This is a genomic window from Nocardioides sp. Z38_18 (assembly GCF_058215695.1).
In genome coordinates, this window is the sequence record NZ_JBZAJE010000002.1 from 839178 (window position 1) to 1292740 (window position 453563).

General features: G+C 70.6%; 420 protein-coding genes and 6 tRNA genes (2 of these 426 cut by a window edge). 171 read left to right on the forward strand and 255 right to left on the reverse strand.

The window, feature by feature from the left end; genetic code table 11:
• The 6 genes from AC4BGC_RS15180 to AC4BGC_RS15205 form a co-directional block, all read right to left on the reverse strand.
• Positions 1-47, reverse strand: the 5' end (the start) of a protein-coding gene (locus AC4BGC_RS15180) for a UDP-glucose dehydrogenase family protein (RefSeq protein ID WP_490556484.1). Its footprint begins 1267 nt before the window's first position; the window shows 47 of its 1314 coding nt (coding positions 1-47); it begins with the start codon at positions 45-47; the stop codon falls past the left edge of the window.
• 88 nt (positions 48-135) lie between these two features.
• A complete protein-coding gene (locus AC4BGC_RS15185) occupies positions 136-1692 on the reverse strand; it encodes a lipopolysaccharide biosynthesis protein (protein WP_490556485.1) in 1557 nt (518 codons plus the stop codon).
• Positions 1689-2672, reverse strand: coding sequence for a glycosyltransferase (locus AC4BGC_RS15190; protein ID WP_490556486.1), 984 nt, complete (start codon positions 2670-2672; stop codon positions 1689-1691). The genes AC4BGC_RS15185 and AC4BGC_RS15190 overlap by 4 nt, the downstream gene beginning before the upstream one ends.
• 250 nt (positions 2673-2922) lie before the next feature.
• Positions 2923-3777 carry a glycosyltransferase family 2 protein gene (locus tag AC4BGC_RS15195; protein WP_490556487.1) on the reverse strand — a complete coding sequence of 285 codons (855 nt, stop codon included), beginning with the start codon at positions 3775-3777 and terminating at the stop codon, positions 2923-2925.
• Positions 3770-4315: a serine O-acetyltransferase gene (locus AC4BGC_RS15200; RefSeq protein ID WP_490556488.1), complete on the reverse strand. Its 546-nt coding sequence runs from the start codon at positions 4313-4315 to the stop codon at positions 3770-3772. The genes AC4BGC_RS15195 and AC4BGC_RS15200 overlap by 8 nt, the downstream gene beginning before the upstream one ends.
• Positions 4312-4821, reverse strand: a complete 510-nt coding sequence (locus tag AC4BGC_RS15205) for an acyltransferase (RefSeq protein ID WP_490556489.1) — start codon at positions 4819-4821, stop codon at positions 4312-4314. Before AC4BGC_RS15205 ends, AC4BGC_RS15200 begins: the two co-directional genes overlap by 4 nt.
• A gap of 805 nt (positions 4822-5626) precedes the next feature.
• Here AC4BGC_RS15205 and AC4BGC_RS15210 point away from each other — a divergent pair.
• Positions 5627-6316, forward strand: a complete 690-nt coding sequence (locus tag AC4BGC_RS15210) for a heparin lyase I family protein (RefSeq protein WP_490556490.1) — start codon at positions 5627-5629, stop codon at positions 6314-6316.
• A 9-nt stretch (positions 6317-6325) separates the two neighbouring features.
• Here the strand turns inward: AC4BGC_RS15210 and wecB are convergent, their stop codons facing one another.
• The 3 genes from wecB to AC4BGC_RS15225 all read right to left on the reverse strand — a co-directional run bounded on the left by wecB (position 6326) and on the right by AC4BGC_RS15225 (position 10384).
• Positions 6326-7477, reverse strand: coding sequence for a non-hydrolyzing UDP-N-acetylglucosamine 2-epimerase (wecB, locus tag AC4BGC_RS15215; RefSeq protein WP_490556491.1), 1152 nt, complete (start codon positions 7475-7477; stop codon positions 6326-6328).
• 67 nt (positions 7478-7544) lie between these two features.
• On the reverse strand, positions 7545-9269 hold the full coding sequence (locus tag AC4BGC_RS15220) for a WecB/TagA/CpsF family glycosyltransferase (protein ID WP_490556492.1): 1725 nt from the start codon (positions 9267-9269) through the stop codon (positions 7545-7547).
• Positions 9269-10384 carry a hypothetical protein gene (locus tag AC4BGC_RS15225; protein ID WP_490556493.1) on the reverse strand — a complete coding sequence of 372 codons (1116 nt, stop codon included), beginning with the start codon at positions 10382-10384 and terminating at the stop codon, positions 9269-9271. Before AC4BGC_RS15225 ends, AC4BGC_RS15220 begins: the two co-directional genes overlap by 1 nt.
• Positions 10385-10610: 226 nt before the next feature.
• On the opposite strand from AC4BGC_RS15225, the gene AC4BGC_RS15230 reads away from it, so the two are divergent.
• The 3 genes from AC4BGC_RS15230 (at position 10611) to AC4BGC_RS15240 (ending at position 13553) form a co-directional block, all read left to right on the forward strand.
• Positions 10611-11516, forward strand: a complete 906-nt coding sequence (locus AC4BGC_RS15230; RefSeq protein ID WP_490556494.1) for a hypothetical protein — start codon at positions 10611-10613, stop codon at positions 11514-11516.
• A gap of 4 nt (positions 11517-11520) precedes the next feature.
• Positions 11521-12852 carry an O-antigen ligase family protein gene (locus tag AC4BGC_RS15235; protein WP_490556495.1) on the forward strand — a complete coding sequence of 444 codons (1332 nt, stop codon included), beginning with the start codon at positions 11521-11523 and terminating at the stop codon, positions 12850-12852.
• Between the two features lie 167 nt (positions 12853-13019).
• Positions 13020-13553 carry an acyltransferase gene (locus AC4BGC_RS15240; RefSeq protein ID WP_490556496.1) on the forward strand — a complete coding sequence of 178 codons (534 nt, stop codon included), beginning with the start codon at positions 13020-13022 and terminating at the stop codon, positions 13551-13553.
• Between the two features lie 56 nt (positions 13554-13609).
• Here AC4BGC_RS15240 and ygfZ read toward each other — a convergent pair whose 3' ends face one another.
• From ygfZ to AC4BGC_RS15305, 13 genes are all read right to left on the reverse strand, one after another.
• A complete protein-coding gene (gene ygfZ / locus AC4BGC_RS15245; RefSeq protein WP_490556497.1) occupies positions 13610-14629 on the reverse strand; it encodes a CAF17-like 4Fe-4S cluster assembly/insertion protein YgfZ in 1020 nt (339 codons plus the stop codon).
• A gap of 108 nt (positions 14630-14737) precedes the next feature.
• Positions 14738-15010 (reverse strand): hypothetical protein, encoded by a 273-nt coding sequence (locus AC4BGC_RS15250; RefSeq protein ID WP_490556498.1) that lies wholly within the window; start codon positions 15008-15010, stop codon positions 14738-14740.
• Between the two features lie 125 nt (positions 15011-15135).
• The gene (locus tag AC4BGC_RS15255) at positions 15136-15762 is read right to left on the reverse strand and encodes a LysE family translocator (RefSeq protein WP_490556499.1); all 627 of its coding nucleotides are present in this window, start codon (positions 15760-15762) and stop codon (positions 15136-15138) included.
• 64 nt (positions 15763-15826) lie between these two features.
• On the reverse strand, positions 15827-18493 hold the full coding sequence (locus AC4BGC_RS15260; protein ID WP_490556500.1) for an AfsR/SARP family transcriptional regulator: 2667 nt from the start codon (positions 18491-18493) through the stop codon (positions 15827-15829).
• 37 nt (positions 18494-18530) lie between these two features.
• Positions 18531-19214, reverse strand: a complete 684-nt coding sequence (locus AC4BGC_RS15265; protein WP_490556501.1) for a Tad domain-containing protein — start codon at positions 19212-19214, stop codon at positions 18531-18533.
• Complete coding sequence (locus tag AC4BGC_RS15270; RefSeq protein WP_490547595.1) at positions 19211-19585, reverse strand: TadE/TadG family type IV pilus assembly protein; 375 nt, start codon at positions 19583-19585, stop codon at positions 19211-19213. Before AC4BGC_RS15270 ends, AC4BGC_RS15265 begins: the two co-directional genes overlap by 4 nt.
• A 62-nt stretch (positions 19586-19647) precedes the next feature.
• Positions 19648-20073 (reverse strand): TadE/TadG family type IV pilus assembly protein, encoded by a 426-nt coding sequence (locus AC4BGC_RS15275; protein ID WP_490556502.1) that lies wholly within the window; start codon positions 20071-20073, stop codon positions 19648-19650.
• A gap of 40 nt (positions 20074-20113) precedes the next feature.
• A complete protein-coding gene (locus tag AC4BGC_RS15280) occupies positions 20114-20332 on the reverse strand; it encodes a Flp family type IVb pilin (RefSeq protein ID WP_490547593.1) in 219 nt (72 codons plus the stop codon).
• A 66-nt stretch (positions 20333-20398) separates the two neighbouring features.
• The gene (locus tag AC4BGC_RS15285; protein WP_490556503.1) at positions 20399-21316 is read right to left on the reverse strand and encodes a type II secretion system F family protein; all 918 of its coding nucleotides are present in this window, start codon (positions 21314-21316) and stop codon (positions 20399-20401) included.
• Positions 21313-22197, reverse strand: coding sequence for a type II secretion system F family protein (locus AC4BGC_RS15290; protein WP_490556504.1), 885 nt, complete (start codon positions 22195-22197; stop codon positions 21313-21315). The genes AC4BGC_RS15285 and AC4BGC_RS15290 overlap by 4 nt, the downstream gene beginning before the upstream one ends.
• Positions 22194-23501: a TadA family conjugal transfer-associated ATPase gene (locus AC4BGC_RS15295; RefSeq protein ID WP_490547590.1), complete on the reverse strand. Its 1308-nt coding sequence runs from the start codon at positions 23499-23501 to the stop codon at positions 22194-22196. Before AC4BGC_RS15295 ends, AC4BGC_RS15290 begins: the two co-directional genes overlap by 4 nt.
• Before the next feature lie 8 nt (positions 23502-23509).
• Positions 23510-24295: a CpaE/TadZ family protein gene (locus AC4BGC_RS15300; protein ID WP_490556505.1), complete on the reverse strand. Its 786-nt coding sequence runs from the start codon at positions 24293-24295 to the stop codon at positions 23510-23512.
• Positions 24295-25062 carry an SAF domain-containing protein gene (locus tag AC4BGC_RS15305; RefSeq protein ID WP_490556506.1) on the reverse strand — a complete coding sequence of 256 codons (768 nt, stop codon included), beginning with the start codon at positions 25060-25062 and terminating at the stop codon, positions 24295-24297. Before AC4BGC_RS15305 ends, AC4BGC_RS15300 begins: the two co-directional genes overlap by 1 nt.
• A gap of 200 nt (positions 25063-25262) precedes the next feature.
• Between AC4BGC_RS15305 and AC4BGC_RS15310 the strand changes: the two genes are divergently transcribed.
• Positions 25263-29867 carry an FtsK/SpoIIIE domain-containing protein gene (locus tag AC4BGC_RS15310; protein WP_490556507.1) on the forward strand — a complete coding sequence of 1535 codons (4605 nt, stop codon included), beginning with the start codon at positions 25263-25265 and terminating at the stop codon, positions 29865-29867.
• A gap of 22 nt (positions 29868-29889) precedes the next feature.
• Here AC4BGC_RS15310 and AC4BGC_RS15315 read toward each other — a convergent pair whose 3' ends face one another.
• From AC4BGC_RS15315 to AC4BGC_RS15330, 4 genes are all read right to left on the reverse strand, one after another.
• On the reverse strand, positions 29890-30468 hold the full coding sequence (locus AC4BGC_RS15315; RefSeq protein ID WP_490556508.1) for a hypothetical protein: 579 nt from the start codon (positions 30466-30468) through the stop codon (positions 29890-29892).
• A gap of 75 nt (positions 30469-30543) precedes the next feature.
• Positions 30544-31113, reverse strand: a complete 570-nt coding sequence (locus AC4BGC_RS15320) for a hypothetical protein (RefSeq protein WP_490556509.1) — start codon at positions 31111-31113, stop codon at positions 30544-30546.
• 8 nt (positions 31114-31121) lie between these two features.
• Positions 31122-33275, reverse strand: a complete 2154-nt coding sequence (locus tag AC4BGC_RS15325) for a DUF6571 family protein (RefSeq protein ID WP_490556510.1) — start codon at positions 33273-33275, stop codon at positions 31122-31124.
• Positions 33275-33574, reverse strand: a complete 300-nt coding sequence (locus tag AC4BGC_RS15330) for a hypothetical protein (RefSeq protein WP_490556511.1) — start codon at positions 33572-33574, stop codon at positions 33275-33277. The genes AC4BGC_RS15325 and AC4BGC_RS15330 overlap by 1 nt, the downstream gene beginning before the upstream one ends.
• Positions 33575-33798: 224 nt before the next feature.
• Here AC4BGC_RS15330 and AC4BGC_RS15335 point away from each other — a divergent pair, with 224 nt between their 5' ends.
• A complete protein-coding gene (locus tag AC4BGC_RS15335) occupies positions 33799-34074 on the forward strand; it encodes a WXG100 family type VII secretion target (protein ID WP_490547582.1) in 276 nt (91 codons plus the stop codon).
• Positions 34075-34159: 85 nt separating this feature from the next.
• On the opposite strand, the gene AC4BGC_RS15340 is transcribed toward AC4BGC_RS15335, so the two are convergent.
• Genes AC4BGC_RS15340 through AC4BGC_RS15350 form a run of 3 tightly spaced genes read right to left on the reverse strand, consistent with a single transcriptional unit; the run spans position 34160 to position 36016 of the window.
• The gene (locus tag AC4BGC_RS15340; RefSeq protein WP_490556512.1) at positions 34160-34654 is read right to left on the reverse strand and encodes a Fur family transcriptional regulator; all 495 of its coding nucleotides are present in this window, start codon (positions 34652-34654) and stop codon (positions 34160-34162) included.
• A gap of 2 nt (positions 34655-34656) precedes the next feature.
• Entirely contained in the window at positions 34657-35157 is a 501-nt protein-coding gene (locus tag AC4BGC_RS15345; RefSeq protein ID WP_490547580.1) for a heme-binding beta-barrel domain-containing protein, read from the reverse strand.
• Positions 35158-35191: 34 nt separating this feature from the next.
• Positions 35192-36016 (reverse strand): beta-keto acid cleavage family enzyme, encoded by an 825-nt coding sequence (locus tag AC4BGC_RS15350; protein WP_490556513.1) that lies wholly within the window; start codon positions 36014-36016, stop codon positions 35192-35194.
• Positions 36017-36051: 35 nt separating this feature from the next.
• Between AC4BGC_RS15350 and dtd the strand changes: the two genes are divergently transcribed.
• Positions 36052-36486 carry a D-aminoacyl-tRNA deacylase gene (gene dtd / locus AC4BGC_RS15355; protein ID WP_490556514.1) on the forward strand — a complete coding sequence of 145 codons (435 nt, stop codon included), beginning with the start codon at positions 36052-36054 and terminating at the stop codon, positions 36484-36486.
• A gap of 60 nt (positions 36487-36546) precedes the next feature.
• Here the strand turns inward: dtd and AC4BGC_RS15360 are convergent, their stop codons facing one another.
• From AC4BGC_RS15360 to AC4BGC_RS15370, 3 genes are read right to left on the reverse strand one after another with little or no spacing between them, the layout of a single operon-like run.
• The gene (locus AC4BGC_RS15360) at positions 36547-36855 is read right to left on the reverse strand and encodes a DUF1416 domain-containing protein (RefSeq protein WP_490547560.1); all 309 of its coding nucleotides are present in this window, start codon (positions 36853-36855) and stop codon (positions 36547-36549) included.
• Positions 36855-37703: a sulfurtransferase gene (locus AC4BGC_RS15365; protein ID WP_490556515.1), complete on the reverse strand. Its 849-nt coding sequence runs from the start codon at positions 37701-37703 to the stop codon at positions 36855-36857. The genes AC4BGC_RS15360 and AC4BGC_RS15365 overlap by 1 nt, the downstream gene beginning before the upstream one ends.
• The gene (locus AC4BGC_RS15370; RefSeq protein ID WP_490556516.1) at positions 37700-38224 is read right to left on the reverse strand and encodes a DUF4395 domain-containing protein; all 525 of its coding nucleotides are present in this window, start codon (positions 38222-38224) and stop codon (positions 37700-37702) included. Before AC4BGC_RS15370 ends, AC4BGC_RS15365 begins: the two co-directional genes overlap by 4 nt.
• 293 nt (positions 38225-38517) lie before the next feature.
• On the opposite strand from AC4BGC_RS15370, the gene gmd reads away from it, so the two are divergent.
• Positions 38518-39492 (forward strand): GDP-mannose 4,6-dehydratase, encoded by a 975-nt coding sequence (gene gmd / locus AC4BGC_RS15375; RefSeq protein WP_490556517.1) that lies wholly within the window; start codon positions 38518-38520, stop codon positions 39490-39492.
• A gap of 181 nt (positions 39493-39673) precedes the next feature.
• Here gmd and AC4BGC_RS15380 read toward each other — a convergent pair whose 3' ends face one another.
• Together AC4BGC_RS15380 and AC4BGC_RS15385 are read right to left on the reverse strand one after the other, a co-directional pair.
• Entirely contained in the window at positions 39674-40132 is a 459-nt protein-coding gene (locus tag AC4BGC_RS15380; RefSeq protein WP_490556518.1) for a thioredoxin family protein, read from the reverse strand.
• A 66-nt stretch (positions 40133-40198) separates the two neighbouring features.
• Positions 40199-40498 (reverse strand): MoaD/ThiS family protein, encoded by a 300-nt coding sequence (locus tag AC4BGC_RS15385; RefSeq protein ID WP_490556519.1) that lies wholly within the window; start codon positions 40496-40498, stop codon positions 40199-40201.
• Between the two features lie 86 nt (positions 40499-40584).
• On the opposite strand from AC4BGC_RS15385, the gene AC4BGC_RS15390 reads away from it, so the two are divergent.
• The 3 genes from AC4BGC_RS15390 (at position 40585) to AC4BGC_RS15400 (ending at position 43787) form a co-directional block, all read left to right on the forward strand.
• Positions 40585-41316, forward strand: coding sequence for a winged helix-turn-helix transcriptional regulator (locus AC4BGC_RS15390; RefSeq protein ID WP_490556520.1), 732 nt, complete (start codon positions 40585-40587; stop codon positions 41314-41316).
• Between the two features lie 301 nt (positions 41317-41617).
• Positions 41618-42553 (forward strand): mycothiol synthase, encoded by a 936-nt coding sequence (gene mshD, locus AC4BGC_RS15395; RefSeq protein ID WP_490556521.1) that lies wholly within the window; start codon positions 41618-41620, stop codon positions 42551-42553.
• Positions 42554-42890: 337 nt separating this feature from the next.
• Positions 42891-43787 carry a hypothetical protein gene (locus tag AC4BGC_RS15400; protein ID WP_490556522.1) on the forward strand — a complete coding sequence of 299 codons (897 nt, stop codon included), beginning with the start codon at positions 42891-42893 and terminating at the stop codon, positions 43785-43787.
• Positions 43788-43904: 117 nt separating this feature from the next.
• Here the strand turns inward: AC4BGC_RS15400 and AC4BGC_RS15405 are convergent, their stop codons facing one another.
• Positions 43905-44954 carry an alpha/beta hydrolase gene (locus tag AC4BGC_RS15405; protein WP_490556523.1) on the reverse strand — a complete coding sequence of 350 codons (1050 nt, stop codon included), beginning with the start codon at positions 44952-44954 and terminating at the stop codon, positions 43905-43907.
• A 145-nt stretch (positions 44955-45099) separates the two neighbouring features.
• Between AC4BGC_RS15405 and AC4BGC_RS15410 the strand changes: the two genes are divergently transcribed.
• Together AC4BGC_RS15410 and AC4BGC_RS15415 are read left to right on the forward strand one after the other, a co-directional pair.
• Positions 45100-47211 carry an RNA degradosome polyphosphate kinase gene (locus AC4BGC_RS15410; protein WP_490557193.1) on the forward strand — a complete coding sequence of 704 codons (2112 nt, stop codon included), beginning with the start codon at positions 45100-45102 and terminating at the stop codon, positions 47209-47211.
• A 226-nt stretch (positions 47212-47437) separates the two neighbouring features.
• A complete protein-coding gene (locus AC4BGC_RS15415) occupies positions 47438-47737 on the forward strand; it encodes a GIY-YIG nuclease family protein (RefSeq protein WP_490556524.1) in 300 nt (99 codons plus the stop codon).
• A gap of 165 nt (positions 47738-47902) precedes the next feature.
• Here the strand turns inward: AC4BGC_RS15415 and AC4BGC_RS15420 are convergent, their stop codons facing one another.
• Entirely contained in the window at positions 47903-48952 is a 1050-nt protein-coding gene (locus tag AC4BGC_RS15420) for a hypothetical protein (protein ID WP_490556525.1), read from the reverse strand.
• Positions 48953-49099: 147 nt separating this feature from the next.
• Between AC4BGC_RS15420 and AC4BGC_RS15425 the strand changes: the two genes are divergently transcribed.
• The 6 genes from AC4BGC_RS15425 (at position 49100) to AC4BGC_RS15450 (ending at position 55134) form a co-directional block, all read left to right on the forward strand.
• Positions 49100-50014, forward strand: a complete 915-nt coding sequence (locus AC4BGC_RS15425; protein WP_490556526.1) for an NUDIX hydrolase — start codon at positions 49100-49102, stop codon at positions 50012-50014.
• A 104-nt stretch (positions 50015-50118) separates the two neighbouring features.
• Entirely contained in the window at positions 50119-51237 is a 1119-nt protein-coding gene (gene pstS / locus AC4BGC_RS15430) for a phosphate ABC transporter substrate-binding protein PstS (protein ID WP_490556527.1), read from the forward strand.
• Positions 51238-51245: 8 nt separating this feature from the next.
• Complete coding sequence (gene pstC / locus AC4BGC_RS15435) at positions 51246-52187, forward strand: phosphate ABC transporter permease subunit PstC (RefSeq protein ID WP_490547543.1); 942 nt, start codon at positions 51246-51248, stop codon at positions 52185-52187.
• Complete coding sequence (pstA, locus tag AC4BGC_RS15440; RefSeq protein ID WP_490556528.1) at positions 52184-53281, forward strand: phosphate ABC transporter permease PstA; 1098 nt, start codon at positions 52184-52186, stop codon at positions 53279-53281. Before pstC ends, pstA begins: the two co-directional genes overlap by 4 nt.
• 18 nt (positions 53282-53299) lie before the next feature.
• Positions 53300-54079 carry a phosphate ABC transporter ATP-binding protein PstB gene (gene pstB / locus AC4BGC_RS15445; RefSeq protein WP_490547541.1) on the forward strand — a complete coding sequence of 260 codons (780 nt, stop codon included), beginning with the start codon at positions 53300-53302 and terminating at the stop codon, positions 54077-54079.
• A gap of 107 nt (positions 54080-54186) precedes the next feature.
• Entirely contained in the window at positions 54187-55134 is a 948-nt protein-coding gene (locus AC4BGC_RS15450) for a glycoside hydrolase family 16 protein (protein WP_490556529.1), read from the forward strand.
• 7 nt (positions 55135-55141) lie between these two features.
• Here the strand turns inward: AC4BGC_RS15450 and AC4BGC_RS15455 are convergent, their stop codons facing one another.
• From AC4BGC_RS15455 to AC4BGC_RS15480, 6 genes are all read right to left on the reverse strand, one after another.
• Entirely contained in the window at positions 55142-56143 is a 1002-nt protein-coding gene (locus AC4BGC_RS15455; protein WP_490547539.1) for an inorganic phosphate transporter, read from the reverse strand.
• Positions 56144-56146: 3 nt separating this feature from the next.
• Positions 56147-56764, reverse strand: a complete 618-nt coding sequence (locus AC4BGC_RS15460; protein WP_490547538.1) for a DUF47 domain-containing protein — start codon at positions 56762-56764, stop codon at positions 56147-56149.
• Between the two features lie 152 nt (positions 56765-56916).
• On the reverse strand, positions 56917-57078 hold the full coding sequence (locus tag AC4BGC_RS15465) for a hypothetical protein (RefSeq protein WP_490547537.1): 162 nt from the start codon (positions 57076-57078) through the stop codon (positions 56917-56919).
• 192 nt (positions 57079-57270) lie between these two features.
• Entirely contained in the window at positions 57271-57474 is a 204-nt protein-coding gene (locus AC4BGC_RS15470) for a cold-shock protein (protein WP_091731833.1), read from the reverse strand.
• 582 nt (positions 57475-58056) lie between these two features.
• Positions 58057-58968, reverse strand: a complete 912-nt coding sequence (locus AC4BGC_RS15475; RefSeq protein WP_490557194.1) for a hypothetical protein — start codon at positions 58966-58968, stop codon at positions 58057-58059.
• Positions 58928-59608: a hypothetical protein gene (locus AC4BGC_RS15480; RefSeq protein ID WP_490556530.1), complete on the reverse strand. Its 681-nt coding sequence runs from the start codon at positions 59606-59608 to the stop codon at positions 58928-58930. The genes AC4BGC_RS15475 and AC4BGC_RS15480 overlap by 41 nt, the downstream gene beginning before the upstream one ends.
• 138 nt (positions 59609-59746) lie before the next feature.
• On the opposite strand from AC4BGC_RS15480, the gene AC4BGC_RS15485 reads away from it, so the two are divergent.
• From AC4BGC_RS15485 to AC4BGC_RS15495, 3 genes are all read left to right on the forward strand, one after another.
• Entirely contained in the window at positions 59747-60277 is a 531-nt protein-coding gene (locus tag AC4BGC_RS15485) for a hypothetical protein (RefSeq protein ID WP_490556531.1), read from the forward strand.
• An 8-nt stretch (positions 60278-60285) separates the two neighbouring features.
• Entirely contained in the window at positions 60286-60933 is a 648-nt protein-coding gene (locus AC4BGC_RS15490) for a hypothetical protein (protein WP_490547532.1), read from the forward strand.
• Between the two features lie 213 nt (positions 60934-61146).
• Positions 61147-62439, forward strand: coding sequence for a hemolysin family protein (locus tag AC4BGC_RS15495; RefSeq protein WP_490556532.1), 1293 nt, complete (start codon positions 61147-61149; stop codon positions 62437-62439).
• Between the two features lie 28 nt (positions 62440-62467).
• Here AC4BGC_RS15495 and AC4BGC_RS15500 read toward each other — a convergent pair whose 3' ends face one another.
• From AC4BGC_RS15500 to AC4BGC_RS15510, 3 genes are read right to left on the reverse strand one after another with little or no spacing between them, the layout of a single operon-like run.
• Entirely contained in the window at positions 62468-63103 is a 636-nt protein-coding gene (locus tag AC4BGC_RS15500) for a rhodanese-like domain-containing protein (protein WP_490556533.1), read from the reverse strand.
• Positions 63104-63126: 23 nt separating this feature from the next.
• Positions 63127-63963, reverse strand: coding sequence for a sulfite exporter TauE/SafE family protein (locus AC4BGC_RS15505; RefSeq protein ID WP_490556534.1), 837 nt, complete (start codon positions 63961-63963; stop codon positions 63127-63129).
• Entirely contained in the window at positions 63960-65357 is a 1398-nt protein-coding gene (locus AC4BGC_RS15510; protein ID WP_490556535.1) for a rhodanese-like domain-containing protein, read from the reverse strand. Before AC4BGC_RS15510 ends, AC4BGC_RS15505 begins: the two co-directional genes overlap by 4 nt.
• Before the next feature lie 338 nt (positions 65358-65695).
• On the opposite strand from AC4BGC_RS15510, the gene AC4BGC_RS15515 reads away from it, so the two are divergent.
• Positions 65696-66607, forward strand: a complete 912-nt coding sequence (locus AC4BGC_RS15515) for an SDR family oxidoreductase (RefSeq protein ID WP_490556536.1) — start codon at positions 65696-65698, stop codon at positions 66605-66607.
• A 20-nt stretch (positions 66608-66627) separates the two neighbouring features.
• On the opposite strand, the gene AC4BGC_RS15520 is transcribed toward AC4BGC_RS15515, so the two are convergent.
• The 4 genes from AC4BGC_RS15520 to AC4BGC_RS15535 form a co-directional block, all read right to left on the reverse strand.
• A complete protein-coding gene (locus tag AC4BGC_RS15520; RefSeq protein ID WP_490547526.1) occupies positions 66628-67335 on the reverse strand; it encodes a GAF and ANTAR domain-containing protein in 708 nt (235 codons plus the stop codon).
• 139 nt (positions 67336-67474) lie between these two features.
• Positions 67475-68206: a GAF and ANTAR domain-containing protein gene (locus tag AC4BGC_RS15525; RefSeq protein ID WP_490556537.1), complete on the reverse strand. Its 732-nt coding sequence runs from the start codon at positions 68204-68206 to the stop codon at positions 67475-67477.
• Between the two features lie 85 nt (positions 68207-68291).
• Positions 68292-69011 carry a GAF and ANTAR domain-containing protein gene (locus AC4BGC_RS15530; protein ID WP_490547524.1) on the reverse strand — a complete coding sequence of 240 codons (720 nt, stop codon included), beginning with the start codon at positions 69009-69011 and terminating at the stop codon, positions 68292-68294.
• A 177-nt stretch (positions 69012-69188) separates the two neighbouring features.
• Positions 69189-70031: a helix-turn-helix domain-containing GNAT family N-acetyltransferase gene (locus tag AC4BGC_RS15535; protein ID WP_490548444.1), complete on the reverse strand. Its 843-nt coding sequence runs from the start codon at positions 70029-70031 to the stop codon at positions 69189-69191.
• A 98-nt stretch (positions 70032-70129) separates the two neighbouring features.
• Between AC4BGC_RS15535 and AC4BGC_RS15540 the strand changes: the two genes are divergently transcribed.
• The 5 genes from AC4BGC_RS15540 to AC4BGC_RS15560 all read left to right on the forward strand — a co-directional run bounded on the left by AC4BGC_RS15540 (position 70130) and on the right by AC4BGC_RS15560 (position 74671).
• Entirely contained in the window at positions 70130-71479 is a 1350-nt protein-coding gene (locus AC4BGC_RS15540; RefSeq protein ID WP_490556538.1) for an NAD(P)-binding protein, read from the forward strand.
• The gene (locus AC4BGC_RS15545) at positions 71476-72771 is read left to right on the forward strand and encodes an MFS transporter (RefSeq protein ID WP_490556539.1); all 1296 of its coding nucleotides are present in this window, start codon (positions 71476-71478) and stop codon (positions 72769-72771) included. The genes AC4BGC_RS15540 and AC4BGC_RS15545 overlap by 4 nt, the downstream gene beginning before the upstream one ends.
• Before the next feature lie 8 nt (positions 72772-72779).
• Positions 72780-73898 (forward strand): ACR3 family arsenite efflux transporter, encoded by a 1119-nt coding sequence (gene arsB / locus AC4BGC_RS15550; protein ID WP_490557195.1) that lies wholly within the window; start codon positions 72780-72782, stop codon positions 73896-73898.
• Positions 73895-74353, forward strand: coding sequence for an arsenate-mycothiol transferase ArsC (locus tag AC4BGC_RS15555; RefSeq protein WP_490556540.1), 459 nt, complete (start codon positions 73895-73897; stop codon positions 74351-74353). Before arsB ends, AC4BGC_RS15555 begins: the two co-directional genes overlap by 4 nt.
• A gap of 150 nt (positions 74354-74503) precedes the next feature.
• Positions 74504-74671: a DUF8730 family Cys-rich protein gene (locus AC4BGC_RS15560; RefSeq protein ID WP_490556541.1), complete on the forward strand. Its 168-nt coding sequence runs from the start codon at positions 74504-74506 to the stop codon at positions 74669-74671.
• Positions 74672-75173: 502 nt separating this feature from the next.
• Here the strand turns inward: AC4BGC_RS15560 and AC4BGC_RS15565 are convergent.
• Positions 75174-76595, reverse strand: a complete 1422-nt coding sequence (locus AC4BGC_RS15565; protein WP_490556542.1) for a DUF4389 domain-containing protein — start codon at positions 76593-76595, stop codon at positions 75174-75176.
• Positions 76596-77007: 412 nt separating this feature from the next.
• Between AC4BGC_RS15565 and AC4BGC_RS15570 the strand changes: the two genes are divergently transcribed.
• Positions 77008-78606: an endonuclease/exonuclease/phosphatase family protein gene (locus tag AC4BGC_RS15570; protein ID WP_490556543.1), complete on the forward strand. Its 1599-nt coding sequence runs from the start codon at positions 77008-77010 to the stop codon at positions 78604-78606.
• A gap of 133 nt (positions 78607-78739) precedes the next feature.
• Here the strand turns inward: AC4BGC_RS15570 and AC4BGC_RS15575 are convergent, their stop codons facing one another.
• The 5 genes from AC4BGC_RS15575 to AC4BGC_RS15595 form a co-directional block, all read right to left on the reverse strand.
• A complete protein-coding gene (locus AC4BGC_RS15575) occupies positions 78740-82327 on the reverse strand; it encodes a M14 family zinc carboxypeptidase (protein ID WP_490556544.1) in 3588 nt (1195 codons plus the stop codon).
• Between the two features lie 691 nt (positions 82328-83018).
• Positions 83019-84383 carry a Wadjet anti-phage system protein JetD domain-containing protein gene (locus AC4BGC_RS15580; protein ID WP_490556545.1) on the reverse strand — a complete coding sequence of 455 codons (1365 nt, stop codon included), beginning with the start codon at positions 84381-84383 and terminating at the stop codon, positions 83019-83021.
• The gene (locus tag AC4BGC_RS15585) at positions 84380-87940 is read right to left on the reverse strand and encodes an ATP-binding protein (protein WP_490556546.1); all 3561 of its coding nucleotides are present in this window, start codon (positions 87938-87940) and stop codon (positions 84380-84382) included. The genes AC4BGC_RS15580 and AC4BGC_RS15585 overlap by 4 nt, the downstream gene beginning before the upstream one ends.
• Positions 87937-88797, reverse strand: a complete 861-nt coding sequence (locus AC4BGC_RS15590) for a DUF4194 domain-containing protein (protein ID WP_490556547.1) — start codon at positions 88795-88797, stop codon at positions 87937-87939. The genes AC4BGC_RS15585 and AC4BGC_RS15590 overlap by 4 nt, the downstream gene beginning before the upstream one ends.
• Positions 88794-90380, reverse strand: coding sequence for a DUF3375 family protein (locus AC4BGC_RS15595; RefSeq protein ID WP_490556548.1), 1587 nt, complete (start codon positions 90378-90380; stop codon positions 88794-88796). The genes AC4BGC_RS15590 and AC4BGC_RS15595 overlap by 4 nt, the downstream gene beginning before the upstream one ends.
• A 371-nt stretch (positions 90381-90751) precedes the next feature.
• On the opposite strand from AC4BGC_RS15595, the gene AC4BGC_RS15600 reads away from it, so the two are divergent.
• A complete protein-coding gene (locus AC4BGC_RS15600) occupies positions 90752-91690 on the forward strand; it encodes a hypothetical protein (RefSeq protein WP_490556549.1) in 939 nt (312 codons plus the stop codon).
• A 156-nt stretch (positions 91691-91846) separates the two neighbouring features.
• Here AC4BGC_RS15600 and AC4BGC_RS15605 read toward each other — a convergent pair whose 3' ends face one another.
• On the reverse strand, positions 91847-92038 hold the full coding sequence (locus AC4BGC_RS15605; RefSeq protein ID WP_490556550.1) for a hypothetical protein: 192 nt from the start codon (positions 92036-92038) through the stop codon (positions 91847-91849).
• 130 nt (positions 92039-92168) lie between these two features.
• On the opposite strand from AC4BGC_RS15605, the gene AC4BGC_RS15610 reads away from it, so the two are divergent.
• Positions 92169-92948, forward strand: a complete 780-nt coding sequence (locus AC4BGC_RS15610) for a helix-turn-helix domain-containing protein (RefSeq protein ID WP_490557197.1) — start codon at positions 92169-92171, stop codon at positions 92946-92948.
• 1068 nt (positions 92949-94016) lie between these two features.
• Here the strand turns inward: AC4BGC_RS15610 and AC4BGC_RS15615 are convergent.
• The 3 genes from AC4BGC_RS15615 to AC4BGC_RS15625 all read right to left on the reverse strand — a co-directional run bounded on the left by AC4BGC_RS15615 (position 94017) and on the right by AC4BGC_RS15625 (position 96954).
• Positions 94017-94277: a hypothetical protein gene (locus tag AC4BGC_RS15615; protein WP_490556551.1), complete on the reverse strand. Its 261-nt coding sequence runs from the start codon at positions 94275-94277 to the stop codon at positions 94017-94019.
• A 29-nt stretch (positions 94278-94306) separates the two neighbouring features.
• On the reverse strand, positions 94307-95464 hold the full coding sequence (locus tag AC4BGC_RS15620; protein WP_490556552.1) for an SNIPE associated domain-containing protein: 1158 nt from the start codon (positions 95462-95464) through the stop codon (positions 94307-94309).
• A 227-nt stretch (positions 95465-95691) separates the two neighbouring features.
• Complete coding sequence (locus tag AC4BGC_RS15625; RefSeq protein WP_490556553.1) at positions 95692-96954, reverse strand: hypothetical protein; 1263 nt, start codon at positions 96952-96954, stop codon at positions 95692-95694.
• Positions 96955-97471: 517 nt separating this feature from the next.
• On the opposite strand from AC4BGC_RS15625, the gene AC4BGC_RS15630 reads away from it, so the two are divergent.
• From AC4BGC_RS15630 to AC4BGC_RS15645, 4 genes are all read left to right on the forward strand, one after another.
• A tRNA-Lys gene (locus tag AC4BGC_RS15630) sits at positions 97472-97544 on the forward strand.
• A gap of 24 nt (positions 97545-97568) precedes the next feature.
• Entirely contained in the window at positions 97569-98183 is a 615-nt protein-coding gene (locus AC4BGC_RS15635; protein ID WP_490556554.1) for a maleylpyruvate isomerase N-terminal domain-containing protein, read from the forward strand.
• Positions 98184-98318: 135 nt separating this feature from the next.
• Positions 98319-98735: a hypothetical protein gene (locus tag AC4BGC_RS15640; protein ID WP_490556555.1), complete on the forward strand. Its 417-nt coding sequence runs from the start codon at positions 98319-98321 to the stop codon at positions 98733-98735.
• A 43-nt stretch (positions 98736-98778) separates the two neighbouring features.
• Positions 98779-99450: a PaaI family thioesterase gene (locus AC4BGC_RS15645; RefSeq protein WP_490547515.1), complete on the forward strand. Its 672-nt coding sequence runs from the start codon at positions 98779-98781 to the stop codon at positions 99448-99450.
• A 24-nt stretch (positions 99451-99474) separates the two neighbouring features.
• Here the strand turns inward: AC4BGC_RS15645 and AC4BGC_RS15650 are convergent, their stop codons facing one another.
• Positions 99475-100206: a hypothetical protein gene (locus AC4BGC_RS15650; RefSeq protein ID WP_490556556.1), complete on the reverse strand. Its 732-nt coding sequence runs from the start codon at positions 100204-100206 to the stop codon at positions 99475-99477.
• 70 nt (positions 100207-100276) lie between these two features.
• Positions 100277-101752: an NAD(P)/FAD-dependent oxidoreductase gene (locus AC4BGC_RS15655; protein WP_490547513.1), complete on the reverse strand. Its 1476-nt coding sequence runs from the start codon at positions 101750-101752 to the stop codon at positions 100277-100279.
• A gap of 105 nt (positions 101753-101857) precedes the next feature.
• Between AC4BGC_RS15655 and AC4BGC_RS15660 the strand changes: the two genes are divergently transcribed.
• The 3 genes from AC4BGC_RS15660 (at position 101858) to AC4BGC_RS15670 (ending at position 105981) form a co-directional block, all read left to right on the forward strand.
• A complete protein-coding gene (locus AC4BGC_RS15660) occupies positions 101858-103237 on the forward strand; it encodes a mycothione reductase (RefSeq protein ID WP_490556557.1) in 1380 nt (459 codons plus the stop codon).
• A gap of 100 nt (positions 103238-103337) precedes the next feature.
• Complete coding sequence (locus tag AC4BGC_RS15665) at positions 103338-104279, forward strand: ATP-binding protein (protein ID WP_490547511.1); 942 nt, start codon at positions 103338-103340, stop codon at positions 104277-104279.
• Between the two features lie 151 nt (positions 104280-104430).
• Positions 104431-105981, forward strand: coding sequence for an amidohydrolase (locus AC4BGC_RS15670; RefSeq protein ID WP_490556558.1), 1551 nt, complete (start codon positions 104431-104433; stop codon positions 105979-105981).
• A gap of 119 nt (positions 105982-106100) precedes the next feature.
• Here the strand turns inward: AC4BGC_RS15670 and AC4BGC_RS15675 are convergent, their stop codons facing one another.
• Entirely contained in the window at positions 106101-107270 is a 1170-nt protein-coding gene (locus tag AC4BGC_RS15675) for a PucR family transcriptional regulator (protein ID WP_490556559.1), read from the reverse strand.
• An 86-nt stretch (positions 107271-107356) separates the two neighbouring features.
• Here AC4BGC_RS15675 and AC4BGC_RS15680 point away from each other — a divergent pair, with 86 nt between their 5' ends.
• The 9 genes from AC4BGC_RS15680 (at position 107357) to AC4BGC_RS15720 (ending at position 113029) form a co-directional block, all read left to right on the forward strand.
• Complete coding sequence (locus tag AC4BGC_RS15680) at positions 107357-108517, forward strand: ferredoxin reductase (protein WP_490556560.1); 1161 nt, start codon at positions 107357-107359, stop codon at positions 108515-108517.
• Positions 108518-108527: 10 nt separating this feature from the next.
• Entirely contained in the window at positions 108528-109676 is a 1149-nt protein-coding gene (locus AC4BGC_RS15685) for a fatty acid desaturase family protein (RefSeq protein ID WP_490556561.1), read from the forward strand.
• A 125-nt stretch (positions 109677-109801) separates the two neighbouring features.
• A complete protein-coding gene (locus AC4BGC_RS15690; RefSeq protein WP_490547506.1) occupies positions 109802-110149 on the forward strand; it encodes a metallopeptidase family protein in 348 nt (115 codons plus the stop codon).
• 57 nt (positions 110150-110206) lie between these two features.
• Positions 110207-110279 (forward strand) — tRNA-Glu (locus AC4BGC_RS15695).
• A gap of 75 nt (positions 110280-110354) precedes the next feature.
• Positions 110355-110428: transfer RNA gene (locus tag AC4BGC_RS15700), tRNA-Asp, on the forward strand.
• A gap of 128 nt (positions 110429-110556) precedes the next feature.
• Positions 110557-110994 (forward strand): SRPBCC family protein, encoded by a 438-nt coding sequence (locus tag AC4BGC_RS15705; protein WP_490556562.1) that lies wholly within the window; start codon positions 110557-110559, stop codon positions 110992-110994.
• The gene (locus AC4BGC_RS15710; protein ID WP_490556563.1) at positions 110991-112580 is read left to right on the forward strand and encodes a phytoene desaturase family protein; all 1590 of its coding nucleotides are present in this window, start codon (positions 110991-110993) and stop codon (positions 112578-112580) included. The genes AC4BGC_RS15705 and AC4BGC_RS15710 overlap by 4 nt, the downstream gene beginning before the upstream one ends.
• Positions 112577-112837 (forward strand): hypothetical protein, encoded by a 261-nt coding sequence (locus AC4BGC_RS15715; RefSeq protein WP_490547503.1) that lies wholly within the window; start codon positions 112577-112579, stop codon positions 112835-112837. The genes AC4BGC_RS15710 and AC4BGC_RS15715 overlap by 4 nt, the downstream gene beginning before the upstream one ends.
• A 115-nt stretch (positions 112838-112952) precedes the next feature.
• Positions 112953-113029 (forward strand) — tRNA-Phe (locus tag AC4BGC_RS15720).
• Between the two features lie 123 nt (positions 113030-113152).
• On the opposite strand, the gene AC4BGC_RS15725 is transcribed toward AC4BGC_RS15720, so the two are convergent.
• Positions 113153-113923 carry a hemerythrin domain-containing protein gene (locus tag AC4BGC_RS15725; RefSeq protein WP_490556564.1) on the reverse strand — a complete coding sequence of 257 codons (771 nt, stop codon included), beginning with the start codon at positions 113921-113923 and terminating at the stop codon, positions 113153-113155.
• 180 nt (positions 113924-114103) lie between these two features.
• Here AC4BGC_RS15725 and AC4BGC_RS15730 point away from each other — a divergent pair, with 180 nt between their 5' ends.
• The gene (locus AC4BGC_RS15730) at positions 114104-114721 is read left to right on the forward strand and encodes an SGNH/GDSL hydrolase family protein (protein ID WP_490556565.1); all 618 of its coding nucleotides are present in this window, start codon (positions 114104-114106) and stop codon (positions 114719-114721) included.
• A 15-nt stretch (positions 114722-114736) separates the two neighbouring features.
• Here the strand turns inward: AC4BGC_RS15730 and AC4BGC_RS15735 are convergent, their stop codons facing one another.
• Both AC4BGC_RS15735 and AC4BGC_RS15740 read right to left on the reverse strand, forming a co-directional pair.
• Complete coding sequence (locus AC4BGC_RS15735; RefSeq protein WP_490556566.1) at positions 114737-115231, reverse strand: DUF1360 domain-containing protein; 495 nt, start codon at positions 115229-115231, stop codon at positions 114737-114739.
• Between the two features lie 68 nt (positions 115232-115299).
• Positions 115300-116361, reverse strand: a complete 1062-nt coding sequence (locus AC4BGC_RS15740; protein ID WP_490556567.1) for a CDP-glycerol glycerophosphotransferase family protein — start codon at positions 116359-116361, stop codon at positions 115300-115302.
• Between the two features lie 147 nt (positions 116362-116508).
• On the opposite strand from AC4BGC_RS15740, the gene AC4BGC_RS15745 reads away from it, so the two are divergent.
• On the forward strand, positions 116509-117462 hold the full coding sequence (locus tag AC4BGC_RS15745; protein ID WP_490556568.1) for a patatin-like phospholipase family protein: 954 nt from the start codon (positions 116509-116511) through the stop codon (positions 117460-117462).
• A 314-nt stretch (positions 117463-117776) separates the two neighbouring features.
• Here AC4BGC_RS15745 and AC4BGC_RS15750 read toward each other — a convergent pair whose 3' ends face one another.
• The 12 genes from AC4BGC_RS15750 to AC4BGC_RS15805 all read right to left on the reverse strand — a co-directional run bounded on the left by AC4BGC_RS15750 (position 117777) and on the right by AC4BGC_RS15805 (position 128688).
• Positions 117777-117989, reverse strand: coding sequence for a BldC family transcriptional regulator (locus AC4BGC_RS15750; protein ID WP_027861851.1), 213 nt, complete (start codon positions 117987-117989; stop codon positions 117777-117779).
• A gap of 417 nt (positions 117990-118406) precedes the next feature.
• Positions 118407-118613, reverse strand: a complete 207-nt coding sequence (locus AC4BGC_RS15755; RefSeq protein ID WP_490547497.1) for a DUF3073 domain-containing protein — start codon at positions 118611-118613, stop codon at positions 118407-118409.
• A gap of 168 nt (positions 118614-118781) precedes the next feature.
• Positions 118782-119864, reverse strand: a complete 1083-nt coding sequence (purM, locus tag AC4BGC_RS15760) for a phosphoribosylformylglycinamidine cyclo-ligase (RefSeq protein WP_490547496.1) — start codon at positions 119862-119864, stop codon at positions 118782-118784.
• On the reverse strand, positions 119861-121435 hold the full coding sequence (gene purF, locus AC4BGC_RS15765) for an amidophosphoribosyltransferase (protein WP_490547495.1): 1575 nt from the start codon (positions 121433-121435) through the stop codon (positions 119861-119863). Before purF ends, purM begins: the two co-directional genes overlap by 4 nt.
• 49 nt (positions 121436-121484) lie before the next feature.
• Positions 121485-122966, reverse strand: coding sequence for a DUF6297 family protein (locus AC4BGC_RS15770; protein WP_490556569.1), 1482 nt, complete (start codon positions 122964-122966; stop codon positions 121485-121487).
• A 13-nt stretch (positions 122967-122979) separates the two neighbouring features.
• On the reverse strand, positions 122980-123651 hold the full coding sequence (locus tag AC4BGC_RS15775; RefSeq protein WP_490556570.1) for an ABC transporter ATP-binding protein: 672 nt from the start codon (positions 123649-123651) through the stop codon (positions 122980-122982).
• Between the two features lie 36 nt (positions 123652-123687).
• Entirely contained in the window at positions 123688-123813 is a 126-nt protein-coding gene (locus AC4BGC_RS15780; protein WP_490556571.1) for a hypothetical protein, read from the reverse strand.
• 33 nt (positions 123814-123846) lie between these two features.
• Positions 123847-124635, reverse strand: coding sequence for an inositol monophosphatase family protein (locus tag AC4BGC_RS15785; RefSeq protein WP_490556572.1), 789 nt, complete (start codon positions 124633-124635; stop codon positions 123847-123849).
• Between the two features lies 1 nt (position 124636).
• Complete coding sequence (locus tag AC4BGC_RS15790) at positions 124637-125992, reverse strand: dipeptidase (RefSeq protein ID WP_490556573.1); 1356 nt, start codon at positions 125990-125992, stop codon at positions 124637-124639.
• Positions 125993-126001: 9 nt separating this feature from the next.
• Positions 126002-127195 carry an AI-2E family transporter gene (locus AC4BGC_RS15795; RefSeq protein ID WP_490556574.1) on the reverse strand — a complete coding sequence of 398 codons (1194 nt, stop codon included), beginning with the start codon at positions 127193-127195 and terminating at the stop codon, positions 126002-126004.
• An 81-nt stretch (positions 127196-127276) separates the two neighbouring features.
• Complete coding sequence (locus AC4BGC_RS15800) at positions 127277-127645, reverse strand: sterol carrier family protein (protein WP_490547488.1); 369 nt, start codon at positions 127643-127645, stop codon at positions 127277-127279.
• A gap of 98 nt (positions 127646-127743) precedes the next feature.
• A complete protein-coding gene (locus AC4BGC_RS15805) occupies positions 127744-128688 on the reverse strand; it encodes a helix-turn-helix transcriptional regulator (protein ID WP_490556575.1) in 945 nt (314 codons plus the stop codon).
• Between the two features lie 62 nt (positions 128689-128750).
• Here AC4BGC_RS15805 and AC4BGC_RS15810 point away from each other — a divergent pair, with 62 nt between their 5' ends.
• The gene (locus AC4BGC_RS15810) at positions 128751-129779 is read left to right on the forward strand and encodes an ABC transporter ATP-binding protein (RefSeq protein ID WP_490556576.1); all 1029 of its coding nucleotides are present in this window, start codon (positions 128751-128753) and stop codon (positions 129777-129779) included.
• Positions 129776-130579: an ABC transporter permease gene (locus AC4BGC_RS15815; RefSeq protein WP_490556577.1), complete on the forward strand. Its 804-nt coding sequence runs from the start codon at positions 129776-129778 to the stop codon at positions 130577-130579. The genes AC4BGC_RS15810 and AC4BGC_RS15815 overlap by 4 nt, the downstream gene beginning before the upstream one ends.
• 85 nt (positions 130580-130664) lie before the next feature.
• Here AC4BGC_RS15815 and purL read toward each other — a convergent pair whose 3' ends face one another.
• The gene (gene purL / locus AC4BGC_RS15820) at positions 130665-132935 is read right to left on the reverse strand and encodes a phosphoribosylformylglycinamidine synthase subunit PurL (protein WP_490556578.1); all 2271 of its coding nucleotides are present in this window, start codon (positions 132933-132935) and stop codon (positions 130665-130667) included.
• A gap of 333 nt (positions 132936-133268) precedes the next feature.
• Here purL and AC4BGC_RS15825 point away from each other — a divergent pair, with 333 nt between their 5' ends.
• Positions 133269-134648, forward strand: coding sequence for a glycoside hydrolase domain-containing protein (locus AC4BGC_RS15825; protein WP_490556579.1), 1380 nt, complete (start codon positions 133269-133271; stop codon positions 134646-134648).
• 126 nt (positions 134649-134774) lie between these two features.
• On the opposite strand, the gene purQ is transcribed toward AC4BGC_RS15825, so the two are convergent.
• The 11 genes from purQ to AC4BGC_RS15880 form a co-directional block, all read right to left on the reverse strand.
• The gene (gene purQ / locus AC4BGC_RS15830; protein WP_490547482.1) at positions 134775-135446 is read right to left on the reverse strand and encodes a phosphoribosylformylglycinamidine synthase subunit PurQ; all 672 of its coding nucleotides are present in this window, start codon (positions 135444-135446) and stop codon (positions 134775-134777) included.
• Positions 135443-135688: a phosphoribosylformylglycinamidine synthase subunit PurS gene (gene purS, locus AC4BGC_RS15835; protein ID WP_490556580.1), complete on the reverse strand. Its 246-nt coding sequence runs from the start codon at positions 135686-135688 to the stop codon at positions 135443-135445. The genes purQ and purS overlap by 4 nt, the downstream gene beginning before the upstream one ends.
• Before the next feature lie 120 nt (positions 135689-135808).
• On the reverse strand, positions 135809-136405 hold the full coding sequence (locus AC4BGC_RS15840) for a hypothetical protein (protein WP_490556581.1): 597 nt from the start codon (positions 136403-136405) through the stop codon (positions 135809-135811).
• Between the two features lie 121 nt (positions 136406-136526).
• Entirely contained in the window at positions 136527-136721 is a 195-nt protein-coding gene (locus AC4BGC_RS15845; protein ID WP_490547479.1) for a hypothetical protein, read from the reverse strand.
• Positions 136721-137173, reverse strand: a complete 453-nt coding sequence (locus AC4BGC_RS15850) for an SRPBCC family protein (protein ID WP_490547478.1) — start codon at positions 137171-137173, stop codon at positions 136721-136723. The genes AC4BGC_RS15845 and AC4BGC_RS15850 overlap by 1 nt, the downstream gene beginning before the upstream one ends.
• Positions 137174-137180: 7 nt before the next feature.
• Positions 137181-138086 (reverse strand): phosphoribosylaminoimidazolesuccinocarboxamide synthase, encoded by a 906-nt coding sequence (locus tag AC4BGC_RS15855; RefSeq protein WP_490547477.1) that lies wholly within the window; start codon positions 138084-138086, stop codon positions 137181-137183.
• Positions 138087-138188: 102 nt separating this feature from the next.
• Positions 138189-138329, reverse strand: coding sequence for a hypothetical protein (locus AC4BGC_RS15860; protein WP_490547476.1), 141 nt, complete (start codon positions 138327-138329; stop codon positions 138189-138191).
• A 464-nt stretch (positions 138330-138793) separates the two neighbouring features.
• Complete coding sequence (gene purB, locus AC4BGC_RS15865; protein ID WP_490556582.1) at positions 138794-140212, reverse strand: adenylosuccinate lyase; 1419 nt, start codon at positions 140210-140212, stop codon at positions 138794-138796.
• Entirely contained in the window at positions 140209-141465 is a 1257-nt protein-coding gene (gene purD / locus AC4BGC_RS15870; protein WP_490556583.1) for a phosphoribosylamine--glycine ligase, read from the reverse strand. Before purD ends, purB begins: the two co-directional genes overlap by 4 nt.
• Before the next feature lie 46 nt (positions 141466-141511).
• On the reverse strand, positions 141512-142345 hold the full coding sequence (locus tag AC4BGC_RS15875; protein ID WP_490547473.1) for an SDR family oxidoreductase: 834 nt from the start codon (positions 142343-142345) through the stop codon (positions 141512-141514).
• Positions 142345-143694: a cytochrome P450 gene (locus AC4BGC_RS15880; protein WP_490556584.1), complete on the reverse strand. Its 1350-nt coding sequence runs from the start codon at positions 143692-143694 to the stop codon at positions 142345-142347. The genes AC4BGC_RS15875 and AC4BGC_RS15880 overlap by 1 nt, the downstream gene beginning before the upstream one ends.
• Positions 143695-143773: 79 nt before the next feature.
• Here AC4BGC_RS15880 and AC4BGC_RS15885 point away from each other — a divergent pair, with 79 nt between their 5' ends.
• Positions 143774-144394: a TetR/AcrR family transcriptional regulator gene (locus tag AC4BGC_RS15885; RefSeq protein WP_490547471.1), complete on the forward strand. Its 621-nt coding sequence runs from the start codon at positions 143774-143776 to the stop codon at positions 144392-144394.
• 22 nt (positions 144395-144416) lie between these two features.
• Here AC4BGC_RS15885 and AC4BGC_RS15890 read toward each other — a convergent pair whose 3' ends face one another.
• The gene (locus tag AC4BGC_RS15890; protein ID WP_490547470.1) at positions 144417-144863 is read right to left on the reverse strand and encodes a MarR family winged helix-turn-helix transcriptional regulator; all 447 of its coding nucleotides are present in this window, start codon (positions 144861-144863) and stop codon (positions 144417-144419) included.
• 67 nt (positions 144864-144930) lie between these two features.
• On the opposite strand from AC4BGC_RS15890, the gene AC4BGC_RS15895 reads away from it, so the two are divergent.
• Entirely contained in the window at positions 144931-145575 is a 645-nt protein-coding gene (locus AC4BGC_RS15895) for a maleylpyruvate isomerase family mycothiol-dependent enzyme (RefSeq protein ID WP_490556585.1), read from the forward strand.
• A 9-nt stretch (positions 145576-145584) separates the two neighbouring features.
• Here the strand turns inward: AC4BGC_RS15895 and AC4BGC_RS15900 are convergent, their stop codons facing one another.
• Positions 145585-146865, reverse strand: a complete 1281-nt coding sequence (locus tag AC4BGC_RS15900) for an adenylosuccinate synthase (RefSeq protein ID WP_490547468.1) — start codon at positions 146863-146865, stop codon at positions 145585-145587.
• A 174-nt stretch (positions 146866-147039) separates the two neighbouring features.
• Between AC4BGC_RS15900 and AC4BGC_RS15905 the strand changes: the two genes are divergently transcribed.
• Complete coding sequence (locus AC4BGC_RS15905; protein WP_490556586.1) at positions 147040-147942, forward strand: diacylglycerol/lipid kinase family protein; 903 nt, start codon at positions 147040-147042, stop codon at positions 147940-147942.
• Positions 147943-147954: 12 nt separating this feature from the next.
• On the opposite strand, the gene mctP is transcribed toward AC4BGC_RS15905, so the two are convergent.
• The 7 genes from mctP to AC4BGC_RS15940 all read right to left on the reverse strand — a co-directional run bounded on the left by mctP (position 147955) and on the right by AC4BGC_RS15940 (position 153972).
• On the reverse strand, positions 147955-149646 hold the full coding sequence (gene mctP / locus AC4BGC_RS15910; protein WP_490556587.1) for a monocarboxylate uptake permease MctP: 1692 nt from the start codon (positions 149644-149646) through the stop codon (positions 147955-147957).
• Between the two features lie 2 nt (positions 149647-149648).
• Complete coding sequence (locus AC4BGC_RS15915) at positions 149649-149966, reverse strand: DUF3311 domain-containing protein (RefSeq protein ID WP_490547465.1); 318 nt, start codon at positions 149964-149966, stop codon at positions 149649-149651.
• Positions 149967-150051: 85 nt separating this feature from the next.
• Complete coding sequence (locus AC4BGC_RS15920) at positions 150052-150477, reverse strand: DUF3151 domain-containing protein (RefSeq protein WP_490547464.1); 426 nt, start codon at positions 150475-150477, stop codon at positions 150052-150054.
• A 121-nt stretch (positions 150478-150598) separates the two neighbouring features.
• Positions 150599-151186, reverse strand: coding sequence for a PepSY domain-containing protein (locus AC4BGC_RS15925; protein ID WP_490556588.1), 588 nt, complete (start codon positions 151184-151186; stop codon positions 150599-150601).
• 128 nt (positions 151187-151314) lie between these two features.
• Positions 151315-151824 (reverse strand): PepSY domain-containing protein, encoded by a 510-nt coding sequence (locus tag AC4BGC_RS15930; RefSeq protein ID WP_490556589.1) that lies wholly within the window; start codon positions 151822-151824, stop codon positions 151315-151317.
• Between the two features lie 89 nt (positions 151825-151913).
• The gene (locus AC4BGC_RS15935; protein ID WP_490556590.1) at positions 151914-153302 is read right to left on the reverse strand and encodes a sensor histidine kinase; all 1389 of its coding nucleotides are present in this window, start codon (positions 153300-153302) and stop codon (positions 151914-151916) included.
• Positions 153295-153972, reverse strand: a complete 678-nt coding sequence (locus AC4BGC_RS15940) for a response regulator transcription factor (RefSeq protein WP_490547460.1) — start codon at positions 153970-153972, stop codon at positions 153295-153297. Before AC4BGC_RS15940 ends, AC4BGC_RS15935 begins: the two co-directional genes overlap by 8 nt.
• Positions 153973-154081: 109 nt before the next feature.
• Between AC4BGC_RS15940 and AC4BGC_RS15945 the strand changes: the two genes are divergently transcribed.
• The gene (locus AC4BGC_RS15945) at positions 154082-155578 is read left to right on the forward strand and encodes a DHA2 family efflux MFS transporter permease subunit (protein WP_490556591.1); all 1497 of its coding nucleotides are present in this window, start codon (positions 154082-154084) and stop codon (positions 155576-155578) included.
• Between the two features lie 36 nt (positions 155579-155614).
• On the opposite strand, the gene fbaA is transcribed toward AC4BGC_RS15945, so the two are convergent.
• Complete coding sequence (gene fbaA / locus AC4BGC_RS15950; protein ID WP_490547458.1) at positions 155615-156646, reverse strand: class II fructose-bisphosphate aldolase; 1032 nt, start codon at positions 156644-156646, stop codon at positions 155615-155617.
• A gap of 162 nt (positions 156647-156808) precedes the next feature.
• On the opposite strand from fbaA, the gene AC4BGC_RS15955 reads away from it, so the two are divergent.
• On the forward strand, positions 156809-157654 hold the full coding sequence (locus tag AC4BGC_RS15955) for a septum formation family protein (protein WP_490556592.1): 846 nt from the start codon (positions 156809-156811) through the stop codon (positions 157652-157654).
• 6 nt (positions 157655-157660) lie between these two features.
• Here the strand turns inward: AC4BGC_RS15955 and AC4BGC_RS15960 are convergent, their stop codons facing one another.
• A complete protein-coding gene (locus AC4BGC_RS15960) occupies positions 157661-158293 on the reverse strand; it encodes a TrmH family RNA methyltransferase (RefSeq protein WP_490557198.1) in 633 nt (210 codons plus the stop codon).
• 119 nt (positions 158294-158412) lie between these two features.
• Here AC4BGC_RS15960 and AC4BGC_RS15965 point away from each other — a divergent pair, with 119 nt between their 5' ends.
• Positions 158413-159165, forward strand: coding sequence for a DedA family protein (locus tag AC4BGC_RS15965; RefSeq protein ID WP_490556593.1), 753 nt, complete (start codon positions 158413-158415; stop codon positions 159163-159165).
• A 45-nt stretch (positions 159166-159210) separates the two neighbouring features.
• Here AC4BGC_RS15965 and pyrE read toward each other — a convergent pair whose 3' ends face one another.
• Entirely contained in the window at positions 159211-159768 is a 558-nt protein-coding gene (gene pyrE, locus AC4BGC_RS15970; RefSeq protein WP_490556594.1) for an orotate phosphoribosyltransferase, read from the reverse strand.
• 10 nt (positions 159769-159778) lie between these two features.
• Positions 159779-160468, reverse strand: coding sequence for a class E sortase (locus AC4BGC_RS15975; protein ID WP_490556595.1), 690 nt, complete (start codon positions 160466-160468; stop codon positions 159779-159781).
• A gap of 76 nt (positions 160469-160544) precedes the next feature.
• Here AC4BGC_RS15975 and AC4BGC_RS15980 point away from each other — a divergent pair, with 76 nt between their 5' ends.
• Positions 160545-161762 (forward strand): pyridoxal phosphate-dependent aminotransferase, encoded by a 1218-nt coding sequence (locus AC4BGC_RS15980; RefSeq protein ID WP_490556596.1) that lies wholly within the window; start codon positions 160545-160547, stop codon positions 161760-161762.
• Between the two features lie 9 nt (positions 161763-161771).
• On the opposite strand, the gene AC4BGC_RS15985 is transcribed toward AC4BGC_RS15980, so the two are convergent.
• Positions 161772-163223: a hypothetical protein gene (locus AC4BGC_RS15985; RefSeq protein WP_490556597.1), complete on the reverse strand. Its 1452-nt coding sequence runs from the start codon at positions 163221-163223 to the stop codon at positions 161772-161774.
• Positions 163224-163303: 80 nt separating this feature from the next.
• Complete coding sequence (gene clpB, locus AC4BGC_RS15990) at positions 163304-165892, reverse strand: ATP-dependent chaperone ClpB (RefSeq protein WP_490556598.1); 2589 nt, start codon at positions 165890-165892, stop codon at positions 163304-163306.
• 209 nt (positions 165893-166101) lie between these two features.
• Here clpB and AC4BGC_RS15995 point away from each other — a divergent pair, with 209 nt between their 5' ends.
• The 3 genes from AC4BGC_RS15995 (at position 166102) to AC4BGC_RS16005 (ending at position 168289) form a co-directional block, all read left to right on the forward strand.
• Positions 166102-166341 (forward strand): hypothetical protein, encoded by a 240-nt coding sequence (locus AC4BGC_RS15995; RefSeq protein WP_490556599.1) that lies wholly within the window; start codon positions 166102-166104, stop codon positions 166339-166341.
• On the forward strand, positions 166338-167819 hold the full coding sequence (locus tag AC4BGC_RS16000) for an ATP-binding protein (protein ID WP_490556600.1): 1482 nt from the start codon (positions 166338-166340) through the stop codon (positions 167817-167819). Before AC4BGC_RS15995 ends, AC4BGC_RS16000 begins: the two co-directional genes overlap by 4 nt.
• Before the next feature lie 245 nt (positions 167820-168064).
• Positions 168065-168289 carry a hypothetical protein gene (locus AC4BGC_RS16005; RefSeq protein ID WP_490547448.1) on the forward strand — a complete coding sequence of 75 codons (225 nt, stop codon included), beginning with the start codon at positions 168065-168067 and terminating at the stop codon, positions 168287-168289.
• Positions 168290-168826: 537 nt separating this feature from the next.
• Here AC4BGC_RS16005 and AC4BGC_RS16010 read toward each other — a convergent pair.
• From AC4BGC_RS16010 to dnaK, 6 genes are all read right to left on the reverse strand, one after another.
• Positions 168827-169810 (reverse strand): Abi-alpha family protein, encoded by a 984-nt coding sequence (locus AC4BGC_RS16010; RefSeq protein ID WP_490547447.1) that lies wholly within the window; start codon positions 169808-169810, stop codon positions 168827-168829.
• A complete protein-coding gene (locus tag AC4BGC_RS16015) occupies positions 169807-171117 on the reverse strand; it encodes a hypothetical protein (RefSeq protein WP_490547446.1) in 1311 nt (436 codons plus the stop codon). Before AC4BGC_RS16015 ends, AC4BGC_RS16010 begins: the two co-directional genes overlap by 4 nt.
• Before the next feature lie 143 nt (positions 171118-171260).
• Positions 171261-171710 carry a heat shock protein transcriptional repressor HspR gene (locus AC4BGC_RS16020; protein WP_490547445.1) on the reverse strand — a complete coding sequence of 150 codons (450 nt, stop codon included), beginning with the start codon at positions 171708-171710 and terminating at the stop codon, positions 171261-171263.
• Positions 171710-172876, reverse strand: coding sequence for a molecular chaperone DnaJ (gene dnaJ, locus AC4BGC_RS16025; RefSeq protein ID WP_490556601.1), 1167 nt, complete (start codon positions 172874-172876; stop codon positions 171710-171712). Before dnaJ ends, AC4BGC_RS16020 begins: the two co-directional genes overlap by 1 nt.
• A gap of 45 nt (positions 172877-172921) precedes the next feature.
• Positions 172922-173560, reverse strand: coding sequence for a nucleotide exchange factor GrpE (gene grpE, locus AC4BGC_RS16030; RefSeq protein WP_490547443.1), 639 nt, complete (start codon positions 173558-173560; stop codon positions 172922-172924).
• Positions 173557-175422: a molecular chaperone DnaK gene (gene dnaK / locus AC4BGC_RS16035; RefSeq protein ID WP_490556602.1), complete on the reverse strand. Its 1866-nt coding sequence runs from the start codon at positions 175420-175422 to the stop codon at positions 173557-173559. The genes grpE and dnaK overlap by 4 nt, the downstream gene beginning before the upstream one ends.
• A gap of 310 nt (positions 175423-175732) precedes the next feature.
• On the opposite strand from dnaK, the gene zwf reads away from it, so the two are divergent.
• Positions 175733-177172, forward strand: coding sequence for a glucose-6-phosphate dehydrogenase (gene zwf / locus AC4BGC_RS16040; RefSeq protein ID WP_490547441.1), 1440 nt, complete (start codon positions 175733-175735; stop codon positions 177170-177172).
• Positions 177173-177202: 30 nt separating this feature from the next.
• Here zwf and AC4BGC_RS16045 read toward each other — a convergent pair whose 3' ends face one another.
• Together AC4BGC_RS16045 and AC4BGC_RS16050 are read right to left on the reverse strand one after the other, a co-directional pair.
• Entirely contained in the window at positions 177203-177754 is a 552-nt protein-coding gene (locus AC4BGC_RS16045; protein WP_490547440.1) for a hypothetical protein, read from the reverse strand.
• A 147-nt stretch (positions 177755-177901) separates the two neighbouring features.
• Complete coding sequence (locus AC4BGC_RS16050; protein WP_490547439.1) at positions 177902-178990, reverse strand: ABC transporter ATP-binding protein; 1089 nt, start codon at positions 178988-178990, stop codon at positions 177902-177904.
• Between the two features lie 244 nt (positions 178991-179234).
• Between AC4BGC_RS16050 and AC4BGC_RS16055 the strand changes: the two genes are divergently transcribed.
• From AC4BGC_RS16055 to AC4BGC_RS16075, 5 genes are all read left to right on the forward strand, one after another.
• A complete protein-coding gene (locus AC4BGC_RS16055) occupies positions 179235-180608 on the forward strand; it encodes an ABC transporter substrate-binding protein (RefSeq protein WP_490556603.1) in 1374 nt (457 codons plus the stop codon).
• A 105-nt stretch (positions 180609-180713) separates the two neighbouring features.
• Entirely contained in the window at positions 180714-181676 is a 963-nt protein-coding gene (locus AC4BGC_RS16060; RefSeq protein ID WP_490547437.1) for a carbohydrate ABC transporter permease, read from the forward strand.
• Positions 181673-182608: a carbohydrate ABC transporter permease gene (locus tag AC4BGC_RS16065; protein ID WP_490556604.1), complete on the forward strand. Its 936-nt coding sequence runs from the start codon at positions 181673-181675 to the stop codon at positions 182606-182608. Before AC4BGC_RS16060 ends, AC4BGC_RS16065 begins: the two co-directional genes overlap by 4 nt.
• 5 nt (positions 182609-182613) lie before the next feature.
• Entirely contained in the window at positions 182614-183996 is a 1383-nt protein-coding gene (locus AC4BGC_RS16070) for a GH1 family beta-glucosidase (protein WP_490556605.1), read from the forward strand.
• A gap of 52 nt (positions 183997-184048) precedes the next feature.
• On the forward strand, positions 184049-185077 hold the full coding sequence (locus AC4BGC_RS16075) for a LacI family DNA-binding transcriptional regulator (protein WP_490556606.1): 1029 nt from the start codon (positions 184049-184051) through the stop codon (positions 185075-185077).
• Between the two features lie 3 nt (positions 185078-185080).
• Here the strand turns inward: AC4BGC_RS16075 and AC4BGC_RS16080 are convergent, their stop codons facing one another.
• The 7 genes from AC4BGC_RS16080 to AC4BGC_RS16110 form a co-directional block, all read right to left on the reverse strand.
• On the reverse strand, positions 185081-186181 hold the full coding sequence (locus AC4BGC_RS16080) for an ABC transporter ATP-binding protein (protein ID WP_490556607.1): 1101 nt from the start codon (positions 186179-186181) through the stop codon (positions 185081-185083).
• Positions 186178-187245, reverse strand: coding sequence for an ABC transporter ATP-binding protein (locus AC4BGC_RS16085; RefSeq protein ID WP_490556608.1), 1068 nt, complete (start codon positions 187243-187245; stop codon positions 186178-186180). The genes AC4BGC_RS16080 and AC4BGC_RS16085 overlap by 4 nt, the downstream gene beginning before the upstream one ends.
• Entirely contained in the window at positions 187242-188255 is a 1014-nt protein-coding gene (locus AC4BGC_RS16090; protein ID WP_490556609.1) for an ABC transporter permease, read from the reverse strand. The genes AC4BGC_RS16085 and AC4BGC_RS16090 overlap by 4 nt, the downstream gene beginning before the upstream one ends.
• Before the next feature lie 105 nt (positions 188256-188360).
• Positions 188361-190124, reverse strand: a complete 1764-nt coding sequence (locus tag AC4BGC_RS16095) for an ABC transporter substrate-binding protein (protein ID WP_490547430.1) — start codon at positions 190122-190124, stop codon at positions 188361-188363.
• A 53-nt stretch (positions 190125-190177) separates the two neighbouring features.
• Positions 190178-191155, reverse strand: a complete 978-nt coding sequence (locus tag AC4BGC_RS16100; RefSeq protein WP_490547429.1) for an ABC transporter permease — start codon at positions 191153-191155, stop codon at positions 190178-190180.
• 132 nt (positions 191156-191287) lie between these two features.
• Positions 191288-191761, reverse strand: coding sequence for a nitroreductase/quinone reductase family protein (locus AC4BGC_RS16105; RefSeq protein WP_490547428.1), 474 nt, complete (start codon positions 191759-191761; stop codon positions 191288-191290).
• Positions 191762-191767: 6 nt separating this feature from the next.
• The gene (locus tag AC4BGC_RS16110; protein ID WP_490556610.1) at positions 191768-192190 is read right to left on the reverse strand and encodes a nuclear transport factor 2 family protein; all 423 of its coding nucleotides are present in this window, start codon (positions 192188-192190) and stop codon (positions 191768-191770) included.
• Positions 192191-192262: 72 nt separating this feature from the next.
• Here AC4BGC_RS16110 and AC4BGC_RS16115 point away from each other — a divergent pair, with 72 nt between their 5' ends.
• The 4 genes from AC4BGC_RS16115 (at position 192263) to AC4BGC_RS16130 (ending at position 196576) form a co-directional block, all read left to right on the forward strand.
• Entirely contained in the window at positions 192263-193141 is an 879-nt protein-coding gene (locus AC4BGC_RS16115) for a TIGR03619 family F420-dependent LLM class oxidoreductase (protein WP_490547426.1), read from the forward strand.
• Complete coding sequence (locus AC4BGC_RS16120; RefSeq protein ID WP_490556611.1) at positions 193138-194319, forward strand: hypothetical protein; 1182 nt, start codon at positions 193138-193140, stop codon at positions 194317-194319. The genes AC4BGC_RS16115 and AC4BGC_RS16120 overlap by 4 nt, the downstream gene beginning before the upstream one ends.
• Positions 194320-194551: 232 nt before the next feature.
• Positions 194552-195358, forward strand: a complete 807-nt coding sequence (locus tag AC4BGC_RS16125; protein WP_490556612.1) for an SDR family oxidoreductase — start codon at positions 194552-194554, stop codon at positions 195356-195358.
• A 66-nt stretch (positions 195359-195424) separates the two neighbouring features.
• On the forward strand, positions 195425-196576 hold the full coding sequence (locus AC4BGC_RS16130; RefSeq protein ID WP_490556613.1) for a sulfotransferase family protein: 1152 nt from the start codon (positions 195425-195427) through the stop codon (positions 196574-196576).
• Positions 196577-196629: 53 nt separating this feature from the next.
• On the opposite strand, the gene AC4BGC_RS16135 is transcribed toward AC4BGC_RS16130, so the two are convergent.
• The 8 genes from AC4BGC_RS16135 to AC4BGC_RS16170 form a co-directional block, all read right to left on the reverse strand.
• Positions 196630-196851, reverse strand: a complete 222-nt coding sequence (locus tag AC4BGC_RS16135) for an SCO4848 family membrane protein (RefSeq protein WP_490547422.1) — start codon at positions 196849-196851, stop codon at positions 196630-196632.
• Positions 196852-196897: 46 nt separating this feature from the next.
• Complete coding sequence (locus AC4BGC_RS16140) at positions 196898-198268, reverse strand: cytochrome P450 (protein ID WP_490556614.1); 1371 nt, start codon at positions 198266-198268, stop codon at positions 196898-196900.
• A gap of 47 nt (positions 198269-198315) precedes the next feature.
• Complete coding sequence (locus AC4BGC_RS16145) at positions 198316-199191, reverse strand: ferredoxin family protein (protein ID WP_490556615.1); 876 nt, start codon at positions 199189-199191, stop codon at positions 198316-198318.
• Positions 199192-199223: 32 nt separating this feature from the next.
• The gene (locus tag AC4BGC_RS16150) at positions 199224-200363 is read right to left on the reverse strand and encodes a cupin domain-containing protein (protein WP_490556616.1); all 1140 of its coding nucleotides are present in this window, start codon (positions 200361-200363) and stop codon (positions 199224-199226) included.
• Positions 200364-200591 carry a hypothetical protein gene (locus tag AC4BGC_RS16155; protein ID WP_490547418.1) on the reverse strand — a complete coding sequence of 76 codons (228 nt, stop codon included), beginning with the start codon at positions 200589-200591 and terminating at the stop codon, positions 200364-200366. It lies immediately after the preceding gene.
• A gap of 114 nt (positions 200592-200705) precedes the next feature.
• Positions 200706-201521 carry an amino acid ABC transporter ATP-binding protein gene (locus AC4BGC_RS16160; RefSeq protein ID WP_490548441.1) on the reverse strand — a complete coding sequence of 272 codons (816 nt, stop codon included), beginning with the start codon at positions 201519-201521 and terminating at the stop codon, positions 200706-200708.
• 44 nt (positions 201522-201565) lie between these two features.
• Complete coding sequence (locus AC4BGC_RS16165; protein ID WP_490556617.1) at positions 201566-202501, reverse strand: amino acid ABC transporter permease; 936 nt, start codon at positions 202499-202501, stop codon at positions 201566-201568.
• A 58-nt stretch (positions 202502-202559) separates the two neighbouring features.
• Positions 202560-203453, reverse strand: coding sequence for an ABC transporter substrate-binding protein (locus AC4BGC_RS16170; protein ID WP_490547416.1), 894 nt, complete (start codon positions 203451-203453; stop codon positions 202560-202562).
• A gap of 222 nt (positions 203454-203675) precedes the next feature.
• On the opposite strand from AC4BGC_RS16170, the gene AC4BGC_RS16175 reads away from it, so the two are divergent.
• From AC4BGC_RS16175 to AC4BGC_RS16195, 5 genes are all read left to right on the forward strand, one after another.
• Complete coding sequence (locus tag AC4BGC_RS16175) at positions 203676-204413, forward strand: FadR/GntR family transcriptional regulator (protein ID WP_490547415.1); 738 nt, start codon at positions 203676-203678, stop codon at positions 204411-204413.
• A gap of 70 nt (positions 204414-204483) precedes the next feature.
• The gene (locus tag AC4BGC_RS16180; protein ID WP_490556618.1) at positions 204484-205845 is read left to right on the forward strand and encodes a glutamine synthetase family protein; all 1362 of its coding nucleotides are present in this window, start codon (positions 204484-204486) and stop codon (positions 205843-205845) included.
• 4 nt (positions 205846-205849) lie between these two features.
• Positions 205850-207226 carry an aldehyde dehydrogenase family protein gene (locus tag AC4BGC_RS16185; protein ID WP_490556619.1) on the forward strand — a complete coding sequence of 459 codons (1377 nt, stop codon included), beginning with the start codon at positions 205850-205852 and terminating at the stop codon, positions 207224-207226.
• An 87-nt stretch (positions 207227-207313) separates the two neighbouring features.
• On the forward strand, positions 207314-208093 hold the full coding sequence (locus AC4BGC_RS16190; protein WP_490547412.1) for a 3-oxoacyl-ACP reductase: 780 nt from the start codon (positions 207314-207316) through the stop codon (positions 208091-208093).
• A gap of 10 nt (positions 208094-208103) precedes the next feature.
• The gene (locus AC4BGC_RS16195) at positions 208104-208814 is read left to right on the forward strand and encodes a gamma-glutamyl-gamma-aminobutyrate hydrolase family protein (RefSeq protein ID WP_490547411.1); all 711 of its coding nucleotides are present in this window, start codon (positions 208104-208106) and stop codon (positions 208812-208814) included.
• 37 nt (positions 208815-208851) lie between these two features.
• On the opposite strand, the gene hutI is transcribed toward AC4BGC_RS16195, so the two are convergent.
• Positions 208852-210003 carry an imidazolonepropionase gene (gene hutI / locus AC4BGC_RS16200; protein ID WP_490556620.1) on the reverse strand — a complete coding sequence of 384 codons (1152 nt, stop codon included), beginning with the start codon at positions 210001-210003 and terminating at the stop codon, positions 208852-208854.
• A 17-nt stretch (positions 210004-210020) separates the two neighbouring features.
• Here hutI and AC4BGC_RS16205 point away from each other — a divergent pair, with 17 nt between their 5' ends.
• Both AC4BGC_RS16205 and AC4BGC_RS16210 read left to right on the forward strand, forming a co-directional pair.
• The gene (locus AC4BGC_RS16205) at positions 210021-210638 is read left to right on the forward strand and encodes a nitroreductase family protein (protein WP_490547409.1); all 618 of its coding nucleotides are present in this window, start codon (positions 210021-210023) and stop codon (positions 210636-210638) included.
• 155 nt (positions 210639-210793) lie between these two features.
• Entirely contained in the window at positions 210794-210937 is a 144-nt protein-coding gene (locus tag AC4BGC_RS16210) for a hypothetical protein (RefSeq protein ID WP_490547408.1), read from the forward strand.
• Positions 210938-211034: 97 nt separating this feature from the next.
• Here AC4BGC_RS16210 and AC4BGC_RS16215 read toward each other — a convergent pair whose 3' ends face one another.
• Positions 211035-211847 carry an ABC transporter permease gene (locus AC4BGC_RS16215; RefSeq protein WP_490547407.1) on the reverse strand — a complete coding sequence of 271 codons (813 nt, stop codon included), beginning with the start codon at positions 211845-211847 and terminating at the stop codon, positions 211035-211037.
• On the reverse strand, positions 211847-212860 hold the full coding sequence (locus AC4BGC_RS16220) for an ATP-binding cassette domain-containing protein (RefSeq protein WP_490556621.1): 1014 nt from the start codon (positions 212858-212860) through the stop codon (positions 211847-211849). The genes AC4BGC_RS16215 and AC4BGC_RS16220 overlap by 1 nt, the downstream gene beginning before the upstream one ends.
• A gap of 137 nt (positions 212861-212997) precedes the next feature.
• On the opposite strand from AC4BGC_RS16220, the gene AC4BGC_RS16225 reads away from it, so the two are divergent.
• From AC4BGC_RS16225 to AC4BGC_RS16250, 6 genes are all read left to right on the forward strand, one after another.
• Positions 212998-214338 carry a M20/M25/M40 family metallo-hydrolase gene (locus AC4BGC_RS16225; protein ID WP_490556622.1) on the forward strand — a complete coding sequence of 447 codons (1341 nt, stop codon included), beginning with the start codon at positions 212998-213000 and terminating at the stop codon, positions 214336-214338.
• Positions 214335-215789 carry an MFS transporter gene (locus AC4BGC_RS16230; protein WP_490556623.1) on the forward strand — a complete coding sequence of 485 codons (1455 nt, stop codon included), beginning with the start codon at positions 214335-214337 and terminating at the stop codon, positions 215787-215789. Before AC4BGC_RS16225 ends, AC4BGC_RS16230 begins: the two co-directional genes overlap by 4 nt.
• A 3-nt stretch (positions 215790-215792) precedes the next feature.
• Positions 215793-216575 (forward strand): TSUP family transporter, encoded by a 783-nt coding sequence (locus tag AC4BGC_RS16235; RefSeq protein ID WP_490556624.1) that lies wholly within the window; start codon positions 215793-215795, stop codon positions 216573-216575.
• 44 nt (positions 216576-216619) lie between these two features.
• Positions 216620-217198 carry a DnaJ family domain-containing protein gene (locus AC4BGC_RS16240; protein WP_490556625.1) on the forward strand — a complete coding sequence of 193 codons (579 nt, stop codon included), beginning with the start codon at positions 216620-216622 and terminating at the stop codon, positions 217196-217198.
• On the forward strand, positions 217195-217881 hold the full coding sequence (locus AC4BGC_RS16245; protein WP_490556626.1) for a class F sortase: 687 nt from the start codon (positions 217195-217197) through the stop codon (positions 217879-217881). The genes AC4BGC_RS16240 and AC4BGC_RS16245 overlap by 4 nt, the downstream gene beginning before the upstream one ends.
• Positions 217882-217972: 91 nt before the next feature.
• A complete protein-coding gene (locus AC4BGC_RS16250; protein ID WP_490547400.1) occupies positions 217973-218962 on the forward strand; it encodes a hypothetical protein in 990 nt (329 codons plus the stop codon).
• A gap of 15 nt (positions 218963-218977) precedes the next feature.
• On the opposite strand, the gene AC4BGC_RS16255 is transcribed toward AC4BGC_RS16250, so the two are convergent.
• On the reverse strand, positions 218978-219535 hold the full coding sequence (locus AC4BGC_RS16255) for an HAD family acid phosphatase (protein WP_490556627.1): 558 nt from the start codon (positions 219533-219535) through the stop codon (positions 218978-218980).
• Between the two features lie 145 nt (positions 219536-219680).
• Between AC4BGC_RS16255 and AC4BGC_RS16260 the strand changes: the two genes are divergently transcribed.
• The 3 genes from AC4BGC_RS16260 (at position 219681) to AC4BGC_RS16270 (ending at position 227403) form a co-directional block, all read left to right on the forward strand.
• Positions 219681-220874, forward strand: a complete 1194-nt coding sequence (locus tag AC4BGC_RS16260; RefSeq protein WP_490556628.1) for an MFS transporter — start codon at positions 219681-219683, stop codon at positions 220872-220874.
• A gap of 51 nt (positions 220875-220925) precedes the next feature.
• A complete protein-coding gene (locus tag AC4BGC_RS16265) occupies positions 220926-223544 on the forward strand; it encodes a hypothetical protein (RefSeq protein WP_490556629.1) in 2619 nt (872 codons plus the stop codon).
• Between the two features lie 229 nt (positions 223545-223773).
• The gene (locus tag AC4BGC_RS16270; protein ID WP_490556630.1) at positions 223774-227403 is read left to right on the forward strand and encodes a (Fe-S)-binding protein; all 3630 of its coding nucleotides are present in this window, start codon (positions 223774-223776) and stop codon (positions 227401-227403) included.
• 315 nt (positions 227404-227718) lie between these two features.
• On the opposite strand, the gene AC4BGC_RS16275 is transcribed toward AC4BGC_RS16270, so the two are convergent.
• Positions 227719-228687, reverse strand: coding sequence for a siderophore-interacting protein (locus AC4BGC_RS16275; RefSeq protein ID WP_490556631.1), 969 nt, complete (start codon positions 228685-228687; stop codon positions 227719-227721).
• 138 nt (positions 228688-228825) lie between these two features.
• Positions 228826-229401, reverse strand: a complete 576-nt coding sequence (gene dcd / locus AC4BGC_RS16280; protein WP_490547394.1) for a dCTP deaminase — start codon at positions 229399-229401, stop codon at positions 228826-228828.
• A gap of 57 nt (positions 229402-229458) precedes the next feature.
• Here dcd and AC4BGC_RS16285 point away from each other — a divergent pair, with 57 nt between their 5' ends.
• Both AC4BGC_RS16285 and AC4BGC_RS16290 read left to right on the forward strand, forming a co-directional pair.
• Entirely contained in the window at positions 229459-230229 is a 771-nt protein-coding gene (locus AC4BGC_RS16285) for an SGNH/GDSL hydrolase family protein (RefSeq protein WP_490556632.1), read from the forward strand.
• 64 nt (positions 230230-230293) lie between these two features.
• Positions 230294-230369, forward strand: a tRNA-Gly gene (locus AC4BGC_RS16290).
• Positions 230370-230383: 14 nt separating this feature from the next.
• Here the strand turns inward: AC4BGC_RS16290 and AC4BGC_RS16295 are convergent.
• Both AC4BGC_RS16295 and AC4BGC_RS16300 read right to left on the reverse strand, forming a co-directional pair.
• Positions 230384-230950, reverse strand: a complete 567-nt coding sequence (locus AC4BGC_RS16295) for a hypothetical protein (protein ID WP_490556633.1) — start codon at positions 230948-230950, stop codon at positions 230384-230386.
• The gene (locus tag AC4BGC_RS16300) at positions 230947-231477 is read right to left on the reverse strand and encodes an RNA polymerase sigma factor (protein WP_490556634.1); all 531 of its coding nucleotides are present in this window, start codon (positions 231475-231477) and stop codon (positions 230947-230949) included. The genes AC4BGC_RS16295 and AC4BGC_RS16300 overlap by 4 nt, the downstream gene beginning before the upstream one ends.
• Before the next feature lie 61 nt (positions 231478-231538).
• Here AC4BGC_RS16300 and AC4BGC_RS16305 point away from each other — a divergent pair, with 61 nt between their 5' ends.
• Positions 231539-232174, forward strand: a complete 636-nt coding sequence (locus AC4BGC_RS16305; RefSeq protein ID WP_490547390.1) for a DUF2461 domain-containing protein — start codon at positions 231539-231541, stop codon at positions 232172-232174.
• A 208-nt stretch (positions 232175-232382) separates the two neighbouring features.
• Here AC4BGC_RS16305 and AC4BGC_RS16310 read toward each other — a convergent pair whose 3' ends face one another.
• Both AC4BGC_RS16310 and AC4BGC_RS16315 read right to left on the reverse strand, forming a co-directional pair.
• A complete protein-coding gene (locus AC4BGC_RS16310; protein WP_490556635.1) occupies positions 232383-232832 on the reverse strand; it encodes a nuclear transport factor 2 family protein in 450 nt (149 codons plus the stop codon).
• A 50-nt stretch (positions 232833-232882) separates the two neighbouring features.
• Positions 232883-233341: an RrF2 family transcriptional regulator gene (locus AC4BGC_RS16315; RefSeq protein ID WP_490547388.1), complete on the reverse strand. Its 459-nt coding sequence runs from the start codon at positions 233339-233341 to the stop codon at positions 232883-232885.
• Between the two features lie 208 nt (positions 233342-233549).
• Between AC4BGC_RS16315 and AC4BGC_RS16320 the strand changes: the two genes are divergently transcribed.
• Positions 233550-235427: an acyl-CoA dehydrogenase gene (locus tag AC4BGC_RS16320; protein WP_490556636.1), complete on the forward strand. Its 1878-nt coding sequence runs from the start codon at positions 233550-233552 to the stop codon at positions 235425-235427.
• A 45-nt stretch (positions 235428-235472) separates the two neighbouring features.
• Here the strand turns inward: AC4BGC_RS16320 and AC4BGC_RS16325 are convergent, their stop codons facing one another.
• Positions 235473-237497, reverse strand: coding sequence for an acyltransferase family protein (locus AC4BGC_RS16325; protein ID WP_490556637.1), 2025 nt, complete (start codon positions 237495-237497; stop codon positions 235473-235475).
• 53 nt (positions 237498-237550) lie between these two features.
• Entirely contained in the window at positions 237551-238504 is a 954-nt protein-coding gene (locus AC4BGC_RS16330; protein WP_490556638.1) for an LLM class flavin-dependent oxidoreductase, read from the reverse strand.
• 123 nt (positions 238505-238627) lie between these two features.
• Between AC4BGC_RS16330 and AC4BGC_RS16335 the strand changes: the two genes are divergently transcribed.
• Genes AC4BGC_RS16335 through AC4BGC_RS16350 form a run of 4 tightly spaced genes read left to right on the forward strand, consistent with a single transcriptional unit; the run spans position 238628 to position 241113 of the window.
• A complete protein-coding gene (locus AC4BGC_RS16335; protein ID WP_490547384.1) occupies positions 238628-238852 on the forward strand; it encodes a DUF6458 family protein in 225 nt (74 codons plus the stop codon).
• A gap of 16 nt (positions 238853-238868) precedes the next feature.
• Positions 238869-239702: a maleylpyruvate isomerase family mycothiol-dependent enzyme gene (locus AC4BGC_RS16340; RefSeq protein WP_490556639.1), complete on the forward strand. Its 834-nt coding sequence runs from the start codon at positions 238869-238871 to the stop codon at positions 239700-239702.
• Positions 239699-240640 carry an oxidoreductase gene (locus AC4BGC_RS16345; protein WP_490556640.1) on the forward strand — a complete coding sequence of 314 codons (942 nt, stop codon included), beginning with the start codon at positions 239699-239701 and terminating at the stop codon, positions 240638-240640. The genes AC4BGC_RS16340 and AC4BGC_RS16345 overlap by 4 nt, the downstream gene beginning before the upstream one ends.
• Positions 240637-241113 carry a GNAT family N-acetyltransferase gene (locus tag AC4BGC_RS16350; RefSeq protein WP_490547381.1) on the forward strand — a complete coding sequence of 159 codons (477 nt, stop codon included), beginning with the start codon at positions 240637-240639 and terminating at the stop codon, positions 241111-241113. The genes AC4BGC_RS16345 and AC4BGC_RS16350 overlap by 4 nt, the downstream gene beginning before the upstream one ends.
• Positions 241114-241320: 207 nt before the next feature.
• Here AC4BGC_RS16350 and AC4BGC_RS16355 read toward each other — a convergent pair whose 3' ends face one another.
• On the reverse strand, positions 241321-241932 hold the full coding sequence (locus tag AC4BGC_RS16355) for a hypothetical protein (RefSeq protein WP_490547380.1): 612 nt from the start codon (positions 241930-241932) through the stop codon (positions 241321-241323).
• A 61-nt stretch (positions 241933-241993) separates the two neighbouring features.
• Here AC4BGC_RS16355 and AC4BGC_RS16360 point away from each other — a divergent pair, with 61 nt between their 5' ends.
• The 4 genes from AC4BGC_RS16360 to AC4BGC_RS16375 are packed head-to-tail and all read left to right on the forward strand — an operon-like array spanning position 241994 to position 245779.
• Entirely contained in the window at positions 241994-242944 is a 951-nt protein-coding gene (locus tag AC4BGC_RS16360) for an LPS-assembly lipoprotein LptE (protein ID WP_490556641.1), read from the forward strand.
• A 51-nt stretch (positions 242945-242995) separates the two neighbouring features.
• Complete coding sequence (locus tag AC4BGC_RS16365) at positions 242996-244012, forward strand: Rossmann-fold NAD(P)-binding domain-containing protein (protein WP_490556642.1); 1017 nt, start codon at positions 242996-242998, stop codon at positions 244010-244012.
• A gap of 55 nt (positions 244013-244067) precedes the next feature.
• Complete coding sequence (locus AC4BGC_RS16370; protein WP_490547377.1) at positions 244068-244928, forward strand: LLM class F420-dependent oxidoreductase; 861 nt, start codon at positions 244068-244070, stop codon at positions 244926-244928.
• A complete protein-coding gene (locus AC4BGC_RS16375; protein ID WP_490556643.1) occupies positions 244928-245779 on the forward strand; it encodes an SDR family oxidoreductase in 852 nt (283 codons plus the stop codon). Before AC4BGC_RS16370 ends, AC4BGC_RS16375 begins: the two co-directional genes overlap by 1 nt.
• An 11-nt stretch (positions 245780-245790) precedes the next feature.
• Here AC4BGC_RS16375 and AC4BGC_RS16380 read toward each other — a convergent pair whose 3' ends face one another.
• The 8 genes from AC4BGC_RS16380 to AC4BGC_RS16415 form a co-directional block, all read right to left on the reverse strand.
• Positions 245791-246258, reverse strand: a complete 468-nt coding sequence (locus tag AC4BGC_RS16380) for a VTT domain-containing protein (protein WP_490556644.1) — start codon at positions 246256-246258, stop codon at positions 245791-245793.
• The gene (locus tag AC4BGC_RS16385) at positions 246255-246902 is read right to left on the reverse strand and encodes a CDP-alcohol phosphatidyltransferase family protein (protein ID WP_490547374.1); all 648 of its coding nucleotides are present in this window, start codon (positions 246900-246902) and stop codon (positions 246255-246257) included. The genes AC4BGC_RS16380 and AC4BGC_RS16385 overlap by 4 nt, the downstream gene beginning before the upstream one ends.
• 133 nt (positions 246903-247035) lie before the next feature.
• Positions 247036-247851, reverse strand: coding sequence for a hypothetical protein (locus AC4BGC_RS16390; RefSeq protein ID WP_490547373.1), 816 nt, complete (start codon positions 247849-247851; stop codon positions 247036-247038).
• A complete protein-coding gene (locus AC4BGC_RS16395; RefSeq protein ID WP_490556645.1) occupies positions 247851-248762 on the reverse strand; it encodes an ABC transporter ATP-binding protein in 912 nt (303 codons plus the stop codon). Before AC4BGC_RS16395 ends, AC4BGC_RS16390 begins: the two co-directional genes overlap by 1 nt.
• A 25-nt stretch (positions 248763-248787) precedes the next feature.
• Positions 248788-250254, reverse strand: a complete 1467-nt coding sequence (locus AC4BGC_RS16400; RefSeq protein ID WP_490556646.1) for a dihydrolipoamide acetyltransferase family protein — start codon at positions 250252-250254, stop codon at positions 248788-248790.
• Position 250255: 1 nt separating this feature from the next.
• Complete coding sequence (locus AC4BGC_RS16405) at positions 250256-251239, reverse strand: alpha-ketoacid dehydrogenase subunit beta (protein ID WP_490556647.1); 984 nt, start codon at positions 251237-251239, stop codon at positions 250256-250258.
• 32 nt (positions 251240-251271) lie between these two features.
• On the reverse strand, positions 251272-252420 hold the full coding sequence (gene pdhA, locus AC4BGC_RS16410) for a pyruvate dehydrogenase (acetyl-transferring) E1 component subunit alpha (protein WP_490556649.1): 1149 nt from the start codon (positions 252418-252420) through the stop codon (positions 251272-251274).
• A 177-nt stretch (positions 252421-252597) separates the two neighbouring features.
• A complete protein-coding gene (locus AC4BGC_RS16415) occupies positions 252598-253494 on the reverse strand; it encodes a DMT family transporter (RefSeq protein WP_490547368.1) in 897 nt (298 codons plus the stop codon).
• Between the two features lie 62 nt (positions 253495-253556).
• Here AC4BGC_RS16415 and AC4BGC_RS16420 point away from each other — a divergent pair, with 62 nt between their 5' ends.
• Complete coding sequence (locus AC4BGC_RS16420; RefSeq protein ID WP_490556651.1) at positions 253557-254033, forward strand: SRPBCC family protein; 477 nt, start codon at positions 253557-253559, stop codon at positions 254031-254033.
• A gap of 88 nt (positions 254034-254121) precedes the next feature.
• Here AC4BGC_RS16420 and AC4BGC_RS16425 read toward each other — a convergent pair whose 3' ends face one another.
• A complete protein-coding gene (locus tag AC4BGC_RS16425; protein WP_490556652.1) occupies positions 254122-254805 on the reverse strand; it encodes a TetR/AcrR family transcriptional regulator in 684 nt (227 codons plus the stop codon).
• A gap of 88 nt (positions 254806-254893) precedes the next feature.
• Between AC4BGC_RS16425 and AC4BGC_RS16430 the strand changes: the two genes are divergently transcribed.
• The 4 genes from AC4BGC_RS16430 to AC4BGC_RS16445 all read left to right on the forward strand — a co-directional run bounded on the left by AC4BGC_RS16430 (position 254894) and on the right by AC4BGC_RS16445 (position 258596).
• Positions 254894-255943, forward strand: a complete 1050-nt coding sequence (locus AC4BGC_RS16430) for an NAD(P)-dependent alcohol dehydrogenase (protein WP_490556656.1) — start codon at positions 254894-254896, stop codon at positions 255941-255943.
• A 35-nt stretch (positions 255944-255978) separates the two neighbouring features.
• The gene (locus tag AC4BGC_RS16435; RefSeq protein WP_490556659.1) at positions 255979-256908 is read left to right on the forward strand and encodes an ABC transporter ATP-binding protein; all 930 of its coding nucleotides are present in this window, start codon (positions 255979-255981) and stop codon (positions 256906-256908) included.
• Complete coding sequence (locus AC4BGC_RS16440) at positions 256905-257699, forward strand: ABC-2 transporter permease (RefSeq protein WP_490556663.1); 795 nt, start codon at positions 256905-256907, stop codon at positions 257697-257699. Before AC4BGC_RS16435 ends, AC4BGC_RS16440 begins: the two co-directional genes overlap by 4 nt.
• 108 nt (positions 257700-257807) lie before the next feature.
• Positions 257808-258596: an Ig-like domain-containing protein gene (locus AC4BGC_RS16445; protein WP_490556665.1), complete on the forward strand. Its 789-nt coding sequence runs from the start codon at positions 257808-257810 to the stop codon at positions 258594-258596.
• A 54-nt stretch (positions 258597-258650) separates the two neighbouring features.
• On the opposite strand, the gene AC4BGC_RS16450 is transcribed toward AC4BGC_RS16445, so the two are convergent.
• From AC4BGC_RS16450 to AC4BGC_RS16460, 3 genes are read right to left on the reverse strand one after another with little or no spacing between them, the layout of a single operon-like run.
• Complete coding sequence (locus AC4BGC_RS16450) at positions 258651-259589, reverse strand: glutathione S-transferase family protein (RefSeq protein WP_490556667.1); 939 nt, start codon at positions 259587-259589, stop codon at positions 258651-258653.
• Positions 259590-259618: 29 nt separating this feature from the next.
• Positions 259619-260725 (reverse strand): histidinol-phosphate transaminase, encoded by a 1107-nt coding sequence (gene hisC, locus AC4BGC_RS16455; protein WP_490556668.1) that lies wholly within the window; start codon positions 260723-260725, stop codon positions 259619-259621.
• A gap of 47 nt (positions 260726-260772) precedes the next feature.
• Positions 260773-261669 (reverse strand): dimethylarginine dimethylaminohydrolase family protein, encoded by an 897-nt coding sequence (locus tag AC4BGC_RS16460; RefSeq protein WP_490556669.1) that lies wholly within the window; start codon positions 261667-261669, stop codon positions 260773-260775.
• 140 nt (positions 261670-261809) lie between these two features.
• Between AC4BGC_RS16460 and AC4BGC_RS16465 the strand changes: the two genes are divergently transcribed.
• The 8 genes from AC4BGC_RS16465 to AC4BGC_RS16500 all read left to right on the forward strand — a co-directional run bounded on the left by AC4BGC_RS16465 (position 261810) and on the right by AC4BGC_RS16500 (position 268889).
• Positions 261810-262190, forward strand: coding sequence for a phage holin family protein (locus AC4BGC_RS16465; protein ID WP_490547358.1), 381 nt, complete (start codon positions 261810-261812; stop codon positions 262188-262190).
• Between the two features lie 7 nt (positions 262191-262197).
• Positions 262198-262707, forward strand: coding sequence for a low molecular weight protein-tyrosine-phosphatase (locus tag AC4BGC_RS16470; protein WP_490556671.1), 510 nt, complete (start codon positions 262198-262200; stop codon positions 262705-262707).
• Positions 262708-262792: 85 nt separating this feature from the next.
• A complete protein-coding gene (locus AC4BGC_RS16475) occupies positions 262793-263833 on the forward strand; it encodes a sigma-70 family RNA polymerase sigma factor (protein ID WP_490556673.1) in 1041 nt (346 codons plus the stop codon).
• A gap of 1 nt (position 263834) precedes the next feature.
• A complete protein-coding gene (locus tag AC4BGC_RS16480; protein ID WP_490556677.1) occupies positions 263835-264437 on the forward strand; it encodes a TIGR03086 family metal-binding protein in 603 nt (200 codons plus the stop codon).
• Positions 264438-264493: 56 nt separating this feature from the next.
• Positions 264494-265339 carry a fructosamine kinase family protein gene (locus tag AC4BGC_RS16485; protein WP_490557199.1) on the forward strand — a complete coding sequence of 282 codons (846 nt, stop codon included), beginning with the start codon at positions 264494-264496 and terminating at the stop codon, positions 265337-265339.
• Positions 265340-265390: 51 nt separating this feature from the next.
• On the forward strand, positions 265391-266107 hold the full coding sequence (locus AC4BGC_RS16490; protein ID WP_490547354.1) for a response regulator transcription factor: 717 nt from the start codon (positions 265391-265393) through the stop codon (positions 266105-266107).
• On the forward strand, positions 266107-267525 hold the full coding sequence (locus tag AC4BGC_RS16495; RefSeq protein WP_490556680.1) for a sensor histidine kinase: 1419 nt from the start codon (positions 266107-266109) through the stop codon (positions 267523-267525). Before AC4BGC_RS16490 ends, AC4BGC_RS16495 begins: the two co-directional genes overlap by 1 nt.
• A gap of 164 nt (positions 267526-267689) precedes the next feature.
• Positions 267690-268889, forward strand: a complete 1200-nt coding sequence (locus AC4BGC_RS16500; RefSeq protein WP_490556682.1) for a S1C family serine protease — start codon at positions 267690-267692, stop codon at positions 268887-268889.
• A 290-nt stretch (positions 268890-269179) separates the two neighbouring features.
• On the opposite strand, the gene AC4BGC_RS16505 is transcribed toward AC4BGC_RS16500, so the two are convergent.
• The 8 genes from AC4BGC_RS16505 to AC4BGC_RS16540 form a co-directional block, all read right to left on the reverse strand.
• Complete coding sequence (locus AC4BGC_RS16505) at positions 269180-271417, reverse strand: fused MFS/spermidine synthase (RefSeq protein WP_490556683.1); 2238 nt, start codon at positions 271415-271417, stop codon at positions 269180-269182.
• A 91-nt stretch (positions 271418-271508) separates the two neighbouring features.
• Positions 271509-272777, reverse strand: coding sequence for an anthranilate synthase component I family protein (locus tag AC4BGC_RS16510; protein WP_490556684.1), 1269 nt, complete (start codon positions 272775-272777; stop codon positions 271509-271511).
• Positions 272774-273337, reverse strand: coding sequence for an anthranilate synthase component II (locus AC4BGC_RS16515; protein ID WP_490556685.1), 564 nt, complete (start codon positions 273335-273337; stop codon positions 272774-272776). The genes AC4BGC_RS16510 and AC4BGC_RS16515 overlap by 4 nt, the downstream gene beginning before the upstream one ends.
• The gene (locus AC4BGC_RS16520) at positions 273334-275238 is read right to left on the reverse strand and encodes an anthranilate synthase family protein (protein ID WP_490556686.1); all 1905 of its coding nucleotides are present in this window, start codon (positions 275236-275238) and stop codon (positions 273334-273336) included. Before AC4BGC_RS16520 ends, AC4BGC_RS16515 begins: the two co-directional genes overlap by 4 nt.
• A gap of 266 nt (positions 275239-275504) precedes the next feature.
• Positions 275505-277640, reverse strand: a complete 2136-nt coding sequence (locus AC4BGC_RS16525; RefSeq protein ID WP_490556687.1) for a HelD family protein — start codon at positions 277638-277640, stop codon at positions 275505-275507.
• 127 nt (positions 277641-277767) lie between these two features.
• A complete protein-coding gene (locus AC4BGC_RS16530) occupies positions 277768-279213 on the reverse strand; it encodes a vWA domain-containing protein (RefSeq protein WP_490556691.1) in 1446 nt (481 codons plus the stop codon).
• 16 nt (positions 279214-279229) lie between these two features.
• Positions 279230-280105: an AAA family ATPase gene (locus AC4BGC_RS16535; protein ID WP_490556692.1), complete on the reverse strand. Its 876-nt coding sequence runs from the start codon at positions 280103-280105 to the stop codon at positions 279230-279232.
• Between the two features lie 34 nt (positions 280106-280139).
• The gene (locus tag AC4BGC_RS16540; RefSeq protein WP_490556693.1) at positions 280140-281135 is read right to left on the reverse strand and encodes an aldo/keto reductase; all 996 of its coding nucleotides are present in this window, start codon (positions 281133-281135) and stop codon (positions 280140-280142) included.
• Between the two features lie 132 nt (positions 281136-281267).
• Between AC4BGC_RS16540 and AC4BGC_RS16545 the strand changes: the two genes are divergently transcribed.
• Complete coding sequence (locus AC4BGC_RS16545) at positions 281268-282347, forward strand: alpha/beta fold hydrolase (protein WP_490556695.1); 1080 nt, start codon at positions 281268-281270, stop codon at positions 282345-282347.
• A 37-nt stretch (positions 282348-282384) separates the two neighbouring features.
• Here the strand turns inward: AC4BGC_RS16545 and araA are convergent, their stop codons facing one another.
• From araA to AC4BGC_RS16590, 9 genes are all read right to left on the reverse strand, one after another.
• Positions 282385-283956: an L-arabinose isomerase gene (gene araA / locus AC4BGC_RS16550; RefSeq protein ID WP_490556696.1), complete on the reverse strand. Its 1572-nt coding sequence runs from the start codon at positions 283954-283956 to the stop codon at positions 282385-282387.
• Positions 283957-284011: 55 nt separating this feature from the next.
• Complete coding sequence (locus AC4BGC_RS16555) at positions 284012-284689, reverse strand: L-ribulose-5-phosphate 4-epimerase (protein ID WP_490547341.1); 678 nt, start codon at positions 284687-284689, stop codon at positions 284012-284014.
• Positions 284686-286470, reverse strand: a complete 1785-nt coding sequence (gene araB / locus AC4BGC_RS16560) for a ribulokinase (RefSeq protein ID WP_490556698.1) — start codon at positions 286468-286470, stop codon at positions 284686-284688. The genes AC4BGC_RS16555 and araB overlap by 4 nt, the downstream gene beginning before the upstream one ends.
• Positions 286467-287540, reverse strand: a complete 1074-nt coding sequence (locus tag AC4BGC_RS16565) for a LacI family DNA-binding transcriptional regulator (protein WP_490556700.1) — start codon at positions 287538-287540, stop codon at positions 286467-286469. Before AC4BGC_RS16565 ends, araB begins: the two co-directional genes overlap by 4 nt.
• Positions 287537-288541, reverse strand: coding sequence for a galactofuranose ABC transporter, permease protein YjfF (yjfF, locus tag AC4BGC_RS16570; protein WP_490556701.1), 1005 nt, complete (start codon positions 288539-288541; stop codon positions 287537-287539). The genes AC4BGC_RS16565 and yjfF overlap by 4 nt, the downstream gene beginning before the upstream one ends.
• Positions 288538-289602 (reverse strand): ABC transporter permease, encoded by a 1065-nt coding sequence (locus AC4BGC_RS16575; RefSeq protein ID WP_490556703.1) that lies wholly within the window; start codon positions 289600-289602, stop codon positions 288538-288540. Before AC4BGC_RS16575 ends, yjfF begins: the two co-directional genes overlap by 4 nt.
• The gene (locus AC4BGC_RS16580) at positions 289595-291202 is read right to left on the reverse strand and encodes a sugar ABC transporter ATP-binding protein (RefSeq protein WP_490556705.1); all 1608 of its coding nucleotides are present in this window, start codon (positions 291200-291202) and stop codon (positions 289595-289597) included. The genes AC4BGC_RS16575 and AC4BGC_RS16580 overlap by 8 nt, the downstream gene beginning before the upstream one ends.
• A gap of 97 nt (positions 291203-291299) precedes the next feature.
• A complete protein-coding gene (locus AC4BGC_RS16585; RefSeq protein ID WP_490556707.1) occupies positions 291300-292295 on the reverse strand; it encodes an ABC transporter substrate-binding protein in 996 nt (331 codons plus the stop codon).
• Positions 292296-292513: 218 nt separating this feature from the next.
• Positions 292514-293548, reverse strand: coding sequence for an aldose epimerase family protein (locus tag AC4BGC_RS16590; RefSeq protein ID WP_490556709.1), 1035 nt, complete (start codon positions 293546-293548; stop codon positions 292514-292516).
• Between the two features lie 94 nt (positions 293549-293642).
• Here AC4BGC_RS16590 and AC4BGC_RS16595 point away from each other — a divergent pair, with 94 nt between their 5' ends.
• Positions 293643-294713, forward strand: coding sequence for an NADH:flavin oxidoreductase/NADH oxidase (locus AC4BGC_RS16595; protein WP_490556711.1), 1071 nt, complete (start codon positions 293643-293645; stop codon positions 294711-294713).
• 40 nt (positions 294714-294753) lie between these two features.
• On the opposite strand, the gene AC4BGC_RS16600 is transcribed toward AC4BGC_RS16595, so the two are convergent.
• The 3 genes from AC4BGC_RS16600 to AC4BGC_RS16610 form a co-directional block, all read right to left on the reverse strand.
• Positions 294754-295995, reverse strand: coding sequence for a glucose-1-phosphate adenylyltransferase family protein (locus AC4BGC_RS16600; RefSeq protein WP_490556713.1), 1242 nt, complete (start codon positions 295993-295995; stop codon positions 294754-294756).
• A gap of 57 nt (positions 295996-296052) precedes the next feature.
• Positions 296053-298221 (reverse strand): SpoIIE family protein phosphatase, encoded by a 2169-nt coding sequence (locus AC4BGC_RS16605; protein ID WP_490556714.1) that lies wholly within the window; start codon positions 298219-298221, stop codon positions 296053-296055.
• Positions 298222-298468: 247 nt separating this feature from the next.
• The gene (locus AC4BGC_RS16610) at positions 298469-300829 is read right to left on the reverse strand and encodes a thiamine pyrophosphate-binding protein (RefSeq protein ID WP_490556716.1); all 2361 of its coding nucleotides are present in this window, start codon (positions 300827-300829) and stop codon (positions 298469-298471) included.
• Positions 300830-300985: 156 nt separating this feature from the next.
• Between AC4BGC_RS16610 and AC4BGC_RS16615 the strand changes: the two genes are divergently transcribed.
• A complete protein-coding gene (locus AC4BGC_RS16615) occupies positions 300986-301444 on the forward strand; it encodes an Lrp/AsnC family transcriptional regulator (protein ID WP_490547330.1) in 459 nt (152 codons plus the stop codon).
• A gap of 64 nt (positions 301445-301508) precedes the next feature.
• On the opposite strand, the gene AC4BGC_RS16620 is transcribed toward AC4BGC_RS16615, so the two are convergent.
• The 3 genes from AC4BGC_RS16620 to AC4BGC_RS16630 all read right to left on the reverse strand — a co-directional run bounded on the left by AC4BGC_RS16620 (position 301509) and on the right by AC4BGC_RS16630 (position 302604).
• Positions 301509-301598, reverse strand: a tRNA-Ser gene (locus tag AC4BGC_RS16620).
• A 38-nt stretch (positions 301599-301636) separates the two neighbouring features.
• Positions 301637-302077 (reverse strand): nucleoside deaminase, encoded by a 441-nt coding sequence (locus tag AC4BGC_RS16625; protein WP_490548438.1) that lies wholly within the window; start codon positions 302075-302077, stop codon positions 301637-301639.
• Positions 302078-302112: 35 nt separating this feature from the next.
• Positions 302113-302604, reverse strand: a complete 492-nt coding sequence (locus tag AC4BGC_RS16630) for a tRNA adenosine deaminase-associated protein (protein WP_490556718.1) — start codon at positions 302602-302604, stop codon at positions 302113-302115.
• Between the two features lie 97 nt (positions 302605-302701).
• On the opposite strand from AC4BGC_RS16630, the gene upp reads away from it, so the two are divergent.
• Positions 302702-303343 (forward strand): uracil phosphoribosyltransferase, encoded by a 642-nt coding sequence (gene upp, locus AC4BGC_RS16635; RefSeq protein WP_490547328.1) that lies wholly within the window; start codon positions 302702-302704, stop codon positions 303341-303343.
• Between the two features lie 38 nt (positions 303344-303381).
• Here the strand turns inward: upp and AC4BGC_RS16640 are convergent, their stop codons facing one another.
• The 11 genes from AC4BGC_RS16640 to AC4BGC_RS16690 all read right to left on the reverse strand — a co-directional run bounded on the left by AC4BGC_RS16640 (position 303382) and on the right by AC4BGC_RS16690 (position 315486).
• On the reverse strand, positions 303382-304770 hold the full coding sequence (locus AC4BGC_RS16640) for an NAD(P)(+) transhydrogenase (Re/Si-specific) subunit beta (protein ID WP_490547327.1): 1389 nt from the start codon (positions 304768-304770) through the stop codon (positions 303382-303384).
• Positions 304767-305120, reverse strand: coding sequence for an NAD(P) transhydrogenase subunit alpha part 2 (locus AC4BGC_RS16645; protein WP_490556720.1), 354 nt, complete (start codon positions 305118-305120; stop codon positions 304767-304769). Before AC4BGC_RS16645 ends, AC4BGC_RS16640 begins: the two co-directional genes overlap by 4 nt.
• On the reverse strand, positions 305117-306343 hold the full coding sequence (locus AC4BGC_RS16650) for a Re/Si-specific NAD(P)(+) transhydrogenase subunit alpha (RefSeq protein ID WP_490547325.1): 1227 nt from the start codon (positions 306341-306343) through the stop codon (positions 305117-305119). The genes AC4BGC_RS16645 and AC4BGC_RS16650 overlap by 4 nt, the downstream gene beginning before the upstream one ends.
• 83 nt (positions 306344-306426) lie before the next feature.
• Entirely contained in the window at positions 306427-307167 is a 741-nt protein-coding gene (locus tag AC4BGC_RS16655) for a VIT1/CCC1 transporter family protein (protein WP_490547324.1), read from the reverse strand.
• Positions 307168-307274: 107 nt separating this feature from the next.
• Positions 307275-307958: an NAD-dependent deacylase gene (locus AC4BGC_RS16660; RefSeq protein WP_490556723.1), complete on the reverse strand. Its 684-nt coding sequence runs from the start codon at positions 307956-307958 to the stop codon at positions 307275-307277.
• Between the two features lie 62 nt (positions 307959-308020).
• Entirely contained in the window at positions 308021-309871 is a 1851-nt protein-coding gene (locus tag AC4BGC_RS16665; protein ID WP_490556725.1) for an FtsX-like permease family protein, read from the reverse strand.
• Between the two features lie 5 nt (positions 309872-309876).
• Positions 309877-310692 carry an ABC transporter ATP-binding protein gene (locus AC4BGC_RS16670; RefSeq protein ID WP_490556728.1) on the reverse strand — a complete coding sequence of 272 codons (816 nt, stop codon included), beginning with the start codon at positions 310690-310692 and terminating at the stop codon, positions 309877-309879.
• Positions 310693-310806: 114 nt separating this feature from the next.
• Positions 310807-311472, reverse strand: a complete 666-nt coding sequence (locus AC4BGC_RS16675) for a response regulator (protein WP_490556730.1) — start codon at positions 311470-311472, stop codon at positions 310807-310809.
• Complete coding sequence (locus AC4BGC_RS16680; RefSeq protein ID WP_490556733.1) at positions 311469-312755, reverse strand: sensor histidine kinase; 1287 nt, start codon at positions 312753-312755, stop codon at positions 311469-311471. Before AC4BGC_RS16680 ends, AC4BGC_RS16675 begins: the two co-directional genes overlap by 4 nt.
• Positions 312756-312808: 53 nt before the next feature.
• Positions 312809-314152 (reverse strand): MmgE/PrpD family protein, encoded by a 1344-nt coding sequence (locus AC4BGC_RS16685; protein ID WP_490556735.1) that lies wholly within the window; start codon positions 314150-314152, stop codon positions 312809-312811.
• A complete protein-coding gene (locus AC4BGC_RS16690) occupies positions 314149-315486 on the reverse strand; it encodes an MmgE/PrpD family protein (RefSeq protein ID WP_490556736.1) in 1338 nt (445 codons plus the stop codon). The genes AC4BGC_RS16685 and AC4BGC_RS16690 overlap by 4 nt, the downstream gene beginning before the upstream one ends.
• 149 nt (positions 315487-315635) lie before the next feature.
• Here AC4BGC_RS16690 and AC4BGC_RS16695 point away from each other — a divergent pair, with 149 nt between their 5' ends.
• On the forward strand, positions 315636-316346 hold the full coding sequence (locus tag AC4BGC_RS16695) for a GntR family transcriptional regulator (RefSeq protein ID WP_490556737.1): 711 nt from the start codon (positions 315636-315638) through the stop codon (positions 316344-316346).
• Positions 316347-316365: 19 nt separating this feature from the next.
• On the opposite strand, the gene AC4BGC_RS16700 is transcribed toward AC4BGC_RS16695, so the two are convergent.
• Together AC4BGC_RS16700 and AC4BGC_RS16705 are read right to left on the reverse strand one after the other, a co-directional pair.
• Positions 316366-317517, reverse strand: coding sequence for an acyl-CoA dehydrogenase family protein (locus tag AC4BGC_RS16700; RefSeq protein WP_490547315.1), 1152 nt, complete (start codon positions 317515-317517; stop codon positions 316366-316368).
• 97 nt (positions 317518-317614) lie between these two features.
• On the reverse strand, positions 317615-318799 hold the full coding sequence (locus tag AC4BGC_RS16705; RefSeq protein WP_490556739.1) for a CaiB/BaiF CoA transferase family protein: 1185 nt from the start codon (positions 318797-318799) through the stop codon (positions 317615-317617).
• 87 nt (positions 318800-318886) lie between these two features.
• On the opposite strand from AC4BGC_RS16705, the gene AC4BGC_RS16710 reads away from it, so the two are divergent.
• Genes AC4BGC_RS16710 through AC4BGC_RS16720 form a run of 3 tightly spaced genes read left to right on the forward strand, consistent with a single transcriptional unit; the run spans position 318887 to position 322242 of the window.
• Positions 318887-319789, forward strand: coding sequence for an HpcH/HpaI aldolase/citrate lyase family protein (locus AC4BGC_RS16710; protein ID WP_490556741.1), 903 nt, complete (start codon positions 318887-318889; stop codon positions 319787-319789).
• A complete protein-coding gene (locus tag AC4BGC_RS16715) occupies positions 319786-320811 on the forward strand; it encodes a MaoC family dehydratase (protein WP_490556743.1) in 1026 nt (341 codons plus the stop codon). Before AC4BGC_RS16710 ends, AC4BGC_RS16715 begins: the two co-directional genes overlap by 4 nt.
• 45 nt (positions 320812-320856) lie before the next feature.
• On the forward strand, positions 320857-322242 hold the full coding sequence (locus AC4BGC_RS16720) for an MmgE/PrpD family protein (protein WP_490556744.1): 1386 nt from the start codon (positions 320857-320859) through the stop codon (positions 322240-322242).
• Here AC4BGC_RS16720 and AC4BGC_RS16725 read toward each other — a convergent pair.
• The 9 genes from AC4BGC_RS16725 to AC4BGC_RS16765 form a co-directional block, all read right to left on the reverse strand.
• Positions 322206-323105, reverse strand: a complete 900-nt coding sequence (locus AC4BGC_RS16725) for a polysaccharide deacetylase family protein (protein ID WP_490556745.1) — start codon at positions 323103-323105, stop codon at positions 322206-322208. The genes AC4BGC_RS16720 and AC4BGC_RS16725 overlap by 37 nt on opposite strands.
• Positions 323102-323827 carry an ABC transporter ATP-binding protein gene (locus AC4BGC_RS16730; protein WP_490547309.1) on the reverse strand — a complete coding sequence of 242 codons (726 nt, stop codon included), beginning with the start codon at positions 323825-323827 and terminating at the stop codon, positions 323102-323104. Before AC4BGC_RS16730 ends, AC4BGC_RS16725 begins: the two co-directional genes overlap by 4 nt.
• Positions 323824-324591 carry an ABC transporter ATP-binding protein gene (locus AC4BGC_RS16735; protein WP_490547308.1) on the reverse strand — a complete coding sequence of 256 codons (768 nt, stop codon included), beginning with the start codon at positions 324589-324591 and terminating at the stop codon, positions 323824-323826. Before AC4BGC_RS16735 ends, AC4BGC_RS16730 begins: the two co-directional genes overlap by 4 nt.
• Entirely contained in the window at positions 324578-325633 is a 1056-nt protein-coding gene (locus AC4BGC_RS16740; protein WP_490547307.1) for a branched-chain amino acid ABC transporter permease, read from the reverse strand. Before AC4BGC_RS16740 ends, AC4BGC_RS16735 begins: the two co-directional genes overlap by 14 nt.
• Complete coding sequence (locus AC4BGC_RS16745; RefSeq protein WP_490547306.1) at positions 325626-326507, reverse strand: branched-chain amino acid ABC transporter permease; 882 nt, start codon at positions 326505-326507, stop codon at positions 325626-325628. Before AC4BGC_RS16745 ends, AC4BGC_RS16740 begins: the two co-directional genes overlap by 8 nt.
• 36 nt (positions 326508-326543) lie before the next feature.
• Positions 326544-327767 (reverse strand): ABC transporter substrate-binding protein, encoded by a 1224-nt coding sequence (locus AC4BGC_RS16750; RefSeq protein WP_490547305.1) that lies wholly within the window; start codon positions 327765-327767, stop codon positions 326544-326546.
• Between the two features lie 69 nt (positions 327768-327836).
• Positions 327837-328622, reverse strand: a complete 786-nt coding sequence (locus tag AC4BGC_RS16755) for an SDR family oxidoreductase (RefSeq protein WP_490556747.1) — start codon at positions 328620-328622, stop codon at positions 327837-327839.
• Positions 328603-329274 carry a cysteine hydrolase family protein gene (locus AC4BGC_RS16760; protein ID WP_490547303.1) on the reverse strand — a complete coding sequence of 224 codons (672 nt, stop codon included), beginning with the start codon at positions 329272-329274 and terminating at the stop codon, positions 328603-328605. Before AC4BGC_RS16760 ends, AC4BGC_RS16755 begins: the two co-directional genes overlap by 20 nt.
• Positions 329274-329729 (reverse strand): VOC family protein, encoded by a 456-nt coding sequence (locus tag AC4BGC_RS16765; protein WP_490556749.1) that lies wholly within the window; start codon positions 329727-329729, stop codon positions 329274-329276. The genes AC4BGC_RS16760 and AC4BGC_RS16765 overlap by 1 nt, the downstream gene beginning before the upstream one ends.
• A gap of 186 nt (positions 329730-329915) precedes the next feature.
• Here AC4BGC_RS16765 and AC4BGC_RS16770 point away from each other — a divergent pair, with 186 nt between their 5' ends.
• Both AC4BGC_RS16770 and AC4BGC_RS16775 read left to right on the forward strand, forming a co-directional pair.
• Positions 329916-331118, forward strand: coding sequence for an MFS transporter (locus AC4BGC_RS16770; RefSeq protein WP_490556751.1), 1203 nt, complete (start codon positions 329916-329918; stop codon positions 331116-331118).
• Complete coding sequence (locus AC4BGC_RS16775) at positions 331115-331972, forward strand: sugar phosphate isomerase/epimerase family protein (protein ID WP_490556752.1); 858 nt, start codon at positions 331115-331117, stop codon at positions 331970-331972. The genes AC4BGC_RS16770 and AC4BGC_RS16775 overlap by 4 nt, the downstream gene beginning before the upstream one ends.
• Before the next feature lie 22 nt (positions 331973-331994).
• On the opposite strand, the gene AC4BGC_RS16780 is transcribed toward AC4BGC_RS16775, so the two are convergent.
• Positions 331995-332912, reverse strand: coding sequence for a 1,4-dihydroxy-2-naphthoyl-CoA synthase (locus tag AC4BGC_RS16780; RefSeq protein ID WP_490547299.1), 918 nt, complete (start codon positions 332910-332912; stop codon positions 331995-331997).
• A 55-nt stretch (positions 332913-332967) separates the two neighbouring features.
• Between AC4BGC_RS16780 and AC4BGC_RS16785 the strand changes: the two genes are divergently transcribed.
• The gene (locus AC4BGC_RS16785; RefSeq protein ID WP_490556753.1) at positions 332968-333411 is read left to right on the forward strand and encodes a nitroreductase family deazaflavin-dependent oxidoreductase; all 444 of its coding nucleotides are present in this window, start codon (positions 332968-332970) and stop codon (positions 333409-333411) included.
• Between the two features lie 54 nt (positions 333412-333465).
• Here the strand turns inward: AC4BGC_RS16785 and AC4BGC_RS16790 are convergent, their stop codons facing one another.
• Positions 333466-334095 (reverse strand): ACT domain-containing protein, encoded by a 630-nt coding sequence (locus tag AC4BGC_RS16790; RefSeq protein ID WP_490547297.1) that lies wholly within the window; start codon positions 334093-334095, stop codon positions 333466-333468.
• 95 nt (positions 334096-334190) lie between these two features.
• On the opposite strand from AC4BGC_RS16790, the gene AC4BGC_RS16795 reads away from it, so the two are divergent.
• A complete protein-coding gene (locus tag AC4BGC_RS16795) occupies positions 334191-335072 on the forward strand; it encodes an NAD(P)H-binding protein (RefSeq protein ID WP_490556754.1) in 882 nt (293 codons plus the stop codon).
• Positions 335073-335081: 9 nt separating this feature from the next.
• On the opposite strand, the gene AC4BGC_RS16800 is transcribed toward AC4BGC_RS16795, so the two are convergent.
• A complete protein-coding gene (locus AC4BGC_RS16800) occupies positions 335082-335828 on the reverse strand; it encodes a CPBP family intramembrane glutamic endopeptidase (protein WP_490556755.1) in 747 nt (248 codons plus the stop codon).
• A gap of 79 nt (positions 335829-335907) precedes the next feature.
• Here AC4BGC_RS16800 and AC4BGC_RS16805 point away from each other — a divergent pair, with 79 nt between their 5' ends.
• Complete coding sequence (locus tag AC4BGC_RS16805; RefSeq protein WP_490556756.1) at positions 335908-337257, forward strand: cryptochrome/photolyase family protein; 1350 nt, start codon at positions 335908-335910, stop codon at positions 337255-337257.
• Here AC4BGC_RS16805 and thpR read toward each other — a convergent pair.
• Positions 337196-337819, reverse strand: coding sequence for an RNA 2',3'-cyclic phosphodiesterase (gene thpR, locus AC4BGC_RS16810; RefSeq protein ID WP_490556758.1), 624 nt, complete (start codon positions 337817-337819; stop codon positions 337196-337198). The genes AC4BGC_RS16805 and thpR overlap by 62 nt on opposite strands.
• A gap of 128 nt (positions 337820-337947) precedes the next feature.
• On the opposite strand from thpR, the gene AC4BGC_RS16815 reads away from it, so the two are divergent.
• A complete protein-coding gene (locus tag AC4BGC_RS16815) occupies positions 337948-338460 on the forward strand; it encodes a hypothetical protein (RefSeq protein WP_490556759.1) in 513 nt (170 codons plus the stop codon).
• Between the two features lie 54 nt (positions 338461-338514).
• On the opposite strand, the gene AC4BGC_RS16820 is transcribed toward AC4BGC_RS16815, so the two are convergent.
• On the reverse strand, positions 338515-339660 hold the full coding sequence (locus tag AC4BGC_RS16820) for an acyl-CoA dehydrogenase family protein (RefSeq protein WP_490556760.1): 1146 nt from the start codon (positions 339658-339660) through the stop codon (positions 338515-338517).
• A gap of 130 nt (positions 339661-339790) precedes the next feature.
• On the opposite strand from AC4BGC_RS16820, the gene glgX reads away from it, so the two are divergent.
• The 4 genes from glgX to AC4BGC_RS16840 all read left to right on the forward strand — a co-directional run bounded on the left by glgX (position 339791) and on the right by AC4BGC_RS16840 (position 347137).
• Positions 339791-341986 carry a glycogen debranching protein GlgX gene (gene glgX / locus AC4BGC_RS16825; RefSeq protein ID WP_490556762.1) on the forward strand — a complete coding sequence of 732 codons (2196 nt, stop codon included), beginning with the start codon at positions 339791-339793 and terminating at the stop codon, positions 341984-341986.
• Positions 341983-344451 (forward strand): malto-oligosyltrehalose synthase, encoded by a 2469-nt coding sequence (gene treY, locus AC4BGC_RS16830; protein ID WP_490556764.1) that lies wholly within the window; start codon positions 341983-341985, stop codon positions 344449-344451. The genes glgX and treY overlap by 4 nt, the downstream gene beginning before the upstream one ends.
• Positions 344451-346211 carry a malto-oligosyltrehalose trehalohydrolase gene (gene treZ, locus AC4BGC_RS16835; protein ID WP_490556765.1) on the forward strand — a complete coding sequence of 587 codons (1761 nt, stop codon included), beginning with the start codon at positions 344451-344453 and terminating at the stop codon, positions 346209-346211. The genes treY and treZ overlap by 1 nt, the downstream gene beginning before the upstream one ends.
• 110 nt (positions 346212-346321) lie before the next feature.
• A complete protein-coding gene (locus AC4BGC_RS16840; protein WP_490556766.1) occupies positions 346322-347137 on the forward strand; it encodes a M15 family metallopeptidase in 816 nt (271 codons plus the stop codon).
• 123 nt (positions 347138-347260) lie between these two features.
• Here AC4BGC_RS16840 and AC4BGC_RS16845 read toward each other — a convergent pair whose 3' ends face one another.
• The 3 genes from AC4BGC_RS16845 to AC4BGC_RS16855 all read right to left on the reverse strand — a co-directional run bounded on the left by AC4BGC_RS16845 (position 347261) and on the right by AC4BGC_RS16855 (position 349922).
• A complete protein-coding gene (locus tag AC4BGC_RS16845) occupies positions 347261-348088 on the reverse strand; it encodes a formate/nitrite transporter family protein (protein WP_490556768.1) in 828 nt (275 codons plus the stop codon).
• Positions 348089-348228: 140 nt separating this feature from the next.
• Complete coding sequence (locus tag AC4BGC_RS16850; protein WP_490556769.1) at positions 348229-348906, reverse strand: CE1759 family FMN reductase; 678 nt, start codon at positions 348904-348906, stop codon at positions 348229-348231.
• Complete coding sequence (locus tag AC4BGC_RS16855; protein WP_490556772.1) at positions 348903-349922, reverse strand: CE1758 family FMN-dependent luciferase-like monooxygenase; 1020 nt, start codon at positions 349920-349922, stop codon at positions 348903-348905. Before AC4BGC_RS16855 ends, AC4BGC_RS16850 begins: the two co-directional genes overlap by 4 nt.
• A gap of 116 nt (positions 349923-350038) precedes the next feature.
• Here AC4BGC_RS16855 and eat point away from each other — a divergent pair, with 116 nt between their 5' ends.
• Entirely contained in the window at positions 350039-351490 is a 1452-nt protein-coding gene (eat, locus tag AC4BGC_RS16860) for an ethanolamine permease (protein WP_490556774.1), read from the forward strand.
• An 18-nt stretch (positions 351491-351508) separates the two neighbouring features.
• Here eat and betC read toward each other — a convergent pair whose 3' ends face one another.
• From betC to AC4BGC_RS16890, 6 genes are all read right to left on the reverse strand, one after another.
• Positions 351509-353068 carry a choline-sulfatase gene (betC, locus tag AC4BGC_RS16865; protein WP_490556776.1) on the reverse strand — a complete coding sequence of 520 codons (1560 nt, stop codon included), beginning with the start codon at positions 353066-353068 and terminating at the stop codon, positions 351509-351511.
• A 49-nt stretch (positions 353069-353117) separates the two neighbouring features.
• Positions 353118-354896 (reverse strand): exodeoxyribonuclease V subunit alpha, encoded by a 1779-nt coding sequence (gene recD, locus AC4BGC_RS16870; protein WP_490556777.1) that lies wholly within the window; start codon positions 354894-354896, stop codon positions 353118-353120.
• Positions 354893-358264: a UvrD-helicase domain-containing protein gene (locus tag AC4BGC_RS16875; protein WP_490556778.1), complete on the reverse strand. Its 3372-nt coding sequence runs from the start codon at positions 358262-358264 to the stop codon at positions 354893-354895. Before AC4BGC_RS16875 ends, recD begins: the two co-directional genes overlap by 4 nt.
• Complete coding sequence (gene recC / locus AC4BGC_RS16880; protein ID WP_490556780.1) at positions 358264-361524, reverse strand: exodeoxyribonuclease V subunit gamma; 3261 nt, start codon at positions 361522-361524, stop codon at positions 358264-358266. Before recC ends, AC4BGC_RS16875 begins: the two co-directional genes overlap by 1 nt.
• Before the next feature lie 70 nt (positions 361525-361594).
• The gene (locus AC4BGC_RS16885) at positions 361595-361780 is read right to left on the reverse strand and encodes a hypothetical protein (protein WP_490547278.1); all 186 of its coding nucleotides are present in this window, start codon (positions 361778-361780) and stop codon (positions 361595-361597) included.
• Positions 361777-362160, reverse strand: coding sequence for a VOC family protein (locus AC4BGC_RS16890; protein ID WP_490547277.1), 384 nt, complete (start codon positions 362158-362160; stop codon positions 361777-361779). The genes AC4BGC_RS16885 and AC4BGC_RS16890 overlap by 4 nt, the downstream gene beginning before the upstream one ends.
• 208 nt (positions 362161-362368) lie before the next feature.
• Between AC4BGC_RS16890 and gad the strand changes: the two genes are divergently transcribed.
• The gene (gene gad / locus AC4BGC_RS16895) at positions 362369-363742 is read left to right on the forward strand and encodes a glutamate decarboxylase (RefSeq protein WP_490547276.1); all 1374 of its coding nucleotides are present in this window, start codon (positions 362369-362371) and stop codon (positions 363740-363742) included.
• Positions 363743-363774: 32 nt separating this feature from the next.
• On the opposite strand, the gene AC4BGC_RS16900 is transcribed toward gad, so the two are convergent.
• On the reverse strand, positions 363775-363945 hold the full coding sequence (locus AC4BGC_RS16900) for a hypothetical protein (protein WP_490556783.1): 171 nt from the start codon (positions 363943-363945) through the stop codon (positions 363775-363777).
• 140 nt (positions 363946-364085) lie between these two features.
• Between AC4BGC_RS16900 and AC4BGC_RS16905 the strand changes: the two genes are divergently transcribed.
• From AC4BGC_RS16905 to AC4BGC_RS16915, 3 genes are all read left to right on the forward strand, one after another.
• The gene (locus tag AC4BGC_RS16905) at positions 364086-364424 is read left to right on the forward strand and encodes a TfoX/Sxy family protein (protein ID WP_490556785.1); all 339 of its coding nucleotides are present in this window, start codon (positions 364086-364088) and stop codon (positions 364422-364424) included.
• 189 nt (positions 364425-364613) lie between these two features.
• Complete coding sequence (locus AC4BGC_RS16910) at positions 364614-365147, forward strand: PH domain-containing protein (RefSeq protein WP_490556787.1); 534 nt, start codon at positions 364614-364616, stop codon at positions 365145-365147.
• Positions 365144-366703, forward strand: a complete 1560-nt coding sequence (locus tag AC4BGC_RS16915; protein WP_490556789.1) for a PH domain-containing protein — start codon at positions 365144-365146, stop codon at positions 366701-366703. The genes AC4BGC_RS16910 and AC4BGC_RS16915 overlap by 4 nt, the downstream gene beginning before the upstream one ends.
• A 261-nt stretch (positions 366704-366964) precedes the next feature.
• Here the strand turns inward: AC4BGC_RS16915 and AC4BGC_RS16920 are convergent, their stop codons facing one another.
• The gene (locus tag AC4BGC_RS16920; RefSeq protein WP_490556791.1) at positions 366965-367777 is read right to left on the reverse strand and encodes a siderophore-interacting protein; all 813 of its coding nucleotides are present in this window, start codon (positions 367775-367777) and stop codon (positions 366965-366967) included.
• 170 nt (positions 367778-367947) lie between these two features.
• Between AC4BGC_RS16920 and AC4BGC_RS16925 the strand changes: the two genes are divergently transcribed.
• The 4 genes from AC4BGC_RS16925 to AC4BGC_RS16940 are packed head-to-tail and all read left to right on the forward strand — an operon-like array spanning position 367948 to position 371825.
• The gene (locus tag AC4BGC_RS16925) at positions 367948-368931 is read left to right on the forward strand and encodes an iron-siderophore ABC transporter substrate-binding protein (protein WP_490556792.1); all 984 of its coding nucleotides are present in this window, start codon (positions 367948-367950) and stop codon (positions 368929-368931) included.
• Positions 368924-369985 carry a FecCD family ABC transporter permease gene (locus tag AC4BGC_RS16930; RefSeq protein ID WP_490556793.1) on the forward strand — a complete coding sequence of 354 codons (1062 nt, stop codon included), beginning with the start codon at positions 368924-368926 and terminating at the stop codon, positions 369983-369985. The genes AC4BGC_RS16925 and AC4BGC_RS16930 overlap by 8 nt, the downstream gene beginning before the upstream one ends.
• A complete protein-coding gene (locus AC4BGC_RS16935) occupies positions 369982-371016 on the forward strand; it encodes a FecCD family ABC transporter permease (RefSeq protein WP_490556795.1) in 1035 nt (344 codons plus the stop codon). Before AC4BGC_RS16930 ends, AC4BGC_RS16935 begins: the two co-directional genes overlap by 4 nt.
• Positions 371013-371825, forward strand: a complete 813-nt coding sequence (locus tag AC4BGC_RS16940; protein WP_490556797.1) for an ABC transporter ATP-binding protein — start codon at positions 371013-371015, stop codon at positions 371823-371825. Before AC4BGC_RS16935 ends, AC4BGC_RS16940 begins: the two co-directional genes overlap by 4 nt.
• A 16-nt stretch (positions 371826-371841) precedes the next feature.
• Here AC4BGC_RS16940 and AC4BGC_RS16945 read toward each other — a convergent pair whose 3' ends face one another.
• Positions 371842-372894 carry a LacI family DNA-binding transcriptional regulator gene (locus AC4BGC_RS16945; protein WP_490556799.1) on the reverse strand — a complete coding sequence of 351 codons (1053 nt, stop codon included), beginning with the start codon at positions 372892-372894 and terminating at the stop codon, positions 371842-371844.
• 31 nt (positions 372895-372925) lie between these two features.
• On the opposite strand from AC4BGC_RS16945, the gene AC4BGC_RS16950 reads away from it, so the two are divergent.
• The 3 genes from AC4BGC_RS16950 to AC4BGC_RS16960 all read left to right on the forward strand — a co-directional run bounded on the left by AC4BGC_RS16950 (position 372926) and on the right by AC4BGC_RS16960 (position 375125).
• Complete coding sequence (locus AC4BGC_RS16950) at positions 372926-374092, forward strand: MFS transporter (protein ID WP_490556801.1); 1167 nt, start codon at positions 372926-372928, stop codon at positions 374090-374092.
• A gap of 80 nt (positions 374093-374172) precedes the next feature.
• On the forward strand, positions 374173-374655 hold the full coding sequence (locus AC4BGC_RS16955) for a hypothetical protein (RefSeq protein WP_490547264.1): 483 nt from the start codon (positions 374173-374175) through the stop codon (positions 374653-374655).
• A 2-nt stretch (positions 374656-374657) separates the two neighbouring features.
• Positions 374658-375125, forward strand: coding sequence for an OsmC family protein (locus AC4BGC_RS16960; RefSeq protein WP_490556803.1), 468 nt, complete (start codon positions 374658-374660; stop codon positions 375123-375125).
• A gap of 16 nt (positions 375126-375141) precedes the next feature.
• Here the strand turns inward: AC4BGC_RS16960 and AC4BGC_RS16965 are convergent, their stop codons facing one another.
• Entirely contained in the window at positions 375142-376089 is a 948-nt protein-coding gene (locus AC4BGC_RS16965) for a class II glutamine amidotransferase (protein WP_490556804.1), read from the reverse strand.
• Between the two features lie 222 nt (positions 376090-376311).
• On the opposite strand from AC4BGC_RS16965, the gene AC4BGC_RS16970 reads away from it, so the two are divergent.
• Together AC4BGC_RS16970 and AC4BGC_RS16975 are read left to right on the forward strand one after the other, a co-directional pair.
• A complete protein-coding gene (locus tag AC4BGC_RS16970) occupies positions 376312-377358 on the forward strand; it encodes an alcohol dehydrogenase catalytic domain-containing protein (protein ID WP_490556805.1) in 1047 nt (348 codons plus the stop codon).
• Positions 377359-377387: 29 nt separating this feature from the next.
• Entirely contained in the window at positions 377388-377783 is a 396-nt protein-coding gene (locus AC4BGC_RS16975) for a (R)-mandelonitrile lyase (protein WP_490556806.1), read from the forward strand.
• On the opposite strand, the gene AC4BGC_RS16980 is transcribed toward AC4BGC_RS16975, so the two are convergent.
• From AC4BGC_RS16980 to AC4BGC_RS17050, 15 genes are all read right to left on the reverse strand, one after another.
• Complete coding sequence (locus tag AC4BGC_RS16980; RefSeq protein ID WP_490556808.1) at positions 377780-378565, reverse strand: crotonase/enoyl-CoA hydratase family protein; 786 nt, start codon at positions 378563-378565, stop codon at positions 377780-377782. The two genes, AC4BGC_RS16975 and AC4BGC_RS16980, sit on opposite strands and share 4 nt — an antisense overlap.
• A complete protein-coding gene (locus tag AC4BGC_RS16985) occupies positions 378562-379368 on the reverse strand; it encodes an SDR family NAD(P)-dependent oxidoreductase (protein ID WP_490556809.1) in 807 nt (268 codons plus the stop codon). The genes AC4BGC_RS16980 and AC4BGC_RS16985 overlap by 4 nt, the downstream gene beginning before the upstream one ends.
• A gap of 31 nt (positions 379369-379399) precedes the next feature.
• On the reverse strand, positions 379400-380377 hold the full coding sequence (locus tag AC4BGC_RS16990) for an NAD(P)H-quinone oxidoreductase (protein ID WP_490556810.1): 978 nt from the start codon (positions 380375-380377) through the stop codon (positions 379400-379402).
• Complete coding sequence (locus AC4BGC_RS16995) at positions 380377-381138, reverse strand: SDR family oxidoreductase (RefSeq protein ID WP_490547256.1); 762 nt, start codon at positions 381136-381138, stop codon at positions 380377-380379. The genes AC4BGC_RS16990 and AC4BGC_RS16995 overlap by 1 nt, the downstream gene beginning before the upstream one ends.
• A complete protein-coding gene (locus AC4BGC_RS17000) occupies positions 381135-383276 on the reverse strand; it encodes an acetate--CoA ligase family protein (protein WP_490556813.1) in 2142 nt (713 codons plus the stop codon). The genes AC4BGC_RS16995 and AC4BGC_RS17000 overlap by 4 nt, the downstream gene beginning before the upstream one ends.
• Before the next feature lie 90 nt (positions 383277-383366).
• Positions 383367-384110, reverse strand: a complete 744-nt coding sequence (locus AC4BGC_RS17005) for an ABC transporter ATP-binding protein (RefSeq protein ID WP_490556817.1) — start codon at positions 384108-384110, stop codon at positions 383367-383369.
• Positions 384097-385878 (reverse strand): branched-chain amino acid ABC transporter ATP-binding protein/permease, encoded by a 1782-nt coding sequence (locus tag AC4BGC_RS17010; protein ID WP_490556819.1) that lies wholly within the window; start codon positions 385876-385878, stop codon positions 384097-384099. Before AC4BGC_RS17010 ends, AC4BGC_RS17005 begins: the two co-directional genes overlap by 14 nt.
• 11 nt (positions 385879-385889) lie before the next feature.
• Positions 385890-386774, reverse strand: coding sequence for a branched-chain amino acid ABC transporter permease (locus tag AC4BGC_RS17015; RefSeq protein WP_490547252.1), 885 nt, complete (start codon positions 386772-386774; stop codon positions 385890-385892).
• Between the two features lie 25 nt (positions 386775-386799).
• A complete protein-coding gene (locus tag AC4BGC_RS17020; RefSeq protein ID WP_490556821.1) occupies positions 386800-388026 on the reverse strand; it encodes an ABC transporter substrate-binding protein in 1227 nt (408 codons plus the stop codon).
• A 132-nt stretch (positions 388027-388158) separates the two neighbouring features.
• Positions 388159-389049 (reverse strand): cyclase family protein, encoded by an 891-nt coding sequence (locus AC4BGC_RS17025; protein ID WP_490547250.1) that lies wholly within the window; start codon positions 389047-389049, stop codon positions 388159-388161.
• 131 nt (positions 389050-389180) lie between these two features.
• The gene (locus AC4BGC_RS17030) at positions 389181-389864 is read right to left on the reverse strand and encodes a FadR/GntR family transcriptional regulator (protein ID WP_490556823.1); all 684 of its coding nucleotides are present in this window, start codon (positions 389862-389864) and stop codon (positions 389181-389183) included.
• A 120-nt stretch (positions 389865-389984) separates the two neighbouring features.
• Positions 389985-390785 (reverse strand): SDR family NAD(P)-dependent oxidoreductase, encoded by an 801-nt coding sequence (locus tag AC4BGC_RS17035; RefSeq protein ID WP_490556824.1) that lies wholly within the window; start codon positions 390783-390785, stop codon positions 389985-389987.
• A 58-nt stretch (positions 390786-390843) separates the two neighbouring features.
• Positions 390844-391602 carry an SDR family NAD(P)-dependent oxidoreductase gene (locus tag AC4BGC_RS17040; RefSeq protein ID WP_490556826.1) on the reverse strand — a complete coding sequence of 253 codons (759 nt, stop codon included), beginning with the start codon at positions 391600-391602 and terminating at the stop codon, positions 390844-390846.
• Entirely contained in the window at positions 391599-392378 is a 780-nt protein-coding gene (locus AC4BGC_RS17045) for an enoyl-CoA hydratase-related protein (RefSeq protein ID WP_490556827.1), read from the reverse strand. Before AC4BGC_RS17045 ends, AC4BGC_RS17040 begins: the two co-directional genes overlap by 4 nt.
• A gap of 44 nt (positions 392379-392422) precedes the next feature.
• The gene (locus AC4BGC_RS17050; protein ID WP_490556828.1) at positions 392423-394318 is read right to left on the reverse strand and encodes a flavin-containing monooxygenase; all 1896 of its coding nucleotides are present in this window, start codon (positions 394316-394318) and stop codon (positions 392423-392425) included.
• A gap of 144 nt (positions 394319-394462) precedes the next feature.
• Between AC4BGC_RS17050 and AC4BGC_RS17055 the strand changes: the two genes are divergently transcribed.
• Positions 394463-394900 carry a VOC family protein gene (locus tag AC4BGC_RS17055; protein WP_490556830.1) on the forward strand — a complete coding sequence of 146 codons (438 nt, stop codon included), beginning with the start codon at positions 394463-394465 and terminating at the stop codon, positions 394898-394900.
• 73 nt (positions 394901-394973) lie between these two features.
• Positions 394974-396473, forward strand: a complete 1500-nt coding sequence (locus AC4BGC_RS17060) for a carboxylesterase/lipase family protein (protein WP_490556832.1) — start codon at positions 394974-394976, stop codon at positions 396471-396473.
• A gap of 195 nt (positions 396474-396668) precedes the next feature.
• Here the strand turns inward: AC4BGC_RS17060 and AC4BGC_RS17065 are convergent, their stop codons facing one another.
• Positions 396669-397712 carry an FAD-dependent monooxygenase gene (locus AC4BGC_RS17065; protein ID WP_490556834.1) on the reverse strand — a complete coding sequence of 348 codons (1044 nt, stop codon included), beginning with the start codon at positions 397710-397712 and terminating at the stop codon, positions 396669-396671.
• A gap of 51 nt (positions 397713-397763) precedes the next feature.
• Here AC4BGC_RS17065 and AC4BGC_RS17070 point away from each other — a divergent pair, with 51 nt between their 5' ends.
• From AC4BGC_RS17070 to AC4BGC_RS17140, 15 genes are all read left to right on the forward strand, one after another.
• A complete protein-coding gene (locus tag AC4BGC_RS17070; protein WP_490556837.1) occupies positions 397764-398303 on the forward strand; it encodes a TetR/AcrR family transcriptional regulator in 540 nt (179 codons plus the stop codon).
• Between the two features lie 480 nt (positions 398304-398783).
• Positions 398784-399866: a DNA sulfur modification protein DndB gene (locus AC4BGC_RS17075; RefSeq protein ID WP_490556839.1), complete on the forward strand. Its 1083-nt coding sequence runs from the start codon at positions 398784-398786 to the stop codon at positions 399864-399866.
• 696 nt (positions 399867-400562) lie between these two features.
• Positions 400563-401363 carry a hypothetical protein gene (locus AC4BGC_RS17080; protein WP_490556840.1) on the forward strand — a complete coding sequence of 267 codons (801 nt, stop codon included), beginning with the start codon at positions 400563-400565 and terminating at the stop codon, positions 401361-401363.
• A 140-nt stretch (positions 401364-401503) separates the two neighbouring features.
• Positions 401504-402100, forward strand: a complete 597-nt coding sequence (locus tag AC4BGC_RS17085) for a TetR/AcrR family transcriptional regulator (RefSeq protein WP_490556842.1) — start codon at positions 401504-401506, stop codon at positions 402098-402100.
• Positions 402101-402106: 6 nt separating this feature from the next.
• Entirely contained in the window at positions 402107-403330 is a 1224-nt protein-coding gene (locus tag AC4BGC_RS17090; RefSeq protein ID WP_490556844.1) for a cytochrome P450, read from the forward strand.
• On the forward strand, positions 403330-404118 hold the full coding sequence (locus AC4BGC_RS17095; RefSeq protein WP_490556846.1) for an SDR family oxidoreductase: 789 nt from the start codon (positions 403330-403332) through the stop codon (positions 404116-404118). Before AC4BGC_RS17090 ends, AC4BGC_RS17095 begins: the two co-directional genes overlap by 1 nt.
• The gene (locus tag AC4BGC_RS17100) at positions 404115-405590 is read left to right on the forward strand and encodes a cytochrome P450 (RefSeq protein WP_490556847.1); all 1476 of its coding nucleotides are present in this window, start codon (positions 404115-404117) and stop codon (positions 405588-405590) included. Before AC4BGC_RS17095 ends, AC4BGC_RS17100 begins: the two co-directional genes overlap by 4 nt.
• A complete protein-coding gene (locus tag AC4BGC_RS17105; RefSeq protein ID WP_490556849.1) occupies positions 405587-405784 on the forward strand; it encodes a ferredoxin in 198 nt (65 codons plus the stop codon). Before AC4BGC_RS17100 ends, AC4BGC_RS17105 begins: the two co-directional genes overlap by 4 nt.
• The gene (locus tag AC4BGC_RS17110) at positions 405784-406356 is read left to right on the forward strand and encodes a nuclear transport factor 2-like protein (RefSeq protein ID WP_490556851.1); all 573 of its coding nucleotides are present in this window, start codon (positions 405784-405786) and stop codon (positions 406354-406356) included. The genes AC4BGC_RS17105 and AC4BGC_RS17110 overlap by 1 nt, the downstream gene beginning before the upstream one ends.
• Positions 406349-407830 carry an aldehyde dehydrogenase gene (locus AC4BGC_RS17115; RefSeq protein ID WP_490556853.1) on the forward strand — a complete coding sequence of 494 codons (1482 nt, stop codon included), beginning with the start codon at positions 406349-406351 and terminating at the stop codon, positions 407828-407830. The genes AC4BGC_RS17110 and AC4BGC_RS17115 overlap by 8 nt, the downstream gene beginning before the upstream one ends.
• 28 nt (positions 407831-407858) lie before the next feature.
• Complete coding sequence (locus AC4BGC_RS17120; protein WP_490556855.1) at positions 407859-408599, forward strand: SDR family oxidoreductase; 741 nt, start codon at positions 407859-407861, stop codon at positions 408597-408599.
• Positions 408596-409459 (forward strand): NAD(P)-dependent oxidoreductase, encoded by an 864-nt coding sequence (locus AC4BGC_RS17125; RefSeq protein WP_490556857.1) that lies wholly within the window; start codon positions 408596-408598, stop codon positions 409457-409459. The genes AC4BGC_RS17120 and AC4BGC_RS17125 overlap by 4 nt, the downstream gene beginning before the upstream one ends.
• Positions 409452-409820 (forward strand): carboxymuconolactone decarboxylase family protein, encoded by a 369-nt coding sequence (locus tag AC4BGC_RS17130; RefSeq protein WP_490547221.1) that lies wholly within the window; start codon positions 409452-409454, stop codon positions 409818-409820. The genes AC4BGC_RS17125 and AC4BGC_RS17130 overlap by 8 nt, the downstream gene beginning before the upstream one ends.
• A complete protein-coding gene (locus tag AC4BGC_RS17135) occupies positions 409817-411397 on the forward strand; it encodes an AMP-binding protein (protein WP_490556859.1) in 1581 nt (526 codons plus the stop codon). The genes AC4BGC_RS17130 and AC4BGC_RS17135 overlap by 4 nt, the downstream gene beginning before the upstream one ends.
• On the forward strand, positions 411394-412635 hold the full coding sequence (locus AC4BGC_RS17140) for a hypothetical protein (RefSeq protein WP_490556862.1): 1242 nt from the start codon (positions 411394-411396) through the stop codon (positions 412633-412635). Before AC4BGC_RS17135 ends, AC4BGC_RS17140 begins: the two co-directional genes overlap by 4 nt.
• Before the next feature lie 168 nt (positions 412636-412803).
• On the opposite strand, the gene AC4BGC_RS17145 is transcribed toward AC4BGC_RS17140, so the two are convergent.
• Both AC4BGC_RS17145 and AC4BGC_RS17150 read right to left on the reverse strand, forming a co-directional pair.
• Complete coding sequence (locus AC4BGC_RS17145; protein WP_490547218.1) at positions 412804-413568, reverse strand: SDR family oxidoreductase; 765 nt, start codon at positions 413566-413568, stop codon at positions 412804-412806.
• 128 nt (positions 413569-413696) lie between these two features.
• Positions 413697-414164, reverse strand: coding sequence for a MarR family winged helix-turn-helix transcriptional regulator (locus tag AC4BGC_RS17150; protein ID WP_490556863.1), 468 nt, complete (start codon positions 414162-414164; stop codon positions 413697-413699).
• A gap of 67 nt (positions 414165-414231) precedes the next feature.
• Here AC4BGC_RS17150 and AC4BGC_RS17155 point away from each other — a divergent pair, with 67 nt between their 5' ends.
• Positions 414232-416322: an MMPL family transporter gene (locus tag AC4BGC_RS17155; protein ID WP_490556865.1), complete on the forward strand. Its 2091-nt coding sequence runs from the start codon at positions 414232-414234 to the stop codon at positions 416320-416322.
• A 64-nt stretch (positions 416323-416386) separates the two neighbouring features.
• Here the strand turns inward: AC4BGC_RS17155 and AC4BGC_RS17160 are convergent, their stop codons facing one another.
• The 8 genes from AC4BGC_RS17160 to AC4BGC_RS17195 form a co-directional block, all read right to left on the reverse strand.
• On the reverse strand, positions 416387-417037 hold the full coding sequence (locus tag AC4BGC_RS17160) for a histidine phosphatase family protein (protein ID WP_490556866.1): 651 nt from the start codon (positions 417035-417037) through the stop codon (positions 416387-416389).
• Between the two features lie 17 nt (positions 417038-417054).
• Positions 417055-418122 carry a phosphotransferase family protein gene (locus AC4BGC_RS17165; RefSeq protein ID WP_490556868.1) on the reverse strand — a complete coding sequence of 356 codons (1068 nt, stop codon included), beginning with the start codon at positions 418120-418122 and terminating at the stop codon, positions 417055-417057.
• A complete protein-coding gene (locus AC4BGC_RS17170; RefSeq protein WP_490556870.1) occupies positions 418119-418961 on the reverse strand; it encodes an SDR family NAD(P)-dependent oxidoreductase in 843 nt (280 codons plus the stop codon). Before AC4BGC_RS17170 ends, AC4BGC_RS17165 begins: the two co-directional genes overlap by 4 nt.
• Positions 418958-420205: an acyl-CoA dehydrogenase family protein gene (locus AC4BGC_RS17175; RefSeq protein WP_490556873.1), complete on the reverse strand. Its 1248-nt coding sequence runs from the start codon at positions 420203-420205 to the stop codon at positions 418958-418960. Before AC4BGC_RS17175 ends, AC4BGC_RS17170 begins: the two co-directional genes overlap by 4 nt.
• Positions 420206-420233: 28 nt before the next feature.
• Positions 420234-421928 carry a DUF4012 domain-containing protein gene (locus AC4BGC_RS17180; protein WP_490556875.1) on the reverse strand — a complete coding sequence of 565 codons (1695 nt, stop codon included), beginning with the start codon at positions 421926-421928 and terminating at the stop codon, positions 420234-420236.
• A 108-nt stretch (positions 421929-422036) separates the two neighbouring features.
• Entirely contained in the window at positions 422037-422357 is a 321-nt protein-coding gene (locus AC4BGC_RS17185; protein ID WP_490547209.1) for an LPXTG cell wall anchor domain-containing protein, read from the reverse strand.
• Between the two features lie 148 nt (positions 422358-422505).
• Positions 422506-424044 carry a hypothetical protein gene (locus AC4BGC_RS17190; protein WP_490556877.1) on the reverse strand — a complete coding sequence of 513 codons (1539 nt, stop codon included), beginning with the start codon at positions 424042-424044 and terminating at the stop codon, positions 422506-422508.
• Positions 424019-424744, reverse strand: a complete 726-nt coding sequence (locus tag AC4BGC_RS17195; protein ID WP_490547207.1) for an ABC transporter ATP-binding protein — start codon at positions 424742-424744, stop codon at positions 424019-424021. The genes AC4BGC_RS17190 and AC4BGC_RS17195 overlap by 26 nt, the downstream gene beginning before the upstream one ends.
• Before the next feature lie 380 nt (positions 424745-425124).
• Here AC4BGC_RS17195 and AC4BGC_RS17200 point away from each other — a divergent pair, with 380 nt between their 5' ends.
• Together AC4BGC_RS17200 and AC4BGC_RS17205 are read left to right on the forward strand one after the other, a co-directional pair.
• On the forward strand, positions 425125-426036 hold the full coding sequence (locus AC4BGC_RS17200) for a PASTA domain-containing protein (protein WP_490556879.1): 912 nt from the start codon (positions 425125-425127) through the stop codon (positions 426034-426036).
• Positions 426037-426209: 173 nt separating this feature from the next.
• Positions 426210-428561, forward strand: a complete 2352-nt coding sequence (locus AC4BGC_RS17205; protein ID WP_490557201.1) for a VWA domain-containing protein — start codon at positions 426210-426212, stop codon at positions 428559-428561.
• Positions 428562-428566: 5 nt separating this feature from the next.
• On the opposite strand, the gene AC4BGC_RS17210 is transcribed toward AC4BGC_RS17205, so the two are convergent.
• The 3 genes from AC4BGC_RS17210 to AC4BGC_RS17220 all read right to left on the reverse strand — a co-directional run bounded on the left by AC4BGC_RS17210 (position 428567) and on the right by AC4BGC_RS17220 (position 432633).
• Positions 428567-430000: an outer membrane protein assembly factor BamB family protein gene (locus AC4BGC_RS17210; RefSeq protein WP_490556880.1), complete on the reverse strand. Its 1434-nt coding sequence runs from the start codon at positions 429998-430000 to the stop codon at positions 428567-428569.
• Positions 430001-430013: 13 nt separating this feature from the next.
• Positions 430014-431981 carry a hypothetical protein gene (locus AC4BGC_RS17215; protein WP_490556881.1) on the reverse strand — a complete coding sequence of 656 codons (1968 nt, stop codon included), beginning with the start codon at positions 431979-431981 and terminating at the stop codon, positions 430014-430016.
• A 226-nt stretch (positions 431982-432207) separates the two neighbouring features.
• Positions 432208-432633 (reverse strand): hypothetical protein, encoded by a 426-nt coding sequence (locus AC4BGC_RS17220; protein ID WP_490556883.1) that lies wholly within the window; start codon positions 432631-432633, stop codon positions 432208-432210.
• 335 nt (positions 432634-432968) lie between these two features.
• Here AC4BGC_RS17220 and AC4BGC_RS17225 point away from each other — a divergent pair, with 335 nt between their 5' ends.
• A complete protein-coding gene (locus AC4BGC_RS17225) occupies positions 432969-434396 on the forward strand; it encodes a DUF7937 domain-containing protein (protein WP_490556885.1) in 1428 nt (475 codons plus the stop codon).
• Between the two features lie 55 nt (positions 434397-434451).
• On the opposite strand, the gene AC4BGC_RS17230 is transcribed toward AC4BGC_RS17225, so the two are convergent.
• The 3 genes from AC4BGC_RS17230 to AC4BGC_RS17240 all read right to left on the reverse strand — a co-directional run bounded on the left by AC4BGC_RS17230 (position 434452) and on the right by AC4BGC_RS17240 (position 439405).
• Complete coding sequence (locus AC4BGC_RS17230) at positions 434452-436641, reverse strand: 3-hydroxyacyl-CoA dehydrogenase NAD-binding domain-containing protein (RefSeq protein WP_490556886.1); 2190 nt, start codon at positions 436639-436641, stop codon at positions 434452-434454.
• Between the two features lie 141 nt (positions 436642-436782).
• Positions 436783-437997, reverse strand: coding sequence for an acetyl-CoA C-acetyltransferase (locus AC4BGC_RS17235; protein ID WP_490547205.1), 1215 nt, complete (start codon positions 437995-437997; stop codon positions 436783-436785).
• Positions 437998-438250: 253 nt separating this feature from the next.
• On the reverse strand, positions 438251-439405 hold the full coding sequence (locus AC4BGC_RS17240) for a CaiB/BaiF CoA transferase family protein (RefSeq protein WP_490556887.1): 1155 nt from the start codon (positions 439403-439405) through the stop codon (positions 438251-438253).
• A gap of 148 nt (positions 439406-439553) precedes the next feature.
• Here AC4BGC_RS17240 and AC4BGC_RS17245 point away from each other — a divergent pair, with 148 nt between their 5' ends.
• Together AC4BGC_RS17245 and AC4BGC_RS17250 are read left to right on the forward strand one after the other, a co-directional pair.
• A complete protein-coding gene (locus AC4BGC_RS17245; RefSeq protein ID WP_490547203.1) occupies positions 439554-440120 on the forward strand; it encodes a PadR family transcriptional regulator in 567 nt (188 codons plus the stop codon).
• A complete protein-coding gene (locus AC4BGC_RS17250) occupies positions 440117-442159 on the forward strand; it encodes an oxidoreductase (RefSeq protein WP_490556889.1) in 2043 nt (680 codons plus the stop codon). The genes AC4BGC_RS17245 and AC4BGC_RS17250 overlap by 4 nt, the downstream gene beginning before the upstream one ends.
• A gap of 41 nt (positions 442160-442200) precedes the next feature.
• Here the strand turns inward: AC4BGC_RS17250 and AC4BGC_RS17255 are convergent, their stop codons facing one another.
• The 7 genes from AC4BGC_RS17255 to AC4BGC_RS17285 form a co-directional block, all read right to left on the reverse strand.
• Positions 442201-443238 (reverse strand): hypothetical protein, encoded by a 1038-nt coding sequence (locus AC4BGC_RS17255; protein ID WP_490556890.1) that lies wholly within the window; start codon positions 443236-443238, stop codon positions 442201-442203.
• A gap of 71 nt (positions 443239-443309) precedes the next feature.
• A complete protein-coding gene (locus AC4BGC_RS17260; RefSeq protein ID WP_490556891.1) occupies positions 443310-444302 on the reverse strand; it encodes a glycine betaine ABC transporter substrate-binding protein in 993 nt (330 codons plus the stop codon).
• 3 nt (positions 444303-444305) lie between these two features.
• A complete protein-coding gene (locus tag AC4BGC_RS17265) occupies positions 444306-445151 on the reverse strand; it encodes an ABC transporter permease (RefSeq protein WP_490547198.1) in 846 nt (281 codons plus the stop codon).
• On the reverse strand, positions 445148-446341 hold the full coding sequence (locus AC4BGC_RS17270) for an ABC transporter ATP-binding protein (protein WP_490547197.1): 1194 nt from the start codon (positions 446339-446341) through the stop codon (positions 445148-445150). The genes AC4BGC_RS17265 and AC4BGC_RS17270 overlap by 4 nt, the downstream gene beginning before the upstream one ends.
• Before the next feature lies 1 nt (position 446342).
• Complete coding sequence (locus tag AC4BGC_RS17275; protein ID WP_490547196.1) at positions 446343-446984, reverse strand: ABC transporter permease; 642 nt, start codon at positions 446982-446984, stop codon at positions 446343-446345.
• Between the two features lie 168 nt (positions 446985-447152).
• Positions 447153-448448 (reverse strand): MFS transporter, encoded by a 1296-nt coding sequence (locus AC4BGC_RS17280; protein WP_490556893.1) that lies wholly within the window; start codon positions 448446-448448, stop codon positions 447153-447155.
• A complete protein-coding gene (locus AC4BGC_RS17285) occupies positions 448445-449788 on the reverse strand; it encodes a GH1 family beta-glucosidase (protein WP_490556895.1) in 1344 nt (447 codons plus the stop codon). The genes AC4BGC_RS17280 and AC4BGC_RS17285 overlap by 4 nt, the downstream gene beginning before the upstream one ends.
• Before the next feature lie 114 nt (positions 449789-449902).
• Here AC4BGC_RS17285 and AC4BGC_RS17290 point away from each other — a divergent pair, with 114 nt between their 5' ends.
• Positions 449903-450598, forward strand: a complete 696-nt coding sequence (locus AC4BGC_RS17290) for a pirin family protein (RefSeq protein ID WP_490556896.1) — start codon at positions 449903-449905, stop codon at positions 450596-450598.
• Here AC4BGC_RS17290 and AC4BGC_RS17295 read toward each other — a convergent pair.
• Positions 450573-452159: an FAD-binding oxidoreductase gene (locus tag AC4BGC_RS17295; protein ID WP_490556897.1), complete on the reverse strand. Its 1587-nt coding sequence runs from the start codon at positions 452157-452159 to the stop codon at positions 450573-450575. The two genes, AC4BGC_RS17290 and AC4BGC_RS17295, sit on opposite strands and share 26 nt — an antisense overlap.
• A 17-nt stretch (positions 452160-452176) precedes the next feature.
• Here AC4BGC_RS17295 and AC4BGC_RS17300 point away from each other — a divergent pair, with 17 nt between their 5' ends.
• Positions 452177-452791: a TetR/AcrR family transcriptional regulator gene (locus tag AC4BGC_RS17300; protein WP_490556899.1), complete on the forward strand. Its 615-nt coding sequence runs from the start codon at positions 452177-452179 to the stop codon at positions 452789-452791.
• A protein-coding gene (locus AC4BGC_RS17305) for a glycerol-3-phosphate dehydrogenase/oxidase (RefSeq protein WP_490556900.1) crosses the window boundary here: on the forward strand, positions 452788-453563 show its 5' portion. 823 nt of this gene lie beyond the right edge of the window; the window shows 776 of its 1599 coding nt (coding positions 1-776); its start codon is at positions 452788-452790; the stop codon falls past the right edge of the window. The genes AC4BGC_RS17300 and AC4BGC_RS17305 overlap by 4 nt, the downstream gene beginning before the upstream one ends.

Sequence of the window (453563 nt, forward strand, 5' to 3'; positions counted from 1 at the left end):
GCATGGACCGCACCGAGGTATCCGCACCCGATCACAGAGATCTTCACGGGCGGAGTCTAGGTGCCATCTCAGCCCCCCGCCCCGGGCATTGAGAAGTCGGTACCGAAGAGGTTCGTCGACTCCTGATGCGCGCTGCTAGCCAGCAGCCCCAGGCGAGGCTGCCACCGACTGGCCCCGGCGGATCAACGCCCGGAAGACGAGGACGAGCTCGCCGTAGGAATCCCGCGCGAGGATGCGTAGCGATGCCACGTACACGATCGCAGCGAGAGCCAGGGTCACCAGGAGCGCGGGAAGGGACCCGATGTCGTCGGAAAGGGGACGTGACCACAGGCCGACACCGACCACCCCCAGACAGGAAACGAGAATCCTGATGTAGAGGGACGCGACGTCCCGGAAGCCGATGCCGGATCGACGCCTGAGCATGCGGAAGACCATCGGAAGCATCACGTAGGCCCTGACCGAGAACGCCACTGCGACCCAGACCAGTCCGAACTGCACCGCCACGAGGAAGGCGGCAATGTTCAGGGCCGTGTTCCAGATCGCGAACCTCAGAGTGTCCTGCGGGTAGCCGAGTGCCACCAGGAGCGCCAGGCTCAGGTCCGTGGCCGCCGCCCCGACCCCGACAGTCGCCAGCGCGGTGACGAGGGGCGCGCATTCCTCCCACTGGCTCCCGAGCGCCACATCGACGATCGCCGGCGCCGCGGCGGCCACGAAGAGGAAGGTCGGGAACGCGATCGCCGCGTTGGCGCGCGATGCGCGCAGGAACCCCGACCTCAGCCTGGGAGCGTCACCCTGCAGGCGGGAGAAGAAGGCCAACGCCACTGTCCCGCTCGTGGACTGGAGCGTCTCCCGCAGGACGGTGAGCATCCTGTACGCGACGCTGTAGGTGCCGAGTGCCGTGGCGCCCATCTTGACGCCCACGATGAGGTCATCTGCCTTGTAGGAGGCCACCGACAGCAGGTCTCCGCCAACGATCTTCCAACCGAACCGAACGGCCTCCACGGCCGCGGCAAGCGAGAAGCTCAGTCTCGGCCTGTAGTAGCGCTGCGCAGCCACCCAGAGCATCACGGTGCCGACGCCGGCCTCGACGACGATCTGCGCGACGAGGGCCCAGACTCCATGACCGCCCACCGCAAGGACGATCGCGACCGCGGTGCTCAGCAGGGCCGCGACCAGGTTGCGGACGGCGAGTGAGCGGTACCTGAGCTCACGCCAGAGGATTCCGGTGGGAACGGTCGAGAGTGCGCCGAGCAGTGGCAGCACCGACAGCGCGAGCATGACGGGTGTGACGTCCGGCTCCCCGGCGAGCGCGCCCACGACCGGCGCCATCCCGGCGACGGCGAGGCTCAGCAATGCGCCCATGGCGACACTGACCCAGAAAGCGCTGTCCGTGCTCTTCTTGCTCAGGGTCTCCACCCTGGTGATGAACTGGTGCAGGCCCAGGCCAGCAGCGATCTGCGCCACGGAGACCACGGCGACGACGAGTGCGAGGAGCCCGAACGCCTCAGCCGAGACGAGTCGAGCCATGGCGAAGAACGATGCCGTCCTCAGGAGACGAACGGCGAAGGCCGTTCCTGCGCTCCACACGGCACTGCGCGCGGCGGACTCCCCGTAGCCGGGTGAGACCTCGGCCCCCGGCGAGACCTGGGCCTCGGAGTCCACCCGCCCCCCGGGTGGCGGCAAGTCGCTCATCGCTGCTTCGCGGGCGGTCGGGCCGCCAGGACGCCGGCCGCCTGGTCACGCAGCGAGAACCTGGATTCGAGACGGGCTCGCGCGCTTCTCCTGATGCCATCGAGAGTCGCATCATCGGCGAGAAGGCAGGCCAGGATCGACTCCGCCAGGGCTGGAACCTGGTCGGCAGCACGCCCTTCGGGCACGAGCCAACCGGAGTCCGGTGTGACGAGCTCCGGTATGCCCGAGACCGGCGTGGTCACGACGGGGGTCCCCAGGGCCATCGCCTCCATCAGTACGACGGGGATGCCGTCGAGGTCCCCGTCGGCCGCCTCCTGACAGGGCAGGCACAACGACCTCGCGTCCATGATCGTCTCCAGCACACGGTCATGGCTCTGTGCGCCGAGAAAGGAGACGGCCAGCCCCAGGTCACCGGCGGCCTGCACGCACTCCTCGAGGAGTGGGCCGTCACCGAGGACTGCGACACGCAGCGCGCGTCCACTCATGGCCTCCGCAAGGCTCAGTGCCCTGATCAACCCGAGCGGGTTCTTCTTGGGAACCAGCCGCCCCACGAAGAGGACGTCGATGGATCGATCGGCGAGGTCATCGACGAAGCTCAAGCTGCTCAGGTCGATGCCGCAGTAGTTGACCTCAGCCTCGACGCCCATCTCCTTCAAGTACCGCTTGTTGTACTGGGAGATCGTGAGAACCCCTGCGCCGGAGAGCCGGCGTTTCGCATACGCGCGATCAGCGAAGATGTCGTTGGCATGTGTGGTCACCGTCCAGTCGACGGCGAGCAGGGCGGCCATCGACCGGGCGAACGATGCCGCGCGGAACGCGAAGTGTGTGTGCAGCCTCGTCCGCCGGCTCCTTCTCGCGACGAGGGCCGCACCCGGCGCCCAGAGCATGAACGGAACATCCGAGGCTGGAGCGGCGACCAAGGTCCGCAGGTACAGCCAGTACCGCCTCGGAGAGGTGAGCATCCACCACAGGTGCGCCATCGCCGCTGCCACGGTCCCCCATCGCTCGCCGGGTGAGGCAAGGTCGGCGGACGCACCCCAGACGACCCGTGGATGACGGGTGGTCAGGACCTCGACGTCGACCCCCGACTCCCTGAGCGCGCGGATCTCCGCGGACACGAACGTCTCCGACAACACCGGGAATCGGTCGAGCACGTACAAGATTCTGGGCACGCTGATGGTCGACTCCCCTTTCATGAGCTGAGCGGCAAGGGCACGCCGGGCCCCTTGATCACAGGCCGCCGCGTCGACGAAGGCGGAATCTGTAGGCCAGCGTCGTGGCCAGTGCACGCGCGGAAGCGGGGTGCCGCACCAGCTCCACCAGCTCCAGGGCACGCGCCTTCGCATCGCTGCTCTGCTGCGCCCGATCCCACGTGCTGACCACGCGCACCCGTTCCGGCAGCGCCGGGTCGATGACGCCGTCGTCGACGAGGTCCACGAGTATCTGTTCGCGTGCGCGCCGCATCTTCTCCGCGTCACCGCTCACCTGAGAATGGTGTTCGTGGTAGAGGCAGGTCACGTCCGGCAGGACCACCCCGGGCGAGTGCTTGATCATCTCGATCCAGAACAGTCGGTCCTCACCCAGCTTGGCGTTGGGGAAGCCACCCACGTCGAGGGCCGTCGTACGTCGCACGACCGTGGCACTGGGACTGAGCGGATTCTCTGGCCAGATCAACCTGTCGAGCGTCAGGTGGAGGACACCCCGTCCAGGGTGCCCGACCAGCCTTCCCGACGGGACCGCTCTCGCGTTGGAGGCGACCATCCCCAGCGCCGGGGTGAATGCCCCTTCCAACGTCGCCAGGTGGTGGGGCAGCCACTCGTCGTCGCTGTCCAGGAAGGCGACCCACTCGGACTCGGCCGCTGCGAGCCCGGCGTTGCGTGCCGCCGGCTGTCCTGCATTGCTCTGGCTGATGACTCGGGCCCCCGCAGCCGCTGCTGCCGAGCCGGTGTCGTCCGAGGAACCGTCGTCGACGACGATGATCTCGCGTGGGGGTCGCGACTGGAGCCGAGCCGACAAGACCGCCCGCCGCACCATCTCCGGGCGGTTGTAGGCGGGAATCACCACGGAGATGTCACTGTCAGGCATGGTGCGTCCTCGTGTGTGCAGCAGGCGCGAACGCAATCCCGTGGGCCGGGACGTCGGTGATGACCAAGGCCAGGGAACCGATCTTGGCGAGCTCACCGATGTGAACCGGTCCGAGCACCTGGCTGAACGAACCCAGTTCCACTCCGTCACCCAGCGTCGGCACCCCTCCTCCGCTGCGGCGCTCACCGAGCGTGACGCCGTGACGCAGGGTGCAGTCGGAACCTGCGACGACTCCGGGGTGAACCACCACCGGTCCGTTGTGATGGATTCGAAGGCCGGGCCCGAAGCGTGCCTCTTTCGGGATCTCGATGTTGGTCAACGCGATCGCGAGGCGATGCAGGATCCAGTACGCGCGTCGCGCGACGAGACCGCGCATCCCCTCCTGGTCGTCGCTCCACCGACCGAATCGATAGACCACGACCGCGTAGACGGACAACTCACGAAAGAAGGGCCTGCGGCCGTACCTCTTCAGGTCTGCCCTGAGGTCCACCCAGGCGGAAGGCGCCGACGTGTCCACGGATGACGGATCGTGGCTCATGATCGCTCCCCGAGAAGCCGCATCGGGTTGCCCCCCGCGATGGCCCTGGGCGGCACGTCGCGAGAGACGACACACCCTGCTGCCACGATCGCCCCGGTGCCGATGCGACGTCCCGGCAAGAGGATTGCGCCTGCGCCGATCCAGACGTCGTCCTCGATGACGACCGGCGCCGACTCCGTCAGCCCTTGCGTGTTCATGGGGCGATGGACGTCGGAGAAGTTGTGGTTTGTGGAAAGGATCATCACGCGTGGTCCCATCATCACGTCCGCGCCGATGTGGGCGTGCCCCATGATCACGGCGTCCTTGCCCAGACCGGACCGGTCGCCCAACCGCACCGTCGCGCCAGAGCCGAACCACACGCCGGGTTCGACGTTCACGTCTCTTCCACAGACCTCGAACAGGGACCGGCAGAGCCGGGCGCGGATCTTCTTGGCTGCTCCCCCTCCAGGGCTGATGGACCAGGGCAGGTGCTTCGCGAGACCGTAGTAGGCGAGGTAGGCACACATGGTCGACACTCGAACGCGGCGTGGCACGCGCACCCCTCACCGTTACGGATACGGCCCAAACTGACAAACCGCATCTTACGCGTAACACGCCGATCCGGACTGGGAACGAGGAGATGGTCCGCCGTCCTTGGGGCCACTCTCCGCAGGTCTACTCCTCGACCCGATGCGCCGCGCCTGTCCGTTTACCCCGAAACGGACAAATAGGCGTATTTGCGACGTATCCTGTTGGCTCATCGGCCAAGGTGGTTATATGCGGCGTCCCGTCTCCCGTATCTGCGGGATCATCCTCAGCGCATGTCTCATGCTCACAGGGACCGCTTACGCAGCAGAGGCGCGCGGTGTCCCGCGCGTCCAGGGCGTGGTCCAGGTTGGACAGGACTGGAACGCGGCGAAGCTGAAGATCGCCTGGCGTGCCGTGCCGGGTGCGCGGTACCAGTTGCGCGTTGCCGCCAACCCGAGGAAGCTGCCCAAGGCGAAGCGTTCAGGATCGGTTCGAGCCCGTGTGGCCACGACGCGTGCCCTCAACCGGACACGGGTCTGGTACGTGCAGGTACGTGCCGTCAAGAAGCACACCCGCGGCCCATGGTCACGCCCCAAGGCCGTCCGCTTCGTCCGGCCGACTCGGAGCGTCCATGTCCGGCCACCGTCGCCGGCCCCGAGCCCCACCCCGGCAAAACCCTCCTCCAAGCCGACTCCCAAGCCCACCCCCAAGCCGGTCCCATCGCCCACACCCGTCCCGACACCCCCGGCCGTCCCGACCCCCACACCATCGCCGAGCTCACCGAGGCCACTGAGCACCGTGGAGATGGCAATCCTGGGGTGGACCGGGAAGGAGGTCCCCCGCGCAGAGAGCATCACGACGATGCAGTCGCTGGCCGGGACGTCGTCACCCGCCGGGCCACTGATGCGCGTCGAGCTGCGGCCGGGCGAGACCTACAGCGACCCGGGTTACACGGCACCTCGCGCGGAGGTCCTCGGACGGACTCCCACGTGGTGGAGTGACCCCGCATCACAGTGGCCGGACCCTCCGGGCTCGGAGCGCTGGTACGACTTCCAGATCCTCATCCCGCAAGGCTTCCCCGTCGCCACCGACGCACGCTGGCTGGTGTTCACGCAGTGGAAGGGGCTCCGAGGTGGGAGCCCGCCCCTGGCGCTCGACGTCAAGCGCTCCGGGCTTCGTCTCGGCGGCACTCGAACCAACAGCGGACTCATTCCCGGAGACGGCAACCTCGGGCCGATCCACTTCGGCAAGTGGACCAGGCTGACCGTCGGGATCAAGTTCTCGAACAACAGCTCCGAGGGCTGGGTCCAGGTCTACCGCGACGGGAAGGAAGTGGTCGCGCGGACCCGCGTCGCCACCATGGACACCATCAGCTCGAAGCCGGACCCCATCTACCTCAAGCAGGGGATCTACCGAGGCACGCTCAACGAGGCGACCCAGGCGATGTACTTCTCTCCCGTGAAGGTGACCGGGTCGCGGCCGGGGGGACTGTAGGGGTTGCCCCTACACCGCCTGCAGTGACGGCACCGGCATGAACTCATCTGTCCGCTGACCGACTCCGAGGAAGGCGGCGATGGCGGCGGCGCCTCGAGGCGCAGCCCTCCCGTCGCCGTACGGGTTGAGGAGCTTCGCGTACTCCGCATAGGTCGCCGGGTCACCCAGAAGGCGCTCGACCTCGAAGACGATGGACTCGTACTTCGTGCCCACCAGACGTACGGTGCCGGCATCGACGGCCTCGGGGCGCTCCGTGGTCTCTCGCATCACCAGGACCGGCTTGCCCAGGCTGGGCGCCTCCTCCTGGACCCCGCCGCTGTCGGTCAGGACGATGTGACTCGCCGCCATCAGATGCGTGAACGCGTGGTAGTCCAACGGCTCGGTCAGAAGAACCGAGTCCAGGTCCCCCAACGCGGGAACGACGACGTCCCGCACCAGCTCGTTCCTGTGCATGGGCAACACGATCTGCAGCTCGGGATGGTTGATGGCCAGGTCGCGCACAGCGGCCATCGCCTCGGCCATCCGCCCTCCCCAGGATTCACGTCGGTGCGTCGTGATGAGCAGGATCTTTCGACCCGACGACACCACGTCTCGCACTCGCTCGTCGGCGAAGTGGGGCGGCGTACCCAATGCAGTGGCCAGGGCATCGATGACGGTGTTGCCCGTGACGACGATGTCGTTCCTGCTTATCCCCTCACGCACCAGTGATGCGCACGCACGAGGCGTGGGCGCAAGGTGCAGCGCGGCAAGCGGTCCGAGCAGCCGCCGGTTCGCCTCCTCGGGAAAGGGGTCGAGCATGTTGCCGGTTCGCAGTCCCGCCTCCAGGTGGATCACCGGAGTCCGGTTGTAGAAGGCGGCGAGCCCTGCGATGAACGCGCTGGTGGTGTCGCCCTGGACAACGACGGCATCCACCGGGTTGTCCCGCAGAAGTGCGTCCGTGCGGGCCAGGACCCGGGTCGACAGGTCGCTCAGGCTGGCGCCGGCCTGCATCACGTCGAGATCGTGATCCGGCGTGATCCCGAACAGCTGATTGACCTGGTCGAGCATCTCGCGGTGCTGCCCCGTCACGGTCACCACCGGCTCGATCCCCGGACGCTGGGACATCGCCTCGATCAGGGGCGCCATCTTGATGGCCTCGGGTCGGGTGCCGTAGATCGCCATCACTCGTGGCATGGGAGCTCCTTCGTGGGTGACGAGACGTGCCGACGACACGTCCGTGGGCAGCGGTTCACTGCTGGTACTGGAGTCGAGCGGCGGATCTTGCTTCCCAGCGCTCTGTCGCCCTGCGCTTGCCGATCACCAGGCTTTCGCGCTGGAACCTGCGCAGCTCGCTCCTGAAGGCCCTGCCTCCGTGCCGGGGTGTACGGCGCAGCGCAGCGCCCCAATACCCCAGGAGCATGTTCACGCTGCCGAGGACGATCGGCTCGTCCCGGGCCCGGATCACCGAGCTGGCCAGCATGAACACCGGGCTCGTGCCCATGAACCACTGTCCGTAGCCGTGACGACGACGCCCGCGGAGCACTCCGCGGTCACTGCCGCCCTCAGGCCGCAGGTGCTTGAAGTCCGTGTCCGGAGCGTCGAAAGATCGGGAGCGCCACCCGCGGATGCGGGCTTCGTGGCAATCGATGCCGTCCCACATGATCTCGGGCACGAGCCCGCCGATCTCACGGAACGTGGTCACTCGATAGAGCTTGGCCATGCCGGCGCTCATCTCACTCGCACCGCGCTCCGCCTCCCACCCCGGCGAGGCCGGGCTGCCGGTGGCGACGTACGGGCGTCCACTGGCAGTTCCCAGTCGCGGATCCGCACTCATGTGATCCAGCAACCGCTCGTAGTAGGTGGGCGGCAGGATCAGGTCCATGTCCAGCTTCGAGACGAACCCGTAGTCGTCGAGGTCCTCCCCGGCCAGGCCGTCGTTGAACGCATGGACCACACCCGACCCGAGGATCCGTGTGGTCCGGGGTGGACGCTGTACGACCTCGATCCAGTCGTGGGCCGCAGCGGCGCGCGCGACGATCTCCGGCGTACGGTCCGAGGACCCGTCATCGACGATGATCCATTTCGTCGGTCGCTCGGTCTGCGCGATCACCGAGTCCAGCGTGCTCTGGACGAACTCCTCCTCGTCGCGGCACGGTGAGATCACCAGGTAACGGCGGTCTGTCTGCGGCGCCGGCGAAACTTGCTCGTGGCTCCCCACGGTGGTCACCTTTTCTCTCGCTGTCCTTTGGTTTCCCAGGGCACGTGAGGCGAGGACGGCGAACTGCCCGCCCGACACGAGGTACCGGCGCCACAACCGCCGCGGTTCCTGCGCGAGCCGGTAGACCCACTCGAGACCGACCTGTTGGGCCCATTGCGGTGCGCGTCGCAGCACCCCGCCGATCACGTTGAAGCTGCCGCCGACCCCCACAGCCACGTCGACCCCCAGGGCCTCCCAGTGCTGTTCGATGAACTGCTCCTGACGAGGGACACCCATCCCCACGAACAGAAAGCTCGCCCCTGAGGCCGCGATGGCTCTGACCCGGTCGCCCTCCTCATCGACGCCGAAGTAGCCGTTGGCGACCTCGAGCCGCAGGCCCGGATACTTCTGCAAGAGCGCTTCCGCCGATGCGTTGACGATCTCCTCGGCCGCGCCGAGGAAGTAGACGCCCAGGCCCTCGTCGCGCGCCCGCGCACACACACTGTCGATCAGGTCGACGCCGGTCACCCGCTGGGGCAGGGGCCTGCCCAGGAGCCGACTGAGCCAGACGATGGGTTGCCCATCGGCCAGCACCCAGCGCGCTCCGCTGATGAAGGAACGCAGCTCGGGGTTCGCCCGCATCTCCATGAGGATCGCGACGTTCACCGTGGCCACCCAGCCGCCGTCTCCGGTCCGGGCCGCGTCGGTCATCGCGTCGACGGTGGACTCGAGGGTCAGCCCGTGGAAGCCGCCGCCCAGCACCTCGATGGTCTCCATCAGCTGGCCTCTGCGATCTCGCGCTCCAGCAGGAGCGCATCCACGAAGAACTTCGCGGCCCAGTTGGGGAACGACATCGGGGCGTACCTGCCCCAGATCGGGTACGAGCCCGCCACGGCTCCCCGCACGGCCGGATTCGCATGCGTCAGCCGGTGATGCCGCTTCACGTAGGCAAGTGATGAGACAGCGGCACTCGAGTGCTCCGGGTTCCCGTCGCGGAGGAACTGCTTGGCCCACACCACCGCGAGTTGCGCCTGCCCGGTGAGGCAGGAGAACGACTTGTCCGGATCACCCGCGGGCGAGATCCGGCCAGGGATGAAGCCCGCGGCGTCCATGCGCACTCGCACGGCCTCGCTGCAGCGCTTCGCCGCAGCCACGTACGTCTCGTCTCCGAGGATCCATCCCGACTCCTGCAGGCCACAGATGGCGTAGGAGATGTTGTGGGTGTACGGCGCGTCGCCGGCGCGGAAGGCGTTGTGGGAGAAGTAGCCCTCGGGCGTCTGGGATGCGACTGCCCAGTCGAGATTGCGCCGCGCGGCCGACTCGAAGCTGGCGGACGGATGCGCCTGGTTCAGCTTGAGCAGGGCCCAGGCAGTCCGCGTGTTGTACACGTGCGGGGTGCCCATGTGCTCGAATCGCTTCCACTGGGGGTCATCTCCCAGTGCGGCCACCAGCCACTGCCCTGCCTTGAGGGCTGCATCCAGGAAAAGTTGGTCCTGGGTCCGTTCGAAGGCCGAGAGCAGGCCGAAGAGGCATTGACCCGTGTCGAAGACGATCCCGTCCGGCCCGTACTTGGTGTTGGCGAAGCTGCCGTCCTCGTTCTGGACTCGAAGCAACCATCGAGCGATGCGTTCCGCACGGCTTGCCAGCTCCGGATCGCCCAGTGCATCCGCTGCCCGGTAGAAGGTGGGGAGGATGTATCCGGAGGTCTCGCGATACGGGGCGAGCCATCCGCCCCGCAGGGAGTAGCCGTAGCTGACGCCGCCGGACTTCGCTTGATCCTGGGCGCGGCGCAGCCAGGCGAGGGACTCGCGGAGGTGATCTTCGATCGACCCCGGCGAACTGCTCCGATCACGTCGGGTCAGGTCCCGGGCGACCACCCCTGCAAACGGCATCACGGGCACGTTCCAGGGGCCAGGCCTAGCCACACGAGTCCTTCATGGCCCTTACGATAGGGGCGAAACGTTCTCCTTGTGGACAGACCAATTTTTTTGGGCAAGTCCGACTTGCTGGGCCTTTTCGGTTCGGGAAGTGCTCGGTTGCTCCTCCCGCTGACGACACGGGCTGGCGACACGGGCTGGCGAAGTATTGGCAGCCCTGGGCTGCCGCAGGTAGCGGTGCGTGACCTCTGAGAAGCCGCCCGAGGAACGCGCCAGAGGCCCTACGATTCAGGACATTGACCCCACCGCCAGATCGGAAACCGCTGTGCCTCTCTCCCAGGTCGAACCGACCACCGCACGTCCGCGGGACGGGCGCCTGGCCGGGTTCGGATCACGCCTGGCAACGGCTTCGACTCTGGGATCCCTGGCTGCCTCGACGATCGGGGGCGCCCTGATCGCCCTGCTGCTGGTCCCGACCCCCATTGAGGCAGAGGTCCGCCTCGTCGTGGGTGACCAGACGTTGAGTGCTCAGGCTGTCCCGGGCTACGCGCAGGCAACCATCACCCTGGCGGAGACCTACGCCCGCTTCGTCGACACGAGCAGCCTCGTCAAGACGTTGCCGGATTCCGTGACCGACGTCCGGGCAACCGTCATCCCCGAGAACCCGGTCATCCGCCTTCGAGTCGGTGCGGGCTCGGAGGAGGACGCCCTGAAAGGCGCCTCCGAGGCCGCACAGTCCCTGGTCAGCTCGGTCAAGAACGTGACCAACGACGACGTACGCGGCGCGACTGAGTCCTTCGTGGCGAAGCAGCGTTCCTTCGAGGACGCTGACCTGAAGGCAGAGCAGCTGAGCCGACAGATCGCCTCGGGGACGTCGACCACGGCGCAGCAAGCGGCCTACCGGGAGGCCCGGGTCACCGCGCAGCTCAAGAAGCTGGAGGCAGAGTCAGCGGGCTCGATCCTGCAGGACCGCATCGCGGCGAACGCAGACCGCAGTACCTCCGTGACGGTCATCATGAGCCCACAAGTGGTGACCCAGACTCGCAAGCCGATCGCACTCGGTGCCGCCATCGGACTCGGCGTCTCGTTGCTGGCGTGGGGAGCCGCGTCCATCTGGCGACAGACACGCTCGCGAACGCGTGAATAGTGCGATGTCGCATCAGACCCTGCCGGCCGCCGGTGAGGCAGTGACCGCCGACCCCCCGGGTCGACTACCGCTGTACGTCCATCTGCTGTCCGTCGGGTTGGCCTTGCAGTTCATGTCCGGGCAGGCGTTCAACTTCGGGTTCCCGATCGCCCCGGATCGCATCCTGATCCCGTTGGCCCTCGCTCTGTTCGTGGCGCACGGCGACTCCCGGCGCGGGCGATGGCGGCTGCGTCCGATCCATCTCCTGTTCCTCGCTGCGCTGCTGTGGTGCCTGTGCTCGATGATCGCGTCGGGGACCATCGCGACTTCAGCCTCGCGGTTCAACTTCTGGGACGCCTACGGCGTGATCCCGTTCCTGCTCTTCGTCGTGGTTCCGATCGCGTACGGCACCACTGCGAGACGTAGGACCCTGCTCGTCGCCCTCACCGTGCTGGGGGCCTACCTCGGCGCGATCGCCGTGCTGCAGGGTCTCCAGGCGGATTCGTTGATCTTCCCGCGGTACATCGTCGATTCGACCTCTGATCACTTCGGCCGGGCCTTCGGGCCCTCGCTCCAGGTCGGCAGCAACGGCCTCCAGCTCTTCGCGTGCATGGCCGGTGCAACCATCCTCGCGACGCAGAGCCGCGGGCTGCCTCGGCTCTTCGCGCAGGGTGTCGCACTCGCGTGTGTGCTCGGCCTCTTCTTCACCATGACCAGGGCCTTGTGGCTCGGCACCCTCATCGGGTGCGTCGTGGCCCTCTCGATGGATCGGCGGACGCGGCGGCTCGTGGCGGCCGTGGCCGTCCTCGTGCCTGTCGTCGTCGGGTTCCTGCTGGCCGTGAGCCCGGCGCTGCAGCAGCTGACCCTGGCCCGGTTGAGCGAGTCCGGGTCGGCATTCGATCGCATCAACGCCACCTGGACCGCCTGGGACGTGATTCAGCACCACCCGTGGTTGGGGATCGGCTTCGACAAGTTCTACCTGGTGGAGAACGACTGGCTCTGGCAGCTGGACACGACGCCCGTGGCAGCGACGGGCATCGCCGTCCACAACGTGTTCCTCGGCCTGGCCGTGGAGATCGGGATACCAGGACTGGTCATCTGGCTGATGGCCCTCCTCACGGCGACCAAGGGGTTGTGGCGCCCCCTTCCCCAGCACGGGGAGCACCGACTCTGGCGCCAGGCAGCGGTCGGCTACGGGCTCTGCTGGTTGACTGCGGCGATGCTGATGCCCATCTCGTATGCGCTTCCCTCGAGCCTGCTCTGGGTCTTTCTGGGCATGGTCGCTGACCCCGACGACGTCGGTTTCACCCCCGAAGAGCTGACTCACGACGTACCCCACGAACTGGAGGCGCCTTGAAGCGCTCCCTCCTGACATCTGCACGCCGAGCCGGCACCCTGGTCGCCGTGACGCGCCTTCGTCTCGCTGCAGCGGTTCGGGGCAGCAGATGCGCGATCACGATCCACCCGACGGCGTACCTCTCGCCCCGGGTCGTCCTGGCGATCTCCGGCCCCGGGACCATTCGCATGACCCTCGGCCCCGAGGCCAAGGTCGAAGGCGGCGTGCTGCTGCAGCTGGGTCCGGGCGCTGACGTGGTGCTTGGTCCCAGGGTGACGGTCCGCCGCGACTGCGTCCTGAACGTTCGTGGCCGGCTTGTCTTCGAAGGGGACAACCTGCTCTCGTGGCGCAGCGTCGTGCACTGCGCGCGAGCCGTCACGTTCGAGCCTCTGGCCGGCACCGGCGAGATGGTCACCGTTGTGGACAGCTCGCACTTCCGTCGCAACGCCGACGACCACTGGTACCACAACGCGGCGGTGGACCCGGTCGTCATCGGCCGCAACGCCTGGCTGGGAAGCAAGGCCACCGTCGGCAAGGGTGTCCACGTGGGCAGTGGAAGCACAGTCGCAGCCAACAGCCTGCTCATGCATGACCTGCCCGCGAACTCGTTGGGCATGGGCGCACCCGCCGAGGTCGTTCGTTCGGACATCAACGTGGAGCGCGGCAGGACGAGCGCCTCCGACACAGGGGATGCGCAGCCTCCGACCGCTGTGACCCCCTAGGACGCAGGGAGTGGTCGGTCGGACGGCGGCGGGCCACCGACCGCGCTATTGCAGAACTAGCGCAGCGGACGGACGTGCAGCCCCACCTCGGGGTCGACCACGACCTCCTGCATGGCCGGGAGGCCGTCGGCGTCGAGCTCGGCGTCGACGGGGACGTTGCGCTTGATCATGGCCAGGGCGATCGGGCCGAGCTCGTGGTGGCGGGCGGAGCTGCCGACGAAGCCGACCTCCTTGCCGACGCCGTCGGCCGAGCCGGTCGAGAGCCGCACGGGAGCACCGCGCTTGGGGAGGCGGTTGTCGGAGCCGTCGAGGTGCAGCAGGGTCAGCCGGCGGGGCGGGCGTCCCAGGGTGTGCACCCGGGCGACGGTCTCCTGCCCGCGGTAGCAGCCCTTGTCGAGGTGTACGGCGGACGGGATCCAGCCCACCTCGTTGGGGATGGTGCGGTGGTCGGTGTCCTGGCCGAAACGGGGTTCGCCGCGGGCGATCCGCAGCGCCTCGAAGGCCCACATCCCTGCGGCGGGGCCGGCCGCCTCGGCGTACGCCTTGAGCTCCGAGCGCGCGAAGACGTCGTACTTGCCGGAGCTGGGTCCGGCGGGCTCCGCGGCGCCCGTCGAGCCTGTCGACGCCACGGGACGCCAGGCGACGGCGAGGTCCTCGGTGACGTCGGTGACCTCGACGCGCATCATGAACCGCATCCGGTCCAGGAACGCCGCGAGCGGGCCGGCCTCGCCCGGCTCGACGTGGGCGGTGAACGCCTCGCCGTCGTCGACCCCGTACATCGCGTGCTCCACGTGCCCGTTGGGCGAGAGCACCAGCGCGGCGGTCGGCACGCCGGGCTCGAGGCGCTCGAGGTGCTGGGTGGTCAGTGAGTGCAGGTAGGTGAGCCGGTCGGGGCCGCTGACCCGGATCACGCCGCGGTGCGAGAGGTCCACGAACCCCTCGCCGCTGACCAGGGCGCGCTGCTCACGGTTGAACGATCCGTAGTGCGCGGCCACCGGGGCATCGATCCCGTCGCCGCTGACCGCTCCGGGCAGGTCGAGGAGCGGACTTGCAGTGGCACTAGTAGACGGGATCATGGGTTCATTGTTGCGCGCCCACGGTCATCGAGGCGAAACAACGATTGGCTACATTGGCGCCTCGGCGAGACAAGGAGTCCTGTGCGCGCTCGTGCCTGCATCGTGGTCCTAGCCGTGCTGTTGACTTTTCTCGCGCTGGCAGCTGTCGCTGGGCACAACCCGATCGCCCCGCAGACGCTGATCGCCGTCACGGATACCCACGGCGTGGAAGTGGGTGACGTACCGGTTGCGCTCGCCTGGACCATCGGGATGGGGTGTCTCGCCGCGCTGTGGCGGCGCCCCTGACCACCGCCAGCCGGTCGAGCTCTGCTCCGGGAGGTACTCCTGCACCAGGGCCTCGGTCTCGGCCTCGAGCGGGATGCCGGCGAGCGGGGTGCCCATGGCGTCCAGCGTGCGACGTACGCCGGCCTGCGCGTCGCTCGCGTAGCGGGCCCCGGAGCAGGTCGCGCCACAGGGGCTGGTGGGCCGGGTCGGCCCGCAGACCCGCCTTGGCCGCGAGGCGGTGGCTATTCCGAGGCGAGCATGGTGGCGCCGAGGCCGACCATCATCGCGCCGCCGGCGATACCGAGGCGGTCGAGCCGCTGGGGCTGGCGGGCGAACCAGTCCCGCGCCTTGCCCGCGGCGAGCGCCCAGATGCTGTCCGAGCAGATCGCCATCGCCCCGAACACGAGACCGAGCAGCGCCATCTGCACGCCGACGTGGCCCGCTCCCGCGTTGACGAACTGGGGCAGGAAGGCCACGAAGAACACGATGGTCTTGGGGTTGGTCACCCCCACGATGAAGCCGGTGCGCAGGGACTTGCCGCGTCCGCCGGGAGCCGGGGAGGCCAGGGCTGCCCGTGCGTCGGCACGGTTGCGGATCGCCTGGATGCCGAGCCAGATCACGTAGGTGGCCCCGACCACCTTGATCGCGGCGTACGCCGTCGACGAGGTGGTGACCACCGCGTCGAGCCCGACGGCGATCAGCGCCACCTGCGTGGTGAGGCCGATGCCGTTGCCGGCCACGGAGAGCAGGGCGTCGCGGCGACCGACGGTGAGCGCACGGCCGATCGTGAACAGCAGGCTGGGGCCGGGGACCTGGATGAACAGGATCGACGCCACGAGGAAGGCGATCCACTGACTGGTGGCGGGCACGGCTCAGTGTGGACCCGAGCCGGCCCCGCCGCCAAGTCGGACGAGCGAACGGCGACGCGGTCGCTCAGCCGGTCGAGCGCTGCTCCGGGAGGTACTCCTGCACCAGGGCCTCGGTCTCCGCCTCGAGCGGGATGCCGGCGAGCGGGGTGCCCATGGCGTCCAGCGTGCGGCGTACGCCGGCCTGCCCGTCGCTCGCGTAACGGGCACGCAGCAGGTCGCGCCACAGGAGCTGGTTGGCCGGGTCGACCCGCAGGCCTGCCTCGGCCGCGGCACCGGCGCCACTCGGGTCGTCGTCACCGCCGAGCAGCTCGACGAGCCGGTGCGCCGAGGCCACCACGACCCGGCGGATGCTGCGCTCGAGGTCGTCGTGGGCGACCCAGCCGTAACGGCCGTCGGGGACACCGGCGAACGACTCGCCGCGGATCAGCTGCAGACCGCGACGCAGCAGCTCGACCTCGTCGCGGTGCGAGGGGGCCGAACGCGCACGCAGGAACAGGGAGCGCACCGCGTCCCAGTCGCACACCACGGCCTCGCTCAGCGAGAGCCTGCCCTCGGCGTCCTCACGCAGGTAGGCGTGCCCGTTCACGTCGTCGCCGAGCCAGGCCCGCGCACGCTCGACGGCGGCGTTGCTGACGTCGGGGGTGACCCCGCGTGGCCACAGCACCCCGGCGAGCACGTTGGGGTGCACGCCCTCGGGGTGCAGCGCGAGATAGGTGACCAGTTCGACGAGCTGGTCGGCGCGCGCAACGTCGGCCCGGTCGACGCCGGTGACGGCGATCGCGCCGAGCACCCCGACCCGGCGGGGAGCGGTCGTCCAGGCCGCGTCGTCGACCTGGCGAAGCGGCGCGGGGATGCTGACCAGTCCCCCGTCGTCGGGGCTGTCGGGCCGGCGGGCGGCCTCGAACAGCTCTGCGATCCCCTCGACCTGCTCGTGTCCGATCCGGTTGGCGGTGACGGTGATGCCGAGCTCGTCGAGACGTAGGTGACCGCTGCTGTCGACCCGCAGGGTCCAGCGTGCGGCCCGGTGCCCGCCCGCGAGTACGACGGAAAGCGACTGCCGCTCCGGACCGGTCAGGCCCACCAGCCGCTCGGCGAGCTGGTCGTCGTCGAGGTGGCCGACCACGACGAGCTGGGAGGTCATCGCGGAGCGGCGGCCGACCCGCCCGGTGAGCACGTCGGCGCGGAGGGTTTCCAGGCCCTGCTCCAGGGTGTCGATCTCGGGGGCGAGGTCGGTGACGACGCGGATCCGCTCGTCACCGACGCCGCTGAGCCCAGCGGGGAGACCGGTGGCGGTGACGCGGATGTCGGTGGCCCAGGTCGCGGTACCGCTCTGCAGCGCGATCGCGGCTGCGACCTCGCTGGCGATGTTCGGGTCGCCGTCGATGGCGACCAGTCCCCCGGCGGCCTCGAGGTCGACCAGGACGTCCCGGCCGTCGTCGTCGACGCCGAGGCTGACCAGCGCGGGGTACGGCGACGCCTCGCCGTCCAGCTCGGCGTCCGGCTCGAAGTGGTCGCGCACCCAGGTCACGCCGTCGTCGGAGGTGTGCCACTCCCCGACCGGGCTCGGCGAGGGCGGGGCGAGCTTCAGCGTCACCGTCGAGTCGTCGAGCGTCACGGCGTACGCCGAGGGCAGCGGTGCGCCACCCTCACGGCACGCGGCCATCAGGTCGCGCAGCGCCCGGTCCAGGAACGCCGCCCGCGTCGGGGTGGCCGCGCCACGCAGCGCGACCTCGACATCCTCCGCGCCCGAGGCAGCGCCGATCCGCCGGCGCCGCGCGAACGCGAGGGCACCCAGCGCGGTCGCCGCCAGCAGGCCGATGCCGACCAGGCCCCCCGGCATCTCCTGGACGCCCTGCTCGCCGACCATGTCGGCGCCGGGGTCCGGAGCCGTCTGCGTCGGGGCGGCCGGCGGCAGGGCTGCCTGGGGCGCCTCGACCATCCGATCCACACCGACGGCGTCCTCGGGCATCACCATGTTCCAGCCGGGCTGGATCAACCGCGCCAGCTGGAGCTTGCGCCCGTCGGGCTGGTTCAGCGACTTGTTGAGCTCGTAGATCTCCGTGTAGCGACGGCCGTCGCCGAGGTGCCGCTCCGCGATGTCCCAGAGGTTGTCGTGGTAGCCGTCCTTCGGCGCCTTGACCGTGTAGACCTTGTGGCCCAGCAGGTGCTCCTGGTCGGTGATCTCGTGGGCGGCGCGACGCTCGGCCCGGGTCTGCTCGGCCCGGTCGACCGCCTGGTCGGCGGCCTCCTGCTGTACGGCGGCCGCGACCACCTCGGGCCCGGAGTGCTCGGGGGTGACCGTCGCGGAGGCAGCGCCACCGGAGATCACCTCGGCCAGCAGGAGCGCACCCACCAGCGCTCGGGCGAGCTTCTGCAGCGGCCCGCCGAGCGGTACCGGCTGGGCCAGTCCCCCGCGCCGCGCGGCTGCGACCTCCACGGCCACGCAGACCACGAAGAACACCCAGGCCACCCAGACCACGAACAGCAGCACGTTGAGCAGCGTGGTGAAGCTCAGCTGCCCGGTCAGCGTCTCCTTGTCGGGGATCGAGGTGGGGAACGGGTCGGCGCCGGCGAGCAGCCACAGCGCGACCGGGATCCCGATGACGAGCGCGAGCAGCGCCAGCGCGGAGAGTGCCCGGCTGCCGCCGGAGCTCTCCTCGGCGGTGCCGGGCTGCTGGAACCGTGCGGGGTCGGTCGAACGCGGCTGGTCCGGAGTGATCTGGTTGCTCATGGGTTTCCTGGTTCTCTCGCCGAGCTGGAGCAGTCCATCAGGGCACCGGTGCCTGCTGGCCAGTGTCCGGAACCGCCACGGCCTCGGCTCGCACCGGGAACGGGATTCCGAACAGCTGGAGGATGAAGGTCTTGCTGGTGTCGTTCACGGTCACGGTGACCTCGCCGTTGCGCACGCTGCCGGTCCACTTGCCGCCGGTGTAGCCGAGGTCGGCCATGTAGCCGGCCATCCGCTGCTGCGCCAGCTGCTCGTCGATCACCAGCTTCTCGGTACGCCGGAACTCGTTCACGTCGATGCTGTCCGCCCCGATCCGGGCGGCCTGCTCGGCGTCGTCGGCGATCCGCATCCGCTTGTTGATCGCCAGGCCCCCGTCGATCACGAGGCCGGCGCACAGGAACATCACCATCGTGAAGCCGATCATGAAGACGGTGGCGGACCCGCGCTCGGACCTGGGTCGCCGGGGCGCCGCAGTGGTCTCGACTGATCGCTCACTTCGTTCGCTGCTCGACCACCTATTAACGGTCTCGACTGATCGCTCGTCTCGGCTGTCCGCTCGCTGGCGCTCGCTGCTCGACGCAAGACTTCGTTCGCTGCTCGACCACCTAGGGCGATAGGCGGTCGAGCAGCGAGCGAAGCGAGTGGACAGTCGAGACCCCGGGACGCGGACGCCGCGAGTGGACAGTCGAGACCCCGGGACGCGGAGGCGGGCTGGGGCCGTCATCGGGTGCTCCGGTAGGTGTCGATGGGGGCGTGGCCCTCGGCGGTGACGGCCAGGGAGCCGGGGAGGCCGAGGAGCCCCAGGTCGGCGTAGCTCACCTGGCAGTTCAGCTGCACGATCGCGGTGCCGCCGGACTCGAAGTTGCCGGTCAGGCCGGTGGGCTGGCAGTTGCGCGTGGAGCGCAGGCCCTGGGCGATCGCGTTGCGTACGGCGTCGCCGGCCTCGGCCCGGGTGTGGCTCTGCGAGGCGGCGCGGGCAGCGTCACGGGCGGTGGCGTCGGCATCGGCGCGGGCGCTCACGTAGCGGCCGCCCGCGACGACGAAGAGCGTGAACATGAACATCACCGGGATGAGGACGACGACCTCGACGGCCATGGAGCCGCGCTCGGTGCGGGGTCTCGACCTTCCGCTCGCTGCTCGACCGCCCCACGACCGCCTCACGGGGCACCGTCCTGGACGTAGCGCTCCACCGGGCCCTGGACGGTCTCGCTGACGCGCGGGATGGGGAGGAAGGGGATGATCTTGCTGGCCTGGCCGCTGACCGTGACCCGGGCCTGGTCCTCGCCGATCTGCACCGCGATCTGGGCTTCGTTGAGCACGCCGTCGCCGATCTGGTCCACCATCCGCTCGGCGACCCCCTGGGCGGCCGCGGGGTTGCTGGTCACGCGCGCGGTGCGGGCCCCCTCGCGGGCAGCACCGGACGCGACCTGCCCGCCGAGGTAGACCAGGGAGAACTGCACGGCGAACAGGATCGTGAACATCAAGATGGGCATGTAGAGCACCAGCTCCACAGCGGAGGCTCCGCTCTCGTCCCGGCGCCGGGAACGGCGACAGGCACGAGCGCGTACGACGAGGCGGCTCACCGTCGGATCACGAGGACATCAGCAGCGAGTCACTGGGACGTCACTGGCTGTTTATCTTGCTGCCGACGTCGGTGGCCTTGCCGGTGAGCGCGTTGCTCAGGATGCCGGCGACGGCGATGCAGATGCCCACCACGATCGCGGCGATGATCACCCACTCCACGGCCGAGGCCCCGTCCTCGCGACGGTTGCGGGCCACGCGGCCCTCGAGCATGAGCAGGCAGAACCCGATCGGGGTCAGCGGGCTAACGAAGTTCGTCATGGGTGGAGGACCTCCAGTTGAGGGGACGGACGGGTGATACCCATCTCGCAGTCTGGGCACACCGCATCAGAACCCCAGAATCTGCGACACAGGAGGATAGATCAGGAACAGCAGGAACCCGAGGCACAGCAGCAGCTGCGCGATCAGCATGGACTGAGAGCGTTGAGCGGCCTGCCCCTCGGCGTCGGCGAGCTCGCGCTGGCGCATGGAGACGGCGCGCGCGGCCAGGGACTCGCGGACCTTCGCGCCGTCCTCGGCGACCAGCGCCAGGGCGGCGGCGAGGTCGCGCAGCTCCTCCACCGCCATCTCCTCGCCGAGGTCGCCGAGCGCCGACCACGGGGTCACGCCCTGGAGGCGCGCGGTCTGCAGCGTCTCGCGGATCCGCACCATCCCCCAGCCGTTGCTCAGGCTGACCGCCGACTGGAGCGCCTCGGGAACGCCCCGGCCACCGGCGAGGTTCATCGAGACGAGGTCGAGGAACGAGCTGACCACGTGCCGGAAGTCGCGCCGGCGCTCCTTGGCGTTGCCCTGCAGCTGCAACGTGGGCAGCACCAGGCCGACGACTCCGCCGACCAGGGCCATCCACAGCGGCGTGGAGATGCTCGCCCCGAAGAAGTAGATCGCGGGCGCGACCATCACCGTCGGCGCGAACAGCCCGGCGACCGCGGCGAGGACGCTCATCCCGAGGTGACCCTCGACGGTGGTGCCCATCACGGCCAGGTCGGCGCGCAGGCCGGCAGGCAGGTTCCAGCCGCGGGCCTCGAAGACCGAGCGGATCTGCGCGCCGAGCTTGCGCACCCGCATCGACTCGCGCTCCTTGGACTCCTCCTCGGCGTGCAGCACGGCCGTACGCCGGGTCCGGGCCCGGGCCGCGTCGAGGCGGGCGAGCTCGGAGGCGCCGCTCGCACGCCCGGTGTCGAACTGCAGGACGAGCAGCAGCGCGCCGAGACCGACGACCGCGCCGACCACCATCACCGCGGTCATCGCTTGGCCGCCCTGGAGGCGTTGCCGGTGCTGGTCGCGGAGAACAGGAACCGCTCGGGGACCGCGAACGCCGAGAGCCGGCGCATCCAGAGGAACCCGGCCGCGAACAGGAGGAGGATCAGCAGCAGCACCATCTGCCCGACCGCGCCGGAGTAGGGCTCCACGTAGCTCTTGTTGAACAGGGCCAGGCCGAGCACGAAGAACACCGTGATACCCATGACGATCTGCACGCTGCGACGCGTGCTGGCCCGGCCGGCGTTGACCCGGCGGCGCATCTCGAGCTCGTCGCGCGCCGAGCCGGCCAGCGAGGTCAGCACCTCACGCAGGCCGGGGCCGCGGAGCTGGGAGTTGAGCATCAGGGCCGCCACGATCAGGTCGGCGCTGGAGTCGTCGAGATCGTCGGCGAAGTGCTGGAGCGCGGTCGGCAGCGGCGTACGCATCCGGAGCCGGTCGGAGAGGTCCACCAGCTGGGGGCGGATCGAGGGGGCGGCCGCGGTGGCGGTGGCCGGGATCGCCTGCTCGAGGCCGACGGCCCCGGCGATCGTGTCGCGCAGGGACTCGGTCCAGGCGGCCAGGCCCTCGAGCCGGGCCATCGCCACCCGCTCGGAGCGGGCGCCACCGAAGAGCAGCGGGGCGAAGAACACCAGCAGCCCGCTGGCGGCGCCGAGCACCACCCACCTGGTCAGCAGCAGGACCACGACGCCGGCGAGGATCGCGAGCGGCAGCCGGGCGCCGAGCTTCTTCAGCTGCGGGACCAGCGTGGAGGGCTGCACCGGGCGATTGGGGTCGTCCTCGACCTGCTGGAGCGAGTGGATGAGCAGCGCGATGCCGGCTCCGACGACGGCGCCGAGCAGGACGATGAGCAGCTGGCTGCCGGTCATCCACCGGCTCCGGCGTGGTGGTAGGGCTGGTAGCCGACGGCCAGCAGCTCCTCGATGCACTGGATCGGCGCCGCCGGCACGGCCACGCCGTTCTCGCCCTCGGCGAAGACCTCGCTGGAGAGCACCCGTCCGTCGACACCGTTGACCTCGCGCACCGAGGTGATCAGCCGGCGCAGGCCGCCGCCGGCGGCGTACTCGTTGCGGCGCTCGACGAAGACCACGAAGTCGATCGCACCGGCGATCAGCATCATCGTCGCCTCGGCGGGCAGCCGCTCCACGGACTGGATCGCGTAGGTGCAGATCCGGTTGAACACCTCGAGCGAGGAGTTCGCGTGGATCGTCGACAGCGAGCCGTCGTTGCCCTGGCTCATCGCGTTGAGCATGGTGACGATCTCGTCGCCGAGCACCTCACCGACGATGACCCGGCTGGGGTTCATCCGCAGCGAGCGACGCACCAGCTCGCTCATCAGGATCTGGCCCTTGCCCTCGGAGTTGGGCAGCCGCTCCTCGAACGCGACCACGTTGGGGTGCAGGTCCTCGAACTCGCCGAGCCCGAGCTCCAGCGCGCGCTCGACGGTGACCAGCCGCTCCACCGGGTCGATCTCGTTGGCCAGGGCGCGCAGCAGCGTCGTCTTGCCGGCATTCGTGGCGCCCGCGATCATGATGTTCTTGCGCGCCTTGACCGCGGCCGAGAGGAACCCGGCCAGGTCCGGCGACATCGAGCCGTTCTCCACCAGCATGTCCAGGCTCGCCCGGCCGATCCGGGAGCGCCGGATCGACAGCGAGGGCCGCTGGCAGACCCCCATCACCGCCGAGAGCCGGCTGCCGTCGGGCAGCCGCAGGTCGAGCTGCGGGTTGGCGGTGTCGAAGGGGCGGGAGGTGATCGAGGAGTAGGCGCCGAGCACCTGCACCAGCTCGATCAGCTCCTCGTCGCTCTCCGCGACCGGCGGGAAGCGCCGCTCCTCGCCGTTGGCGTAGCCGACGAAGACGTTGTCGCAGCCGTTGATGTCGATGTTCTCGACCTCGGGGTCGTCCAGCAACGGCTGGAGCCGGCCGACGCCGTACAGCGCGGCGTGGATCCCCTCGGCGAGCTCGTGCTCCTCGGTGACCGTGGGCGGGGTCCGCCCTGCCGCGATCTCCTTGGCGGCGTGGCCCTCGAGCACGCGGGCGATCACGGCACGTGCGAACTGCCGCTCGTCCTCCGAGCTCATCGTGGGCAGGCCGTTGGCGGCGTCCTCGCGACGCTGGACCGAGAGCGCCTCGGCCACCTCGGTGCGCAGGTCGCGCAGCAGCTGCTGGTCCATCGATCCCCCTACGAAGCGTTCTGACGGACGCGGCCGGTCAGGTTGGTCATCTCGTCGATACGTGTGGTCAGGTCGACCAGCGAGCGCACCAGCACCGAGCGGCGGATGTTGCGGCCGGACTCGGTGCGGAGCACGGTGGCGGCCTTGGAGTCCTCGGCGATCACGCCGAGCCCGCGCACGGGCAGGCCCGCGGAGGCCATCAGCCGCTCGGCGTCGGCCAGGCCGCGGGAGTCGGACGCCGAGGTCACCATCGCGATCCCGGTCGGGGTGGCGTCGATGGCACCGAGGTGCAGCGACTCCTGCAGTCCGCGCAGCCGCTCCCGCAGGTGGGCGACGTCCTCGAGCTCGCCACGGCTGACCAGCACCACGGCGTCGGCGTTGTCGATGATCGCCATCGTCGGGGATCCCGGGGTGAGCCGGCCGCAGTCGGCGAGCACGTCGTACTGCCGGGAGCGGCGCAGGGTCAGCGCGATGTGCTGCCACGCCGGCCCGAGCCCGAGCACCTGGCCCGGGGTGTTCACGCCGACGAGGGTGCGCATCCCGCCGGCGGTGGTCTGCAGGTGGTCCTCGAGGTCGGCCTTCTGCCCGGCCCGCACCGCGGCGCCGAGGGAGAGCAGCCCGACCGCCGGGTTGAGCGGGTCGCCGCTCTCGTTGCGGTAGCGCAGTCCGGTGTCACCACCGGCCGGGTCGAGGTCGGCCACCACCACGGGCCGGGGCCACAGGTGCGCGAGACCGGCGAGGGTGACACTCACCCCCGGTGATCCCTTGGCCGAGGCGAACGCGATCAGGGACATCAGTTCCTGCCTCCGGAGAGGTCGGCGATGTCGGCGTCGTCGATTCCGATCCCGCGGCCGGTCAGGGCGATGCCGAGCCGGTCGGTGCCGGCCGCGCCGACGACCTGGTCGGCCACGCTCTGCGGCACGATCACCGTGGCCACCGAGGCGCCCGACTCACCGCCGAAGCCGCTGGACTTGGCCCCCCTGACCTCGATCACGAGCCCCTTGGCCAGCGCCTGGGAGGGAGCCTGGGCGTCACCGATCCGGACGAGGCGTACGGCGTCGCCGCCGCGCAGGTCCGGCGGGAACTTCCCTGCCATGAGCGGTACGCCGACCTGGGCCTCGTCCACCTGGAGCGGCGGCTGCTTGCGCAGCAGCTCGGGCTGGAGGAGCTGGCCCTCGTAGATGGTCTGGCGGGCGAAGAGCTTGTCGACGACCTCGTCGGTCGCGTCGACCGAGATCGTCTTGAGGCTGTCGCTGGAGACGTTGGTCGAGGTGAGCATGTCCGAGGTGATCCGCTGGCCGGCCGTGACCTTGGTGTTCACCACGAGCACGGACTCACGCGAGTCCATCCGCACGGCGAGCAGACCGGCGAGGGCCGCGCCGCCGACGATCAGCAGGACGGCCAGCGCGGTGAGCGCGGGACGCTTGCGCCGGGGCGGAGAAGGGGCGGCGGGGGTGAAGGAGGCACCGGTGGAACCGGGACGGCGGAGCCCGCCCGAGGTCTTCTTGCCCGGTGCGGAACCGTTCCCGCGCCCTCGGGACTGGTCGGTGGTCTGGGACATGTGCTCTGTCTCCGGTCAGTCGGTATCGGAACGTCTGGGCACGGCAGCGCTCCGCCCCCCGGCGCTTGTCTTCCCTGAAGGCAAGCGGACGAAACCGACTCTAATCGCCATAGGGCCCTTCACCGACCAAGTTGCCCATGTTGGTCACGGTTGGCCTTAACCTCGGACATCGGACCACCCCCGCAGCAGAGAGCCACCACATGCGCTTGCTCGTGACGATCGAGGCGGCCGGGTCGGGCAACGACCCGGCCACGGCGCACGACGTCGTGCTCAGCTACAGCCCCGAGACCCGGGTGCGCGACCTCGCGGCGGCCCTGACGCGCACCCCGACGGCGGTGCCGGCCAACGTGATCGCGCTCCCGGGCGCTGCGAGCGTGCCCACGCTGACCGGTTCGCTCGACCTCTACCTCGGCGACGAGCTGCTCGACGGTGACCAGCGGGTCGACCAGAGCCCAATCCGGCACGGCGTGGTCCTCGGCCTGGGGCAGCCCTCCTCCCAACGGCTGCGGGAGCCGCAGGGCCTGGTCGAGATCCGGATCTCCTCGGGCCCCGGCGCCGGGCACGTGCACCGGCTCGGGATCGGCCGGGCCACGATCGGGCACGGTCGCCACTGCACCATCCGGATCCCCGAGCTCGCCCGGCAGCCGCAGCCCGAGGCCCTCGAGGAGGCTCTCGTGCTCGAGGTCGCCACCGACGGCACCATCACGCTCACCCCCGACGCGGCCGTCGTGGACCAGACGATGCCGGTCCCGTTGCGCCGCGAGCCGGTGACCGCTCCGATCGTGCTGGCGGCCAGCACCATCTCCGAGGCGCAGAAGAAACGCCGGTGGGGCATCGGCCGGCGCAGGACGGTGCAGGAGTTCCAGCTCGGCGAGCGGATCGACCCGGCGACCGCCGTACCCGTCGTGCACCTCGACCGCCGGCCGCTGACCGGCCCCACCCCATGGAGCACCGGGCAGGTGCTCGGCATCGGACCGGTGCTGCTCGACCGGGTCGAGGTGACCCAGCCCGACGCCTCGCTGAGCCCGAGCGTGGCCACGCCCGAGCTCGACTACAACCGCCCGCCGCGGCTGCACCCCGCCCCGGGCGTCAAGGAGTTCAGCGTCCCCAACGAGCCCCGGCGGCCCGACAAGGTGGCGTTCCCCTACCTGATGATGCTGGTCCCCGTCGGCATGGGCATCACGCTCTACCTGATCACCGGTTCCTACTACAGCCTGATGATGATCGCGGCCAGCCCGCTGATGCTGCTGGCGAACACCACCGGCTCCCGGCGCGAGTCCCGGAAGCGCTACGCCCGCGAGATGGCGGAGTACCAGGAGCGCCGGGTCCGCGTGGAGGAAGCGGCCCTGGAGTCGCTGGTCTCCGAGCGCGGCACCCGGCGGCGCAACTTCCCCGACCCGGCGACCGTGCTGCTGTTCGCGACCGGCCCGCGCGCCCGGCTCTGGGAGCGCCGCCGCTGGGACAGCGACTTCCTGCACCTGCGGCTCGGCACCACCGACCTCCCCTCCGAGGTGACCATCCAGGACCCGGCCCGGGCCAGCCACGAGGGCCCGCTGCTGTGGACCGCGCCGGACGTGCCGGTGACGGTGCCGATGACCGGCGTCGTCGGCATCGCCGGGCCCCCGGACCGCGCCCGCACGCTGGCGATGTGGGCCGTGGCGCAGGTCGCCGCGATGCACAGCCCCTCGGACGCGACGATCACCGTGCTCACCGGCGAGCAGGCCTCCCCGGACTGGGACTGGGTGAAGTGGCTTCCGCACGCCCGCAACAGCGAGGACCACCCCCGCCCGGTGCGGTTGGCCAACGACGAGGAGACCCAGGCGCTGGAGATCAGCCAGCTGCTGGCCGAGCTCGAGGCACGTCAGGGCCTCAAGGAGCCGGCCCGCGCCGGACTGCAGTGCCGGATCGTGGTGCTCGACGGCGCGCGCCGGATCCGGATGTCCCCCGGGGTGATCTCCCTGCTCAAGAAGGGCCCCTCGGTCGGCCTGTTCTTCCTGTGCCTGGAGCAGACGGTGCGCGAGCTCCCCGAGGAGTGCAGCACCGTGGCGGTCTGGGACGGCGACAAGCTCAACCTCGAGGTCAGCACCGAGCGCACCGTGGACGCGATCCGTCCCGACCTGGTCGACGGCCTCTGGCTGGACCGGATCGCGCGCGCGCTCGCGCCGATCCGGGACGTCTCCACCGAGGACCTGGCCAGCAACCTGCCCGGTGCGAGCCGGCTGCTCGACGTGCTGCGGATGGGCGAGCCCGACGGCGGCGCGGTGCTCGCGGGCTGGGCGCGCGGCGGGCGCACCACCAAGGCGGTGATCGGTGAGTCCACCGACGGGCCGTTCACGATCGACATCCGCGCCGACGGCCCGCACGGCCTGGTCGCGGGTACGACGGGCTCCGGAAAGTCCGAGCTCCTCCAGACGATCATCGCCTCGCTGGCGGTGGGCAACCGTCCCGACGAGTTCAACTTCGTGCTGGTCGACTACAAGGGCGGGGCTGCGTTCAAGGACTGCAACCGGCTGCCGCACACCGTCGGCATGGTCACCGACCTCGACGGCCACCTCACCAGCCGGGCGCTGGAGTCCCTGGGCGCGGAGCTGCGCCGCCGTGAGCACCAGCTGGCCCGGGCCGACGCCAAGGACATCGAGGACTACCTCGCCGGCCGCGGCCCCGACGACGAGCCGATGCCGCGGGTGCTGATCGTGATCGACGAGTTCGCGGCGCTGGTGGCCGAGCTGCCCGACTTCGTCACCGGCCTGGTCGACGTGGCGCGACGGGGCCGGTCGCTCGGCGTACACCTGATCCTGGCGACGCAGCGGCCCGCGGGCGTGGTGAGCGCGGAGATCAAGTCCAACACCAACCTGCGGATCGCGCTGCGGGTCACCGACGCCGGCGACTCCGACGACGTGATCGAGTCGCCCGCGGCGGCCCAGATCGCGAAGAGCTTCCCCGGCCGCGCCTACGCCCGGCTGGGGCACTCCTCGCTGATCCCGTTCCAGAGCTCCCGAGTGGGTGGCCGGCCGCTGGGCGCCGGCGGCGGGACGGTCCGCTACGAGGACCTCGACTGGGACAACCTGCCGGTGCTCGGCCGCGGCCCGGTCGAGGAGAGCTCGGAGGACGACGACGTCAGCGTGCCGACCGACCTGGCCGCGCTGGTCTCCGCGATCACCGACGCCAACGACGGCCTCGGGCTGCCGCCTCCGCGCAAGCCCTGGCTCGAGGCGCTGCCCGAGTCGCTCACGCTCGACGACGTGCTCGGGGAGTTCCCCGCCGCGACACCGTCGGCGGACAACCTGGTGCTGCCGTTCGGCCTGGTCGACGTACCGGCCGAGCAGCGCCGCGACGTGGCCACGTTCGACCTCGAGGGCGGCGGTCACCTCGGGATCGTCGCGGCCCCGCGCGCCGGCCGGTCGACCGCGCTGCGCGCCCTGGCCGGGGCGGTGGGCCGGTTCACCAGCCCCGCCGACGTCCACCTCTACGGCGTCGACTGCGGCAACAACGCCCTGCTCCCCCTGGTCGGCCTCCCCCACGTGGGCGCGGTGGTGACCCGGGACCAGACCGACCGGATGGACCGGCTGGTCTCCCGGCTGCGGCAGCTGATCTCCGAGCGGCAGCAGGCGCTGGCGGTGGCCGGCTTCGCCGACGTCACCGAGCAGCGCCGGCACGTGCACGGCCCCGACCGGATGTCCTACGTGGTGGTCCTGTTCGACCGCTGGGAGGGCTTCTACGCGGCGTACGACGGGCTCGACGGCGGGCGGCTCGTGCAGGCGTGGCAGCAGATCATGCAGGAGGGTGCCGCTGTCGGGATCCGGGTCGTGATGACCGGGGACCGCACGCTGCTGCTGGGCCGGATGTCGACCCTGTTCGACGACAAGCTGCTGATGCGGATGGTCGACTCCAGCGACTTCACCACGATCGGGATGCACTCGCGCCAGATCCCCAGCACCATCGCCGACGGGCGCGGCTTCCGCTCCGAGGGCATCCGGGAGACCCAGGTCGCGCTGCTCACCGACGACCCGCTCGGCACCGCCCAGGTGGCCGCGATCCAGGCCATCGGCCGGGAGGCGACCGAGCGCTACGCCGACGTACCTCGTGCGCAGCGGCCGTTCCGGCTCGACGTGCTCCCGGTGCGGATCGGGCTCGAGGAGGCGCTCGAGCTCGAGAGCCAGTCGCTGACCCCCTCGACACTGGTGCTCGCCGTCGGCGGCGACACCCTGGGCCTGCGCACCCTCGACGCCCTCGAGCACGGGCCGGCGCTGCTCGTGACCGGCGCCAGGCGCACCGGCCGGTCCACCACGCTGCGCACGATGGCGACCTTCGCGCTGCAGCAGGGCTGGAAGGTCGTGGTGTTCACCCCGCGGCTGAGCCCGCTGCGCGACCTGTGCGCGGACCACTCGGACGTGCACGGCCCCTTCGACACCAGCTCCGACGAGGGCGAGGTGACCAGCCTGCTGGAGAAGCTGCGCGACGACCCGGCGCCACTGCTCACCCTGGTCGACGACGTGGAGCTGTTCGGCGCCGACGGCTGGGTCCCTGCCCTGCTGGAGAAGCACCTCGACAAGCTCCGCGACACCGGCTCGGTGCTGGCCGCGGCCGGGACGCCCAGCGAGATGGGCGGGATCTACCGCGGTCCCGTGGTCGCGTTGAAGCGCACCGGCTCCGGGATGATGCTCTCCCCGCAGACCAGCAGCGACGCCGACATGTTCGGCGCCCGGATCGCGCGGTCCGCGCTGGGCCAGTCGATGCCGCCCGGCGGCGGCTTCCTGATGCGCACCGGCTCGGCCGAGCGCGTGCAGGTGATCTGGCCGGAGTGAGCCGCGAGAGAGCCGCGAGGGCTCAGCCCCCGCTGACCTCCTGGATGCGGGTGACGACCTCGGGCATCGCCGCGCCGACCTCCTTGCCGGCGTCGATCCCCTCGGCCGGCTCGAGGAGCCGCAGCACGACGATGCGCTCCGGGAGGATGGATACTCCCCTCGCGCCCGCGCTGTCGGGCAGCACGTAGGTGGTGTCGTCCACCTTCTCGAAGCCGGGGACCTTCCCGGAGGCCAGCATCTGCTGCGCCTCCTTGTAGTCGCGGGTCGTGGCGTTGAACGTCGCGAGCCGGAGCGCGTCCTCGCCGCCGCGCAGCAGCGTGCAGTTGCCGTCGTACGCCGCTGGCAGGTTGCCGTCGATCACGGCGAAGCCGGGCTCGGTCTTGTAGCTGCCCGGACCGACGAGGCTGCGGAGCAGCGACTCGGGGACGAGCCGGGTGATCGGCAGCTCTGCCGCTGCCAGCGCGCAGTCACCGGTGATCGTCAGGGACTTCTTCTCCTCGTCGTCACCGCCGCACCCGGCGACGCCGGTCACCAGCAGGCAGGCCGCGAGGCCGGTGGCGACCCGGCCGAACCGGGTCGGGTCGTCCTTGATCCTGGGCACGCGTTCACCCAACCATCCCGGCCAAACCGGGGGTTCCCCGGCTGCAGTGCGCGGACGGGGAAAGGCCTTGGAGCCCTATTCGCCGGGAGGCGGCGTGAGGGAGGCGACGCGGTCGGCGACCTCGGCGACGGCCGCCCCGGTCTCCTTGACCACGTCGATCCCCTCGGCGGGACGCAGGACCCGCAGGACCACGATCCGGTCGGGCAGGATCGCGACGCCGCGGGCTCCGTCGGAGCCGTCCGGGAGCACGTAGGTCGTCTCGTCCACCTTGACGAAGCCGTCGAGGTCGCCGGAGGCGATCGTCTCCTTCGCGTCGGTGTAGCGGGGGTCGGAGCTGTTGACCAGCCCCAGCCGGATGGCGTCCTGGCCACTGTCCGACTGCTGCAGCGCGCACTCCCCGTCGTAGGCCGCAGGCAGCTTGCCGTCCCGGACGATCAGCCCGCCGATCGCCTTGTAGTCGCCGTCGTCGACGAGCTTCTCGGTCACAGCCGTGGGCAGCACCTTCTCGACGGCGAGCTTGTTCTCCCCCAGGCCGCAGTTGCCGGACACCTTCATGCTTCCTCCGTCGTCGTCGCCCCCGCAGCCGGCCGTGACCGCGGCGAGCACGCCCGCCAGTGCCAGTCCGACCATCTGCCGTGCGCGCATCTCGTGCCTCATCCGATGTTGGGGAACTGCTGGTCGTACTTCTGGATCAGCTCGTCGGGGACCTTCATGCCAGGCGCCTTGCCGTACCAGCCGGGGCGACCCTCGCCACCCAGTCCCTCGGTCCAGTTCTGGAACGCCTCGGAGCCGTAGTTGAAGCCCTTCACGTTGCCGTCCTGGTCGAAGGTCAGCGCCTCGCGCGGCGGCCCGGCGACCGACCCCGGACCGAGCTGGCTGTTGCCCGCGGCGATCGTGTCGTCGTCGAAGAACCCGTTCTGCAGGAGCACGTTGAGCGTGTCGCGCTGCAGTGCCTCCTTGTTGCTGGTGTCCGCGCCGGCGTACAGCGAGTCGGCCGTGCTCGGCGACTCCCCGAGCCGGTCGAGCGCGGCGCCCTTGAGGGTGTCGAACCCCCACCCGGCGTACGTCGCTCGCAGGCCCTCGCCGGGGATCTTCAGCGCGGGGATGCTGCCGGCGAGGTCGAGCCAGCTCTTGAGCGCATCCGCCTTGGCCTGCTCGAGCTCCTCCTCGTTCTTCTTGCCCTCGTAGGCCTTCTGGAGGATCGCTGCCAGCACGGAGGGACCGGCGCCGGCGGCGTTGGTGAAGGCGGGCACGTCCTGACCGCTGAGGATGCGCCACTTCATCTCGGGGTCGTCCGCGAACTCCTGCGTGAGCTGGTAGGTCATCCGGACCCGGTTGAACGCCAGCGTGGACACGGAGATCTTGTCCATGTTCTCGGAGTCCTCGCCCAGGGTGTTCAGGACCTTGTCCATGTGCTGGGTCAGGAAGCTCATCCCGTAGGGGCCGCCGGGGATGTCGAGGGAGTTCTCGTCGCTGAACCACTCCGAGAGGTCGTCGTCGGTCGAGTTGGTGCTGTAGTGCCGGTAGAGGTCGGGCGTGTAGTCGGCGACGATGTCGGCGATCTCGTCGCGCATCCCCTCGTACATCTTCCAGCCGTCATCCTGGCCGATGCCGAAGATGCCGCCGTCGGAGCCGTCGTTGGTCTTCGACCCGATCAGGGCGATCGTCTGGGAGGCGATCATCGCCGAGATCCGCCCGCTCTCCTCGCGGTTGCGGAAGCTGGTCGAGGCCGCCCGCAGTGCCTGGCCCAGGCCGTCCCCCTCGTCGCTGTGCCGGGAGCCCGACCAGGTGCGGTCCTGGAGGAGGTACTGCATCCGGGCGTTGACCGAGACGTCCTTGCCGTCGATCTCCACGTTCCTGTTGCCGCCCTCGCTGAAGAACTTCTGGGACGCCTCCGCGTTGCGCCCCAGCGCCGCGAGGACCCCGGCGAGCGGGTCCCGTACGTCGATGTACTCGCCGTTCTTGTCGTAGGCGTACCAGGAGCTGTCGGGAACGCGCTGCGCCCAGGTCTGGTTGTTGTCGGCCATCGTCGTGGTCTCGTAGTCGTAGACCTCGGTGGAGACGGTGTCGAGGAACTTCGTGCCCCAGGCGCCGTCCTTGAGCAGGTTGCCCAGGATGGCGGCCTCGCCGTTGATGTTGTTCTCGTCGGTGATCGCGTCGACCCACTCCTGGGCGTAGCCGACGGGCAGGGCGAGGTCGGGCGACTCGTTGCGCGTGGCCGTGCTCAGCGCCGTGCTCAGCCCCTCCATGATCAGCATGTGGTCGGCCATCAGCGCCTGGAACTCCTCCTCGGAGCCGCTCATGCCGTTGCTGCGGGTGTTGCCCATCATGTAGCCGACGTCGCGCAGGTAGATCGCCAGCTGCCCGGGGTCGGTGCCCTTGGCCAGGGCCGCGGCGAAGTAGGGGTCGTTGGCGTACTGCGAGAGCCATCCCGCGAGCTCGGGGTCGGGGCCGTCCTCGCCGCCGTCCTTGATCCGGTTGGCCGCCTCGGTGCCGAGCTTCATCGCCTCGGTCGGGCTCAGGGTGGAGAGCTTGGACTCGTCGATGGACACCGGGGTGCCGGCCTTGAAGTTCGGCGTGGCCGCCGCGATCGCCTGGGCCAAGGAGAGCCGGCGCCGCAGCCCGGGGACCTGTCCCTCCACCCAGCTGGCCGCGGTCTCCAGGGGTCGCGGCGGGCTGGTGTCCAGGGAGACGCCGCCGAGGATCCCGGCGAGGTCGGTCTTCACCCCGCGCAGGTCGCTGGCAGCGGTGCCCATGGTCGTGACCAGGGACTTCATCGCGTCGAGGTCGATCGCCGCCATCGCCATCAGCGGGCTCCTGCCGGGAGGTCGTCGTCGGCGTTGGGGTCCACGATCTCGGCCGGGCAGGTGTCGTAGGCGTGCTGGATCTCGTCGACCGAGGCGGTGCCACCGCTGACCGCCGTGGTCTGCTGGCCGGTGAGCTCGGCGGAGAAGTCGCCCGAGGTGCCGCCGGTCCAGGCGTTGGCGGTCATCGCGGTCGCGGCGGACTCGAGGATGCCGGGGATGGTGCCGGACTTGGTCCGGGCCGCGGTCAGGGCGAGCCGGAGCTCCTCCTTGCGCGGGTTGTCCTTCATCTTCGGTGGCAAGACGTCTCCCCCATGTTTCCTGGCCAGCTCAGGCGCCCTCGTCGCCGCGATGTCGGAGCGAACCTGCCCGGTGAGCGGTGTCGCGAAACTATAGGCCTGACCGCGATGCCCGTTTTCCTGGTTTGGTGGAAGTCGGCGCTGGGCATGGCTACGGTGACGTGGTCACGGGCCCGCTCGGCGGGGACGGACCGAATCACACACACACCTCAGAGGGGGATGCACACATGGCAGAAGTTGGTGGAGATCTCGAGACCCTGCGCAACTTGCACAAGGGGCTCGATGACGGCGGACAGAAGGCAGTGGAGTTCAAGACCACCCTGGACGGGCACATCAACCAGGCCGTGTGGAAGGGCGCCAACGCCGACAAGTTCCGCTCGGCGTGGGAAGAGTTCAAGCCCCACTTCGACAAGCTCGGCGCGGCCCTGAACGAGGCCCGCGACGACGTGCGCACCCAGCACAACAACATCGCTGCTGCCACGGGCGAGTCCGCACACATCTGATCCACGTCTCGAAACCACAAAGCGAAGGGCCGGACGTTCTCGTCCGGCCCTTTCGTCATGCCCGGGTCGGCTCAGCCCGGTCGGCTCAGCCCGGGTCGGCGCAGTCCGCGCAGGTGCCGAACACGGTGAGGTGTCCGTAGTCCGGGGAGAACCCGTGCCGCCCGGCCAGCCCGCCGAGGGCCTCCTCGATCTCGTCGAGCCCGACGCTGATCACGTTGTCGCAGCTGCGGCACACGAAGTGGGCGTGCTCGTGGCCCCGGGCGGCGTGGTACGTCGGCGCCCGGTCGGTCAGGTGCGCGTGCCGGATCAGCCCGACCTCGTCGAGCAGCTCCAGGGTCCGGTAGACCGTGGAGAGGTTGATCGACTCCGAGTGGGTCCGCACCTCGGCGTACACCTCGTCAGGAGTGGCGTGCCCCAGCGTCTCCACCGCCGCGAGCACCAGCGCCCGCTGCGGCGTGAGCCGATACCCCTTCTCCCGAAGCAGCTCCTGCCACCCCTTGTCGGTCGAGCCGCCACCGGTGGTTGAGCCACCGTTGGTGGTCGAGCCACCCCCACCGGTGGTCGAGCTTGTCGAGACCATGGCTACTGGCGCTTGAGCTGCGCGTGTGTGTGCGGCTGGAGCTCCTGGCCCATCGCGGCCATGTCGAAGGCGTAGAGCAGGTCGCCGTTGACGTAGCCGTAGAGCCGCTTGCCGCCGACGTACTCCTTGGCGGTGGCGGTGCGTACGACGGCATCGGTGGCCATTTCGAACCGCGGCTGCTCGGGGTGGAGCTCCCCGTGCCAGGTCTCCACGAAGCCGGTGTTGTGCGCGAGCAGGAACTCCAGCGTCCCGTCCTCCTGGGGCCGGATGAACCCGGTCTCCTGGGCGGCCTCGCGGACGTGGTTACCCTGCTCGTCGACGATCCACGAGCGGCTCATGTAGTGGATGAACGGCCGGCCGTCCTGCTGGAAGAGCAGCTCCTGCCCGAACTGGAACGGCTCGATCGTGGGGTACTCCCCGTGCCCGTTCCCGGCCCAGGTCCCGAGCAGCCACGCCAGCCGGGCGCAGTTGGGATGGATGTTCTGGGGGATCTCGAACGGCATGGAGCAAAGTCTAGGTCCCCCGGGCATCAGCCCTTCAGCCCGCGAGACCCAGGAGCACTCGCGCCTGCGCCGAGGTCATCGGCTCACGCTGAGCCATCCGTCCCATCTCGACCGCGCGGGAGACGAGCTGTTCGTTGTGCTCGACCGGGACGCCGCGCGCGAGGGTGAGCACGTCCTCCATGCCGACGCGGAGGTGCCCGCCCTTGGAGAGCGACGCCAGTGCTACAGCGAGCGTGGAGCGACCGATCCCGGTCGCGGACCAGCTGGTGGTCTCCGGGGGCAGAGCAGCCACCGCCGCAACGAGTGCGTCGGTCGTGCCCGGCATGCCCCCAGGGACGCCCATGACGAGATCCACGTGCACCTTCCCGCCGTACGGCAGGCCGTGCAGGTCGAGCAACCGGCGCAGCGCAGCGACCTGCCCGAGGTCGAACACCTCGAACTCGGGTACGACGCGACGCTCCTGGCTCAGCCGGTAGAGCTCGCGCACGAACGGCCACGGGTTCAAGAAGACGTCGTCGCCGAAGTTCGTCGTGCCCATGGTCAGGCTGCAAGAGTCGGGCTGGGCGTCGAGCACCTTGAGCCGGTCCTCGAGCGGGTCGTGCACGGAGCCACCGGTGGACAGCTGCACGACGAGCGTGGTCTCCGAGCGCAGCGCCGCGACGGTCTCGCGCAGCCGGCCCTGGTCGAGGGTGGGGCGGTGCTCGGCGTCGCGGATGTGGACGTGGATCATCGCCGCCCCCGCCTCCTCGCACCGCACGGCGGTGGCGACCAGCTCCTCGAGCGTGGTCGGGAGCTGGGGGCAGTCGGCCTTGGTCGTCTCCGCGCCCGTCGGCGCCACGGTGATCAGCAGGTCTCCCATGCTGGAAATCTATCGGCCTACATATCCTCGGTCCCATGCGTGCTGTGCTCCAGCGAGCCACCTCCGCCTCCGTGACCGTGGCCGGCGAGGTCGTCGGCCGGATCGAAGAGCCGGGCCTCGTCGTACTCCTCGGGGTCACCCACGACGACGGCCCCGAACAGGTGGCCTGGATGGTCCGCAAGATCCGCGACCTGCGGATCATGCGCGAGGAGAAGTCGATCGCCGACCTGGGCGCCCCGGTGCTGATGATCAGCCAGTTCACGCTGTACGGCGACGCCCGCAAGGGTCGCCGGCCGACGTGGCTGGCGGCTGCCCCGGGGGAGGTCTCGGAACCGCTCTACGAGGCAGTGTGCGCCGGCCTGGAGGAGCTGGGCACCCCGGTCGCGCGAGGCGTCTTCGGTGCCGACATGCAGGTCGCGCTCGTCAACGACGGCCCGGTGACGTTGACCCTCGAGGCGCCCCGGCCCTAGAACGACTCTGGCCCCTGGCCGCGTGCGGCAAGGGGCCAGAGTTGTGGCTCAGGAGGTGCCTCAGACGGTGACGGCGACCTCGCGGATCGCGCCGACCTCGGCGTTGACCGTGGTGTCCACGGGCTCGGCCTTGGGGGCCAGGGTGCGCAGCGTCCACTCACCGGGGCCGGCGAAGAACCGGAAGTGCCCGGTCGCGGAGGTGGGGACCTCCGCGGTGAACTCACCGGTGCGGTCGAGCAGCCGGACGTAGGCGTTGCCCACGGGGTCGGTGCCGTTGGTGCCGGCACGCAGGACCTGGCCCTGGATGATGGCCTCCTTCTTGACGTTGATGCCGTCCAGGGAGAGGCCGCCCTCAGTCGCGCCGCACATCAGGCGTCACCGGGCTCGTCGCCGACGGCGACGGGGACGCCGACGAGGGAGCCGTACTCGGTCCAGGAGCCGTCGTAGTTCTTCACGCTGTCGTGGCCGAGGAGCTCCTTGAGCACGAACCAGGTCAGCGAGGAGCGCTCACCGATGCGGCACAGGGCGATGGTCTCCTTGGAGCCGTCGATCCCGACCTCGTCGTAGAGCTTCTTCAGGTCCTCGTCGGACTTGAAGGTGCCGTCGTCGTTGCAGTTCTTGCTCCACGGCACGTTCAGCGACGTGGGGATGTGGCCGGCGCGCTGGGCCTGCTCCTGCGGGAGGTGGGCCGGGGCGAGCAGGCGGCCGGCGTACTCGTCGGGGCTGCGGACGTCGATCAGGTTCTTCACGCCGATCGCGGCGACGGCCTCGTCGCGGAACGCGCGGATCGAGGAGTCCTGCTCCTGCGCGGTGTAGGTGGTCGCCTCGCGGGTGGTGGCCTCGTCGGTCAGCTCACGGCTGTCGAGCTCCCACTTCTTGCGGCCGCCGTCCATCAGCTTCACGTCCTGGTGGCCGTAGAGCTTGAAGTACCAGTAGGCGTAGGCGGCGAACCAGTTGTTGTTGCCGCCGTAGAGCACGACGGTGTGGTCGTTGCCGATGCCGCGCGAGGACAGGAGCTCCTCGAACTGCTGCTTGTTGACGAAGTCACGACGGACCGGGTCCTGCAGGTCGGTCGTCCAGTCCAGCTTCACGGCCCCACGGATGTGGCCCTTGTCGTAGGAGGTGGTGTCCTCGTCGACCTCGACCAGCACGATGCTGGGGTCGTCAAGGTGCTCCTCGACCCACTCGGCGGTGACCAGTGCGGTTTCGCGGCTCATGCGAATGCCTCTTCTTCCTTGGTGTTCTCGGCTGGGATGCCAGCCGAAGTTGATGCGGTGACGGTGTTGGGGATGGTGCGGCGGATCAGCAGGTACATCTCGCAGCCCAGGCAGAACCCGAAGACTGCGTTGAGCAGGGCCGCGGCCAAGGCGAAGCCGACGGCGACCGCTCCGACCAGGTCCGCTCCGGAGAGGTAGCCGGCCAGCCCGACCACGGTGAAGGCCAGGCCGACTGCCTGGGCGAACCGGGGCGGACGCGCGTCCTCGAGGTGGGTCGGGGCAGCGAGGCGCGGCCGGACCAGGGTCTTGAACAGGTACGCCGCCGGCGTGCGCTGCACCCCGAAGGCCACCGCGGTCGCGAACAGCGCCGCCTGGACGGCGAGCAGCACGATCGCGACGGTGCCCGGCGCGGCGAGCAGGGTGAGCGCGAGCACGACGCTGGTGAGGATCGCGTTGAACTGCGGGCCTCGAGGATCGATCTCGACGGGTCGCCCGGTTGGGCTCGATCGCGTTGTGGTCATGGTTCTCCTGGGACGTCCTGGGGCGCCGTCGACTGCCGACGGGCGGTGGACCGGCGTACGGCGTGCGTCCTCGGATCAGCGACCAAGGGTCGGCGTGAGGACAGCGAGCGGGATGCGGCCGGTCAGGACATTCGACACAGTGACGAGCGCATGCGGCAGTGGTCCACCGCGCGGCGCTTGGTCAACAGGGTCGAGAACATGGCCCAAGACTAGGAGGTGCCCGCCCTGGGCCGAAAAGCGTGTCTCACCATTCGGTCATCGCGTCCATATTTTGGACGGGCTACGCTCCGCGGGTGAAAACAGCGTTCATCACCGGAGTCACCGGTCAGGATGGGTCATACCTCGCCGAGCTTCTCCTCAGCAAGGGCTACGACGTCCACGGCCTCGTGCGGAGGTCCTCGACCCTCAACCGGTCCCGGATCGACCACCTGCACCAGGAAAAGCACCTCACCCTGCACTACGGCGACCTCACCGACGGCGTCAGTCTGGTCAACCTCGTACGAAGCATCAAGCCGGACGAGGTCTACAACCTGGGCGCGATGAGCCACGTGAAGGTGTCCTTCGAGATGCCCGACTACACGGCCTCCACGAACGCCATCGGCACCCTGCGGCTGCTGGAGGCGATCCGCGCCGCGGGCCTGGAGTGCCGCTTCTACCAAGCCTCCACCTCGGAAATGTTCGGCTCCACGCCGCCTCCGCAGGACGAGGACTCGAAGTTCCACCCTCGCTCGCCGTACGGATCCTCCAAGCTGCAGGCGCACTGGGTGACGATCAACTACCGCGAGGCCTACGACCTGTTCGCCGTCTCGGGAATCCTGTTCAACCACGAGTCTCCCCGGCGCGGGGAGAACTTCGTCACCCGCAAGATCACCAAGGCAGTGGCCGCCATCGATGCCGGAGTGGAGGAGTTCGTCACCCTGGGCAACCTCGACGCGGTCCGCGACTGGGGCTACGCGCCCGAGTACGTCGAAGGCATGTGGCGAATGCTGCAGCGTGACGAGCCCGAGGACTTCGTGCTGGCCACCGGCGAGGGACACACCGTGCGCGAGTTCTGCGAGGCGGCCTTCAGCCACGTCGGCCTGGACTGGGAGGAGCACGTCCGCTACGACGAGAGCTTCACGCGCCCCTCCGAAGTCCACGCGCTCATCGGCGACGCCTCCAAGGCCCACCGTGACCTGGGCTGGAAGGCCCAGACCACCGCTCTCGACCTCGCGCGGCTGATGGTCGATGCCGACGTTGCCGAGATCAAGCGCTTCCTCGGACGTTGACGTTCACCCGCTCGCTGCTGAATTCCACCGCCGTCGCCACGGCCTCCCCGGGACGCCCCGATCTCCGCCGAGACCGGCCACGTCGTCGAGTCCGCCAGGTCGAACCACTGATCGTCTAGACGACCCTGGGTGGTCGAGCAGCGAGCGAAGCGAGCGATCAGTCGAGACCCCGCCCCCGGGCTCACCCAGCCTGCTGCCCCAGCACGGAGAGCACCTGCTGCTTGGTGGGTGCTCCACTAGCCCGGGTCAGCTCGACCCCGTGCTCGTCGAGCACCAGTGTCGTCGGGGTTCGCAGGATCCCGAGGCGGCGTACGACGTCGAGGTGGTGCTCGGCGTCCACCTCGATGTGCGTGACACCCGGCGTCGCGCTCGCGACATCGGTGAGGATGCGCCGCGTCGCCCGGCAGGGAGCGCAGAACGCCGAGGAGAACTGCAGCAGCGTGGCCTGCTCGCCCAGCTCGTCGGCCCAGGGCGTGTCGGCGAGGACGGACTCCTCAGCAGGTACGGCATCGTCCTCGGTCGGCTCGGCGCCAGCCACCTGGCGCGGGCCGCGGAAGCGACCGTCGCTCAGGGCGCGGTAGCCGCCGAACGACAGCGCGCCGACCACGGCGACGACCAGGACCCAGGCTTCTGTAATCACGCGTGGTCAACCACGGCGGGGCGCAAAGGCTTCCCTGGTTTCGACAGGCTCAACCGACGGGGCGCCTCAGCCGCCGGCGAAGGGGGGAAGGAACTCGACCGTGGAGCCCGGGGAAACCATCACCGCGGCTGGGTCGTCGGTGGTGACCGGGCGGTCGCCGACCATCACCGAGCAGCAATTGAGAACGTCGGAGAACCGGCGGGAGTCGCCGTGGGCCCGCTTGACGCGACTGACCAGGTCGGCGAGGGACACCGGTCCGGTGACGTCGAGGGAGTCTGAGTCGGTCCCGGCGGCGGCTCGGGCCGAGGCCCAGTAGCGCATCGTGATCGGACTCTCATTGGTCTCTGGGGCCATGCTGGTCGACACGTGGATATCCTTGCGCCTCTGTGGTGGGTAGTTCATCAGCGTAGATGACCCACCGGCCGACGCAAGGACCTCACCCAGGAGGTGCCATGGGCACCGTGCTCCTGCTCACCAAGGCGCTACAGGCGTCCTCCGAGGTGCTGCCGGGCCTCGCCCTGCTGCCCCACCAGGTCAAGATCCTTCCGGCCGAGGGCAGCGCCCTGCTGGAGGCTCCCGACCACGACCTGTTGATGATCGACGCCCGTCGTGAGCTGGCTCAGTCCCGGGACCTGTGCCGCCTGATCCGCACCACCGGGTCCGACCAGCCGGTGCTGCTGATCGTCACCGAGGGCGGCCTCGCCGTCGTCGCGGCCGACTGGGGCATGGACGACGTGATCCTGGATTCCGCGGGCCCGGCCGAGATCGACGCCCGCATCCGGGTCGCCGCCGGCAAGCTCGCCGCCCGCAACGACAAGGGCGCCCCCGAGGCGCACATCATCCGTTCCGGCGAGGTCGTGGTCGACGAGGCGACGTACACCGCCAAGCTCGGCGGCCGGGTGCTCGACCTGACCTTCAAGGAGTTCGAGCTGCTGAAGTACCTCGCCCAGCACCCGGGCCGCGTGTTCACGCGCGACCAGCTGCTGCAGGAGGTCTGGGGCTACGACTACTTCGGGGGCACGCGCACCGTCGACGTCCACGTACGTCGCCTGCGCGCCAAGCTCGGCACCGAGCACGAGTCGCTGATCGGGACCGTGCGCAACGTCGGCTACCGGTTCGTGCTGCCGCCCCGGGACGCACCGAAGGACCGTGTCGACGCACCCTCGGGATCGCCGGTCCGCTGACCACGTCCCAACCGGGGACTAGCGTCCAGTGCATGATGGCTGGCGCCGAGCCGACGACTTTTACGGCTGAGGAGTCCGGCTCGCCGCACCCCCGTGGGGCGTCGAGGTGCTCTCCGTGCTGGGAGGGCGGGCTGTGGGCCTGGTCTCGACTGACCGCTCGCTTCGCTCGCTGCTCGACCGCCTACAGGGGTCTCGGCTGACCGCTCGCTTCGCTCGCTGCTCGACCGCCTACAGGGTCCGACCACCTGGCTGGGTCTCGGCTGATCGCTCCACGTCCCCACCGGGGGCTAGCCTCCAGTGCATGGTGGAGATTGCTCAGGTCAGCCCCGAGGACTTCGACTGGTCCAGCGAGGACGGTGTCGCGGCGGAGGTACGCCGCATCGCCCGCACGGCCACGGCCCACGACGGCTCCAGCACGCTGAACGAACAAGCGGTGCTGCAGCTGAAGAACCGCGGGCTGCGGGACGCGGAGCTGTGGGTCTCGACAAGCTCGACCGACGGGGGCGGGCACGCCAGCGGCTTCGCCTTCCGGCACGGGGACGTGCTCGACCTCGCGGTCCACCCGGACTCGCGGCGACAGGGCGTGGGCACGGCCCTGGCCGCGGCAGCGGCACCGGAGGGCAGGAAGGTGGATGCCTGGTCGCACGGCGACCACCCCGGGGCGGCCCGGCTCGCGGAGCTCTTCGGAGTCCCGCGCGAACGCGAGCTGCTGATCATGCGCAAGTCGCTGGCCGACTCACTGGGCGAGGTGACGGTGCCCGACGGCGTACGCGTGCGCACCTTCGAGCCGGGTGACGAGCGCGCGTTCCTCGAGGTCAACGCCGCGGCGTTCGCCCACCACCCCGAGCAGGGCAACATGACGATCGAGGACCTCCGCGAGCGGATGAGCGAGTCCTGGTTCGACCCGGCGGGCCTGTTCCTCGCCGTACCCGCCGACCCGGGAGCCGAGGACCCGCCGCTGCTCGGCTTCCACTGGACCAAGGAGCACCGCGAGGACGACCCGCCCTATGGCGAGGTCTACGTCGTCGCGGTCAACCCGAAGGCCGCCGGCCGCGGCCTCGGCACCGTCCTCACCGCCATCGGCCTCAAGCACCTGCAGGACCGCGGCCTCGACTCGGTGCTCCTGTATGTGGACGGCGACAACGCCCCCGCCATCGCCGTCTACACCGGCCAGGGCTTCGACGTCGAGCGCACCGAGGTGCAGTACCGCGGGACCTCCGCGGGGCTCCCCCGCTGACCTGACTGTTGCCGAATTCCGGATAGTCCGCGACGTTTCCGTTGTCGAAACGGTCAAATCGGAGCGGAAACGTCTCGGACTATCCCGACGGCCGAAAACGAACCCGGGTCCGACCACTGGGGCCTGTGGATAGCCGGAGCGGGGCGAGGGCATTCCCGGGCACCCTGCACGGGTGCATCCGTCAGGCCACTTCGCACCTCCACCGTTCCACCCGAACAGGCCAGGGCTGGTCGGTCCTGTTCGCGTCGACCCCAGCGGACTGCGCGGGCCGACGGAGGGCCAGGCGCGGGGACCGTACTGGCGTTGCACGAGCCGCGGCCTCTACGTGCCGGCCAGCGTGGACCCCTCCCTGGTGGAGCAACGGATCGTCGAGTGCGCGGCAGTGCTGCCGGAGGTCGGCGGGATCACCGGCTGGGCGTCGCTGTGCTGGCTCGGCGGGTCGTGGTTCAACGGCCTCGGGCCGGACGGGATCACTGTCCTGCCGGTGGACTTGGCGACCTGCTACCAGGACATCCGCAGCCAGGACGGCTTCGTCGTACACCAGGAACGGCTGGGCCCGAGCGAGCTGATCATGGTCGACGGGCTGCGTACGACGCTGGCGGTCCGTTCGCTGTTCTTCCTGATGCGCTACGCCCGCGACGTGCGTGAGGCGGTCGTGCTCGCCGACCTCGCGGCCGCTGCCGATCTGGTCTCCATCGCCGAGATCACGGCGTACGCACTCGCCCACCCGGGGTGGACCGGCGTCCCGCAGGCTCGCGACGCCATCCCGTTCGTGGACGAGAACAGCTGGTCGCGGTGGGAGAGCTGGACCCGGCTCCTCTGGGTCCGCGATGCCGGGCTGCCCCCGCCGCTGTGCAACCGGCCGATCTTCGACCTCCCCGGGAACCACGTCGCGACACCGGACCTGCTCGATCTCGAGTCCGGCACCTATGGGGAGTACGACGGCGCACTGCACCTTCCCGGCCGGCAGCGGGCTCGTGACGTCGCAAGGGCGAACAGGCTCAGCAACCTCGGCCTGGAGGGCTTCACGATCCTGGCCGGCGACATCCCGCACCCCGAGCGGGCCGTCCAGAAGATGCTCGACGCCCGGAGCCGCGCGAAGTGGGAGCCGGAGTCGGTGCGTCGATGGACCGTCGAGCCACCACCGTGGTGGACCCCGACCCACACCGTCGAGCTCCGGTGCCAGTTGGACACCGAACAGCGAGCCCGCTGGCTGCGTGGTCGCGCGTCCTGAGCCGGGATCGCCGGGCGGGCGGGTAGTCGGGATAGTCCGCGACGTTTCCGTTGTCGAAACGGTCAAATCGGAGCGGAAACGTCTCGGACTATCCCGACTGCCGAAAACGACCAGCCGTCAGGCCAGGGCCGCCCGGAGCCGGTCGGCGATCTCCGCGACGTAGGACTTGGCCTCGCGGCCGACGCCGACCAGGTGCAGGAAGCCGTGGAACATCGAGGGGTAGCGCTTGACCTCCACCTCGACGCCCTGCTTCTCCAGCAGCGCGGCGTAGGCCTCGCCCTCGTCGCGGAGGGGGTCGAAGCCGGCCGTGACGACGTACGCCGGGGCGATCTTCTCGGGGAAGTCGACGCGGCGCAGGGCCGAGGCGTCGGGGACCGACTTGTCGGCGCCCGGCTCGAAGTAGCCCTCCTCGGCGTTGTCCATGAACCGCTGGGTGAGGACGAACCCGCCGTCGCTGAACAGGTCCCGGCTCCTGGTGCGCTCCATCCAGTCCGTGCCGGGGTAGATCATCAGCTGGAACGCGAGCGGCAGTCCCCGCTCGGCGGCCCACATCGCCGTCGAGGTGGCCAGCGCACCACCGGCGGAGTCGCCACCGACCGCGAGCCGCAGCGGGTCGGCGTTGACCTCGTCGGCGTGCTCCACCAGCCAGCGGTACGCCGCTCGGCAGTCCTCGACCGCAGCGGGGAACTTGTGCTCCGGCGCGAGCCGGTAGTCGATGGCCAACAGCTGGACCCCGGAGCGCTCGGCCAGGAACCGGCACGAGGCGTCGTGGCTCTCCAGGTCGCCGTAGATCCAGCCGCCACCGTGGATGAACAGCAGTGTGGGGGCCGGGTCGGCGCCGAGCCGCTCGGTCGGGGTGTACAGCCGGGCCCGCAGCGGCCCCTCGGCGCCGTCGACCTCCAGGTCACGCAGCGCCCCGACGTGCTGGTGACCGCCCACCATCCGCTGCTGCCGCTCGAGCTCCGCGCGGGCCTGTGCGATCGGCAGGTTCTCGGCTGCTGGCACCCGCGCCAGCCGCTTCAGGCGCAGCATCAGCTGCACCTCGAGCGAGAGCGTGAGGCCGTCGACGACGACGGGCTTGCCCGCCATCGACCGTTGGACGCGGGTCGGCAGTCCGAGGGCCATCCTGAACGCTTGTTGCTGGACGCGGAACATCAGGTCGGTCATGGAGGTCAACCTAGCGAGGACCCCCTGTTGTTCACCCTGCGGTGTCAGACTTCGGTACATGTCCACAGAGAGCTCCCCGCAGGCCACCGGCTCCGACACCGCCGAGGGTCCGCTCGACCCCAGCCTGCGTGTCGTACCGGCTGACATGTTCGACGTGGACCCGCCCTACCGCCCCACCGACGACGGGTTCTCGCCCGGCGAGTTCCCCAACCGGTTCCTGGACCGCGAGCTGTCCTGGCTGCGGTTCAACCAGCGCGTGCTCGAGCTCGCGGAGGACGAGGCGCTCCCGCTGCTGGAACGCGCGCGCTTCCTGGCCATCTTCGCCAGCAACCTCGACGAGTTCTTCATGGTCCGCGTCGCCGGCCTGAAGCGCCGTATCGCGGCGGGGGTCGCCGTACGCGCCGCCTCCGGGATGATGCCCCGCGAGGTCCTCGAGCAGATCTGGTCCACCACCGCCGAGCTGATGTCCCGGCACGCGCGGGTCTTCCGGGAGGACATCATCCCCGAGCTGGCCTCCGAGGGGATCGAGCTCGTTCGCTGGGAGGACCTGGACCGGGACGAGCAGAAGTACTGCAAGCGGTTCTTCAAGGAACGGGTCTTCCCGGTCCTCACCCCTCTTGCGGTCGACCCGGCCCACCCGTTCCCCTACATCTCCGGGCTCTCGCTGAACCTCGCGATCCTGGTGCGCAACCCGAAGACCGGCAAGGAGCACTTCGCCCGGGTGAAGGTGCCGCCGATCTTCAGCCGGTTCGTGTCCCTGGGCAACCAGCGGTTCGTGCCGCTGGAGGACGTGATCGGCGAGCACCTCAAGCGGCTGTTCCCGGGCATGGAGGTGCTCAAGGTGAACACCTTCCGGGTCACCCGCAACGAGGACCTCGAGGTCGAGGAGGACGACGCCGAGAACCTCCTGGCGGCCCTCGAGAAGGAGCTGCTGCGCCGCCGGTTCGGACCCTCGGTGCGCCTCGAGGTGCAGGAGGACATCGACGCGCACGTGCTGGAGCTGCTCACCACCGAGCTCGGCGTCACCGACTCCGAGGTGTTCCGGCTCCCGGGGCCGCTGGACCTGCGCGGGCTGCACGGCATCGCCGACCTCGACCGCGAGGACCTGAAGTACCCGAACTTCATCCCCGCCACCCATCCCCTGCTCGCCCCGGTCGAGTCGGCCTCGCCGGTCGACGTGTTCAAGGCGCTGCAGCGTTCCGACGTACTCCTGCACCACCCCTATGACTCGTTCAGTACGTCGGTCCAGCGATTCATCGAGCAGGCAGCGGCCGACCCGCAGGTGCTCGCGATCAAGCAGACGCTGTACCGAACCTCCGGCGACTCCCCGATCATCGACGCGCTGGTCGACGCTGCCGAGGCCGGCAAGCAGGTGCTGGTGATCGTGGAGATCAAGGCCCGCTTCGACGAGCAGGCCAACATCCGTTGGGCCCGACAGCTCGAGCAGGCCGGCTGCCACGTGGTCTACGGCCTGGTCGGGCTGAAGACCCACTGCAAGCTGTCGATGGTGGTGCGCGACGAGCCCGAGGGGATCCGCCGCTACACCCACATCGGCACCGGCAACTACAACCCCAAGACCGCACGGATGTACGAGGACTACGGGCTGCTCACCACCGACGAGGTCATCGGCGAGGACGTCGCGCACCTGTTCAACAACCTCAGTGGCTACTCCCGCAACGCCTCCTACGCGCAGCTCCTGGTGGCGCCCGAGTCGGTGCGTACCGGACTGCTCGAGGCCATCGGCCAGGAGATCGAGCACCACGAGGCCGGGCGCCCCGCCCACATCCGGATGAAGGCCAACTCCATCGTCGACGAGGCGCTGATCGACGAGCTCTACCGTGCCTCGCGGGCGGGGGTGCCGATCGACCTGCTCGTCCGCGGGATCTGCGCCGTGCGCCCGGGGGTGAAGGGGCTCTCCGAGACGATCCGGGTCCGCTCGGTGCTGGGTCGCTACCTCGAGCACAGCCGGGTGATGTGGTTCGCGAACGGCGGCGAGCCGGTCGGCTGGATCGGGTCCTCGGACCTGATGCACCGCAACCTCGACCGCCGCGTCGAGGTGCTCGTCAGGCTTCCCTCGACGAAGGAGGTCGACGAGGTCACCCGCCTGCTGGACCTCGCCTTCGACCCCCACACCGCCGCCTGGGAGCTCCACCAGGACGGCACCTGGACCCAGGCCGAGTCCCCCGACGACCGCCCCCTGCGCAACCTCCAGGAGACCCTGATCGCCACCCACCGCCGCCGCCGCCTCCGCATCTAGGCGGTCGAGCACCCCCAGGTGGTCGAGCACTCCTAGGCGGTCGAGCAGCGAACGAAGTGAGCGACCAGTCGAGACCCCGGCCAGGTGGTCGAGCACTCCCTAGGCGGTCGAGCAGCGAACGAAGTGAGCGGACAGTCGAGACCCCGGCGTACGCCGCGAGCCCACCGGATCCACAGGCTCCACATTCGCCGTGGACCCCAGCGCCTCACACGGCGATTCTTGCCCCATGGCTTGGGTCTACATCGTTCGATGCACTGACGACTCGTACTACGTGGGCAGCACCATCGACCTCGAAGCTCGGATCGCCCAGCACAACCACGGCGGTGGCGCGAAGTACACCGCGCGGCGTCGACCCGTCGTCCTGGTCTGGGCGATGGAGTTCCACAACGTGGCGGATGCTTTCGCTGCTGAGAAGCAGATCCAGAACTGGTCGCGGGCCAAACGCGAGGCCCTGATCGACGGACGGATGGAGGACCTGTCGATGCTCAGCCGTGGTCGAACGGGGTGGATGCGCAGGAGTGACTGAGTGGGTTCCGGCGTACGTCGTTCCGGCGTGGTCTCGACTATCCGCTCACTTCGTTCGCTGCTCGACCACCTAGGGACCGCTCGACCACCTGGGTCGGGGTCTCGACTATCCGCTCACTTCGTTCGCTGCTCGACCACCTGGGGGCGGCTCGACCACCCCGCCTGGTCAGCAGGAGGCGAAGAGGAGGGGGCCGTCGTTGAGGGAGGAGAGGACGAAGCCGGTGGGGGTGCGGGGGCGGAGGTCCAGCTGGATGGTCTCGCCGATCACCTTCGAGGAGGTCAGGGTGAGGTCGTCGGCGAAGGAGCCGCCGCGGCCGATGGCGTCGCCGACGGCGAGCTTGGCCCGGGAGCGTACGTCGCGCTCGGCGCGGTCGGAGGTCTCGAAGTGCGCGACCACGCGCAGGGTCCGGCTGGGCATCATCCCCATGGCCAGGCCGGCGAGGGGCGAGACGCCGCCCACCTCCCGTACGGCGCTCTCCGCCGCCGCCTGGTCATTCTCGTCGGCCTGGGACATCGCCAGGTCCTCGCAGGCGAAGTCCTTGCCCCACACCATCGCGTTGGCCGGCTCGGCGAGCCGGTCCGCGAGGTCGGGGACCCCGTCGACACGGGCGAAGGAGTCGCCGTCACCGGAGGCGGCCTTCGCGGCGACCACCACGTAGTCGGGGTTGTCGCTGGAGACCACGACCCCGCGGTCCTCGAGGAGCACGATGTGGTTCAGCTCCGGGCTGATCGTCGGGTCGAGGTCGGTCACGTCCGAGCCGCCCTTCCAGGCCCCGTCATCCTTCTTCGGCGCGCGGTACCCGGCTCGGCGCAGGTTGCCCGCGAGCACGTCGAAGTCGCTGCCCTCGGCCACCTTGAGCACCATCGTGGCGCCCTTGCGACCCTGGGCGAACGCCTCCCACTGGGCCGTCGCCGGGCTGAAGCCGAACGTCTCCTGGAGCGCGGCGGCCGACTCGTCGATGCTGGAGACGGCCGAATAGTCGCTGTCGTAGGCCCGGTCCATCAGCTCCTGCACGGCCTCGCGGTCCGGGTCGTCGCCGAGGTCGGCGTCCAGCCGGCTGCGCACGGCCGACCAGTCGGTGAACCCGACCCGCAGGGTGCTGGACGGGACGGAGGCGAGCGCCTCCTGGAGGTCGGTGCGGTTGGCCCGCTGCCAGGCCGCGGCGCCGACCACGACCAGTCCCACGACCAGCACGAGCGCGAGCAACGCACCCACCAGGACGCGCCCGCGGAGGGGCCTAGACCAGCGCCGTACCGCCATGCCTGCCCCCCGGGTCGTCGTGGTGGCGCGGCCTGGGATCACCCGCGCACCGGGCGAGGGTAGCCGTACCCGGCGAGGCCGTTGCGTGTCAGGATTCAGGACATGGCCTCCACGGCGACCTCGGCCCCCGGCGATCGCGATGCCCCCGACGTGGTGGCTGCCGGGGCGGTGGTCGCGCGCAGGGGTCCCGAGGGCCGCGAGGTGCTGCTCGTGCACCGGCCGAAGTACGACGACTGGTCCTTCCCCAAGGGCAAGCAGGACCCCGGGGAGCACGTGACCGCCACCGCGGTGCGCGAGGTGCTGGAGGAGACCGGGGTCGAGATCCGGCTCGGGCTGCCGCTGCGCTCGCAGCGCTACTCGATCAGCGGCGGCCGCACCAAGCAGGTGCGCTACTGGGTGGGCCACGTCATCGGCGACGACGACGTCTCCTCCTACGTGATCAACGACGAGGTGGACGCCCTGGAGTGGGTCTCCGCCGCGGCTGCCGCGGAGCGGCTCACCTACCTCGACGACATCGACCTGCTCGAGGAGTTCCGCCAGCAGCGCCGCAACACCTCGGCACTGGTTGTGCTGCGCCACGCCAAGGCGCTCAAGCGGGCCAGCTGGGACGGCCTGGACCGGCTGCGACCCCTCAACGAGCTCGGCGAGCGGCAGGCCGACGCGCTGGTCCCGCTCCTGCACGCGTACGGCGTCTCCCGGGTCCTGACCTCATCGAGCACCCGTTGCGTCCAGACCGTGGCGCCGTACGCCGCGGAGCAGGTGCTGGGGCTCAACGAGTCCGACGCGCTCTCCGAGGAGGACTTCGACGTCGAGGCCGCGTCCGGCTTCCTGGACCACCTGCGCACCACCCCCGGCCCCAGCGTCGTGTGCAGCCACCGGCCGGTGCTGCCGCAGCTGTTTGACCTGCTCGGGATCGACCCCGACCCGCTGTCCCCCGCCGAGATGGTCGTCGTGCACCACCGCAAGGGCACCGTCCTGGCCACCGAGAGGCACCTGCCGGTCCTCGCCGACCGCTGAACTGCCGGTCACCGTTCACCTTGCGTTCACCGAGGCACCCGAACCCGGTCACTTGCACTTCCTAGGTTCAGAGTCATCAACCACATGACTCCCAGGAGAACGAAGTGAACCGCACTTCCCTTCGCCGCATCGCCGCTCCCGGCATCGCGGCCCTCGCTCTCGGAATCACCCTGTCTGCCTGCGGAGCCGCGAACGAGACCAGCCCCGCGGCCGGCTCGGGCTCCGACTCCGACTCCACTCTCTCCGGCCAGCTCGCCGGCGCCGGCGCCTCCTCCCAGGAGAAGGCCCAGGAGGCCTGGGCCGCCGGGTTCCAGGGCGCCCACAGCGGCGTCACCGTCACCTATGACCCCGTCGGGTCCGGCGACGGCCGCACGCAGTTCATCGCCAAGGGCGTGAGCTTCGCCGGCAGCGACTCCTACCTCAGCGACGACGAGGGCGAGCTGGCCGCCGCCAAGGAGCGGTGCGGCGGCGAGGACCCGATCGAGGTCCCGGCGTACGTCTCGCCCATCGCGGTCGTCTACAACCTCGAGGGCGTGGACTCCCTCCAGCTCTCGGCGAAGACGATCGCGCAGATCTTCGAGAACAAGATCACCAAGTGGAACGACCCCGCGATCGTCGCGGAGAACCCCGACGCGAAGCTGCCGGCCACCGCGATCACGCCGGTGCACCGTTCCGACGACTCGGGCACCACGAAGAACTTCACCGACTACCTCGCCAAGGCAGGCGAGGGCGCCTGGAAGCACGAGGCCGAGGACGCCTTCCCGGTCAAGGGCGAGGCGGCGGAGGGCACCTCCGGGGTGATCTCCGCGGTCAGCAACGGCCAGGGCACCATCGGGTACGCCGACGAGAGCCAGGCCGGGAAGCTCGGCCAGGTCAAGGTCAAGGTCGGTGACGAGTACGTCGCGCCGTCGGCCGAGGGTGCTGCCAAGGTGGTGGCGGTCTCCCCCGCCGCCGAGGGCCGCGCCGACGTGGACATGGCCGTCGACCTCGACCGGACCACCACCGAGTCCGGCGCCTACCCGGTCGTGCTGCTGTCCTACCTGATCGCCTGCCAGACCTACGACGACGCGAACGAGGCGGAGCTGGTCAAGTCCTACCTCGAGTACACCGTCTCCACTGAGGGCCAGGAGGCCGCCGCGAAGAACGCCGGCTCCGCTCCCCTGGACGCCTCGGTCGCCGACAAGGCCAAGGGCATCCTCGAGCAGATCACCGCCAAGGGCTGACCTCGACCGTGATCGGCACCGAAGCACCGCCGGAGCCACGCGCCGTACGCCGAGTCGGCGACCGCGTCTTCTCCAACCTCGCCCGCGCGGCCGGGATCGCCATCCTGGTCGCGCTGGCGGGGGTGTTCCTCTTCCTGTTCATCGAGGGCGTCCCCGGGCTCACCCAGCCCGCCAGGTTCTACGGCCCCCGGGCCGAGAGCTTCCTGGGCTACGTCGGACCGCTGCTGTTCGGGACCGTGCTCGCGGCCGTGATCGCGGTGGCGATCGCGGCCCCGCTCTCCTTCGGCATCGCCCTGGTGATCAGCCACTACGCCCCGAGGTCGATCGCGACGCCGGCGGCGTACCTGATCGACCTGCTGGCCGCCGTGCCCAGCGTGGTCTTCGGGCTCTGGGGGATCAGCGTGCTGGCCTCCGAGGTGACCCCGATCTACACCTGGCTCTACGACAACCTCGGCTGGATCCCGCTGTTCGCCGGACCGCCCTCGACGACCGGGCGCACGATCCTGACCGCCGGGATCGTGCTGGCGATCATGATCCTGCCGATCATCACCGCGATCTCCCGCGAGATCTTCGCCCAGACCCCCCGGCTGCACCAGGAGGCCGCGCTGGCCCTGGGCGCGACCCGGTGGGAGATGATCCGGCTCACCGTCTTCCCCTACGCCCGCTCCGGGATGGTCTCCGCGACCATGCTCGGCCTGGGTCGTGCGCTCGGCGAGACGATGGCCGTGGCGATGGTGCTCTCCGTGGGCGGCGGGATCAGCCTCAACCTGATCTCCTCCACGAACCCGGCGAGCATCGCCTCCAACATCGCCTCCAACTACAAGGAGGGCACCCCGGCGAAGGTCAGCATCCTGGTCGCGACCGGCCTGGTGCTGTTCCTGGTGACCTTCCTGGTCAACGCCGCGGCACGCTGGCTCGTGGGCCGCTCCGAGCGGAGGCTGAACCGTTGAGCACCACGACCCGGACCCAGACCACCGCGGCCGAGCTCTCCCCGGTCACGCTGCGCAAGCCCCGGCTCCCCCGGTGGGCCCCGGCGCTGGTGGCCACGATCAGCATCGCGCTGTCGCTCCTGCTCGGGCTGAGCCTGGGCTGGGGCCTCGCCGGCATCGTCGTCGTGGCGGCGCTGGTGCACGTGGTCTCGCTGCCCGCGTGGGCGCTCGTGATCGAGAACAAGCGCTCTGCGGTCGACCGGCTGATGACCTCGCTGGTGTGGTTCGCGTTCGCGATCGCGCTGGTCCCGCTGCTGTCCCTGATCTGGACCGTGATCGCGCGCGGAGCCCCCCAGGTCACCAGCACGTTCCTGACCTACTCGATGTTCCGCACCGACCTGTCCCAGCCGGTCGGGATCTACCACGCTCTGGTCGGCACCCTGCTGATCACGCTGTTCGCAGCGCTGATCTCGGTGCCGGTCGGCATCTTCGCCGCGATCTACCTGGTCGAGTACGGCAAGGGCAACCGGCTCGCGCGGGCGATCACCTTCCTGGTCGACGTGATGACCGGCATTCCCTCGATCGTGGCCGGGCTGTTCGCGTTCTCGCTGTGGATCCTGATCTTCGGGCCGTCCGCGCGCGCGGGACTCGGTGGCTCGATCGCGCTGGCGCTGCTGATGATCCCGATCGTCGTGCGCTCCACCGAGGAGATGCTCCGGCTGGTGCCCTCGGACCTGCGCGAGGCGGCGTACGCCCTGGGGGTGCCGAAGTGGCGCACGATCGTCAAGGTCGTGCTGCCGACCGCGCTCGGCGGGATCGTCACCGGCGTGACGCTCGCGATCGCGCGCGTGGTCGGCGAGACCGCCCCGCTGCTGCTGATCGCCGGCCTGACCACCCGCACCAACTTCAACGTGTTCTCCGACCGGATGACCACGCTGCCGGTGCTGATCTACACCCAGAACGCCAACCCCGGCATCCCGCCGGCCGACGGCGGTCTCGCGCCCGGTGTCGAGATGGCCTGGGGCGGTGCGTTCGTCCTGATCGTGATCGTGATGGTGCTCAACCTGACGGCACGCGTCGTCGGCAAGATCTTCGCCCCCAAGACCGGGCACTGAGGAGAAGGAAAGTTCCTGATGGCCAAGAGCATCGATGTCTCTGACCTCAACATCTACTACGGCGACTTCCTCGCCGTCGAGGACGTCACCGTCACGATCCCGGCCCGGTCGGTGACCGCACTGATCGGTCCGTCGGGCTGCGGGAAGTCGACCTTCCTGCGTTCGCTGAACCGGATGCACGAGGTGATCCCGGGCGCGCGCGTCGAGGGCAAGATCGTGGTGGACGGGCAGTCGCTCTACGACAGCGCGGTCGACCCGGTGGAGGTACGCCGGATGATCGGCATGGTCTTCCAGCGACCCAACCCGTTCCCCACGATGTCGATCTACGACAACGTCCTGGCCGGGCTGCGGCTGAACAACGCCAAGATCAAGAAGGCCGAGGCCGACGTCGTGGTCGAGCGGTCGCTGCGTCACGCCAACCTGTGGGAGGAGGTCAAGGACCGGCTCAGCAAGCCGGGGATGGGCCTCTCCGGCGGCCAGCAGCAGCGCCTGTGCATCGCCCGGGCCATCGCGGTGGAGCCGCAGGTCCTGCTGATGGACGAGCCCTGCTCCGCGCTGGACCCGATCTCCACCTCGGCGATCGAGGACCTGATCCACCAGCTGAAGGCCGACTACACGATCGTGATCGTCACCCACAACATGCAGCAGGCGGCCCGGGTCTCCGAGGACACCGCGTTCTTCAACATCGCGGGGGCCGGCAAGCCCGGCCGGCTGATCGAGATGAACAGCACCAAGAAGATCTTCAGCGTGCCGGACGAGCGGGCCACCGAGGCCTACATCTCCGGCCGGTTCGGCTGAGGCGTCCCGGACCGTACGCCGACCGGATCCCGGACACCGGACCGACCCCGTGCCGGCCCCCGGGCACGGCGCGGTCGTGGCGGGGTCCGTCCACCTAGGGTGCGTCCATGCCTCTCGCCGCGATCCTCGCCATCTGCGCCGGGGCCTGCCTCCTGGGCGGCCTCGCGCTGTGGCGGCGAGGGCGCCGCGCCTCTCCTGGTCACAGGAGCCAGCGCCCCCCGGCGGTGCTGCTCGGAGTCGGCCTGGCGTGCGCGCTGGTCGCCACGCTGCTGGCGCGCGACGGCTCGGGAGATCGTCGTACGGACGCGGGCGGGGCCGCCAAGGTCGAGTGGGCGCTGATCCGCGACCTGGACCTCAGCCGGGACGAGGGCTGGACCCACAACCTGGGCAACCAGGGACGTGACTCCTCCATCTGCCGACCCGAGCAGGCGAGGTTCGGGACCGGACCGCAGGGCACCTCGCTCACCGTCACCGCGGAGCGCGAGTCGGAATCGGCGCCGATCTACAGCGTCGACATGAAGCTGCTCGATCTCGCGCTGCCGAACTACTTCCGCGCCGAGGTCACCGCGCGCGTCTCCTCCCTCGTGCCCGGACTCTGGCCGGCCGCGCTGTGGTTCCGGCCCAACGGCCCCGGGGAGGGCGAGATCGACGTGCACGAGCTCTGGGGCAAGGACCCGCTGCCGCGGGAGAGCCAGATCTCGGCGATCTGGACGGCGAACGACGGCCGCGACGCGACCCTCATCCGGTCGAAGTCCGTGACCATGGACGAGTTCGACGACCCCGCGGCCGAGGGCAGGCACACGTGGGCGGTGGAGAAGGTCCCCGGCGAGATGCGCTACTACGTCGACGACGAGCTGGTGGCGACGCTGCGCCCCAAGACCATCCACGTCTCCCGGGAGGAGTGGGACTCCATGTGGGAGGTGGACACCCGGTGGTATCCACGGATCACGTTCCAGGTCGGCCCCGGGACCGGCAGCGCCGGACCGGTGGACGACTCATGGCGCCGCTCGGACCTGGTGATCGACTCGATGCGGTTCTGGCGGATCGCCGGCTGAGCCGACCTCAGGGGAGCTGGAAGACGAACTTCAGCACGAGGTAGGTCAGCGCCGCCATGGTGCCGGCGGCCGGGAAGGTCAGCAGCCAGCCCACCAGGATGGAGCGCGCGACGCCCCAGCGCACTGCCGAGAGCCGCTTGGTTGCGCCCACGCCCATCACCGCGCTGGTGATGGTGTGCGTCGTGGAGATCGGGGCCTCGAAGACGTACGCCGTGCTGTAGAGCACCGACGCGGCCACCGACTCCGCGGCGAAGCCCTGCGGCGGGTCGAGGTGGATGATCCGGCGCCCCAGGGTGCGCATGATCCGCCAGCCGCCGGAGTAGGTGCCCAGGGAGATCGCGGTCGCCGCGGCGATGATCACCCACAGCGGCAACGGGTCCCCCTCGGCGACGTACCCGCCGGCGAGCAGCGCCAGGAAGATCACACCCATCGTCTTCTGCGCGTCCTGCAGGCCGTGACCGAGCGCCATCGCGGCCGCGGAGAGGGACTGGGCCAGGCGGAAGCCGCGCCCGACCTTGCCCGGGGCCTGGTTGCGGAACAGCCACATGATCAGCAGCATCATCCCGAAGCCGAGGGTGAATGCCACCAGCGGCGAGATCACCATCGGGATGACGACCTTCTCCACCACGGTGGCCCAGTTCACGGCCACGCTGGCGGTCAGGGCGGCCCCGACGAGACCACCGATCAGCGCGTGCGAGGAGGACGAGGGCAGCCCGAAGTACCACGTGATCATGTTCCAGGTGATCGCGCCGACCAGGCCGGCCATCACGATCACCAGGCCATGGCTGCCCGTTCCCGGGCTGATGGTCTCGCTGACCGTGCTGGCCACCTTCTGGCCGAGGAACGCGCCCACGAAGTTCATCACCGCGGCCATCAGCAGCGCGACCCGCGGGGTCAGCGCCCGGGTGGAGACCGAGGTGGCGATCGCGTTCGCGGCGTCGTGGAAACCGTTGGTGTAATCGAAGATCAGAGCAACTGCGACGACCGCGATGATGATCGCGAGTTCCACCGGTCAGTTCTCCTTGGCGTGGATCTGCTCGATGATGTTCGCGACCTTCTCGAAGGCGTCAACCGCGTGCTCGAGGGCGTCGACGATGTCCTTGAGCTTCAAGACGTCCAGGGCGTCGTACTGCCCGCTGAACAGCTTGGCCAGGATCCGGCGGTAGCTCTTGTCCCCGGTGTTCTCGAGCCGGTTGATCTCGATCCAGAACTCTTCGAGGTTCTTCATCGACTTCAGCCGCGGCATCGCCTCGGCGGTGAGCTCCGCGCAGCGCTGGAGTACGTCGACCTGCTCGGCCAGCTCGGCCGGCAGGGAACCGACCTCGTAGAGCACCGTCAGGTCGACGGCCTCCTCCATGAAGTCCATGACGTCGTCGAGACCCGAGGCGAGGGCGTAGATGTCCTCACGGTCGAACGGCGTCACGAAGGTCGCGTTGACCCGCTTGGCGATCTCGTGCGTGGTCTCGTCGGCCTCGTGCTCGGCGTCGCGCATGCGGTCGGCGATGGCCGGGCGGTCGGCGGAGTCATCGAGCATCTCCGCGAGGATCGCGGCGCCGTCGACGAGGTGCGTCGCGGAGTCGGTGAGCAGTTCGTAGAAGACGCTGTCCACTGGCTTGAATCTCAGAGCCACGGGTTAACTCCTGGTCGGGTGGTCAAAACGTTGCACATGCTAAGAGGTGCTCGCACCGGCAGCGCAACTCGGAGCACCGGTAGCACGACAAGTGAACTACACCCGACGACGTCTCGATGACACGGCAGTGCCCAAGTGACCCGCAGCGAGGCTCAGTCAGCGGTGCGCGGGTGTGGGACCACGCCGAGAATGTGATCGATCTCGCTGAGCGAGAGGTGCCCGTCGGCCTGGTTTGCCGCCACGATCAGGTTGGCCGTCAGCTCGACTTCACTGAGGAGCTCGTCGTCCTCGAGACGCACGTTGAACGGGTCCACCCGAGCGTCCTCCCATTCGGATCAGCGCCATTTCTTGGCTATCTCTTGCTCTTACCCCGGCGTGCGTGGTGAAAACCGCGCAGCGCGGCGGGCCTCCGCGTTTTCTGGTACCTACCGGTAACCGCGGGACTGAATTACGAAAGGAGCCCCGACCCTCTCGGGTCGGAGCTCCCTCCGGTGTCTAAGCGTGCGTCAGACGGCGCGAACGTTCTCGGCCTGCGGACCCTTGGGGCCCTGCGTGACGTCGAACTCGACCTTCTGGTTCTCGTCGAGGGACTTGTAGCCCTGCGACTGGATGGCCGAGTAGTGAACGAAGACGTCGTCGCCGCCGTTCTCCTGGGCGATGAAGCCGAAGCCCTTCTCGGCGTTGAACCACTTCACGGTGCCTTGTGCCATGCTCTTTTTCTCCTGTTACTGAGGCGTGAGACCGCCACTTCGGCGGCCTCTGCAGAGTGCGGGTGATACGCCGTCCCGCCTCGCAAGCCGTGTAGCAAAGAGAAGAAACGCCGTTGGATCACAAACTCCAACAAGCGTTGAGTACCGCTGGAACTTGCACCCTGCTCCACTAGCGTAGCAACCTCTTGGGCAACTTCGCGCCACCCCCCGGCGAAAGCGGTTCTCGGCGCGCCACGTCGGTGACCAGGAACACCCCCTGCAACCCGCGATCACGACGCATGGCAGCCTCCATTGACCGCCCGGGTGTGCCGCCGTACGTTCCGATAGCCGTCATCTGACAGGAGCAGCCGTGAGCGATCCCGACCAGGAGGAACCGCGCCGCGGTCTGCTCTCCCGAATCCGCCGCCGGGAGCCGGGTCCGGAGCTGAAACCGGGCGCGACCGGCACCGCCACCGACTCCCCCGACTCGGCCGAGAAGGCCGACGAGGGATGGGTGCTGCACGAGGCCGCGGACGGGTCCGGCTTCGACGGCTGGCTCTACCACTTCGCCGACGGCGCCATGGTCGCCGAGGACGGGACGGTCTACCAGCACACCGGCACCGGCGACACGGTCACCGAGGCGGAGGCGGAGCCGGAACCGGCGCCCCGACCCGAGCCGGAACCGGAGCCCGAGCCAGAACCAGAACCCGAGCCCGAACCGAAGCCCGAGCCCGAGCCCGAACCCGAGCCAGAACCCGAGCCCGAACCGGAACCAGAACCCGAGCCCGAGCCGGCCGCCGAGGCGGCGCCCGAACCAGAGCCGGAACCAGAACCGGAGCCCGAGCCCGAACCGGAGCCCGAGCCCGAACCCGAGCCAGAACCCGAGCCGGCCGCCGAGGCGGCGCCCGAACCAGAACCCGAGCCCGAACCCGAGCCCGAGCCCGAACCAGACCCGGAGCCCGAGCCCGAACCGGAACCAGAACCAGAGTCCGAGCCCGCTGCCGTGCACGCCAACGTGTCGTACTCCCCCTCGGAGCTGCCCAACCACATGCTCGGCGCCGTGTTCGTGGCAGCCGCGATCGCCGCGGTGCTCACCCTCTTCCCGGTGCTGGCGGAACCGGACCCGGGCGGCTTCGTCCTGGTGGCCTGCCTGGCGCTGATCGCAGCCGGCGCGGGCTGGGCGCTCACGCACTGGAGCCCGCAGGTGGTCTCCATCCGCGACGGCGTCCTCGAGGTGTCCGGTCGCGACAGCACGGCCGAGTTCGACCTGCGCGACCCGCGGACGAAGGTGACGCTCGGCGAGGAGCCGCGGTCCCGCAGCTGGCGGTCCACCTTCGAGTCGCCCGAGGGCTCGGTCACCGTCGTCCGGGCCCGCCAGGTCAAGGTGCGGCAGTTCACCGAGATCGTCGAGCACCACCGGAGCCACGCGCAGGAGCGGGGCAGGAGCAAGGATCCGGTCGACTGAGCGGTCCGCTCAGCCGGGCCGGCCGTTCCCCCGCCGCGACCTGCGCGCATCGAGGTAGGCCGGCTCGCGCAGCCGCACCACCCAGGAGTACTGGTCGAGGCCGGGGACCGGGTTGCACACCGGGTCGAAGGACACCGCCTGGTCCGGCGCCGAGCCGGAGCTGAGCTCCAGGGTGGCGAAGCGCTGCCAGTCGGCGTCGGTTCGCGCCCAGGCCAGCTCGTAGCCGGTGGGGCCGGTGGCGCGCGCAGCCAGCCACAGCGGACCGACGGGCGAGCGGTAGGGCAACAGGGTCGTCAACGGACGTGAACCCGGCTGCCGGCCGAAGGTGAGCAGGAACCGTCCCAGGCGCGAGGTGCCGGTGGAGGCGAACAGCACGTCGGCGACCCCGCCGTCGACCTGCCTCCTCAGGGCGAGCCCGTGGATGTCGGGCAGTGCCTCCGGAAGCCCGATCGCCCGGGAGATCCGGACGAGGACCTCTTCGGTGCCGGGCTCGTCGAGCCAGGCGACCCCGGACCGGGCCGGGGACCCCTCACGCCGCAAGGAGCCGGTGATCACCTCGCCGGTGGGGTGCAGCGGCTTCTCGGCAGGGCGCAGGGCGGAGACCGAGCGGATCGCCGCGGCGAGCACCGCACCTCCTGCTGCTGCGCCGGCGCGTACGGCGCGGGTCACGACTTCTGGGCGCTGTGCCATGGAACCTCCTCCGGAGCCTGACTCCCCCCCGTTCCCCGTGGGCGGCGTCGCTCACCTGCGGATCGCTCATTCGGGATGCCAGACATCTCACACCGTCCAATGTGTGTCAGGTGCCACCGAACGGGCACGGTCCCGACCATGAGCAATGACAAGGCAGCACAAGCCCGGGAAGGGCTCCTCGACAGCGTCGCCGGCAAGGCCAAGGAGGTCGCCGGGGCGGTGACCGGCAAGGACGACCTCGTGGAGGAGGGCCAGCTCCAGCAGGCCGAGGCACGCAACCGCAAGGAGGCCGTGGCCGAGGAGGCCGTCGCTGACGCGAAGCGCCAGGAGGCCGCCGAGGAGGTCCGGGAGACCACCGCCGAGACGGCCGCGCAGCGCAGTGCCGCCCGTGCCCAGGCCGCGCGCGAGGAAGCCGTGGTCGAGCAGCGCCGCGAGGGCGAGCAGGCAGCGGCCGAGCGTCAGGCCGCGGTCCAGGAGGCCGCCGGCCAGGAGGCCGCGGAGAGGCGGGCCGACCAGCTCGCCGAGACCCGACTCCGGGACGCCGAGGCACTCGAGGACGACGCCGATGCCACCGAACGGCAGGCGAACGCCGAGAGGCTCCGCCTCGAACGCGAGGCCGCCGTCGCCGACCAGCAGGCCGCGCAGCTGCGCGCCGAGACCCAGAAGTGAGGACCACCATGATCAGCACACTCATCGCACTGCCCTACGAGCTCGCGCGACTCCCGCTCGTGGTCGTGGACAACACCCTGGGAGCCAGGCTCCCGCAGACCTCCGCGCCGCGGGTCACGCTGGACCGGGCCATCGGCTCGGCCGACAAGCTCGCCGGGAGCCTCCTGGGCAACCGCGGCATCGCCCAGCGCGGCGCCGACCGGCTCGAGCGATCCGAGACGCTGCTGCAGGCGACGCGGCTCGAGCAGGAGGCGGCAGCTCGCCGCGAACAGGCGCAGGAGAAGGCAGCCACGGCCCGCCAGCAGGCGCAGGAGAAGCGCAGGAGCGCCCAGAAGCGAGCCCAGTCGGGGCTCGAGGAGGCGGACGCCGCCGAGGCGCGTGGCAAGCGGGAGGCCACCGCACGCGCAGCGAAGACCGCGGCCGGGAAGAAGGCCGCGGCGGAGAAGCGAGCAGCCGACCAGGCCGCCACGGTCGAGCAGCGCAAGGAGCGGGTCGAGAGCGCCGCCGAGGCCAAGCAGCAGGCGGCCCGGCGCAAGGCCGAGGCAGAGCTCACCGAGGCCCGGGAAACCAAGCAGTCCGCCGCCGAGGCTCGCGCCGACGCCGAGCGCCTCGGCGACCTCGCCGAGGCGAAGAAGCGGCAGCGCACGAAGAGCTGAACGGCTTCGGGGCCGCCAGGGTTGGGGCGGTCCCGAAACCCGTGATCTCGAACCTCGGGACCTGTGGTGGAGGACCCGCAGGTCCTCTCCCTTAAGCAGGGCAGTGCCCGGGGCGACAGATTTCAATCAGCCGTGGGCACCGGTGTCCACAATGGGCGTGGTCGCGGCTGCGATGCTTGAGGAACACCGTCTCTCGTCGGAAGGTCCTCGGCCGTGGACCAACAGACCCTGCTCAACATGCTGCTCGTCCTCGCCTTCGTCCTGGTCGGCGGCGTGTTCGCCGGCACCGAGATCGCCCTGGTGTCGCTGCGTGAGAGCCAGATCGACCAGCTGGAGAAGCAGTCCAAGCGGGGGGCGCGGGTGGCGGCCGTGGCCCGCGACCCGAACCGTTTCCTGGCCGCGGTGCAGATCGGCGTCACGGTCGCCGGGTTCTTCTCAGCGGCGTACGGCGCCTCCACGCTGGCACCGGACTTCGCCCCTCTCCTGACCAGGATCGGGCTCGGGGACAGGCCGGCCGAGACCGTCTCGGTGGTCGTGCTCACCCTGCTCGTGGCCTACCTCTCGCTCGTGCTCGGCGAGCTGGTCCCCAAGCGGCTCGCGCTGCAGAAGTCGGCCGGACTCGCACTGCTGGTCGGGCCGCCGCTGGACCGGTTCGCGCAGCTGATGCGCCCGATCATCTGGCTGCTCTCCAAGTCCACCGATGCGGTGGTGCGGCTGCTGCGCGGAGACCCCGACGCCACCTCGGAGGAGGTCAGCGACGAGGAGCTGCGCTACCTCGTGGAGCAGAACCCCAACCTGGACGCAGCCGAGAAGACGATCCTGCGCGACGTCTTCGCCGCCGGTGACCGGTCCCTGGCCGAGGTGATGCGGCCCCGGGCGGACATCGCCGCGCTCGCCCTCACCGACACGGTCGGTGACGTGATGTCGACCATCCAGGAGAGCCCGTACTCGCGCTACCCCGTCTACCGGGCCGGCATCGACGACGTCACGGGGTTCATCCACGTGCGCGACCTGCTGGGCGTGTCAAGGGACACCCCCCTGAGCCAGCTGGCTCGCCCCATCCCGTTCCTGCCGGCGACGAACCGGGTGCTGCCGACGTTGGCGACGATGCGCTCCGAGGGTGCCCACCTGGCCCTGGTCATCGACGAGTACGGCGGGACGGACGGCATCGTCACCCTCGAGGACCTCGTCGAGGAGCTCGTGGGCGACATCCGCGACGAGTACGACGTGGAGGACCTCCTCGCCGAGACCGACGAGAACCTCGATGCCGGTCTCAGCATCGAGGACTTCGCCGCACGCACCGGGGTCGAGCTGGCCGACGGCCCCTACGAGACGGCCGCCGGCTTCGTCCTGAACGCGCTCGGGCGGCTCGCCAAGGTCGGGGACACGGTGACCGTCGGTGACCACCAGCTGGTGGTCACCGAGGTCGACCGGCTCCGGATCACCAAGCTCGCCGTACGTCCGGTGCGGCCTCCTGCGGCCGAGGCCCCCACGGAGACCGCCTAGCGCCGGGTGGAGGGGTCGTCCGGGCGGCTCAGGTGCGGTCGCCGGCGAGAGCGAGGAGGACGTCGCCGATCTCCACCTCCTCGGCGGCACGGTTCCACGGCATCCGGGACAGGACCATCCCCATGGCACAGGTGTTGCTGAGCGCGGCGAAGCTCAGGCCGGCCCCGACGGCACCGGCGACCCACTTCAGCCGCGGCGCGACGGTGGAGCCGAGCACGCTGGCGGCGACGATCGAGCCCGCGACCAGGCGGACCTGGCGCTCGAGCTCCCAGCTCTCGCGTCCACGCACGACCGGGGCGCCGGCTGCCTCCCACGCGACGATGCCGCCCGCGAGGACCCGCAGCCCCTGGCGGCTCGTCGTGGTCAGCGCCTGCTCGGCCTGGGTGGCGCGGGCGCCGGAACGGCACACGAGCACGGTCTCCTGTCCCAGGTGGGGAGCGAGGTCGGCCCGGTGCTCGCGGAGCAGGTCCAGCGGGACGTTGTAGGAGCCGGCGATGTGGGCGGTCTCGAATTCCGCGGGGGTGCGGACGTCGAGCAGGCGCGGCGCCTGGGGTCCCTCGAGGAGCTCGCGGAGCTCGGCGATGTCGATCGCGGCCCGGGTGGCCGGAGTCTGGGTCTGGGGCTGGGTCTGGGTCTGGGGCTGGGTCTGGGTCTGGGTGGTCATGGTGATGCCTTTCGGGGTGATGTTCAGAACAGTGCGGGCACCGCTTGGAGGCCGGTGTAGCCGGCGACCAGCAGCAGCAACGCCGTGAAGGCGGTCTGCAGCCTGCCGGTGGAGATGCGGCACGCCAGGCGGGCACCGAGGTGACCGCCGATCAGGGCGAAGACCGTCAGGAACCCGACCAGCGCCCAGTCGGGCTGGGCCGCGGCACCGGCCCGGACGAGCAGGGCTGCGACCGAGGTGATGGAGATGACGACCAGGGAGGTGCCGGCGGCCAGCCCGATCGGGAGCGCGAGGGCCAGGACCAGCGCAGGTACGACGAGGAACCCGCCGCCCACGCCGAGGAACCCGGTGAGCAGGCCCACGACGGTCGCGGTCACGAGCACCTTCAGGGCCCTGGGACAGGCGCAGGCGAAGTGGGGGCTGAACGTGATGATCGGGTCGTCCAGCTGGGTCCGGACCGGTGGCACTCCGCCGCCCGCGGCCGCCCGGTGTGCCTTGACCTGACGCGCCACCATCACGAGCGCGACCACCAGCAGCAGCACGGCGAACGAGGCCATCAGCACCGGTCCCGGAACCAGGGCCGACGCCTTCGCGCCGACCGTGGCCCCGCCGATGGCGACCACCCCGAAGGTGACCCCGCGAGCCAGCAACAGGTTGCCGGCTCGCTTCGCGGTGACGGCTCCGATGACCGAGGTCAGGCCGACCACCACCAGGGATCCGGTGGTGGCCTGGCCCGGCGTCTGCCCGAGCAGGTAGACGAGCACCGGAACGGCCAGCACCGATCCGCCGCCGCCGAGCGCGCCGAGGCTGAGCCCGATGAGCAGTCCGGCGACGGCGGCCAGGAGCAGGGCCGGGGTCACGCCGTCTCGGGGCCCACCAGGTGCAGCCCGACCTCCTCGGCGTTCGCGAAGGCGTCGTCGATGGCGACCAGGCGCAGCCCGGCGGCCGAGAGGAAGGACGCGGCGACTGAGGCGCGGTAGCCACCGGCGCAGTGCACCCACACCTCGCCCTCCGGCACCTCGTCCAGGCGCTTGGGGATCTCCTGGAGCGGGATGTTGACCGCGCCCTCGATGCGGGCGGCGGCGTACTCGTCGGCACGGCGCACGTCCAGCACGGTGACCTCGCGGTGGTGCCGGACCTGGGCGAGGTCGGCGAAGCTGGCGGTGGCGAAGGACGCGAGGTCGACTCCGGTGCCCGCGACCCAGTCGGCCGGGGTGCCGGTGGATGCGGCCGCGGGCCGGTCGATGCCGATCCGCACCAGCTCGCGCTGGGCCTGGGCCACCTGCTCGGCGCTCTCGCCGAGCAGGGTCAGCGGCGTACCCCACTCGATCAGCCAGCCCAGGTAGGTCGCGAAGCCACCGTCGATGCCGAAGTTCAGCGAGCCGGGCACGTGCCCTGCCGCGAACACGGTGCGGTTGCGCAGGTCGACGACCCACTCGCCGGCCTCGATGCGGCGGCGCAGCTCTGCGGGCTCGGCCCGGTCGGGCGCGGACAGGTCCGGCTCGGCCGGCCCGGCGGCGTTGGCCGGTCCCATGTGGGCGTAGTAGGCGGGGTAGGCGGTCAGGCCCGCGAGCAGGTCGCGGACGTAGGTCTCCTCGTCCTGGGTCAGCACCGGGTTGGAGGTGCGCTCCTGCCCGATGGTGGAGGCGGACGCGTCGGACTGGGTGGCCGAGCAGAAGGAGCCGAAGCCGTGGGTGGGGAACACCTCGGCCGTGTCCGGCAGGACGTCGGCAAGGCGGTGGGCCGAGGCGTGCTGCGCACGGACCAGGTCGTCGGTGTGCTGCTTGCCCAGCAGGTCGGGACGGCCGGTGGCGCCGAAGAGCAACGAGCCGCCGGTGAACACCCCGATCCGCTGGCCGGAGGAGGCGTCCTCGAGCGCGTAGGACAGGTGGGTGAAGGTGTGGCCCGGGGTGGCGAGCGCGATCACCCGCATCCGGCTGCCCACCTCGATCACCTGCTCGTCGACGATGCCGGTGCGCTCGAAGGAGACCTCGTCGGCGGCGTTGACCAGGTACGTCGCACCGGTACGCCGCGCGAGGGCCAGTCCCCCGGTGACGTAGTCGTTGTGGATGTGCGTCTCGAAGACGTGCGTGAGCCGGACGTCGTGCTCGGTGAGCAGGTCCAGGACGCGGTCGATGTCGCGCTGCGGGTCGATCACGAACGCCACGTCGCCGTCGTGGACCAGGTAGGAGCGGTCACCCAGGGTCGGGGTCTCGATCGCAACGATGGTCAGCTCGTCGGTGGTGCGGTTCATCAGGTCTCCTCCGGGAGGTTCAAGGGCGTCTGGCGGCCCGCCGAGAGAGCCGTTCCTAGATACCCCAGGGGGTATCTGTCAGGATCGACCATAACACCCCCAGGGGTATCCGCGAAGCCACCCGAGCTTCCCGCCGCGGCGTACCCAGGGACTTCGGCGACGGACGACGCCGGCCTGGGAGCGCACGGCGCTGGCCCTGCTCGTGGTGGTCGCCATGACCGCCCTGTCGCCGGCACCGAGGTGGTCTTCGTGCTCCGCACCTGACTCCTCCGGATGATTGCGATCGGCCTCTGCGGGTACCTGTCGAGCCGTCCGTCCCCACGACTCTCGGAGACCACATGAGCGACCAGCGACCTGAGACCACCGACCCGGCCGAGCAGCACACCCAGCCGGACACCGAGGGCGAGCAGCTCCCCGGGCCCGGGTCACCGGGGTCGGTCACCCCGCAGATGGGCGAGGAGCCCGACCACGGCGAGTCGAGCTATCGAGGCACCGGCAAGCTCACCGACCGGGTGGCGGTCATCACCGGCGGTGACTCGGGGATCGGTCGCGCCGTCGCGTTGGCCTTCGCCCGCGAGGGTGCCGATGTCGTCCTGGCCTACCTCGAGGGGGAGAACGAGGACGGCCGGCGTACGGCGGAGCTCGTCGAGGAGGCCGGACGCAAGGCCGTGCTGCTCCCCGGCGACCTCACCACCGAAGAGGCCTGCCGAGCGCTCGTGGACCGTGCGGTCTCCGAGTTCGGTCGCATCGATCTCCTGGTGAACAACGCGGCCTTCCAGATGGTGCAGCCCGGCGGCATCGCCGACATCACCACCGAGCAGTTCGACCGGGTGATGAAGACGAACCTCTACGCGATGTTCTGGCTCTCCAAGATGGCCCTCCCGCACATGCCTCGCGGCGGCGGCATCATCAACACCTCCTCGGTGCAGGCCTCCAGCCCGGGACCACAGCTGCTGGACTACGCGACCACCAAGGCCGGCATCGTGAACTTCACCCGCGGGCTCGCGCCGACCGCCGCCGAGCAGGGCGTCCGGGTCAACGCCGTCGCACCAGGCCCGATCTGGACGCCGCTGATCCCCGCGACGATGCCCGAGGACATGGTGGAGTCCTTCGGCACCGACACCCCCCTGGGCCGTGCCGGACAGCCCGCCGAGGTCGCTCCGGCGTACGTTTTCCTGGCCTCTGCGGAGTCGAGCTACATCACCGGCGAAGTCATCGCAGTGACCGGCGGGATGCCCGTCTCCATCTGAGCGAGCACCAGGACGCCTGCTCAGCAGTCGGCAGGTGGCGGCAGCTCGACTCCGGTCGCGGAGCGTTGCGCCACCATCTGCTCGGCGATGTCGCGGAGCTTGACGTTGGAGTAGGAGGATCGTCGTCGGAGCACGGCGAAGGCGGCCGTCTCGGTCAGCTGATACTGCGCCATCAGCAGTCCCATCGCGATCCCGATGGTCCTGCGTGTGACCAGTGCGCGGTGGAGGTGCTCGATCTGTCGAGAACTGGCCAGCATGCCGGCGATCTGCGCGGCGAGCGCCTTCGCGATCGCGGGTGACGTGTGGGCGACCTCGGCGTGGGTCGTCGAATACAGGTTCAAGGATCCCAGCAGGTTGCCTTCGCGCCACAGCAGCGGTGTCGCGACCTGGGACCTCAACCCGAGACCAGTCGCCGAGGAGACGTAGCGGTCCCAGCGTGCGTCACCTTCGATGTGGGGAGCGACGACCGGAGAAGCGTCCCGAAGGCTGTCGATGCACGGCCCCTCGCTCAGGCCGTACTGGAGACGATCCAGGTCCGCCACCACATCCCCAGCCTGCGCGCAGGTGGCGAGGCTTCCGGCGCCATGGATGACCGTGACGCTCACCTGGTCGAAGTCGGGCAGGAGGCGCCGCACCAGGTCCAGCGTCAGGATCAGTGGCTCCCGCGCGTCGCCGACGGTCGCGTTGCTCGTTGCTCTCGCTGGAGCTTCCTGCAGGAAAACGCTCATGGCTGGACCCCGGGTACTGGTAGCTGTCAGATTCGCTACCGGGTCTGGGGCAGTCAGCACAGTCAACCACAGGAAAGAGCCGAAGTGGAGCCCCAGCCTCGACGTGGACACGGGGCAGCCACCTGGCCGGGCGCTCAGCTCACTGCGGGCGCGTGAGCTCTGGCAGGAGTCCCGGGTCATTTGTGACCGTGTAGGCCACTTTGCTCAGCCGCAGGCCGTGCGTACGGCAGTAGTTGCGCAGCCTGGTGAATGCCTCGTCGGTGGTCCCACCGTGGAGCTGGGCAAGAGCACCCTTGGCCTGCTCCACCACGATGCGGCTGTTCAGGGCGGATTGCAGCTGCTCGGTCAGGAGCTCGCCATGGGCAATGGCGCGTTCCTGCAGGAGCCCGATGGTCGCGATGTCCGCCAGCGCCTGGACCACGCGGACATCAGCCGGCTCCATCGACCCGGTGTCGTCACCGAACATGTTCAACGCCCCGATGACCTGACCCCGTAGTCGCATGGGGAACGCGTGGACTGCCCGGTACCCGGCGGCGACGGCCCACGGTGCGAACGTGGGCCACCTGTCGTGGGCCACCTCGAGGTCGGTGTTGATCACAGGCTCGCCCGTGCGGTAGCAGTCCTGGCACGGCCCTTCTTCGGCCTGGGCCTGGAACAGCTCGAGCATCTTGGTGCGCTCGTCGGAGGCTGCCATCAGCTGGAGTCGTCCGCGGTGGTCCGCGAGCATGAGCCCACAGGCTCGCGCTTCGACCAGGTCAGAGGTGTGTGTTGTCACCAGCTGCAGGAACTCGATCAGATCGAATTCATCGACAAGGGTGTCGGCGACTTCGACGAGCACTAGTGCAAGTCGGTCAGACATTATCGTTGCCATGTGCGGTTGTCCCCTTCAGCTGGGAGCGGTGCCGGACCGGGTGGGCTGGTGGTGGCTTGTCGAGGACAGGCCAAGTTCGTGCTCACTAGTCCGACTCCAGAGTGAGTCTACGGTCGAGAACGTCGCGGGCAACGTCGATGAGGCGCCGCTCGTGGGCGAATGCGAAGGCTCGGAGCCGGGCCAGCGCCTCCTCGGCGCTGACGCCGAGCTGGACCAGCAGCATTCCCTGGGCTTGGTAAACCTCGACGCGGCTGTCATCGAGCTCCTCGACGAAGCCGCCGGGGTCAGACCCTGCTCTGGCGTCGAGGAGCCCTTCCATCACGATCTCGGCGAAGGTCAGAGCCCGCGTGAGCATTCCCGAGGACATGCTCCCCGTGTGGTCGCGATAGACGTCCAGAGCGCCCAGTCGGGCAGCACCGACCTGGAGCGGGAAGGCGAACACTGACCGCACCCCGTGCTGGTGCGCCGCCGGCGCATATCCAGGCCACGTGGTGGTTGCCCTGGCCAGGAGGTCGGGCACGAGGACCGGGCTACGCGATGCGTAGGCGTCGATGCAGGGCCCTTCACCCATGACGAACTGCAGCTCGTCGATCAACAAGCTGGCCGGACTCGAAGCCGCGGCGTTGATCGGTTCCCTCCCGCCGGAGAGAACGCACACGCCGACGCCCATCGCCGACAGTTCGCGACTTGCCGCACGACAGGCACGCTGCATCCATCCGGTGACCCCAGCACTGTCTCCATCGGCCGCGGACTCCTGCGCGATCAGCTCCCGCACCCGCGCCGTTTGATCAGGTGCTGAGGTCATGGCACGACCATGTCGGATCGCCCCATGAGACCGGGACCGACGCCTACGGTGGTCCGCGCAGCCTGGCGGGGCGCCACTACAGCACTTCTGTCGTTCCACATACCGCGCGCTCCCTCAACAGGGCCGCCGGGTCTGGGACGACAAGTGCATTTCCAGCACCATACCCGGTGTGCCTGCTCAGTTGATCTCGCTACGGCGTTCGAGCAGGACGACGTCGCGCCAGGCCCCGTCGAGCTGCGCGATCCGGGTGCGCACGGCGAGGGTGCGGTAGCCGGCCGAGTGGTGTAGCGCCAGGCTGGCGCGGTTCTCGGGGAAGATCGAGGCCTGCAGCGTCCACATCCCGGCCTTGTCCGCCTCGTTGACCTGGGTGAACAGCAGCGCCTTCCCGACACCGCGACCCCGCGCAGCCTCTGTGACGTAGACCGACGTCTCGCCGACTCCGGCGTAGCAGTCGCGTCCCGAGACGGGCATCACCGCGGTCCAGCCGACCACCACGCCCTCGAGCTCAGCGACCCAGGCCATGCCTGGGACCCACTTGGCGCGGAGCTGCTTGGCGGTGGGGACCTTGGTCTCGAACGTCGCGTTGCGGGTGGCCAGGCCTTCCTCGTAGATGGCCAGGACCGCCTGCATGTCTTTGTCGGACACCGGCCGGGTGCTGACGTCGGCGGGCAAGTCCTCGGGGCAGCACGGAGGTGACGCCAAGGTCCCCATCACGACATCGGCAGCGTGCGGCAGACCGGTGCAGCAGGCCGCGTTGACCGACACCATGCTCGAGGTGCCCACCTTGTCGACGACCACGAAGCCGACCTTGCGGAGGTGCTCGACATGGTGGGAGCAGGTGGACTGGCTCACCCCCACGGCCTCGGCAAGGTCGCCGACGCTCATCGCGCCTGCGGGCGAGGTGGCGAGGGCGTGCAGCACCCGGACCCGGGTGGGATCAGCTAGCACCGCGAACCACTCCGCGTAGGTAGCTGCGTCCTGCTTCGTCAGGCTCGGGGCGGGGCGCGCCGGCGATGACATCACGGGGACAGCCTACCTTTGCTCCATCGACTCTGATCGATACTGTAGCGATGCATCGACAGCTGTCGATGGATCTCAGTGTGTGAGGAGAGCTGGCAATGGAGCACCCCGTGGCCATCATCGGAGCCGGTCCGATCGGGCTGGCCGCCGCCGCCAACGCGACCGAGCGCGACCTGGCCTTCGTCGTACTCGAGTCCGGCGACGCCGCCGGTGCCGCCGTCGCCGAGTGGGGTCACGTGCGGCTGTTCTCGGCCTGGCGCGAGCTCATCGACCCCGCGGCCCGTCGACTCCTCGAGGCCAGTGGGTGGGCGGCACCGGACGACGACGCCTACCCCACCGGCGCCGAGTGGCGCGAGCGCTACCTGCTCCCCCTCGCCGACCTCCTCGCCGCTTCTCCCCTGGGCGCCATCCACTACGAGTCGCGTGTCGTCGCAGTGGGCCGGTCCGGTCGCGACCTGCTCGTCGACTCCGGCCGCGAGGCCGACCCGTTCGCCGTCCACGTGCAGACCCCGACCGGGCACGAGCGCCTCCTGGCCAGTGCAGTCGTCGACGCCTCCGGCACCTGGAGCCGGCCGAACCCGCTCGGTGCCGACGGCTACCCGGCCCTGGGCGAGGAGGAGAACGCCGCCGGGATCAGCTACGGCATCCCGGACCTCGATGACCCCGCGGTGGCTGCGCGGTACGCCGGCAAGCACGTCGCCGTCGCCGGGAAGGGCGCCTCGGCCCAGGGCGTCCTGATCGGCTTGACCCGGCTCGCCCAGCAGGACCCTGCGACCCGGGTCTCCTGGCTGCTGCGCCGGGCCGGGGTCGGGGACGCCTTCGGCGGTGGCGACAACGACCAGCTCGCGGAGCGGGGCAAGCTGGGCCAGGACGCCAGGGCTGCCGCCGCCAGCGGTGTGGTCACCAGCGTGACCCGGTTCCGCACCGAGTCCGCGGTCGCGGGCAGCGACGGACGCCTCACGCTCACCTCGGTCGACGGCCAGCAGGTCGACGACGTCGACGAGGTCATCGTCGTGACCGGGTTCCGCCCCGACCTCGACTTCCTCTCCGAGGTGCGACTCGACCTCGACCCGGCACTGGGCGCCCCGCGCGTGCTCGCGGCGCAAATCCACCCCGACCACCACTCCTGCGGTGACGTCCAGCCGCATGGCTTCAAGGAGCTCGCGCAGCCCGAGCGGGATCTCTACCTGGTCGGGATGAAGTCCTACGGCCGGGCGCCGTCCTTCCTGGCCATGACCGGCTACGAGCAGGTGCGGTCTGTCATGGCGGCGCTGGCGGGCGACCTGGAGTCGGCCGAGCGGGTCGAGCTGGTGCTCCCCGAGACCGGTGTGTGCAACGGCGCCGGCGCCTTCGACGCGCCGGACGCCGTCGCCGACGCGGGCGGCTGCTGCGGCGCCCCGGCCGCCTCCCAGCCGCAGCTGGTCACCCTCGGGCGCCCGGGCGAGTGACCCCCGAGCCCCGGTCGGCGGCGCCGGAGACCGGAGCGCTCGACGGCGCCGGCCTGCGGCAGGTGGTCCTGGTCCTCAGCACGGTCCAGATCACGTCGTGGGGCGTCCTCTACTACACCTTCGCCGCGCTCCAGTCCTCCATCACCGAGGACACGGGCTGGTCGAGCGTCGCGGTCACGGGCGCGTTCTCGCTCGCCCAGCTCCTCTCCGGTGGCGTCGGCGTCTGGGTCGGGCGCCACATCGACGGGTTCGGTCCGCGCCGGGTGATGACCGCGGCCTCGTTGCTCGCCGTACCGGGAGTCCTGGCCGTCGCGACGGCACCGAACCTGCTCGTGTTCTACCTCGGCTGGTCGGTCGTCGGGGTGGCGATGGCCGGCACCCTGTACCCACCGGCGTTCGCCGCGCTGACCCGGTGGGGCGGGGAGCGCCGCGTGCGCGCCCTGACGACGCTGACGCTGGTGGCCGGCCTGGCCAGCACCGTGTTCGCGCCGCTGGCCTCCGGGCTCGAGGACTGGCTGGGCTGGCGCGGCGCCTACCTGGTGCTGCTCGCCGCGCTGGCCCTGATCACGGTGCCGCTGCACTGGTGGGGACTCGACCACCCCTGGGGCCGGGCGCACCACGTCGACGCGGACCTCACCCGAGTCCCCGATGGGCGCCGCGACGCGGTGGCCACGGTCATCCGCAGCCGCGCCTACCTCGCCCTGATGCTGGCGAACGCGATGACCGCCCTGGCCGTCTTCGCGGTGGTGATCAACCTGGTGCCGATGCTGGTCGAGCAGGGCATGACCCGGAACCTGGCCGCGGTGGCGTTGGGCCTCGGCGGTGTCGGGCAGGTGCTGGGACGGCTGGGCTACGCCCGCTTCGCCGCCGCCACCTCGGTCACCTCGCGAGGTGTCATCGTGGCCGCCTCGGTCGCGGCGGGCACTGCGGCCCTGGCGCTCGCGCCGGCCTCGGCGAGCCTGCTCATCATCGTGGGGATGGGGCTGGGGCTCGCCCGCGGGATGTACACCCTCGTCCAGGCCACCGCCATCACCGACCGGTGGGGCCCGGCCGCCTACGGCACCCTCAACGGCATCCTGTCCGCGCCCGCCCTGGTCGCCGCCGCTGCGGCACCCTTCGTGGGTGCGGCCCTGGCCCACGTCCTCGGCTCGTACGCCGACGCGTTCCTCGTGCTCGCAGCAGTCGCCGGGCTCGCCGCAGTCCTGATGGCGGTGGCCACGCCATCACCTCCCCCCTCCCGCGTCGATGCCGGCGCCGGGAGTCCCGATCCGCTCGACGAGGGGCCCTTGTGAACCAGGCCATGCACGGAAACCACGAGGCGAACGTCTCCGAGGACCCCGTCCTCCGGCGTCTCTCCACTCTGGACCGCTACCTGCCGCTGTGGATCGGTGTGGCGATGGCCGTCGGGCTGCTGCTCGGTCGTCTCGTCCCCGGCCTGGACGACGCACTCGCGGCGGTCGAGATCGGATCGGTGTCCCTGCCCATCGCCATCGGCCTGCTGATCATGATGTACCCCGTGCTGGCCAAGGTCCGCTACAACGAGCTCGGTCACGTCACCCGCGACGGCCGCATGCTCGGCACCTCGATCTTCTTGAACTGGGTCCTCGGTCCCGCCTTGATGTTCGCCCTCGCCTGGCTGCTGCTCCCCGACCTGCCGGAGTACCGCACCGGCCTGATCATCGTCGGCCTGGCCCGCTGCATCGCGATGGTCCTGATCTGGAACGACCTCGCCTGCGGGGACCGTGAGGCGGCCGCGATCCTGGTCGCGATCAACGCCGTCTTCCAGATCCTCGCCTTCGCCCTGCTCGGCTACTTCTACCTCCAGGTCCTCCCCGGCTGGCTCGGCCTCGAACAGACCCAGCTCGACGTCTCGATCTGGGGCATCGCCAAGTCCGTGCTGGTCTTCCTCGGCATCCCACTCCTGGCCGGATTCCTGACCCGCACCTTCGGAGAGCGCGCCAAGGGCCGGGAGTGGTACGAGTCGAGGTTCCTGCCCAGGATCGGGCCGGCCGCCCTCTACGGCCTGCTGTTCACGATCGTGATCCTCTTCGCGCTCCAGGGCGACACCATCACCAACCAGCCCCTCGACGTTGCCCGGATCGCGTTGCCGCTGCTGGCCTACTTCGCCCTCATGTGGGGCGGATCCATGCTGCTCACCAAGGCGCTCGGGTTCGACTACCAGCGGGCCACCGCCGTCTCGTTCACCGCTGCCGGCAACAACTTCGAGCTCGCCATCGCGGTGGCCATCGGCGTCTTCGGCGTCACCTCCGGACAGGCCCTCGCCGGGGTCGTCGGCCCCCTGATCGAGGTCCCGGCCCTGGTCGCCCTGGTCTACGTCAGCCTGTGGGCTCGGAGGTTCTACCGCGAGCGCTCCACCCCCACCGGCGCCACCACCAGCAACACCGGAGGGACCCGATGAGCCAAGGCACCGCCAGCACCACACCGCAGGTCGTGTTCGCGTGTGTGCGCAACGGCGGACGTTCGGTGATCAGCCGGGTGCTCACCGAGCACTACGCCCAGGGCCGGGTGACCGCACTGTCGGCCGGCACCCAACCAGGCGAGCAGATCCACCCCGAGGTCGCCGAGGTGCTGGAGAAGCTCGGTCTCGACACCTCCACGGAACTGCCCAAGCTGCTGACCCGCGAGACCATCGCGGCGAGCACCATGGCCATCACTCTCGGGTGCGGCGAGGAGTGCCCCTACGTCTCCGGCGTGAAGTACGTCGACTGGCCGGTCGCCGACCCCGGCGGCCAGGACGAGAGCACCGTGCGGGGCATCGTCGCCGACCTCGACGGTCGGGTCCGGGCGCTGCTCCTCGAGCTCGTCCCCGACCTCGAGCTGCCCCCCTCGGTCCTGGAGAGCCGAGTGACCTGACCGGTGTCGCCACGCACGGGGCAAGAGTGGTTGGTATCCCTCCCCGTATCCACTCGCCCAAACGGAGACTCACCAGATGAGCAGCACGCGATGACCGACCGCGCCATCCGGGCGACCACGATCCCAACGACAACACCAAGGAGCCACCCCATGTGTCGAGCGGTCACCTGCCGCACCTGCGGCAAGACCACCTGGGCCGGCTGCGGCCAGCACATCGGCTACGTCAAGGCCAGCGTTCCCGCCGGCCAGTGGTGCCCCGGGCACCCCAAGGCGGAGCGCACAGGCGGCGGTTGGCTGAGTCGACTGCTCCGACGCTGAGCCGCACCTCGGCGCGAGCGGCGTGACGACCACGTGAGCCACCTCGCTAGGCTCCTCCCGGTGTGGGTTGTTCCCAGGCTTCTTCCCAGGGTTCTTTCCATACGCCGGGCCTCTGAGGGCTGGGGACTTTCATCCTGACCTGGGGTTTTGCCGGTGCCGCCCACTGCTGATCGCCCCACATTGGGATAGTGCGGCGCAGAGGTTGGAACGGCAACCATCGATCGCTGGAACGGTCTGGCACTCCTCCGCCCAAACATTGGGGCAGTCGGTGAGGCGCCAACGGGCCCTACGAGACCGCCGCCGGGTTCGTGCTCAACCGGCTCGGCCACCTCGCCGACAAGTCGGCGACGCCGTCGTCGTCGGTGACCACCGGCTGGTGGTCACCGAGGTGGACCGGCTGCGGATCACCAAGCTGGCCGCACGGCCCATGCCGACGCCCCTGGGGGACGACGCACCCCGCTGACACTCGGCCAGCGGGACGCGAGCTCTCAGCCGGTCGCGGTCATCGGGTGGGAGTCCCGGTCCGCGGCGCCCGGAGCCTGCCGCGGCCATCGCGGGAGGCGGCGCGGAGAGCGAGGGCCGCCAGGGCGAGCCCGAGGAGGATCATGACGAGGCCCGTCACCGCGAGCGCGACGACGACCGCCGCGACGATCGGGAGCTCGGCTCCGACCGCGACGTCGCCCCGGACCACGGGGCTGGCGTCAGTGTTCATGAGCACGTAGCTCCACTCGCCGTCGGCCGGCTCCCAGTCGACGCGCAGCCGTCCTCCGCCAGAGTCCTGGGCCGTCCAGAAGTCCTGATCGCCAGGGGCCGCGACGCTGTCCGAGCCTGCCTGCGTCCGGTAGACCGGCCGTCCGTCCTCCCAGTCGGTCACGGTGACGTGGTCGACCCCGGCCAGGTAGTCCTCGACGTCGCGGGTGCGGGCGAGCCCGAGAAAGAGCTCGGCTCCAGAATCCGGTTCGACGGTGACCCGGACCTTGCCGATGAGCGCGTCCGGCAGGAAGTCTCCGGGTTCTTCGCTGTGCAGGTCCACGCTGGTCGAGGTGATCGCGCTGGTCCGGGTGGACACCTCCGTGCGCTCGCTCATGAGGAAGCCGTCCCGGTCCTGGGCTCCGACGTTGACCAGGCCGAGCGCCGCCCCGATGAGCGCGCACGTGAGCCCGATGGTCACGAGCACTGAGCCGACCGTCAACGCCACCGCGCGAGCGGCGGTCCAGCCTGTCGCCGCCGGCGGCGGCCTCGGCGTCACCGGGTCGCGCCCACCTTGGTCCAGCGCGAAGGGCGGGTACCGGTCGGTCATCAGGGTCGCGTAGCCCACGACCCGGAAGACCCACCGGTTGAGCCCGATCACCAGGTCGAACAGCCGTTCGGGGTAACGCCCGGCGAAGAGCAGGTAGCCCGCCGCCACCAGCACCAGCACCCCGATCAGCCCCGGGCCCCAGGACGAGGCGAAGTTGTCGTCGGCGGCGGCGTACCCCGCTCCGCCGAGGAGGGCGCCGAGGACGAGGTACTGCGGGATGGCCAGCAGCCACCACTTGACCAGGACGAGCCCGCGGGACAGGTGCTCGGGATAGTCCACGTCGAGATGGGCGGGATAGTCGGCCACGTCGTGCAGCGAGAAGGGCGGGTAGCGGTCGGTGCCCAGGGCGCCGTAGGCGTAGAAGCTGACCCGCCACGACCAGCGCAGCACCCCGACGTTGAAGTCGAACATCGCCCGTGGGTACCGCCCAGCGAACAGGATCGCGAAGAAGGCGAGGACGGTCGTGACCATGAACGCGATCCCCAGGAAGAACAGCACCACGTAGTGCGGGATCGCGAGCAGCCACTTCACCAGCCAGAGGCCCCGCGAGGTCTGCGGGTCGAGCTCGGCGTCGACGTGTACGGGGTACGACGCGCTCCCCGGCGCAGTGATTGCAGCCGACATCGGGTCCTCCTCCTGAGTCGCACCGTCGTGCGCGGGCCGGCAGGGACGACCTCAAATCAAGGTTAGAACTCGGCCCAAGGCACGCATCTGCCGCTGAACCGACGTCTCGAGGGCCGTTTTGGTCCGGAGAACCTGAAGAGTTCGACCCTCACTGAGGATGTCCGTTATGCTCAGGTTTGTGCGCCGACGGCCGATGTCACTCTGTATGAGCCACCCGAGTGACCTGACCCCGCCGTGTGCGGGTGTCGGCCACGCGAGGTGCTTGGTGAGTGCGGAAACGAGGCGGCAGCAGCGTCGCGGCCTTCTGGCCGCGGCAGCCTTGGTCCTGAGCGTCCTGCTCGGCGTCGGTGTTCCGGGCATCGCAACACCACAGGCGGCAGTTGCGGCGAGCCACCCGGCCAAGAAGGTGACTGTGAAGAAGGCCGCAGTCAAGAAGGTCGCAGTCAAGAAGGCTGCGACGAAGAAGGCTGTGGCGAAGAAGGCCGCGAAGAAGAAGGCGGCTGCGGCGAAGAAGGCCGCAAAGAAGAAGGCCGCTGCCGCGAAGAAGGCCGCCAAGAAGGCCGCAAAGAAGAAGGCCGCTGCCGCGAAGGCGGCGAAGAAGAAGGCTGCTGCCGCGAAGGCTGCTGCCGCAAAGGCTGCGGCGGCGAAGAAGAAGGCCGCCACCGCAAAGGCTGCGGCGGTGAGGGCTGCGGCCGCACGCCCGGAGGGCTGGGTGCGGCGTACGGTGACCACCACCCGCGGCCAGGACTCGATCGGCATCCAGTGGCCGGCGCGAGCCCGCGCCACCGGGTACACGGTGACCTGGTCCCCCACGACCGCGACGATCCCCTCCAGCCCGAGTGCGTGCGTCAACCCGTGCAAGAGCCGCTGGACCAAAGCGACCGCCATGACGCTGTCCTCGGTGGACCTGTCGACCCCCGGCAACCTCGTGTCGTCTGCGTCGGGCAACAGCGTCCACCTGAAGGTCTTCTCCCACAACGGAGCCGAGTTCAACTCGACGGGCATCACCTACCCGTGGGACTCGTGGGTGACCCCCGAACGGACGGAGACTGTCGACTGGGTCCTGTCCCCCAGTGCCCAGATGCCCGCTCCCCTGCCCCCTGTGCAGGGCCTCGACGTCGCCGTCACCTCGTTCAACGTCCTGGCGGCCTCCTCCGGCGGGCCCTCGTGGGCAGATCGCGCACCCAAGGTCGTTGACCAGATCAACGCGACCGGCGCCTCGGTCGTGGCCACCCAGGAGAACTCGAACTCCCCGACCGGAGTCGCCTCCGGGGGCGGGCAGTACGCCGACCTCGCCGCCCGCCTTGCCCCCCACGGGTGGGTTCTCGCCGATGACCGGGACTGGGACCGTGAGCTCGGGCTGCCGCGGTCACGGTCGACGCAGGCAACGCGAACCTTCTACAAGGCCGCCGAGTGGGACCAGGTCGCGCGCGGTGCGCTGCTGACCCACGTGCCTGTCAGCGGGCAGACCGAAGGGGTCAACGTGGACCGCTGGGTCTCGTGGGTCAAGCTCCGGTCGACCACCGACCTCGCTGTGGAGATGTGCGTGCTGAATGCGCACCTGATCTCGAACATGGACTCGAACGCACGCACGTGGGCTGAGCACCGCAATGCCGAGATCGCGCAGGTGCGTTCGGAGCTGAACAACGCCGGGAGCACGGTTCAGCGGGTCGGTGTGCGGGTCGGTGCGGCGTGCTCGGGGACGCCGACGGTGTTCGCCGGAGACTTCAACTCCGCGCAAGGTCACGCGCCGTACGGCAACCAGCCGCAGGCGACGATGATCGGCGACGGGTTCGTCGACACCAAGAACGCGGGGGTCCGCTACAACACGCGCATGTCCGGCACCGGCGCACTCGACGCATGGCACGAGGCCTGGGGAACGCAGATCGACTACGTGCTCACCAAGGGCATGGGTGGCGCGAAGAGCTTCAAGGTCGACGCCGCTCCCCCGGGCTCCACCGGGTCTGACCACTACCCCGTCACCGCGCGCATCAGCGTCCCCGCGACCTAGGTCGCCGTCTCGCTCCCGGGTCCTCGGCACCCGTTTGCATCCACCACGAGGTCCTGCTCGAAACCCCAGGATCACCACAGCAAACGGGGCCGGCAGCACCCGAAGGTGCTACCGGCCCCGCCCTCGCTACCGATCAGCGGCGGACGCGCACCACCTTGCGGGTGGTGGACGGCTTGACCGCCGCGTTGCCGGCGTAGCTGACCACGAGGGTCTTCTTTCCGACCTTGCGCAGCTTGGTCAGGGTCAGCACGATCCGGCCGTTGGCGCCGACCGTCCCGCGGCCGACCACCTTGGCGCCGGAGCGGACCACCACCTGGCCGGTGACGCGCGCGCTGGCGGTGACCGTGATCGTCACTCGGGCACGCTTCTTCCGCGTGATCCGCTTGGGAGCCACCTTGGTCACGGCGACCCTGGAGGCGACCTTGACCACCGGCGCCGCCGTGACCTGCACGGGCACCGCCGTCGAGGAGCCACCCGCGGTGACGTCGTCGCCCGAGTACGTCGCCACGACCCGGACGGACCCGGGCTTGGTGAACGGACGCACCGGGCCGGTGGCCGTGCCGTCGGCGCCGAGCGGCAGGGTGCCGATCGTGTCGCCGCCGGCGGTCAGCTTGACCGTGCCCGATGGCGCGAGCTTGAAGTCGTTGACCGAGGTCACCTTGACCGTGGCCGTCGTCTTCTGCCCCTGCTTGACGCTGGTCGGCGACAGGCCCAGCTTCACGGTCGGCTTGGCCGCCTTCGGCGACCACGACGGGTCCGCGATCCACTTCCGGTAGCGCCGGTCCCCGGCCTTGGTCGGGTCGTAGCCGGCCTCGACGTTGTCGGCTGGGTCCACGGCGTACCAGTAGATCGGGGTGCCCTTGGCCACGCGCAGGCGCTTGCCACCTTCACGGTCGCCACCGGACTCCCAGCGGGTGGCCTTGCCCTTCGTCGGAGCGGACCCATCGAGCGTGTAGTAGATCTCGGCGGCCTCGCTCGAGGTGAACTTGAAGTCCACCTGCTCGGGGTCGCTGGTCTCCATGAACTCGATCGCCGTGGTCGGCGCCTTGGCGTCCAGGTCCTGGTCACGGGCGACGCGGAGCAGCTCGATCAGGCCGTTGGCGTACTCGAGCGCCTCCTGGTGCGCGCCCGGACCGGTCTTTGTGAGCGACTCGAACGGAGGCTGGAAGGTGCGGCCCACCTCGAAGTTCCAGCCGTAGAGACCGTACTTGTACCAGGCGAGGTCACCGGAGTTGCCGGCTGCCGAGTAGAGCACGTCGATGATCGGTCCCGTGCGGGCCGGGGTCACCGTCATGCCGCGCTCGCGCTTGATGGCGGTGAGGATCCGGCTCGACGCCTGCCAGAAGTACGCCTCCTCACCGACGCTCGGGCGGGGAGCCGTCTCGCGGCCCGCGTCCTTGTACGCGCCGGGCGCCCACATGAAGTAGTCACCCGACGAGTGCATGTTCATCGAGTAGCGCATGTTGGGCTTCGCCATCATCCAGTCGACGTTGCGCGCCTCCGGCTCGGACAGCTCGGCCGGCCCGGCATAGGTGTCGCTGGTGCAGTTCGTCGCCGACGCACCCGAGTAGCCGTCGTGCGCGCTGTACTCGGTGAAGTTGCGGTTCAGGTCGACGCCCCAGCTGTTGCGGCCGGTGGCGTCGTAGACGCCGCCCTTGGCGCAGTGCCGGGTCATGTTGCGGCGCTGCGAGGCGTAGTCGAAGAACGAGTAGTGACCGCCGTCGGGATTGACCGACGGGGCGATCCAGATCTCCAGGTTGTCGACCAGCTCCCGGGTGGGCGCGTGCGTCGCGTAGTTGCGCAGCAGGCGCTCCGCAGCCTCCAGCGTGACCAGCGGCGGAACCCACTCGCGGGCGTGCTCCTGGGCGTAGGCCAGGACGCCCGGCTTGGAGCCGTCACGGGTCTTGCCGATCTTCAGCGCGTAGACCGGGTGCGGGTCACGGGAGACCCAGGCCGGCGCGTTGAGGTTGTCGCTGAGCCGGACGACCGGCGTCGCGCGCACGATGCCGGTGCCCGTCTCGCTGCGGTAGGGGTAGGCGTCGACCAGCGCGGCCGCAGCGGGGGTGGCCAGCAGCGCGGCGATGACCTCCGCGGAGGTGCTGGTGATCGCGCCGGTCGCGGCGGTCGCGGCGGTGACGGTGATCGCGGTGCCCGTGACGCTCACCGCCAGCGGCGCGTTCGCGACGCCGGGGTCGACGATCTGGGCGGTGATGTCGTTGCCGCCCTCGTGGCCCCAGGCCAGCGACTCGAGGCCGACTCGCGCGCTGTTCGGGACGGCGGCGACCGGCACCAGCCGACCGGTGACCGTGGTCCCGCCGTTGCGGATCCGGGTGGCGTCCATCAGGGAGATGCCGACCGTTGGGATCGTCAGCGGGCCTCCGGTCGTCGGAGTGGCCGAGCCGCTCGGGGCGGACGCCAGTCCGGAGGTGGCGTTGACGAGCGCGACGGCGACGGCGCCGGCGTTCTGCGCGTTCAGCACCTTGTCGGCCAGGGTGCACTCGCCGCGGTCGATCACCGCGATCGCACCGCTCACGCCGGTCATCGCGCCGCAGCCCATGCTGGGCGTCGCGGCGGGCCAGGCCGAGTTCGCCACCGCGCTGACCCGTCGCACGGGAACCGGCGTCGGCGTCGTGGCGGAGGTCGGCGCAAGCGCGCCCCAGGCGCCGCTGCTCGCGGCCGCGTAGGGCAGGTCGACATCCTTGCCGGAGATGCTGGCGGTCAGCCGGTTGGTCGGCTCCAGCATCGCCTGCGCCTTGCGCCGGTAGCCCTGCGACGCGTTGGGCAGGGTCACGACCTCGGCGAGGCGGGGGTACGACGCGGCCAGCTGCTGGACGCGCTGGTAGAGCTCGGTGGGCACGAGGTACTTGCTGACGAAGTCCTCCTGGTAGCCGGCGCCCTTGAAGGGGTCCTTCTCGGAGCCGGTCGGCAGCCAGTCGGAGACCTTCGCGATCGCCACGTCGCCGCTCGGGCTGGTGATCTGGATCCGGTCGGGACGGATCGACTCCCCGCGCACGTCGACGTTCACGTTGGTCGCGCCGAGGTGGTAGAGGTAGACGCCCGCGTCGACGAAGCGGGCGATGTTCTGCGTCCCGCCGGAGCCCATCGGCGTCCCGGGGCCGCTGTCGCGCTGCACCACGAGCGGGCTGTTGGACGTGGCACCTTCGGCCCACTTGGCCTCGACCGAGAGCACGCCGTCGCCAAAGCTCGTGTAGTAGTCGGCGCGGATGATCCGCACGTCGGAGGAGTCCACCGGCGTGGAGCCCGCGAGCGAGCGGACACCGGAGAGCTTGCCGCGCTTGAGCGCGGCGTTGGCCGCATGGTCGGCGGCGAGAGTGTCCTCGCGCACGGCGAGGGCCGCGGCCGAGTCGTCGGCGGAGTAGAGGGTGCCGCCGACGTCGTACCCGCCGGCCTTCAGTGCCTCGATCTCGCTGTCGGTGACGACGGCGCGGACGGTCAGGCCGTCCTGGCCCTGCTCGACGCCGTGCTCCAGGTCGACGCCGGTCGCGACCAGGCGGTCCAGCTCGGCGGTGTCGGCGAGACGCACCTCGACGACCATCGCCTCCTCGTCGGGGAGCCGCTCGAGCACGACATCGGGGTCGGCGGGCGCGGCCGTGCTGGACGGCGCACCGGCGAACGAGAGGGTGCCGAGCACGAGGGCCGCCGAAGCGGCGAGGGCAAGCCCGCGCCTCCTCTGGCCGTGCCGTCGGTGGGGTAGGGACATGGTTCTCCTTCACGTGGGGAAACTTCGCGCGCACCACTACGCGCCGACGGCCGAGGGGTCGGTTCGTGAAGGAGCAGTGGCCCAGCGAGTGTCCGGGGTAGAGAAAACCAATCAGGTCCGCTGAGCCGCGTCAGCGGAATCACCGAATGTTTTCTCATTTCGGTGAAAATCCGGGCGTTGTTCCGCTACCGGGCCAAATGTCGACATCGGTGATCGCCCTCGTCATACGTCGACCCCGCAGGCGTGGTCGGGTCGGACACCGAGCCCGGGCATGCGGGCGTGCGCCCCACGCCGGTCATTGCGCAATACTTCCGGGCCCTGACGGTCGTATCGACGCGGTCCCCACACACTGACCGTGGCCCCCTAGACTCTCGTCTTGGCGGTCTGGGATGCCCGCGAAGCCACGCTGGTGTCCAGGCGGTTCTCCGGACCAAACCCCAGATTCCCCGGGGCCTCTGGGGGCTAGGGACTTTAATCCTGACCTGGGGTTTGTTAGTTCCGCGTATTGCTGACTCACTCACACTTGGGACAGTGCAGCGCCAAGTTGGAACGGCAATCAGTCATCCTTGGAACGTCCCGAACATCGGTTCGCAGGAGCCTCCTCGCGGAGTTTGCCGTTTGACATCCGTGCCTCTGGCCGGCACGGGAGTGACCGTCAGCTCGCCAGGGGCGGACGTCCGTCTGTCTGAAGTCACCCCGGTACGGCGGTCGCGGCCGTCCTGGTGAGGATCGCGTCGAGGTGTCGGCGGGCGACCTCGATCGGGATGCGTTCCTGCTCGATGCGGAGCACGGGAGCGTTGCCGCTGGTGAGCAGCGCGTACAGCGCGAGCTCGCCTTCACGGAGATGGGGGACGGCACGTGGCGGGCGTGCGGTGAGCGCACTGCCGCGGCGGTCGTGGTTCGTGCCGTAGCGCTGGTACCGCTCGTAGGTGGTGGTGTCCATCAGGATCGACTCGACGGTGAGGCCCGTTGCGCGGAACTCGTTGAGGATCTCCAGGCCGTCGAGGTCGATGTCGCCCCAGTAGACGACCAAGGGTGCGGCCCGGACCCAGGGTGCTGCCGCGATCGTGCCGGCGCCACGGCCCTCGCCTTCGATGGCGATGCCACCAGGGACGGTGGGGAACCCGATCGCGGTGTCCTTGTTCTCCGAGACTAGGACCACAGCCGGCTGGTACGGCAGGGCCACGGCGTCACCGACGCTGTAGGAGTCGTGTTGACGACCTCGACCGGGCCGACTCGACGCAGTGTGCGGGGCAGTGATCTGAGAGGCCGCGCCAAGGGCGGCGTGGTCGCCCAGGCCGAGGTGGTCGGGGTCGAGGTAGGTGAAGTGGAACCTGGCTGGATGCGGCGGCAGGAGCCCGAGGTGGTCGATGCCTGTGACAAGCCTGACGAGACCCTGGTGGGTGTCGAGCCATTTCGCGTGGACACCCTCGATCGGCACCTGTCGTGGGGTCATCGGCATCAGCGCCAGGCTCCCTGAGGAGGTGGCCCTGCGTGACGCGCCTGCGGAGGTGTCCGCAGTGCCAAGGCGGCGCAGGAACCAGTCGCACACGCGGCACAGGATGTCGAAGTCGAGCTCGCTGAGGCGTACGGCTGTGCGCAGTGCTCCGACCGGGTTGGGTTGTCCGGGGAACCTTCGCCGCAGTTCACCGGCCCGGGCGCGTGCCAGCTCCAGCTGTACCGGCCACGGGTCCCCGGCCAGGTGCGCGGCCGTGTTGATGTCCGGGACGTGCACGTGGGTGATGACGTCCTGCCGGGTGCCGCTGACCATGCGTGTGCCGTAGACGAGCTCGACGTGGTGCCGTGTCGCCCAGTCGCGCCACTCGTGGAGTTGCCGGACGTAGCTGGCGAAGTCGCGCTGCAGCTCATCTGAGGCGACTTTCCCGAGGGGGACCCTGTGCGGCCACCGTGGCTTGTCCTCGGTGACCGGGTTGTGGGGGGCGTCGGAGTCGTCGAGGCCGTCGGCCCGGCCCAGCTCGGCGATGACGGCTGATGCCCAGTTGCTCTCCAGTCGCGAGCGGATCTTGGCGACGACCTCGGAGATGCCGCGCATCATGAGTCGGCGCCGGTCGGCACCAACCGCTCACCGACCCCGACCCCGACCCCGGCCAAGTCGAGCTCCTCGCCGGTGTCGGCCACGGTGTCGGTGTTCGTGTCGTGGTCGGTGATGTGGTCGATGTAGGCGTATCCGGTGCTCTCGTCCTTCTGAATGATCACGAAGGAGTTCATGTGCTGCTCCAGGCCTGTGAACTTATCCTCGGGTGCCCCGACGATGATCTGGAACTTCAGCCCGCGCCACGCGGAGACTGCTCGTCCTGCGAACTGGCTGTCGGCCTTGACGAAGCCCTCGTCGAGGAACACGGGCGCGAACCGCGGACGGTCGCGCAGCTCGTCACCGAGGCGGAACCGGAGCGCGGAACCGATGATGAACGCGATCAGCTCTTGGGATTCGCCTCCTGACGCGGACCCCAGCTGGCGATGCTCCTGGGCGGCCCAGGCGTCGCCGACCGCGGGGTACTCGACCGCGTACACCTCGACGTGGCGTCGCACGTCGAGCAGCCTGTCGCGATCGGACTTCTCCGGGGAGTACTTCGCGTCCTTCGGGCCCCGCAGGCGGACCATGAAGTCCTCCAGGTCGGCGAAGACGGTCCGCATCTGGTCGAACGACATCGACTTGGTCGCCAAGGTCGCCATCTTGCGGAGCTTGATGCGGAACTGGCGCACGGTCTCGGTGTTCATGTCGTCGACCTTGAGCTTGAGGCGTCCGCGGCGGGCACCGAACGGCTGGTTCGCCAAGATGTCGTTTATCGGCACGATGCGGGTCTTGATGGCGTCGATTTCGCTGGACATCGACTGGGCGAGGGGCAGCAAGTCCTCGCCGACCCACTCCGCGACGGCTCGCTGCCACTCCTCCCTGTTCTGGTAAAGCCCGGCTGCCTCGAGCTCCTCGAGGATGCGCAGGAAGTCGGGGTAGCACGCCAGCGCGATGTCGAGGTTCGGGTCGTACCAGTTGCTCTGGTAAAGCTCGAAGGTCTTTAGCAGCGCCTTCTCGCACCTCTCGACCTCGATGCTGGCGTCCTTCTGCTGGATGCCGAGCGCTGTCTTGATGCCGGCCAGGCGTTCGATGAACCGGTTGGCCTCGACGATCGGGTCGCTGGTGTCGGCTTCAGCGGTGACTTGCGCGTACACGGAGGCGAGGTACGCCTCCTGGTCCTCGCTCAGGGTGAACTCGTCGTCGTGCTCGTGGGGAGCGAGCTCGCCGAAGCGAGCGTCCTTGCGTTCGCAGAGCTCAGCCCAGGTTGCCCTGTGGTTCTCGCCGGCGCCCTGAAGGGCCGTCTCCTCACGCTGAGCGGCCTTGTGCAGCTCCTTGAGGACCTCGATTTGCCCGGCGAGCTCCTGGAGCCGGTTGTCGGCGGAGAGCAGTTCAGCCCGCCGCCTCTCCAGGGTCGCGATCCGGCTGGTCAGTCCGTCGACGTCGACCTCGTCCCACCGGTACGTCTCGATGCTGGCGTAGGTGGTGCGCCGGTCGCTGTGCGCACGGTTCTCCGCGTCGAGCTTGTCCATAAGTGCCTTGGCGGCTACGAGGTCGCGCTCGACCTGGCTGCGTTCGTCGTCAAGGCGGGTGAGGTCCTCAGCGTTGCTGAACCCGAGGATGTTGTCGCTGTGGGCTCGGCCGACCGCTGAGCGAATGCCGCGTCGAGTCTGGCCGGTGACTGTGACCCGGAACCCGCCGCTGTCGAGCTCGTCGGGGTGGTTGACGCACAGGGCGTTGAGGGCGCCGTCGGCGATGTGGGCCTGGAGCCATCCGGCGTACCGGTGGTCGGCGAAGGAGAGCTTGCCGAGGATGCGGCCGGCCTGGTCGCTTCCGGTGGCACCCTCCAGTGGGAAGCGGGGTGGCTCGTCGCGGTTCCCGTCGATGAGGCGCACCCGTCCGCGCAGGTTCAGGTCGTTCAGGGCGCGCGCGATCTCGCGACGTCGTTCGGCCGGGATGACGATCTGGCGAGCTTCGCCTCCCAGGACGGTCTCGATGGCGATGCGCCACTTCTCCTCCCCGGGGCGGACGTCGAGGAGCTCGGCGATGTAGGGCAGGTCCTCGGTACGCATCCCGAGGTGGTGCGCGACGATCTCGCGCAGGTCGGCGAGAGGTCCACGGATGCGGGTGCCGGACTCGGCGAGCTGGCGCAGGTCGTTGTTGATCTCGCGGCGGCGCTCCTCGAGCGGCCTGAGCGCATCGCGCGCCTCGTCACGTCGCTCCTGGTAGCGCTCGTTCCACATGTTGATGCCCCGCGTGAACGCCCGGGCGTCCTGCTGAAGGGTCTCGAAGTCGGCCTGGCTGGTGAAGGACGTGGAGACGGCACCTGCGAGCGCGACGAGCTCGTCTCGACGGCTCTTCGCGTGCGCCAGCTGCCCGTGAAGATTCTCCAGCTGCGAGGTGAGACCTGACAGCTCGTTGCCGCCACTGTCCCGGAAGTCGTCTCGAGCCGATTCGAGGTCTTCCCACAGCTGCTCGGTCTGCTCCGAGGCCGACCGTGCCGCCGCTTGCGCGGCGCGGTGCTCGGCGTGCGCGTGGTCGGCGGCGGCGTCGAGCAGGTCGCACTCGCGCCGCAGAGTCCACGCGGTCAGCTTGGTGAAACCGGGCCTGGTGACGCCGAACTGGTCGAGGTCGCGGATCCGGTCCTTGGCGGTGGTGAGCTGCTCGTGGACGGCGGGAAGGTCCCGCAGGGTGGTGTGCTTGCGTTCGGCGTCCTCCATACGCGCAAGGTCACCGGAGAGGGTGTCGAAGTCCGCGAGGGCGAGGTCAGCGTCCTTGAACGTCGCAGGCGTGTCGAGGACGAGCTCGCGGTAGAGGGCGTTCACGCTGTTGACGGGACGGCCGGCCTGGATACGGGCGAGGAGATCGAGGGCGTTGAGACCATCGCCGTTCGCGCCGATGGCGAGCTTGGTGAACAGCACGTTGGAGAACTCGGTGTACTTCTTGTAGACCCTGGCGCTCGACCAGGTCGTGGAGATCACAGTGGAGAGGGGTTTCCCGGCGATGTAGACGCGCATCGGTTCGCGCAGGTCGGCCAGATTGACCGCCTCGGGGATGGTCGCCATGCGGGTGACGATCTCGTTGGAATCGGTCGCGGTCGCGGGAACGAAGTAGACGCGAAGGGCGGTCATCGCGTGCCCGCTGGTGTCGGTGAACGTTGCTGCGACCGCGCCCCACGTGGCGCGGCCGCCGCCCCGAAGCAGGTTCTCGCTGCTCGCGCCGCCGGTCTCGTCGTTGGTGCCCTGCTTGCCCCTGAGGTAGGTCAACAGGGTGCGCTGCCCGCCGGCCTCGTTGCGGGCACGGCCGGTGCCTGAGTCGTTCGACGCGCCGTTGAACGGCACGCGTGAGGGCATCATCAGGGCCGTGTAGGCGTCCAGGAGGGTCGACTTCCCGGTCCCGGAGCCACCGGAGATCATGGTCGCCTCGTGGTGGAACGGGAGCTTGTGGTGGCCCTGGAACCCTCCCCAGTTGACGACCTGAAGGGACTCCAGCTTCCACTGTGTGGAGGCTGGGTCGTCGCCAACGGCCGCCAATGTGTCGAGGCTGGTGCGGTCGAAGAGGTCTTCTTGGATGGTGCTCATGCCGAGGTCTCCTGTGCGGCAGCGGCCAGCGGCGCTGCGGCCGCGTCCGGGTCGGTGAGGTCTGCGTCCACGTCGCCGTCGGTCGACCCGTGGGTTGCGCCATCCGCTGCGCTGTCGGGAGTGGAGGTGTGCTGCTGGAACGCGTCGAGCAGCTGCTTGAGGGTGGCCAAAGGCAGGAGTGCCTCGATGGCGCGGTGGATCCGGTACCGGTCCTCGTCGCGGGTCTTCACCAGCAGTCCCGAGGTGACCAGGCCGGCGATGGCGCCGCGCACTCGGTTCTCGTCGAGGTACACGTCGGTGGCGGTCAACGGCCGGAAGCGCGCGACGTGGGCAAGCATCCCGTCGGTGTCGACGTAGGCGACCGCCTGACCCGACGCGGTCTCGGCACGGTGACGTTCGCGAAGGTAGATCAGCAGCAGGGTCTCTTCGCGACTGTTCGGGGCGTCGCGGACGAGCGTCTTGAACGGGTGGTCGGCGTTGCGCGCGGGGGTGGCGTACGCGACCTCGGCGCGCTCGTCGACGACCAGGATCATGTAGAGGTTGTTGAGCGCGACCGCGATGGGGTCGCGGTCTTGGAGGAGCGTCCGCCAGGCGTCACGGTCGTCGGAGGAGATGAACGACTTCTTCAGCAGCGCGACGACGGTGTCGCGCTGACGAGCGGCCAACGTGCCCTGGTCGCCGATCCACAGCGGGTCGTTCCCGTCGTCGAGCCGCTCGGCGAACTCGGCGTCGTCGTCGGTGAAGGTGTCAATGAGGTCGTGGTCGTCGGCCACGCTGTGGGCAGACATGCCCGCGGATGACTCCAGGTTGAGGTCCTGGGTGGCGTCGTTCCCGGAATGGGGCGTGTGGTGACTCATCCGTGGGTCTCCTGCGTGGGTGTCTGCATGGGGTCGTGGGGCGTGGTCTCGGGGTGCGTGCCGTCGAGGTGCCCGGTCGCGCTATCCGGGGTACAGGCGGGTTCTTGTTCGAGAGCCCCGGGACGTCGCGCGTAGTGCGGCACCTGGAACCAGCGGCGGCTCCCATCGGCCCGGAGCGCCTCGTACACCTCGGCATCGCCAGTCGGTTCCAGCCCGTGCCGTCGCGCGAGCGGCAGAACGCCGAGGATCTCGACGGGGCGACGCAGCGCATCCGGAAGCGAGTGGAACAGCCCGGCGAGCGAACCGACACCGGTGGCGGCTGCCAGCTTGTCGCTGAGCTGCTCGCGCAGGGACACGTGCGAAGGGCCGCCGCGAGCGCGCAGCTCGGCAATGCTGAGGCCGCCGACTCCGGCGGGCGTCTCGAGGTCTGCCATCGGTGGAGGCGGCTCGTCGTTGGCGGGGTCGTACATCTTCGTGCGCAGGTGGGTGATGTCCGGTCTTCCGGGGAGCAGGGGCAGCGGTGCCTTCGCGCGTGGTCCGGCCTCTTGCATCCACTGCCGCATCTCGACCTCGAGCGCCCGCAGCGTCGCGGCTAGCTCGTGGTCGCGTTCGACGTCGTGGGAGGTGATGTAGTCGTGCAGTGTCCGGGAGACCTTGGCGCGCTGCTCCAGAACGCGTTTGAGGCCCTCGCGGATGAGGGTGACTGTGTTCCGAACCTGCGCCCGTTCCTCGGGGATGAGCAGGTCGGTTGCCCGGGGCGTGTCGAGCAGGGTGGCGATGTACCGGTTGACCTGGTCGAGCAGGTCGGGGTCGCGCAGCAGCTGGAGCGCTCCCTCGAAGCCGCGGCCGGCCGCCGAGGACGTGCCGAGCTCGCGCACGTGCTCGAGGTAGAGGCGCACGGCGTCGCCGCTGGTGACCGACGCAGTCCGGAAGTTGGCGATCGTGTCGTGCTCGAACTCGCGGTAGGACTCCACGACCCGGGTGAAATCGCTGGGAAGCTCAGTCAGGTACCGCTGGAGCTCTGCGACGCCTTGGACGATGTCGTCGTCGGTGGCCTCCTCGATCTCGCCGCCATCGAGAACGCGGTTGATCTCGGTCTGGATGCGGTCCTTCTCCAGCTGAAGGTTGGTGATGTACTCGCCCTCGTCCGGGGCGAGCGTGGAGGCGAAGTCCCGGAGGTGTCGCACGAGCCCCGCGATGAGGTGGCTCGACAGCGAGATCGAACGGTCCTTGGTCAGACGTTCCACTGTGCGGAGACCGTCCAGGGCGCTCGAGGTGAGCTGGTAGACCTCGTTGCCGTCGTCGTCTGGCAGGCGCAGCAGCCACCCGTCGCGCATCCACTTCAGGCAGGAGTCGCGGCCGTTGGTGGAGGGGACGTGCGGTAGGTCGGAGCGGCGGAGGTCGGTCAGCAGCTCTTCGACCTGGTCGTGCATGCGCGCGGTCGGGACGGTCGGCTTCTCGGCGGTGAACATGATCCGGAAGACGGTGAGGACCGCCGGAGAAGTCGGTCGGGAGATGAGCGTCAGGGTCGGCTGGGTGTATGCCGTCTGGACCCGCCTGAACTCGGACGCAACGTCGCTCATTCCCCCGTACCTCCCATGTGAGGACACCGTATGTGGCAGTGCCGACACTCGCTGGGGAACAGACCAGCCCCGTTCACGCTTCGGGATGCGGCGTCACCTGCGGTCCAGGTCACATTCCGGGATCCCGGCCGCGGTCGTGGTGCCCACCCGGCCGACAGTGCGCGCGACGGTCTCTGTTGCGGTGAGCCAGAACCTGCGGGCGCAAGTCGCGCGCGGCAGCTACCGTGCGGTGGTCGTTCGCTCGTGGCTTGCTCGGCGTGGCAGATTCGCGCCCGCGTGACACACAGTCGCAGCCACGCACCTCGGATCCGAGCGCCGCGTAGTGCGCACCGTCCAGGCACAGCCACTCACCCGAGCATGGAGGACCTTTCGTGAGCAGTAACGATCAGCACCCCGCGGCATCGGAGCCGGATGCGGACCGCGGCCCGGCCCAGGTGCTCCCTGGTCCCGGGTACAGGGCACTGTGCGGTGTTCCCCTCGACACGATCTCGACCGTCACCAACCTTCGCGAGCAGGCACACGCACGTGGGCTGACCTTGCCGCAGTGGCGTGAGGCGCACACCGCGGTGCTCGGCGCCTCTGGGATCGAGCACGGCCCGGTGGCAGCTCAAGCGATCGAGCTGGCCAAGAGCGCCCGGACGGAACTGATCGCCGCCTACGACCGTCTCGACGAGGCGGACGTACCCGAGGACCGCCAGTCGATTGAGGATCTCCAGAAGCACTTGACCGCCATGCTCGGTGACCTGGCCGCCATGGAGGGCCCGCCGAGCGACACCGAGGTCCTCGAGGACCTGCCGGCACACGACGCGGAACTACGCCAGCACATTGCCGACATGCGCGGGACCTTCAGCGAGCAAACCGTTGACCGGGCCCGTGCACGTGCCGAGAAGCAGGAGAAGCTGCACCGAGCCTGGCGGGTCGACCTCGATGGAATCGAGCGCGACGCGTTCACGGGCCTTCCGTTGGCCGCCGTCGAAGAGCACCGCGTCAAGGTCCATGACCGGCTCGGGCCGGTGCCTGTCGGTCGCGCGGAAGCGCGCGCGACCACGTGGCTGGCGGCCTCCGACGACGACCGTGCGACCGCCGCGGCTGCCCAGTCGCACTTCTGGGGCCCTGAGGACCTCCACGGGTGGCGGATGCACGAGCTCACCCATGGGTTGAGTCGTGGTGTGCTAATCGAGTTCCTCGAGTACGCGCGCGCTCACGCGGACGAGTCGGCGTCGGCGTCGGCGATCGTGGACCTGTGGCAGAACGGAGACCTGCGGGCGTTCGTGCGTGACTTCCTCGACAGGGACGCACCGCCTCTCTGATCCGAGCTGTGACCCCTCAGTGCGACCCCAGGGCGACTTCAGGGCGAGCTCGACTGTCTTGCTGGCAGACCTGAACCGGGCACCGCTAGAAAGACGGAATCTCGCAGTCAGTTCCCCGCCTCGCCAGCGGACTCACCTTCGGATACTGCTTGGTGACTACGGTCGAGGATTCACGCTCATGGTCACGCCTGTCGACGTGACATGCAGCGATCCGCCGGCAAGTGCCAGGACTACAAGTGCCGCGAGCCCGAGCCCGACCACTGCGCCGGTGCGCAGCTTCATGGTGTCGGCTTCCCGAGGGGTGTCGATCTCGGGAGTGCGGGCGCCGCCGGGTGTCTGGTGGTTCATCTTGAGTCCTTACGTGAAGAGGGTCGATGTAGACAACCATATACACTACTCACATGAAGGTCCACAGTTTTTAGATCTGGTCGTACACACTTCTTAGAAATGACGATAGGTTTGATCCATGGCGCGAGGCATGCGGCGAGGAACTCCACCTGCTGAGCTCTTCGGCGGCCTGCTCGCCATGATTCGGGGCGCAGGGACCGGTAGCTCCATGCGGCAGGTCGGGGACAGGATCAAAGCTCCAGCTGCGACGGTGTCCCAGATCGAAAAGGGCCAACGGGCTCTCAAGGCTGAAAAGATCGCGATCTGGGCTGAGGCCCTTGAGGTAGACGAAGCTCAACTTCGTGAACTCTGGCACTTGGCTCAAGGCGAGGTTCTGGTCGGCGATCGCCGCATCTTCTATACCGACAAGGACGCACGCGAGGCGCTCGGGTCGGAGCCCCTCAAGTCCAACAGCCTCACGGAACTGCGCGAACGGCCTGACCTTGAACCGATCTACCGCCTCGCCAGGCGAATGACCACCCTGCTGGAGAAGGTGCTTCCGAACGCAGTTCTCCAGATGGAGCCGCTCGACTACGAGCCCCTTCACATCGACAAGAGCGCCGCAGGACTAGCGCTCACCGCAGCCGAAGAGGACGAGCAAGCAGAACACCTCGACGCTTTCTTGCCACTGCCGTTCATCGAGTGCTACTGGGACGACACACCGGGCCGTCATCCAACCGAGCTCAACGCGAGGTGCCGCGTCTTGGTACCCCTCCTACAGGAGCTCGCACCAATCGTCCGGCAACGCGGCAAGTCCATGAAGACAGCGGAATTGGAGGACCTAATCCGCGACCTGTCGGGGCCCGAAAGAGCGCGCGTGCGCGGCTACGTCGAAGCCATCCTTGAACAGCGAGCCGACCCAAGTAATTAGGTGGGCGCCGGGCCGGCAAATGCCCAGCCGCGGGCAGGACGAAGGTGCGGTCACGCGTCTCCGTCCTTCGCGGCCGGAGAACTGGTGGTATCGCAGCCAACCTCAAAGGTGGTGTTCGGGTGCCTCCACTCTGCGTCTCTGGTTGGCTGACCCGGTGACACGTTGCCAGTTGCTCGCAGGAGCCCTAGGGCTCGCATCGTGGCGCGCTCGCGCCCATCTGGAGGAGTACGCCGTCGCCGCTGGCGATGCGTTGAGACTCACGACGAGGGGGACACGGAAGGCAGGCACTCTCCGTCCGGTGCTCGCGGGACCTCGGCAACGGCCGCAGCTGAGCGAGCTCGGGGTCACCGACGCGGTCCTGGCAACGATCTGGCGGTTCGGTCCCCACGGCATCACACACGAGGTCGCTCCGCTCGCGGAGCGGTACTACACCGGCGCCGACATTGCCTTCGTTGACGGTGTGAGCCGGAGGATCCTGCTTTACCAGGCGAAGGTCGGTTGGCTGTCGGGTGCGACGTTCCGGCTGAAATCTGTGATCGCGGGCCGACAACGGGCCCTCTTGACCACTGCGAAGCCGTTGTCGATCGCGGGCCGAGACTATTCGGTCACCGGACGTCTTGCGCTGTACCAGTCCGACCATGGCGACAGTTGGGACGACTGCGCACGGAGCTACCCGGCTTGGCGGCGCGTGTCGCTTACCGGCCTGGAGGACGAGCCGATAGCCGCTCTCGTCGATGACGTCGCCGCGCAGGGTTACTACACGTCGGTAATGTCTGGGGGAAGCGCGAAGGACGCCTCGCCGAGGCGCTCGACCTTTGCTACGGCGCGATCGAGGCCGCGGAGCAGGACCGGGATGGACGCGAGCCTGCGCCTTGGTACACCGAGCAGGCCGCGATCATCCATCGCAAACTCGGCGAGCGTGACCGGGAGATAGCAGTGCTGCAACGGTGGCTGAGCATGTGCCCACCCCGAGTGGCGCGACAATTCCAAGATCAGTCAGCGGCTCGCCAAGCTGCAGCCGTAGTCTGGCGCGGAGCCGCGGCCGGTACCCGGGTCTGAGGTCGCGAGCTAAGCGCTCAGCAGGCGGACCAGCCGCTCCCTGATGGTGGCTTCGGCTTCGCGCAGAGCTTCGTCTTGTGTGGGGACCGATGATGTCTTGGCGACGACTGCACCGAATAGCACCACTTCGACGTGCCAGAACTGCGGGGCAACCTGGTCGCACACGGTGTAGTACTGGAAAGCCATCTTGTCGGTGTTGGTGATCTCCAGCTTGCGGTATCCGGCCTGAAGTTCACGCCCGTCCAGAATGATGGTTGGTTGAAGGTTCATGCCTGCACCGTAGGGGGCCGCACCGACAGTTAGGTGGGCGAGAGTTCGGGCCACCGTCCGCGGCTCTGGAAGTACTCGAGGGCTTCGACATCCTCGCTGAACTCGAGTAGTCCGCCGACCTTCGCGATGAGCAGTTCGCGCACCTCCGCTGGGTTGGCGAAGAAGAACTCGCGCCGTTCGTTGACGAAGTTGACCCGTCGCTCTGCGAACGCCCGGTGCAGCTCAGCCTCGAGGGTGAGGGCATCCTCGGAGAAGAACAGTGCGTGGGTGTCATAGCGGAACGGCACAGAGGCGTCGCCGAGTTCGCGGATGCGGTCGTGCGGCTCGAGGCGCCGGGTCATCCCGATCTTCACGATGCCGGGGCCGAACGCACCTACGTTCGAGATGACGTAGACATAGCCGGCGCGGATGTTAGCGATGCGGTAGTCGTTGGCCGCGATGGCCTCTTCAAGATCGCCCAACCGAGCGGCGAGCTCATCAGCCGCGACGTTGTCACCGGAAGCGCGCAGGGACGCCATCGCGGAGACGTAGTGCGCCTTTTCCTTCTCTAGACGCTCCCGCTCGGCGGCCAGCTCGGCTTCGGCGCGGCGCTGCTCGCGCAGCTCCTCACGTTCCTGGCGTGCCTGTTCGCGTTCTTCTTGAAGCTTCATCTGGAAGTCGGCGGTCAGTTCGAGCTCGGCGACGCGCAGCGCGTGGTAGTCGGGGTTGATCCGCATCTCCATGAACACACCGAGCTTCTCGATGCCCTTCACGGCGGACTCCAGACGTCTCTGGGCGGTGCTCACGTTGCCTGAGCGCAGGGAACGGACGCAGTTGTCGGCCTCGGCGTTGTAGGCGCGCAGCATCAGCTTGGAGAAGTCTCCGACCATCTTGCGTCCCTTGGCTAGGGAGCCGTCGAAGGTGAACATGTCCGCGGCCAGGACAGCTCGCCCGGCTTTGACGAACTCAGTGACCTGGTCGTCGAGCACCCCAAGGCGCTCTTTGTACGCGGCGGCGTCCTCGAGAGGGTGGTGGTAGCGGTAGATGCCGACGTCTTGGAGGACTCGCTGGTCATCGAGTTCGATGACATCTGATGCCGAACCCGACCGGGCGGCAGCGAGCGCCGCCTCCAGTGCGGTGATGCGCTCGAGCAGCGCGGAGGTGTCGGCATCTCCCGGTGAGGGTGCGGGTGGGATTGGTATGGGCATCGGGGGCGCCGGTTGCGCATCCGGTGCCTCCTGCGGCGATGGACTGGCGGTGTCCTCGGTTGCGTTGGGAGACGTCTGCTGAGCCGTGTCGACGTCGTCTTCCTCCGGGAGCCACAACTTCCATCCCGGCGGCGGCTCTGGCCACGACGGATCTGGCTTCCATCCTGGCGGCGGAGTCCACCCCGGTGGGGGTGCCGGCCACCCGGGCGGGGAGTTGTACCGCACCGCTATTGGCCCTGGGCGCGCACGCCGCGGCCGGCGGCGGCGGGGGTGCAGTCGTACGGCGACTTCGACATCGCGGCGCCCAGGTGGGACAGGGTCGCGTCGGGGACGACGTTGGCAAGGTCGAAGGCGCTGAACGTCTCCCGATCGGCTGCGACGACAACCAGGGGGATGGTCTCGGGCAGGCCGGTGGCGGGTGCGACCCGGTCCACGCCGACGCTCAGGGCGATGGAATGGATCTTGCCGGCACGGTCGGCCTCAAAGACTTCGTGCAGGGTGCGGACCGCGACCTGCCAGACGGCACTGGCGTACCGGTCCTTCTGCGCCTTCACCGGCAACTGGGTCGCGGCGATCTCGTCCTTGGCCTTGACGTACTTGTACTCCTTGACCGCCGGCACAGCCGACGGTTCAGGCACGGTGACCTGCAGCGTGAGTTCGCGGGTGGCCAGGTCGAAATTGTGAGAGTGGGTGACCGGGAAGCACTCGGGGTAGGTGGAGTTGGAGAGCACGATGCCGACGTACTCAGTGATCGCGTCCTCGACGTCGAAGGCCAACCCGTTGATCAATTGGGCCAGCTCCTGGTTGTGCGCTTCGGCCTGGGCCTCGCGGTCGCGGCACTCCTGGTCGTAGACATCCCGGGCCGCGGCGACCTTCTCGACCCGCTCGGCCTCCCGGCGCTTCCAGTCTTCTTGGGCTGCCAAGTAGTCGGTGTACATCTGCTGACACCGTTCCTGCCACCCCTGCACCGCGTGCTGGTGCGTGGCGTTCGCCTGTTCGAGAGCTGCCTCCTTCTTCTTCCTGCCAGCCAGAGCACCCAACGGCGCGGGAGGGACAAACGCAGGCTCGGGCGGGTACGTCAGCGCAGGCAGGGCCGGTTCGGCGACCCCCAAGGCACCGGGGTCGAACGGCGGGTGGTCGACCTCAGTGACCTTCAACGACTCCAAGTCGACGTAATCGTCGACCTGGAGAGTCGAGGTAAGCAGCCCGTCGATCTCGGCGTAGTCGTTTTCGAGGTCACCGTTACGGGATGCGACCTCGGCGAGCTGGGACTCGACATGAAGGCGGGCCGCTTCCTTCTCGGCTGCCTTCTGGTTCGCGACCGAGGCGCGGGCAGCCGCGGCCCGTGCGCGCTCGGCAGCCTTCCGCGCTGCTTCCGCGCGCCGCTCGGCCGCGGCCTGTGCACGGTAGGCGGCGTTGTGCTGCTGCACGCGGCGCTTCTCGGCCTGCTGTGCCTGGTAGTTCATCTCGGCGAAGAAGCCGCGTGCCATGAGTCCCCCAAGGTGTTCGTGTCCACGTCGCGGAAGCGAACGGGACCGGCCCACGACTATCCGGTCCTGGGTTTCTTGCCCCACTGTCTACCACTCGTCGCTGACACGTCGCAGGTGAAGGCTCGCACTCCGATACGCGCGGTCAAGGCAGTTTCCGGCTGAGGTGAACCGTACCGAGTCCCCCGGTGCGTCGGTACGTCCCGCAGCGTCCAGCCGAGACAGCTGGAGCGGGACAAGCCCCCGCACCATGCGCCGATGGTGGGGTGTCCCGGCCGGGATGTGTCGCAGGTGGTGGTCCGGTTCGCTGAGATGAGACCACCCTGCGCAGTGCAGCGGCACAGCGCATTGGGGCAGGTCCCGACCTGGCTAGTGGCGGCGCGGCGCGCCCTCGCCGGAACAGTGCCGGTGATGGCCCACACCGGCAGCGTCCTCTTCCCTCTGCCAAGATGGAGCTCGGCACCGGGGGTTTTCCCTAGGGAAGTCCCCACGGAAGTCCCGATTAAAGTCCCCAGGTCCCGGGCCTCTAGCTCAATTGGCAGAGCAGCGGACTTTTAATCCGCGGGTTGTGGGTTCGAGTCCCACGGGGCCCACCGTTGCTGGCTAGATTTCGAAGCATGAGCTTCGACTGGGACGAGTCTCGCCGTGCGTTCGCCGAGGCCGGGGACGCCTTCGTGGGGCTGGTCGCGCGGGTCGGCGACCGGTGGGAGCTGCCGGGCCTGGGCGAGTGGGACGTGCGCGCGCTGGTGGGACACACCAGCCGTTCGTTCCTCACGGTGGAGACCTACCTCGACCAGCCCGCCGCGGAGGTGGAGGTGGCCACCACGGCCGGCTACTTCCGCGCCGCGCGCACGATCGCCGCCGGCCCCGACGTGGCCGAGCGCGGCCGCGAGGCGGGCCGCGCCCTCGGGCCCGCGCCCGCGGAGAAGGTCGCGGAGATCAGCGCCCGGGTGACCGCGATGATCGAGACCCGGCACGGGGACGAGCTGCTGACCACGGTCATGGGAGGGATGCGGCTGCGCGACTACCTGCCCACCCGGACCTTCGAGCTGACGGTCCACAGCGCCGACCTGGCCACCGCCCTCGGCGAGAGCCTCGAGGTCCCCGCGTCGGCGGCCACCCAGACCCTCGGGACGGTGGCAGAGCTCGCCACGCTCACCGGCCGGGTGCTGCCGCTGCTGCTCGCCACCACCGGCCGGTCACAGCTCCCCGCCGGGTACACCGTGCTCTGAGTCCTCGGGAACATTTTCTTCCGACTCTGTCCATCCGGCGTCCACGGGGTGCAGACTTCCTCCCGAGCACTCCAGGGAGGGCCCATGGAACAGGGGTCGAGGAACGAGACCACTCGCGGCGACCGTCGCGAGCGGATGCGCGTTTCCGCTCGTGGACTGCACCCCGCAGCGCCACCGGAGAGCGACGGCTTCCAGACCCCGGCCTGGCTGGAGAAGTCCTTCGTGCTCCCCGTGACCCCATCGGAGGAGACCGACGTGCCCGTCCAGCCCGTGCCGCACCACGACGACGACGAGCCGGAACCCACCTTCGTTCGCCCCCCGGCGCCGGAGATCGACTTCGCCCGGGTGATGCGCCGTTCCGACGTCGGCCGCAGCGCGTTCCGCACTGCCGTGATCAGCACCGGGCTGTCCGGCCTGTCGGTGATCGGCTTCCTGCTGACCGGGTGGCTCCTCGCCCTGGCGACCGCGATCGTGTGCGCCGTCGTGGCCGCCACGGCGTGCGTGGTGCGGCTGCGCGTCGCAGGCGCGCCGGTTCCGTACGTCGACCGCTGACCCAGCGCGACGGCGTACGGCGACCCTGACCTAGTCTGCGGACATGGCACCGCCGATGAACTACACCGTCGTCGACATGACCCCCGAGGAGCTCGAGGCCGAGCGCGTCCTCCTCGGCGGTCTCGCGCAGAGCGTGCGAGAGCTCGCCGACGCGTCCCTGCGTACGACGGTCCCGGCCGACGTGGTCACGGAGGTGCACGCCGAGATCGAGCGCCTCACCGCCCGTCTGCGCGCGGAGCAGATCCCCGGCTCGTTCGGGGTGACCATCGGATCGGGCGGGACCGTGCGCGGCCACGGCAATGCCGTGGTCGGGATGCGCAACCCGATCGCCCCTCCCCTGGAGGTGGAGCGTGCGCCCGAGGGGCGGGCGTGGGCGTCCTTCGAGCTGGGAGCCGTCTACGAAGGACCGCCCGGGATGGTGCACGGAGGCGTGGCCGCCCTGGTGCTCGACCAGATGCTCGGCGAGGCCGCGGCCGCGGGAGGCGCTCCGGGGATGACCGGCACGCTCAGCGTCCGCTACACCCAGAACACCCCCCTCGGCGCCTGCTCGGCGGAGGCCTGGATCGACCGGGTCGAGGGGATCAAGACCTTCGTCAAGGGTGAGCTGCGCCGCGCCGACGGCGAGACGACTGCCATCGCCGAGGGCGTCTTCATCCTGCCGCGCTGGGCGCGCGAGGCGATCGACGAGACGTCGGCCCGGCACCGCTTCGAGTGAGCGGAGGCGGGGCCACCGCCCTGCTCAGCTCCGGACGCGCACCTTCACCACGCTGGTGGGGTACCTGACCCCGGCCTTGAAGTACCGGTGGAAACGCCTGGTGAGGTCGCGCAGGTCGGTCGGAGACATCTTGATGCAGCCGTTGGAGCGGTAGTCGTTGTAGGCCGGGACCTCCCAGCGGCACCGGTCGTCGCCCTTGCGGTTGCGGCACTGGGTGTTGAACTGGGTCTGCTCGGTGTGGATGAACAACAGCTGGCGCCGGGTGCCGTTGCGGCACAGCTTCGACTCCAGCTCGAAGACTCGACCGTTGATCATCGGCGCCTTCCGGCGGTCGTGCTGGACGAAGGAGTAGCTCCCGTTCGGCAGCCACCCCTTGTTGCGGTGGCACTCGTCGGTGGCGACCTTGCGCGACAGGCCGGACCCGGCGCGCCACGAGGCCTCCTCGATGCGCACCCAGCGCTTCGCCTTCTTCGGGCCCACCTTCGCCCAGGCCCGGAACGTGATCCGCGAGTCGAACGGGTTCTTCCAGTTCTTGTCGAACTCGATCACGGCCCGCTTCGGGATCCGCTTGTTCTTCCGGATCCGCAGCAGCGCCGCGCCGCTCACCGCCACGGCTGCCCGGCCTGCCTGCGGCTGCTGGGTCCGCGGCTGGGCCTTCTTCTCCCGGGACGCGACCGCGGTCGAGGGGAGCACGACGACGGTGCCGGCGAGTGCGAGCACGACGAACACGCGAGCCGCACGGGGGAAGAAGCTCATGACCGGGGAGTTTCACACGGTCGCAAGTGGATCCCCCCGATTAGGGCCTCCGGGCCGCGTGTCGGCCGGCTCAGGCCGTGTGGTCGGAGACCTTGCCGCGTTGACCGGTGTCGGTGAGCCTGGACTGCTCGGCCGCCATCTCCTCGAGCTCCGCACGCCGGTCGGCCTCCGGCTCGGCGGAGCTCACCAGCTCGGTGGCACCGCCTGGCAGTAGTTCGAGCGCCCTCCGGGCGAAGATCTGCTGCTCGGTCGCCGTACGCTCGGAACGGCCGTTGCTCAGGAACGTGACCGCCCAGTGGAGCAGGGCGGTGACCCGGTTCTTGAACCCGGTCAGGTAGAGCAGGTGGACCGCCAGCCACATCAACCAGGCGATCAGCCCGCTGAGACGCAGCTTCCCGACCATGGCCACGGCGTCGAAGCGGGAGATGGTCGCCATCGAACCCTTGTCGAAGTACTTGAACGGCTCCTGCGGGGCCTTGCCCTCGACCCGGTTCCGGATCTCCTTGGCGGCGTACTTCGCTCCCTGGATCGCCACCTGCGCGACCCCGGGCAGGTTGTTCAGCGCGATCATGTCGCCCACCACGAACACCTCGGGGTGACCCGGCAGCGTGAGGTCGGGGTTGACCCCGATGCGCCCGGCCCGGTCGAGCGAGGCCCCGGACTGCTCCGCGAGGGTCTTCGACAGCGGGCTGGCCTGGACCCCGGCGGCCCAGATCTTGGTGACGGCCTCGATGCGGCGCTTGGTGCCGTCCTTGTCCTGGACGACCAGGCCGCGCTCGTCGACGTCGGTGACCATCGCGCCGAGCTGGACCTCGACACCGAGCTTCTCCAGCGTCTCCTTGGTCTTCTCGCCCAGCTTCGCGCCGAAGGGCGGCAGCACCTGGGGCGCGGCGTCGACGAGGATCACGCGGGCGTGCTGGGTGTTGATGAACCGGAAGTCGCGGCGCAGGGTCCGGTGGGCGAGCTCGGCGATCTGCCCGGCCATCTCCACACCGGTGGGGCCGGCGCCGACGACCACGAAGCTGAGCAGGTGGCTGACGTCCTCACCCTTGGCGGCGAGGTTCTCGGCCAGCTCGAACGCGCCGAAGATGCGGCCACGCAGCTCCAGGGCGTCGTCGATGCTCTTCATCCCGGGGGCGAACTCGGCGAAGTGGTCGTTGCCGAAGTAGGACTGGCCGGCCCCGGCCGCCACGATCAGCGAGTCGTACGGCGTCACGGACTCGCGTCCGAGCACGTGGTGGGTGACCGTCCTGGCCTCGAGGTCGATCGACTGCACCGTGCCCAGCATCACCGTGGCGTTGTCCTGCTTGGACAGGACCTCACGGGTGGAGGGGGCGATCTCGCCCTCGGAGAGGATGCCGGTCGCCACCTGGTAGAGCAGCGGCTGGAAGAGGTGATGGGTGGTCCGCGCGATCATCGTGACGTCCACGTCGGCCCGCCTCAGGGCCTTGGTCCCGAAGAGGCCGCCGAAACCGGAGCCGATCACCACTACCTGGTGCCGGCTCGGATCCTTGACAGGCGTGCTGTTCGTGTTCACGGCAGACATAACCAGTATTCTCCCCGGTTCCGTCCCCGCTGAGACAACTCAGGCCGTTCCTTCCGTCACACGGACGACTCCCGGGCCCGTGAGGGCATCCGGCACGATGTAGCGGTGACCCACTACGACCTCGCCGTGATCGGCACCGGCTCGGGCAACAGCATCCTCGACGAGAGGTTCGTGGACTGGCGGGTCGCGATCCTCGAGGAGGGCACCTTCGGCGGGACCTGCCTGAACGTGGGCTGCATCCCGACCAAGATGTTCGTCCACCCCGCTGACCTCGCGCGGGAGGCGGCGCATGCCCGCGCCCTCGGCGTGGACCTGGCGTACGGCGGAGCCAGGTGGCCGGAGATCCGGGACCGCATCTTCGCCAGGATCGACCCGATCGCCGCGTCCGGGAGGGGCTACCGCGAACGCCAACCCAACGTCGACGTCCACGCCCGGCACGCGCGCTTCCTCGACGACCACACCCTCGCCGTCGCGTCGCCGGACGGCGGCCCGGACACGGAGCTCACCGCCGACCAGATCGTGATCGCCGCCGGCAGCCGGGTGGACGTGGCCCCGATCCCCGGCCTCGACCAGGTCGAGTTCCACACCAGCGACACCGTGATGCACCTCCCCGACCTCCCGCGCAGGATGGTGATCGTCGGGGGCGGCTACGTGGCCGCCGAGTTCGCGCACGTGTTCTCCGCGCTCGGCACCGAGGTCATCCAGGTCCAGCGCAGCGGCGTACTCCTGCGGGACCAGGACGAGGCGGTCTCCGAGCAGTTCACCCGAGCCGCGGCCAGGCAGTGGGACCTCCGGCTGGACACCGTCGTCACCGAGGTCGGCCCCCGCGGGCAGGACATCGCCCTGGTCCTCTCCGACGGCTCGGAGATCGAGACCGACGTGCTCCTGATCGCCACCGGCCGGATCCCCAACGGGGACCGGCTCGGGTTGGAGAACACCACGATCGAGAGCACCGGGGGCCGCGTCCTGGTCGACGAGTTCCAGCGCACCAGCGCGCCGGGTGTCTGGGCCCTGGGCGACATCAGCAGCGAGTACGAGCTCAAGCACGTGGCCAACCTGGAGGCCAGGACGGTGCAGCACAACCTGCTCCACCCGGACCACCTCGTCGCCAGCGACCACCGCTTCGTGCCCCGGGCGGTGTTCACCTCACCGCAGATCGCCAGTGTCGGGCTCACCTCGCAGGCCGCCAGGGAGCAGGGCGTCGAGCACCTCGAGAGCTATCACGACTACTCCGAGGTCGCCTACGGATGGGCCCTGGAGAGTGCTCCCGGAGAGCACTTCGTCAAGCTCCTCGGGGACCCGACCGGGCAGCGACTCCTCGGCGCGCACATCATCGGGCCGGAGGCCAGCCTGCTGCTGCAGCCGCTGGTGCAGGCGATCAGCCTGGGCACCTCCCCGGTCGAGATGGCCCGCGGGCAGTACTGGATCCACCCCTCCCTCGCGGAGGTGGTGGAGAACGCCTTGCTGAAAATGGTCCCGAAATGAGTGTCAGTGAGTCCGTATTCCCCTAACCTCATCCGCAGACGAGTGCACAACTGTTCCGTCAGGCCTCGTCGTTCCGGCTCTAGAGCGAGGGAAGGTGCCCTTGACCAAGCGCTCCCTCGTCCTTCCCGCGAGCCCGCCGTCGGTCAAGCTCGCCCGCTCCTGGGTCTCCAAGGTGCTCGAGGAGATCGGCCGCGACGACCTCGTCGACGCCGCCCAGCTCGGGGTCTCCGAGCTGGTCACCAATGCCCTGATCCACTCCGAGCCACCCCTGTCGGTGCGCGTCCGCGGAACCGTCGACCACCCGCGCATCGAGGTGGTCGACTCCTCCCCCGTCCCCCCGCAGCGGGCGTCGGTGGCCCCGGAGATCGACGACGTCGACGACTACAACGTCACCACGTTCGGACGCGGCCTGGACCTGGTCGCGATGATGTCGCGGCGGTGGGGCTCCGACCTCGCCCACGACGGGCGCAGCAAGTCCGTGTGGTTCGAGCCCAGCGGCAAGGCGCGCTACGAGAGCCATCTCGAGGGCGAGATCTTCGAGTTCGACCCCGAGCTCGCCGACGGTCCGGCGATCGCTGACTCCCGGCGCAGGCTGCTGAAGCTGATCGGGCTGCCGGCGCAGCTGTTCGCCGAGATGCGTCGCTACCACTTCGAGGTACGCCGTGAGCTCCGCCTGCTCGCGATCACGGCGCCCGACGAGTACCCGCTCGCCAACAAGTTCACCGACATCAGCTCCCAGGCCGACCGCGAGCGCCGCTCCAGCGCCGGGATCTCCCGGCTGGACCGCGCGATCGCCGACGGCGTGGAACGGGTCGACCTCGAGTACCACGTCCCCGTCACCGCTGCCGAGACGATGGCCACCATCCGCGACCTGCTCGCGGAGGTCTACCGGGCGCTCTCGGACGACCACCTGCTGGCGCTGCGGCCGCCGGACCTGATCGTGGAGCTCGAGACCTGGTACTTCACCGAGTTCGAGCGGCAGGGCCGGGGCGAGGAGCCCCTGCCCTGGACCGGTCCGACCTCGATGCCGTCAGCCGGCTGAGCCGCGCGACGGCGTACGCCGTGGGCCTCGCCCGCAAGCTCCGGGTGAGCGCCACCCTCGGGCGGCCGGTGCCCGCGGCTGTCCTAGTGTGGACGGGTCCGGGTGCGCCGGGCGCCGCGGCCAGCGGTGAGGACCGGGACCGAGGAGTGCAATGCGATCGCGACGCCGACCCGCATCGGTGGCCAGCTTCCTGGTGCGCCAGGCGCGTCTTGTCCCCGTCCTGGGCAGCGCGAGCCACGCCGGCCCCGGCACCCCGATCGAGATCCCGAGCGACACCCCGATGGACGTGCTGGTCAGTGACGGCCGGGTCGTGGAGGTGGGCGAGCGGCTCTCCCGGCCCAGCGGCACGGAGGAGTACGCCGCCGACGGTCGCTGGCTGATCCCCGGCCTGTGGGACCAGCACGTGCACCTGGGGCAGTGGACGATGGTCTCCCAGCGGCTGGACCTCACCGGCACCCGTTCGGTCGAGGAGGTCCTCGACCGGGTCACCCGTCGCATCGCCGAGGGGCCCGAGGGCCCGGTCATGGGCTGGGGTCACCGCTCCGCCGGATGGACCCGTCAGCCCACGGTCGCCGAGCTCGATGCCGTCTCGGGCTCACGCCCGGTGGTGCTGATCAGCGGCGACGGGCACAACGCGTGGCTCAACTCCGTGGCGCTGCGGGACCTGCGCCTGCCCCCGCGCGAGGGCGTGGTGGCGGAGGCCGAGTGGTTCCAGACCTACCCCAGGCTGGTGGACGTCACCGGCAGTGAGGGCACCTCGCCGGAGGCCTACCTGCGCACCCTGCGGTCCGCGGCGGCCAAGGGCCTCGTCGGGCTCGTGGACCTGGAGTTCGACCAGGCCCTGGACGCGTGGCCCGAGCGGGAGGCCGCCGGTGCCGAGCTGCTCCGGATCAAGGTCGGGGCGTACTCCGACACCCTCCCGGAGTTCCTCGCGGCGGGCCTGCAGAGCGGCGATCCGTTGCCCGGCTGCGGCCCGCTGGTCACGATGGGACCGCTGAAGATCATCTCGGACGGGTCACTGAACACCCACACTGCCTGGTGCTGCGCGCCGTACGCCGACACCGGCGACTACGGCTCCGCGAACCTGCCACCCGCGGGCCTGCGGGTGCTGATGGCCCATGCCACCCGGCACGGCCTGCAGGTGGCCGTGCACGCGATCGGCGACGCCGCGGCGCACGAGGCGCTGGCCGCCTACGAGGAGACCCGCGCCACCGGCACCATCGAGCACGCGCAGCTGATCAGCCGCGAGGACAGCCGCACGATGGCGCGCCTCGGCATCCGCGCGAGCGTGCAGCCGGCCCACCTGCTCGACGACCGCGACGTCAGCGAGGCCTTCTGGCCCGACCGGACCGACCGCTGCTTCGCGCTGCGCTGGCTGCACGACGACGGCGTCGAGGTGGTCTTCGGCAGCGACGCACCGGTCTCCCGCCTCGACCCGTGGGACGCGATGGCCGCAGCGGTGCACCGCAGCGCCGACGACCGCGAGCCCTGGCACCCCGAGCAGGCGCTCACCGTCCACGAGGCGCTGGCGGCCAGCACCAACGGCCTCGGCACGGTCGCGGTGGGCCACCCGGGCGACCTCGCCCTGCTCGACGCCGACCCGCTGCCCCGCGGCTCGTCGAAGGAGCAGGCCGCCGCGCTGCGCTCGATGCACGTCGCGGCCACCTGGGTCGACGGCCGGATCGCGCACCACGATCTGTGAGGTGGGGGGTGTGCCCCATCCCGTGCCCGATCCCCACAAATGTTGGATCGTGACGTCCGCACGGCCCGTCTGGACGTTCCAACCCAACATTTGTGGAGTTGCCGCAGCCCCAGCCGCCCTCAGGCCAGGGCGATCGTCAGCTCCAGGATCGTGCGTGGATCCTCGAGCCGGTCGCCGTAGAGCTCGCGCAGCTGCCCGAGGCGGTAGCGGACGGTCTGGGCGTGCACGAACAGCTCGGCCGCCACGGCGTCGCGGCGCCCGTGGTGCAGCAGCCAGGACCGCAGCGTCTCGGTGAGCTTCTCGGCACTCGTGGGGCTCAGCTCGTCCAGCGGCGCGAGCACCCGCGCCCGCAGGTCGGCCAGGGCGCTGGCGTCCGCGGTCAGCACGAGCTCGACGAGGTGCTCCTCGGTGTCGGGGCCGCGGCCCAGTCCGCGGACCCGCAGCGCGCGCTGGTACGACGACCGCACGTCCAGCCACGGGCGGGCCGGGCCGGCGATCCCGCCGATGCCGGCGAGCGCGCTCAGCATCGTGGTCCGGGTCCTGCCGTGCGCGTCCGGCACCAGCAGGAGCACCATCCCCTCGCCCCCCTCGATCGGCGGGGTCTCGCTCGCCCGCAGGGTCTCACCGAAGATCGAGTTGTAGACCGTGCGCACCTGCGACTCCGGGACGATCACGGCGGTGAGCGTGGAGGGTGGAGTCCAGTCGGCGCGCTCGGCGGCCGCCTCGACGGTCTCCTGGGAGGAACCGTCCAGCAGGTGCGCGGCCAGCCGCTCGAGCAGCCGGTGCCGGACCCGTCCCGTCGTGGCGAGCTCGTCGTTGTGGCCGGCGACGCTCGCGGCGGACAGCTCGTCGATGTAGGCGAAGACGAGCTCGGCGAACCGGGCCAGCGTGGCGGCGTCGACGTCGTTGCGCACCGCGGTCTTGGACAGCTCCCGCCAGGAGACCCGGGCGCCGATCCGGTACGCCGCGAGCAGCGCATCCACCGAGCGGCCGCTGCGGGCCTCGCCCCGGCCGAGCTGGTAGGCCCCGTCCACCGCTGGGGCCGTGGGTGACTGCGAGATCCCGCCCCGGGACCGGCCGGCCAGCGAGATGAACCCGCCCAGGGCCAGCTCGACCGCGTTGCGGATCGTCTCCCCCATCGGCCCGCTCAGGGCGTCCGAATAGCTGGGTACGTCGTCGGTGATCGCCGACACCGTCTTCCCGGCCACCTCGGGCAGGATGTCGCGCAGGTCGCTGATCGTGGAGCTGCTGAGCTGCAACTGAGGGGACTGCGGAGACGGGAGGATCACTTTTTCATCCTTTGCGAACAAAACATTGCGGGGGATTCACGCCCTGTGGTCATGACTTTAGCCGGAAGACACATCAGTGTTGATACATGGCCACGACGACCTTCCTAGCTCCCGCGAAGCGTGGACCCGGCGTGCTCAAGAAGTCGCTGCGACAGCGCCTGCTGCGCGTCGCCGAGCTGGCCGCGACCCCCCTGGTCCCGGCCGACTACCTCGACGTGTTCAGCCCCCTGCGCGCCGGCGCAGACCTGCGCGGGCGCATCGAGGAGATCCACCCCGAGACCGCCGACGCCGCCACCATCGTGATCCGGCCCGGCGCCGACTGGGCCGGCCACGTGCCCGGCCAGTACCTCCGCATCGGCATCGATGTCGACGGCGTCCGCCTCTGGCGCGCCTACTCGCTGACCCACGGCCCCCGCGCCGACGGCCGGATCTCGATCACGGTCAAGGCGGTGCCCGACGGCAAGGTCAGCAACCACCTCGTCCACCGTGCACGGGTCGGCACCCTGGTCCACCTCGAGCAGGCGGCCGGCGAGTTCGTGCTCCCCACCGAGGGCGGCAAGTTCCTCTTCGTCACCGCCGGTTCCGGCATCACCCCGGTGATCGGGATGCTGCGCAACCTGTTCCCGGTCGCCGACTCCGGCGTTGTCAGGCTCGATCGCAGTGCGGCGTACGACATCGTCGTGGTGCACGTCGCCCCCAGCGAGCCGCACTCCATCTTCCTGGCCAACCTGCGTGAGCTCGACGAGGCCGGGATGATCGACCTGGTCGCCCGCTACGACGACGAGCACGGCGTCCTCGACGTGGCCGACCTCGCCGACCTCGTCCCCGACCTGTCCGAGCGGACCACGTTCGCCTGCGGTCCGGCCGGGCTCCTCGACGCGCTCGAGGCGCACCACGACGAGCGCGGGCTCACCCTGCTCACCGAGCAGTTCCGGGTGGCCACGATCGTCACCGGCGAGGGCGGCACCGTGAAGTTCGCCAACGGCACCATCGTCGAGGCGGACGGCGCACGCTCGATCCTCGACGAGGCCGAGGAAGCCGGCGTACTGATGCCGAGCGGGTGCCGGATGGGCATCTGCTACGGCTGCGTGCTGCCGATGCGTGAGGGCAGCGTGCGCGACCTGCGCACCGGCGAGATCACCACGGCCGTCGACGGCGACGGCGTCAAGATCCAGACCTGCATCAGCGCTGCCGCCGGCAGCTGCGAGCTCGACCACTTGCACACCGACCCCGCACAGACCCCCTGAAGGAGTCACCATGACCGTCCTACAGCGCAAGCCCGTCAGCCCGATCGACCACCTCACCGCCGAGGACATCGAGAACATCGGCAAGGAGCTCGACGCGATCCGCGCCGAGGTCATCGCCGTCCGAGGCGAGAGCGACGCGAAGTACATCCGCAAGGTGATCGACACCCAGCGCAAGCTCGAGCTCGGTTCGCGCGCCGTACTGCTGTTCTCGCTGTTCCCGCCCGCGTGGATCGTCGGCACCGCCGGCCTCAGCGTCGCGAAGATCCTCGAGAACATGGAGATCGGCCACAACGTCATGCACGGCCAGTGGGACTGGATGCGTGACCCGAAGATCCACTCCTCGACGTGGGAGTGGGACAACGCCTCCCCCTCGGAGCAGTGGAAGCACTCGCACAACGAGCTGCACCACAACTTCACCAACGTCGTGGGCAAGGACAACGACCTCGGCTACGGCATCATGCGCGTCGACGAGGACCAGCGCTGGCACCCTGTCTTCCTGGCGCAGCCGCTGTGGAACTTCATCAACGCCTGCTTCTTCGAGTACGGCATCGCGGCCTACGACCTCGAGATCGGCAAGAACGTCAAGCGCAAGACGCTGAAGTCGCCGGAGTTCAAGGCCCGCGCCGCGGTGACGATGCGCAAGATCCGCAACCAGTTCAAGAAGGACTACCTGATCCACCCGCTGCTGTCGGGCCCGTCCTTCGTGCACACCATGGGCGCCAACTTCACCGCGAACCTGGCCCGCAACCTGTGGACCCACTCGGTGATCATGTGCGGTCACTTCCCCGAGGGCGTGCAGACCTTCGAGAAGCACTCGATCGAGGGCGAGACCAAGGGCGAGTGGTACGTGCGCCAGATGCTCGGCTCGGCCAACATCACCGGCTCCAAGGCGATGCACATCGCGACCGGCAACCTGTCCTTCCAGATCGAGCACCACCTGTTCCCGGACCTGCCCAGCAACCGCTACCAGGAGATCGCCCCGAAGGTGAAGGACCTCTTCGAGCGCTACGGCCTCGACTACAAGGAGGGCTCGCTCCCCCGCCAGGTCGCCTCGGCCTGGCACAAGGTGATCCGTCTCTCGCTGCCCAACAACTTCATGGGCACCAACGCCACCCCGCCGCGGGAGCCCAAGCCCGTGGAGCAGTCGCTGGCTGCCTGAGGTCGCAGCTGCAACCCCACAAATGTTGGGTCGGGACGTTCAGATCGCGCATCTCGACGTCCCGATCCAACATTTGTGGGGTTGGAGCGACCCCCCCCACCCACGTCTCGGGCAGGCTGTAGCCCATGGACATCGAGGAGACGGAGTTCGAGCAGCTGGTGGCCGTCGCGCTGGACGGGGTGCCGACAGAGCTGGCCGACCTGATGGACAACGTCGTCGTGCTGGTGGAGGAGGAGCCGCCCCCCGGTGAGCCCGAGATCCTGGGGCTGTACGACGGGATCCCGCTGACCGAGCGGGACAGCAACTACACCTTCCACGTCCCCGACCGGATCTTCATCTACCGCGGGCCGCTGACCCGGATGTGCGAGACGCCCGAAGAGCTGGTCGAGGAGGTCCGCATCACAGTCGTGCACGAGATCGCGCACCACTTCGGCATCGACGACGCCGCGCTGCACGACCTCGGCTACGCCTGAACGTCCCCTCTCGCCTATGCTGTTCCGGTTGCTCGCGGGATCCTCCGCGGGCGACAAGCCCCCATCGTCTAGTGGCCTAGGACGCTGGCCTTTCACGCCGGTAGCACGGGTTCGAATCCCGTTGGGGGTGCCGATTCGGAATGAGAGCCCCTTGTGGGTTAGCATTCCGGGGCTGCGCAAACGTGCGAGCAACGCACCAAAACCAGGCCCCGTAGCGCAGTTGGTTAGCGCGCCGCCCTGTCACGGCGGAGGCCGCGGGTTCGAGTCCCGTCGGGGTCGCAGAGACAACAGGAAACCCCCACCACCCGGTGGGGGTTTCCTGCGTTTCCGGGGTGTGGTCGACGTGGCCTTCGCCTCATCGACACAGCTCGGGTGTGGGTCCCCCGGGCCGCGGGTACGGTCCCGCCATGATCAGTGTCGAGCGTGTCATCAACACCACTCCCGAACGCGTGTGGGACGTCCTGTGCGACGGCTGGCTCTACCCCCTCTGGGTCGTCGGCGCCTCCCGGATGCGTGACGTCGACCAGGACTGGCCGGCCGTCGGATCTCAGCTGCACCACTCGGTCGGGGTCTGGCCCGGCCTGATCAACGACGACACCGAGGTCACCGACTGCGAGCCGATGAAGACGCTCGGCATGCGCGCCAAGGGGTGGCCGCTCCTGGGCGAGGCGCAGGTCCGCATGCACCTGTCCGCCGAGGGCGGCGGGACCCGAGTGATGATGGAGGAGGACGCCGTCTCCGGCCCCGGCAAGCTCGTCCCGATGCCCGCCCGCGCTCCGGGCATCAAGTGGCGCAACGTGGAAAGCCTGCGCCGCCTGGCCTACATCGCCGAGCGGCGTCGGTGACGTCGTACGACGCCGTCGTCATCGGCTCGGGGCCCAACGGCCTCGTCGCCGCGAACCACCTCGCGGACGCAGGGTGGTCGGTCCTGGTGCTGGAGGCCCAGCCGGACCTCGGCGGCGCCGTACGCAGCGCCAGCGACGTCCACCCGGACTTCGTGCACGACACCTTCAGCGCGTTCTACCCCCTCGCCGCCGCCTCCCCCACGATCAAGTCCTTCGACCTCGAGGACCACGGCCTCACCTGGCGGCACGCACCCGCCGTGCTGGGCCACCCGCGTCCCGACGGGGCGTGGGCGCTGCTGGACCGCGACCGGGAGCTCACCGCGCGCAGGTTCGAGGACGACCACCCCGGTGACGGAGAGGCCTGGCTCGAGCTGTGCCGGGTCTGGGACGTCATCGGCGACCAGCTGATCGGCGGGCTGCTGTCCCCGTTCCCACCGGTGCGCGCCGGCCTGTCCGGCCTGCTCCGCCTGCCCCGGGCCGGGGGGCTGAACCTCGTGAGGACGCTGCTGATGCCCGTGATCGAGCTGGGGCGCAACCGGTTCGGCGGGGAGGGCCCACGGCTGCTCCTGGCCGGCAACGCCGGGCACAGCGACATCCCGCTGGACTCCCCCGGCTCGGGCCTGTTCGCGATCCTGATGACGATGATGGGGCAGACGGTCGGCTTCCCGGCCCCCGAGGGCGGCGCCGGAGAGCTCACCCAGGCCCTGGCACGCCGTCTGCGGGCCAACGGCGGGGAGATCCGGTGCTCGGCCCCGGTGGAGCGGATCGGCACCTCTGGCGGGCGAGCCAGCACCGTGCACACCGCTGACGGCCAGACGGTCCGCGCCCGGCGGGCCGTGGTGGCCACCGTCGTCGCTCCCACGCTGTACGGCGACCTGCTGGCGCCCTCCGACGTACCCGACCGGGTCCAGCGCGGGATGAAGACCTTCCAGCTCGACCCGTCCACGATCAAGGTCGACTGGGCCCTCAGCGGCCCCGTCCCGTGGCAGGGCCGGCCGGCGGCCGACCCCGGCTGCCTGCACATCGCCGACAGCGTCGCCGACATGGCAACCTCGCTCGGCCAGGTCTCGGCCGGTCTGGTGCCCGCGAAGCCGTTCATGCTGGCCGGCCAGATGACCACCACCGACCCCACCCGCTCCCCGGCGGGCACCGAGTCGATGTGGGCCTACACGCACGTGCCCCAGAAGACCGACGGCGACGCCGGCGACGAGGGCCTGGACGGGTCCTGGGCACACGATGACCTCGAGCGGTTCGCGGACCGGATGCAGGACCGCTTCGAGCGGCTCGCCCCCGGTTTCGGCTCCCTGGTGACCGAGCGCCGGATCCTGGGCCCGGCCGAGCTGGAGAGCAGGGACGCCAACCTGCTCGGCGGGGCGATCAACGGCGGCACCTCCCAGCTGCACCAGGAGCTGGTCTTCCGGCCCGTCCCCGGCCTGGGCCGGGCCGAGACCGGGGTGTCCGGCCTCTACCTGGGCGGGGCGTCTGCCCACCCCGGTGGCGGGGTGCACGGCGCTGCCGGGATGAACGCGGCCCGGGCGGCGCTGGCGCACCACCGGGTACGCCGGTTCACCGGACGGCGGGGATGACGGTCTACGTCGCCTGGACCACGGCCCTGCCCGAGGAGGACCTGCCCGGCCCGTGGACCGAGATCCGCGAGGCCGCCCCGGGGCTCCTCCTCGTGGAGAGCGACGACACCCTCTCCCGGGTCTTCCACGAGCTCAAGTGGGCGCTGCCCGAGGAGGACGCACCCCTGTTCGTCGCCCCCCTCGCGGCCACGCCCAAGCTGCGCGGCCTGGCTCCGGGGACGCTGTCCTGGCTGCGGGAGCGCACCTCGGCGCCATGAGCCCTCGGGCAGTCCCGGTTCGCGGGTGCCGAACCTGTCCGGTAGGGTTTCGCTCGCCTCTGGAAACAGCGGCTGACCTGTTCCGCGGCTCCGGCCGGGGCGCAGGAAGAGGTACGGCCAGGTAGCTCAGTTGGTACGAGCGTCCGCCTGAAAAGTGGAAGGTCCGCGGTTCGACCCCGCGCCTGGCCACCACACGAAAACCCGCTGGCCAGACACCTGGCCAGCGGGTTTCGTGCGTCCACCCGAGTGACGAGCAGCTCCGGGCGGAGACGGGATCGTGCTGGAAACGGGTAGTCCCGGAATGCTCACGCGTCGTCAGTGCAGGGAGGGTTCCGGGACGCGGGTGCTGGGGTGCTCGCCGCGGCGCATCACCGGGACCTGCTCGACCCGGCCCGCTGCCCGTGCCAGGGCTCTGCTGGCCCGTCGCAGGGTGGGTGCCGCCCGGGGAGCCCGGTGGGCGGTGACCTCGCAGAGGTCGCGCAGGTTGTCGAGCACGGTGAGGGGCAGCGCGGCGATGGCGTTCCCGGGTGGGCGCCGGGCCACCACTGGGTGCGGCCGGGTGGGCGCGGTCCGGCGTACCGCCTCCCAGGCGACACCGAGCCGGCGCAGCTGTACGACGCTCAGGTGCTCCTGGAGGCCCGGCAGCAGGGCGTCCTCCTCGTCGCGGACGTCCTCGCGCAGCACGGCGACCAGCCGGTCGATCAGCCGGCGACGCGCCTCGGGGTCCAGCCCGCCACCGTCCGGCCCACCACCGTCCAGCTGGGTGACGAGCTCGTTGACCTCCTGGTGCTCCTGCTCCACCTGCAGCGTCAGGGCCTCACCGTCCGGGAGCACCCGGCGGATCACCGGCCACAGCACGGACTCCTCGGCGAAGGCGTGCGGGAACACGAGCCGGTGGATGCGGATCAGGATCCGGTCCTCCTCGGCGCCGCTGGCGGCCTCCAGCCGGGTCAGCAGGCACTCGAGCCTGATGTGCTCCCGCTTCTGCCGCACCAGGACGCTGAGGGGTCCACCGAGCTGGGCCTCGTCCTGGTCGGCGAGGGACGTGCCGCGCGGCGCGCTGCGGCCCTCGGGGTACTGCTGCATGGGCCCTGCCTCCTGGGATGAGAACGGTCGGGGTCGCGAAGGTTCGGGATGCAGCCGTCGTACCCATGGCCGATGCCGGCATGCCACCGGGGACCTCCGTCCCGTCGAGGTCCAGGGCGGGGCCAGGGGCTGAGCAGCGACACCGCGCATGAGCGCCCACCCGTAGGGGTACTCATCGGCGTGTCCGTCTATCTCGCCGTGCTCGGCGACTCCATCGCTGCGGGCCAGGGCGCTACCCGCCCCGCCGACACCCTCGGCCCCCGGTTGGTCGCGGGGTTGGCCGAGCACGACGTGGAGGCGACCGCGGGGGTGTTCGCCAGCTCGGGTGCGCGCAGCAGCTGGCTGTCGGAGCAGGTCGACCGTGCCCTGCGGTGGTCGCCCCACGTGGCGGTCGTGGTGGTGGGAGCCAACGACGTGAGCCACCGGGTGCCCCCGGAGCTGGCGGCACAGCAGCTCCGCGACGCCGTACGCCGCCTCCGGGACGCCGACGCACAGGTCGTGGTGGCACCGGCTCCCGACCTCAGCTCGGTGCCCTACGTCCCCACCGTCCTGCGCCCGGCCGTGAGCAAGGCGAGCAACGTGCTCAGGACCCTGCAGGCCGAGGCGGTGCTCGCCGAGGGGGGGCGGGTGGCCGACTCGGTCGGTGCGACCTCGGTCGCCTTCGCCGCGGACCCGTCGCTGTTCTCCGCGGACCGGTTCCACCCCTCCAGCGCCGGCTACGCCGTGATCGCCTCGGCCCTGCTGCCGGAGGTGCTCGCGGCCGTCGCCGAGCACCACGAGGCCCAGCACCGCACCTGAGCGGTCACGTGCGGCTCAGTCGGCCCGCAGCCGTGCGTAGGCCTGCTGCAGGGCGTCCGAAAGGGCGACGACGGCCAGGACGGCGGCCCCGGCCCGCGCGTGCCGCGGCGCCGCCGCCAGCCCGGCGACGTACCCGGTCCCCACCCACACGCCGAGGCAGAACGGGCAGGTGAGCAGCTCACCGATCGTGTGCCGGACCCCGTGGGAGCCGCGCGCGGTCTCCTCGTGCTCGGCGGAGCCGGCCGGTCCCTGGAACTCGGTGAAGGGACTGCGCAGCGGACTGGTCACCGAGGCCTTGGACAGGATCCTGCTCAGCTTGTGGGTGGCCACCCCGCCGACCACCAGGTCCTGGACGGAGTAGCGCTCCGGCAGCTGGCGACCGCTGGCGCGGGCGAGGAGCAGGAGCCCCAGCACCCCGGTGCCGTAGGTCGCCATCGTGCCGGTGAACCCCGCCAGGTCCACCTCACCCGTGGAGTCGTAGTCCCCGTTCAGGAGCCAGGAAGTCGTCATGGCGGGTGGGTACCCCAGCAGCCGGGGAGCACGCCGCGAGAGCACGCGGCGAAGGTCACATCAGAGGTTCACAGGCCGAGGTGGGCCAAGACCCTGTCGGTGGCGTGACCGTCCTCCAGCGCGGTGAAGGTGTCCCTGAACCCGGCGTAGCTCTCCGCGTGCGCCTCGAGGCCGACGGGCAGGCGCCGCAGGGTCTCGAACAGCTCCTCCTGCGTGCGTACGACGGGCCCCGGGGCGTTCTCGAAGAGGTCGAAGTAGAACCCGCGCACGGAGTCCCGGAAGCGGTCCAGGTCGTAGGGGTAGAACACGATCGGGCGACCCGTGATCGCGAAGTCGAACATCACCGAGGAGTAGTCGGTGACCAGCACGTCGGCGGCGGCGTACAGCTCGCGCACGTCGCGGTAGTAGGAGACGTCGTGCACGCCGGTCACCTCGGGCATCCGCGAGCGGCCCGTCGCCAGGTCGTGCGCCCGCGCGAGCAGCACCTGACCCGGCCCCAGCGTGGCCGCGAACGCGGCCGGGTCGAGCGCGAACGGCAGCTCGCTCGTCGGGTCGCCGAAGACCTGGTCGTCACGCCAGGTGGGCGCGTAGAGCACCGTGGTGACGTCCTCGGCGATGCCGAGCTCGGCCCGCACCCGGGCGCCGATCTGCGCGAGGTCCGGCGAGCCGAGCAGGTCGTTGCGCGGGTAGCCCGACTCCAGCACCTCGCCGGTGTAGCCGAAGGCGCCGCGCAGCCGCGGGGTGCTCACCGGGTTGGGCGAGAGCAGCAGGTCCCACCGGGCGATGTCCTGGTCCAGCCGGTCCAGCCTGCCGGGCGGAGCCCACAGGACGTCGTAGTGGATGCGCTTGAGCGGCGTGCCGTGCCAGGTCTGCAGGTAGGTCGCGTGCCGGGGCTTGGACCACTCCACCTCGGTGTGGGTGTTGGCGATCACCAGGTCCGCGGACTCCAGGGCCTTCCGTGCGTGCGGTCCGTCGATGTCGACGGTCTCGACGTCCTCGGGGAAGGCACCGAGGTGCTCGAGGTCGGCCAGCCAGACGTGCTCCAGGTCCTGCCTGGACCGGAGCCGCTCATGGAGTGCTCGCGGGCTGTCGGAGTACCGGCCATGGAAGCTGTTGTAGACGATGCGCACGGACCACCTCTCTTCCTGCGCAGTCTCGCAGGTGTCACATCAACCCCAACTCCACTACTTCCCTTATTTCGCCTCATACCGGACATGGTTTACGTCATAGTGGCGAGACCGGGGGGCGGCAGCGGTCGACTACGCGGGGAGGCGTTGATGAGGACCTGGCCCGGCTCCAGCGGTTCCCCGTCGAAGGACGCGTGCCCGCAGGACCCGTCCCCCACCGAACGCAACGTGTTCGTCCTCTCCGGAGGAGCCTCGCGCGGCGCCGTCCAGGTCGGGATGCTGGCCGTGCTCCTGGAGCACGGGATCGTCCCCCACGCCTTGGTGGGCACCTCGGTCGGCGCCCTGAACGCCGCCTTCCTCGGCTACCGCGCCGACCACGACCGGACTCGCGAGCTCACCTCGCGCTGGCTCGCGCTGAGCACCCGCGACATCTTCCCCGGAGGCAACCTCACCCGGGTGGGTCACCTGCTGCGACAGCGCCCCTACCTGTTCTCCTCCGCCGCCCTGGCCCGGCTCATCGCCGAGTGGGTGCCGGCGAGGAACCTGGAGGACCTCGCCACGCCGGTCCGCGTGGTGACCACGCCCCTGGGCGGCTCCGCGGCGGTCTATCACCGGCACGGCAGGCTCGACCGGCTGCTGCTTGCCTCGGCTGCGGTGCCCGCAGTGTTCCCGCCGGTCGTGCTCCCCGCCAGCTGTGGACACCCCGGACCGCACGTGGACGGCGGCGTGGCCGACCTGGTCCCGGTCACCGGTGCCGCCGACCTCGCGCCGACGCGCGTGTTCGTCCTGGATGCGAGCGTCCCGGCACGGCTGCCCAGCGGGCGTACGCCGGTGGACGTGCTCGTCGCCAGCCTGGGCGTGGCGACGCGCGTGCGCCCGGAGCCGGACCTGGGCCTGCACGTGACCGTGCACCGGATGCGGACCCCTGACCGGGGCGTGCGCATGACCGACTTCTCCTGCACCGCACGGCACATCGCCGACGGTCGGGCCGCCGCGATGCGGGTGCTGGACCAGATCGCCGAGACCCGCGAGGTGCGGGTCGAGCCACCGGTGGCACCCCGACGCCCCGCCCTGCGGCTCTGGGACCGTCGCAAGCTCGTCTGAGCGCCGGTCACCGCACGCCAGGAGCGAGCCGGTCGACCGCCCCCGGACATGACGACCGGGTCGTCCCGACGGTGGCGGTGCGATCGGGCCGACCCGGAGATACGGCTGTCCGGCCGGCGAGAGGAGTGGTGCCCCTAGGAGGAGATCACGATCGCGGGAGCTTCCCCACGAGCGGGTCTCACTGGGTTCCACACCTTCGCCGGAGCCACCCGATCCGACCGTGGTGCGGCCGGCACGAGGACCGGCCACCTGGCCGAGGGGTGACTCCTACCCGAGAAAAGTACGTACTGATCGAGACCGAGCAAACGGCTCGATCAGTCGCGTGCGCTGCGCTGAGCCGGGATGACGTCGCCCAGCAGCTCCTTGACCTCGGACTCGCGGTAGCGGCGGTGGCCGCCCAGCGTGCGAATGGCGCTCAACTTGCCTGCCTTGGCCCAGCGCGTGACCGTCTTCGGGTCCACGCGGAACATTGCAGCCACCTCAGCAGGTGTGAGGAGGGATTCTGTTTCGGTCGGTCGCGTTACCACGGCGCTCCCCTTTGGTACTTGACATCGGAGCTCTCTGCTCTGGTTCGAGTGTGCCATCGGGCCTGATGGCGTGAAACATGAAATGTCCGGATTCCCGAAAACGGCCGTAAATCGGGCGATCCAGTCTAGACCAGTCAGGATCCACCCTTGACTGAGCTACCTAAACCGTGCAATCGGCCCAAGACCGACATATCTCATGGTATAGCACCGGAGCAGCGCAGGTCGCGTCCGGGCCTCGCCTCGGGCACAGGGCCGGGCAGGCGGCATCGAACGCCGCGGGTCGGGGGTGCGGGGGACGCAGGAGGTCCCGATGTCCACGGGTTCCGGAGAGTCTCCTCAGCGCGAGTCCGTCACCCGGGCCCCACACCCGTCGTCGAGGACGGGCCTAGGTGGGACCAGGGTGACGGCTGGTTGGAGTCAGTCTCGCGAAGTGGTGTCGGAGTAGTCCGCCCACTTGTCGTACTCATCGGGGTCGACGGCATCCACCGGCTCGGTACGCCTGGCCGGTGCCGATTCGCTCCCGTGGAGCTCCTGAGCCAGAGACGCGAAGTCCGTCTCGTGGGTCTGGTACTTCAATTCGCGAGCAACCTTGGTCTGCTTCGCCTTTGCCCGGCCGCGCCCCATGGGTGGCCCCCTCGCACGTTTGGCCGGCGCCGCCGAGGGCTGCCGGTCGGAGTTGTCTGTTCGTGTGCCAACCCTAACCGGCCGGTGGTGATTCCCGCACGTCGGCCCGCGAAGTGGGCAGCCTGAAGTTTCTCCGCGCCGCTGCCGGCGTGGCGAAAGTCTCGGACCTCAGACGTGGTTGCCGTGCAGCGTGACGCGTGCCTGGTCCTCGTCCGCGGTGCTCTCGGCCAGCTCGACCGTGCCTGCCGCCCAGGCCTCGATGCCGTGCCCGGCGAGCAGGGAGATCGCCCGGTCGACGTCGTGCGCAGCGGTGAGCGAGACCATTCCGACACCGCAGTTCAGCGTGCGCTCGAGGTCGTCGCGCGGGACGTCGCCGGCCTCGGCGACCAGGCGGAACACCGGGGGCAGCGACCAGGTGGTGCGGTCCAGCGTCGCGGCGAGCTCGACCGGCAGCACCCGCTCCAGGTTGGCCGCGAGGCCACCGCCGGTGATGTGCGACATCGCGTGCGTCTCGGTCTCTCGCGCCAGGTCCAGGCAGGCCTTCGCATAGATCCTGGTGGGCTCCAGCAGCTCCTCGCCGAGGGTGCGGCCGAGGTCGTCGACGTGCTGACCCAGCTTCCACTGCGAGGGGCCGGAGAGGCCGTCGGGGAACAGCGTGTGGCGCACCAGGGAGTAGCCGTTGGCGTGCAGGCCGCTGGAGGCCATCGCGATCACCACGTCGCCCGGGCGCACCCGCCCGGGGCCGAGCAGCTGGCTGGCCTCGACGACTCCGGTGGTGGACCCGGCGACGTCGTACTCGTCGGGACCCAGCAGGCCGGGATGCTCGGCGGTCTCGCCGCCGATCAGGCCGCAGCCGGCGACCACGCAGGCCTCGGCGATGCCCTTGACGATGGCTGCGATCCGCTCCGGCACGACCCGGCCGGTGGCGATGTAGTCGGTAAGGAACAGCGGCTCGGCGCCGCAGACGACCAGGTCGTCGACGAGCATCCCGACGAGGTCGAACCCGATGGTGTCGTGCTTGTCCAGCGCCTGTGCGATGGCGACCTTGGTGCCCACGCCGTCGGCCGAGCTGGCCAGCAGCGGCTGGTCGTAGGCCTTGAGCAGGGTGGCGTCGAAGAGGCCTGCGAAGCCGCCGATCCCGCCGATCATCTCGGGTCGCCGCGCCTGCTCGACCCACACCTTCATCAGCTCGACAGCCTTGTCACCGGCATCGATGGAGACACCGGCCTGTTCGTACGTCGTACCGCTCATGGTCGCCTCAGTGCGTCAGGGGCTCCGCCACCGGCAAGGGAGGTGGCGAGGCCGTCGGAGTCGAGCAGGGGGGCGCTCTCGAGCAGGTGGTTGCCGAGGAACTCCGGCTCCGGCAGCTTCACCGGGTAGACACCGTCGAAGCACGCCCGGCACAGCTTCTCCGCGGGCACGGTCGTGGCCTCGATGAGCTGCTCGAGCGAGATGTAGCCCAGGGAGTCGGCATCGATCGAGGAACGGATCTCCTCGGTGCCGAGGCCGTTGGCGATCAGCTCGGCCCGGGTGGCGAAGTCGATGCCGTAGAAGCACGGCCACTTCACCGGCGGGCTGGCGATCCGGACGTGCACCTCGCGGGCACCGGCCTCGCGCAGCATCCGCACCAGCGCACGCTGGGTGTTGCCACGCACGATGGAGTCGTCGACGACCACGAGCCGCTTGCCCTCGATCACGTCGCGCAACGGGTTGAGCTTGAGCCGAATCCCGAGCTGGCGGATCGTCTGGCTGGGCTGGATGAACGTGCGCCCCACATAGGAGTTCTTCACCAGTCCCATGCCGTAGGGGATCCCGCTCGCCTCGGCATACCCGATCGCGGCGGGGGTCCCCGACTCCGGGACCGGGATGACCAGGTCCGCGTCGGCCGGGAAGTCCTGGGCCAGCCGGCGACCGATCTCGACGCGCACGCTGTGGATGCGCTGTCCGGAGATGCGGGTGTCCGGACGGGCCAGGTAGACGAACTCGAACAGGCAGCCCTTGGGCGCGGCCTCGGCGAAGCGACGGGTGCGCAGGCCCTGGTCGTCGATGGCGACCATCTCACCGGGCTCGATCTCGCGGACGTAGGAGGCTCCGACGATGTCGAGCGCCGCCGTCTCGCTCGCCACCACCCAGCCACGCTCCAGCCTGCCGAGCACGAGCGGCCGGATGCCCTGCGGGTCGCGGGCGGCGTAGAGGGTGTTCTCGTCCATCCACACGAACGAGTAGGCACCCTTGAGCTTGGGCAGCAGCTCCGCCGCGCGGTCCTCGAGGGTGGTGTCGGGGTGGTAGGCCAGCAGCGCGGTCACCAGCGAGGTGTCGTTGGTGCTGGTCTGCAGCTTGTGGGCGTTGAAGTCGAGCTCGTTGCCCTCGGCCGGCAGGTCGGCGATCAGCTGCTGGAGCTCGCCGGTGTTGGTCAGGTTGCCGTTGTGGCCCAGCGCGATGGACCCGTCGGCCGTGGGCCGGAACGTGGGCTGGGCGTTGTGCCAGATGCTGGCGCCGGTGGTGGAGTAGCGCGAGTGGCCGATCGCGAGGTGCCCCTGGAGGGCCGCGAGGGTGGACTCGTCGAAGACCTGGGAGACCAGGCCCATGTCCTTGTAGACCAGGATCTGGCGACCGTTGCTGACCGCGATGCCCGCCGACTCCTGGCCACGGTGCTGCAGCGCGTAGAGGCCGTAGTAGGTGAGCTTGGCGACGTCCTCGCCCGGAGCCCAGACACCGAAGACGCCGCAGGCGTCCTGTGGTCCGCGCTCGGCCGGATCGAGGTCGTGATTCAGGCGTCCGTCTCCACGACGGCGTGCCCCGGGGTTCGCTGGGCTGACCACGTCGCCGAGTGTACGTGCCCACGGCCCCGGCTCGCGCCGACGGTCCGGGTTACTCGCGTCCGGTCAGGTAGGACAGCACCGCGACGACGAGCAGCACCGAGACGAACGCCCCTGTGAGCGTCGGTGAGAACAGCACCGGCGCCGCGGTGAGCAGCAGGATGTCGAAGCCGCGGACCACGCTGCCGTAGAGGTTCGTGGGCACGCCACCAGCGGGCGTCGAGACCAGCGGCCGGGAGTAGTCGGGTGGGCGCCCCGTGACCCAGCGCACGGCCCCGGCGAGCGCGCACGCGCCGATGGTCAGGCCCAGCACGACCGCGTCGGCCCAGAGGACGTCGAGGCCGCGGTGCAGTGCGGGAGCGGTGGCCAGGCCGAACAGCAGCAGGGCGACACCGGGTACGACGAGCGTGCTCGACCGGGTGGTGGAGTCCGGGAACGGCATCGCCCGGACCAGGCTCGGCGTGCGGGTCAGCACCCGCATCCCGGCGAGCAGGGGCAGCCCGGCGAGGAAGCCGGCGAGGGCGCCGAGCAGGAGCAGCACCCGGCCCGCGCCGGCCGTCTCGGCGGCGTACGGCAGCGCGACGGCGCCGGCCAGCAGCACCAGGGTCTGCGGGCTGCGGCGCACCCGGCTGAGGTCGCACCAGACCAGCGCCGCCGGGCCGCTGGGCCCGCCCCGTCGGGGACGGACGGCGTCGTGACGGTTCCAGCGGTGCGCGAGGAGCACGTCGTAGAACAGCGCGAGGTCCAGGGTCGCCAGGGCACCGGAGAGCCCGGGGGCCAGGGAGCCGCCGGGGGCCACGGCGTGCCGGCCGAGGCGACCGACCCGTCGTACGGCGAGGACCAGCGCAGCGGCAGCCACGGCCCCGATCACGGCGATCCCCGACCACGAGGCCGTGTCCATCGCGGTGGGCGGCGACCAGCGCGGCCACGCACCCGCGGCCACCAGCACCAGGCCGGTCCAGACGAGGACGCCCAGCACCCAGGTGAGCAGCCGCGCGCCGGTGCCGGAGCCCGACTGGGACAGCGCCGCCAGACAGACCACGGCGAGCGAGAGCAGCGCGGCCGCGACGCTGAACGCCAGCAGCGGGTGCAGGCCGAACCCGCCGAGCGTGCTGGCCGCGGCGGCGAACAGGCCACCGAGGACCGCCGCGATCGCCGTGGTCCGCAGCAGCCGGGGGCGCAGCAGGCTGGCGCGGTCCACGGGGGCGCTGAGCAGCCAGGACCCGACGGCCGGGGGGACGAAGACCGGGCCGAAGATCCGGGAGAGCGTGAGCACGAGCACCAGGACGCCCAGCGCGACCAGCCACGGCAAGGCGGCGCGCGCCTCCTGACAGCCGCCGACCGTGCACGCCTCCTCGGTGACCAGGCGCAGGTTGACGATGACGCTGACCACCATCGAGCCCAGCACCAGGGCGGAGAAGATCATCACGTAGGCGTCCTCGATCGCCTCGCTGATCTTGGTGTCCACCCGCCCGCGCCGCCAGTGCCGGATGTCGCCGCGGAGGTCCTTGACCTCCCTGCTCGCGGCGCTCATCGGCGTACCGGGGTCATGCGGGCTCGCCGAGCACGACCACGCGGTCGGCGACCGCCTCCACCAGCTCCGGCGCGTGACTGGCCATCAGTACGCCGAGCCCGTCGGCCTTCTCCCGGTTGAGCCGGGCGGCCAGCCACTCCAGGCCCGCGGTGTCCAGGCGCTGCTCGGGCTCGTCGAGGACCAGCAGCCGCCTCGGACGGACGAAGGCGCTGGCCAGCGCCAGACGACGCTTCTGGCCCGAGGAGAGGGTGCCGGGGAGCTGGCCCGACTGCGGCATCAGGCCGAGCTCGTGGAGGACCTCGTCGACGACCTGCTCGGCGTCCGGGACCCGGTGGGCCTTGGCGAACAGGTCGAGGTGCTCGACCACGCTCAGGTCGGGGAAGAAGTCCATGTCGTCCATCACGACCGAGAACGCCGACCGCACCCGCGGCGAGCGCTCGTCGAGTGGCTCGCCGTCGAGCTCGATCGTGCCCGCGGTGGGCTTGTCGGCCCCGGTGATGCAGCGCAGCACCGTGGACTTGCCGGCCCCGTTGCGCCCCACCAGCGCGACCGCGCTCCCCGCGTGCACGTCGAGGTCGAGCCCGGTGATCACCTCGACGTCCCCGAAGTTGCGCACCAGCCCCCGCACCTGGAGCAGCGCAGGAGCCGCCGTTGCCTTCGGGGTCTTCTTCTTCTTCGGGGGCACGACCGACAGGGTGCCAGAGGGGGCGGGGCGAGCAGGTCACCTGTTCTCGGCGCCGGCCTTGATCGCCTCGCGGATCCGGTTGTGGGTGCCGCAGCGGCGCACGTTGCGGATCTCGTCGAGGTCCGCGTCGGTGACCTCGTCGGTGGGCGCGATGTCGGCCACCCGGTGAGGCCGACGACGTCGCGGTCCCGTGTCCTACGTCTGCGGCCAGAGCCCGTCGCAGGCCTCGCGCGCGGCCTCCAGGGTGGCCGGGTCGGCGGCCACGATCAGGCCCGCCCCGCCGGAGCGGGCGTCGTACGGTGTGCCGTCCCGGTGGGCGCTGGCGCCGCCCGCCTCCCGGACCATCAGCGTCCCGGGCAGGTGGTCCCACGGGAAGGTGTGCCCGTAGAGCAGGTAGTCGGTGTCCCCCTCGATCAGCTTGGGGTAGTCGATCCCGCAGCACACCCAGGAGCCGATCAGGGCGGGCAGGCCCGCGGGCTGGCGGCCACGGCGCGACCAGATCGACGTGGCGCCCTGCGGCTGGTCACCGGCAGGAGCCCGGTGGATCGGCTCGCCGTTGCGTCGTACGCCGGCACCGTGCTCGGCGACCCAGGCGATCTTGTGCTCGGGCTGCCAGATCCAGCCGCGGACCGTCTCGCCGTCGACCACCTCGGAGAGCATCACGGCGTGGTCGGGCGACCCGTGCACGAAGTTCTTGGTGCCGTCGACGGGATCCACGGTGAAGCCGTGCCCGGCCTCCCGGAAGCGGCGCAGCAGGTCCTTGTCCTCGGAGTAGGCCTCCTCGCCGAGCACCACGGAGTCCGGGTAGGCCTCCAGCAGGGCCTGCGTGATCAGCTCCTCGGCCTCCCGGTCGGCGACCGTGACCAGGTCGCCGGGGTTCTTCTCGTCGATCTGGGCGTCCGAGAGCGAGCGGAACCGGGGGGTGATCACCTCGGCGGCGACCGACTGCATCAGCTCGAGAACGGCCTCGGTCGTGAGTGCCACCTCAGACCTCGAGGGTGGCCAGGTCGGCGAGGAGCAGCGCCTCGGCCAGGCAGACGCGTTCGAACTCCGCGAGGTGCAGTCCCTCGTTGGCGCCGTGCGCCCGCGTGTCCGGGTCCTCGACGCCGGTGACGAGCACGCTGGCGTCGGGGAAGCTCTGCAGGAACTCCGCGATGAACGGGATCGAGCCGCCGACCCCCATGTCGATCGGGCGGACGCCGTCCCAGGCCTCGGCGAAGGCGTTGCGGGCCGCGTCGTACGCCGGCCCGACCGCCTCGATCAGCGTGGGCTCCCCCTTGTCGGTCACCGAGAACGACAGCTCCGCGCCCCAGGGGACGTGGGCCTCGAGGTGCCGGCGCAGGCACTCGATCGCGTTCGCCGAGGTGTCCCCCGGTGCGACCCGCACCGAGATCGCGGCGCGGGCGGTCGGGCTCAGGGTGTTGCTGGCGCCGTCCACCCTGGGGGCGTCCAGGCCGGTGATCGTCAGCGCGGGCTTGGTCCACAACCGCTCCACCGCGGTGCCGGACCCGATGAACTGCACGCCGGGCGCGATCCCGGACTCGGCCAGCAGCCGCTCCTCGGGGTAGTCCACGTCCGCCGCCGGGCCCGCGTGCAGCCCGGCCACGGCGACGTTGCCCTCGTCGTCGTACAGGGTGGCGAGGAGCCGGGTCAGGGTCATCAGCGCGTCGGGCACCAGCCCGCCCCACATGCCCGAGTGGACCGCGTGGGTCAGGGTGCGCACCCCGACGTCGATCGTGGCCAGGCCGCGCAGGCTGGTGGTCAGCGCGGGGACGCCGACGTCCCAGTTGGCGGAGTCGGCGATCACCATCACGTCGCAGCGCAGGAAGTCGTGGTGCTGCTGGAGCAGGGCCGGCAGCGTCTCCGAGCCGACCTCCTCCTCGCCCTCGACGAACATCGTCACGCCGACGTCGAGGTCCTCGCCGAGCGCGCGCACGGCGGCGAGGTGCGCGGCGATCCCGGCCTTGTCGTCGGCGGCGCCGCGGCCGTAGAGACGGTCCCCGCGCTCGGTCGGCTCGAACGGCGGCGAGTCCCACTCGGCGGGGTCGTTCTCGGGCTGCACGTCGTGGTGGGCGTAGAGCAGCACCGTCGGCTTCCCGGGGGGCGCGGGCTTGCGGGCCAGTACGGCGGGCGCGCGACCGTCCTCGTGGGCGCTGACGACCTGGACGTCCTGGAAGCCCTCGCCGCGGAACAGCTCGGCGACGGCCTCGGCGCTGCGTCTCACCTCGGCCGCTCGCGCCGGGTCCGCGCTCACGGACTGGATCCGGACCAGGTCCTCGAGGTCCTGCCGGATGCGGGGCAGCTCGGCGCTCACTCGGGAGCGCAGGTCGTCTCTCTCCATGCTCCGAGCCTAGGTCGCGGGTTCGCCCGGGACCTCATCGGCGGCGTCGCCGATGGGATTCTCCTCCCCCTTCGGAGGTGGTGGCGGCCCCGCGGGCGGTGCGCTGCGACTGGTGACCTGCTCGTCGAGGTAGCGCACCACCACGGCCGCGACCGCGACCACCGGCACGGCCAGGAAGGCGCCGGTGATGCCGAACAGCGTGGACCCCAGGGTGACCGAGAGCAGCACCACGGCGGCGTGCAGGTTCATCGACTGCGACTGCAGCCACGGGGAGAGCACGTTGCCCTCCAGCTGCTGCACCACGACGATCACGCCCAGGATGATCAGCGCCCCGGTGACCCCGTTGGACACGAGTGCCACCAGCACCGCCACGGCGCCGACCACGAACGCGCCCACGATCGGCACGAAGCCGCCGAAGAACGTGAGCACCGCCAGCGGGATCGCGAGCGGCACTCCGACGATCAGCAGCCCGGTCCCGATGAAGACCGCGTCGATGGCCGAGACCAGCGCCTGGGTCCGGATGAAGCCGCCCAGCGTGGACCAGGCGCGCGTGACGACCTCGGCGAGGTGGGGGCCGGCGGAGGGACCGGCGAGCCGGCGCAGCCAGGGGATGAAACGACGTCCGTCCTTGAGGAACAGGAAGGTGAGGATCAGGCTGATCACGAGGGTGATGCCGGCGTTGCCGACCGCGGAGACCCCCGTGAGCACGCCGGAGGCGATCTTGCCCGCCGACCCGGTCACCTTCTCCTGGAGGCTCTCCAGGGCTGTGTTCACCTGCGCGGCGGAGACGAAGTCGCTCTCCTTGACCCAGTCCCCCAGCCGCTGCAGGCCCGCCGTGGTGTCGGAGACGATCTGGTCGGACTGGCCGACCACCGACGGCGCGATCGCGAACCCGACGCCGACCAGGACCGCGATGGTGCCCAGCAGCGCCGCCGCGGCCGCGAGGCCGGCCGGGAACCGGAACCGGTCCCGGAGCATCGCGGCCAGGGGCGCCAGCACGGTGGTGATCACCAGGGCCAGCAGCACCGGGAGCACGATCCCCCACGTCCTCTGGATCACCAGGCCCAGCAGGACGACGCCGAGAGCGATCGAGACCCAGCGCAGGCTCCAGCGGGCGGTCCAGGCGATCCCGTCCCCGATCACGTGCTCGCGCTGCTTCAGCCCGGGCGGGTCGGCGGCCGCGGGCACTGTCGTCTCGGACACGGCCCGATCCTTCGCACTCATGTACCCGAGGGTGTCAGGCAGGCCCAGCGGCCCACAACGCGCACCCGCCGGGGCGGCGCCTCAGTCCTCGGCCGGCGGGCTCGTGAGCGGCAGGTAGGCCGACAGGTCCGCCCGCTGCCCGGAGGCTCGGATCCTGCCCTCGGACATCGCGTCGGCCCAGGAGACAGTGCCGGTCGCGAGGCCGATCCAGGTGACCGCGTCGAGCTCGACCACCGCAGGCGGCGTACCCCTGGTGTGGCGGACGCCCGGGATCACCTGCGCCGCGGCGTACGGCGGCACCCGCACCTCCACCGACTTCCCCGGCGCCCGCTCCGCCAGCACCGCGAGGAAGTGCTTGCTCAACAGCTTCAGGTCAGCCCGCGTCCGCTCCTCCCGCCCCAGCGCCTCCGCGACGGCCACCGGGTCCTGGAGCTGCAGATGCGTGGGCACCGGACCACGGTATCCGCGCCGGGGACCCGGGACCCGACCGGATAGTCCGAGACGTTTCCGTTGCCGATCGGGCCGAAGTACGACCGTTCCGTCTCGGACTATCCCGACGCCGCGAACCGCCCGGCCACCCGGGCGACCAGCTCGCGCAGCTCCTCGGGGTGCTCGACGGTGAACTCGGCGTCCAGCTCGGCCAGCACCATCAGCGGCCACTGCAACGAGTCCACGTGCATCGTCAGCAGGCAGCCGTCGCCGTCGGGCTCCGTCTCTCCCCAGCGTCCGACCGCGGCGGCGACCTTCTCGGGGGAGGTCGCGACGCGCACCCTGACCTCGTAGCGCTGCGGCATCCGGCGGATCCCACCCTGCACGAAGGCCACCGCGTCCTGCGCGGGCAGCTCGCGCGGCCGGTAGCGCTGCCCGGTCGCCACGACGTTCGCGATCCGGTCCAGCCGGAACGAACGCCAGTCCTGCCGGTCCCGGTCGTAGGCGACGAGGTACCAGCGCCGTCCGAGCGAGACCAGGCGCAGCGGCTCCGCCCGGCGCTGCGTGGTCTCCGACTCGCGTGCGGTGTAGTCGAAGCGGACCAGCTCGTCGTCGCGGCAGGCCTGGGCCAGCGTGGTGAGCACGTCGGCGTCGATCACCGGTCCGCCGCCCCACACCGGGTTGTCGGTCTGGGATCGGACGGCGTCCATCCTGCGGCGCAGCCGCGGCGGCATCAGCGCGATGAGCTTGGTCAGCGCCTGCACCGAGGTCTCCTCCATCCCGGTGACCCCGCCGGCCGCGGCGGTGCGCAGCCCGACCGCGATCGCGACCGCCTCCTCGTCCTCGAGGAGCAGCGGCGGCAGCGAGCCGCCGGGCCTGAGCTGGTAGCCGCCGGCCACGCCCCGGGTCGCGTCCACGTCGTACCCGAGCTCGCGCAGCCGCTCGACGTCGCGTCGCAGCGTGCGTGGGCTGACCGCGAGCCGCTCCGAGAGCTCGTCGCCGGGCCAGTGCCGGTGGGTCTGGAGCAGCGAGAGCAGTCGCAGCATCCGTGCGCTCGGGTTCATCTGCCCAGACTAATTCCGATTGCGGTCAGGATCTGGCCGCAATGGTTCCTAGCGTGGGATCCATGAGCGAACACACCACCACAACAGTCATCAGGACCCAGGGCCTGACCAGGCACTTCACCCGGCACAAGAAGACGGTCGAGGCGGTGCGCGGCCTCGACCTCGAGGTCGCGCCCGGCGAGCTCGTCGCGTTCCTCGGCCCCAACGGAGCGGGCAAGTCGACCACGCTGCGGATGCTGACCACGCTGATCGCGCCGACCTCGGGCACCGCCACGGTCGCCGGGTACGACGTCGTGGCCCAGCGCCGCGACGTACGCCGCAGCATCGGGTACGTCGGACAGGGCAACGGCGCCGGTCACCAGCAACGCGGCCGTGACGAGCTCGTCAGCCAGGCACGGGCGCACGGCATGGACCGGGCCGCGTCCCGGCGACGGGCCGACGAGCTGCTGGAGGCCTTCGACCTCACCGAGCACGCGCGACGCCCCGTCTCCACCCTGTCCGGAGGCCAGCGGCGCCGGCTCGACGTCGCGATCGGCCTGGTGCACACCCCACGGCTGCTGTTCCTCGACGAGCCCTCCACCGGGCTCGACCCGCAGAACCGCGCCAACCTGCAGGAGCAGATCCGGCGGCTGCACGCGGAGTTCGGCACCACGATCGTGCTCACCACCCACTACCTCGAGGAGGCCGACGCCATCGCGGACCGGGTCGTGGTGATCGACCACGGCCTGGTGATCGCCGACGACACCGCCGCCGGTCTCAAGTCCGGTCTCGGCGACCTGGTCACGCTGAGCTTCGGCGACGACCACCAGGCGGCGGCCGCCGCCCGGCGAGTGAGCGCCCAGCCGGACGCGACGGCCACCGTGGAGCGCACCGGGGCGACGGTCTCCATCCGCTCCGCTCGCGGGGCCGAGCACGCACCGGCGCTGGTGCAGGACCTCGCTCGCACCGGCACTCCCGTCCAGCGCATCGAGGTGGCCGGGCCCACCCTGGACGACGTCTTCCTCGACCTGACCGGGCGCAGCCTGCGCGAGAGCAACCACGTCACCGAGGGGCCCGAGACGGCCCCCGTCACCGAAGGAGCAGCGGCATGAGCACCGTCACCGCACCGGCCCACCGGGTCGGGGACCTCGCCGAGCCGTCCACGAACCCCGGCTTCCTGCAGGACACCTGGAACGTGATGGTCCGCGAGCTGAAGCCGGTCTTCCGCGAGCCCGCCTCGGTGCTGTTCGCGATGGTCCAGCCGCTCGTCTTCCTGGGGCTGTTCGCCCCGCTGCTGCCCGAGGTCGGGAGCGGCTCGGCGCTGCAGTGGTTCGTGCCGGGCATCGTCGCGATGACCGCCCTGATGGGCGCCTCGTTCACCGGCGCCAACCTGATGCAGGAGATCGTCTCCGGCTCGCACGAACGGCTGCTGGTCTCGCCGCTGAGCCGGTCCTCGCTGCTGGTGGGCCGGGCGATGAAGGAGGTCGTGCCGATGCTGATGCAGACCGCGATCATCCTGCTGGTGGTCACCCCGTTCAGCTTCGAGCTGCACCTGGGCGGCGTACTGGTGGGGATGGCGCTGCTGGCCGTGTTCAGCATCGGCGTCGGCGCGCTGTCCTTCGCCCTGGCGCTGGTCTCCAAGGACCAGGACTGGCTGTTCTGGACGGTGCAGCAGACCTGCATCTTCCCGCTGCTGCTCCTGGCCGGCGTACTCCTGCCGCTCCAGGGCGCCCCGGGCTGGCTGCGGACGGCCGCGGACCTGAACCCGCTGAAGTACGTCGTGGAGGCCGAGCGGGCCCTGTTCGCCGGCACCTTCCCGGTCGACACCGTGGCCTACGGGTTCCTCGGCGCCGCGGTGGTCGCCGTACTCGGCCTGCTCGTGGGCCTGCGCGCGATGGACCGCTCCAGCTAGGGAGCGCCGAGCCGGGATAGTCCGAGACGTTTCCGTCGTCAATTGCCTTCGAGTACGACGGAAAGGTCTCGGACTATCCGGGTGCTCAGGCCATTGCGGCGGGAAGCGTGAGCCGCCAGGCGGTCCCCAGCTCCTCGAGGGGTACGTCGAACGCGCCGGCCACGACCAGGGAGTCGCCGCGGGTCTGGCCCAGGGAGGTGATCGGCACGTCGTGCTCGGCGGCGAGCTCGAAGAGGCGCTCCTCGTCCTCCAGCGAGACCGACACGACCACGCGGGCCGCGGACTCGCTGAACAGGGCGAGGAACGGGTCCCCGCCGGCCACCTCGGTGAGGTCGACCTCGGCGCCGACGCCGTTGCGCAGGCAGGACTCTGCCAGCGCCTGGGCGAGGCCGCCGTCGGAGACGTCGTGGGCCGAGGAGATCACGCCGGTCGCCGCGACCAGCAGCTCGCTGAGCGCGCGTTCTGCGGCCAGGTCGACCACCGGCGGCAGGCCACCGAGGTGGTCGTGGACCACGTTGGCCCACTCCGAGCCGGAGAGCTCCTCGCGGGTCGCGCCGAGCAGCAGCACCCGCTCGCCGGCCGCACCGAACCCGGTGGGCGTGCGGCGGGTGACGTCCTCGATCACGCCGAGGACGGCGACCACCGGCGTCGGCAGGATCGCGGTCTCGCCGGTCTGGTTGTAGAGGCTCACGTTGCCGCCGGTGACCGGGATCCCGAGCTCGACGCAGGCGTCCTTGAGCCCGCGGCAGGCCTCGGCGAACTGCCACATCACCGCGGGGTCCTCGGGGGAGCCGAAGTTGAGGCAGTCGCTGATCGCCATCGGGGTGGCGCCACCGGTCGAGACGTTGCGGTAGGACTCGGCGAGGGCGAGCTGCGCGCCGGCGTACGGGTCCAGGCGAGCGAACCGGCCGTTGCAGTCGGTGGAGACAGCGACCCCGAGGTTGGTGGACGGGTCGACCCGGATCATCCCGCTGTCGCTGGGCTGGGCGAGCACGGTGTTGCCCTGCACGTAGCGGTCGTACTGGTCGGTGACCCAGGACTTGTCGCACAGGTTGGGGCTGGCGACCAGGCGCAGCAGGGTCTCGCGCAGCTCCTCGCCCGTGGTCGGGCGCGGGAGGAGCTCGGCCGCGTCGGCCTGCAGCGCGTCCTGGGAGTCCGGTCGCGCGAACGGGCGGTGGTAGGTCGGGCCGTCGTGGGCCACCGAGCGCGGGGGTACGTCGACCACGCGCTCGCCGTGCCAGTCGATCTGCAGGTGGTCGCCGTCGGTGACCTCGCCGATCACGGTGGCCTCGACGTCCCACTTCTCGCAGATGGCCAGGAAGCGCTGCACGTCGGCGGGCTCCACGACCGCCATCATCCGCTCCTGGCTCTCGCTCATCAGGATCTCCTCGGGCACCAGGGAGGAGTCGCGCAGCGGCACCAGGCCGAGCTCGATGTGCATCCCGCCGTCACCGGCGCTGGCCAGCTCGCTGGTCGCGCAGGACAGCCCGGCGCCGCCGAGGTCCTGGATGCCGGCGACGACGCCGGCGTGGAAGAGCTCGAGGGTGCACTCGATCAGCAGCTTCTCCTGGAACGGGTCCCCCACCTGCACGCTGGGCCGCTTCGCCGGACCGGAGCTGCCGTCGGCGGACTCGTCGAAGGTCTCGCTGGCGAGGACGCTCACCCCGCCGATCCCGTCGCCGCCGGTGCGGGCGCCGTACAGGATCACCTGGTTGCCGACCCCGCTGGCCTTGGCGAGGTGGAGGTCCTCGTGGCGCAGCACGCCGACGCACAGGGCGTTGACGAGCGGGTTGCCGGCGTACGTCGCGTCGAAGACGACCTCGCCGCCGATGTTGGGCAGGCCGAGGCAGTTGCCGTACCCGCCCACGCCCGCGACGATCCCGGGCAGCACCCGGTGGGTGTCGGGAGCGTCCAGCGGCCCGAACCGGAGCGGGTCCATCACCGCGACCGGGCGCGCGCCCATGGCGAGGATGTCGCGGACGATGCCGCCGACGCCGGTGGCGGCGCCCTGGTAGGGCTCCACGTAGGAGGGGTGGTTGTGGCTCTCCACCTTGAAGGTGACCGCGTAGCCCTGGCCGACGTCGATGACCCCGGCGTTCTCGCCGATGCCGGCCAGCATCTTGCCGGCCCGGGTCTCCTGCGGGATCTCGGAGAACTGCTTGAGGTGCACCTTGGAGGACTTGTAGGAGCAGTGCTCGCTCCACATCACCGAGTACATCGCCAGCTCGGAGCTGGTGGGACGGCGGCCGAGGATCTCGCGGATCCGGCCGTACTCGTCGGCCTTGAGGCCCAGCTCCGCCCATGGCTGGTCGCGCTCGGGGTCCTTGGCGGCGGTCGTGACGGTGTCCAGTTGCACCGGCTCATCCTATGAGCGCCGGCCATCCGCCGTTCGCCGGACCTGTCCGGGCCGGCGGTGCCGGCCCGCCACGGGACCGGGTGCGGGAGGCAGCGGCCGTGACCGCCACGCCGGATCCGTGCCCGGCCGACCCGCGGCGCCCACCTGGAAATGGGTGCCGACGGCATTCTTTCGGAAAATGAATTACATATTTGTAATTCACAAGAATGCCTGTTACTGGTGTGACGAGCGGGGTTAGGGTGACGAAGTTTTCCGACATTCCAGGAGATTCTGATGCTTCCCCTTGCCCCCCTCCGGAGCACCGCCACTCGGGCACGCCGCTGGTTGGTGGCCGTGTCCGCCACCACTGTCGCGCTGGCCGTGTCGGGCACCATGCTCAGCGTCCCCGCGCACGCCGCGAACCCGGTGACCCCGGGCAACTACCGCGGACTCGGGTTCGACCAGTGCGAGGCGCCGAGCCAGGCCGCGATGAGCACCTGGATCAAGAAGTCGCCCTTCCGCGCGGCCGGCATCTACATCTCCGGGGCCTCCCGCGCCTGCCAGCGGCAGACCAACCTGACGCCGACCTGGGTCAAGAACCAGCTCGCCGCCGGGTGGCGGCTGATGCCGATCACCCTCGGCCCGCAGGCCTCCTGCTCGCACCGCTACCCGCGCTACGGGAAGAACATCGACCCGACGATCAACCCGAGCACCACCAACACCTACGCGGCGGCTCGCGCCCAGGGCGCCCTCGAGGCACGCCGGGCCGTGACCCGGGCACGCGAGCTCGGGATCGTCCCCGGCAGCACGATCTTCTACGACCTCGAGGCGTTCAGCGCCAAGACCACCTCGGCGTGCATGCAGTCCGCGCTGTGGTTCACCAGTGCCTGGACGACCGAGCTGCACCGCTACAAGTACGCCTCCGGCTTCTACTCCAGCGCTGCGTCCGGGATCAAGATGCTCGACGACGCGCGGGTCAAGGCTGGCAACAAGATCGTGATGCCCGACCAGATCTGGATCGCGGACTGGGACGGCAAGGCCAACACCTCCTCGACCTACATCCGCAGCGACGGGTGGAAGCCCTACGGCCGCGCGAAGCAGTTCCAGGGCGGTCACAACGAGACCTGGGGCGGCGTGAAGATCAACATCGACCGCAACTACCTCGACCTGCGTACGCCGCGCATCCCCGGCGTCGCCGCACCGGCACCTGCGCCCGCCCCGGCGGCACCGGTCGCCAACGGCCTGCGCTACACGGGCACCGCGACCACCGACGCCAAGTGCACCGTGAAGTCGATGAACCGGCGCTCCTACGTCGCCAGCAGCAGCACCGTCGCCACCGGCCTCACGGTCCCGCTGCAGTGCCTGCTCAAGCAGCGTGGGTTCTACCGCTACCAGGTCACCGGCCGCTGGAACGCCCAGACCATCTCGGCGCTGCACGCCTTCCAGCGCAGTGCCGGCACCTCCGCCCGCAAGTACGTCTCCCGCAGCGACTGGGTGCGGCTGCTCTCGGCCGGCGGCCAGGGTCGGGTGCTCAAGCGCGGCAACCTCGGCTCCGACGTGATCCGGGTGCAGCGTGCCCTGAACGCAGCCGGGAAGCCGCGCCTGAAGGTCACCGGCCGCTACAACAAGGCAACCGCGAAGGCCGTCGGCGCCTACCAGCGGCGCCACGGCATCAGCTCGACCAAGGTCACGGCCACCAAGACGTGGGCCGCGCTGCGGGCCGGACGCGCCTGACCCAGGCAGTCCTCAGTCAGGGCACTCAGTCACGGCACTCAGTCAGGGCCCGGGGGCCCAGCCGGTTCACCCGGCTGGTCCGCCGGGCCCGTCTGGTCTGTCGGTCCGGTGCGGGTCAGGTCGGGGTCAGGCGTCCTGGAGGGCGGCTACGGCGCTGGCGAAGAACCCGAGCCCGTCGGTGCCCGGACCGCACAGCTCCTCGATCGCGTGCTCGGGGTGCGGCATCAGCCCCACCACGTTGCCGGCCTCGTTGGTGATGCCGGCGATCGCCCGCTGGGACCCGTTGGGGTTCGCCCCCACGTAACGCGCGACCACGCGCCCCTCCCCCTCGAGCACGTCGAGGGTGTGCTGGTCGGCCACGAAGGAGCCCTCACCGTTCTTGAGCACGATGGTGACCTCCTGGCCGGCGTCGTACGCCGTGGTCCAGGCGGTGGTGTTGTTCTCGATCCGCACGACCTGGTCGAGGCAGCCGAACTTGCGGCTGGAGTTGCGGATCAGCGCCCCCGGCAGCAGGTGGGACTCGCACAGGATCTGGAAGCCGTTGCAGATGCCCAGCACCGGCAGGCCCCCCTTCGCCGCGGAGATGACCTCGGTCATCACCGGCGCGAACCGGGCGATGGCGCCGCAGCGCAGGTAGTCGCCGTAGGAGAAGCCCCCGGGAAGCACGACCGCGTCGACCCCCTTGAGGTCGTGGTCGCCGTGCCACAGCGCGACGGGCTCGGCGCCGGCGAGGCGTACGCCGCGCTGCGCGTCGACGTCGTCGAGCGAGCCGGGGAAGGTGACGACGCCGATCCTCACTGGACGACCCGGACTTCGTAGTCCTCGATCACCGGGTTGGAGAGCAGCGTGGCGGCCATCTCGTGCACCTGCGCCAGCCGCGCCTCGGTGACGTCGCCCTCGAGCTCGAGCTCGAAGCGCTTGCCCTGCCGCACCTCGTTGACCCCTTCGAAGCCGAGCCGGGGCAGGGCACCCTGGACAGCCTTGCCCTGCGGGTCGAGGATCTCGGGCTTGGGCATGACGTCGACGACGACACGGGACACGGGTGGCCCCTTTCGCTTCGGGGTACGGGGCGGCGCCAGTCTAACGACGGTGCGCAGGTCTCCCCGGACGGACCGGGGAAACCTGCGCGCGTGCCTGCACCCTGGCGGCGCCGCCTGCGCTCACGAGTTCAGCGCGGTGGAGCCACCGGACGGGGCGTCCGGGGTGCGGGCCCCGCTCTGGCCGTCCTTCTGGCCGTCCTTCTGGCCGCCCTTCGGGCCACCGGGACCGGCGCCGTCCTCGTCGCAGCCGGGACCACCGGGACCACCGCGGCCGGGGCGTCCGTGACCGCCTGGGCCGCCGAGCTCCTCGGTGCCGGTGATCTTGAAGTCCTTGTCGAGCTTCACGACCAGCGGCTGGTCGTCGTCGACTATGTGCGCCTCGTAGACGCCCTCGGAGTCGGTCTCGACCCGCTCGATGGTGGCGTCGGGGTACTTCGCCCTGACCGCGTCCTCCACCTTCGTCTTCTTCGTGCCGGTGAGCGGCTCCTCGTTTCCGTGCGGACCCCGCGCCTCGCCTCGGTCCTGGCCACCGTGGTGGTCGGCGGAGTACGACGCGTTCTCACGGGGGCTCCCGGAGTCGGCGGACGCGGCCGAGATCGCCCCGGCGGTGACGCCACCGATCACGAGACCGGCCACGCCGACCGCCGATGTCAGCACGATGGTCCGCCTGCGCGGCGACCGCTCGCGTTTCGGGGACGGGTTGGTGTTCTCGTTCATCTGGCAACCTCCAAGTGCTCGGATCGCCCGGTGAACCTCCACCGGGTCACCTCACACGATGCCCACCGGATCTGGGCCGACGGCGTGCAGAACCTGTGTGCGGGCTGGGAGATGCCGTGGATCAGCGCGAGGACGGTCCACGCAGTACGACGATCGCCAGCGCGATGCCGAACCCGGCGATCGCCGGGCCCACGATCGCCCAGAACTCGACCCCGGTCATCGGGCTGCCCTCCAGCACCCCGAGGCCCTGCAGGGTGAACACGATGCCCGCCACCACCATCAGCAGGCTCAGCGCGATTCCGATCATCCGACCCATCAGCCCGCCCTCCCCGAGACCAGGCGTGCGGCCCGCCGCAGATCACTGCGTACGGCGGGCAGTCCGGCCCGGGTCGCCACCCAGCCCACGGGTCGCAGCGGGCCGCGACCGTGCACGCTGAAGGAGGCGGTCACCCGGCAGCCGGTCTCGCCGGGAGCCGGGCTCGCAGCGAAGCCGAGCTCGAGGTCCGCCTCGATCCCGTGCCAGCGTCCGGTCTCGGCCCAGAGCAGGTCGGGAACCATCTCGGTGATCTCCATCTCCGGCGCGATCCGCGCCGCGGTGAGGTCTCGCCAGCGCATGCCGACTCTCGGCGCGCCCTCGTCGATCAGCTCGACCGCGCGCAGGGAGGACTGCCACTGCGGCCGGTTGCGCGGGTCCGCGAGGTACTCGTAGGCCACCGCCACCGGCACGTCGTACTCGACCGTGGTCCTCAGGGCGCCGTCCCGGCTCATGGCCGCATCAGAAACGTTCGCCGGTGAGCTTCTCGAACGCCTCGACGTAGCGGGCGCGGGTGCGCTCGACCACCTCGGCGGGCAGCGGCGGCGGCGCCTCGCCCGAGGACCGGTCCCAGCCGCTCTCCGGGGAGAGCAGCCAGTTGCGCACGATCTGCTTGTCGTAGGAGTCCTGGGTGCGCCCGGGCGCCCAGTCCTTGGCCGGCCAGTACCGGCTCGAGTCGGGGGTGAGCACCTCGTCGGCGAGCACCGTGGTGCCGACCGCGGCGCTGTCCCCCACCTGCGGTCCGAGTCGGGACCCGAACTCCAGCTTGGTGTCGGCCAGGATGATGCCCCGCTCACGGGCCAGGCCCTCGGCGCGCGCGTAGACCGCGAGCGTCAGGTCGCGCAGCTCCTCGGCCGCGGCCGCACCGATGTCGCCGACGACGCTGTCGAAGGAGACGTTCTCGTCGTGGTCACCGAGGGCCGCCTTGGTGGCCGGGGTGAAGATCGGGGACGGCAGCCGGCTCCCGTCGACCAGCCCCTTGGGCAGCGGGACCCCGCACACCTGGCCGGTGGACTGGTAGTCGAGCAGGCCCGACCCGGTCAGGTAGCCCCGCGCCACGCACTCCACGGGGTACATCGCCAGCTCCTCGCAGACGATCGCCCTCCCCTTGACCGACTCGGGGACGTCGGTGGACTTCACGTGGTTGGGCACGAGGTCCGCGAGCTGGGCGAACCACCACAGGGACATCCGGGTGAGGATCTCGCCCTTGTCGGGGATCGTGGTGTCGAGGACGAAGTCGTAGGCCGAGATCCGGTCGCTGGCGACCATGAGCAGACTGCCGTCCTGCAACCGGTAGAGGTCACGGACCTTGCCGGAGTGGACGTGGACCGCGCCTTCGATCTCCGGCGCCGGGGGAATGTTGTGCACGGTGCCACCCTACAAAGCGGTCAGGTCCACCCGGTCCGCAGACGACTGTGGGGTGTGTCGGCTTGCGCCGACACACCCCACGAAGACCCTCGGGTCACAGACCTACCTGAGGATCGCGCGGGTGACCGACGACTTCCCGCCGGCGGCCGCAGAGGCGATGCCGGAAGCGGGGACGGACGCGACCGCGATGGCAACGGCGACGGTGGCGACTACGCCTCGGACGATGCGGCTGTTGAAAGACATGATGGGTTTCCCTCCCCCTCGGTTCGGGCCCCGATGGCCCGAGCTCCTGTCGCCAGCCTATGACATACACCCTGATTTGTACATAAACCGGACACTGCTCAGGGTGGTGAAAGAGGGAGAGGGCCGCTCCGGTCCCCGGAGCGGCCCTCAGGCACGTGCGCGCTGGGCAGACTCAGCGCACCGCCCCCCTTGCTGCTCGGTTCCAGGACCTCCACCGAGGCTCGCGCTCGGCCCACCCCGAGGCGGCGTTGCACGCCACGACGGCCAAGTCAGCACTTCGAGCCAGGTGCACTTTTCTCCTCAAGAATGGCCCACCGACAGTCGGGGCCGAGTCGCTGCTGGAATCAAGCAGCCCCGAAGGTAAGGGACGTCAGGGACGAGCACCACCCCCGTTCGGCCACAATTACGGGCCATCTTCGATTTCGGACCGCCTCTCGCGGCGCCGACCGCAGGAGAGCCGTCCGTCAGAGGATCGCGCCCGGCGTGTAGCTCGCGGCCTCCGGGTCGGTCGCAAGAGCGGCCTCGACCCGGCGTACGACGGCAGCGACCTGGTCGCGGGCCGCGCCGGTGAACTCGATCGGCTCCGCCACCAGGGACTCGATCTGGCCACGGTCCAGCCCCAGCCGGGGGTCGGCGCCGAGCCGCTCGAACAGGTCGTTGACGACCAGGCCCTGGCGCATCTCCAGGGCGACCGCGACCGCGTGCTCCTTGATCGCCTCGTGCGCCTCCTCGCGGCCGACGCCGTTGCGCACGGCCGCCATCAGCACCTTGGTCGTGGTCAGGAACGGCAGGTACCGGTCCAGCTCGCGCTGCACCACCGCCGGGAAGACCCCGAACTCGTCGAGCACGGTGAGGAAGGTCTGGAAGAGCCCGTCCGCGGCGAAGAACGCGTCCGGCAGCGCGACGCGGCGTACGACGGAGTCGGAGACGTCGCCCTCGTTCCACTGGTCACCGGCGAGCTCCCCCACCATCGACAGCTGGCCCCGGAGCACGACGGCGAGGCCGTTGACCCGCTCGCAGGAGCGGGTGTTCATCTTGTGCGGCATCGCCGAGGAGCCGACCTGGCCCTCCTTGAAGCCCTCGGTGACCAGCTCGATGCCGGCCATCAGCCGGATCGTGGTGGCGAGGTTGGAGGGACCGGCGACGATCTGCACCAGCGCGGAGACGACGTCGAAGTCCAGCGAGCGCGGGTAGACCTGGCCGACGCTGGTGAGCACCTGCTCGAACCCGAGGTGCGCGGCGATCCGCTGCTCGAGCTCCGCCAGCTTCTCCGGGGATCCGTCGAGCAGGTCGAGCATGTCCTGGGCGGTGCCCATCGGCCCCTTGATCCCGCGCAGCGGGTAGCGGGCGATCAGGTCGTCGATCCGGCCCAGTCCGACCAGCATCTCGTCGGCCACCGTCGCGAACCGCTTGCCCATCGTCGTCGCCTGCGCGGCCACGTTGTGCGAGCGGCCGGCCATCACCAGCGACTCGTGCTCGGCCGCCAGCCGGGCCAGCCGCGCGAGGGCGGCGAGCACGCGCTGCCGGACCAGGCCCAGCGACGCCTTGACCTGCAGCTGCTCGACGTTCTCGGTGAGGTCGCGCGAGGTCATCCCCTTGTGGATGTGCTCGTGGCCCGCGAGGGCGCAGAACTCCTCGATCCGGGCCTTCACGTCGTGGCGGGTGACCCGCTCGCGCGCCGCGATGCTGGCGAGGTCGACCTGGTCGACGACCGCCTCGTAGTCGGCGATCACCCCGTCGGGCACGTCCACGCCGAGCTCCTTCTGCGCGGCGAGCACGGCGATCCAGAGCCGGCGCTCGAGGACGATCTTGTGCTCGGGCGACCAGATCTCGGCGAGGTCGGCCCCGGCGTACCGGGTGGCGAGGACGTTGGGGACGGTCACGACTGGTCTCCTTGCTCGGCCACCGAGGCGGCGATGTCGGTGCGCCACTGCGCACCGTCGAAGCTGATCGAGGAGATTCCCTCGTAGGCCCTGGCCCGCGCGTCGGCGACGTCGGCGCCCACGGCGGTCACGGCGAGCACCCGGCCTCCGGCGGTGACGAGGTCACCGTCTCGACGGGCCGTCCCGGCGTGGATCACGTCCACGTCGGTCCACTCGGCCAGCGTCTCGGTCCCGGTGATCACGTCGCCGCTGCTCGAGGTCTCCGGGTAGCCCGCGCTGGCCATCACCACGGCCACGGCCGCTCCGGACTTCCAGCGCGGCGGCTTCACCTCGTGCAGGTTGCCGTCGGCCGCGGCCTTGAGCAGCTCGGCGAGCGGCGAGTCGAGCAGGGCCATCAGCGGCTGGGTCTCGGGATCACCGAAGCGGGCGTTGAACTCCACGACGCGCATCCCGGCCGAGGTGAGGGCCAGTCCGGCGTAGAGCAGTCCCGCGAACGGCTTCCCGCGCCGGGCCATCTCGGCGACCGTGGGCTCGAGCACGTGCTCCTGCACCTCGGTCACCAGGCTGTCCGGCGCCCAGGACAACGGCGTGTAGGCGCCCATGCCCCCGGTGTTGGGGCCGGCGTCGCCGTCGAAGATGCGCTTGAAGTCCTGGGCGGGCTGCAGCGGGTAGACGGTGCTGCCGTCGGTGATCGCGAACAGGGACACCTCGGGTCCGTCGAGGAACTCCTCGATCACCACGCGCTCGCACTGCGCGGCATGGGCCATGGCCTCGTCGCGGTCCTCGGTGACCACCACGCCCTTTCCGGCGGCGAGCCCGTCGTCCTTGACGACGTACGGCGGGCCGAAGTCGTCGAGCGCGGCCGCGACCTCCTCGGCCGAGGTGCACACGTGCGCCTGCGCGGTGGGGACCCCCGCCGCCGCCATCACGTCCTTGGCGAAGGCCTTGGAGCCCTCGAGCTCGGCCGCCTGCCCCGACGGGCCGAAGCAGCTGATCCCGCGCGCGCGGACGTCGTCCGCGACCCCGGCCACCAGGGGGGCCTCGGGGCCGATCACGACCAGGTCGGCGCCCAGGGACACGGCGAGGTCGGCCACGGCGGCGCCGTCCATCGGGTCCACGTCGTGCAGCACGGCGCACTCGGCGATCCCGGGGTTGCCGGGGGCCGCGTGCACCTCGCTGACGGACGGGTCGCGGGAAAGTGCGAGGGCGAGCGCGTGCTCACGTCCACCGGAGCCGATCACGAGGGTCTTCACGTTCGCGAATCCTATCGACGCCGACGTACCGACCCTGCGGCGCCGGTCAGGCAGAGGGCGGGCGCACCCGTGCCTCGTAGGCCGCCCGCGCGGCGTGGTCTGCGCTGGAGAGGATCGAGTTCGCCTTGAACGCCTTGGCGATCGCCTCCTGCAGACCACGGGGCAGCAGGCTCGAGGTGCGGGTCATCGCCTGCAGCCACTGCGGCACCCACAGCTCCGCGCGCGGCCGGCGGATCGCGGAGGCGACCACGGCGGCCACGTCCTCGGCGTCGACCGACTTGACCCCACGGGTGGACGGGACGCCGGCGGCGAGCTCGGTCATCACCACCGTCGGCAGGACCACGCTGACGTCGATCCCGAAGGGCTTCAGCTCCGCCCGGGTGGCCTCGCTGAACCCCACGGCCGCGAACTTGGAGGCGGAGTAGGTGGCCCCGTCGGCGACCGCGATCCGGCCCACGGCCGAGGCGATGTTGATGATGTGGCCACGGCCCCGGTCGACCATGCCCGGCGCGATCGCTTTGGTGCCGTTGATGATCCCGTGCACGTTGACGTCGAGGATCGCCTTCGCCACCGAGTCGGGCTCCTTGAGCACCGATCCGAGCGGCATGATCCCGGCGTTGTTGACCAGCACGTCGATCGGTCCCACCTCGCCCACCGCGGCGACGAACTGCGCCCAGGACTCGGGCTTGGTCACGTCGAGGTGCGCACCCACCGCGCCCTTGCCGATCTTCGCGGCAACACCCTGCACCAGCTCGGTGTCGAGGTCGCCGAGCGCCACGGTGGCGCCCTGGCGGGCCAGCAGCTCGGCGGTCGCGGCACCGATCCCACGCCCGGCGCCGGTGATCATGACGGTGAGACCGGAGATGTCGCGCTTGCTCATCAGACAGGAGTCCTTTCACGGGGGCGCAGGTCGACCGGTTGGCCGTCTGCAGGGAACGGAAGAGAGTGGTAGTTCAGTCGATCGCGGTAGTCCGCGTCCACGGTCCAGTCGAAGCGGCGCAGCATCTGGTGCACGATCAGCTTCACCTCGGCGCCGGCGAAGGCCATCCCGAGGCACTTGTGCACCCCGCCCCCGAAGGGCTCCCAGGCGTAGCGGTGCACCTTGTCCTCGCGCCGGTCGGCGGCGAAGCGCTCCGGGTCGAAGCGCTCGGGGTCCGGCCACAGCTCGGGCATGTGGTGCCCGAGGTGCAGGCCCACGGCGACGAGCCGGCCGGCCGGCACGTGCACACCGAGGACCTCGGTCGCCTTGACCGTACGACGGGCCACGACCGGGACCGGCGGCACCAGCCGCAGGCACTCCTTCATCACGAGGTCGAAGGACTCCAGCGCGTCCAGCTGGTCCAGGTCGGGACAGTCGGGCAGGTCGGCGGCCTCCTCGCGGAGCCGCTCGCGCCACTGCGGGTTCGCCCCGAGGTGGCGCATCATCGTGCTCACCGTGATCGTCGAGGTGTCGTGGGCGGCCATCAGCAGGAAGATCATGTGGTTGACGACGTCCGCGTCGCTGAGGCCCGACCCGTCCTCGTCGCGCAGCCGGCTGAGGACCGAGAAGAGGTCGTCGCCGTCGCCCTGCGCCGTGCCGGCCCGGATGCTCGCGAGGTGCCTGCCGAAGAAGTCCTCCAGCAGCCGCCGCCCGGCCGTCGCCCGGCCCCACCGGGTGCCGGGGACCGGCAGCCGCACGAGCGCCGTGGCCGCCTGGACGCAGGCGATGAAGGCCTCGTTGACCGCGTCCAGCTCGTCGGGGGTGGCGAGGTCGGCCCCGCCCATGAACACCTCGGTCGCCAGGCCGAGGGTGAGCTCCTTGAGCGCCGGGTAGACCTCGAAGTCCTCAGCGGGCTCCCACGCGTCCAGCCCGGCGGCCACCGCCGGGCCGAGCGCCGCCGTGTAGCCGGCGAGCCGCGGCCGCGTGAACGCCGCCTGCATCAGTCGGCGGTGCCCGTGGTGCTCCTCGAAGTCGAGCAGCATCAGGCCGCGGTCGAAGAACGGGCCGACCAGCCGGCCCCAGCCGGGTCCGCTGGCCAGCGCCTTGTCCGCGTTCAGCAGCGCCGCCCCGCAGGCGTCCGGCCCGAGCAGCAGCGTCCACCGAGCGCCGAGGAGCGTGATCTCCGATACGGGTCCGTGGTCGTCGTACTGCTCGCGCAGCATCCGCAGCGGGTCACGGACATAGTCCAGGGTCGCCCCGACCAGCGGGATCCGGCGTCGTCGTGGAGCCACCTGCTCGGGTGCACTCATCGTTCCCCCAACCTCGAACTCATCTGACAGGAATGCCTGTCAGTTTGTACAAAAGGCGGGGGCGCGTCAAGATGCACACGTGGGAACACCGGTCCGGAGCTATGGCGGCAAGACCGGGCAGGAGCGCGTCCAGGGACGCCGTGCCCGGCTGGTGGAGGCCACCATCGCCCTGCTGGCCACCCACGGCGAGGCCGGGACGACGATGACCGCGATCTGCGCGCGCGCCGGCCTCACCGAGCGGTACTTCTACGAGAGCTTCGCCCACCGCGAGGACGCGCTGCTGGCGGCGCTGGACCACGTGAGCGAGCAGATCGCCGAGGCTGCGCGGGAGGTGATCGCGCAGGCGCCGGGCTCACCGGAGCAGCGCGTGCACGCGGTGATGGCCTCGTTCGTCGACCTGGTCAGCCGTGACCCGGCGCTCGGACTGGTCGCCGTGGTGCACTCCAGCGCCACCCCCACCCTGCGCGCCCGGCGGCACGAGCTGATCGGCACCTTCGCCGACCTCGTCGCCGAGGAGGCGGCCGTGCTGTACGGCGAGGACGCCTGGCCCGCCGACCGCGCCCGCATCCAGGGCCTGGTCTACGTCGCGGGCTTCGCGGAGCTGGTGGCCTCCTGGCTCACCGGCGAGGTGGACCTCACGGCCGAGCAGCTCACCACCACCGCCAGCGACCTGTTCGTGTCCCTGGGGCGCCGCACCTGAGGGTGCCGGCTCCGCTCCATCGTCAGCGGTACGGGTCCGCGACCTCGCGGATGCCCTCGAGGGCCGCGCGCAGCCGCCGGGTCGCGGCCGGGCCGATCCGGCGTACCCACTCGGCCTCCACCTCCTGCTCCGCGACCCGGGCGACCTCGACGGCGCGCAGGCCGCGCTCGGCGATCACCACGAGACGGGCCCGGGCATCGGCCGGGTCCGGCACGCGACGGACGTAGCCGGCTCGCTCGAGCTGGTCGACCGTCGCGCTCGCGGTCTGCTTGGTGACGTGGGCCTGCTCGGCGAGGTCCCCGATCCGGGTGCCGTCCGGCGCGATCCGCGCGAACACCCGGCCCTGCGCGGCGGTGAGGTCGTCGAAGCCGGCCGTCGCCAGGGCGGCCAGCACCCGCGTCTCCACGGCCCGGTGGGCCACGAAGCAGAGCACCCCCAAGGAGAGCTCGCCCTGCGGTTCCGTGGTCATCACACCTCTTGACAATCGTCAGTCTTCCGAACCAATATGGTTCGAAGATCGTACCAAGGAGCTGGCGATGGACCTGGACGAGGTGTGGCAGGCGATCGATCGGGAGCGGACCGGCCTCGCCGACCTGATCGAGACCTTCGGCCCGGCCGACTGGGAGACGGCGTCGCTGTGCCGGGGCTGGACGGTCCGCGACGTCGCCGCCCACCTCACCCTCGCGCACACAGGCCCGCTCTCGGCGGTGGTCTCCCTGGTCAGGGCCCGGGGCAGCCTGGACCGGATGATCCACGACACCGCCGTACGACAGGCGAGGCGACCGGTCGAGGACTACCCGGGCCTGCTCCGCGCCATGGTGGGCTCCCGGCGCAAGGTCCCCGGCGTCGCGGCGACCGATCCCCTGATGGACGCGCTCGTGCACGGCCAGGACATGGTGGTCCCGCTCGGACGCCGGCGCGAGATGCCGGTCGAGGCGGCCACCGCGGCCACCCAGCGGGCCTGGTCGATGGGGATGCCCTTCCATGCGGGCAAGCGGCTCGCCGGGTTCACCCTCAGGGCCACGGACGCGGAGTGGGAGGTGGGCGAGGGTCCGGTCGTCGAGGGGCCGATCAGGGCGCAGCTGCTGCTCGTCACCGGGCGCGACGCCGCACTCCCCGAGCTGGCCGGCCCGGGCGTGCCCGCCCTGACCGAGCGCCTCTCCGGCGCGAGCCTCAGTTGAGCAGGAGCCTCAGCTGACCACGAGCGTCTGCTCGCGACCCGGTCCGACGCCGACCGCCCAGAACGGCGCACCCGACATCTCCTCGAGGGCGCGAACGTAGCGCTGGGCGTTCTTGGGCAGCTCCTCGAAGGTGCGGCAGGCGGAGATGTCGTCGCCCCAGCCGTCGAGGTGCTCGTAGATCGGCTTGGCCTTGTGGAACATCGACTGGGTCATCGGCATCTCGTCGTGCCGCACACCGTCGATGTCGTAGGCGACGCAGACCGGGATCTGCTCCCAGGCGCTGAGCACGTCGAGCTTGGTCATGAAGAACTCGGTGAGCCCGTTGACCCGGGCGGAGTAGCGGGCGATGACGGCGTCGTACCAGCCGCAGCGACGGTCGCGGCCGGTCGAGACCCCGACCTCGCCGCCGATCTCCCACAGCTTGGCGCCGTCCTCGTCGAACAGCTCGGTGGGGAACGGGCCCGAGCCGACGCGGGTGGTGTAGGCCTTGATCACGCCGATCACCCGGTCGATGCGCGTGGGGCCGACGCCGGCGCCGACGCAGACGCCGCCGGAGACGGGGCTGCTGCTGGTGACGAACGGGTAGGTGCCGTGGTCGACGTCGAGCATGGTCGCCTGCGCACCCTCGAACAGGACCGTCTGGCCGTCGTCCAGTGCCCGGTTCAGCAGCAGCGAGGTGTCGGCGACCATCGGCTCGATCCGGTCGGCGTACCCGCGCAGCTCCTCGACGATCTCCTCCACGGTGATCGCGCGGCGGTTGTAGACCTTGGTGAGCAGGTGGTTCTTCGACTCCAGGGCGGCCTCGACCTTCTGGGTGAGGATCTTCTCGTCGAACAGGTCGGCGATCCGGATGCCCACGCGGCTGATCTTGTCGGCGTACGCCGGGCCGATGCCGCGCCCTGTCGTGCCGATCTTGTTCCTGCCCAGGAAGCGCTCGGAGACCTTGTCGATCGTGGAGTGGTAGGAGGCGATCACGTGCGCGTTGGAGCTGATCACCAGCTTGCCGAGATCGACGTCGCGAGCGATCAGGGCGTCGAGCTCGCGGAACAGCGCCTCGGGAGAGACCACCACGCCGTTGGCGATCACCGAGGTGCAGCCGGGGGTCAGGATGCCGCTCGGCAGCAGGTGGGTGGCGAACTTCTCGCCGTTGACCACGATGGTGTGGCCGGCGTTGTGGCCGCCGCTGGTGCGGACACAGAAGTCGATCGAGTCCTCGGTGGTGAGGAGGTCGGTCGCCTTGCCCTTGCCCTCGTCCCCCCACTGGGCTCCGAGTACGACGATCGCAGGCATATCTCTCCTAGTCGGCGCGACGCCGCCTCGCGTGGAGTGCGGAGCCGAGTCGCGGCTGGACGTCAGTTCGTGGCCGTCAGGGCCGCGGGCCCCATCCTAACGGTGGGCGCGGACAGGTGTCCCCCGCGGAGGCGTCCGGGGAAGAAATGGGACAGGCCCCGTTAGTGTGTCGCCGTGGATCCCCTCCTGCTCATCACCAACGCCGACGCCGGGGGCGGTCGCGACGAAGGTCTTGAGCGCGCCCTGGCGGTCCTGCGCGAGGTCGCCGACGTCGAGGTGGCCTCCACCTCGAACCCCGGCGAGCTCGACGGGGTGCTGCACCGGGCCGGGAGCCGGACGGTCGTCGTCGCCGGCGGCGACGGCAGCCTGCACGCCGTGGTGTCCGCGCTGCACCGGCGCCACGAGCTCGACCAGCGGACACTGGGCCTGATCCCGCTCGGGACCGGCAACGACTTCGCCCGCACCCTCGACATCTCCCTGGACCCCGAGGAGGCGGCCCGGTCCCTGATCAAGGGCGAGGTGCGTGAGATGGACCTCATCGTCGACGAGCTCGGCGGCATCGTCGTCAACAGCGTGCACGCGGGGGCCAGCGCGCAGGCCAGCCGCCGCGGCGAGCGGTGGAAGAAGCGGCTCGGGCCCTACGGCTTCGGCATCCTCGGCTACCCGATCGGCGCCGTGATGGCCGCCGTCCGCCCGCCGTTCGTGCGGCTGCGCATCGAGGCCGACGGCGAGGTGGTCTCCGACATGGACCAGCACATCTTGATGATCGCCGTGAGCAACGGCGCCAGTGTCGGCGGCGGGACCGAGCTCACCCCCGACGCCGACCCCACGGACGGCAAGCTCGACGTGATGGTGTCCTTCGCCACCGGTCCCCTCGAGCGGCTCCACTACGTCTGGCAGCTGCGCAGCGGCGAGCACGAGGAGCGCGAGGACGTGCTCACCCTGCGGGCCAACCAGGTGACCGTCTCCGGCGAGGACTTCTGGCTCTCGGCCGACGGCGAGATCAGCGGCCCGGAGCGGCGCCGCTCCTGGCACCTGGAGGAGGCGGCGTACTCGATGGTCGTGCCCGCCAACTGACCGGCGGGCCCCTTAGTCCGCGAGCGCGCCGGCGCCGCCGGTCTGCTGCCGCACCGCCTTGTCCTTCTCCACCCGCGGGTCCCCAGCGTCCGCGAAGTAGTCCCCGGGCCGGGTCTCGTCCGAGCCGTTCTCGACCTTGGCCGCGTTCAGCGCCGCCGAGAGGAGCACCGCGACGACGAGGTTGAGCACGAACGCGGTCATCGCGACGTACCCCAGGTCGCCGAGGCCCGGGATCTCGGCCAGCGAGCCACCGAAGTGCTTGCCGGTGGCCGGGTTGACCACGCGGTACGCCGAGATCGTGCCGTAGACCATCCCCACGGCCCACCCGGCCAGCAGCGCCCACTTGTGGAACCAGCGCGTGTAGAGGCTGAACACGATCGCCGGGAACGTCTGCAGGATCCAGATGCCGCCGAGGAGCTGGAAGTTGATCGCGTTCTGCTTGTCCATCGTGAGCACGAAGACCAGCGCGAACCCCTTGACGACCAGCGAGGCCAGCTTGGAGATCTTGGCCTCCTGGGCGTGCGTGGCCTGCGGGTTGACCCACTCCTTGTAGACGTTGCGGGTGAACGTGTTCGCCGCTGCGATCGACATGATCGCCGCCGGCACCAGGGCCCCGATCGCCACCGCCGCGAACGCCACCCCGGCGAACCAGCTCGCGAAGGAGTCCTCGAACAGCTGCGGGATCACCAGCTGGGCGTTCGGCTCGCCGTCGACGCCGATGGGCTGGGTCCCGGCCGCGATCGCCACCCAGCCCAGGAGCGCCAGCAGCCCGAGCACGAAGGAGTACGCCGGCAGGATCGCGGTGTTGCGCCGGATCGTGACCCGGCTCTCCGCGGACAAGGTGGCGGTGACCGAGTGCGGGTACATGAACAGCGCCATCGCCGAGCCCAGTGCCAGCGTCGCGTAGGCCCACATCTCCCCGCTGCCGGGGATGAACGCGCCGTTGGGCTTCCCGGTCGCCTCGTTGGTCGCCGCCATCTTCTCCTTGGCCGCACCGAAGACGCCCTCCCAGCCGCCGTCGATCGTGGTCGGGAGATAGATCACCGCGACGATGATCACCAGGTAGATCAGCGCGTCCTTGACGAAGGCGATCACCGCCGGGGCGCGCAGCCCCGAGGTGTAGGTGTACGCCGCCAGCAGCACGAACGCGATCAGCAGCGGGGCGTCCTTGGCCAGCCAGTTGCCGCCACCGCCGAGGCCCACGACGTCGAGGACGGCCTGCATCCCGACCAGCTGCAGGGCGATGTAGGGCATCGTCGCCACGAACCCGGTGACCGCGACCGCCAGGGACAGCACCCGGGAGTCGTAGCGCCCGCGGACGAAGTCGGCCGTGGTGACGTAGCCGTGCCGGTGGCTCACCGACCACAGCCGCGCCATGAAGATGAAGATGATCGGGTAGAGGATGATCGTGTAGGGCACCGCGAAGAACCCGGCGACCGATCCGGCCGCGAACATCGCCGCGGGGACCGCGACGAAGGTGTAGGCGGTGTAGAGGTCGCCGCCGAGCAGGAACCACGTCACCCAGGTGCCGAACTGGCGGCCTCCCAGCCCCCACTCGTCGAGCGACTCCAGCGAGTCGCCCTTCTTGAACCGGGTGGCCATGAAGCCGAGCACGGTGACGACCACGAACAGCAGGACGAGCACAGCCAGCGCGACCCAGTCGACCTCGGTGCGGGCCGCGAGCGGGACGAGCAGCGGGTTCATGCTCACTCCCCCGCGCCCGGGGATGCCGCGTCACCGTTGCCCCGACGCTCACGGTCGCGGCGATGAGTCGGCAGGGGGCGGCGGGCGGCCAGCACCAGGCGGTGCGCGGAGTAGGTGAGGCCGGCGCACAGGAACACCCAGAGGAACTGGTACCAGTAGAAGAACGGCCACCCCCACAGCCTCGGGGTCTCACGGGCATAGGTGCTCACCCAGAGCAGGGCCACCACGGGGATCAGCAGCAGGACCCCCGCGAGGACGAGCAGGGGCCTGTTGGTGGGAGGAACCTCAGGCGCGGTCGAGCGGTCGTCGAGTTCTGCCATGGCAGAAAACTCTAGACCGGTGTGACGCAGGTCTCACCGGTCAGAACAGTGCCGTCTCACGACGCGTCCCACCGGTTTTCGCGCCTCAGCTCAGCTCGGCGTGCGCCTCCGGGCTGGAGTCGCGCAGGAACTCGTCGCAGCGGGCGCTCTCGTGGTGCTCCCCGATGCGTCCGGCGGCGTGGGCCAGGGCGGCCAGCGACCGCAGGAAGCCGCGGTTGGGGGTGTGCTCCCACGGCACCGGGCCGTGCCCCTTCCAGCCGTTGCGGCGCAGCAGGTCCAGGCTGCGGTGGTAGCCGACCCGGGCGTAGGCGTAGGCGGTGATGTCGTCGACATCGGCGTCGGCCAGCGCCTCCTCGGCCAGGGTCGCCCAGGCGAAGGGCGACTCCGGGTGCCGGCGTACGACGTCCTGGGCCTGCTCGCCCGCCTCGAGCTCGGCCTCGGCAGGGTCGACGGGAAGCAGGGTGGGGGGCGGACCGGCGATCAGGTCGCGGCGCAGGTGTGAGTCGCTCATGCTCCCGATCGTGTCACGGGGTGGTTGGTCGCGCGGAGACGGATAGTCCCGGTCGTTCGGCATGCCTCGACCCGTGCTCGGGATGCCGTTCGACCGGGACTACCCGGATCCGCAGTTCCGATCAGTTGTCGACCGCCTTGCGGAGCACCTTGAAGTCGGCGTCGAGCTCGACGTTCCACTCGGTGGTGCCCTTGCGGACCTCGACCTCGTAGGCCTCGCCCGGGTCGTCGCTGCGGTCGACGTCGACGACGGTGCCGCCGCCGACTGCGGCCACGGCTGCTTCCTCGGCGCTGGCGATCTCCTGGCCGGTCAGCCGGTCGTCGCTGTCGGGGCGGCCGGGCTCACCGGGGCCACCGGCGTGACCGCGGTCGTCGTCCTCGTGGCGGCCGCGGTCGTCGGTGTCGTGGTGACCGTCGCGGTCGATCCGGACCACGTCGAGGTCCTTGTCCAGGTGCACGTCGACCTCGTCGCCGTCGGTCGTGCGCACCTCGACGTCGTAGGCCTCGCCCGGGTCGTCGCTCTTCTCGGCGTCGATCACCTTGCCGCCGCCGGCGGCCTCGAGAGCCGCTGCGGAGACCCGGTCACGCTCGCTGCCTCGGAGGTCGGAGTCGTTCATCCAGGCGTAGAAGGCAGCGCCGATCGCGATGGCGACGACGACCACGACCGCCGGGATCAGGAACTGCTTGCTCTTGAGCTTGCTGGTGTTCATGGCGAACCTTTCGGTCACGGGTTGTGGCTACAAGCCTGCAACGACCCGCCTGAACCCTTCCCGAACGCGTCGGAAGGCTCCTTCAGCAGGCCGCCGCGCGGACACGGCTGGTCGGGGGAGACGGGAGGTCAGCGCTCGGCCTTCTTCTCCAGCACCTTGAAGTCGGCGTCGAGCTCGATGTCCCACTCCGTGCCGTCGGCCTCGCGGACGTCGACGTCGTAGGCCTCGGGGCCGTCGTCGCTGGCCTCGACTTCGGTGACGGTGCCGCTGCCCACGACCGCCAGTGCGGCCTTCTCGGCGGAGACCCGCTCGGCGGAAGCCAGGGCCCGGTCGTCGTCGTCGCGCTCGGTGCGCTGGTGGACCACGGCGAGGTTCTCATCGAGGGTCACCTCGACGACGGTGCCGTCCTCCCTGCGCACCTCGGCCTCGTAGGCACGGCCGGTGTCGTCGCTGGACTCGGCCTCGACGAGGATGCCACCGCCGACGGTCCTGGTGGCGACCTCGGAGACGCGGTCGCGTTCGCTGCCCTTGAGGTCCGAGTCGCCCGCGGAGGCAGTGGAGGCCCATGCGGCACCTCCGATCCCGAGTGCGAGGACGGCAGCGGCGGTGGGGATCAGGACGCGCTTCCTGGTGTTCATCTCTCAGTCCTTTCGATGGTGCCCGGCTGGTACGTCACCATCTTGTGGCCGCCTCGCTGAACCCTCACTGAACGTCTCTGAACGCGCGTTCAGGAGGTCGTCGACGAGGACTCGCCCTCTGCGGGGAGGCGTACGACGAACGCCGCACCGCCCAGCGGCGAGGACGAGACAGCGACCGAGCCGCCGTGCGCCGCGACGATCTCCGCGACGATCGCCAGGCCGAGCCCGCTGCCACCCGAGTCACGGGCCCTGGCCTCGTCGAGGCGCACGAACCGCTCGAAGATGCGGGTGCGCTGCCCCTCCGGCACGCCGGGCCCGTCGTCCTCCACCGTGAGCACCACGTCGGGACCCTCCTCGCGCACGCTCACCGCCACCCGCGACTCCGCGTGCCGCACGGCGTTGTCGAGGAGGTTGCGCACGACCTGGCCCAGCGCGGTCCCGTCCCCGCGCACCCGGCCCGCTCCGACGCCCGAGGTGTCCACGTGGAGGCCGGAGCGCCCGGCACGCCGGGCCTCGTCGAGCACGAGGTCGTCGAGGTCCACCTCGCGCGACGCGCGCACCACCACCCCCTCGTCGGCCCGGGTGAGCAGCAGCAGCTGCTCGACCAGGCGCTGCATCCGGATGGCCTCCTCGAGGACCGACTCCGCCAGCTCCCCGTCGGGCAGCGCCGAGGGATGGGCACGGGCGACCTCCGCGTGCTGCCGGATGCTCGCGATCGGCGAGCGCAGCTCGTGGGAGGCGTCGGCGACGAACTGCTGCTGCCGGTCGTGCGAGCCCTGCAGCCGGCCCAGCATCTGGTTCATCGTCCGGGCCAGGCGGTAGATCTCGTCGCGCGAGCCCGGTTCGGGGACCCGCCGGTCGAGCCGGTCCCCGGTGATCTGCTCCACCTCGCGGCGGATCCGCTCCACGGGGGCCAGGGCCCGGGCGGCCACCACCCAGGTGGTGCCCCCGACGAGCAGCAGCACCAGCGGCACCCCGACGAGCAGCAGCTGCACGAGCGCGGCCCGGGAGTCCTCGACCTCCTCCAGCGAGGTGGCCACCGAGACGACGTACTCCTGGCCGCCGGAGCGCGCCCGCTCGGTCACCACCAGGTAGTCCTGGTCGGTGCCGGCCACCCGCACCCCGTCGGAGTCGCTGATCGGCAGCGGCCGAGCGAGCGGCTCCGAGCTGCGTACGACGGCACCCGACTCGTCAGTGACCTGCCACAGCTGCTCGTCCGGCTCCTCGTCCTCCTCCGGGGAGTCGTCGCTCTCTCGCGGCGGCTGCGCCGGCAGCCCCGACGACTCGATCTGGTCCGCCAGGCTGGAGGCGCGCTCCTCGGCCCCGGTCTCTAGGCCGTCGCGCAGCGAGTCGCCGAGCAGGGTCACCAGCGCCACCGCCCCGGCCAGCAGGGCCACCGCCACGACGACCACGGCCGCGGCCGTCGTACGCACCCGGATCGAGGCGCGCCGCATCCGGCCCCCGCCGCGCTCAGCCACCGTCACTGCTCAACCGGTAGCCGGCGCCGCGCAGGGTCTGGATCGCCTCGCGGCCGAACGGCCGGTCGACCTTGTTGCGCAGGTGCCGCACGTAGACCTCGACGATGTTCGGGTCCCCCTCGAAGTCCATCCCCCAGACCGCGTCGAGGATCTGGAGCTTGGAGACGACCTCGCCCGGGTGCCGGACCAGGAAGCTGAACAGGGCGAACTCCCGCGCGGTCAGCTCGATCTCGGTCTCCCCGCGCCACAGCCGGCGGGCGGCCGGGTCCAGGCGCAGGTCACCCACCTCGATCTGGGTGGGACGCTCCCGCGCGCCGCGCCGGGCGACCGCGCGCAGCCGCGCGACGAGGATCGGGAAGGAGAACGGCTTGGTCAGGTAGTCGTCGGCACCGGTGTCGAGCCCCTCGACCTGGTCCCACTCGCCGTCCTTGGCGGTGAGCATCAGGATCGGCGTCCAGATCTTCTCCTTGCGCAGGGTCTCGCACACCTTGTAGCCGTTGATCCCGGGCAGCATCAGGTCGAGCACGATCGCGTCGTACTCGTGCTCCCGCGCCATCCACAGGCCGTAGGTGCCGTCCCCGGCGAGGTCGACGGTGAAGCCCTCGGCCTCGAGGCCGACGCGGATGGACCGGGCCAGCCGTACCTCGTCCTCGACGACGAGCACACGCATGGCCACCTCCGGGGTCAGGTGGACCCATTGTCGCAAGGCGTGGCTGAACCTGCGCTGAAGACGGCCGCGGGCGGAATGGATCGTCACGCCTCTGGTGTTGAGTTTGGTCATGGCCCAGACGAAGCAGCCGCCCACCCAGCCGGGCGCGCCACAGAGCACCGAAGCACCCTCGGACGTGAACCCGTGGCCAGCGCTGTTCGCGCTCTGTCTGGGCTTCTTCATGATCCTGGTCGACTCCACGATCGTCTCCGTGGCGACCCCCGCGATCATCGGCGACCTCAACGCCGACGTGAACGCCGTCGTCTGGGTGACCAGCGCCTACCTGCTGGCGTACGCCGTCCCGGTGCTGATCACCGGCCGGCTCGGTGACCGGTTCGGGCCCAAGAACCTCTACCTGCTCGGCCTGACCGTCTTCACCCTCTCCTCGCTGTGGTGCGGGCTCACCGGCACCATCGAGGGCCTGATCATCGCCCGGGTCTTCCAGGGCCTCGGCGCGGCGATGATCACGCCGCAGACGATGGCGATCATCACCCGGATCTTCCCCTCCGAGCGCCGCGGGCAGGCGATGGCCCTGTGGGGCGCGACCGCCGGTGTCGCGACGCTGGTGGGGCCGATCCTCGGCGGCGTCCTGGTGGACGCGCTCAGCTGGGAGTGGATCTTCTTCATCAACATCCCCGTCGGGATCGTGGGCTTCGTCCTCGCCTGGCGCCTGGTCCCTTCGCTGCCGACCAACAACCACCGCTTCGACTGGCTCGGGGTGGTGCTCTCCGGGGCCGCGATGTTCCTGCTCGTCTTCGGCATCCAGGAGGGCCACCAGTTCGACTGGGGCACCATCACCGGGTTCATCTCGGTGCCGCTGCTGATCGTCACCGGGATCGTGCTGTTCGCGCTGTTCATCTGGTGGCAGGCGCGCAACAAGCGCGAGCCGCTGGTGCCGCTGCCGTTGTTCCGCGACCGCAACTTCAGCATGGCCAACGTCGCGATCTCCTCGATGGGCTTCGCGATAACGGCGATGTCGTTCCCGATCATGCTCTACGCCCAGCTGGTGCGGGGCCTCTCCCCGACCGGCGCCGCGCTGCTGCTGGTGCCGATGGCGCTGATGTCGATCCTGCTGGCGCCGTGGGTCGGCAAGCTCACCGACGCGGTGCACCCGCGGGTGATCACCGCCTTCGGCTTCGCGGCGGCAAGCAGCTCCCTGATCTGGCTCAGCCGGGTGCTGACCCCGGACTCGGCCACCTGGGAGATCCTGCTGCCGATGGCCCTCCTCGGGATCGGCAACGCCTTCGTCTGGGCACCCACCTCGGCGACCGCGACCCGCAACCTGCCGATGCACCAGGCCGGAGCGGGGGCCGGGATCTACAACGCCACCCGTCAGGTGGGCGCGGTGCTGGGCTCCGCGGCCATCGCCGTGCTGATGGACGCCCGGCTGGCGGCCCAGGGCCTGAACTTCTCCCCGAGCGAGGCCGGTGGCGGCAACCTGCCCGAGCAGGCCCTGGCCCCGTTCAGCGAGGCGATGGCGCAGTCCTTGCTGCTGCCGCCCCTGGTGCTCCTGGTGGGTCTCGCGGCAGCACTCGCCTTCGCCCGCCCCAAGCACATGACCCGCTGAGGGGCGCGCAGCGGGGCAAGCGAGAAGCGGCCGGCCTCAGCCGACCGAGTGGCCGGTGCTGCGGAGGTTCTCGCAGGCCTCGACGACGCGGGCGGCCATGCCGGCCTCGGCGGCCTTGCCCCAGGCGCGGGGGTCGTACTGCTTCTTGTTGCCGACCTCGCCGTCGATCTTCAGCACGCCGTCGTAGTTGGTCATCATGTGGCCGGCGACCGGGCGGGTGAAGGCGTACTGGGTGTCGGTGTCGACGTTCATCTTGATCACGCCGTAGTCCACGGCAGCGCCGATCTCCTCGGCGGTGGAGCCAGAGCCGCCGTGGAAGACCAGGTCGAAGGGCTTGGAGCCGGCGGGCAGGCCGAGCTTCTCGTTCACGGCCTCCTGGGCCTTCTGCAGGATCTCCGGGCGCAGCTTGACGTTGCCGGGCTTGTAGACGCCGTGGACGTTGCCGAAGGTGAGCGCGGTCAGGTAGCGGCCGTTCTCGCCGGTGCCGAGCGCCGCGACGGTCGCGAGCGCGTCCTCGGTGGTGCTGTAGAGCTGCTCGCCGCCACCGCCCTCGACGCCGTCCTCCTCGCCGCCGACGACACCGATCTCGACCTCGAGCACGATGTGCGCCTCGGCAGCCTTGCGGAGCAGCTCCTGGGCGATCTCGAGGTTCTCCTCCAGGGGTACGGCGGACCCGTCCCACATGTGCGACTGGAAGAGCGGGTTCTGGCCGTTGCGGACCCGCTCGAGGGAGATGTCGAGCAGCGGGCGGACGAAGCCGTCGAGCTTGTCCTTGGGGCAGTGGTCGGTGTGCAGCGCGATGTTGACCGGGTACTGCTTGGCCACCTCGTGGGCGTAGGCCGCGAACGCGACCGAGCCGGAGACCATGTTCTTGATCGTGGGACCGGAGAGGTACTCCGCGCCGCCGGTGGAGACCTGGATGATCCCGTCGCTGCCTGCCTCCGCGAATCCCGCCAGCGCTGCGTTGAGGGTCTGCGACGACGAGACGTTGATCGCGGGGAACGCGAAGGCGTCCCGCTTGGCGGCGTCGAGCATCTCGGCGTACTTCTCAGGCGTGGCGATGGGCATGGTGGCGGTCTCCTCGGGAGTCCTCAGGGGGTACGACAGGTGATGCCGCCAACCCTAGAGGACCAAGCGGCCCTGTTGTCCCGACGGTCCCGGCGGAACCGTGCAAGGATCCTGGTGCCCGCCGCTCGTCTCCCAGCACGTCAGCACCAGCACCGGAGTGACATGTCTGCTCACCGCCTCCGACGCTCGCCGTTGCAGCGGCACCCCGGGCTGCCCGCGCTCCTGCGCGCCCTGGCTCTCGCGGTGGCGCTGGTCCTGCTGGCGGGGGGATGCGGCGGCAAGGAGTCCCCGGAGAAGGAGAGCTCGTCGCCCTCCTCCCGCGAGGACGAGAGCCCGACCACCCCCGAGGAGCCGGCGGCCGATCCCGGGTTCGGGGCGCCGAAGCTCGGCCAGTGCTACCGGATGACCCCGCGGCAGTCGCGCGCCTCGGTGGCGGCCGGCACCCCCATCGCGTGCCGCGGTCCGCACCACACGGTGGTCGCCTATGTCGGCTACCTGCCCACGGCGGTCACCCCCCAGACGCCGATCGCCCAGCGCCGCGAGCTCGGCAACCGGTTCTGCGCGCCCGCCTTCCGCCGGCTCGCCGGCGGGACGCTCGCCGACCGGGCGTCCTCGATCCTGACCTGGACCCTGTTCACGCCGGGTCAGGCACAGCTCGAGCGGGGAGCCCGATGGCTGCGCTGCGACGTCCTCGCCCGCAGCGGCCGGGAGCTGATCGAGCTCCCCGCGGCACGGCCGCTGCTCAAGTCCGGGGTCCCCGAGGCGCTGCAGGTCTGCCAGACCAAGGAGGGGACCGACGTCTCCTGCGCGCGGCCGCACGCCCTCAGGACCGCCTCGGTGTTCCGCGTCGTGGGCGAGGCCTACCCCGACCCGCAGACCTACACGCCGGTCGCCCGGGACCGGTGCCGCGAGCTCGTCGGCGGCTTCGGCGGGTTCTGGCAGCCCCCGAGCCAGGCCGGGTGGCGCTCCGGCGACCGGTTCGTCCGGTGTCTGCTACCCGACTCCTGAGACCGGTCAGCCGCGCCAGGCGTTCCCCAGGTCGGCGTACCGCTCCACCCAGGAGTGCATCGCGATCGCAGCCGCCGCCGAGGCGTTGATCGACCGGGTCGACCCGAACTGGGCGATCGAGAAGGTGCCGTCGCACACCTCGCGGGCCCCCTCGGAGAGCCCCGGGCCCTCCTGCCCGAACAGGAAGCACACCGAGCGCGGCATCTCCCAGGTCTCGAGGTGCTCGGAGCCGGGGAGGTTGTCGATGCCCATCAGCCGCACCCCCTGCTCATGCAAGTGCGCCGCGAGGTCCTCGGCGGTCGGGTGGTGCCGGACGTGCTGGTAGCGGTCGGTGACCATGGCGCCCCGCCGGTTCCAGCGGCGCTTGCCGACAATGTGCACCTCACGAGCGAGGAAGGCGTTGGCGGTGCGCACGATCGTGCCGATGTTGAAGTCGTGCTGCCAGTTCTCGATGGCGACGTGGAAGTCATGGCGCCGGGTGTCGAGGTCGGCGACGATCGCCTCCACCGTCCAGTAGCGGTAGCGGTCGACCACGTTGCGCCGGTCGCCCTCGGCGAGCAGCCGGGCGTCGTACTGCGACCCGGTCGGCGGCTCCCCGACCCACGGGCCGACCCCGACCTCGTCAGGACCGTTCGGCATCGGGTCGTACGGCGCACGCCGCTCGTCGTCGGAGAGATCCTCTGGTTTCACCGCGCAAGCCTAGGCGTGCTCCCGTGGGCGCTCAGCCTGCTCACAGGTCACCCCGATATCCTCGCAGGGTGACTGGCCTGCAGCCCCTGCTCTTCGGCATCAAGTGGATGGAGCCCGAGTGGCTCCTCGAGCAGTTCGGCACCAGCTTCTTCTGGGTGAGCCTGGCGATCATCGTCATCGAGTGCGGACTGTTCTTCCCGTTCCTGCCCGGTGACAGCCTGCTGTTCGCGATGGGCCTGTTCATCGCCGGCGGGCAGATCGAGATCGTCCCCGGAGGGCACACCGCCAACCTGCTCTTCGCGCTCGTCGCGCTGGCGGTGGGTGGGTTCGCGGGCAACGTGATCGGCTACGAGATCGGCCGGGCGATCGGTCCACCGCTCTACGAGCGCGACGGCAGGGTGCTCAAGCGCAAGTACTTCGACCAGACCTCGGCGTTCTTCGACCAGCACGGCAACAAGGCGCTGGTGATCGGTCGCTTCGTCCCGTTCGTGCGGACCTACATCACCGTCGTCGCCGGGGTCACCCGGATGCCGCGGCACCGGTTCTTCCTGTGGAGCGCCATCGGAGCGGTCGGCTGGGTCTTCAGCATCACCCTGCTGGGCTACTTCCTGGGCCAGACGTTCCCCTGGCTCAAGGACAACATCGACTACGCCGTCTTCGCGATCCTGGCGTTCTCCGTGGTCCCGATCGCCTACGAGTGGTGGCGGCACCGGCGCACCTCGAGCCCGGAGGCCGAGGACAACGACCACGACGGCCGCCCTGACATCGACATCTCCGGGATGCCGGTGGACCCCCGGCCCCAGCAGGCCGACCGGGACTGAGGCCCAGCAAGACAGGCCCAGCAAGAAGGGCCAGCGACCCCAGGCTCAGCGGGCGCGCGCAGCGTCCAGCTGGGCCTTGGTGAGCACGGGCAGCACCTCGAGGCCCACGTCCTCGAGCGGGTTGGCACCCGCCGCGCTGCGGTCGATCGCGCAGATCACGGTCTCGACGATCGCGCCCGCCTCACGCAGGGCGCGCGTGGCGTCGCGCACGGCGCCGCCGGTGGTGATCACGTCCTCCACGAGCGTGACCCTCCGCCCGGCTACGTCGGGGCCCTCGGCGAGCTTGCAGGTGCCGTACTCCTTGGCCTGCTTGCGCACGAACAGCGCGGGCAGGCCGGTGCGCGCACTGAGCACGGTGGCGATCGGCACGCCCCCGAGCTCCAGTCCGCCGAGCAGCTCGGTGCCCTCCGGCACCAGCGCGACCATCTGGTCCACCACTCGCGCGAGCAGCGCGGGGTCCGCCTCGAAGAGGTACTTGTCGAAGTACTCCGAGGCCACCTGGCCCGACCGCAGGGTGAACTCGCCGGTCAGCCGGCAGCACCGGTCCACGTCGCGGGCCAGGTCGGGGTCGCTCGTGCCGGCATCGTCGGGGGTGGGAACCATGTCCCGGAGGCTACCGGGCCTTGCTGGTGGTGCTGACCAGGTGCCCGAAGGCGATCATCCGGTCATCGGTGTGGAAGAGCTCCGAGCACGTGGTCAGCGTGATCAGCCGCTGGCCGGCCTTCTGCTCGGGCTGCGGTCCGCCGGGATCGGGGTTCTTCGGCAGCGGGTCGAGCACCCACACCCCGGTGAACGGGATCACCAGCTCCTTGGGATCGGTGTCGAGCCGGTAGACGTGGGTGGCGTCGACGGTCTCCACGATCACCTCGTCGCCCGGCTCGAGCCGCGGCATCTTCCGCAGCGGCTCGCCGTGGGTGACCCGGTGGCCGGCCAGCGCGTAGTTGCCCACCTCACCGGGGTTCGCCGAGCCGCGGAAGTGGCCGAGCCCCCGGGCCAGCACCCGGTCCGAGACGCCCTCGAGCACCGGGACCACGAAGGACTTGCCGAACTTCGGGATCCGCACGAGCGCCGACGCCTTGCCCTCGGGGACGTACTTCGGCGCGAGCCTGGTCCCCTCGGCGCCACCTGCGCGGGTCCACTCGGTGCGCAGCGAGTCGCGCACCTGCGCCTGGTCGCGCTGCGAGACCCAGTTGGTGCCCCAGAACTGCCACCCGACCCAGCCGAGCATCGCCAGTCCAGCCGTCATCATCGCCACCCCCACCCACCAGGTGATGCGGCGTCCTCGGGACGGCTTGGCTGACACGGGACCATTGTGCGGGATCGGGGGTGACCCCGAGCGCGGATCGCCCCGGGGCGGACCAGCGGCTAGGTTCGGGATCGTGACCGTTCCCGGTACCAGCCCCCAGTCCACCGCGCCTGCACCCGGAGGCCGCGGCAGGGCCGCCGCCCGCCTCGACGGCGTGGGCAGCACCATCTTCGCCGAGATGTCCGCGCTCGCCGTCTCGACGGGGTCGGTCAACCTCGGCCAGGGCTTCCCCGACCGCAGCGGCCCCTCCTCGGTGGTCGAGGCGGCGTACGACGCGATGCGGGCCGGCCGCAACCAGTACCCGCCCGGCCACGGGACCCCCGAGCTCGTGGAGGCGGTCCGGCGCCACCAGAAGCGGCACTACGACCTCGACCTCACGCGCGACCAGGTGGTGGTCACCACGGGGGCGACCGAGGCGATCGCCGCGGCGATGCTCGGCCTGGTCGACCCCGGCGACGAGGTGGTGGTCTGCGAGCCGTACTACGACAGCTACCGGGCGATGATCCAGTTCGTCGGGGGCGTACGCCGCCCGGTGACCCTGCGGGCACCCGACTACCGCCTGGTGGCCGAGGAGCTGGAGGCGGCCGTGACCGACCGGACCCGGGTGATCCTGCTCAACAGCCCGCACAACCCGACCGGTCGGGTCCTGGACCGCTCCGAGCTCGACGCCGTGGCCCGGGTCGCGCTGCGCCACGACCTGGTGGTGGTCACCGACGAGGTCTACGAGCACCTGACCTTCGACGACCACGACCACGTCCCGCTGGCGACCCTGCCGGGGATGTTCGACCGGACGCTGACGATCTCGAGCTCGGGGAAGACGTTCTCCTTCACCGGCTGGAAGATCGGGTGGGCCACCGGGCCCGCCGACCTGGTCGCCGCCGTTGAGGGCGCCAAGAACTGGCTGTCCTACGCCTCCGGCGCTCCGCTGCAACCCGCCGTGGCGCACGCGCTGGACCACGAGGACGCGTTCCACGAGGAGCTGCGGCGTGACCTCGCCCATCGGCGCGACCTGCTGTGCGAGGGGCTGGACTCACTCGGCCTCGAGGTGCACGTCCCGCAGGGCACCTACTTCGTGACCACCGACGTGAGCTCCCTGGGGCACCCCGACGGCCGGGCGTTCTGCGCGGCGATGGCCGAACGGGCCAAGGTGGTGGCGATCCCCACGCAGGTCTTCTACGAGGACGGCTCACCCTGGGGCAGGCACCTGATCCGGTGGGCGTTCTGCAAGGAGCAGGACGTGATCACCGAGGGGATCGAGCGGCTGCGCGGGGTCGACCTGCACCACTCCTGAGCCGCGCGCTCACCACACCGGCGGCTTGCCGCTCGGCGGCGGTTGCTGGTCGGGCCCCTGCTGACCGTGGGGTGCTCCCTGGTGCTGCGGCTGGCCCTGCTGGCCGGGGTACTGACCCTGCGGCTGCTGCTGGCCCGGGTACTGCCCCTGCGGCTGGCCCTGCTGGCCGGGGTACTGACCCTGCGGCGGGCCCTGCTGCCCCGGGTACTGCCCCTGCTGGCCCGCGTACGGACCGGGGTGCTGGCCCTCGGGCCAGCCGGGGGCGGGAGGCCCGGACGGACCGGTGGGCTCGTGCCCGGCGAACCACTTCTGGGCGGCGGTGCCCACGAGTCCACCGATGGTGAGGGCAGCCGCGAACTGGTAGGGGATCCCGACGGGGAAGGCGACGAAGGCGATCGCGAGGGTGGCCACGGCGCTGGCCACCAGCAGCCAGCGCGCCCAGTTGTGCCGGCGCCAGGTGAACCAGGCGAGCACGCACGCACCCAGGGACCAGGCCAGGAAGATCAGGCAGCCGACCCACATCAAGGGGAGGACCATGTCGGAGTCGAGCGCGGCACGCTTCCACTCCGGGGTCTCCACGACGAGGTCGACCAGCTGGTCCTGGCTCACGATCAGGGCCGCCGTCATCGCGAGGTAGAGCAGCGAGACCATGCCGGCGAAGACCCAGGTCAGGATGCACGCGACCTTGACGGTCACCGGCGGGGCGGAACGACGTCCGCGGTCGGCGTACGACGAGGGCCCCGCGGACGGGCCGGGGACACCGGGAGGAGCGGCGACGGGGTCACCGAAGCCCGACGTCGGTCGCGGCTGGTCCGAGGAGACCACCGCGGTCAGCGAGGAAGCGGGGGCGACCGGCCCAGAAGAGTGCCCGGAAGAGTGACCAGAAGAGTGACCGGAAGGCTGCTCGGGGTACGACCCGGTTCCCTGTCCCTGGCCACTGTCTCCGGGGCCACCCTGGGCGCGGTTGTCGAAGGTCGGACCGGCCGGCGGGTCGGGCCGGGGAGCAGGCCGGGGTTCGGGCTGGCGGATGGGCCGGCCGTCGAACCAGTCCCGGACGGGGCCGCTCCACAGCATCGAGATGGCCAGCACGACGAGCAGCCCCACCAGCCCGCCGGTCATCGGCGAGGTCAGCAGGATCGGCACCGCGAGCACGGTGAGCGCGAGCCGGGCCGGGCGGCTGCGCTGGAAGACGTAGAACCCGAGGACCGCCGTGGCGGCGGCGCACGCCCCGGCAACCATCAGCCCGACCCGCATCAGCTCGGTCGCCTGGCTGACGCTGATCCCCAGGCCCTTGCCGGTCGGCGAGGACAGCACCCGGGTGATCTCGTCGCGCATCTCCACCGACCGCAGCCCGGTGATCGAGTCGAAGACCGACAGCACCAGGAAGACCGAACCGCCGATCACGAACCCGCCCGCCATGATCAGCTGGCGGGGTCGCGCAGGTCTCTCGGTCTCACTCATGGGGACATTGAACCAACCCGACCTGACGATCACCGCATCCGTGTCCCGAGGGGCATCTCACCCCACGGGCACGGCTCGCGTCACGTGACCGGTGTGAGCGTCAGCTCCTGCGCATCCTCGAGGTGGTCGACCGCCACCGTCTGCCCGTCGGTGACCTCGCCGCCGATGAGCATCCGGGCCAGGCGGTCGCCGATAGCGGTCTGCACGAGCCTGCGCAGCGGCCGGGCGCCGTACGCCGGGTCGTAGCCGTTGTCGGTGAGCCACCTCCGCGCCGCGTCCGTGACCGTGACCGTGATCCGCCGCGGAGCCAGCCGGCGGTCGAACTGGGCCAGCTGCAGGTCAACGATGTGGGCGAGCTCGTCCTTGCCCAGCGCGTCGAACATCACGATCTCGTCGAGCCGGTTGAGGAACTCCGGCTTGAACGACTGGCGTACGACCGACATCACCGACTCGTGCTTCTTCTCCTCGTCCAGCAGCGGGTCCACCAGGTAGTGCGAGCCCAGGTTGCTGGTCAGGATCAGCAGCGTGTTGCGGAAGTCGACGGTGCGGCCCTGGCCGTCGGTGAGGCGGCCGTCGTCGAGGACCTGGAGCAGGATGTCGAAGACCTCCGGGTGGGCCTTCTCGACCTCGTCGAGCAGCACCACCGAGTACGGCCGGCGCCGGACGGCCTCGGTCAGCTGCCCGCCCTCGTCGTAGCCGACGTAGCCGGGAGGGGCGCCGACCAGCCGCGCCACCGAGTGCTTCTCGGAGTACTCGCTCATGTCCACACGCACGATCGCGCGCTCGTCGTCGAAGAGGAAGTCCGCAAGCGACTTGGCCAGCTCGGTCTTGCCGACACCGGTGGGACCGAGGAACAGGAAGGACCCCGTGGGACGGTTCGGGTCCGAGACACCGGCCCGGCTACGGCGTACGGCGTCGGAGACCGCCTCGACCGCGGCACGCTGACCGACCAGCCGCTCGCCGATGATGTCCTCCATCTGGAGCAGCTTGGCGGTCTCGCCCTGCAGCAGCCGGCCCGTCGGGATCCCGGTCCACGCCTCGACCACCTCGGCGATCTCCTCGGGACCGACCTCCTCGTTGACCATCCGGGCCTCGGTGGACACCTCGGCCGACTCGGCGGCCTCGATCTGCTTCTCCAGCTCGGGGATCCGGCCGTAGTTGATCTCGCTGGCACCGGCGTAGTCGCCCTCGCGCAGCCTGCGCTCGGCCTCCACCCGGAGCTGGTCGATCTGCTTGCGCAGCGCGCCCGACCCCTCGAGGGCGGACTTCTCGCGCGCCCACCGGGCCTCGAGCCCGCGCAGCTCCTCCTCCCGGTCGGCGAGGTCGCCGCGCAGCCGCTCCAACCGGTCCTGGGAGGCGGCGTCGGTCTCGCGCTCGAGCGCGAGCTCCTCCATCTTCATCCGGTCCACCGCACGACGGAGCTGGTCGATCTCGACCGGGGAGCTCTCGATCTCCATCCGCAGGCGCGAGGCCGACTCGTCGACGAGGTCGATCGCCTTGTCGGGGAGCTGGCGGCCGGGGATGTAGCGGTCGGAGAGCATCGCCGCGGCCACGAGCGCGGCGTCGGTGATCTTCACGCCGTGGTGCGCCTCGTACTTCTCCTGCAGCCCGCGCAGGATCGCGACGGTGTCCTCGACGCTGGGCTCGCCGACGAACACCTGCTGGAACCGCCGCTCGAGGGCGGGGTCCTTCTCGATGCGCTCGCGGTACTCGTCCAGCGTGGTGGCGCCGATCAGGTGCAGCTCACCACGGGCCAGCATCGGCTTGAGCATGTTGCCGGCATCCATCGCGCCGTCGCCGCCTGCGCCTGCACCCACGACGGTGTGCAGCTCGTCGATGAAGGTGATGATCTGCCCCTCGGCGGACTTGATCTCCTCGAGGACCGCCTTGAGGCGCTCCTCGAACTCGCCGCGGTACTTCGCGCCGGCCACCATCGCGGCCAGGTCCAGGCTCAGCACCCTGCGGCCCTTGAGGGAGTCGGGGACGTCGCCGGCGACCACGCGCTGGGCCAGGCCCTCGACGACGGCGGTCTTGCCGACGCCGGGCTCGCCGATCAGGACCGGGTTGTTCTTGGTACGCCGCGACAGCACCTGCACCACGCGGCGGATCTCGGAGTCGCGCCCGATGACCGGGTCGAGCTTGCCCTCCTCGGCGGCGGCGGTGAGGTCGACGGCGTACTTCTCGAGGGCCTCGTAGCTGTCCTCGGCCTCCGGGCTGGTCACCCGGCGGTTGCCGCGCACGGCCGCGATCGCATCGCGGAGCGCGGGCTCCTGCACGCCGGCCTCGGCGAGGAGGCCCTTGACCGGGGACTCCACCACGGCCAGCGCGAGCAGCAGGTGCTCGGTGGCGACGTAGTCGTCCTTCATCTCGGTCATCAGCTCGAGCGACTTCGCCAGCACCCGGGTCAGGGCCGGCGACGGCGACGGGGTCTGCACGGTGTTCCCGGAGGCCTTGGGCAGCTTCCACAGGGCCTGGTCCAGGGCGGCGCTCAGCCCGGCGACGTCGGCTCCGCTGCGGTCGAGCAGCGAGGGCGCGACGCCCTGCTCCTGGCGGATCAGCGCCAGGGCGAGGTGCACCGGGTCCACCTGGGGGTTGCCCTGGTTCACGGCCAGGGTGCTGGCAGCGTTGATCACGTCGACACTGCGCGAGGTCAGCTTGGATGCGTCCACGTCGTCTCCTGAGATCGGTACGGTCCTGCTCGGCCCAACGGCTACAAAGTTGAGTGTATTCCCCTCAACTTTGCGCACAGGTACCCGACCCCGAAACCAGACCACCGCTTAGACCAGTGCGCGTCTCATCGCAGAGCACGAGCGGTGGCACGCGATCCCTCCTAAGGTCTAACCCTGTCCGTCTCGGACGTCCACGAAGGGAGGCCTCGATGCTGGGGCTTCTCGCCCACGGGCTGCATCTTGCCCTCGTCCTCGGCGGGACGGCGGGCGTGGCGCTGCTGCTCCCCCAGCTCCGCGAGGCTCACGGCTCCCGCGGTCACGCCTTCCGACCGCCCGCGACACCCGACGAGCACGCCCGGCGGGTCGACGCACTGCGCCGCGCCGCCGCGGTCGAGCGACCGGTCGTGTGGGCGGGCGAGCGGCCGGAGACACCGGGACCGGTCCTGTGAGCGGCGCGACCACCCCCGCGACGCCGCTGCGCACGGTGGTCATCGACGACACCCCGGACCTGCGCGAGCTGATGCGGATCGCCCTGGAGCGGACCCGGGAGTTCGTCGTGGTCGGGGAGGCGGACAACGGCCTCTCCGGCGTCAGGGTCTCGGCCCGGCAGCAGCCCGACGTGGTCTTCCTCGACGTCGCGATGCCGGTGATGGACGGCCTGGAGGCACTCCCGCTGATCCGCCAGGCGTGCCCGGCCGCGGCGATCGTGATGCTCTCCGGGTTCGGGGCTTCCGAGATGACCGGACGAGCTCTCGTCGGGGGCGCCGACGGCTACGTGCAGAAGGGGCAGCCCCTCAGTGCGCTGCTGGCGCAGGTGCGCGTGATCGTGTCGCGCCGAGCCATCGCTCGGGGCGTCCTGCCCGAGCCCGAGCCGCAGCGCCAGTCACAGGTCCCCGCGGCGGCCCCGTTCTCGGTGCCGACCCAGGGTGGGGGCCGACACCAGGACCGGGCACAGAGCAGAATGGACGAGCCGGCCGTGCCCGACCCCCTGGAGCTGGCGCCCTTCGGGTTCCTGCTGGTGCGCCGAGGTCGCGTGGTCCGCTCGAACCGGGAGGCGGCCCGGCTCATCGGCGACCTGCCCCATCCCGGCGTACCCCTGGCACAGGTCGCTCCCGAGCTCGCCACCCACCTCGTCAAGCAGCCCGACACCGACAGCGCCCTGGTCTTCGGCCTCGGCGAGCCCCCTCGCCGGGTCGAGGCCAGCGTGCGCCGCGCCGGCGAGGACCACGCGATCTACCTCTCGGCCCAGGCCGAGGACGAGGCCGACCTGCTCAGGCGGGCGATCGCGACCGCTGCCCACGAGGTACGGGGCCCGGTCGCGGTCCTGATGGGGGTGGCGGAGACGCTGATGCTCCACGGGGAGGAGCTCGGCCAACGCCAGCAGGAGCGCATGCTCGGGGTGATCGAGCGGCAGACCCGGTTGCTCGACAACATCACCGCGGACCTGCTCGCCGCCGGCCAGGCCCAGCACGGCACCCTGGCGATGCAGCTGGAGAAGGTGGACACGACCACGCTGGTGCGCTCGGTCCTCGACGACGGGTTCGACCTCGTGGTGGAGCAGGAGACGCCCTCGCACGTGCTCACCGACCCGCTCCGGTTCCAGCAGATGCTCAGCAACCTGCTCAGCAACGCCCGCAAGTACGGCGAGGCGCCGTACCTGGTGCGGATCAGCCCTTCGGGTGCCTACGTACGCATCGAGGTGGAGGACAACGGCCAGGGCGTGCCCGACGAGTTCGTCCCGCGCCTGTTCCAGGAGTACTCACGGGCTCCCGGCACCGCCGCACGCGGCACCGGACTCGGGCTGTTCGTGGTCCGGGCCCTGGCCGAGGCTCAGGGTGGCGGCGTCACCTACGCCCCGCGCACCCCCCACGGATCGGTGTTCACGCTGCGGCTCCCGGCTGCCGCCGCCGAGGAACCACCGGAGTGAGCGGGCCCCACCAACCCCCGCCCGCCACTCTCGTTGCAGAAGTCAGGCATTAGCCGCAAGCAGTGTGAGCCGGGTTGTTCTCCTCACTTCGCCATCAACCACATCAGAGTTGAAGCGGCTCCACTCAAGTTTGTCACCTTATTCCCGATATACGCTCGTGAGATAGTCCGGAATAACCATCGATCTATGCCCGGTCGGGGCGTACAAATGGGGTTACCCCCGGCAACTACCCCAAGGAGTAACAGATGAGCAGGATTCGGATTCGCGTCACCACCGGTGTCGCAGGCGCACTGGTCGCAGTCATGGCGATGGGCGCTGTCGCGCCGGCCGCCTCCGCGGCCTCCGCCACCGCGACCACCCAGAAGGCGATCCTGAAGAAGGCCATCTTGAAGAAGGCCATCCTCAAGAGCGCCCCCACCCAGAAGGCCATCCTCCGGAAGGCCATCCTCAAGAAGGCGATCCTGCGCTAGGGGACTCCCCACTTCGCAGCTGCAACTCGCCCGCCGGGACCTTCGGGTTCCGGCGGGCGCTTGGCATTTCTGCCCAGGGCCGAGCGGGCTCCAGGGCCCACCCAGAGGTCACCTGCGTCTCACCAGTCCCAGTGGTTACAAGTCGCCCATCGTGCACAAAAGGCCGTCGGCGTCACGATTCCCTCGGGACGGAGCCAAACAGCGGGAAGACTTGAGCCTCGTCGACTCAGGTTTGTCCACTTATTCCGGACATGCAACTTAAAGATAGTCCGAAATAGCCATGCTTTCCGCGCGGGCAGTCCCATACAAATGACCTACCACCCCCGGTAACTACACAAGGAGCATCACATGAGCAGGATTCGGATTCGCGTTGCCACCGTTGTTGGAACCTCGCTGGTCGCAGCGACGGCGCTCTCCGCTTGGGCGCCGGCCGCCTCCGCGGCCATCCTGCGGCGCTGAGCGAACCTCAGCGCAGCAGCCCAGCGCCCATCGAGACTCCGGTCTCGGTGGGCGCTGGTGCGTGTCCGACGGGGTCGCTCACTCCTCCGGGATCTGGTGCACCGGCAAGGTGGGGGTCTCCTCGGGATCAACCAGGCAGGCCGCGCAGAAGCGGGTGCCGAAGGGGGTGAGGTGGATGCTGCGGCGTACCACCTTGGGGAACCGCACCGAGTGCATCGCCTCCAGCACGTCGGGCTGGGCCTCGAGCACCTGGTACTCCATCGGGTCCTCGAGCTGCTCGCGCGAGAACCACACCAGGCCGAGCCGGAACAGGTTGTTCAGGTAGGCGGGCACCTCGTCGAGGTAGCGGCAGCCCGCGCGGGCACCGATCATCGACATCCCCGGCGCGACCAGGGCCGAGCTGACCAGGCCCACAGGGCCGCCGGTGCGGACGTCGACCGAGGGCTGAGGACCTCCCCGGAGCAGCAGCAGGAGGATCCGGGCCTCGTCGGGCGCGAGGTCCTCCAGGATCCGGGCGTAGGCAGGATGGGTCTCCTCCTGGCTCCACACGTCCCGGGAGCGGCGCAGCAGCTTCTCCCCGCGCTCGCGCAGGGTCTCCTCCGGCTCGGGCTCCTTCGGGGTGACATCGGCCAGCACTACCGAGGAGAGCGAGACGGTGGCGTCCAGCAGCGCCTTGGGGATCGGCACCCCGGTGGAGACCGCGCGCGCCACGTCACTGACGGTGCGGCTCGCCTCGGAGACGTCCCGCGCCACCTCCTGCACCAGCTCACCGGCGGTCTGCGGGTCGGTCAGGGCGCGCACGAAGAGGCGGCTGGTCCGGACACCCGACCCCAGGCCCCACGCCGCGGACCGCAGCGCTGCCCTGCTCGCGATCCGGGCCACGCCCGGCAGTGCCTCGGCGGCCTCGTCCCACAGCGCCGGCGAGTGCCGCCGTCCGGCCCCGGGCGCCGGTGCGGGGCCCGCACCCGGCACCGGTCCGGCTCCGGCTCCCGGTCCAGCTCCTGGTCCGGGCACGGCCCGGGGCCGGGGGACCGAGTCGGGTTCCATCTCGTCGGTGCTCATGTTGCTCCTCCCACTCCGAAGATCGCCAGGTGCAGGAGCCCGCCGCCGAAGCCCATGATCGCGCCGTGGGCGTAGAGCATCCACTCGTCCTCCCGGATCGCCGATCGCATCATCTCCACGAAGTCACGCGGCGGCAGCCCCTTGGTCCGGGTGACGATGAGCTGGTAGATCTTCTCCGACTGCGCCTTGCTGAACTCCGGGTCCTTGAAGGGCTCGATGGTCCGGTCGACCGCCTCGAGCGCCACGGCCTCACGGATGTTGTCGAAGCTGCGGCTGCCGACCGCGACCCGGACCGCCCCGCGCAGGGGACCTGCCGCGTTGTCGATCGCCGGCCGCATCGCGTCGGCCAGCATCTGCTGGGTCCGGTCGCCCCGCGGGCCGTCGAGGAGGAAGTCCCCGATGTTCTCCAGGGTGATCACGTTGTCGGCGATGATCTGCGCGTAGACCTCGGCAGCCTGGTCCTGGCGGCGCAGGAACAGTCCGTGCACCTTGATCCCCAGGATCCGGCGCGGCTCCGGCGGCTCGAAAATGAGCCACATGCCCAGGGCGTTGGTCGCCCAGCCGACCACGACCCCGAGCACCGGCAGCAGCCACCACTGGGCGAACCAGTGGTCCACGACGGCGACGGGGATGCCGAGCACGAAGCCGAAGATGAACCCGAAGGCCACCATCAGGTTGAGCTCGTGCTGGCCGAAGTCGCGGAAGATCCGGACCACCAGCGCCGGGTTCTTCTGGAAGTGGTTGATCACCATGATCTTCGGGTCGAGCAGCTGATCGATGTGCTCGCCGATCTCGTCGGTGACCCGGTGCACCACCCGGGGCAGCTGTGCCTGGACCCGGGCGACGACGGCTCGCCGGCCGCGCTCGGGGAGGTCGCGCCACAGGTCGGGGGACTCCCGCCGCATGATCTCCTCGATCATCGCCGGCATCTCCGGCTCGAAGACCTGCACGATGTGCTCGGCGATCCGGTCCGGGTCGAGCTGCTGGTAGAACTCCTTCGGCGTACCGAGCTTGGCGATCGCCTTGTCCACCGCGATGCTGCCCATCTTCGCGGCCCGCGCCGGCACGATCCCCTGCCAGCCGATGCCGCCCTGGAGCAGGCCCGGGACCTCCTGGAGCTTGCGCGGGAGCACGCGCGAGAGCTGGCGCATGCCGGGGACCGTCACCCCGCGGAAGGCCACGGGCGAGAACAGCATGATCAGTCCGGTCCAGTTGATCAGCCAACCGACGACACCGGTGAACACGGGGACCGAGACCAGGTGCAGCCAGTCGACGTGCTGGAAGAACCAGTCGACCTCCAGCGCCATCGCTCCCCTGCCCTCAAGCGGCCCCGGCGGACCGTCGCTGAGACTAACGGCTCGGCGCCGCGGAAGTCATGGGGTCTGGTCGAGCGGTGCGCAGGGAAGGTCACTCGGCCTGGCCGCACGGACGCTGGTCACCCCGGCGAGGGTCAGGAACGGAAGTCGCGGCGCGGGGTGCCGAGGTCGAAGCCCTGCTGCGGACGGCGCAGCGCGGGCAGGTTGGGGCGGCGCTCGCGCAGCGAGTTCAGCGTCTGCTCGAGGGCGGCCTGCAGCTCGGCCACCTGGCCGCGCAGCTCGCTGTTGCGGGCCCGCAGGGCGGCGACCTGCTGCTCGAGCTCGAGGATGCGTCGTACCCCCTCGAGGCCGATGCCCGAGGCGGTCAGCTCCGCCACCTCGCGCAGCAGCTCGATGTCGCGCAGGGAGTAGCGGCGGCCACCGCCCGCGGTGCGCCCCGGGGAGACGAGGCCGAGCCGGTCGTACTGCCGCAGGGTCTGCGCGTGCAGGCCGGTCAGCTCAGCTGCCACGCTGATCACGTAGACCGGGACGGTGGGTCCCGGTCCACGTGAGCTGCGGCCCTGACCACCCTGGGAGCCGGGCATCACGTACGCCCCTCGAAGAGGCGGGCACGTGGGTCGGCGCCCTTGCGGGCCTGGCGGTACGCCGTGACGGCGGCGCGCTGCTCGTCGTCGAGCGTCTGGGGCACCTGCACGTCGATGGTGACCAGCAGGTCGCCCTTCGAGCCGTCCTTGCGCGGCGCGCCGCGTCCGCGCACCCGCATCACACGTCCGTTGGGCGTGCCCGGCTGCACGCGCAGCGTCACCGGCGAGCCCATCAGCGTGGGCACCTTGATCTCCGCACCGAGCGCGGCCTCGTCGAAGGTGACCGGCACGTCGAGGGTCAGGTTGTCGCCCTTGCGGCCGAACAGCGGGTGGCTGCCGACGTGCACGGTGACGAGCAGGTCGCCGTTGGAGCCGCCGTTCTCGCCGGCAGCGCCCTTGCCCCGGAGCCGGATCCGCTGGCCGTCCTTGACCCCGGCCGGGATCCGCGCGGAGACCGTCCGCGAGGACAGTCCGCGCCCCGACCCGTGACAGGTCGGGCACGACTCGTCGTAGACCAGCTGTCGGCCGTGGCACTCGGGGCACGTCTCGTTCATCGAGAACCCGCCCCCGACCGAGCTGACCACCACGCCGGCACCGTCACAGGTGCCGCAGATGTGCGGCCGGGTGCCGGGCTTGCCGCCGGTGCCGTTGCACGTCGGGCACGGGGCGTCCGAGCTCAGCCGCAGGCTGATCGTGGACCCCTCGATGGCGTCGGTGAACGACACCGTCGCGTCGGTCTCCAGGTCGGCGCCGCGCGCGGGCCGAGGCGCCTGCGTGCGACCGCCGAAGCCTCCGCCCCCGCCACGGTTGAACAGGTCGCCGAACAGGTCCGAGACATCGAACCCGCCGGCCCCGGGACCCTGGCCCCGGAAGCCGCCGCCACCGAAGCCGCCGCCGAACCCGCCTGCGCCGCCACCGCCTCCGGCGCCGGCGAACATCGAGCGCATCTCGTCGTACTGCTTGCGCTTGTCGGCGTCACCGATCACGTCGTAGGCCTCGGCGACCTGCTTGAACCGGTCCTCGGCCGCCTTGTCCCCCGGGTGCCCGTCAGGGTGGTTCTCGCGCGCCAGCTTGCGGTAGGCCTTCTTGATGGCCGCCTGGTCGGCGTCCTTGGCCACCCCGAGGACCTTGTAGAAGTCCTTGTTCGCCCAGTCAGCGTTGTTCATCACTCACCCCTCCTTCCGGCATCCGGTGGTCGTTGGTAGGCAGCGTCAGCTCTCAGGATCCAGCACGGTGACCTTCGCCGCACGCACCACGCGGTCACCGATCCGGTACCCCGCGTGGGCGACCACGTCGACCGTGGTCGTCGTGACGTCGGGCGAGTGCCCGTGCATCAGCGCCTCGTGCAGGTGCGGGTCGAACTCGTCGCCCTTGACGCCGTACTTGGTCAGGCCGAGCCCGGCCACGGCTCGCTCCAGGGAGTCGGCCACGGCCCGGAAGCCACCCTCGAGCTCGCCGTGCTCGCGGGCCCGGTCGATGTCGTCGAGGACCGGCAGGAGACCGCTGAGCACCGAGTAGGTGGCGTTCTCCTTGACCAGCTCCCGGTCGCGTTCGACCCGGCGCTTGTAGTTGAGGAACTCCGCCTGGATCCGCTGGAGGTCGAGGGTGAGCTCGGCCACTGCGGTCCGGGCCAGGCTCAGCTCGTCGCTGACCGGCTGGTCGGCCTCGCCGGCGGGCTGCTCCTGGGTCGGTTCGGCGTCGGGTGCGGTGCCGCCGGCCTGCTCGACCGGGTCGGCAGCGGCGGCGGAGTCGGCCTGGTCGCCCGGCGACCCCGGGCGGGGAGCCGCAGTGTCCTGCGGCTCCCCGGTGACGGCGGTCTCCTCGGCGAACTCGTCGGGAGTCGAGGTCACTTGGACTCCCCGCTCTCCGGCCCGTCCTCGTCCACGATCTCCGCGTCGACCACGTCCTCGTCGCCCTCGGAGGCGGCACCCGGCTCACCGGGAGCGCCCTCGGCCGCGCCTGCGGCCTCGCTGGCGGCGTAGATCGCGGCGCCCATCTTCTGGCTGGACTCACCCAGCTTGCTGATGGCCGCGGTGAAGGTGTCGTTCTCGGTGGCCTCGTCCTCGAGCAGCTTCTTGAGGTCGTCGACGTCGGCCTGCACCTCGGTCTTCACGTCCTCGGGCAGCTTCTCGTCGTTCTCGGAGAGGAACTTCTCGGTCGAGTAGACCAGCGAGTCGGCCTGGTTGCGCAGCTCCACGGCCTCGCGACGCCTGGCGTCCTCCTCGGCGTACTGCTCGGCGTCACGGACCATCCGGTCGATGTCGTCCTTGGACAGCGCACTGCCGCCGGAGATCGTCATCGACTGCTCCTTGCCGGTGCCCTGGTCCTTCGCCGAGACGTGCACGATGCCGTTGGCGTCGATGTCGAAGGTCACCTCGATCTTCGGCACGCCGCGCGGGGCCGGCGGAAGGCCGGTCAGCTCGAAGTTGCCGAGCGGCTGGTTGGCCGCCCACATCTGGCGCTCGCCCTGCGCGACCTTGATCTCCACCGAGGGCTGGTTGTCGTCAGCGGTGGTGAAGATCTCCGAGCGCTTGGTCGGGATCGTGGTGTTGCGCTCGATCAGGGTGGTCATCACGCCGCCCTTGGTCTCGATGCCCAGGCTCAGCGGGGTGACGTCGAGGAGCAGCACGTCCTTGACCTCGCCCTTGAGCACGCCGGCCTGCAGCGCGGCACCGATGGCCACGACCTCGTCGGGGTTGACGCCCTTGTTGGGCTCCTTGCCCCCGGTGAGCTCACGGACGACGTCGGCGACCGCCGGCATCCGGGTGGAGCCACCGACCAGCACGACGTGGTCGATCTTGCTCACGTCGAGGCCGGCGTCCTTGATCACCTGGCGGAACGGCGCCTTGGTGCGCTCGAGCAGGTCCGCGGTGAGCTTCTGGAACTCGCTGCGGGTCAGCTTCTCCTCGAAGTGCAGCGGGCCGGACTCGCCGTGGGTGATGTAGGGCAGGTGGATCGTGGTCTCGCTGGAGGAGGACAGCTCGATCTTCGCCTTCTCGGCGGCCTCGTTGAGGCGCTGCAGGGCGATCTTGTCCTTGCTCAGGTCGACGCCGTTGTTGTCCTTGAACTTCTTGACCATCCAGTCGACGACCTTGTTGTCCCAGTCGTCACCACCGAGGTGGTTGTCGCCGCTGGTCGCCTTGACCTCGACGACGCCCTCGCCGATCTCGAGCAGGGACACGTCGAACGTGCCGCCACCGAGGTCGAAGACGAGGATGGTCTGGTCAGCGTCGCCCTTGTCGAGCCCGTAGGCGAGCGCTGCCGCCGTGGGCTCGTTGACGATCCGGCTCACGGTCAGGCCGGCGATCTCGCCGGCCTCCTTGGTGGCCTGGCGCTGGGAGTCGGAGAAGTACGCCGGGACGGTGATCACGGCGTCGGTCACGGTCTCCCCGAGGTAGGCCTCGGCGTCGCGCTTGAGCTTCTGGAGCACGAAGGCGCTGATCTGCTGGGGGGTGAAGGACTTGTCGTCGATCTTCACCTTCCAGTCGGTGCCCATGTGGCGCTTGACGGAGCGGATCGTGCGGTCGACGTTGGTGACCGCCTGACGCTTGGCGACCTCCCCGACGAGGACCTCACCCGACTTGGCGAAGGCCACCACCGACGGAGTCGTCCGGTTGCCTTCGGCGTTGGCGATGACTGTGGGCTCTCCACCTTCGAGTACGGACACGACGGAGTTCGTCGTGCCGAGGTCGATACCGACTGCTCGTGCCATGTGTGTGTACCTCCGTGATGGGTGCGTCTGGTGGGTCCGTCCGGGACCCGGGTCGCATGGTGGTCTGTTTATCTTTTGGCTGTCAAACATCTTGAGCCAGATTGACTCAAGTCTGCACGATCATCACAACCGCCGGACACCGGGGGTTGTTCCCGCGTCAGGGAGGGAATTTCCAGGACTCCTCACGTGGCGGTGCGCGGCCCGCGCAAGCCCTCCGGCCGGGTCCGCCTCGGCACTGCTGTGTTCCCGGCGCGTTAACAAATGGCGCCGGAAGTTCTCAAACGGCGCCCGCCGGGGCAGGCTTGGAGCCATGCCGACACCCACGACCGTCGTCCTCTTCGGTGCGACCGGCGATCTCTCCCGGCGCAAGCTGCTTCCCGGGCTGCTGCACCTCTTCGAGTCCGGGCTGCTGCCCGAGGTCCAGGTGGTGGGCACCTCCCTGGACGAGCACGACCGGGACTCCTTCATCGAGCTCGCCCACGAGTCGATCGTGGAGTTCGGCGGGGAGGGACCCGACCCCGCCGGCTGGGCGGAGTTCTCCAAGCGGCTGCACTGGGCCCCGGGGGCCGGGGGCGCCGAGACGCTGCGGTCGACGGTGATCGAGGCCGAGACGCACTTCGGCACCGACGAGCTCCGCCGGGTGCACTACCTCAGCGTCCCACCGAAGGCCGCCCTCTCGGTGGTGCACCTGCTCAAGGACGCCGACCTCGTCGACCGGAGCCGGATCATCATGGAGAAGCCGTTCGGCACCGACCTCGCCTCGGCCCGGAAGCTGAACAGCGAGCTGCACGAGGTCTTCGACGAGGAGCAGATCTTCCGGATCGACCACTTCCTGGGCAAGGAGGCCGCGCAGAACATCCTGGCGTTCCGCTTCGCCAACGGGCTCTTCGAGCCGATCTGGCACCGCAACCACATCGACCACGTGCAGATCGACGTGCCCGAGGAGCTCGGGCTCGCCCAGCGAGCAGACTTCTACGAAGCGACCGGGGCCTACCGCGACATGGTGGTGACCCACCTGTTCCAGGTCCTGGCGTTCACCGCGATGGAGCCGCCCACCGCGCTGGAACCGGCCGCGATCAGCGAGGAGAAGAACAAGGTCTTCCGCTCGATGCTGCCGATCGATCCCTCCGACGTGGTCCGCGGCCAGCACGCCGGCTACCGCGACCTCGACGGGGTCGCACCGGACTCCGAGACCGAGACGTTCATCGCCCTGAAGTGCTACGTGGACAACTGGCGCTGGGCCGGGGTGCCGTTCTACCTGCGCACCGGCAAGCGGATGGCCGAGGGCGCCCGGATCATCTCGATCGCTTTCCGGGAGCCACCGCGCTCGATGTTCCCGCAGGGCTCGGGGGTGGGCGACAACGGCCCGGACCACCTGACCTTCGACCTGGCCGACCAGTCCCGGATGTCGCTGTCCTTCTACGGCAAGCGGCCCGGCCCCGGCATGCGGCTGCAGAAGCTGTCGATGCAGTTCGCGATGCACGAGACCGGGTGGGCGGGCGCGGCGCTGGAGGCCTACGAGCGACTGATCTACGACGCCGCCCACGGGGACCGGACCCTGTTCACGACCGCGGAGGGCATCGAGCGGCTGTGGGAGATCTCCACGCCGCTGCTGGAGAACCCGCCCGTCGTACGCCCCTACCCGCAAGGGTCGTGGGGACCGAACCGGGTGCACCAGCTGATCGCGCCGCGGGGCTGGCGGCTGCCCTTCGAGCGGGGCTGGCGCGACCCCAACGACATCGGAGCCTGATCCCGGCCTCCGGCCGGGTCAGGGGAGGGCTCAGCCGATCGTGACCAGCTCGACGTTGCTCGCCTGCTTGGTGGCGGGGTCGTACATCCGGAACCGCTGCTCCCCGGCTCGTCCCGTGCTCACCCAGGTGCGGTAGGTGCCGACGCGGACGGTGGCGTCCACGCCGAAGCTGCGCCACTCGCCGTCCTCGAACCGCTGCACCTCGAGGCCCTGGTTGTCGGCCCCCTTGTAGGTCCCGGTCAGGTTGATCCGCTCGTTCGGCCGGGCGGCGACCGGGGAGACCTGGAGCTGGATCTTGCCGGTGGCGGCCTCCTCGTCCTCGGTCGGGGTGGCCGAGGCGCTCGGCTCCTTGGTCGGCTCGGCCTCCTTCTCCTCACCCGGAACGGGGAGCGCCGTGGTGGGCAGCGTCTTCGCGGGGCCGGAAGGTTCGGTCGAGACCGGGTCGGAGTCGCCCTCGTTCAGACCCAGGGCACGTACGACGACCGTCGTGCCGAGGGCGATCACGACACCGATGGCCACGACCAGGACCACGGCCTTGATCAAGGCAGCGCGCACCTGCGCGGAGCGGTCTTCGTCGTCCATCCAGACTCCCGTGAGCGTCGGTTCAACGTGGGTTCTCGCCACCGAATCTACCCAGTCCGCCCTTCGGGCGGGGAAGACGTCCGATGGACGAGCCGCAGTCGCGACCCCTGCGCAGTGCCGGCACCGGGCGAGCGCCCCTGTCCGGACTCAGGTGGGCAGCCGCTCCCCGGTCGTGCTGGAGAAGAGGTAGATCCTGTCCTCGACGGGCGCGAGGTGGATCACCGCACCCTTCTGGGGTGGGTTGCGACCGTCGACCCGGGCTATCACGGCGTAGCTCTCGCCGTTCAGCTCGGCCTCGCCGTGGACGTAGGCGTCGGCGCCGAGCTCCTCGACGACGTTGACCACGGTCCGCAGGCCACTGCCCTCCGAGACCAGTCGCATGTCCTCGGGTCGCAGCCCGATCACGGCACGCTCCCCCGCCTTGCTCGCCACGGCGGCGGCCGCCCGGGGGACCTGCACCTTCGCGGACCCGAAGACCACGGAGTCCTCGGTCACCGCGACCTCGAGCAGGTTCATCGCCGGGGATCCGATGAAGCCGGCCACGAAGACGTTCTCGGGGTCGTTGTAGAGGTCGCGCGGGGTGCCCACCTGCTGCAGGATGCCGTCCTTCAGCACCGCCACCCGGTCGCCCATGGTCATCGCCTCGACCTGGTCGTGGGTGACGTAGACGGTGGTGGTGCCGAGCCGGCGCTGCAGCGCCGCGATCTGGCCCCGGGTCTGGACCCGGAGCTTGGCGTCGAGGTTCGAGAGCGGCTCGTCCATCAAGAAGACCTGCGGCGAGCGGACGATCGCCCGGCCCATCGCCACGCGCTGGCGCTGCCCGCCCGAGAGCGCCTTCGGCCGCCGGTCGAGGAACTCCTCGAGGTCGAGCATCCGCGCGGCCTCGAGGACGCGCTCCTGGATCCGCGACTTGGACTCTCCGGCGATCTTGAGCGCGAAGCCCATGTTGTCCCCGACGGTCATGTGCGGGTAGAGCGCGTAGTTCTGGAACACCATGGCCACGTCGCGGTCCTTGGGGTCCTTGCGGGTGACGTCGTCGGACCCGATCAGGATCCGTCCCTCGCTGACGTCCTCGAGCCCGGCGAGCATCCGCAGCGAGGTGGACTTGCCACACCCCGAGGGCCCGACGAGGACGAGGAACTCACCGTCCTCGATGGCGAGGTCGAGGCGGTTCACGGCGGGGCGCTCGGCCCCCGGGAAGCGCCTGGTGGCGTGGTCGAAGGTCACGGTGGTCATGCGAATCTCCTTCACCGGCAGGAACGTGCCGGACGATCCGAGTATGGGAGCGGTGGCGTGACCCTAGTGGCGGCGATCACATTCTGTCCACTCGCAAGTCCTGCGGAGTTTCGTTATTCAACCGTGACTGCAATCGGTTGACTGGTCCATGCGTAAACGCTTACACCTAGGCGACGAGATGGGCCGGGACACGGGCAGCGGACAGGCTGACGGACCGGCGTACTGCCGAGAAGGAGCCACCAGCATGCGAACAACCACTGCACGTCGAGGGGCCGCGTCCCTGGCGCTGCTGCTCACTGCCGGCCTGGGCCTCGCGGCCTGCGGGAGTGACGACGGCGACAGCAAGTCCGCCAGCGGGAAGTCGCCGGGCGAGGGCAAGGCCGAGTGCGAGGGCCTGACCAGCTTCGGTGACCTCAGCGGCAAGAAGGTCAAGGTCTACACCTCGATCGTCGCGCCCGAGGACAAGTCCCACAAGGACTCCTACAAGCTGTTCACCGAGTGCACCGGCGCGGAGGTGGTCTACGAGGGTTCCAAGGAGTTCGAGGCCCAGCTCGTCGTCCGCGTCAAGAGCGGCAACCCGCCCGACATCGCCTACGTGCCCCAGCCCGGTCTGCTCAAGACCCTGGTGACCGACACCAAGAAGGTCGTCGAGGCGCCCGACACCGTGAGCACCAACGTCGACGAGTTCTTCGGCGAGGACTGGAAGACCTACGGCACCGTGGACGGCAAGTTCTACGCCGCTCCCCTGGGCGCGAACGTGAAGTCGTTCGTCTGGTACTCCCCCACGATGTTCAAGGAGAAGGGCTGGACCGTCCCCACCACCTGGGACCAGATGGTGAAGCTCAGCGACACGATCGCCGCGAGCGGGGTCAAGCCCTGGTGCGCCGGCATCGGATCCGGTGACGCCACCGGCTGGCCGCTGACCGACTGGCTCGAGGACGTCGTCCTGCGCGACGCCGGCCCCGACGCCTACGACGACTGGGTCAACCACAAGACGAAGTTCAACGACCCCGCCCTGGCGGAGTCGCTGGACCGCGTCGGCGCGATCCTGAAGAACGACAAGTACGTCAACGGCGGCATCGGCGACGTGAAGTCGATCGCAACCACCGAGTTCCAGGCCGGCGGCCTGCCCATCCTCGACGGCAAGTGCGCCATGCACCGCCAGGCGAGCTTCTACGCGGCCAACTGGCCCAAGGGCACCGACGTCTCGGAGAACGGCGACGCGTTCGCGTTCTACCTGCCCCCGACCAGCGACGAGTTCGGTTCCCCCGTGCTCGGCGGTGGCGAGTTCGTCGCGGCGTTCAGCGACCGGCCCGAGGTCGCGGCGTTCCAGACCTACCTGTCCTCCGACACGTGGGCCAACGAGAAGGCGAAGGCGACCACGGATGGCGGCTGGGTCAGCGCCAACACCGGCCTCGACGTGGCCAACCTGGCCAGCCCGATCGACAAGCTGTCGGCCGAGACGCTGCAGAACAAGGACGCAGTGTTCCGCTTCGACGGATCCGACCAGATGCCGGGTGCCGTCGGCGCCGGGTCCTTCTGGAAGGAGATGACTGCCTGGATCACCGGGCAGAGCACCAAGGAGACCCTCGACAACATCGAGTCCTCCTGGAAGTGAGCTGACGCACCAGGGCCGGGCCGGCATCCCCGCGCCCGGCCCTGGTGCTCGCTCCGCACGATCGTTCCCCTCGCCCGCCCGGCCCCGCATCCCGAAGGACGTCCCATGTCGACCGCTGAGAAGTTCCTACAGCTCGTCATCGTGATCGCGCTGTTCCTCGGCGTCGTCCTGGCGGTGCTGGTGATCGCCGACCGCGTGAAGAGCCGTCGCGGCGAGGGGTTCCAGACCGCGGCGTTCATCCTCCCGGCGGTCCTGATGATCGCCCTGGGCCTGCTCTACCCCGGGCTGCGCACGATCTACGAGTCGTTCCGCGACTCGGGCTCCACCGCGTTCGTGGGCCTGGAGAACTACCAGGCAATCTTCACCGACAAGAACCTGCTCGGCGTGCTCCGCAACACCGCCGTGTGGGTGGTGGTGACGCCGGTGCTGGCGACCCTGATCGGCCTGGTCTACGCGATCCTCGTGGACAAGTCCCGCTTCGAGAAGGTGGCCAAGGCGCTGATCTTCCTGCCGATGGCGATCTCGCTGGTGGGCGCGTCGATCATCTGGAAGTTCGTCTACGACTACCGCGCCTCGGAGAACGCCCAGATCGGGCTGCTCAACGAGCTGCTCAAGCTGGTCGGTCTCGACACCTACCGGTTCCTGCTCACCGAGCCGTGGAACACGCTGTTCCTGATCGTGATCATGATCTGGGTCCAGGCCGGCTTCGCGATGACCGTCCTCTCGGCCGCCATCCGCGCCATCCCGGAGGACATCATCGAGGCCGCCCGCCTCGACGGCGTGAGCGGGCTGCGGATGTTCCGGCACATCACGGTGCCGATGATCCGGCCCTCACTGATCGTGGTCCTGACCACGATCAGCATCGCCACCCTCAAGGTCTTCGACATCGTCCGCACCACGACCGGCGGCAACTTCGACACCAGCGTGGTGGCCTACGAGTTCTACGTGCAGAGCTTCCGCTCGTTCAACAGCGGACTCGGTGCCGCGCTGGCCGTGCTGCTGTTCCTGCTGGTCGCACCGATCGTGATCTACAACATCCGTCAGCTTCGCCAGGTGGAGGCACGATGACTGCCACGTCCGAGCCCTTGACCCTCACCGGCAGGGCCAGTGTTGCGGCCGACACGGCGCACAAGAAGCTCAGCTCCCCGTGGGCCTCCCTCGCCGCGATCGTGATCGCCACGGTGTGGACCATCCCGACCCTGGGGCTGTTCATCTCCTCGTTCCGGCCGGAGGCCGACGTCCAGGGCAGCGGGTGGTGGACGTTCTTCTCCGACCCGGCGGTGACCCTGGACAACTATCGCGAGGTCCTCACCGGCAGCGACACCGACCTGGCGACGTTCTTCGTGAACTCGATCGTGATCACGATCCCCAGCGTGCTGATCCCGATCACCCTGGCCTCGATGGCGGCGTACGCGTTCGCGTGGATGAACTTCCCGGGCCGCAACTTCTTGTTCGTCGCCGTCTTCGCCCTGCAGATCGTGCCGATCCAGGTGACGATGATCCCCCTGCTCAGCTTCTACGTCTCCCCGCCGTTCGGCCTGCCGCCGCTGGCGGGCTCCGAGGCACCGGGTGGCGGCTTCTACACGATCTGGCTCTCGCACACGATCTTCGCGCTGCCGCTCGCGATCTACCTGCTGCACAACTTCATGCGCGAGATCCCCGCTGAGCTCGTCGAGGCAGCCCGGGTCGACGGAGCCGGGCACGTCCGGATCTTCACCCGGATCATGCTGCCGCTGATGGTCCCTGCCATCGCCGCGTTCGGCATCTTCCAGTTCCTGTGGGTCTGGAACGACCTCCTGGTGGCGCTGGTCTTCGGCGGCGGAAACCTCGACGTCTCGCCGCTGACCGTGCGGCTCGCCGAGCTCTCCGGCACCCGCGGCGCCGACTGGCACCTGCTCTCGGCTGGGGCCTTCGTGTCGCTGGTGGTCCCGCTGATCGTCTTCTTCAGCCTGCAGCGGTTCTTCCTGCGCGGGCTGCTCGCCGGCAGCGTCAAGGGCTGAGCTGCGTGGTCACAGGACTCGACGACGGCCGCCGCCTCACCTTCGGGGTCGCTACCGCGGCGTACCAGATCGAGGGCGGCACGGACGCCGACGGCAAGGGCCCCTCGATCTGGGACACCTACACCCAGGTGCCCGGTGCCATCCAGGACGGCTCCGACGGGACCGTGGCGTGTGCCTCCTACCCCGACCCGGCTCCCGACGTGGACCTGGTCGAGGGCCTGGGGGTGGCCCACTACCGGTTCTCCATCGCCTGGCCCAGGATCCAGCCGACCGGCACCGGACCGGCCAACCAGGCCGGCCTGGACTACTACGAGCGGCTGGTCGACGACCTCCTGCGCCGCGACATCGCCCCGATGGCCACGCTCTACCACTGGGACCTGCCCCAGGCCCTCGAGGACGGCGGCGGATGGCTGGTGCGGGAGACGGCCGAGCGGTTCGCGGACTACGCGATGCTCGTCCACGACCGCCTCGGCGACCGCGTGCCCGTGTGGGCCACCCACAACGAGCCGTGGTGCGCGGCCTACCTGGGCTACGGCTCGGGGCGGCACGCGCCGGGGAAGACGGTGGGCGCGCAGGCGCACCGCGCCGCCCACCACCTCCTCCTCGGCCACGGCCTGGCAGCCGCCCGGATGCGCGAGGCAGGAGCCGACACGGTCGGCATCGTGCTCAACCTGACCCCGGTCTGGCCCGACAGCGAGGCCGCCGCCGAGGGAGCCGACGGCGTGGACGCGATCCGCAACCGGATCTGGCTCGGCCCCCTGGTCGACGGCGCCTACGACGCCGGCACGCTGCGCGTCGCCCCGTCGCTCGCGGACCCCGAGCTGGTCCGTCCCGGTGACCTCGACCTGGTGCGCGGCTCGGCCGACTGGCTCGGGGTGAACTACTACACCCCCGCCCGGGTGGACGTGCTGGACCCGGACGCCCCGGCAGAGGTCGACGGCGGCGGGGACGCCGAGGTCGAGGCGTTCCCCGGGGTCGAGGGCGTCCGGTTCACGCCGCGCGAGCCCCGCACCTCCATCGACTGGGAGATCGACCCGGCAGGCCTCACCGAGCTGCTGGTGGAGACCCATCGTCGTACGCAGCTGCCCCTGGTCGTCACCGAGAACGGCGCCGCCTTCCCCGACACCGACCGGCTCGCCGACGGGACGGTCGACGACGCGGACCGGGTGGACTACCTGCGCACCCACCTCGCAGCGATCGACGCGGCCCGCGAGGCGGGTGCCGATGTACGCTCCTATGTGGTGTGGACGCTGATGGACAACTTCGAGTGGTCGCACGGCTACACCCAGAACTTCGGCATCGTGCACGTCGACCGCGAGTCGCTACGCCGTACGCCGAAGCAGTCCTACCGCTGGCTCGCGAAGGTCGTCTCCGAGCGGGGACGATGACCGGTACGGGCCGGTCACCGAGGAGACCGGCCGCTGTGTCGGCGCCGGGGCGATGACCGGCATCAAGGACGTGGCCCGTGAGGCCGGCGTCTCCACCGCCACGGTCTCGCGGGCCCTGCGCGGACTCCCCCGCGTCTCCGAGGAGACCCGGGCTCGGGTCCTGGCGGCCGCGGACCGGATGGAGTACACCGCCTCGCCGCACGCGGCGAGCCTTGCCGGCGGCCAGAGCCGGACCGTGGGGCTGGTGGTGCCGAACGTGACGCGCTGGTTCTTCGGCTCGGTCATCCACGGGGCCGAGGAGCTGCTGCGCGACGAGGGCTACGACCTGCTGCTCTACGACATCACCGGCGACCCGGCGATGCGTCACCGGCTCTTCACCACGCACCTGTCGAGCAAGCGGGTCGACGCGGTGATGGTGCTGGCGCTGCGGCCGACGCCGAGCGAGATCGCGTCCCTGGCCCGGTCCGGGTCCCCCACCGTCGCGGTCGGCGGGGCGGTGCCCGGCTGGCCCTCGACGCGCATCGACGACGTGCTCGCTGCGAGCACGGCGGTGCAGCACCTGATCGACCTCGGCCACCGGCGGATCGCCCACCTCGGCGGCACCCCCGACCCCGAGCACCAGGGACTGGCCTTCGCCGCGCCCCGGGAACGACTCGAGGGCTACCGAGCGGCGATGGCACGGGCCGGGCTCGCGATCGACCCCGACTGGGAGGTCACCGGCGACTTCTCGGCCCGGGGCGGGCTGGAGGCCTGTCCCCAGCTGCTGGCGGCGAAGCACCGGCCCACCGCGGTCTTCGCCGCCTCCGACGAGATGGCCATCGGCGCCATCCACGCGTTGCGCACCCACGGGGTCAGCGTGCCCGAGGACATGTCGGTGGTGGGGATCGACGACCACGAGATGTCCGGCTTCTTCGACCTCACCACCGTGGCCCAGCCGGCCCAGGAGCTCGGTCGCCGGGGCGCCCAGATCCTGGTCGACCTGATGGGCGGGCGCCAGCCACCCGAGGCGGAGGTGGTGCTGTCGACCCAGCTCGTGCTGCGGCACTCGACCACGGTCCCGCCCGACGGGCCCGCGGCCTGATCCTCACCCCGAGATGCCGACCGCTGCCGTGCTCTCCTGCTCGTCCACCGGGAAGTGGCAGGCCACCCGGTGCTCGCTGGTCGGCGCGGCACCGATCTGCAGCAGCGGCGGCTCCTGGGTGCGGCAGATGTCCTGCGCCTTCCAGCAGCGGGTGTGGAACCGGCACCCCGGTGGTGGGTTGATCGGGCTCGGCACGTCCCCCTCGAGGCGGATCCGCGCGCGCTGGTGCCGGCGCCGGGTGTCGGGGACGGGGACCGCCGACAGCATCGCCACCGTGTAGGGGTGCCGGGGCCGCTCGTAGAGGTCGTCGCGGTCACCGATCTCCACGATCTTGCCGAGGTACATCACCGCGACCCGGTCCGAGACGTGGCGGACCACGGAGAGGTCGTGCGCGATCATCACGTAGGTGAGGTCCAGCTCCTCCTGGAGGTCCTCGAGCAGGTTCACCACCTGCGCCTGGATCGAGACGTCGAGGGCCGAGACCGGCTCGTCGGCCACGATCAGCTTGGGCTTGAGCGCCAGGGTGCGGGCGATGCCGATGCGCTGCCGCTGGCCCCCGGAGAACTCGTGCGGGTAGCGGTTGTAGTGCTCCGGGCTCAGCCCGACGGTCTCGAGGAGCTCCTGGACCGCCTTCTTCCGGCCGCCCTCGGGCTCCACCCCCTGGAGCCGGAACGGGGCGCCGACGATCTTGCCGACCGTGTGCCGCGGGTTCAGCGAGGAGTACGGGTCCTGGAAGATCATCTGGATGTCGCGGCGCAGCGGGCGCATCTTGCCGTCGGAGAGATGGCTGATGTCGCGGCCCTCGAAGGCGATCTCGCCCGAGGTCGGCTCGAGCAGCCGGGTGACCAGCCGGGCCGTGGTGCTCTTGCCGCAGCCCGACTCCCCGACGATCGAGAACGTCTCCCCGCGGCGTACGGCGAAGCTGACGCCGTCGACCGCCTGGACCGCGCTGCTCGACCGGCCCAGCAGGCCGCTCTTGATCGGGAAGTGCTTGACGAGGTTCTCCACGACGAGCAGGTCGTCCTGGGGGCGGTCGGCCGTACGTGCCGCGTGCCGGGGTACGACGTGGGCGTCCGGGGCGGTCGGGTCTGTCGGAGTGGTCACGAGATCCTCGGCGAGATTTCCTGAGCCCAGACTCGCTGGCGCTCGGCGGGTGTCATGTGGCAGGCGACGAGATGGCCGTCACCGGCATCGAGCAGGTCGGGACGCTCGATCCTGGTGACCGAGCCGACCTGGTCGGCGTAGTCGCAGCGGGGGCTGAAGGCGCAGCCCTGCGGCACCCGGATCAGGCTCGGGGGCGTGCCCTTGATCGGCATCAGCCGCTCGGTCGGGGCCTTGTCGAACCGGGGCATCGAGCCGAGCAGCCCCCAGGTGTAGGGATGCTGCGGTTCGTTGAACAGCTGCTCGGCCGTGCCGGACTCCACGGCGCGGCCGGCGTACATCACCAAGATGTCGTCGGCGAGCTCAGCGACCACCCCGAGGTCGTGGGTGATGATCACGATCGCGGAGTCGAACTCCTTCTGGAGGTCCCGCAGCAGGTCCAGGATCTGCGCCTGGACCGTCACGTCGAGCGCCGTGGTCGGCTCATCGGCGATCAGCAGGTCGGGATCGCAGGACAGCGACATCGCGATCATCGCCCGCTGACGCATCCCGCCGGAGAACTGGTGCGGGTAGGCGTCCACGCGCCGGTGCGGCTCGGGGATGCCGACCCGGTCGAGCATCTCGACGGCGTGGGCGCGGGCCACCTTCTTCGAGACCTTGTGGTGGATCCGGTAGGCCTCGATGATCTGGTTGCCGACCGTGTAGAGCGGGTGCATCGAGGACAGCGGGTCCTGGAAGATCATCGCCATCTTCTTGCCGCGCAGCAGCCGGATCGTCTCGGTGTCGGTGCCGACGAGCTCCTGCCCGTCGAGCTTGATCGAGCCGGAGAGGCGGGCGTTGCTCGCGGTGTGCAGGCCCATCACGGCCATGCTGGTCACCGACTTGCCCGAGCCGGACTCCCCCACGATGCCGAGGGTCTTGCCGCGCTCGACGCTGAAGGAGAGCCCGTCGACCGACTTGACCACCCCGTCGTCGGTGGCGAAGTGCACCTGCAGGTCGTTCACGTCGAGGTACGGCCGGTCGGTGGCGCCGTCCGTCCCGGAGAGCTGGGGGGTCAGGGTGGTCATCGGGTCCTCACTCTCGGGTCGATCACGGCGTACAGCAGGTCGACGACCAGGTTGCACAGTGCCACGAAGACCGCCGTGACCAGGACGACGGCCAGCACCGGCGGGAGGTCGTTGTTCTTCACCGAGGTGATCGCCAGCTGGCCGAGGCCGGGCAGGCCGAACACGGTCTCGGTGAGCACCGCGCCACCGATGAGCAGCCCGAAGTCGAGGCCGAAGATCGTCAGCACCGGGGTCAGGGCCGAGCGCAGCCCGTGCTTGACCACGACGGTGCGCTCGGGGAGGCCCTTGGCCCGGGCGGTGCGGATGTAGTCCTCGCCCATCACCTCGAGCATGCCGGCGCGGGTCAGCCGGGCGTACTGGGCCGAGAACAGCAGCGCCAACGTGATCCAGGGCAGCAGCAGTGCGTGGGCCCACTTGAGCGGGTTGTCGGTGAGGCTGGTGTACGACGCACCCGGCGGCGTCCAGCCCAGGTTGTAGCTGAAGAAGGCCAGCGAGATCAGGCCGGTCCAGAAGATCGGCAGCGAGACGCCGGCCAGGGCCACGGTCATCGCGGCCCGGTCGAAGACCGAACCGCGCCGCAGCGCGGAGAGCACGCCGGTGGCCACGCCGACCACGACCCAGATGATCGCGGCGCCGATGGCCAGGGACAGCGTCACCGGGAACCGGCGCAGGATGTCGGGGAGCACGGCCTCACTGCTGCGGAAGGAGTAGCCCAGGCACGGCGCCGGGCAGTTCTCCACGCCGGCGCCGTAGTTGTAGGTGGTGCCGCCGACGACTCCCTTGATCCAGTTCCAGTACTGCACGTGGATGGGGTCGTAGAAGCCGAGGCTCTTCGCCACGTCGCTGATGGTGCCGGTGTTGGGCGCCTTGCCGACGTACCGCGCGGCAAGGGTCTCCGGGGTCGCGCCGGCGAGCCGCGGCATCAGGTAGAAGATCGCGAAGGTGATCATGCTGATCACGATCACGAGACCGGCCGCGGCGACCAGGCGCCGGATGATGTAGCTGATCACGTTCTCGGCTGGGAGGGGCGGTCCCGACCCGGGTCGTGCCCGGGCCGGGACCGCCCTCCTACGCCCTCACCAACTCTCGGTGTCGTGGGTGCGGAGGTGGAACGGTTACTGCTTCACACCCATGGCGGTGTAGTCGTAGTAGCCGAAGGCGTCGTTGACGAACACGTTCGTCGCCTTCTTCGACCGCAGCAGCACCGCCTTGGCGTAGACGCCCGGGTAGATGACTGCCTCCTCCATCACCCGCTTGTCGATCTCGCCCCACATCTTGTTGCGAGCGGCCTCGTCGGGCTCGACCGATGCCTTGTCCAGCAGCGCGTCCACCTCGGGGATCCGCACCGAGAGGTTCGAGGAACCACCCGTGGGCGTGATGACCCGGCTGTCGACGATCTGGGACAGGAAGCCGAAGCCGTCGTTCCAGTCGGCGCCCCAGCCGTTGGTGCACAGGCCGATCTTGTTCTTGACCAGGTACGACGGAAGGCCGCAGGTCGAGGAGAAGTAGTCGCCCTCGGGGAGCGGCTTGAGGGACACCTTGATCCCGACCTTGCCCAGCGAGTCCTGGAAGGCCTCGGCCGTGGCCTTCTCCTTCGAACGCTCGGCGCGGTAGCCCATCGTGGTCTCGAACCCGTCGGGCTGACCGCAGTCCTTCAGAGCTGCCTTGGCCTTGTCCGCCTGGCCGTTGGGGTTCTTCTTCTGGCCGTAGAGGTCGACGTCCTCGTAGCCCGGGATCATCGGAGGCATCACGGTCGTAGCGAGCTCGCCGCCGGCGAACTTGCCGCCGTAGGCGTTCTGGTACGACGTGGGGCTCATCGCGTACATGACGGCCTTGCGGCAGTCGATGTTGTCGAAGGGTGCCACCGTCGGGACGATCGAGGTGTACCAGAGACGCGCGATCGTGGGGTTGTCCGCACGCGCCATCAGGTCCTTGTCCTTGAGGACCTTGGGCAGCGCGGCGGGCTGGACACCCGTGCCGGCCACGTCGACGTCGATGGTCCCCGCGATCAGCTGGTTGTCCAGGTCGTCGGGCTCCATGCTCGTCTTGACGTCGATCACGTCAGGCAGTGCCTTGCGGTTCTCGTCGGTCGCAGGGTCCCAGTTGGGGTTGCGCACCAGCTTGAAGCCGGTGGCCGCGTCGAAGTTGCCGTCGAACATGTACGGGCCTGACGAGATCACGTGGGACTTGTACTTCGCGCCGGTGTCCTTGGCCTGCGGGACCGGAGCGGTCTGCGGCAGCTGGGCCATGTAGTCGAACCCGGCGAACGCCTCCTTGAGGTGGAACACGATCGTGGAGTCGTCGGGCGTCTCGATCGCGGAGGTGGTGTCCGCGCCCTTGCTGCGGTAGACCCCGTCGTAGCCCTTCGGCAGGTCGAGCATGCTCTTGAAGTACTGCGGCGCGGTCTTGAAGGTGGTGGTGTCGGTCGAGCGGAGCACGGCGTACGCCACGTCCTTGGAGGTGATCGGCGAGCCGTCCTCGAACTTCAGGCCCTCCTTGAGGGTGTAGGTCCAGGTCTTGCCACCGTCGGAGGACTTGCCCAGGTCGGTGGCGAGGTCGGGAACAAGCTCGAGCCCCTGCTTGCCGGGCGCCGGCTTGAACATCACCAGGGTGCGGGCGAAGTTGCGGACCATGTCCCACGAGTAGCCGTAGTAGGTCTCGCCGGGGTCGATGGTGCTGTCGCCCCACTCCGAGCCCAGACCCATCTTCAGAGTTCCGCCCTTGGCGTCCGACGGGCTCACCACGGAGTCCAGCCCCTTGTTGTCCAGCTTGGGCGCGGAGCTGCCGCCGCCGTCGTCGGAACCGCTGCCGCACGCACTCAGTCCGAGTGCCGCGACGGTGGCCAGGGCCACCATCACTCTCCTGTGCTTGATCCGCATTCACTTACCTTTCTGTCGACCGCGGGATTGCGGCAGTTCTGGTACCGGACGGGTCACCGGCTCCTGGGGTCGAAGGCATCGCGCAGCCCGTCCCCGAAGAGGTTGAAGGCCATCACGGTGGCGAAGATCGCCAGCCCGGGCCAGAGCATGAAGTGCGGGACCGTGTAGAAGCCGACGGCGTCCGAGAGCATCCCGCCCCAGGTCGCCGTCGGCGGCGGTACGCCGACCCCGAGGAAGGACAACGCCGCCTCGAAGAGGATGTTGGTCGGGATGATCAGCGTCGAGTAGACGAGGATCGGCGCGAGCAGGTTGGGCAGCAGCTCGGTGAACAGGATGTAGGGCCGCCGCGCTCCCAGGCTGCGGGCGGCCTCGACGTACTCCCGCTCGCGCAGCGAGATGGTCTGCCCGCGCACGATGCGACCGATGTAGGGCCAGTTGAACAGGCCGATCACGAAGATCAGCAGCACCAGCCGCAGCGTCAGTCCCGACATGCCGAAGGCGTTGTCGGGGAAGACGCCGGAGAGCGCGATCGCGAAGACCAGGATCGGGAACGCCAGGAAGATGTCCATGATCCGGCTGAGCACCGCGTCCACCCAGCCGCCGAAGAACCCGGCGACGATGCCGACCGTGGTGCCGATGGCGACCGAGACGAACGTGGCCAGGATCGCGATCAGCAGGGAGATGCGGGCGCCGTAGATGACCCGGCTGAAGATGTCGCGACCGTTGACCGTCTCCAGGCCCATCGGGTGCTCCCAGCTCATCCCGCCGAAGCTGCCGGCCGGGATGTTGGGGATGAACGGGTCGAGCAGGTCCTGGTGGTACTCGTTGGGCGGACCGCCGGTGATCTTGACGATCAGGGGCGCGCAGATCGCCACCAGCACGAGCAGCACGATGAACACACCGCCGGCCAGCGCGACCTTGTCGCGGCGCAGCCTGCCCCACGCGATCTGGGTCAGGGAGCGGCCTTCGATCGCCTTCTCCCCGACCAGCACTGCCTCGGGATCGGCTTGGCCCGCCCTCGGGTCGTCCAACGTGCTCAGGGTGACCTCCCAGGAAGCGGCTCAGCAGCCCCCCGTGCGGTGGCCGATTACAACCTTCTCCCGTCGCCGCGACGGGTCAAGAGGCCGTGCCTGCCGTTGCCGAATCGTGACGCGAACCGGGAACTATCTGGGTCTGAGCACCACGACGGGGATCTCCCGCTCGGTCCAGGACTGGTAGCTGGCGTAGTCGCTGTAGAGCTCGACCAGCCGTGGCCACAGCACCGCGCGCTCCTGCTCGTCGGCGGTGTGGGCCCGCATCGGCAGGCGCTCCCCACGCACCTGCACGGTCACGTCGGGGTCCGCGAGCAGGTTGAGGTACCACAGCGGGTGCTGGGGGCGCCCGGCCTGCGAGGCGACCACCACCAGGTCGTCGCCGTCGCGCAGGTAGACCAACGGCGTGGTCCGCAGCCGGCCGGTCCTGCGCCCACGGTGCTCGACGAGGCAGATCGGGACCGGGTTGCGCCAGGCGGCCCCGACGCGCCAGGTGCCGCCGATCCGGCCGCGGGTCAGCCGGTAGACCCGGACGTTGCCGGCCGCGAGCACCTTGATCACCTTGCGGGCGAGCTCGCCGTCGAGTCCTTCGGGCTTGGTGTCCACCGGCCGCTACAGCCCGCGCTTGAGGACGACCTGCTCCACCAGCGAGCGCGAACGCCAGCCGTGCGGCGTACGGACCAGGTGGTGGTGGTAGATCCCGGCGAACTCGACCACCAGCTCGGTGCCGTCCTGCTGCGGGAGCGTCATCGGGTTGTAGAAGTACGCCGCCACGGTCGCCTCGTCGCCGTCGACCTGGCTGTCGACCTGTCCGAGCTGGTGCATCCGGCTGGGGAAGATCGGGAGCATCTCCGCGAGCCAGGGCTTCACGGCGTCGTACGTGCCCGCGATGCCGCCGCTGGCCGTGTAGTCGATCTCGGCGTCGGGGGTGAACACCTCGTCGAGTCGGTCCCACTCCCCCGTGTCGATCGCGCGGGTGTAGCGGGTGAGCAGTGCCTCGATCTCGAGGCGGTCGGAGATCTGGGTCAGGTCCACAGGCTGCACTCTGGCAGAGAACTGAAACACGTTCTATATTTCGACCAGCTCAATAACCGAAAGGTCCCGATCATGAGGTTCACCTACGCCGAGGCGATGACCCACGTGGAGTACTACGCCCCGCTCGCCCAGGCGGCGGAGGCGGCCGGCTACACCTCGATGACCGTCGCCGACTCCCTGATCTACCCCCGGGAGTCCGACTCGACGTACCCCTACACCGACACCGGCGACCGGGAGTTCCTCGAGGACAAGGAGTTCATCGAGACGATGGTGCTGGTGACCCACCTCGCCGCGGTGACCAGCACGCTGCGGTTCACGCCGTTCGTGCTCAAGCTGCCGGTGCGGCCGCCGGTGCTGGTGGCCAAGCAGATCAGCTCGATCGCGTGCCTGAGCGGGAACCGCCTCGGCCTCGGCGTGGGGCTCTCGCCGTGGCCGGAGGACTTCGTGGCGATGGGGGTGCCGTGGGAGCGGCGCGGCAAGCGGATGGACGAGTGCATGGACATCCTGCGCGGCCTGACCAGCGGGGAGTTCTTCGGCTACGACGGGGAGTTCTTCACCCTCCAGGAGATGAAGCAGACGCCTGCGCCCACCGAGCGGATCCCGCTGCTGGTGGGCGGCCACGCGGACGCAGCGCTGCGGCGCGCCGTGCTCAAGGGCGACGGGTGGATGCACGCCGGCGGTGACGGCGAGGAGCTCGACCGGCTGCTCGCTCGGCTCGCAGAGATCCGCAAGGCCGAGGGCGACACCCGCGACGACTTCGAGGTGCACGTCATCTCCTATGACGCCTACGACCTCGACGGCATCAAGCGGCTCCAGGACAAGGGCGTCACCGACTGCATCGTCGGGTTCCGGGTGCCCTACATCAAGGGTCCCGACACCGAGCCGCTGCAGACCAAGATCGACAACCTGGAGAAGTACGCCCACTCGATCATCAGCAAGGTGAGCCTGTGAGCGAGGTCTCGACAGGCTCGACCGGCGGTGGGGGCGGCGTCACGGCCGCGTTCGCGGAGGCGGTCCGCGAGGCGGAGCAGCTGATCGCGAACCCGCCGTTCCCGGTCTCCGAGCAGGACCTCGCCGAGGGCTACGACTACCTCGCCGGCAGCATCCGGTCCTCGCTGCAGATGGCCTTCGACTACGACCTCGAGCACCCGGTGCTGATCAACCCGACGCACCAGTACGCCCGCCAGGGCCTCGACAACCCCGACGCGATCTACTTCAACGCCTACCTGGCGCCCGGTGCGTCGTACGTCGTCTCCGGCGTGCGCGGCACCACCGCAGACCTGTCCTTCCAGCTGATGTCCGGGACCTACTCCGCCGACGGCGCGCCCGACAGCGTCGCCGCGTTCGACGACCGTGACCTCGAGATCGCCGAGGACGGCTCCTTCGAGTGGCGCTTCGGCCCCGAGCTGGGGCTCACCAAGGGATCCACGCTGATCGTGCGCGAGGTCTACGACGACTGGAACGCCGAGGACCGCGGCACCCTGCGGATCCAGCGGCTCGACACGGCGGGGACGCCGCGGGGACCGCTGACCCCCGAGCGCGTCGCCAAGCGGTACGGCGTGGCCGCCAAGATGCTGATCGGTCGGATCAACACCTGGTTCGCGTTCCCGGAGTGGTTCACCTACAAGGAGCCGGTGAACACGCTCACCGTGCCGAGGTCGACGCCCGGCGGACTGGCCTCGCAGTACTCCTCGATCGGGCACTACTCGCTCGAGCCCGACGAGGCGATGATCGTCACGGTGCCGGTCTCCGAGTGCGCCTACCAGGCGATCCAGATCGGGTCGCGGTGGTACGTCTCCACCGACTACGAGCACCACCAGACCTCGCTGAGCAAGGCCCAGTCGCACGCCGACCCGGACGGGAAGTTCCGCTACGTGATCAGCGAGCGCGACCCGGGCCTGGCCAACTGGCTGGAGACCACCGGCCACCCCCAGGGCGTGATGATGCTGCGCTGGCAGCGGGTCTCCCGCGAGCTCACGGCCGCCGACGGCCCCGAGGTCGAGGTGGTGCCGTTCGAGTCACTGCCCGACCGGTTGCCCCACTTCCACGCCAACCAGATCTCCGCCGACGACTACCGGACCCGGATCTCCGACCGCCAGGTGGGCATCGCCCGCCGGATGATCTCGTGACGCCGACCGGGCACGAACGTCCCGCCGTAGCCCGCCGAGCGGGCACTTGTGTCCCGCGGAAACGCGCCGACCGGGCACTCCCGTCTCGTCCAGATGTCTCGACCGGGCAGTTGTGTCCCAGCCCGGCGAGCACAACTGCCCGCTCACCGTCGTACGACGGGACACAACTGCCCGCTCACCGTCGTACGACGAGACGCAACTGCCCGCTCACCGAGAAGAGGATGAGGACCCCGTGACCGGATCCCCCCAGCTGCTCCAGGACAAGGTGGTCGTGCTCTCCGGAGTCGGGCCCGGCCTCGGGCGCTCGCTGGGCGAGGAGGCGGCCCGGATGGGTGCCGACCTCGTCCTCGTCTCCCGGACGCAGAAGCGGCTGGAGAAGATGGCCGAGGTGGTCCGCTCCCACGGCCGCCGGGCGCTCGTCGTACCCACTGACATCAACGACGAGGACGCGTGCCGGCGACTGGTCGACGCCGCCCTGGCGGAGTACGGGCGCGTCGACTGCCTGATCAACAACGCGTTCGCGATCCCGCCGATGGAGCCGCTGAGCACGATCAAGCACGACGCCCTCCGGGACTCGCTGGAGACCAACGCGTTCGCGCCGCTGCGGCTCTCCACGCTCTTCGCCGACGCGCTCGCGGAGTCCCCGGACAAGACCGGCGGCTCGGTGATCATGGTCAACTCGGCGGTGCTGCGGCAGTCGCAGCTGGAGTTCGGCGGCTACAAGGTCAGCAAGGGCACCCTGGTGCACATCGCCTCCGCGCTGGCCACCGAGCTCGGCCTGCGCGGGATCCGGGTGAACACGGTGGCGCCGAGCTGGATCTACGAGGACGTGAACAAGGCGTACTTCGACTGGATGGCCGAGGAGCGCGGCCTCACCCACGACGACATCTACCGCGAGATCGCCGACCGGACCGACCTCAAGCGGCTCGCGACGCCGGAGGAGGTCGCGAGGGCCACCCTCTTCCTCGCCTCCGACCTGGCCTCGGCGGTCAGCGGGGTCACCCTCGACGTGAGCTGCGGTGAGTTCCATGGCTACTGATCTCGACTGGGCTCGATCACCGTCCGCTGCTGCTCGCCCCTGTCCCTCGACCGGCGGTGAGCGATCATGACGGCGCGCACACGCGAAGACCTCGGCTCCTTCGATGACATCGCCGCGGCCGCCGTACGCACCACGGGACTCGAGGACTTCGGCGGCACCGAGCACGAGGAGGGCCTGCGCCTGCTGTGCGAGGACCTGGGCGAGCACGGGGGGCTGACCCCCGAGGGCAACTACATGCAGCGCACGTTCATCAAGAGCGCGCTGGTCGGGCGGCTGCTCTCCGAGCACGGCTTCAAGGAGCACCCGTCGTACGCCGAGGTGCCGATCGAGCGTCCGATCTTCGTCTGCGGCCTGCCCCGCACCGGTACGACCGCCCTGCACCGGTTGCTGAACGCCGACCCCGCCCACCAGGGGCTCGAGCTGTGGCTGACCGAGGTCCCCCAGCCGCGACCCCCGCGCGAGACGTGGCCGGAGAACCAGATCTACGCGGCCCTGAACGCGGCGTTCTCCGAGCACCACGTGGAGAACCCGGAGTTCATGGGGATCCACTTCATGGACGCGAGCAGCGTCGAGGAGTGCTGGCGGATCCTGCGCCAGTCCGGGAAGTCGATCGGGTTCGAGTCGCTGGCCCACGTCCCGTCGTACTCCGCCTGGCTGGAGAAGCAGGACTGGACCGACGCCTACCAGCGGCACAAGGCCAACCTGCAACTGATCGGGCTCAACGACCCGGAGAAGCGCTGGGTGCTGAAGAACCCCTCGCACCTCGTCGGCATCGACGCGATCATGGCGGTCTACCCCGACGCGCTGATCGTGCAGCCGAAGCGCGACCCCGTCGTCGCGATCGCCTCCGCGTGCTCGCTCTCCGCGGAGGCGACGAAGGGCTGGTCGACCACGTTCGTCGGCGAGACGATCGGGCGGACCCAGCTCGACATGCTCAGCAAGGCCGTGGCCCGCTTCGAGCGCGAACGGGCCAACCACCCCGCGGACCAGTTCATCGACCTCGACTACGCCGAGTTCGTCAAGGACCCGGTGGCGACCACGCGAGCCATCTACGACTCCTTCGGCCTGGAGTGGACCGCGGGCGTCGATGAGGCCGTCACCCGCCTCGACGCCGAGTCACGCCAGGGCGGCAGACGTCCGTCGCACCGCTACGACCTGGCCGACTACGGGCTCACCGAGGACGAGGTCCGCGCGGCGTTCGCCGAGCATTCCGGATAGTCCGAGACGATTCCGTTGCCGAACGGCCGTTTTCACGACGGAAAGGTCTCGGACTATCCGGCCCGGCGGGAGGCACGAAGGGCGCGGAGGCCCCAGGAGCCGAGTACGCCGGCGATGGCGATGTTGACCACGATCAGCACCGAGTGCGCGACGAAGTAGCCCACCGGGCGGTCCTCCTCGGTCTGCACGAGCGCCTTGGTGAACTGTGCGTAGGTGAGCACGTTCCAGACGGCGACGGCCAGCAGGACCAGGGCGTGCTTGCGTTCCAGCTTCACCCCGGAAGCGTATGCGCCCGCGCCCAGTGCGCCGGGCCGGGGCCGGTCAGGCGGGTGCCTGCTCGCGCCGGGTCACCACGATCCGGGCGCCGTGGCGCGGGACGCTGGTGATGTTGCGCACCTTGGGGGTCTCGGTGGAGCCGGGCGGGACGGCCACGTCGTAGGCGCGCAGGACCTCGCGGAGTACGGCGACGCCCTCCATCAGCGAGAACCCCGCCCCGATGCAGCGCCGTACGCCGCCGCCGAACGGGATCCAGGTGTTGATGGCCACCTCGCCCTCGGTGAACCGCTCCGGGCGGAAGCGGGTGTGGTCGGGGTGGCTGCTCTCCGACTCGTGGGCCAGGATGATCGAGGCCGCGACGTTGGCCCCGCGGGGCAGGTCGATCCCACCGACCGTCGCAGGCTCGGTCAGGTGCCGCACCACCATCGGGATCACCGGGTGCAGCCGCATGGACTCCTTGAGGACCGCCTCGAGGTGGTCGGTGTCCCCGTAGATGGCGGCCTCGCGTGCCCTGGCCTCCTCGGCGGGGTTGCTGCCCAGCTCGTGCAGCGCCCAGGCGAGCGCGGTCGCCGTGGTCTCGTGACCCGCGAGCAGCAGGGTGACCAGCTGGTCGCGCAGCTCCTCGTCGCTCAGCCCGCCCCCGGACTCGTCCTCCACGAGCAGCAACTGGGAGAGCACGTCGGTGCGCTCGGCGAGGTCGGGAGCCCGGCGGCGCTCGTCGATCTCGGCGAAGATCACCCGGTCGAGCTCGACCTGGTTCTCGATGGTGCGCCGCCAGGGACCGTACTTCTGCAGCCGCGGGTACCCCCACCCGAGGAACACCAGCGGCGGGATGTCCACCGTCTTGTTGACCAGCGGACGCAGCTCGGCGAGCCGGTCCTCGTCGGTGACCCCGAAGACGACCTGGAGGATGACCTCGAGGGTGAGTGCGTTCATCCGGGCCAGGGACTCGAACGGCTCCCCTGCCTGCCAGCGGTCGACCTCCTCGCGGGTCAGCCGGGTGACCAGCGACTCGTAGCCCTTCAACGCCCGGGCGTTGAAGGCCGGCATCAGCAGCCGGCGGGCCCGCTTGTGCTGGGTGGAGTCGACCAGGAGCAGCGAGTGCTCGCCCATCACGGGCCCGAGGATCGCGTTGCCCTTGCCCGCGTGGAAGACCTCGGGGTCGCCGGCGAAGATCTCCCGGACGTGCTCGGGACGGTTGAAGAACACGATGTGGCGGCCCTCGGGCATGATCCGGATCGTGAACACGTCGCCGTAGCGGCGCTGCAGCGCGGGGATGAAGCGGTGCCGGAACCGAAGCACGCCGATGCTCTGGAGCAGGACGTGCATCCGCGGCCCCGGCGGCAGGTCGCGGGCGTCCAGCGGCCCCGCGTCGGAGGGCGCGGGACGCATCTTGGCGAAACGGCGCTCGGTCACCTCGGCAGTCGACATACGCGGAGCATGCCCCGCGGAGCGCGGTGCAATCAGGTCCCGGACTCCGGCGTGGGCGCGGTGGGCACTCGGCGCAGGTCGGTCACCTCGAAGACCGGCAACGGGCTGAGCCGCTCCAGCCCGCAGGTCAGCTGCGCCTCGCCCCGGGTCCCCTGCCGCAGGGTCACCGACCAGTCCACGCCCTCGCGGCGGAACACCGCGGTCGGGCCGTTGCGGCGCACGAGCCTCAGCGAGTCGAGCCGGTCGTCCTCGAGGTGGCGGCGCAGCGCGATCTCGGCGTACTGCACCGCCATCGGGTACGACGAGCGCCCGCGCAGCCGGGAGATGTCCAGCCGCCCCTGCTCGTGGAGGCCCGCGAGATCGCTGGCGGCCCAGGGCTCCACCCGGCCGTAGTAGAGGCCCTCGGGGAGCACCACCATGTTGGCCGCGAACCGGTCGCCACCCACGTGCGAGATCTCCCAGGTCTGCTCCGGGTGGGACGCGGTCAGCGCGGCCGCCACCGGACGGCCCCGCTCGGCGCAGCACGGGTCGTGCCGGCCGTGCGTGCACACGCCGAACAGGGGCCCCTCTGCCGGCGACCAGCCCGCCGGTGGCTCACCCCGGGCGATGGCGTCGAGGTCGACCGCGAGCAGCTCCTCGGGATCGAGGAAGGTCGTGGTGAACAGGCGGCCCTGCGCCGGGAAGGCGAGGAACATCCGGAAGTCCGCCTCGCGGTGGGCCCGGTGGTGGCGCCGTGCCAGCAGCACGCGGATGCTGCCGTGCGTGCGCAGATGGGCCTTGACCGCGTCGGGCAGCCGGCTGTCGCGGGGAGCGCTGGCGCCCCACGGGCCCTGGTTCTCCACCAGCAGGAAGGCGCGCAGGTGCGTCGCCGTGCCTGCCAGGTCGTCCTGCCGCTGCTCGGCCGACACGGCGCAGCGGAAGTCACCGATGTCCGGCCTGGTCAGCGGAGGACCTCGAGCAGACCCTCGCGGACGAGCCGGCGGGTGAGGACGAGAGCGGACTGGGGGTCCAGGCCCAGGTCCGCCGGGGTGAACACCTCCAGGGTGCGCGCCCGCTCGACCGCGTCGAGGAGCCGGGCCGGCACGCTGAGCCGGCGGTCGCCCAGCAGGAGGTTCAGCCGGTCGCCCTCGGGCTGCAGCACACAGGGCTTGCCGGGACGGCGGCGCAGCTCGGTGTCGCCGGCGATGCCGTCCAGCTGCATCCGGTCGACCAGCCCGCCACGCAGGTTGCCGCCCCGGCTCCCCAGGAACGACTGGGTCTGGGCTGCTGCCACCGCGGCCGGGTCCGTCGCCGCAAGCGCGGACCCGAGGTCCTGCAGCCGCTGCGCCAGGCCCTCGGCGAGCTCCTCGGGACGCTCGAGGTAGCCCGCGGGCAGGTGGGCGTCAGCCTCGACGCTGGTCAGCGCCTGCTGGACGGCCCGGTCGAGCAGGGTGCGCCAGGTGAGCTGGTTGATGCCGATCGTGACGTGCAGGGAGACGGTGTCGCGGGCCCGGGCGGCGTGCGGCGTACCGGTCGGCAGGTACATGCTCAGGCCGGGCTCCAGCAGGACCTCGCGCGCGTCCCGGTCGACCTCACCGGGGGCGGGGTGGACCTCCCACAGCTTGGAGCCGTGGGTCTGGAAGACGAAGACGTCGTGGCTGTCGCTGTGCACCGCGAACCCCTGGGAGCCCGGCGGGGTCAGGTAGGCGTTGGCCTGGCACGGGTGCCCCAGGGCCAGCTCGAGCTCGGCGACCAGCCGGGTCAGCGGCGGCCAGTACCGATGCAGTCCCTGGAGTACGACGGTCGCGCCGCCCTCGAACAGGTCGATCACCTTGCGTGCGTCCACCAGCCCGCTCAGGGCCTGCCCGGCGAGGGTGGCTCCGCTGCGGGTGTAGCTCGACGCCGGCAGCACCGACCCGTCCTGGGCGAGGCGCACCGCGGGGGTGCGGATCGCGGTCGCGGTCAGCAGGTGGTCGACGTCGTCGAAGGACAGCAGGCCGACGAGCTCCGCCGGGTCGGCCTTGTGGACGTGGACGTGGGACGCCCAGATCTTCTCGACGAAGTCCTGGGCGTCCCCGCTCAGCAGCGTGAGGGCGTTCACTCAGCCGTCGGTGCCGTCGGTGCCGTCCGCGTCGCTGGAGTCGCCGTCGGTGCCATCCGCGTCGGTCGAGTCGCCGTCGGTGCCGTCCGCGTCGGTCGAGTCACCGTCGGTGCTGTCGGTCGAGTCGCCGTCGGTGCCGTCCGCGTCGCCCGAGGGCACGGCCTCCGCGCCTCCTGCGGTGGTGTCCATCTCGTCGTCGCCGAGCGGCTGGTCTGGAGTCGTCGTCATCTGCTGCCTCCTTGTGAGTGTTCGGCACACGTCGCGCCGTACGTAGTCGTGCCCGATCCTGCACGTTCTGAACCGCATCGCGCCACCAAAGGTCGCGGCCCCAGAGGCGACGGCTCAGAGCTTCTCGGACTCCGCCCGTTGGAGGAGCGCGGCGGCGTGGTCCTCGTGCTCCTCGCGGATGCGGGACAGGAAGCTCTGGGTGCGCTCGTGCTGCGGGTGGTTGATCACGTCGTCGGGGGGACCCTGCTCGACCACCACCCCGCTGTCCATGAACACGACCCGGTCGGCCACCTCGCGCGCGAAGCCCATCTCGTGGGTCACCACGATCATGGTCATGCCGCCGTCGGCGAGCTCACGCATCACCGAGAGCACCTCGCCGACCAGCTCGGGGTCGAGCGCGGAGGTCGGCTCGTCGAACAGCATCAGCTTGGGGTCCATCGCCAGGGCGCGGGCGATCGCCACCCGCTGCTGCTGGCCACCGGAGAGCTGGGAGGGGTAGCTGTCGCAACGCTCGACGAGCCCGACGCGGTCCAGGAGCTCACGGCCACGCTTCTCGGCGGCGGCCTTCTTCACCCCGGCCACCTGGATAGGGGCCTCCATGATGTTCTCCAGGGCGGTCATGTGCGGGAACAGGTTGAACCGCTGGAAGACCATCCCGATCTCGCGCCGCTGGGCCGCGATCCGCTTGTCGCTGAGCCGGTGCAGCTTGCCGCCCCGGTCCTCGTAGCCGGCGAGCTCGCCGTCGACCCAGATCCGCCCGCCCTGGATGGTCTCGAGCTGGTTGATGCAGCGCAGGAACGTCGTCTTGCCCGACCCGGAGGGACCCAGCAGGCACACCACCTCGCCGGCCGCCACGTCGACGTCGATGCCCTTGAGCACCTCGTTGCCGTAGAAGGACTTGTGCACGTTCAGCGCACGCACCAGGGGCATCGCCGAGGAGCCCTGGCCGGAGGAAGCCGGGGAGGGGGACGCGTTCACTTGCTGCCGCCGATCATCGAGAGCATCTTCGCCCGCCAGCTGGAGTCGGGCTGCCCCGGTGTGCCGAAGCCGCGCCCGAACCGGGCCTCGAGCCGTGACTGGATCACCATCAGCACGCTGCACACGATCAGGTACCACAGCACCGCCGCGACCAGCACCGGGAAGACCTCGTAGGTCCGGGACCCGATCGAGCGCAGCTGGAAGAACAGCTCGTTGCTGACCGGGATCGCGATCAGCAGCGAGGTGTCCTTGACCATCGCGATGGTCTCGTTGCCCGTCGGAGGGACGATCACCCGCATCGCCTGCGGGAGGACGACGCGACGCATCGCCTTGCCGCTGCTCATCCCCAGGGCACAGGCGGCCTCACGCTGGCCGGGGTCGACCGAGAGGATGCCGGCCCGCGCGATCTCGGCCATGTACGCCGCCTCGGAGAGCCCGAGACCGATGATGCCACCGAGGATCCCGGTGAAGATCTGGTTGGCGTCGAGGCTGAAGAACCGCAGGTTGCCGTCGAGACCGAGCAGGTCCATGATCTGCTCGCCGAACGGCACCCCGATGCCGAGGCCGCCGGCGGCCTCGGGGAACAGCAGCCCGAGGGCTCCCATGATCGTGAGCAGCACGAGGCGGGGCACCGCCCGGAAGAACCAGGTGAACACCCACGCCACGGTGGAGAGCACCGGGTTGTCGGAGAGCCGCATCACGGCCACGGTGATGCCGAGCGTGACACCGATGAGCATCGCGCCCGCCGTACCGAGCAGGGTGCCCATCACCAGCCCGCGGAGCACCGGGGACTGCACCATCGCCTCGAGCACGAACGGCCAGTTGAAGGCCGGGTTCGTGACCAGGAGGTGCACGAACATCGCCACCAGCACGGCGATGACGACGATCACCACCCACCGCCCCGGGTGACGCACCGGAACCGCGTCGATCATCCCGGGACGGTCGTCTGCACTCTCCGGGGCAGACGTGGGTGGCATCGTCATGGTCATCTCAGGGAGTGGGGTTCACGGCGAAGTCGGTGATGGCCCCGGACTGCACGCCCCAGGCCTCGAGCGCCTTCTTGTAGTCCCCATCGGCCTCCAGCGACTTCAGGGCCGCCAGGACGGCCTCGGCGAGCTCGGTCTGGTCCTTGGGGATGACGTAGCCGTAGGGGGCCGCGTCGTAGATCTCGCCGAGGGCCTCGAGCTTGTCCTTGGACTGCTCGACCGCGTAGGCGACGATCGGGGAGTCGGCGAGCATCGCGTCCGCCTTGCCCGAGACGACGTTGGCGGTCACCTCGTCCTGCCCCTCGTAGGTCAGCACCTTGATCGGCTTGCCCGCGGCCGTGCACTCCTTCTGCTTCGGCGGCAGGTCCTCCTCCTGCTGCACGGTGCCCTGCTGGACCGCGACGGTCGCCCCGCAGGGCTTCTCGACGTCGACGTTCTTCGGGTTGCCGGGGGCCGAGGCCCACTGGGTGCCGGCGCTGAAGTAGCTGACCATGTTCACCTGCTTCAGCCGGTCGGGGTTGATGGTGAAGCTGGAGACGCCGACGCCGTACTTGCCGCCCTGGACGCCGGTGATGATCGAGTCGAACTTGGCGTTGGTGAACTCGACCTTCAGGTCGAGCTTCTTGGCGACCGCGGTGAACAGGTCGATGTCGAAGCCCTCGATGGTCTTGCCGTCGCCGCTGAGGAACTCGTTGGGTGCGTAGCTGGCGTCGGTGCCGACCGTCAGCGTGCCCTTGTCCTTGATCTCCGCCGGGACCAGCGCCGCTGCCTTCTCGTCGACGCTCGTCTTGACGTCGCCGCCCTTCTTGTCCCCGGAGTCCAGGGAGTCGGATCCGCAGCCGGCCACGGTCAGCAGGCCGACCGTCAGAGCCGAGATGATGAGCCTTGAGCGTCGCATTTGAGTCCTTCCACAAGCCCCTTGTGGAGCCCGAGATCGTCATGTGCTGGTGGTGGCCGGAGGTTCCAGCCGGGTACGGCATCTTGCCACCGCCCGATCCAGTGCCCGACGCCCGTGGCAGAAAACCTAGACCCGAGCAGAAGCCCCGTCCAGAGACCGAGGACACAAAGGTTTGAGTCCAGACCATTGACACCCGTGGGCCCGGCTCCGAGACTGGGCCGGGTGTTGACCACGTCGCACGACGCCGCCCTGCCTGCTGAGGTGATGCGGCCGGTGCGCGGGCACCACGCCTTCGAGGCCTGTGTGGAGCAGCTGGCCACCCTGATCCGCCTCGGTGTCTACCCGCGCGGCTCCACCCTGCCGCCCGAGCGCGAGCTGGCGCAACGTCTCGTGGTCTCCCGCGCCACGCTGCGCGAGGCCATGGCCGCGCTGCGCCAGGCAGGACTCGTCGAGACCACCCGCGGCCGCGGTGGCGGGACCGTGGTGACGATGCGTCCCGCCACGCCCTCGGCGCGCGCCGCGTCGCGCCGGTCCGGGGCGACCCGCGCGGACTGGGTGGACGCGCTCGACTTCCGCCGCATCGTCGAGCCCGGCGCCGCCGCGCTGGCAGCCCGCCAGCCCCTCGACGCCGCACGGCGCCAGCGGCTGGAGGCCGCGCACGCGTCGGTCGCCCAGGCGAACGGCCCGGCGATGCACCGGCAGGCCGACTCACGCTTCCACCTGACCGTGGCCGCGCTGAGTGGCTCGCCCCGCGTCGTCGAGGCCGTCACCGCCGTGCAGTCGAGCCTGCACGAGATGCTCAGCGCGATCCCGGTGCTCGAGGCGAACATCGCCCACTCCGACGCGCAGCACGCCCGGATCGTCACCGCCATCCTCACCGGACGGGGCCACCTGGCCCGGCGCGCGATGGCGGAGCACTGCGACGACACCGCCGCCCTGCTGAGGGGCTTGCTCACCTGACCGACCAGCTCGCCCCTGTCCGAGACCAGACCAGCGACCCGCTCCGAACGCCACCCACGGGAGAACACCGATGAGCACACCCAACGACCGCTACCTCACCCTGGACCGCCTGCGCACCCTGATCGAGTCCGACGAGATCGACACCGTCGTACTCGCCTTCACCGACATGCAGGGCAGGCTCCAGGGCAAGCGGCTCCACGGCCGCTACTTCCTCGACGTCGCCCTCGAGGGCCGCACCGAGGGCTGCAACTACCTGCTCGCCGTGGACATCGACATGAACACGGTGGACGGCTACACCATCTCCTCGTGGGAGAAGGGCTACGGCGACATGGAGTTCGTCCCGGACTGGGACACCCTGCGCCGGCTCCCGCACCTGCCCGCCACGGCCCTGGTGCAGTGCGACCTCGTCTGGCTCGACGACGCCCCGGTGCCGCAGTCGCCGCGGACGATCCTCAAGGCCCAGCTGGAGAAGGTCGCCGCGATGGACATGGTGGCCCTGGCCGGGACCGAGCTGGAGTTCATCGCCTTCGAGAACACCTTCGAGGACGCCCACAACCGCGGGTGGCGCGGTCTGACCCCGGTCAACCAGTACAACGTCGACTACTCGCTGATCGGCACCTCCCGGGTGGAGCCGCTGCTGCGCGACATCCGCAACCACATGTACGCCGCCGGCATGGACGTCGAGGGCGCGAAGGGTGAGTGCAACCTGGGCCAGCACGAGATCGGCTTCCTGTTCGCCGAGGCACTGGTCACCGCCGACAACCACGCCGTCTACAAGACCGCCGCCAAGGAGATCGCCTCCCAGCACGGCAAGTCGCTGACGTTCATGGCCAAGTACGACGAGCGCGAGGGCAACTCCTGCCACATCCACCTCTCCCTGCGCGGGGCAGACGGCGAGGTGGTGTTCGCGGAGGGCAAGGAGCGCTCGCCGCTCTACGACCAGTTCGTGGCCGGCGTGCTCGCGACGATGGCCGACTTCACCCTGCTGTACGCACCGAACATCAACTCCTACAAGCGGTTCGCCTCCGCCTCGTTCGCCCCCACCGCGGTGGCCTGGGGCACCGACAACCGCACCTGCGCCGTGCGCCTGGTGGGCCACGGACCCTCCGCGCGGATGGAGAACCGGCTCCCGGGCGGCGACGTGAACCCCTACCTCGCGCTGGCGGCGATGCTGGCGGGCGGGCTGTACGGGATCGAGAACGAGCTCACGCTGGAGGACGAGCTCGTCGGCAACGCCTACGCCTCGGACAAGCCGCACGTGCCGCACACCCTCCGTGCCGCCCGGGAGGCCTTCGCCACGTCGAAGATCGCCCGGCAAACCCTGGGTGAGGAGGTCGTGGACCACTACGTCAACATGGCTGATGTCGAGCTCGCGGCCTTCGATGCCGCCGTCACCGACTGGGAGCTCGGCCGGACCTTCGAGAGGATGTGAGCAGGTGACCACCTCACCGTTCGTCACTGCCACCAGCCCGGTGATCAGCCCCGTCACCACCCAGCAGATCGCCGAGGTCGGCTCGGCCAGCGTCGAGGAGGCCGACGCCGCCATCGCGCGTGCCCAGGAGGCCTTCGGACCCTGGCGCGACCTCGCCCCCGGCGAACGGGCCCGGCTGCTGCGCGCGTTCGCCGCCGTCGTGGACCTGCACCTCGAGGAGCTCGCGCAGATCGAGGTCGGCAACTCCGGGCACACCATCGGCAACGCCCGCTGGGAGGCGGGCAACGTCCGCGACTGCCTGAACTACTACTCCGCCGCCCCCGAGCGGATGTTCGGCCGGCAGATCCCCGTCCCCGGCGGGGTCGACCTGACCTTCCACGAGCCGCTGGGGGTCGTCGGGATCATCGTGCCGTGGAACTTCCCGATGCCGATCGCGGCGTGGGGCTTCGCTCCCGCCCTCGCGGCGGGCAACACCGTGGTGCTCAAGCCTGCGGAGATCACCCCGCTGACCGCGATCCGGATCGGCGAGCTCGCGATCGAGGCGGGCCTGCCCGAGGGCGTGCTCACTGTGATCCCCGGCAAGGGGTCGGTCGTGGGCCAGCGGTTCGTCACCCACCCCGACGTGCGCAAGGTGTGCTTCACCGGCTCCACCTCGGTGGGCAAGCAGATCATGGCCGGGTGCGCCGAGCAGGTGAAGCGGGTGACCCTCGAGCTCGGCGGCAAGAGCGCGAACATCATCTTCGCCGACACCGACATCGCCGCGGCGGCCGCGAGTGCGCCGTACGCCGTGTTCGACAACGCCGGCCAGGACTGCTGCGCCCGCTCGCGGATCCTTGTGCAGCGTTCGGCGTACGACGAGTTCGTCGGCCGGCTCGAGGAGTCGGTCAAGCGGCTGCGCGTGACCGACCCCGCCGACGAGCAGAGTGAGATGGGCCCGATGGTCTCGGCCGCGCAGCGTGACTCGGTGCAGCGCTACATCGACGCGGCCGACGTCGCCTTCACCGGGTCCCGCCCCGAGGGCGACGGGTTCTGGCTGGCGCCGACGGTCGTGGAGTCCACCTCGACGCAGGAGCCGGTGTGGCGCGAGGAGGTCTTCGGCCCCGTCGTCGCGGTGATGGCCTTCGATGACGAGGACGAGGCGGTCGGGCTCGCCAACGACACGGAGTACGGCCTGTCCGGGTCGATCTACACCAACGACCTCGGCCGGGCGCTGCGGGTCGCACGCGGCGTGGAGTCGGGCAACCTGAGCGTGAACAGCCACTCGGCGGTGCGCTACTGGACGCCGTTCGGCGGCTACAAGCAGTCCGGTCTCGGGCGCGAACTGGGGCCGGACGCCCCGAACGCGTTCACCGAGGAGAAGAACGTCTTCATCGCCCACTAGGGCCGGGCGTCCGTCGGGGCCGCACACCTACGCAGGCCCCGGGGCGGCTACTCGAGCAACCGATTCGTGCACAGGAGAGGGAGAGCAATGTCTGGACGCCTGGAGGGCAAGGTCGCGGTCGTCACCGGGGGGTGCTCGGGCATCGGCCTGGCCACCGTGAACCGGTTCGTCGAGGAGGGCGCGAAGGTCGTGATCGGCGACATCGACGACCAGCGCGGCCACGAGCTCGTGGGCCAACTGGGCGGCGAGCAGTTCGCGACGTACGTCCACGTCGACGTCACCGACAAGGAGCAGGTCGACGCGCTCTTCCAGACCGCCAAGGACACCTACGGCTCGGTCGACGTGGCGTTCAACAACGCCGGGATCTCCCCGCCCGAGGACGACTCGATCCTGGACACCGACCTCGACGCGTGGCGCCGCGTGCAGGAGGTCAACCTGACCAGCGTCTACCTGTGCTGCAAGGCCGCGCTCGGGCACATGCGCGAGCAGAGGTCCGGGTCGATCATCAACACCGCGTCGTTCGTCGCGGTGATGGGTGCGGCGACCAGCCAGATCTCCTACTCCGCGTCCAAGGGCGGCGTGCTGTCGATGAGCCGCGAGCTCGGCGTGCAGTTCGCCCGGGAGGGCATCCGGGTCAACGCGCTGTGCCCGGGGCCGGTGAACACGCCCCTGCTCAAGGAGCTGTTCGCCAGCGACGCCGAGCGAGCGGCCCGCCGGCTGGTGCACGTCCCGATGGGTCGCTTCGGCGAGCCCGAGGAGATGGCCAACGCCGTGCTGTTCCTGGCCTCCGACGAGTCCAGCTTCATGACGGCGAGCACGTTCCTGGTCGACGGCGGCATCTCGGGCGCCTACGTGACCCCGCTCTGAGGCCGGTGCCATGAAGCCGCTGATCGGGCTGACCAGCTATCGCGAGCACGCCCAGTGGGGCGTGTGGAAGCAGGGCGCCGACCTGCTGCCCGCGGTCTACTCCGACGCGATCGTGCGCGCGGGCGGCGTACCGGTGCTGCTGCCCCCGGCCACCGACGACCCGGAGGCGGCCGCCGCGGTGGTGGAGCGCCTCGACGGCCTCGTGGTCAGCGGCGGCGCCGACGTCGACCCCGCGCAGTACGGCGAGCAGCCCCAGGAGCGCACCGTCGTGATCCGCCCCGACCGCGACGCGTGGGAGCTCGCGCTGCTCACCTCGGCCGCCGCGGCCAACCTGCCCACCCTGGGTGTGTGCCGCGGCATGCAGCTGCTGGCCGTCGCCGCGGGCGGCACCCTCGAGCAGCACACCCCCGACGTGGTCGGCCACACCGGCCACAACCCCGAGCCCGGCGTCTTCGGCGACATCGAGGTGAGCACCGCGGACGACTCCCTGGTGCGCTCGATCCTCGGCGAGGGCGTCACCGTGCACTGCCACCACCACCAGTCCGTGCGCTCCCACCCCGGCTACGTGGCCACCGCCCACGCCGCCGACGGCTCCCTGGAGGCCCTGGAGACCCCCCGCGCCACCGGCGAGGGCAGGTTCTGCCTCGGCGTGCAGTGGCACCCCGAGATGGGCCGCGACCAACGGCTCTTCGACGCGCTGGTCCGGGCGGCTGGCGGGTAGGTCGGGCCCGCACCACCGACCCCCGCCAACCCACCGCTCACGCGATGACCTCGGCGACCAGGGGCACGCCGGGGCGGTAGGCGAGGTGGAGGTACGACGGGGCGTCGAGCAGGGTCAGGTGGGCGCGCTTGCCGGGGGCGAGGACGCCGATGTCGTCGCGGGCCAGGGCTCGGGCGCCGCCGGCGGTGGCCGACCAGAGCGCCTCCGCCGGGGTCATCCGCAGCTCGCGGACGGCCAGGGCGATGCACAGTGGCATCGAGGTGGTGTAGCTGGAGCCGGGGTTGCAATCGGTGGCCAGTGCGACGACCGCGCCGGCGTCGAGCAGGCGGCGGGCGTCGGGGTACGGCGACCGGGTGCTGAACTCCGCTCCCGGCAGCAGGGTGGCCACCGTGCCGGAGTCGGTCAGGGCCGCCACGTCGGCGTCGACGAGGTGGGTGCAGTGGTCCACCGCGGCGAGGCCGAGCTCGCACGCGAGGCGTACGCCGGGGCCCGGGCCGAGCTGGTTGGCGTGCAGCCGGCCACCCAGCCCGTGCGCCGCTCCGGCCGACAGCACGGCGCGGGCCTGGTCCTCGTCGAAGGCCCCGCGCTCGCAGAACACGTCAATCCAGCGGGCGTACGGCGCAGCGGCCTCGAGCATCCGCCCGGTGACCAGCTCGACGTAGCCCGCGGGATCCTCGGCGTACTCGGGGGCCACCACGTGCGCGCCGAGGAACGTGGTCTCCGCGGTGAACTCAGCGGCGAGCGCCAGGCTCCTCGCCTCGTCGAGGACGGTGAGCCCGTACCCGCTCTTGATCTCCACCGTGGTCGTGCCCTGGCGGCGCATCTCGGCGACCAGTCGGGCCACCCCGGCCCGCAGCTGCTCGTCGCTGGCGGCGCGCGTGGCCGCCACGGTGGTGGCGATGCCTCCGGCGGTGTAGGCCTCCCCCGCCATCCGCGCCGCGAACTCGGCCCCGCGGTCGCCGGCGAAGACCAGGTGGGAGTGGGAGTCGACGAACCCGGGGACGACCGCGAGCCCGCCGAGGTCGCGGGCGTCGTCGGCCTCCGGCGCGCGCAGCCGCGGCCCGACCCAGGCGACCCGGCGACCCTCGAGCACGACGGCGGCGTCGTGGACGAGCCCGAGGGGGGTTCCGTCGTGGGTGGGGTCGTTGGTGACGAGCTCGGCGATTCCCGTCAGCAGCAGCGAGGTCATGAGGGCATGCTCCCCCCATGGAGTTCCAAGACGTCGTACGCCGCCGCCGGATGGTCCGCAACTACACCGACGAGCCGGTCGATCCCGCGATCGTGGACCGCGCGCTGTCCAACGCCACCCGGGCGCCGAGCGCCGGCTTCAGCCAGGGCTGGGGCTTCCTGGTGCTCGACACCCCCGAGGACGTACGGCGCTACTGGACCACCACCGCCGACACGGTGGCTGACCCCGACGAGTGGCTCGCGGGGATGATGCGCGCCCCGGTCGTGGTGGTGCCGTGCTCGAGCAAGGCGGCCTACCTGGGCCGCTACGCCGAGCCGGACAAGGGCTGGACCGACCAGGAGGAGGCCCGCTGGCCGGTCCCGTTCTGGCACATGGACGCCGCGATGGCCTCCCTGCTCATCCTGCAGACCGCGGTCGATGCCGGGATCGGCGGCTGCTTCTTCGGCGTCCCGCCCGGCAGGGCGCCGGCCCTGCGGGAGGAGTTCGGCATCCCCGCGGAGTTCGACCCGATCGGGGCGATCACGCTCGGGCACCCCGCCCCGCGTCCCGGAGCGGCCGGTTCGCCGAGCCGCAGGCGCCGCAAGCCCGCCGAGGAGGTCGTCCACCGCGGCGGCTGGGGACGCACCGGAGACTGACACGCGGTGAACCCTTCCGGACCCGCCTGAGTCGCGCCGGTACCGAAAGAGACCGATGGGTCTCGAAATCCCCCGGCGAATCGCGGTTTGGACAGGATTATCAGCGGGTAGACCTTGCGGGTCACGAGGGAATGTCAATCGAAGGGAGACAGGACATGGTTGTCCTGGGACTGATTCTGCTGATCATCGGCTTGGTGGCGGGCATCTCGATCCTCACCACGATCGGAGCGATCCTGCTCGTCGTGGGGCTGATCCTGAACCTGGTTCCGATCGGCGGTACCCGCCGCAGAGTCTTCTAGCCGACGGGCTGGAGACACCAGAGCCGCAAACGAGAGCCCCGGGACCGAACTGGTCCCGGGGCTCTCGGCGTGCTCCGGCCGCCACCACCCGCCAGGGTCACCGGCTGGCGGCTCGCTGGTACTGCCGGATCGCGAGCGGCGCGAACACCACGATGATGATCACCACCCAGATCAGGGTGTAGGCCACCGGGTGCACCAGGGGCCACGGGCCGTCCGGGGCGGTGCCGGGCACCGTGTTGCCGAACAGCTCCCGCGCCGCCTGGGTCACCGTGGAGACCGGGTTCCACTCCGCGAAGGTCTTCAGCGGACCCGGGAGGTTGTTGATCGAGACGAACGTGTTCGCGATGAACGTGACCGGGAAGATCACGATGAACGAGGCGTTGTTGACCACCTCGGGGCTCCGGACGAGCAGGCCGACGTAGGCCATCACCCAGGAGATCGCGTAGGCGAACGCCAGCAGCACCAGGAACCCCGCGGCCGCCTCCAGCACCGAGGAGCGGATCCGCCAGCCCACGAGGAGCCCGGTCACCGCCATCACCAGCAGGCTGAGCACGTTGATGCCGACGTCGGAGATGGTGCGGCCGAGCACCACCGACCCCGGCGACATCGGCAGTGAGCGGAACCGGTCGACGATGCCCTTCTGCAGGTCCTCGGCCAGGCTGTAGCCGGTGAAGGTCGACCCGAACACCACCGTCTGGGCGAAGATGCCCGCGATCAGGAACTCCCGGTAGTTCACCCCCGTGTCCTGGGAGCCGATCGCGCTGCCGAAGACGTAGGCGAACAGCAGCACGAACATGATCGGCGAGAGCAGCGTGAACACCAGCAGGTCGGGGACCCGCAGGATCTTCTTCAGGTTGCGCCGGGTGATGGTGACCGTGTCGGTCACGGCGTCGGACAGCATCGTGCTCATCAGGGCCTCCCTGCCGCGAGATCGGCCTCGACCGACTCGTCCTCGGTGGATCGCGCCTCCTCGGCGCCGTGCCCGGTCAGCTGCAGGAACACGTCGTCCAGGGTGGGACGGCGCAGGCCCACGTCGGTCACCTCGATCCCGGCCCGGTCCAGTCGCCCCAGGAACTCCACCAGGTCACGCGCACCCCCCGCGACCGGGATGGTGAGCCGCCGCTCCCGCTCGTCGACCTGCGGCGGCCCGAGACCGATGCCCCTCCCCTCTGCGCGCGCCCGGTCGAGCTGGCCGGCGTCCGGCACCCGGATCTCGATGCGCTCACCGCCCACCTGCGACTTGAGCTCGTCGGCCGACCCCAGCGCGATCACCGTGCCGCGGTCGATCACCGCGATCCGGTCCGCGAGCCGGTCGGCCTCCTCGAGGTACTGGGTGGTCAGCAGCAGGGTGGTGCCGCCCCGGACCAGGTCCTCGATCACGTCCCACATCCCCGCGCGCCCACGCGGGTCGAGGCCGGTGGTGGGCTCGTCGAGGAACAGCACGGGCGGCTCGGCGACCAGGGCGCCCGCGAGGTCCAGGCGCCGGCGCATGCCGCCGGACCAGCCCTTCACCTGCCGGTCGGCGGCCTCGGTCAGGTCGAACCGCTCGAGCAGTTCGCGCGCCCGCTTCCTGCTCGCCGAGGCGCCGAGGTGGTAGAGCCGCCCCACCATGTCGAGGTTCTCGAACCCGGTGAGGTGCTCGTCGACCGCGGCGTACTGCCCGGAGACGCCGATGCGCGAGCGCAGCTCGCGGGCGTCCCGCACCACGTCGAGGCCGAGGACCTCGGCGGTGCCCGAGTCGGCCTTGATCAGGGTGGTCAGCACCCGGACCGTGGTGGTCTTGCCGGCGCCGTTGGGCCCGAGCAGCCCCATCACCGTCCCGGACTGGACCTCCAGGTCAAGACCGTCGAGGGCCGTGACCGACCCGTAGTGCTTGTTCAGGCCCGTGGCCCGGATCGCGAGGCCTGCGGCTGAGCTGCCCATTCTGGTGTCTCCTCACTGCTGGCGGTGGCGGGGTGATCTGGGTCACACCCACCGCTCACCGACCTTAGCGAGGAGTACCGACAACCGAGTCCGGCCGAAGTCATCGGCGCCCGGCGGAGTCATCTAACGTTCCCCGGGTGGATCACACGCCCGAGGACGACGAGGTCGTCGAGAAGCTGCGCGCGCTCGTCCGGATCCCCACGGTCTCGCGGGCAGGCGAGTCCGACACCGACCCGGGGCCGTTCGAGGAGTTCATCGCGGTCCTCGCCGCGGAGTTCCCCCTGCTGCACGCCCGCCTGACCCTGCACCGCGTGCTTGAGCACTCACTGCTGTTCCACTGGGCGGGGCACTCCCCGGCCGACCCGGTGGTGCTGATGGCACACATCGACGTGGTCCCCGTCGACGAGTCGGCCCCCTGGCGGTATCCCCCGTTCGGCGCCGAGATCCACGACGGCGTCCTCTGGGGCCGCGGGACCCTGGACGACAAGGGGTCCCTGGTCGGGATCTGCGCAGCGGTGGAGCGCCTCCTGGCCGCGGGCTTCACCCCCGAGCGGGACGTGTGGCTCTCCTTCGGCGCCCGCGAGGAGGTCTCCGGTCCCGATGCCCCGGCAGCCGTCGAGGAGCTCCGCAGCCGTGGCGTGACGCCCTGGTTCGTGCTCGACGAGGGCGGTGCGATCGCCCACCAGGCCTTCCCCGGGGTGCAGCCGCCCCTCGGGGTGATCGGCGTGAGCGAGAAGGGCACCACCACCATCGAGCTGCGGGCCGAGGGGCGCGGCGGGCACTCCTCGACCCCCGCGCGCAACGGCCCGACCGCGAGGATCGCCCGGGCCGTCGTACGGCTGGAGAAGCGGCAGTTCGGGTCCTCGCTGCCGGAGCCGACCCTGGAGCTGTTCGCCCGGATCGCCCCGCACGCCCCGGCGGCGCTGCGGCCGCTGTTCGCCAACGCCCGGCGGGTGCAGCCGCTGCTGCGGCGCGCCCTGCTGGCCGCGGGCCCCGAGCCCGCCGCCCTGGTGCGTACGACGATGGCGGTCACCATGCTCTCGGGCTCGCCGGCGCACAACGTGATCGCCAGCACCGCCACGGCCGCGGTGAACCTGCGGATCCTCGTGGGCGACACCGTCGCCTCGGCCACCGAGCACGTCCGCCGGGCGATCGCGGACGACTCCATCTCCCTCGATCTCCTCGATGTCAACGAACCCAGCGCGGTCTCGCCGCACGACGACCCGGCGTTCGAGCTGATCGCGACCACGATCTCCGAGCAGTTCCCCGACGCGGTGCCCACGCCGTACGTGATGATGGCGGCCACCGACTCGCGCTACTTCACCGCGATCTGTGGGCGTGTCTACCGGTTCACCCCGTTCCGGATGACCAAGGCTCAGCGCGAGAGCATCCACAGCTTCGACGAGCACATCGCGGTGGAGGACTTCCTCGCCGGCGTCCGCTGGTACGCCCGGCTGATCGAGAGGCTGACGAGATGACCACCACCACCGCAGACGGGCCACGAGGAACCGGTCAGCGCCAGGGCGTGGTCCCGGGCCTTGCGAAGATCGTCGGCTTCCTGGTCTGCGTGGAGATCGCCAGCGGGATCCTGCAGGGCTACTACACGCCGATCTTCAGCGACATCGCCGACCACCTCTCCATCGCCGACGCCGACGTCAACTGGTTCGAGGCGGCCCAGCTGGTCGTCTCGGCGCTCGCCGTGCCCGTGCTGGCCAGGCTGGGCGACCTGATCGGGCACCGCCAGGTGCTGCTGATCACCACGGCGGTGACCGCGCTGGCCTCCTTCGCCCTGGCCTTCGCGCCGAACTTCTCGCTGTTCCTGGTCGCCTGGGCGATCCAGGGGTTCTACGTCGTCTGGCTGCCGCTGGAGGTGAGCATCATCCACCGGCGCACCGCCGGCACCGGCGCCCAGGCCCGACTGACCCGCCGGGCGGCGGGCTTCCTGGTCGCCGCGCTCGAGGCCGGGGTGATCCTGGGAGCGGTCACCAGCGGCCTGCTCGTCGAGGCCACCTCGATGACCTTCCTGCTCCTGGTGCCGGCGATCGCGGTCACGGCGTGCTTCGCGGTGATCTGGTACGGCGTGCCGGACACACCCCCCGTCTCGACCGGGCGCCTGGACGTCACAGGCTTCCTGCTGGTCACCCTGGCGCTGGGCCTGGTGATGGGCGGGCTGATCCTGGTGCGGCTGGAGGGACCCGGATCCCCGCTGCCCTGGCTGGTGCTGGCGGCCGGGCTGCTCGTCCTGTGGCCGTTCGCGCGCTACGAGCTGGGCGTCGAGGAGCCGCTGGTGGACGTCCGGCTGATGGCGAGCGCCGCCCAGTGGCCGGTCCAGCTGACCGCGTTCCTTTTCGGCATGTCCGTGCTGGGGGCGCAGATCCCGCTGTCCACCTTCGCCCGCACCGATCCCGACGAGGCCGGCTACGGCCTGGGGGCGTCGGCCGGGTTCGTCTCCACGCTGATCGCCGTCTACGTGCTCTCGATGGTGGTCGGCGCACTGCTGCTCCCCGTGGTCGCCCGGTACGTCGGCACCCGTCGCACCATGCTCGGCGCCTGCCTGCTGGTCGCGCTGGGCTACGGCCTGTTCCTGCCCCTGCACGACTCGACGGCCCAGACGCTGGCGAACATGGCGATCGCCGGGATCGGCTCGGGCGCGCTGGTCGCCGCGCTCCCGGCGGCCGCGGCAGCCGCGGCGCCCGCCGACCGGACCGGGTTCGTCACCGGGATGACCAACACCACCAAGACGATCGGCGGGGCGATCGCGTCCAGCATCTTCGCGATCGCGCTGGCCTCCACCGGCTCCATCGCCGACGTGGACGCCGGTCACGCCCCGCTCTCGGGCTACCTCACCGTGTGGGCGGTGTGCTCGGTCACCGCCCTGGTCGCGGCGGCCAGCCTGCTCGTCGTGCCCAAGGGCGCGTTCGCGGACTGAGCCATGACAGATCCCACCTGGCAGGTCCTGGTCCTCCTGGCGCTGGCGGCGCTGACCGCCGGCTTCGTCGACGCCGTGGTCGGCGGGGGCGGGCTGATCCAGCTCCCGGCCCTGCTGATCGGCCTGCCCGGCGCCTCCCCCGCGCAGATCCTCGCCACGAACAAGCTCGGGTCGATCTGCGGGACGAGCGTGAGCAGCCTGACCTACTACCGCCGGGTGCAGCCGGACCCGCGCACGTTCGCGCCGCTGATGCTGTTCGCCTTCCTCGGCTCGGTGGCGGGCGCGTTCGTGGCCAGCCACATCCCGAGGTCGGCGTTCGAGCCGATCGTGCTGGTGGCGCTCGTCCTGGTCGGCGCCTGGGTGGTGCTCAAGCCGTCGGTGGGACAGACGAGCCAGCTCCGGTTCGCCGGGCACCGGCACACGGCCGCGGCCATGGGCACCGGAGTCGCCGTGGGCTTCTACGACGGCGCCCTCGGGCCCGGGACGGGCAGCTTCTTCGTGATCGCGCTGGTGGGGCTGCTCGGCTACAGCTTCCTGGACGCCTCGGCGAAGGCCAGGATGGCCAACTGGGCGACCAACTTCGGCGCCCTGTGCGTCTTCGTCCCGCAGGGCGTCGTGCTCTGGAAGGTCGGCCTGGTGCTGGGGGCGAGCAACCTGGTCGGCGGCTACCTCGGCGCCCGGGTCGCGGTGGCCCGCGGGTCGGGCTTCGTCCGGGTCTTCTTCATCGTGGTGGTCTCCGGGTTCGTCGTACGCATCGGCGGCAACGTGCTCGGCCTGTGGGGCTGATCGGGGTTGCAGGGATTTGTAGGCTCGTGACGAGGTGATGCGCCATGCCGAGGACCCCGGACGGCAGGGGGAGGTCCCAGCCACAGCCGGACGCGCCCCCGCGGGAGCGGGCCCGGGACGCCCGCACCGGCTCCGACGCGGCCGCCGCGCGAGCCCAGCACCAGGCCCGCTGGGTGGAGCTACAGGTGCAGCGGGCCATCGACCGTGGCGAGTTCGACGACCTCCCGGGCAAGGGCAAGCCGCTCGGTGACCTCGGCGACCTCAGCGATCGCGACTGGTGGCTGCGCAAGCTGATCGAGCGCGAGCAGATCACCGGGGTCCTCCCCGCCGCGCTGCAGCTGCGCAAGGAGGACGCCGAGCTCGACGCGCGGCTGGACCGCGAGACCAGCGAGAAGCTGGTCCGGGAGCACCTCGAGGACTTCAACCGCCGGGTGGTCGAGGCGCGCCGCCAGCTCCAGGGCGGTCCGCCGGTCGTCACGCCCACCCGCGAGGTGGAGGCAGAGGTGCAACGCTGGCAGGAGCGGCTCCGCGCGCAGCGTCAGCAGGCGGCGTCGTCCGCCGCCGCGACCGAGCAGCGTGCCCCCTGGTTCGCCAGGAGACGACGCCACAGGAACCGGGAATGAGCCGTCCCACTCGGGTGCCGCCCGTGCTGGCGGTGCTCGGGGTCCTCGGCGTGCTGCTCGTCCTGCTGGTCACGGCCGCCGGCCGGTCGTGGTGGCCCTTCTCCGATGACGGGAGCGACCGGTCCACGAGCACCCCCGCGACCGCCCCGGCCACGCCTGCTCCCATCGCTGCTTCCGCGTCCCCGACCGCACCCGCTCCCGCGCCCCGGTGCCCGGCCGCGCCCGACCGACCGTTCGCCCCGACATCGATCTCCGTGGCCGGGGTCCCCGGACGACTCGACGTGATCGCACCGCCCCGCGACGCCAACGGGATCCCGGGCGTGCCGCCCCTCTCGGGCGGGGGGAAGAACGTCTTCGCCTACGACCGCGAGCAGGGAGTCGCCCCCGGCGCGGATCAGGGCAACGTGCTCCTGAACGCGCACACCTGGCCCGACGGAACCGCCCTGGGCAACGCCCTCCTCCGTACACTGGACCGCGGTGACCGGATCGTCGTACGCGGGTCCTCGGCGAAGCTCTGCTACCGGGTGACCGAGAAGGTGGAGGTCGCCGCGGCACAGGGTCTGCCGAGGTACTACGCGACCACGGGTCGTCCACAGCTCGCCATCGTGGTGTGCTCCGGACGTCGCCTCGGGCCCGGCAACTGGGAGAACCGCACGATCTGGTTCGCGTCGCCGACCGTGTGAGGGCGCTTGACCGGGGTGGCTCGTCCCCGAGCCGCACGTCGTACCGCATGGCACGATGACCCCACGACCGAGGCGCCCGGGAAGGTTGACCATGCGCAGGAACGTGTTGCTGGTACTGCTGCTCGTCATCGCCCTCGTCGGCGTCGGCTGCGACGCCCCCTTGGAGCCGGAGTCCCGCAAGCGCGCCGAGAGCACCCCCACCGCGACCCCCTCGACCCCGTCGACTCCCTCGACGCCGGCAGCGCCCTCGACCTCCCCGTCAGGTGGGGCCGCGCCGCAGGGCACCCCGGCCCCCCAGCAACCGCCGTCGATCGAGGCCCCCGAGGTGCCGAGGGTCACCGAGGTGCCCCGCGACCCCGGGCCGATCCTGGGCGCCGACATCAGCTGGCCGCAGTGCCCCAAGGGGATGGGCATCCCGAAGAAGCGTGGCCAGGGCTCACCGATGCCGCTCCCCGAGGCCCGCTACGTGATCATCGGCCTCACCAACGGCCCGGCGTTCTACCCCAACCCCTGCCTGGCCAGCCAGACCGAGTGGGTCAAGAGCCGGGGACTGATGGCGGCGGCGTACTCGGTGCTCAGCTATCCCGAGAAGCGTCACTTCGAGGCCTACAAGGACAAGGGGCCCTACGACGGCAGCACCAAGCTGGGAGCGTTGAGCAACGTCGGCTACCAGCAGGCGAAGTTCAACCTCGCCACGATGCGCGCCGCCGGACTGGAGTCGCCCATCGTGTGGCTCGACGTCGAGCCGGTGCCGGAGTTCGACTGGCCGAAGGACCCCACGGCCAACTCCGCCGTCGTGCGCGGCGCCGCACGCGGCTACACCGACTCCGGCTTCAAGATCGGCACCTACTCCACCCAGTCACTGTGGTCCGGGGTCGTGGGCGACCTCGAGCTCGGCATCCCCGAGTGGCGTGCCGCGGGCCAAACCTCCGGAGCCGAGGCGCTGGAGCGGTGCAAGCCCGACCGGATGTTCCAGGGCGGCAAGGCCGTGCTGAGCCAGTGGGTCGAGGACGAGCGCGACCAGAACTACACCTGCCCCGGGACCTCGAACCAGATGGGCCGCTGGTTCCACCAGTACTGAGGACCCGGCGGGCGGTCAGCCCAGCCGGTTGCCGTAGCTCGGGAGCCGGAAGGCACGCTCGTAGTTGCCGCCGACGAAGTCGGTGCTGCGGTTCCCGACGTTGGCGATGATCGTGTAGCCGGCCGCGGCGTACTGCTGCCGGCACCGCTGCTTGCTCGCGACGACGCTCTCGCCCGTACGCCGCCCGCACATCCCCGCCACCGGGTAGCCCGCCGCCCGCAGCCAGGCCCGCGGCTTGGCCAGTGCACTCTGCTTGCGGCCGGTGTTGAACAGCACCGCGACCCCGCGCCGGTTCGCGAACTTCGCGAACCGGAGCACCACGGGGACCGCCTTGCGGGACCGGTAGTAGGTGGCCAGGCTGGTGTTGTCGATGTCGAGGTTCACCGCGAGCCGGGTGCCACTGCGACGCTTCTCGACCCGCCGCTCGACGAAGGCGCGCGAGCCGTACATCGCGGACCGGGTGTCCTTGAGCCACTTCTTCTTCCCGGGCGGTCCGGCCTGGGCGGGAGCGACCAGCACGGACATCACCAGGACCGCAGCCAGCAGGCCCACGGTGAGAGTCTTTCGGATCACGGGGAACGCTCCATCTCGCTCGGGGCGAGCGTCTGGCCGACGCCCGGTCGTCGGCACCATCCTGCGCCATGACGGCCCCGAGCACGAGGTCCTGAGCCCGCTCCCGCCGACCGCGGGCGGCTGCGGCGGGGTCATAGTGGGCCACATGCCCATCGGGACCAGCCGCCGGTGGGCGATGCTCGCAGCCAGCGTCGCCGCGCAGGGCACCGCCTCGGTGGCCATCAACGGGCCCGCGTTCCTGATCCCCACCCTGCAGGAGGAGCGGGGCCTGTCCCTGGCCCAGGCCGGGACCGTGGCCGCGATGCCGATCCTGGGGGTGATGTTCGCCCTGTTCGGGTGGGGCCTGCTCGTGGACCGCATCGGCGAGCGCCGGGTGCTGCTCTCGGGCCTCGGGGCCACCGCCGTGTTCGGAGCGCTGGCCGCCCTGGTCGAGGGCACGCTGCCGCTGATGCTCGTGCTGTTCGCGGTCGGCACGGCCGCAGCGAGCACCGGGTCCGCGAGCGGCCGCATCGTCGTCGGCTGGTTCCCGCCGCACCGCCGCGGGCTGGCGATGGGGATCCGGCAGATGGCCCAGCCCCTCGGGGTGGCCGTCGCCGCCGCGACGATGGCCGTCACCGCCGCGCACGTGAGCCTGCAGGCCGCGCTGTGGATCCCGGTCATCGCCGTCACGGTCGCCTTCGTCGCGGTCGCGGCGATCGTGCTCGACCCGCCACGGCCGGCGGCCACCGCGGCGCTGACCGCCAACCCCTACCGCGCCGACGGGTTCCTGCTCCGGATCCACGGCGTCTCGGTGCTGCTGGTGGTCCCCCAGTTCCTGGTGTGGACGTTCTCGCTGACCTGGCTGGTGCAGGAGCGGGGGTGGTCGGCGGCCGCTGCGGGCACCCTGGTCGCGTGCACGCACCTGGCCGGGGCCCTCGGCAGGATCGCGGTCGGCCAGCTCTCCGACCTCGTCGGGTCCCGGGTGCGCCCGCTGCGCTGGGTGACGATCGCCGCCGCTGGCACGATGCTGCTCCTCGCGCTCACCGAGCCGCTCGGGGTGGCCGTGGCGCTGCTCGTGGTGGCCTCCACCGTGACGGTCGCGGACAACGGCCTGGCGTTCACCGGCGTCGCGGAGCGGGCGGGCTCCTACTGGTCCGGGCGGGCGCTCGGCGTACAGAACACGGCGCAGTACCTCGCGGCCGCAGCCGTCGCCCCCGTGGCAGGGCTGGCGATCAGCGAGTGGGGGTACGCCGCGACCTTCGGCCTCTCCGCGCTGTTCCCCGCCCTCGCCTGCGCCTTCGTCCCCGCGCACGACCAGCGCAGTCCCGAGGAGCCCCTTGCCGGCACCGGGAACGCGTGACGGATCGCCGCCTGGGTCGTTGCTCTGCTGACCCCAGAGCAAAGGACTCCCATGCGTCGTCTCCTCCCCCGCGCGAGCCGCACCCCCTCCGGCGCTGGGCGCCGCCTGGCCGTCGCAGCAGTGCTCTCCGTCGGCGCCGTCGTCGTGACTTTCGTGATCCCCACCGGCGACCTCCCCGGCTCCACCCCGAAGCAGCCGGACGGCTACAAGCAGGCGTACGCCGCTGAGGTGAAGACGAAGACCGCAGCCGCCCAGGGATCCGACACGGTGTACGCCGCCGACGGCTCCCACCTGCACCCCGACGGCGTCAGCGACGGTCACGACCACGACCACAACGACCCGAAGACCAAGAACGCCATCTCCCGCACCCCCGCGACCAAGGAGACCGCCGACCCGACCACGCCCACCCAGGCCAAGAGCGCTGCGCAGTCCGCCGCGGCGCAGCGCAAGCAGGTGGAGCCGCCGTTGTCGAACGTGCCCGTGAGCGCCCCCCAGGGCAGCTCGCCCACGGACCGCTACAACATGTTCAACGCCTGCTACGGCGTGCAGTCGGTGCCCACCGGCCGCTGGCTGGCCGGCAGCAAGCTGCCCGCGTTCAGCGCCGCCTCGCTCGCGGCGGCCGAACCCTTCTACTTCAAGCCGACCACCCTGGGCAGCTACCTGCTCTACGGCCGGGCCAAGACCTACCTCAACGGACTGCTCCCGCTCGCGACCTACGCCCCCAAGCCCGGCCCCAGCAGCGACTGGGTGGTCACCATGCCGACCAAGGGACAGTTCAAGTTCGCGATCGGCAAGCGGTTCCTGACCGACAAGGCCGGGAAGGCCACGCTGACCAGCACCGGCACGACGTTCCGGCTCCAGCGCCGCAGCGGGTGCGCGGAGTTCCCCGAGATCGCCACCAACGTCACCGGCAACCCCTTCTCCGGGGTCAGCAGCACCCAGGAGGTGCGCGGGTTCATCGACGCGCACACCCACGGGATGGCCTTCGAGTTCCTCGGCGGACAGGTGCACTGCGGACGGCCCTGGTCGCCGTACGGCGTGACGACCGCCCTGCGCGACTGCCCCGACCACGAGCTCACCGGCGGGTACGGCGCCCTCGCCGAGGCCCTCCTGTCCGGCAACCTGACCCACGACCCGGTGGCGTGGCCCACGTTCAAGGACTGGCCGGCCCCGGAGTCCCTCACCCACGAGGGCACCTACTACAAGTGGATGGAGCGCTCCTGGCGCGCCGGCCAGCGGATCCTGGTCAACCTGCTGGTGGAGAACAACCAGCTGTGCCAGATCTACCCGTTGAAGCGGAACTCCTGCAACGACATGGACTCGATCCGGCTGCAGGCCAAGCAGATGCACGCGCTCGAGCGCTACGTCGACGCCCAGCACGGCGGACCGGGCAAGGGCTGGTACCGCATCGTCACCACGCCCGACGAGGCCCGCCGGGTCATCAACGCCGGCAAGCTCGCGGTGGTGATGGGCATCGAGACCTCGGTGCCGTTCGACTGCACCCAGAAGCTCGGCGTGCCCGACCTGCGCTGCTCCAAGGCGTCCATCGACCGCCAGCTCGACGAGGTCCGCAAGCTCGGGGTCTCCCAGATGGAGTTGGTGAACAAGTTCGACAACGCGCTCTCCGGCGTCGCCGGGGACACCGGAGCCACCGGCTACCTGGTGAACGCGGCCAACCTGCTCGAGACCGGCTCCGCCTGGCGGATGCAGACCTGCAAGCCCAACGACCCCGAGGTCCACGACCGCGAGCAGGGCCTGGCCCTGCCGATCGACTCCAACGACATCCCCGCGCAGGACGCCCTGTTCGGCGCGATCGCGAAGGTCTCCGGGGTCAGCCTGCCCTCGCTGCCGATCTACCCCGCTCCGCAGCACTGCAACGCGATGGGGCTGACCGAGCTGGGCAAGCACACGATCCGCGGCCTGGCCAAGCGGAACATGCTCTTCGACCCCGACCACATGAGCGTGAAGGCCCGCAAGGCCTCCCTCGACCTGATCGAGTCGATGAACTACAGCGGCGTACTGTCCAGCCACTCCTGGTCGACCCCGGACGCCTACCCGCGGATCTACAAGAGCAAGGGCTTCATCACGCCGTACGCCGGGGACAGCAAGGGCTTCGTGGAGAAGTGGCGCAAGCATCTGACCTGGGCCGACCCGAGCACCTACTGGGGCTTCGGCTTCGGCGCCGACATCAACGGCCTCGGCGCCCAGGGCGACCCGCGGCCCGACGCCGCCGCCAACCCGGTGAAGTACCCCTTCACCACGCTGGGCGGGGTCAAGGTCGACAAGCAGACCAGCGGCCAGCGCGTCTACGACATCAACAAGGACGGCGTGGCGCACTACGGGCTCTACCCGGACTGGATCCAGGACCTGAAGGTGCAGGCCGGTGACGACATCGTCAAGGACATGGCCCGCGGCTCCGAGGCCTACCTGCAGACGTGGGAGCGCGCCTACGGGATCAAGCCCAACGCCTGCTCCAACCCAGCCTCGAAGCTCTCCTTCGCCACGTTCCGCTCGCGGGTCAAGGCCGGGATGACCTCCTGGGCGACCCTGAAGGCCGTGGGCCAGCCGGACCGCCGGCTGGGCAACAGCTTCAGCTACTGCGCCACCGACGGCGCGCTGCGCGTCGAGCTCGACGGAGCCGGTCGCGTGAGCCGGATCGTCCGGGCCTGATCGGGGGCCGGATCCGGTTCTGAACCGGGCTGTCGGCGGCCCGGGACCCGGGCCGTCGACGGGTCCGCAGACACGCCGTGCACGGCTACCGAGGCCGGGACCGACGACGTGTTACCGGAGGGTAGCCTTTGCGTGTCGATGCGGCCTGCCCCGACCCCGGGGCGGCCAGTAGTCTCGACGCCGATACCAAGACACTTCCGGCGATCTCGCCGGTCAGTTGGGAGTTCTCGTGCTGGTGCTGGTGCTGATCCTCGGCCTTGTGATGAACGCGGTGGCCCTGCCACTGGCCGCTCGGAGAGTGTTGTTCCTCTACCGCGCGATCACGTCCGGGCAACCCGCCCCGGACCGGATCGAGGGCGTCACCAAGCGCGCGGGCACTGCGCTCAAGCGCCAGCTGGTCGAGGTCCTCGGCCAGAAGAAGCTGCTCAAGTGGACGGTGCCCGGCACCGCCCACTTCTTCGTGATGTGGGCGTTCTTCATCCTGGCTACGGTGTACGTCGAGGCCTACGGCTCGCTGCTCAAGCTCCTGTTCACCGGCGGCAAGGGCCCGATGGACTGGGCCATCCCGCTGGTCGGCCACTGGGCCGTCCTGGGCTTCCTGCAGGACTTCATCGCCATGATGGCGCTGTTCGGCCTGTTCGCGTTCTACATGATCCGGATGCGGAACCAGCCCAAGAAGCTCGGCCGCAAGTCCCGGTTCTTCGGCTCGCACCTCAGTGGCGCGTGGATCACGCTGTTCATGATCTTCAACGTCATCTGGACGATGTTCCTGTTCCGCGGCGCCTCGGCCGCGCTGGGCAACCTGCCCTACAAGGACGGCGCGTTCATCTCGATCGGCCTCGGCAAGCTGATGGACGGCCTCTCCCACACCGCCCTCGAGGTGATCGAGGGGATCGGCCTGCTGCTGCACATCGGCGTGATGCTGGTGTTCTTGATCTTCGTGCTGAACTCCAAGCACCTGCACATCTTCCTCGCGCCGCTCAACGTGCTGTTCGGTCGCACCCCCAAGGCGCTGGGCTCGGCCAAGATGATGATGAGCGACGGCAAGCCCCTGACCCTCGACGACCTCGAGGAGCTCGACGAGGACGCCAAGCTCGGCGTCGGCGCCTCCGAGGACTTCAGCTGGAAGGGCATCCTCGACTTCGCGACCTGCACCGAGTGCGGTCGCTGCCAGGACCAGTGCCCGGCGTGGAACACCGAGAAGCCGCTGTCCCCCAAGCTGATGATCATGGCGCTGCGCGACCACTCGCTGTCGAAGGCGCCGTACGTGATGGCCGACGAGGGCAAGCGCGAGAACCTCCTCGAGAACAACCCGAAGCTGGCCAAGGAGGTCGAGCGGCCGCTGGTCGGCGACACCGGCGACGACTGGTTCTACATGCCCGAGGACGGCTCCGGCGTCATCGACCCCGACGTGCTCTGGTCCTGCGTGACCTGCGGCGCCTGCGTCGAGCAGTGCCCGGTCGACATCGAGCACGTCGACCACATCGTCGACATGCGCCGCTACCAGGTGCTGGTGGAGTCCAACTTCCCCGCCGAGCTCAACGGCCTCTTCAAGGGCCTGGAGAACAAGGGCAACCCCTGGAACATGTCCTCCACGGCGCGGATGGACTGGGCCAAGGACCTGCCGTTCGAGGTCAAGGTCGTCGGCGACGACATCGAGTCCCTCGACGAGGTCGAGTGGCTGTTCTGGGTCGGCTGCGCCGGCGCCTACGAGGACCGTGCCAAGAAGACGACCCGTGCGGTCGCCGAGCTGCTCGACATGGCCGGGGTCTCGTTCGCCGTGCTCGGCAACGGCGAGACCTGCACCGGTGACTCCGCTCGCCGCGCCGGGAACGAGTTCGTCTTCCAGGGCCTGGCCGCGGAGAACATCGAGACCTTCAAGGAGTACAAGGTCAAGAAGGCGGTGACCACCTGCGCCCACTGCTTCAACACCTTGAAGAACGAGTACCGCCAGCTCGGGATCGAGCTCGAGGTGGTGCACCACACCCAGCTGCTCAACCAGCTGGTGCGCGAGAAGAAGCTCGCCCCGGTGGCCACCGACTCCAACAGCCCCAAGCGCTCGATCACCTACCACGACCCCTGCTACATCGGTCGCCACAACGGCGTCTACTCGCCGCCGCGCGAGCTGCTCAGCGTGATCCCCGACGCCGAGCTGACCGAGATGCCGCGCAACTCCGAGCGGTCCTTCTGCTGTGGCGCCGGTGGCGCCCGGATGTGGATGGAGGAGACCATCGGCACGCGGATCAACGAGACCCGCACGATGGAGGCCGTCGAGACCGGCGCCGACCAGATCGCCGTCGGCTGCCCGTTCTGCCGCGTGATGCTCTCCGACGGGCTCACCTCGGCGCAGAGCGACGGCAAGGCCCGCGAGGAGGTCGAGGTCCTCGACGTCGCGCAGATGCTGCTGGCCTCGGTCAAGGGCGAGAGCGCGCGGCCCGCGAAGAAGGCGGCCGCGAGCAGCGCCAAGGCCGGCGCCGGCGCTGCCGCCGGTGGCACCGCCACCGCGACGATCGAGCGCGAGGACGAGGCGACCAAGGCCGAGCCCGACGCGGGCGACGTCACGCAGACCGAGGACACCGTGACCAAGACCGAGGACGTCGGTCCGGGCGCCAAGGCCAGCGGCGGCAGCTCGCTGTTCGACCTCGGTGACGAGCCCTCGGGCGACGAGGCGATGCACCAGGAGGACACCTCGAAGTACGACGAGGCACCCGAGGCGAAGTCGACGACCGTCGGCTCGCTCTTCGACCTCGACGACTCCTCCACCGAGGAGGCGGAGGCCCCCGCTTCGGAGGCCCCGGCTTCGGAGGCCCCGGCCGAGAAGCCGGCTGCCAGCTCCTCGAACGGTTCCTCGGCACCGGCCGAGACCGTTCCTTCGGGTGGGTCGCTGTTCGACATCGAGGCACCGGCCGAGGAGCCCGCACCCGCGGCCTCCGACGCCGGCACCCCGGCCGACCAGGACGCCGCAGCCGACTCCACCACCGACGGCCCCACCGACCGCAGCCAGGACGACGCCGACACCGACGTCGCCCCCGAAGCGGACCAGACGGAGCCCGAGGTCGAGCCCAAGGCTGTCGCGGAGAAGCCGGCCGCATCCAGCGGTACGGCGGCCACCCCGGCCAACTCCATCCCCGAGGGCGGATCCCTGTTCGACATCGAGGCCCCCGCCGAGGAGCCCGCACCCGCGGCCTCCCAGCCGGAGACCCCCGCCGACCAGGACGCCGCAGCCGACTCCACCACCGACGGCCCCACCGACCGCAGCCAGGACGATGCCGACACCGACGTCGCCCCCGAAGCGGACCAGACGGAGCCCGAGGTCGAGCCCGAGGCTGTCGCGGAGAAGCCGGCCGCATCCAGCGGTACGACGGCCACCCCGGCCAGCTCCATCCCCGAGGGCGGCTCCCTGTTCGACATCGAGGCCCCCGCCGAGGAGCCCGCACCCGCGGCCTCCCAGCCGGAGACCCCGGCCGACCAGGACGCCGCGGCCGACTCCACCACCGACGGCCCCACCGACCGCAGCCAGGACGACGCCGACACCGACGTCGCCCCCGAAGCGGACCAGACGGAGCCCGAGGCTGTCGCGGAGCCCCCTGCGGACTCGGACGCCGATGCGCCGGTGACCTCGCTGCGTGACATCAAGGCCAAGCACGAGAGCGACTCGGCGCAGTCCGACGAGGGCGGCTCAGCGGTCCTCTCGGAGTCGTCGGAGCCCGAGGCGGAGGCCGCGCCCGACGAGGACGCACCGGCCGCGAAGGACGAGGAGCCCGAGGATGAGAAGCCCAAGCCGGCCTCCTCCGGCGAGGCCCACCAGCCCCGCACCGACGCCCAGATCGGCGAAGGCGGCTCGCTCTTCGACCTCTGAGTCACCCGTTCGGCAGTAGCAAGAAGATCCCCGGCACCTGGTGCCGGGGATCTTCTGCGTTCCGGGGCCAGGTGCCAGAATCAGGTCGGGAGAGCCGAGCCAGCTGTGCCGGCCCAACGGGCTGCGCGGCGTCGTACGACGGGACCACGGCACGTCTCAGGCCCGGGGCGAGGGTGCGCGCTGCCGGTACGACGACCGGGCGCAGTTTCCCGGGTTATGAACCAAAACTGCCTCTTCACACACACCACGCCGTGTGTGAAGAGGCAGAACGGGTTCATAACCCGGGAAACCGGACCAGAGCCGACCCACGAAGGGTCAGGACTTCATCGCGACGCCCTCGCGCCAGTAGCCCATGAAGGCGACCTGGGCGCGCTCCATGCCCAGCTCGGTGACCAAGCTGCGGCGCAGGGCCTTGACCATCCAGGACTCGCCGGCGATCCAGGCGTAGGTGTCGTCGAGGTCGTGGCCCAGGGAGTGGGTGTGCAGCTGCGCCTCGACGTCCTCGCCGGCCGAGGAGTACCTCGGGGTCTCCCACACGTCGATGTCCAGGTCGCTGGGCAGGTCGGGGAGGGCCTCGAAGTCCTTGGAGGGGGGCAGGCCCAGGTGGCGGCGTACGTCCTGGACGAGGCGGCGGCCGCAGGCGTCGTCGTTGCGGGGGCACCACTTCACCTCGAAGCCCTCCGGCACCCGGAGGTCGAGGATGTCGGCGCTGGACGGGACCTGGATGAACACCTCGCCGGTGTGGCCGGGTCCGAGGTCCGCCAGGATCCGGGTCAGCGCGGGCACTGCGGTCTCGTCGCCGACCAGGATCAGGTGCTTGCGGCCGGCGGGGTCGAACTCGGTGCCGCCGTACTGGGTGAGCCGGTGCGGCGCGATCACCTGGACGACGTCGCCCGGGGTCGCGGTCAGCGCCCAGCGGCAGGCAGGTCCCTGGCCGTGCCCGGTGTCGGGGTGTACGACGAAGTCCACCACCAGGCGCACGTCGAGGCCCTCTCGGACGACCTCGCGGATCGTGTAGGTGCGCATCGGCGAACGCACCTCGTCCGGGGCGCTCATCCAGCGCTGGTAGTAGTCGTCCGGGGACTCGGGGATCACGGGGAGCTGCCCGGTGCCACCGGGAAAGACGATCTTGAACCGGGTGTCGAAGCCCTCCTCGGCGAGGTCGGCGAAGGCGGGGCTGGCCAGCTGGACGCGGACGAAGGCGGGGCTGATCCGGGTGATGGAGTGCACGCTCGCCTCGGTGAGCAGAACGCTGGGTGCCTCGGTGTCCTGGATGGTGGTCATGGCGTCCTCCGGTCGTGGGACCCCCGAACGCGCCAGTGCGCCGGTCGAGAGTTAGGCCAGCCTAACCTCTACTCCGCACTGCCGTCCAAGGGTCTCGCCACACGAAGGCGAGGGAGGTCCCGGAGCGGGACGCGAGACTCAGATCCGCGTGCGCTGGAAGTTCGCGTAGGAACGCGAGGGGGTCGGCCCCCGCTGTCCCTGGTAGCGCGAGCCGTACTTGGCCGAGCCGTAGGGGTGCTCGGCCGGGGAGCTGAGCCGGAAGAAGCACAGCTGGCCGATCTTCATCCCCGGGTAGAGCTTGATCGGCAGCGTGGCCACGTTGGCCAGCTCCAGCGTCACGTGACCGCTGAACCCGGGGTCGACGAAACCGGCGGTCGCGTGCGTGAGCAGGCCCAGGCGGCCCAGGGAGGACTTCCCCTCCACCCGCGCGGCGAGGTCGTCGGGCAGCGTGACCACCTCGAGGGTGGACCCGAGCACGAACTCGCCCGGGTGCAGGATGAACGGCTCGTCGCCGTCGGGCTCGACCTCGCGGGTCAGGTCCGACTGGTCGGCCGCCGGGTCGATGTGCGGGTAGCGGTGGTTCTCGAAGACGCGGAAGTAGCGGTCGAGCCGGAAGTCGATGCTCGAGGGCTGGATCATCGCCTCGTCATAGGGCTCCACCACGACCCGCTCAGCCTTGATCTCGGCCAGGATGTCGCGGTCTGAGAGAAGCACGCGGACAACCTACCCCGCGACGTCGGCCAGGGCATCGGCACCGGAGAATGGTGACCCATGACGTCACCTGGACCGTTCACCCGCTTCGTCGCACTGGGCGACTCCTTCACCGAGGGCGTCGGTGACCCGGACGCGGATCGACCCAACGGTCTCCGCGGCTGGGCCGACCGGGTCGCCGAGGTGCTCGCGACCCGGAGCGACGACTTCGGCTACGCCAACCTCGCCATCCGCGGCCGCAAGCTCCAGCAGGTCATCGACGAGCAGCTCGAGCCCGCCCTGGCCCTGGAGCCCGACCTGGTCACGATCTACGCCGGGGCCAACGACGTGCTCCGCCCCCGGGTCGACCTCGACGGCCTGGCAGCGGCGTACGACGGGGCGATCGCCCGCCTGAGCGCCACCGGCGCCCAGGTGGTGATGTTCACGATCTTCGACCCGGGCAAGTCGAAGATCTACGCGGCCGTCCGCGGACGGATGGCGCTCTACAACGAGTTCGTCCGGGAGATCAGCGATCGCCACGGCACCCTGCTCGTCGACATGTGGCGGATGCGCGACCAGGACCTCGCGGAGGTGATGGACACCGACCGGATGCACCTCAACCCCGCCGGGCACCAGCACATCGCGAACGCGGTCCTGGACGCTCTCGGCGTCCCGCACGAGCAGCTCCAGCTCGAACGGACCCCGCTCCCGGTCCTGAGCCGGCGCGAGCAGCTGCGGGCCAACGCGGAGTGGACCCGGGAGTTCCTCGCGCCCTGGGTGCACCGCCGCGTCACGGGGCGCTCCTCGGGCGACAGCGTCTCCCCGAAGCGTCCGAAGCTGGGCCCCATCTGATCCGGCAGAGCTTTCGGGTAACCTCTCCTGCGTCGGCGTCCGAAGCAGCACTCGGGCCCGGCGTGCGGATGTAGCTCAGCTGGTAGAGCGCGACCTTCCCAAGGTCGATGTCGCGAGTTCGAATCTCGTCATCCGCTCCATATGGGTCGCAGCCTCAGCAGCGACCGTCGCTCCACTCCAGCTTCAGCCCGGCCCAGTCGCCTGCCGAGCTTCCTCCCGCAGCCGTGAGCGAGAGCTCAGCCCCGCGATGCGCCTCGAGGTACGCCCGCTCGAACGTGACCGCGAAGCCACCGGCGTCCGACGGATCGACCGTGGCCCCGACGCCCTCGCCTGACCCGCAGGGCGACGGCTCGGAGCCGTCGTCGAGGTCGGAGGGGATCTGGGTGGACAGGTAGGTCACCCGCGCCTCGATGCCGTGATCGCCCAGCGCCCGCTCCAGACCCGCGGGATCCGTGAGCCGGTTGACGGTCATCACCACGTCACCGTTCTCACGCTGCTCCACGGCGAAGGCGGGTGAAGTGCCGATGGTGGTGGCACCGACCACCGCAGCAGCGACGGCGACTGCGACAGCCAGGGCACTCGCGAGAGTCCGGCGTCGGACGGTGGCGCGGGAGCGTCGTACAGCAGGCTCACCGCTGGTGAGGATGTGCTGCAGCGTGGCGGCCGACCAGGCGGCGTCGAGAGGCTGCGGTTCCGGGCGGATCCGCTCGAGGACGTTCATGGCAGCTCCTTCAGGGGCGTCGGTCGGAGTTCTGGTCGTGGCGGCGTCGATCCGTGGAGCAGGGCTGCCCGCGCGCGGCTGAGTCGCCGGCGAAACGTCGCCGGCTTGATGCCCAGGACGGCTGCTGCCTGGTCGTTCGAGAGCCCGTCCCAGCTGACGAGGAGCAGCGCCTCGCGATGCTTCTCGTCGAGTCGAGCGAGCCGTTCCAGGGCCTCGCGCCGGGTGAGGGCCATGTCGGCCGAGTCGGCGGCGTAGGAAGCCACCCCGTCGAGCAGTGCGACCCGCTCCTCCAGGGCGCGGTGACGCCGTACCGTCCGGGCTCGGTTCTGGATGACCTTGCGGGCAGCCACCAGCAGCCAGGCGATCGGAGGGTCGGTCACGTCGTTCCAGCGCCGCCAGGCAACCATGAAGGTCTCCGCCACCACGTCGTTCGCGGCCTCCGGACCGACGTGACGCCGAGCGAAGGCCAGCACGTGGGGCCCCTGCTCGTGCCACAGCTCGGTGAATCGTTCCTGCGAGGAGTCCATGCCCGGTAGTGTCCGGCACCGCGCGATTGTGACCGCGGCCGTCGAACATATGGTGGCTGGCGTGACGTTCACCGGTTTCCCTGACGCCGCCCTCGACTTCTACGACGACCTCGAGCTGGACAACACGAAGTCGTTCTGGGAGGCGCACAAGCACGTCTACGACTCCTCGGTGCGCCAGCCGATGCTCGCGCTGACCGCGGAGCTCGCCGAGGAGTTCGGGCCGGCCAAGGTGTTCCGGCCCTACCGCGACGTCCGCTTCGCCAAGGACAAGACGCCCTACAAGAACCACCAGGGCGCGATCGTGGCCGTCGGGCCGGCCACGGGCTACTACGTCGAGGTCGGCTCCCCCGGCGTCCGGGTCAGCGGCGGCTACTACCACGCAGCAGCCCCGGACCTGAGCCGGATCCGCACGGCCATCGACGTGGAGCACTCCGGGATGGAGCTCGAGCGGATCCTGCGTGACCTCGCCAAGGACGGCTTCGAGATCGGTGGCGACCAGCTCAAGACCACGCCCCGCGGGTACGCCGCCGACCACCCCCGCATCGAGCTGCTCCGCTACAAGTCGCTGTCGATGACCAAGTCCTACGGCTTCGAGAACCTGAACACCCCCGACCTCCTCGACCGCGTCCGCGACGACTGGCGCGCCCTGCGCCCCCTCGTGGAGTGGATCCGCGCCCGCGTCGACGCGATCGGCTGAGCGGCCCGGCGTACGGGGCCTGCGGACTCCGGCCGCGTGTGGCGTGGCGTGGTCGCAGCGACCCGGGCCACGCAATTGCTGGGAAAATGCATCCCACGCCGCGATCCGACCGACATTTGCCAGCAAATGCGGGACCTGGGTCGGCGCGCGCCTGAGACCCGCGCGAGCTGAGCGCCCGCGTACGCCGCCCCACGCCGCCCCGCCCGGCCTACTCCGGCTTGCGCAACGTCGCGAGGGTCCGCTCGACCTCCCAGTGGGCGGCCATCGAGACCAGCTTGCCCTCGTCGTCGATCCGGTAGACGGCGATCAGGTCGGTGTCGGCGAGGCTGCCGTCCTCGAGCTCGGTGCTGAAGGTGCCGATGTTCGCGCAGGAGTTGCCGTTGGCGAAGGAGTCGCGGATGGTGAACCGGAACGTCTTCACCGGGGCGATCGCGAGGTCCCAGAAGGCGCTGATCGCCTCGATCCCGTGGTGGCCCTTGCCGTCGGGGTCGAAGAACGACGGCCCGACCGGGTCCTCCACCACGGCGTCCTCGGCCCACAGGGTGAGCCACTCGTCCTTCTGCTTGCGCGAGACGAGGTCGTAGGAGCGCTGGGAGAGGCGGCGTACGGGGTGGTCGCCGTCGGGCGCCTCCCAGGAGATGAACTCGGATTCGATCATCGGCGAACTGTAACGTGTTCCAGTTCTGGCTCCCAGGCCTGCGAAACGGCTCAGTGCGGCTGCCAGGCGTCGTCGTCCTTGGTCCGCGCCTCGACGTCGTCGGGCAGCGTGCGGGCGGCGAGGCCCTCGATGGTCACGTTCTCGAACACCTCGCGCAGGCTGCTGCGGGCCGCGATCCACACGTGCTGCAGGATCTGCGCCGACTCGTTGTAGGAGACCGCTTCGGGGCGCAGCCCGTAGACGCTGACCAGGGGGCCGTCCACCGCGCGGATCACGTCGGCGACGCTGACCTGGGACGGCTTGGTCGCCAGCCGCCAGCCGCCGGACTGGCCGCGCTGGCTGACCACGATGCCGGCGCGGCGCATGTCCGCCAGGATCGCCTGCAGGAAGCCGTGCGGGATCTCCTGGAGCTTGCCGAGCTCCTCCGCGCTCACCGGCCGCCCGTCGTCGCGGTTCGCGATCTCGATGAGTGCCCGGAGGGCGTAATCAGCCTTAGCGGAGACTCGCATGCCCGAAGTCTGTCAGATCGCTTCATTTACCGGACCTGCACGACTCACCCGACCGCCCAGCGACCTCGGCGCGCCCGGATCCGGGCATGGCGCCGGTCACAAAATGCGGAAGCGCTTGCGTGCGGCGCTCCCGCGGCAGATACTGGTTGTTACCGGCCAGTAGCAACCGCACGGCCGAGTTCCGACCAACACAGATGCAGGTGGGTTCGTGAGCCACTACAAGAGCAACATCCGCGACATCGAGTTCAACCTCTTCGAGGTGCTCGGGCGTGACGAGGTCCTGGGGTCCGGCCCCTTCGAGGCGATCGACGCCGAGACCGCTCGCTCGATCCTGACCGAGGTGGAGCGTCTCGCCCGCGAGGACCTGGCTGACTCCTACGAGGACAGCGACCGCAACCCCCCGGTCTTCGACCCCGAGACCCACACCGCCCCGCTGCCCGAGTCGTTCAAGAAGAGCTACCAGGCCTGGCACGAGGCGGAGTACTGGCGCCTGCAGCTCCCCGAGGAGCTCGGCGGCACCCCCGCCCCCGCCAGCCTGGTCTGGGCACTGGGCGAGATGGTGCTCGGCGCCAACGCCCCGATCTGGATGTACGGCGCCGGCCCGGCCTTCGCCTCGATCATCTACCGCAACGGCAACGAGCGGGACAAGAAGATCGCCCAGATCATCATCGACAAGGGCTGGAACACCACCATGGTGCTCACCGAGCCCGACGCCGGCTCCGACGTCGGCGCCGGCCGCGCCAAGGCGACCCAGAACGAGGACGGGTCCTGGAACATCACCGGCGTGAAGCGGTTCATCACCTCCGCCGAGAGCGACCTGTGCGACAACATCATCCACATGGTGCTGGCGCGCCCCCAGGGCGTCGAGGGCAAGGGCGGGCCGGGCACCAAGGGCCTGAGCCTGTTCATCGTCCCCAAGATCCACTTCGACCACGAGACCGGTGAGCTCACCGGCGAGCGCAACGGCGCCTACGTCACCAACGTCGAGCACAAGATGGGCATCAAGGTGTCCAACACCTGCGAGCTCACCTTCGGCGACCCCGGCGTCGGCGGCGGCGAGCCCGCCAAGGGCTGGCTGCTCGGCGAGGTCCACGACGGCATCGCCCAGATGTTCCAGGTGATCGAGAACGCCCGGATGATGGTCGGCTCCAAGGCCATCGCCACCCTCTCCACCGGCTACCTCAACGCGCTCGAGTTCGCCAAGACCCGCGTGCAGGGCGCCGACCTGACCGAGTCCGCGAACAAGACCGCCCCGCGCGTCACGATCACCCACCACCCCGACGTACGACGCTCGCTGATGGTGCAGAAGTCGTTCTCCGAGGCGATGCGCTCGCTGGTGCTCTACACGGCCTCCTGGCAGGACCGGGTGCAGATCGCCGAGCACAACGGCGAGACCGACGAGCTGGCGATGCGGGTCAACGACCTGCTGCTGCCGATCGTGAAGGGCTACGGCTCGGAGCGCTCGTGGGTGCTGCTCGGCACCGAGTCCCTGCAGACCTACGGCGGCTCCGGCTTCCTGACCGAGTACCCCGTGGAGCAGTACGTCCGCGACGCCAAGATCGACACCCTCTACGAGGGCACCACCGCGATCCAGGGCCAGGACTTCTTCTTCCGCAAGATCGTCAAGGACCAAGCCAAGGCCCTGGGCTACCTCGCGGGCGAGATCGAGGGCTTCCTCAAGAGCGAGGGCGGCAACGGGCGGCTCAAGGCCGAGCGCGAGCTCCTGGCCAAGGCGCTCGAGGACGCCCAGGCGCTGGTCGGGCTGATGATCAACACCTTGATGAGCGCGGACGAGTCCGCCGAGGGTGGCGACATCAAGAACATCTACAAGGTGGGCCTGAACACCTCCCGCCTGCTGATGGTGCTCGGCGACGTCGTCTGCGCCTGGCTGCTGCTCAAGGGCGCCGAGGTGGCGCTGGAGAAGCTGGGTGGCGAGGTCTCCGCCAAGGACAAGGCGTTCTACGAGGGCAAGGTCGCGGCTGCGCAGTTCTTCGCGCAGTACAACCTGCCGAAGCTCAGCGCCGAGCTGGCCATCGCCGAGGCCGTGGACCTGTCCCTGATGGAGCTCGACGAAGCAGCCTTCTAGGTCAGGCCCCGCCTGGCTCGCAGTACCTCAGGTGCCCTCCGCGCTTCACTCGAAGCCGCGGAGGGCATCTGACTTTTTCAGCTCGGCCCAGATCTCGTCGCGGAAGCGCTGGGTGAAGCTCACCGTGAGGTGGTCCCGGTCGCGCCACACGACCGTGTCGTCGCGCACGGGCAGGCACAGCGGCCCCCGGGGACAGATCACCGGGTTGACGTTGGCGGTCCACACGTCGTCGCGCTGCGCCGCAACCTCGCGGTAGTAGGAGTCAGCCCGGGGAGCGCTCCGCGGCAGGGGTACGGCGCACTCGCCGATGATCTTCGCCGAGGCCAGGCACTCCACGGCCCGGAAGGTGCCCGGGGTGAGCACCGACTCCAGCACGAGCACCTTCCAGGGCCCCTCGGCGAGCATCGTCAGGGTGCGCTCGGTGGCGCGGGCCTGCCGCTGCTCCAGGGTGTCGTTGGTGTCGTCGGCGTTGACGAGCAGCTTCTCCCACATCTTGGTCTCGCGGGGCTTCTGCACCAGCAGCACCACGTCGGGCTGGAGCTTGGGCAACGCCTTCTCGTACCAGTCGTCGCGGTTCTGGGCGCAGCGCTGCTGGAGCTTCTCGCTGACCCGCTTGTTGACCAGCCCGACCGTCCAGGCGCAGCCGAACAGGATGTTCTCGGAGTAGGTGAAGTCGTGCTCCTCGGCCAGCTTCGCCATCATCGGCCCGAACATCTCGGCCTGGGAGTCGCCCACCACCAGCAGGTGCGGGCCCTTGCCGCGTACGACGGTGCACTGCTCGGGCTGGTCCGCGGGACACGTGCGGATCGTGCCCACGTCCTTGGACACCTGCTCGAAGTCGATGTCGGGCACCGGCTGGCGTCCCTCTGCGGTGGCGTCGACCGGTCGCGTCGCCTCGGTGCCGCCCGAGGCGACCAACGAGGGCTTGCGCGGGCTGTCGAGCACCCCGGGCACCAGCACGGCGACCAGCGCACTGGTCACGACCCCGACGCCGAGCACCCTCCAGCCGAACCGGTTCAGCGCCGGGGCGCGCCGGATCGGGGACTCGAAGACCTGGAAGGACAGGGCGGCGAGGCCGGTGCTGAGCCCGAAGGCGATGACGGCGATCGTCGCCGGGCTCACGGCGAGGAACTCCTTGAGCACCAGGATCACCGGCCAGTGCCACAGGTAGGTGCCGTAGCTGATCTTGCCGAGGTAGACCGGCGTCGGCCGGGCCAGCAGCCGGGTCAGCCCGGCACCGGGGACCAGGCTGAGCCCGGCGATCACCGCCACCGTGGCGACGGTCGCGCCGAGCCCGCGCCAGGTCGGCGTCAGGTCGGCGAGGCCGAAGGCGAGCAGCGCCAGCGCCAGCGCCCCGGTCGTCGCCGCCATCGCGAGCGCTCCCTGCACGGCCTGCGGGACCTGGCCCGAGGAGGCCCAGCGGCGCAGCACGAGCGCCAGCAGCACGCCGGCGAGGAGCTGGTAGATCCGGGCGTCGGTGCCGTAGTAGGCGTGGTTGGCGCTCACCTGCGACCACACCAGCTGGCTGGCGACCGAGGCCACGACGAGCACCACCACGACCCGGGTCAGGTGACGCTCCCAGCGAGCCCCGGTCCGGGCGACGAGCAGGCACAGCGCCGGGAAGAAGAAGTAGAACTGCTCCTCGATCGAGAGCGACCAGAAGTGCAGGAACGGGCTCGGGTCGTTCTCCGCCGCGAAGTAGTCGTTGGCCGTGGTCAGGAAGTGCCAGTTCGCCACGTAGAGCAGGGAGGCCTGGGCGTCGCCGATCATCGGCAGCCGGCGTACGACCGAGGCGATGATCAGGAACAGCGCGACCGTCGAGACGATCACGAGCACCGCTGCCGGCAGCAGCCGGCGGATGCGCCGGCCGTAGAAGGCGCCGAGGCCCAGGGTGCCGGTGCGGTCGAACTCGCTCAGGATGACGTTGCTGACCAGGAAGCCGGAGAGCACGAAGAAGACGTCGACGCCGATGAAGCCGCCGGGCACCTGGGGGAGGTCCGCGTGGAAGAGGAGGACGAGGTAGACCGCCACGGTGCGCAGGCCGTCCAGTGCCGGGCGATAGGTCCACACCCGCGCGAGCCTATCGAGCGGGATCGGTCGATCAGCGGCGCCGTGCGGACGGGTCAGGAGGAGGTTGCAGGCACCGCCAGCGGTGCTCGCCGGCCGGTTCCTTCCCCGTCGCGCGCGCCGGTCTCCTCGCGCTCGCCTGCCTCGTCCGCCTCGTCGGTGACCAGGCCACGACGAGACAGCGCGGGTACGACGCCCTCGGCGAACCGCGCCGGCTCCTCGGGGTCCGGGTGGCCGGAGATGACGAAGTGGTCGATGCCGAGGTCGGCGTACTCGCTGATCCGCTCGCTGACCTCCTCGTAGGACCCGACCAGAGCCGGCCCGGCGTCACCGTGGAGCCACTGCCCCGGCCGCTCGGCCTCGGCGCGGGCCCGGGCACTGGTCTCCCGCGCGACCACGTGCAGGCGGATGCCGTAGGACAGGGCACGTCCGCGCGCGCTGGCCAGCCGGCGGATCCAGTCGATCTTGCCGGCGACCGCGGACGCGGGCTCCCCCGGCGTCAGGTAGGTGTTCGCGTGCTCGGCCGCCACCACCCCGGCCTGCGGCGAGGTCCCGCCGAGCAGGACCTGCGGCAGGGGCACGTCGCTCGCCCACTCCCGGCGCAGGCCGGTGACCAGCTGCGCCGTGTGGGCCTGACGCTGCCGTTCGTCGGGTGAGTCCCCGCCCGCGACCACGTTCAGCAGGAGGCGGCCACCGGAGTACCGCTGGAAGGTCGCGGCCATGCGTGCGGCCAGGACCGGGCCGAGCAGGTCCGGGCGCACGGTGACGGCGAACTTCAGCCGTTCGGTCCCCTCGGCGAGCATCGCCGCGGTCAGCCAGGCGTCCTCGCCCGCGGGTGCGTCCGGGGCCAGTACCGACTCGAAGCCGGACCGCTCGGCGGCCGCGGCCACCGCCTTGAGGTGCTGCAGCGTGGCGGGCCGGTGCTCGCCGCCGGAGGACCCGGGCCTGCCGGGAGCCGGGGAGCCGGGGTCGCCGTACGCCGGCAGGAACCAGTGGAAGGTCAAACTCATGCCAATAAGGTAGCAAGTCGATAGGTTTTAGTTTCTTTGTCCACGCATGACGCGCGTGACCTGATTCCCGGTTTCGCGGGCCCCTGATGGGGGACACTCGCCGCAACCGAAGGGAGCATCACCATGGGAATCGGACTCGGAGTCGTCCTGTTGCTGGTCGGCCTCATCCTCGCCCTGGACGTGGTTGACCTGCCCGCGAGCGTCGACGACGTCGTCGCGACCGACACGCTTGGGTGGATCCTGATCCTCCTGGGCGCGCTCGCGATCGTGCTGGCGCTGGTCATGAACCGGCAGCGTTCACGCTCGACCCACGTGGTCGAGGAACGCCGGGTCGACCCGCCGGCCTAGCCGTACGCTGTCCGCCATGACTGACGCCCCGCAGGCCCCGACCGACGCCCGGCTGGGCCATCTCGTCGACCTGTGGCACGGGGCGTGCGCGGACTTCGTCGCCCTCGTGCGCACCATCTCGCCGGACCAGGCGGACCTCCCCACCGACCTCGCGGGGTGGACCGTCCGGGACGTCGTCGCGCACATCGCCCACCTCGAGGCAGTGCTCGCCGGGACCCCGGAGGAGACGATCAAGGTCGCCGAGGCACCGCACATGCGGGGGCTGCTCGGCTACTACACCGAGCAGGGGGTCGAGGCCCGCCGCGGTCACGACCTGTCAGCGCTCGCCGACGAGATCGAGCACGCCGTGGCGACCCGTTACGCGCAGCTGCAGGCCGAGCCGCCGACGGATCCCGCGGCGGCCGCACCGCTGACCCCGGCCGGGATGCCGTGGGACAACCAGACCCTGCTGAGCAACCGCCCGCTGGACGTGTGGATGCACGACCAGGACGTACGCCGCGCCATCGACCGCCCGGGAGGCTACGACTCCCCCGCGGCCGGGCACGTGCTGGCGGTCTTCGGCCGGGCCCTGCCGATGGTGGTGGGCAAGCGGCTCGCCCCGCCGGTCGGCACGACGGTCCGTCTCGCCGTACCGGAGGCAGGCCTCGACTGGACCGTGCGCGTCGGCGCCGACGGCCGCGCCACCGCGACCGACGACGCGGCCGCGCCGGACGTCTCGGTGACCCTGACCCCCGAGGACTTCGTGGTGCTCGCGGGCGGCCGACGGGGACCGGAGTCCGTGCAGGCCCGGATCGAGGGGGACGAGGACCTGGCCCGCCGCCTGCTCGCCTCGCTGGCGGTGACCCCGTGAGCGCGAGGCCCTGGAGCCCCGAGGACATCCCCGACCTGACCGGCAAGCGCGCCCTGGTCACCGGGGTCACCAGCGGCATCGGTGAGAAGACGGTGATCGAGCTCGCCCGCCACGGCGCGCACGTCATCCTCGGCGCCCGCAACGCCGACAAGCTCAAGGCCTCCATCGCGACGATCACCGAGGAGGCTCCCAGCGCGCAGCTGCATCCGCTGTCGATCGACGTCTCCGACCTCGCCTCGATCCGGAAGGCGGTGACCGAGGTCGAAGGGCCACTGGACATCCTGATCAACAACGCGGGCGTGATGGCCACGCCGTACCACCGCACCGACGACGGCTTCGAGCTCCAGATGGCCACCAACTACTTCGGGCCGTTCGCGCTCACCGGGCTGCTGCTGCCCCAGCTCGCGGCCTCCGGCGACGGGCGGGTCGTCGCGGTCGCCTCGCAGGCCAGCCGGCTGACCCGGACTCCGCCGCTGGACGACCCCCGGGACGAGAGCGGCCACTACGGTCGCTACCGCGGCTACGCGAAGTCCAAGCTCGCCGACCTGATGTTCGTGCTCGAGCTCGACCGCCGTGCCCGTGAGCTCGGCGTGCCGGTCAGGGGCCTCGCCGCCCACCCCGGCTACTCCGCGACCGGACTGATGGGCGCCGGTCGCAACCACGGCAACACCAAGCAGCGGCTGCGGTGGAGCGCCACCATCATGCAGGCGGTCTTCGAGGTCGCCGGACAGCCGCCGGAGCTGGGAGCGCTGCCCACCCTGATGGCGGCCACGGCCGACCTGCCGGGGTCGACCTACGTTGGCCCGAGCGGCGTCCTGCAGATGAAGGGCCATCCGCGGATCGTGAACCCGCGCAAGCTTGCCACCGACCGGGAGGCGCAGCGCCGGCTGTGGGAGATCAGCGAGGAGGCCACCGGCGTGAGGTTCCTCGACCAGTGATCCTGCGACCCATCACCGCTGCCGACCACGCCGATGTGCTGGCGCTCAACGAGCGCAACGTGGAGGTGCTCGCCCCGCTCGACGAACCCCGGCTGGAGCAGCTCGTGGAGCTCGCCGACACGGCGGCGGTCATCGACGTGGACGGCGAGTTCGCGGGCTTCGTGATCACGTTCGCCTCCGGCTCGGCGTACGACGGGGAGAACTTCGGCTGGTTCTCCCGGCGCTTCGACAACTTCTGCTACCTCGACCGGGTGGTCATCCACGAGGACTTCCGTCGCCGCGGGCTCGGCACCCAGGTCTACGACGAGCTGGAGTCGACCTGCGGGCGCCCGCTGTTCGCCCTCGAGGTCAACCTCGACCCCCCGAACCACGCCTCCCTCACCTTCCACCACGCCCGCGGCTTCGCCGAGGTCGGCCAACGCGTCTCCGCCGGCCACCTCGTCTCGATGTTCCTCAAGACCCTCCCCACCTGAGTCGCGCCGTAGCTCGCCGACCGGGCACAAACGTCACGCCGTAGCCCGCCGACCGGGCACAAACGTCGCGCCGTGGCCGCTGAGCGGGCGATTGTGTCCGCACCCGCCGATCTCGGCCGACCATTACTGCCCGCTCGAGACGTTTTCGCGAGACATTTCTGCCCGCTCGGCGCGCAACGGCGGGACGCAATTGCCCGCTCGGCGTGCTCAGTTGACGACGCGGAGGACGACCTGGTTCTTGGAGTACCTCACGTTGGCGGAGAAGTGGCGCTGGTAGAGGCGGACCAGCTCGGCGAGGTCTCGGGGGGCGAGCTTGATGCAGCCGGCCGACTTGTAGTCGTTGATGCGGGGCACCTCCCAGCGGCAGACCTGGTCGCCGCGGCGGTCACGGCACTGCCGGTTGCCCCGGCCCTGCTCGGTGTGGATGAACAGGTCCACGCGGCGGGTGCCGTTCGGGCAGGTCTTGTCGTCGATCCGGAAGGCACGGCCCTTGATCAGGTTGCCGGGGTAGTTGTCGTGCTGGCGCATCGAGTAGGTGCCGTTGGGCAGCCAGCCCTTGTTCTTGGCGCAGGAGTTGACCCCCGCGCGGCCGAGCATTCCTGAGCCGGCCCGCCAGCTGCGGGTCTCCACGGTCTTCCAGGCACCGGCCCGGCGCTGCTGGAGCTCCCAGACCAGGCGCGAGCTGGACGGGTTCTGCCAGGACTTGTCGAAGGTGACCACGGCTCGCCAGGGTGAGGCAGCCGATCCGGCGGGGGCGGCGACGACCAGGGCCGCGCCGATCACCAGCAAGGAGATGGCCGCAGCCAGGAGTCTGTGCACCCTCCCGATTTTAGGTCGCAGGTCACGTCCGGCGGGGCGAAACGTCTGCCATGCTCACCCGATGACGCGGGCCCGGGGCGCACTGGTGTGGCTTCTCGGCCCCGCCCTCGCTGTGTCCTCGGCGTGCGGCCCGGGTGGTTCCGCGCCGGATCCGGGCAGCGCCCAGGGACGCGTGGAGGCCCTCGAGCGCGCGCTGGTGGACGCCGACTCGGCCGCGGCGATCGAGCTGGTCGAGGACCGCCGGTACGCCGTCTCCACCGCCCTGCTGACCGACGCCGTGCTGGAGCGTGGCGCCCTGGCCGGCCAGGAGGTCGAGCTCGAACGGACCGACACGGACCTGGACTCGGTGCGCTACGCCCTGCGGCTGCCTGACCAGGAGTCGAGGCCGTGGCTCGAGCCCGAGCTGCGTCGCTCCGGGGAGTTCGTCGGCTCCGCGCTGCCCACGATCAAGCTGCGTGGTCCGGGTGTGACGTCGGTGTCCATCAGCGGGGTGCAGGTGGACGTCGGCCCGCTGCCCGGCGAGGGGCAGTCGTTCTACCTGCCACCGGGCGAGTACGACGTCGGCGTCGGTGGCGCGGACCGCTACGTCGACCACGGCCCCACCCAGCGGGTCGACACCCGCAGCCTGCGCCTTGACGGCCTGGAGTTCCCGGCCCGGCTGCGTCCTCCTGGCCGGGCGCAGGTCGACCGGGCGGTGCGGTCCTTCGTGAAGCGCTGCACGGAGCCGCTGCGGGGCAACCGCCCGGCCGGCTGTCCCGCCCGCAAGGCGTTCGTCGGGGGGCTCGAGTCCTCGCAGTGGACGCTGGACTCCTACCCCCGGACCAGCGTCGAGGCAGGCGCCGCGGACTGGCAGCTGAGCACCCCGGACCCGCCGCTGGGACGGATGACCGGAGTCGTCCGTGACCGCGAGACCGGTGCCACCGAGCAGGTCACCGACACCGTCCCGTTCGCCTTCTCCGGCACGATCGCGGTCCGCGGCGACGAGCTGGTGATCCGAATCCCGGGCTACTGAGGCGTCCTCTCGTCCTTGCGCGCTGCACCGGACTCGTAGCAGGTTGAGCGAATGCGACTCCTCGTCCTCGGCGGCACCCAGTTCCTCTCCCGGGCGGTCGCGGCGGAGGCCGTCACCCGCGGGCACGACGTCACCTGCGCCGCGCGCGGGCTCTCCGGCCCGGTTCCCGACGGCGCCCGGCACGTCCCGCTGGACCGGCAGCGCCCGGACTGGTCGGCGCTGCAGGGCGAGTGGGACGCGGTCATCGACGTGGCTCGGACGCCGTCCTGGGTCGCGGCGGCGCTGGAGGCACTGGCCGACCGGGTCCCGCACTGGACCTTCGTCTCCACGATCAGCGTGTACGCCGACCAGTCGACCCCCGGCGGCACGCCCGAGACACTCCCCCTGCTCCCGGCCCTGCTCCCGGCCCTGCTCCCGGCGGCCGGCAGCGACCTCGACGAGGACTCCCCCGAGCAGCACGGCTCGAACAAGGTGGCCTGCGAGCAGCTGGTCAGGACCCGGGCCCACGAGGCGCTGGTGGTCCGCCCCGGGGTGATCATCGGCCCGGGCGACCCGAGCGGCCGGTTCACCTACTGGGTCGAGCGGCTCGCCGAGGGCGGCGACGTGCTCGCGCCGGAGTCCCCGGACCGCGAGGCCCAGGCGATCGACGTACGCGACCTCGCTGCCTGGATCGTCTCCTGCGCCGAGCAGCGCCGCACCGGGGTGTACGACGCCACCGGGCCCACCAGCCGCCTGGGCGACCTCGTCGACGCCGTGGCCCTGGCCGTCGGCCCGGCCGGCGCGGAGGCGACCGTGACCTGGGCGCCCGCCGACTTCCTGCTCGAGCGCAACGTCACCTACTGGGCCGGCCCGCGCTCCCTGCCGCTGTGGCTGCCCGCGGAGAGCCGCGGGATGACCACCCACGACGTCACCGCGACCCTGGCGGCCGGGCTGCGCCCACGCCCCGTCGAGGAGACGGCCCGCGACACCCTCGCGTGGCTGCGCGCGGCGCCGGACGCGCCGCGCACCGGCCTGACCCGCGCCGAGGAGCAGGACCTGCTCGACGACTGGCACACGATCCTCGTGTGAGCCGAGTTCGCCCACGCCACTCGACAATAGAACGTGTTTCAGTTTTGATGACCCAATGGACAAATCTGTCGTGCTCTTCACCAGCGATCGCGGCATCACTCCCGCGGACGCGGCCCGCGCCGCCGAGGAGGCCGGATTCCACGGCTTCTACGTGCCGGAGCACTCGCACATCCCCACCAGCCGGGACTCGGCCCACCCCGGGACCGGCGGTGAGCTCCCCGACGACCGCTACCTGCGCATCCTCGATCCGTGGGTCTCGCTGGCGACCGCGGCGGCGGTGACCAGCACGATCCGGCTCGGCACCGCGGTCGCGCTGCCGATGGAGCATGACCCGATCACCCTGGCGAAGACCCTGGCCACCCTGGACCACCTCTCCGGCGGCCGGGTCACGCTCGGCGTCGGCTTCGGCTGGAACGTCGAGGAGCTCGAGGACCACGGCGTCCCCGGCAAGAAGCGGCGCACCGTGCTGCGCGAGTACCTCGAGTTGATGCAGCGGCTGTGGACCGAGGAGGTGGCCTCCTACGAGGGCGAGTTCGCAAGCCTCAAGCCGAGCTGGGCCTACCCCAAGCCGGTCCAGCAGCCCCGGATCCCGATCCTCGTCGGTGCAGGCGGTACGCCGAAGAACTTCGACTGGATCGTCGCGAACGCCGACGGGTGGATCACCACGCCGATCGAGACCGACATCGAGGACCGGGTCGCCGCCCTCAACCAGGCATGGGCCGACGCAGGCCGTGCGGGCGACCCGCGCATCGTCGTACTCCTGACCAGCCGGCTCGAGCCGGGCCAGCTGGAGCGTTGGGAAGCACTCGGGGTCGACGAGGTGATGTTCGGACTTCCGGACCGGAGTGCCGAGGACGTGGTCGCGTTCATCGCGCGGCTGGGCGCCTCACTGAACCGCCCGACCGAGGCGGCCTGATGAGCACGTACGTCGTCAGCGGCGCCGCCTCGGGCATCGGGGCCGCGATCGCCACCAGGCTGCGCCACGACGGCCACACCGTGATCGGGGTCGACCTGCGCGACACCGACGTCATCGGCGACCTCGCCACCCAGTCGGGCCGCGACAGCGCGGCCGCCGAGGTGGCCCGGCTGACCGACAAGGTCGACGGCGTCGTCCCGTGCGCGGGGGTCGCCGGCCTCACCGGGGTCGACCCGCAGCTGGTGGTCTCCTTGAACTTCTTCGGCGCCATCGGCCTGGTCACGGCCCTGCGGCCGCAGATGGGGGATGGCTCCAGCGTGGTCCTGATCAGCTCCAACTCGGTCACCGCCCAGCCGGGCTGGAACGCCGACGTGACCGCCGCGTGCCTCGCCGACGACGAGGAGAAGGCGCGGCGCCTCGCCTCCGGCGAGGACGCGGTGAACATCTACCCGGCGACCAAGGCGGCGCTCGCGTACTGGGCCCGCCGCGAGGGGATCAAGGCCGAGTGGGCCGGAGCCGGCATCCGGGTCAACGCCGTCGCGCCCGGGATGATCGCCACCCCGATGACCGAGCAGCTGCGCAACGACCCCAAGCTCGGCGTGTTCGCCGACGCCTATCCCACGGCGCTGAACCGCCCCGGCCGCCCCGAGGAGATCGCCGCCATCGTGGCGTTCCTGCTCTCCGAGGAGGCCAGCCTGATGGTCGGCTCGGTGGTGTTCGCTGACGGCGGCACCGACGCGCTGCTGCACCCGCTCAAGCCCGCCGGCATGAACGTCCCCAAGATCGCGCTGGGCGCGATGGACGCGATCAGCAGTGCCGTCACCAAGCTCAAGGCGCTCCGCTCGCCCTGACCTGCCCCGGCTCAGGTGAGGCGTACGACGATCCAGTCGGCCGCCCCGAGCAGCACCAGGAAGCGCAGGTAGCGGCCGACGAGGCAGGTGCTCAGGAACAGCCAGAAGTTCACCCGGAACTGTCCGGCGAGCACGGCGATCACGTAGAGCGGCGGGATGCCGGCCGAGGCCGAGAAGAACAGCAGGGCGACCGTCCCGCGGGGGTGGTCGGCGATCCAGACCCGCCACCGCTCGTAGGACCTCGTCCACTTGGCGGAGGACATCTTCCTGCGCAGCCAGGGGAGGTTCATCGCCCAGTCGGCCGCGGAGTACAGCAGCACCTTGCCGGCCGTCTGCCCGATGGCAGCGGCACCGGCGACCTGCCACACCCCGACGTCGCGGATCGCCGCGCCGACGGCCGCCAGGTAGGCCTCGATGTTGACGAACGGCAGCAGCGCCGATCCGAAGGCCACCAGCAGCGTGGTCAGGACGAGCTTCACGGTCGGGCGAGGTTGCCCGCCCGCGGCTGCCCCAGGACCCCCTCCGGGTCGGACGGGACCGGCATCCCGATGCGGAGCAGGCTGACCACCGACCAGCACTTGGCCACGAGCAGGGCTGTCGCGATCGCCAGTCCCACCCACATCCACCCCGTCGTCAGGAGCAGGATCGCGAACAGGCCGGAGTTCACCGCCTTGGCGGGGTGCGACCAGTTCCGCAGCCACAGCCCGCGGTCGATCACGTAGAAGTAGTTGGGGCTGGTGATCGGCCACGCGAGGAAGCTGAGCGAGAGGAAGCAGTCGACCACCATGAACATGGTCAGGTAGACGAAGATCGCCGGGGCGAGGTGCGGCTCCAGCCAGGCCAGCCCGACGTAGAAGCCGGCCACGCAGAGCCGGTCGCACAAGATGTCGATCACCGCGCCCGTACGGGTCTCGCAGTCCAGGACGCGGGCCACCAGGCCGTCGAGGGAGTCACCGACCCAGTGCACGACCAGCGCGATCACCAGCAGCGTCAGGCTCTCCTGGCCCGCGGCCGTCGCCGCGAGCGCCACGGAGGCGACGGTGCGGACCATCGTCACGATGGTCGCCGGCGTCTGCAGTCGCTCCCGCGACGGGTCGGCCGTGACCCTGCCTGGCTCGGTCATGTGCCAACGCTAGGCCCGCGCGGGCGAATATCCCATCAGGCATGACCCTGTACGGCCCCCGAGTTCGAGTCTTCTGGACACCGGGGGTGCGCACAGGGTCCTACGTAAGCCGCCGGGCCAAAGGGGGCCGGCCTCAGCTCACGTCGCGCCGCGTGGTGAGCAGGACCCCGATCCCGGAGAGCGCCGCTGCCCAGCACCCGAGTGCGATGGCCGCGGCCCACCAGCTCAGGCGGGTTGCGTCCGGGGAGTTCTGCACCGCGTTCACCACGGCGTTGGTCGCCTCGGTCGGCATGAACGGCGCAATGTGCTCGGCGCCGAAGTCCCAGGCGCTGATCGCGAGGCCGACCAGCGGCTCCACGATCCAGGCCACGCCGATGCCGACGAGCAGGGCGGCGACCTGGTTGGGGATCAGGATCCCGATGCCGAGCCCGATCAGTGCCCACAGCCCGAGCACGAGCAGGCTCAGCGCCAGCGTGCGCAGCACCTCGGCGGAGGGGAACGCATCGGCCCCACGAAGACTGAGCGTGAGCGCGCCCACCGACACCGAGCCCAGCAGGCTGATCACCCCGTAGACGACACCGATGATCAGCAGTGCCACCACCTTGGCGAGCATCGCCGTCGCGCGGCGCGGGACGGCGAGGAAGGTCGTGGTGATGGTGCTGTGCCGGTACTCGGCACCGATCTGGATCACCCCGATGGTCAGCATCAGCAGGTAGCCGAAGCTGATCCCGGCGGTGTAGACGCTGTTGGCGATCTGCAGGTCGTCACCGGTCGGCATCCCGGCCTGCCCGCCCGCGGTCGTGGCGGCGTCGGAGGTGAACAGGATGCCGAAGAGGAGCGCGAACGCAGCGCCTGCGAGGAAGATGCCGATCGCCATCCCCCACCACAGCCGGGTGGTGAAGAACTTGAGCAGCTCGGAGCGCACGACGCGGGGGAAGGAGACGTTCATCAGGCCACCTGGTTGCGGTTGGTGCCCTCGGTGAGGGACAGGAACAGCTGCTCGAGGTCGGGACGCTGCGCACGCAGTTCCCAGACCGGCAGCCCGGCGGTCAGGGCCACGTCGCCGACCTGACGCAGGTCGTCGGTCTCGACGGTCAGCAGGCCGTCCGCGGCGGTGGTCGAGCCGAGCCCGGCCGCCAGCAGCGCCTCGGCCAGCCGGACCGGGTCGGAGGTGCGCACCCGCGCCGTGGCGGTGCCGCTCAGCTCGGACATGCTGCCCTGCCGGACCAGCCTGCCGTTGGCGAGGATCACCACGTCGTCGACGGTCTGGGCGACCTCGAGGAGCAGGTGGCTGGAGACCAGGATCGTCTTGCCCTGGTCACGGCTGAGCCGGGAGAGGAACCCGCGCAGCCAGCGGATGCCCTCGGGGTCGAGCCCGTTGGCCGGCTCGTCGAGGATCAGCACCTTCGGGTCGCCGAGCAGTGCCGCCGCGAGGGCGAGCCGCTGCCGCATGCCCATCGAGTACGCACCGGCCCGGCGCCGCGCGAACGCGGGGATCCCGGTGAGCTCGAGCATCTCGTCGACGCGGGTGTCCGGGATCCCGTGGGTCGAGGCCATCACCCGCAGGTGGTCGCGCCCGGAGCGGCCCGGGTGGAAGTTCGTCGCCTCGAGCGCAGCACCGACCGTGGCGAGCGGGTTGCCGAGGTCGGCGTACGCCTTACCGTCGATGGTGACGCCGCCCGAGGTGGGCCGGACCAGCCCGAGCGCCATCCGCAGGGTGGTGGTCTTCCCCGCGCCGTTGGGGCCGAGGAAGCCGGTGATCCGCCCCGGCTCCACCGTGAAGGTGAGGTCGTCGACGGCGGTGAAGCTGCCGAACTTCTTGGTCAGGTTGGTGATCTCGATCCGGGCTCCGGCCGCCACGCTGCTCCTTGGACTCGTCGCAGCGTCAGTAGATCAGCGCTGCTGCTGGGTCCTGCATCATCGCAGCAACGTCGGAGAGGAACCGCGACCCCTTCTCCCCGTCGACGTGGCGGTGGTCGAAGCTGAGCGCGAGCTGGGTGACCTGGCGTACGACGATCTCGTCGGTCGAGCCTGTCGAAACCACCCACGGCATCTTCCGCACCGCACCCAGGCACAGGATCGCGGACTCCCCCGGGTTGATGATCGGCGTGCCGGCGTCGATCCCGAAAACACCGACGTTGGTGATCGTGAAGGTCCCGCCCGCCATCTCGGGCGGCTGCGTCCGCCCCTCGCGGGCGACGGAGGTGAGCTGGTTCAGCGACCGCGCGAGGTCGAGCAGGCCGAGCCGGCCGGCGTCCTTGATGTTGGGTACGACGAGCCCGCGGGGGGTGGCCGCGGCGATGCCGAGGTTCACGTAGTCCTTGAACACGATCTCCTGCGCCGCCTCGTCCCAGAACGAGTTGATCTCCGGCGTACGCCGCATCGCCAGCATCGCCGCCCGGGCGAGCACCAGCAGCGGGGACACCTTCACGTCGCGGAACTCCCGGTGCTCCCGCAACCGGTCGAGGAACTCCATCGTCCGGGTGACGTCGACCGTGACCCACTCGGTCACGTGGGGTGCGGTGAACGCGGAGGACACCATCGCCTGCGCCATCACCTTGCGCACGCCCTTCACCGGCTCCCGCCGCTCCCCGCCGCCCGATCCGGTGGTCGAGCTTGTCGAAACCCCGCCCCCGCGCGCAGCCCGAGGGGTTTCGGCAGGATCGACCCCTGTGGGCTCGCTCCCCGCCACCGCGGCCTGCACGTCGTCGCGGGTGATCGTCCCGTCCGGGCCGGTCCCGGTCAGCGAGGCGAGGTCCACGCCGAGGTCCCTGGCGAGCTTGCGCACCGGGGGCTTGGCGCGGGGACGACCCGGGCCGGAGCCCGGCTCGGGGCTCGTCTCGGCCGGCGCCACGCTGTGCGCCGGGACGGCCGGCTCGTCCGCCTCGACCACGGCCGCGGACTCGGCGCCGCCGGGCGCGAACGCCCCCTGGAGCTGCAGCTGGGCCGCGGCGCCCGCCTCGGTCGGCGGCGACGCGGGACCCCTGCGCGCACGGCGCACCGGCCCGCGGTCGGCCTTGTTGCGCCCGACCAGGCTCTCCCCCTCACCGCCCCCGCTGGCGGCGGGGTTGGAGAGGTCCATCCCACTGAGGTCGGCCGGCCCCGCGGGCTGCTCGGCGGCCTCGCCGATCGAGATGATCGGGGCTCCCACCTCGACGGTGTCGCCCTCGGAGACGAGCAGGGCGGTCACCGTCCCGGCGTAGGGCGAAGGGAGCTCGACCAGCGACTTGGCCGTCTCGATCTCCACCACGATGTCGTTGATCTCCACGACGTCGCCCTCGCGGACGCGCCAGGACACGATCTCCGCCTCGGTGAGCCCCTCGCCGACGTCGGGCAGCAGGTAGTCGGCCATCTCAGAACTCCAGCGACCGGTCGACGGCGTCGAGCAGCCGGTCGAGGTCGGGCAGGAAGTCCTCCTCGATCCGGGAGGCCGGATAGGGGGTGTCGAACCCGCCGACCCGCAGCACCGGCGACTCCAGGGAGTAGAAGCACTCCTCCTGGATGCGCGCGGCCACCTCGGCGCCCATGCCGAGGTTGACGTGGGCCTCGTGGGTGACGATGGCGCGGCCGGTGCGGCGTACGGACGCGAAGACCGGCTCGAGGTCGAGCGGGCTCAGCGTGCGCAGGTCGATCACCTCCAGCGAGCGGCCCTCGGTCGCGGCCGCCTCGGCGGCCCGCATCGCGATCTTCACCATCGGGCCGTAGGCGAGCACGGTCGCGTCCGTGCCCCGCCGCACGACACGGCTGGTGAACAGCGGCTCGGGGGTGGCGGACTCGTCGAGGTCGGCCTTGTCCGCGTGGTACTGCCGCTTGGGCTCGAGGAAGACCACCGGGTCGTCGGAGGCGATCGCCTGCTGGATCATCCAGTAGCCGTCCACGGGGTTCGAGCAGGCGACCACCTTCAGGCCCGGCGTGTGCGCGAACTGTGCCTCCGGGCTCTCGGAGTGGTGCTCGACCGCCCCGATGCCGCCACCGAACGGGATCCGGATCACCATCGGCATCGGCGACCTGCCCTTGGAGCGGTAGTTCATCTTGGCGACCTGGCACACGATCTGGTCGTACGCCGGGTAGACGAACCCGTCGAACTGGATCTCCACCACCGGGCGGTAGCCGCGCAGCGCCAGCCCCACGGCGGTGCCGACGATGCCGGACTCGGCCAGCGGCGAGTCGATCACCCGGTCCTCGCCGAAGTCCTTCTGCAGCCCGTCGGTGATCCGGAAGACCCCGCCGAGCTTGCCGACGTCCTCGCCCATCACCAGGACCTTGGGGTCGTCCTCCATCGCCTTGCGCAGGCCCATGTTCAGGCCCTTGGCGAGGGTGATCTTCTGGGTGCTCATCCCTGGGCTCATCCCTGGGCTCATCACTGGGCTCATCCTTGGGCCCCCTCGAAGCTCTCCAGGTAGGCGGCGTAGCCGGCGCGCTGCTCGCGCAGCTCGACGGTCTCCTCGGCGTAGACGTAGTCGAACAGGTCCAGCGGCGCCGGGTCGGGCAGCGCCTTGCACCCCTCACGAAGGCGGTGCCCGAGCTCGTCGGCCTCACCCTTGAGGTCCGCGACGAAGGCGTCGTCGACCAGCCCGTTGCGGCGCAGGTAGACCTCCAGCCGGGCGATCGGGTCCTTGAGCTTCCACCGCTCCACGTCGTCGGAGAGCCGGTAGCGGGTGGGGTCGTCGGTGGTCGTGTGCGCGCCCATCCGGTAGGTGTAGGCCTCCACGAGCGTGGGCCCGCTGCCCTCGCGGGCCCGCTGCAGGGCGGCCTGCGTGACGGCGTACGTCGCGAGCACGTCGTTGCCGTCGACCCGGACGCCGGGGAACCCGAAGCCCAGCGCCCGCTGGTAGAGCGGGATCCGGCTCTGCCGCTCGATCGGCTCGGAGATGGCCCACTGGTTGTTCTGGCAGAAGAACACGACCGGCGCGTTGTAGGAGGCGGCGAAGATGAACGCCTCGTTGACGTCGCCCTGGCTGCTGGCGCCGTCGCCGAAGTGTGCGACCACGGCCGTGTCCCGGTCCGGGTCACCGGTGCCGACCGCGCCGTCGCGCTGCACCCCCATCGCGTAGCCGGTCGCGTGCAGGGTCTGCGCGCCGATCACGATCGTGTAGAGGCCGAAGTTGGTCTCCTTGGGGTCCCAGCTGCCGTGGTCGACGCCGCGGAAGAGGCTGAGCAGCTTGAGCGGGTCGATGCCGCGGCACCAGGCGACGCCGTGCTCGCGGTAGGTGGGGAAGACGTGGTCCTGGGGCCGCAGCGCGCGGCCGGCACCGATCTGCGCGGCCTCCTGGCCCAGCAGCTGGGCCCAGATGCCGAGCTCGCCGTGACGCTGGAGGGCGGTGGCCTCGGTGTCGATGCGGCGGGTCATCACCATGTCGCGGTAGAAGCCCCGCAGCTGGTCGCCGCTGAAGTCCTGGTCGAAGTCGGAGTGGTGCACGCGCTCACCCTCCGGGGTGAGGAGCTGGACCAGCTCCGGGCCGCCGTCGGCCAGCGAGGGGCCGAAGGCCTCCACGAGGTCGGGACCGAAATCGGGCATCACACACTCCTGTCTCCGGGCGAGTGCGGGGTCTCCGCGATCGCGACGTGCAGCGGGTCGGCGGTCGCAGGGATGGCGCGGCCGACGGCCCATTGATTGGGTGGGAGCACTGTGACCCAGGCCACACTTCCCCCGACAAGATAACGGACGATCCGGACCGTGACCCAGCGCCCCCGGTCAGGCGGGCTGGAACTTCCGCGGCCGGCGGCTGCGAGTGGCGGCCGCGACGCCGACGACGGCGATCACCAGACCGACCACCTCCCGGGTGTTCAGCGTCTCGCCGAGCAGCAGCCAGGCCAGCACGGCCGTCACCGGCGGCATCAGGAAGAACACGCTCGCCGCCGCCCCGGCGCCACGGGCCCGGACCAGGATCCCGAGCAGCCCGAGACCGAGGATCGAGTTCACCACCGCCAGGTAGACCAGGGCGATCCCGGCCGCTGCCGGATCGCGTACGACGCCGGTCCCCTCCACCAGCACCGCGAGCAGGAGCAACGGCGGAGCCGCCGCGCCGAACTGGATCGCGCCGGACCACAGCGGATCCGGCGCGTACCCGATCCAGCGCTGCCCCAGCGTGCCGGCGCTCAGGGCGAGCACACTCACCACCCCGCACAGGATCCCCACGGTTCCGCCCGCCTGGTCCACGTCGGGGCCCAGCACCAGCACCACCCCGGCGACACCGATGACGAAGCCGAGGACCTGCACCCGGCTGAGCCGCTCCCCCAGGAACGCGGCGGCCAGCAGGGCGGTGAGGACCGGGCTCAGCGAGTGCATCAACGAGGCGAGCGTCGCTCCCAGGCCCGCGTCGAAGGCGATGTACATCGCGGCGAACTGCACCCCGTTGAGCACGAAGCCGGAGAGCCCGATCCGCACGGCATCGGCCCGGGTGACCCGCACCGGTCCGCGGAGCACCCGGGCGAGCGCCCAGGCGATCACCGCCGCCAGCAGGAACCGCACCGCCACCAGCATCAGCGGGGACATCGCCTCCACGCCGTACGGACCGGCGATGTAGCCCGAGGACCACACCAGCACGAACCCGGCCGCGGGCAGGAACGGGAGGTGCCGGGTGCTGGCCATCGGTCTCCCGTTCCGTGGGCTGGCAGGGTGTCGCCCCACCCTAGATCTGCTTGACTCGACGGATGAGTCGTCAGCAATCAGATACCCCTCGCGTGGTCTCCGAGTCGATCGAGGTCGCAGCGCCTCCCGAGACCGTGTTCGCGATCCTGGCCGACCCGCGCCAGCAGTCCCGCATCGACGGTTCCGGCTCGGTCCGTGGCCTGCTCAAGGGCCCCGACCGGCTGAGCAAGGGCGCGACGTTCGGCGTGGACATGAAGCTGTTCGGGCTGCCGTACAAGATCCGCAACACCGTCGTGGAGTTCGAGGAGGGCCGCCGGATCGCCTGGCGCCACTTCGGCGGCCACCGCTGGCGCTACGTCCTCGAGCCCACTCCGAGCGGGACCCGGGTCACCGAGTCCTTCGACTACAGCATGTACGGCGCTCCGCAGCGCCTGCTGATCGAGCTTGCTGGCTTCCCCGCCCGCAACCGCAAGGGGATCGAGGGCACGTTGGTCAACCTCAAGGAGGCCGCGGAGGCGGACGCCCGCCGGGCTTCTTGAGTCTGCAGGGCTGCTTGCCAGCAATTGCTGGCAAAAGTCAGTCCTGTCGCCACTCGAGACGGGAATTCGCCAGCAATTGCTGGCAAAGTCACCGGTCCCCGGACAACGAGTCGGCCAGCCCGTCCAGGACGAGGTCTAGCCCGAACTCGAACTCGGTGCCGAAGTCGTAGCCCGGCTTGAGCACGTGCTCGGTCGAGAACTCCACGAGGTAGGGGAACGCGCCCGTGCCGAACAGCTCGTTCAAGTTCATCGACTCGGCCACCTCATGGACCGTCTCCGGTCCGTTGATGGGCAGTGAGGCCTCCGACATCGCGAAGCCGTAGATGTAGCTGTCGAGCAGCGCGTAGGCGTGTGCGGTCGCCTCGACCGAGAAGCCGCCCTCCCTCAGGGTGCCGATCACGGCGTTGAGGTGGGTCAGGGTCGCAGCGCCGGGCGAGGTCCGCGCCTGCAGCAGCGGGATCGCCCACGGGTGGACCCGCAGCACGGCCCGCACCGAGAGCGCGCGTCGGAGCATCTCCTCGCGCCAATCACCGCCGGGTCGGGGCAGCTCGAACTCGCCGAAGACGAGATCGACGATGCCGTCGATGATCTCCTCCTTGTTCGCGACGTGGTGGTAGACCGACATCGGCTTCACGCCCAGCTCCTCGGCCAGGGACCGGATCGTCAGGCTCGTGAGCCCGCCGCGGTCGGCCACGTCGACGGCGGCACGCAGCACCCGGTCGCGGCTCAGGGGAGCCCGTCCCGGGCTGCTCTGGGGGCCCGTTCTCGGCATCTCACTCCTTGGGGGTAGCGCTTCCGTACTTAGTACGTTACCGTAACCGTACTAAGTACGAAGACCTCGTCCACCGGTTGGAGCAGCCATGGGAACCCGAGACCAGCAGTCACCGACCCGATTCCCTTCCCGTCCCGGCGCGGAGACGATGCGGGCAGTCGTCCGGCACACCTACGGTTCCGCGGACGTGGTCCGGGTCGAGTCGGTCCCGCGCCCCACGGTCGGTGAGCACGAGGTGCTGGTCCGGGTGCACGCGGCCGGTCTCGCCAGCAGCGACTGGCACCTGATGACCGGCAAGCCGTACCTGATGCGGCTCGCGACCGGCGTACGCCGCCCGCGGCAGCCGGTGCTGGGCGGCGATCTCGCCGGGACCGTGGCGCAGGTGGGGTCGGCCGTGACCCGGTTCGCGCAGGGGGACGAGGTGTTCGGCATCGGCCGCGGCTCGTTCGCGGAGTACGCCGTGGCACCGGAGGCCAAGCTGGTCGTGAAGCCTGCCAACCTGACCTTCGAACAGGCAGCCGTGGTCCCGGTCTCCGGTCTCACCGCGCTCCAGGCCGTGTGTGACACCGGCCGGGTCCAGGCCGGGCAACAGGTCCTGGTCACCGGGGCCTCGGGCGGCGTCGGCAGCTTCGCCGTCCAGGTCGCGAAGGCCTACGGCGCCGAGGTCACCGGCACCGCCAGCACCGGCAAGCTCGACCTGGTGCGGTCCCTGGGTGCCGACCACGTCATCGACTACAACCGCGACGACTTCGCCGACGGCGTACGCCGCTACGACCTGATCATCGACATCGCGGGCAACCCGAGCCTGACCCGGCTGCGACGGGCACTGACCCCGGCCGGGACCGCGGTCATCGTCGGCGGCGAGGAGGGCGGCAACTTCTCGGGAGGGATGAACCGCCAGCTACGCGCACTCGCCGTGTCCGCGGCGACTCGCCAGCGGCTGACCATGTTCCTGTGCAGGGAGAACTCCGCCGACCTCGACCGGCTCACCTCCCTGGTCGAAGCCGGCGAGGTCAGCCCGCGCCTGGACCGGACCTATCCGCTGGCCCAGGCCTCCGACGCCATCCGCCACCTGGCGGCCGGCCGGGCCCGCGGGAAGGTCGGCATCAGCATCGCCCCCACGACGTACGACGCCTGAGCGCAACCGCATACCCCGCGAAACACCCCCACCCGATGGAAAGCGTGATCGTGATGATCAAGGTCGACTCCCTCACCAAGAACTACGCCGGCTTCACCGCCGTGGACGACGTCAGCTTCACCGCGCTTCCAGGTCGGGTCACCGGCTTCCTCGGGCCGAACGGCGCCGGCAAGTCCACGACGATGCGGATCATCGTGGGGCTGACTCCAGCCTCCGCGGGCACCGCCGAGATCTGCCAGCAGCGGTTCGTCGACCTGGCGAACCCGGGCCTGGACGTCGGGGTCCTGCTCGACGCCTCGGCTCAGCACGCCGGCCGCACCGGGCGCGAGATCCTGACCCTCGGACAGCGCATGATGGGCCTGCCCGCACGCCGGGTCCAGGAGATGCTCGACCTGGTCAGCCTCACTCCCGCCGAGGCGGGGCGACGCGTCCGGCACTACTCACTGGGAATGCGCCAGCGACTCGGAATCGCGAGCGCCCTGCTCGGGGAACCCGAGGTACTGATCCTCGACGAACCGGCCAACGGACTCGATCCGGCCGGCATCCGGTGGATGCGGGACCTACTGCGTGACTACGCCGACCGGGGCGCGACCGTGCTGCTCTCCTCGCACCTGCTCCACGAGATCGAGGTGGTCGCGGACGATCTCGTGGTCATCGGGAACGGCCGCATCGTCGCCCAGGGAACCAAGGCCGCCCTCCTCCGGACGGCCGGCACGCTGGTGCGGACCACCGACGTCGCCGGCCTGGAAGAGGCACTGACCTTCGCCGGCGTGCCGTTCACCCGCAGCGGCCCCCTCGGGCGCGAGGGCGCCCTTCGCGTGGAGGCCGAGCCCGAGCTCGTCGGCCACCTGGCCCATCGGGCCGGCGCCACCCTGATCGAGCTGCGCGGCGCCGAGGGTGCCGGGCTCGAAGAGATGTTCCTCGAGCTCACCGCGGACACCCAACGAGAAGGAGCAGCGGCATGACCACCATCGAGATCGATGCCCCAGTACGCCGCCACGCACCCGCCGGGATCCCGCTCGCACGGATCGTCTCGGTCGAGCTGCGCAAGTCCTTCGACACCCGAGCCGGCTTCTGGCTGCTGTGCAGCATCGCGATCTCCGCCGCGCTGGCCACCGTCGCGGTGATCGCCTTCGCACCTGCGGAGCAGCTCACCTTCCACCTGTTCACGCAGGCGATCATCTTCCCGATGGCAGTGATCCTGCCGATGGTGGCAGCGCTCTCGGTCACCGGGGAGTGGAGCCAGCGCAGCGGGCTGACGACCTTCACGCTGGTCCCTCACCGCGGTCGGATCGTCCTCGCCAAGGGCATCGTCGCGGTCTCGGTCGCGGTGGCCTCGATGCTGCTCGCCTTCATCCTGGGCGCCATCGGCACCCTGGCCGGGGCAGCGGTCACCGGCGTGGAGGTGGTGTGGGACGACAACGCGGTCGGCCTCCTGCAGATCGTGCTGGTGAACGTCGTCGGGCTGCTGATCGGGTTCATGCTCGGCGTAATGATCCGCAGCTCGGCGGGAGCGATCGTCGCCTACTTCGTCTACACGTTCCTGCTCCCGACGGTGTTCGTGGTCTTCGCGGCCAACCAGGAGTGGTTCCGCGACGTGCAGCCCTGGGTGGACCCGAACTACTTCCAGGACGCCCTGTTCAACGGCTCACTCGCCGCAACCCAGTGGCTGCAGCTCGGTGCGACCACCCTGATCTGGCTGGTCCTTCCCCTGACCGTGGGCATGTGGGCGCTGCTGCGCTCGGAGATCAAGTGAGCCCAGAACTCGGGTAGTCCCGGCGTGGACAGATTCGGCAAACCCAGTCGCGGCGGCGGAGGTTCCGGCACACTGCAGCCCTCATACGTCTCTGGATCGGATCTGCCAATGCTCAGTGCGACACGCAAGGTTGCCGCCACCACCACGCTCGTCCTGCTCGCGGGACTGGCCCTCGTGGGTTCCGCGGGGACCGCGAACGCCGCTCGCTCCTGCTCCGGGGTGCCTGCGCCGGCGAACACACGCGTGGCCAACCGGGCACCCGAGCTGGCCAACGACACCGCACGGGTCATCTCCGGCGGGTCCGTGACGGTCAAGGTGCTGGCCAACGACTCCGACCCCGACGGGGACCGGCTCTACGTGACGAACCTCAGCCAGGGCCGCGGCGAGGTCTGCATCCAGCCCAACAGCACGATGGTGTACTCGCCCGCGCTCAGCGCCGCCAACTACACCGAGACCCTGACGTACGGCGTCACCGACGGCGACCTCTACCGCACGGCGAAGGTCACCATCGCGGTCGAGGGCGTCAAGCCGGTCCGCGCGCAACTGGTCCGCAAGCTGACCGTGAAGAAGCACAAGGTCAAGAAGCGGGCCGTCGTGGCGTTCACCAACACCAACCGGCGCTGGGTGGTCCTCGTCGCCGGCAGCCCGAAGGCGAAGCGTCCCCTGCTTCAGCGCGCTGTGGCGCCCGGCGCCACCGTGAGCGTCCGGACCAAGGCCAAGCGGATCCTGTTCGTGGCGGCGATGAACAACGGCGAGGGGGACGTCAGCCTGATCAGCGTCGGCGTGCTCAACACCGTCAACGGCCGCCAGTGGGTCGAGCTGGCCACCGACGAGGACGCGGACCTCCGCAAGGCCCCGAGCATGCGCAGCCTGGCGAGCCGGGTGACCGCTCCGTAGGTCGCCGTACGTCCACACCTCGGTCGGGCCGAGATGGGTGGGCGCCTGAGCCCCTCAGCCCAGCGACTCCCGGCGGTGCGCGGTCGTCCAGCCCGAGGTGTCGGGACCCTTGGGGACGATGCCCGAGGGGTTCACGTCGAGGTGCACCACGTAGTAGTGCTGCTTGATCTGGTCGAAGTCGATCGTCTCGCCGAAGCCGGGGGTCTGGAACAGGTCGCGGGCGTAGCCCCAGAGGTTGGGCATCTCGGTGAGCTTGTTGCGGTTGCACTTGAAGTGCCCGTGGTAGACCGCGTCGAAGCGGACCAGCGTGGTGAACAGGCGTACGTCGGCCTCGGTGATCGAGTCCCCCATCAGGAAACGTCGGTCGGCCAGCCGCTCCTCGAGCCAGTCCATCGCGGTCCAGAGCCGGTCGTAGGCGTCGTCGTAGGCCTCCTGGGAGCCGGCGAACCCACAGCGGTAGACGCCGTTGTTCACCTCGGTGAAGATCCGCTTCATCACGGTCTCCATCTCCTCGCGCACGTCCTCGGGCCACAGGTCCGGGGCGTCGGGGCGGTGGTGGTCGCTCCACTCGAAGAAGAAGTCGTGGGTGATCCACGGGAAGTCGTTGGTGACGACCTCGCCGCTCTCCACCTCCACGATCGCCGGGACGGTGATGCCGCGCGGGTAGTCGGGGTAGCGCTTGAAGTAGGCCTCCTGCAGCTTGTGGATGCCGAGCACCGGGTCCACGCCGCCGGGGTCGAGGTCGAAGGTCCAGCTGTCCTTGTCGTGCACCGGCCCCGGCATGCCCAGGGAGATCACGTCCTCGAGGCCGAGCAGGTTGCGCACGATGATGGCGCGGTTGGCCCACGGGCAGGCCTTCGCCGCGATCAGGCGGTAGCGCCCGGGCTCGACGGGCCACTGCTCGGAGTCACGGGTGATCCGGTCGGGGATGTAGTTCATGTCCCGGTCGAAGGACTTGCCCTGCTCCACGTACGTCGAGTTGCGTTCCACCATTCCCCCATTGTGCCTCGGTAGATCAACTTTCAATCACTTTTGCCGGCGGACGGGCGGGTCGGCGCGAGACCGGCCGCGACCGTGAGGAACACGTCGTTGGCCGCAGGCTCGCCGATGCTGACCCGCACTCCCTCGTCGGCGAAGGGGCGCACGCTGATGCCGGCCGCCTCCGCCGCCGCGACGAACGTGGGCGTCTGCTCCCCGAGCGGCAGCCAGACGAAGTTGCCCTGGGGCTCGGGAAGGTCCCAGCCCTGCCCGGCCAGCCCGGCCACGACCCGGTCGCGCTCGGCGACGATCGCCTCGACGCGCTCCATCAGCTCGGCCTCCGCCGCCAGGCTCGCCACGGCCGCCGCCTGGGCGACGGTGGAGACCCCGAACGGCAGGGCACAGGCCCGGACCGCCGCAGCCACCTGCGGGTGCGCGAGCAGGTAGCCGACCCGGAACCCGGCCAGCCCGTAGGCCTTGGCGAAGGTCCGCAGCACCGCGACGTTCGCGTGCGCCTCCTGCAGGGCGATCCCGTCGACCGGGTCCTGCGACCGCACGAACTCCCGGTAGGCCTCGTCGACGACCACCAGGACCCGGTCGGGGACATTTGCCAGCAATTGCGTGAGGGCGGCGTGGTCCACCGCAGGCCCGGTCGGGTTGTTCGGCGTACACACGAACAAGACCCTGGTCCGCTCGGTCACCGCCTCGGCCATCGCGACGAGGTCGTGGCGGCCGTCCGCGGTGAGCGGTACCTGGACCGAGACCCCGCCGACGGTCGCCACCGCGAGCGGGTAGGCCTCGAAGGAACGCCAGGCGTAGACGACCTCGTCGCCGGGCTCGCAGAACGCCTGGAGCAGGTGGTAGACCAACGCCACCGACCCGGTCCCGGCGGCAAGCCGCTCGGTGGGTACGCCGAGACGGCGGGCCAGGGCGTCGTACAGCGCGGCGTTGCCCATGTCGGGGTAGCGGTTCATCTGCGCGGCCGCGGACTCGGCCGCCTCGAGCACCGCGGGCAGCGGCGGGAACGGGTTCTCGTTCGAGGACAATTTGTAGACCTGCCGCCCCGGGCGGTGTGCCGGCGGCCGTCCCGGCACGTAGGCCGGGATGTCGGCGAGGCTCGCACGGGGGCTCGGGGGGACCTGGGAACTCACGCGCCGACCCTACGGCCGCGCGCGAGTGCCCGACCGGCGACCGGCCCTCAGGGCAGCGCGACCCGACCACCGGCGACCGGCTCGAGGTCTCGACCGAGGCGTACGTCGAGCGGGTTGGTCAGGCACCGCATCGCCCCGCCGCCCTTGAGGAACTCCCCCACGTCGGCGAGCACGACCTCGAAGCCCCACGTCTCGAGCTGCGCCCGGACGCGGTTCGGGCACGCCGGCATCACCACGGTCCGGCCGACCACGACCGAGTTCGCGCAGAAGGTGAGCGCCTCCTGCTCGGAGATCACCAGCGGATCCGGCACCAGCGCGAGCAGCGCAGCCGCCGACTCGGCGTCGAAGGCGTCCGGGCACACCATCGCCCGGGCGTCGTCGAGGGGGCAGAAGGCCAGGTCGAGGTGGTACATCGCCGGGTGGACGATCCGCAGGCCGCGGACGCTCACGCCGAGGTCGCCGGCGAGGTGCTTGAGCGCCAGCTCCTCGGTGCGCGGGCCGTGGCCGACCAGGAGCTCACCACGCCACGCGAACGCGTCGCCGGCCTCGAAGTGGGCCCCCACGCCGTCGCGACCGGTGCTGCGCCGAGCGAAGCCACGCCCCGCGAACCATCTGTCCGCGCCGGGGGTCTCCACCTGGCGCTGGGGGTAGCGCATGTGCGAGAGCACCACCTGGCGCGCGTGCGGCCCTGGACCCTGCAGGGCCAGGCCGAGGTTCATCGCGTAGACCATGTCGGGGGCCTGCGGCAGCTGCGGCGCCACCTGCACGGTGCCGCCGGCGGCCTCGATCGCAGCGACCAGCCCCCACCACTGCGCCGTGGCGAGCCCCGGATCGGGCTGGTCGCGGACGTCCATGAACGGGTTGATCGCGTAGTCGATGCGGAAGTGGTCGGGCTGGACCATCAGGTAGTCGTGGCCCCACTGGAGCTCGGTGCCGGGGATCATCGGCCCTCCCGGGTCTCGGCGTACGAGGAGGAGACCTGTCTAACCAGCCGTCGTTTCAGTGCTGTTTCAGGCAATCGCGTGTCGTATGTCGGCGCAGCCGCCTCCACGGAGGTCCGCTGGGACCCCACTAGGGTGCACGCATGAGGTTCCTGGTCTGGCTCGTCGTCAACACCCTTGCCCTCGGTGCCGCCGTGTGGCTCTTCGACGGGATCACCCTCACCGGGGCCACCGAGACCGACCGGGTCGTCACCCTGGTCGTGGTGGGCGCGATCTTCGGGGTGGTCACCTCGATCGTGCGGCCCGTGGTCAAGCTGCTCTCGCTGCCGCTGATCATCCTGACGCTGGGGCTGATGCTGCTGGTGATCAACGCCCTGATGCTGCTGCTCACCAGCAAGATCGCGGGGAGCTTCGACCTCGGCTTCCACGTGGACGGGTTCTGGGTGGCCCTGTTCGGGGCCCTTGTGATCTCGGTGGCCTCGACGATCCTCGAGGCGATCCTCCCCGAGCCCGATCGGCGCTGATCGCGCCGTGAGCCTGCCCTCGCCGACCGGCACGCCGTACCGCATCGGGTTCGTGTGCCTGGGCAACATCTGCCGCTCCCCCACGGCCGAGGTGGTGCTGCGCGCCATGCTCGAGGAGGCCGGGCTCGCGGAGAAGGTCGAGGTGAGCAGCTGCGGCACCGGCGACTGGCACGTCGGCGAGCCGATGGACCCGCGCGCCGCCGCACACCTCGTCGCCAGCGGGTACGACGGCGCCAGCCACCGCGCCCAGCAGTTCGACCCCGGTTGGCTCGACCTCGACCTGGTCCTGGCGATGGACGCCAAGAACCTCGCCGACATCACCGGGGGCGCCGGTCCGAGCGACCGGGTCCGGATGTTCCGTTCCCTGGACCCCCGCCTCCCCGCGGACCCGGCTCCGGAGGAGCTCGACGTGCCGGACCCGTGGTTCGGCGGCGACGACGGCTTCGAGGAGGTGCTCCGGATCGTAGAGCGCACCTGCCGGGCACTGGTGCACGAGCTCAGGGAGCTGGGCCTGTAGGACCCGGTTGCGACGGCCCTCCGATGAGTTCTCCGGCCCCCGCTGGTCAGCAGCGGTGTCTAGAGTCGGAACAAGAGGAGCTCCCATGACGTCGCTCGACACCGGATCGCAGGCTGCGAAGCAGCAGGGGTCGCCCCCTGCCCCGCCCCTGCCCGAGGAGTTCCCGCAGGTCGCCGACCAGTACCGCCGCGAGCTGACCGCCCACTGCTACCGGATGACCGGGTCGGTCTACGACGCCGAGGACATGGTCCAGGAGACCTACCTGCGTGCCTGGCGGGCCTACGACGACTTCGAGGGGCGCTCCTCGGTCCGCACCTGGCTCTACCGGATCGCGACCAACGTGTGCCTGACCAACCTGGAGAACAAGGCCCGTCGCCCGCTGCCGACCGGGCTCGGCCTGCCCGGGGCACAGGCGCACGACGAGCTGGTCGAGGCCACCGAGGTCTCCTGGCTGGAGCCGCTGCCCGACGTGATGGTGGACGTCGCCAACGTCGACCCGGCCCACGTCGTGGGCAATCGCGACTCCATCCGGCTGGCGTTCGTGGCGGCGCTGCAGCACCTGCCGGCCCGCCAGCGCGCCGTGCTCATCCTGCGCGACGTGCTCCGCTGGTCCGCCAAGGAGACGGCGGTCGCGCTGGAGACCACCACCGCGGCGGTCAACAGCGCCCTGCAGCGTGCCCACGCGCAGCTCGCCGAGAGGCAGCTGACCCAGGGGACGGTCGAGGACGACCTCACCCCCGAGCTCGAGGCGATGCTCGAGCGCTACGTCCAGGCGTTCTGGGACAAGGACGTCAATGCACTGGTGACGATGCTGGCCCACGACGCGATCTGGGAGATGCCGCCGTTCACTGGGTGGTACGCCGGGTCGCGCAACATCGCGGACCTGATCGGGACGCAGTGCCCCGGTGGCGCCAACGACATGCCGATGATCCGGACCACCGCCAACGGCCAGCCGGCCTTCGGCCTCTACATGCGCCAGCCGGAGGGCCACTTCGAGGCGTTCCAGCTCCAGGTCCTCCAGCTCGTCGAGGGGCGCGTGCAGCACGTGGTCGCGTTCCGCGGGCTCGGGCTGTTCGAGAAGTTCGGGTTGCCGCCGAGCCTGCCCGCGTCGTACGCCCAGGCCTGAGATGTCCGTCGTCCCGCCGCCGACCTCGGTGGCGGTGCTCGAGGACTCCGTCGCCTGGACCCTCGGCTGCCTCGAGGCGGCCCGCGACGCAGCGTTGACCTCGCCCACCCCCTGCCGCGCCTGGACCCTCGGAGACCTGCTCCTGCACATGGAGGACTCGCTGGCGGCGCTGGGCGACGCAGCGGAGCAGGGACGTGTCCCGATCGAGGGCAGCCGGGGCGCCGGGGACTCCGGCGACCTGGTGGACCGCATCGTCGAGCGCGGCTGCGCCACGCTCGCCGCGTGGCGCCGGCGGCTCACCTCCGCGCCCGTGACCGTCGGTGAGCTCGTCCTGGGCCGCGACACCACCGTCCTGGTCGGCGCCCTGGAGATCGCCGTGCACGGGTGGGACGTCGCCGCGGCCTGCGGTGACCACCGACCGCTGCCCGCGAACCTCGCCGAGCGGCTGCACGCCCTGGCCCTGGTCGTGGTGACACCGCGCGAGCGCGGGCACCGCTTCGCGGCGCCCGTCGAGGTGGCGCCGCGTGCCTCCGCCAGCGCGCGGCTGCTGGCCCACCTGGGCCGGGATCCCGGGTGGTCGGCACCACGCAGCGTCGGCGGCTGAGCCCCGGGATCTGGCACCGGTTCGGAGCCGGGGTGCACAGTTGAGCTGTGGCGCACATGCGAGGGATCGCCGGTCGGGTCGAGCAGCTGCTGCCCCAGTCCGTGGTCTCCACGAGCCCGGTGGCCGGCGGCGACATCTGCACCTGCACCCGAGTCCGGCTCAGCGACGGCAGCTCGGCCCTGGTCAAGACGCTCCCCGGAGCCCCCGACGGGTTCTTCGAGACCGAGGCCCGCGGCCTGCGGTGGCTCGCGGAGCCCGGCGTCGTCGACGTCGCGGAGGTGTTGGCCGTCGAGCACGACTGCCTGGTGCTGCGCTGGATCGAGCCGGCCCGGCCCTCGGCGGAGACCGCCGCCGCGCTGGGCCGCTCGCTCGCCGCGCTGCACGCGAGCGGTGCGGACAGGTTCGGGGCCGAGCAGGACGGGTTCATCGGATCAATGCCGCTGCCGAACCGGCCGGCGCCCACCTGGGCGGAGTTCTTCGCGACCCGCCGGGTGCTGCCCTACCTGCGGGTGGCGCTGAACCGCGGCCGGATCACCCCCGAGGACGCCGGCGACGTCGAGGCGCTGCTGGGCAGGATCACCGACCTGGCCGGGCCGCCGGAGCCCCCCGCCAGGATCCACGGGGACCTGTGGGGCGGCAACGTCGTCTGGTCCGCCACCCACGGCACCCTGATCGACCCCGCCGCCCACGGGGGTCATCGCGAGACCGACCTGGCGATGCTGGCGATGTTCGGGCTCCCGCAGCTGCAGCGGCTGATGGAGGGCTACCAGGAGGTGCATCCGCTCGCCGACGGCTGGGAGGACCGCCAGCCGCTGCACCAGCTGTTCCCGCTCCTGGTGCACGCGGCCCTGTTCGGCGGCAGCTACGGCAAGCGGGCCGGCGAGGTCGCGCGCCGCCTCTGACCCCGACGGCGTCTCAGCGATCGTTAAGGCCCAGATGGCACTCTTGTGCCCGTGACCGCCCCCGACTCGCCCTCCGCGGCGCCCCAGCACGTCCTCGTCGTCGAGGACGACCGGGCGGTGCGGGAGTCGCTTCGCCGGTCGCTGGAGTTCAACGGCTACCAGGTCTCCACCGCCTCCGACGGCGCCGAGGCACTGGCCGGAATCGGCGCGCTCAACCCCGACGCCGTCGTGATGGACGTGATGATGCCGCGCCTCGACGGCCTCGAGACCACCCGCGCCCTGCGCAAGGTCGGCAACAGCGTGCCGATCCTCGTGCTGACCGCCCGCGACGCGGTCGGCGACCGGGTGGAGGGCCTCGACGCCGGCGCCGACGACTACCTCACCAAGCCGTTCGCGCTCGAGGAGCTCCTCGCCCGGCTGCGGGCCCTGCTGCGCCGCGTCGCGCCCACCCCGGGCAACCCGGAGGAGCAGCTGGCGTTCGCCGACCTGACCATGGACCTCGCCTCCCGCGAGGTACGCCGCGGCGGCCGGCTGATCGACCTCACCCGGACCGAGTTCAACCTGCTCGAGCTGTTCCTGCGACGTCCCCGCCGGGTGCTGGAGCGCTCGTTCATCCTCGAGGAGGTCTGGGGCTTCGACTTCCCCACGACCGCCAACAGCCTCGAGGTCTACGTGGGGTACCTGCGGCGCAAGACCGAGGCCTCCGACGAGCCCCGCCTGATCCACACCGTCCGAGGCGTCGGCTACGTCCTCCGCGAGGCCCCGTAGTGCATCCCGCACTGCGCCCGGCGACGCACTGGCGCAACTCCTTCCACTACCGCAGGTCGCTGGCGAGCCGGGTCATCCTGCTCACCACCCTGGCGGTGGGCATCGCGGTCACGGTGGTCGCGCTGGCGGCGTACGCCACGGTGCGGATGCAGAGCATGGAGAGCATCGACCGCTCGCTGCACGTGCGGGCGACCCAGGCCGCGAAGCCGGCCACGCTGACCGCGCTCGCCCGCCAGGAGGTGCCCCGGTGGGCACTGGGTGCGGCCGACGTGAACCTGGTCTTCATCGACGAGGCCGGACCGGTCGCCTGGACCGACGGCGATGCCGCCGAGGAGGTCGGCCGCACGGAGTACGAGGTGGCGGCCGGCAGCAAGGAGTGGAGTGCCCGCACGGTGCTCGTCCACGGCGACCGCTACCGCGCGGTGGCCGTGCCGGTGCAGGACGGCGTCGCCCTGGTGCTGTCGCAGTCGCTCCAGTCCACGGACAGGATGCTGGGCCGCCTGGGCCTGGTGATGCTGCTGCTCGGCGTCGCCGGGATGATCATCGCAGCGCTCGCCGGCTGGGGGGTCGCCCGCAACGGCCTGCGTCCGGTCCGGCGGCTGACCACGGCCGTGGAGGAGATCGCGCGCACCGAGCGCCTCGACCCGATCCCGGTCGAGGGCCGCGACGAGGTCGCGCGCCTGTCGATGTCGTTCAACGCGATGCTCACCGCCCTCTCGGCCTCCCAGGCGCGGCAGCGCCAGCTCGTGGCGGACGCGGGCCACGAGCTGCGTACGCCGCTGACGTCCCTGCGCACCAACCTCGACCTGCTGGCCCAGGCCGACGCCTCCACCCAGCTCTCGGCGCAGTCGCGCCGCGAGCTGCTCGACGACGTGCGCGCCCAGATCTCGGAGATGACCACGCTGATCGTCGACCTCGTCGAGCTCGCCCGCGAGGACCCCTCGGCACCGTCGCCCGTCGAGCCGGTGGAGCTCGCGGCGGTGGTCAGCCAAGCCGTCACCCGGGTCCGCAGACGCGCGCCCACCGTCCACTTCGACGTGACCACCGAGCCCTGGTGGCTCACCGGGGACGCTGCCGCACTCGAGCGCGCGATCACCAACCTGCTCGACAACGCGGCCAAGTGGAGTCCCGAGGACGGCCGGGTCACCGTCGCGCTCTCGCAGGGCACGGTCGTGGTCACCGACCAGGGGCCGGGCATCTCCGACGAGGACCTCCCGCACGTCTTCGACCGGTTCTACCGATCCGCGGAGTCGCGCGGGATGCCCGGCTCCGGGCTCGGGCTCTCGATCGTCCAGGCGGTGGCCGACCGGCACGGAGGATCGGTGCAGGCAGCCTCGGGTCCGGGCGGCATCGGAGCCTGCTTCTCCTTCCATGTGCCGGGCACGATGGCGCCTCCTGACCTTTTGGACCGCGCGTAGCCTTTCCAAAGGTCTCTCTCAGGATGACGGCGGATTCTATGAACATGGATGAGCAGAATCGTTACCCGCATGACCCACAAGACCCGACTGGTGCCGGGCGTCCCGCTGGGCCCGAGCACACCCAGCCGCTGCCGCGGTCCCAGGACCACCCCGCCGCTTCTCCCATGCCGTCGACGCCCGCGCGATCCAAGCGCGGCAGCGGCCTGACCGCAGGCGTCCTGGTCGGCGCACTGGTCCTCGGTGGGCTCGCCGGTCTCGGCGGCGCCGCCGCCTACGACGCGCTCGACAACGGCAACGACAGCTCCTCCTCGACGTCGTCGAGCCCGTTGCGCTCCTCCGGCGACGACGCCGACCCCGCCCCCGCCAGCACGGTGGAGAAGGTGGCCGCCGAGGTGCTGCCCTCGGTGGTCAAGGTGAACGTCACCGGCCAGAACCAGTCCGGTTCCGGCTCCGGCATCGTGCTCACCAAGGACGGCGAGATCCTCACCAACAACCACGTGGTGTCTGGCGCGCAGGGCGGGTCGATCTCGGTGAGTTTCAACGACGGCACCACCAAGCCGGCGAGCGTCGTGGGCACCGACCCGCTCACCGACATCGCCGTGATCAAGGCCAAGGACGCCACGGACCTCGATCCCGCCGAGCTCGGCAACTCCGACGACGTCCGGGTCGGCCAGGAGGTCGTGGCGGTGGGTTCGCCGTTCGGCCTGAACGCGACCGTGACCGCCGGGATCGTCAGTGCCCTGAACCGGCCCGTCTCGGTGTCCACCCAGGACGAGTCCGAGCAGAACCCGTTCGGCGGGCAGCAGAACCCGTTCGGCGGGCAGCAGAACCAGCAGCAGGGCTCGCTGAGCACGACGTACCCCGCGATCCAGACCGACGCCGCGATCAACCCCGGCAACTCCGGCGGGCCGCTGGTCGACCTCGCCGGCCGCGTCATCGGGATCAACTCCTCCATCCGGACCGCCTCCAGCGGCGGGCTCTCCGGGGACTCGGGCGGCTCCATCGGCCTCGGCTTCGCGATCCCGGTCGACAAGGTGCGCCCGGTGATCGAGCAGATCATCAAGGGCGAGAAGCCGACGCACGCACGCCTGGGGGTCTCGGTCTCCGATGCCAGGAGCCCCTCGGTGCAGGGCGCCGAGCTCGGCGCGGTCGAGCGAGGCGGCGCCGCGGCAAAGGCCGGGCTCGAGGAGGGTGACGTGATCACCAAGGTCGGCGACCAGGTCATCGACGGGTCGGAGTCGCTGGTGGCGACGATCCGGGGCTACCGTCCCGGCGACAAGGTGAAGATCACCTACCTGCGCGACGGCAAGACCGAGACGACCACGGCCACCCTGGGCTCGGACGCCAACAGCCAGACGTCCTGACGCGGGGCCACTCCGCCCGGCGCGTTGCTCCGGCGCGTTCCCGGAGCGGGACGGTGGTCTAGGCCTGAATTACGGACTCGGCCACAGGCCTTGTGCCCCCGGCGGGTGCGGGACAAGCATGGCGGGACGCGGCGCGCGGTGCGGTTGCCCGGCATCCGGGGGGAGCCAGACGTCTCGGCAGGGCATCCGCTCCGCGCGTCGACCACGACCAGGTCCCCCGTCCTGGCCGGGGTCCACGCCGGACGGTTGTCGCCGGACCATCCACGCCCGGACCATTCACGCGGGACCGGCTACTCCAGCACCGACAGGATCGAGGAGTAGTCGTCGGTCCAGCGGATCGCCCGCGAGCCGGGTTCGCGCCAACCGGGACGCTCCAGCAGGGGCGCGAGGTCCTGCCGCTCCGCACCCAGGGCGACCCAGACGCTGTTGACGCCGCCGTCGGCGTCGCCCTCGCCGCTGCCGACCGCCATCGAGAGCCCGAGCTCCTCCGCCGCCCCCACCAGGACCGGCTCGAGATCGAAGACCCGGTTGCTGATGTGTACGACGAGCACGCCACCGGGCGCGAGCCGCTCGCGGTAGGTGGCGATCGCCTCCTCGGTGAGCAGGTGCACCGGGATCGAGTCCGAGCTGAACGCGTCCAGGACGATCGTGTCGAAGCTGCCCGGTGCGGCCTCCGCGAGCCCGAGCCGCCCGTCGCCGACCACGGTCTCGACCGTGGCGGCGCTGTCGTCGAGGTAGGTGAACAGCCGCGGGTCCCGGGCGATCCGCACGATCTCCGGGTCGATCTCGTAGAACGTGAATCGCTGGCCCGGCTGGCCGTACGCCGCCACGGTGCCCGCCCCCAGTCCGACCACCGCCACGTCGCCGCCCTCGCGCGCGGTGAACACATCGCCGAGGGGGCCCGTGCGCGAGTAGTAGCTCGTCGGGATGCCGCGCTTGTCCGGGTCCCGGAACTGGGTGCCGTGGACCGTCGTACCGTGCACCAGCTCGGTGACCCCGCGGTCGTTGACCACCGAGTAGCTGCCGAAGAAGGTGCGGCTCTGGGACAGCTGCCCCTGGGACTGCCCGAAGGCGGCGAAGCCGAAGAACACCACGAGGATGCCGGCCATCGCCCGGGGCATCCGGGCCATCCCGGTGCCGAGCGCGACCGCCGCGCACAGGAGCACCAGCACGACCGCGGCGTACACCGAGGCCAGCCACAGCAGGCCTGCCACCGCGAGCGCCGCCGCCGCCAGTAGGGCGATCGCCAGGCCGCCGGGACGACGGGGAGAGTCCGCCGGCCCGGCCACGGGGGTGGCCTTGGCGAGCCCGACGAGCAGGAGCGGCACCACCGCGAGGACGAGCCAGTACTCCAGCACCCGGTCGAAGAGCATCGGGGCGATCAGCCCGTTCAGCAGCCCGCCCAGCGCTCCGCCGGTGGAGACCACGAGGTAGTACGCGGTCAGGTGGTCGGGCGAGGGACGCTCGGCGGCCAGACGGGCGTGGGCGGCGTACGCGACCAGCGCGAGCATGGCGAGGTTCAGCGCGATGGATCCCGCGACCGACACGCCACCGCCCAGCACGGACGCACCGCCGCACGCGAAGGCCAGCCCGACAGCCAGCTGGGTGACCCGTCGCGGCGGCACCCGCGAGGTGCGCGCGAACGCGAGCACGAACGTGGCCAGGTAGATCGCGAGCGGCACCACCCACAGCAGCGGGATCGCCGCGATGTCGGTCGAGATGTGCGAGGTGACCCCCAGCATCAGCGAGGACGGCAGGAAGGCGAGGGCGATCCAGCCGAGGACCTGCCTGCGTCCCGGCCGCGGCCCTGCCGGGACCCGGGTGGCCGTGGTGTCGCGGGTGCGTCCCGCTCCGCGCACCGAGAGCGCGCACGCCCCGGTGAGCACCACGAAGCCGAGGAAGCCCGCGGACCACCACGCGCGCTGGTCGGCGAGCGCGAGGTTCGGCTCGATCAGCAGCGGGTAGGCGAGCAGTCCCCCGAAGCTGCCCAGGTTGCTGGCCGCGAACAGGAAGTAGGGGTCCTCGGAGCGGTGGTGGTCGCCCCAGGAGTACCACCGCTGCAGCAGCGGCCCGGTGGTCGCCACCACGGCGAACGGCAGCCCGATCACCAGGAGCAGGGTGCGCAGCAGCCAGAGCACCGGCGAGGTGTCGGCCGCCGGGGCGACGTCGTCGGGGATCGCGAGCGGCAGGGCCACCAGCGGCAGCAGCAGCACCACGAGGTGGGCCCGTGGCTGCCAGGTCGCGCCCAGCCTCGAGGTCGACCAGTGCGCGTAGCCGTAGGCCGCGAGCAGCAGCACCTGGAAGAACAGCGAGGAGGTGCTCCACACCGTCGCGGAGCCGCCGTACGACGGCAGGATCAGCCGGGCGACGAGGGGCTGGACCACGAACAGCAGCGCCGCACCCAGGAAGGCCGTCGTGGCGAACAGCAGGGTCCGCGGCCCGGCGCGCCGCGGGGCCGGCGCCCCGGCCGCCTCCCGGGCTGCGACGGGACGGGTCCCGGGCTTGACCACGCTCTGGCTGGTCGCCATGTCACACCCTCCGCCGGGACCTCGTCCGGCCAAGATACGAGGGCGCGGCCCCCGCGTCCGGCGAAGCGGGGAACGCGTGATCCGACTGTTGTCAGCCCGGCCCTGCGGCGCTCGCGCGCATCCGCTCGGCCTTCCAGCCGGTCTCGGCCCACTCCTGCTCCACCTCGGAGTGCACGGTGATGCCGCCGCCGGTGCCGATGCGCCAGACCCGGTCCGGTCCGGCGTACAGCGAGCGGATCACCACGCCGAGGTCGGCGCGGCCGTCGGCGCACACCCAGCCGAACGCCCCCGCGTAGAGCCCGCGGGGTGTTGCCTCCACCTCGTCGATGATCGCCATCGTGCGCCGCTTCGGGGCACCGGTCATCGAGCCGGCCGGGAACAGCGCCCGCAGCGCGCCGAGCGTGGAGACGTCCTCGCGCAGCCGGCCCCGCACCGTGGAGACCAGCTGGTGCACGCTCGGGTAGGACTCCACCGCCATCAGGCTGGGCACCTCGACCGACCCCACCTCGCAGACCATGGAGAGGTCGTTGCGCAGCAGGTCGACGATCATCAGGTTCTCCGCGCGGAACCGCGGCTCGCTGGCGAGCTCCTCGCGGAGCCGCTCGTCCTCGGCCTCGGTGGAGCCGCGCGGGGTGGTGCCCTTGATCGGCTTGGTCTCGACCCAGCGGTCGGCGTCGACGGTGGCGTAGCGCTCCGGGGAGCTGCTCAGCAGGTGGGTCCCGCGGTGGCTGAGCAGGCCGGCGTACGGCGCGGGGTTGCTCGCGCGCAGCCGCAGGTAGGTGGCCAGGGGGTCGGTGGCCTCTCCGACCTCGCCTACCCGGCCGACCTCGTCGCGGAAGGTCAGGTTGACCTCGTAGGTGTTCCCGGCGTGCAGCTGCTCCTGGACGCGGGCGAAGGCGTCGGCGTACCACGCGGGCGCGGTGCCGGGGTGCGCCACCGGGGGCAGCGGGCCTGCCTGCGGCAACGGGCCGTGGTCGAAGAAGCGCACGCCGCGCGAGCGCATCCAGACGGCATCGGGGCCGTGCGGCCAGGGGCGGGCGGGCAGGTCCGGCCGCGCGGCGTACCCCAGGCAGCCCACCCAGTGCACGTCGGGATCGCCCTTGTCGCGGGCGATCTCGGCCTCGAGCACCTCGAAGACGTCCGTGCCGACCACCTCGTGCCGGGTCCCCTGGTGCCGGGTCACCTCGCGCAGGCCCGCGTCGAAGCTCAGCGAGACGTCGTCGTCCTCGAGCACGCCGACCAGGGACCGGCGGCCCGACCACTCGCGTGCCCCGCCCCCGTCGAGCCAGAACACCCGGTCGCTGCGGGCCAGGCCGTCGCGGACGGCCGCGACGACGGGTTCGTTCATCGGCGGGGTCACGACAGGAAGTTCCTCACCAGGGCGGCGCCGTGCTCGGAGAGGATCGACTCCGGGTGGAACTGCACGCCGGTGTGCGGCAGGTCCCGGTGGGCGACCCCCATCGCCACGCCGCTGACCTCGTCGACGGCCGTGCGGCGCAGCGTCGCCGGGAGCTCCACCGCTGCGAGCGAGTGGTAGCGCACCGCCCGGAACCGGTCGGGCACCCCGGCGAAGAGGCCGTCCCCGTCGTGCTGGACCACGGCCACCTCGCCGTGCGCCGGGCGCACGCGCGTCACCGTTCCGCCGTACGCCGTGACGAGGGCCTGCATGCCCAGGCACACGCCGAGGACCGGTACGCCGAGGCCGAACACCGCGGCGCCGAGGGCGAAGTCGGCCGGGACGCCGGGGTGTCCGGGTCCGGGCGAGAGCACCACGTGGGTGGCAGCGCGGGCACGCTCGAGGGTTCCGGGAGCATCGTGCTCGACGACCTCGGGAAGGGTGCCGGTGACCGTGGCGACGAGGTGCACGAGGTTCCAGGTGTAGGAGTCGTAGTGGTCCACCACGAGCACCCCCGTGGTCACCCCAGCAGCTCCAGCAGGAGCCCGCGCAGCAGCGCGAAGCCGTTCTCGGTGAGGATCGACTCGGCGTGGAACTGCACGCCGCGGAAGTTCGGTCCGGCGACGAGGTGGACGTCTCCGGTGGCGGGGTCGGACTCCGCGCGGACGCCCTCGGGCAGGGCGCCCTCGCCGAGCCGCCCGACGAAGGTGTTGTAGAAGCCGACCCGCTCGTCGCGGCCCTCGATCTCGACCAGCGACTGGGTGCCCTGGAAGACGATGTCCTTGTAGTCCAGCGGGATCCCGAGGCGGTCGCAGAGCACCTGGTGCCCCAGGCACACCGCGAGGAACGGCTTCCGGGTGGCCAGGAGACCGTCGATCGCCCGCTGGTAGGCGGCGATCTTGGGGTGCGCCGCGTCGCGCGGGTCGCCGGGGCCGGGGCCGATCACGACGAGGTCGACGTCGTCGAAGACCCCGTCCTCGTAGGCCTCGTGCCGGACCACGCGCGACCCCATCCCCAGCACGGAGAACACGTGGGCGAGCATGTTCACGAAGTCGTCCTCGCCGTGCAGGATCGCGATCTGCCGACCCGCCAGCGACGGCGCCGGCGCGGCGCCCGCCTGGTCGGTGAGCCAGAACTTCGCGAGCCGCTGGTTGCGCGAGTTCAGGGCGATCAGCACGTCCTCGTCCTGGGTGAGGTCGGCGATGTCCGAGGGAGCGCCCGTCGCGCCGGGGACCAGACCGAACGCGGTGAGGATGCCACCCGCCTTGGCGAGGGTCTCGGCGACCTCGCTCATCGGGTCGGAGTCGCGGACCAGGGTCGCTCCCGCGGTCACCTTCATCGCGCCCTGTGGGGAGACGTCGGCGGTGCGGATCACGATCGGGGAGTCCGCAGTGGGGGCGCCTTCGGCGTCGCGGCCGATCAGGGCGAGCGCGCCGGCGTAGTAGCCGCGTCCCTCGGACTCGTACTGGTGGATCAGCCGGCAGGCGCTCTCCACGGGGGCGCCGGTGACGGTCGCGGCGAACATCGTGTCGCGCAGCACGTCGCGCACGTCGTGGCGGGTGCGGCCGGCGAGGAGGTACTCGGTGTGCACGAGGTGCGTCATCGGCTTGAGGAAGGGCCCGAGCACCTGGCCACCCTCGTGGCAGATGTCGCACATCATCTTCAGCTCCTCGTCGACGACCATGAAGAGCTCGAAGATCTCCTTCTCGTCGGCGAGGAAGTCCAGCAGCTTCTGCTTGCGCTGCGCCGGCTCGAGTCCGCGCAGGCGGAAGGTCCCGGAGATCGGGTTCATCCGGACGTCGCCGCCGTGCACGCTCACGTGCCGCTCGGGCGAGGCGCCGATCAGGAACCGGTCGCCGGTCCAGAAGCAGTAGGTCCAGTAGGCGCCGCGCTCGCTGGTCAGCAGCCGGCGGAGCACGGTGAGCGCCTTCGCAGCGTCCCAGTCGCGCAATTGCGCGCGATAGTGACGCCCGATCACGAGGTTGGCGCCCTCGCCGTTGCCGATCTCCTCGCGGATGATCCGGTCCACGACAGCGCCGTACTCCTCGTCGGAGGTCTCGAAGCCACCCTCGCCCTCGATGGAGATCTCCTCCTCGGGGAGCGCGGCGATCAGCTCCTCGAGCGGCACCTCCCGCTCGGTCTCGATCGCGACCACCGCCAGCGGGGTCTCGTCGTCGTGCGCGACGAACCCGCGCTCGGTGACCTGGCGGAACGGTACGGCGACCAGCCGGTCGAAGCGGCGTCCCTCCTCGGGCACGCCCTCCTCCAACGGGATGTCGCGCAGCGTCTCGAGGTGGCTCACCGGCCCCCCGACCAGCGTGACCGTCGAGCTCTCCCGCAACCGGATCACCGCCCACGCCTCGTGCCCCATCAACTCCTGCAGTGCAGCGCTGGCGGAGGACGGCTCAGGGGTCGGGGAGGACATGCCGGGAACGCTACTAGGTGGCCGACCGGGCACTTCTGTCACGTCGTAGTCAGCCGACCGGGCACAAACGTCACGCCGCAGGACGGTGACCGGGCAAATTGTGTCCACGCTGCTGAACACAATTGCCCGCTCGACGCGCTACGGCTGAACACACTTGCCCGCTCGGCGCCCTACGGCGGGACACAACTGCCCGCTCGGCGCGCTACGGCGGGACACAACTGCCCGCTCGGCGCCCTACGGCGGGACGCAAGTGCCCGCTCGGTGGGTCAGGAGGTGAGGGTGACCATCCGCTGGGTGGCGCGGGTGTAGACGACGTAGAGGACGGCGCGGCCGGTGGGGGCCTCGTCCTCGATCTCCTGGGGCTCCACGACGATGATGCCGTCGAACTCGAGGCCCTTGGTGTCCAGCCCGGCGAGTACGACGATCCGCGACTCGGGAGTGCCCGTCTCCTCGGCGAACTCGGGCCAGGAGGAGACCCACCGGGAGACCTCGCCGAGCCGAGCCGTGGGTACGACGATCCCGACCGTGCCCGCAAGCGTCCCGGCGAGCTCGGTCAGGTGCTCGTGGACCGCCTGCTCCAGGTCGTCCACGTGCAGCTCCAGCGGGGGGATGCCGGTGGAGCGCACGGCGTCGGGGAGGTCGGCGTCGAGGCCGACGCGCTGGGCGTAGGCCGCGGCGAAGTCGTAGATCTCCGCGGAGTTGCGGTAGTTGGTGGAGAGGTGGAAGTCGTGGCGCGGCTTGTCGCCGAGCGCTGCGGCGCGCGCGGCAGCGGCCTCCTCGGGCACCGGCCACGACGACTGGGCGAGGTCGCCCACGATCGTCCAGGTCGCTCCACGTCCCCTGCGACCGACCATCCGCCACTGCATCGGGGTGAGGTCCTGCGCCTCGTCGACCAGGACGTGGGCGAAGGCGTCGTCCTCGACCCGATTGGTCGGTGGCGCCCAGCCGCGCGGCCCGGCGTACTCCCGGTCCGAGGCGGTCCACAGCTCCTGCAGCGACGCGTCCTCGGCGCCGAGGTGCTCGTCGTCGACCGAGCCGGTGTTCACCAGAGGCGGGTCGCCGAGCAGGTAGCGCAGCTCGTCGAGCATCGCCACGTCGTCGACCGACAGCGAGTCGCCCCAGGTCTTGGAGAGCAGGCGCACCGCCTCGTCGTCCAGCACGCCCTCGCTGACCCGTCCGAGGAAGTCGGGGTCACGCAGCCAGCCGAGCACGGTGGCCGCGTCCAGCACCGGCCACCACGCAGCGGCGAACTCCAGGAAGTCGTCGTTGGTGCGGATCTCCTCGGAGAACTCCTCCTTGGTGCGCTCGCGGCCGCGCTCGCTGCGGACCTGGCGCCACATCGCGTCGATCAGGGTGGAGGCGACCCGGGTGGTGGACCGGTTGCGGCTGCCCATCGCGAGCAGCTGGCGGCGCAGGGCGCCGAGCTCGCGGTGACCGAGCCGGATCACGTCGTCGCGGTAGAAGACCCGGAACTCCGTGGGGGCGTCGGGCACGGCCTGGCGCGACGTACGCCGCAGCACCTCGGCCATCGCAGCCGAGCCCTTGATCTGCATCACCGCGGGCTCGTCGCGACGGCTGGCCTTGACGCCGTCGACGACCTCGCCCAGCGAGCGCAGCGCGACCGCGGTCTCACCCAGCGAGGGCAGCACCCGCTCGATGTAGCGCATGAAGACACCCGAGGGGCCGACGACCAGGACGCCGCCGCGCTCGTAGCGACGCCGGTCGGCGTAGAGGAGGTACGCCGCACGGTGCAGCGCCACCACGGTCTTGCCGGTGCCGGGACCGCCGGTGATCGAGACGACGCCCTTGTTGGGCGCGCGGATCGCCTTGTCCTGCTCGGCCTGGATGGTCGCGACGATGGAGTGCATCGAGCGGTCGCGCGCCTTGGACAGCTGGGCGAGCAGCGCGCCCTCGCCGACGATGGGCAAGGTCTCGGCCGCGGGATCCTCGGCGTCGAGCAGCTCGTCCTCGACTCCGAGCACGTGCACGCCCTTGCTCTGCAGGATCCGGCGGCGTACGACGCCCTGGGGATCGGCGAGCGTGGCCTGGTAGAAGACCGCCGCGGCGGGGGCCCGCCAGTCGATCAGCAGCACGTCGTAGTTGTCGTCGCGCAGGCCGATCCGGCCGATGTAGCGGGGCACGTCACTGATCTGGGCACCCATGTCGAGACGGCCGAAGACCAGTCCCTCGTGGGCGGCGTCCAGCGTGGCGATCCGGCGTGCGGCCTGGAACACCATCGCGTCGCGCTCGACGAGACCGCCCTCGTTGCCGATCCGTCCGCGGGCAAGGCCCTCCTTGGCGAGCTCCTGCGCAGAGAGCGCCGCCTTCTCGAGCTGCCGGTAGACGGTGTCGACGTAGGCCTGCTCGCTCGCTACCTCGCGTGCAGCGACGTCAGTGTTCAACGCGGGTGTCCTCCGTAGGAGCAAGTCGTTCTCAGCGAATCGACAACTTTACCGCGCAGGGTCAGGGCTCGCCCCCGCAAGTCCCGGATCCGGACTACCGGCGTCCCGCGACCCGGGAGAGCGCCGCTCAGGCCAGGTCGTGCACGAATTCGCCGAGCTGGGTGAGGTTGCGGCACTCCACCATCGGGATCAGCCGGCCGTAGTCGCGGGCGGCCGAGTCGCCGGTGTCCCAGTTGCGGACGTGCTCGGGGTTGAGCCACCAGGCGTGCCGGGAGGCGTGCACCAGCTCCTTGACGACCGGCAGCGCGAGGTCGGTGTGGTTGGAGCGGGCGTCGCCGAGCACCAGCAGGTTCGTCCTTGGGGTGAGCGCGTCGGCGTACCCCTCGGAGAAGCGGGTGAACGCGCGGCCGTAGTTCGTGCGGCCCCACAGCGAGGCGTAGCGCGCGCTGGCCGCGAGCTCGGTCATCGTCTCCGCGGGGTCCCGGCCGGAGGTGAACCGGTCGGTGACCTCGTGGATCTCGTCGACGAAGGTGAACGCACGGACGCGGTTGAACTGCTCGCGCAGCGCGAAGACCAGCATCAGCGTGAAGCTGGCGAAGTTGGAGACCGAGCCGCTGACGTCGCACAGCACCACGAGGTCCGTGCGGGCCGGCCGCCGGGGCTTGTGCCGGGTCTCGATCGGCACGCCGCCGGTGGACATCGAGGCCCGGACGGTACGCCGGAAGTCGAGCGGTCCCCGGGAACGCGCGTGCTGCTCCCGGCTGAGCCGGGTGGCGAGGCGGCGGGCCAGCGGCTGGATCTCGCGGCGCATCAGCTCCAGGTCGGCCCGGCGGGCCGAGGTGAAGTCCACCAGCTCGATCGCCGGCCGCACCGTGTGCCGCGCGACGTGCTCGGGACCGCGGACCTCGGCCGCGCGCCGGCGTACCTCCACGTCCACGAGCCGCTCGAACTCCTGCGCCTGCGCCTCCACGAGCCGGCGCAGCGAGGGGTCGTCGCTCCCGTCGGGCGAGGCGCCGAGACCGGCGAGGGCCTTGGCGACGAGCTCCTCGGGCGAGACCCGGTTGATCACGTTGTACGACGACCACCGCTGCTCCCCCGGCCCGCGCCCCCTGATCAGGCCGAACCGCGCCACGCCCTCCCGCGCCAGGGACTGCATCACGTCCGGGTCGCCCATCGCCATCGCGGTCGCCAGCGCCTCCTGGAAGTCGGCGAGGGCCTGGGGACCCTCGGGAGCTGGGGAACCGGGTGGTCCGGCAGATCCGGGTAGTCCCGGCCGTTCGGCATCCTCGAGGGGGTCCAGATCCTGCGATTCGTTCGGGACTACCCCGTCACCGGCGACGTACCCGTCCCCGATCAGGGCCGGGAAGTAGAGGTCGAAGACCTGGTCGAAGCCGGTGCGGTGGTTGTGCCGCTTGAGCAGGGTCGCTGCGTACGCCGCCCGCAGGGTCTCGCGGTCGCCGATGCCGAGGGCGTCGATCGCACGGATCGAGTCGAGCCCCTCGGACAGCGAGACCGGCAGGCCCGTGGAGCGCAGCGCCTCCACGAACTCGATGTGCCGGTCCAGCAGGGTCATCCGGGGCTCGTCTCGCTCACCGCGTGCGGAGCCGGAGCTCCCGCACCGCGCGGTCGTGGTCGCTGGCGTGCTTGAGCACCACGCCCAGGGTCTGGTCGATCGCGGCCTCGTCGAGGGTCCGGGTGCCGAGGGCGATCAGGGTGCGTGCCCAGTCGATGGTCTCCGCGATCGACGGCGCCTTGCGCAGCTCCAGGCCGCGCAGCCTGGCCACCACCTCGACGATCTGGCCGGCCAGCGACTCCTCGATGCCGGGCACCTGCGAGACGACGATCTCGCGCTCGCGCTCGGACTCGGGGTAGTCGATGTGCAGGAACAGGCAGCGGCGCTTGATCGCCTCGGAGAGCTCGCGGGTGGCGTTGGAGGTGAGCACGACCAGCGGGCGGCGTACGGCGACGATCGTGCCCATCTCCGGGATGGTCACCTGGAAGTCGCTGAGCACCTCCAGCAGCAACCCCTCGACCTCGACGTCGCTCTTGTCGACCTCGTCGATCAGCAGGACGGTCGGCTCCTCGCGCCGGATCGCGGTGAGCAGCGGCCGGGTGAGCAGGAACTCCTCGGTGAAGATGTCGTCGTGGGTCTCGTCCCAGGACTGGTCACCGGCCGCCTGGATGCGGAGCAGCTGCTTCTTGTAGTTCCACTCGTACAGCGCCCGCGCCTCGTCGAGCCCCTCGTAGCACTGCAGCCGCACCAGCTCGGCCCCGCTCGCTCGCGCGATCGCCTTGGCCAGCTCGGTCTTGCCGACCCCGGCCGGCCCCTCCACCAGCAGCGGCTTCTCGAGTGCACCGGCCAGGAACGCGGTGGTGGCGGTGGCGTTGTCGGCGAGGTACCCGACCGCGGCCAGCTGCTTCTCGGCGTCAGCCGGGGACTCGAACCATGAGGGCGTCTGGGTCACGTGGCCATTGTGCCTGTCGTGGGCGGTGGCCCCGTCACCAGCGCTCGTGCACCAGCCCGCGGACCCGCTGGTCGTAGATCGAGCGGACGCCGTCCATGAACTCGACGCCGAGGTTGTTCGCGTTGCCTGCGGCGGCGTTGGACCGGGCCTGCTGCTCGTTGCGGGCGCCGGGGATCACGGTGGTCACGCCCGGTTGCTGCCAGATCCAGGCGATCGCGGCCTGGGCGGGGGTGAGTCCGCCCGGGGCGGAGGTCTTCACCAGGCGGGTGAAGTCGGCCGCGGCCTGCAGCCCCACCTCGTAGGGGACGCCGGAGAAGGTCTCGCCCACGTCGAAGGCGCTGCCGTCGCGGTTGTAGTTGCGGTGGTCGTCGTCGGCGAAGGTGGTGGTCTCGTCGTACTTGCCCGACAGCAGGCCCGAGGCCAGCGGGACCCGGGCGATGATCCCGACGCCGGCCTCGGCGGCCGCGGGCAGCACCTCCTCCAGCGGCTTGAGCCGCAGCGCGTTCAGGATGATCTGCACGGTGGCGAGGTGCGGGCGGGCGATCGCGGAGAGCGCCTGGGCAGCGGTCTCCACACTCACGCCGTACGCCGCGATGCAGCCGTCCTCGACCAGGGCGTCCAGCGCGTCGTACGTGGCATCCGAGTCGATCACCTCCGAGGGCGGACAGTGCAGCTGGACCAGGTCGAGCCGGTCCACGCCGAGGTTCCTGCGCGAGCGGTCGATCCAGGCGCGGAAGTTCTCGGGCGAGTAGTTCTCCGGCACCTGGTCCATCCGCCGGCCCATCTTGGTGGCCACGGTGAACCCCGCGTCGGGGTGGGCGGCGGCGAACCGGCCAACGATCTGCTCGCTGCGACCGTCGCCGTAGACGTCGGCCGTGTCGTAGAAGGTCACTCCCTCCTCCGCCGACGCCTCGAGCACGGCACGCGCGTCGTCCTCGCTGACCTCGCCCCAGTCGGCGCCCAGCTGCCAGGTGCCCAGGCCCACGACCGAGACCTCGCGGCCGGTCCGTCCCAGTAGTCGCTGCTCCATGCGGGCCTCTTCTCTCATCGCTGCTGCAGGTGCGGGCCTCGTCCGGATGCCGGGCTCGACAGCCCAGGATCGTGAGGGATTCCCGCGATAGCGTGTGACGCACGTCACCACTACCCGTTCTCGGAGGTTCCCATGCCGCTCGCCAATCCGTTCTACACCGCCGAGGAGCAAGGGGACTACCAGCTGCACTCGGTGGGCCGGTTCGAGCTCGAGGACGGCGGGGTGATCCCCGACCTGCAGCTCGCGGTGGCCACCTACGGCGAGCTCAACGACGCCAAGGACAACGTGATCCTGGTGCCCACGTGGTTCTCCGGGACCCACCAGACCTGGGAGCAGGTCTACATCGGCGAGGGCCAGGCGCTGGACCCCTCGCAGTACTTCATCGTGGTGGTCAAGCAGATCGGCAACGGCCTCAGCACCTCGCCGCACACGGTCGAGGACCCCGAGCTGGCGATGTCGAAGTTCCCGCACGTGCGCATCGGCGACGACGTACGCGCCCAGGAGCAGCTGCTGCGGGAGACCTTCGGCGTGGAGACCCTCGCCCTGGTGGTGGGCGGCTCGATGGGCGCCCAGCAGACCTGGGAGTGGGCGGTGCGCTTCCCCGAGAAGGTACGACGAGCCGCACCCATCGCCGGGACCGCGCAGAACACCCCGCACGACTTCGTGTTCACCCAGACCCTGATGGACGCGATCACCTCCGACCCCGGCTGGAACGGCGGTGAGTACGCCGCCGCCGCGGACGTCGCCGCAGGCCTGGGACGGCACGCCGACATCTGGGCGGTGATGGGGCTGACCACGGAGTTCTGGCGGACTGAGTTCTGGCGCGGCATCGAGCCGCTCGACGAGGCGATGGGCTGGGACACCTTCGAGGAGTTCCAGGAGAACTTCCTGCGCGCGCTCTTCCGGATGATGGATCCCAACGCCCTGCTCACCATGGGCTGGAAGTGGCAGCGCGGCGACGTCGCCCGCAACGCCGGCGGCGACCTGGCCGCGGCCCTGGGCCGGGTGCGCGCGAAGACCTTCGTGATGCCGATCGAGCAGGACATGTTCTTCCCGCCCGGCGACTGCCGCATCGAGCAGGAGCTCACGCCCGGCAGCGAGCTGCGGATGCTGCACACGGTCGCGGGCCACTTCGGGCTGTTCGGCTTCGAGAAGACCTATCTCGACGAGGTCGACCAGCACCTCAAGGAGCTGCTCGCGACCGAGGCCTGAGGCCCTGACCAAGGGCGGCGGCGGGAGCACCAGCCGCTCAGGCGCCCAGCCCCTCGGCCAGCCGGTGGTAGGCGGCGTTCCAGCGCAGCTCGCGCTGGAACCCGCGCGCCGTGGTGTCCGCGTCGATCACCACCAGCTCGGTCCGGGTCATCTCGGCGAAGTCCTGGAGCACCTCGACCCCGATCGCCTTGGAGAGCACCGTGTGGTGCGGCGCCCCGGCCATCAGCCAGGCCTCGGCCGAGGTGGACAGCGAGGGGCGCGGCTCCCACACCGCGCAGGCGACCGGCAGCGCCGGGAGGTCCTCGTCGGGCTCGACGACGTCGACCTCGTTGACGGTCAGGCGGAACCGGTCCCCGAGGTCGCAGATGCCCGCCACCACCGCCGGCCCCGGGTCCGCCACGAACCGGAGCCGGACGGGATCCTCGCGCCCCCCGATCGCGAGGGGGTGGACCTCCAGCGAGGGACGCCGGGTGGTGATGCTCGGGCAGACCTCGAGCATGTGCGCTCCGAGGATCTTCTCCTCGCCCGGGACCAGGTGGTAGGTGTAGTCCTCCATGAACGAGGTCCCTCCCGGGAGCCCCGCGGCCATCACCTTCGTCGCCCGCAGCAGCACCGAGGTCTTCCAGTCCCCCTCCCCGCCGAACCCGTAGCCGTCGGCCATCAGCCGCTGCACCGCGAGACCCGGGAGCTGGCGCAGCCCACCGAGGTCCTCGAAGTTCGTGGTGAACGCGTCGAAGGATCCCTCGGTCAGGAACGCCCGCAGGCCGAGCTCGATCCGGGCGCCGTCGCGCAGCGACCGGTGCCGCTCGCCGTTCGGCAGCAGCTCGGACGCCACCCGGTAGGTGTCGGCGTACTCGGTGACGAGCTTGTCGACCTCGTCCTCGGAGACCTCGTCGACCACGGAGACGAGGTCGTTGACGCCGTAGGTGTTCACCGAGACCCCGAACCGGAGCTGGGCCTCGACCTTGTCGCCCTCGGTCACGGCGACGTCGCGCATGTTGTCCCCGAAGCGGGCCAGCCGGAGGCGGCGCAGCTCGTGCCGTCCCAGCGCCGCCCTGGCCCACGACCCGATCCGGGCAGCCACCTGCGGTGACTCGACGTGCCCGGCCACCGTCGTGCGGGGCACCCCGAGACGGGTCTGGATGTAGCCGAACTCCCGGTCGCCGTGCGCGGCCTGGTTGAGGTTCATGAAGTCCATGTCGATCGTGGACCACGGCAGCGCCATCCCGGCCTGCGTGTGCAGGTGGAGCAGCGGCTGCTGCAGGGCGTCGAGCCCGGAGATCCACATCTTGGCCGGCGAGAACGTGTGCATCCACGCGATCACGCCGATGCACTCCTTGGCGGTGTTCGCCTCCAGCATCTGCCGGTGGATCGAGACCGAGTCGAGCAGGACCGGCTTCCACACCACGCGCACCGGCAGCGCCGCGTCGAGGCGCTCGGCGATGACGCGGGACTGCTCGGCGACCTGGTCCAGCGTCTCCGGGCCGTAGAGCGCCTGGCTGCCGGTGAGGAACCAGACCTCGCCCGAGGCTGACCCCGAGGCTGACCCCCGGGCTGGGGCCGATGCTGGGGCCGGGACTGTCGCCGGGACTGGGGCGGTGCTGGTCATGGTGGACCTCCGGGATCTCTCGGTGGGGGCGTCGCTGCGCGGGTCGACCGCACGGTCAGCGCTGGCCGTAGACGTTCTGGTAGCGCTCGTAGAGCTCGTCGACGGCCGCCGGCTCGACGGGGATCGGCTGGCCGAGCTGGCGCGCGACGTGGACGGTCCGGGCCACGTCCTCACACATCACGGCGGCCTTGACCGCCGCCCGGGGGGTCGGCCCGACCGTGAACACCCCGTGGTTCTGCATCAGCACGGCGCGCGACCGGCTCCCGCGCAGGGTCTCCACGATGCCGCGCCCGATGGAGTCGTCGCCGATGATCGCGAACGGCCCGACCGGGATGTCGCCGCCGAACTCATCGGCGACCATCGTGAGCACGCACGGGATCGGCTCGGCGCGCGCGGCCCAGGCGGTCGCATAGGTGGAGTGGGTGTGCACCACGCCGCCGACCTGCGGCAGGTGCCGGTAGACGTAGGCCTGCGCCTCGGTGTCCGAGGACGGCGCGTGCTCCCCCTCGACCACGCGTCCGCGCAGGTCGCAGACCACCATGTTCTCGGGGGTGAGCTCGTCGTAGGAGACGCCGCTGGGCTTGATCACCAGCAGGTCCTGCCCGGGCACCCGCGCCGAGACGTTGCCGGCCGTCCACACCACCAGCCGGTAGCGGGTGAGCTGCTCGTGCAGCGCGCACACCTCGCGACGCAGGGACCGGACGCTCGCGTCGACCTCGGCGACGGCGGTCATGCCGACATCTCCGGGCTCGCCTGCCGGTCGCTGCCCAGCGGCTCCGTGCCCAACGACTCGGCGTCCGTCGGCGCCGGGTCCTCGGCTGCCCGGCGGCCGCGACGTCGCGCCACCGCGTCGTGACGGATGCCCTTGAGCCGCCGCATCGCCGAGGATCCTCGGCCGAAGTGGTCGTGCAGCTCGAGGTACTCCGCGTAGAGCCGGTCGTAGGCACGGGCCCGGGCCGGGTCCGGGCGATAGCTGTCGGGGCGGACCCGGCCCATCGCTCTCGCGGCAGCCCGTACGTCGGCGTACGCCCCGGCGGCGACCGCCGCGTGGATCGCGGACCCCAGGGCAGGGCCTTGGTCGGAGCCGATCACCGACAGCGGCATCGCGAGGACGTCGGCGTAGATCTGCATCAGCAGCGGGTTCTTCACCAGTCCGCCCGCGACGATGAACTCGGTCACCGGCACGCCCGCGTCGCGGAACGTCTCCACGATCACCCGGGTTCCGAACGCCGTGGCCTCGAGCAGGGAGCGGTAGATGTCCTCGGGCCTGGTCGCGAGCGTCTGCCCGACCACGAGCCCGGAGAGCTGGTGGTCGACCAGCACCGACCGGTTGCCGCTGTGCCAGTCCAGCGCCACCAGCCCGTGCTCGCCGACCTCCTGAGCCGCGGCGAGGCGGGTGAGCAGCTCGTGCACGGTCTCGCCGTTGCGCTCGGCCTGTGTCGCGTAGGCCTGCGGCACCCCCGTCCGCACGAACCAGCCGAAGATGTCGCCGACACCGCTCTGCCCGGCCTCGTACCCCCAGCTGCCCGAGACGATGCCGCCGTCGACGACGCCGCACATCCCCGGCACCTCGCGCAACCGGTCCGAGCTCATCACGTGGCACGTCGAGGTGCCCATGATCGCCACCATCTGCCCGGGCTCCACGGCCTGCGCCGCGGGCGCGCTGACGTGGGCGTCCACGTTGCCGACCGCCACCGCGATCCCCTCGGGCAGGCCGGTCCACGCCGCCGCCTCCGCGGTCAGCGAGCCCGCGCGGTCGCCGAGCTGGCCGATCGGGTGCTCCAGCTTGTCGGTGACGAAGGACCCGAACCCCGGCGCGAGCTCCTCGAGGAAGTCCGGGCCCGGGTAGCGGCCGTCCTGCAGGATCCCCTTGTAGCCGGCCGTGCAGGCGTTGCGGACGTAGCGACCGCACAGCTGCCACACGATCCAGTCCGCGCCCTCCACCCAGTGCTCGGTGCGCTCGTAGAGCTCGGGGTCCTCCTCGAAGAGCTGCAGGGCCTTGGCGAACTCCCACTCCGAGGAGATCAGGCCGCCGTAGCGGGGCAGCCAGCTCTCCCCGCGGGATGCTGCCAGGGCCGTGATCCGGTCGGCCTGCGGCTGGGCGGCGTGGTGGCGCCACAGCTTCACGTAGGCGTGCGGGCGGTCGGCGAACCCGTCCACCTCGTTGAGCGGGGTGCCGTCCGCGAGCACGGGCACCATCGTGCACGCGGTGAAGTCGGTGGCGATGCCGATCACCCGCGCCGGGTCGACCCCTGCGGCGGCGAGGGCGGCCGGCACCGCGTTGCGCAGCACGTCGCGGTAGTCGTCGGGCACCTGCAGGGCCCAGTCGGGTGCCAGCGGCGTACCGGAGGGAAGTGCCTCGTCCAGCACCGCGTGGGCGTACTCGTGGGTCGCGGTCCCCAGCTCGGCGCCGTCCGCGACGCGTACGACGAGAGCCCTGCCGGACAGGGTGCCGAAGTCGACGCCGACGACGACGTCTCCGGGGTGGGAACTCTGGTCGGCCGCAGTGGTCATCCTCGACTCCTCGGTGGCGGCGCGGTGCTGGCGCGACGGACCAGCTCCGGCTCGATCAGCAGCCCGCGGCGCGAGCTTCCGCCGTCGTCGCCTGCGTCTTCCTCGGGGCGCATCGCCACGTTCAGGGTGTCGATCGCGAGACGTCCCACCGCGTCGAAGTCCTGCCGGACCGTGGTGAGGGGCGGGATCAGGAACCCCGACTCCGGGATGTCGTCGAAGCCGACGACGCTGACCTCGTCGGGCACCGAGCGCCCCGCCTCGGAGAGGGCGCGCAGCACCCCGATCGCCATGTGGTCGTTGGCCACGAAGACCGCCGTGACCTCCCGGCGCCCGGCGATGACCTGGCCCACGGCGTGACCGCTGGCGGCGGTCCAGTCGCCGAGCAGCGGCTCGATCGGCTGCAGGCCGGCGGCATGGATCGCCTCGCGCCAGCCGGTGACGCGTGCCCGCGCCTCCTCCCAGTGCTGCGGGCCGGCCACGTGCATGATCTGCGTGTGCCCGAGCGAGAGCAGGTGCTCGGTGGCCATCCGGGCGCCGGCGACCTGGTCGACCCCGACGGTCCACGGTGCCCGGGACAGGTCACCCTCGACGACCACGACCGGTACGCCGCCGGTCTCCTGGTGCCGGGCGATGTCGAGCGACTCGTCGGTGGCGACGATCATCACGATGCCCTCGACGTTGTGGTCACGCAGGTGCTCGACGGCGGCCGCGAGGTCCTCCCGGGTGACGTCGGGCAGGTTGACCGAGCTGACGAAGTAGCCGGACTCGCGGGCAGCGGCCTGGATCGCCCGGTGCACCGTGGAGGGTCCCCAGAGCCCGCCGTTGGTGGCGATCACGCCGATGGTCGCCGAGCGTCGGGTCACCAGCGCCCGGGCCACCGTGTTGGGGCGGTAGCCGAGCTGCCGGATCGCCTCCTCGACGCGGGCCCGGGTCTCCGGGCGCAGGCTGTCGTGCCCGTTGATCACCCGCGAGACGGTCTGGTGCGAGACCCCCGCGAGGCGGGCCACGTCGGCCATCACCGGCGTACGTCCGGCGAGCGGCCTGATCGCCCGCGGCTCGGTGGCGCTCATGCCTGACGCCTGGTGATGAACCGCTGGAGGACCACGAAGGCCAGCAGCAGCACCCCGATGGTGATCTTGGTCCACCACGAGCTGAGCGTGCCGTCGAAGGAGATGAACGTCTGGATCGTGCCGAGGACCAGCACCCCGAGAAGGGAGCCGATCACCAGGCCCCGACCACCCGTGAGCAGGGTGCCGCCGATGACCACGGCGGCGATCGCGTCCAGCTCCATGCCCACGGCGTGCAGGCTGTAGCCGGAGAGCATGTAGAGGGAGAACAGCAGCCCGGCCAGCGAGGCGCAGAACCCGCTGATCGCGTAGACCATCACCTTGGTGAACGCGACCCGCAGGCCCATCAGGGTCGCGGAGCTCTCGCTGCCGCCGATGGCGTAGACGGTGCGGCCGAACCTGGTGCGGTGCAGCACCCAGGCGGCGACCGCGACCAGCGCCAGGGCCAGCACGGCCGCGGAGGTCGTGTAGAGACCGCCCGGCAGCGAGATCTGCCCCGAGGCGATGCTGATGAAGGTCTCGTTGCGGATCGGGATCGACTCGATGCTGATCAGGTAGCAGAGCCCGCGGGCGAGGAACATCCCCGCCAGGGTGGCGATGAACGGCTGGATGTCGAAGTAGTGGATCACCAGGCCCGTCACCAGCCCCATCGTGGTGCCGATGAGCAGCACCGCGCCCATCGCCAGTGCCGGCCACCAGCCCGCCTCCAGCGTCCGGGCAGCGACCATGGTGGAGAGGGCGACGACGGACCCGACGCTGAGGTCGATGCCCCCGGTGAGGATCACGAAGGTCATCCCGACCGCCAGCACGATCAGGAACGCGTTGTCCACGAGCAGGTTCAGCACCACCTGCGGCGAGGCGAACCCCTCGTAGCGGACGCCGCCCGCGGCGAACATGCCGACGAACAAGGCGAACGTGCCCAGCACCGGGAGGTACTGCGAGGGCGGAGAGTAGGTGCGGACCCGGTCCCAGGTGCTGGTCCCGGTGGCGGTCGCGGCACTCATGCCGCACCTCCGTTCGCGGTCAGGGGGGCGGAGGTCGTACGCCGGACCCTCAGCGCGGCCCGCGCCTTCGGCGACTGGACCAGGCACACGAGGATCACCACGACGGCCTTGAACAGGTAGTTGGACTGGGCCGGGATGCCGATGTTGGGGATCGTGCTCGCCAGCGTCTGGATGAGCATGGCACCGATGAGGGTCCCCGTCAGGGAGAAACGTCCCCCGGCCAGCGACGTACCGCCGATGACGACCGCGAGGATGGCGTCGAGCTCGATCCACAGGCCGGCGTTGTTGGCGTCGGCGGCGCTGGTGTTGCCCGCGATCATCAGGCCGGCCAGCCCGGCGCAGAGGGCGGCGAACACGTAGACGGTCCAGATGATCGTGCGGGCGCGGACGCCGGCGAGCCGGCTCGCCTCCGGGTTGATCCCCACGGACTCGATCAGCATCCCCAGCGCCGTACGCCGGGTGACCACGCCGGTGATCGCGAAGACGGCGAGCGCGACCAGGATCGCCACCGGCAGCGTGGCCACGAAACCGACGCCGAGGGCGGCGAAGGTGTCGTTGTTGACGGTGGTGATCTGGCCGTCGGTGATCAGCATCGCCAGGCCGCGCCCGGCGGTCATCAGCACCAGCGTCGCGATGATCGGCTGGATCCCCAGCACCGCGACCAGGAAGCCGTTCCACAGCCCGAGCAGGACGCAGACCCCCAGGGCCATCGTGCAGGCGACGATCGCGGTGGCCGCCGACGCCTGGTCCCGGGCGCCGGCGATGTAGACGCAGGCCACGGCGCCCGCGATCGCGGCCACGGCACCGACCGAGAGGTCGATGCCCCGGGTGGCGATCACCAGGGTCATCCCGAGCGCGACCAGCAGCACGGGGGCTCCGTTGCGGAGGATGTCGACCAGATTGCCGTAGAGGTGGCCGTCCTGCATCCGGATGTCGAAGAACGACGGGGTGGCGACCACGTTGACCACGAGCAGCGCGACCAGTGCCAGGACCGGCCACAGCAGCGGCTTGCTCGCCAGGGACGCGGCCCTGCTGGTGACGGTGGGCGTCGTCTCAGGCATGGCTGGCCTCCTCGCTGCGGGCCTCGCCGGCGATGATCTCGAGGATGTCGCTGACGCTGAGGTCGTCGTTCGGGCGCTCGTCGATCTTGCGGCGGTCGCGCATCACCACCAGCCGGTCGGCGAGGCGCAGCACCTCCTCGAGCTCGGCGGAGATGAACACCACCGCCACTCCCCTGCGCGCCAGGTCGGCGACCAGCCCCTGGATCTGCGCCTTGGCGCCGATGTCGATCCCCCGGGTCGGCTCGTCGAGGATCAGCAGCTCGGGCTCGGTGATCAGCCACCTCGCCAGCAGCACCTTCTGCTGGTTCCCGCCGCTGAGGGTGCGCATCATCGCGCCGGGGTCGGGGGGCCGGATGTCGAGCGCCTCGAGGTACTGCGAGACCAGGCGGGTCCGGGTCGCGGCGGGGATCGGCCGCAGCCACCCCCGCGTGGCCTGCATCGCGAGCAGCATGTTGTCGGCGACGGTCAGGTCCTCGATCACTCCCTCGGCCCGGCGGTTCTCGCTGGAGAAGGCGATCTTGTGGTCGATGGCGTTGCGGGGGCTGCGGAACCGGCTAGGTCGCGCATGCACCTCGAGCTCGCCACTGTCGGCGGTGTCGGCTCCGAACAGCAGCCGCGCGAGCTCGGTCCGACCCGAGCCCAGCAGCCCGGCGACCCCGATCACCTCCCCTTCGTAGACATCGAGGTCCACCGCCTCCAGCGAGCCGTTGCGGCCCAGGTGCAGCGCCTTGAGCACCGGTACGCCGGACTCCTGCACGTCGCTGGCCGCGGCCCCGCGGTCGATGCGCTCGAGGACCTCGAGCTCGCGCCCGATCATCATCCGCACCAGCTCGAGCTCGGTGACCTGCGCAGTCATCCGCTCCCCGACCAGGGCGCCGTTGCGCAGCACCGTGAGCCGGTCGCTGATCTCGAAGATCTGGTCCAGGAAGTGCGAGACGAACACGATGGCGACTCCCTGCTCGCGCAGCGTCCGCATCACCTCGAAGAGCTTCGCGACCTCGTCGGCGTCCAGGCTGGAGGTCGGCTCGTCGAGGATCAGCACCTTGCAGTCCACGTCGACCGCCCGCGCGATCGCCACCAGCTGCTGGACCGCGATCGGGTGCTCACCTAGCTCCGAGGCCGGGTCGATGTCCAGGCCCAGCCGGTCGAGGGTCTGCTGGGCACGCCGGTTCATCGCCCTGCCGTCGATGCCCCCGAACCGACGGGGCTCGCGGCCCAGCAGCATGTTCTCGGCCACGGAGAGGTTCGTGCACAGGTTGATCTCCTGGTAGACCGTGCTGATGCCGGCCGCCTGGGAGGCGGCCGGCGAGGAGAAGCTCTGCCGGGAGCCGGCGACCTCGATCGAGCCCTGGTCGATGCTGTAGACCCCGGTGAGCGCCTTGATCATCGTTGACTTGCCAGCGCCGTTCTCCCCCATCAGCGCATGCACCTCCCCCGGGAAGAGACGCAGGTCGACGCCGGCAAGAGCGGGTACGCCGCCGAAGGCGATGTGGATGTCGTGCATCTCCACGACGGGAGGGACGCCGGTCCCTCCGTCCCCGTTGCGGGCGGGTGCGGACTCGTCCTTCGCGACGGTCGGCTGGAGGTCCATCTGGGTCATCGCTTTCTCCTCGGTCCCGGGCACCCATGGGGTGCCGTGAGCGCCGAACCCGCCACGGTCGTTCCGGGACGGGCCCAGCGGCTCCTGCTGGCGGTCGTCAGTACTGACGGTCGGCCAGGACCTTGGTGGCGGACGCCTGGTCGAACGCCGACTCCTTGGTGACGACCCGCTTGGGGACCTCGTCCCCGGCGACGACCTTCTTGGCCAGGTCCATCAGCTGGGGACCGAGGAGCGGGTTGCACTCCACGATGTAGTTGATCTCCCCCTTGGACAGGGCGGTCATCCCGTCCTTGACGGCGTCCACGGTGATGATCTTGATGTCGGTCCCGGGCTTCTGCCCGGCCGCCTTGATCGCCTCGATGGCGCCGAGTCCCATGTCGTCGTTGTGCGCGAACACGACGTCGATGCCCTTCTGGGACTTCAGGAACGACTCCATCACCTTCTTGCCGCCGTCACGGGTGAAGTCCCCGGTCTGGGAGGCGATCACCTTGATCTTCGGGTCGGCCTTGACCTTCTCCGCGAAGCCCTCGCCGCGGTCGATCGCGGGGGCGGCGCCCGTGGTGCCCTCGAGCTGGACGACGTTGATCTTGCCGTCGCCGTTCCCGTCCGCGTCGGCAGCGTTCTTCACCAGCCAGTCACCGGCCTTCTGGCCCTCCTCGATGAAGTCGGAGCCCAGGAAGGTCTCGTAGAGGGAGTCGTCCTTGCTGTCCACGGACCGGTCGGTGAGGATCACCGGGATCTTGGCGCGCTTCGCCTCGACGAGCACGGTGTCCCAGCCGGTCTCGACGACGGGGCTGAACGCGATCACGTCGACCTTCTGCTGGATGTAGGACCGGATCGCCTTGATCTGGTTCTCCTGCTTCTGCTGGGCGTCGGAGAACTTCAGGTCGATGCCCTCGGCCTTGGCGGTCTCCTTGATGGACTTGGTGTTCGCCGTGCGCCAGCCGCTCTCGGCGCCGACCTGCGCGAAGCCCATCGTGATCTTGTCCCCGCCGCCGCTTGCGCTGTTCCCGGAGTCGGAGCTGCCGCATGCGGTGAGCGAGATGGTGCTCAAGGTGATCGCACACGCGGCGACCAGACTCTTCTTCAGCACGGTGTTGTCCTCTCGGTTCGTCGGGTCCCAGCCCGTGTGTGACGCACGTCACTTCTTGCGAGTGTGAGCGTTAACATTCGCGAAGGTCAAGGACGAGGAGAGAACTTCTTGACCGGCGTGACCATCCTGTGACCTGGGAAATGTGATCGCTCACATCAAACGCGGCCAAAGCGGGCGCGGGCCGGACGCTGACCGGGAGACCTCCCGGGCGCAGGCCTTTAGGGAAGGGCGCGGAACCGCCAGTCCAGGGCCGCCCGGTAGGTCTCCCCCGGGCGGAGCACCGGGGAGTCGAAGTCCGGCCGGTTCGGGCTGTCCGGGAACAGCTGCGGCTCCAGGGCGATCCCGTCCCCCTGGCGGTAGAGCCCGCCCGTGGTCGAGCCGAGCACGCCGTCCAGGGCGTTGCCCGTGTAGACCTGCAGCCCGGGCTGGTCGCTGCTGAGCTCGAGGCGGGTCCGGGTGCGCGGGGAGTCGAGCGTGGCCACGACCCGGTGACCCTCGCCGCGCGGGGCGTAGTTGTGGTCGATGCCGTGGGCGGCGACGAGCTGGGGGTGCCGGCTGCGGACGACCCGGGCCAGGCCCGTGGGGCGGCGTACGTCGAACGGGGTGCCCGCCACCGGCTCGAGCACGCCGCTCGGGACACCGGTCTCGTCGACGGGGAGGTAGCCGTCGGCGTCGATGCCGAGCCGGTGGTCGTCGATGGTGCCGGAGCCCTCCCCCTCGAGGTTGAAGTAGGCGTGGCTGGTCAGGTTCACCACGGTGGGTGCGTCCGTGGTGGCCTCGAATCGCACCTCGACCCGGTCCTCGATGACCTCGAACCGCACCGAGACCTCGAGCCGGCCGGGGAAGCCCTGGTCGCCGTCGGGACTCACCAGCCGCAGGGTGACGTGCCGCTCGGAGCCGTCCGCGACCGACCAGATCCGGCGGTCGAACCCGTCACGGCCTCCGTGCAGGCTGTTGCCCCGGTCGTTGGTGCCGACCTCGTGGTCCTTCCCGTCGAGCGAGAACCGGCCCCGGGCGATCCGGTTGGCGTAGCGGCCGATCGTGCCGCCGAGGTAGGCGGTCGAGGCGAGGCGCTCCTCGACGGAGGCGTGGCCCAGCACCACGTTGCGACGTACGCCGTCGCCGCCGGTGACCCACAGCCGGTGCACGGTGGCGCCGAGGTCGAGCAGCTCGAGCACCGGGCCGGGCTCGGTCCCGATGGTGAGCAGCTGGACGGGTCCGAGTGCCGAGTCGCCGAACGGTCCGGTTTCCATACCAGCACGCTAGACGACCATCACCGCGCCGGGAGGGAACAGGAATCCGGACCAGTTGGTTGTCCAAGACATCCAACCCTCTGGAGGAAACCCCTTGTCCACCCTGTTCGACCCGATCACACTGCGCTCACTGACCGTCCGCAACCGCGTCTGGCTGGCACCGATGTGCCAGTACTCCGCGACCGACGGCGTCCCCGAGGACTGGCACCTGGTCCACCTCGGCGCCCGCGCGACCGGCGGGTTCGGCCTGGTCCTCACCGAGGCGGCCGCGGTCGTGCCCGAGGGGCGGATCTCCCCGCAGGACGCCGGGATCTGGAACGAGACCCAGGTCGCCGCCTGGCGGCGGATCGTGGACTTCGTGCACGGACAGGGCGCCGCGATCGGCGTGCAGCTCGCGCACGCCGGCCGCAAGGCCTCCACCTACCGGCCCTGGGCCGAGACCTCCGGATCGGTCCCCGTCGCCGACGGCGGCTGGCAGACCGTGGCCCCCTCGGCCGTCCCCTTCCCCGGGTACGACGAGCCGGCCGCCCTCTCGGTCGAGGAGATCAACGACCTCGTCGCCGCGTTCGCCGCCGCCACCGGGCGCGCGATCGATGCCGGGTTCGACACCGTCGAGATCCACGCGGCGCACGGCTACCTGCTGCACGAGTTCCTCTCGCCGCTCTCGAACCGCCGCGACGACTCCTACGGCGGGTCGTTCGAGAACCGGGTCCGGCTGCTGCTGGAGACCGTCGAGGCGGTGCGTCGCGTCCTCCCGGACACCGCCCCGCTGCTGGTGCGGATCTCCGCGACCGACTGGGTCGAAGGTGGTTGGGACCTCGAGCAGAGCACCCGGCTCGGCGTACTCCTGAAGGAGCGGGGGGTCGACCTCGTCGACGTCTCCTCGGGCGGCAACGCACCCGCGTCGATCCCGGTGGAGCCGGGCTACCAGGTCCCGCTGGCCGCCGGTGTCCGGACGGCCGGGGTGCCCACGGGCGCGGTCGGCCTGATCACCGAGCCGGAGCAGGCGGAGAAGATCGTGGCCAACGGGGAGGCAGACGTCGTGCTGCTTGCCCGGGCCGCGCTGCGGGAGCCGGCCTGGCCGCTGCGCGCCGCACACGAGCTCGGGGTGGCGGCTGCGGACGCACCCTGGCCCGACCAGTACACCCGCGCCTACTGGCGCTGAGTCCGGTCCGGGGCCGGCGCCGCGCGCTGGCCCCGGCCACCTAGACGGTGGTGCCCGGGGGCAGCCGCGACCCCGAGGGGAGCGAGACGCTGACCCGGCTGTCGCGGCCGACGATGGGGATGGCGTCGGGGTCCTCGAGCTCCACCGACTCATCACCCACGTCGGCACCGTCGAGCAGCTCGCAGCCGGAGTCGACGATCGAGCGGGTGACGCTGGCGCCGCTGCGGATCACGGTGTCGGCGAAGATGATGCTCTCGCTGACCCTGGCACCGGCCTCGACGACCACCCCGGGGCCGAGCACGCTTCGAGACACCTCACCGGCCACCACGCACCCGGAGCTGAGCAGGGCCTGGGAGAGCCGCGCGCCCTCGAGCACCCGGGCAGGTTCGCGCTGCGGCTGCTGGGTCGCGAGCGGCCAGTCCCGCCGGAACAGCCCGGCGTCCCCGTCGAGCAGCTCGAGGTGTGCGTTGAGGTAGTGGTGCGGCTGGCCGAGGTCGCGCCAGTAGGCGTCGAGCTGGTGGACGTAGGCCTTGCCCCGCTCGACCAGGCGCGGGAGCAGCAGGTCACCGAAGTCACCCAGCCCGGAGTCGCCCTCGCCGTCGTCCCCCTCGTCGGGCTCGTCCGACTGCTCCCGGTGCAGCGTCTCGAGGACCTCGATGAGCACGTCCGGCTCGTAGAGGAACACCTCGGTGGCGACGATCGTGGACGCCGGCTTCTCGGGCTTGTACTCGAACGAGGTGACCCGGCCCAGCCGGTTCGCCTCGACCACGGCGTGCTCGCCGGGATCCTCACCGAAGGTCCCGGCCAGGTCGGTGGTGACCACCGTGACCTCGGCGCCCTTCTCCCGGTGGGTGTCCACGACGTCGCGATAGTCGAGCCGGTAGATGTGGTCGGCGCTCATCACCAGGACGAGGTCGGGGTCGGCGCTGCGGATCTGGTCACGCAGCCGGTAGAGCTCGTCGGCGTTGCCCTTGGCGAAGCCCTCCTCGTCCAGGGAGCCGGTGCCCTCCTGGGGCACCAGGAGACGGAAGCCCCCACGGGTGCGGTCCAGGTCCCAGGGGCGCCCGTTGGAGACCTGGTCCTGCAGCGCCGAGGCCTGGTAGGCCACCGAGAGCCAGACGTCGTCGATCCGGGAGTTCACCAGGTTGGAGAGCGGGAAGTCGAGCAGCTGGTAGCTGCCGGCGAACGGGAGCGCGGGCTTGGCCCGCTCCAGGGTGAGCACGTCCATGCGCCCGCCGGCGCCGCCTGCCTGGATGATGGCCAGGATCCTCGACTTGTCCATGGGCCCCATCGTGGCATCCCGCTGGCTGCCTCCGCGCCGCCGGTGAAAGGCAGCCGCTCAGCTGCAGGTCAGCTCGGCCCACACGGTCTTGCCCGGCCCCGACGGTTCCACGCCCCACCGCTGGGCCAGCTCCTCGACCAGGAGGACCCCCCGGCCGTGCGTGGACTGGTCGTCCGGGCTCTCCCTGGTGGGTTCGTGCGGCACCAGGTCGGTCACCGCCAGCCGGACCACGTCGGCGGAGCGGAACAGCTCGAGGTACGCCGGTCCGCGAGCGTGCAGCAGCGCGTTGGTGACCAGCTCGCTGACCAGCAGCACCGCGGTGTCGGCGCTGTGCCCGACCACCCCCCAGGAACTGAGCTGCTCGCGGGTGAACGTACGGGCAGCGGCGACGTGCTCGGCGCCGGTGACGGCCAACGAGGCCGAGGCCGTCGGCTCGGACCCGACGTAGTCGGCGACGAGCAGGGCGACGTCGTCGCCGTGGTGGGGCCGCATCTGGGAGAGGACCAGGTCGGCGGCCGCCTCGGTCCCCACGTCGAGACCGTCCGCCACGACCGAGACCAGCTCCTTGACCTGGACGTCGATGTCGGAGTCCCGGCGCTCGACCAGGCCGTCGGTGAACAGCACCAGCCGGTCGCCGGGCAATGCGATCCCCACGTCGACGGTCCACTCCGCATGGTCCGTGGACACCCCCAGAGGCGGGCCGCCGTACTCCGATCCGACCTCGCCGACCCGCTCACCGCGCGCGAAGATCGGCAGCGGATGCCCGGCGCGTGCGGTGTGCACCTCGCCGGTCACCGGGTCCAGCGACATCAGGCAGCAGGTCACCAGCAGGCCCGACTGCTCCACCATCGGGTTGACCCGGCGCAGCGCGACGTCGAGCGGGTGGCCCTCGAGGAGGTAGGCGTGCAGGGCGGTGCTGACCCGGCCCATCACCGCCGCCGCGGAGAAGCTGTGGCCCTGCACGTCCCCGATCACCAGGGTGACGCGGCCGCTCGGCGAGACGACCATGTCGTACCAGTCACCGCCGACCTCCGCGTCCGCTGCCCCGGGCACGTAGCGGACCGCGACCTGGACGTGCTCGGACGGCGGGAGCTCGCTGGGCAGCAGCGAGCGCTGGAGCGTCCGCGAGGCCTCGGTCAGGGCGGAGACGTGCTGGCTCAGCTCGACCCGGGCACGCTTCTCCGCCGCGTAGAGGCGGGTGCGCTCCAGGGTGCCGGCGAGCTGCTCGGCCACCGCGGACAGCATCCTCAGGTCGTTGTCGCTGAACTGCTTCGCGCGGGTCCAGGTGAGCGCGATCGCCCCGATCCGGGAGTCGCTGATCCGCAGGGGCAGCGCCGCGGCCGCCTCGATCCCGGGAAGGTCGCCGACCAGGGTCGGGTAGCGCTCGGCGAGCTCGGCGCGGTCCGAGACGGTGACGATCTCGCCGGTGAGGACGGCGTCGCGCCCCAGGCTCGGGGCCGTCAGCGGCACCCAGCCGAAGTGGGCGTTGTTGGCGAGGTCCTCCTGGACCGCCGCCGGGATCCCGTTGGGGTACTTCGAGCGCAGTGCGCGGAAGCCCTCCCCCTCGAGCCGGTAGACGCCCATCCGCTCGATCCCGAGCAGCCGCTTCAAGGTGTCGGTCATCGCGTCCAGGGCCTCGTCCTCGCTCAGCGCCATGGCCAGGCGGGAGGTGATCTCCTGCAGCAGCTCCAGGCTCTGGGCGCGCTCCTCGGCGAGCTGGCGTGCGGCCGTCTCGGCCTCGAAGAGGCGGGCGTTCTCCACCGCGACCGCGGCGTGGGCGGCCACCACCGCGATCGCCTGCTCGATCTGCTCACCGAAGACGTCTGGTTCCGGGTGCCCGAACAGCAGGGCGCCGATCGGGGCACCGTTGCGCCCGACCACGGGGGTGCCCAGGTAGCTGCGCAGCGCGAGATGGCCCGGAGGGAGACCGGCGAAGCGCTCGTCGAGGGCGAGGTCGGGAATGCGCACGGTGCCGGTGCCGGTGAACGTGGGCTCGAAGAGCGCGGTGATGCGGGGTGCGCGCATCGCCGAGAACTGCTCGCCGTCGGCCCCGGAGAGCACGTGGAGGTGGTAGCTGGCGCCGCTGGCGTCGACCTCGTTGTAGAAGAAGGCGCCGAACTTGGCGCCGGAGAGCCTCGTGCCCGCGTCCGTGACGGTCTGCAGGACGCCGCGCAGGTCCAGGTTCGAGGTGATCGTCTCGGTCAGGTGGACCATCAGGTCCGGCATGGCGTCCGCAGGTCGCGATGAGCCGTCGCTCGGCGACGGCGACTCAGGGCCGGTGGGGGACTGGATGACGAACTCACTTCGAGGGTGCGGGGGGCGGCCTCGACCAGGGGACCCGGCCGTGGTGTGGGGAGCACCCTAGCGGGCGTCGCCGGCAATCAGCACCGGGGCGGGTGATGATGCGAGACCGCGACCGTCTCTTCCACCTGGCCACGACCGCACCGGGCCGGGCCGTGAGGCCGGGTGGCGGTCAGCGACCGGTGATCGTGAGGGCGGCGTCGACGATGGAACCGACGTCGATCCCGTGGATGCGGTAGGCGTCGTCGAGGCTGCTGGACTGCCCGAAGTCGCTGACGCCCAGGCACCGGATCCGGTCCCCACGGGCACCGGCGAGGAACGAGAGAGTGTGCGGGTGGCCGTCCATCACGGTGACGATGGGCGCCGGGAACCTGCTCGGGAACAGCGTGCCGAGGATGTCGTCGCCCCGGGCCGACCCGACGGTGCCGCGCTGCTGGAACGAGCGGAAGAGGAGGTCCGGGCTCGTCAGGCAGACCACGCCGGCGCGCACGCCCTGGCCTTCGAGTGCCGCGGCCGCCTCGATCACCTCGGGCATCATCGCGCCCACGCCCACGAGCGTGACCTGCTCCGTCGCCGGGTCGTGGCCGGTGATGCGGTAGCCGCCCGCGACGGCCTGCTGGCGCCGTCGCTCGAGCAGCAGCTCGTCCTCGGGTACGGCGGCCAGCGCCTGGTCGATCGGGCGGGTGGAGAGCCGGAAGTACGACGACGTCCCGCCCTCGATGCCGACCCTGGACATCGCGGCGAGCATGGTCCACTCGAGGTCCTGCGCGAAGGCCGGCTCCCAGGCGATGCACTCGGGCTGCTCCAGGCCGATCGACGGGGTGGTGATCGACTGGTGGGCCCCACCCTCCGGCGCGAGCGTCACCCCGGACGGCGTACCGACGATGATCGACTGGCCACCGGAGTAGATGCCGTAGGACCAGGGCTCCAGCGCCCGCGCCACGAACGGGTCGTAGAGCGTCGCGATCGGGATCAGGCGCTCACCCCAGCGCGACCAGGTGGCGCCGAGCTCGCCGAGCAGGCTCACCAGGTTGACCTCGGCGATGCCGAGCTCGATGTGCTGCCCGCTGGTGACCTCGGACCACTTCAGCACCCGCTCGGCGTCGTCGGCGAACCAGTCGAGACGGTCCGCGACGGACCAGACCCCGGTCTTGTTGATCCAGCCGCCGAGGTTGGTGGAGGACGCGACGTCGGGACTGCAGGTCACCACCCGGTCGGCGACCTCGGGTGCAGCCCGCTTGAGGTCTCCGAGGAAGCGGCCGAGCGATGCCTGGGTGGAGATGGGCGCCTTGTGCGCGCGAGCGAGACGGCTCGGGACCGCCACGGTCGGCCGGGCCACGACGGGCGGGCGGGCCATCACCTCGCCGCGTGCCGCACACAGCCGCGCGGCCGCTGAGCCGGGCGGGAGGCTCGCCCACGGGTCGTCGAGGTCGGTGCCGCAGGCGCGGGCGAGCTCCTGCATCTGGTCACCGGTCAGCAGGGCGGAGTGGTTGTTGGGGTGCCCCTCGGTCGGGAGCCGGCGGCCCTTGACGGTGTAGGCGAAGATCACGCTCGGCCGCGTCTCGTCGAGCGTCCGGTAGGTGTCGAGCAGCAGCCCGATGTCGTGACCACCGAGGTCCCGGACGGCGTGGGCGAGCTCCTCGGCCGGCAGCGAGGCGAGCAGGCTGCGCAGCCCCTCCCCCGCGTGCGCACCGGCGATCCGCTCGGCGATCTCGCCGGCGTCGACCCGCAGCAGCCGCTGGTACTCCTCGTTCGGCATCTCCTCGAGCCGCTGGCGGAGCTCTTCGCCGCCGGGACGACCGAAGAGCTCGGCGATCGCCCGGCCCCACTTCAGCGTGATCACCTGCCACCCGGCGGCCTCGAACATCCCCATCAGGCGGTGGATCTGGACGTCGGGCACCACCCGGTCCAGCGACTGCCGGTTCAGGTCCACGATCCACAGCAGCTCACCGAGCCGTGCCACCGAGGGGTCGGCCACGGCCTCCCAGATCGCCCCCTCGTCGAGCTCGGCATCTCCCAGCAGGCTCACGAACCGGCCGGCCGCGGGGGCGCTGGAGAAGTGCGAGCTGACGTAGCGGTGCGACATCGCCGCCCACAGGGCCGCCGTCGCGCCGATGCCCACCGACCCGGTCGAGAAGTCGACGGTGTCGGGGTCCTTGCGCCGGCTCGGGTAGGACTGGAGACCGCCCTTGGTCCGCAGCGTCGGCAGGTACTTCGCGTCCAGGTCGCCCAGCAGGTGGTTGATCGCGTGCAGCACGGGCGAGGCGTGCGGCTTCACCGAGACCCGGTCGAGGTTGGTGAGCTCGGAGAACCACAGGGAGACCATGATGTCGACCATCGAGGCGCTGGAGGCCTGGTGCCCGCCCACCTTCACGCCGGACTCGTTCGGCCTGCCGCGGTTGGCCGCGTCCACGATCGCCGTGGAGAGCCAGAGCACCCGCCTGGCGATCTCCTGGAGGGCCTCCAGGTCGGCGGAGGCAGGGGCCGCAGTGCGAAGGCTCGAGTGCAGCGTCGAGGTGTCCAGCGAGGCCATGGGTGCTCCGATCGGCGTGGGGTTCACGGCTCAACGTCGTACGTCGCCGGATCGTGCGCAATATGTGAGAACCCAAAACGCCATTGTCTGCCGCTTTCAAGCGCTGAGAATTCTTTCCACGCATCTTTCCGCCCTCTGAGCGTTAGGATCGGCCTCATGCCGTCCCTGGAGATCGACCACGTGGATCGCCAGATCCTCGACCTGCTGATCGAGGACGGGCGCCGCACGGTGCGCGAGATTGCGGACATCGTGAACCTCTCGCCGAGCCCGGTCCGGCGACGGATCGAGCGGCTCGAGCGACGCGGGGTGATCACCGGCTACACGGCACTGGTCGACGAGAGCCAGCTCGGAGAGACGATCGAGGCCTTCGCCGAGCTGCGGTTCACCGGGAGCACCGAGGTCGAGGCGATCACCGCGTCGGCCAAGGACATCCCGGAGGTGATCGCGATCTACACGGTGGCCGGGGACCCGGACGCGATCGTCCACTTCCGGATCGCCAGCCTCCAGCACCTGCACCGGCTCATCGACCAGGTCCGGCGCGACGGCAACGTGATCGGCACGAAGACGCTGATGGTGCTCGACTCCTGGCGCCGGGGCGAACGCTCGACCCCCTGAAAACCAAGGACTCCCGAACCCAGGTCGTGAGTTCGGGAGTCCGCGACGTCTTGCGACATCACATTGGCGGTGGCGGAGGGATTTGAACCCTCGGTTGACTTGCGCCAACAAACGCTTTCGAGGCGTTCTCCTTAGGCCGCTCGGACACGCCACCGCCGGGAAGGCTACCGGACGCCCTCGGTGCGGCTGAAATCAGGGCGACTGGCGCTGTGCGTCGAAGAACCCGCGCAGCAGGGCGGTGCTCTCCTCGGCGAGAACTCCGGCGATCACCTCGGGGCGGTGGTTCAGCCGGCGGTCGCGTACGACGTCCCACAGCGAGCCGACCGCGCCCGCCTTCTCGTCGTACGCCGCGAACACGACCCGGTCGACGCGGGCGAGGACCGCCGCTCCGGCGCACATCGTGCACGGCTCCAGCGTGACCACCAGGGTGCAGCCGGTCAGGCGCCACTCGCCGCGCGCGGCGGCCGCTGCGCGGAGCGCCAGGATCTCGGCGTGCCCGGCGGGATCACCGTCGCGCTCGCGCACGTTGTGCCCGCTGCCGATGAGCTCACCGGTGTCCGAGACCACGACCGCACCGATGGGCACGTCGCCCGAGGGGGCCGCCAGCCGTGCCTGCGCCAGGGCGGCGCGCATCGCGGGCTCCCAGGCGCCCTGACCCGGGGTCGGGCTCACCCGTCGATGCCGACCAGCTCGTCGAACTTCGCTCCGAAGCCCGCCGTGGCAGCGAGGTCGCTGAGGATCTCGTCGGGGAAGAGGTCGTAGTCGTCGAGCAGCGCGCCCATCTCCCGCGCCGACATCCCCATGTCCTCGAAGATCCCGAGGTCACCGGCCGGTTCCTGGTCGTCCTCGTCGTCGACGTGCACGCCGAGGTGGTCGACGGCCGAGCGGGCCAGGCTCCAGTCGGTCGCGGCCGTCGCGTCGGAGAGCAGCACCCGGACCAGCGAGCCCTGGGCGCGCACCAGGAGCACGAAGTCCTCGGCCACCGAGATCAGCGCGAGCGCGCCGTTCTCACCGGGGTAGCGACGCAGCTCGCTCGCGATCGTCTCGACGTCGTCGAGAGAACGTTCCGGAAGCTCGGCGAGGTTCCAGGCGCCCTCGTCGCGGTAGGCGACGACGGCGAGGTCGACCTCGCCAGCCCCGGCGTCAGACACCTGTGCCATGGCGCACCACCTTCCGGATGCAGTTCATGCTCGATGCAATCCTCGCAGACCACAGCGCGCAGACCAACGCCAGCACGCGGACCACTACCGTGTAGCCATGCGCCTGCACGTCGTTGACCACCCGTTGATCTCCCACAAGCTGACGATGCTGCGTGACAAGGAGACGGCCTCGCCCGAGTTCCGGCGCCTCACCGAGGAGCTGGTGACCCTGCTGGCCTACGAGGCGACCCGCGACGTCCGCGTCGAGGCGGTGCAGATCCACACTCCTGTCGCACCCACCCAGGGCGTCAGCCTCTCCCGGCCCCGCCCGCTCGTGGTCCCCATCCTGCGGGCCGGTCTGGGCATGCTCGAGGGGATGATGCGGGTGATGCCGTCGGCCGAGGTCGGCTTCCTGGGCATGGTCCGCAACGAGGAGACGCTGCAGGCCTCGACGTACGCCGAGCGCCTGCCGGCCGACCTCTCGGGCCGCCAGTGCTACGTCCTGGACCCGATGCTGGCCACCGGCGGGACCCTCGCGGCGGCCATCCGGTTCCTCACCGACCGCGGAGCAGACCACATCACCTGCATCTGCCTGCTGGTCGCCCCCGAGGGCGTGCAGAACCTGGAGAACGAGCTGGACGGGCTCGAGGTACCGGTCACGGTCGTGACCGCCGCGCTCGACGAGCGCCTCGACGAGCGCGGCTACATCGTGCCGGGGCTCGGCGACGCCGGCGACCGCCTCTACGGACTGGCCCACTAGGACCTGGCAGGCGCCCGGGCAGTACCGGGCGCCCGGACTCAGAGGGCCTTGACGGCGTTCAGCAGCTTGCCCATGGAGTCCTTGGCGTCACCGAAGAGCAGGGTGGTGTTCTCCTCGAAGAGCAGCTCGTTCTCGATGCCGGCGAACCCGGGCCGCATGGACCGCTTCATGAACACGACCTGCTTGGCCTCGTCGGCGTTGAGGATCGGCATCCCGTAGATCGGCGCGCCGGGGCTGGTCTTCGCCGCGGGGTTGACCACGTCGTTGGCGCCCACGACCAGGACGACGTCGGCGTCCTTGAAGTCGCCGTTGATCTCGTCCATCTCCTTGAGCTGCTCGTAGGGCACCTGCGCCTCGGCCAGGAGCACGTTCATGTGACCCGGCATCCGGCCCGCGACGGGATGGATCGCGTAGTCGACCTCGGTACCGCGCTCGGAGAGCACGTCGACCAGCTCGCGCAGGGTGTGCTGCGCCTGGGCGACGGCCAGCCCGTAGCCGGGGATGACGATGACCCGGTCGGCGTACCCGAGCATGATCGCGACGTCCTCGGGGTTCGCCGACTTCACCGGGCGGTCCGAGGCCTCGCCGGCGCCGAGGGTGGAGCCACCCTTCAGCGCGCCGAAGAGGATGTTGGCCACCGAGCGACCCATGGCCCGGGCCATCAGCATGGTCAGGAACGTGCCGGAGGCACCCACGAGCGTGCCCGCGACGAGGAGCACGACGTTGCCGAGCACGTAGCCGCCGGCGGCCACGGTGAGACCGGTGAACGCGTTGAGCAGCGAGATCACGATCGGTACGTCGGCACCACCGACCGGCAGCACCAGCAGCAGGCCGAAGACGAGGCCGACCAGGCCCAGCACGACGCCGACCCACATCGCCGGGTCGAGGACCAGCTGGGTGGACAGGCCCACCCCGGCGACCAGGCCCACGCCGAAGGCCAGCGCGAGGCCGGGGAAGACCAGCGGCGCCGAGGACATCAGCTCCTGCAGCTTGGCGAAGGTGACCACCGAGCCGGAGAAGGAGACCGAGCCCACGAAGATCGTGAAGGCCGTCGCGGCGAGCACGAACCAGTTGACGTCACTGCCGTGCTCGACGATCTCGCGCAGCTCCAGCAGCGCGACCAGGGCCGCAGCCCCGCCGCCGACGCCGTTGAACAGCGCCACCATCTGCGGCATCTGGGTCATCTGCACCCGCCGGGCGCCGACGACACCGCCGATGGTGCCGACCGCGATCGCGCCCACGATCAGCGGGACGTGGTCCAGGTCGAGGTAGAGGAACGGCACCACGCACGCCACCACGGCAGCAGCGGCACCGATCAGGTTGCCCGTGCGGGCGGTCTTCGGGCCGGAGAGACCCTTGAGCGCGAGGATGAAGCAGACGGCGCAGGCCAGGTAGACCAGCTGGACCCAGATCGGAGGAGTGCTCACCTGGTCACCCCGTTCACTCCGCCGGTCGAACCGTTCGCTCCGCCGGTCGAGCCTGTCGAAACCGGTTTCTTCCGCTTGCGCACGAACATCTGCAGCATCCGGTCAGTCACCACGAACCCGCCGACCATGTTCACCGCCGCGAGCACGATCGCGATCAGCCCGATCACGAGGGCGAAGGTGTTCTCGGTGGTGCCGGTGACGATGATGGCGCCGAGCAGGATGATCCCGTGGATGGCGTTCGCCCCCGACATCAACGGGGTGTGCAGGGTCGAGGAGACCTTGGAGATCACCTCCACACCGACGAAGACGCTGAGGATGAAGATCGTCAGCCAGACAGTGGCGTCGTTCACTTGTCGTCCTCGGAGTCGTAGGGGAGATCGAGCTGTTCGCTGCCGAGGCCGCTCCCGGGTGGCCCGGACGACTCAGCCCGCAACGGCTCCGTCACGGGCGTGAGCGGTCCCTCGATGGCCTCCCGGGTCGGCTCGTGCACGATCCGGCCGGCATGGGTCACCGCGGAGCCGGCGACCACCTCGTCCTCGAAGTCGGGGTCGAACCCACCGTCGCGCGTCATCAGGGTGAGCAGGCTGACGAGGTTCTGGGCGTAGAGCTTGGAGGCCGGGCCGGGCATCTGCGAGGGCACGTTGGCCCCGCCCCAGACCTGCGCGTGGCCGATCCGGACGACCTTGCCGGGCACGGAGCCCTGCACGTTGCCGCCGGTCTCGGCCGCGAGGTCGACCACCACCGAACCGGGCTTCATCTGCTCCACCATCTCGGCGGTGACCAGCATCGGCGCGGTCCGTCCGGGGACGGCGGCGGTGGTGATCAGCGCGTCCGCGTCGGCGATGTACGGCGCGAGCGCGTCCATCTGGCGCTGCGCGCGGTCTTCGCTCATCTCCCGGGCGTAGCCGCCCGTGCCCTCGAGGGTCTCGAGCTGCAGGTCGATCGCCTTGGCGCCCATGGAGCGGATCTCCTCGGCCGCGGCGGCGCGTACGTCGTAGGCCTGCACCACCGCGCCGAGGCGCTTGGCGGTCGCGATCGCCTGCAGGCCGGCGACACCGGCGCCGAGCACGACCACCTGCGCCGGCTGCACCGTGCCCGCGGCCGTCATGTTCAGCGGGAAGAAGCGGCGCAGCAGCCCGGCGGCCACGATCGCGCAGCGGTAGCCGGAGACCAGCGCCTGCGAGGACAGCGCGTCCATCGACTGCGCCCGTGAGATGCGCGGCACCAGCTCCAGGGCGAAGGCGGTGACGCCGAGGTCGCGCAGGTCCACGACCAGGTCGTGGGAGGAGCCGACGGGGAGGAAGGACAGCACGGCGGTCCCCTCACGCAGCCGCCGGGCCCGGTCGATGCTGAGCGCGTTCACGCCGAGCACGACGTCGGCCTCGGTCAGCGCGTCGTCGGTGAGCACGGCGCCGGCGTCGGCGTAGAGCTCGTCGGCGTACTCCGCGCGGACACCCGCACCGGGCTCCACCAGCACCTCGTAGCCGAGAGCGGTCAGCTTCCCGACCAGCTCAGGGACCATCGCGACCCGCGACTCACCGTCACGGACTTCCCTCACCACAGCGATCTTCACGCGTCAGAACCTAGTGGACCGCAGTGACCGTTCCGGGCTTTGAGATCGCGGTCACACGGGAAACTTCACTGGTCGGTGCGGCCTCAGGCCATCCCGACGCCGGCGAGGTGCCCGATGCCGTAGGTGATCGCCATCGCCAGCACCCCACCGCACACGTTCCTGACCACGGCCGGGCGCAGCCTCGCGCCGCCCATCTTGGCGCTGGTGAAGCCGGTCAGGGCCAGCGCGACGGTCACCGCGGCCACCGTCACCACCGCACGCAGGCTGGGCGAGAACAGCAGGATGGTGACGAGCGGGAGGATGGCGCCGAGGGTGAAGGAGATCAACGAGGCCCAGGCCGCCTGCCACGGGTTGGTCAGCTCGTCCGGGTCGATCCCGAGCTCGATGTCCAGGTGCGCGCGCAGGGCGTCACCGCCCGTCAGCTCGACGGCGACCTGTTTCGCGAGGTCGGCGCTGAGCCCCTTCTGGCGGTAGAGCTCGGCCAGCTCCGCCAGCTCGTCCTCCGGCTCCTCGGCGAGCTCGCGGGTCTCCTTCTCGATCAGGGCCCGTTCGGCGTCGCGCTGGGTGCTCACCGAGACGTACTCCCCCGCTGCCATGCTCATCGCGCCCGCGACGAGCCCGGCGAGCCCGGCCACGAAGATGGTCTGCCGGTCGGTGGTGGCGCCCGCGACGCCCATCACCAGTCCCGCGACGGAGACGATCCCGTCGTTGGCGCCGAGCACCGCCGCGCGCAGCGCGTTGAGCTTGCCGCTCACCGACTCCGAGTGTGGCTCGTCCGCGTGCCCACCGATGGGCGGGACCTGTACGGCGGGAGGGGAAGACATGACCACCATGCTCCCGCCCCGGAGGAGGCCCCGCAACGAAGGCGAGGCTCCACTCACTCCGGCCCGAACCCCGGGCTCGTCAGGCCGGACGGGTCAGGCCGGACGGGTCAGGCCAGCATCTCCTCGACCCAGGCCGGCACGAGCTCGGTGGCAGGTCCCTGCCGCACCTGGGCGAAGTCGCTGAACGGGTCGGCCGCCAGGTTGAGCTCGAGGGTGTCGGCCCCGTTGCCGATCGCGTAGTGCACCAACGCGGCTGCGGGATAGACGGTCCCGGACGTGCCGATGGCGACGAACAGGTCGCAGTCGAAGACCGCCTGCTGCAGCTCGTCCATGCCGTAGGGGACCTCCCCGAACCAGACGATGTCGGGCCGCAGGGACCGGCTTCCGCACGCGGGGCAAGGGGGACGGTTCCCGAGGTCGCCGTCCCAGTCGAAGCGCCGGTCGCACGCTCTGCACCAGGCCGCGCGGAGCCGACCGTGCATGTGGTGCACCTGGCGGGAGCCGCCCCGTTCGTGCAGGTCGTCGATGTTCTGGGTGACCAGGTAGAGGTCCTCACCGAGGTGCTCCTCGAGCCGGGCCAGCGCGACATGGGCGGCGTTGGGCTGCACCCGCCCGAGCACCGCCCGGCGCTCGTCGTAGAACCGCTGCACCAGGTCCGGGTCGTACGCGAAGGCCTCCGGGGTGGCCACCGTCATCGGGTCGTGGCCGTGCCAGAGACCGTCGGCGTCGCGGAAGGTGGGCAGGCCGCTCTCGGCCGAGATCCCGGCACCGGTGAGCACGACGACCTTCACCAGCGCAGGCTATCGGTCCGGGCCGGCAGGTCGGCTCCCCTGCGGCCCGGACCCCGATCGCCCTAGCTGCGAACGGCCCGGCCCACCACCGGCACCACGGTGAGCAGCGGGATCAGCAGGACCGCTCCGGTCAGGACGGCGTAGGACACCAGGTCGACCGGCGGCACCGCGGCGCCGAGCAACCCGCCGCTGACACCGAGGACCGCGGGTACGACGGCGACCGTGCCGATCACCCACGCCGCCAGGCCTGCGACCACCGCCTCGACCGTCGCCATCGCCAGCAGTTGGCGGCGGGTGGCGCCTGTGCGCCGCAGCAGGTCGAGCTCGGCACGCCGTCCGGCCGTGGTCAGCACCAGGGCGTTCGCGGCGGCGATGCCCACGAACAGGAGCAGCGCGAGCAGCAGGAACGTGGACAGGTCGCGGCCGGCGTCGCCCTCGACGGTCGCGGCGTCGACGTACTGGCTCTCGGTGAGTGCCGTCAGCCCGAGGTCCTCGACCGCGGCCCCGGCGCCGGGGTCGGTTGTGCGGACCAGCACCGTGTCGGGCTGCACCTCGACCCCGTGGGCCGTGGGTGTGCCCTCGCCGACGAGGTAGGAGCCGAAGCCCAGGCCGCGGTCGTAGACGGCGACCACCGTCGCTGCGGACTCGGTGTCGCCCCAGCGGAGCATGAGCTTCTCGCCGACGTCCTTGCCGCTCTCCAGGCGGGCGTCCCGGCTGATCGCGACCGTGTCCTTCTCGTCCAGGCGGTCGAGGTCGCCCTCGACGACCCCGGGGTCGAGCGTCTTGTGCACGCCCTCGGCGGGCAGGGCACGGGCCTGCACGGCCTCCCAGGAGAGTGCGGAGAACCCGGGGACGTCCTCGTCGTCGACGCGCACCTCCGCGGGGACCGTCGCCAACGGGGCCACCGAGGTGACGCCGGGAAGCGCCGTGAGCTCGGGAAGCCGGTCCTCGAGGTCGCCGCCGGTGACGACCAGGTCGGCGCGCAGACCGTCCTGGAGCTGCCGGACAGCGGCGGCCGAGACGGTGTCGTCGACCGTGCTCTGCACCGCACCCACCGAGATCACCAGGGCGAGCGGCACCACCGCGGTGGTCAGCCTGCGGGAGAAGCCACGGGTGTTGGCCAGGGCCAGCCGGGTGGCCGGTCGGCCCCGGACCCTGCCGGTGGCGCCGAGGACCCACGCCACCAGCACGGGCCCGCCGAGGGCGGCGGCGCCGACCAGCAGGAACGCCGAGACCGCGGCCGCGGCGCTGCCGATCGCGCCGGGCACCACCAGCGGGCTGAACGCGGCGACGAGCCCGCTGACCGCCACGACGAGGGCCGCCGTCCGGCGGACCGGCCCGATGCCGGCCGGCTCCACCACGCTCTGGCGGACGGCTGTGGTCGGCGGGGTGCGCAGCGTCTCGCGGGTCGCGAGCCGGGCGGCCACGAATGCGACCGGCAGCAGGAGCAGCGTCGCCCCCAGGACGGGGATGGGCGTGATGGCCATCTCGAAGCCCGGGTCCACGATCTCGCCGTCGGCGAGCATCGGGGTGAGCAGCCGGACCCCGAGCAGGCCGGGTACGGCGCCGAGGGGTGCGGCGACCAGGGTGATCAGCACGACCTCGTAGCCGACCAGTCGTCGTACCTGCTGGCGGGTCGCACCGACCGCACGCAGCAGGGCGAAGTCACGCTGCCGCTGGCGCAGGCTGAGCGAGACGGTCGCGGAGACGACGAAGACCACGAGCAGCACCGCCGTCCCGGAGAACGACGTGGCCAGGGCGACCAGCATCGCGCCCTCCTCGCCGGCGCGGGTCCCGGCCTCGATCAGGGCACCGGTGCCCGAGAGCAGGATGCCGGCGAGGGTGAGGACCAGGAAGGTTCCGGCCAGCGCGGGCAGGTGTGCCCGGGCCCCGGAGCGAGCCAGACGCCACATCGTGCTCACCGCCCCAGACCGAGCATGCGGGCGGTGACCTGCTCGGCGGTCGGGTCCTCGAGCTGGTCGACGAGGTGGCCGTCGGCGAGGAAGAGCACCCGCTCCGCGGTGGCGGCGACCTGCGCGTCGTGGGTCACCACGACCACGGTCTGCCCCAGCCGGCGGGCGGTCTCGCGCAGCAGCGCCAGCACCACCGTGCCGGTGCGCGAGTCGAGCGCGCCCGTCGGCTCGTCGGCGAAGACGACCGTCGGCCGGGAGAACAGCGCCCGTGCGATCGCGACCCGCTGTGCCTGCCCGCCGGAGAGCTCGCCGGGGCGTCGGCCCTCCATCCCGGACAGGCCGACGGCGTCGAGCAGCTCTGCCTGCCAGCGCAGGTCCGGCTCGTGACCGGCCAGCATCACCGGGAGCTGCACGTTGTCGGCGACGCTGAGGTGCGCGACCAGGTTGTAGGACTGGAACACGAAGCCGACGTGCTCGCGGCGGAAGCGGGTCAGCGCGTCCGGGGAGAGCGTGCTGATGTCGCGCTCGCCGACGGTCACCCGGCCGCTGGTGGGGACGTCGAGGCCGGCGGCGCAGTTGAGCAGGGTGGACTTTCCGGAGCCGGAGGGGCCCATCACGGCGGTGAACGATCCGGTGGGCAGGCTCAGCGAGACGCCGCGCAGGGCGTGCACCGGCTCGGCGGCCCCGTCGTACTGCTTGTGCACGTCGAAGAGCCGGACGGCGACACCTGACGTGGGCCGTGGACCGGTCCTGATGCCGGTCTGGGTGCCGGTCTGGGTGCCGGCCGTGGTGCCGGTCTGGGCGGGGGTGGAGGCAGTCATCGGGGACTCCTGGGTCGAGGTCTGGGTACGCCTTCGACGCTAGGGATCCGCACCGGTGTCCCGCGAGAGCCGTTGGATGGAGATCGTGAGGTTGCATCCTTCGATGCAAGCGGCTCAGTCGGGGACTGCTGCGACCTTGTTCTGGTAGGCCCAGACTGCAGCCTGAAGCCGGGAACGCACGCCCAGCTTGGGCATCATCCGGGCCAGGTGGGACTTCACCGTGGAGGTCTCCAGGAACAGCTCTGCGGCGATCTCGTCGTTGGACATGCCCTGGGCGAGGAGCAGCAGGATGTCGAGCTCGCGGGCGGTGAGCAGCTCCGAGGCGCGCCCCGCGGTCACCGGCCGGGTCTCGCGTCGGGTGACCACCTCGCGCAGCACCCGCTTGGTCAGGGCGTCGTCGAGGGTGCCGTTGCCACGGGCGACGGTGCGTACGGCGGCGACCAGCACCTCCGGCTCGGCGTCCTTGAGCAGGAACCCGGACGCACCGGCCTCGAGCGCACCGAACAGGTAGTCGTCGATGTCGAAGGTGGTGAGCACCAGCACCGGGACCGGGTCGGCGACGCCCGGCCCGCACAGCTCCCGGGTGGCGCTGATGCCGTCCTGCCCGGGCATCCGCACGTCCATGCACACGACGTCGGGACGCCACTTGCGCGCCGCCGCGACCGCCTCGTGCCCGTCGGCGGCGAGCGCCACCACCTCGATGTCGGACTCGGCGCCCAGCAGGGTGCCCAGTCCGGCGCGCACCAGCGGCTGGTCGTCGGCGACCACGACCCGGATCATGCGTCCTCGCTCTCCCGCTCGGGCCCGTCCGGGCCGGCCTCGAAGTCGTGTTCCCGCGGGATCCGGAGCGTGACCTGCCACCCGCCGTCGGCCGTGGAGCCGTGCTCCAGGCTCGACCCGGTGAGCTCGGCCCGCTCGCGCATCCCCACGAGCCCGAATCCTTCCCTGCTCGCGGGGGCCGGGGCCACGTCGGGGGCCTCGTTGCGCACCGAGACCAGCACCGCGTGCAGATCGCGGTGGTCGACCACGACCTCGGCGCGTGCGCCGGGTGCGTGCCGCGCGGCGTTGGAGAGCGCCTCCTGGACCATCCGGTAGGCGGCGAGCTGGGCGAGCGGGCCGACACCGGTCGTCCTGGAGTCACCGAGCACGGTGAGGCCGACGTCACGGCCGGCCGCGGTGGCGTCCTCGACGAGGGCGGAGACGCCGGCCAGCGACTCCGGGCGGGTCCGGGTGGGGTCGGTGGAGTCGGCGTCCTGCTCCCGCAGCAGGCCGACCAGCCGCCGCAGGTCGCGCAGCACGGAGGTGCTCTGCCGGCGTACCTGCGCGACCGCGTCCTTGGCGCCGGCGGGGTCGGAGTCGATCTGGGTGCCGATGGCCGCGGTCATCACCGCGATCCCGGAGAGGTGGTGGGCCGCGATGTCGTGCAGCTCGCGGGCCATCGCGGTGCGCTCCCGGGCGACCGCGGCCTGCACCAGCGCGTCCCGCTCGCGGGCGAGCGCAGCGACCTGGCTCTCCCGCGCCAGCCGGGTCTCGCGGCGGGCCACGAGGAGGACCGCGACCACGAGCGGCAGGCCGATCGTGCTCAGCCCCTGGAGCAGACCCGCACCGATGGCGGCGCCGGGACCGTCCCCGGTCCGCAGCGCGGCCGCCGTGACGCCGGCGACGACGAGTGCTGCGGCGCCGAGGAGCACGGGCCAGGCCTTGGAGACCGGGTACCGGAGCCCGACCGAGAGCACCCCGACGAGCACCGCCAACGTGGCCACGCCGGTCGCGTCACCCAGTCCGCAGGCAGCGGCCACGGGGACGCCGGCGGCCACGGCGAGCAGCACGGCACGGGGCGACGTACGCCGCCACCGCAGCAGGGCGCCCTGCACCAGGAGCGTCACCACCCCCAGCCACCAGCCGAGCCCACCGGTCTCGGGCAGCACGAGCGCCGACACGGGGTCCGCCGCGTCGAGCACGGGCGCGGCCGCCAGCGCGGCGACCGAGATCACCGCGCAGGAGACCGCGACCAGCCAGTCACCGGTCCGGCCGGGGACAGGACCGTTGCCTCGACGACTCACGCCCGGCAGCCTACGGCGCGAGCCCGCGCGGCTGCCGCGCCCAGGGGTGATGTCTAGGCGGGCCGGGACGCGGCGAACAGGCCGTCCACCGTCTCCTGCTGGTCGAGCGCGAAGGCGAGGTCGGCGAAGCCGTCGGTCTGGTCGCCGAGGACGGGACGCACCACCAGGTCCAGCTTGGCCCGCAGCTGCTCGTCTGTCATCGGCTTCGCGGTGCTGCCGGTGGCGTGCTCGATCACGACCTCCTCGATGGTGCCGTCGACGAGCTCGGCCCGCACCGTGCAGGCATCCTTGGCCACCGAGGCGTCCAGGGTGGCGCTGACCTTGCGGCGCAGCTCGACCACCTGCGGGTCAGCGGCCCGCTCGTCGGTGTACTGCGCCGGTCCGGCCGCGCCGTCGAGCAGTCCGATGGCGAAGCAGTGGTAGACGGAGAACTTGCTGCGCAGGCCGGACTCGGGCTCCTGGACCCCCATGACGTCGAGCACGACGGGGTGCACCACTGCCTCCACCGACACGATCCGCGTGGGATCGATCCCACGGTCGCGCAGGACGACGGCTGCGTCGATGACGGGGTGGCTCACGATCCCGCAGCTGTAGGGCTTGAACGCGTTGTCGTCGGTCTCCCAGGTGGTGCCGAGGTCGCGCACCATCTCGTCGAGGTCGAAGCTCGGCGACATCAGGGCAGCGAGTCCACGCCGGCCCTCGATCGCGGCGTCGGGACCGGTGAAGCCGCCGGCCGCGAGCAGGGCGGCCTCGACGCCGTCGGCGGCTGCCTTGCCGGGGTGGAGCGACTTGGTCATCGAGCCGAGCTGCTCGGTGTGGGCCGCCGCCTGGGTCGCGGCGAGGGCGAGGACGTGCCCCATCCGCTCCGGGTCCAGGCCGAGCAGGCGGCCGGCGGCGAGGGCGGCCCCGAGGTGTCCCATCGTCCCGGTGACGTGCCAGCCGCGGTCGAAGTGCGGCGTGCCCAGCCCGTTGCCGACCCGGCTCGCGACCTCCACGCCCACCACGACGGCGGTGAGGACGTCCTGCCCCGAGCGGCCCTGCTGCTCGGCGACGGCGAGCGCGGCGGGGACGACCGGCGCACCGGGGTGCAGCACCGTGCGCAGGTGGGTGTCGTCGAAGTCCTCGACGTGCATCGCCTGACCGTTCACCAGTGGCGCCCAGGTGATCCCGAGCCGCTCGGAGCGACCCAGCACCGAGCTGTTCCCCTGGAGGCCGAGGCCGGCCAGGGTGCGCAGGGTCCGCTCCACCGCGTCGTGGCGGCTGGCGCCAACGGCGAGTCCGGCCACGTTGCCCGCGGTACGGCGCGCCGCTGCCCGGGTCGTCTCCGGGATGTCGTCCCAGGTCAGCTCGCTGGCGAAGCGGGCCAGCTCCTCGGTCACCGCTCGTGCGTCGGTCATGAGTCCTCCGGGGTGATGGCGGTCAGCAGGGCGGTGACGGTGGAAGAGGTGACCAGGGAGCGGGTCGCCTCGATGATCTGCGGTGCGCACCCGGGCATGGCCTGGTCGACCAGCGCCGTGGTCTTGGCGTCCAGCTCGGCATCGGTCATCGGCCGCTCCAGGCTGCCGCGCGCGTCGGTGACGCTCTCGGCGACGACCCGGCCGTCGGCGAGGTCCACCTCGACGGTCGCGGCTGCGCGGGCTGTGCTCTCGTCGGGCACCAGGGTGGTCCGCGAGCGCATCTCGACGAGCTCGTCCGCGCGGACTCGTTCGTCGTCGTACTGCCGGAGGCCGACGACGCCGTCGACCAGTCCGGCAGCGACGCCGTGGATCGTGGAGAACCGCGCGGCGAGCCCGGTCTCGGGCGTCGGGTTGCCGGTGAGCTCGACGACGAGGGGGTGGCAGCGCACCCGGACAGCGACGGGCTCCGCGCCGTCGAGCACGGCGTGCAGCCGCTCGGCGGCCTCGATCGCCGGGTGGCTGACGATGCCGCACGGGTAGGGCTTGTAGGTGTTGTCCAGGAGCTCCCAGCGCTCGCCGAGGCCGTCGGTCAGCCGGGTCAGGTCGACCTTCGGGGTGAGGCAGGCGAAGTAGCCGCGCGGGCCCTCGAGGGCGGTCGGCGAGCCGGTGAAGCCCTCGGCGGCCAGGCTCGCGGCGAGCAGCCCGTTGGCGCCGGCCTTGCCCGGGTGGAAGGGCTTGACCATCGTCCCGAACCCCTGGCGGTGGCCCAGGGAGAGGCTCGACGCGATGGCGATCGCGTGCCCGAGCTGCTCTTCGTCGAGGTGCAGCAGCAGGCCGGCGGTGACGGCGGCGCCGATCCCGCCGACGGTGCCGGTGATGTGCCAACCCTGGTCGTAGTGCCACGGGGTCATCGCGACGGCGACCCGCAGCTGGGCCTCGATGCCGAGCGCCACCGCGTCGATGAGCTCGACACCCGGCACGTCCTGGCGGGAGACGAGCGGCAGCGCGGCGGACAGCACGGCCGCAGCGGGGTGGACGACCGTCGCGAGGTGGGTGTCGTCGAAGTCGTCGAGGTGGGCGGCCGAGCCTGTCGCCAGCGCTGCGCCCATGGCGTCGAGCCGCTCGCGCCGGCCGGGCACCGGGCAGTCGCGCTGCGTCGTGTCGGTGCCCAGGGACGTCGCGACGAGGATGTCGATCGCCTCGTAGCCCGACGCCCCGATCGAGGTGCCGAGCACGTTCAGCAGGGACCGGGTGGCCTCGTCGCGAACCGTCGGACTCAGTCCGGACCTGCTCAGCTGGGTCAGCCCGCGGGCGAGCTCTCGGGTGGTCGTCATGGCTGCTCCGGGGTCGACAAGGCTGTGCCTCCGTGGGCTGGATGGGGAAGTCGGGAGCCAGACGCCGGTTGGCGCTCCGGTGCTCCCATGAGACGATGACCTCAAGTCGTACTGTACACACGATATATGATGTTGAGGAAGGCTGGCCAATGCCACCGAACACGTCCTCCGCCGCACGGCGTCGTAACCGCTTGCCGCTGAGCGACGAGGTGGCCGCCCACGTCCGGGCGCAGATCATGTCCGGCCAGCTGCAGCCCGGGGAGTTCGTCCGGCTGGAGAAGGTCGCGGACGACCTGGGGATCAGCGCGACCCCGGTGCGCGAAGGGCTGCACGCCCTGCGCGGTGAGGGTTTCCTCGACTTCGAGCCACGGCGCGGCTTCGTGGTGGCGCCGCTGTCCCCCGACGACATCGAGGACCTGTTCCTCGTCCAGGCCGACATCGCCGGGGAGCTGGCCGCACGGGCGGCCGTCGCCTCGACCCCCGAGGTGGTCGAGGAGCTGCGGCGGCTCCAGACCCAGCTCGACCAGGCCACCGCCGACGGGCGCAGCGAGGACGTGGTCGACCTCAACCACCAGATCCACCGCACCATCAACGTGCTCGCGGCCGCGCCCAAGCTCTCGTTCCTGCTCAGCGTGGCGGTGCGCTACGTGCCGCAGCCGTTCTTCAACACCATCGAGGGCTGGGTCTCCGCCGCGGTCCACGACCACGACAAGGTGTTCTCGGCCATGGAGGCCAACGACGCGGAGGCCGCCCGCGAAGGCATGCGGCAGCACATCCTCAACGCGGGCAACCTGCTCGCGGACCACTTCCGGGCCGAGGCGGACAAGAAGCCGCAGCCGCCTGTCCGCAAGGGACGCTAGGCGTCCCTCCCGGCCCCGCTCAGCCCAGGCCGCGGGCGACGAGCTGGTTGACGATCACGTTGCGCTGGATCTCGTTGGTGCCCTCGCCGACGAGCATCAGCGGGGCGTCGCGGAAGTAGCGCTCCACGTCGTACTCGGTGGAGTAGCCGTAGCCGCCGTGCACCCGGATCGCCGACAGCGTGATCTCGGCAGCCGCCTCCGAGGCGAACAGCTTGGCCATGCCGGCCTCGAGGTCACTGCGCTCACCGGCGTCGTACTTGCGGGCGGCGTGCAGGACCAGCTGCTGGGCGGCGACGAGCTTGGTCGCCATGTCGGCGAGCATGTTGCCGACGGACTGGTGCTTCCAGATGGGCTTGCCGAAGCTCTCCCGCTCCTGGGCGTACCGCAAGGAGTCGTCCAGAGCCGCCCGGGCAACGCCGGTGGCACGTGCCGCCACCTGGATGCGGCCCACCTCCAGCCCCTTCATGAACTGGGTGAACCCCTTGCCCTCCTCCTCGCCGAGCAGCGAGGTGAGCGGGGTGCGGAAGTTGTCGAAGGACAACTCGCAGCTCTCCACGCCCTTGTAGCCGAGCTTGGGCAGGTCGCGGGAGACGGCGAACCCCGGCCCCTTCTCGACCAGCAGGATGCTCATCCCCCGGTGGGCCGGAACGGCCGTGGGGTCGGTGCGGCACAGCAGCGCCACGAGCTGGGAGCGGCGGGCGTTGGTGATCCAGGTCTTGGAGCCGTTGACGACGTAGCTGTCGCCGTCCTTGGCCGCCACCGTGCGCAACGCCTGGAGGTCCGATCCGCCACCCGGCTCGGTGAGCGCCATCGTGGCCCGGATCTCGCCGGTCGCCATCTTCGGCAGGTAGCGCTGCTTCTGCTCCTCGGTGCCGTGGGCGAGCAGGAGCTTCGAGACGACGGTGTGCCCGCCCATGGCGCCGGCCAGGCTCATCCACCCGCGGGACAGCTCCTCGGTGACGAGCGCGTAGCAGACGGTGGAGACCTCGACGTCGCCGTACGGCTCCGGGATGGCGAGGCCGAAGATGCCGAGCTGCTTCATCTGCTCGATCAGCTGCTCGGGGTACTCGTTGGCGTGCTCGAGCTCCGAGGCGATGGGGCGCACCTTGCGGTCGACGAAGTCGCGGACCGTCGCGAGGATGGCCTGCTCCTCCTCATTGAGGTCGGTCATGGGGATTCCTCCGGGTGGTGGTGGCAGCGTGCTCAGGACGTGGTGATGCAGGAGAAGCGGTGGTGGCCGCGGGCGAGGCCCGGCGGCGGGCGTCGGTTCACACCGAGCCGACCTCGCGGAGCCGGATGACCTGCTCGGCGGTGTAGCCCAGGGAGGTCAGGACAGCGTCGGTGTGCTCACCGAGGGCCGGCACGGGGTCCATCCGGGCCTCGGCCGAAGGCGTGGAACCGGGCGGGAGCAGGGCCTGCACCGGGCCGCTCGGCGTCTGCACCGTGCGCCACCGGTCGCGGCCCTCCAGGACGGGGTGGTCCAGCAGGCCGCGTACGTCGTTGACCCGAGCCGAGGCCACCGCCGCGCGCTCCAGCCGCTCGAGCACCACCGACCCCTCGAGGTCGGCGAAGCACCGGCTGATCAGCTCGTTGAGCGGGATCCGGTTGGCCACCCGGGCCGATCCACGCGAGAAGCGGGGGTCGACCGCGACGGCCGGGTCCTCGAGCACGGTCGCGCAGAACGAGACCCACTCGCGCTCGTTCTGGATGGCGAGCAGGACGGTCGAGCCGTCGCCGGTGGTGAACGGGCCGTACGGCGCGATGGTGGCGTGCTCCATCCCCACGCGCGCCGGCTGCGTCCCCGAGCCCGCGGTGTAGTGCGCCGGGGCGCCCATCCACTCGGCGAGGGACTCGAACAGGGAGACCTCCACCCGGCGGGCCACTCCGGCCGTCGCGCGGGCGTAGAGGGAGGTGAGGATGCCGCTGAAGGCGTACATGCCCGCCGCGATGTCGGCCACGGAGATGCCGACCTTGGCCGGCTGCTCCGGAGTGCCGGTGAGCGAGACCAGTCCGGCCTCGCACTGGACCAGGAGGTCGTAGGCCTTGCGGTCCGACCAGGGCCCGTCGCTGCCGTAGCCGCTCACGTCGCAGACGATGAGGTCGGGGAACCGAGTGGCGAGCGATGCGGCGTCGAGCCCGAGGCGCTCGGTGGCGCCGGGGGCGAGGTTCTGCACGAAGACGTCCGCGGTCCCGAGCAGGCGCTCCAGCATGGCCCGCCCGCCCGGTGACTTCACGTCACAGGTGACGGACTCCTTGGACCGGTTGAGCCACACGAAGTAGCTGGCCTCGCCGCCGACCGTCTCGTCGTACGCGCGGGCGAAGTCGCCCACCTCGGGCCGCTCCACCTTGATGACTCGGGCGCCGAGATCGGCCAGCTGACGAGTGGCGAAGGGAGCGGCGACGGCCTGCTCCAGGCTGACCACGGTGATGCCGGCCAGCGGCAGACTCGTCATGCGTGAGTACAGGTCGTAGGCATTTCTGTATAATATATGTGATTGTAGATGTGTCAACCCGCCCAGCACCCGCCGAAGGAGCCCGCCGTGGCAACCACCGGACCACTGCTCCCCCGTCGTCGCCGTTCGTCCCTGTGTGTCCCCGGGAGCGAGTCGCGCAAGGTGGAGAAGGCGCTCGCCTCCGAAGCCGACGAGGTGGTGATCGACCTCGAGGACGCCGTGGCGGTGGGCGCGAAGGACAGTGCCCGCGACGCAGTGGTGGAGATCCTCGAGAGCCAGCAGCTGCGGGACCCGGCGCAGATCGCGGTGCGGGTCAACGCGCCCGGCACGCCGTGGTGCCACCTCGACCTGCTGGCCGTGGCCGGCCTGACGCGCCCGCCCGGGAGCGTGGTGCTGCCCAAGGTGGAGTCCGCCGGTGACCTGGCCTTCGTCGAGCGGCTGCTCGACGGCGCGCAGGCGACAGCCGGTACCGGGCACCGGATCGGCGTGCAGGCGCTCGTCGAGACCGCGGGCGGCGTGGCCCGGGTGGCGGAGATCGCCGGAGCCGGCGGCCGGCTGGAGGCGCTGCTGCTGGGCTATGCCGACCTCGCCGCCTCCCTGGGCCTGCGTGCCGAGGGAGACGAGCTCGCGGCCCTGTGGCTGCCCGTGCAGTCCGCCGTGCTGGTCGCGGCACGCGCGGCAGGGCTGCAGGCCATCGATGGCCCCCACCTCGGCATCCGCGACGACGAGCCCTTCCGGGCCGCGGTCGGACACACCCGCGCCCTGGGCTTCGACGGGCGCTGGGCGATCCACCCTGCCCAGGTACCCGCCATCAACGAGCTGCTCTCCCCCTCGGCCGAGGAGGTGACGCACGCACGGGCGGTCATCGCAGCCCTGGAGGCGGCGGACCAGGACGGCGCCGGAGCCGTCGCCCTCGACGGGCAGATGCTCGACGAGGCCCTCGCCGTCTCCGCGCGCCGCGTGCTCGCCTCGGCCGGAGTGCCGGCATGAGCGCCGCCGGCGTGCGCCTCGTCGCCGAGGGGCCCTGGTTCGAGGAGCTGCGCCCCGGTCAGGTCTTCGACCGGGCACCGGCCGTCACCCTGACCGACGGCCTGGCCGCCGCCCACCAGGCGGTCGTAGGCAGCCGGATGCGCCTGGCGCTCGACCACGACCTCAGCCGCCGCGTGACCGGCGAGACGCAGCCGCTCGCCCCGCCCGCACTGGTCTGGGACGTGGCGATCGGCTCCTCGACCACCGTCACGCACCACGTGGTCGCCAACCTCTTCTACCGCGGGCTCGTGCTGCGCCGGGCACCGCTGCTCGGCGACACCCTGCACACCCGCACCGAGGTCGTCGCGCTGCGGCAGAACACCGTGCGGCCCGGGCGCCGCCCGACCGGGCTGGCCGCACTCCGGATCACGACCGTCGACCAGCACGACCGCCTGGTCCTCGACTTCTGGCGCTGCGCGATGCTCCCGCTCCGCGACCCCGAGGTCGTCACCGGGTACGCCGACGACCTGGCCCTGGTCGGGTCCGACGCGATCGTGCCCGGCGGCTCGGAGTGGACCGGTCCCACCGCGGCCTGGCGTCTCGACGCGTTCCGGGACGCGGTGCCGGCGCAGGGACAGGTCGAGGTCCGCGCCGGCGACGTCTGGGAGGTGGCCGGGGGCGACGTCGTCTCCAGTGCCCCCGAGCTGGCCCGGCTGACCACGAACGTCGCCCGCACGCACCACGACGACGCCGCCGGCCCCGAGGGCCGGCTCGTCTACGGCGGGCACACGATCGGGATCGCCCTGAACCAGGTGCTGCGCGCCCTGCCCGACCTCGTCACGGTGGTCGGCTGGCGCAGCTGCGACCACCTCGGCCCGGTCCACGAGGGGGACACGCTGACGAGCACGGTCGAGGTGGAGGAGGTCTCGCCGCTGCCCGACGGCCGGCTGGTCCAGCTCCGCTCCCGGGTGACGGGCCGGTCGCAGCCCGGCGGAGACGAGACACCGGTGCTCGACTGGCGGTTCGCGGCCGTGCTGGCCTGACGGCGACCACGCGCCACAGCGGTCCGATGTGATATCACATATGACATGCCGGACCTCCCTTCGCTGACCCGTCAGCTCGCCGCCGTACTCGCCCGACCCGTGAGTGCGGAGGACCGTGCCCTCGCTGCCGTGCACCTCGAGGACTGGGTGGGTGCCGTCGCCGCTGCGCTGACCCGCCCCGAGGGCCAGGCCGTCGTCGCCTACACCCGCTCACAGCGCGGGGCGGGAGCGACGGCGCTCGGCGCCGGGGAGGCGAGCGAGGCGAGCGCGGCCTTCCACACCGGGGCCCTCGCGATCGCCCTCGAGCTCGACTCCAACGACCGCGAGGGCAAGCTGCACGCCGGACCGGTCGTGATCGCCGCTGCCCTCGCGACCGCCGAGGCGACCGGGGCGAGCGGGACGGCGCTGCTCGACGCGATCGTGCGCGGCTACGAGGCCGCAGTCAGGGTCGGCCGCTCGGTCGGCCCCGGGCACTACCACTTCTTCCACAACACCTCGACGTGCGGCGGGTTCGGGGCAGCGGCGGCGGTTGCGTCGCTGCTCGGCCTCGACGAGGAGCAGACCACGCACGCGCTCGGCCTCGCCGGCACCACGGCCGGCGGCTTCTGGCAGGTCCGGATGGAGCAGGCAACGGCGAAGCTGGCGCACGCCGGTCGCGCCGCCGAGGCGGGGATCACCTCGGCACGGCTCGCCGCTGCCGGGCTCACCGCACCGGCACACGTGCTCGAGGGCGAGCGCGGCCTGTACGCCGCGACCGCACCCGACGCGGACCCCGCTGCCATCACCGCGGCGCCCGACGGTCCCTGGCTGATCCACGAGTCGTCGCTGAAGCCTTGGGCCTGCTGCCGCCACGCCCACCCGGCGATCGACGCCGCCCTGGAGCTCCGCACCGGCCTCGCCGGCGAGCCGATCGAGCACGTCGAGGTCTCCGGGTACGCCGACGCCCTGGCCTTCTGCGACCGGCCGGTGCCCACGACCAGCGGCGAGGCCCGGTTCTCGTTGCAGCACGTGATCGCGTGCGCGCTGCTCGACGGTGAGCTGGAGCTGCCCGCCTTCGACGAGCCCTTGCTGTCCCGCCCCGACGTCGCCGCGCTGCGCGAGCGGGTAGTGCTGCGGGTCGACCCCGCCCTCGAGGCCGCCTACCCGGTCGCCTGGGGCGCCACGGTCGCCGTGACCACCCCTACGCGCACGCTGACGGTGGCCCGTGACGAGGCGCTCGGCGACCCGGCGCGGCCGTTGTCACTGTCCGACGTACGACGCAAGACCGCACGGCTGCTCGCAGCCTGGTCGGACGACGCCACTCTCCCGGCAGCGCTGGCGGGGGCCGTCGACGAGCTGCTCGCCGGTGCGCCCGTGGCCGCCCTGACAGCAGTGCTGCGGGCGGCCGACGAGCGTCAGTCCAGCGAGGACGCCGCGGCGTACCAGTCGTAGACCTCGCCAGGCGTGGCGAAGACGGTGTCGTCCCTGGCCTGCAGGGCGTCGAGCACCTGGAGCAGGTAGGGGAACCGGTGCGGCACGCCCAGCAGGTGCGGGTGGAGCGGGAGCGCGAGCACCCGGGGACCGTCCGCCAGCTCCGCGGTGAGCACGTCCAACGTGTCCCGGACCCGCTGGGCCCACTCGGTGGCGGTCTGCTTCTCGACCGCGAAGACCACGCTGTCGTTGAGCTCGAGGTTGTAGGGCACCGCGACGAGAGGGCGGGACGCGGTGCGCACCACCGTCGGTACGTCGTCGACGCACCAGTCGAGCACGTAGTCGATCCCGGCCTCGGCCAGCAGGTCGGGCGTCCGGAACGTCTCCTGCAGCCCGGGCCCGAGCCACCCTCGGGGACGCACCCCGGTGGCCTCGGCCAGCATCGACAGCGAGGTCTCGATGACCTCGCGCTCGTCCGCCGCACCGTGCAGGGACTCCTGGCGGACGCCGTGCCCGATGAACTCCCAGCCGCTGGCGAGGAGCACCTCGAAGGCGCGGGGGTAGTCCTGCACCACCGCGGCGTTCATGCTGATGCCGCCCGGCAGGCCGCGCTCGGCGAAGGCCTTGAGCATCCGCGGCAGACCTGCCCGCATGCCGTACTCGACCCAGCTGAAGTTCGGCACGTCGGGGATGTTCTCCGTGCCGTGCGGGGCCGAGATGATCTTGCGCGGCATCGGCCGGTCGAACGGCCAGGTCTCCACGTTGATGACCGGGCAGATGACCAGGCGCCGTCCCCGGAGCTCGGGCAGCGCCGGCAGGTCACCGGCCAGCGCGTGCTCGATCGCCTTCCCGGCAGCGGGTCCGGCTGCGGACGAAGCGCTCATCCGCGCGCCTTGCCGAGGTAGGCCTCCCGGACACGTGTGTCGTGGTGGAGCTCCTCGGAGGTGCCCTCCGCCATCATCTTCCCGGTCTGCAGGACGTAGCCGCGCTCGGCGGTGCGCAGCGCGTACTGCGCGTTCTGCTCCACGAACAGCACGGTCGTCCCCTGGGCGCTGATCTCCTTGATGATGTCGAAGATCTCGGCCACGATCAGCGGCGCGAGTCCCAGCGAGGGCTCGTCGAGGCAGACCAGCTTGGGACGCGACATCATCGCGCGGCCCACGACGAGCATCTGCTGCTCGCCACCGCTCATCGTCCCGGCGTTGGAGTCGGCCCGGCGACCGAGGTGCGGGAAGCGCTCCAGCACCTCGTTCGCGGCCTTCGTCAGGGTCTTCCGGTTCTCCCGGTGCCTGAATCCGCCCATCATCAGGTTCTCGCGCACGCTCATGAACGGGAAGACGTGCCGCCCCTCGGGCACCAGGGTCAGGCCGAGCTCGACCCGCTTGTGCGTGGGGAGGTGGGTGATGTCCGTCCCGTCGAAGGTGATCCGGCCGGACTTGACCGGGATCAGCCCGGCGACCGCGGCCATGGTGGTGGTCTTGCCGGCTCCGTTGGAGCCGATCAGGGTGACGACCTCACCTTGGTCGACGTGGAAGGTGATGTCCTCGCAGACCACCACGTTGCCGTACGCGAGGGTGACTCCCTCGACCGTAAGCAGCCGACTCATCCGACGACCTCCTCGCCCAGGTAGGCCCGGATGACTTCCGGGTCCTGTTGGATCTCGCTTGGGGTCCCCTGGGCGAGCTTCTTGCCGAAATTCATCACGACGATCTTGTCCGCGACGTCCATCACCAGGTCCATGTTGTGCTCGACCAGCATGATCGTGATCCCCATGTCGCGGATCTGCCGCAGCCGGTCGACCAGGTGCTCGGCCTCGGCGAGGTTCAGCCCCGCACCCGGCTCGTCGACACAGAGCAGCTTGGGCTTGGTGGCGAGCGCCCGGGCAATCTCGAGCATGCGCTGCTGGCCGTAGGACAAGGTGTCGGCCTGGGCGTCCTGGAGGTGCCGCAGGCCGACCAGGTCCAGGAGGGCCAGCGAGGACTCCCGCGTCTCCGCGACAGCCTCACGGACCGCCCGTCCGCCGAACAGGTGCCGCCACGGCGGCAGTGTCGCGGAGGACTGCGCGCCGATCACGACGTTGTCCATCACCGAGAGCGCCTTGAACAGGCGGATCTTCTGGAACGTGCGGGCCACGCCACGACGACTCATCGCGATGGCGTTGGCGTCGGTGACGTCCTGGCCGTCGAACCGCAGTGTCCCGGCCGTGGGCTGGTAGGTGCCGCTGACCAGGTTGAACATGGTCGACTTGCCGGCGCCGTTGGGACCGATCAAGGCGAGCACCTGGCCCTCGTCCACAGTGAACGAGACCCCGTCGATGGCGGTCACGCCACCGAAGCGCTTCTTGACCTCGGAGACCTCAAGGAGTCCCATAGGACACCTCCTCGGTGTTCTTGAAGGTGGGCGGTGGAAGGTCGTCGGCCCCGGCTCGTGACCAGCCGAGCTTCGAGCGGACCAGGGCGCCGATGCCGGCGAGCCCTTGGGGGAAGAAGAGCACCGTGAGCGTCAGGGCCAGGCCGAACACGATCAGCCGGTACTCCGTCCCGACCTCGCGGAGCGCCTCGGGGGCGATGGTCAGCACGAGTGCACCCAGCACCGGGCCCACCAGCGTCCCGGAGCCTCCGACGATCACCATCGCGAGCAGCGTGAACGAGACGGTCAGGATGAACGACGACGGCTCGAGGATCCCGACGTACCCGGCGTACAGGCCGCCGGTGAGTCCGGCGATGACCGCGGAGAGGGTGAAGGCGAAGCTCTTCCAGGCGAAGCTGCGGATCCCGAGCGACAGGGCCGAGACCTCGTCCTCGCGGATCGCGGTGAGCGCGTCACCCATGGGCGACTTGATCATCCGCCGGATCACGACGTACCAGAAGATCGCGAAGACCCCGGCGAGGAGCAGGTAGGCGGCCTTCACCCCGAAGTCGAGTGACATGCCACCGCCGAGCGGGATGTCCGGCGGTCCGGGGATGCCGGGGATGCCCTGCGGGCCACGGGTGACCGAGATCCAGTTCATCAGCGTGGAGTACACGATGACGGCGAACCCCATGGTCGCGATCGCCAGGTAGTGCCCCTTGAGCCGGAGCGTGAACGCGGCCAGGACCATGCCACACACCCCCGCTGCCAGACCACCGACGAGGAACGCGGCCCAGAAGGACCACTCGTAGGTCGTGGTGAGGATGGCGAAGGTGTAGGCGCCGACGCCGAAGAAGGCGCCGTGCCCCAGGGCGAGGAGGCCGGTGTAGCCGACCACCAGGTTCAGCGACATCGCCAGGGTCACGTTCAGCAGGGCGATGATGACCACCTGCTGCCAGAACGAGCCGGTGATCAGCGAGGGCAGGGCCATGACGATCACCAGCGCGCCGATGATCGGCAGCGAGCTGCGGATCCAGGCGTGGCGTGACAGCAGTTCAGACATTCTCGTCCACCCTCTCGGCGATGAGTCCCGTCGGCCGGACGGCCAGGGTGAGCAGCAGGATGCTGAAGATGACCAGGCTGGACAGCCCCGCCTGCAGGTATCCCGTCACCAGTGACTCGATGACGCCGACCAGCAGGCCGACGATGATGGTGCCGTTGACGTTGCCGAAGCCGCCGATGATGACGGTGGCGAAGGCCAGCACGATGATGTTCGCGCCCACGAGGGGCTCGATCACCAGCAGCGGACCGAGCAGGCTGCCACCGAGGCCGGCGAGCGCCGAGCCGATGATGAACGTCATCAAGATGATCCGGGAGACGTTCACCCCCATCAGCGAGGCCGCCGGAGCGTCCTGGCTGACTGCCCGCATCGCTCGTCCCGTCGCCGTGGAGCGCAGGAAGACGAACAGCGCGACGATGGCGGAGACGGAGACCACGAAGATGATGGCCCGCTGGTAGCTCAGGTAGAGCCCACCGATCTCGATGGTCGACTGCGTGTAGGGGCTGGCGTACTGCTTCGGGTTGGGACCGAAGAACAGCAGCGCCAGGTTCTGCAGCAGGATCGAGGCCCCGACCGTGGCGACCAAGGGTCTGAGCTGGTCGGTCTTCTTTTTTCGTAGCGGTCTGAAGATGGAGAACTCGATCAGCACGCCCATCAGGCCGCCGACGACCGTCGCCATCACCACGGAGAGTGCATACGGCAGGTTCAGCTGGTCGACGCCGAGGAAGCCTGCGAAGGCTCCCAGCATCAGGAACTCGCCGTGGGCGAAGTTGATCTGGACGAGCACACCGTAGATCAGCGTGAGCCCGAGGGCCACGATGACGTACAGGCTGCCCTGGATCAGGCCGTTGAGGAGTTGTTGCAACAAGGTCGTCATGGAATCTCCAAGGTCACCGGACGGGGAAGGACTCGGTCACCAGTCGAGCGAGACGAGGGAGCCGTCCGCCTTGGTCTGGACGTAGTGGATCGTGTCCATCTCGATGTTCTGCTGCTCGTTCGGGCAGGAGCAGGTGTCCTCGTCGTTCTTCTCGAAGGTCACCGTGCCGGTCACCCCTTCGAAACCCTCCAGCTCCAGCAGACCGGCCTGGATGTCGGCGGGCGCGGTGCTCTCCTGGGACTTCGCCGCCTCGGCGATGACCATGACCGCGTCGTAGGTGTGGGCCGAGATGTGGTTGGGGACCTCCTTGAACTTCGCCTTGAAGTCCTTGAGGAACTGTGTCGCTGCTGCGTTCGGGTCGTTGGGGTCGAACTGCACGATGCGCACGAAGCCCTCGGCCGCACCCTTCGCGACCTTGTCCTCGAAGCCCATCGGCAGCCAGATCGTGCTGATCTGCACAGCGCTTCCGCCACCGCCCTTGGTGACGCGCGCCTGCGCCAGCGAGTTGGTGATGTTCACGCCCTGGCCCTCGATCGTGTACGTCGGGATGACGTCGACGTCACCGAGCGCGGCGACCCGGGTGGCGATGGAGGTGAAGTCCTGGACCTCGCGGTCGAAGCCGATGGTGTCGAGGACCTTCCCTCCGTCCTTCTCGAAGAACTCCTTGAAGACCTCGGCGTTGCCGATGCCGGCGTCGGTGTTCTCGTGCAGGATCACCGCGGTCTTGGCGTCCATCTTCTCGATGGCCTGGGACGCGATGTCGGCGCCCTGCATGACCTCGTTGGGCATGATCCGGAACATCCAGGGGTCACCCGGGTCCGTCACAGCCTTCGCCGAGGACCCCGGGGTCACACCGGGGATCTCCTCCTGCGTGAGGACGGGCATCATGCCGAGGGTCGAGCTGGAGCACTCGTCGCCGAGGATGGCGTTGGCGCCGTCGGCGATCACCTTCTCGGCAGCCTGCTTCGCCCCGAGGGGGGTGCACTGGCTGTCGGAGAAGTTGACCTTGATCGGCTTGCCGTTGATCCCGCCGTCCGCGTTGACCTGGTCGACGGCGAGCTCGGCGCCCTTCCGCGCAGCGACCCCGAAGTACGCCGCGGGACCGGCGAGAGGCAGCACGGCTCCGATCTCGAGCGCGTCGTTCTTGTCGCGGGACGAGCTCGACCCGCTGTCGTTCTCAGAAGAGATGGCGCCGCAACCGGCGAGCAGCAGGCAGCCCGTCGCCATTGCCGCGACCAGGCTGGTCCGTCGTGTCCGCATCGAGTGCTCCTCTTGGGGGTTGAGTGATGTTGGTTTGGTTGCTTGTGGGGTCGTGCCTCGTCGGAAGGGCTAGCTCAACGAGGTCTGCGCGCCGTCGATGACGACGTTGGTTCCGTTGACGTGCGCGGTCGTGGGGCTGAGCAGGATCGCCGCGACGCGGGCCACCTCGTCCGGCTCGGCGACGCGGCCGGCCGGGATCCCGGAGACGATGTGGTCACCGGCGCCCTGCTCGTCGACGCCCTCACGTCGCATCACGCTCGCCCGCAGGCCCTCGTAGCGCGCGGTGGCCGTGGGGCCAGGGCTCAGGCAGTTGATGCCGATGCCGTCCGGTGCCACGTGCTGGGCGGTGCTGGCGACCAGGTTCACCAGGGCCGCGTTCATGGCGCCCGAGGTGGACATCGTGGAGCCGGGCCCGTGGGCGCTGTTGCCGGCCACGACGACGATCCGGCCGGTGCCCTGGGCGCGCATGTCCGGCAGCACGGCCCGGACCGCGCGGACCGAGGCCAGGAACTTGCCGTCGAAGGAGCGCTGCCAGGTCTCGTCGTCGAGCTCGTCGAAGTGGCCCACCGGGGTCGATCCCACGGTCGCCAGCAGGCCGTCGATGCGTCCGCCGTGGGAGCGCGCCGCGTCGACGAGCGCGGTGACGCCCTCGACGGTGGTGAGGTCGCCGGGCACGGTGAGGTGCCCGCCGCCGATGCCGGCCAGCTCCTCGGCGAGGGTGGCCAGCGCCTCCTCGTTGCGGGCGCCGACCACGACGCGGGCACCTTCGCGGGCGAGCTCGAGGGCGGTCGCGCGGCCGATGCCGGCGCTTCCCCCGGTCACCACGACCAGGGAGTCAGCCAGCTGTAGATCCATGACCGGCCTCCCAGGTCTGGATCAGGTCCGCCGTCGAGCAGACCGTGGCGTAGCGGTGTCCGGCAGAGGCGAGCGCGCTCTCGTGCAGCGACATGTCCCAGGACGCGCAGGCGTCCTCGGGGATGACCACGTAGTAGTCGAGGCTGAAGGCCTCGCGGGCGGTCGCCTCGACACACACGTTGGTGGACACGCCACAGCAGATGACGCTCTCGCGTCCCATGCTGCGGAGCACCAGGTCGAGGTTCGTCCCCGCGAAGCCGCTGTAGCGGTACTTCTTCACCACGGTCTCCCCGGGTGCGGGCTGCAGCTCCTCGACGATCTCCTGGCCCCAGGTGCCGTCCATGCAGATGTCGACCACGGAGTACGTCGCCCGGGAGCGCGCGTCGAGCCAGGCGCCGGAGTCACTGGCGTGGTCGGGCAGCGTCGTGTGCTGGACGTGGATCACCGGCACTCCGGCGGCGCGGGCGCCGGCCAGGAGCTGCTGCTGCTGGGGGATGGCCCGGTGCGCGTGCTCGACCTTGCGACCGGCCCGCACAGCGGTCTTGCCCTCCGGGTGCACGAAGTCGTTGACCATGTCGATGATCACGAGCGCGGTGCGGTCCGGGTCGATCTTCTCCGTGAGCGTGGACAGGACCGTCGGCGATGCCACCATCAGTTGTCTCCTGTGAGTTCGGTGGTGGGCAGCTGGACGTACTCGACGAGCACGCCGTCGGGACGGCCCCCGTCGGCGAAGCCGATCAGGGTGCCGCGCGCCCCGGGACGGGGCTCCCGGTCGAGCAGGGTGAGGCCGCGCTCCTCGGCGTCGCGGAGGGCCGCGGCGACGTCCGGCACCTCGTAGGCGAAGTGGTGGATCCCCTCGCCGCGGCGGGAGATGAACTCCGCCACGTCGTCGCTCTCGTCGGTGGCCTCGAGCAGCTCGACCAGGCAGCCGCCGGCGTCGTAGAAGGCCACCTTCACGGTCGGGAACTCCTCGACCCCCTGGTAGGGCAGGCCGAGCTGACGGGAGAAGTGGTCGGCGTGTGCGTCGAGGGACTCGACCGCCCAGCCCACGTGGTGCATGCGCATGCCGGACGAGGCGGCGGGCTCTCCAGTCTCAGCGGGCGACATCGGACTCCTCACGGGGGGTGGTTCGGGCTTGTCCGGGGACGTTACGCAGCCCGTATTTCAATACCGTATACGATATGTTTCGATAACGTATACGATATGTTTTGTGAGGTCAACGGCACCCGGCCAAGTCAGATGAGTGGTCGTGCGAGCCCCGTGAAACGGCGCGAATCACGCTCGTTGCACCCCGTGGCAGCCGTGTCTGCCGCCGCCGCTGCCACCGCTCTGGGAGTGCTGCCGGTCTACCTGCTCAGCGCCCTGGTGGTCCAGGTCCGTGCTGATGTCCCCCTCAGCAAGGTCGCTCTGGGTGTGAGCGTATCCGGCTTCTTCGCCCTCTCCGCGCTCGCCTCACCCTCGGCCGGGCGACTGGTCGAACGGGTCGGATCCGGGCGGGGAATGGCGCTGGGCGCACTCGCCGGTGCGCTCTCCCTGACGGTCGCAGGACTGGCCACCCACTGGGTCGGGATCGCAGCCGGGGTCGCCCTGGGCGGGCTCGCGAACGCGATCGGCCAGGTCGCCTCGAACCTCGCTCTCGCCGAGGCGGTACCTGCCCGGCGCCAGGGGATCGCCTTCGGGATCAAGCAGGCAGCCGTCCCCGGCGCGACCGTCGTGGCCGGTCTCGCCGTACCCCTCGCCGGGCTGACCGTGGGGTGGCGGTGGGCCTTCCTCGCGGGTGCCGTGCTGCCCCTGGCGTTCGGGGTGTGGGCGGCACGGACACCGGGCCTGCGCTCGAGCACCCCCGCTCGCACGCGACGCCAGGGTCCTCGCCGACGCGCGGACATGACGCTGCGCGCCCTCGCCGTGCTCGCGTTCAGCGCCGCGCTCGGCACCTTCGCGGCCAACACCCTGGCGGCGTTCCTCGTCGACGCGACCGCCTCCGACGGGTTCTCGCCGGCGAGCGCCGGCATCCTGCTGGCGGTCGGCAGCCTGTCGAGCGTCTTCGTGCGGGTCGCCGTGGGCTCCCTGGTCGACGCCCGCAGCTTCCCGCTGCTGCCTGCTGTCAGCATGATGCTGGCAGTCGGGGCCGTCGGCCTGGTCGGCCTCTCCGTCACCGCGGACCCGGCGCTCGTGGCCGTGGCCGCGGTCGTGTCGTACCTGGGGATCTGGGGGTGGAACGGCGTGTTCACGCTGGCGATCGTGCGAGCGAACCCGAGCGCGCCCGCCGCGGCGACGGGGGTCACGCAGGCCGGCCTCTACTGCGGTGGCGTCGTGGGTCCGAGCGTGTTCGGCTACCTCGCCGGGACGGCCGGCTACGACGCGGCCTGGCGGGTCACCGCCGTGATCGCGGTCCTCGGTGCGATCGGCATCGGGCTCACTGCGCGGCGTACCGCCACGGGCGCGGTCGCGGCGCCGCCCGGACCGGCGCACCCGGCCGTCGGCGGTGAGTCGTGACCTCTCCTGACGCGGTGCTGCGCGGTCTCGCCGTGAGCTTCTACGCCGCTCCCGACGACTGCAGCCTCGAGCGCTTCTGCGCGATGCTCGCCGAGCGCGGCATCGGGGGCATCGGGCTGACCGCGCGTGCACTCGTGGACCGGACGCCTGCGCAGGTGGGCTCGCTGCTGGCGGCGCACGACCTCGTGGCCACCTCGCTGAACAGCGCCGGCTACTTCCTGCACGCCGACCTCGATCGCGCCCGCGCCCAGCGGGAGCTCGACTCCCGGCTGCTGGAGTGGGCGAGCCAGCTGCAGGTGCCGCTGAACGTGATCCCGGGCGGGGTCGACGACGCGCGCGCGACCGGGCAGGCCGTGACGGTGGGCGAGGCGCGACGAGCCGCCCAGTCCGCCCTCGAGGCGCTGGCCGACCGCGCAGCGAGCCTCGGCGTACGGCTCTCGCTGGAGCCGATCCACCCGCTCGGACTGCCGGACAAGGGGTGCATCAACCAGCTCTCGGCCGCACGGGCGGCGATCGCGGGCCTGCCGGGCGCCGGCCTGACCCTCGACCTGTTCCACTCCTGGTGGGACGCGGACCTGGAGTCCACCGTGGCGGACGCGGTCGAGGACCTGCTGGTCGTCCAGGTGTGCGGGGTGACCGCCGAGCCCGGCACTCCCCCTCGTCGTACCGACCTGGGGCTTGGGTCTGTCGACGTGGGCGGGCTGCTGCACCAGCTCGACGCCGCCGGCTACACCGCCCCGGTGGAGTACGAGGTGATGCAGTTCCAGCAGGCGCAGGAGGTGACCGGGCTGCTCGACCGGGCGGTGCGTGACTGGGTGCGGCTGCGGGCGGAGTCCCGCCAGAGCAGCACCTGAGCCGCCGGGGCCGCGCGGCGGCTCAGTAGTACCAGGGGTACGGCGACCAGTCCGGCTCGCGCTTCTCCAGGAACTGGTCGCGGCCCTCCTGGGCCTCGTCGGTCATGTAGGCCAGCCGCGTGGTCTCGCCGGCGAACAGCTGCTGGCCGACCAGGCCGTCGTCGATCAGGTTGAACGAGTACTTCAGCATCCGCTGGGCCGTCGGGCTCTTGCCGTTGATCTTGGCGCCCCACTCCAGGGCGACCTTCTCCAGCTCGGCGTGCGGGACCACCCGGTTCACCGCGCCCATGCGCTGGGCCTCCTCGGCGGAGTACTCCTCGCCGAGGAAGAAGATCTCGCGGGCGAACTTCTGGCCCACCTGCCGGGCGAGGTACGCCGAGCCGAACCCCCCGTCGAAGCTGCCCACGTCCGCGTCGGTCTGCTTGAACCGGCCGTGCTCCGCGCTGGCCAGGGTCAGGTCGGAGACGACGTGCAGCGAGTGACCGCCGCCGGCGGCCCAGCCGTTGACCAGGCAGATCACCACCTTGGGCATGAACCGGATCAGCCGCTGGCACTCCAGGATGTGCAACCTGCCGAGCTTGGCCTTGTCGACCGTCTCCGCGGTCTCCCCTTCCGCGTACTGGTAGCCGGCACGCCCGCGGATCCGCTGGTCGCCGCCGGTGCAGAAGGCCCACTTGCCGTTCTTCTCGCTCGGCCCGTTGCCGGTGAGCAGGACGCAGCCCACGTCGCTCCACGTGCGCGCGTGCTCGAGGACCCGCAGCAGCTCGTCGACCGTGTGCGGCCTGAACGCGTTCAGCACGTCGGGTCGGTCGAAGGCGATCCGGACGGTGCCGTGGGCGCGGGCGCGGTGGTAGGTGAGGTCGGTCAGGTCCTCGAAACCGGGGACCTCGTCCCAGTCCGCTGGGTCGAAGATCTCGCTGACTCCGTCGATGGCACTCATGGGTCGAACCCTAGTGAGGGTGCGTTCGCCACCACCGCCGTGGTCTTCTAGAGCCATGAGTCTTGAAGGTGAATACGTCCCCAGCCAGTCCGAGTGGGTCCGCAACCAGGTGGAGACCTACGAGGCCACCGACGGCGCCGAGGCCGACACCCTGCCCGGCACCGACTACCCGATCGTGGTGATCACCTCGCGCGGCGCCAAGTCGGGCAACCTGCGCAAGAACCCGGTGATGCGGGTGGAGCGCGACGGCATCTACGTCGCGATCGCCTCCAAGGGCGGCGCCGACGACAACCCGGAGTGGTACTACAACTTCGTGGCCCACCCGGAGGTCGACCTCCAGGACAAGGCCGTGAAGAAGACCTACCGCGCCGAGATCGTCGAGGGCGACGAGCGCGCCGATCTCTGGCAGTACGCCGTGGACACCTGGCCCACCTACGCGGAGTACCAGAAGAAGACCGATCGCGAGATCCCGGTCTTCAAGCTGACCCCGACCGACTGAACCGGCCTCGGTGCGCCCCGAAGGGGTTCACCGAGGACAGGGCGGGCCGGCCGGTCAGCGCGAGATCGAGGAGGCCAGCGCGGCCAGGTGGCACAGGCGGGCGATCTCGGAGTCGAGGATCTCGGGGCCACCGCGGCGCGCCATCACGATCATCTGGTCCGCCTCGATCGAGCAGCCGGCGAGGAGCAGGTCCGAGATGCGCTCGGGCACCTCGATCCTTCGGCCGCGGTCCAGGTCGAGGGGCCAGTGGAGGTCGTCCGGGATCTCCGAGGGTGCCGCCGGGGACCCGTGCAGGATCTTGGCGCCGTCGCCCACCCGCTGCACCCGGACCGCCCAGTCGACCACGAAGGTCGCTGGAAGCAGGTCCACGAGCGTGTCGAAGGCGGCCCCGGGGTCGGAGGTCATCGCCTCGACCACCTCGAGGTCCCGGGTGAGGTTGGAGCCGGCGCCGTAGTGCGAGATCCACAGGACCTGCACGTCCTGGAGCGAGGTGCACGCGGAGACGATGCTGTCGGGCATCACCCCCTGCTCGGCGGCGAGGAAGACGTCGTCGATGGCGCGGCCGTCGTACCGCTCCACGATCTCGATCGCGTCGATGTTGCCGCCCACGGAACCGATCGCCGAGGCGAGGCGCCCCAGCGAGCCCGGGACGTCGGGAAGCTCGACGCGGAGCAGATAGGACATGTGCTGACCATAACCAACCGGTGTTTCTCCCCGATGACGTCGCACCACCGGAAACGAGCCCCCACGCGCGTGCGGCCGGTGTCTAGGGTGAGCAGATGAGCCGCATCCTCGTCACGGGCGCCACCGGCTTCATCGGCCGTCGCCTCGTCCCCGCCCTGATCGCGGAGGGTCACGACGTACGCGCGATGACCCGCCGCCCGGAGGCGTACGACGGACCCGGTGACCCGGTCGCGGGGAATGTCGACGACCGGGACTCGCTGCTGGGGCCGCTGGAGGGCGTGGACGTGGCCTACTACCTCGTCCACTCGCTCGACGACGCGGACTTCGAGCGCAAGGACGCCGAGGCGGCGCGCGCGTTCGCCAGCGCCGCCGCCGAGCAGGGCGTGCGCCAGATCGTCTACATGGGCGGGCTCGGCGCCGACGAGAACCTCTCCGCCCACCTGCGCTCGCGCCGGGAGGTGGAGTCGCTGCTCGCGGAGGCGGGCGTGCCGGTCACCGTGCTGCGGGCCGCGGTCGTGGTCGGCGCCGGCGGGATCTCCTGGGAGCTGACCCGCCAGCTGGTCAAGAACCTCCCGGTGATGGTGGTGCCGCGGTGGGCCAGCACCAAGACCCAGCCGATCGCGGTCGACGACGTGGTCCGCTACCTCGTCGGGGTGTGCGGGCAGGAGGCGGCGTACGGCCAGATCTACGAGATCGGCGGCCCCGACCAGCTCACCTACGTCGAGATGCTGAAGATCGCTGCCCAGGCCGGCGCCGGGCGCGTCTCGAGGATCCTCGAGGTCCCGGTGCTCACGCCGCGACTGTCGTCGTACTGGCTCGCGCTGGTGACGGACGTCGACGTGACCACCGGGCGCAACCTGATCGACTCGATGGGGGTCGAGGTGCTGGTCACCGAGCAGCGGATCCGCGAGATCGTGCCGGGCGAGCCGATCGGGTACAGCGAGGCGGTTCGCCGCGCGCTCGCCGCGGACGGCTGAGCCGTTCGGTCAGGTCGGCTGGCCCAGGAAGATCGCGGGCAGCGCGTAGAGCATCGAGACCGACCACACCAGGTGGGTGATGATCGGCGCCAGGATGCCCCCGGTGGCGCGGCGCTGCAGCCCCACCACGAAGCCGAGCAGGATCGCCGCGAACCCGAGCATGAAGTTGCCGGTGGCGAGCGTGGCCACGGTGTAGGCCACGGTGGTGATCGCGACCTGGTGCTTGCGAATCGCGGCGTACATCGCGCCCCGGAAGAACAGCTCCTCGGCGATGCCGTTGAGCACCGTGACCAGCAGCAGGATCGCCCCGTGCCCCTGCTGGGCGTGCCGCAGGATCGTGCGCACCTGCTCGGTGAGGTCGAACCGGCCGCCCGTCACCTCCATCCACGGGATCTCCCGCACGACCAACGCGCCGAGGACGAACACCACCGCAAGCGCGGCGCCGACCAGGACCGGCTGGACGAACGGCCTCGGGGCGGTGAGGTCGGGAGCCGCGGGCTGGCCGACCCGGCCGAGGTGCAGGGGCCCGGAGGCGAACGCGCCCACGGCCCAGATCAGGGCGAGACCGCCGGTGGCGGGGTAGAACCACGGGCTCCCCGGCTCGATCCGCAGCGAGAACCCCAGCGCGACCGCTCCCACCGCCAGGACCACGACGCTGACCACCTGCCGGCGCCGGAAGTCGCGCTCGGACTGTCGGTGGTCCCGCGGGGTCATGTCCCAGAGCACGTGGCGCATCTGGAGGGCGAGGCGTCGCATCTGCATGAGGCTAGCCCTGCACGGGACCAGCCAAACCTGGGCGTGGCCTGTTTCACACCCCGGCTCATAGGGTGGAGGAATGGCATCGCTGATGTGGTTCCGGCGCGACCTGCGGCTGCGGGACAACCCTGCCCTGCTGGCGGCGGCCACCGCCGGGCCCGTCCTCGGCGTGTTCGTGCTCGATCCCGGGCTGTGGGCGGTGGCCGGCCCCGCTCGCCGTGCCTGGCTGGCGGCCTCGCTGCGCTCGCTGGACGAGACGATGGACGGACGGCTGTGCGTGCGGCTGGGAGCTGCCTCGGCCGTGGTGCCTGAGCTGGTCGGGGAGTCCGGCGCCGAGTCGGTGCACGTCGCGAACGAGTTCACTCCCTACGCCCGGGCCCGTGACCACGCCGTCGTGGCAGCACCGCCCGAGGGCGTCGCCGGGGTGGCCACCGGGACGCCGTACGCCGTGCCGCCGGGAAGCGTGGTCAACGGGTCCGGCAACCCCTACCGGGTGTTCACGCCGTACAGCCGGGCCTGGCGCGCGCACGGCTGGGAGGACCCCGTGGCCGCGCCGGGCGACGTGCACTGGCTCCGGGCCGAGGACGATCCCCGGGTCGCGGAGATGCTGGACGCCGCGCTGCGCGAGGCGCCCGAGCAGATGCCCGTCGCGGGCGAGGACGCCGCCTGGAAGCGGTTCCGGGACTTCCTGGACCAGGACCTCGCGGGGTACGCCGAGCAGCGCGACGACCCGGGGGCCGACCACACCTCCCGGCTCTCGCCGTACCTCAAGCTCGGCGTGGTGCACCCCCGGCAGCTGCTCGCCGAGACCTCCGCCTCACGCAGCCAGGGCGCGCGCACCTTCGAGAGCGAGCTGGCCTGGCGCGACTTCTACGCCGACGTGCTCTTCCGCGAGCCCGCCTCGGCGTGGAACGACCTCAGGCCGGTGCCGGGGCTGACCTACGACGACCCGCAGGACGCCATCGAGGCCTGGAAGCAGGGGACGACCGGCTTCCCGGTCGTGGACGCGGGGATGCGGCAGCTGCTCAGCGAGGGCTGGATGCACAACCGGGTGCGGATGATCACCGCCAGCTTCCTGACCAAGGACCTCCACGTGTGGTGGCCTGTCGGTGCCCGGCACTTCCTGGACCACCTCGTCGACGGCGACCTGGCGTCGAACAACCACGGGTGGCAGTGGGTGGCCGGGACCGGCACCGACGCGGCGCCCTACTTCCGGGTGTTCAACCCGATCACGCAGGGGGTCAAGTTCGACCCGAGCGGCGACTACGTCCGCCGGTGGGTGCCCGAGCTGGCGCACCTGGCGGGGAAGGCGGTGCACACGCCGTGGGACGCAGAGGACGGCTACGAGCGGGGCTACCCGAGGCGGATCATCGACCACGCGGAGGAGCGTCAGGTCGCGCTGGACCGCTACCAGCGTGGCCGAGCGTGAACGTCTCGACGACCTCGTGCCGCGGGCCGCGACGCGGGCCCTCCCGCAGGTGCGAGGCGACCAGGGCGAGTTCCTCGATGCGCCACTGCGGCCCCCGGTAGGTGTCCAGCACGCGGACCCAGTTCGTCGCCTCGACCGGGCGGCCCATCCGGGCGAGCGTCAGGTGCGGCCGGAACCGCTGGCCGTCGACCTCGACCCCGGCCGTGGTGAGGGCGTTCCGGGCCCCGGTGGCCATCCGGTCGAGCTCGGAGCCTGTGTCCTCGCCTTCGGTCTCGGTCTCGATGCCGGCGAAGAGGACCTTGGCCCGGCCCACGTGGGGGAACGCCCCTCCCCCGGCGATCCGGGCCGTGACCGGGTGCCGCTTGGCAGCGGCCGCCGCGAGCCGGGCCACCATCTCGTCGTACGCCCGGTCGGGGACGCCCGCCGCGAACGCCAGCGTCAGGTGCCACTGCTCCGCGGAGGTCCACCGGAACGGCGCCGCCTCCTGCCGCGGCGCGAGGAACTCCTCGAGATCCTCGATCGCCCCCGCGGGAGGCACCACCGCCACGAACATCCGCTGCATCCCCCCATTCCACCCCATCGCCGTGGCGCGCTGACCGGGCGATTGCGTCTCGCGGTAGCGCGCCGAGCGGGCACAACCGTCACGCCGTACGGCGTCGACCGGGCAGTTACGTCCGTACGATCCCCTTCGTGCAGCCGATCATCGTCGAGCAGACATCCCGCGTGCCCGTAGCCGCTGCTGTCGTCTGGGACCGGGTGACCACGCCCGCCGGCATCCGCGACGAGCTGCGGCCACTCCTGTCGATGACGATGCCGCCCCGACTGCGCGGCCGCACCATCAGCGACGCCGGTGAGCTGGTGGGACAGCCCCTCGGCAAGGCCTGGCTGCTGCTGTTCGGCGTGATCCCCGTGGAGTACGACGACATGGTGCTCGTCGCCGTCGAGGACGGGCGCTCGTTCCATGAACGCTCGAACATGCTCGCCCTCTCCCACTGGGAGCACGAGCGGACCGTCGGGCCCCTCGCTGCAGACGAATGTCTCGTCAGCGACCGGCTCACGTTCGTGCCCCGGGTGCTCGCCGAGCGTCCCGTCGTACGTCGCATCGCGCGCCTCTTGGTCAGCACCCTGTTCGCGCACCGGCACCGTCGCCTGCGGGCATGGGCCGACCGCACACAACTGCCCGGTCAGCGCGTTACGGCGTGACGCTATTGCCCGCTCAGCGCGTTACGGCGTGACGGAACTGCCCGGTCAGCGTGGCTAGAGGCCGAGCTCGCGGCCGATGAGCTCCTTCATGATCTCGTTGGAGCCGGCCCAGATCTTCGAGACGCGGGCGTCGCGCCAGGCGCGGCCGACGCGGTACTCGTTCATGTAGCCGTAGCCGCCGTAGAGCTGGACGCAGTGGTCGAGAACGTCGTTCTGGATATCCGCGGCCCACCACTTCACCTTCGCGGCGTCGACCGAGGTGAGCTTGCCCTGGGTGTGCGCGAGCACCGCCTGGTCCACGAAGGCCTGGGTGACCTCGATCTTGGTGACCAGCTCGGCGGCGAGGAACTTGTTGTGCTGGAAGGACCCGATCGGCTGGCCGAAGGCCTTGCGCTCCTTGATGTAGACCAGCGTCTCGTCGAGGATCTGCGCGGCCTGGGCGAGGTTGCCCACGGCGTTGGAGAGCCGCTCCTGCGGCAGCCAGTTCATCATGTGGATGAAGCCGCGATCGAGCTCGCCGATCAGGTTGTTGCCCGGCACCCGGACGTCCTCGAAGAACAGCTCGGCGGTGTCGGACTCGTCCTGGCCGACCTTGTCCAGCTTGCGGCCGCGGCTGAAGCCCTCCATGCCGGTCTCGACCGCGAACAGCGAGATGCCCTTGGCCTTCTTCTCCGGGGAGGTGCGGGCGGCCACGATGACGAGGTCGGCGGAGTAGCCGTTGGTGATGAACGTCTTGGAGCCGTTCAGGATCCAGTCGTCGCCGTCGCGGACCGCGGTGGTCTTCAGCGCGGCGAGGTCGGAGCCGCCGGAGGGCTCGGTCATCGCGATCGCGGTGAGCAGGTCGCCGGTGACGAAGCGGGGCAGCCAGCGCTCGCGCTGCTCCTCGGTGGTCAGCTCGACGAGGTACGGCGCGACGATGTCGGCGTGGATGCCGTGGCAGGAGCCGAGCGCCATCGAGATCCGGGCGAGCTCCTCGGCGAGCACGGCGTTGTAGCGGAAGTCGCCGGCGGCGGAGCCGCCGTACTGCTCGGGGATCTCGAGGCCGAGGAGACCCTGCTCGCCGAAGGCCTGCCACATCTCGCGCGGGAACTGCTTGTTCTCGATGTACTTCTCCCACTGCGGGGTGACCTCGCGGTCGAGGAACCCGCGGACGGAGGAGCGGAAGGCGTCGTGGTCGTCGTCAAAGAGCGTGCGCTTCATGCCGCCCATCCTAGTGACGGACATTACTGCTGAGTACACCCCGCCTGCAGGCGTGGACTGCCGCGCGCGGGGTATGGATATCCCCGTAGTTTGATCGTTCCAACAACTCACCATCACAAGGAGAACAGCCGTGGAGATCTGGCCCGGCAAGGCTTACCCGCTCGGCGCCACGTTCGACGGCAGCGGGACCAACTTCGCCCTGTTCAGCGAGGTCGCCGAGCGCGTCGAGCTGTGCCTGTTCGAGGTGGGTCCCCGCGGGGGGATGCAGGAGACCCGGGTCGAGCTCACCGAGATCGACGCCTACGTGTGGCACTGCTACCTGCCCAGCGTCCAGCCCGGGCAGCGCTACGGCTACCGGGTGCACGGACCCTGGGACCCCTCCAGAGGCCTGCGGTGCAACCCCAACAAGCTGCTGCTGGACCCCTACGCCAAGGCGACCGCCGGGGAGATCGACTGGGACCAGTCCCTGTTCGGCTACGAGTTCGGCGACCCGGACTCCCGCAACGACGCCGACTCCGCGGCCCACATGACCCACGGTGTGGTGATCAACCCGTTCTTCGACTGGGAGGGCGACCGCACGCTGGACATCCCCTACAACGAGACGATCATCTACGAGGCCCACGTCAAGGGCCTGACCCAGCTGCACCCCGACGTGCCCGAGGAGCTGCGCGGGACGTACGCCGGACTGGCCCATCCCGCGGTCACCGAGCACCTGACCAAGCTCGGGGTGACCGCGATCGAGCTGATGCCGGTGCACCAGTTCGTCCAGGACAACACCCTGCTCGAGAAGGGCCTGCGCAACTACTGGGGCTACAACACCCTGGCGTTCCTGGCCCCGCACGCGGCGTACGCCAGCAGCGCGAGCGAGCCCAACCAGCTCGGCCTGCAGGTCCAGGAGTTCAAGTCGATGGTCAAGGCGATGCACGCCGCCGGCATCGAGGTCATCCTCGACGTGGTCTACAACCACACGGCCGAGGGCAACCACCTCGGTCCGACGCTGAGCTTCAAGGGGATCGACAACCAGGCCTACTACCGCCTCGTCGAGGACGACCCGCAGTACTACATGGACTACACGGGCACCGGGAACTCCCTCAACGTCCGGCACCCGCACTCCCTGCAGCTGATCATGGACTCGCTGCGCTACTGGGTCACCGAGATGCACGTCGACGGGTTCCGCTTCGACCTCGCCTCCACGCTGGCGCGCGAGTTCTACGAGGTGGACCGGCTGGCGACGTTCTTCGAGCTCGTCCAGCAGGACCCGGTCGTGAGCCAGGTCAAGCTGATCGCGGAGCCGTGGGACGTCGGCCCGGGCGGCTACCAGGTCGGCAACTTCCCGCCGCAGTGGACCGAGTGGAACGGCGACTACCGCGACGTGGTCCGCGACTTCTGGCGCGGCGAGCCCTCGCTGGGCGCCTTCGCCTCGCGACTGGCCGGGTCCTCGGACTTCTACGAGAACTCCGGGCGGCGCCCGTTCGCCAGCATCAACTTCGTCACCGCCCACGACGGCTTCACACTGCGCGACCTCGTCTCCTACAACGAGAAGCACAACGAGGCCAACGGCGAGGACAACAACGACGGCGAGAGCCACAACCGGTCCTGGAACCACGGCGCGGAGGGACCCACCGACGACCCCGAGATCCAGGCGCTGCGTGCGCGCGAGCAGCGGAACCTGCTCGCCACGCTGCTGCTCAGCCAGGGCGTGCCGATGCTGCTGCACGGCGACGAGATGGGCCGCACCCAGAACGGCAACAACAACACCTACGCCCAGGACTCCGAGATCTCCTGGGTGCACTGGGACCAGGCCGACCGGCCGCTGACCGAGTTCACGGCCGCCCTGATGGGGCTGCGCAAGGAGCACCCCACCTTCCGGCGCAAGCAGTTCTTCACCGGTACGGCGGTGCGCAGCGGCGAACGCCTCGACGACATCGTCTGGCTGCACCCCGAGGGCCGCGCGATGGAGAACGGCGACTGGGACGGCCCCTACGACGACGGTGGCGGCCGGACGCTGGGGATGTACCTCAACGGCCACGGCATCGCCGGGCGCGACGCCCGCGGCAACCGGATCGTCGACGACCACTTCCTGCTGTACTTCAACGTCGGTGACCAGATCGAGGTGACCCTTCCGCCGCAGGAGTACTCCGCCGGCTGGGACGTGATCATCGACACCGGTGGCGTGGCCGACGACGATCGGTCCTACGCCCCCGGCGAGCGACTGGTGCTGCAGCACCGGTCGACGGTCGTGCTCCGCGAGCACCGCGAGCCCGAACAGGAGATCGACCACTCGGTCGCGGCCTCGCTCGCCGGCTACAACGGAGGATCGCAGTGAGTCACCCAGTACCCCCGCCGCAGGACAGCCCTGGTCCACCCGGCCCGTCACCGAAGCGGAAGCGGGTCCCCGCCAGCACCTACCGCCTGCAGATCAGCGCCGACTTCGACCTCTTCGAGGCGACCCGGCGACTGGCCTACCTGCGTGACCTCGGCGCGGACTGGGTCTACCTCTCGCCGCTGCTCTCCGCGGAGCCCGGCAGCAACCACGGGTACGACGTGGTCGGCTTCGAGGGGATCGACGAGTCCCGCGGGGGTGCGGCCGGGTTGGCCGCGCTCTCCGCCGAGGCCCGCCGCCTCGGCCTCGGGGTGCTCGTCGACATCGTCCCCAACCACGTCGGGGTGGCGACCCCGGCCGAGAACGCCTGGTGGTGGGACGTGCTGCGGCTGGGCCGCGAGTCCCCGCACGCGGACGCGTTCGACATCGACTGGGACTTCGGCGGCGGGCGACTGCGCGTGCCGGTGGTCGGCGACGACGACCTCGGCCCCGACGGGCGCATCGAGAACCTGACCGTGGACACCTCGGGCGCGGAGCCCGAGCTGCGCTACCACGACAACCGCTATCCCCTGGCTCCCGGCTCTGCCGATGACTGGGCCGACGACGGGGCCGACGACGGGGCCGACGACGGGGCGGACGCCAACACGGTCCACGACCGGCAGCACTACGAGCTGGTGGGCTGGCGCCGTGCGGACGCCGAGCTGAACTACCGCCGCTTCTTCGCGGTGAACACCCTGGCCGGCGTACGCGTCGAGGACCGTGCCGTCTTCGACGCCACCCACGCCGAGATCCGCCGCTGGTTCACCGAGGGCCTCGTCGACGGCCTCCGGGTGGATCACCCCGATGGGCTGCGCGACCCCAAGGCCTACCTCGACGACCTCGCCGAGCTCACCGGCGGCGCCTACGTGCTGGTGGAGAAGATCCTGGAGCCCGGCGAGGAGCTGCCCACCTCGTGGGCGACCGACGGCACCACCGGGTACGACGTGCTCGCCCTGCTCGACCGGGTGCTCACCGACCCCTCCGGCGAGAAGCCGCTGGACGCCCTGGAGACCCGGCTGCGCGGCGCCCCCCTGGACTGGCAGGCGATGGTGCACGACCGCAAGCGCGAGGTCGCCGACGGCATCCTGCGCTCCGAGACCCGCCGCATCGTCCGCGAGCTGCCGGCGCTGACCGCCGACGTGTCCTCGCTCGAGGACGCCGTGGCCGAGCTGCTGGCGTGCTTCGGGGTCTACCGCTCCTACCTTCCCGAGGGACGCGAGCACCTCGAGGAGGCGCTGAGCGCGGCGCGGCGTACCAGGCCCGACCTGGCCGCCACCCTCGACGAGCTCGCCCCGGTCCTCGGCGACCCGGAGGCACCCGCGGCGCGCCGGTTCCAGCAGACCAGCGGGATGGTGATGGCCAAGGGCGTCGAGGACTGCGCGTTCTACCGCAGCTCGCGGCTGACCTCGCTCAACGAGGTCGGCGCCGACCCCAGCGTCTTCTCGGTGACCCCCGAACAGTTCCACGACGCGATGGCGACCCGGCAGCGCGAGTGGCCGCACGCGATGACCACGCTGTCCACCCACGACACCAAGCGCGGCGAGGACGTCCGCGCGCGGATCACCGCCCTCGCCGAGCTCCCCGACGCGTGGGCCGACGCACTCGACGCCCTCCTCGCCCTGGTCCCGCTGCCCGACGCCGGCTTCGCCGCACTCCTGTGGCAGGCCGTGCTCGGCGCCTGGCCCGCCTCCGTGGACGGCGAGCTCCCTGCGGACCTGCGCGAGCGGCTGCACGGGTACGCCGAGAAGGCGATGCGCGAGGCCGGCGACAACACCACGTGGACCGAGCCCGACGCGGCGTACGAGGAAGCCGTGCACGCCGCGGTGGACGCGGTCCTCGACGACACCCGGACCAACGCCGTGCTCACCCAGCTGGCGGACCGGGTCGCGGCCGCGGGGTGGAGCAACGCGCTCGCCGCCAAGCTGGTGGCGATCACCGCCCCGGGGGTGTGCGACGTCTACCAGGGCAGCGAGCTGTGGGAGCAGAGCCTGGTCGACCCGGACAACCGGCGGCCGGTGGACTTCGACCAGCGCGCCGACCTGCTCGGTGGCCTCGAGGCGGGCGAGCTGGCCGTGAGCCGGCCGATGACCGTCGACGACGAAGGGCTGGCCAAGCTGCTGGTCACCCACGAGGCGCTGCAGCTGCGCCGCGACCAGCCGGAGCTGTTCACCGGCTACCGCCCACTCGTGGCGAGTGGCTCCGCGTCCGAGCACGTGCTGGCCTTCGACCGCGGCGGAGCGGTCACCGTGGTCACCCGGCTGCCGGTCGGGCTGGCCGAGCTCGGTGGCTGGGGCGACACCACGATCCCGCTGCCCGCGGGCGACTGGACCAACCTGCTCGGCGCCGACCTGGCGCCGGTCGCCGGCGAGGTACGTGTGGCCGACCTGCTGGCCGAGCTGCCGGTGGCCCTGCTGGTGAAGGAGGACTGATGCGCGGACGCTTCGACGTGTGGGCCCCCCGGCCCCAGCGACTCCGGCTCAGCGTCGGCGACGACGTGGTGGAGATGACCCGCGGCGACGACGACTGGTGGACCCCGGCCGGGCCGGCGCCGTCGGGCCCCGGATTGACAGAGGTGGACTACGGCTACCTGGTCGACGACAACGAGACGCCGCTGCCCGACCCCCGCGCACGGCGCCAGCCCAACGGGGTGCACGACCGGTCGCGGACCTTCGACGCCGGTGCCCACGAATGGGCCGACACCGCGTGGACCGGGCGCCAGCTGGCCGGCTCGGTGATCTACGAGCTGCACCTGGGCACGTTCACGCCCGAGGGCACCCTCGACGCGGCGATCGAGCGGCTGGACCACCTGGTCGCGCTCGGCGTCGACCTGGTCGAGCTGCTCCCGGTGAACGCGTTCAACGGCACCCACAACTGGGGCTATGACGGAGTGCTGTGGTCCGCGGTCGACGAGAGCTACGGAGGGCCGGCGGCGTACCAGCGCTTCGTCGACGCCGCCCACGCCGCCGGCCTCGGCGTGGTCCAGGACGTGGTGCACAACCACCTCGGCCCGTCGGGCAACTACCTGCCGATGTTCGGGCCCTACCTGAAGACCGAGGGCGCGAACACCTGGGGATCGCTGGTCAACCTCGACGGTGAGGGGTCCGCGGAGGTACGCCGCTACATCCTCGACAGCATCGCGATGTGGTTCACCGACTTCCACGTCGACGGCCTGCGCCTCGACGCGGTGCACGCGCTCTCCGACGACTCCGAGGTGCACCTGCTCGAGGAGATGGCGGTCGAGGTGGCCGCACTTTCCGCGCATTTGCGCCGACCGTTGACGCTGATCGCGGAGTCCGACCTCAACGACGCCCGAATGGTGACCCCCCGTGAGGCGGGCGGCACCGGCATCGACGCGCAGTGGAGCGACGACTTCCACCACGCGGTGCACGTCGCGCTCACCGGCGAGACGAGCGGCTACTACGCCGACTTCGAGCCACTGGGCGCGCTCGCGAAGGTGTGCGAGCGCGGGTTCTTCCACGACGGCACCTTCTCCAGCTTCCGCGGCCGCGACCACGGCGCGCCGATCGACACCGCGACGATGCCGACCTGGCGGCTCGTGGTGGCCAACCAGAACCACGACCAGATCGGCAACCGCGCCGTCGGCGACCGGCTCTCTGAACACCTCGACGACGACCAGCTGGTCTGCGCCGCGATGCTCACCCTGGCCGGTCCGTTCACCCCGATGCTGTTCCAGGGCGAGGAGTGGGCGGCCTCCACACCGTTCCAGTTCTTCACCTCCCACCCCGAGCCGGAGCTGGGCAAGGCCACGGCGGAGGGCCGGATCAGGGAGTTCGCGGCGATGGGCTGGGACCCGGCCGTCGTACCCGATCCCCAGGACCCGGAGACCTTCCACCGCTCCAAGCTCGACTGGGACGAGCTCGCGACCGGGCGGCACGCCACCGTGCTCGCCGCCTACCAGCGGCTGGCCGAGCTGCGCCGCTCCCTCCCGGCGCTCACCGACCCCGCCTTCGGGTCGGTGTCCTGCACCGCCGACGAGGACGCCCGGGTGTTCACGATGCAGCGCGGCACCGGCGAGACCCGGGTCCTGATGGCGGTGAACTTCGGCGACCAGCCGGCCGAGCTCGCCGTCGGCCCCGACCTGGACCTGGTGTTCCGCACCCCGAGCGCCCCCACCCTCACCGACGGCAAGCTGCACCTGCCGCCGCACGCCGGGGCCCTGCTGGGCTGAGGGTCCGGTGGTCCGGTTTCCCAGGTGATGAACCCGAACTGCCTCTTCACACACCTCACGCCCTGTGTGAAGAGGCAGTTTCCTGTGTGAAGACTCCTAGAGTCAGCCGCATGGACCGTGATCGAGGCAGACTCCACCGGCTGCGGCGTACGGCGGTGCTGGCCCCGGTGCTCCTGATCCTCGTCGCCTGCGGCTCGACCGGCGAGAAGGAGCCCGTCCAGGCGAAGCCCGGCGCCCAGCCCTCGGTGACGGCCACGCAACCCGCCCCGAGCGCACCGCCCAGCACACGGCCCAGCGCGACCCCCAGCGCGACCCCGAGCCCGAGCGGGCCCGCGCTGAGCGGACGACCCGTTCTCGGCGGCGCACCGCCCCCCTGGCTGGGCAAGCGGGTGCTGCCCCGCACCGCGGGCGGGTACGGCGAGGTGCGGCGTACCCCTGCCGAGCTGGTGCAGCGGCGGTTCACCCTGCCCGACCAGCTCCCGGCGCTGCCCGGTCGCGGGTTCGCCTCCCGGATCACGACTCCCGCGGCCACCGACCTGGTCGGGGTGTTCCGCCGGCTCTACGCCATGCAGTTCCCGATCGAGGAGCTGCGGGTCACCCGCCGCGACGAGCTGGACGCCCCGCCGACCGGCGACGGCAACAACACCGGCGCTCTCGCCTGTCGGCCGACGACGGGCGGGTCGTCGTACTCCCAGCACGCCTACGGCCTGGCCATCGACCTCAACCCGTTCCAGAACCCCTACGAGAAGGGCGACGTGGTGCTGCCCGAGCTCGCGTCGTCCTACCTCGACCGCGGGTGGGTCCGCCCCGGCATGGTCACGGCCGGCGACCCCGTCGTGCGCGCGTTCGCCGACATCGGCTGGCAGTGGGGCGGCGCCTGGAACTCCCTGAAGGACTACCAGCACTTCTCCGCGAACGGCCGGTGACGCGGGGCGGCGTACCCGGTCCGGTTTCCCAGGTGATGAACCCAAACTGCCTCTTCACACACGTCACGCGGTGTGCGAAGAGGCAGTTTCCTGTGTGAGGTCAGGCGTACGGCGTACCGCTGCTCACCCGGTCTGACCCTGCTCGCGACTCTCCGCGACGCGGTGCGGCACCCGGAGCAGCCGGACCCCGGTGACGAGCACGAGCCCGCCGATCAGGTTGCCGAAGGTGGACCACCCGAGGGCGCCGAGCCAGTCGAGCCAGTCGTAGTCGGCCTTGCCCGTGAGCAGGCCAGCGAACATCAGGATCGAGTCGAGCACCGAGTGGAAGAGCTGGCCGGCAACGAGCACGAACGAGAACAGCACCGCGGGCACCAGCTTGACGCCCAGACTGTCGGTCGCCGTCTGCATCCGGGTGAGCAGCGTGATCACCAGGCCGCCGAGCACCGCGAGGAAGAAGGACTTCCACGAGACCCCGAGGTGGGCGAAGTGAGCGCCCGACTCGAGCGCGACCTCCTGTACCTGCGGCAGGGCCACCACGATCATCGCGGCCATCACGAAGCCGCCGACGAGGTTCGCCGCGAGCGTGACCACCCACAGGCGGATCAGCTGGGCGAGCGTGCCGACCTTGGCGACCACCGAGATGACCGGCACCAGGAAGTTCTCGGTGAACAGCTCGCTCTTGGACAGCAGCAGGCCCACGAAACCGATGGTGAAGGCGAGCGACGCAAGCAGCGGGTTGCCGGTCTCGGCCTTGACCACGAGATAGGCCAGGACCCCGATCCCCACGTCGATGCCGCCGAGGAAGCCGGTGCTCAGCAGCGGGAGCAGCGGCCGGTCCAGCCGCTCGTGGCCCTCCTCGACCAGCCGGTCGTAGGTCTCCTCGAGCTCGGGTTCCTCCCTCGCGCCCTTCGGCGGAGCAACGTCTCCCGAGTCTCCTGAGGGCTGGCTCATGTGGGTGTCTCCTGGTCGAGGGGATCGGGCGCGAGACGGACTGTGCCCCGCTCCTCACACAGCAAACTGCCTCTTCACACACGGCGTGAGCTGTGTGAAGAGGCAGATCGGGTTCATAACCTGGGAAACCGGACGCCCCCTCACGACCCCAGCAGGCTCGCGAAGTCAGGCACGTCCCCGAAGGGGTCGACGCGGTGGAGGGCCGGGCGGGCGGCGACGAGGTCGGCGAGCTCGCGGGCGGCGCGGTTGACGCGGGTGCGGAGCTCCCCAGCGGCACCATCGGCGCCGCCGGTGCCCCCGTTCGTCATGCCCCAGTCCTCGCTGGCGGCGAAGACGCCGGTGGGTACGACGACCGCGTGCAGGTAGCCGAACAGGGGGCGCAGGGCGTGGTCGAGGACGAGCGAGTGGCGGGCCGATCCCGCGGTGGCGGCGACGAGGACCGGCTTCCCGTCGAGAGTGCCCTGCTCGAGGATGTCGAAGAACGTCTTGAACAGCCCGGAGAACGAGGCGCTGAACACCGGCGTGACCGCGATGACCGCGTCCGCGTCAGCGACCGTGGCCACCGCCGCCTCCAGGTCGCCGGCCGGGAAGCCGGTGAGCAGGGCGTCGGTGATCGCGTGCGCCAGCGGGCGCAGCTCGATCACCTCGACCTCCGCCTGGCGGCCGCCGTCGACGAGCGCGGCCTTGGTCGCCGCTCCGAGCAGGTCGGCGAGCAGGCGGGTCGAGGAGGGCTCGGAGAGGCCGGCGGTGACGACCGCGATCCGGCGTACGTCGTCGACCCGCCCGCCATCGGCCCCACCAGCGAGACGCAGGCTCATGCCGCGACCTCCTCGTCGTGCTTGCGCAGCTCTGCGACGACCTCGCCGAGCAGGTCGAGCTGGTTCAGGACCGTCTTCAGCGGCAGACCCGCGTGGTCCAGCAGGAACAGCTGGCGCTGGTAGCTGCCGGCGTACTCCCGGAAGGACAGCGTGCGCTCCACCACCTCGGCCGGCGTACCGACCGTGAGCGGGGTCTGGGAGGTGAACTCCTCCAGCGAGGGCCCGTGGCCGTAGACCGGGGCGTTGTCGAAGTAGGGGCGGAACTCCCGCACGGCCTCCTCGTGGGTCCGGGCCATGTAGACCTGTCCGCCGAGCCCGACGATCGCGTCCTCGGCCTTGCCGTGGCCGTAGTGCTCGAACCGGGAGCGGTAGAAGTCGACCATCCGCGCGGTGTGCGAGGCCGGCCAGAAGATGTGGTTGGAGAAGAACCCGTCGCCGTAGTAGGCCGCCTGCTCGGCGATCTCGGGGCTGCGGATCGAGCCGTGCCACACGAACGGCGGCTCGCCGTCGAGCGGACGCGGGGTGGAGGTGAACCCCTGGAGCGGTGTGCGGAACTTGCCCTCCCAGTCCACGTTCTCCTCGCGCCAGAGCCGGCGCAGCAGCGCGTAGTTCTCGATGGCCAGCGGGATGCCGTCGCGGATGTCCTTGCCGAACCACGGGTAGACCGGGCCGGTGTTCCCGCGGCCCAGCATCAGGTCCATCCGGCCGTCGGAGAGGTGCTGCAGCGTCGCGTAGTCCTCGGCGATCCGCACCGGGTCGGTGGTGGTGATCAGCGTGGTGCTGGTGGAGAGCTTGATCCGGCTGGTCTTCGCCGCGATGTAGGCCAGCGTGGTGGTCGGCGCGCTCGGGATGAACGGCGGGTTGTGGTGCTCCCCGGTCGCGAAGACGTCGAGGCCCACCTCCTCGGCCTTGAGCGCGATCTCGATGGTCGCCTTGATCCGCTCGTGCTCGCTCGGGGCGTGCCCGGTCGTCGGATCGGTCGTCACGTCACCCACGGTGAAGATGCCGAACTCCATGATTCCTCCAAGAAGTAGTTGACGATGTAACTACTTAGCCACGCACCCTATTCCTTGACGGGGGGCAGGGGCCACCCCAGACTTCCAACCACCCGACGCATCCGAGGACGGACACCATGGCCAGATCTCGTGTGGACTACCAGAACGTCGACAAGGACTACCTCGAGCACCGCACCCTGAAGAGGGGAGCGGCCGGCTGGATCCTGCTGGCCGGTCTCGGCGTCAGCTACGTCATCTCCGGAGACTTCGCGGGCTGGAACTTCGGCCTCGACGAGGGCGGCTGGGGCGGCCTGCTGATCGCCACGCTCCTGATGGGCCTGATGTACACCTGCATGGTGTTCGGCCTGGCCGAGATGTCCTCGGCGCTCCCGGTCGCCGGGGCCGGCTACGGCTTCGCCCGCAGGTCGATGGGACCGCTGGGCGGGTTCGCGACCGGCATGGCCGTGCTGATCGAGTACGCCGTGGCTCCCGCGGCCATCGCGGTCTTCATCGGCGGGTACGTCGAGGCGCTCGGCCTGTTCGGCCTGACCAGCGGCTGGCTGGTGTTCGCGATCGCCTACGTGGTGTTCATCGGCATCCACCTCTACGGCGTCGGCGAGGCGCTGAAGCTGATGTTCGCCATCACCGCGATCGCCGTGGTGGCGCTGATCGCTGCCCTGGTCGGGCTGCTGCCGTCGTTCTCGACCGACAACCTGTTCGACATCACCCCCACGGGCGCGGCGGGTGCGAGCGACTTCCTGCCGATGGGCTTCGCCGGCGTGGTCGCGGCGCTGGTCTACGGCATCTGGTTCTTCCTCGCCGTGGAGGGCGTCCCACTCGCGGCCGAGGAGACCAACGACCCCGCCCGCGACATGCCGCGCGGCATCATCGCGGCGATGGCGACGCTGCTGCTGTTCGCGGCGCTGATCCTGTTGATCCTGCCGGGCTCGGCGGGTTCGGAGACCATCCGCGCCAGCGACAACCCGTTGCCCGAGGCGCTGCGCGCGGTTCGCGGTGACGACTCGCTGCTGGCCGACTTCGTCAACTGGGCAGGTCTGGCGGGCCTGATCGCCAGCTTCTTCTCGATCATCTACGCCTACTCGCGGCAGCTGTTCGCGCTCTCCCGCGCCGGCTACCTCCCCCGGGCCCTCTCGCTGACCTCCTCGCGCAACACCCCCTGGGTGGCGCTGCTGGTCCCCGGCACCATCGGCTTCATCCTCGCCGGGGTCCTCGAGGCCAACATGGGGGCCGACGCGGGTGCGCTGCTGATCAACATCGCGGTCTTCGGCGCGACGGTCTCCTACGTGCTGCTCAACCTGAGCCACATCATGCTGCGCCGCCGCGAGCCCGACCTCGAGCGTCCCTACCGAACGCCGGGCGGGGTGGCCACGACCGGGGTCGCGCTGGTGCTCAGCGTGGTCGCGGTGATCGCCACGTTCGTGGTCGACCCGCGGGCCGCCGGGATCACCGCCGCCGTGTTCGTCGCGGCGCTGGCGTACTTCTGGTTCTACAGCCGCCACCACCTCGTCGCGAGCGCCCCCGAGGAGGAGTTCGCGGCGATCAGCGACGCGGAGTCGGGCCTGAAGTAGGCCCCGCCTGATCCTGGGCTACTCCTCGATCGGCAGCGGGAACCGCGCCAACCGCTCGACCTCGTTGAGGTCGAGGTGGTTGCGCATGTAGTGGTTGCGTCCCTCGGCCGGCGGCTCGTACTCCCACGGCGTGACCACGCCGGTGCGCAGCGCCGCTCCCACGAGCCGTCGCCGCGCCTGGTCGTCGATCACGTCGGCGGTGACCGCCTCGAGGTCCCAGCGGCGCTCCACCTCCAGCCGCATCTCCTTGACCTTGGCCGACCAGTCGGCGTCCTCGGCCAGGTTGACCCGCTCGTGCGGGTCTTCGGCGAGGTCGTAGAGCTGGTCGGGGTCGACCGGGGAGTGCACGAACTTCAGGTCACCGCGGCGGATCATCACGATCGGCGCGACGGCGCCCTCGCCCATGTACTCCCCGATCACCTCGCGCTCGACCGGATCGGCCGCCGGCGTACGGCACAGGTCGAGCAGCGAGCGGCCGGCGAGCGGGTCGACGCTCTCCGGGACGCCCTCCCCGGCGAGCTCGGTGATCGTCGGGAGCACGTCGACGAGCGAGACCGGTGCGGAGACCCGTCGGGGGGCGAACCGGGTCGGACTGTGCACGATCAGCGGCACCCGGGCGGAGCCCTCGAAGAAGTTCATCTTGTACCAGAGCCCGCGCTCGCCGAGCATGTCGCCGTGGTCGGCCAGCAGGATCACCACGGTGTCGTCGGCCACCCCCAGCGACTTCAGCGTGGCCATCAGCCGGGCGGTCCACTCGTCGAGGTAGGAGATGTTGCCGTAGTAGGCGCGCCGGGCCCGGCGTACGTCGCGCTCGGTGATCTCGACCTCGTCCATCGCGCTCACCTGGCGCAGCCGCTGGGTGTGCGGGTCGAGGGCGACGTCTCCGGCGCCGAGGACCGGCATCGGGATGTCCACGCCCTCGTACATGTCCCAGAACCGGCTGCGGGTGACGTAGGGGTCGTGCGGGTGGGTGAAGGAGACCACCAGCATCCACGGCCGCTCGTCGGCGTCGCGGGCCAGCTCGTGCAGCGCGCGGACGCCCTGGTGGCCGACCTCGTCGTCGAAGAGCAGCTGGTTGGTGACCTCCGCGGTGCCGGCCTTCTTCACCGCGTCCATGTTGTGGAACCACCAGTCGATGCGCTCGTCGGGCTGCAGCCAGTTGGGGGTCCAGCCGAAGTCAGCGGGGTAGATGTCGGTGGTCCGCCGCTCCTCGAACCCGTGCAGCTGGTCGGGCCCGACGAAGTGCATCTTGCCGTCGAGCACGGTGCGGTAGCCCGCCGAGCGCGCGTAGTGGGCGAAGGTCGGGACCGTGCTCGGCAGGTAGGCGGCGTTGTCGTAGCCGCGGGTCGCGGACGGCAGCTGGCCGGTCATCATGCAGTAGCGCGCCGGGGTGCACAGCGGACTGTTGGAGTACGCCGCGTCGAAGACCACTCCCTCGCGGGCCAGCCGGTCGATCGTGGGGGCCTTGACCACCGGATTCCCGTAGCAGCCCAGCGCGCTCGGATTGACCTGGTCGAACATCAGGATCAGCACGTTGGGGCGTTCTGCAGGCGCAGCAGCGGGGTCGTCGACGGTCACCCTGAGAGTGTGCACCCGGGACCAGCATGTGGACCGCAGCCCGCGCGGGTCAGGGCTGCAGCCGTCGTGCGAGTCCCGACGCCCGCTGGACCTTGCGGGAGACCGCCGCGCGCACGGCGTCCTCGGTGCCGATGATCGTGACGCGCTGGCGGGCCCGGGTGACGGCCGTGTAGAGCAGCTCGCGGGTGAGCAGCGGTGAGTCCTCGGGGGGCAGCACCACGGTGACCGCACGGGCCTCGGACCCCTGGCTCTTGTGGATGGTCATCGCGTAGACCGTCTCCACCCCGGTCAGCCTGGTCGGGGCGAACGACTTCAGCTGTCCGTCCACCCGCACCATCACCCGCAACCGGCCGTCGTCGGCGCGCACGGTGACGCCGAGGTCGCCGTTGGACAGGCCCAGTCCGCGGTCGTTGGCGGTGATCAGGACCGGTCGTCCGGCGTACCACTCGTCGAGGTGGGCCACCCCCGCGCTCTCCGCGAGGTGGTGGACGACCTGCCGGTTCCAGCCGGAGACGCCGTAGGTGCCCTCGCGGTGGGCGCAGAGCAGCCGGTGCTCCTCGAGCAGCTCCATCGCCTCCTCGGTGTGCGACTCCTGGGCCCGGTCGGCGATCGCGACCGCCCGCTCCACCACGCCGGCCCGCACGCCCGCCGCCACCTGGTCCTCGGGAGCGACCAGCCGCACCGACTCCTGGCCCGAGCGGAGCAGGGCCAGGGTCTCCTCGACATCGCTCTCCCTCATCGCCCGGGCCAGCGCGTCCAGGGCCCGGCCGCCGTCGTCCTTGGCCGTGCGGTGCGTGGTCTGCAGGCGTACGACGGGTGAGTCGGTGCGCTCGCCGAAACCGGCGACGAGGTCGGCGAGCACGGCCCCTGCCTCGACCGAGGCCAGCTGGTCGGGGTCGCCCACCAGCACGAGGCGGGTGGTGGGCCGCACCGCCTCCAGCAGCCGGGCCATCTGGGTCAGCGAGACCATCGAGACCTCGTCGACGACCACGACGTCGTAGGGCAGCGGGTTGGCCCGGTGGTGCCGGAACCGGGTGCTGTTGTCGGGGCGCCAGCCCAGCAGCCGGTGCACGGTGCTGGCGCCGATGCCGAGGAGCCGGGCGGCGTCCTCGGGCGGCATCTGCCCGCTCTCCCGCTCGCGGGCGACCGACTCCTGGAGCCGGGCGGCGGCCTTGCCGGTCGGGGCGGCGAGGGCGATCCGCGGGGGGCGTCCCACCGACGCCTCGTGCTGCTCGCTGAGCACGGCCAGGAGCCGGGCGACCGAGGCGGTCTTGCCGGTGCCCGGACCGCCGGTGAGCACGGTGGTCCACTGCCGGGTCGCCCGCTCGGTGGCGTCGCGCTGCTCCTCCCACCCGGGCGGGAACATCCGCGCCAGCGCATCGCGCAGCGGGAGCTCCTCGATCTCGGGAGGACGCAGCGCCATCCGGGCGAGGAGGTCGTCGCAGACCTGCTTCTCCTCGCGCCAGTGGCGGTCGAGGTAGAGCAGGGGTCCTTCGAGCCGGAGCACCCCGCGGGCGGTCAGCGTGCTGCGGCGTACGGCCTCCAGCCACGGCTCCTGGTCGGGCCAGGTGAGCATCAGCTCGGGGTCCTCGGCCAGCTCCGCCGGCGAGGGCAGGTCGAGCAGGTCGACGCACACGGCCCCACGCCGGGCGGCCCGGACCACCAGCGCCACAGCCAGCCGGACGTCCGGTGAGGTCTCGTCCGCGAGCGCCGCAACGCGGGTGGCCACGTGGATGTCGGCCGCGTCGAGCACACCGGCCCGGTTGAGCTCGGCGAGCTCGGGCTCGGCGCGCAGCGCGAGGTGGCGGCTGGTCGGGTCCTCGATCACGACGCCTCCCGGATTCGGCCGTCGAGCAGAGCGGAGAGGGCGAGCACCAGCGCGGCGGGGGGCTGCCAGGCGAACACGCCGCACGGGTGCCCGTCGACGACCGGGGTCTGCTCGCCGACCATGCCGCGCACGTAGAGGTAGAGCACTCCGCCGAGGTGCACCTCGGGGTCGTAGCCCGGCTGGCGCCAGCGCAGGTAGCGGTGCAGCACCACCGAGTAGAGCATCGCCTGCAGCGGGTAGTGGGAGTGCAGCATCGCCTCGGTGACCAGGGCGGGGGTGTAGTCGAGCGCGGTCAGCGGGCGGCCCGGCTCCCCCAGCGTGTTGGTCTTGTAGTCCACGACGACGTAGCGAGGCCGGCCGGGCTCGCCCACGCGCAGCACCACGTCGATGGAGCCGCTCAGGTAGCCACGGAGCGCCTGCCCGCCCAGGGAGGGGCTGCGCAGCCGCTCGGCGTAGGCGCGCATCGGGTCCTCGGCCGGCAGGTTCTGCTCGAGGACGTCGGCCATCTCGCCGAGCAGCCGGCCCTCGCCAGCACCGAGGTCGCCGCCGGCGAGCGGGATCTCGAAGTCGAGCTCGCGCAGCCGGTCGCTCAGCGGCAGGTCGGCCAGGGTGCGGTTGTCGGCAAGCGGTCCCAGCGGGCTGTGCTGCATCGGCAGCAGCGCGTCGGCCAGCTCCTCCGACGTGCCGGGCACCGACCACCAGCGCCGTTCCTCCTCGACCCGGGCGAGCAGCTCGGCGCGGAGGTCGTCGGCCTGCGGGTCGGCGTGCTCGAGCACGGCGTGCACCAGCGACCCGAACGTCGCGCCGGCCACCAGCCCGTTCATCGGGGAGGCGAGGTCGGCGAGCTCGTCGGCCACGCCTGCGTCGGGCTCGACGTCCGTCGTGGTGTCCAGGTCGTCCTCGTCGTCCTCGTCGTCCTTGCCGGCCTGCTCGGGCTCGCTCGTGGCCTCCTGGACGGCACCACCGACGACCTGCTCCTCCACCCGGATCAGTCCGCTGTAGGAGGTCCGGCGCCACTCGGTGTCGATGCCGCGGTCGAAGCGCCGGGCGCTCAGCGACGGGGGCGGCGGAGGCGGGTCGACGTGGGCGTCCACGACCTGGGTGGTCTCGAGCCGGAACGCGCCCGCCTCGGCCCAGCGCCGAAGGACGCCGTCGACCTCCTCGTCGGTCTCGCCGAAGCTGGCGCGGGTCTCCACCTCGGGGGTGCCGGGCTGGCGGCCGAACAGCAGCCGGGTGAGGGCGGCGTTGGGGCCGTTGTACGTCGGGGCCCACCACATCACCACCTGCGCCTTGGCCCGGGTCATCGCGACGTAGGCGAGCCGGAGCTCCTCCTCGGCCTCCTCGCGGCGGGACTGCCGCTTGGCAGCCGGCGAGTCCGCGACGTCGAGGCAGCGCTGGTCTCCCTCGTGGTAGGCGTGGATCGTCGGCCAGTCCTTGACCGCGCGGTCGAAGAGCTGGGGCAGGTAGACCACGGGGTACTCCAGCCCCTTGGAGCCGTGGATGGTCACGAACTGCACGGCCTGGGCGTCGACGTCGAGCCGGCGGCGCCGCGAGTCGTTGCGGTTGCCCTCCTCGACCGCCTCCCGCAGCCAGGCCAGCAGCCCGGTCAGGCCGAGACGCTCGCGCTGGGCGGCCTGGTGGAGCAGCTGCCCGACGTGGTGGAGGTCGGTGAGCAGCCGCTCGCCCCCGGGCTGGGACAGCACCCGGGCCGCCATCCCGGCGGCCTGGGCGGCGCCGATGACGGCTGCGACCCCCCGCGAGCGGAACAGGTCGAGCCAGCTGCGGATGCGCTCGGCGAGCGCGTCGGTGAGGTCGTCGCCACCGGCGTCCAGCTCGGCCGGGGTGGTGGGGAAGAACGACGTCAGCGCCGCTGCGCGGACCTGTCCGGACAGCTGCGGCTTCTCCATCGCCTCCAGCAGCCGCTCCCACTCCCGCGCGCCCTGACTGAGCATCACGCTCTCCGCGGCGTTGATCACCGAGGGGATCCCGCGGGCGGCCAGCTGGGCCTGGATGCGGGGCGCCTCCTCCTTGACCGAGTGCAGCAGCACGGCGACGTCACCCGCGGAGAGGGGACGCGGTCCGTCGGGGGCCTCGTAGACCACCCCGGAGTCGAGGGTCGCGGCGATGTCGCCCGCGAGGTCGGCGGCGATGTGGTCGCGCAGCACGCCGATCCCGATGCCACCGGACTTGTTCACCCGGAAGCCGTCGCGGCGCACCTGTCGCAGGCGTACGCCGCCGGCCTGCCGTTCGCTGCCGCCGGCAAGGGATGCCTTGTCCCGCCGGGCCGCGACGGGATGGACGGTGATCCGCTCGTCGCCGAGGCGGGCCCCGCGGGTGAGCACCTGCAGGGCGTCGACCACGGCCGGGTCGCTGCGCCAGTTGTCGCCGAGGGTCTTCATGGTTGCGCCATCGACCGCACGCAGGTAGGTAGGGATGTCGCCGCCACGGAAGGCGTAGATCGCCTGCTTGGGGTCGCCGATCAGCACCAGCCGGGCGTGCTCGGCGAACGCCCCGCGCAGCACGTCCCACTGCACCGGGTCGGTGTCTTGGAACTCGTCGACGAGCACCACGTCCCACCGCGCGCGCATCCGCTCGGCGGCGAACGAGCGGCCACCCGACGACCGGTCCGGGTCCACGGCGGTGGCCAGCCGGGAGAGCACGTCGTCGAAGGTGAACACGCCCGTGCGGCGCTTGCGCACCTCGACCTCGGTGCGTACGCCGGCCGCGAACCCGGCCAGCGCCCCGGCGGGCGAGTCGGCCGGCTCGCCGACCGGGCGCAGCTGGGCGTGCGGGTTGTCCAGGGCGGCGGTCGCGGCCCGGCGGGCCTCCTTGAACTCCACGACGGCGGTCGGCACGTCGGCGTACGACGCGAGGTAGCGATCGTCGATGACCTCGCCGGCCAGCGCGGAGATGTCGTCCTGGAGCCGCTCCGCGGGGTCGGAGTTGCCGGCCACGCCCAGCGAGCGCAGCACCGCGTGGCAGAACTCGTGGGTGGTGGCGATCGTCGCGGCGTCGTAGTTGGCGACCGCGTCGAGGAGCCGCTGCCGCCGGGTGGCCCGCTCGAGGTCGTCAACGGGCGTTCCGTCGAGGGTGGTGAGCGCCTCGTAGAGGGTCGGGTGCGGGCCGGGGTCGCCGGTGCGCAGCGCCTCCGCGGCCTCCACCAGGAGCGCCCGGACCCGGTCGCGCAGCTCCTGGGTGGCGGCCCGGCTGAACGTGATCACCAGCAATCGGTCCAGCGGTGCCACGCCTTCGGCGACGAAGCGCGCGGCGAGTGCGGCGACGGCGTACGTCTTGCCCGTCCCGGCGCTCGCCTCCAGGACGGTGACGCCGCGCGCGGGCAGCGCCGCCCGCAGGTCGAAGGTGTCCATCACTCCACCTCCGCCGTGAGCGCGGGGCGCCACAGCCGCTCGGAGAGCTCGCCGAACAGGTGCGGCCAGGACCCCTCGGCGGGGGCGGCGGTGAGGTCCTGCCAGCTGGGGCGGCGGCCCCAGGCGACCTGGAGCTCCACGGCGCGGTTCTCCTGGCGCCAGGAGTCCTGCAGCTCGCGCTCGACCATCCAGCCCGGACGCGAGGAGCTGTTGGTCTGCGCGCACAGGCGACCGGTGTCCGGCATCAGCGGCAGCACCCGGGTCAGCGCCTGGTCGTGGATCGCGACGAGCTCGCGCAGCACGGCGTGCGGGTCCGCCGGGGCGGAGTACGTCGCGCGGGACGGGGCGTCGCCCTTGGCCGCCCGGCCGATGGCGCGCGAGACCCACGGGCCCGGCCCCGCCGCGGCGAGCGCGACCAGGGACACCCAGGCCTCGAGGCGCTGCTTGGCCCTGAGCCGGGAGTAGCCGACCCGGACCAGCCGGGTGTCGTAGAGGCCTGGCACGCCGCCGATCAGCCGTCGGCCGTCGCCGAGGTCGACGCTGATCTCGCGGACCCGGGCCGGCGCGCCCTGGGTGGAGGTCTCGAACATCTCCGCGAGCGGGCCGGCAGCCCGCGCGACGGCCTTGGTCTGCTCCCAGCCGAACCGGCCCGGGGGCATCGTGCCGCGCCGCCACTCCATCTGGAGGGCGTCGTCGAGGGCGCGGCCGCGGAGGAACTCCTGCAGGATCCGGTCGCCGACCTGCCAGGTCTCCAGCCCGTCCAGGGACACCGGCATCGAGTCGGCGACCTCGTCCTGCTCGCGCGGCAGGTCCAGCTCGAGGCGTCGACGCAGGAACGCGCGCACCGGGCTGGTCACCGTGTCGATCAGGTCGCTGAGCTCGATGGTGTCGCTGGCGGGGGCGGGTCCGAGGTCGAGCTCGTGCAGCGGCTGCGGCCGCACCCGGGTCCCGGCGGCGGCACGGGCCGCCGAGGCGGCGTCGGGGTCGAAGGAGAACGGTGTCGGGGCGGCGAGGTAGTCGGGGTGGAACGCCTGGGAGCGGTGCTCGTGCTCGACCACGGCCGTGGTCGTCTCGGCGACCACGTCGAGGAACTCGCGCACGGGGACCGCGGGGGGCCGGCGCTGGCCGGTCGCCTCGTGGAACCCGGTGTAGGTGACGACGAGGTGCTCGCGCGCGGCGAGGACCGCGTCGAGGAACAGCTGGCGGTCCTGGCTGCGGACGTCGCGCTCGCCGACCATCGGGGCGCGGGCGAGCACGTCGTCGCCGTCGACGGAGCCGCCACGGGGGAACACCCCGTCGTCGACGCCGAGCAGGCACACCACCCGGTGCGGCACCGAGCGCATCGGGGTCATCGTGCAGACGGTCAGGGTGCCGGTGCGGAAGTTGGCGCGGGTGGGCCGCCCGGCCAGCTTGGAGTCGAGCATCACCCGGATGTCTGGCAGGCGCAGCTCGAGCGGCGTGGGTCCCTGGGCGGAGCCGGTGAGCGCGGCCAGCTCGCGGTGGAGCTGGGCCACCTGCCACTCCTCGCCCCGGGGGACGTCGGCCAGCTGCTCGACGCCGTCGCGGAGCACCTGGAGCCAGTGGTCGACGGGGTGGGTCCCGGAGAGCTCGGCGGTGAGCGCCTGCAACCGGTCCACGGCCTCGGCCAGACGCCCGGCCAGGGCGATGTCGGTGGTGGAGACGTCGTCGAGGGGCAGGGTCGGGCCGAGCCACAGGTGGGAGTCGTCGGAGAGGGCGACCCCGGCCAGGACCCGGTCGAGGCCGAAGCGCCAGGTGTTCTGCTGGAAGGCCGCGAGCCCGAACCGCTCCCGTCCGGTCTGGTCCCAGGCCCAACGGACGCCGGCCCGGGTGATCCACCGGGTGATCGTCTCCAGGTTGTCCTCGCTGAACCCGAACCGGCGGCGCACGGGGTCCGAGGCGAGCAGGTCCAGCACCCGACTGGCCTCCGCGCGGCCGTCGGCGAGGTCGAGCAGCTTGGCGAGCACCCCGAGCAGCGGGTTGGTCTGGGTCGGTGACCGGTCGGCGAGCATCACCCGCAGCCGGTGGCCGGGGTGGCTGCCGGCGACGGCCTCACCGAGCCCGAAGGCCCCGGTGATCAGCGGGGCGTAGGTCTCGATGTCGGGGCACATCACGAGGATGTCGCGGGGTTCGAGGTCGGGGTGGTCGGCGAGCAGGCCGAGGATCACCTCGCGGAGCACCTCCACCTGCCGCGAGGGCCCGTGGCAGGCGTGCACCTGGACGGTGTCGTCCTCGACGCCGCTGGGGCGCGGTGCCCGGTTGGCGGCGAGGTCGGCCTGGAGGTGGCCCAGCACCGTGGTCGGCAGCTCGGGGGCGGGCAGCGCCCCGCCGTCGACGGCGCCGGCTCCCAGCAGCACCGCCTCGGTCTCGCGCACGTCGCGACCCATCGCGGCCAGCAGCGGGTGCTCGATCCCGAGGTGCGAGTGGTCGTCGCTGCGCCGCGGCGTCGGGGTGGCGTCCTTCAGCGACTGCCACAGCGCCTCGGAGGGATGTGGCATCCAGAGGTGGACGTCGCGGTGGGCACCGAGCGCGCTGAGCGTCTCGGCCTCGGTCACGCTGAGCCAGGTGTGCCCGAACAGCGACAGCCGCTCGGGCAGCGGCAGCTCCAGGGTCCCGGCCCGCAGGGCCTCCACGGCACGGGCGTGCCTGACGACGGGGCTGGGTTCGCTGACCTCCTGGAGCAGCGCCCGCCACAGCGGCGGCTGCCACTCCAGGTCGTGCTCGAGCGCTCCGCCGGTGCCGTCGCCGGACCCGCCGCTCTCCCAGTCGATGAGCAGCTGGGGGCGCTGGAGGGCGTAGCCGGCGAACAGCCCGGCAAGGCGACGGGCCACGGCGTACCGCCGTCCTCGGCGCAGCCGGCACTCCTCCTCGTCCTCGATCCCGTGGCCGAGGTGCTCGCTGAGCACCCTCGCCCACGGCTCGGCGGCGACCGCGTCGATCACCCGCAGCAGCGGCCACACCAGCTGGTCGGGGGCCCACACGTCGCGGTCGGTGGTGCCGAGGACCTGGGCCATCAGGTTGCCCGGGGAGCGGAACTGCACGCCCGCGCAGACGCCGTCGTCGCGGCCCGGGCCGCCGCCGAGCCGGTGGGAGAGCCGCTGGCTGAGCCAGCGCTCGATCCCCTTGGCCGGGACCAGGACGAGCTCCTGGGCGAACGGGTCGGGCAACGGGTCCTGGAGGAGCCCGGCGAGGCCCTCGACGAGCTGGTCGGCCCGGGCAGCACGGTGGACGATCAGGCTCACCGCACGTGCCTCCCCCGCCAAGCTGTCAGAACCCGGTCAACCTAACGCAGGGGTCCGACACTGCGGTTGCTCACTCTCGGCGACCGGCCCCGCGGGTGAGCTCGACCACCACGAAACCCGCGAGCACCACGCTGCCCGCGACCACGATGTACCCGGCGGACTCCCCGCCCGCGACCAGGACCACGCCGGCGGCAGCGCTGAGGCAGGCACTGATCAGCAGCAGGATCTGCGGCCAGGGCAGCTGGGCGAGCCTCACTCGCCGCGGGCCTGCCACAGCCCCATCAGGTTGCCCTCGACGTCCTTGAAGTACGCCGCCCAGCCCATGTCGCCGACGTCCTGGCGCCCGAGCACGGTCATCCCGCCCAGCGCCTCGATCTGCTTGAGAGCCGCGTCGATGTCCTCGACGTCGATGGTGATCACCGGGCGGTCCGCCGGGCTCTCCCGCTTGAGCATCCCGCCGCCGATGTAGCCGGCCTTGGTCGGGAACCCGCCGTCACCGGTGGGCCCGGTCTGCACGATCGAGTAGTGCAGCCCGGGGATCTCCTCGATCGACCACCCGAAGGCCTCGGAGTAGAACTTGTGTGCTCGCTCGGCGTCATCGAAGGGGATCTCGAAGTGCACGACTCTTCCACTCATGCCGGGATGATAGACGGGGCACTCAAGACGGATCTCCCAGCACTGCCGCGCACCTCCCGCGTGGGAGATCTCCGGCCAGGCCGGCGTGGTGACCGGTGTCACAGTTGACGGTGGAGTGCTCCTGATCGTCGTCGTTGCGTCGAGTCCGTCTGTCCGTCGACGCACTCCCTCGGGCTGCGCAATGGCTGGACCTGGAAGGACCGCCGACGTGAGCGACGCCGAGCGACTTAATTTGAACCCCTTGTTCACCCGCCCCGGAGAGTCCCAGGACGTTCCTCAGTTCTCCATGCCGGAGGAACCCATGCTGCCGGAGACGGCGTACCAGTTCGTGCATGACGAGGCCATGCTCGACGGGAACGCCCGGCTCAACCTGGCCACGTTCGTCGGCACCTGGATGGATCCGATGGCCTCGAAGCTCTATGCCGAGACCTTCGACAAGAACATGATCGACAAGGACGAGTACCCGCAGACCGCGGCGATCGAGGAGCGCTGCTGGCGGATCCTCGCGGAGGTGTGGAACTCACCCGACCCGGCGCAGTCCATCGGGACGTCCACTATCGGGTCCTCGGAGGCCTGCATGCTGGGTGGTCTAGCCCTGAAGCGGCGCTGGCAGCAGGCCCGGCGCGCCGAGGGCAAGTCCACCGAGCGCCCCAACCTGGTGATGAGCTCCGCCGTGCAGGTGTGCTGGCTGAAGTTTTGCAACTACTTCGACGTGGAGACCCGGACGGTCCCGATCAGCGACGAGCACAAGGTCATGGACGGGTTCGAGCTGGACAAGTACGTCGACGAGAACACCATCGGCGTGGTCCCGATCATGGGCGTGACCTACACGGGGATGTACGAGGAGGTCGGCAAGATCAGCGACGCCCTGGACCAGATCCAGAAGGACACGGGTCTCGACATCCCGATCCACATCGACGCGGCCTCCGGCGGGTTCATCACGCCGTTCGTCCAGCCCGACCTGAAGTGGGACTTCCGCCAGGACCGGGTGCACTCGATCAGCGTCAGCGGCCACAAGTACGGACTGGTCTACCCCGGGATCGGCTGGGTGGTGTGGAAGAACAAGGAGTTCCTGCCCGAGGAGCTGATCTTCTACGTCTCCTACCTGGGCGGCAAGATGCCCACCTTCGCGCTGAACTTCTCCCGACCCGGCGCCCAGGTGCTGCTGCAGTACTACATGTTCATGCGACTGGGCCGGAAGGGCTACACCGGGGTGCAGCAGGAGAGCCTCAACGTCGCCCAGCACCTGGCGAAGGAGATCGAGAAGATGGGGCCGTTCACGCTGTGGAACGACGCCTCGGACATCCCTGTCTTCGCCTGGGAGATCAAGAAGGACTACACCTCCAACTGGGACCTCTACGACCTCTCCGACCAGCTGCGCCAGCGAGGGTGGCTGGTGCCGGCCTATCCGCTGCCGGCCGACCTCGAGGAGCGCATCGTGCAACGTGTCGTGGTCCGCAACGGGTTGTCCATGGACCTCGCGAACCGGCTGCTCGACAGCGTGCGCAGCAGCGTGAGCTACCTCGACAGCCTGCCGGGACCGCTGCCGCGTGAGCAGGCGTCGCACATGTTCCACCACTGATCGGCAGATTCGCGAGCTCGCGCGGGCTCGACTCAGAGCCGGAAGGTGAGGCGGTCGGGTCGGACGTAGTCGTCCGGATCGCGCAGCATCACCAGTCGGGGCCCTGCCGTGCCCAGCCGGTCGAAGGCTCGCTGGAGCGGTCGCTCGTAGGTGGCGGCATTGGCCGTGATCGGCGGGGCCCAGTTGTCGTGGTGACAGGGCACGAACACCTGCGGGCGCGGCGCCGAGGACGGTACGACGGTGCAGGCTCATGCGTGGGCAACGACCGGTACGAGCCCGACCAGTCTCCGGCCCGCCGGGGCCGGGCGCGGCTACGCTGGCCGCGAGCGACGGGAGACCACCCATGGCGTACGACGAGCACCTGGCCGAGCGGATCCGGGCGGCGGTCGATGCCGCTGCCGGACCCGACGGGTACCGCGAGATCAAGATGTTCGGCGGTCTCTGCTGGACCGTGAACACCCACATGGCCGTCGGTGCCGGCGAGGGTGACCTGATGGTGCACGTCGGCACGGACGGTGTCGCGGACGCGCTCGCGAACGGCGCCCGCCCGGCCACGATGGGCGAGCGCACCATGGGCGGCGTCGTACTCGTCGCCGCCGACGACCTCCCCGACCCCGAGTCCCTCAACGCCTGGGTCGGCCCCGCGGTGGCGCGAGCGAAGGCCAAGCCCGCGAAGACTTGAGCGTGTGGGCGGTTTCGACGGAGCCGACCTGAGCGAACGGGTAGTCCCGGTCGTTTCGCAGGCGAAACCGGACCTCAGACCTGCGGAATGATCGGGATTACCCGGTTCCCCCGGCGAGCCCGGCACCCGACGACGACGACGTCTGCATCCATGCGGTGATCCTCACATGCGGGATGGGAGGCTGGGCCGGTGACCGATCCTGCACCCGAGCGCCTCCCCGAGACCCCGGAGAGCTTCCCTGCCCGCCGGATGCTGCGCGAGCCCGCGCACCAGGTCTCGCCGCGGGCGCCGGCGCTGTGGGCGGTCAGCGCCACGCTCCAGGGCCTGTTCTTCCTGGCGGTGCTCATCGGGGTGAAGCTGATCGGCTGGTGGGACGTCCCGGTGTGGGTGTGGCCGGTGTACGCCGTGGCCTCGATCGGCTACGTCGCGGTGATGCCGACGCTGCGCTACCGCACCCACCGCTGGGAGAGCACGGAGACGGCCGTCTACACCCAGACCGGGTGGCTGTCCCGGGAGCGCCGGATCGCGCCGATGTCGCGGGTGCAGACCGTGGACTTCGAGCAGACCGTGCTGGGGCGCCTGTTCGGGCTGGCCTCGGTCACCGTGACCACCGCGTCGGCGGCCGGGCCCGTGCAGATCAGCATGATCGACAAGCCGGTGGCCGACCGGCTCGTCGACGACCTCACCCGTCGTACCGAGGCCGAGGCCGGGGACGCCACATGACCCAGCCACCGGTGGCGCTGGAGCCCTACCCGTGGCGGCGGCTCGACCCGCGGATGCTGCTGGTCCACCCGGTCACCGAGCTGATCAGGTTCCTGCCCCTGCTGGTCGGGATCGTCGTGCTCGGCAGCACCCGCGGCAGCTGGTGGCAGCTCACCGGCATCGCGATCCCGATCGTGCTCGGCGTGCTGCAGTTCCTGACCACCCGCTACCGGATCACGCCCACCCAGATCGAGCTCGAACGGGGACTGATCGGCAAGAAGGTGTCCACCGCACGCCTCGACCGCGTCCGCGCCGTCGAGGTCACCGCGTCCCCGATGCACCGCGTCCTGGGCCTGGCGAAGGTCGAGATCGGCACCGCCAGCGGCGGCACCCAGGGCGAGGACAAGTTCGCCCTCGACGGGCTGGCGCTCCCGCAGGCGCGCGAGCTGCGGGTCTCGCTGCTGCACCGGGCCGACGACGACGACCGGGTCCCCGCGCCGCCCGACGCACTCACTCCGGGGGTCGACCTCACGGGCGATGCACCGTCCCGGGAGGCGGCCCCGCGGGCGGCGTACGCCGAGGACGAGGTGCTGCTCGACTTCGACAAGCGCTGGGTCCGGTACGCCCCGCTCACCTCGTCGGGCAACGTGATCGCGGCCGGCCTGATGGCGGTGCTCGGGCAGTTCTTCGACAGCGTCGGGGACCGGTTCTTCGCCGACGTCGACGTGCTCGGCTGGCTCGCCGACCGCCCCGTCGAGACGCTGGTCCCGCTGGTCACGGTCGGGCTCGTGGTCGCGTTCCTGATCCTGGGGGCGGTGTTCTCGGTGGCCGGCTACCTGATCACCAACTGGGGATTCACACTCTCCCGGGACTCCCGCGGACGCACGTTCCGGGTACGCCGCGGGCTGCTCACCACCACCGAGGTCAGCCTCGAGCGCGAGCGCCTGCGCGGCCTCGAGGTCCTGGAGCCGCTGGGGCTGCGGCTGGTCGGCGCGGGCCGGCTGGCGGCCATCGTCACCGGGGTCTCCCGCGACGAGTCCAGCAGCTCCCAGCTGGTGCCGCCGGCACCGCGCGAGGTGATCGACGCCACCGGGGAGGCGGTGCTCGGGCACCGCGACCCGCTGCACGTTCCCCTGGTCCCGCACGGGCCACTCGCCCGGAGACGCCGCTACACCCGCGCGCTGGCGGGCTCGGCCGTCGTGCCCGCGGTCGTGCTGGGGCTGGTTCTCCTCAGCGCGTTCCCCTGGTGGGTCCTGCTGCCGGCCCTGCTCGCGCTCCCGGTCGGGGTCGCCCTGGCCGCCGACCGCTCGCGCCGCTTGGGCCACGCTCTGAGCGGCGACCACCTGGTGGTCCGATCCGGCAGCCTGCGCGGGCGTCGAGACGTCCTTCAGCGCTCGGGGATCATCGGCTGGAACGTCCAGCAGTCGTGGTTCCAGCGCCGTGCCGGCCTCGCCACCCTGGTCGCCACGACGGCCGCGGGCCGCCAGGAGTACGCCGCGATCGACATCCCTGAGTCGATGGCCATCGGGTTCGCCGACGAGGCGGTGCCGGGACTGGTCACGCAGTTCCTCGCGTGAACAGGAGCCCTACACCTTCAGCCTGTCACGGTCCTGGTGATCTTGTCGCCGGCCGCCTTCAGGAGAAATCTCGCCGAGCTCCAGGTGCAGCCAGTCGTCACCAGACTGTTCACCGGGGGTTGAGAAGCAGGTTCTGCACCCGGATCTCGGGTCCGAGGTGGGCGAGACCTCGGCACACGCGTTCACCTCACTCGCGGGCGATCTCATCGATCTTCATCCGGGAGCCTCGGTGGTGCCGCGGGCCGACAGCCGGGGAGCCACTCAGCTCGCGGCGGGAGCGACGTCGGCCTCCATGGCGGCCACGAAGTCGGCCTTCACTGTCCGCCAGGCGTCGTCGGTCATCGTCCGGCGCCAGTACGGCGAGCAGGACATGTCGCCGCGACTCAGCCCACGGTCGCCGAGCAGGTGGCGCCGGATCGCGCGGACCTCCTCGGCCTCACCGTGCACGAAGGCGTGCACCCGCCCCGCAGGGAACTCCAACTGCTCGAGCTCGGCCGCCAGCAGGGTGGCGGGGTCGACTGAGCCGACGCGGTGCAGCCAGCGCAGGTCCAGCTGTCCGGGGCTCTCGAGTGGCAGCTCCTGGGTGGGGTCGTCGCAGACCAGCCGCACCACGACGGGCGAACCGGCCGGCACGACGGCCATGGAAGCCGCGATCGCGGGCAGAGCCGACTCGTCGCCGACCATCAGGTGCCAGTCCGCGGTCGGATCGGGACGGTAGCCACTGCCGGGGCCCTCGAGGACCAGCACGTCGCCAGGTGCAGCGCCCGCGGCCCAGCGCCCCGCGACCCCCTCGTCGCCGTGGACGACGAAGTCGATGGTCAGCCGGCGGTCGACCTGGTCCCAGGAGCGCACGGTGAACCGGCGGCGCGCCGGCCACCAGGCCTTGTCGTGGGTCTCGCGCACCTCGGCCGGCTCGAAGACCGGTCCGTACGGCGCGCCGGGGGGCGGCACCGCGATGTTGACGTAGGCGTCGGTCGAGTCGGACATCTGGAACTGCTGCAGCCCCTCACCGCCGAGCTCGACGCGCACCATCGCGGGGGTCAGCCAGGTGACTGACATCACTCGTGCATGCATGGGGCCTCCTCTGAACACTGAATGAACTTAGGTTAGCCTCACCAACACCGAGTGATGTCTTCGCATCCTCCAGCTGCCTTCCCCCTCCTGTTCCGGGCGCTCTGCCGTCCGCTCGTACTGAAAGGCCCCCTGTGCGTTCACTCAACCTCCTGGCCGGCTCCCTCACAGCCATGGCCCTCGTCCTCAGCGGATGCGGCTCCTCGGAGAAGGACTCCGACGGTGGCGCCGCGAAGAGCGACTCCTCCGCCGAGTTCCCGATGACCATCAAGCACGCGCTCGGCACCACCACGATCGAGAAGAAGCCCAAGCGGGTCGCTGCGGTCAACTGGGCCAACCACGAGGTGCCCCTGGCCCTCGGCGTGGTGCCGGTCGGCATGGCGTCGGCCAACTTCGGTGATGACGACGGCGACGGCGTGCTCCCCTGGGTCAAGGACAAGCTCGAGGAGCTCGACGCGAAGACCCCGGTCCTCTTCGACGAGACCGACGGCATCGACTACGAGGCCGTGGCCGACACCGACCCCGACGTGATCCTCGCGTCGTACTCCGGCCTCACCAAGAAGGACTACGACACCCTGAGTGACATCGCCCCCGTCGTGGCCTACCCCGAGGCCCCGTGGTCGACGGAGTGGCGCGACATGATCCTGCAGAGCAGCAAGGCGATGGGCCTGGCCACCGAGGGCGAGGAGCTCGTCGCGGACCTCGAGAAGGAGATCGCCTCGACCGTTGCCGAGCGCTCTGAGCTCAAGGGCAAGAAGGCGATGTTCCTGACCCACGTCGACCCCGCCGACCTGAGCGAGGTCAGCTACTACACGACCCACGACACCCGGGCGAAGTTCTTCGAGGACCTCGGGCTGGGCACCCCCGGGAGCATCGCGACCGCCTCGGCGAAGACCGACGAGTTCTCCGGCACGCTCAGCTCCGAGCAGATCGACACCCTCGACGACGTCGAGGTGATCGTCACCTACGGCGACGAGAAGCTCGTCAAGACGCTCAAGTCCGACCCGCTCCTCTCCAAGATGCCCGCGGTCAAGAACGACGCCATCGTGCTGCTGCCCAACAACCCGCTGGGCACCGCCGCCAACCCGACGCCGCTCTCGATCTCCTACGTGCTCGAGGAGTACGTCACCATGCTGGCCGACGCGGCCGGTGCCTGAGGACACCACTGCGACCGTCGTCGCAACTGCTTCCGCCCCGGCTGCCGGCACCGCCCGGCATCCGGGGCGTAGGCATGCCCTCTGGCTGCTGGCCGGGATCGCCGTCCTGGCCGCCCTGATGGCTGTGTCCGTGGCCGTGGGCTCGCGCGAGGTCTCCTGGTCCGACATCGTCGGCGCACTCCTCGGGTCGAGCGAGACGCATGAGGAGGCCGCGGTGACCAAGCGGATCCCCCGCACGCTGCTCGCGGTCGCGGTCGGCGCAGCGCTCGGCCTGGCCGGTGCGGTGATGCAGGGCGTCACCCGCAACCCGCTGGCCGACCCAGGCATCCTCGGCGTCAACATGGGCGCCTCCCTCGCGGTCGTCACCGGCATCGCGTGGTTCGGCCTCTCCGCCCCGGCCAGCCAGGTGTGGGCCGCCATCGCGGGCGCGGCGCTGGCCGCTGTCTTCGTCTACGCCGTCGGGTCGTTGGGCCGTGGCGGCGCGACACCTCTCAAGCTCGCCCTCGCGGGCACCGCCACCTCCGCGGCGTTCGCGTCCTTCATCACCGCCGTGGTGCTCCCGCGCACCGACATCGCGGGCGGGGTGCGGTCCTGGCAGATCGGCGGCGTCGGCGGTGCGTCGTACGACTCCACCACGTTGGTGCTGCCGTTCCTGGCCGTCGGGTTCCTGGTCTCGATGGCCTCGGCCCGCGGGCTGAACTCCCTGGCCCTGGGCGACGAGGTTGCCGCCGGACTGGGCGAGCGGGTGGCACTCACCCGCGCAGCCGCCGCGATCGGGGCGGTGCTGCTGTGCGGGGCGGCCACGGCCGTTGCCGGACCGATCGGCTTCGTCGGCCTGGTGATCCCGCACCTGTGCCGCATGCTCATCGGCGTCGACCACCGGTGGCTGCTGCCGTTCTCGGCCATCGGCGGAGCGGCGCTGCTCACCGCCGCCGACGTCGTCGGTCGCATCGTCGCCCGGCCGAGCGAGATCGACGTCGGCATCATCACCGCGGTGATCGGCGCCCCGTTCTTCATCCACGTCGTACGCCGCAAGAAGGTGCGTGGCCTGTGAGCGTCCAGACCATCGAACGCGTCTCGCGGGGCCGGGTACGCCGCTCCGCCCGGCGCCGGGGCGTCCTGATCGTCCTGGCGGTGCTCGTCGCGGCCGTGTTCGTCACCAGCCTGATGGTGGGCCACACGTTCTACCCCATCGGCGACGTGCTCGCCGTCATCCAGGGCCAGGACGTGCCCGGGGCCTCGTTCACCGTGGGTCGGCTGCGGCTGCCGCGCGCGGTGCTCGCGCTGCTGGTCGGGCTCTGCTTCGGCCTCGGTGGCGTCACGTTCCAGACCATGCTGCGCAACCCGCTGGCCAGCCCCGACATCATCGGCATCAGCGCCGGGTCCAGTGCGGCTGCGGCCTTCGCCATCATCACCCTCGGCCTCTCCGGGACGGCCGTCTCGGTGGTGGCCATCGGCGCGGGCCTGGGCGTCGCGGTGCTGATCTACCTGCTCTCCTACCGTGACGGCGTCGCCGGCACCCGGCTGATCCTGATCGGCATCGGGATCGCCGCGATGCTGGACAGCGTGACGGCCTACGTGCTCAGCCGCGCCGCCGCCTGGGACCTCCAGGAGGCCACCCGCTGGCTGACCGGCAGCGTGAACGGTGCGCGGTGGGAGGAGGTGCTGCCCACGCTCCTGGCGCTGGTGGTGCTCGGTCCGATCCTGCTGAGCCGGGCCAGCGACCTCGAGATGCTGCAGCTCGGCGACGACACCGCCTCCGCGGTGGGCGTCCGGGTCGAGCTGACCCGGGTGATCGTCATCGTGGCTGCGGTGGGCCTGATCGCCTTCGCCACCGCGGCCGCCGGGCCGATCGCCTTCGTCGCGTTCCTCGCCGGGCCGATCGCGGCGCGGCTGGTGGGTCCGGGGGCGTCGCTGCTGGTGCCCTCGGCGCTCGTGGGTGCGCTGCTGGTGCTGGTGGCCGACCTGTGCGGCCAGTACGCGTTCGGCCACCGCTACCCGGCCGGTGTCATCACCGGCGTCCTCGGTGCGCCGTACCTCATCTACCTGATCGTCCGCACCAACCGCGCCGGAGGCTCGTTGTGACCGACCGCCACACTCTCACCGTCGAGAACCTCGAGCTGGGGTACGGCGACCGCACCGTCATCGAGCACCTCGACCTGGTCGTGCCGCCCGGCCAGGTGACCGCCATCGTCGGCGCCAACGCCTGCGGGAAGTCGACGCTGCTGCGCTCCATGTCCCGGCTGCTCCGCCCCCGCGAGGGTCAGGTGCTGCTCGACGGCGAGCAGGTCCACCGGCTGCCCGCCAAGCAGCTCGCCCGGACGCTCGGCCTGCTGCCGCAGACGCCGATCGCTCCGGAGGGCATCACCGTCAGCGACCTCGTCGGGCGCGGCCGCAACCCGCACCAGCGGCTGATGTCGCGGTGGAACGCCGAGGACGACGCCGCGGTGGCCGCGGCGCTCGACGCCACCGGCACCGAGGAGCTGGCCGACCGGCCGGTCGACGAGCTCTCCGGAGGTCAACGTCAGCGGGTGTGGATCGCGATGGCCTTGGCCCAGCAGACCGACGTCCTCCTGCTCGACGAGCCGACGACCCACCTCGACGTCAGCCACCAGGTCGAGGTGCTCGACCTGCTCACCGACCTCAACCAGAGCCGCGGCACCACCATCGTGATGGTCCTGCACGACCTCAACCTCGCCGCGAGGTACGCCGACCACCTGATCGCACTCGCCGGCGGTCGCCTGTACGCCGCCGGCGCCCCGGACGAGGTGTTCACCGAGAAGATGGTGAACGCGGTCTTCGGGCTCCCCTGCAGCGTGATCACCGATCCGCTCTCCGGACGCCCGCTGATGCTGCCGATCGGGCGCCACCGCGTCGAGGTCCCCGGCAGCTGAGCGTGGGGCTGAGAGGTCACCCGGGTCGACGCGTGCTGTCCCGGAGCACCACCGACCACTCCGGCTCGGGCACCTCGGCCCGGAGCCCGAGCGCCACCCGGGCGCAGGCCGACCCCTGCTCGCGCAGCGACTGCGCGACCGTGGTCAGGCCGGCCTCTGCGGCGGCGGGAAGGTCGTCGAAGCCGGTGACCGCGAGGTCCTCGGGGACGCGCAGCCCCAGCGACCGGGCCGCACGGAGTACGCCGATCGCCTGCTCGTCACTCATCGCCGCGATCGCATCGGGCGGCTCCTCGCTCGTGAGCAGCGCGCGAGCCGCGAACTCGGCCTCCTCGGCGCTGTTCCGGCCGCAGGCCGCCACCACCACGTCGCGCCAGGCGATCCCGGCCTCGAGTGCTGCGTCGCGGAAGCCCGCCAGCCGCTCCCGGGTGACCGGGAAGGTGACCTCGGCCAGGTCGGGGCCGGGCCCGACACCGGCCTCGCGGTCGCGGTCGAGGGGCTGGCTGAGCACGGCGGGGCGGCGGGACTCCGCGAACGCCACGGCACCGACGGCGCGGGCGGCCGCGCGGTTGTCGATGCTCACCGCCGGCAGCCCGGGTGGGCCGGCGCTGCCGTGCAGGACCGCGGCCCGCCGGGTGGCCCGGACCGCGGCCAGGACCGGGTCGTCGTCGGCCGTGGTCCACACGATGAACCCGTCGACCACGGCCTCGCTCACCCGGGCGACGTCGTGCTCGGCACCGGTGATCGGCACGATCAGCATGCCGGCCCCCTGTCCGGCGCACACCTCCGCGACGCCGGCGAGGAAGGAGACGGCCCCGGGGTCCTCGAACGCATAGCTGAGGTGCTCCCCCAGGACGACGCCGAGGGCGTTGGCCGAGCCCCGCCGCAGGGACCGCGCGCTGGGGTCGGGTCCGGCGTACCCCAGGCTCGCGGCCGCCTCCAGGACCCGGCCCCGTGACTGCGCGGAGACGCGACCGGGCTGGTTGTAGGTGTAGGAGGCGGTCATCACCGAGACCCCGGCGGCCTCGGCCACCTGCGCGAGGGTCACCCGGAGGGGCCGATCTCCAGCCATGCCCTGAGCCTACTGTGTAGCGTTACACAGCATGCCGGGGATCGTCCGTGACCGCCAGACCTGGGTGCTCTACGTCCTGCTCGCCTGGTTCGCCTTCCTGCAGGCCTCGCCGGGCCTGGTCGTCCCGCGTCTGCGCGACGAGCTCGACTTCAGCTATGCCGTCGGCGGCCTGCACGTCGCGGCGTTCGCGGCCGGCAGCACCGCGGCCGGGCTGTTCGCGGCGCGGCTGGAGCGAGCCCTGGGCCGCGCCCACCTGCTGTGGCTCGCCGCAGCGGTGCTGGCGCTCGGCGCCGTGGGGCTCACCCTCGGCTCGACGGCCCCGGCGACGATCGGCTCGATCATGGTGATGGGTGCGGGTGGCGGACTGGTGCTGGCGACTGTCCAGGCCGGGCTGGCCGACCATCACGGCGAACGGCGCAGCGTGGCGCTGGCCGAGGCCAACGTGGCGGCGGCGCTGTCCTACCTGGTGCTGGTCGGCGCCCTGTCCCTCGCGAGCGCCCTCGGGGTGGACTGGCGGGTGGCCCTGCTCGCCTCGCTGGTCGTGCCCGTCATGACCTGGGGCGCGAACCGGGGACTGCGGGTCGACGCCGCCCCGGCTGCCGCCGGCGACGAGCAGGGGCGGCTGCCGCCGGTGTTCTGGGTCGCGGTCGTGATGCTGATGTGCTCGGTGGCCGCGGAGTGGTGCGTCACCGCCTGGGGCGCGACGTTCGTCGAGGAGGTGGCGGGCTCCTCCCCGGAGACGGCGGTGGGGGCGATGGGCGGCTACTTCGCCGGGGTCGTCCTCGGCCGCGTGCTCGGCAGTCGCCTGGCCCGGCGGTACGACGCAGCCTCCCTGTTCGCCGGGGCGCTCGCCCTGACCCTGGTCGGGTTCGCGGTGCTGTGGCCCTCCAGCGGACCGGCCCAGGCGGCGGCGGGTCTGACCCTGCTGGGGATCGGCCTGGGCAACCTGTTCCCGATGGGACTCTCGGTCGCCGTCTCGCTGGCCCCCGGCCGGTCCACGGCCGCCAGCGGCCGGATCGTGCTGATGACCTCGGCGGCAATCCTGTTCGCGCCGCTGACGGTGGGCGCCCTGGCCGACGCGACCTCGCTCGAGGCAGCCCTCGGGGTCGTCCCGCTCACGGTCGTGCTCGCGGCGGTCGCCCTGGCCGTCGTACGCCGTGGACGGGAGGCTCCGGTCGGGTCGAGGACCGCAGGCTGAACGCGTCAACGGGTTCCCCTGTCTGGAACGCCTGACTATGGTCGAAGCAACGCTGTGCTTTCCCTACCGAGGAGTTCCCCGTGCACCCCACCCACATCCCGCTCCGTGTCGCGACCGGCGCGTTCATCCTCAACTCCGGCATCGGCAAGCTCGGCGCCGACGAAGGCACGGCCGAGTTCCTGCACAGCGCCGCCGCGCGGACCTACCCCGGGCTGTTCAAGGACATGCAGCCGCAGAGCTTCGCCCAGCTGCTCGCCTACAGCGAGATCGCCGTGGGCACCGCCCTGCTCGCCCCGATGGTGCCCTCCACCGTCGCCGGTGCCGCGCTGACCGGGTTCGGCGGCAGCCTGGTGCGGATGTACCTCAAGTCCCCCGGGATGACCCTCGACGACGGCATCCGCCCCACCCCGGACGGCATCGCCGTGGCCAAGGACGTGTGGCTCCTCGGTGCCGGCCTCACCCTGCTCACCCAGGGCATCTTCGGCGCCGCCAAGTCGGGTGTGAAGTCGGGCCTGAAGAGCTCGAAGAAGGCCGTGCGCAAGGCGACGCCCTCGATCGGCTGACGATGGATCACGGTTATGCACTGACCGTGACCTGGACCGGCAACAACGGGGAGGGCACCGCCTCCTACCGGGGCTACAGCCGCGCCCACACGGTCACCGCCGAGGGGCCGGGTGAGCTGCTGGGGTCCGCGGACCGCACCTTCCACGGCGACCGCGAGCGGTGGAACCCCGAGCAGCTGCTGGTCGCCTCGCTGGCGCAGTGCCACATGCTGTCCTACCTCCATGTGTGCGTGGAGGTAGGCGTCGTGGTGACCGAGTACGCCGACACGGCGACCGGATCGATGACGACCGACCCGGACGGCAGCGGACGGTTCACCGAGGTGGTACTGCACCCGCAGGTCACGGTCACCGACCCGGGCATGGTCGAGGCGGCCAAGGCGGCGCACCACCGTGCCAACCAGCTGTGCTTCATCGCCAACAGCGTCAACTTCCCGGTGCGCCACCGGCCGACCGTCCGGGTCCTCGACTGAACCCACCCCGCGGGCGCTACACCTTCAGCTTGTTCACGCGCTTGGAGATGCTGTCGCCCTTCCTCTCCAGGAAGACGATCTCCCCGAACTCCAGGCTCAGCCACTCGTCGGCCTCGGTCAGGGGCTCGGAGGCGAAGATGACCGCCGTCGCCTCGTCCTCGCCGCAGTCCTCGAAGTCGTACGTCGTCGCGTCCTCCTCGAAGTTGCGGCCCATCAGCAGGTACATCGGCTCAAGGAGCATGGCCAGGGCGTGGTCGTCACTGCCCGGCTCGGACTTCAGCAGCTCCTTCCAGTCCCCGGAAGGATCGGTCTCGCCCTGGTGCCCACACCCGAAGTTGACGCCGATGATGCGGTTCGGGGAGACCAGGGCCATCTTCAGCTTGGCCAGTGCTGCGAGGTCGAGCTTCTTCATCGCCTCGACGATGAGCCCGAGCATCTTCTCGAACGCACGCTGCACGTCCTCGTCGCTGTCACCCTCGAGCAGCGAGAGCAGCAGCATGTAGAGGAACTCGGTGTCGGTGGTGCCCCTCATCTGCGTGAGGTAGACGTCCTTGCAGTGCTGCAGCAGCTCTCGCTGCAGCTGGATCCAGTTCGGCAGGTCGCCGTTCTGGGCGACGATCCAGGGCGTCTCCTCGTAGGCGAACGGGTGACAGTTCTCGTCGGCCAGCACCGTGCCCGCGTTGTAGTCGGCTGCCCGCACGTGAGCGAGCAGCGTGCTGGCCTGGAGGCTCGGGATGATCCCCTCGGCGTTGTCGTCGTAGAAGGCAGCCATCGGCCGCCGGTAGCGGAACGGCGCCTCCTGCTTCAGCAGGTGCTCGCCCCAGGCCGCGAAGCCCCATCCGGCCAGCTGGAGCAGCGGGTGCCGCTCCGGGTCGAGGGTCTGGTTGACCAGGCTGTTCTCGGGCTTGAGCAGGAGGTTCTCGACTGGGATCTCCGGCCCGATGTAGGCGAGTACACGGCACATGGGTTTGCCTCACTGACGGGTCGTTGGGTGGAACGGGAGCCTTCGCCGCAGGGGCAGTCCTGCGCGAGGACGATCGGGTGCAGCATCGGCCGGCAACATTCCGGCCGCATGCAGCCTAGGGGCCGGCCTTTGATTTGCGTCGAACGGCTTCCTAACCTCGAAGAGGTGGGTCCGCCCGCCGGTGGCCCCTCATGGTCGAGCGACCGGAACGGGAGACCCACCATGAAGGCAGCCATCTTCCGGGGCAAGGGCCTGATCACCGTCGAGGAACGGCCCCGGCCGGCCATCGCGCAGCCGACCGACGCCGTCGTACGCGTGGTCCTGGCGTGCGTCTGCGGCTCCGACCTGTGGTTCTACCGCGGCATCTCCGAGATCCCGCACGGCTCGGTCGGCCATGAGTTCATCGGCGTGGTCGACGAGGTCGGTAGCGAGGTCAGCAACGTGGCCGTGGGCGACTTCGTGCTCTCACCGTTCTCGTGGAGCGACGGCACCTGCCGCAATTGCCGCCGCGGCTTCCACACCGCCTGCGTCAACGCGGGCTTCTTCGGCCAGGGTGGCGACGGCGACGGCGCCCAGGCCGAGTTCGTCCGGGTCCCACAGGCGGACGGCACCCTGGTGAAGATCCCCGGCGGCGACTTCTCCGAGGAGACGATGGCCTCGCTGCTCGCGCTGAGCGACGTGATGTGCACCGGCCACCACGCGGCCGTCAGCGCCGGGGTGAAGCCCGGCGACACGGTGGCGGTCGTCGGTGACGGGGCGGTCGGGCTGTGCGGCGTACTTTCCGCGCAATTGCTGGGCGCCGAGCGCATCATCATGCTCGGCAGCCCGTACGACGACCGGAACGCGCTCGCCCGGGAGTGGGGCGCGAGCGAGGTGATCACCGTCCGCGACCACGAGGCGGTCCAGGCGTTGCGGGACCTGACCGACGGGTACGGCGCGGACGCCGTGCTCGAGTGCGTGGGGACGATGGAGTCCACCGAGGCCGCGTTCGCCGTGGCTGGAGCCGGCGCCGTCGTGGGCCGGGTCGGGGTCCCGCACGGCACGATGGTCGACGCGGAGCGCACCTTCTTCCGCAGCGTCGGCATGCGCGGCGGCCCCGCTCCGGCACGGGCCTACCAGCCCGACCTGCTCTCCTCGGTCCTCGACGGCTCGATCGACCCGGGCAAGGTCTTCACCCTGACCACCGACCTCGACCACGTCGCCGAGGCGTACGCCGCGATGGACGACCGGACCACGATCAAGTCCCTGCTCCGGGTCAGCGACCGCTGACCCATGAAGTCCACCAGGAAGAAGGCACCATGAAGCTCGTCAAGAGCGGCGGCACCAGCACCCTGGGCCCGGCCGACTGGTTCACCGGCACCGTCTACATCGACGGCATCCGGTCCCCCGACGGCACCACCTCGATCAGCTGCGGGCACGTCCGGTTCACCCCCGGCGCCAGGACCGCCTGGCACACCCACCCGAAGGGCCAGACGCTCTACGTCACCGATGGCATCGGGTACGTCGGCGTACGCGGCGGCGAGGTCCAGGAGATCCGCCCCGGCGACGTGGTGCTGATCGAGCCCGGCGAGGAGCACTGGCACGGCGCCACCCCGGACCGGTTCATGGCCCACGTCGCCCTCAACGAGGCCGACGAAGCCGGCGAGATCGTCACCTGGCTCGAGCACGTGACGGAGGAGGAGTACGGCGCCTAACGCCCGCTCCAGCGCGGGGCGCGCCGCTCGACGAAGGCGCGGGCGCCCTCGGCCGCGTCCTCCGAGGTCCGGACGACCTGCATCAGCGGCTCCTGCGCGGCGAGCGCCTCGTCGAAGGCCAGCGTGCGGCTCTGCACCGCGATCTGCTTGGAGGCCTGGGTGCCGAGCGGGGCGTTGGCGGCCACGGCGGCGGCAAGGTCGAGACCCGCCTGCAACCCTTCTCCGGCGGCGACCAGCCGCGTGGCCAGACCCCAGCGCTCCGCCTCGACGGCCGGCATCCGCCGACCGGTGAGGATCAGGTCCAGGGCCACGTGGTGCGGGATCCGCTGCGGCAGCCGGATCGCCCCTCCCCCGCCGGCGGCGAGCCCGCGGGTCACCTCGGGGAGCCCGACCTCGCACCCCTCCTCCATCACGATCAGGTCGCAGGCGAGAGCGAGCTCGAAGCCTCCGCCGAGCGTGACGCCGTGCAGCACCGCGATGATCGGCTTGCTCGGTGGCGCCGCCACCATGCCCATCGCCCCGCGGCGCTCGGTGACCGGACGCTCCCCGGTGGCGCTGAACGCCTTGAGGTCCATGCCGGCACTGAAGTTGGCGCCCCGACCGTGCAGCACGGCGACGCTGAGGTCGTCGTCGGCCTCGAAGGCGTCGACGGCGGTCTCGATCGCGCGGGCGGTCGGCAGGTCGATCGCGTTGCGCACCGCTGGACGGTTGATCTCGATGCGCAGGACCCGGCCGTCGGCGACCGCCTCCACCGTGTCGGTGATCAGCACCGGGCGACTCATGCGAGCACCTCGAGCCGGCCGGACTCGGCGCCGATCACCGATCCGGAGACCCACGATGCGAGGTCGGTGCACAGGAAGTACACGACCCGGGCGATGTCGTCGGGGACCCCGTGCCGACCGAAGGGCATCAGGGGCGGACGGCCGTTGCCGTAGCCCGCCGCCGCGAGGTTGCCGGCGATCTCGTCGACCCCGGGGGTGGTCGTGAGCCCGGGGGCGACGCCGGTGACCCGGATGCCGCGGTCGCTGAGCTCCAGCGCGAGGCTCTTGGTCAGGCCTGTGAGCGCGTGCTTCGAGGCGGCGTACGCCATCGTGCCCTTCGAGACGCGCAGCCCCGAGGTCGAGACCACGTTGACGATGCTGCCGCCCGGCGCCATCCGGGCCGCGACCTCCCGCGTGACGACGAACGTGCCGATCACGTTGACCTCGAGCATCTGGCGCAGGTGCTCCGCGGTCGCGGTCAGCGGATCGCCGGTCGGCGTCAGGACGGCCGCGTTGTTGACCAGTACGTCGAGCGAGCCCTGCTCCGCCGCGGCGGCGACACCCGACCGGACCGACGCCTCGTCGGCGATGTCCATGGCGATCCCGGTGACCTGCTGCCCGGTCCGCTCGGCGATACGGCGAGCGGTGGACTCGGCGCCGTCACGGTCGGCGATCACGACCCGGGCACCGGCCTCGGCGAGACGGGCGGCGACGGCCTCCCCGATGCCGCGGGCGCCTCCGGTGACGAGGGCGCCCCGGCCGGCGAGGGAGGTGAGCCGGTCGAGTCCCAGCCCGCTCAGGTCAGGTGCGACGTAGGCGCTCATGTGGGTGTCCTCTCGGTGCGGGCTGGCCGGCTCACGGCACCAGCACGATCTTGCCGACGTGCTCGGAGGCCTCCAGGCGCGCGTGTGCGCGCGAGGCGTCGGCCAGCGGGATGAGGGAGTCGATGACGGGGCGGACCCGGCCGTCCGCGATCGCGGGGAGCACGTGGGTGGCGACCGCCTCGAGGATCTGCGCCTTCTCCTCCGCGGGACGCGGGCGGAGCAGTGAGCCCGTGAGCACGGCCCGCTTGCGCAGGACGTCGCGCAGGTCCAGGTCGGTGACCGACCCCGACTGCAGCCCGATCACGGCGACCCTGCCGCCGGTCGCCAGCGCCGCCACGTTGCGGGACAGGTAGTCGGCACCGAGGATGTCCAGGACGACGTCGACACCCCGGCCGCCCGTGTGCTCGTGCACGGCCGCGACGAAGTCCTCGGTGCGGTAGTCGATGCCCACGTCGGCGCCCAGCTCGTGGCAGACGCCGAGCTTCGCCGGCGACCCGGCGGTGACCAGGACGCGCGCGCCGAGCAGCTTGGCCATCTGGATCGCCGTGGTGCCGATCCCCGAGCCTCCGCCGTGGACCAGGAGGTGCTCACCGGAACGGAGGCCGACCAGGTCGACGAGGTTCGACCACACCGTCGCGAGGGCCTCGGGCAGCGCGGCGGCGGCCACGAGGTCCAGCGAGTCCGGCACGGCGAGCACGTGCGACTCGTGGACGGCCACCTGTTCGGCGTACCCCCCGTCGGTGAGCAGGGCGCACACGCGGTCGCCGACCTGCCAGCGACGCACGTCCGCCCCGGTCGCGACGACCGTCCCGGAGACCTCCAGGCCGGGGAACAGCGACCCGCCTGCCGAGGTCAGCGAGGCGCCGCGTCGCTGGACGGTGTCGGCGCGGTTCACGCCGGCCCCGGCGACCTGCACCAGGACCTGACCGGGGGCGAGGACCGGCTCGGGGACCTCGACCACCTCGAGGGTCGCCGTGTCCCCCTGGCCGGCGATGGCGATCGCCCGCATCAGCCCATCCTGCTGCCGCCGTTGACGTCGAAGGTCGCGCCGTTGACGAACGAGGCCTCCTCCGAGAGCAGGAACGCGGCCATCGCACCGATGTCCGCGGGTACGCCGAGCCGGCCCACGGGGATCGCGCGGCGCCAGGCGTCGTTGACCTCGTCGCTGACGCCCGCGGCCATCGGGGTCTCGATGCGCCCGGGCGTGATCGCGTTGGCGGTGATCCCGGACGGGCCGTACTCGTGCGCCACGGTCCGGGTCAGTCCGAGCAGTGCGGCCTTCGTGGCGCCGTAGTGCGCGCCGGCCACCCGGGCACCGGTGTGCGCTGCCTGCGACGAGAGCGTCACGATGCGGCCCCAGCCGCGCTCGCGCATCGGGTCGAGGACCGCCTGCAGGCCGTAGAAGGCGCCGGTGAGGTTGACCGCGAGGACGCGGTCCCACTCCTCGGCGGGGATGTCGCTGGTGAGCAGCTTCACGCCGTCGTGCTTGGGCGAGATCGCCGCGTTGTTGACCAGCGCGTCGACACCGCCGACCCACCGGTCGGCCTCGACGACGACCTCGGTCCAGTCCGTCTCGGACGACACGTCGGCCTGCACGGTCCGCAGGTGCGTGGAGTGCTCGGACCGGGTCGCCGCGAAGTCGGCGAGCGTCGCTTCGTCGATGTCGGTGGCCAGCACGTGCCAGCCGGCCTGGAGCAGGCTGTCGGCGATGCCGGCGCCGATGCCGGCGGCGGCGCCCGTGACCACTGCCGCCCGGGTCCGGGATGTCACTGCTGATCCCCGCTCCGCAGGGTGACCACGCCGTCGAGGGCCATCACGCCGCCGGAGGCGGTGATCACCAGCGGGTTGACGTCGATCGACGCCACCGCCGGCGAGATCTCCACGAAGGCCCGGGAGAACTCGCTGATGACCGCGGCCACGCGCTCCTCGTCCGCCACGGGCAGTCCCCGCGTGCCGCGCAGGAGCGCGACCCCGCTGAGGGAGGAGAGCATCCGACCCGCTTCGGCCGGGTCCACCGGGGCCGGTCGCATCGCGACGTCGCGGAGCACCTCGGTGAAGATGCCGCCGAGCCCGACCAGCACCACGGGCCCGAACGTCGGGTCGTGGGTCGCACCGAGGATCAGCTCGGCGCCGCCGGACACGGACTCCTGGACCACGACGCGACGCTCGGCCAGCTCCAGCCTCTCGGCGAGTGCCAGCACGTCGGCGGCGGCGGTCTCGACGGCGTCGAGGTCCCCGAGCCCGAGCTTCACCCCGCCGAGGTCCGACTTGTGCTCCACCTCGTCGGAGAGCAGCTTGAGCACCACGGGGAGTCCGATCTCGGCTGCCGCCGCGCGGGCCTCCGCCGGGCTTCTCGCCTCGACCTCCCGGGTCACCGGGACCCCGCACAGGGCGAGGACCTGCTTGCTCTCCATCTCGTCGAGCATCGAGACGCCCTCACCGGCCAGATCGCCCAGTCGGTCCCACATGGCCGCCAGCTCCGGCGTCGACGCGCTCGGCACGGGAGCCGGAGCCTCGGCGAGCGCCCAGTCGGCCAGGGCCGCAGCCGCGCGCATCGCGCGGACCGGGTCGGTGAACGTGGGCACACCGGCTGCGGACAGGATCCGGCGCGGGTTGCCCGAGCCGCCGACCCAGGCGACGAGGACCGGCTTGTCCGAGCGCTCGGCGACCTCGATGATCCGGTCGCACAACCCGGCTTCCTCCATCTCGAGGTTGCCGAGGAGCACGATCGCGATGTCCGTCTGGGGGTTGTCCAGGCAGAGCTGGAGGCCGTCGGTCAGGATCTGCTGGTCCGCGGCGATCGCCCCGGTGGTGTCGATCGGGTTGCCGACCGGAGCGTGCGCCGGGAGGATCGCCGCCATCCGGCCCTGCCACTCCGCGTCCCACTCGAACACGTCGAGACCCAGGTCCTCGGCGTAGTCGGTCATCAGCACGCCGGCGCCACCCGAGATCGTGATGATGCTGACGTTGCGGCCCCGCGGGATCCGGTCGGAGGCGAAGACCCGGCCGAAGTCGACCAGCTGCTCGACGTCCTCGGCGCGCTGGGCGCCGTACCGCTCCAGGATGCCGTCGAGGACCGCGTCGGAACCGGCCAGCGCGCCGGTGTGGGAGGCGGCGGCGACCGCACCGCGCGCGGAACGACCCACCTTCATCACCACGACGGGCACCCGCTTCTGCTGGGCCTTCTCGAGCCCCCGGCAGAAGGCGTCGCCGTCACGCACGCCCTCGACGTAGGCGAGCATCGCCCGGGTGGACCCTTCGTCCACCAGTCCCTCGATGAGCTCGCCGAGCGCCAGGTCGGCCTCGTTGCCGGTGCTGAAGAAGCGCCCGACGCCGAGGCCGTCGCTCTGGGCCATGTTCAGGACGAAGCCACCCATCGCCCCGCTCTGGGAGACGAAGGCGATGCCGTCGTCACGCAGGGCGAAGCGGTCCTGGTCCAGCCCTGTCATGAACGCGGTGGTGACGGCCTCGGCCGCCATCACCGCACCGACCGAGTTCGGCCCGAGGAACCGGACGCCTGCCCGCTCCGCGACGGCAGCGAGCTCGGCCTGCTCCTGCGCACCCTCGGCACCCACCTCGGCGTACCCGGCGGCGAAGACGATCGCGAACTTGATGCCCTTCGCGCCGCAGGAGGTGATCGCCGCGGGGACGGCGGCCTTCGGCAGCACGATCACGGCGACGTCGGGCACGCCGGGCAGGTCCTCGATCGAGGCGTACGCCGGCTCGCCCTGCACCGTGTCACGTCGCGGGTTGACCGGGTAGATCTCCCCCTTGTAGCCGTACTTGCGCAGGTAGCGCATCGTCCGGCCCGATGCCTTGCTGCCGTCGTCGGACGCCCCGACGATCGCGATCCCGGAGGCGTGCAGCAGCAGGCTGACCACCTCGGATGCCGTGCTTGCGGTACTCACATCGCCTCCAAGAGCTCGGCGCCCGTCTGGGCGCGCGGATCGTGAGCGACCCCGAAGGGGATCGCTCCCATGACATTGCTTGTGTGCGCCCTAGCGGGAATCGGCGGTGGACGAGGCGGCGGACGCCCCGCCCAACATCTCCCGGGTGATCTGCTCGACCCCGGTGACGTTCGCGATGTCCTCGTTGAACCCGATCTCGCCCTGCCGCATCACCATCACGCGGTCGGCGAAGCGCAGCGGCTGGTCGATCGACTGCTCGACCAGGAGGATCCCCATCCCCTCGTCGGTGCGGCGCTTGAGGAAGGTCAGGATCTCCGGCACCAGCGCGAGCGCGAGGCCCATCGAGGGTTCGTCGCAGAGCATGAACTTGGGACGCGCGACCCACGCCTGCACCAGGGCCAGCATCTGCTGCTGCCCTCCGGACAGGTCGCGTGCGGGCTGGCGGCGCTTCTGGCCGAGGATGTCGAAGACGCCGAAGGCCTCCTCGAAGATCTCCTGCTCGGTCCTGCGCTTCTTGCGGGGCAGGCTGATCTGGCCGAGCCGGATGTTGTCCTCGACGGAGGTCTCCGGGAAGACGCGGTGGCCCTGCATCACCAGCCGTACGCCGTGACGCGCGACCCGCTCGGGCGCCCAGCCGGCGATCGTCGTGCCCTCGGCCTCGACAGTGCCCGACTGCGGCTTGAGCAGGCCGGCGACCGTGCTCAGCAGCGTGGTCTTGCCGGCGCCGTTCGGGCCGAGCAACAGGGACAGCTGACCGGGTTCGATCTGCAACGAGACGTCCCGGAGCACTGTCATCCGGCCGTAGCCGGCACTGAGATCCTTAACCTGCAACATGGTCGACTCCGACGAAGAGGTGGGCGATGGTCGTGCTGTTGCGGAGCTCCGCCGGGGTGCCGGAGGCGATCACGCGGCCTGCGTCGACGACGCTGATCGTGTCCGCGATGTTCCAGACCAGGTCGAGGTCGTGCTCGACGAGGAGCACGGTGACCGAGGTGGTCTTGGCCACGTCGCGCAGCAGCTGACCGAACTCGCGACGCTCGCCGTGCGAGAGACCCGCGGCCGGCTCGTCCAGCGCGACGATGCTCGGTCCGGCGTGCAGTGCCCGGAGCACCTCGACGAAGCGACGCTGCCCGTGCGGGAGGATCCCGCTGTTCAGCGTGTCCCACTCGTCGGCGTAGGAGGCGAGCGCCTCCTCGAACCACTCGATCTGGCGGGCCGATGTGCGGCCGCAGTCGATGTTCTCCCACACCGAGAGCGAGTCCAGGACGCGTGGCTGCTGGAAGGTGCGTCCGAGCCCGAGCCGGGCACGGGCGCTGGACGACATCTTGGTGATGTCGCGGCCCTCGAGCTCGACCGTTCCGCTGTCGACCGAGATCAGGCCCGAGATCGCGTTGAGCAGGGTCGTCTTCCCCGAGCCGTTGGGCCCGACGATCGCGTGCACGGTGCCGCGCTTGACGGTCATGGAGGCACCGTCGAGCGCCTTCACCGACCCGAAGCTGCGCCGTACGTCGTCGACCACGAGCAACGTGGAGTCGTCACCGTCCTGCGAGGCCTCGGTCGCCGGGGGCGCCGCCGCGAGGATCGGAGCGAGGGAGATCAGGTTCCTGTTCCGGTCGTCCGAGCGCTTCGAGAGCCGCTTCACCAGCCGGTCGAGGCCACCGGCGATCCCTTCCGGCATCAGCAGCATCACGACGATGACGAGCGTGCCGTAGATGAGCAGGCGGTAGTCGAGCAGGCCGGCGAGCAGGTGGTCCGGCACGACGTAGAGAAGGATGACACCCAGGATCGGGCCGAGCACCTTGCCGGGGCCGCCGACGATGACGACGAAGTACAGCATCACCGACAGCGCGATGGTGAAGGAGCCCGCGCCGACGTACTGGATGACGCCGACGTAGCAGACGCCGGCCACGGACGCGGCGAAGGAAGACAGCGCGAACGCCTGCAGGCGGAGCTGCCCGGGACGCAGGCCGACCGTCTCGGCGGCCTCGGCACTCTCGCCGGCCAGCAGCATGGCTCGGCCCAACCGGGACGACCGGAGGATCGCGGCGCAGAAGATCGAGACCACGGCCAGGACGGTCACGCCGATCGTCAGCCAGTTCAGCGAACCCACGATCGGGTCGTTGATCCCGGTGAGGAAGACGTTGACACCGGTGAGTGCCTGGGTCTGGTCCTTGAACTTGATGATCAGGTCCGGCAGCGCCAAGGCGCCTGCCAGGGTGACGAATCCCAGGTAGAAGCTCTGCACCCGCAGTGAGGGCAGCGCCATCAGCATGCCGGTCGCCATGCCCGCGACCAGCCCCAGGACGGCGGAGACGGGCAGCGACATCTCCCAGACCCCGTTGCCGAGGGCCGTGACGTACGCCGCGACCCCGAGCACCGCTCCCTGTCCGAACGACATCTGCTCCGCCTGTGAGCGCAGCACGTCGAGCCCGACGGCCGCGATCACGTAGACGGCGGCGAGGAGCATCGCCTGCTGCCAGAAGAGGTTCCCCATCAGGGTCGGCACCAGGGTGGCGGCGCTGATCAGCACCGACCCGACGACCAGGTCCCTGCGCAGCTCACGACGGATCCAACGCCGTGGGCTCGCTTGCTTCGTTGTCATCGCTACCTCGCCTATACCCGACGGGCGTGGGGACGCCCGAAGATTCCCTGGGGCCGGAGAAGCAGGACCGCGACGATGACGGCCAGAGCCGTGACCACCTGCATCCCGCCGCCCAGCTCGAATGAGACGTACATCATCAGGACGCCGAACAGCGGCCCGGCGATCAGTGCGCCCTTGTTGTTCCCGATGCCGCCGATCACGGCGACGATGAACCCGAAGATGACGTAGTTCGTGCCGCTGCTGCCCGAGAGCTCCACGGCGCTTCCGCCGACGAACCCGGCCACGGCCGTGATGGCGGCCGCGATGCCGAACGCCAGCATCTGGAACCGCAGAGTCGGTACGCCGGCGGCCCGAGCCGCGTCGACGTCCTGACTGAGGGCATTGAGCGCCACGCCGCTGAGGAACGAGCGCTGGTACCAGCGCAACCCCGCCCACACGGCCACCGCGCAGACCAGCAGCACCGGGTAGACCCCGGGGACCCGACCGTCGGGGAGCGGCACGAACCCGAAGTAGTTGGGCACGGTGACCACCTGTGGCCCGATCCAGAGCGTGATCAGGGCACCCATCACGATCGAGGCGGCAATGGTCGTTGCCACCCATGAATGGCTACCGCCGTCGCGCCGCATCGGCGCCAGCGTGATCAGGCCTTGGATCACCCCCACCACGGCTGTCGCCACGACGGCGGCGACGAGCGTGAAGTACCACTGCGGCGACGAGAGCCCGGCACCGTCCGGCATCCAGAGGTAGGTGCAGACACCGGCCGTGATCAGCAGGTGACCCTGGGCGAAGTTGAGCACCCCTGTCGCGTTGTACGCCAAGTTGAGGCTCATGGCGACCAGCGCGTACAGGGAGCCAACTCCCACGCCGCGGATCACGATGACCAGAAGATCGTTCATCGCAGTGGTTCCCTCACGTCTCTGATCAGCAGCCGTCGATGCGCTGGGAGATCCCCGGCGCGACCTCTTCACCCGCGTTGACCAGAGTCAGCGAGCTGGGGTCCATCAGGAACCGGCTGTCCTCGCTCAACGCGTAGGCGTTGTGCACGAGCGGCTGGTCCTTCGCGGCCTCGGTCTGGTTCTTGGCCAGCCAGTCCGTGACCTTCTTCGCGTCCATCGAGTCCGACCCCTCGATGCCGGCCTTCAGCAGCCACAGGGCGTCGCGGAAGGAGGCGATGTTGTCGAAGGCGGCACCCTTGGTGCGCTTCTCGCCATAGGTCTTCTTGACCTCGGCGATGAAGTCGGTGGCCTCCTTGCGAACGTCCTCGGGCGAGCAGGCGCTGAACGCCGGCCACGTGACGGAGGAGAAGTTCTTGTAGGCGTCGGGACCGGCGACGGACTTGGCCTGCCCCGAGTAGGTCGTCGAGTAGCTGCCGATGACCGGGACGTCCAGGTTGGCGTCGCGCATCGCCTGCACGAACAGGCCGGCGTCGTGGCCGGTCTGGGGGAAGACGAGGACGACGTCGGGGTTGCCCTTCTTCAGGGTCAGCACCTGCGAGCTGAGGTCGGTGACCGGGATGTCGTACTCCTGGCCGGCGACCAGCTCGACTCCCTTGGCCTTGAGCTGCCGCTCGATCGCCCCACGGCCTTCCTTGCCCTGGGTGGCGGAGTAGCTGATCACGGCGACCCGCTTGGCGTTGTGCTTGCTCACCGCGTAGTCGACCATCTTCTCGCCCTGGTGCTCGGCGTTGAGCAGCATGCCGAAGGAGTACGGCGCGACCTTCGGGTTCATCTTGCTGCCGGCACCGTTGATCGAGGGGATGTTGGCGCGGGTGAGAGACGGCAGCGTCGCCAGCGTCTCGTCGCTGGTCATCGGTCCGACGACGAGGTCGACCTTGTCCTCGTTGATGAGGCGGTTCATGGCCGTCACGGCCTTGGCCGGGTCCAGCTCCGTGTCGACGAAGACGGCCTTCACCTTGCGGCCGTCGATGCCACCGTCCGCGTTGATCTGCTTCACGGAGAGCTCGACGCCCATCCGGTCCCAGTCCGCGGTACCGGCCGCAGGACCCGTGATCCCGAGAGGGACCCCGACCTTGATCGGTCCGGACGAATCGCTGCTGCCATCGCTGTTGCCACAGGCCGCGGTCGCGGCAAGCAGCACCAGTCCGGTGGCCAGGGTCGCGCACCGCTTCGAACGAGCGTAAAAGGTCATGCCTGCCTCTTCTCGGCTAATCATTGCTATCTAAGTGATCCTTGCTAGGTATCCTGCCCGTGATCGCGGTCACAGGTCAAGTACCGAGACGAACTTCCGTGGAAAGTCCGGAAATCAGGTGGCTGCGCGGCGCTAGCGCAGGGCCAGGGCGTTGGCCGGAGAGCCGATGCCGCCCTTGAGGTTCCAGGGCGCGGAGACCAGCAGGCTGTCCCAGCGACCCTCCGCGGCGCAGTCCTCGGCGAGGGCGTCCAGCCACCACATCTCGCCCCAGGGCATCCCGAGGCGGACCAGCGTCCGGTGGTGGAGCAGCTCGGACCCCAGCGGCATCGACTCGACGCTGATGTTGTCCGCGGCGGCCGCGCTGATCCCGTTGTCCCAGAGGTACTCGGCCATCTCGGCGCAGGCCTCGAGGCCGGGCGAGTCGTGCCGGGTGCGCACGTCGTGCCGCTCCTCGGTGCTCGCGGCGAGGTAGCCGGTCCACCAGCCGGTGCGCAGCAGCAGTACGTCGCCCTCGCGCCACTCCACACCCTGCGCCAGGCGAGCGTCGTCGAGCTCACGCACCGAGATCGGTCGGGAGGTGTGCCAGTGCAGCTCCTCCCCACGGCCGCGCAGGAAGCGCTCGACGTCGACGAGCACACCGCGCCCGGCGATCCCTCGGCGCGCCCAGTTCTCGATGCCGAGGCGCTCGGGTGGCAGGTGGTTGTAGGACCCGATCTCGGGGTCGCTGATGTGCAGGAAACCGTCCCACTGCGACGAGCTCTGCGGGTAGAAGTGGTCGACCCAGTCGTCGCGGTTGCCCATCTTGGTGCGGAAGACGTGGTGCTCGAACGGCTGGCGGTCGAACAGGGGAGGGTCCGGGAGCTCCATCGGAGCGTTCAGGCTGAAGACCTTCCCGGTCCGCACCGATGCCGCAGCGGAGGCCACGGCCTCCGGGGTCTGGCGGTTCAGCGTCCCGAGGACGTCGTCGTCACCGAAGACGCCGCGGGCGTCGCCGGCAGGAAGGTCGCGGTAGGGCACGTTCATGGCAGGTATTCACCTCTGGAAAAGGGGCGTACGGCGTCGCGGACGCCCTCGCAGCCAAGCGGTGCGAGAAGGGTCGCGAGACCGATCGCCGAGGGTGGTTCGGTCGCTTGCCGCCCGAGGGCGGCGGGGGTTCACCGCAAGCGGGTGTCGTGCTTCCCCGGAATCGTCGGGGAACCGTCGAGATCGTTGTCGCGCAGGTACTGGTCGTAGGTCGCGAGGTGGCGGCGCATCGCCTCGTCCGCGGCCTGCGCATCACGAGCCACGACCGCCTTGGCGATCTCGACGTGGTCGTGGGTGCCGCCGTCCGGCAGCTCGAACTCGATCAGGTCGTAGTGGTAGTGACCGGCGGCCGAGTCGTGCAGGGCCTTGAGCGTCATCTGGAAGACCTTGTTGCCGCAGGCTGCGGTGAGCAGCGCGTGGAACTCGGCCAGGCGTACCGCGTCGTAGTCGCCGTTGGCGATCTTGGCGATCTCCTTCAGCTGGGCATCCGTCGCGTTGAGCGCCGCGAGGTGCGCCACTCGAGGCTCCACGAGCGAGCGGAAGGCCGAGGCCTCCCCGAGCGTGGTGTCGCTGAACCGGAACAGCATCGCCATCGCGTCGCTGACCTGCGTGATGTCCGTGTGCCGGACGAAGATGCCGCCCGTCGGTCCCCGCCTGATCTCGACCAGGCCGTCGCGCTCCAGCAGGCGCAGCGCTTCGCGGACCGTGACCCGGCCGAGGCCGTAGTGCTCCATCAGCTCGGTCTCGTTGGGCAGCCGCGTGCCCACCGGCAACCGGTGGAAGAGGATTCGCTCGCGGATCTCCGAAACGATCACGTCCGATGCCTTCGGAATCCGCACTCGATTCGTGGCCATGCCGCTCGCTCCTTGTCGCGCCGTACGACGCAGGATCCTGCCGCGTGGCGCCCCGTCGAGATGTTGTCCGGACCGGGGGACTCATACCAGGAGGTCCACCGGGTACGGGAACCTTACGCCCACGCCTCCGTCGATCAAGACGGACTGACCGTTGACGTGCGAGGACAGCTCGGTGGCCAGGAAGGAGATCGGGCCGGCGACGTCGCTCGCCTCGCCGAGGCGACCGGTGGGCGTGTTCGCCGCGAAGACGGCTCGGTTGTCCTCTCCGATGGCGGAGCCCATCCGCTCGGTCCAGATGACGCCCGGAGCCACGGCGTTGACGCGGACGCCCTTCGGTCCCAGCTCGACGGCAGCGGTCTTCACCAGCGACATCAGGGCGGCCTTGTGGGCGCCGTACGCCCCGTGGTGCTGGGTGCCGTACGTCGAGCTGATCGACGCCACGAACACCATGGTGCCGCCCCCGGCCGCGGCCAACGCGGCTCCGCCGAGCTCGACGACCAGCACCGCGTGGCGCAGGTTGATCCGCTCGCTGCGGGCCCACATCTCGTCGGTGTGCTCGTCGAGGTTGCCGAACGCCGCCATGCCGATGATGTCGACGATGCTTCCCAGCGGGTGCTCGTGCTCGGCTGCCGCCGCAAGGATCTCCTTGACCCCGTCGCGCTCACAGGCGTCCGCGACGACTGCCGTGCCACCGACCTCCCGCGCGACCGCCTCTGCACGCTCGCGGTCGAGGTCGACGCAGATCACGCTCGCGCCGACCTGGGCCAGCGCGTGGACCGCCTGACGGCCGATTCCGTTGCCGGCTCCGATGACGATCACGCAGGTGTTGGCCAGGGAGGCCTTCGCTACATAGTCGGCGATGGGGCTGTTGTCGAGGCTCACGCTCGTCCTGCTTTCATCAGTGGTGTGTCGGGTCCCGGAACGTCTCCGCGACCGGCGTTCAGTAGGTGGTCCGGCCGCCGCTGGCGTCGATGACGGACGCGGTGGTGAAGGAGCAGCGCGGGCTCGCGGCCCAGCGGATGATCTCGGCGACCTCCTCGGGCTCGCCGATGCGTCCCATCGGGATCTTCGCCGCGAGCCGCTTGATGTGCTCCGGCGTCGTGCGCATGGCGAGCGGCGTACGGATCACGCCGGGCGTGACCGCGTTGGCGATCACGCCGCTGCCGGCGAGCTCCTTGCCGAGCGACTTGGTCATGCCGATGGCCGCCGCCTTGGCAGAGGAGTAGGCGCTGCTGCCGGTGTTGCCTTCCTTGCCCGCGACGCTCGCCACGTTGACGATCCGGCCGTAGCCCCGCTCCAGCATCGCCGGGACGAAAGCCCGGCACATCAGGTAGGTGCCGAACAGGTTGACCCGCCACATCTTCTCGAAGATCTCGGGCGGGGTCTCCCACAGCTTCATCGCCTCGGCGTTGACACCGGCGTTGTTGACCAGGATGTCGACGCGCCCGAGCTCGGCGAGCAGGGTCTCGGCCAGCGCGTCGACGCTCTCCTGCGAGGAGATGTCGACGAGCTCGCTGCGGACGTCGTACCCGGCCTCGGTCAGGTCCTGCACGGCGTTGCGGGACGCCTCGGGGTCGCGATCGACGATCACCACGCGGGCGCCGTCCTCGCAGAGGAGGCGTACGGCGGCCAGGCCGATCCCGCTCGCGCCGCCGGTGACGACGGCGACCTGCTCGGCGAGCAGCTTCGGCTCGCTCATGACCAGGTCCACTGGGGCTCGCGCTTCTCGAGGTAGGCGCTCATCGCCTCGCGCGAGTCGTTGAGGTGCCCGAGCCGGTTCGTGTAGTCCCACTCGGTGCGGTACTGCCGCTCGATCTCGTCGCCCTCGATGCGGACGAGCGACTCCTTGGCCATCCGGATCGCGAGCGGGCTCTTGGACGCGATCTCCGCGGCGAGCTCCTGGGCGACGCTCAGCGCCTGGCCGTCGGGGACGACCTCCTCGACGGCGCCGAGACGGTGCATGTCCGCGGCGGTCACGGGCCGGCCGGTGAACATCATCATCCGGGCCTTGCGCGGTCCGAGCAGGTTCATCGCCTTGCTGCCGCCACCGAGCAGGCCGACGTTGATCTCGGTCAGGGCGAAGGTCGCGCGCTCGGCGGCGATGATGAGGTCGCAGACCCCGATCAGCCCGAAGCCGGCACCGATCGCGGGCCGCTCGACGGCTGCGATGACCGGCACGGCCGCGTGCCGGATGACGTGCTGCGTCGCGCGCCACTGCCACCCGGGGTTGGTCAGCGCCTGCAGCGAGTCGCCGGCCGCGCCCTTGGCCGAGACCTCCTTGAGGTCGATGCCTCCGCAGAAGGCGCGGTCGCCGGCCGCCGCCAGCACGACGGCACCGACGCTCTTGTCCTCGGCGAGGCCGGCGAAGAAGGAGGACAGCTCACGCTGCATCTCCAGGGTCACTGCGTTCACGGGTGGGCGGTCGAGGGTGACCGTGACCACCCGGTCCTGCTGCTCGATCACGAGCGTGTTCATGCAGTCCTCTTTCGGTCTGTGTTCGGGTCGGGCGACGTGCGGGCTCAGGAGACGGTGAAGTCGCCGGGGTCGAAGGACGACACCCGGTTGTAGTAGTCCTCGTTGCGGAACGGCCAGTGCACGATCTGGCGACCGTCCTTGACGTAGTAGTTCTTGTCGGCCGGGGCCTCGCCCAGCCAGATCAGGTCGCTGTGGGCGGCGTCGATCTCCGCCTGGTAGTCGTCGAAGACCTCCGGACGCAGCTCGAAGGAGGAGGCGCCGTTCTCCAGGAGGTGGACGACGCCCTGGGCGGCGTACCGCGACCAGATCTCGCTCCAGGTGACGAACGCCCCCGAGCGGGGCTGTGCGTTCGGGCCGTAGAAGACGAACAGGTTGGGGAACCCGGGGAGCGTCATCCCGAGGTAGGCACGCGGACCGTCCTTGGACCACAGGTTCTGGAGGTCCGCGCCGCCCGACCCGACGTACTCCGTGGGGTAGAGGTACTTGCTGACGTCGAACCCGCTCGCGAACACGATCGCGTCGACCTCGAGCCTGCGGCCGTCCTTGGTGACGATGGCGTCGGCCTCGATGTGGTCGATGCCCTCGGCGACGAGCTCGACGTCGGGTCGCAGCAGCGATTCGTACCAGCCGCTGTCGACGACGAGCCGCCGCGCCAGCGGGGCGTAGTCGGGCGTGACCTTCTCGATGAGGTCGGGCCGCCCGGCCAGCTGCTCCTGGATGTAGTCGGTGAGCGCGGATCGGAGGGCGTCGTTGCGCTCACTGATCAGCCCGCCGCCGGCCTGCCATTCGCGGTCGTACTCCTGGGCCAGCTGCATCCCGTTGGTCGTGACCTGGGTGTGGAAGCAGTACCAGTTCCAGTAGTAGGGAACGTGGTCGAAGAGCCAGCGGATCTCAGGCGTGATCGTTGCCCGGTAGCCCTCCATCGGGGAGATCCACTGCGGCGTGCGCTGCAGGACGAAGAGCTTCTCGGAGTGCTCGGCGAGCCACGGCGTGAGCTGGACGCCGGTCGACCCGTTGCCGATCACCGCGACGACCTTGCCACTCGGGTCGAAGGAGGAGTCCCACGCGGTGGTGTGGAAGAACGGGCCCTGGAAGTCCTCGACACCGGGGATGTCCGGCAGTCGTGGCGTGGAGAACTGTCCGGCGGCGCTGACGATCACGTTGGCGGTCGCCTGCCGCACGCTCCCGTTCGGGCTCTTCAGGGTGAGCGTCCACGACTTCGTCTCGTCGTCGAAGGACGCGCCCTCGAGCGAGGAGTTGAACTGGATGTGGGGGGTGACGCCGAACTCGTCCGCGGTGTGCTGGACGTACTTCTTCACCTCGTCCGCGGCGGCGAAGTACTCCGACCACGGGTAGTTCTTGATGAACTTGAACTGGTAGAGGAAGCTGCTCGTGTCGACCCGGGCCTCCGGGTAGCTGTTCACCTGCCAGGTGCCGCCGGCCGCGGGCTCACGCTCGTACACGTCGTACGGGATACCGAGCCGCTCGAACTGCACCGCGGCGGCGATCCCGCTCGGGCCGGCCCCGATGATCGCGACCGAGAACCCCTCCGGGATCGACGGCTTCTCGTCGTGCCAGGTGGCCTCGCGCGGGAACTCGTCGAAGGCGAGCTCCTCCCGGCCGTGCCGGAACTCGACGTCGTCCGGGGCGGTGCCCGTCATCAGCTGCATCATCGAGCGCAGCTCGTCGTCGCTCGGCAGCGCTCGCTCCTGGGTCGCCTCCCCCGAGAGCAGGAACTCCACCGCCTTGCGACGGATCGTCTCGGCGTGCCGCTCGTCGACGATCGGTGAGTGGAAGGCGCCACCGCGTCGCGGCTCCTGGTTGACCTGCATCTCCGCAAGCTCGGGGTCGCGGGTCAGCTGGTAGAGGGCCATACGCAGCACGCTGACGTTCGCTTGCGCGACGGCGGCCTCGACCTGGGCGCGTTCGGGGGCTGACATGTGTCTCCTTTTCACTGCTAACAAAGCAATCATTGCAAGGATTGCAGTGATCAGGGCCACAAGTCAAGGGATGCCGCGTGCCCGGTTCGGTCCACCCCCCGGCGTTCGGACCGCGTGGCCTCGCGGCCCGGTAACGTGCCAGGCATGCCCATCAGGCTCGAGAACGTCGGCATCGCCGTACGGGATCTCGAGGCTACGATCGCGTTTTTCACCGACCTCGGACTGACCGTCCTCGGCCGTGCCGAGGTCAGCGGGGAGTGGACCGAGACGGCCGTCGGCCTCGACGGCAACCACGCGAAGATCGCCATGCTCCAGACACCGGACGGCAACGGTCGTCCCGAGCTGTTCGAGTACCTCCACCCAGAGGCGATCGAGACCGAGCCCACCCAACCCAACGAGATCGGCATGCACCGCGTCGCCTTCGCCGTCGACGACATCGACGAGGCGCTGGAGATCGCGGCACGGCACGGTTGCCACCCGCTGCGTGGCGTGGCGAACTACGAGGACGTCTACAAGCTCACCTACGTCCGCGGCCCCAGCGGCATCATCGTGATGCTCGCTCAGGAGCTGGACCAGAGCTGATTGCTGGACCGGTCTCGTCCCTGGGAGCAGACTGCGATGCATCAGCGAACACGTCGCGGGAACTGGGGCGAGCATGGACGTACAGGTCAGTGGCGGTCAGGTCCGTGGCAGCGACGACGGGAGCGTGGCGGAGTTCCTCGGGATCCCGTACGCCGCGGCGCCGTTCGGCGAGCGGCGGATGGCCCCGCCGCAGCCGGTGCCGCCGTGGGACGGGGTGCGGGACGCGACGGCGTACGGGCCGACCTGCCCCAAGGGCGACTACCCGGTGCCGTACCAGCCGCTGCTGCCCGAGCAGGTGATCCCGGGCGAGGAGTGCCTGAACCTGAACGTGTGGACGCCGAGCACCGCTCTCGCAGGAAGCGGCGGGCTGCCTGTGCTGGTGTGGATCCACGGGGGCTCTTTCATGAACGGCTCCGGCTCGGTGCTGGAGTACGACGGCACCTCGTTCGCGCGCGACGGCGTGGTCTGCGTGACGATCAACTACCGGCTCGGGGCCGAGGGCTTCCTCTACACCGAGGACGACCTGGGCGCCGGCACCGTCAACCTCGGTCTGCAGGACCAGGTCGCTGCGCTCCGCTGGGTGCAGGACAACATCGCGGCCTTCGGTGGCGACCCGGCGCGGGTGACGGTCGCGGGCGAGTCCGCCGGGGCGATGAGCGTGACCACCCTGCTCGCGATGCCGTCGGCGCGCGGGCTCTTCGCCCAGGCGATCACCCAGTCCGGCGCCGGCTCGCACACCCTGACGCCCGAGACCGGGCTGAAGGTGTCGCAGGCTCTCGCCACGAACCTCGGGATCGAGCCAACTCGGGAGGCATTCGCGGGGGTGGAGCCGGACGAGCTGGTCGCCGCCGCGACCGCGCTCATCCTCGAGGTGCGCAACGCGCCCGACCCGACCACCTGGGGATCGCTGACCCTCAACCTGCTGCCGTTCGCGCCGGTGGTCGACGGCACCGCGCTCCCGGAGGCCCCGCTGGAGGCGTTCGCCGCCGGCGCCGCCTCCGACGTCCCGGTGCTGCTCGGCACCAACCGCGAGGAGTTCCGGCTCTTCCTGCTCGCGCCGGGGGTGATCGACTACGTGGACGAGCCGACGCTGGCGGGTGCCGCCGCGGCGTACGGCCTGCCGCCGGAGGGCCTGGAGCTCTACCACAAGAACCGCCCCGACGCCTCCCCCGGCGACGTGCTGTCCGCGGTGATCACCGACTGGTTCTTCGCCGTACCCGCGATCCGGCACGCCGAGGCCCGCGAGACCGGCGGCGGCACGACGTGGACCTACCGCTTCGACCACCCGGACTTGGCGGACAACAACAACTACGGCGCCTGCCACGCGGTCGAGATCCCGTTCGTCTTCGACAACATCGCCCTCGACCAGACCAAGCCGCTGATCGGGGACACCCCGTCACAGAAAGTCGCCGAGACCGCGCATGCCGCGTGGGTGGCCTTCGTGACCTCGGGAGACCCCGGATGGGCGCCGTACACGAGGTCGACCAGGGCCACTGGTGTGATCGCGGAGCAGGTGGCGGTCGTTGACGATCCTGACGGCGAGGAGCGGGCCGTGTGGGGTGGGATCAGGTAGCGAGGATCCCGGTTCGTCCGACGACCCTCCGGGCGCAAGGCCTCAGGTCAGGGCACTCACCTGCCGGCGCGACCCCAGTTCGTTACGGACGACGCCTTCGATGAGCTGATGCTTGCGGGGCGAGACGCTGGTCGCGGTCGCGACTGTCGGACAGTAAGGCGCATGCACCGGCCGGCAGCACCACTCGCCAGCAGCCTATGCGCCCCTTGCCCCGCTCGGCCCCTGGATGCTTGCGGCCGCTCGGACGACGGCGCGCCCGGCTCGCGCGGAGAGGGCGAGCCTCCGAGCCACTGTGGCTGCCGCCCTCGTGCGTTGTCCCGCGCGTAGTCGCGCCCGCTCGTAGCGGCGTACTCCGTCTGGCCCGTGCTCGTTGAGAGCCTCACCAAGAACGATCGCGTCGACCATCGCCTCGCAGGCTCCCCGTCCGAGGTTGGGTGCCATCGCGTGGGCGGCGTCACCGACCAACACGTAGCGGTCCCTGACCAGCTCGCGCGCGCGTCGGGACTCCAGGATCGTGTTGACCACCGTCCGTTCGGGGTCCGCACCCGCGAGGGTCGCCTGCACCAGCTCGGGGAAGCCGGCGTACGCGTCGCGCGCCCAGGCCAGGGCGCTCTCCGGCGAGTCCTCGCCGCGCCGGGCGGAGGCGTACCAGTTTGTGCCGGTGCGGTGGGGCAGCCGGTTCGGTCCAACGCCGAAGAGCAGGCCCTCGCCCCAGAACTCGTGCATCTGGTCCAGCGGGGCGTCCGGAGCCGTTTCCAGCACGCCACGGATCGCCACGACTCCCGTGTCCCGAGGGTCGTGCCCCCAGACCTGTCGGCGTACGACGCTGCGCGCACCATCCGCGGCCACCACCAGGTCGCCACCGAGCGTGGTCGCGTCGTCCACGTGGCGCTGCTTGCGGTCGACGGCGTCGGGCACCGCCTCGTCGAGAAGCTGGAGCAACGCGGGGCGGGTGATCAACCATGTCTCAGCGTCCTGCTTCGTCATCGTCACCGGTCGGCGGGCGCTGTCGGCAGTGATCGCACCGGAAGTGAGCAGGAGGCCGCGTTCACGGACCCCGTCCGCGAGCTTGACGCGCTCGAGGGCTGCGAGGGCGAAGGGCCAGATGCCGAACGCCGTGGGAACCCTGCCGTGACCTGGACTCCGCTCGACGAGCGTCACGTCGTACGTCGTTGGGTCGAGTGTCGCCGCCAGGGTCAGGCCGGCGACTCCCCCGCCGAGGATCGTGATCGTGGGCATCTCACGACGGTACTACTACATCCGTAGTTGCAGGAGGGCTAACCTGCACAGGTGCCTACTCGTCCGGAGCTCGTTGCAGACGCGGCCGTGACCGTCCTCGCGCGCGACGGATTGCGTGGACTCACGCACCGCGCGGTCGACGCCGAAGCAGGGTTGCCCGACGGCAGCACCTCCAACTGCTTCCGCAGCCGCTCAGCGCTCCTGAAGGCGGTCGTGGGCCGGCTCGAGGAACTGGACCTGGCGGTGCTGGCCTCCGGCGCGCAGCCGGACGGGACCTCCCTCCCCGCCGTGGCCGCCCACCTGGCGGGCACCGCCGAGCTGATGGCCTCACCCCGGCACGTGCGAGCGACCCGCGCCCGCATCGCCCTACTGCTTGACGAGACGGCACAGCCGGCCATGGACGCAGGCCACCGCCGCCTCCTCGACATGCTCGAGGCCGTGCTCGAGAGGGGTGGGCACCCTGACCCCGCGCCCGCAGCCCGCGCAGTCGCCGACCTGCTCGACGGCGCACTCGTGCACGCCGTCTCGGTGCGCTCACGAACGGTGGATGTCGAGGAGCTGGCGGCCGCGGTCGAACGATTGTTGCGCTGAGAGGCGCGGCCCCTGGAGCCAGGTCAGGCGTCGGTCTCGCGCACCCGCCACTCGACTGCCGCCAGCGGATCACTGCAGTAGCTGCAGAGTGATGCCTACGGCATGAGTGACTCGGGAGGGCCATACAGCACCCCCACAACGACTCGGGCAACCAGGGAGCGATTCTCCCGGGCGATCTCATTGGCAATGAGAAGGTCAGGGGGTTCGAAGCCCCCAACTCCACAAGTGTGACGTAGATCACACCTTGTATGTTCCAGAAGCCTAGTGTTCGGGACGAACATCGTCTACTATGGAGACATACACAGAGACGGCCCGCATTCCAAGGAGCCGCGCCATCGTAGGGCGTTGCAGGGAAAAGCGGACCGTCGTAGGCCTGACAACCTCAAGTGTAGCAGCCTCGGCCCCGCGGGTCGGCCTCTAGTACTGGTCGCGAAGCGGGGCGGAGCTGTGCCCCCCATCATCCCACCGAGGAGACACCCTGTGGCTGACGTTAATTTTCCCGCGCTACACGGAAAGATGGGCGAGCGGGACTTCTATCTCACCATCATGAGTCTGCAAACAGCAGCAGGATTTTTCGATCCAACCCCTCCCTCTCTGCCTGCGGAGTTCAGGGCGCAACGCCCTCTGAACGAGAAGCGCATCCCGGAGATCGTGCAATACATGATCGAGAAGGAGGGTGACTGGGTCTTTGGCAGTCTGACTGTTTCATTCCTGGGCGACTCCTCGTACTCGGATAAGGACCACGAGCTGACACTCGATACCGAGACAGAGTTCGTCATTGTTGACGGGCAGCATCGTCTGGCTGCAATCCAGCGTGCTATCAGGGAAGATCCTCTGCTCCGCAAGCAGCAAATCGGCGTGATGTTGATTCCGTTTGAAAGCCTTGACCGCAACCAGCAAATCTTCAGCGACCTGAACCGCACTGTTCAGAAGACGAGTCGCTCGCTGGACATTCTGTACGACCACGACGATCCCCTGAATGGCGTCGTGAAGACCGTCGCGGCCCGTGTCCCGCTTTTCACTGGGCGAGTCGAGAAGAACGCGACGTCCCTCGCAGTGCGATCCCGGCACTTCATCACGTTGTCCTCGCTATACGACGCGTGTCGCCAGTTGCTCGGGGGGCAGGCCGCGGTCGCTGCCCTGAAGAACGATGATGACGCCGTTGCAGCGGCAGAAGAACTGTGTGTCCGCTACTGGAAAAAGTTGAGCGACTTAATTGAACCTTGGCAAGAGGTGCGCGACGGGGACATGAAACCGGCCGACGCTCGCATGGACTACATCGTCGCGCACGCCGTAGCTTTCTGGGCCCTCGGAACTGCGGGGTCACAGGTTCTCGGCATACGATCCAAGGACGATTGGTCGAAAGAGCATCGTTTTGATCAGCTGGCTCCCTTGTCGGACATCGATTGGGCAAAAACCAATCCTGGATGGCAGGGCATCGCAATGTTGGGCGGAAACGTGGTGACGAGACACCAGACTCGGGCAGCGCTGTCCAAGCGAATCTGTCACCTGGTTGACTCGAAGAAGTTCGAGGATGCCGTCAACGTGTTGGAGATCGACTAAGCGTGGACGCGAGACCCACGGTTCGCGTTCGATCAAGACTGTCAGCGGCGGATGCGATGATGGTCTGTCGCTGGATTGAGCTCGGTCGCCCGGGTTCTGGCCCTGCTTCTCGTCGCAACTGCCGTTGTGTTCCACATCGTCACTTCGCTCTTCGCAACAAGTGCCAGGGGGCAGAAGGGAAGGTGGTTCACGTGACCGCTTACGACTGGTTGCGTCAGGGGAAGTTCCGCCACTGAGCTGGTAGGTGCCGACGTCTTCACGGCGTTGGCAGTCACCGCAGGGCCAAGCTGAGTCCAGCGACTCCCGCCCACAACGGCTTCGTGGACCGCTTCCCCTTCTCCCCACGCGCAGCGGCGGATGCGATCACCCGCGTTGCTGGACTTCGACTTGAACAGGTGGCTGTAGCGACCCAGCGTAAACGACGGCTTGTCGTGACCCAATCGTTCTGCAACTTCCAGCGGCGTGAAGTCGTGAGCGATAAAGAGCTCGCGTGGAAGTGCCGGAGATGGGCAAGCAGGGTCTAGAGGTCGGCAAGGAAGTTCAGGGTTAGTGCATCCACCACAAAGCGCGCTTACGTGGAATGCTGATCTCTTCCGAGGCCCGGCCCGACCTGCGATTGGGGAGAGTGCATGTCAGCACAGACCATGCTCAAACTCTCCTTGAGTGAGAACGCGTTCGACTCACTCAACGAATCCCTTGGCCTATGTTGAGCAGGCAGAGAACGACCCGCCGCGATGGAAGTTCGCGGTTCTCAACCTCACGCATGCTTTAGAACTCTTGTTAAAGCACCGACTGCAGCGCGCCAACGAATTGCTCATCTGGGAGAACGTCGATCGTCCAGGAAGGACGGTCTCCTTGGAGAAGGCGGTCCAGCGCCTGATGCGCCTCCAGTTGGGCGTTGACGAGAGCGATCAGCGGACGATCGCGAAGGCTCAGTCCTGGCGCAACAACATCACTCACTACGAGGTCGACCTTGTCTTGGAGGAAGTCCGGGACGTCTACCTCCTGACCTTTGAGTTCTTCGATCGCTTCCTAGAACAGGAACTGAACGAGTCCCTATCCGAGCGCGTTCGCGACCAACACTTGCCGACTGCGACACGGCTCATGAAGGACTTCGCGCAAGAGTTCCTGACGTTTCGCGGCCGCGAGATGCACCGTCGATGGCCGCGCCTACTGCTGGCGGCTCAAGCGATCCCCACGGTGTTTGACGGCGAGGTTTCGTTTCAGCGCATCAAGTGGGGAAGCGAGCCATTCTGGATCAATAAAGCATCCGGGGACGTCGAGCCCCCTGGGTTCTGCATCGACTGCGCCACCGCAGTTGGGGACTTCCACGGACCTCTCTGTGACAGCGAGCGGTGTCCACGCTGCGGGGGCCAACTGCTGTCTTGCTCGTGCCCTCTAGAAAGCGAGCTGTGGTCACTTGATGATGAATCGTGGGCAGACTGGGAACAGGACTATGTGACCGTTGAGGAGACTGAACGCGAACTCGATGCCTAGCTCGAACCCGGCCATTCGCGGATGGGCCGAGCGTCTTATCACCGCCTGTCGCCGCGAGTGATGCGGTCTGACTGACACAAACAGCCGCCTTCACCTCGAAACCCTTGCCAACAAACAAGAACACGTTCTAGATTGGACAGGTGTCCAGTCAAGTGTCCAACTCGCTCCGGCGCGAGCTGGGTTCGCGGCAGGCCGAGACGCTGGACAAGCTGTTCGATGCCGCTCGCGAGGAGCTGGGCGAGGTCGGGCATGAGGCGCTGACGATCCGCACCGTCGCGGCGCGAGCCGGGGTCTCGGCGGCGACGGCGTACAACTACTTCGCCTCTCGCGACCACCTGATCGCAGAGCTGTTCTGGCGACACCTGACCGAGACCGGGGGGCCCACGCTCACCGGGGACACCGCCACCCGGCGGCTGCAGGAGACCACCCGGCACCTGGCCGAGACGATCGCGAGCGCGCCGCCGCTGGCGGCCGCAGCAACCAAGAGCCTGCTCGGCAGCGACAACTCGGTCGACCAGCTGCGGCTGCGGACCGGGGCGATCTTCGCCGACCGGTTCCGCGCCGCCATCGGCGATCCCGTCGACCCCCGCGTCCTGGAGGCGCTGCTGATGGCGTTCTCCGGAGCCCTGCTGCAGACCGGGATGGGGATCTTCACCTACCCCGAGCTCGCCGACCGGCTCGACGACGTCGTCGCCGTGATCATGGCCGGCCACGACTCCCCCACCGAGACGAAGTAGGCGGCGATGAGCGCACCTGTCAGCGAGAGGCTCGTCTTCGACCCCTACGACTACGCGCTCCAGGACGACCCCTACCCGGTCTACCGGCGGCTGCGCGACGAGGACCCGCTGCACCACAACGAGGAGCACGACTTCTGGGTGATGTCGCGCCACGCCGACGTGCACAAGGCCGTGCGCACCGACGGCATCTACTCCAACGCGATGGGCGTCTCCCTCGACGCCACGGCCTGGTCGCCGCACGCCCACCACACGATGTCGTTCCTCGCGATGGACCCGCCGGAGCAGACCCGGCTGCGCAAGCTCGTCTCCAAGGGGTTCACCCCCAAGCGGGTCGCCGGCCTGGAGCCGCAGATCCAGCGGATCACCGACACCTACCTCGACCAGGCGCTGCAGAACCCCGAGTTCGACTGGATCCACGACTTCGCCGGCAAGCTCCCGATGGACGTGATCTCCGAGATGCTCGGGGTGCCGGAGGCCGACCGCGACGAGGTACGCCGCCTGGCGGACCTGCTCGTGCACCGCGAGCCCGGCCTGCGCGACGTACCCCCCGAGGGCATCGAGGCCGCGATGACGCTGTTCGGCTACTACGCCGACCTGCTCGCCGACCACAAGAAGAACCCCGCCGACGACCTCACCAGCGCGCTGCTCGGCGCCGAGGACGGGGGCGACAAGATGACCGACCAGGAGATCATCGCGTTCCTGTTCCTGATGGTCGTGGCCGGCAACGAGACCACCACCAAGCTGCTCGGCAACGCGATGTATCACCTCACCGCGCATCCCGACCAGCTCGCCGAGGTCTTCGCCGACCCCGCCCACGAGGGCGACCTGGTGGACCGCTGGGTCGAGGAGACCCTGCGCCACGACACCTCCACCCAGCTGCTCGCCCGGCACCTGACCGCCGATCTCACCCTGCACGGCAGGACCGCGCCCGCCGGGTCGAAGCTGCTGTTCTGCCTGGGCTCGGCCAACCGCGACGACCGGGTGTTCACCGACCCGGAGACCTTCGACCTGCACCGCCCCGACGCCGAGCTGCGCCAGATCCTCAGCTTCGGCGGCGGCCGGCACTTCTGCCTCGGCGCCAACCTCGCCCGGCTGGAGTCGCGCGTCGCCCTGCGCGAGGTGGTCCGCCGGGTGCGCACGATCGAGGCCGACCGCGACAACGCCACCCGGTTCTACTCCGCCAACGTCCGCGGGTTCGCGGCACTGCCTGTGAAGGTCGAGGTCCGCTGATGGGCAAGTACGACCAGCCCACACGTCGGCCCGCCGTGGTCACCGGCGCCTCCTCCGGCATCGGCGCCGCCACGGCGATCGCGCTCGCAGCGGCCGGTCACCCCGTCGCCCTCGGCGCCCGGCGGGTGGAGAAGTGCGAGGAGATCGCTGCCCGGATCCGGGAGAACGGCGGCGAGGCCGTCGCGCACCCCCTCGACCTCACCGACGAGGACTCGGTGGCCAAGTTCGCCACGTCGGTGACCGCGGACCTCGGCGACGTCGAGGTCGTGGTCTCCAACGCCGGCGCCGTCGGGCCCGGCACGATCCACGAGATCGAGACCGAGCGGATCCGCGAAGAGCTCGACCTCAACCTTCTCGGGGCACACCGGCTGGTGCGGGCCTTCGTCCCCGGCATGGTCCAACGTCAGCGCGGCGACATCGTGTTCGTCTCCTCCGACGTCGCCGTGCGGCCACGTCCGTTCATGGCGGCGTACGCCGCGAGCAAGTGGGGCCTCGAAGGGCTCGTCGGCGCGATGCAGATGGAGCTCGAGGGCACCGGCGTCCGCGCCAGCGTCGTACGCCCCGGCCCCACCTGGAGCGAGATGGGCACCACCTGGGACGACGCGGACGCCGCCGAGGTGATCGAGCAGTGGGTGCGGTTCGGCTTCGCGCGACACCCGCACTTCCTCAAGCCCGAGGCGCTGGCCAACGCCATCGCCACCATCGTCAGCGCCCCGCGCGGCGTGCACCTGAACCTGATCGAAGTAACCCCCGAGGCACCGGTCACCGACCGGGTGGAGGAACGATGACCCCCCCAGCAACAGGGACCGCGACCGGCCCCACCACCGACGACATCCGCGAGGTGTCAGCGCTCTTCCCCGACGACCCGCACGGGCACCTCCAGGAGCTGCGCACCGACCCGATCGCGCTGCTCAGCCGGGTGCGCGAGGAGTGCGGCGACGTGGGCAAGTTCCGGCTCGTCGACAAGGACGTCGTCCTGGTCAGCGGTGCGGAGGTCAACGAGGCGTTCTTCCGGGCCCCCGACGACGTGCTCGACCAGGCCGCGGCGTACCCGTTCATGACCCCGATCTTCGGTGAGGGCGTCGTCTTCGACGCCTCCCCCGAGCGCCGCCAGGAGATGCTGAAGAACCAGTCGCTGCGCGGTGAGCAGATGCGCGGGCACGCCACCACCATCGAGGCCGAGATCCGCCGGATAGTCGCGGACTGGTCGGACGAGGGTGAGATCGACCTGCTCGACTTCTTCGCCGAGCTCACCATCTACACCACCTCCGCGTGCCTGATCGGCAAGCGCTTCCGCGAGCAGATCGACGCCAGGTTCGCCAGCCACTACCACGACCTCGAGCGCGGCACCGATGCGTTGGCCTTCGTCGACGCGTACGCCGACATCGAGTCCTTCCGCAAGCGCGACGCCGCTCGGGAATCGCTGGTGGAGCTGGTCCAGGAGATCATCACCGAGAGGCTGGGCGAACCCGTCCCGGCGAAGGCCGACCGCGACCTGCTCGACGTACTCATCTCGCTCAAGGACGACGACGGCAGCCAGCACTTCTCCGCCAGCGAGATCACCGGGATGTTCATCTCGATGATGTTCGCCGGGCACCACACCAGCTCCGGCACCGCCGCCTGGACGATGATCGAGCTGCTGCGCCACCCCGACCTGATGACCGAGGTGATCGGGGAGCTGGACGCGCTGTACGCAGACGGCTCCGAGGTCTCCTTCCAGGCGCTGCGCGAGATCCCCCGCCTGGAGGCCTCGCTCAAGGAGACCCTGCGGCTGCACCCGCCGCTGATCCTGCTGCTGCGGGTGGCCCAGCAGGAGTTCGAGATCGGCGGGCACACCGTCCCGATCGGCACCATGGTCGGCGCCACCCCCAAGGTCTCCAACCGGATCGCGGAGGACTTCCCCGACCCCGACGCCTTCGACCCCGGGCGCTACCTCGACCCGCGCCAGGAGGACCTCGCCAACCGGTGGACCTGGATCCCCTTCGGCGCCGGTCGGCACCGCTGCGTGGGCAACGCGTTCGCGATGATGCAGCTAAAGGCGATCTTCTCGGTGATGCTGCGCGACTGGGAGTTCGAGATGGCCCAGCCCAGCGAGGACTACCGCGACGACTGCACCAAGATGGTGATCCAGCTCGAGCAGCCGTGCCGGGTGCGCTACCGCCGCCGCAGGAGCAAGCCCGCCGCCAGCGCCACGGCCCCCGCCTCGCAGGAGAGCGCCGAGGCCGCGGGGTGCCCGTTCCCCCACGGAGACGCCTCGTGAGAGCAGTCGCCGACCTCGACCTGTGCCAGGGGCACCAGGTCTGCGTCACCGAGGCGCCCGAGGTCTTCGGGTTCGACGACGAGGCCGACAAGGTCGTCGTACTCCAAGAGAACCCCGACGAGTCCCAGCGGGAGAACGTCAATCTGGCCGTGCGCTACTGCCCGGCCATGGCCCTGAGCATGGAGGAGAACTGATGGAGCGCGCGCAGATGCAGGGGTTCTGGGACGGCTGGCTGGCTGCCAACCGGGAGGCCGAGGAGCGGCGCGACTGGAGCAAGCTCGCCGACCACTACGCCGAGGACGCCACCTACGGGTGGATGTACACCCCCGACGAGCACTTCATGGCGATGGGCCGCGAGGAGATCCGCGCCTACGCGCTCGGCACCGAGATGGCCGGGCTCGACGGGTGGCACTACGACTACGCGGCGACCGTGATGGACGAGTCCAACGGGATGGTCGTCGGTTTCTGGAAACAGCGCGCCGGGATCATCGACGACGTCACCGGCAAGGAGTACGAGATCCGCGGCATCGGCGGCTCCTGGTTCGGGCTGGGTGAGAACGGCGAAGGTGGCCTGCACTTCGCCTGGCAGCGCGACTGGTTCGACCTCGGCTCGACCGGACACACGTTCCTGGAGATCGCCGGCTCCGGCAAGGCACCCAAGGGGCTGATCGACCGGATGCACCTCAAGGGGATCGAGCAGCCGGGGCACTACCGGCACGCTGACCTGCCGTCGACCGTGTGGCCTCCGGTGGTCGGGGATGAGTGATCTCGACAAGCTCGATCAGCGTTTGGCTCCCGAGGCCCGGTTGCTGATCGACGGCAAGCTCGTCGAGGCCTCCGACGGGGCGACGTACCCGATCCTCAACCCGGCCACCGGCCTGGAGATCGGCGTCGCGCCCGACGCCACCGCCGAGGACCTGGACGCCGCCATCGACGCCGCCCGGCGCGCCTTCGACGAGACCGACTGGTCGACCGACGTGGAGCTGCGGGTGCGCTGCGTGCGCCAGCTGCACCAGGCGCTGGTGGACAACGCGGACTCGATGCGCGCGCTCACCACGGCCGAGGTCGGCGCCCCGGCGTTCCTCACCGCGGGTCCGCAGTACGACGTGCCGGTCAGCGGCCTGACCTGGATGGCCGACCTCGCGGAGAGCTATGAGTGGGAGACCGACCTCGGCGTCGCCAAGCCGATGGGGATGAAGTCGCGGCGCACGCTGCGCCGCGAGGCGATCGGCGTGGTCGCCGCGATCACCCCGTGGAACTTCCCCAACCAGATCAACCTCGCCAAGATCGGCCCGGCGCTGCTCGCCGGCAACACCGTCGTGCTCAAGCCGGCCCCGGACACCCCGTGGGTCGCCGCCGAGCTCGGCCGCCTCGCCGCCGAGCTCACCGACCTGCCGCCCGGAGTGCTCAACGTGGTCACCCCGCGCGACAACACCGTCGCCGCGGTGCTCGCGACCGACCCACGGGTCGACCTGGTCTCGTTCACCGGCTCCACCGCGACCGGCCGCGCGATCATGGCCGCTGCGGCGCCCACGCTGAAGAAGGTGTTCCTCGAGCTCGGCGGCAAGTCCGCCGCGATCGTGCTCGACGACGCCGACCTCGCCTCCGCCGTCGGTGGCGTGGCCTTCGCGGTCTGCATGCACGCCGGCCAGGGCTGCGCGCTGACCACCCGGCTGATCGTCCCCCGGGAGAGGTACGACGAGGCCGTGCAGGTCGCCGCCGACACGATGGCGATGATCGGCGCGAAGGACCCGACCGACCCCGGCACGATCTGCGGGCCGGTGATCAACGCCGCCCAGCGACAGCGGATCGCGGGCTACCTCGAGCTGGCAGAGCAGGACGGCGGCCGGTTCGCCACCGGCGGCAACGTGATCGACCAGGACGGGTTCTGGGTCGAGCCGACCGTGATCGCCGACCTCTCGCCGGAGTCCCGCGTCGCGCGCGAGGAGATCTTCGGGCCCGTGCTCGTCGTACTCCCCCACGACGGCGACGACGACGCCGTCCGGCTCGCCAACGACTCCGACTACGGGCTGTCGGGGTCCGTGGACTCCGGCTCGGCCGAACGCGCACGCGCGGTCGCCAACCGGATCCGCACCGGGACGCTCGCGATCAACGGCGGCGTGTGGTTCGCCCCGGACGCGCCGTTCGGTGGCTACAAGCAGTCCGGCATCGGCCGGGAGATGGGTGTCGCCGGCTTCGAGGAGTACCTCGAGACCAAGCTGATCGCGGAAGGTGTGTGAGCCCGTGACCGAGCCGAGGAGAAGCAAGATGAGGTTCGAGAACAAGGTGGCCATCGTCACCGGGGCCGCGCAGGGGATCGGGGAGGCGTACGCCCGCGGGCTCGCTGCCGAGGGCGCGGCCGTGGTGGTCGCGGACCTGAGCCCGAAGGGCAAGGACGTGGCCGACTCGATCGTCGCCGACGGCGGCCGCGCGATCTACGTCGAGACCGACGTGTCCTCGCACGAGTCCGCCAAGGCGATGGCCGACCGCGTGGTCGAGGAGCTCGGCGGGATCGACCTGCTGGTCAACAACGCCGCGATCTACGGCGAGATGGCCTTCGACCTGCTGGTCACCGTGGACTGGGACTACTACCGCAAGTTCATGTCGGTGAACATGGACGGCGCCCTGGTGGTGACCCGCGCGGTCTACGGGCACATGCAGGCCCGCGGTGGTGGCGCGATCGTCAACCAGAGCTCCACCGCGGCCTGGCTGTACGCCGGCTTCTACGCGCTGGCCAAGGTCGGCATCAACGGCCTCACCCAGCAGCTCGCCCACGAGCTCGGCGGGATGAACATCCGCGTCAACGCGATCGCCCCCGGGCCGACCGACACCGAGGCCACCCGCAAGCAGGCCGGCGGTGCCAGCAAGGAGCTGGTCAAGTCGATGGCACTCAAGCGGATGGGCACCACCGACGACATGGTCGGCGCCTGCCTGTTCCTGCTCTCCGACGAGGCCTCCTGGATCACCGGCCAGATCGTCAACGTCGACGGCGGACAGGTCTTCAGATGAGCATGCGTGGCGTCGGCTTCGTCGGGCTCGGCAACATCGGCAAGCCGATGGCGCTGCGGCTCGCGAGCGGACCCACCCCGCTCTGGGTGTACGACGTGATGCCGGAGCCACTCGCCGAACTCGAGAAGGCCGGTGCCAACGTGGCCTCCAGCCTCGCGGAGCTCGCCGCCGAGGTGGACCTGGTCTGCGTGATGGTGCGCGACGACGACCAGGTGCGCGAGGTCCTGGCCGAGATCCTGGGCGCCGACCGCCCCGAGGGGACGCTGACCGTCGCGATCCACTCCACGGTCGCCCCCGGAACCCCGGCCGAGCTCGCGAAGGAGGCGGCCCGGCACGGCGTACTCCTCGTGGACGCGCCCGTCAGCGGCGGCGCGATGGGCGCGGCCGACGGCACCCTGGCGATCCTGGTCGGCGGCGCCGACGAGGCCTTCGCCGCGTGCGAGGAGACGTTCGCGCTGATCGGCACCCGCGTGGTGCACGCCGGACCGATCGGCGCCGGCACCCAGATGAAGCTGGCCCGCAACCTGCTGCACTTCGTCTCGTTCACCGCCGTCACCGAGGCCCAGCGGCTCGCCGAGGCCGCAGGGCTCGACCTGGTGGCGCTGGGCGAGGTGGTCCGGCACACGGACGCGATCACCGGCGGGCCCGGCGCGATCATGCACCGCCGTACGACCGCCCCGATCGCCCCCGACGACTTCTGGCACGGGGTCTTCGACCACGTCTCGACTCTCGGCGAGAAGGACCTCGGCTTCGCGATCGAGCTCGCCGACCAGCTCGGGGTCGACGTACCCCTGGCCCAGCACGCCCTGACCCACCTGCGACCCGCTCTCGGACTCACCCCGAAAGGCACCCATGACTGACGAAACGCCCGAGGACCGCCGCAAGCGCGGTCTGGAGAAGATGAGCGAGGTCTACGGCTGGGAGTTCCAGGACGGGCCGGGCGACTTCTTCGGCCTCACCGCCGACCACCTGTTCGCCGACATCTGGAGCCGTCCCGGCCTGGAGACGCGCGACCGCCGGCTGCTGCTGATCGGCATGCTCGCGGCGCAGGGCGCCACCGACGTGCTCGAGATCCAGCTCGGTGCCGCTCAGCGCGCCGGGGAGCTGGACGCGGAGGCACTGCGGGAGAGCGTCGTCTTCCTGGCCCACTACGCCGGCTGGCCCGTGGCCGCGCGGATGAACAGCATCGTCGAGACCGTGATCGGACAGGGGACAAAATGAGTGACACCGTGCAGAAGCTGCTCCGCGCCCGCGCCGAGGACGACTCCCCCGGGATGGTCTTCGAGGACCGGAGCTGGTCGTGGCGCGAGTACGTCGCCGACGCCAGCGCCCGTGCCAACGCACTCGCCGGGCTGATGGACGACGAGCGGGTGCGCCACGTCGGCGTGCTCCTGGAGAACACCGACGAGATGGCCCTCGCGCTCGCGGCCGGGGCGATGGGCGGCCACGTCACCGCGGGGATCAACCTGACCCGGCGCGGCGAAGGGCTGCGCACCGACGTGCTCCGCGCGGACTGCCAGGTGTTGCTCACCGACGACCAGCACCTGCCGCTGCTCGAGGGGCTCGACCTGTCCGGCGTACGCGTGGTCAACGTCGACGGCGAGGAGTGGCGCTCGCTGGTCGCCGACGGCGCCGGCCCGGTGCGCGACCCGCGCGAGGTCGAGACCATGGACACGTTCATGCTGATCTTCACCAGCGGCACCAGCGGGGCGCCCAAGGCGGTGCAGGTCTCCAACCTGATCACGGTCTTCGCCGGCGCGATGCTGGTGGACAAGTTCGGGCTCACCTCCGAGGACGCGTGCTACCTCTCGATGCCGCTGTTCCACTCCAACGCGGTGCTCTCCGGCTACGCGGTGGCGATCGCCAGCGGCGCCACGATGGTGCTCGCGCGCAAGTTCAGCGCGACGCGGTTCCTGCCCGACGTACGCCGCCACAACGTGACCTACATGAACTACGTCGGCAAGCCGCTCGCCTACCTGCTGGAGACGCCGCCGAAGGACGACGACGCGGACAACCCGCTGAAGTACGCCTTCGGCAACGAGGCCTCCGACCGCGACATCGGTGCCTTCGCGGAGCGGTTCGACTGCCAGGTCTGGGACGGGTTCGGCTCCACCGAGACCGCGGTGATCATCACCCGCGGCGACGACGACCCGCCCGGCTCGATCGGGACGCCGTTCGAGGGCGTCGCGGTCTACGACCGGGAGACCCGCACCGAGTGCCCGCGCGCGGTCTTCGACGAGTTCGGGATGGTGACCAACCTCGACGAGGCGGTAGGGCAGCTGGTGAACACCACCGGCGGTGGCTACTTCGGCGGCTACTACAACGACGAGCAGGCCACCGCGGAGCGCCTCGACGGCGGGATGTTCTGGTCCGGCGACCTCGCCTACCGCGACGAGAACGGCTACGTCTTCCTCGCCGGGCGCACCTCGGACTGGCTGCGCGTGGACGGGGAGAACCTCGCCGCCGGGATGATCGAGCAGGTGCTGATGCGCCACCCCGCGATCAGCCGGGCCGCGGTGTACGCCGTACCCGACCCGCGCGTGGGCGACCAGCTCGTCGCCGCGCTCGTGCTGCTCGACGACCCGCTGCTCGACCCGCCCGAGTTCGAGAAGTTCCTCTCCGAGCAGCAGGACCTCTCCACCAAGGGATGGCCGCGCTACGTGCGGATCGCCACCGAGCTGCCGAGCACCGCGACCAACAAGGTGCTCAAGCGCGAGCTGGTCAAGCAGGGGCTTGAGTTCTCCGACCCCGTGTGGGAGCGGCAGGAGCGGGGCACGGCGTACTCGGTCTCCTCGTGAACGCGCCCGCGCCCAGTCGCTTCGCGGACCTCACCCGTGAGGAGCTCGCGGTCCTGGTGCCCGAGCTGCTGCTGATCGGGCAGCTGATCGACCGGTCCGGGATGGCGTGGTGCATCTCCGCGCTGGGCCGCGAGGCGATGGGCGAGATTGCGATCGAGGAGTGGATGGCGGCCTCGCCGATCTACACCCGGCGGATGCAGCGCGCGCTGGACTTCGTCGGCGACGACGTGGTGACGATCTTCAAGGGGCTGCAGCTCGACATCGGGGCGCCGCCGCAGTTCATGGACTTCCGCTACACGGTGGAGGATCCGTGGCACGGGCGGTTCGAGCTCGCGCACTGCGGGGCGCTGATGGACGTGGAGCCGATGGGGCCGGAGTTCGTGCGCACGATGTGCCACGACATCGAGGACCCGACGTTCGACGCGACCGCGGTGGCCACCAACGCAAGGGCGCAGGTGCGGCCGATCCACCGGCCGCCGCGGGCGTCTTCCGGTTCGGCTTCGGGGCCGCACTGCGCGTGGACGGTGGTGATCGACGAGTCGCACGAGCCGGTCGCCTTCTCTTCGGGGTGCGTGGCCCTTAATTCGTCGCGGGCGGCCACCCTGCCGCTCGCGCCGATCGACCCGTCTTCCCCCGGGATGTCCTCGTACGCCGGGCCGCTGCTCTCCGACCTCGACTTCGCGGAGTTCTCGCACTCCGCGCTGGTCCGGATCGCCGACGAGGTCTGCTTGCAGATGCACCTGCTCAACCTGGGCTTCGTCCGGGCGGTGAGCCTGCGGCTGCCTGCTTCGGAGGCGCGGGAGATCTGCGTGAAGCAGCTCACCGGGATCGCCGGGGTGGCGGCGGGGCGGATCCACCGGGCGCTGGGGCTCTCCTCTGATCTGGAGGGGGCCCGCCAAGTGCTGTCGCTGCACCCGCTGTTCAACCCGGCTGCCTATGTCTCGCTCTCGGAGGGCACCGTCGCGGTCTCGCCCGCCCACGAGGACGGCGGCTGGATCACGCTGGTCGGCCCGCTCTCCGACGCCTCCGTCGAGCTGCGACCGCTCCAGGCGCTGGTCCGGGCGGTTGACCCGTCGTACGACGTGGTGGTGACTGGCTCGCCGTCCGAGTGGTCCCTGGAGGTCATCGAGGGCGAGACTCCGGCCCGGGAAGCCGGCGAGGTCGCGGTCACGAAGTTCAGTACCGGCGCGACCTTCGCGTTCGAACCCCGGATGAGCCTCCCGATCACCCCCGCCTGATCCGCCGAGGCCCCGCCGAGACGTCCCATCTGAAACCCCAGTCCCTGCCGAGACGTCCCATCTGAAAGGCCAGGATGCGCCGAGACGTCACACCTGAAAGAGCAGACTTTTCAGATGCGACGTCTCGGCGGGGTTTGAGCTTTCAGTTGCGACGTGTCGGCGGGTCGGTCACATGAGGCGCTTGAGCACCGGGAGCGGGGCGTGCTTCATCACGACGCTCAGCGGGCTCCAGGGCAGGGGCGGGACGCAGGCGGAGTCCTTCTCCTTCTCGATCGCGTCGACCATGGCGCGTACGCCGACCTCGGTGCTCACCATGCCGCGGACCTTCGCCGGGTCGACCTGGTCGTTCATCTCCGAGGAGATGTAGCCCGGGTAGAGCACGGTCACCTTGATCGGCTTGCCGTACAGCTCGTTGCGCAGTCCCTCGGCGATGTGGGCCGCGCCGGCCTTCGTCGCGGCGTACGTCGTCATGGACTTCGGCATGCCGCGCATCGCCGACATCGAGCTGATCATCACGAAGTGGCCGGCGTTCTGCTCGCGGAAGATCTCCATCGCAGCCTCGGACTGCGCGAGCGCCGCGACGAAGTTGGTCATCGCGGTCTCCTTGTTGGCGTCGTACCGGCCGGTGCCCAGCGGAGCGCCCTTGCCGAGACCGGCGTTGATGATCACCCGGTCGATGGTGCCGAAGTCGGTCTTGAACGCGCGGAACACCTCGAAGACCTGGTCGTCGTCGTTGACGTCGAGCGTGCGGATCTCCACCCGGCGGTCCGGGTGAGCGGCGGAGATCTCCGCCTTCAGCAGCTCCAGCTTCTCGACCCGGCGCGCACACAGGGCCAGGTCGTGGCCCAGGGCCGCCAGCTGCCGCGCCATCTCCGCCCCCAGCCCGCTGCTCGCACCGGTGATCAGGACCGTCTTGCGCTTCGGTTCAGCCATGCAGGCATCCTGCCAACCCCTGGTCCTCGCCGTCCCTATGGGGCCACCGTTTCGGATAGTCCGAGACGTTTCCGTCGTGCGAACGGACAATTCGGAGCGGAATCGTCTCGGACTACCCGGGCGTCGAGTCAGAGCACCGCGCGCAGGGCCCGGATCGCTCCAGCCAGGAACCGGTCCACGGCCTCGCGTTCCTCCTCAGAGAGGGAGGCGTCGAGTACGGCGAGCTCACGGAACATCGGCATCAGGTGGCTGACGACCTCCATCCGGCCGCTCTGGCTCAGCGTGACCGACGTACGCCGCCCGTCGCTGGCGTGCGAGGCGCGCTGCGCGTGGCCGCGGGCCTCGAGACGGTCGATGATCCCCGAGGCGGCGGCGGAGCTCACGCCGAGCAGGCGGGCCAGCTGGCCCGGACCGAGCGGCTCGTCGATGAGGAGCTCGAGGGCGCGCAGCTCGTTGTGCGTCAGGGAGGCGCGACGGGCCACGTTCGGCGCCACCTGCGCGGACAGAGTGGTCAGCTGGTGCAGCGCCTTGAGGGTCGAGCTCTGCTCGACCTGTGCGGGCGCGCCGGAGCCGTTGGACCCCCTCGGGTACTCCATGCTAGGTTCTGTCACTAGATTGCTCACTTAGTTACTAATCAAGTTAACGGTCTCAGGAGTGTAACCCATGTCGAAGCTTCGACGGCTGATCGTCGGCCGCGCCAGCGCCCTCGTCAGCATCCTCCTGCTCGGCTTCGGCATCATGATGATCGTGGGCGTCGGGTCGCTCGACAACGCCACCGCCGTCGACGACCAGCTCCCCCGCGGCTACGACAGCACCCGCGCGGCCCAGCTGCGCGACCAGCTGCCGGAGGAGGACGGCTCGACCGCGGTGGTGCTGTTCACCCAGACCAACGGCGGCGACTCCCCGCTCGACCAGCAGCAGCTCGGCGAGCTGGCCAAGCTGATCTCCGACCTCGACATCAAGAAGGTCTCCGGCCCCGAGGGACCGCCGCTGCTGCCCAGCGAGGACAAGGCTGCGGCGATCAGCATCGTGTCCATCGACGCCAAGGGCGGCAACCAGCTCTCCGCCCCGGTCGAGGAGCTCCGCAAGACACTCGACGACGAGGCACCCAAGGGCATCCGGGCCGAGGTCACCGGCCCCGCCGCGGTCCAGTCCGACCTCTCCGCGGTCTTCGACGGAGCGAACTTCCGGCTGCTCACCGCTACCGCGTCCGTGGTGGCGCTGCTGCTGGTGATCACCTACCGCAGCCCGGTGCTGTGGCTGATCCCCCTGACCGTGGTGGGCATCGCCGACCAGGTGGCCTCGGTCTTCGCCACCCGGGTCCTGACCTGGCTCGACATCCCCTTCGACGGCTCGGTCACCGGCATCCTCTCGGTGCTGGTCTTCGGCGCGGGGACGAACTACGCCCTGTTGCTGATATCCCGCTACCGCGACGAGCTCGGCACCCATGAGGACCGCTACGAGGCGATGCGGCTGGCCCTGCGGCGTACGGCGGAACCCGTGCTCGCCAGCGCCACCACGGTCGTGGTCGGCGTACTCACCCTCGCCCTCTCGCTGACCCCGAACACCCGCGGCCTCGGCATCGCCTGCGCCGTCGGCATCCTGACCGCCCTCACCTTCGCGCTCGTCGCGCTCCCGGCGACCCTCGTCCTCTTCGGTCGCTGGGTGTTCTGGCCCAAGGCCCCGCGCGTGGGATCCAAGTCCCTGGCCGAGGGCCGCACGTTCTGGCGCCGGGTCGGCGACGCGGTGGCCTCCCGCCCCGCCGTCTTCGCCTCCGGCACGCTCGCCGTGATCGCCGTGCTCTCCCTCGGGCTGGTCGACACCAAGATCGGACTGCCCGAGGCCGAGCAGTTCTTGCAGAAGCCCGAGGCGATCAGCGCCGCGGAGCGGCTCTCGGACTACTTCCCCGCCGGCAGCTCGGACCCCACCGTCGTGATGACCGACTCGCCCAAGGAGGCCAACGCCGCGCTGCAGGACCTCAACGGCGTCGCCAGCTCCCGCCAGGGCGCGGAGGGCAACGGCTACACCGAGCTCAACGTGGTGCTCGAGGACCCGGCCGACAGCGCTGCCGCCCGGGCGACCGTGGAACGGATGCGCGACGCCCTCGCCGAGGTCGACGGGAAGAGCTATGTCGGAGGTACGGCGGGTGAGAGCCTCGACCTCGCCGACGCCTCCGCGCGTGACCGATGGCTGATCTTCCCGATCGTGCTGGGCCTGGTGCTCGGGGCGCTGCTGCTCCTCCTGCGCTCGATCGTTGCCCCCGTCCTGCTGGTGCTGACCGTGCTCGCGACCTACGTCGCCGCGCTGGGCGCGGGGTGGTGGATCTTCAAGTACGTCTTCGACTTCAGTGCGCTCGACCAGGCGACCCCGCTGTACTCGTTCCTGTTCCTCGTGGCCCTCGGCGTGGACTACAACATCTTCCTGGTCACCAGAGCCTGGGAGGAGACACCGGGGCACGGCTCCCGGGAGGGCATGCTCCGGGCGCTCGCCGCGACCGGTGGCGTGATCACCAGCGCCGGCATCCTGCTCGCCGCGGTGTTCGCGGTGCTCGGCGTGCTCCCGCTGGTCGTGCTCGCCCAGGTCGGCGTGGTGATCTGCATCGGCGTACTCCTGGACACCCTGCTGGTCCGCACCGTCCTCGTCCCCGCGCTCGCGCTGATCCTCGGTGACAAGTTCTGGTGGCCCCGGAAGATCCCCGCGGCGAGCCGGCCGGAGCGGCGTACCAGCGAGTCGACGCCCGCCCCCGCGGGATAGTCCGAGACGTTTCCGTTCCCGATCGACCAGTTTGACGACGGGACTGTCTCGGACTACCCGATTCTCAGCGGTAGGTCAGGACCTCGGGTACGCCGTCGAGGTGGCCGTGCTCGTTGAAGCTGACCATCGTGGTGCCGCGGCGGCCGGTGACCAGGCGGGTGAGGCCTGAGTTCACGCAGACGGGGTTCAGCCGGCGCCACAGCTGGCGGGCCATCGTGGGGTCGGCGGACAGCAGCGCGGCGGTGGCCCAGGCGATCGGTCCCCCGCTGCTGAACACCAGCGCGGTGCCGGACCCGACCTGTTCCGCCGTACGCCGCAACGCCGCATCGACCCGACCGGAGAAGTCGGTGAACGACTCGGTGTAGTCGTGGTCGTACTCCCCACCGGTCCAGCGGTCGGTGGCCGCCTCGAACCACTCCTGGAACTCCGCCTTCGTCGGCGAGCCTCCCTCGAAGGGGGCCTTCAGCTTGCCCAGCATGGAGACGTGGTCGAACTCGTCCCAGTCGGGGTCCACCGCGGTCTCCACCGAGACCGAGAGCTCACCGAGGCAGGCCTGCGCGGTCTCCCGGTGCCGGCGCATCCCGCCCACGATCGCGACGTCAGGGACGATCCCGCGCGCGGCCAGGGACTTGCCCAGCAACCGTGCCTGCTCCCAGCCGGTCTCCGAGAGCACGTCGTAGTCGTCGGATCCCCAGGACGCCTGGCCGTGCCTCACGAGCAGCAGCTGACCCACTACTGCGAGCCGCCGATGATCGCGTTGCAGCGCTGCTCGAGGTGGTTGGCCGCCGGACCGAAGACCGCATAGGCCTCGTTGGTGGTCTGCTTGTGGAAGTAGCGGTAGTAGATCTGCTGGGCGATCACCCCGAGCCGGAACAGCCCGTAGACCTCGTAGAAGCGCCACTGCTCGGGCGTCAGGGAGTAGCCCGTGCGCTCGCAGTAGTAGTCCACCACCTCGGCCCGCGACAGCATCCCGGGCAGGTTGCTGGGCTGCCGCCGGAACATCCGGAAGAACTCCTCGTCGTCGTCCTGGACCCAGTAGGCCAGGGTCCCGCCGAGGTCCATCAACGGGTCGCCGACCGTGGCCATCTCCCAGTCGAGGACCCCCACCGGACGGGTGGGGTCCTCACGGTCGAGCACGAGGTTGTCGAAGCGGAAGTCGTTGTGGATCAGGCAGCTGGCGACGTCCTTGGGCTGGTGCTCGTCGAGCCAGGCCATCACGGTCTCGTAGTCGCCGATGTCCTCTGTGTGGGCGTCACGGAAGCGCCGCGACCACCCGGAGATCTGCCGCTCGACGTACCCCTCGCCCTTGTTCATCGCCGCCAGCGGCGTGGAGTCGACGTCGATGCCGTGCAGGTCGATCAGCACGTCGAGGGCGTTGGTACACAGGGTCCGCGCCTGCTTCTCGTCGAGCTCGACGCCGGGCGGGAAGTCGCGCCGCGGGATGATCCCGTCGACGCGCTGCATCACGTAGAACTGCGCGCCGATCACCGACTCGTCATCGCACAGCGCCACCATCTCCGGCACCAGCGGGAAGACGCCGGCGAGCCCGTCCTGGATCCGAAACTCGCGCCCCATGTCGTGGGCGCCCTTGGCCTTCTGCCCGCTCGGCGGCCGCCGCAGGATCAGGTCGTGCGACCCGTCCCGCAGCGAGTAGGTCAGGTTGGAGGCTCCGCCGCCGAACTGCCGCACCTCGACGTCGGGCCCCAGCTCGGTGCCCTGCTCGGCCAGCCACGCGCGGACCGCGTCCACGTCGAAGCTGTCCTCGTCGCGCACGTCATCTGCGCCCTCGATCTGGCTCACGTCACTTCTCCACCCATCGCGTTGAGTCGCTTGGCCTGCTTGCGCATCACCTGGTCGTACGCCGCTCGGTCGGTCCGCTTCAGCTCGTAGGCCGAGCGGGCCGCCTCGTCGGGGATGATCAGCTCCTCGCCGCGCTCCATCCCCTCGAGCACCGCCGCGGCGATGTCGTCGGGACCCAGCGGGGCCTTCGAGACCAGCCCACCGATCATCTGGCCGACGGCGGTGTCGGCGCCCTGCATGTTCTCGATCAGCCGCGTCCTGAAGTACGACGGGCACACCACCGAGCAGCGGACGCCGTACTCCGCGAGCTCGTGGCCGGTCGTCTCGCTGAGCGCCACCACGGCTGCCTTCACCGCGTTGTAGGAGCCCATCCCGGCCGGGTGCACCAGGCCGGCGAGCGAGGCGACGTTGACGATGTGGCCCGTGCCCTGCCGCTTGAACATCGGCGTGAACGTGCGGGTCCCGCGGACGACCCCGAACAGGTTGATCTCGGTGATCCACTGCCACTCGTCCATCGTGGCGACGTCGAGGCGGCCGCCCCCGGCGACTCCGGCGTTGTTCACCAGCACGTCGAGACCGCCCCAGTGCTCCTCGACCCAGGCCAGCGCCGCGGCCCAGTCCTCGTCGGAGCGCACGTCGAGGTTGACGTAGTCGGGTCTCGGCTGTTCGCTCGCTGGCGCTCGCTGCTCGACCACCGAAGGGGCGTCGCTCGCTGCTCGACCACCTAGTGGGTCCGGCTCGTTCAGGTCCCCCACCAGCACGTCATCGCCGCGCACCAGGAACGCAGCCGCGAGCGACTGACCCAGTCCGGAGGAACCTCCGGTGACGAGGACCCTCACTGGTGCTTCGCGATCTCGAGCCGGGCGACGACGCCGCGGTGCACCTCGTCGGGGCCGTCGGCCAGGCGCAGCGCCCGCGCGTTGGTCCACATCGCCGAGAGCGGGACGTCGTTGGACAGCCCGCCGCCGCCGTGCAGCTGGATCGCCATGTCGATGACCTGCTGGGCGACGTTGGGCACGATCACCTTGATCTGGCTGACCTCGCTAGCCGCGTTCAGCGGGCCGCCGACGTCGAGCTTCCAGGCGGCGTTGAGCACCAGCAGCCGGGCCTGGTCGATCGCGATCCGGGCATCCGCGATCCGCTCCCGGTTGCCGCCGAGGTTGACCAGCGGCTTGCCGAAGGCGGAGCGGGACAGCCCGCGCTTGATCGCCAGCTCGAGCGCCATCTCGGCCTGTCCGATCAGCCGCATGCAGTGGTGCACCCGGCCCGGCCCGAGGCGCCCCTGGGCGATCTCGAATGCCCGGCCCTCGCCGAGCAGGATGTTGTCCTTGGGCACGCGGACGTCGTCGAAGCTGACCTCGCCGTGGCCCACGGGCTCGTCGTAGATGTTCATCGTGGACAGCAGCCGCTCCACCTTGACCCCGGGGGTTTCCCGCGGGACGAGCACCATCGTGTGCCGGTGGTGACGGTCCGCCTCGGGGTCTGAGAGCCCCATGAAGATGAAGATCTTGCAGTCCGGGTGACCCACGCCGGTCGACCACCACTTGCTGCCGTTGATCACGACCTCGTCGCCGTCCACGACGGCGGTGGCCTCCATGTTGGTGGCGTCGGAGGAGGCGACCCCGGGCTCGGTCATCGTGAACGCGGACCGGATCTGGCCGTCCAGCAGCGGCTCGAGCCACTCGGACTTCTGCGCGTCGGTGCCGTACTTGAGCAGCACCTCCATGTTGCCGGTGTCCGGCGCGTTGCAGTTGAAGACGTACGGCGCCAGGAACGTCGCCCGGCCCATCTGCTCGGCCAGCGGGGCGTAGTCGGTGTTCGAGAGACCCTCACCGCCGTGGGTGCCGTACTTCTCGGCGTAGTGGCCCGTGTGCTCCACGGGCAGGAACAGGTTCCACAGCCCCTGCGCACGCGCCTTGGCCCGGAGCTCCCCCATGATCGGGGACTCCGCCCAGGTCCCGCCGGCGGCTGCCTCGCTCACCTGCCGGTGGTACTCCTCGGTGACCGGCTCTATCTCGTCGGTGACGAACGCGGAGACCAGCTCGATGAGTTCTGCGGCACGCGGTGAGGGGGCGAAGTCCATGTTCAGGACCATACCCACCAATGGGGGTTCAGATGCAGGCGCTCTTGGCCCCGAAAGCGTTGATCGTCCGGCGCATCCCGGGCGTCCACTCCAGGACCGGGTTCCCTGCCTGGCCCGGCCGGGTCTGCAGCTCGACCAGCACCTCGGACTTCTTGCCCGGCGGGATCTGGAGACGCACGGTCCACACCTCCCGGCCGTGGTGCTTGCCGGGATCGACTTCCGCCGCACGTCCGTCGACGCTGATCGCGGTGAGCTTCCCGCCCAGCGGGGCGTAGATCCGCAGGAAGAGGCTGTTGGTCCCCTTCGGCGCCACCGTCCCGGTCCCGGCGATGTAGTCGGAGAACTGGGAGACCGGCTGCGGCACCGAGGAGGTCAGCTGCATCCTGGCCACCAGTCGCTGGCTGCGGTCGGGGGCGCAGCTCACGGCCTCGAGCTGGCCGCCGTAGTCGAGGAAGTAGTTGATCTTCGCGACCGAGTAGTCGTTGAGGTACATCCCGACCTGGGGGTCCGGCCCGGTGTCGATCGGCAGCCGGCCCGAGACGTTGCCCCGCTCGAGGACCCGCTGCTCGGCCTGGTGCCGGCTCCACACCAGGAACCGGCGGTCCTGGGCCGCGGCGGAGACCCCACGGACGAGGGACGGTACGTCGCCACGGCCGTTGATCAGCGCGTCGAAGATCGACCCGCTGGCGGCGGCAAAGTACGCGTTCTGGGTCTCGGGGTCAGGCAGCCGCTTGTAGGCCTCGTGGAGCACGTTGGCCACCACGTTGCCGGCGGTGAACTTCTCGCCACCCACCTCGATCGGGCCGGTGACCTCCAGGATCTGGGAGAGCGCGATCGGGTCCACCGAGATGACCCCGTCCACCTTGATCCCACGTTCGCGGGAGACCATCGCGCTGATCAGCTCGGCGGCCCGGGGGAAGTCCGGGGTCTGGTTCGTCTGTCGCATGTCCAGGCCGAGGTCGGGGCCGTAGAGGTCCCGCTCGTCGCCGACGACCGGCAGCACCGGCTTGGTCAGGATCGGGAAGTCCGCCGCCGAGCCACGGAAGCCCTGGTGCAGCTTCCCGTCGCGGGCGCTGATGATCGACAGCGCCCCCGGCAGGCCTCCGGTGGCACGCAGCTCGGCGGTGTTCTGGGCCACGAGCACGTAGTTGCGGGCCCCGTCGCCGCCGAGCATCGCCGGCAGCACCCCGGCCACGGAGGCCGCCGACCCCATCGCCCGGTCCAGGTCGGCCATCCGCAGCCGCAGCTCGGTGGCCGGTCCACGCAGGGGCGAGACCAGCCGTCGCGGCTCCAGGGAGGCCAGCCGGCGGTTCTCGGTCGCGATGCGGTCCGCGGCCCCGGTCAGGGCCGGGATGACCCGGCGTACCTCGGCGAGGTCGACGCGACCGTCCCGCTGCTGGAAGGTGCCCTTCTGGGCGTCGGCCACGACCTCGAGGGCGGCCGGGAGCGAGTCACCGGCGATGCCGTCGAGGGCCGAGGCGATCAGCTGCACGGCCTCGACGTTGCCTCCGACGAGGGGGAGCCCGGAGGCGAGGTCCCACAGCGGGTTGGCCGAGGAGCGGTGCGCGGTCTCGGCGCTCTCCCGCAGGCCGCGCAGGGAACGACGGGCACTGTCGAGGTCGCCGGCGGTGAGCTCGGTCTGCGCCCGGGTCGCCTGGGCCTTCGCCTCCCGCAGGGCGAGAGTCGTGCGCGCCGCCTGGAACGCGAACACGACCACCGTCATGCCCAGGAGGGCGAGGCAGACGAGGGCCGCTACCCGCTTGCGGTTCGGGCGCGACGAAGGGCCCGGGGCGCGCTCGTCCCGGGCCTCGACGTCTTCAGCCAAAGGTTGTCAGCTGGTCTGGCGGCGGCGGGCAACCACCACGGCTGCACCACCGGCGGCGAGCAGCAGGACGCCACCCGCGAGGACCGTGCCGTCGGGACCACCGGTGCTGGGCAGAGCGCCGGCGACCGAGGAGTCGACGGTGCTCGTCGCGGCGGGCGGCGAGACCTGGGTGTTGAACTTGGGGGGCGAGACCACGGTGGGAGGCGTCACTGCACCCGGCGGCTTGGGGCCGGCGACGTAGGTGTCGGCATTGGCCGTCCCGACGAGGCCGAACGTGGTCAAGCCGGTCACGAGGGCGATGGATCCGCCAGCGATGATCTTGTTCATGGTTCCCCCATAGATAGAGACTTGATCGCTCAAGTCCCGGAAGGATGGCACAACCACCGCTGATCAGGCCCCTTTCATCTCGGCTGCCGACACGTCTGGTCTACATGTGTTGAACGTCACGGTAGGTAAATCAGGACAAGTCGTGGTATTAGCCACCCGAGACGACGGACACCACGCGCGACCGCACCACCGGATCCTGCCACTGCTGGGCGGAGCGCTCCAGCCGCCACCCGGACCAGGTCACCATCAGCACCGCGACGGCCAGCGCGTAGCGGACGTCGTCGAGCTCGGCGAGGCCGGAGAAGATCAGCCCGGTCACCGTCGTCACCAGGGCCAGCCTGGTGCTGTACCCCGCCATCACCACCGGTGGTGCGGGCGTGGCACGGGCGCTGCGCAGATCGACCGCGAACGGCCGGGCGATGCTCCATCGCATCCCGGCGCCCACCACCTGGGCGGAGACCACGGCGGTGGCGCAGAGCAGGGCGGTCACCTCCCCCGCCGTCGGGCGTCCGGCTCGCAGCGAGGCCAGCACCACCGTGACCGCCGCCGAGCACAGCAGCACCTCGAGCATCACCACGGCCTTGGCGTAGAAGACGGTCCGCGGACCGATCGGCAGGCTGTCGCGCCACAGCGCCCCCTTGCCGTCCAGGCACCACGTGTTCACCCCGAAGAGCAGCGCGGCACCGGAGGCCACCAACCCGGGAAGGATCGTCAGCATCTGCCACTCGAGGTCGCCGGCGAGCGCGACCGCACCGGGCATCAGCGCCAGCACCATCAGCCCGCGGCGCAACGGCACCGAGCGCCACACCGCGGCCCGGTCGATGCGCAGCGTCATCGCGAAGTCCGAACCGGGCAGCCGTCGGGCCGGGTGCCGGCCGGACTCCAGGCGCAGCTCCTCGCGCATGGGGCGGTGCAGCGCCCAGCGTGCGGGCAGCGCGCCCAGCACCACGGCCACGAGACCCAGGACCAGCAGCGGGAGCACCCCCGACCACCACGCGGTCCACCGGGCGGCGTGCCCGTCCAGGACGAGCTCGAGGATCCGCCGGGTCGGGCTGCGGTCGAGCAGGGACGTGACCCGGCCGGTGACCACGAGGGCGCCTGCGGACAAGGCGAGCACCAGCACGAACGCGCGGAAGACCGCGATCCCGTGCCGGCCGCGGCGTACGCCCTCGGCCAGCCAGCCCACGACCTGGGCCAGCGCGGTCGCCGCGAGGATCCACAGCACCACCGGCAGCAGGTAGGCCCACCACCGTTCCGGGCCCAGGGCGTAGGAGGTCATCCCGAGCAGCGCCCAGGCCTGGGCGATCCAGGCGATGTTCAGCGGCGCGAGCAGGAGGGCGCCGAGGTGGTCGGTGGTGGCCGAGACCGGGAAGGCCACCGCCTGGTCGCGGGGGATGATCTCGCGGCCGCCGGCCGAGGCGACCGCGGTGATGGCGGCCAGGACGAGGAATCCCAGGGACAGCGAGGGCAGGACCGCCAGGATCTGGCCGCTGCGCTCGCGGGGGGTCTCGCCGCCGAGGTAGGCAGGGACCAGCACCACCAGGACGGTGAGCAGCGCGACGAGCCCGCCGGCCAGCCGCATCCGCTGACGTCCGGTCCGCGAGAGCCCGGAGCGCCGGAACGCCAGGACCGCGGCGAGGTCCTCGCGGCTGGTGCGCAGCTCAGTCCAGGAGAGCGCGGTAGACACCGGCGCCCTCCTCACCGACGAGCTCCGCGGCGCTCAACGCGGCGACGGTCGACCCGCCTCGCAGGACGAGCGCGTTCTCGCAGGCCTCCATCGCGAGGTCGCGCAGGTGCGTCGAGACGAGTACGGCGGCGCCCCGGGCCCGCGCGTCGGCGATCACCTCGAGGGTGGCCTCCACCCCCAGCGGGTCGACGCCGTCGAACGGCTCGTCGAGCAGGAGGACGGAGGGTTCGTGGAAGGTGGCCAGGATGACCGAGAGCCGCCGGCCCATGCCGTGGCTGAACCCCGAGGTGACCCGGTGGGCCGCGTCGCCGAGCTCGAAGCGCTCGAGGAGGTCATGGGCGCGGGCCTCCCAGCCCTCGAGCCGGCGCAGGCGCGCGGCGAGCTGGAGGTGCTCCCACGGGGTCGCCCGCGGAACCAGGCCGCCGACGTCGGGGCAGTAACCGGTACGCCGCTTCACCGCCAGCGGGTCCCGGCCGACGTCAATCCCGTCGACCTCGACGCGGCCCTCGGTGGGTGGGATCACCCCGGCCAGCACGCGCATGGTGGTGGACTTGCCGGCGCCGTTGCGTCCCAGCAGCGCGGTCGCCCGGCCCGCCTCGGCGCTCAGGTCGATCCCGCGTACGGCGGCCACGGCGCCGAACCGGACCCACAGGCCCTCGATCTCGACCCGCGCCTGCCCGGTGTGCCTGGCCTCGTCCACCCGCCCAGTCTCACTGAGAGCATGGCCATCCATGCCCGAAATACAGCTATTTGCGGATCGCGGTGTCCATTCCCCCGGATTTGGGACGGACATCACCCCCTGAATCCCCTTACGCTGGCCGCGCCCCGCTGTTCCCAGGAGGATCGCGCGTGACGTTATGCCCGAGCTGTGGCTCTGAAACTCGGCCTGGTGCTCCCTTCTGCCGCGACTGTGGAGCGGCCCTCCCCACCGAGCCAGCTCCAATCGCGCCAATCCCGGCCGAGGAAACGCAGAGCGATCTCCCACCGCTCGCAGACCCGGCGCCGGAGGAAGCTGGAAGTGCCCCAAGACTCGGCGTCAGGCGGGCATTCGCCTTCTCCGCACTTTTCCTGCTGCTGGCCGTGGCCGGCAGCGGCATCCTGCTCGGCTGGTGGCTGGCCTCGGACCGCAGCGAGGCCGAGGCGTCGTCGTTGCCCTCGACCAAGCCGGGTCCCACGGCCGGGCCGGCCACTCGCACGATGCCCGATCTCCGGGGCATCAACCTGAGGGACTCCCGCCAGATCCTGGCCGACCTAGGCCTGGCACCGAGCTCGATCACGGTTACCCAGCAGCCCGCGGCCGGCGAGACCGGAGTCGTACTGACCCAGGACCCGGTCTACGGTTACGACGCCACGGGGGCGATCAGGCTGGTGGTCTCGACCCCCGCCAAAGTGCCCGGCATCCAGGGAAGGCAGGCCACCGCCGTGCTCGCGGAGCTCGCGCAGCTCGGTGCCCAGGCGGAGACGGTCTCGCGCTACGTCCCGGGCGCGGTCACTGGCCAAATCTCCTCGATCGAGCCCGGCTCCGGCTCCGCGCTGCCGGAGAAGGTGCGCGTCGTCATCGCGACCGAGCCCGGAGACGTGGACCTCAGCCTGGTCGATTCCCTCGACGGTGGCTGCTCGCCCGACGAGGACCTGGCCATGGACACCCAGACCTTCGAGACCGGCATCACGTGCAGCGCCTACCTCGGCGAGGCTGTCGATCAGAGCTACGTCGTCAACCGTGGAGCAGACCTCGTGGAGGGAGTTCTGGGGGTGCCCAACGACTCTGAGCCCTCCGAGCGGGTGCGCCTGCAGGTGCTCGCGGACAACCAGGTGATGAAGACCGTCGACGCGGCGTACGGCGCCCCGACCACCTTCTCCGCCAAGGTCACGGGCGCTCTCCGGATCACCCTCAGGTTCACGACCCGCTCCGAGTCCGCCACCGCCGGGATCGGACGTCTCCGCGTCGTGGGTGACCCCACGGCCCTAGAGGCCCTGACCGAGGAGGACTGAACGTGGTCCGCCGGTCGATCCGGCTCACCCTTGCGTTCCTGTTGTGTTGCCTGCTCGGCAACCTCCTGGCCAGCACTGCACCCACGGCCATCGCTCAGACCACCCCCCAGACCGCCATCGCGGCCCTCGATCCGCGGGCGCAGGACGAAGGGAGGGCCAGACCCCTGCTCATCGTGCTCGACACTTCCTCGTCGATGGACGAGGACGACGGCACCGGCACGGTCAAGCTCGCCGGGGCACAAGCGGCCCTGACCCGCGTGCTCCGGGAACAGCGTCCTGGCTCGATCGTGGGGCTCTGGACCTTCCCGAACGACGGCGACTGCGGGTCTGGCGCCAGTGCCATCGACATGGGGCCGCTCGACCAGAAGGTGATGATCCCGGCGATCCGAAAGCTGAGCGCGAGCGGCAACACCCCCACGGGCACTGCCCTGCGCGCCTCCGTGGACTCCGTCAAGGGTGAGTACGACGGCGCCACGGTGCTGCTGATCTCCGACGGTCTGCACACCTGTGAGCCCGACCCCTGCGAGGTGGCGAAGGAGATCCGAAGTGAAGGCTTCGACCTCACCGTCTACCCGGCGGGCTTCCAGACCTCTGAGGAGGGACTCACCGAGCTCCAGTGCATCGCCGACGCGACCGGAGGAGAGGTCTACGAGGCCCAGGACACCGACCAGCTGAACCAGGTCGTGACCGAGGCGACCGATACGGAGCTGACACTCGACATCGAGGGGATGCCCTCGCGCGTCCCGGCCGGTGGTGCGCGCCGCGTCAAGGTGACTGTCACCAACAACACCGCCCAAGACATCTCCAACGTCCGGTTGGCACTGAACTTCGCCAACGCCGACGGCAGCACCGGCCAACAGCTCATCCCGTCAGCGCTCCCGCCCAGGCCGAGCCTGGGAAACCTGAACGCCGGCGCCTCCAGCTCGCACACCTGGCTGGTCGGTTTCAGCCGCCAGGGTGGGCCAACGGGGTCCGCGAAGTACCGCGTGACCACTTGGGGGGTCAATTCTCAGCCTGTCTCGACGAGCGGTGAGGTCCAGGTTGTCGACGCCGACCAGACCCTCTCCGATGCCTCTGGAATCATCGGCGACCTCAAGGGCAAACGCATCGCGATCCTAGGGGACTCCTACTCCTCCGGGGAAGGCGCCGGCAGCTACCTCGACGGCACCCTGGCCAAGGGGAACGGCTGCCACAAGTCGATGAACACCTACCTGGCCCCGCTGTTCCAGAAGAAGAACGTCGAGTTAATCGCCTGCAGCGGAGCCGTGACCCGCTACGGCTCACAGCAGAAGTCCAAGAACGCTGTGCAGGAAGAGCAGGTCGCGACGTTCGCCCGTCGCACGAAGGAGGGTGGGCCCGTCGAGGCCGCCTTCATGACGATCGGCGGCAACGACATCGGCTTCACCGACATCATCACTCGATGCGTTCTTGGCCATCTGAGGCCGACCATCACCGGCCGCGCCGAGGTGACCACCACCTGGGACACACGTTGCTCCGACGACACGAGCTGGGTCAAAGGAGTGAGCTCGACGGTCAACGGGTTGGGTGCCGACCTCGGGGAGACCTACAAGCAGGTCTATGGCGTCCTGAACTCCGACGCAGCCGTCAAGAAGCGAGACGGCCGGGTGGCGCCGCTCTACGTGCTGGCATATCCCCAGGCTTTCCCGGAGTCGCGCTACAACTCGACGTGTGGGGTCGTGGGTTTCGTCTTCGACAGCCAGGAGATCGAATACGCCAACCAGCTCGTCGACGATCTGGATGGGGCGATCCAGGACAAAGTCGAAGAGATGCACGCGCGCGGCTACCGGATCCAGATGATCAGGTCGACCCAGGAGGCCTTCCTGCCGAACAACACCATGTGCCCCCGCCCGGGCAACGAGCGCTTTCTCGTCTCCCCGATCGGCTTCGACAAGCAGGTCGGCACAGATGAGAAGAACGAGCGTTTCCACCCGACGGCCAAGGGCTACCGCGCGGAGACCAATGTCGTGATCGCCTCCTCAGGCAGTCTCGACGAGAGTCTTCCGGCCGGTGTGGCCGCGTGGCGGATAGGCACGACAGGCCAGGCGGGCGGCATCCGTCAAGCCGTGACCCGGCTGACGGATCGGATCGCCAACATTCCCGACACCCTGTTGCTGGACCTGGGCAAGCGTCGTTTCTCCCCGGAGAACGTCGACGTCCGGGCCGGCCAGACGGCGACTGTCCGCATCAGTGGCGGTGCCCCCGGGAGTGACGTCAACGTCAGCGTCGCCTCGCGCAATCGCCCTGCCGGCCAGGTCGAGCTGGACGAGAAGGGCAACGGAGTCGCCACGATCTCCTTCCCCCGGGACCTAGAACCCGGGGCCCACCACCTGCAGGCCATCGGGTTCAACGCCGGGCAGAACCCGGCGATCGCCGTCGTCGGGGTCGATGTCGCGCGAGCCCTGCCGCCATGGTTCCTTCCTCTCCTCGCCGGCGTGTTGCTCAGTCTCGCGCTCGGGCTGGTGCTGCTCCGCCGAGGGCTCCGGGCCGCCATGCAGGTTCGCTGAGGCACTTACTCGTAACGAGTCAGTGCCTCCCCGTCGTCCTCGTTGACGAGCAGCGCCCGGTCACCCGTCCAGACCTGCCCGGTCGAGGAACTGTGGTCGAGGGTCCACTGGACCTCGCCCGACGTGTCGTAGGAGCGAGTGCGCTCCTCGTCAGTGACGTAGAACCCGCCGGCCACGGCGCGGACGTAGGAGTCCTCGTCCTGCGGCAGGCTGCCGATCGACTCGAGCGTGTCGTCGTAGAGGTCCCCGCCGGACATGCTGAACAACACCTCGTCCCCTCCGCTGACGAGCACCGAGTCGGGGGAGAAAGCACTGTCGACCTTCTGCGAGGCACGTTCGCCGTCCTCGCCGATGACCTCCACGGTCGACTCGGGATCCTCGTCCTCGTCGTCGTACTCCGTGCGCACCGACACGAACGCCTCCGCCAGTGGCATCAGGAGGTCTGGCTGGCTGCCGGTCGGCGACGCACTCTCGTCACCACTGCCTGCGTCGTAGAGCGCCACCCCCTCGGTCGAGCCGACCGCGACCAGCTGGTTCGTCGCCGCGACCGTGGGACTCCCCTCGTCGTCGTCGGCGGTGTCGGCGACGCCGGCCGTGCTCCACTCCACCTTGCCGGAGTCGAGGTCCACCCGACTGAGGTCACCGTCGTCCAGGACGTAGGCGGCGTCGTCGGTGAGCGCATAAGTGTCGCCGGACACGGTCCAACGCGTGTCGCCACTGCGCTCGCCGACCATCCGCAGCTTCGAGCCGTTGCTCACCAGCACACCCTGCGTGGGCTCGAAGCTGTAGAGGTAGCCGAAGTCCGAGGCCCACAGCCGGTCGCCCGAGTCCGCGTCGTACGCCGACAGCCCGCCCGAACCCTCCTCCCCGTCGGTCTGGCACACGACGACGTCCCCCGAGGGCGTGAATGCTGGCTGGCAGGGGCCGTCCACGTCCTCGTGCCAGCTGAGCTCGCCGGAGTCGTCGAGGGACCCGACCCCCGAGCTCTCCTCGCCCGCCCACGAGACGACCGTGCGCGACTCCTGCGCCGCGACCCCTACCACGGTGCCAGCGTCCGGGGGCTCGAACGTCCACGCCTTCGACGGTTCCGACGTCACCGCTCCGGACAGCACGCTCGGTCCGCCGTACCCGACGACGAGCCGATCGTCCGAGGACCCGCCGCCGAGCACCCTGGTGCCGACGAAGGCAGCGCCCACGAAGAGGAGCACCACGCCTGCGATTACCAGCCACGCTCGGGTCGTGACGCGGCGTCGCGTTCCGGCCTGCGGTTCCGGAGTGACGGCGGTGGCGGTGGCAGGCGTGGGCGGCGCCCCCGCGGGGTTCGCGAGGGACGCCTGCGCTGACGCTGCGAGTCCCGAGGCCGCCACCTCGGCGCCGCAGCTCGCGCAGAACCTGCCTGTCCCGGACAGCGCGTTGCCGCAGTTCGTGCAGTAGGCCATCGAGATCCTCCGGTCAGGAAAGGGTGAGTGTGAAGCTGGACGAGGAGCTTCCGTAGTTGTGGACCTCGACGGTGTAGCGGCCACTGGTGTCGGGTGTGAAGGTGAGCAGCTCCTCCCCCTCGTAGGTGTCGTCGGTGGTATCGCCGTCGACCGTCAGGCTGATGTCCTCGTCCGCACTGCCCGTGATGGACACGGTCTCCCCGGCCACGAGCCGCATCCCCACCGAGACCGTGTCGTCGGAGTCCACGGTGCCGGAGTACGAGGTGCCCCCGTCCTCGAAGGAAGGACCGGTGGGCACGAGGTCCACATTGTCCGAACGCACCACCACGACGTATCTGCCCGAGAGGGTCTCGTCGTAGAAGTCGTCCTCCCCCTTCGGGTCGAGGACCTCGTAGTCCTCGTCGCCGTTCCCGCCGTAGTAGGTGTTGTCGAAGTCGACCGTCCACGCCCCGGCCTGCTGCCCCGGCACCCGGGACACCTTGGCGCCCCGAGCCGCGGGCCTGGGGTCGAGCACGTCGACCTCGGCCTCGAACGAGGTGGCCTTGGCCTCCTCGACTTCGAAGTGGACGCGGTAGGTGCCGGACTCCTGCGCGACGAACGGCCCCCAGTGGTCGTACCCGCCGCCGATCCGTGAGTCGGGGTCGTAGACGCCGCCCTCGTAAGCGTCGGACGTGATCACCACGACCTGGCCCCGCTTGGCTTCGACGTTCGCCACCAGGATTCCCGAAGGGCTCGTCTGCAAGCTCTGCTTCTGGCCGGTCTGGAGGGTCGTGGTCGGCTTGATCAGGTCTGGAAGGCCGAGCTGACTCAGAGCGAAGTCCTCGGGCGCACTCTCGACGAGCTCCTTCCCGTAGGCCACCGCCGTGGCGAGGGGGTCCACCTGCCAACCTTTGCCTTCCTTGCGGAGCATCACGTACCACGAGTCGACGCCCGTGAGTCGCTTGCCGGTGTCGTTCAGGCAGGCCCGGTCGCCCCCGGCCACCAGGCAGTCGTCGTCGACGCCGACCTCGGTGGAGTCGCTGTCACCGTCAGCGCTTCCGCTAACGTCGACGGCGAGTCTGTTGATGCTGAGCTTGCCCCGGTCTCCCTGCTCATCAAAGTCCGTGTCCAGCCCACCTTGAGCGTCGAGGTCGACGTCCACGCCGTACTGCTCGATCAGCTCCGAAGCAAGATCGGTGTACGCCGCCAGGACACCGACCTCGTCCCTGGGCAGTGCCCTGAGGACGTCGCCGGGGTCGTCGGAGGAGACCGCACGAAGGACGGTTCGCACCGCGTCCTCAGGGTCCTCGGCGACCGTCGGCTCCTGGTCCTCGACCTGGCCGATGGCGGAGTAGTCGGCATCGTCGAGCTCGTTCTCTTCGATCACGTACTCCGCGGCCGTGGCGAGAGGTGACACGTACCAACGGCCGCCCTCCTCGACCGCGGTGACGAAGGGCCTCGCCCCCTGACCGCTGTCGAGCTCGTCGAACACCTCGTCGAAGTCGACGTTCCACGACTTGCCTTCGGGGTAGCGCTGCGCGAGCGCACCCAGTCGCTTGGGCAGCTTGTCGGGGTCCAGGGTGACCTCGATCGTCGCCCCCGTCAGGTAGACGCGTGCGGCGTTCTCGTCGAGCTGGTCGACGTCGGTGGTGACGTCGGTGAGTGCAATGTCGAACGCGTCTATCGCGCTGCCGTCACCGCCACTGGCGAGGCCGGACTTGGACAGGCGCTTGCGCAGGCTGCCGTAGAGGTCGTCGACGCCCTCGACCTCACCGGGGCTGAGCATGCGCAGGGCACCGACTCCGTCCTGCTCGGCCACGGACTCGAGCAGCCGGGTAGCCGCCTCCTCCGGCGATCCGGCCCCACCCCGGTCAGCGAGCAGCTTCCAGCCGAGCAGAGCCAGGCCGAGCACTGCCAGCACACTGACCGCTGCAAGGGAGATGGTGCGCAGCAAGTGGCGACCGGAGCGGGGAGCCGAGGCTTCGAGCTCGGGCGCGTGCACGTGGGTAGGGGAGTCAGGGAACGGCTGGTTTGCGGCGTGGGGCGGTGGTGGGGTCGCAGCGTGTGGCTGCGGGTGGACCGGGGTGTGCTGCGGCTCGGCTCTCGGGCGCGGTCGGACGGCACCGAGCAGACCTCCGCAACTGGCGCAGAACTTCTGACCGTCACGACTGGCAGCAGCACCACAGGCAGGACAGAACATGATCGGGTCCTCGGCTCGGCGGGAGAAGTCACTGGCGGGCGATCACACAGAGCGCACCCAGGGCGATGCCGAACATTGTCACGAGTCCACCTGCGCCCCACTCGGAAATCGCGACACTGTTCAGCACCCGAGACAGCCCGGTCCAGACCGCCAACGCGCCGGCGAGGGTCACCAAAGCCCCCACCCGCCCCCAGGGCCGGGTCACGAAGACGAGGAACGCCAGGACCAGTCCCAGGCCCGGGAGCAGCAGCAGGAGGACCGCCGCCCCTGCTGGCACGAGGCTCGAGACGGCTCCGGAGCCGATGAACGCGGCCGCCTCGAGGGACGATGCCTGGGACAACGGCCCGTGCTGGCTCCAGGGCAGGAACACCTGGCTGAACAGGAGAGCCCCGGACAGGACCTGGCCGACGAGGAACGGCCGGTGGGCGGCCCGCAGAGCGTGCGTGACCGACAAGTCTTGCCCCCTGGGTGTCGGCCCGCAGCTTCTCAGCAGCGAGGCGCGTGCGTGTTAACTTTCGCCCCATCATCCAGGGATCCAGCGATCTAGGAGGGGCCGTGCCCCAAAAATTCTGCGGAATGTGTGGAGCATCCTCGACCGGTGGGCGGTTCTGCGAGGACTGCGGCAGCCCCCTGGAGAACGCCGAGGCGGCGCCCACGTCCGCGCCGCCAGCGCCGTCGCCGGTCCAGGAGTCGGAACCGGACCCGGTGCAGGACCCCGTGCAGGAACCGGGTCAGGGCTCGGGGCAGGACCGGGGTCGGCAGTCCACCCGACAGTTCCCTGCGCCTGGGTTGAGCGAGCCGGTCGTCCAGCCACCGGCCGCATCGCCCCCCGCCGCAGCCCCGCCCGCCACCCCGGTGGCACCGATGCCGGCCTGGCAGCCGCCCCCTGAGGCCGCGGCTCCGCCCCCGTCGCGCCCGCTGCCACCTCCGGGACAGCCAGGAGTCGCAGCCGGCGCCGCGGCCAACCCGCTTGCGGGGCTGGCCGTGGGCGACCTCGCCCGTGACGCGGGAGCCCTCTTCCTGCTGTTCGGGTCGCTCGCCCTGCCGTGGGACGGCGGACACCAGGCCTCGGACCGATGGTGGGTGGTGCTCGCCACCATCGTCTCGGCTCTCTCGCTCGCGCTGCCCTACCTCGTCACGGCGCGCGTGATCCCCGGCTGGGGTCCCGCGCAGGTGCGGCTGGGGAAGCTGACGGCTCAGGTGCCCTACGCCGTGTGCCTGATCGTCGTGCTGGTCAACGAGCTCATCCACCTCACGGACGACTTCGAGGGCGGCTTCGGCGCCGGAGTCGGTGTGGGACTCGCCGGAGTCCTCCTGGCCCTGCAGCCGCGTGCGATCGAGGAGGACGCCACCTCCCGCGACCGCGGGGTGTGGCACCGGTCCAGCGTGTTGCTCGTGGCTGCCGGACTGGTGCTCCTTGGGGTCAGCACGATCATCTACGTGATCAGCAACATCGGGTCCCTGGGCGACTTGGTCCTCTCCCTGCTCGGCACCGTGCTGCTCCTGGTCGGGTCCTACGCCGCGGTCGTGCTGATCCCCCTGGTGCCCTACGGTGCCCACAGCCGCGCGGGCGCCCGCGTTTTCGCCACGGTCGGTTTCACCTTCCTGGTCACGGCCGTGCTGGCCACCTCGGGCTCGGACGGCAACGGCTTCTACGACGTCGGCCTGGCCAAGATCACCGGTGAGACCGGCTTCGGCCTGGCTCCGGCAGGGGCGTTCCTGGTGGTGGCAGGGGCCGCCCTCAGCGTCGCTCGGCCCGTGCTGGCCGGTCTCCACCCGGTCGAGCCGGTGTGGTCGTGGGTCCAGACGGCCGCTCTGGCCTTCCTGGTCCTCGCCGGCGGCCTCGTGCTCTCGGCCGTGGGCCGCCTCCTGGTCCTGTTCGACGCCGAGAACTACGAGGCCAGTGTCATCGTGCCCTTGGTGCTGATGGTCGTCGCGGCTGTGGCTGCCCTGGTCGCGCGGAGCCTGACCCAGAGCAACCCCGACCAGAGCCGGGGGGCTGTCGTCGCCATCAGCGGGGGGATCGTCCTGCTCGCCATCGTCGCGCTCGCGGTCGCCAACAGCGGGGACTCGGTGGACCTGCTCGCTCCCGCCGAGGTGGTGGGATGGTTCGCCATGCCGGGGCTGGCCCTGTGGAGCCTCCTGGTTCCTGAGCCGGTCCGAACGACGTTCAAGCCCCTCGCGAACAGCCCGCAGCCGCCTCCTCCGGCGCGCTGATCCCGCGGACCGTCAGGTACAACGGTCCGCGGGATCGGGCACGACCAGGCGGGGATCAGGCGGGGAAGGACTCGCCCTTCTCCGCCATCTCCTTGAGCCGCTCGGTGGGAGCGAAGCGCTCGCCGTACTTCGCGGCCAGCTCCTCGGCCCGGGCGACGAAGCCCTTCAGGCCCCGGCCGGTCTTGCCGTCGTACCCCTGCATGAACTGCACGGTGCCGCCGGTCAGGGCCGGGTAGCCGATGCCCATGATCGAGCCGATGTTGGCCGCGGCCGCCGACTCGATGACGCCCTCCTCGAAGCACTTCGCGGTCTCGAGCGCCTCGATGAACAGGTAGCGGTCCTTGAGGTCCTCGATGTCGGCCGGCTCGTCGTTGGACGGGAACAGCTCCTTGAGGCCCGGCCACAGCGACCCGCGACGACCGTTCTCGTCGTAGTCGTAGAAGCCCTTGCCGCGCAGGCGGCCCGGACGCTCCTTCTCGATCATCGTGGAGATGACCGAGGTGGCGGGGTGGTCCGGCAGCTCGATGCCGTCGCGGGCAGCGGCGTCGACGGTGGCCTTCTGGATCTTGGCCATCAGCTCGAGGTTGAGCTCGTCGGAGAGCTGCAGCGTCCCGACCGGGTAGCCGGCCTGGGTCGCGGCGCGCTCCACCGACATCGGGTGGACGCCCTCGCCGAGCATCGCGAGACCCTCGTTGACCATCGTGCCGATGACGCGGCTGGTGTAGAAGCCACGGCTGTCGTTGACCACGATCGGGGTCTTGCGGATCGCCATCACCACGTCGAGCGCCTTGGCGACCGCCTCGTCGGTGGTCTTGGCGCCGCGGATGATCTCCACCAGCGGCATCTTGTCGACCGGCGAGAAGAAGTGCAGGCCGATGAAGTCGTCGGGACGGTTGACGCCCTCGGCGAGCTCGGTGATCGGGAGCGTGGAGGTGTTCGAGCAGAGCAGGGCGTCGGGGTTGACGACGTCCTGGATCTCGCCGAAGACCTTGGCCTTGAGCGACGGGTCCTCGAAGACGGCCTCGATCACGAGGTCGCAGCCCTTGAAGTCGTCGGCCTCGGTGGTCGCGGTGATCCGGCCGAGGATCTCGGCCTTCTTCGCCTCGTCCATCTTGCCGCGCTGCACGGCCTTGTCCAGGATCTTCTCGCTGTAGGCCTTGCCCTTGTCGGCGGCCTCCTGCTTGACGTCCTTGAGCACGACCTCCATGCCGGCGCGGGCACAGGAGTAGGCGATGCCGGCTCCCATCATCCCGGCGCCGAGCACGCCGACCTTGGTGGGCGTGTACTTCGCAACGCCCTCGGGACGCAGCGAGCCGCCGTTGATCGCGGAGAGGTCGAAGAAGAACGCCTGGATCATGTTCTTGCTGTTCGACCCGGTGATCAGCTCGGCGAGGTAGCGCGACTCGATCCGGCTGGCGGTGTCGAAGTCGACCTGGGCGCCCTCGATCGCGGCGGACATGATCGCGCGGGTGGCCGGGTAGTTCGCGCCCTTGGTCTGCTTGCGCAGCATCGCCGGGAACGCCGGGAGGAACGCCGCCAGCTTGGGGCTGGAGGGGGTGCCACCGGGGATCTTGAAGCCGTCGCGGTCCCAGGGGTTGGTGGCGGCCTCGGCGTTGTCCTTGTTCGCCTCGATCCACTTCTTCGCGGCCGGGACGAGGTCCTCACGGCTCTCGACGAGCTCGTCGACGAGGCCCTTCTCCTTGGCCTGGGCCGGCTTGAAGGTCGGCCCCTGGAGCAGGACGTCCATCAGCGCCGACTGGATGCCGAGCATCCGGACGGTGCGGGTGACGCCGCCGCCGCCGGGGAGCAGACCGAGGGTGACCTCGGGCAGGCCGAGGGAGACCTTGGGGTCGTCGACCACGATGCGGCGGTGGCAGGCGAGCGCGATCTCGAGCCCGCCACCGAGGGCTGCACCGTTGATCGCGGCCACGACGGGCTTGCCGAGCAGCTCGAGGCGACGCAGGTCGGCCTTGATCGTCTGGCCCATCTCGAAGATCGCCTGGCCGTCCTCGGGGGTGGCCTTCAGCATGTTCTTCAGGTTGCCGCCGGCGAAGAAGGTCTTCTTCGCCGAGGTGATCACCACGCCGGCGATGTCGTCCTTCTCGGCGTACAGCTTGTCGACCGCGTTGCGCATCGACTCGGTGTACAGGTCGTTCATCGTGTTGGCGCTGGAGGTGGGGTCGTCGAGGGTGAGTACGACGATGCCGTCGTCACCCTTGTCGTACTTGACTGCGGATTCCGTCATTTTTCTTCCTTCAAGTCTTTGGGTTGCGTTGGCACTTCGGCTGACCCCGTAGGTCGGGTCACCGGGTCTCGACACGCTCTTGGAGAGCTCGCAAGCTCGCTCTCCGACGCTGCTCGACCACCATCAGCTGGTCTGACGGAGTCAGACCAGCTCAACGATCGTGGCGATGCCCATGCCGCCACCGACGCACAGCGTGGCGAGGCCGCGCTTGAGCTCACGACGCTCGAGCTCGTCGATCAGCGTGCCGAGGATCATCGCGCCGGTGGCACCCAGCGGGTGACCCATCGCGATCGAGCCGCCATTGACGTTGGTGATCTCGGAGTCGATGCCCATGTCGCGCATGAACCGCATGGCGACGGCGGCGAACGCCTCGTTGATCTCGAAGAGGTCGATGTCCTCGACCTGGAGGCCGGCCTTGGCCAGCGCCTTGCGGGCAGCCGGGGCGGGACCGGTGAGCATGATCGTCGGGTCGGCACCGGACACGGCGGTGGCGATGATCCGCGCCCGCGGGGTCAGGCCGAGGTCCTGGCCGACCTGCTCGTTGCCGATCAGGGTCAGCGCGGCGCCGTCGACGATGCCGGAGCTGTTGCCGGCGTGGTGGACGTGGTCGATCTTCTCGATCCAGTGGTACTTCTCCAGCGCGACCGAGTCGAACCCGGCCTGGTCACCGATGCCGGCGAAGGACGGCTTGAGGCGCGCGAGGCCCTCGACGGTCGACTCGGGCTTGATGAACTCGTCGTGGTCGAGCACCACGATTCCGTTGCGGTCCCGGACGGGGACGACCGAGTTGGCGAAGCGGCCGTCGGCCCACGCCTTGGCGGCACGGTGGTTCGACTCCACGGCGAAGGTGTCGACCTCCTCACGCGACCAGCCCTCGATGGTGGCGATCAGGTCGGCACCGATGCCCTGGGGCACGAAGTCGGTGCTGAACGCGGTGGCCGGGTCCATCGCCCACGCGCCACCGTCACTGCCCATGGCCACGCGGCTCATCGACTCGACGCCACCGGCGATGATCAGGTCCTCGAAGCCGCCGCGCACACGGGAGGCGGCCTGGTTCACCGCCTCGAGGCCGGAGGCGCAGAAGCGGTTCAGCTGTACGCCGGCAACGGTGTCCGGGAGGCCGGCCGCGAGAGCGGCGGTCTTGGCGATGTCGCCGCCCTGGTCACCCACGGGCGAGACGACCCCGAGGACGACGTCGTCGATCCGGTTGACGTCGAGGGAGGGGTTCCGCTCCTGGACCGCGTCCAGCAGCCCCACCACCAGGTCGACCGGCTTCACCTCGTGGAGGCTGCCGTTCTTCTTTCCCTTGCCACGGGGCGTGCGCAGCGCGTCGTACACGAACGCTTCTGTTGCCATGAATGTGTTTCCCAACTTCTCGGTCGAGTCCAGGACTCGGCGGGCGGACTCACGCAGGCGCGGCGAGGCGCGGCGATGAGGTACTTCATTGTGACAGTAACGCTGTCATCGTCAATCCGGGGTTGCTGTGGGCGAGATCACCCGGTGTCCGTTTGGGAGCCCGCAGCCGGATAGTCCGAGACAGAACCGTCGTCAATTCGGACATTCGACGACGGTTACGTCTCGGACTACCCCGAAAACCCGGAGAACACCCCTAGGCCTGGACCGCGGCCTCTCGTTCGATCAGCCCGTCCACGTCGGCCACGCCCCAGGCGGTGAGGGCGTCGCGGGTGTTGATGCCGGCCTTGACCGGGGGCGGGGTGGACAGGGTGGCCGTCGTACGGGAGAAGCGGGGGGCGGGCTGCGGCTGGCGGATGCCCTCGTGCTCGACGAAGACCTCACGGGCGGCCATGTGCGGGTGGTCCATCGCCTCCGAGAGCGGGAGGATCGGCGCCACGCAGGCGTCGGTGCCCTCGAAGACCTCGGACCACTCGGCCTGGGTGCGGGTGGCGAAGGTGGTCGCGATCCGCTCGCGCAGCTGGGGGGTCTGCTCGAAGTCGAAGCGGTCGGGGGCGTCCTCGATGCCGAGCAGCTTCACGAACACGTCGTAGAACTGCGGCTCCAGCGGGCCCACCGACATGTGCCGGCCGTCGGAGGTCTCGTAGAGGTCGTAGAACGGCATCCCGCCGTCGAGCAGGTTCACCCCGCGCTCCTCGCGCAGGTTGCCGCCCGCGAGCATCCCCGAGGACATCGCGTTCAGGCTCGCGGTGCCGTCGACGATCGCCGCGTCGACCACCTGGCCCTTCCCCGAGATGCGCGCCTCGAGCAGGGCTGCGAGCACCCCGATCACGAGGTACGTCGAGCCGCCGCCGAAGTCACCGACGAGGTTGGCAGGGAAATGTGGCTTCGCGGGGTCCTGGCCCATGCCGAACAGGGCGCCGGTGATCGCGATGTAGTTCATGTCGTGGCCGGCGGCCTTCGCCAGCGGCCCGGTCTGGCCCCAGCCGGTCATCCGGCCGTAGACCAGTCGCGGGTTGCGGGCGTGGCACTCCTCGGGCCCGAGACCCAGGCGCTCGGTGGTGCCGGGGCGCATCCCCTCGATGAGTACGTCGGCCTCGGCGACCAGGTCGAGCACGGTCGCGATCGCCTCGGGGTCCTTGAGGTTCAGCGCCACGCTGGGCCGGCCGCGGTTGAGCAGGTCGTTCGCGCCGCCGGTGAGCGCCTGTCCCCCGGGGCGCTCCACCCGGATCACGTCCGCGCCGAGGTCGGCGAGGATCATGCAGGCGTGCGGGCTGGGCCCGATGCCGGCGATCTCCACGACCTTGATCCCCTTGAGCGGACCGCTTCCCTGACCGAGTTCGTAAGTCATGCCGGTGATTGTGACAGCAGATCTGTCATCGTGCCCCCCGGCTCGCTCGTAACGCGAGTCGGGACGCCCCGCAGGCACCACGGGACAGTGACGCTCACCACCTGTGCAACTAGTTGCACAACGCCTCGGCGAGCACCAGACTCCTCGCATGGCACTCGAGCACGCGCTGCTGGTCTCCCTGAGCGAACGTCCCGGCACCGGGATCGAGCTGACCCGGCGCTTCGACCGGTCGATCGGGTTCTTCTGGCGGGCCACCCACCAGCAGATCTACAAGGTGCTGCGGCGGATGGAGTCCGAGGGCTGGCTCGACGTGGAGGCCGGCGAGTCGCGGCGCACCGAGCGCCGCTACAGCGTGACCCCGGCGGGCCGGCAGGTGCTCTCCGCCTGGATCGAGACGCCCGCCCAGCCGATGGTGATGCGCTCCGAGATCGCGGTGAAGATGCGCGGGGCGGCGTACGGCGACCGCGCCGAGCTGCTCGACCAGGTGCGCGACCTGCTCGCCGAGCACCGGACCCGGCAGGCCCACTTCGAGCAGCTCGAGCGGACCCAGTTCCCCGACCCGGGCGTCCTGACCGGCCAGCGCCTCGACACCTGGCTGGTGCTGCGCGGCGGCATCAAGCAGGAGCAGTTCTGGATCGAGTGGCTCACCGAGTACCTCCAGTCCTGGAGCCCCGCGACCAGTGCGGCCGGCGCGGCGAGCGGCGGTGCGGCATGAGCGAGTACCCCAACCTGCTGGCACCGATCACCATCGGTGACCTCACCCTGCGCAACCGCAGCGTGATGGGCTCGATGCACACCGGGCTCGAGGACGCCGTCTGGGACCTGCCCAAGCTCGCGGCGTACTTCGCCGAGCGCGCCCGTGGCGGCGTCGGCCTGATCATCACCGGCGGCTACGCGCCCTCCAAGCGTGGCTGGCTCAAGCCGCTGGCCAGCGAGCTGACCACCCGGCTCCAGTCCGAGCGGCACAAGCAGGTCACCGAGGCGGTGCACGCCGAGGGCGGGGCGATCGCCCTGCAGGTGCTGCACGCCGGCCGCTACGGCTACACCCCGTTCTCCCAGTCGGCGAGCGACAAGAAGTCGCCGATCACGCCGTTCCGCCCCAGCGCGATGTCGACCAAGCAGGTGGACCGGGTCGCCTCGTCGTTCGCCCGGACGGCCGCGCTCGCCCAGCGGGCGGGCTACGACGCCGTCGAGGTGATGGGGTCCGAGGGCTACCTGATCAACCAGTTCCTCGCCGCCCGCACCAACGACCGCGAGGACGCCTGGGGCGGTACGCCGACCCGGCGGATGCGGTTCGCCGTCGAGGTCGTCCGGCGTACCCGCGAGGCGGTCGGCGACGGCTTCCCGATCGTCTACCGGATCTCGCTGCTCGACCTGGTCGAGGGCGGGCAGACCTGGGACGAGGTGGTCGAGCTCGCACTGCTCCTGGAGCAGGCCGGCGCGACCGTGCTGAACACCGGCATCGGCTGGCACGAGGCCCGCGTCCCGACGATCATCACCCAGGTCCCGCGCGGGGCCTGGACCTGGACGACCAGGCGGCTGCGCGAGGAGGTGGGCATCCCGGTGTGCGCCTCCAACCGGATCAACACCCCCGAGCTCGCCGACCAGCTGATCGCCGACGGCACCGCCGACCTGGTCTCGATGGCCCGCCCGCTGCTGGCCGACCCCGAGTTCGTGAACAAGGCGGCCGCCGGTCGCGCCGACGAGATCAACACCTGCATCGCCTGCAACCAGGCCTGCCTGGACCACGCGTTCGCGAACAAGCGGGCCAGCTGCCTGGTGAACCCGCGGGCCTGCCGGGAGACCGAGCTGGTGCTGCTGCCATTGGGGGCGACGGGCTCACCCAGCGGCGGGGGCTCGGCCCCCGCGCGCAGGGTCGCGGTGGTGGGTGCCGGTCCCGCGGGGCTGAGCGCTGCCACGGCGTACGCCGAGCGGGGGTTCGCGGTCACGCTGTTCGAGAAGGGCACCGAGCTCGGGGGGCAGTTCCGGCTGGCGATGCAGATCCCGGGCAAGGAGGAGTTCGCGGAGACGCTGCGCTACTACGCGCGCCGGCTCGAGGTTCTCGGCGTGGACGTCCGGCTGGGCGTGGCCGCGGGGCTGGCCGAGCTGGAGGGGTTCGAGGAGGTCGTGGTCGCCACCGGCGTCGAGCCCCGGATGCCGTCGATCCCCGGCATCGAGCGGGCGCTTTCCTACGCCGAGGTGCTGGACGGCTCCGCGACCCCGGGCCGCCGGGTCGCGGTGATCGGAGCCGGAGGCATCGGCGTCGACGTCGCGCACTTCCTGACCCACACGCCCGCCCCGGACGGCGAGGAGCTCGACGAGTGGCTGGCGCACTGGGGTGTGGGCGATCCCAGCCTGTTCCCCGCCGGCCTCACCGAGCGCAAGCCACGCACCCCTGCCCGCGAGGTGCACCTCGTGCAGCGCAAGACCTCGATGATCGGCAAGGACCTCGGCAAGACGTCGGGCTGGGCCCACCGCGCGGTGCTCAAGCAGTCCGGGGTCGTGCAGGTCACCGGGGCGGCGTACGACCTGATCGACGAGGCGGGCCTGCACCTCACCGTCGACGGGCAGTCCCGGCTGATCGAGGTGGACGACGTCGTGGTCTGCGCCGGGCAGGACTCGGTGCGCGACCTCTACGACGAGCTCGTGGCGGCCGGCCGCCAGGTCCAGCTGATCGGTGGCGCCGACGTGGCCGCCGAGCTCGACGCCAAGCGGGCGATCGAGCAGGGCGTGCGGGTGGCCGCCGGGGCCTGAGGCCCCGCCCAGAGCTCAGTGCCCAGAGCAGTGCCCGGCGCTCAGTCGACCGTGCGCGCCCGAAGCCGGTAGCCGGCGAACGAGGCGAGCAGGAGGGTGATCCCGGTGACCAGGACGCCCCCGATCACCCCGACCGAGCCATCGGTCCAGTCCGAGACCGCCTCGGGCACGACCACCGTCACCGAGAGGACGGCACCGGCGAGGTAGGGCCAGGCGACCCGGGCGAGGTAGATCGCGATCCCGATCACCGCGACAAGCAGCGTCAGCAGGTAGCCGGGCCAGGAGTAGGTACCCTCGATCACCAGCATCTGCGCCCCGCAGAACGCGGTCGCGACGCCGGCCGCGCGGGCCACGGTCAGCTCGCGGAACCGGCCGAGCTCGGTCAGCGCCAGCCAGGCGCCGGCAAGCAGGTAGAGCGCAACCGCCGAGACGACGCCCTCGTTCCGGTCGATCGCGCCGACGAGGTTCAGCACCACCGTCACCACCCCGGCGAGCATCCCGAGCAGGCCGAGCGCGGTGGGAGCGATCCGGTAGCCGACCGCAGCGACGAGGACACCGACCAGGCCTCCCGCGACGGCCGGCCAGTAGATGTCCGGGCTGAGGCCGTCCCCGGTCTCGAGGAGGTCGTCGACGACCATGCCCACCAGGAATGCGGCGGTGAGCGCGGCACCGCTCAGCAGGGTCCCGGCCAGCCGACGCCGGGAGTCGTCGCCCTGGTGGCGTACGCCGCCCTGCCCGCCGGCCCGGGAGGCGACGAGGCCGGCGATGCCGAGCACGACCGCGACCACCGCGAGCATCGTGACCCGGGCACCGAACCCGAGGTCCCACCACGCCTCGGCGACGAAGAGTCCACCGGCAGCGAGGACGAGCGCACCACCGAGGTAGGCGACCACCTCGACGAGCTGCGGGAGTCCCCGGCGTGCGGGCGCCTGCGGTGCTGCCGCCGTACCGGCCGGCTCCCACAGGGCACCGGTGACCACGCCGATGGCGTCGTCACGCACGGCCGGGGCGAGCAGGTCGCGGGCGATCAGGGCGTCGACGACACGGGCGGGTGCGGCAGCTGGCGCGCTGGGGTTCATGGCGCAATGGTGCCGCCACCCGGCGCCCCGGCGAATGAGCACTCCTACTCATTTCCGGCCACCGCGGAAGGCTACTCGTCGGTGACGAAGCCTTCCTTCTTCAGCCAGTCGAACGCGACCTCGGCCGGAACCTCGCCGTCGACGTCGACCTTGGCGTTCAGCTCCAGCAGCACCTCGTTCGTCAGCTTCTCGCTGACCGGCGCGACGAGCTCCTGCAGCTGCGGGTACTTGCGGTAGACGTTCTCGGTCAGCACCAGCGACACGTTGTACTTCGGGAAGAAGTTCCGGTCGTCCTCGAGCACCTTCAGGTTCAGGGCCAGGATCCGCCCGTCGGTGGTGAACACCTCGCCGAAGTTGCAGGCCCCCTTGGCAGTGGCGTCGTAGATCGCCCCGGTCTGGAAGGTCTTCAGGTTGTCCTCCGGCACGCCGCGCGGGCTGTTCAGCGGGACGCCGTACTTCTCGAGCATGCCCTTGAGGCCGTCGGGTCGGTTGATCAGCTCGGACTCCACGCAGAAGGTGCGGTCCTTGACCGGCACCTTCCTCATCTCGGAGAGCTTGGTGATCTTGTACTTGTCGGCCACCTTCTTGGTGACCGCGAAGCCGTAGGTGTTGTTCATCGGCGCCGGCTGGAGCCAGACGAGCTTGTTGGCCTTCAGGTCCTCGTCGCGGACGGCTTCGTACTGCCCCTTCTCGTCGGGGATGGGCTTGTCGTGGCCGAGGTAGGTGATCCAGCCGGTGCCGGTGTACTCCCACATCGTCTGGACCAAGCCGTCGATCATCGCCTGCCGGGCGGCCGCGCTGCCGGGGATGTTGGTCAGGTCGGTGACGTTGGCGCCGGCCGACTGCATCAAGATGATCGCCATCTTGCCGAGCAGGACGTTCTCGGTGAAGTTCTTCGAGCCGACCGAGATCGAGGCTCCGTCGAGCCGCTTCACGTCCTTGAGGGGACCAGCGAGCTTCCCGGTCGGGACGAACCCGCCGGCCGTGGGCAGGCTGCACGCCGCAAGCAGGGCGCACATGGTCACGGCGAGCAGCATGGCGAGGATCCCGCGGGAGCGGCGCATCGCTCAGACCCCCTTCGGCCGGACGACGAGCTCCAGGACGCGCCCGACCCACTCGATCAGCAGCGCGAGCAGCGCCACCAGGACGGCGCCCCAGACGATCACCGGGTAGCGCAGCAGCGAGATGCCGGCCTGCAGGGTGCCGCCGAGGCCACCGCCGTTGATGAACGTGGCCAGCGTGGCGGTGCCGACGAGCAGCACGAGCGCGGTGCGGATGCCGGACATGATCACCGGCAGGGCCAGCGGGAGCTCGACCCGGAACAGCACGGCCGTGGCCGACATGCCCATGCCCCGCCCGGCCTCGACCAGGGTCGGCTCCACGCCCTGGAGCCCGACGATCGTGTTGCGCAGCACCGGCAGCACCGCGTAGATCGTGAGCACGATGACCGCGGTGCGGAAGCCGAAGTCGATCCACATCGCGAACAGCACGATCAGGCCCACCGAGGGCGCCGCCTGACCGGCGTTGGCGAACCCGACGATCAGCGGGGCCAGGCGCCTTGCCCTGCCCCGGGTCAGCAGCACCCCGAGCGGTACGGCGATCACGATCACGAAGAACGCCGAGACGAACGTGAGCCGCACGTGCTCCCAGATCTGGCGCCAGATCGTCGGCCAGGCCAGCGAGCTCTCCACGACCGAGTCCATCGTGGCGGTCGCGTGCCAGATCGCGTAGGCGGCGAAGCCACCCACCACGATGGCCGGGATCGCGAACAGCACGATCAGCGTCTCGGCGTCGAGGCCGCCGCGCAGCCGCCCGCGCTTCTTCCCCCCGGCCGGGACCTGCGTAGCCCCGGTGCCTCCGGCGCCGGGGTCGGCGGCGGTCTCGGTGGCGCGCTCGGGGGCGGACGAGGTCACGACTGCGCCCCGTCGTCGTGTGTGGCCGCTTCGCTCTTCTCCTGCTGGGCGTGGATGTACCCGGTCACCGCGGCGAAGTCGACGACGCCGAGGTAGCGGCCCCGGTCGCCGGTGACCACGGCTCCCCCGTGGCTGCTGGTGAGCATCGTGTCCATCGCGTCGTTGAGGGTCGCCCGGTGGTCGAGCTCGATCAGCTCGGTCTGGCCGGCGTGGATCGTCTCGCCCACGAGGCGGCGTACCCACGGCCACGCGATCGGGCGCCCGTTGCGGTCCAGCACCACCACGGCCCGGTCGCCGGCGGCCTGGGCCCGGCGCCGGACCTCCACGGTGCTCTCGCCGATCGTCGCCGTGGTGGGGTTGTGCAGCTCGACGTCGGAGATCCGGGCGAGGCTGAGCAGCTTGAGCGAGGACCCGGCGCCGACGAAGTCCTCGACGAACTCGTTCGCAGGCGAGGCCAGGATGACGTCGGGGGTGTCGTACTGCGCGACCCGCGCCCCCTCCTGGAGGATCAGGATCCGGTCGCCGAGCTTGATCGCCTCGTCGATGTCGTGGGTGACGCACACGATGGTCTTGCGGACCTCGCGCTGGATCGAGAGCAGCTCGTCCTGCAGCCGCTGGCGGGTGATCGGGTCGACGGCCCCGAATGGCTCGTCCATCAACAGCACCGGCGGGTCCGCGGCGAGCCCACGGGCCACGCCGACCCGCTGCTGCTGGCCACCGGAGAGCTCACGGGGGTAGCGGTCGCGGTACTTCGCCGGGTCCAGGCCGACGAGGTCGAGCATCTCGTCGACCCGCTCGGTGATCCGGGCGCCGTCCCAGCCGAGCATCCCCGGGACGATCGCGATGTTCTTGGCCACGGTCATGTGCGGGAACAGGCTGCCGCCCTGGATGACGTAGCCGATGTGGCGGCGCAGGTCGTCGACGCTGCTGTGCCGGATGTCTTCGCCGCCGATCTCGATCGTGCCCGAGGTGGGTTCGATCAGCCGGTTGATCATCTTCAGCGAGGTCGTCTTGCCGCAGCCCGAGGGGCCGACGAACATCACGATCTCGCCCGCGGGGATGACCAGGCTGAGCCCGTCGACCGCCGGGACGGGTTGGCCGGCGTACTTCTTGGTGACGCCGTCGAGCCGGATCTCGGCGCCGCTGATCTCGGGGGTGGAGCCCTCGGTGCGCGTGTCGGTGGCAGTCATGTCAGACCCGGATTCCCTTCGAGGTGGTCGCTCGGCCGAGCAGCAGGAGCAGGAGGTCGAAGACCAGCGCGATGATCACCACGCCGACCGTCGCGCTGAGGGCGTAGTTGACGCCGTTCTTGCCGCCGGCCTGCTGGAGCCCGATGAAGATCCAGGAGCCGAAGCCCGGACCGAGGATGTACGCCGCGATGGCGGCCACCCCCATGGACATCTGCGTGGACACGCGGACCCCGGCGAGGATGACGGGCCACGCCAGCGGCAGGCGTACGGCGAACAGCGACCTCGTCTCGCTCATCCCCATGCCGCGCGCCGACTCGAGGAGGTCGCGGCTGACGCCCTGGAGCCCCACGACGGAGTTCCGCAGCACCGGGAAGATCGCGTAGAAGGTGACCGCGAACAGCGAGGGCCAGAAGCCGAGGCCGAGGATCGGCAGCAGCAGCCCGACCAGCGCGAAGGACGGGATCGTCAGGCCGATCGAGCTGATCGCGTTGGCGACGGGGTCCAGCTTCGGCACCTTGGTGACGCCGACGGCCACCGCGATCCCGATGACGGTCGCCAGCAGCACCGCGACGGCGACGAGCAGCGCGTGGCCCCACGCCAGTGTGAAGACCTGGGCCCAGCGTTCATCAAGGAATTCCCTCACGAGATGCGCTCCGCACTCGCGGCCGATCCCAGCAGCCACGTCTCGGGTAGGTCAAGCCTTGCTCATCGGTCCAACCACGTCGACCCTGTCAGGGCTTTTTTGGGCAGGTCGTCCGATTGGCACGCTCTGACCGGGTGGCGGGGCCCCGGGCCGGCGGCACGCGGCGGGTCAGCGCAGCGACCTGATGTTCACCACGAGCACCGAGCCGAGGACGCTGACCGCCGCGGCGAGGACGTAGAGGGAGGAGTACCCCAGGCCGAGGCCCAGGACCGCGGCGGCGACGACCGGCGCGAGCACCTGGGGCAGCGCGTTGGCGATGTTGATGACGCCGAGGTCCTTGGCCCGGTCGCCGGCCGAGGGCAGCACCTCGGTGATCATCGCGAAGTCGACCGCGGTGTAGATGCCGAACCCGATGCCCAGGATGAGCGCGCCCACCAGGGCGGCGGTCCACGTCGTCGCGAACGCGAGCAGCAGCAGCGCGCAGGCAGCGACCAGGCCGGCAGCGATCACGAAGACCTTGCGCCGCCCGAGGCGGTCCGACCAGATCCCGCCCGCGACGGCGGTGAGCAGGGTGCAGGCGCCGTACGCCGCGGTGAGCACGAAGACCTTGTCCTCGGCCTCGTCGGTGCTGAGCCCGATGGCGTCCTTGAGGTAGTAGAGCATGTAGAGGATCACCAGCGCGTTGCCCAGGTTCATCAGGAACCGGGTGATCCAGGCCCAGGCGAAGTCGGGGTGCTGACGCGGGGAGATCCAGAACGAGCGCAGGAACGTGCCGAGCACGAACGGCTCACGTGCCGCCGGGTCCAGCGCGATGTCGCGGCTGTCGAGGCAGTACGGCAGCGCGAGCACGACGAGCACGCCCGCCGTCGCGAGGTAGCCCGCGGCGATGCTGCCGGTCGCGGCCGCGATCCCGGAGCCGCCCACCACGCCGAGGGTCTGGGCGATCGCGAGCCACCCGCCGACGGCCCCGCGGGTGCGGCTGGGCACCTGGTCGGGGACGGTCGCGGTGATTGCGGCCAGCATCGCGTTCAGCGACGCCTGGGCCAGCGCCCAGCCGAGCACCATCACCAGCACCGAGCCCGCCGCGGAGAGCACCACCATCGCGACCACACCGCCGGCCAGGCCGCCGAGCACCCACGGGATCCGGCGCCCGATCCGGAGCACGGTCCGGTCGGAGAACGCCCCCCAGAGCGGGTTGAGGATCGTGGAGACCGCGGCGCCGACGCCGGTGACCAGCGAGAGCGTGGCCTCCTTGTGCTCGGGGTTGAGCACCTCGGCCTGCTGGGCGAGCAGCACCTGGATCGGGCCGAAGAACCCCGACCACACCCCGATGCTGATCAGCGCCAGCCACAGCACCCAGACCTTGCTGACCGGGCGGACCGGGTCCCCCAGCGCGGCGAGGTCGACCCCCTGCGGAGGTCCGCCGACGGCGCTGCTCACCGGGTCGCTCACCGGGTCGCTCACTGGCCGCCCTCCCGGGTGGAGCGGATCAGGTCGGCGTACCAGTGGAAGGAGCGCTTCGGCGTACGCACCAGGGTGTCGTAGTCGACGTGCACCAGGCCGAAGCGCTGCCGGTAGCCCTCGGCCCACTCGAAGTTGTCCAGCAGCGACCAGCAGTAGTAGCCGCGGACGTCGGCCCCCTCGGTGATCGCGTCCGCGACGGCACCGAGGTGCCCGGCCAGGTAGTCGATGCGCGGCTGGTCGTCGACCACGCCGTCCTCGTCGGGGCCCATGCCGTAGGAGCACCCGTTCTCGGTGACGTGGATCGGCGGGAGGTCGGGGTAGCGCTCGCGCAGCTGGGCGATGACGGCGCGCAGGCCCTCCGGCACGACCGGCCAGCCGAAGTCGGTGAGCGGGTAGCCGTGGATCTCCTCCTGCACGAACGGGATCTCCGCGCCCTCCTCCGCCGCGGAGATCAGCGAGGGGTTGTAGTAGTTGAGCCCGTAGAAGTCGAGCGGTGCGGCGATCGTCTCCAGGTCGCCGGGGCGCACCGGCATCAGCTCGGCGAAGCCGTCCGGGTAGGCGCCCAGCAGCATCGGCCCCGCGAAGATCCGGTTGTAGAGGGAGTCGTAGAGGTCGGCCGCCTCCACGTCCCGGGGCGAGGTGGTGGCTGGGCTCACGGTGGTGTGGTTGTTCGCCGTACCGACCTGGCGGGCGCCGTTGGCGCGCAGCGCCGCGACGCCGAGCCCGTGCGCGAGGTTGACGTGGTGGGCCACCGGCAGCGCGCCGAAGCCGAGGGCCTTGCCGGGCGCGTGCTCACCGTTGCCGTACCCGAGCAGGGTCACCACGTTGGGCTCGTTGACCGGCACCCACTTGCCGACCCGGTCGCCGAGACGGTCCGCGCACACGGCGGCGTACTCCGCGAACCGCTCGGCGGTCTCCCGCACCTCCCAGCCGCCCTCCCCTCGTGATGACGGAGTCTGCAGCGCCTGCGGCAGGTCCCAGTGGTAGAGCGTCGCCATCGGCTCGATCCCGGCCGCGACCAGCTCGTCGACGAGCCGGTCGTAGAAGTCGAGCCCGGCGGCGTTCACCGCGCCCCGGCCCTGCGGCTGCACCCGCGGCCAGGAGATCGAGAACCGGTAGGCGTCGGTGCCGAGCTCCCGCATCAGGGCGACGTCCTCGGCGTAGCGGTGGTAGTGGTCGCAGGCCACCTTCGCGTCACTGCCGTCGTGGATCCGCCCCGGCTCGGCGGCGAAGGTGTCCCAGATGCTCAGCCCCTTCCCGTCCTCGTCCCACGCCCCCTCGATCTGGTACGACGCGGTGCTGGTCCCGAACACGAAGTCACTCGGAAGGTTCACTGCCATGGGTGGGAGTAAACAAGTGATCCGCCGAGCCGGATAGTCCCGATCGTTCGGCAGGCCCGAGGCCGGACTTGACCGGCGAAACGACCGGGACCATCCGTGCGGGAGAATGGCACGGTGATCGAGTACCGGCCGGCAGGCGGGAGGGCGCGCACCGTCGCGGACGGGCGTACGACGTGGCACTCGTTCTCGTTCGGGGCGCACTACGACCCCGCGAACGTGGGGTTCGAGGCACTGGTCGCGCACAACGACGAGCTGCTGCCGTCCGGCACGGGGTATCCCGACCACCCGCACTCCGACCTCGAGATCGTCACCTGGGTGATCAGCGGGGCGCTGCGGCACACCTCGACGGTCGGCTCCGGGGTGATCGGCCCCGGTCAGGTGCAGCGCCTCTCCGCCGGCAGCGGGGTGGTGCACTCCGAGGTCGCGGACGGTCCCGAGGAGACCCGGTTCCTGCAGGCGTGGGTGCGTCCCGACGAGCCGGGCCTGCAGCCGAGCTACCTCTGCGAGGAGGTCGACGTCGACGGCGGTTGGACCTGCGTGGCCGACGGCGACGTCGGCGACGGCGTGCCGATCTCGTCGCGCGGCACGTCCCTGTACGCCGCCGGCCTCGCCACCGGTGAGCGCCTCGCCCTGCCCTGGGCCCCGCGGCTGCACCTTTTCGTGGCCCGCGGGCGGATCCTGCTCGGCGAGCGCCAGCTCGAGCCGGGCGATGCCGCGCGGCTGCACGAGGAAGGCGGTCGCATGGTCACCGCCGAGGACGACGCCGAGCTCGTCGCCTGGGCGTTCAGGGGATCAGCACACCGGGGTTGAGCACACCCGCAGGATCGAGCTCGGCCTTGAGCGCGCGCAGCATGCGTACGCCGACCGGGCCGATCTCGCGGGCCAGCCACGGCTTGTGGTCCTGGCCGACGGCGTGGTGGTGGGTGATCGAGGCGCCGTTGTCGATCATCGCGTCGCTGGCGGCCGCCTTCGCCGCGGCCCACTGCGCGATCGGGTCCACGGCCTGCCGGGTGGCGACGGTGAAGTAGAGGGAGGCGCCGGTCTCGTAGACGTGCGAGACGTGGCACAGCACCAGCGTGCCGGGTCCGAGCGACCCGGTCAGGGCGGCCGAGACGGCGGCGTACACCTGGTGCAGCCGGGACCAGAACGTCACCGTCTCCAGGGTCTCCACGAGCACGCCGACGTCGAGCAGCGAGTCGCGCAGGTAGGGACCGTGGAACCGGCCCTCCGCCCATCCCTCGTCCTCGCCCAGGGAGGTGCCGCCAAGGCCGGAGAGCACCGCGCTCACGGCGGCCCGCCTCGCGGCGACGTCGGCCTCGGTGCCCTCGTAGCCGGTGACCATCAGGCAGCCACCCGAGGACGACGACCCGACCTCGGCCGGCTTGGCGAGGTTGACCGAGGTCTCGGCCTCGTCGGAGAGCCGCAGCACCGTGGGGAGCAGGCCGGGCGCGGTGAAGGTCTGGGCGAGCGTGCGCATCGCGTTCGCGCCGGCGACGAAGGAGTCCCAGCGCCAGGTCTCGTAGACCTTGACGGCCGGCACCCGGCGTACGCGCACGGTCACCGCGGTGACCACCCCGAACGCCCCCTCGGACCCGAGGACGACCTCGCGCAGGTCGGGCCCCGCGGCGTTCGCAGGCGAGCTGCCCAGCACGAGCTCGCCCCGCGGCGTGGCGACCCGGAGCCCGAGGACGACGGAGTCGAAGCGGCCGTAGCCGGCCGAGGACTGCCCCGAGGAGCGGGTGGCGGCGAACCCGCCGATCGAGGCGTACTCGAAGCTCTGCGGGAAGTGCCCCAGGGTCAGGCCGTGCTCGGCGAGGAGCGCCTCGGCCTGCGGGCCGCGCAGGCCCGGCTCCAGGGTGGCGGTCATCGACTCGGTGTCGACCGCGAGCAGCCGGTCGAGGCGGCCCAGGTCGAGGGAGACCACCCCGGCGAAGCCGTCGCGCTCCGCGACCAGCCCGCCGACCACCGAGGTCCCGCCGCCGAAGGGCACCAGCGCGACGTAGCGTTCCTCGGCCCAGGCGATCACGGCCGCCACCTCGTCGTGGCTGCCGGGCCGCACGACCGCGTCCGGGGAGTCCGAGCCGTCACCGGCGCGCAGCCGGAGCAGGTCGGTGGTCGACTTCCCGCGGGTGTGGTGCAGCCGCGTGTCGTGGTCGGTCAGGACGTGCTCGGCGCCCACGATCGCGACCAGGTCCTCGACCAGCTGGTCGCCCAGCGCCGCGGAGAGGCGGACCGAGCCGGGGTCCACCGAGGGGGCCTCGCTGGTCCCGACGAACGCGTCGACAAGCTCGAAGGCGCTCGCCGAGAGGGGACCGGCCTGGGCCGGGTCGCCCCAGCGCGACCAGTGCATCTCCGGGGGTGTGGTGGTCATGTGTTACATTGTGACACATGACGTCCATTCGTCACAATCAGTCAGACGAGGCTTACCTCGACGCTGCCCGCGAGGCGATCCTCGCCGTCGGCTGGAGCCGGACCACGCTGACCGACATCGCCCGCCGGGCCGGGGTCAGCCGGATGACCCTCTACCGACGCTGGCCCGACACCCAGACCCTGCTCGCCGACCTGATGACCCGCGAGCTGGGCGCCGTCGTGGGGGCGGAACCCGGCCTCGCCCCGCCCGAAGAGCAGGCGGAAGGGCGCACGCCGGGATCCATCGCCGACGCCGTGGTGGCCACCGTGCGCCGGCTCCGGACCAACCCGCTGCTGCGCCGGATCATCGACGTCGACCCCGAGCTGCTGCTGCCCTACCTGCTCGACCGCCGTGGCCGCACCCAGGACCAGATCGCGACCGCGGTCGCCGAGGTCATCCGCGAGGGCCAGGCTGCGGGCTCGGTCCGGGCCGGGGACGCGGAAACCATGGCCCGCTCGCTGCTCCTGGCCTGCCACGGGTTCGTGCTCTCCGCCCACACCATGGCCGACGGTGTCGCACCCTCGCGGGACGCCGACCTCACCGGCCTCGACGACGAGCTGGCGCGCCTCGTGGAGCGGTACCTCGCGCCGTGAGTGGGTCTCGACAGGCTCGACCGACGGGGGACGCTCGACCGACCACGACCACGACCCCGACCCCGTCGCCGGGAAGGATCCAGGTCGGGCTGGACGGGATCCCGGAGAGCACCGACGTGCTGGTGATCGGGCTCGGGATCACCGGCGCCGGGGTCGCCCTGGACGCGGCCTCCCGTGGGCTCGACGTGGTCGCGGTCGACGCCCACGACGTCGGGTTCGGCACCAGCCGGTGGAGCTCCAAGCTGGTGCACGGCGGCCTGCGCTACCTCGCCCGGGGGCAGCTCGACGTGGCCCGGGAGAGCGCGGTCGAGCGCGGCATCCTGATGCAGACCACCGCTCCCCACCTCGTGCACGCCCTGCCGATGCTGATGCCGCTCACCCCCGAGGTCGGCCGCGTCCAGGCCGGGCTGGCCCGCAGCGGCATCCGGGCGGGGGACCTGCTGCGCCTGGCCGCCCGCACCCGCCGCGAGACGCTGCCCTGCCCACGGCGCATCGGCGTCACCGAGACGCTGACGCTGGCTCCCGTCGTACGCCGGGAAGGCCTGCGTGGGGCGATCCTGAGCTGGGACGGCCAGCTCGAGGACGACGTCCGCCTCGTGCTGGCGGTGGCCCGCACCGCCGCCACCCAGGGCGCCCACGTGCACACCGGGGTCCGGGTCAGCGAGGCCCTCGGCGAGGGGGCCATGCTCACCGATTCCACCACCGGGGCGTCGCGCTGGCTCAACGCCCGCGCGGTCATCAACGCGACCGGGGTCTGGGCCGGCCAGCTGGT

Coding starts and splice junctions, on each gene's coding strand:
- AC4BGC_RS15185 (WP_490556485.1), bottom strand. CDS start 1,692: ATGAGCGACTTGCCGCCACCCGGGGGGCGGGTGGACTCCGAGGCCCAG.
- AC4BGC_RS15190 (WP_490556486.1), bottom strand. CDS start 2,672: ATGGCGCACCTGTGGTGGATGCTCACCTCTCCGAGGCGGTACTGGCTG.
- AC4BGC_RS15195 (WP_490556487.1), bottom strand. CDS start 3,777: ATGCCTGACAGTGACATCTCCGTGGTGATTCCCGCCTACAACCGCCCG.
- AC4BGC_RS15200 (WP_490556488.1), bottom strand. CDS start 4,315: ATGAGCCACGATCCGTCATCCGTGGACACGTCGGCGCCTTCCGCCTGG.
- AC4BGC_RS15205 (WP_490556489.1), bottom strand. CDS start 4,821: ATGTGTGCCTACCTCGCCTACTACGGTCTCGCGAAGCACCTGCCCTGG.
- AC4BGC_RS15210 (WP_490556490.1), top strand. CDS start 5,627: ATGGCAATCCTGGGGTGGACCGGGAAGGAGGTCCCCCGCGCAGAGAGC.
- wecB (WP_490556491.1), bottom strand. CDS start 7,477: ATGGCGATCTACGGCACCCGACCCGAGGCCATCAAGATGGCGCCCCTG.
- AC4BGC_RS15220 (WP_490556492.1), bottom strand. CDS start 9,269: ATGGAGACCATCGAGGTGCTGGGCGGCGGCTTCCACGGGCTGACCCTC.
- AC4BGC_RS15225 (WP_490556493.1), bottom strand. CDS start 10,384: ATGCCGTTTGCAGGGGTGGTCGCCCGGGACCTGACCCGACGTGATCGG.
- AC4BGC_RS15235 (WP_490556495.1), top strand. CDS start 11,521: ATGTCGCATCAGACCCTGCCGGCCGCCGGTGAGGCAGTGACCGCCGAC.
- AC4BGC_RS15240 (WP_490556496.1), top strand. CDS start 13,020: ATGACCCTCGGCCCCGAGGCCAAGGTCGAAGGCGGCGTGCTGCTGCAG.
- ygfZ (WP_490556497.1), bottom strand. CDS start 14,629: ATGATCCCGTCTACTAGTGCCACTGCAAGTCCGCTCCTCGACCTGCCC.
- AC4BGC_RS15250 (WP_490556498.1), bottom strand. CDS start 15,010: ATGGGCACCCCGCTCGCCGGCATCCCGCTCGAGGCCGAGACCGAGGCC.
- AC4BGC_RS15260 (WP_490556500.1), bottom strand. CDS start 18,493: ATGAGCAACCAGATCACTCCGGACCAGCCGCGTTCGACCGACCCCGCA.
- AC4BGC_RS15265 (WP_490556501.1), bottom strand. CDS start 19,214: ATGACGGCCCCAGCCCGCCTCCGCGTCCCGGGGTCTCGACTGTCCACT.
- AC4BGC_RS15270 (WP_490547595.1), bottom strand. CDS start 19,585: ATGGCCGTCGAGGTCGTCGTCCTCATCCCGGTGATGTTCATGTTCACG.
- AC4BGC_RS15280 (WP_490547593.1), bottom strand. CDS start 20,332: ATGACGAACTTCGTTAGCCCGCTGACCCCGATCGGGTTCTGCCTGCTC.
- AC4BGC_RS15285 (WP_490556503.1), bottom strand. CDS start 21,316: ATGACCGCGGTGATGGTGGTCGGCGCGGTCGTCGGTCTCGGCGCGCTG.
- AC4BGC_RS15290 (WP_490556504.1), bottom strand. CDS start 22,197: ATGACCGGCAGCCAGCTGCTCATCGTCCTGCTCGGCGCCGTCGTCGGA.
- AC4BGC_RS15295 (WP_490547590.1), bottom strand. CDS start 23,501: ATGGACCAGCAGCTGCTGCGCGACCTGCGCACCGAGGTGGCCGAGGCG.
- AC4BGC_RS15300 (WP_490556505.1), bottom strand. CDS start 24,295: ATGTCCCTGATCGCGTTCGCCTCGGCCAAGGGATCACCGGGGGTGAGT.
- AC4BGC_RS15305 (WP_490556506.1), bottom strand. CDS start 25,062: ATGTCCCAGACCACCGACCAGTCCCGAGGGCGCGGGAACGGTTCCGCA.
- AC4BGC_RS15310 (WP_490556507.1), top strand. CDS start 25,263: ATGCGCTTGCTCGTGACGATCGAGGCGGCCGGGTCGGGCAACGACCCG.
- AC4BGC_RS15320 (WP_490556509.1), bottom strand. CDS start 31,113: ATGCGCGCACGGCAGATGGTCGGACTGGCACTGGCGGGCGTGCTCGCC.
- AC4BGC_RS15325 (WP_490556510.1), bottom strand. CDS start 33,275: ATGGCGATGGCGGCGATCGACCTCGACGCGATGAAGTCCCTGGTCACG.
- AC4BGC_RS15335 (WP_490547582.1), top strand. CDS start 33,799: ATGGCAGAAGTTGGTGGAGATCTCGAGACCCTGCGCAACTTGCACAAG.
- AC4BGC_RS15340 (WP_490556512.1), bottom strand. CDS start 34,654: ATGGTCTCGACAAGCTCGACCACCGGTGGGGGTGGCTCGACCACCAAC.
- AC4BGC_RS15345 (WP_490547580.1), bottom strand. CDS start 35,157: ATGCCGTTCGAGATCCCCCAGAACATCCATCCCAACTGCGCCCGGCTG.
- AC4BGC_RS15350 (WP_490556513.1), bottom strand. CDS start 36,016: ATGGGAGACCTGCTGATCACCGTGGCGCCGACGGGCGCGGAGACGACC.
- dtd (WP_490556514.1), top strand. CDS start 36,052: ATGCGTGCTGTGCTCCAGCGAGCCACCTCCGCCTCCGTGACCGTGGCC.
- AC4BGC_RS15360 (WP_490547560.1), bottom strand. CDS start 36,855: ATGTGCGGCGCGACTGAGGGCGGCCTCTCCCTGGACGGCATCAACGTC.
- AC4BGC_RS15365 (WP_490556515.1), bottom strand. CDS start 37,703: ATGAGCCGCGAAACCGCACTGGTCACCGCCGAGTGGGTCGAGGAGCAC.
- AC4BGC_RS15370 (WP_490556516.1), bottom strand. CDS start 38,224: ATGACCACAACGCGATCGAGCCCAACCGGGCGACCCGTCGAGATCGAT.
- AC4BGC_RS15390 (WP_490556520.1), top strand. CDS start 40,585: ATGGGCACCGTGCTCCTGCTCACCAAGGCGCTACAGGCGTCCTCCGAG.
- mshD (WP_490556521.1), top strand. CDS start 41,618: ATGGTGGAGATTGCTCAGGTCAGCCCCGAGGACTTCGACTGGTCCAGC.
- AC4BGC_RS15405 (WP_490556523.1), bottom strand. CDS start 44,954: ATGACCGACCTGATGTTCCGCGTCCAGCAACAAGCGTTCAGGATGGCC.
- AC4BGC_RS15410 (WP_490557193.1), top strand. CDS start 45,100: ATGTTCGACGTGGACCCGCCCTACCGCCCCACCGACGACGGGTTCTCG.
- AC4BGC_RS15415 (WP_490556524.1), top strand. CDS start 47,438: ATGGCTTGGGTCTACATCGTTCGATGCACTGACGACTCGTACTACGTG.
- AC4BGC_RS15425 (WP_490556526.1), top strand. CDS start 49,100: ATGGCCTCCACGGCGACCTCGGCCCCCGGCGATCGCGATGCCCCCGAC.
- pstB (WP_490547541.1), top strand. CDS start 53,300: ATGGCCAAGAGCATCGATGTCTCTGACCTCAACATCTACTACGGCGAC.
- AC4BGC_RS15450 (WP_490556529.1), top strand. CDS start 54,187: ATGCCTCTCGCCGCGATCCTCGCCATCTGCGCCGGGGCCTGCCTCCTG.
- AC4BGC_RS15470 (WP_091731833.1), bottom strand. CDS start 57,474: ATGGCACAAGGCACCGTGAAGTGGTTCAACGCCGAGAAGGGCTTCGGC.
- AC4BGC_RS15475 (WP_490557194.1), bottom strand. CDS start 58,968: ATGCGCGCAGGTCGCGGCGGGGGAACGGCCGGCCCGGCTGAGCGGACC.
- AC4BGC_RS15480 (WP_490556530.1), bottom strand. CDS start 59,608: ATGGCACAGCGCCCAGAAGTCGTGACCCGCGCCGTACGCGCCGGCGCA.
- AC4BGC_RS15485 (WP_490556531.1), top strand. CDS start 59,747: ATGAGCAATGACAAGGCAGCACAAGCCCGGGAAGGGCTCCTCGACAGC.
- AC4BGC_RS15490 (WP_490547532.1), top strand. CDS start 60,286: ATGATCAGCACACTCATCGCACTGCCCTACGAGCTCGCGCGACTCCCG.
- AC4BGC_RS15500 (WP_490556533.1), bottom strand. CDS start 63,103: ATGACCACCCAGACCCAGACCCAGCCCCAGACCCAGACCCAGCCCCAG.
- AC4BGC_RS15510 (WP_490556535.1), bottom strand. CDS start 65,357: ATGAACCGCACCACCGACGAGCTGACCATCGTTGCGATCGAGACCCCG.
- AC4BGC_RS15515 (WP_490556536.1), top strand. CDS start 65,696: ATGAGCGACCAGCGACCTGAGACCACCGACCCGGCCGAGCAGCACACC.
- AC4BGC_RS15520 (WP_490547526.1), bottom strand. CDS start 67,335: ATGAGCGTTTTCCTGCAGGAAGCTCCAGCGAGAGCAACGAGCAACGCG.
- AC4BGC_RS15525 (WP_490556537.1), bottom strand. CDS start 68,206: ATGGCAACGATAATGTCTGACCGACTTGCACTAGTGCTCGTCGAAGTC.
- AC4BGC_RS15530 (WP_490547524.1), bottom strand. CDS start 69,011: ATGACCTCAGCACCTGATCAAACGGCGCGGGTGCGGGAGCTGATCGCG.
- AC4BGC_RS15535 (WP_490548444.1), bottom strand. CDS start 70,031: ATGTCATCGCCGGCGCGCCCCGCCCCGAGCCTGACGAAGCAGGACGCA.
- AC4BGC_RS15540 (WP_490556538.1), top strand. CDS start 70,130: ATGGAGCACCCCGTGGCCATCATCGGAGCCGGTCCGATCGGGCTGGCC.
- arsB (WP_490557195.1), top strand. CDS start 72,780: ATGCACGGAAACCACGAGGCGAACGTCTCCGAGGACCCCGTCCTCCGG.
- AC4BGC_RS15555 (WP_490556540.1), top strand. CDS start 73,895: ATGAGCCAAGGCACCGCCAGCACCACACCGCAGGTCGTGTTCGCGTGT.
- AC4BGC_RS15560 (WP_490556541.1), top strand. CDS start 74,504: ATGTGTCGAGCGGTCACCTGCCGCACCTGCGGCAAGACCACCTGGGCC.
- AC4BGC_RS15565 (WP_490556542.1), bottom strand. CDS start 76,595: ATGTCGGCTGCAATCACTGCGCCGGGGAGCGCGTCGTACCCCGTACAC.
- AC4BGC_RS15575 (WP_490556544.1), bottom strand. CDS start 82,327: ATGTCCCTACCCCACCGACGGCACGGCCAGAGGAGGCGCGGGCTTGCC.
- AC4BGC_RS15580 (WP_490556545.1), bottom strand. CDS start 84,383: ATGATGCGCGGCATCTCCGAGGTCGTCGCCAAGATCCGCTCGCGACTG.
- AC4BGC_RS15585 (WP_490556546.1), bottom strand. CDS start 87,940: ATGAGCACCATCCAAGAAGACCTCTTCGACCGCACCAGCCTCGACACA.
- AC4BGC_RS15590 (WP_490556547.1), bottom strand. CDS start 88,797: ATGAGTCACCACACGCCCCATTCCGGGAACGACGCCACCCAGGACCTC.
- AC4BGC_RS15595 (WP_490556548.1), bottom strand. CDS start 90,380: ATGAGCGACGTTGCGTCCGAGTTCAGGCGGGTCCAGACGGCATACACC.
- AC4BGC_RS15605 (WP_490556550.1), bottom strand. CDS start 92,038: ATGAACCACCAGACACCCGGCGGCGCCCGCACTCCCGAGATCGACACC.
- AC4BGC_RS15610 (WP_490557197.1), top strand. CDS start 92,169: ATGCGGCGAGGAACTCCACCTGCTGAGCTCTTCGGCGGCCTGCTCGCC.
- AC4BGC_RS15615 (WP_490556551.1), bottom strand. CDS start 94,277: ATGAACCTTCAACCAACCATCATTCTGGACGGGCGTGAACTTCAGGCC.
- AC4BGC_RS15620 (WP_490556552.1), bottom strand. CDS start 95,464: ATGCCCATACCAATCCCACCCGCACCCTCACCGGGAGATGCCGACACC.
- AC4BGC_RS15625 (WP_490556553.1), bottom strand. CDS start 96,954: ATGGCACGCGGCTTCTTCGCCGAGATGAACTACCAGGCACAGCAGGCC.
- AC4BGC_RS15635 (WP_490556554.1), top strand. CDS start 97,569: ATGAGCTTCGACTGGGACGAGTCTCGCCGTGCGTTCGCCGAGGCCGGG.
- AC4BGC_RS15640 (WP_490556555.1), top strand. CDS start 98,319: ATGCGCGTTTCCGCTCGTGGACTGCACCCCGCAGCGCCACCGGAGAGC.
- AC4BGC_RS15645 (WP_490547515.1), top strand. CDS start 98,779: ATGGCACCGCCGATGAACTACACCGTCGTCGACATGACCCCCGAGGAG.
- AC4BGC_RS15650 (WP_490556556.1), bottom strand. CDS start 100,206: ATGAGCTTCTTCCCCCGTGCGGCTCGCGTGTTCGTCGTGCTCGCACTC.
- AC4BGC_RS15655 (WP_490547513.1), bottom strand. CDS start 101,752: ATGTCTGCCGTGAACACGAACAGCACGCCTGTCAAGGATCCGAGCCGG.
- AC4BGC_RS15670 (WP_490556558.1), top strand. CDS start 104,431: ATGCGATCGCGACGCCGACCCGCATCGGTGGCCAGCTTCCTGGTGCGC.
- AC4BGC_RS15680 (WP_490556560.1), top strand. CDS start 107,357: ATGGCCACGACGACCTTCCTAGCTCCCGCGAAGCGTGGACCCGGCGTG.
- AC4BGC_RS15685 (WP_490556561.1), top strand. CDS start 108,528: ATGACCGTCCTACAGCGCAAGCCCGTCAGCCCGATCGACCACCTCACC.
- AC4BGC_RS15690 (WP_490547506.1), top strand. CDS start 109,802: ATGGACATCGAGGAGACGGAGTTCGAGCAGCTGGTGGCCGTCGCGCTG.
- AC4BGC_RS15705 (WP_490556562.1), top strand. CDS start 110,557: ATGATCAGTGTCGAGCGTGTCATCAACACCACTCCCGAACGCGTGTGG.
- AC4BGC_RS15715 (WP_490547503.1), top strand. CDS start 112,577: ATGACGGTCTACGTCGCCTGGACCACGGCCCTGCCCGAGGAGGACCTG.
- AC4BGC_RS15725 (WP_490556564.1), bottom strand. CDS start 113,923: ATGCAGCAGTACCCCGAGGGCCGCAGCGCGCCGCGCGGCACGTCCCTC.
- AC4BGC_RS15735 (WP_490556566.1), bottom strand. CDS start 115,231: ATGACGACTTCCTGGCTCCTGAACGGGGACTACGACTCCACGGGTGAG.
- AC4BGC_RS15745 (WP_490556568.1), top strand. CDS start 116,509: ATGAGGACCTGGCCCGGCTCCAGCGGTTCCCCGTCGAAGGACGCGTGC.
- AC4BGC_RS15755 (WP_490547497.1), bottom strand. CDS start 118,613: ATGGGGCGCGGCCGGGCAAAGGCGAAGCAGACCAAGGTTGCTCGCGAA.
- purM (WP_490547496.1), bottom strand. CDS start 119,864: ATGAGCGGTACGACGTACGAACAGGCCGGTGTCTCCATCGATGCCGGT.
- AC4BGC_RS15770 (WP_490556569.1), bottom strand. CDS start 122,966: ATGAGCGCCGCGAGCAGGGAGGTCAAGGACCTCCGCGGCGACATCCGG.
- AC4BGC_RS15790 (WP_490556573.1), bottom strand. CDS start 125,992: ATGGAGAGAGACGACCTGCGCTCCCGAGTGAGCGCCGAGCTGCCCCGC.
- AC4BGC_RS15805 (WP_490556575.1), bottom strand. CDS start 128,688: ATGAACCCGAGCGCACGGATGCTGCGACTGCTCTCGCTGCTCCAGACC.
- AC4BGC_RS15810 (WP_490556576.1), top strand. CDS start 128,751: ATGAGCGAACACACCACCACAACAGTCATCAGGACCCAGGGCCTGACC.
- AC4BGC_RS15815 (WP_490556577.1), top strand. CDS start 129,776: ATGAGCACCGTCACCGCACCGGCCCACCGGGTCGGGGACCTCGCCGAG.
- AC4BGC_RS15840 (WP_490556581.1), bottom strand. CDS start 136,405: ATGAACGAGAACACCAACCCGTCCCCGAAACGCGAGCGGTCGCCGCGC.
- AC4BGC_RS15845 (WP_490547479.1), bottom strand. CDS start 136,721: ATGGGTCGGATGATCGGAATCGCGCTGAGCCTGCTGATGGTGGTGGCG.
- AC4BGC_RS15850 (WP_490547478.1), bottom strand. CDS start 137,173: ATGAGCCGGGACGGCGCCCTGAGGACCACGGTCGAGTACGACGTGCCG.
- AC4BGC_RS15860 (WP_490547476.1), bottom strand. CDS start 138,329: ATGTCTTTCAACAGCCGCATCGTCCGAGGCGTAGTCGCCACCGTCGCC.
- AC4BGC_RS15875 (WP_490547473.1), bottom strand. CDS start 142,345: ATGAGCAAGCGCGACATCTCCGGTCTCACCGTCATGATCACCGGCGCC.
- AC4BGC_RS15880 (WP_490556584.1), bottom strand. CDS start 143,694: ATGAGTGCACCCGAGCAGGTGGCTCCACGACGACGCCGGATCCCGCTG.
- AC4BGC_RS15890 (WP_490547470.1), bottom strand. CDS start 144,863: ATGACCACGGAACCGCAGGGCGAGCTCTCCTTGGGGGTGCTCTGCTTC.
- AC4BGC_RS15895 (WP_490556585.1), top strand. CDS start 144,931: ATGGACCTGGACGAGGTGTGGCAGGCGATCGATCGGGAGCGGACCGGC.
- AC4BGC_RS15900 (WP_490547468.1), bottom strand. CDS start 146,865: ATGCCTGCGATCGTCGTACTCGGAGCCCAGTGGGGGGACGAGGGCAAG.
- mctP (WP_490556587.1), bottom strand. CDS start 149,646: ATGAACCCGCTGCTCGTCCCGCTCGCGGCCCGCACCGAGGTCGACTGG.
- AC4BGC_RS15915 (WP_490547465.1), bottom strand. CDS start 149,966: ATGGCAGAACTCGACGACCGCTCGACCGCGCCTGAGGTTCCTCCCACC.
- AC4BGC_RS15920 (WP_490547464.1), bottom strand. CDS start 150,477: ATGAGCGACTCACACCTGCGCCGCGACCTGATCGCCGGTCCGCCCCCC.
- AC4BGC_RS15925 (WP_490556588.1), bottom strand. CDS start 151,186: ATGAACACCAGCAAGCTCAAGAGCAAGCAGTTCCTGATCCCGGCGGTC.
- AC4BGC_RS15930 (WP_490556589.1), bottom strand. CDS start 151,824: ATGAACACCAGGAAGCGCGTCCTGATCCCCACCGCCGCTGCCGTCCTC.
- AC4BGC_RS15940 (WP_490547460.1), bottom strand. CDS start 153,972: ATGCGTGTGCTCGTCGTCGAGGACGAGGTACGGCTGGCCCGGTCCATC.
- AC4BGC_RS15945 (WP_490556591.1), top strand. CDS start 154,082: ATGGCCCAGACGAAGCAGCCGCCCACCCAGCCGGGCGCGCCACAGAGC.
- fbaA (WP_490547458.1), bottom strand. CDS start 156,646: ATGCCCATCGCCACGCCTGAGAAGTACGCCGAGATGCTCGACGCCGCC.
- AC4BGC_RS15955 (WP_490556592.1), top strand. CDS start 156,809: ATGTCTGCTCACCGCCTCCGACGCTCGCCGTTGCAGCGGCACCCCGGG.
- AC4BGC_RS15960 (WP_490557198.1), bottom strand. CDS start 158,293: ATGCCGAACGGTCCTGACGAGGTCGGGGTCGGCCCGTGGGTCGGGGAG.
- pyrE (WP_490556594.1), bottom strand. CDS start 159,768: ATGGTTCCCACCCCCGACGATGCCGGCACGAGCGACCCCGACCTGGCC.
- AC4BGC_RS15985 (WP_490556597.1), bottom strand. CDS start 163,223: ATGAGTGAGACCGAGAGACCTGCGCGACCCCGCCAGCTGATCATGGCG.
- AC4BGC_RS15995 (WP_490556599.1), top strand. CDS start 166,102: ATGCTGGGGCTTCTCGCCCACGGGCTGCATCTTGCCCTCGTCCTCGGC.
- AC4BGC_RS16005 (WP_490547448.1), top strand. CDS start 168,065: ATGAGCAGGATTCGGATTCGCGTCACCACCGGTGTCGCAGGCGCACTG.
- AC4BGC_RS16010 (WP_490547447.1), bottom strand. CDS start 169,810: ATGAGCACCGACGAGATGGAACCCGACTCGGTCCCCCGGCCCCGGGCC.
- AC4BGC_RS16015 (WP_490547446.1), bottom strand. CDS start 171,117: ATGGCGCTGGAGGTCGACTGGTTCTTCCAGCACGTCGACTGGCTGCAC.
- AC4BGC_RS16020 (WP_490547445.1), bottom strand. CDS start 171,710: ATGCCCGGCTCCCAGGGTGGTCAGGGCCGCAGCTCACGTGGACCGGGA.
- dnaJ (WP_490556601.1), bottom strand. CDS start 172,876: ATGAACAACGCTGACTGGGCGAACAAGGACTTCTACAAGGTCCTCGGG.
- dnaK (WP_490556602.1), bottom strand. CDS start 175,422: ATGGCACGAGCAGTCGGTATCGACCTCGGCACGACGAACTCCGTCGTG.
- zwf (WP_490547441.1), top strand. CDS start 175,733: ATGCCGACACCCACGACCGTCGTCCTCTTCGGTGCGACCGGCGATCTC.
- AC4BGC_RS16045 (WP_490547440.1), bottom strand. CDS start 177,754: ATGGACGACGAAGACCGCTCCGCGCAGGTGCGCGCTGCCTTGATCAAG.
- AC4BGC_RS16050 (WP_490547439.1), bottom strand. CDS start 178,990: ATGACCACCGTGACCTTCGACCACGCCACCAGGCGCTTCCCGGGGGCC.
- AC4BGC_RS16055 (WP_490556603.1), top strand. CDS start 179,235: ATGCGAACAACCACTGCACGTCGAGGGGCCGCGTCCCTGGCGCTGCTG.
- AC4BGC_RS16060 (WP_490547437.1), top strand. CDS start 180,714: ATGTCGACCGCTGAGAAGTTCCTACAGCTCGTCATCGTGATCGCGCTG.
- AC4BGC_RS16065 (WP_490556604.1), top strand. CDS start 181,673: ATGACTGCCACGTCCGAGCCCTTGACCCTCACCGGCAGGGCCAGTGTT.
- AC4BGC_RS16075 (WP_490556606.1), top strand. CDS start 184,049: ATGACCGGCATCAAGGACGTGGCCCGTGAGGCCGGCGTCTCCACCGCC.
- AC4BGC_RS16085 (WP_490556608.1), bottom strand. CDS start 187,245: ATGACCACCCTGACCCCCCAGCTCTCCGGGACGGACGGCGCCACCGAC.
- AC4BGC_RS16095 (WP_490547430.1), bottom strand. CDS start 190,124: ATGCGGATCAAGCACAGGAGAGTGATGGTGGCCCTGGCCACCGTCGCG.
- AC4BGC_RS16115 (WP_490547426.1), top strand. CDS start 192,263: ATGAGGTTCACCTACGCCGAGGCGATGACCCACGTGGAGTACTACGCC.
- AC4BGC_RS16130 (WP_490556613.1), top strand. CDS start 195,425: ATGACGGCGCGCACACGCGAAGACCTCGGCTCCTTCGATGACATCGCC.
- AC4BGC_RS16155 (WP_490547418.1), bottom strand. CDS start 200,591: ATGACGACGACTCCAGACCAGCCGCTCGGCGACGACGAGATGGACACC.
- AC4BGC_RS16160 (WP_490548441.1), bottom strand. CDS start 201,521: ATGCCCCTGGTGCGTGCGCTGAACGTGCACAAGTCCTTCTACGGCAAC.
- AC4BGC_RS16165 (WP_490556617.1), bottom strand. CDS start 202,501: ATGATCGACGCGGTTCCGGTGCGTCACCCGGGGCGGTGGGTGGTGATC.
- AC4BGC_RS16170 (WP_490547416.1), bottom strand. CDS start 203,453: ATGCGACGCTCAAGGCTCATCATCTCGGCTCTGACGGTCGGCCTGCTG.
- AC4BGC_RS16180 (WP_490556618.1), top strand. CDS start 204,484: ATGAGCACACCCAACGACCGCTACCTCACCCTGGACCGCCTGCGCACC.
- AC4BGC_RS16190 (WP_490547412.1), top strand. CDS start 207,314: ATGTCTGGACGCCTGGAGGGCAAGGTCGCGGTCGTCACCGGGGGGTGC.
- AC4BGC_RS16195 (WP_490547411.1), top strand. CDS start 208,104: ATGAAGCCGCTGATCGGGCTGACCAGCTATCGCGAGCACGCCCAGTGG.
- hutI (WP_490556620.1), bottom strand. CDS start 210,003: ATGACCTCGCTGCTGCTGACGGGAATCGCCGAGCTCGTCACCAACGAC.
- AC4BGC_RS16205 (WP_490547409.1), top strand. CDS start 210,021: ATGGAGTTCCAAGACGTCGTACGCCGCCGCCGGATGGTCCGCAACTAC.
- AC4BGC_RS16210 (WP_490547408.1), top strand. CDS start 210,794: ATGGTTGTCCTGGGACTGATTCTGCTGATCATCGGCTTGGTGGCGGGC.
- AC4BGC_RS16215 (WP_490547407.1), bottom strand. CDS start 211,847: ATGAGCACGATGCTGTCCGACGCCGTGACCGACACGGTCACCATCACC.
- AC4BGC_RS16220 (WP_490556621.1), bottom strand. CDS start 212,860: ATGGGCAGCTCAGCCGCAGGCCTCGCGATCCGGGCCACGGGCCTGAAC.
- AC4BGC_RS16230 (WP_490556623.1), top strand. CDS start 214,335: ATGACCACCACCACCGCAGACGGGCCACGAGGAACCGGTCAGCGCCAG.
- AC4BGC_RS16235 (WP_490556624.1), top strand. CDS start 215,793: ATGACAGATCCCACCTGGCAGGTCCTGGTCCTCCTGGCGCTGGCGGCG.
- AC4BGC_RS16240 (WP_490556625.1), top strand. CDS start 216,620: ATGCCGAGGACCCCGGACGGCAGGGGGAGGTCCCAGCCACAGCCGGAC.
- AC4BGC_RS16245 (WP_490556626.1), top strand. CDS start 217,195: ATGAGCCGTCCCACTCGGGTGCCGCCCGTGCTGGCGGTGCTCGGGGTC.
- AC4BGC_RS16250 (WP_490547400.1), top strand. CDS start 217,973: ATGCGCAGGAACGTGTTGCTGGTACTGCTGCTCGTCATCGCCCTCGTC.
- AC4BGC_RS16260 (WP_490556628.1), top strand. CDS start 219,681: ATGCCCATCGGGACCAGCCGCCGGTGGGCGATGCTCGCAGCCAGCGTC.
- AC4BGC_RS16265 (WP_490556629.1), top strand. CDS start 220,926: ATGCGTCGTCTCCTCCCCCGCGCGAGCCGCACCCCCTCCGGCGCTGGG.
- AC4BGC_RS16275 (WP_490556631.1), bottom strand. CDS start 228,687: ATGACCACCATCCAGGACACCGAGGCACCCAGCGTTCTGCTCACCGAG.
- AC4BGC_RS16285 (WP_490556632.1), top strand. CDS start 229,459: ATGACGTCACCTGGACCGTTCACCCGCTTCGTCGCACTGGGCGACTCC.
- AC4BGC_RS16295 (WP_490556633.1), bottom strand. CDS start 230,950: ATGAACGTCCTCGAGCGGATCCGCCCGGAACCGCAGCCTCTCGACGCC.
- AC4BGC_RS16300 (WP_490556634.1), bottom strand. CDS start 231,477: ATGGACTCCTCGCAGGAACGATTCACCGAGCTGTGGCACGAGCAGGGG.
- AC4BGC_RS16310 (WP_490556635.1), bottom strand. CDS start 232,832: ATGATCGAATCCGAGTTCATCTCCTGGGAGGCGCCCGACGGCGACCAC.
- AC4BGC_RS16315 (WP_490547388.1), bottom strand. CDS start 233,341: ATGCGAGTCTCCGCTAAGGCTGATTACGCCCTCCGGGCACTCATCGAG.
- AC4BGC_RS16330 (WP_490556638.1), bottom strand. CDS start 238,504: ATGAGTTTGACCTTCCACTGGTTCCTGCCGGCGTACGGCGACCCCGGC.
- AC4BGC_RS16335 (WP_490547384.1), top strand. CDS start 238,628: ATGGGAATCGGACTCGGAGTCGTCCTGTTGCTGGTCGGCCTCATCCTC.
- AC4BGC_RS16340 (WP_490556639.1), top strand. CDS start 238,869: ATGACTGACGCCCCGCAGGCCCCGACCGACGCCCGGCTGGGCCATCTC.
- AC4BGC_RS16360 (WP_490556641.1), top strand. CDS start 241,994: ATGACGCGGGCCCGGGGCGCACTGGTGTGGCTTCTCGGCCCCGCCCTC.
- AC4BGC_RS16365 (WP_490556642.1), top strand. CDS start 242,996: ATGCGACTCCTCGTCCTCGGCGGCACCCAGTTCCTCTCCCGGGCGGTC.
- AC4BGC_RS16370 (WP_490547377.1), top strand. CDS start 244,068: ATGGACAAATCTGTCGTGCTCTTCACCAGCGATCGCGGCATCACTCCC.
- AC4BGC_RS16375 (WP_490556643.1), top strand. CDS start 244,928: ATGAGCACGTACGTCGTCAGCGGCGCCGCCTCGGGCATCGGGGCCGCG.
- AC4BGC_RS16385 (WP_490547374.1), bottom strand. CDS start 246,902: ATGACCGAGCCAGGCAGGGTCACGGCCGACCCGTCGCGGGAGCGACTG.
- AC4BGC_RS16390 (WP_490547373.1), bottom strand. CDS start 247,851: ATGAACGTCTCCTTCCCCCGCGTCGTGCGCTCCGAGCTGCTCAAGTTC.
- AC4BGC_RS16400 (WP_490556646.1), bottom strand. CDS start 250,254: ATGGCCGACTACCTGCTGCCCGACGTCGGCGAGGGGCTCACCGAGGCG.
- AC4BGC_RS16405 (WP_490556647.1), bottom strand. CDS start 251,239: ATGAGCACCCAGAAGATCACCCTCGCCAAGGGCCTGAACATGGGCCTG.
- pdhA (WP_490556649.1), bottom strand. CDS start 252,420: ATGCCCGATTTCGGTCCCGACCTCGTGGAGGCCTTCGGCCCCTCGCTG.
- AC4BGC_RS16415 (WP_490547368.1), bottom strand. CDS start 253,494: ATGGCCAGCACCCGGCACCTCCCGTTCCTGCCCGCGGCCGGGTTCGTG.
- AC4BGC_RS16420 (WP_490556651.1), top strand. CDS start 253,557: ATGAGTCGTCAGCAATCAGATACCCCTCGCGTGGTCTCCGAGTCGATC.
- AC4BGC_RS16425 (WP_490556652.1), bottom strand. CDS start 254,805: ATGCCGAGAACGGGCCCCCAGAGCAGCCCGGGACGGGCTCCCCTGAGC.
- AC4BGC_RS16430 (WP_490556656.1), top strand. CDS start 254,894: ATGGGAACCCGAGACCAGCAGTCACCGACCCGATTCCCTTCCCGTCCC.
- AC4BGC_RS16435 (WP_490556659.1), top strand. CDS start 255,979: ATGGAAAGCGTGATCGTGATGATCAAGGTCGACTCCCTCACCAAGAAC.
- AC4BGC_RS16440 (WP_490556663.1), top strand. CDS start 256,905: ATGACCACCATCGAGATCGATGCCCCAGTACGCCGCCACGCACCCGCC.
- AC4BGC_RS16445 (WP_490556665.1), top strand. CDS start 257,808: ATGCTCAGTGCGACACGCAAGGTTGCCGCCACCACCACGCTCGTCCTG.
- AC4BGC_RS16450 (WP_490556667.1), bottom strand. CDS start 259,589: ATGGTGGAACGCAACTCGACGTACGTGGAGCAGGGCAAGTCCTTCGAC.
- AC4BGC_RS16460 (WP_490556669.1), bottom strand. CDS start 261,669: ATGATCCCCGGCACCGAGCTCCAGTGGGGCCACGACTACCTGATGGTC.
- AC4BGC_RS16465 (WP_490547358.1), top strand. CDS start 261,810: ATGAGGTTCCTGGTCTGGCTCGTCGTCAACACCCTTGCCCTCGGTGCC.
- AC4BGC_RS16475 (WP_490556673.1), top strand. CDS start 262,793: ATGACGTCGCTCGACACCGGATCGCAGGCTGCGAAGCAGCAGGGGTCG.
- AC4BGC_RS16480 (WP_490556677.1), top strand. CDS start 263,835: ATGTCCGTCGTCCCGCCGCCGACCTCGGTGGCGGTGCTCGAGGACTCC.
- AC4BGC_RS16485 (WP_490557199.1), top strand. CDS start 264,494: ATGCGAGGGATCGCCGGTCGGGTCGAGCAGCTGCTGCCCCAGTCCGTG.
- AC4BGC_RS16500 (WP_490556682.1), top strand. CDS start 267,690: ATGCCGTCGACGCCCGCGCGATCCAAGCGCGGCAGCGGCCTGACCGCA.
- AC4BGC_RS16505 (WP_490556683.1), bottom strand. CDS start 271,417: ATGGCGACCAGCCAGAGCGTGGTCAAGCCCGGGACCCGTCCCGTCGCA.
- AC4BGC_RS16520 (WP_490556686.1), bottom strand. CDS start 275,238: ATGTCCTCCCCGACCCCTGAGCCGTCCTCCGCCAGCGCTGCACTGCAG.
- AC4BGC_RS16530 (WP_490556691.1), bottom strand. CDS start 279,213: ATGACCCTGCTGGACCGGCACATCGAGTTCGTGGAGGCGCTGCGCTCC.
- AC4BGC_RS16540 (WP_490556693.1), bottom strand. CDS start 281,135: ATGGAGCAGCGACTACTGGGACGGACCGGCCGCGAGGTCTCGGTCGTG.
- AC4BGC_RS16545 (WP_490556695.1), top strand. CDS start 281,268: ATGCCGCTCGCCAATCCGTTCTACACCGCCGAGGAGCAAGGGGACTAC.
- araA (WP_490556696.1), bottom strand. CDS start 283,956: ATGACCAGCACCGCCCCAGTCCCGGCGACAGTCCCGGCCCCAGCATCG.
- AC4BGC_RS16555 (WP_490547341.1), bottom strand. CDS start 284,689: ATGACCGCCGTCGCCGAGGTCGACGCGAGCGTCCGGTCCCTGCGTCGC.
- araB (WP_490556698.1), bottom strand. CDS start 286,470: ATGACCACTGCGGCCGACCAGAGTTCCCACCCCGGAGACGTCGTCGTC.
- AC4BGC_RS16565 (WP_490556700.1), bottom strand. CDS start 287,540: ATGAGCGCCACCGAGCCGCGGGCGATCAGGCCGCTCGCCGGACGTACG.
- yjfF (WP_490556701.1), bottom strand. CDS start 288,541: ATGAGTGCCGCGACCGCCACCGGGACCAGCACCTGGGACCGGGTCCGC.
- AC4BGC_RS16575 (WP_490556703.1), bottom strand. CDS start 289,602: ATGCCTGAGACGACGCCCACCGTCACCAGCAGGGCCGCGTCCCTGGCG.
- AC4BGC_RS16580 (WP_490556705.1), bottom strand. CDS start 291,202: ATGACCCAGATGGACCTCCAGCCGACCGTCGCGAAGGACGAGTCCGCA.
- AC4BGC_RS16590 (WP_490556709.1), bottom strand. CDS start 293,548: ATGGAAACCGGACCGTTCGGCGACTCGGCACTCGGACCCGTCCAGCTG.
- AC4BGC_RS16600 (WP_490556713.1), bottom strand. CDS start 295,995: ATGGACAAGTCGAGGATCCTGGCCATCATCCAGGCAGGCGGCGCCGGC.
- AC4BGC_RS16605 (WP_490556714.1), bottom strand. CDS start 298,221: ATGCCGGACCTGATGGTCCACCTGACCGAGACGATCACCTCGAACCTG.
- AC4BGC_RS16610 (WP_490556716.1), bottom strand. CDS start 300,829: ATGGCCTCGCTGGACACCTCGACGCTGCACTCGAGCCTTCGCACTGCG.
- AC4BGC_RS16615 (WP_490547330.1), top strand. CDS start 300,986: ATGCCGTCCCTGGAGATCGACCACGTGGATCGCCAGATCCTCGACCTG.
- AC4BGC_RS16625 (WP_490548438.1), bottom strand. CDS start 302,077: ATGCGCGCCGCCCTGGCGCAGGCACGGCTGGCGGCCCCCTCGGGCGAC.
- AC4BGC_RS16630 (WP_490556718.1), bottom strand. CDS start 302,604: ATGGCACAGGTGTCTGACGCCGGGGCTGGCGAGGTCGACCTCGCCGTC.
- upp (WP_490547328.1), top strand. CDS start 302,702: ATGCGCCTGCACGTCGTTGACCACCCGTTGATCTCCCACAAGCTGACG.
- AC4BGC_RS16655 (WP_490547324.1), bottom strand. CDS start 307,167: ATGTCTTCCCCTCCCGCCGTACAGGTCCCGCCCATCGGTGGGCACGCG.
- AC4BGC_RS16665 (WP_490556725.1), bottom strand. CDS start 309,871: ATGTGGCGTCTGGCTCGCTCCGGGGCCCGGGCACACCTGCCCGCGCTG.
- AC4BGC_RS16670 (WP_490556728.1), bottom strand. CDS start 310,692: ATGACTGCCTCCACCCCCGCCCAGACCGGCACCACGGCCGGCACCCAG.
- AC4BGC_RS16675 (WP_490556730.1), bottom strand. CDS start 311,472: ATGATCCGGGTCGTGGTCGCCGACGACCAGCCGCTGGTGCGCGCCGGA.
- AC4BGC_RS16685 (WP_490556735.1), bottom strand. CDS start 314,152: ATGACCGACGCACGAGCGGTGACCGAGGAGCTGGCCCGCTTCGCCAGC.
- AC4BGC_RS16690 (WP_490556736.1), bottom strand. CDS start 315,486: ATGACGACCACCCGAGAGCTCGCCCGCGGGCTGACCCAGCTGAGCAGG.
- AC4BGC_RS16695 (WP_490556737.1), top strand. CDS start 315,636: ATGCCACCGAACACGTCCTCCGCCGCACGGCGTCGTAACCGCTTGCCG.
- AC4BGC_RS16700 (WP_490547315.1), bottom strand. CDS start 317,517: ATGACCGACCTCAATGAGGAGGAGCAGGCCATCCTCGCGACGGTCCGC.
- AC4BGC_RS16705 (WP_490556739.1), bottom strand. CDS start 318,799: ATGACGAGTCTGCCGCTGGCCGGCATCACCGTGGTCAGCCTGGAGCAG.
- AC4BGC_RS16715 (WP_490556743.1), top strand. CDS start 319,786: ATGAGCGCCGCCGGCGTGCGCCTCGTCGCCGAGGGGCCCTGGTTCGAG.
- AC4BGC_RS16720 (WP_490556744.1), top strand. CDS start 320,857: ATGCCGGACCTCCCTTCGCTGACCCGTCAGCTCGCCGCCGTACTCGCC.
- AC4BGC_RS16725 (WP_490556745.1), bottom strand. CDS start 323,105: ATGAGCGCTTCGTCCGCAGCCGGACCCGCTGCCGGGAAGGCGATCGAG.
- AC4BGC_RS16730 (WP_490547309.1), bottom strand. CDS start 323,827: ATGAGTCGGCTGCTTACGGTCGAGGGAGTCACCCTCGCGTACGGCAAC.
- AC4BGC_RS16735 (WP_490547308.1), bottom strand. CDS start 324,591: ATGGGACTCCTTGAGGTCTCCGAGGTCAAGAAGCGCTTCGGTGGCGTG.
- AC4BGC_RS16740 (WP_490547307.1), bottom strand. CDS start 325,633: ATGTCTGAACTGCTGTCACGCCACGCCTGGATCCGCAGCTCGCTGCCG.
- AC4BGC_RS16745 (WP_490547306.1), bottom strand. CDS start 326,507: ATGACGACCTTGTTGCAACAACTCCTCAACGGCCTGATCCAGGGCAGC.
- AC4BGC_RS16750 (WP_490547305.1), bottom strand. CDS start 327,767: ATGCGGACACGACGGACCAGCCTGGTCGCGGCAATGGCGACGGGCTGC.
- AC4BGC_RS16755 (WP_490556747.1), bottom strand. CDS start 328,622: ATGGATCTACAGCTGGCTGACTCCCTGGTCGTGGTGACCGGGGGAAGC.
- AC4BGC_RS16760 (WP_490547303.1), bottom strand. CDS start 329,274: ATGGTGGCATCGCCGACGGTCCTGTCCACGCTCACGGAGAAGATCGAC.
- AC4BGC_RS16765 (WP_490556749.1), bottom strand. CDS start 329,729: ATGTCGCCCGCTGAGACTGGAGAGCCCGCCGCCTCGTCCGGCATGCGC.
- AC4BGC_RS16780 (WP_490547299.1), bottom strand. CDS start 332,912: ATGAGTGCCATCGACGGAGTCAGCGAGATCTTCGACCCAGCGGACTGG.
- AC4BGC_RS16785 (WP_490556753.1), top strand. CDS start 332,968: ATGAGTCTTGAAGGTGAATACGTCCCCAGCCAGTCCGAGTGGGTCCGC.
- AC4BGC_RS16790 (WP_490547297.1), bottom strand. CDS start 334,095: ATGTCCTATCTGCTCCGCGTCGAGCTTCCCGACGTCCCGGGCTCGCTG.
- AC4BGC_RS16795 (WP_490556754.1), top strand. CDS start 334,191: ATGAGCCGCATCCTCGTCACGGGCGCCACCGGCTTCATCGGCCGTCGC.
- AC4BGC_RS16800 (WP_490556755.1), bottom strand. CDS start 335,828: ATGCGACGCCTCGCCCTCCAGATGCGCCACGTGCTCTGGGACATGACC.
- AC4BGC_RS16805 (WP_490556756.1), top strand. CDS start 335,908: ATGGCATCGCTGATGTGGTTCCGGCGCGACCTGCGGCTGCGGGACAAC.
- thpR (WP_490556758.1), bottom strand. CDS start 337,819: ATGCAGCGGATGTTCGTGGCGGTGGTGCCTCCCGCGGGGGCGATCGAG.
- AC4BGC_RS16820 (WP_490556760.1), bottom strand. CDS start 339,660: ATGAAGCGCACGCTCTTTGACGACGACCACGACGCCTTCCGCTCCTCC.
- treZ (WP_490556765.1), top strand. CDS start 344,451: ATGCGCGGACGCTTCGACGTGTGGGCCCCCCGGCCCCAGCGACTCCGG.
- AC4BGC_RS16840 (WP_490556766.1), top strand. CDS start 346,322: ATGGACCGTGATCGAGGCAGACTCCACCGGCTGCGGCGTACGGCGGTG.
- AC4BGC_RS16845 (WP_490556768.1), bottom strand. CDS start 348,088: ATGAGCCAGCCCTCAGGAGACTCGGGAGACGTTGCTCCGCCGAAGGGC.
- AC4BGC_RS16850 (WP_490556769.1), bottom strand. CDS start 348,906: ATGAGCCTGCGTCTCGCTGGTGGGGCCGATGGCGGGCGGGTCGACGAC.
- AC4BGC_RS16855 (WP_490556772.1), bottom strand. CDS start 349,922: ATGGAGTTCGGCATCTTCACCGTGGGTGACGTGACGACCGATCCGACG.
- eat (WP_490556774.1), top strand. CDS start 350,039: ATGGCCAGATCTCGTGTGGACTACCAGAACGTCGACAAGGACTACCTC.
- AC4BGC_RS16875 (WP_490556778.1), bottom strand. CDS start 358,264: ATGGACACCTTCGACCTGCGGGCGGCGCTGCCCGCGCGCGGCGTCACC.
- AC4BGC_RS16890 (WP_490547277.1), bottom strand. CDS start 362,160: ATGAGTGGAAGAGTCGTGCACTTCGAGATCCCCTTCGATGACGCCGAG.
- AC4BGC_RS16905 (WP_490556785.1), top strand. CDS start 364,086: ATGGCGTACGACGAGCACCTGGCCGAGCGGATCCGGGCGGCGGTCGAT.
- AC4BGC_RS16915 (WP_490556789.1), top strand. CDS start 365,144: ATGACCCAGCCACCGGTGGCGCTGGAGCCCTACCCGTGGCGGCGGCTC.
- AC4BGC_RS16920 (WP_490556791.1), bottom strand. CDS start 367,777: ATGCATGCACGAGTGATGTCAGTCACCTGGCTGACCCCCGCGATGGTG.
- AC4BGC_RS16925 (WP_490556792.1), top strand. CDS start 367,948: ATGGCCCTCGTCCTCAGCGGATGCGGCTCCTCGGAGAAGGACTCCGAC.
- AC4BGC_RS16945 (WP_490556799.1), bottom strand. CDS start 372,894: ATGGCTGGAGATCGGCCCCTCCGGGTGACCCTCGCGCAGGTGGCCGAG.
- AC4BGC_RS16950 (WP_490556801.1), top strand. CDS start 372,926: ATGCCGGGGATCGTCCGTGACCGCCAGACCTGGGTGCTCTACGTCCTG.
- AC4BGC_RS16960 (WP_490556803.1), top strand. CDS start 374,658: ATGGATCACGGTTATGCACTGACCGTGACCTGGACCGGCAACAACGGG.
- AC4BGC_RS16965 (WP_490556804.1), bottom strand. CDS start 376,089: ATGTGCCGTGTACTCGCCTACATCGGGCCGGAGATCCCAGTCGAGAAC.
- AC4BGC_RS16970 (WP_490556805.1), top strand. CDS start 376,312: ATGAAGGCAGCCATCTTCCGGGGCAAGGGCCTGATCACCGTCGAGGAA.
- AC4BGC_RS16975 (WP_490556806.1), top strand. CDS start 377,388: ATGAAGCTCGTCAAGAGCGGCGGCACCAGCACCCTGGGCCCGGCCGAC.
- AC4BGC_RS16980 (WP_490556808.1), bottom strand. CDS start 378,565: ATGAGTCGCCCGGTGCTGATCACCGACACGGTGGAGGCGGTCGCCGAC.
- AC4BGC_RS16985 (WP_490556809.1), bottom strand. CDS start 379,368: ATGAGCGCCTACGTCGCACCTGACCTGAGCGGGCTGGGACTCGACCGG.
- AC4BGC_RS16990 (WP_490556810.1), bottom strand. CDS start 380,377: ATGCGGGCGATCGCCATCGCCGGCCAGGGGGACACGGCGACCCTCGAG.
- AC4BGC_RS17005 (WP_490556817.1), bottom strand. CDS start 384,110: ATGTTGCAGGTTAAGGATCTCAGTGCCGGCTACGGCCGGATGACAGTG.
- AC4BGC_RS17010 (WP_490556819.1), bottom strand. CDS start 385,878: ATGACAACGAAGCAAGCGAGCCCACGGCGTTGGATCCGTCGTGAGCTG.
- AC4BGC_RS17015 (WP_490547252.1), bottom strand. CDS start 386,774: ATGAACGATCTTCTGGTCATCGTGATCCGCGGCGTGGGAGTTGGCTCC.
- AC4BGC_RS17020 (WP_490556821.1), bottom strand. CDS start 388,026: ATGACCTTTTACGCTCGTTCGAAGCGGTGCGCGACCCTGGCCACCGGA.
- AC4BGC_RS17025 (WP_490547250.1), bottom strand. CDS start 389,049: ATGAACGTGCCCTACCGCGACCTTCCTGCCGGCGACGCCCGCGGCGTC.
- AC4BGC_RS17040 (WP_490556826.1), bottom strand. CDS start 391,602: ATGAGCGAGCCGAAGCTGCTCGCCGAGCAGGTCGCCGTCGTCACCGGC.
- AC4BGC_RS17045 (WP_490556827.1), bottom strand. CDS start 392,378: ATGAACACGCTCGTGATCGAGCAGCAGGACCGGGTGGTCACGGTCACC.
- AC4BGC_RS17050 (WP_490556828.1), bottom strand. CDS start 394,318: ATGTCAGCCCCCGAACGCGCCCAGGTCGAGGCCGCCGTCGCGCAAGCG.
- AC4BGC_RS17055 (WP_490556830.1), top strand. CDS start 394,463: ATGCCCATCAGGCTCGAGAACGTCGGCATCGCCGTACGGGATCTCGAG.
- AC4BGC_RS17060 (WP_490556832.1), top strand. CDS start 394,974: ATGGACGTACAGGTCAGTGGCGGTCAGGTCCGTGGCAGCGACGACGGG.
- AC4BGC_RS17065 (WP_490556834.1), bottom strand. CDS start 397,712: ATGCCCACGATCACGATCCTCGGCGGGGGAGTCGCCGGCCTGACCCTG.
- AC4BGC_RS17090 (WP_490556844.1), top strand. CDS start 402,107: ATGAGCGCACCTGTCAGCGAGAGGCTCGTCTTCGACCCCTACGACTAC.
- AC4BGC_RS17095 (WP_490556846.1), top strand. CDS start 403,330: ATGGGCAAGTACGACCAGCCCACACGTCGGCCCGCCGTGGTCACCGGC.
- AC4BGC_RS17100 (WP_490556847.1), top strand. CDS start 404,115: ATGACCCCCCCAGCAACAGGGACCGCGACCGGCCCCACCACCGACGAC.
- AC4BGC_RS17110 (WP_490556851.1), top strand. CDS start 405,784: ATGGAGCGCGCGCAGATGCAGGGGTTCTGGGACGGCTGGCTGGCTGCC.
- AC4BGC_RS17115 (WP_490556853.1), top strand. CDS start 406,349: ATGAGTGATCTCGACAAGCTCGATCAGCGTTTGGCTCCCGAGGCCCGG.
- AC4BGC_RS17120 (WP_490556855.1), top strand. CDS start 407,859: ATGAGGTTCGAGAACAAGGTGGCCATCGTCACCGGGGCCGCGCAGGGG.
- AC4BGC_RS17125 (WP_490556857.1), top strand. CDS start 408,596: ATGAGCATGCGTGGCGTCGGCTTCGTCGGGCTCGGCAACATCGGCAAG.
- AC4BGC_RS17130 (WP_490547221.1), top strand. CDS start 409,452: ATGACTGACGAAACGCCCGAGGACCGCCGCAAGCGCGGTCTGGAGAAG.
- AC4BGC_RS17135 (WP_490556859.1), top strand. CDS start 409,817: ATGAGTGACACCGTGCAGAAGCTGCTCCGCGCCCGCGCCGAGGACGAC.
- AC4BGC_RS17145 (WP_490547218.1), bottom strand. CDS start 413,568: ATGGCTGAACCGAAGCGCAAGACGGTCCTGATCACCGGTGCGAGCAGC.
- AC4BGC_RS17150 (WP_490556863.1), bottom strand. CDS start 414,164: ATGGAGTACCCGAGGGGGTCCAACGGCTCCGGCGCGCCCGCACAGGTC.
- AC4BGC_RS17155 (WP_490556865.1), top strand. CDS start 414,232: ATGTCGAAGCTTCGACGGCTGATCGTCGGCCGCGCCAGCGCCCTCGTC.
- AC4BGC_RS17175 (WP_490556873.1), bottom strand. CDS start 420,205: ATGGACTTCGCCCCCTCACCGCGTGCCGCAGAACTCATCGAGCTGGTC.
- AC4BGC_RS17180 (WP_490556875.1), bottom strand. CDS start 421,928: ATGACGGTGGTCGTGTTCGCGTTCCAGGCGGCGCGCACGACTCTCGCC.
- AC4BGC_RS17185 (WP_490547209.1), bottom strand. CDS start 422,357: ATGAACAAGATCATCGCTGGCGGATCCATCGCCCTCGTGACCGGCTTG.
- AC4BGC_RS17210 (WP_490556880.1), bottom strand. CDS start 430,000: ATGGCCTACTGCACGAACTGCGGCAACGCGCTGTCCGGGACAGGCAGG.
- AC4BGC_RS17230 (WP_490556886.1), bottom strand. CDS start 436,641: ATGACGGAATCCGCAGTCAAGTACGACAAGGGTGACGACGGCATCGTC.
- AC4BGC_RS17235 (WP_490547205.1), bottom strand. CDS start 437,997: ATGGCAACAGAAGCGTTCGTGTACGACGCGCTGCGCACGCCCCGTGGC.
- AC4BGC_RS17240 (WP_490556887.1), bottom strand. CDS start 439,405: ATGACTTACGAACTCGGTCAGGGAAGCGGTCCGCTCAAGGGGATCAAG.
- AC4BGC_RS17245 (WP_490547203.1), top strand. CDS start 439,554: ATGGCACTCGAGCACGCGCTGCTGGTCTCCCTGAGCGAACGTCCCGGC.
- AC4BGC_RS17250 (WP_490556889.1), top strand. CDS start 440,117: ATGAGCGAGTACCCCAACCTGCTGGCACCGATCACCATCGGTGACCTC.
- AC4BGC_RS17255 (WP_490556890.1), bottom strand. CDS start 443,238: ATGAACCCCAGCGCGCCAGCTGCCGCACCCGCCCGTGTCGTCGACGCC.
- AC4BGC_RS17260 (WP_490556891.1), bottom strand. CDS start 444,302: ATGCGCCGCTCCCGCGGGATCCTCGCCATGCTGCTCGCCGTGACCATG.
- AC4BGC_RS17270 (WP_490547197.1), bottom strand. CDS start 446,341: ATGACTGCCACCGACACGCGCACCGAGGGCTCCACCCCCGAGATCAGC.
- AC4BGC_RS17285 (WP_490556895.1), bottom strand. CDS start 449,788: ATGGCAGTGAACCTTCCGAGTGACTTCGTGTTCGGGACCAGCACCGCG.
- AC4BGC_RS17295 (WP_490556897.1), bottom strand. CDS start 452,159: ATGACCACCACACCCCCGGAGATGCACTGGTCGCGCTGGGGCGACCCG.
- AC4BGC_RS17300 (WP_490556899.1), top strand. CDS start 452,177: ATGACGTCCATTCGTCACAATCAGTCAGACGAGGCTTACCTCGACGCT.